At 60.5% G+C, this 445,505-nt stretch carries 450 protein-coding genes and 5 tRNA genes (2 of these 455 only partly in view); 221 read left to right on the top strand and 234 right to left on the bottom strand.

Features of this window, described 5'->3' with window-relative positions:
• The 5 genes in view from ASG47_RS10720 to ASG47_RS10700 are tightly spaced (at most 58 nt apart) and all read right to left on the bottom strand, a layout consistent with a single transcriptional unit that may run on beyond the window.
• A protein-coding gene (locus tag ASG47_RS10720; protein ID WP_061908732.1) for a Gfo/Idh/MocA family protein crosses the window boundary here: on the bottom strand, positions 1-910 show its 5' portion. Its footprint begins 110 nt before the window's first position; 910 of the gene's 1,020 nt are visible here — the first part of the coding sequence; it begins with the start codon at positions 908-910; its stop codon lies beyond the left edge, outside the window.
• 4 nt (positions 911-914) lie between these two features.
• Positions 915-1,784 (bottom strand): carbohydrate ABC transporter permease, encoded by an 870-nt coding sequence (locus tag ASG47_RS10715; protein WP_061908927.1) that lies wholly within the window; start codon positions 1,782-1,784, stop codon positions 915-917.
• A 7-nt stretch (positions 1,785-1,791) separates the two neighbouring features.
• Positions 1,792-2,730: a carbohydrate ABC transporter permease gene (locus ASG47_RS10710; RefSeq protein ID WP_410494083.1), complete on the bottom strand. Its 939-nt coding sequence runs from the start codon at positions 2,728-2,730 to the stop codon at positions 1,792-1,794.
• Between the two features lie 9 nt (positions 2,731-2,739).
• Positions 2,740-4,026, bottom strand: coding sequence for an ABC transporter substrate-binding protein (locus ASG47_RS10705; RefSeq protein WP_061908728.1), 1,287 nt, complete (start codon positions 4,024-4,026; stop codon positions 2,740-2,742).
• Between the two features lie 58 nt (positions 4,027-4,084).
• Positions 4,085-5,377, bottom strand: coding sequence for an ABC transporter substrate-binding protein (locus ASG47_RS10700; protein ID WP_061908726.1), 1,293 nt, complete (start codon positions 5,375-5,377; stop codon positions 4,085-4,087).
• 417 nt (positions 5,378-5,794) lie between these two features.
• Here ASG47_RS10700 and ASG47_RS10695 point away from each other — a divergent pair, with 417 nt between their 5' ends.
• Positions 5,795-6,715, top strand: coding sequence for a LysR family transcriptional regulator (locus ASG47_RS10695; protein WP_061908723.1), 921 nt, complete (start codon positions 5,795-5,797; stop codon positions 6,713-6,715).
• Here ASG47_RS10695 and ASG47_RS10690 read toward each other — a convergent pair.
• The 6 genes from ASG47_RS10690 to ubiE all read right to left on the bottom strand — a co-directional run bounded on the left by ASG47_RS10690 (position 6,712) and on the right by ubiE (position 11,735).
• Positions 6,712-7,470 carry a HesA/MoeB/ThiF family protein gene (locus ASG47_RS10690; RefSeq protein WP_061908721.1) on the bottom strand — a complete coding sequence of 253 codons (759 nt, stop codon included), beginning with the start codon at positions 7,468-7,470 and terminating at the stop codon, positions 6,712-6,714. The genes ASG47_RS10695 and ASG47_RS10690 overlap by 4 nt on opposite strands.
• Entirely contained in the window at positions 7,433-8,182 is a 750-nt protein-coding gene (locus ASG47_RS10685; RefSeq protein ID WP_061908719.1) for a DUF2259 domain-containing protein, read from the bottom strand. Before ASG47_RS10685 ends, ASG47_RS10690 begins: the two co-directional genes overlap by 38 nt.
• On the bottom strand, positions 8,136-8,594 hold the full coding sequence (dut, locus tag ASG47_RS10680) for a dUTP diphosphatase (RefSeq protein WP_061908717.1): 459 nt from the start codon (positions 8,592-8,594) through the stop codon (positions 8,136-8,138). Before dut ends, ASG47_RS10685 begins: the two co-directional genes overlap by 47 nt.
• Positions 8,591-9,202: a hypothetical protein gene (locus tag ASG47_RS10675; RefSeq protein ID WP_061908715.1), complete on the bottom strand. Its 612-nt coding sequence runs from the start codon at positions 9,200-9,202 to the stop codon at positions 8,591-8,593. The genes dut and ASG47_RS10675 overlap by 4 nt, the downstream gene beginning before the upstream one ends.
• Positions 9,203-9,335: 133 nt before the next feature.
• On the bottom strand, positions 9,336-10,883 hold the full coding sequence (ubiB, locus tag ASG47_RS10670) for a 2-polyprenylphenol 6-hydroxylase (protein ID WP_061908713.1): 1,548 nt from the start codon (positions 10,881-10,883) through the stop codon (positions 9,336-9,338).
• Between the two features lie 87 nt (positions 10,884-10,970).
• Complete coding sequence (gene ubiE / locus ASG47_RS10665) at positions 10,971-11,735, bottom strand: bifunctional demethylmenaquinone methyltransferase/2-methoxy-6-polyprenyl-1,4-benzoquinol methylase UbiE (protein WP_061908711.1); 765 nt, start codon at positions 11,733-11,735, stop codon at positions 10,971-10,973.
• Positions 11,736-11,851: 116 nt separating this feature from the next.
• On the opposite strand from ubiE, the gene mutM reads away from it, so the two are divergent.
• The 8 genes from mutM to ASG47_RS10625 all read left to right on the top strand — a co-directional run bounded on the left by mutM (position 11,852) and on the right by ASG47_RS10625 (position 22,082).
• Positions 11,852-12,739, top strand: a complete 888-nt coding sequence (mutM, locus tag ASG47_RS10660; protein WP_061908709.1) for a bifunctional DNA-formamidopyrimidine glycosylase/DNA-(apurinic or apyrimidinic site) lyase — start codon at positions 11,852-11,854, stop codon at positions 12,737-12,739.
• A gap of 206 nt (positions 12,740-12,945) precedes the next feature.
• Entirely contained in the window at positions 12,946-13,212 is a 267-nt protein-coding gene (gene rpsT / locus ASG47_RS10655) for a 30S ribosomal protein S20 (protein ID WP_061908707.1), read from the top strand.
• A gap of 881 nt (positions 13,213-14,093) precedes the next feature.
• The gene (dnaA, locus tag ASG47_RS10650; protein ID WP_061908705.1) at positions 14,094-15,557 is read left to right on the top strand and encodes a chromosomal replication initiator protein DnaA; all 1,464 of its coding nucleotides are present in this window, start codon (positions 14,094-14,096) and stop codon (positions 15,555-15,557) included.
• A gap of 184 nt (positions 15,558-15,741) precedes the next feature.
• A complete protein-coding gene (locus ASG47_RS10645) occupies positions 15,742-16,122 on the top strand; it encodes a hypothetical protein (protein ID WP_061908703.1) in 381 nt (126 codons plus the stop codon).
• A gap of 162 nt (positions 16,123-16,284) precedes the next feature.
• Positions 16,285-17,406, top strand: a complete 1,122-nt coding sequence (gene dnaN, locus ASG47_RS10640) for a DNA polymerase III subunit beta (RefSeq protein WP_061908925.1) — start codon at positions 16,285-16,287, stop codon at positions 17,404-17,406.
• 173 nt (positions 17,407-17,579) lie between these two features.
• Positions 17,580-18,692 carry a DNA replication/repair protein RecF gene (gene recF / locus ASG47_RS10635; RefSeq protein ID WP_061908701.1) on the top strand — a complete coding sequence of 371 codons (1,113 nt, stop codon included), beginning with the start codon at positions 17,580-17,582 and terminating at the stop codon, positions 18,690-18,692.
• Between the two features lie 124 nt (positions 18,693-18,816).
• Positions 18,817-21,270 carry a DNA topoisomerase (ATP-hydrolyzing) subunit B gene (gene gyrB / locus ASG47_RS10630; protein ID WP_061908699.1) on the top strand — a complete coding sequence of 818 codons (2,454 nt, stop codon included), beginning with the start codon at positions 18,817-18,819 and terminating at the stop codon, positions 21,268-21,270.
• Positions 21,271-21,320: 50 nt separating this feature from the next.
• Positions 21,321-22,082: a metallophosphoesterase family protein gene (locus ASG47_RS10625; protein WP_061908697.1), complete on the top strand. Its 762-nt coding sequence runs from the start codon at positions 21,321-21,323 to the stop codon at positions 22,080-22,082.
• Here ASG47_RS10625 and ASG47_RS10620 read toward each other — a convergent pair.
• Positions 22,079-22,261: a DUF3606 domain-containing protein gene (locus ASG47_RS10620; RefSeq protein ID WP_061908695.1), complete on the bottom strand. Its 183-nt coding sequence runs from the start codon at positions 22,259-22,261 to the stop codon at positions 22,079-22,081. The genes ASG47_RS10625 and ASG47_RS10620 overlap by 4 nt on opposite strands.
• A 167-nt stretch (positions 22,262-22,428) precedes the next feature.
• Here ASG47_RS10620 and ASG47_RS10615 point away from each other — a divergent pair, with 167 nt between their 5' ends.
• Entirely contained in the window at positions 22,429-23,451 is a 1,023-nt protein-coding gene (locus ASG47_RS10615) for an LLM class flavin-dependent oxidoreductase (protein ID WP_061908693.1), read from the top strand.
• 3 nt (positions 23,452-23,454) lie between these two features.
• On the opposite strand, the gene ASG47_RS10610 is transcribed toward ASG47_RS10615, so the two are convergent.
• Together ASG47_RS10610 and ASG47_RS10605 are read right to left on the bottom strand one after the other, a co-directional pair.
• A complete protein-coding gene (locus ASG47_RS10610) occupies positions 23,455-23,979 on the bottom strand; it encodes a hypothetical protein (protein ID WP_061908691.1) in 525 nt (174 codons plus the stop codon).
• A gap of 62 nt (positions 23,980-24,041) precedes the next feature.
• Positions 24,042-24,863, bottom strand: coding sequence for an alpha/beta fold hydrolase (locus ASG47_RS10605; protein WP_061908689.1), 822 nt, complete (start codon positions 24,861-24,863; stop codon positions 24,042-24,044).
• A 304-nt stretch (positions 24,864-25,167) separates the two neighbouring features.
• On the opposite strand from ASG47_RS10605, the gene ASG47_RS10600 reads away from it, so the two are divergent.
• The 4 genes from ASG47_RS10600 (at position 25,168) to ASG47_RS10585 (ending at position 29,340) form a co-directional block, all read left to right on the top strand.
• Entirely contained in the window at positions 25,168-27,849 is a 2,682-nt protein-coding gene (locus ASG47_RS10600) for a PBP1A family penicillin-binding protein (protein ID WP_061908687.1), read from the top strand.
• 56 nt (positions 27,850-27,905) lie between these two features.
• On the top strand, positions 27,906-28,385 hold the full coding sequence (locus ASG47_RS10595; RefSeq protein WP_061908685.1) for a glutathione peroxidase: 480 nt from the start codon (positions 27,906-27,908) through the stop codon (positions 28,383-28,385).
• Positions 28,386-28,444: 59 nt separating this feature from the next.
• Entirely contained in the window at positions 28,445-28,735 is a 291-nt protein-coding gene (locus ASG47_RS10590; protein ID WP_061908683.1) for a SelT/SelW/SelH family protein, read from the top strand.
• An 83-nt stretch (positions 28,736-28,818) separates the two neighbouring features.
• The gene (locus ASG47_RS10585; protein ID WP_061908681.1) at positions 28,819-29,340 is read left to right on the top strand and encodes a CreA family protein; all 522 of its coding nucleotides are present in this window, start codon (positions 28,819-28,821) and stop codon (positions 29,338-29,340) included.
• Between the two features lie 38 nt (positions 29,341-29,378).
• Here ASG47_RS10585 and ASG47_RS20655 read toward each other — a convergent pair whose 3' ends face one another.
• Complete coding sequence (locus tag ASG47_RS20655) at positions 29,379-29,654, bottom strand: hypothetical protein (protein WP_156464059.1); 276 nt, start codon at positions 29,652-29,654, stop codon at positions 29,379-29,381.
• A 268-nt stretch (positions 29,655-29,922) separates the two neighbouring features.
• Here ASG47_RS20655 and ASG47_RS10580 point away from each other — a divergent pair, with 268 nt between their 5' ends.
• The 8 genes from ASG47_RS10580 (at position 29,923) to ASG47_RS10545 (ending at position 36,629) form a co-directional block, all read left to right on the top strand.
• Positions 29,923-30,558 carry a peroxiredoxin gene (locus ASG47_RS10580; RefSeq protein ID WP_061908679.1) on the top strand — a complete coding sequence of 212 codons (636 nt, stop codon included), beginning with the start codon at positions 29,923-29,925 and terminating at the stop codon, positions 30,556-30,558.
• Positions 30,559-30,997: 439 nt separating this feature from the next.
• Entirely contained in the window at positions 30,998-31,351 is a 354-nt protein-coding gene (locus tag ASG47_RS10575; RefSeq protein ID WP_061908678.1) for a septal ring lytic transglycosylase RlpA family protein, read from the top strand.
• Positions 31,352-31,536: 185 nt separating this feature from the next.
• Positions 31,537-32,121 (top strand): hypothetical protein, encoded by a 585-nt coding sequence (locus ASG47_RS10570; protein WP_061908677.1) that lies wholly within the window; start codon positions 31,537-31,539, stop codon positions 32,119-32,121.
• Positions 32,122-32,197: 76 nt separating this feature from the next.
• On the top strand, positions 32,198-33,370 hold the full coding sequence (locus tag ASG47_RS10565; protein ID WP_061908676.1) for an MFS transporter: 1,173 nt from the start codon (positions 32,198-32,200) through the stop codon (positions 33,368-33,370).
• The gene (locus ASG47_RS10560) at positions 33,367-34,557 is read left to right on the top strand and encodes an MFS transporter (RefSeq protein ID WP_061908675.1); all 1,191 of its coding nucleotides are present in this window, start codon (positions 33,367-33,369) and stop codon (positions 34,555-34,557) included. Before ASG47_RS10565 ends, ASG47_RS10560 begins: the two co-directional genes overlap by 4 nt.
• Positions 34,550-35,029 (top strand): MmcB family DNA repair protein, encoded by a 480-nt coding sequence (locus tag ASG47_RS10555; RefSeq protein ID WP_061908674.1) that lies wholly within the window; start codon positions 34,550-34,552, stop codon positions 35,027-35,029. The genes ASG47_RS10560 and ASG47_RS10555 overlap by 8 nt, the downstream gene beginning before the upstream one ends.
• A gap of 10 nt (positions 35,030-35,039) precedes the next feature.
• Positions 35,040-36,176 carry an MFS transporter gene (locus tag ASG47_RS10550; RefSeq protein ID WP_162243245.1) on the top strand — a complete coding sequence of 379 codons (1,137 nt, stop codon included), beginning with the start codon at positions 35,040-35,042 and terminating at the stop codon, positions 36,174-36,176.
• 105 nt (positions 36,177-36,281) lie between these two features.
• Positions 36,282-36,629 (top strand): DUF1428 domain-containing protein, encoded by a 348-nt coding sequence (locus ASG47_RS10545; RefSeq protein WP_061908673.1) that lies wholly within the window; start codon positions 36,282-36,284, stop codon positions 36,627-36,629.
• Positions 36,630-36,635: 6 nt separating this feature from the next.
• Here the strand turns inward: ASG47_RS10545 and ASG47_RS10540 are convergent, their stop codons facing one another.
• Positions 36,636-37,187 carry an ActR/PrrA/RegA family redox response regulator transcription factor gene (locus ASG47_RS10540; RefSeq protein ID WP_062628964.1) on the bottom strand — a complete coding sequence of 184 codons (552 nt, stop codon included), beginning with the start codon at positions 37,185-37,187 and terminating at the stop codon, positions 36,636-36,638.
• 56 nt (positions 37,188-37,243) lie between these two features.
• Positions 37,244-38,548 (bottom strand): ActS/PrrB/RegB family redox-sensitive histidine kinase, encoded by a 1,305-nt coding sequence (locus ASG47_RS10535; RefSeq protein ID WP_061908672.1) that lies wholly within the window; start codon positions 38,546-38,548, stop codon positions 37,244-37,246.
• A 136-nt stretch (positions 38,549-38,684) separates the two neighbouring features.
• Between ASG47_RS10535 and ASG47_RS10530 the strand changes: the two genes are divergently transcribed.
• The 4 genes from ASG47_RS10530 to ASG47_RS10515 all read left to right on the top strand — a co-directional run bounded on the left by ASG47_RS10530 (position 38,685) and on the right by ASG47_RS10515 (position 41,231).
• Positions 38,685-39,143 carry a DUF2852 domain-containing protein gene (locus ASG47_RS10530; protein ID WP_061908671.1) on the top strand — a complete coding sequence of 153 codons (459 nt, stop codon included), beginning with the start codon at positions 38,685-38,687 and terminating at the stop codon, positions 39,141-39,143.
• 148 nt (positions 39,144-39,291) lie between these two features.
• Positions 39,292-40,041: a M48 family metallopeptidase gene (locus ASG47_RS10525; RefSeq protein ID WP_061908670.1), complete on the top strand. Its 750-nt coding sequence runs from the start codon at positions 39,292-39,294 to the stop codon at positions 40,039-40,041.
• Positions 40,042-40,092: 51 nt separating this feature from the next.
• Positions 40,093-40,437 carry a hypothetical protein gene (locus ASG47_RS10520; RefSeq protein ID WP_061908669.1) on the top strand — a complete coding sequence of 115 codons (345 nt, stop codon included), beginning with the start codon at positions 40,093-40,095 and terminating at the stop codon, positions 40,435-40,437.
• Between the two features lie 56 nt (positions 40,438-40,493).
• Positions 40,494-41,231, top strand: a complete 738-nt coding sequence (locus ASG47_RS10515) for a L,D-transpeptidase (protein ID WP_061908668.1) — start codon at positions 40,494-40,496, stop codon at positions 41,229-41,231.
• Between the two features lie 304 nt (positions 41,232-41,535).
• On the opposite strand, the gene ASG47_RS10510 is transcribed toward ASG47_RS10515, so the two are convergent.
• Positions 41,536-42,078 (bottom strand): hypothetical protein, encoded by a 543-nt coding sequence (locus ASG47_RS10510; protein WP_061908667.1) that lies wholly within the window; start codon positions 42,076-42,078, stop codon positions 41,536-41,538.
• Positions 42,079-42,392: 314 nt separating this feature from the next.
• Between ASG47_RS10510 and ASG47_RS10505 the strand changes: the two genes are divergently transcribed.
• Together ASG47_RS10505 and ASG47_RS10500 are read left to right on the top strand one after the other, a co-directional pair.
• Positions 42,393-43,181 (top strand): HipA family kinase, encoded by a 789-nt coding sequence (locus ASG47_RS10505; protein ID WP_061908666.1) that lies wholly within the window; start codon positions 42,393-42,395, stop codon positions 43,179-43,181.
• Position 43,182: 1 nt separating this feature from the next.
• Positions 43,183-44,100 carry a hypothetical protein gene (locus ASG47_RS10500; protein ID WP_061908665.1) on the top strand — a complete coding sequence of 306 codons (918 nt, stop codon included), beginning with the start codon at positions 43,183-43,185 and terminating at the stop codon, positions 44,098-44,100.
• Positions 44,101-44,382: 282 nt separating this feature from the next.
• Here the strand turns inward: ASG47_RS10500 and ASG47_RS10490 are convergent, their stop codons facing one another.
• The 3 genes from ASG47_RS10490 to lepA all read right to left on the bottom strand — a co-directional run bounded on the left by ASG47_RS10490 (position 44,383) and on the right by lepA (position 47,520).
• On the bottom strand, positions 44,383-45,096 hold the full coding sequence (locus ASG47_RS10490; RefSeq protein ID WP_156464057.1) for a hypothetical protein: 714 nt from the start codon (positions 45,094-45,096) through the stop codon (positions 44,383-44,385).
• Positions 45,097-45,104: 8 nt separating this feature from the next.
• Positions 45,105-45,434: a hypothetical protein gene (locus ASG47_RS10485; RefSeq protein WP_061908662.1), complete on the bottom strand. Its 330-nt coding sequence runs from the start codon at positions 45,432-45,434 to the stop codon at positions 45,105-45,107.
• 280 nt (positions 45,435-45,714) lie between these two features.
• The gene (lepA, locus tag ASG47_RS10480) at positions 45,715-47,520 is read right to left on the bottom strand and encodes a translation elongation factor 4 (protein WP_061908921.1); all 1,806 of its coding nucleotides are present in this window, start codon (positions 47,518-47,520) and stop codon (positions 45,715-45,717) included.
• Between the two features lie 114 nt (positions 47,521-47,634).
• Between lepA and ASG47_RS20650 the strand changes: the two genes are divergently transcribed.
• Positions 47,635-48,549: an extensin family protein gene (locus tag ASG47_RS20650; protein ID WP_061908661.1), complete on the top strand. Its 915-nt coding sequence runs from the start codon at positions 47,635-47,637 to the stop codon at positions 48,547-48,549.
• A 40-nt stretch (positions 48,550-48,589) separates the two neighbouring features.
• Here the strand turns inward: ASG47_RS20650 and ASG47_RS10470 are convergent, their stop codons facing one another.
• The 3 genes from ASG47_RS10470 to ASG47_RS20645 form a co-directional block, all read right to left on the bottom strand.
• Positions 48,590-49,075, bottom strand: a complete 486-nt coding sequence (locus ASG47_RS10470) for a YidB family protein (protein ID WP_061908660.1) — start codon at positions 49,073-49,075, stop codon at positions 48,590-48,592.
• Between the two features lie 94 nt (positions 49,076-49,169).
• Positions 49,170-49,670, bottom strand: a complete 501-nt coding sequence (locus ASG47_RS10465; RefSeq protein WP_061908659.1) for a hypothetical protein — start codon at positions 49,668-49,670, stop codon at positions 49,170-49,172.
• Positions 49,671-49,725: 55 nt separating this feature from the next.
• On the bottom strand, positions 49,726-49,872 hold the full coding sequence (locus ASG47_RS20645) for a hypothetical protein (RefSeq protein WP_156464056.1): 147 nt from the start codon (positions 49,870-49,872) through the stop codon (positions 49,726-49,728).
• Between the two features lie 111 nt (positions 49,873-49,983).
• Between ASG47_RS20645 and ASG47_RS10460 the strand changes: the two genes are divergently transcribed.
• Together ASG47_RS10460 and ASG47_RS10455 are read left to right on the top strand one after the other, a co-directional pair.
• The gene (locus ASG47_RS10460) at positions 49,984-50,913 is read left to right on the top strand and encodes a LysR substrate-binding domain-containing protein (protein WP_061908658.1); all 930 of its coding nucleotides are present in this window, start codon (positions 49,984-49,986) and stop codon (positions 50,911-50,913) included.
• A 17-nt stretch (positions 50,914-50,930) separates the two neighbouring features.
• Positions 50,931-52,184, top strand: coding sequence for an NAD(P)/FAD-dependent oxidoreductase (locus ASG47_RS10455; protein WP_061908657.1), 1,254 nt, complete (start codon positions 50,931-50,933; stop codon positions 52,182-52,184).
• Between the two features lie 183 nt (positions 52,185-52,367).
• On the opposite strand, the gene ASG47_RS10450 is transcribed toward ASG47_RS10455, so the two are convergent.
• Positions 52,368-52,595, bottom strand: a complete 228-nt coding sequence (locus tag ASG47_RS10450) for a hypothetical protein (protein ID WP_156464055.1) — start codon at positions 52,593-52,595, stop codon at positions 52,368-52,370.
• A 143-nt stretch (positions 52,596-52,738) separates the two neighbouring features.
• Here ASG47_RS10450 and mbfA point away from each other — a divergent pair, with 143 nt between their 5' ends.
• Positions 52,739-53,722: an iron exporter MbfA gene (mbfA, locus tag ASG47_RS10445; protein ID WP_413813458.1), complete on the top strand. Its 984-nt coding sequence runs from the start codon at positions 52,739-52,741 to the stop codon at positions 53,720-53,722.
• Here the strand turns inward: mbfA and ASG47_RS10440 are convergent.
• Positions 53,719-54,213, bottom strand: coding sequence for a DUF2306 domain-containing protein (locus ASG47_RS10440; protein ID WP_061908654.1), 495 nt, complete (start codon positions 54,211-54,213; stop codon positions 53,719-53,721). The genes mbfA and ASG47_RS10440 overlap by 4 nt on opposite strands.
• 137 nt (positions 54,214-54,350) lie before the next feature.
• Between ASG47_RS10440 and ASG47_RS10435 the strand changes: the two genes are divergently transcribed.
• Entirely contained in the window at positions 54,351-55,085 is a 735-nt protein-coding gene (locus ASG47_RS10435) for a LytTR family DNA-binding domain-containing protein (protein WP_162243244.1), read from the top strand.
• Here the strand turns inward: ASG47_RS10435 and ASG47_RS10430 are convergent.
• The 6 genes from ASG47_RS10430 to ASG47_RS10405 all read right to left on the bottom strand — a co-directional run bounded on the left by ASG47_RS10430 (position 55,082) and on the right by ASG47_RS10405 (position 60,245).
• Complete coding sequence (locus tag ASG47_RS10430) at positions 55,082-56,695, bottom strand: GMC family oxidoreductase (protein ID WP_061908652.1); 1,614 nt, start codon at positions 56,693-56,695, stop codon at positions 55,082-55,084. The genes ASG47_RS10435 and ASG47_RS10430 overlap by 4 nt on opposite strands.
• A 22-nt stretch (positions 56,696-56,717) precedes the next feature.
• Positions 56,718-57,647 (bottom strand): LysR family transcriptional regulator, encoded by a 930-nt coding sequence (locus tag ASG47_RS10425; protein WP_061908651.1) that lies wholly within the window; start codon positions 57,645-57,647, stop codon positions 56,718-56,720.
• Positions 57,648-57,732: 85 nt separating this feature from the next.
• Positions 57,733-57,966, bottom strand: coding sequence for a BrnA antitoxin family protein (locus ASG47_RS10420; RefSeq protein WP_244487074.1), 234 nt, complete (start codon positions 57,964-57,966; stop codon positions 57,733-57,735).
• A complete protein-coding gene (locus ASG47_RS10415) occupies positions 57,950-58,252 on the bottom strand; it encodes a BrnT family toxin (protein WP_061908649.1) in 303 nt (100 codons plus the stop codon). Before ASG47_RS10415 ends, ASG47_RS10420 begins: the two co-directional genes overlap by 17 nt.
• 31 nt (positions 58,253-58,283) lie before the next feature.
• Complete coding sequence (locus ASG47_RS10410; protein ID WP_082511687.1) at positions 58,284-59,294, bottom strand: rhodanese-related sulfurtransferase; 1,011 nt, start codon at positions 59,292-59,294, stop codon at positions 58,284-58,286.
• 60 nt (positions 59,295-59,354) lie between these two features.
• On the bottom strand, positions 59,355-60,245 hold the full coding sequence (locus ASG47_RS10405; protein WP_061908648.1) for an NAD(P)/FAD-dependent oxidoreductase: 891 nt from the start codon (positions 60,243-60,245) through the stop codon (positions 59,355-59,357).
• A 111-nt stretch (positions 60,246-60,356) separates the two neighbouring features.
• Between ASG47_RS10405 and ASG47_RS10400 the strand changes: the two genes are divergently transcribed.
• On the top strand, positions 60,357-60,965 hold the full coding sequence (locus ASG47_RS10400; protein WP_061908647.1) for a hypothetical protein: 609 nt from the start codon (positions 60,357-60,359) through the stop codon (positions 60,963-60,965).
• On the opposite strand, the gene ASG47_RS10395 is transcribed toward ASG47_RS10400, so the two are convergent.
• On the bottom strand, positions 60,962-61,366 hold the full coding sequence (locus tag ASG47_RS10395) for a VOC family protein (RefSeq protein WP_061908646.1): 405 nt from the start codon (positions 61,364-61,366) through the stop codon (positions 60,962-60,964). The genes ASG47_RS10400 and ASG47_RS10395 overlap by 4 nt on opposite strands.
• A gap of 68 nt (positions 61,367-61,434) precedes the next feature.
• On the opposite strand from ASG47_RS10395, the gene ASG47_RS10390 reads away from it, so the two are divergent.
• Positions 61,435-62,013 carry a TetR/AcrR family transcriptional regulator gene (locus ASG47_RS10390; RefSeq protein ID WP_061908645.1) on the top strand — a complete coding sequence of 193 codons (579 nt, stop codon included), beginning with the start codon at positions 61,435-61,437 and terminating at the stop codon, positions 62,011-62,013.
• Here ASG47_RS10390 and ASG47_RS10385 read toward each other — a convergent pair.
• Positions 62,002-63,036 (bottom strand): DUF2793 domain-containing protein, encoded by a 1,035-nt coding sequence (locus ASG47_RS10385; RefSeq protein WP_156464053.1) that lies wholly within the window; start codon positions 63,034-63,036, stop codon positions 62,002-62,004. The genes ASG47_RS10390 and ASG47_RS10385 overlap by 12 nt on opposite strands.
• 143 nt (positions 63,037-63,179) lie before the next feature.
• Here ASG47_RS10385 and ASG47_RS10380 point away from each other — a divergent pair, with 143 nt between their 5' ends.
• Positions 63,180-64,058 carry a glycosyltransferase family 8 protein gene (locus tag ASG47_RS10380; RefSeq protein WP_061908643.1) on the top strand — a complete coding sequence of 293 codons (879 nt, stop codon included), beginning with the start codon at positions 63,180-63,182 and terminating at the stop codon, positions 64,056-64,058.
• Here ASG47_RS10380 and ASG47_RS10375 read toward each other — a convergent pair.
• The 4 genes from ASG47_RS10375 to ASG47_RS10360 form a co-directional block, all read right to left on the bottom strand.
• Positions 64,048-64,860 (bottom strand): hypothetical protein, encoded by an 813-nt coding sequence (locus ASG47_RS10375; protein WP_061908642.1) that lies wholly within the window; start codon positions 64,858-64,860, stop codon positions 64,048-64,050. The genes ASG47_RS10380 and ASG47_RS10375 overlap by 11 nt on opposite strands.
• Before the next feature lie 85 nt (positions 64,861-64,945).
• Positions 64,946-65,839: a hypothetical protein gene (locus ASG47_RS10370; RefSeq protein ID WP_061908641.1), complete on the bottom strand. Its 894-nt coding sequence runs from the start codon at positions 65,837-65,839 to the stop codon at positions 64,946-64,948.
• A complete protein-coding gene (locus ASG47_RS10365; RefSeq protein ID WP_061908640.1) occupies positions 65,836-66,735 on the bottom strand; it encodes an ABC transporter ATP-binding protein in 900 nt (299 codons plus the stop codon). Before ASG47_RS10365 ends, ASG47_RS10370 begins: the two co-directional genes overlap by 4 nt.
• On the bottom strand, positions 66,732-67,097 hold the full coding sequence (locus ASG47_RS10360; protein WP_061908639.1) for a GntR family transcriptional regulator: 366 nt from the start codon (positions 67,095-67,097) through the stop codon (positions 66,732-66,734). The genes ASG47_RS10365 and ASG47_RS10360 overlap by 4 nt, the downstream gene beginning before the upstream one ends.
• Positions 67,098-67,214: 117 nt before the next feature.
• Between ASG47_RS10360 and ASG47_RS10355 the strand changes: the two genes are divergently transcribed.
• Positions 67,215-67,745, top strand: a complete 531-nt coding sequence (locus ASG47_RS10355; RefSeq protein WP_061908917.1) for a dihydrofolate reductase family protein — start codon at positions 67,215-67,217, stop codon at positions 67,743-67,745.
• Here the strand turns inward: ASG47_RS10355 and ASG47_RS10350 are convergent.
• Both ASG47_RS10350 and ASG47_RS10345 read right to left on the bottom strand, forming a co-directional pair.
• Complete coding sequence (locus ASG47_RS10350; RefSeq protein WP_061908638.1) at positions 67,742-69,364, bottom strand: TadG family pilus assembly protein; 1,623 nt, start codon at positions 69,362-69,364, stop codon at positions 67,742-67,744. The genes ASG47_RS10355 and ASG47_RS10350 overlap by 4 nt on opposite strands.
• The gene (locus ASG47_RS10345; RefSeq protein ID WP_244487073.1) at positions 69,361-69,789 is read right to left on the bottom strand and encodes a TadE/TadG family type IV pilus assembly protein; all 429 of its coding nucleotides are present in this window, start codon (positions 69,787-69,789) and stop codon (positions 69,361-69,363) included. The genes ASG47_RS10350 and ASG47_RS10345 overlap by 4 nt, the downstream gene beginning before the upstream one ends.
• Before the next feature lie 154 nt (positions 69,790-69,943).
• Between ASG47_RS10345 and ASG47_RS10340 the strand changes: the two genes are divergently transcribed.
• Positions 69,944-70,735 (top strand): siderophore ferric iron reductase, encoded by a 792-nt coding sequence (locus ASG47_RS10340; protein ID WP_061908637.1) that lies wholly within the window; start codon positions 69,944-69,946, stop codon positions 70,733-70,735.
• Here the strand turns inward: ASG47_RS10340 and ASG47_RS10335 are convergent.
• Positions 70,732-71,304 (bottom strand): SH3 domain-containing protein, encoded by a 573-nt coding sequence (locus tag ASG47_RS10335; RefSeq protein ID WP_061908636.1) that lies wholly within the window; start codon positions 71,302-71,304, stop codon positions 70,732-70,734. The two genes, ASG47_RS10340 and ASG47_RS10335, sit on opposite strands and share 4 nt — an antisense overlap.
• Before the next feature lie 105 nt (positions 71,305-71,409).
• Between ASG47_RS10335 and ASG47_RS10330 the strand changes: the two genes are divergently transcribed.
• From ASG47_RS10330 to truB, 4 genes are all read left to right on the top strand, one after another.
• Positions 71,410-72,426, top strand: coding sequence for a 2-hydroxyacid dehydrogenase (locus ASG47_RS10330; RefSeq protein WP_061908635.1), 1,017 nt, complete (start codon positions 71,410-71,412; stop codon positions 72,424-72,426).
• A 171-nt stretch (positions 72,427-72,597) separates the two neighbouring features.
• Complete coding sequence (locus tag ASG47_RS10325) at positions 72,598-73,260, top strand: hypothetical protein (RefSeq protein WP_062628730.1); 663 nt, start codon at positions 72,598-72,600, stop codon at positions 73,258-73,260.
• Between the two features lie 33 nt (positions 73,261-73,293).
• On the top strand, positions 73,294-73,701 hold the full coding sequence (gene rbfA / locus ASG47_RS10320; RefSeq protein ID WP_061908633.1) for a 30S ribosome-binding factor RbfA: 408 nt from the start codon (positions 73,294-73,296) through the stop codon (positions 73,699-73,701).
• Positions 73,702-73,703: 2 nt separating this feature from the next.
• Positions 73,704-74,612, top strand: coding sequence for a tRNA pseudouridine(55) synthase TruB (gene truB / locus ASG47_RS10315; RefSeq protein ID WP_061908632.1), 909 nt, complete (start codon positions 73,704-73,706; stop codon positions 74,610-74,612).
• 146 nt (positions 74,613-74,758) lie between these two features.
• On the opposite strand, the gene ASG47_RS10310 is transcribed toward truB, so the two are convergent.
• From ASG47_RS10310 to irrA, 5 genes are all read right to left on the bottom strand, one after another.
• On the bottom strand, positions 74,759-75,649 hold the full coding sequence (locus tag ASG47_RS10310; protein ID WP_061908631.1) for a ribokinase: 891 nt from the start codon (positions 75,647-75,649) through the stop codon (positions 74,759-74,761).
• Complete coding sequence (locus ASG47_RS10305; RefSeq protein ID WP_061908630.1) at positions 75,646-76,185, bottom strand: DUF1697 domain-containing protein; 540 nt, start codon at positions 76,183-76,185, stop codon at positions 75,646-75,648. The genes ASG47_RS10310 and ASG47_RS10305 overlap by 4 nt, the downstream gene beginning before the upstream one ends.
• Before the next feature lie 33 nt (positions 76,186-76,218).
• On the bottom strand, positions 76,219-76,806 hold the full coding sequence (locus tag ASG47_RS10300) for a YdeI/OmpD-associated family protein (protein ID WP_061908629.1): 588 nt from the start codon (positions 76,804-76,806) through the stop codon (positions 76,219-76,221).
• 3 nt (positions 76,807-76,809) lie between these two features.
• Entirely contained in the window at positions 76,810-77,661 is an 852-nt protein-coding gene (locus tag ASG47_RS10295; RefSeq protein WP_061908628.1) for an arylamine N-acetyltransferase family protein, read from the bottom strand.
• A gap of 216 nt (positions 77,662-77,877) precedes the next feature.
• Complete coding sequence (gene irrA / locus ASG47_RS10290; RefSeq protein WP_061908627.1) at positions 77,878-78,321, bottom strand: iron response transcriptional regulator IrrA; 444 nt, start codon at positions 78,319-78,321, stop codon at positions 77,878-77,880.
• A gap of 177 nt (positions 78,322-78,498) precedes the next feature.
• On the opposite strand from irrA, the gene fabA reads away from it, so the two are divergent.
• Together fabA and fabB are read left to right on the top strand one after the other, a co-directional pair.
• Positions 78,499-79,029 carry a 3-hydroxyacyl-[acyl-carrier-protein] dehydratase FabA gene (gene fabA / locus ASG47_RS10285; protein WP_061908626.1) on the top strand — a complete coding sequence of 177 codons (531 nt, stop codon included), beginning with the start codon at positions 78,499-78,501 and terminating at the stop codon, positions 79,027-79,029.
• Positions 79,030-79,115: 86 nt separating this feature from the next.
• Entirely contained in the window at positions 79,116-80,342 is a 1,227-nt protein-coding gene (gene fabB, locus ASG47_RS10280; RefSeq protein ID WP_061908625.1) for a beta-ketoacyl-ACP synthase I, read from the top strand.
• Between the two features lie 273 nt (positions 80,343-80,615).
• On the opposite strand, the gene ASG47_RS10275 is transcribed toward fabB, so the two are convergent.
• From ASG47_RS10275 to miaB, 3 genes are all read right to left on the bottom strand, one after another.
• Positions 80,616-81,515 (bottom strand): hypothetical protein, encoded by a 900-nt coding sequence (locus ASG47_RS10275; RefSeq protein WP_061908624.1) that lies wholly within the window; start codon positions 81,513-81,515, stop codon positions 80,616-80,618.
• A gap of 152 nt (positions 81,516-81,667) precedes the next feature.
• On the bottom strand, positions 81,668-81,862 hold the full coding sequence (locus tag ASG47_RS10270) for a hypothetical protein (protein ID WP_061908623.1): 195 nt from the start codon (positions 81,860-81,862) through the stop codon (positions 81,668-81,670).
• A 136-nt stretch (positions 81,863-81,998) separates the two neighbouring features.
• Positions 81,999-83,390 carry a tRNA (N6-isopentenyl adenosine(37)-C2)-methylthiotransferase MiaB gene (gene miaB, locus ASG47_RS10265; protein WP_061908622.1) on the bottom strand — a complete coding sequence of 464 codons (1,392 nt, stop codon included), beginning with the start codon at positions 83,388-83,390 and terminating at the stop codon, positions 81,999-82,001.
• A gap of 96 nt (positions 83,391-83,486) precedes the next feature.
• Here miaB and ASG47_RS10260 point away from each other — a divergent pair, with 96 nt between their 5' ends.
• The 6 genes from ASG47_RS10260 to ASG47_RS10235 all read left to right on the top strand — a co-directional run bounded on the left by ASG47_RS10260 (position 83,487) and on the right by ASG47_RS10235 (position 89,974).
• On the top strand, positions 83,487-83,675 hold the full coding sequence (locus ASG47_RS10260) for a hypothetical protein (protein WP_061908621.1): 189 nt from the start codon (positions 83,487-83,489) through the stop codon (positions 83,673-83,675).
• A gap of 47 nt (positions 83,676-83,722) precedes the next feature.
• Positions 83,723-85,453: a sensor histidine kinase gene (locus ASG47_RS10255; protein ID WP_061908620.1), complete on the top strand. Its 1,731-nt coding sequence runs from the start codon at positions 83,723-83,725 to the stop codon at positions 85,451-85,453.
• A 128-nt stretch (positions 85,454-85,581) separates the two neighbouring features.
• The gene (rpsO, locus tag ASG47_RS10250) at positions 85,582-85,851 is read left to right on the top strand and encodes a 30S ribosomal protein S15 (protein WP_061908913.1); all 270 of its coding nucleotides are present in this window, start codon (positions 85,582-85,584) and stop codon (positions 85,849-85,851) included.
• Positions 85,852-86,204: 353 nt separating this feature from the next.
• Positions 86,205-88,349: a polyribonucleotide nucleotidyltransferase gene (gene pnp / locus ASG47_RS10245; RefSeq protein ID WP_061908619.1), complete on the top strand. Its 2,145-nt coding sequence runs from the start codon at positions 86,205-86,207 to the stop codon at positions 88,347-88,349.
• A gap of 226 nt (positions 88,350-88,575) precedes the next feature.
• A complete protein-coding gene (locus ASG47_RS10240; RefSeq protein WP_061908618.1) occupies positions 88,576-89,226 on the top strand; it encodes a L,D-transpeptidase in 651 nt (216 codons plus the stop codon).
• Between the two features lie 196 nt (positions 89,227-89,422).
• A complete protein-coding gene (locus ASG47_RS10235; protein ID WP_061908617.1) occupies positions 89,423-89,974 on the top strand; it encodes an AAA family ATPase in 552 nt (183 codons plus the stop codon).
• Here the strand turns inward: ASG47_RS10235 and ASG47_RS10230 are convergent.
• From ASG47_RS10230 to rimP, 6 genes are all read right to left on the bottom strand, one after another.
• On the bottom strand, positions 89,955-90,539 hold the full coding sequence (locus tag ASG47_RS10230) for a YcxB family protein (protein ID WP_061908616.1): 585 nt from the start codon (positions 90,537-90,539) through the stop codon (positions 89,955-89,957). The two genes, ASG47_RS10235 and ASG47_RS10230, sit on opposite strands and share 20 nt — an antisense overlap.
• Before the next feature lie 13 nt (positions 90,540-90,552).
• The gene (locus ASG47_RS10225; protein WP_061908615.1) at positions 90,553-91,155 is read right to left on the bottom strand and encodes an HAD-IA family hydrolase; all 603 of its coding nucleotides are present in this window, start codon (positions 91,153-91,155) and stop codon (positions 90,553-90,555) included.
• 168 nt (positions 91,156-91,323) lie between these two features.
• A complete protein-coding gene (infB, locus tag ASG47_RS10220; protein ID WP_244487082.1) occupies positions 91,324-93,948 on the bottom strand; it encodes a translation initiation factor IF-2 in 2,625 nt (874 codons plus the stop codon).
• A 239-nt stretch (positions 93,949-94,187) separates the two neighbouring features.
• The gene (locus ASG47_RS10215; protein ID WP_162236019.1) at positions 94,188-94,877 is read right to left on the bottom strand and encodes an RNA-binding protein; all 690 of its coding nucleotides are present in this window, start codon (positions 94,875-94,877) and stop codon (positions 94,188-94,190) included.
• Positions 94,878-94,902: 25 nt separating this feature from the next.
• Positions 94,903-96,498, bottom strand: coding sequence for a transcription termination factor NusA (gene nusA / locus ASG47_RS10210; protein ID WP_061908612.1), 1,596 nt, complete (start codon positions 96,496-96,498; stop codon positions 94,903-94,905).
• The gene (gene rimP, locus ASG47_RS10205; RefSeq protein WP_082511665.1) at positions 96,499-97,125 is read right to left on the bottom strand and encodes a ribosome maturation factor RimP; all 627 of its coding nucleotides are present in this window, start codon (positions 97,123-97,125) and stop codon (positions 96,499-96,501) included. It abuts the gene before it with no gap.
• Between the two features lie 214 nt (positions 97,126-97,339).
• Here rimP and ASG47_RS10200 point away from each other — a divergent pair, with 214 nt between their 5' ends.
• Both ASG47_RS10200 and ASG47_RS10195 read left to right on the top strand, forming a co-directional pair.
• On the top strand, positions 97,340-98,581 hold the full coding sequence (locus tag ASG47_RS10200) for a sensor domain-containing diguanylate cyclase (RefSeq protein ID WP_061908610.1): 1,242 nt from the start codon (positions 97,340-97,342) through the stop codon (positions 98,579-98,581).
• A gap of 219 nt (positions 98,582-98,800) precedes the next feature.
• Entirely contained in the window at positions 98,801-99,085 is a 285-nt protein-coding gene (locus ASG47_RS10195; RefSeq protein ID WP_061908609.1) for a hypothetical protein, read from the top strand.
• Between the two features lie 61 nt (positions 99,086-99,146).
• Here the strand turns inward: ASG47_RS10195 and ASG47_RS10190 are convergent, their stop codons facing one another.
• The 3 genes from ASG47_RS10190 to metK form a co-directional block, all read right to left on the bottom strand.
• The gene (locus ASG47_RS10190) at positions 99,147-99,515 is read right to left on the bottom strand and encodes a winged helix-turn-helix transcriptional regulator (RefSeq protein ID WP_061908608.1); all 369 of its coding nucleotides are present in this window, start codon (positions 99,513-99,515) and stop codon (positions 99,147-99,149) included.
• Positions 99,516-99,645: 130 nt separating this feature from the next.
• Complete coding sequence (gene trmB / locus ASG47_RS10185; protein WP_061908607.1) at positions 99,646-100,350, bottom strand: tRNA (guanosine(46)-N7)-methyltransferase TrmB; 705 nt, start codon at positions 100,348-100,350, stop codon at positions 99,646-99,648.
• Positions 100,351-100,427: 77 nt separating this feature from the next.
• Entirely contained in the window at positions 100,428-101,684 is a 1,257-nt protein-coding gene (gene metK, locus ASG47_RS10180; RefSeq protein WP_061908910.1) for a methionine adenosyltransferase, read from the bottom strand.
• A 206-nt stretch (positions 101,685-101,890) separates the two neighbouring features.
• Here metK and ASG47_RS10175 point away from each other — a divergent pair, with 206 nt between their 5' ends.
• The 7 genes from ASG47_RS10175 to ASG47_RS10145 all read left to right on the top strand — a co-directional run bounded on the left by ASG47_RS10175 (position 101,891) and on the right by ASG47_RS10145 (position 107,360).
• On the top strand, positions 101,891-102,505 hold the full coding sequence (locus tag ASG47_RS10175; protein ID WP_061908606.1) for a ribonuclease D: 615 nt from the start codon (positions 101,891-101,893) through the stop codon (positions 102,503-102,505).
• 72 nt (positions 102,506-102,577) lie between these two features.
• Positions 102,578-103,147: a hypothetical protein gene (locus ASG47_RS10170; protein WP_156464052.1), complete on the top strand. Its 570-nt coding sequence runs from the start codon at positions 102,578-102,580 to the stop codon at positions 103,145-103,147.
• Positions 103,147-103,605 (top strand): lipopolysaccharide transport periplasmic protein LptA, encoded by a 459-nt coding sequence (gene lptA, locus ASG47_RS10165; RefSeq protein ID WP_061908604.1) that lies wholly within the window; start codon positions 103,147-103,149, stop codon positions 103,603-103,605. Before ASG47_RS10170 ends, lptA begins: the two co-directional genes overlap by 1 nt.
• On the top strand, positions 103,602-104,348 hold the full coding sequence (gene lptB, locus ASG47_RS10160; protein WP_061908603.1) for an LPS export ABC transporter ATP-binding protein: 747 nt from the start codon (positions 103,602-103,604) through the stop codon (positions 104,346-104,348). Before lptA ends, lptB begins: the two co-directional genes overlap by 4 nt.
• Positions 104,349-104,456: 108 nt before the next feature.
• A complete protein-coding gene (gene rpoN / locus ASG47_RS10155) occupies positions 104,457-105,965 on the top strand; it encodes an RNA polymerase factor sigma-54 (RefSeq protein WP_061908602.1) in 1,509 nt (502 codons plus the stop codon).
• A 306-nt stretch (positions 105,966-106,271) separates the two neighbouring features.
• Complete coding sequence (locus tag ASG47_RS10150) at positions 106,272-106,844, top strand: HPF/RaiA family ribosome-associated protein (protein ID WP_061908601.1); 573 nt, start codon at positions 106,272-106,274, stop codon at positions 106,842-106,844.
• A 48-nt stretch (positions 106,845-106,892) separates the two neighbouring features.
• A complete protein-coding gene (locus tag ASG47_RS10145; protein WP_061908600.1) occupies positions 106,893-107,360 on the top strand; it encodes a PTS sugar transporter subunit IIA in 468 nt (155 codons plus the stop codon).
• Positions 107,361-107,445: 85 nt separating this feature from the next.
• On the opposite strand, the gene ASG47_RS10140 is transcribed toward ASG47_RS10145, so the two are convergent.
• A complete protein-coding gene (locus tag ASG47_RS10140; RefSeq protein WP_061908599.1) occupies positions 107,446-107,730 on the bottom strand; it encodes a DUF1150 family protein in 285 nt (94 codons plus the stop codon).
• Positions 107,731-107,747: 17 nt separating this feature from the next.
• Positions 107,748-108,167: an Hsp20 family protein gene (locus ASG47_RS10135; RefSeq protein ID WP_061908598.1), complete on the bottom strand. Its 420-nt coding sequence runs from the start codon at positions 108,165-108,167 to the stop codon at positions 107,748-107,750.
• Between the two features lie 74 nt (positions 108,168-108,241).
• Here ASG47_RS10135 and ASG47_RS10130 point away from each other — a divergent pair, with 74 nt between their 5' ends.
• A complete protein-coding gene (locus ASG47_RS10130) occupies positions 108,242-109,156 on the top strand; it encodes a glycosyltransferase family A protein (RefSeq protein WP_061908597.1) in 915 nt (304 codons plus the stop codon).
• Positions 109,157-109,206: 50 nt separating this feature from the next.
• On the opposite strand, the gene ASG47_RS10125 is transcribed toward ASG47_RS10130, so the two are convergent.
• Positions 109,207-109,515: a hypothetical protein gene (locus ASG47_RS10125; protein ID WP_061908596.1), complete on the bottom strand. Its 309-nt coding sequence runs from the start codon at positions 109,513-109,515 to the stop codon at positions 109,207-109,209.
• 284 nt (positions 109,516-109,799) lie between these two features.
• On the opposite strand from ASG47_RS10125, the gene rpmI reads away from it, so the two are divergent.
• The 6 genes from rpmI to ASG47_RS10095 all read left to right on the top strand — a co-directional run bounded on the left by rpmI (position 109,800) and on the right by ASG47_RS10095 (position 116,028).
• Positions 109,800-110,000 carry a 50S ribosomal protein L35 gene (gene rpmI / locus ASG47_RS10120; protein ID WP_035084480.1) on the top strand — a complete coding sequence of 67 codons (201 nt, stop codon included), beginning with the start codon at positions 109,800-109,802 and terminating at the stop codon, positions 109,998-110,000.
• A 19-nt stretch (positions 110,001-110,019) separates the two neighbouring features.
• Positions 110,020-110,421, top strand: coding sequence for a 50S ribosomal protein L20 (gene rplT, locus ASG47_RS10115; RefSeq protein WP_061908595.1), 402 nt, complete (start codon positions 110,020-110,022; stop codon positions 110,419-110,421).
• Between the two features lie 112 nt (positions 110,422-110,533).
• Complete coding sequence (pheS, locus tag ASG47_RS10110; RefSeq protein WP_061908594.1) at positions 110,534-111,664, top strand: phenylalanine--tRNA ligase subunit alpha; 1,131 nt, start codon at positions 110,534-110,536, stop codon at positions 111,662-111,664.
• Between the two features lie 5 nt (positions 111,665-111,669).
• Complete coding sequence (locus ASG47_RS10105) at positions 111,670-112,122, top strand: ASCH domain-containing protein (RefSeq protein WP_061908593.1); 453 nt, start codon at positions 111,670-111,672, stop codon at positions 112,120-112,122.
• A 13-nt stretch (positions 112,123-112,135) separates the two neighbouring features.
• Positions 112,136-114,559: a phenylalanine--tRNA ligase subunit beta gene (gene pheT, locus ASG47_RS10100; RefSeq protein WP_061908592.1), complete on the top strand. Its 2,424-nt coding sequence runs from the start codon at positions 112,136-112,138 to the stop codon at positions 114,557-114,559.
• Between the two features lie 173 nt (positions 114,560-114,732).
• On the top strand, positions 114,733-116,028 hold the full coding sequence (locus ASG47_RS10095; RefSeq protein WP_061908907.1) for a bifunctional folylpolyglutamate synthase/dihydrofolate synthase: 1,296 nt from the start codon (positions 114,733-114,735) through the stop codon (positions 116,026-116,028).
• A gap of 122 nt (positions 116,029-116,150) precedes the next feature.
• Here the strand turns inward: ASG47_RS10095 and ASG47_RS10090 are convergent, their stop codons facing one another.
• The 16 genes from ASG47_RS10090 to ASG47_RS10015 all read right to left on the bottom strand — a co-directional run bounded on the left by ASG47_RS10090 (position 116,151) and on the right by ASG47_RS10015 (position 137,081).
• Entirely contained in the window at positions 116,151-117,821 is a 1,671-nt protein-coding gene (locus tag ASG47_RS10090; RefSeq protein WP_061908591.1) for a glycoside hydrolase family 3 protein, read from the bottom strand.
• A gap of 158 nt (positions 117,822-117,979) precedes the next feature.
• Positions 117,980-118,303, bottom strand: coding sequence for a thioredoxin (gene trxA / locus ASG47_RS10085; protein ID WP_061908590.1), 324 nt, complete (start codon positions 118,301-118,303; stop codon positions 117,980-117,982).
• A 79-nt stretch (positions 118,304-118,382) separates the two neighbouring features.
• Positions 118,383-121,814 (bottom strand): double-strand break repair helicase AddA, encoded by a 3,432-nt coding sequence (gene addA / locus ASG47_RS10080; protein WP_061908589.1) that lies wholly within the window; start codon positions 121,812-121,814, stop codon positions 118,383-118,385.
• Positions 121,811-124,831 carry a double-strand break repair protein AddB gene (gene addB / locus ASG47_RS10075; protein ID WP_061908588.1) on the bottom strand — a complete coding sequence of 1,007 codons (3,021 nt, stop codon included), beginning with the start codon at positions 124,829-124,831 and terminating at the stop codon, positions 121,811-121,813. Before addB ends, addA begins: the two co-directional genes overlap by 4 nt.
• Positions 124,828-125,493: a nucleotidyltransferase family protein gene (locus ASG47_RS10070; protein ID WP_162243242.1), complete on the bottom strand. Its 666-nt coding sequence runs from the start codon at positions 125,491-125,493 to the stop codon at positions 124,828-124,830. Before ASG47_RS10070 ends, addB begins: the two co-directional genes overlap by 4 nt.
• Positions 125,494-125,704: 211 nt before the next feature.
• Positions 125,705-128,203 carry a methyl-accepting chemotaxis protein gene (locus ASG47_RS21100; RefSeq protein ID WP_061908586.1) on the bottom strand — a complete coding sequence of 833 codons (2,499 nt, stop codon included), beginning with the start codon at positions 128,201-128,203 and terminating at the stop codon, positions 125,705-125,707.
• A 91-nt stretch (positions 128,204-128,294) separates the two neighbouring features.
• Positions 128,295-129,269 carry an acetyl-CoA carboxylase, carboxyltransferase subunit beta gene (accD, locus tag ASG47_RS10060; protein ID WP_061908585.1) on the bottom strand — a complete coding sequence of 325 codons (975 nt, stop codon included), beginning with the start codon at positions 129,267-129,269 and terminating at the stop codon, positions 128,295-128,297.
• Positions 129,270-129,410: 141 nt separating this feature from the next.
• The gene (gene trpA, locus ASG47_RS10055; protein WP_061908584.1) at positions 129,411-130,235 is read right to left on the bottom strand and encodes a tryptophan synthase subunit alpha; all 825 of its coding nucleotides are present in this window, start codon (positions 130,233-130,235) and stop codon (positions 129,411-129,413) included.
• Positions 130,235-131,449 carry a tryptophan synthase subunit beta gene (gene trpB, locus ASG47_RS10050; RefSeq protein WP_061908583.1) on the bottom strand — a complete coding sequence of 405 codons (1,215 nt, stop codon included), beginning with the start codon at positions 131,447-131,449 and terminating at the stop codon, positions 130,235-130,237. Before trpB ends, trpA begins: the two co-directional genes overlap by 1 nt.
• Positions 131,450-131,493: 44 nt before the next feature.
• Positions 131,494-132,141, bottom strand: coding sequence for a phosphoribosylanthranilate isomerase (locus tag ASG47_RS10045; RefSeq protein WP_061908582.1), 648 nt, complete (start codon positions 132,139-132,141; stop codon positions 131,494-131,496).
• Between the two features lie 59 nt (positions 132,142-132,200).
• A complete protein-coding gene (locus ASG47_RS10040; RefSeq protein ID WP_061908581.1) occupies positions 132,201-132,563 on the bottom strand; it encodes a lipopolysaccharide assembly protein LapA domain-containing protein in 363 nt (120 codons plus the stop codon).
• Between the two features lie 42 nt (positions 132,564-132,605).
• Complete coding sequence (locus ASG47_RS10035; protein ID WP_061908580.1) at positions 132,606-132,887, bottom strand: integration host factor subunit beta; 282 nt, start codon at positions 132,885-132,887, stop codon at positions 132,606-132,608.
• 35 nt (positions 132,888-132,922) lie between these two features.
• Complete coding sequence (gene sppA / locus ASG47_RS10030; RefSeq protein WP_156464051.1) at positions 132,923-133,870, bottom strand: signal peptide peptidase SppA; 948 nt, start codon at positions 133,868-133,870, stop codon at positions 132,923-132,925.
• Between the two features lie 81 nt (positions 133,871-133,951).
• Positions 133,952-134,455, bottom strand: a complete 504-nt coding sequence (locus ASG47_RS10025; RefSeq protein ID WP_061908578.1) for a GNAT family N-acetyltransferase — start codon at positions 134,453-134,455, stop codon at positions 133,952-133,954.
• Positions 134,456-134,529: 74 nt separating this feature from the next.
• A complete protein-coding gene (rpsA, locus tag ASG47_RS10020; RefSeq protein ID WP_082511662.1) occupies positions 134,530-136,284 on the bottom strand; it encodes a 30S ribosomal protein S1 in 1,755 nt (584 codons plus the stop codon).
• A 143-nt stretch (positions 136,285-136,427) separates the two neighbouring features.
• Positions 136,428-137,081: a (d)CMP kinase gene (locus ASG47_RS10015; RefSeq protein WP_061908577.1), complete on the bottom strand. Its 654-nt coding sequence runs from the start codon at positions 137,079-137,081 to the stop codon at positions 136,428-136,430.
• Positions 137,082-137,270: 189 nt separating this feature from the next.
• Between ASG47_RS10015 and ASG47_RS10010 the strand changes: the two genes are divergently transcribed.
• From ASG47_RS10010 to ASG47_RS09980, 7 genes are all read left to right on the top strand, one after another.
• Entirely contained in the window at positions 137,271-137,672 is a 402-nt protein-coding gene (locus tag ASG47_RS10010) for a TIGR02300 family protein (RefSeq protein ID WP_061908576.1), read from the top strand.
• 140 nt (positions 137,673-137,812) lie between these two features.
• Positions 137,813-137,888 (top strand) — tRNA-Ala (locus tag ASG47_RS10005).
• 138 nt (positions 137,889-138,026) lie between these two features.
• Entirely contained in the window at positions 138,027-139,793 is a 1,767-nt protein-coding gene (locus ASG47_RS10000; protein WP_082511661.1) for an alpha/beta hydrolase, read from the top strand.
• A 232-nt stretch (positions 139,794-140,025) separates the two neighbouring features.
• A complete protein-coding gene (locus ASG47_RS21255) occupies positions 140,026-140,355 on the top strand; it encodes an IS110 family transposase (RefSeq protein ID WP_061908575.1) in 330 nt (109 codons plus the stop codon).
• 188 nt (positions 140,356-140,543) lie between these two features.
• Positions 140,544-140,855, top strand: coding sequence for a transposase (locus tag ASG47_RS21310; protein ID WP_082511685.1), 312 nt, complete (start codon positions 140,544-140,546; stop codon positions 140,853-140,855).
• 125 nt (positions 140,856-140,980) lie between these two features.
• The gene (locus tag ASG47_RS09985) at positions 140,981-141,568 is read left to right on the top strand and encodes a nitroreductase family protein (protein ID WP_061908573.1); all 588 of its coding nucleotides are present in this window, start codon (positions 140,981-140,983) and stop codon (positions 141,566-141,568) included.
• 199 nt (positions 141,569-141,767) lie between these two features.
• Positions 141,768-142,859 (top strand): winged helix-turn-helix domain-containing protein, encoded by a 1,092-nt coding sequence (locus ASG47_RS09980; RefSeq protein WP_061908903.1) that lies wholly within the window; start codon positions 141,768-141,770, stop codon positions 142,857-142,859.
• Positions 142,860-142,880: 21 nt separating this feature from the next.
• On the opposite strand, the gene ASG47_RS09975 is transcribed toward ASG47_RS09980, so the two are convergent.
• The gene (locus ASG47_RS09975) at positions 142,881-143,561 is read right to left on the bottom strand and encodes a TetR/AcrR family transcriptional regulator (RefSeq protein WP_162236084.1); all 681 of its coding nucleotides are present in this window, start codon (positions 143,559-143,561) and stop codon (positions 142,881-142,883) included.
• A gap of 280 nt (positions 143,562-143,841) precedes the next feature.
• On the opposite strand from ASG47_RS09975, the gene ASG47_RS09970 reads away from it, so the two are divergent.
• The 3 genes from ASG47_RS09970 to ASG47_RS09960 all read left to right on the top strand — a co-directional run bounded on the left by ASG47_RS09970 (position 143,842) and on the right by ASG47_RS09960 (position 147,148).
• Positions 143,842-144,993, top strand: coding sequence for a Gfo/Idh/MocA family protein (locus tag ASG47_RS09970; protein WP_061908571.1), 1,152 nt, complete (start codon positions 143,842-143,844; stop codon positions 144,991-144,993).
• Between the two features lie 164 nt (positions 144,994-145,157).
• Positions 145,158-146,327, top strand: a complete 1,170-nt coding sequence (locus tag ASG47_RS09965) for a dihydrodipicolinate synthase family protein (protein ID WP_061908570.1) — start codon at positions 145,158-145,160, stop codon at positions 146,325-146,327.
• Positions 146,324-147,148, top strand: a complete 825-nt coding sequence (locus ASG47_RS09960; protein ID WP_061908569.1) for a sugar phosphate isomerase/epimerase family protein — start codon at positions 146,324-146,326, stop codon at positions 147,146-147,148. The genes ASG47_RS09965 and ASG47_RS09960 overlap by 4 nt, the downstream gene beginning before the upstream one ends.
• Positions 147,149-147,202: 54 nt before the next feature.
• On the opposite strand, the gene ASG47_RS09955 is transcribed toward ASG47_RS09960, so the two are convergent.
• From ASG47_RS09955 to ASG47_RS09945, 3 genes are all read right to left on the bottom strand, one after another.
• Entirely contained in the window at positions 147,203-147,592 is a 390-nt protein-coding gene (locus ASG47_RS09955) for a hypothetical protein (protein WP_061908568.1), read from the bottom strand.
• Positions 147,593-147,798: 206 nt separating this feature from the next.
• The gene (locus tag ASG47_RS09950; protein WP_061908567.1) at positions 147,799-148,998 is read right to left on the bottom strand and encodes a class I SAM-dependent RNA methyltransferase; all 1,200 of its coding nucleotides are present in this window, start codon (positions 148,996-148,998) and stop codon (positions 147,799-147,801) included.
• 41 nt (positions 148,999-149,039) lie between these two features.
• The gene (locus tag ASG47_RS09945; protein WP_061908566.1) at positions 149,040-150,035 is read right to left on the bottom strand and encodes a complex I NDUFA9 subunit family protein; all 996 of its coding nucleotides are present in this window, start codon (positions 150,033-150,035) and stop codon (positions 149,040-149,042) included.
• Between the two features lie 149 nt (positions 150,036-150,184).
• Between ASG47_RS09945 and ASG47_RS09940 the strand changes: the two genes are divergently transcribed.
• Both ASG47_RS09940 and ASG47_RS09935 read left to right on the top strand, forming a co-directional pair.
• Entirely contained in the window at positions 150,185-150,547 is a 363-nt protein-coding gene (locus ASG47_RS09940) for a GFA family protein (RefSeq protein WP_061908565.1), read from the top strand.
• A gap of 56 nt (positions 150,548-150,603) precedes the next feature.
• Positions 150,604-150,688: transfer RNA gene (locus ASG47_RS09935), tRNA-Leu, on the top strand.
• A gap of 221 nt (positions 150,689-150,909) precedes the next feature.
• Here the strand turns inward: ASG47_RS09935 and ASG47_RS09930 are convergent.
• Entirely contained in the window at positions 150,910-151,713 is an 804-nt protein-coding gene (locus tag ASG47_RS09930) for a phosphotransferase (RefSeq protein ID WP_061908564.1), read from the bottom strand.
• 165 nt (positions 151,714-151,878) lie between these two features.
• Here ASG47_RS09930 and ASG47_RS09925 point away from each other — a divergent pair, with 165 nt between their 5' ends.
• A complete protein-coding gene (locus ASG47_RS09925) occupies positions 151,879-152,064 on the top strand; it encodes a hypothetical protein (protein ID WP_061908563.1) in 186 nt (61 codons plus the stop codon).
• 231 nt (positions 152,065-152,295) lie between these two features.
• A complete protein-coding gene (locus ASG47_RS09920) occupies positions 152,296-152,502 on the top strand; it encodes a CsbD family protein (RefSeq protein WP_061908562.1) in 207 nt (68 codons plus the stop codon).
• 47 nt (positions 152,503-152,549) lie between these two features.
• Here the strand turns inward: ASG47_RS09920 and lnt are convergent, their stop codons facing one another.
• Positions 152,550-154,181, bottom strand: a complete 1,632-nt coding sequence (gene lnt / locus ASG47_RS09915) for an apolipoprotein N-acyltransferase (RefSeq protein ID WP_061908561.1) — start codon at positions 154,179-154,181, stop codon at positions 152,550-152,552.
• Between the two features lie 305 nt (positions 154,182-154,486).
• On the opposite strand from lnt, the gene tsaB reads away from it, so the two are divergent.
• The 5 genes from tsaB to ASG47_RS09890 all read left to right on the top strand — a co-directional run bounded on the left by tsaB (position 154,487) and on the right by ASG47_RS09890 (position 157,303).
• Positions 154,487-155,089 carry a tRNA (adenosine(37)-N6)-threonylcarbamoyltransferase complex dimerization subunit type 1 TsaB gene (tsaB, locus tag ASG47_RS09910; RefSeq protein ID WP_061908560.1) on the top strand — a complete coding sequence of 201 codons (603 nt, stop codon included), beginning with the start codon at positions 154,487-154,489 and terminating at the stop codon, positions 155,087-155,089.
• Between the two features lie 3 nt (positions 155,090-155,092).
• Positions 155,093-155,572, top strand: a complete 480-nt coding sequence (gene rimI, locus ASG47_RS09905) for a ribosomal protein S18-alanine N-acetyltransferase (protein WP_061908559.1) — start codon at positions 155,093-155,095, stop codon at positions 155,570-155,572.
• Between the two features lie 37 nt (positions 155,573-155,609).
• On the top strand, positions 155,610-156,062 hold the full coding sequence (locus ASG47_RS09900) for a Fur family transcriptional regulator (RefSeq protein ID WP_061908558.1): 453 nt from the start codon (positions 155,610-155,612) through the stop codon (positions 156,060-156,062).
• Between the two features lie 12 nt (positions 156,063-156,074).
• Positions 156,075-156,881: a lysophospholipid acyltransferase family protein gene (locus ASG47_RS09895; protein WP_061908557.1), complete on the top strand. Its 807-nt coding sequence runs from the start codon at positions 156,075-156,077 to the stop codon at positions 156,879-156,881.
• A gap of 173 nt (positions 156,882-157,054) precedes the next feature.
• Entirely contained in the window at positions 157,055-157,303 is a 249-nt protein-coding gene (locus tag ASG47_RS09890) for a hypothetical protein (RefSeq protein ID WP_061908556.1), read from the top strand.
• Between the two features lie 170 nt (positions 157,304-157,473).
• On the opposite strand, the gene ASG47_RS09885 is transcribed toward ASG47_RS09890, so the two are convergent.
• Positions 157,474-157,728 (bottom strand): hypothetical protein, encoded by a 255-nt coding sequence (locus tag ASG47_RS09885; protein ID WP_061908555.1) that lies wholly within the window; start codon positions 157,726-157,728, stop codon positions 157,474-157,476.
• A 128-nt stretch (positions 157,729-157,856) separates the two neighbouring features.
• Positions 157,857-159,164, bottom strand: coding sequence for a nicotinate phosphoribosyltransferase (gene pncB / locus ASG47_RS09880; RefSeq protein WP_061908554.1), 1,308 nt, complete (start codon positions 159,162-159,164; stop codon positions 157,857-157,859).
• A 110-nt stretch (positions 159,165-159,274) separates the two neighbouring features.
• Between pncB and ASG47_RS09875 the strand changes: the two genes are divergently transcribed.
• Genes ASG47_RS09875 through ASG47_RS09865 form a run of 3 tightly spaced genes read left to right on the top strand, consistent with a single transcriptional unit; the run spans position 159,275 to position 161,867 of the window.
• Positions 159,275-159,679 carry a hypothetical protein gene (locus ASG47_RS09875; RefSeq protein ID WP_156464050.1) on the top strand — a complete coding sequence of 135 codons (405 nt, stop codon included), beginning with the start codon at positions 159,275-159,277 and terminating at the stop codon, positions 159,677-159,679.
• 45 nt (positions 159,680-159,724) lie between these two features.
• Positions 159,725-160,249: a YcnI family protein gene (locus ASG47_RS09870; RefSeq protein ID WP_061908552.1), complete on the top strand. Its 525-nt coding sequence runs from the start codon at positions 159,725-159,727 to the stop codon at positions 160,247-160,249.
• The gene (locus ASG47_RS09865) at positions 160,170-161,867 is read left to right on the top strand and encodes a copper resistance CopC/CopD family protein (protein ID WP_082511660.1); all 1,698 of its coding nucleotides are present in this window, start codon (positions 160,170-160,172) and stop codon (positions 161,865-161,867) included. Before ASG47_RS09870 ends, ASG47_RS09865 begins: the two co-directional genes overlap by 80 nt.
• Positions 161,868-161,916: 49 nt before the next feature.
• Here ASG47_RS09865 and ASG47_RS09860 read toward each other — a convergent pair whose 3' ends face one another.
• The 3 genes from ASG47_RS09860 to infC form a co-directional block, all read right to left on the bottom strand.
• Positions 161,917-162,618 (bottom strand): PadR family transcriptional regulator, encoded by a 702-nt coding sequence (locus ASG47_RS09860; protein WP_062630501.1) that lies wholly within the window; start codon positions 162,616-162,618, stop codon positions 161,917-161,919.
• 306 nt (positions 162,619-162,924) lie between these two features.
• Positions 162,925-165,843, bottom strand: a complete 2,919-nt coding sequence (locus ASG47_RS09855) for an FAD-binding and (Fe-S)-binding domain-containing protein (RefSeq protein WP_082461177.1) — start codon at positions 165,841-165,843, stop codon at positions 162,925-162,927.
• A gap of 126 nt (positions 165,844-165,969) precedes the next feature.
• A complete protein-coding gene (gene infC, locus ASG47_RS09850; RefSeq protein WP_200913643.1) occupies positions 165,970-166,506 on the bottom strand; it encodes a translation initiation factor IF-3 in 537 nt (178 codons plus the stop codon).
• A gap of 163 nt (positions 166,507-166,669) precedes the next feature.
• Between infC and ASG47_RS09845 the strand changes: the two genes are divergently transcribed.
• The 4 genes from ASG47_RS09845 (at position 166,670) to ASG47_RS09830 (ending at position 170,255) form a co-directional block, all read left to right on the top strand.
• On the top strand, positions 166,670-167,437 hold the full coding sequence (locus ASG47_RS09845) for an alpha/beta hydrolase (RefSeq protein WP_061908548.1): 768 nt from the start codon (positions 166,670-166,672) through the stop codon (positions 167,435-167,437).
• Between the two features lie 140 nt (positions 167,438-167,577).
• Complete coding sequence (locus ASG47_RS09840; protein WP_244484027.1) at positions 167,578-168,636, top strand: PhoH family protein; 1,059 nt, start codon at positions 167,578-167,580, stop codon at positions 168,634-168,636.
• 35 nt (positions 168,637-168,671) lie between these two features.
• Positions 168,672-169,148 (top strand): rRNA maturation RNase YbeY, encoded by a 477-nt coding sequence (gene ybeY, locus ASG47_RS09835; RefSeq protein ID WP_061908546.1) that lies wholly within the window; start codon positions 168,672-168,674, stop codon positions 169,146-169,148.
• Positions 169,149-169,226: 78 nt separating this feature from the next.
• Complete coding sequence (locus ASG47_RS09830; RefSeq protein ID WP_061908545.1) at positions 169,227-170,255, top strand: hemolysin family protein; 1,029 nt, start codon at positions 169,227-169,229, stop codon at positions 170,253-170,255.
• Between the two features lie 208 nt (positions 170,256-170,463).
• Here ASG47_RS09830 and ASG47_RS09825 read toward each other — a convergent pair whose 3' ends face one another.
• The 12 genes from ASG47_RS09825 to ASG47_RS09770 form a co-directional block, all read right to left on the bottom strand.
• Positions 170,464-171,030, bottom strand: a complete 567-nt coding sequence (locus ASG47_RS09825) for a NifU family protein (protein WP_061908544.1) — start codon at positions 171,028-171,030, stop codon at positions 170,464-170,466.
• A 204-nt stretch (positions 171,031-171,234) separates the two neighbouring features.
• Entirely contained in the window at positions 171,235-171,705 is a 471-nt protein-coding gene (locus ASG47_RS09820; protein WP_061908543.1) for a universal stress protein, read from the bottom strand.
• 12 nt (positions 171,706-171,717) lie between these two features.
• Entirely contained in the window at positions 171,718-172,749 is a 1,032-nt protein-coding gene (trpS, locus tag ASG47_RS09815; protein ID WP_061908542.1) for a tryptophan--tRNA ligase, read from the bottom strand.
• Positions 172,750-172,816: 67 nt separating this feature from the next.
• Positions 172,817-174,379: a murein biosynthesis integral membrane protein MurJ gene (gene murJ, locus ASG47_RS09810; protein ID WP_061908541.1), complete on the bottom strand. Its 1,563-nt coding sequence runs from the start codon at positions 174,377-174,379 to the stop codon at positions 172,817-172,819.
• Between the two features lie 70 nt (positions 174,380-174,449).
• Entirely contained in the window at positions 174,450-177,245 is a 2,796-nt protein-coding gene (locus ASG47_RS09805; RefSeq protein WP_061908540.1) for a [protein-PII] uridylyltransferase, read from the bottom strand.
• On the bottom strand, positions 177,226-179,940 hold the full coding sequence (gene mutS, locus ASG47_RS09800) for a DNA mismatch repair protein MutS (protein WP_061908539.1): 2,715 nt from the start codon (positions 179,938-179,940) through the stop codon (positions 177,226-177,228). Before mutS ends, ASG47_RS09805 begins: the two co-directional genes overlap by 20 nt.
• Positions 179,941-180,028: 88 nt before the next feature.
• Positions 180,029-180,862 (bottom strand): DUF2189 domain-containing protein, encoded by an 834-nt coding sequence (locus ASG47_RS09795; protein ID WP_061908538.1) that lies wholly within the window; start codon positions 180,860-180,862, stop codon positions 180,029-180,031.
• Positions 180,863-181,003: 141 nt separating this feature from the next.
• Positions 181,004-182,275 (bottom strand): O-acetylhomoserine aminocarboxypropyltransferase/cysteine synthase family protein, encoded by a 1,272-nt coding sequence (locus tag ASG47_RS09790; protein WP_061908537.1) that lies wholly within the window; start codon positions 182,273-182,275, stop codon positions 181,004-181,006.
• A gap of 161 nt (positions 182,276-182,436) precedes the next feature.
• A complete protein-coding gene (locus ASG47_RS09785) occupies positions 182,437-184,071 on the bottom strand; it encodes a glycoside hydrolase family 43 protein (protein WP_061908536.1) in 1,635 nt (544 codons plus the stop codon).
• Between the two features lie 157 nt (positions 184,072-184,228).
• The gene (gene xylA, locus ASG47_RS09780; RefSeq protein ID WP_061908535.1) at positions 184,229-185,536 is read right to left on the bottom strand and encodes a xylose isomerase; all 1,308 of its coding nucleotides are present in this window, start codon (positions 185,534-185,536) and stop codon (positions 184,229-184,231) included.
• Positions 185,533-186,996: a xylulokinase gene (gene xylB, locus ASG47_RS09775; protein WP_061908534.1), complete on the bottom strand. Its 1,464-nt coding sequence runs from the start codon at positions 186,994-186,996 to the stop codon at positions 185,533-185,535. The genes xylA and xylB overlap by 4 nt, the downstream gene beginning before the upstream one ends.
• A 72-nt stretch (positions 186,997-187,068) precedes the next feature.
• Positions 187,069-188,112 (bottom strand): LacI family DNA-binding transcriptional regulator, encoded by a 1,044-nt coding sequence (locus tag ASG47_RS09770; protein WP_061908533.1) that lies wholly within the window; start codon positions 188,110-188,112, stop codon positions 187,069-187,071.
• 132 nt (positions 188,113-188,244) lie between these two features.
• Between ASG47_RS09770 and ASG47_RS09765 the strand changes: the two genes are divergently transcribed.
• Both ASG47_RS09765 and ASG47_RS09760 read left to right on the top strand, forming a co-directional pair.
• The gene (locus tag ASG47_RS09765) at positions 188,245-189,255 is read left to right on the top strand and encodes an aldose epimerase family protein (RefSeq protein ID WP_061908532.1); all 1,011 of its coding nucleotides are present in this window, start codon (positions 188,245-188,247) and stop codon (positions 189,253-189,255) included.
• A gap of 127 nt (positions 189,256-189,382) precedes the next feature.
• Positions 189,383-190,084, top strand: coding sequence for a helix-turn-helix transcriptional regulator (locus tag ASG47_RS09760; RefSeq protein WP_061908531.1), 702 nt, complete (start codon positions 189,383-189,385; stop codon positions 190,082-190,084).
• Positions 190,085-190,135: 51 nt separating this feature from the next.
• Here ASG47_RS09760 and ASG47_RS09755 read toward each other — a convergent pair whose 3' ends face one another.
• The 3 genes from ASG47_RS09755 to ASG47_RS09745 are packed head-to-tail and all read right to left on the bottom strand — an operon-like array spanning position 190,136 to position 192,787.
• On the bottom strand, positions 190,136-190,588 hold the full coding sequence (locus ASG47_RS09755; protein WP_061908530.1) for an NUDIX domain-containing protein: 453 nt from the start codon (positions 190,586-190,588) through the stop codon (positions 190,136-190,138).
• A 31-nt stretch (positions 190,589-190,619) separates the two neighbouring features.
• The gene (locus ASG47_RS09750) at positions 190,620-191,264 is read right to left on the bottom strand and encodes a DUF1294 domain-containing protein (protein ID WP_061908529.1); all 645 of its coding nucleotides are present in this window, start codon (positions 191,262-191,264) and stop codon (positions 190,620-190,622) included.
• On the bottom strand, positions 191,261-192,787 hold the full coding sequence (locus tag ASG47_RS09745; RefSeq protein WP_061908899.1) for a YifB family Mg chelatase-like AAA ATPase: 1,527 nt from the start codon (positions 192,785-192,787) through the stop codon (positions 191,261-191,263). The genes ASG47_RS09750 and ASG47_RS09745 overlap by 4 nt, the downstream gene beginning before the upstream one ends.
• Positions 192,788-192,964: 177 nt before the next feature.
• Here ASG47_RS09745 and ASG47_RS09740 point away from each other — a divergent pair, with 177 nt between their 5' ends.
• Complete coding sequence (locus ASG47_RS09740; protein ID WP_061908528.1) at positions 192,965-193,807, top strand: GH25 family lysozyme; 843 nt, start codon at positions 192,965-192,967, stop codon at positions 193,805-193,807.
• Here ASG47_RS09740 and ASG47_RS09735 read toward each other — a convergent pair.
• From ASG47_RS09735 to rsmI, 6 genes are all read right to left on the bottom strand, one after another.
• Entirely contained in the window at positions 193,800-194,438 is a 639-nt protein-coding gene (locus tag ASG47_RS09735) for a MarC family protein (RefSeq protein ID WP_061908527.1), read from the bottom strand. The two genes, ASG47_RS09740 and ASG47_RS09735, sit on opposite strands and share 8 nt — an antisense overlap.
• Before the next feature lie 61 nt (positions 194,439-194,499).
• Positions 194,500-194,880 carry a helix-turn-helix domain-containing protein gene (locus ASG47_RS09730; RefSeq protein WP_061908526.1) on the bottom strand — a complete coding sequence of 127 codons (381 nt, stop codon included), beginning with the start codon at positions 194,878-194,880 and terminating at the stop codon, positions 194,500-194,502.
• A gap of 9 nt (positions 194,881-194,889) precedes the next feature.
• Positions 194,890-195,135: a type II toxin-antitoxin system RelE family toxin gene (locus tag ASG47_RS09725; protein ID WP_061908525.1), complete on the bottom strand. Its 246-nt coding sequence runs from the start codon at positions 195,133-195,135 to the stop codon at positions 194,890-194,892.
• A 49-nt stretch (positions 195,136-195,184) separates the two neighbouring features.
• Entirely contained in the window at positions 195,185-196,129 is a 945-nt protein-coding gene (gene gshB, locus ASG47_RS09720; RefSeq protein ID WP_061908524.1) for a glutathione synthase, read from the bottom strand.
• Positions 196,130-196,169: 40 nt separating this feature from the next.
• Positions 196,170-196,556 carry a YraN family protein gene (locus tag ASG47_RS09715; RefSeq protein WP_061908523.1) on the bottom strand — a complete coding sequence of 129 codons (387 nt, stop codon included), beginning with the start codon at positions 196,554-196,556 and terminating at the stop codon, positions 196,170-196,172.
• Positions 196,525-197,409, bottom strand: a complete 885-nt coding sequence (gene rsmI, locus ASG47_RS09710) for a 16S rRNA (cytidine(1402)-2'-O)-methyltransferase (RefSeq protein WP_061908522.1) — start codon at positions 197,407-197,409, stop codon at positions 196,525-196,527. The genes ASG47_RS09715 and rsmI overlap by 32 nt, the downstream gene beginning before the upstream one ends.
• An 86-nt stretch (positions 197,410-197,495) precedes the next feature.
• On the opposite strand from rsmI, the gene ASG47_RS09705 reads away from it, so the two are divergent.
• A complete protein-coding gene (locus tag ASG47_RS09705; protein ID WP_061908521.1) occupies positions 197,496-198,737 on the top strand; it encodes a penicillin-binding protein activator in 1,242 nt (413 codons plus the stop codon).
• A 141-nt stretch (positions 198,738-198,878) separates the two neighbouring features.
• Here the strand turns inward: ASG47_RS09705 and hemW are convergent, their stop codons facing one another.
• From hemW to rph, 3 genes are all read right to left on the bottom strand, one after another.
• Positions 198,879-200,033: a radical SAM family heme chaperone HemW gene (gene hemW / locus ASG47_RS09700; protein WP_061908520.1), complete on the bottom strand. Its 1,155-nt coding sequence runs from the start codon at positions 200,031-200,033 to the stop codon at positions 198,879-198,881.
• 168 nt (positions 200,034-200,201) lie between these two features.
• A complete protein-coding gene (locus ASG47_RS09695) occupies positions 200,202-200,846 on the bottom strand; it encodes a non-canonical purine NTP pyrophosphatase (protein WP_061908519.1) in 645 nt (214 codons plus the stop codon).
• Between the two features lie 202 nt (positions 200,847-201,048).
• On the bottom strand, positions 201,049-201,765 hold the full coding sequence (gene rph / locus ASG47_RS09690) for a ribonuclease PH (RefSeq protein ID WP_061908518.1): 717 nt from the start codon (positions 201,763-201,765) through the stop codon (positions 201,049-201,051).
• 138 nt (positions 201,766-201,903) lie between these two features.
• Here rph and hrcA point away from each other — a divergent pair, with 138 nt between their 5' ends.
• Positions 201,904-202,980 (top strand): heat-inducible transcriptional repressor HrcA, encoded by a 1,077-nt coding sequence (hrcA, locus tag ASG47_RS09685; protein WP_061908517.1) that lies wholly within the window; start codon positions 201,904-201,906, stop codon positions 202,978-202,980.
• Between the two features lie 81 nt (positions 202,981-203,061).
• Positions 203,062-203,649 (top strand): nucleotide exchange factor GrpE, encoded by a 588-nt coding sequence (grpE, locus tag ASG47_RS09680; RefSeq protein WP_061908516.1) that lies wholly within the window; start codon positions 203,062-203,064, stop codon positions 203,647-203,649.
• A gap of 202 nt (positions 203,650-203,851) precedes the next feature.
• On the opposite strand, the gene ASG47_RS09675 is transcribed toward grpE, so the two are convergent.
• Together ASG47_RS09675 and ASG47_RS09670 are read right to left on the bottom strand one after the other, a co-directional pair.
• Positions 203,852-204,487 (bottom strand): nicotinamidase, encoded by a 636-nt coding sequence (locus ASG47_RS09675; protein WP_061908515.1) that lies wholly within the window; start codon positions 204,485-204,487, stop codon positions 203,852-203,854.
• Positions 204,484-206,244 carry an aminodeoxychorismate synthase component I gene (locus tag ASG47_RS09670; RefSeq protein ID WP_061908514.1) on the bottom strand — a complete coding sequence of 587 codons (1,761 nt, stop codon included), beginning with the start codon at positions 206,242-206,244 and terminating at the stop codon, positions 204,484-204,486. The genes ASG47_RS09675 and ASG47_RS09670 overlap by 4 nt, the downstream gene beginning before the upstream one ends.
• Before the next feature lie 157 nt (positions 206,245-206,401).
• Between ASG47_RS09670 and ASG47_RS09665 the strand changes: the two genes are divergently transcribed.
• The 3 genes from ASG47_RS09665 (at position 206,402) to dnaJ (ending at position 210,471) form a co-directional block, all read left to right on the top strand.
• Positions 206,402-206,731 carry a hypothetical protein gene (locus ASG47_RS09665; protein ID WP_061908513.1) on the top strand — a complete coding sequence of 110 codons (330 nt, stop codon included), beginning with the start codon at positions 206,402-206,404 and terminating at the stop codon, positions 206,729-206,731.
• A gap of 237 nt (positions 206,732-206,968) precedes the next feature.
• Entirely contained in the window at positions 206,969-208,873 is a 1,905-nt protein-coding gene (gene dnaK / locus ASG47_RS09660; protein ID WP_061908512.1) for a molecular chaperone DnaK, read from the top strand.
• Between the two features lie 458 nt (positions 208,874-209,331).
• Positions 209,332-210,471, top strand: a complete 1,140-nt coding sequence (gene dnaJ / locus ASG47_RS09655) for a molecular chaperone DnaJ (RefSeq protein ID WP_061908511.1) — start codon at positions 209,332-209,334, stop codon at positions 210,469-210,471.
• 49 nt (positions 210,472-210,520) lie between these two features.
• On the opposite strand, the gene ASG47_RS09650 is transcribed toward dnaJ, so the two are convergent.
• The gene (locus tag ASG47_RS09650; protein WP_061908510.1) at positions 210,521-210,931 is read right to left on the bottom strand and encodes a VOC family protein; all 411 of its coding nucleotides are present in this window, start codon (positions 210,929-210,931) and stop codon (positions 210,521-210,523) included.
• A 103-nt stretch (positions 210,932-211,034) separates the two neighbouring features.
• On the opposite strand from ASG47_RS09650, the gene ASG47_RS09645 reads away from it, so the two are divergent.
• Positions 211,035-211,577, top strand: coding sequence for an NADPH-dependent FMN reductase (locus tag ASG47_RS09645; RefSeq protein WP_162243241.1), 543 nt, complete (start codon positions 211,035-211,037; stop codon positions 211,575-211,577).
• The gene (locus ASG47_RS09640) at positions 211,574-212,179 is read left to right on the top strand and encodes a histidine phosphatase family protein (protein WP_061908508.1); all 606 of its coding nucleotides are present in this window, start codon (positions 211,574-211,576) and stop codon (positions 212,177-212,179) included. Before ASG47_RS09645 ends, ASG47_RS09640 begins: the two co-directional genes overlap by 4 nt.
• Here the strand turns inward: ASG47_RS09640 and ASG47_RS09635 are convergent.
• The gene (locus ASG47_RS09635; protein WP_061908507.1) at positions 212,176-212,601 is read right to left on the bottom strand and encodes a MarR family winged helix-turn-helix transcriptional regulator; all 426 of its coding nucleotides are present in this window, start codon (positions 212,599-212,601) and stop codon (positions 212,176-212,178) included. The genes ASG47_RS09640 and ASG47_RS09635 overlap by 4 nt on opposite strands.
• Positions 212,602-212,757: 156 nt before the next feature.
• Here ASG47_RS09635 and pyrF point away from each other — a divergent pair, with 156 nt between their 5' ends.
• Positions 212,758-213,459, top strand: coding sequence for an orotidine-5'-phosphate decarboxylase (gene pyrF / locus ASG47_RS09630; protein ID WP_061908506.1), 702 nt, complete (start codon positions 212,758-212,760; stop codon positions 213,457-213,459).
• Positions 213,456-214,223 (top strand): TIM barrel protein, encoded by a 768-nt coding sequence (locus ASG47_RS09625; protein ID WP_061908505.1) that lies wholly within the window; start codon positions 213,456-213,458, stop codon positions 214,221-214,223. The genes pyrF and ASG47_RS09625 overlap by 4 nt, the downstream gene beginning before the upstream one ends.
• A 222-nt stretch (positions 214,224-214,445) precedes the next feature.
• On the opposite strand, the gene ASG47_RS09620 is transcribed toward ASG47_RS09625, so the two are convergent.
• Positions 214,446-215,450 (bottom strand): adenosine kinase, encoded by a 1,005-nt coding sequence (locus ASG47_RS09620; RefSeq protein WP_061908504.1) that lies wholly within the window; start codon positions 215,448-215,450, stop codon positions 214,446-214,448.
• Between the two features lie 82 nt (positions 215,451-215,532).
• Positions 215,533-216,093, bottom strand: a complete 561-nt coding sequence (locus ASG47_RS09615) for a TetR/AcrR family transcriptional regulator (protein ID WP_061908503.1) — start codon at positions 216,091-216,093, stop codon at positions 215,533-215,535.
• Between the two features lie 57 nt (positions 216,094-216,150).
• Here ASG47_RS09615 and ASG47_RS09610 point away from each other — a divergent pair, with 57 nt between their 5' ends.
• The gene (locus ASG47_RS09610; RefSeq protein WP_061908502.1) at positions 216,151-216,603 is read left to right on the top strand and encodes a DUF2214 family protein; all 453 of its coding nucleotides are present in this window, start codon (positions 216,151-216,153) and stop codon (positions 216,601-216,603) included.
• Here the strand turns inward: ASG47_RS09610 and nth are convergent.
• Positions 216,600-217,271 carry an endonuclease III gene (nth, locus tag ASG47_RS09605; protein WP_061908501.1) on the bottom strand — a complete coding sequence of 224 codons (672 nt, stop codon included), beginning with the start codon at positions 217,269-217,271 and terminating at the stop codon, positions 216,600-216,602. The genes ASG47_RS09610 and nth overlap by 4 nt on opposite strands.
• Positions 217,272-217,316: 45 nt before the next feature.
• On the opposite strand from nth, the gene ASG47_RS09600 reads away from it, so the two are divergent.
• Together ASG47_RS09600 and ASG47_RS09595 are read left to right on the top strand one after the other, a co-directional pair.
• Positions 217,317-217,802, top strand: a complete 486-nt coding sequence (locus tag ASG47_RS09600) for a DUF2244 domain-containing protein (RefSeq protein ID WP_082511659.1) — start codon at positions 217,317-217,319, stop codon at positions 217,800-217,802.
• A 76-nt stretch (positions 217,803-217,878) separates the two neighbouring features.
• Entirely contained in the window at positions 217,879-218,748 is an 870-nt protein-coding gene (locus ASG47_RS09595; RefSeq protein ID WP_061908499.1) for a methylated-DNA--[protein]-cysteine S-methyltransferase, read from the top strand.
• Between the two features lie 165 nt (positions 218,749-218,913).
• On the opposite strand, the gene ASG47_RS09590 is transcribed toward ASG47_RS09595, so the two are convergent.
• Positions 218,914-219,528 carry a 2,3-bisphosphoglycerate-dependent phosphoglycerate mutase gene (locus tag ASG47_RS09590; protein ID WP_061908498.1) on the bottom strand — a complete coding sequence of 205 codons (615 nt, stop codon included), beginning with the start codon at positions 219,526-219,528 and terminating at the stop codon, positions 218,914-218,916.
• Between the two features lie 11 nt (positions 219,529-219,539).
• Positions 219,540-220,352: a 4-hydroxy-tetrahydrodipicolinate reductase gene (dapB, locus tag ASG47_RS09585; RefSeq protein WP_061908497.1), complete on the bottom strand. Its 813-nt coding sequence runs from the start codon at positions 220,350-220,352 to the stop codon at positions 219,540-219,542.
• 145 nt (positions 220,353-220,497) lie between these two features.
• Between dapB and ASG47_RS09580 the strand changes: the two genes are divergently transcribed.
• Complete coding sequence (locus ASG47_RS09580; protein ID WP_061908496.1) at positions 220,498-220,848, top strand: VOC family protein; 351 nt, start codon at positions 220,498-220,500, stop codon at positions 220,846-220,848.
• Here ASG47_RS09580 and coaA read toward each other — a convergent pair.
• The 8 genes from coaA to hisB all read right to left on the bottom strand — a co-directional run bounded on the left by coaA (position 220,845) and on the right by hisB (position 225,934).
• On the bottom strand, positions 220,845-221,783 hold the full coding sequence (gene coaA, locus ASG47_RS09575; RefSeq protein WP_061908495.1) for a type I pantothenate kinase: 939 nt from the start codon (positions 221,781-221,783) through the stop codon (positions 220,845-220,847). The two genes, ASG47_RS09580 and coaA, sit on opposite strands and share 4 nt — an antisense overlap.
• Complete coding sequence (locus ASG47_RS09570; RefSeq protein ID WP_061908897.1) at positions 221,783-222,100, bottom strand: phosphoribosyl-ATP diphosphatase; 318 nt, start codon at positions 222,098-222,100, stop codon at positions 221,783-221,785. Before ASG47_RS09570 ends, coaA begins: the two co-directional genes overlap by 1 nt.
• Positions 222,101-222,218: 118 nt before the next feature.
• Complete coding sequence (hisF, locus tag ASG47_RS09565; RefSeq protein ID WP_061908494.1) at positions 222,219-223,019, bottom strand: imidazole glycerol phosphate synthase subunit HisF; 801 nt, start codon at positions 223,017-223,019, stop codon at positions 222,219-222,221.
• Complete coding sequence (locus ASG47_RS09560) at positions 223,016-223,345, bottom strand: hypothetical protein (protein ID WP_061908493.1); 330 nt, start codon at positions 223,343-223,345, stop codon at positions 223,016-223,018. The genes hisF and ASG47_RS09560 overlap by 4 nt, the downstream gene beginning before the upstream one ends.
• Positions 223,342-224,070: a 1-(5-phosphoribosyl)-5-[(5-phosphoribosylamino)methylideneamino]imidazole-4-carboxamide isomerase gene (gene hisA, locus ASG47_RS09555; protein ID WP_061908492.1), complete on the bottom strand. Its 729-nt coding sequence runs from the start codon at positions 224,068-224,070 to the stop codon at positions 223,342-223,344. Before hisA ends, ASG47_RS09560 begins: the two co-directional genes overlap by 4 nt.
• Before the next feature lie 138 nt (positions 224,071-224,208).
• The gene (gene hisH, locus ASG47_RS09550; protein ID WP_061908491.1) at positions 224,209-224,853 is read right to left on the bottom strand and encodes an imidazole glycerol phosphate synthase subunit HisH; all 645 of its coding nucleotides are present in this window, start codon (positions 224,851-224,853) and stop codon (positions 224,209-224,211) included.
• A complete protein-coding gene (locus ASG47_RS09545) occupies positions 224,850-225,203 on the bottom strand; it encodes a DUF2628 domain-containing protein (RefSeq protein WP_061908490.1) in 354 nt (117 codons plus the stop codon). Before ASG47_RS09545 ends, hisH begins: the two co-directional genes overlap by 4 nt.
• A gap of 143 nt (positions 225,204-225,346) precedes the next feature.
• On the bottom strand, positions 225,347-225,934 hold the full coding sequence (gene hisB / locus ASG47_RS09540) for an imidazoleglycerol-phosphate dehydratase HisB (RefSeq protein ID WP_156464046.1): 588 nt from the start codon (positions 225,932-225,934) through the stop codon (positions 225,347-225,349).
• A gap of 130 nt (positions 225,935-226,064) precedes the next feature.
• Between hisB and ASG47_RS09535 the strand changes: the two genes are divergently transcribed.
• From ASG47_RS09535 to hslU, 4 genes are all read left to right on the top strand, one after another.
• The gene (locus tag ASG47_RS09535) at positions 226,065-226,562 is read left to right on the top strand and encodes a hypothetical protein (protein ID WP_156464045.1); all 498 of its coding nucleotides are present in this window, start codon (positions 226,065-226,067) and stop codon (positions 226,560-226,562) included.
• Positions 226,563-226,626: 64 nt separating this feature from the next.
• Positions 226,627-227,181, top strand: coding sequence for an ATP-dependent protease subunit HslV (gene hslV / locus ASG47_RS09530; protein ID WP_061908487.1), 555 nt, complete (start codon positions 226,627-226,629; stop codon positions 227,179-227,181).
• A gap of 1 nt (position 227,182) precedes the next feature.
• A complete protein-coding gene (locus tag ASG47_RS09525) occupies positions 227,183-227,698 on the top strand; it encodes a GNAT family N-acetyltransferase (protein ID WP_162243240.1) in 516 nt (171 codons plus the stop codon).
• A gap of 21 nt (positions 227,699-227,719) precedes the next feature.
• The gene (gene hslU, locus ASG47_RS09520; RefSeq protein WP_061908485.1) at positions 227,720-229,030 is read left to right on the top strand and encodes an ATP-dependent protease ATPase subunit HslU; all 1,311 of its coding nucleotides are present in this window, start codon (positions 227,720-227,722) and stop codon (positions 229,028-229,030) included.
• 158 nt (positions 229,031-229,188) lie between these two features.
• Here the strand turns inward: hslU and ASG47_RS09515 are convergent, their stop codons facing one another.
• Genes ASG47_RS09515 through ASG47_RS09505 form a run of 3 tightly spaced genes read right to left on the bottom strand, consistent with a single transcriptional unit; the run spans position 229,189 to position 230,888 of the window.
• Complete coding sequence (locus tag ASG47_RS09515) at positions 229,189-229,557, bottom strand: helix-turn-helix domain-containing protein (RefSeq protein WP_061908484.1); 369 nt, start codon at positions 229,555-229,557, stop codon at positions 229,189-229,191.
• Positions 229,554-230,138 (bottom strand): Smr/MutS family protein, encoded by a 585-nt coding sequence (locus ASG47_RS09510; protein ID WP_061908483.1) that lies wholly within the window; start codon positions 230,136-230,138, stop codon positions 229,554-229,556. The genes ASG47_RS09515 and ASG47_RS09510 overlap by 4 nt, the downstream gene beginning before the upstream one ends.
• A gap of 24 nt (positions 230,139-230,162) precedes the next feature.
• Positions 230,163-230,888: a Tim44/TimA family putative adaptor protein gene (locus ASG47_RS09505; protein ID WP_061908482.1), complete on the bottom strand. Its 726-nt coding sequence runs from the start codon at positions 230,886-230,888 to the stop codon at positions 230,163-230,165.
• Between the two features lie 155 nt (positions 230,889-231,043).
• Here ASG47_RS09505 and ASG47_RS09500 point away from each other — a divergent pair, with 155 nt between their 5' ends.
• Both ASG47_RS09500 and secB read left to right on the top strand, forming a co-directional pair.
• Positions 231,044-231,505, top strand: a complete 462-nt coding sequence (locus ASG47_RS09500) for an FxsA family protein (RefSeq protein ID WP_162236085.1) — start codon at positions 231,044-231,046, stop codon at positions 231,503-231,505.
• A gap of 88 nt (positions 231,506-231,593) precedes the next feature.
• Positions 231,594-232,115 carry a protein-export chaperone SecB gene (gene secB, locus ASG47_RS09495; protein WP_061908480.1) on the top strand — a complete coding sequence of 174 codons (522 nt, stop codon included), beginning with the start codon at positions 231,594-231,596 and terminating at the stop codon, positions 232,113-232,115.
• A 107-nt stretch (positions 232,116-232,222) separates the two neighbouring features.
• Here the strand turns inward: secB and dnaQ are convergent, their stop codons facing one another.
• The 4 genes from dnaQ to ASG47_RS09475 are packed head-to-tail and all read right to left on the bottom strand — an operon-like array spanning position 232,223 to position 234,962.
• Positions 232,223-232,930, bottom strand: a complete 708-nt coding sequence (gene dnaQ / locus ASG47_RS09490; RefSeq protein WP_061908895.1) for a DNA polymerase III subunit epsilon — start codon at positions 232,928-232,930, stop codon at positions 232,223-232,225.
• Complete coding sequence (gene coaE, locus ASG47_RS09485; RefSeq protein WP_061908479.1) at positions 232,930-233,526, bottom strand: dephospho-CoA kinase; 597 nt, start codon at positions 233,524-233,526, stop codon at positions 232,930-232,932. Before coaE ends, dnaQ begins: the two co-directional genes overlap by 1 nt.
• The gene (locus ASG47_RS09480) at positions 233,527-234,354 is read right to left on the bottom strand and encodes a shikimate dehydrogenase (protein ID WP_061908478.1); all 828 of its coding nucleotides are present in this window, start codon (positions 234,352-234,354) and stop codon (positions 233,527-233,529) included.
• Entirely contained in the window at positions 234,351-234,962 is a 612-nt protein-coding gene (locus ASG47_RS09475; RefSeq protein ID WP_200940896.1) for a Maf family protein, read from the bottom strand. The genes ASG47_RS09480 and ASG47_RS09475 overlap by 4 nt, the downstream gene beginning before the upstream one ends.
• Before the next feature lie 445 nt (positions 234,963-235,407).
• Here ASG47_RS09475 and hemE point away from each other — a divergent pair, with 445 nt between their 5' ends.
• The 8 genes from hemE to ASG47_RS09430 all read left to right on the top strand — a co-directional run bounded on the left by hemE (position 235,408) and on the right by ASG47_RS09430 (position 244,054).
• Positions 235,408-236,433, top strand: a complete 1,026-nt coding sequence (gene hemE, locus ASG47_RS09465) for a uroporphyrinogen decarboxylase (RefSeq protein WP_061908476.1) — start codon at positions 235,408-235,410, stop codon at positions 236,431-236,433.
• Positions 236,434-236,442: 9 nt separating this feature from the next.
• Positions 236,443-236,868 carry a protoporphyrinogen oxidase HemJ gene (gene hemJ, locus ASG47_RS09460; RefSeq protein WP_061908475.1) on the top strand — a complete coding sequence of 142 codons (426 nt, stop codon included), beginning with the start codon at positions 236,443-236,445 and terminating at the stop codon, positions 236,866-236,868.
• 247 nt (positions 236,869-237,115) lie between these two features.
• On the top strand, positions 237,116-238,381 hold the full coding sequence (rho, locus tag ASG47_RS09455; protein ID WP_061908474.1) for a transcription termination factor Rho: 1,266 nt from the start codon (positions 237,116-237,118) through the stop codon (positions 238,379-238,381).
• A 7-nt stretch (positions 238,382-238,388) separates the two neighbouring features.
• Positions 238,389-239,681, top strand: coding sequence for a tRNA uridine-5-carboxymethylaminomethyl(34) synthesis GTPase MnmE (gene mnmE / locus ASG47_RS09450; protein WP_061908473.1), 1,293 nt, complete (start codon positions 238,389-238,391; stop codon positions 239,679-239,681).
• Positions 239,682-239,837: 156 nt separating this feature from the next.
• The gene (gene mnmG, locus ASG47_RS09445) at positions 239,838-241,700 is read left to right on the top strand and encodes a tRNA uridine-5-carboxymethylaminomethyl(34) synthesis enzyme MnmG (protein WP_061908472.1); all 1,863 of its coding nucleotides are present in this window, start codon (positions 239,838-239,840) and stop codon (positions 241,698-241,700) included.
• The gene (rsmG, locus tag ASG47_RS09440; protein WP_061908471.1) at positions 241,700-242,347 is read left to right on the top strand and encodes a 16S rRNA (guanine(527)-N(7))-methyltransferase RsmG; all 648 of its coding nucleotides are present in this window, start codon (positions 241,700-241,702) and stop codon (positions 242,345-242,347) included. Before mnmG ends, rsmG begins: the two co-directional genes overlap by 1 nt.
• Positions 242,348-242,368: 21 nt before the next feature.
• On the top strand, positions 242,369-243,169 hold the full coding sequence (locus ASG47_RS09435; protein WP_061908470.1) for a ParA family protein: 801 nt from the start codon (positions 242,369-242,371) through the stop codon (positions 243,167-243,169).
• Between the two features lie 9 nt (positions 243,170-243,178).
• Positions 243,179-244,054 carry a ParB/RepB/Spo0J family partition protein gene (locus tag ASG47_RS09430; RefSeq protein ID WP_061908891.1) on the top strand — a complete coding sequence of 292 codons (876 nt, stop codon included), beginning with the start codon at positions 243,179-243,181 and terminating at the stop codon, positions 244,052-244,054.
• 59 nt (positions 244,055-244,113) lie between these two features.
• Here the strand turns inward: ASG47_RS09430 and holA are convergent, their stop codons facing one another.
• Genes holA through leuS form a run of 3 tightly spaced genes read right to left on the bottom strand, consistent with a single transcriptional unit; the run spans position 244,114 to position 248,226 of the window.
• On the bottom strand, positions 244,114-245,136 hold the full coding sequence (gene holA / locus ASG47_RS09425) for a DNA polymerase III subunit delta (protein ID WP_061908469.1): 1,023 nt from the start codon (positions 245,134-245,136) through the stop codon (positions 244,114-244,116).
• Positions 245,136-245,639 (bottom strand): LPS assembly lipoprotein LptE, encoded by a 504-nt coding sequence (gene lptE, locus ASG47_RS09420; RefSeq protein ID WP_061908468.1) that lies wholly within the window; start codon positions 245,637-245,639, stop codon positions 245,136-245,138. Before lptE ends, holA begins: the two co-directional genes overlap by 1 nt.
• Complete coding sequence (gene leuS / locus ASG47_RS09415; protein WP_061908467.1) at positions 245,626-248,226, bottom strand: leucine--tRNA ligase; 2,601 nt, start codon at positions 248,224-248,226, stop codon at positions 245,626-245,628. Before leuS ends, lptE begins: the two co-directional genes overlap by 14 nt.
• Before the next feature lie 129 nt (positions 248,227-248,355).
• Here leuS and ASG47_RS09410 point away from each other — a divergent pair, with 129 nt between their 5' ends.
• The 3 genes from ASG47_RS09410 to ASG47_RS09400 all read left to right on the top strand — a co-directional run bounded on the left by ASG47_RS09410 (position 248,356) and on the right by ASG47_RS09400 (position 250,481).
• Entirely contained in the window at positions 248,356-249,060 is a 705-nt protein-coding gene (locus ASG47_RS09410) for a YggS family pyridoxal phosphate-dependent enzyme (protein ID WP_061908466.1), read from the top strand.
• Positions 249,061-249,187: 127 nt separating this feature from the next.
• Positions 249,188-249,871, top strand: coding sequence for a response regulator transcription factor (locus tag ASG47_RS09405; protein WP_061908465.1), 684 nt, complete (start codon positions 249,188-249,190; stop codon positions 249,869-249,871).
• 151 nt (positions 249,872-250,022) lie between these two features.
• Positions 250,023-250,481 carry a Crp/Fnr family transcriptional regulator gene (locus ASG47_RS09400; protein WP_082511657.1) on the top strand — a complete coding sequence of 153 codons (459 nt, stop codon included), beginning with the start codon at positions 250,023-250,025 and terminating at the stop codon, positions 250,479-250,481.
• Here the strand turns inward: ASG47_RS09400 and ASG47_RS09395 are convergent.
• From ASG47_RS09395 to rimM, 4 genes are all read right to left on the bottom strand, one after another.
• Complete coding sequence (locus ASG47_RS09395; protein ID WP_061908463.1) at positions 250,474-251,289, bottom strand: exodeoxyribonuclease III; 816 nt, start codon at positions 251,287-251,289, stop codon at positions 250,474-250,476. The two genes, ASG47_RS09400 and ASG47_RS09395, sit on opposite strands and share 8 nt — an antisense overlap.
• Before the next feature lie 174 nt (positions 251,290-251,463).
• Positions 251,464-252,015, bottom strand: a complete 552-nt coding sequence (rplS, locus tag ASG47_RS09390; protein WP_061908462.1) for a 50S ribosomal protein L19 — start codon at positions 252,013-252,015, stop codon at positions 251,464-251,466.
• Positions 252,016-252,161: 146 nt separating this feature from the next.
• Positions 252,162-252,848: a tRNA (guanosine(37)-N1)-methyltransferase TrmD gene (gene trmD, locus ASG47_RS09385; protein WP_061908461.1), complete on the bottom strand. Its 687-nt coding sequence runs from the start codon at positions 252,846-252,848 to the stop codon at positions 252,162-252,164.
• Positions 252,845-253,381, bottom strand: coding sequence for a ribosome maturation factor RimM (gene rimM, locus ASG47_RS09380; protein WP_061908460.1), 537 nt, complete (start codon positions 253,379-253,381; stop codon positions 252,845-252,847). The genes trmD and rimM overlap by 4 nt, the downstream gene beginning before the upstream one ends.
• 127 nt (positions 253,382-253,508) lie before the next feature.
• Between rimM and ASG47_RS09375 the strand changes: the two genes are divergently transcribed.
• Positions 253,509-253,808 (top strand): hypothetical protein, encoded by a 300-nt coding sequence (locus ASG47_RS09375; protein WP_061908459.1) that lies wholly within the window; start codon positions 253,509-253,511, stop codon positions 253,806-253,808.
• Between the two features lie 47 nt (positions 253,809-253,855).
• Here ASG47_RS09375 and ASG47_RS09370 read toward each other — a convergent pair whose 3' ends face one another.
• Genes ASG47_RS09370 through tsaD form a run of 4 tightly spaced genes read right to left on the bottom strand, consistent with a single transcriptional unit; the run spans position 253,856 to position 256,625 of the window.
• On the bottom strand, positions 253,856-254,290 hold the full coding sequence (locus ASG47_RS09370) for an EVE domain-containing protein (RefSeq protein WP_061908458.1): 435 nt from the start codon (positions 254,288-254,290) through the stop codon (positions 253,856-253,858).
• A 5-nt stretch (positions 254,291-254,295) separates the two neighbouring features.
• Positions 254,296-254,589 carry a YciI family protein gene (locus ASG47_RS09365; RefSeq protein WP_061908457.1) on the bottom strand — a complete coding sequence of 98 codons (294 nt, stop codon included), beginning with the start codon at positions 254,587-254,589 and terminating at the stop codon, positions 254,296-254,298.
• Between the two features lies 1 nt (position 254,590).
• Positions 254,591-255,577 (bottom strand): NAD(P)H-dependent glycerol-3-phosphate dehydrogenase, encoded by a 987-nt coding sequence (locus tag ASG47_RS09360; RefSeq protein ID WP_061908456.1) that lies wholly within the window; start codon positions 255,575-255,577, stop codon positions 254,591-254,593.
• Positions 255,567-256,625, bottom strand: coding sequence for a tRNA (adenosine(37)-N6)-threonylcarbamoyltransferase complex transferase subunit TsaD (gene tsaD / locus ASG47_RS09355; RefSeq protein ID WP_061908889.1), 1,059 nt, complete (start codon positions 256,623-256,625; stop codon positions 255,567-255,569). Before tsaD ends, ASG47_RS09360 begins: the two co-directional genes overlap by 11 nt.
• Before the next feature lie 114 nt (positions 256,626-256,739).
• On the opposite strand from tsaD, the gene hemC reads away from it, so the two are divergent.
• The 5 genes from hemC (at position 256,740) to ASG47_RS09330 (ending at position 261,304) form a co-directional block, all read left to right on the top strand.
• A complete protein-coding gene (gene hemC / locus ASG47_RS09350; RefSeq protein ID WP_061908455.1) occupies positions 256,740-257,678 on the top strand; it encodes a hydroxymethylbilane synthase in 939 nt (312 codons plus the stop codon).
• The gene (locus tag ASG47_RS09345; protein ID WP_061908454.1) at positions 257,679-258,410 is read left to right on the top strand and encodes a uroporphyrinogen-III synthase; all 732 of its coding nucleotides are present in this window, start codon (positions 257,679-257,681) and stop codon (positions 258,408-258,410) included.
• Between the two features lie 24 nt (positions 258,411-258,434).
• A complete protein-coding gene (locus ASG47_RS09340) occupies positions 258,435-259,808 on the top strand; it encodes a COG4223 family protein (protein ID WP_061908453.1) in 1,374 nt (457 codons plus the stop codon).
• Entirely contained in the window at positions 259,805-261,190 is a 1,386-nt protein-coding gene (locus ASG47_RS09335; protein WP_061908452.1) for a heme biosynthesis protein HemY, read from the top strand. Before ASG47_RS09340 ends, ASG47_RS09335 begins: the two co-directional genes overlap by 4 nt.
• A 38-nt stretch (positions 261,191-261,228) precedes the next feature.
• Positions 261,229-261,304 (top strand) — tRNA-Thr (locus ASG47_RS09330).
• A gap of 14 nt (positions 261,305-261,318) precedes the next feature.
• Here ASG47_RS09330 and ASG47_RS09325 read toward each other — a convergent pair.
• Positions 261,319-262,095: an N-acyl amino acid synthase FeeM domain-containing protein gene (locus ASG47_RS09325; RefSeq protein ID WP_061908451.1), complete on the bottom strand. Its 777-nt coding sequence runs from the start codon at positions 262,093-262,095 to the stop codon at positions 261,319-261,321.
• A 98-nt stretch (positions 262,096-262,193) separates the two neighbouring features.
• Positions 262,194-264,503 carry a putative bifunctional diguanylate cyclase/phosphodiesterase gene (locus ASG47_RS09320; protein ID WP_061908450.1) on the bottom strand — a complete coding sequence of 770 codons (2,310 nt, stop codon included), beginning with the start codon at positions 264,501-264,503 and terminating at the stop codon, positions 262,194-262,196.
• A gap of 249 nt (positions 264,504-264,752) precedes the next feature.
• Here ASG47_RS09320 and ASG47_RS09315 point away from each other — a divergent pair, with 249 nt between their 5' ends.
• Positions 264,753-265,040: a 4a-hydroxytetrahydrobiopterin dehydratase gene (locus ASG47_RS09315; protein ID WP_061908449.1), complete on the top strand. Its 288-nt coding sequence runs from the start codon at positions 264,753-264,755 to the stop codon at positions 265,038-265,040.
• Positions 265,041-265,050: 10 nt separating this feature from the next.
• Here ASG47_RS09315 and ASG47_RS09310 read toward each other — a convergent pair whose 3' ends face one another.
• The 3 genes from ASG47_RS09310 to ASG47_RS21080 form a co-directional block, all read right to left on the bottom strand.
• A complete protein-coding gene (locus ASG47_RS09310) occupies positions 265,051-268,503 on the bottom strand; it encodes an error-prone DNA polymerase (protein ID WP_082511655.1) in 3,453 nt (1,150 codons plus the stop codon).
• Complete coding sequence (locus ASG47_RS21085) at positions 268,500-269,429, bottom strand: hypothetical protein (RefSeq protein WP_244484037.1); 930 nt, start codon at positions 269,427-269,429, stop codon at positions 268,500-268,502. Before ASG47_RS21085 ends, ASG47_RS09310 begins: the two co-directional genes overlap by 4 nt.
• Positions 269,430-270,027: 598 nt before the next feature.
• A complete protein-coding gene (locus ASG47_RS21080) occupies positions 270,028-270,870 on the bottom strand; it encodes an ImuA family protein (protein WP_244487071.1) in 843 nt (280 codons plus the stop codon).
• Positions 270,871-271,107: 237 nt separating this feature from the next.
• On the opposite strand from ASG47_RS21080, the gene ASG47_RS09295 reads away from it, so the two are divergent.
• Positions 271,108-271,572, top strand: a complete 465-nt coding sequence (locus tag ASG47_RS09295) for a TerB family tellurite resistance protein (protein WP_061908446.1) — start codon at positions 271,108-271,110, stop codon at positions 271,570-271,572.
• Here the strand turns inward: ASG47_RS09295 and ASG47_RS09290 are convergent.
• Complete coding sequence (locus ASG47_RS09290) at positions 271,566-272,114, bottom strand: hypothetical protein (protein ID WP_061908445.1); 549 nt, start codon at positions 272,112-272,114, stop codon at positions 271,566-271,568. The two genes, ASG47_RS09295 and ASG47_RS09290, sit on opposite strands and share 7 nt — an antisense overlap.
• 208 nt (positions 272,115-272,322) lie before the next feature.
• Between ASG47_RS09290 and ppa the strand changes: the two genes are divergently transcribed.
• Positions 272,323-272,856, top strand: coding sequence for an inorganic diphosphatase (ppa, locus tag ASG47_RS09285; protein ID WP_061908444.1), 534 nt, complete (start codon positions 272,323-272,325; stop codon positions 272,854-272,856).
• A gap of 229 nt (positions 272,857-273,085) precedes the next feature.
• Positions 273,086-273,523, top strand: coding sequence for a MarR family winged helix-turn-helix transcriptional regulator (locus ASG47_RS09280; RefSeq protein ID WP_061908443.1), 438 nt, complete (start codon positions 273,086-273,088; stop codon positions 273,521-273,523).
• Positions 273,524-273,616: 93 nt separating this feature from the next.
• On the opposite strand, the gene ASG47_RS09275 is transcribed toward ASG47_RS09280, so the two are convergent.
• Positions 273,617-274,249, bottom strand: coding sequence for an NAD(P)H-dependent oxidoreductase (locus tag ASG47_RS09275; RefSeq protein ID WP_061908442.1), 633 nt, complete (start codon positions 274,247-274,249; stop codon positions 273,617-273,619).
• A 487-nt stretch (positions 274,250-274,736) separates the two neighbouring features.
• Between ASG47_RS09275 and typA the strand changes: the two genes are divergently transcribed.
• From typA to ASG47_RS09250, 5 genes are all read left to right on the top strand, one after another.
• Positions 274,737-276,551, top strand: a complete 1,815-nt coding sequence (gene typA, locus ASG47_RS09270) for a translational GTPase TypA (protein ID WP_061908441.1) — start codon at positions 274,737-274,739, stop codon at positions 276,549-276,551.
• Between the two features lie 86 nt (positions 276,552-276,637).
• A complete protein-coding gene (locus tag ASG47_RS09265) occupies positions 276,638-277,246 on the top strand; it encodes a DedA family protein (RefSeq protein ID WP_061908440.1) in 609 nt (202 codons plus the stop codon).
• 285 nt (positions 277,247-277,531) lie between these two features.
• A complete protein-coding gene (locus tag ASG47_RS09260) occupies positions 277,532-277,834 on the top strand; it encodes a YggT family protein (RefSeq protein ID WP_061908439.1) in 303 nt (100 codons plus the stop codon).
• Between the two features lie 28 nt (positions 277,835-277,862).
• Complete coding sequence (locus ASG47_RS09255; RefSeq protein WP_156464043.1) at positions 277,863-278,135, top strand: DUF167 family protein; 273 nt, start codon at positions 277,863-277,865, stop codon at positions 278,133-278,135.
• A 191-nt stretch (positions 278,136-278,326) separates the two neighbouring features.
• The gene (locus tag ASG47_RS09250; RefSeq protein WP_061908437.1) at positions 278,327-280,468 is read left to right on the top strand and encodes a sodium-translocating pyrophosphatase; all 2,142 of its coding nucleotides are present in this window, start codon (positions 278,327-278,329) and stop codon (positions 280,466-280,468) included.
• A 232-nt stretch (positions 280,469-280,700) separates the two neighbouring features.
• Here ASG47_RS09250 and ASG47_RS09245 read toward each other — a convergent pair whose 3' ends face one another.
• The 3 genes from ASG47_RS09245 to ASG47_RS09235 all read right to left on the bottom strand — a co-directional run bounded on the left by ASG47_RS09245 (position 280,701) and on the right by ASG47_RS09235 (position 285,067).
• The gene (locus ASG47_RS09245) at positions 280,701-281,669 is read right to left on the bottom strand and encodes a hypothetical protein (RefSeq protein WP_061908436.1); all 969 of its coding nucleotides are present in this window, start codon (positions 281,667-281,669) and stop codon (positions 280,701-280,703) included.
• A 552-nt stretch (positions 281,670-282,221) separates the two neighbouring features.
• Entirely contained in the window at positions 282,222-284,339 is a 2,118-nt protein-coding gene (locus tag ASG47_RS09240) for an EAL domain-containing protein (protein WP_061908435.1), read from the bottom strand.
• 107 nt (positions 284,340-284,446) lie between these two features.
• The gene (locus ASG47_RS09235; RefSeq protein WP_061908434.1) at positions 284,447-285,067 is read right to left on the bottom strand and encodes a phosphotransferase-like protein; all 621 of its coding nucleotides are present in this window, start codon (positions 285,065-285,067) and stop codon (positions 284,447-284,449) included.
• Between the two features lie 117 nt (positions 285,068-285,184).
• Between ASG47_RS09235 and ASG47_RS09230 the strand changes: the two genes are divergently transcribed.
• Both ASG47_RS09230 and ASG47_RS09225 read left to right on the top strand, forming a co-directional pair.
• Positions 285,185-285,832, top strand: a complete 648-nt coding sequence (locus ASG47_RS09230) for a LysE family translocator (RefSeq protein ID WP_061908433.1) — start codon at positions 285,185-285,187, stop codon at positions 285,830-285,832.
• A complete protein-coding gene (locus tag ASG47_RS09225; protein ID WP_061908432.1) occupies positions 285,829-286,677 on the top strand; it encodes a 23S rRNA (adenine(2030)-N(6))-methyltransferase RlmJ in 849 nt (282 codons plus the stop codon). The genes ASG47_RS09230 and ASG47_RS09225 overlap by 4 nt, the downstream gene beginning before the upstream one ends.
• Before the next feature lie 26 nt (positions 286,678-286,703).
• Here ASG47_RS09225 and ASG47_RS09220 read toward each other — a convergent pair whose 3' ends face one another.
• The 5 genes from ASG47_RS09220 to ccmA are packed head-to-tail and all read right to left on the bottom strand — an operon-like array spanning position 286,704 to position 289,483.
• Positions 286,704-287,237, bottom strand: a complete 534-nt coding sequence (locus tag ASG47_RS09220) for a DsbE family thiol:disulfide interchange protein (protein WP_061908431.1) — start codon at positions 287,235-287,237, stop codon at positions 286,704-286,706.
• A 3-nt stretch (positions 287,238-287,240) separates the two neighbouring features.
• Positions 287,241-287,393, bottom strand: a complete 153-nt coding sequence (gene ccmD / locus ASG47_RS20245) for a heme exporter protein CcmD (protein ID WP_082511653.1) — start codon at positions 287,391-287,393, stop codon at positions 287,241-287,243.
• Complete coding sequence (locus tag ASG47_RS09215; protein ID WP_082511652.1) at positions 287,390-288,151, bottom strand: heme ABC transporter permease; 762 nt, start codon at positions 288,149-288,151, stop codon at positions 287,390-287,392. Before ASG47_RS09215 ends, ccmD begins: the two co-directional genes overlap by 4 nt.
• Positions 288,152-288,194: 43 nt before the next feature.
• A complete protein-coding gene (gene ccmB, locus ASG47_RS09210; protein ID WP_061908430.1) occupies positions 288,195-288,860 on the bottom strand; it encodes a heme exporter protein CcmB in 666 nt (221 codons plus the stop codon).
• Entirely contained in the window at positions 288,857-289,483 is a 627-nt protein-coding gene (ccmA, locus tag ASG47_RS09205; protein WP_061908429.1) for a heme ABC exporter ATP-binding protein CcmA, read from the bottom strand. The genes ccmB and ccmA overlap by 4 nt, the downstream gene beginning before the upstream one ends.
• 156 nt (positions 289,484-289,639) lie before the next feature.
• Here ccmA and acnA point away from each other — a divergent pair, with 156 nt between their 5' ends.
• The 4 genes from acnA (at position 289,640) to ASG47_RS09185 (ending at position 294,460) form a co-directional block, all read left to right on the top strand.
• Positions 289,640-292,324, top strand: a complete 2,685-nt coding sequence (gene acnA, locus ASG47_RS09200; RefSeq protein ID WP_061908428.1) for an aconitate hydratase AcnA — start codon at positions 289,640-289,642, stop codon at positions 292,322-292,324.
• A gap of 128 nt (positions 292,325-292,452) precedes the next feature.
• Positions 292,453-293,190: a DUF1223 domain-containing protein gene (locus tag ASG47_RS09195; RefSeq protein WP_061908427.1), complete on the top strand. Its 738-nt coding sequence runs from the start codon at positions 292,453-292,455 to the stop codon at positions 293,188-293,190.
• A gap of 347 nt (positions 293,191-293,537) precedes the next feature.
• Positions 293,538-293,948: a DUF2794 domain-containing protein gene (locus ASG47_RS09190; RefSeq protein WP_082461193.1), complete on the top strand. Its 411-nt coding sequence runs from the start codon at positions 293,538-293,540 to the stop codon at positions 293,946-293,948.
• On the top strand, positions 293,945-294,460 hold the full coding sequence (locus tag ASG47_RS09185; RefSeq protein ID WP_061908426.1) for a GNAT family N-acetyltransferase: 516 nt from the start codon (positions 293,945-293,947) through the stop codon (positions 294,458-294,460). The genes ASG47_RS09190 and ASG47_RS09185 overlap by 4 nt, the downstream gene beginning before the upstream one ends.
• 175 nt (positions 294,461-294,635) lie before the next feature.
• Here the strand turns inward: ASG47_RS09185 and ASG47_RS09180 are convergent, their stop codons facing one another.
• Both ASG47_RS09180 and ASG47_RS09175 read right to left on the bottom strand, forming a co-directional pair.
• The gene (locus tag ASG47_RS09180; protein WP_061908425.1) at positions 294,636-295,133 is read right to left on the bottom strand and encodes a GNAT family N-acetyltransferase; all 498 of its coding nucleotides are present in this window, start codon (positions 295,131-295,133) and stop codon (positions 294,636-294,638) included.
• A 97-nt stretch (positions 295,134-295,230) separates the two neighbouring features.
• Positions 295,231-296,001 carry a Bax inhibitor-1/YccA family protein gene (locus ASG47_RS09175; RefSeq protein WP_061908424.1) on the bottom strand — a complete coding sequence of 257 codons (771 nt, stop codon included), beginning with the start codon at positions 295,999-296,001 and terminating at the stop codon, positions 295,231-295,233.
• Between the two features lie 238 nt (positions 296,002-296,239).
• Between ASG47_RS09175 and thpR the strand changes: the two genes are divergently transcribed.
• From thpR to ASG47_RS09150, 5 genes are all read left to right on the top strand, one after another.
• Positions 296,240-296,779, top strand: a complete 540-nt coding sequence (thpR, locus tag ASG47_RS09170; RefSeq protein ID WP_061908423.1) for an RNA 2',3'-cyclic phosphodiesterase — start codon at positions 296,240-296,242, stop codon at positions 296,777-296,779.
• Between the two features lie 218 nt (positions 296,780-296,997).
• A complete protein-coding gene (locus ASG47_RS09165; protein WP_061908422.1) occupies positions 296,998-297,519 on the top strand; it encodes an invasion associated locus B family protein in 522 nt (173 codons plus the stop codon).
• A gap of 89 nt (positions 297,520-297,608) precedes the next feature.
• Positions 297,609-298,109: an invasion associated locus B family protein gene (locus tag ASG47_RS09160; RefSeq protein ID WP_061908421.1), complete on the top strand. Its 501-nt coding sequence runs from the start codon at positions 297,609-297,611 to the stop codon at positions 298,107-298,109.
• Between the two features lie 125 nt (positions 298,110-298,234).
• Positions 298,235-299,443 carry a 23S rRNA (adenine(2503)-C(2))-methyltransferase RlmN gene (gene rlmN / locus ASG47_RS09155; RefSeq protein ID WP_156464042.1) on the top strand — a complete coding sequence of 403 codons (1,209 nt, stop codon included), beginning with the start codon at positions 298,235-298,237 and terminating at the stop codon, positions 299,441-299,443.
• Positions 299,443-299,829 (top strand): HNH endonuclease, encoded by a 387-nt coding sequence (locus tag ASG47_RS09150; protein WP_244487070.1) that lies wholly within the window; start codon positions 299,443-299,445, stop codon positions 299,827-299,829. The genes rlmN and ASG47_RS09150 overlap by 1 nt, the downstream gene beginning before the upstream one ends.
• Here the strand turns inward: ASG47_RS09150 and ASG47_RS09145 are convergent.
• Positions 299,804-300,016 carry a DUF1674 domain-containing protein gene (locus tag ASG47_RS09145; protein WP_061908420.1) on the bottom strand — a complete coding sequence of 71 codons (213 nt, stop codon included), beginning with the start codon at positions 300,014-300,016 and terminating at the stop codon, positions 299,804-299,806. The genes ASG47_RS09150 and ASG47_RS09145 overlap by 26 nt on opposite strands.
• A gap of 93 nt (positions 300,017-300,109) precedes the next feature.
• Between ASG47_RS09145 and htpX the strand changes: the two genes are divergently transcribed.
• The 7 genes from htpX to ASG47_RS09110 all read left to right on the top strand — a co-directional run bounded on the left by htpX (position 300,110) and on the right by ASG47_RS09110 (position 309,363).
• On the top strand, positions 300,110-301,093 hold the full coding sequence (gene htpX, locus ASG47_RS09140; RefSeq protein WP_061908419.1) for a zinc metalloprotease HtpX: 984 nt from the start codon (positions 300,110-300,112) through the stop codon (positions 301,091-301,093).
• Positions 301,094-301,113: 20 nt separating this feature from the next.
• Positions 301,114-302,415 (top strand): RsmB/NOP family class I SAM-dependent RNA methyltransferase, encoded by a 1,302-nt coding sequence (locus ASG47_RS09135; protein ID WP_061908418.1) that lies wholly within the window; start codon positions 301,114-301,116, stop codon positions 302,413-302,415.
• Positions 302,416-302,587: 172 nt separating this feature from the next.
• Complete coding sequence (locus tag ASG47_RS09130) at positions 302,588-304,210, top strand: heparinase II/III family protein (protein WP_061908417.1); 1,623 nt, start codon at positions 302,588-302,590, stop codon at positions 304,208-304,210.
• A 67-nt stretch (positions 304,211-304,277) separates the two neighbouring features.
• The gene (purH, locus tag ASG47_RS09125) at positions 304,278-305,861 is read left to right on the top strand and encodes a bifunctional phosphoribosylaminoimidazolecarboxamide formyltransferase/IMP cyclohydrolase (protein WP_061908416.1); all 1,584 of its coding nucleotides are present in this window, start codon (positions 304,278-304,280) and stop codon (positions 305,859-305,861) included.
• Positions 305,862-306,076: 215 nt separating this feature from the next.
• A complete protein-coding gene (locus tag ASG47_RS09120; protein WP_061908415.1) occupies positions 306,077-307,432 on the top strand; it encodes a lipopolysaccharide biosynthesis protein in 1,356 nt (451 codons plus the stop codon).
• A gap of 102 nt (positions 307,433-307,534) precedes the next feature.
• A complete protein-coding gene (gene leuC, locus ASG47_RS09115; protein WP_061908414.1) occupies positions 307,535-308,941 on the top strand; it encodes a 3-isopropylmalate dehydratase large subunit in 1,407 nt (468 codons plus the stop codon).
• Entirely contained in the window at positions 308,932-309,363 is a 432-nt protein-coding gene (locus tag ASG47_RS09110) for a metallopeptidase family protein (RefSeq protein WP_061908413.1), read from the top strand. Before leuC ends, ASG47_RS09110 begins: the two co-directional genes overlap by 10 nt.
• A 100-nt stretch (positions 309,364-309,463) precedes the next feature.
• On the opposite strand, the gene ASG47_RS09105 is transcribed toward ASG47_RS09110, so the two are convergent.
• The 5 genes from ASG47_RS09105 to ASG47_RS09085 form a co-directional block, all read right to left on the bottom strand.
• Entirely contained in the window at positions 309,464-310,132 is a 669-nt protein-coding gene (locus ASG47_RS09105) for a septation protein A (RefSeq protein WP_061908877.1), read from the bottom strand.
• Positions 310,133-310,229: 97 nt separating this feature from the next.
• Entirely contained in the window at positions 310,230-311,426 is a 1,197-nt protein-coding gene (ftsY, locus tag ASG47_RS09100) for a signal recognition particle-docking protein FtsY (RefSeq protein WP_061908412.1), read from the bottom strand.
• A gap of 20 nt (positions 311,427-311,446) precedes the next feature.
• The gene (gene mtaB, locus ASG47_RS09095; RefSeq protein ID WP_061908411.1) at positions 311,447-312,709 is read right to left on the bottom strand and encodes a tRNA (N(6)-L-threonylcarbamoyladenosine(37)-C(2))-methylthiotransferase MtaB; all 1,263 of its coding nucleotides are present in this window, start codon (positions 312,707-312,709) and stop codon (positions 311,447-311,449) included.
• Complete coding sequence (gene dapF / locus ASG47_RS09090; RefSeq protein WP_061908410.1) at positions 312,709-313,557, bottom strand: diaminopimelate epimerase; 849 nt, start codon at positions 313,555-313,557, stop codon at positions 312,709-312,711. Before dapF ends, mtaB begins: the two co-directional genes overlap by 1 nt.
• A 94-nt stretch (positions 313,558-313,651) precedes the next feature.
• Positions 313,652-314,239, bottom strand: a complete 588-nt coding sequence (locus ASG47_RS09085; protein WP_162243239.1) for a uridine kinase — start codon at positions 314,237-314,239, stop codon at positions 313,652-313,654.
• Between the two features lie 288 nt (positions 314,240-314,527).
• Here ASG47_RS09085 and ffh point away from each other — a divergent pair, with 288 nt between their 5' ends.
• From ffh to ASG47_RS09065, 4 genes are all read left to right on the top strand, one after another.
• Entirely contained in the window at positions 314,528-316,111 is a 1,584-nt protein-coding gene (ffh, locus tag ASG47_RS09080) for a signal recognition particle protein (RefSeq protein ID WP_061908408.1), read from the top strand.
• 36 nt (positions 316,112-316,147) lie between these two features.
• Complete coding sequence (gene rpsP, locus ASG47_RS09075) at positions 316,148-316,510, top strand: 30S ribosomal protein S16 (RefSeq protein WP_061908407.1); 363 nt, start codon at positions 316,148-316,150, stop codon at positions 316,508-316,510.
• Positions 316,511-316,611: 101 nt separating this feature from the next.
• Entirely contained in the window at positions 316,612-316,914 is a 303-nt protein-coding gene (locus ASG47_RS09070; RefSeq protein WP_061908406.1) for a BrnT family toxin, read from the top strand.
• Entirely contained in the window at positions 316,898-317,167 is a 270-nt protein-coding gene (locus ASG47_RS09065) for a BrnA antitoxin family protein (protein WP_061908405.1), read from the top strand. Before ASG47_RS09070 ends, ASG47_RS09065 begins: the two co-directional genes overlap by 17 nt.
• 52 nt (positions 317,168-317,219) lie before the next feature.
• Here the strand turns inward: ASG47_RS09065 and leuB are convergent, their stop codons facing one another.
• The 4 genes from leuB to leuD all read right to left on the bottom strand — a co-directional run bounded on the left by leuB (position 317,220) and on the right by leuD (position 319,905).
• Positions 317,220-318,320 carry a 3-isopropylmalate dehydrogenase gene (leuB, locus tag ASG47_RS09060; protein ID WP_061908404.1) on the bottom strand — a complete coding sequence of 367 codons (1,101 nt, stop codon included), beginning with the start codon at positions 318,318-318,320 and terminating at the stop codon, positions 317,220-317,222.
• Positions 318,321-318,467: 147 nt separating this feature from the next.
• On the bottom strand, positions 318,468-318,863 hold the full coding sequence (locus ASG47_RS09055) for a RidA family protein (protein ID WP_061908403.1): 396 nt from the start codon (positions 318,861-318,863) through the stop codon (positions 318,468-318,470).
• A gap of 4 nt (positions 318,864-318,867) precedes the next feature.
• The gene (locus ASG47_RS09050; protein ID WP_061908402.1) at positions 318,868-319,296 is read right to left on the bottom strand and encodes a GNAT family N-acetyltransferase; all 429 of its coding nucleotides are present in this window, start codon (positions 319,294-319,296) and stop codon (positions 318,868-318,870) included.
• A 3-nt stretch (positions 319,297-319,299) separates the two neighbouring features.
• Complete coding sequence (gene leuD, locus ASG47_RS09045; RefSeq protein ID WP_061908401.1) at positions 319,300-319,905, bottom strand: 3-isopropylmalate dehydratase small subunit; 606 nt, start codon at positions 319,903-319,905, stop codon at positions 319,300-319,302.
• Between the two features lie 252 nt (positions 319,906-320,157).
• Here leuD and ASG47_RS09040 point away from each other — a divergent pair, with 252 nt between their 5' ends.
• Positions 320,158-321,129, top strand: coding sequence for a PAS domain-containing protein (locus ASG47_RS09040; RefSeq protein ID WP_162243238.1), 972 nt, complete (start codon positions 320,158-320,160; stop codon positions 321,127-321,129).
• On the opposite strand, the gene ASG47_RS09035 is transcribed toward ASG47_RS09040, so the two are convergent.
• Positions 321,126-321,896 (bottom strand): FadR/GntR family transcriptional regulator, encoded by a 771-nt coding sequence (locus ASG47_RS09035; RefSeq protein ID WP_061908399.1) that lies wholly within the window; start codon positions 321,894-321,896, stop codon positions 321,126-321,128. The genes ASG47_RS09040 and ASG47_RS09035 overlap by 4 nt on opposite strands.
• A 148-nt stretch (positions 321,897-322,044) precedes the next feature.
• On the opposite strand from ASG47_RS09035, the gene ASG47_RS09030 reads away from it, so the two are divergent.
• Positions 322,045-323,436 (top strand): M20/M25/M40 family metallo-hydrolase, encoded by a 1,392-nt coding sequence (locus tag ASG47_RS09030; protein WP_061908875.1) that lies wholly within the window; start codon positions 322,045-322,047, stop codon positions 323,434-323,436.
• 47 nt (positions 323,437-323,483) lie between these two features.
• Here the strand turns inward: ASG47_RS09030 and ASG47_RS09025 are convergent, their stop codons facing one another.
• Positions 323,484-323,846 (bottom strand): DUF1304 domain-containing protein, encoded by a 363-nt coding sequence (locus tag ASG47_RS09025; RefSeq protein ID WP_061908398.1) that lies wholly within the window; start codon positions 323,844-323,846, stop codon positions 323,484-323,486.
• 3 nt (positions 323,847-323,849) lie between these two features.
• Positions 323,850-324,560 carry a purine-nucleoside phosphorylase gene (deoD, locus tag ASG47_RS09020; protein WP_061908397.1) on the bottom strand — a complete coding sequence of 237 codons (711 nt, stop codon included), beginning with the start codon at positions 324,558-324,560 and terminating at the stop codon, positions 323,850-323,852.
• Between the two features lie 125 nt (positions 324,561-324,685).
• Here deoD and ASG47_RS09015 point away from each other — a divergent pair, with 125 nt between their 5' ends.
• From ASG47_RS09015 to ASG47_RS09005, 3 genes are read left to right on the top strand one after another with little or no spacing between them, the layout of a single operon-like run.
• Positions 324,686-325,165, top strand: a complete 480-nt coding sequence (locus ASG47_RS09015; protein ID WP_061908396.1) for an SRPBCC family protein — start codon at positions 324,686-324,688, stop codon at positions 325,163-325,165.
• 59 nt (positions 325,166-325,224) lie between these two features.
• A complete protein-coding gene (argC, locus tag ASG47_RS09010; RefSeq protein WP_061908873.1) occupies positions 325,225-326,178 on the top strand; it encodes an N-acetyl-gamma-glutamyl-phosphate reductase in 954 nt (317 codons plus the stop codon).
• A 17-nt stretch (positions 326,179-326,195) separates the two neighbouring features.
• Positions 326,196-326,483 carry a GNAT family N-acetyltransferase gene (locus ASG47_RS09005; protein WP_061908395.1) on the top strand — a complete coding sequence of 96 codons (288 nt, stop codon included), beginning with the start codon at positions 326,196-326,198 and terminating at the stop codon, positions 326,481-326,483.
• Here ASG47_RS09005 and ASG47_RS09000 read toward each other — a convergent pair.
• From ASG47_RS09000 to ASG47_RS08985, 4 genes are all read right to left on the bottom strand, one after another.
• Positions 326,480-326,728 (bottom strand): hypothetical protein, encoded by a 249-nt coding sequence (locus tag ASG47_RS09000; RefSeq protein WP_061908394.1) that lies wholly within the window; start codon positions 326,726-326,728, stop codon positions 326,480-326,482. The two genes, ASG47_RS09005 and ASG47_RS09000, sit on opposite strands and share 4 nt — an antisense overlap.
• A gap of 79 nt (positions 326,729-326,807) precedes the next feature.
• Positions 326,808-326,883 (bottom strand) — tRNA-Ala (locus ASG47_RS08995).
• Positions 326,884-326,935: 52 nt separating this feature from the next.
• On the bottom strand, positions 326,936-327,949 hold the full coding sequence (locus tag ASG47_RS08990; RefSeq protein WP_061908393.1) for an SDR family oxidoreductase: 1,014 nt from the start codon (positions 327,947-327,949) through the stop codon (positions 326,936-326,938).
• 43 nt (positions 327,950-327,992) lie between these two features.
• Positions 327,993-328,994, bottom strand: coding sequence for a Gfo/Idh/MocA family protein (locus ASG47_RS08985; protein ID WP_200940893.1), 1,002 nt, complete (start codon positions 328,992-328,994; stop codon positions 327,993-327,995).
• Positions 328,995-329,166: 172 nt separating this feature from the next.
• On the opposite strand from ASG47_RS08985, the gene ASG47_RS08980 reads away from it, so the two are divergent.
• The 3 genes from ASG47_RS08980 (at position 329,167) to ASG47_RS08970 (ending at position 331,687) form a co-directional block, all read left to right on the top strand.
• Positions 329,167-330,516: a hypothetical protein gene (locus tag ASG47_RS08980; protein WP_061908392.1), complete on the top strand. Its 1,350-nt coding sequence runs from the start codon at positions 329,167-329,169 to the stop codon at positions 330,514-330,516.
• On the top strand, positions 330,513-331,325 hold the full coding sequence (locus tag ASG47_RS08975) for an ATP-dependent Clp protease proteolytic subunit (protein ID WP_156464041.1): 813 nt from the start codon (positions 330,513-330,515) through the stop codon (positions 331,323-331,325). Before ASG47_RS08980 ends, ASG47_RS08975 begins: the two co-directional genes overlap by 4 nt.
• 83 nt (positions 331,326-331,408) lie before the next feature.
• Positions 331,409-331,687, top strand: coding sequence for a hypothetical protein (locus tag ASG47_RS08970; protein WP_061908391.1), 279 nt, complete (start codon positions 331,409-331,411; stop codon positions 331,685-331,687).
• On the opposite strand, the gene ASG47_RS08965 is transcribed toward ASG47_RS08970, so the two are convergent.
• The gene (locus tag ASG47_RS08965; protein WP_061908390.1) at positions 331,638-332,888 is read right to left on the bottom strand and encodes a GGDEF domain-containing protein; all 1,251 of its coding nucleotides are present in this window, start codon (positions 332,886-332,888) and stop codon (positions 331,638-331,640) included. The two genes, ASG47_RS08970 and ASG47_RS08965, sit on opposite strands and share 50 nt — an antisense overlap.
• Before the next feature lie 86 nt (positions 332,889-332,974).
• Positions 332,975-333,991, bottom strand: a complete 1,017-nt coding sequence (locus tag ASG47_RS08960) for an LLM class flavin-dependent oxidoreductase (protein WP_061908868.1) — start codon at positions 333,989-333,991, stop codon at positions 332,975-332,977.
• A 183-nt stretch (positions 333,992-334,174) separates the two neighbouring features.
• On the opposite strand from ASG47_RS08960, the gene ASG47_RS08955 reads away from it, so the two are divergent.
• On the top strand, positions 334,175-334,765 hold the full coding sequence (locus ASG47_RS08955; protein ID WP_061908389.1) for an acyloxyacyl hydrolase: 591 nt from the start codon (positions 334,175-334,177) through the stop codon (positions 334,763-334,765).
• On the opposite strand, the gene ASG47_RS08950 is transcribed toward ASG47_RS08955, so the two are convergent.
• Complete coding sequence (locus ASG47_RS08950; RefSeq protein ID WP_061908388.1) at positions 334,762-335,952, bottom strand: NAD(P)/FAD-dependent oxidoreductase; 1,191 nt, start codon at positions 335,950-335,952, stop codon at positions 334,762-334,764. The two genes, ASG47_RS08955 and ASG47_RS08950, sit on opposite strands and share 4 nt — an antisense overlap.
• Before the next feature lie 499 nt (positions 335,953-336,451).
• Here ASG47_RS08950 and ASG47_RS08945 point away from each other — a divergent pair, with 499 nt between their 5' ends.
• The 3 genes from ASG47_RS08945 to ASG47_RS08935 all read left to right on the top strand — a co-directional run bounded on the left by ASG47_RS08945 (position 336,452) and on the right by ASG47_RS08935 (position 339,415).
• Positions 336,452-337,495 (top strand): aspartate-semialdehyde dehydrogenase, encoded by a 1,044-nt coding sequence (locus tag ASG47_RS08945; RefSeq protein ID WP_061908387.1) that lies wholly within the window; start codon positions 336,452-336,454, stop codon positions 337,493-337,495.
• A 157-nt stretch (positions 337,496-337,652) separates the two neighbouring features.
• Positions 337,653-338,534: an EamA family transporter gene (locus ASG47_RS08940; RefSeq protein WP_061908386.1), complete on the top strand. Its 882-nt coding sequence runs from the start codon at positions 337,653-337,655 to the stop codon at positions 338,532-338,534.
• Positions 338,534-339,415 carry an EamA family transporter gene (locus ASG47_RS08935; RefSeq protein ID WP_061908385.1) on the top strand — a complete coding sequence of 294 codons (882 nt, stop codon included), beginning with the start codon at positions 338,534-338,536 and terminating at the stop codon, positions 339,413-339,415. Before ASG47_RS08940 ends, ASG47_RS08935 begins: the two co-directional genes overlap by 1 nt.
• Positions 339,416-339,473: 58 nt before the next feature.
• On the opposite strand, the gene ASG47_RS08930 is transcribed toward ASG47_RS08935, so the two are convergent.
• The 3 genes from ASG47_RS08930 to ASG47_RS08920 form a co-directional block, all read right to left on the bottom strand.
• Complete coding sequence (locus ASG47_RS08930; protein WP_061908384.1) at positions 339,474-339,848, bottom strand: hypothetical protein; 375 nt, start codon at positions 339,846-339,848, stop codon at positions 339,474-339,476.
• 148 nt (positions 339,849-339,996) lie between these two features.
• Positions 339,997-340,242: a hypothetical protein gene (locus tag ASG47_RS08925; protein ID WP_061908383.1), complete on the bottom strand. Its 246-nt coding sequence runs from the start codon at positions 340,240-340,242 to the stop codon at positions 339,997-339,999.
• Positions 340,243-340,605: 363 nt separating this feature from the next.
• Positions 340,606-341,250 carry a carbonic anhydrase gene (locus ASG47_RS08920; RefSeq protein ID WP_200940891.1) on the bottom strand — a complete coding sequence of 215 codons (645 nt, stop codon included), beginning with the start codon at positions 341,248-341,250 and terminating at the stop codon, positions 340,606-340,608.
• A gap of 66 nt (positions 341,251-341,316) precedes the next feature.
• On the opposite strand from ASG47_RS08920, the gene ASG47_RS08915 reads away from it, so the two are divergent.
• On the top strand, positions 341,317-341,523 hold the full coding sequence (locus tag ASG47_RS08915; protein ID WP_061908382.1) for a DUF1737 domain-containing protein: 207 nt from the start codon (positions 341,317-341,319) through the stop codon (positions 341,521-341,523).
• Here the strand turns inward: ASG47_RS08915 and ASG47_RS08910 are convergent.
• Together ASG47_RS08910 and ASG47_RS21200 are read right to left on the bottom strand one after the other, a co-directional pair.
• Positions 341,517-342,095 carry an NUDIX domain-containing protein gene (locus ASG47_RS08910; protein ID WP_061908381.1) on the bottom strand — a complete coding sequence of 193 codons (579 nt, stop codon included), beginning with the start codon at positions 342,093-342,095 and terminating at the stop codon, positions 341,517-341,519. The genes ASG47_RS08915 and ASG47_RS08910 overlap by 7 nt on opposite strands.
• 321 nt (positions 342,096-342,416) lie before the next feature.
• Positions 342,417-342,542: a hypothetical protein gene (locus ASG47_RS21200; protein WP_274532523.1), complete on the bottom strand. Its 126-nt coding sequence runs from the start codon at positions 342,540-342,542 to the stop codon at positions 342,417-342,419.
• 137 nt (positions 342,543-342,679) lie between these two features.
• Here ASG47_RS21200 and ASG47_RS20640 point away from each other — a divergent pair, with 137 nt between their 5' ends.
• Complete coding sequence (locus ASG47_RS20640) at positions 342,680-342,826, top strand: hypothetical protein (protein ID WP_156464040.1); 147 nt, start codon at positions 342,680-342,682, stop codon at positions 342,824-342,826.
• Between the two features lie 7 nt (positions 342,827-342,833).
• Here the strand turns inward: ASG47_RS20640 and ASG47_RS08905 are convergent, their stop codons facing one another.
• The gene (locus ASG47_RS08905; RefSeq protein ID WP_061908380.1) at positions 342,834-343,751 is read right to left on the bottom strand and encodes an ABC transporter substrate-binding protein; all 918 of its coding nucleotides are present in this window, start codon (positions 343,749-343,751) and stop codon (positions 342,834-342,836) included.
• A gap of 58 nt (positions 343,752-343,809) precedes the next feature.
• The gene (locus tag ASG47_RS08900) at positions 343,810-345,006 is read right to left on the bottom strand and encodes an MFS transporter (protein WP_061908379.1); all 1,197 of its coding nucleotides are present in this window, start codon (positions 345,004-345,006) and stop codon (positions 343,810-343,812) included.
• A gap of 258 nt (positions 345,007-345,264) precedes the next feature.
• On the opposite strand from ASG47_RS08900, the gene sdhC reads away from it, so the two are divergent.
• From sdhC to ASG47_RS08875, 5 genes are all read left to right on the top strand, one after another.
• The gene (sdhC, locus tag ASG47_RS08895) at positions 345,265-345,651 is read left to right on the top strand and encodes a succinate dehydrogenase, cytochrome b556 subunit (RefSeq protein ID WP_061908378.1); all 387 of its coding nucleotides are present in this window, start codon (positions 345,265-345,267) and stop codon (positions 345,649-345,651) included.
• 3 nt (positions 345,652-345,654) lie between these two features.
• Positions 345,655-346,044 (top strand): succinate dehydrogenase, hydrophobic membrane anchor protein, encoded by a 390-nt coding sequence (sdhD, locus tag ASG47_RS08890; RefSeq protein ID WP_061908377.1) that lies wholly within the window; start codon positions 345,655-345,657, stop codon positions 346,042-346,044.
• A 5-nt stretch (positions 346,045-346,049) separates the two neighbouring features.
• The gene (gene sdhA, locus ASG47_RS08885) at positions 346,050-347,861 is read left to right on the top strand and encodes a succinate dehydrogenase flavoprotein subunit (RefSeq protein ID WP_061908376.1); all 1,812 of its coding nucleotides are present in this window, start codon (positions 346,050-346,052) and stop codon (positions 347,859-347,861) included.
• Between the two features lie 165 nt (positions 347,862-348,026).
• On the top strand, positions 348,027-348,317 hold the full coding sequence (locus ASG47_RS08880; RefSeq protein ID WP_061908375.1) for a hypothetical protein: 291 nt from the start codon (positions 348,027-348,029) through the stop codon (positions 348,315-348,317).
• An 88-nt stretch (positions 348,318-348,405) separates the two neighbouring features.
• Positions 348,406-349,188 (top strand): succinate dehydrogenase iron-sulfur subunit, encoded by a 783-nt coding sequence (locus tag ASG47_RS08875; protein ID WP_061908374.1) that lies wholly within the window; start codon positions 348,406-348,408, stop codon positions 349,186-349,188.
• Positions 349,189-349,328: 140 nt separating this feature from the next.
• Here ASG47_RS08875 and ASG47_RS08870 read toward each other — a convergent pair whose 3' ends face one another.
• From ASG47_RS08870 to ASG47_RS08855, 4 genes are all read right to left on the bottom strand, one after another.
• Positions 349,329-349,721 carry an endonuclease domain-containing protein gene (locus ASG47_RS08870; protein WP_162243237.1) on the bottom strand — a complete coding sequence of 131 codons (393 nt, stop codon included), beginning with the start codon at positions 349,719-349,721 and terminating at the stop codon, positions 349,329-349,331.
• A 203-nt stretch (positions 349,722-349,924) separates the two neighbouring features.
• Positions 349,925-351,454 carry a hypothetical protein gene (locus ASG47_RS08865; RefSeq protein WP_061908373.1) on the bottom strand — a complete coding sequence of 510 codons (1,530 nt, stop codon included), beginning with the start codon at positions 351,452-351,454 and terminating at the stop codon, positions 349,925-349,927.
• A gap of 79 nt (positions 351,455-351,533) precedes the next feature.
• Positions 351,534-352,487: a DMT family transporter gene (locus ASG47_RS08860; RefSeq protein ID WP_061908372.1), complete on the bottom strand. Its 954-nt coding sequence runs from the start codon at positions 352,485-352,487 to the stop codon at positions 351,534-351,536.
• A 240-nt stretch (positions 352,488-352,727) separates the two neighbouring features.
• On the bottom strand, positions 352,728-353,657 hold the full coding sequence (locus ASG47_RS08855; protein WP_061908371.1) for a tyrosine recombinase XerC: 930 nt from the start codon (positions 353,655-353,657) through the stop codon (positions 352,728-352,730).
• A 129-nt stretch (positions 353,658-353,786) separates the two neighbouring features.
• Here ASG47_RS08855 and ASG47_RS08850 point away from each other — a divergent pair, with 129 nt between their 5' ends.
• From ASG47_RS08850 to ASG47_RS08825, 6 genes are all read left to right on the top strand, one after another.
• Positions 353,787-355,955, top strand: coding sequence for a primosomal protein N' (locus ASG47_RS08850; RefSeq protein ID WP_061908370.1), 2,169 nt, complete (start codon positions 353,787-353,789; stop codon positions 355,953-355,955).
• A gap of 209 nt (positions 355,956-356,164) precedes the next feature.
• Positions 356,165-356,752, top strand: a complete 588-nt coding sequence (locus ASG47_RS08845; RefSeq protein WP_061908369.1) for a F0F1 ATP synthase subunit delta — start codon at positions 356,165-356,167, stop codon at positions 356,750-356,752.
• A complete protein-coding gene (atpA, locus tag ASG47_RS08840) occupies positions 356,752-358,287 on the top strand; it encodes a F0F1 ATP synthase subunit alpha (RefSeq protein ID WP_061908368.1) in 1,536 nt (511 codons plus the stop codon). Before ASG47_RS08845 ends, atpA begins: the two co-directional genes overlap by 1 nt.
• Positions 358,288-358,309: 22 nt before the next feature.
• Positions 358,310-359,200 (top strand): F0F1 ATP synthase subunit gamma, encoded by an 891-nt coding sequence (locus tag ASG47_RS08835; protein WP_061908367.1) that lies wholly within the window; start codon positions 358,310-358,312, stop codon positions 359,198-359,200.
• Positions 359,201-359,221: 21 nt separating this feature from the next.
• Complete coding sequence (atpD, locus tag ASG47_RS08830) at positions 359,222-360,661, top strand: F0F1 ATP synthase subunit beta (protein ID WP_061908366.1); 1,440 nt, start codon at positions 359,222-359,224, stop codon at positions 360,659-360,661.
• 84 nt (positions 360,662-360,745) lie between these two features.
• Positions 360,746-361,168, top strand: a complete 423-nt coding sequence (locus tag ASG47_RS08825; protein ID WP_061908365.1) for a F0F1 ATP synthase subunit epsilon — start codon at positions 360,746-360,748, stop codon at positions 361,166-361,168.
• 50 nt (positions 361,169-361,218) lie between these two features.
• Here the strand turns inward: ASG47_RS08825 and ASG47_RS08820 are convergent, their stop codons facing one another.
• The 19 genes from ASG47_RS08820 to ASG47_RS08735 form a co-directional block, all read right to left on the bottom strand.
• Entirely contained in the window at positions 361,219-361,905 is a 687-nt protein-coding gene (locus ASG47_RS08820; RefSeq protein WP_061908364.1) for an aspartate/glutamate racemase family protein, read from the bottom strand.
• A gap of 3 nt (positions 361,906-361,908) precedes the next feature.
• On the bottom strand, positions 361,909-362,445 hold the full coding sequence (locus ASG47_RS08815) for an RNA pyrophosphohydrolase (RefSeq protein ID WP_200940887.1): 537 nt from the start codon (positions 362,443-362,445) through the stop codon (positions 361,909-361,911).
• Between the two features lie 48 nt (positions 362,446-362,493).
• The gene (locus ASG47_RS08810) at positions 362,494-363,603 is read right to left on the bottom strand and encodes a divergent polysaccharide deacetylase family protein (RefSeq protein WP_210168435.1); all 1,110 of its coding nucleotides are present in this window, start codon (positions 363,601-363,603) and stop codon (positions 362,494-362,496) included.
• Positions 363,604-363,716: 113 nt separating this feature from the next.
• Entirely contained in the window at positions 363,717-365,117 is a 1,401-nt protein-coding gene (locus ASG47_RS08805) for a S41 family peptidase (protein WP_061908361.1), read from the bottom strand.
• A gap of 6 nt (positions 365,118-365,123) precedes the next feature.
• Positions 365,124-366,569 carry a murein hydrolase activator EnvC family protein gene (locus ASG47_RS08800; protein ID WP_061908360.1) on the bottom strand — a complete coding sequence of 482 codons (1,446 nt, stop codon included), beginning with the start codon at positions 366,567-366,569 and terminating at the stop codon, positions 365,124-365,126.
• Between the two features lie 160 nt (positions 366,570-366,729).
• Positions 366,730-367,212: a 23S rRNA (pseudouridine(1915)-N(3))-methyltransferase RlmH gene (gene rlmH, locus ASG47_RS08795; protein WP_061908359.1), complete on the bottom strand. Its 483-nt coding sequence runs from the start codon at positions 367,210-367,212 to the stop codon at positions 366,730-366,732.
• Between the two features lie 27 nt (positions 367,213-367,239).
• On the bottom strand, positions 367,240-367,632 hold the full coding sequence (gene rsfS / locus ASG47_RS08790) for a ribosome silencing factor (RefSeq protein ID WP_082461190.1): 393 nt from the start codon (positions 367,630-367,632) through the stop codon (positions 367,240-367,242).
• 184 nt (positions 367,633-367,816) lie between these two features.
• Positions 367,817-368,431 carry a nicotinate-nucleotide adenylyltransferase gene (locus tag ASG47_RS08785; RefSeq protein ID WP_244487069.1) on the bottom strand — a complete coding sequence of 205 codons (615 nt, stop codon included), beginning with the start codon at positions 368,429-368,431 and terminating at the stop codon, positions 367,817-367,819.
• 4 nt (positions 368,432-368,435) lie between these two features.
• Complete coding sequence (locus ASG47_RS08780) at positions 368,436-369,719, bottom strand: glutamate-5-semialdehyde dehydrogenase (RefSeq protein ID WP_061908358.1); 1,284 nt, start codon at positions 369,717-369,719, stop codon at positions 368,436-368,438.
• Positions 369,716-370,852, bottom strand: a complete 1,137-nt coding sequence (gene proB, locus ASG47_RS08775) for a glutamate 5-kinase (RefSeq protein WP_061908357.1) — start codon at positions 370,850-370,852, stop codon at positions 369,716-369,718. Before proB ends, ASG47_RS08780 begins: the two co-directional genes overlap by 4 nt.
• A gap of 305 nt (positions 370,853-371,157) precedes the next feature.
• Entirely contained in the window at positions 371,158-372,201 is a 1,044-nt protein-coding gene (gene obgE / locus ASG47_RS08770; protein WP_061908356.1) for a GTPase ObgE, read from the bottom strand.
• On the bottom strand, positions 372,198-372,737 hold the full coding sequence (locus tag ASG47_RS08765) for a GNAT family N-acetyltransferase (protein ID WP_061908355.1): 540 nt from the start codon (positions 372,735-372,737) through the stop codon (positions 372,198-372,200). Before ASG47_RS08765 ends, obgE begins: the two co-directional genes overlap by 4 nt.
• Positions 372,734-373,258, bottom strand: coding sequence for a GNAT family N-acetyltransferase (locus tag ASG47_RS08760; RefSeq protein WP_061908354.1), 525 nt, complete (start codon positions 373,256-373,258; stop codon positions 372,734-372,736). The genes ASG47_RS08765 and ASG47_RS08760 overlap by 4 nt, the downstream gene beginning before the upstream one ends.
• Positions 373,249-373,776, bottom strand: coding sequence for a GNAT family N-acetyltransferase (locus ASG47_RS08755; RefSeq protein ID WP_061908353.1), 528 nt, complete (start codon positions 373,774-373,776; stop codon positions 373,249-373,251). Before ASG47_RS08755 ends, ASG47_RS08760 begins: the two co-directional genes overlap by 10 nt.
• A complete protein-coding gene (locus tag ASG47_RS08750) occupies positions 373,773-374,303 on the bottom strand; it encodes a GNAT family N-acetyltransferase (protein ID WP_061908352.1) in 531 nt (176 codons plus the stop codon). Before ASG47_RS08750 ends, ASG47_RS08755 begins: the two co-directional genes overlap by 4 nt.
• The gene (locus ASG47_RS20635; protein ID WP_156464038.1) at positions 374,300-374,443 is read right to left on the bottom strand and encodes a hypothetical protein; all 144 of its coding nucleotides are present in this window, start codon (positions 374,441-374,443) and stop codon (positions 374,300-374,302) included. The genes ASG47_RS08750 and ASG47_RS20635 overlap by 4 nt, the downstream gene beginning before the upstream one ends.
• Before the next feature lie 117 nt (positions 374,444-374,560).
• On the bottom strand, positions 374,561-374,827 hold the full coding sequence (rpmA, locus tag ASG47_RS08745; RefSeq protein ID WP_061908351.1) for a 50S ribosomal protein L27: 267 nt from the start codon (positions 374,825-374,827) through the stop codon (positions 374,561-374,563).
• Positions 374,828-374,841: 14 nt separating this feature from the next.
• On the bottom strand, positions 374,842-375,378 hold the full coding sequence (rplU, locus tag ASG47_RS08740; protein WP_061908350.1) for a 50S ribosomal protein L21: 537 nt from the start codon (positions 375,376-375,378) through the stop codon (positions 374,842-374,844).
• Positions 375,379-375,623: 245 nt separating this feature from the next.
• Positions 375,624-376,403: an MBL fold metallo-hydrolase gene (locus ASG47_RS08735; protein ID WP_061908349.1), complete on the bottom strand. Its 780-nt coding sequence runs from the start codon at positions 376,401-376,403 to the stop codon at positions 375,624-375,626.
• A gap of 210 nt (positions 376,404-376,613) precedes the next feature.
• Here ASG47_RS08735 and ASG47_RS08730 point away from each other — a divergent pair.
• From ASG47_RS08730 to ASG47_RS08720, 3 genes are all read left to right on the top strand, one after another.
• Positions 376,614-376,703, top strand: a tRNA-Ser gene (locus tag ASG47_RS08730).
• Between the two features lie 86 nt (positions 376,704-376,789).
• Positions 376,790-378,397 carry a DUF6538 domain-containing protein gene (locus tag ASG47_RS08725; RefSeq protein WP_061908348.1) on the top strand — a complete coding sequence of 536 codons (1,608 nt, stop codon included), beginning with the start codon at positions 376,790-376,792 and terminating at the stop codon, positions 378,395-378,397.
• Positions 378,394-379,110, top strand: coding sequence for a hypothetical protein (locus ASG47_RS08720; protein WP_061908347.1), 717 nt, complete (start codon positions 378,394-378,396; stop codon positions 379,108-379,110). Before ASG47_RS08725 ends, ASG47_RS08720 begins: the two co-directional genes overlap by 4 nt.
• 219 nt (positions 379,111-379,329) lie before the next feature.
• Here the strand turns inward: ASG47_RS08720 and ASG47_RS08715 are convergent, their stop codons facing one another.
• On the bottom strand, positions 379,330-379,593 hold the full coding sequence (locus tag ASG47_RS08715; protein ID WP_061908346.1) for a helix-turn-helix domain-containing protein: 264 nt from the start codon (positions 379,591-379,593) through the stop codon (positions 379,330-379,332).
• Positions 379,594-379,848: 255 nt separating this feature from the next.
• Between ASG47_RS08715 and ASG47_RS20850 the strand changes: the two genes are divergently transcribed.
• The 7 genes from ASG47_RS20850 (at position 379,849) to ASG47_RS08680 (ending at position 388,956) form a co-directional block, all read left to right on the top strand.
• A complete protein-coding gene (locus ASG47_RS20850; protein WP_061908345.1) occupies positions 379,849-380,463 on the top strand; it encodes a hypothetical protein in 615 nt (204 codons plus the stop codon).
• A gap of 53 nt (positions 380,464-380,516) precedes the next feature.
• Positions 380,517-382,418: an AAA family ATPase gene (locus ASG47_RS08705; protein ID WP_061908344.1), complete on the top strand. Its 1,902-nt coding sequence runs from the start codon at positions 380,517-380,519 to the stop codon at positions 382,416-382,418.
• A complete protein-coding gene (locus ASG47_RS08700) occupies positions 382,408-382,638 on the top strand; it encodes a hypothetical protein (RefSeq protein WP_061908343.1) in 231 nt (76 codons plus the stop codon). The genes ASG47_RS08705 and ASG47_RS08700 overlap by 11 nt, the downstream gene beginning before the upstream one ends.
• A 50-nt stretch (positions 382,639-382,688) precedes the next feature.
• Positions 382,689-382,994, top strand: coding sequence for a hypothetical protein (locus tag ASG47_RS08695; RefSeq protein WP_061908342.1), 306 nt, complete (start codon positions 382,689-382,691; stop codon positions 382,992-382,994).
• Entirely contained in the window at positions 382,991-383,905 is a 915-nt protein-coding gene (locus ASG47_RS08690; protein WP_061908341.1) for a hypothetical protein, read from the top strand. Before ASG47_RS08695 ends, ASG47_RS08690 begins: the two co-directional genes overlap by 4 nt.
• 330 nt (positions 383,906-384,235) lie before the next feature.
• Positions 384,236-385,489, top strand: a complete 1,254-nt coding sequence (locus ASG47_RS08685) for a metallophosphoesterase family protein (RefSeq protein ID WP_061908340.1) — start codon at positions 384,236-384,238, stop codon at positions 385,487-385,489.
• Positions 385,486-388,956 carry an ATP-binding protein gene (locus tag ASG47_RS08680; protein WP_061908339.1) on the top strand — a complete coding sequence of 1,157 codons (3,471 nt, stop codon included), beginning with the start codon at positions 385,486-385,488 and terminating at the stop codon, positions 388,954-388,956. Before ASG47_RS08685 ends, ASG47_RS08680 begins: the two co-directional genes overlap by 4 nt.
• A 143-nt stretch (positions 388,957-389,099) precedes the next feature.
• Here ASG47_RS08680 and ASG47_RS08675 read toward each other — a convergent pair whose 3' ends face one another.
• Complete coding sequence (locus ASG47_RS08675; protein WP_061908338.1) at positions 389,100-389,642, bottom strand: cysteine hydrolase family protein; 543 nt, start codon at positions 389,640-389,642, stop codon at positions 389,100-389,102.
• 89 nt (positions 389,643-389,731) lie between these two features.
• Between ASG47_RS08675 and ASG47_RS08670 the strand changes: the two genes are divergently transcribed.
• Positions 389,732-390,661, top strand: coding sequence for a GlxA family transcriptional regulator (locus ASG47_RS08670; RefSeq protein ID WP_061908337.1), 930 nt, complete (start codon positions 389,732-389,734; stop codon positions 390,659-390,661).
• A 286-nt stretch (positions 390,662-390,947) separates the two neighbouring features.
• Here ASG47_RS08670 and ASG47_RS21305 read toward each other — a convergent pair whose 3' ends face one another.
• Positions 390,948-391,496, bottom strand: a complete 549-nt coding sequence (locus tag ASG47_RS21305; RefSeq protein ID WP_413813457.1) for a putative immunity protein — start codon at positions 391,494-391,496, stop codon at positions 390,948-390,950.
• An 886-nt stretch (positions 391,497-392,382) separates the two neighbouring features.
• Here ASG47_RS21305 and ASG47_RS08660 point away from each other — a divergent pair.
• Positions 392,383-393,183, top strand: coding sequence for an SOS response-associated peptidase family protein (locus ASG47_RS08660; RefSeq protein WP_061908336.1), 801 nt, complete (start codon positions 392,383-392,385; stop codon positions 393,181-393,183).
• Between the two features lie 3 nt (positions 393,184-393,186).
• Here ASG47_RS08660 and dinB read toward each other — a convergent pair whose 3' ends face one another.
• On the bottom strand, positions 393,187-394,320 hold the full coding sequence (dinB, locus tag ASG47_RS08655) for a DNA polymerase IV (RefSeq protein WP_082511680.1): 1,134 nt from the start codon (positions 394,318-394,320) through the stop codon (positions 393,187-393,189).
• Positions 394,321-394,469: 149 nt separating this feature from the next.
• Between dinB and ASG47_RS08650 the strand changes: the two genes are divergently transcribed.
• From ASG47_RS08650 to ASG47_RS08640, 3 genes are read left to right on the top strand one after another with little or no spacing between them, the layout of a single operon-like run.
• Positions 394,470-395,186, top strand: coding sequence for an ImuA family protein (locus ASG47_RS08650; protein WP_061908334.1), 717 nt, complete (start codon positions 394,470-394,472; stop codon positions 395,184-395,186).
• Positions 395,177-396,604 (top strand): Y-family DNA polymerase, encoded by a 1,428-nt coding sequence (locus ASG47_RS08645; protein WP_244487068.1) that lies wholly within the window; start codon positions 395,177-395,179, stop codon positions 396,602-396,604. The genes ASG47_RS08650 and ASG47_RS08645 overlap by 10 nt, the downstream gene beginning before the upstream one ends.
• Complete coding sequence (locus tag ASG47_RS08640; RefSeq protein WP_061908333.1) at positions 396,601-399,861, top strand: error-prone DNA polymerase; 3,261 nt, start codon at positions 396,601-396,603, stop codon at positions 399,859-399,861. Before ASG47_RS08645 ends, ASG47_RS08640 begins: the two co-directional genes overlap by 4 nt.
• 118 nt (positions 399,862-399,979) lie before the next feature.
• On the opposite strand, the gene ASG47_RS08635 is transcribed toward ASG47_RS08640, so the two are convergent.
• Positions 399,980-400,267: a winged helix-turn-helix transcriptional regulator gene (locus tag ASG47_RS08635; protein ID WP_200940885.1), complete on the bottom strand. Its 288-nt coding sequence runs from the start codon at positions 400,265-400,267 to the stop codon at positions 399,980-399,982.
• 151 nt (positions 400,268-400,418) lie between these two features.
• On the opposite strand from ASG47_RS08635, the gene ASG47_RS08630 reads away from it, so the two are divergent.
• From ASG47_RS08630 to ASG47_RS08620, 3 genes are all read left to right on the top strand, one after another.
• Complete coding sequence (locus ASG47_RS08630) at positions 400,419-401,288, top strand: NmrA family NAD(P)-binding protein (RefSeq protein WP_061908331.1); 870 nt, start codon at positions 400,419-400,421, stop codon at positions 401,286-401,288.
• Positions 401,289-401,691: 403 nt separating this feature from the next.
• Positions 401,692-407,253 (top strand): DUF3320 domain-containing protein, encoded by a 5,562-nt coding sequence (locus ASG47_RS08625; RefSeq protein WP_061908330.1) that lies wholly within the window; start codon positions 401,692-401,694, stop codon positions 407,251-407,253.
• Between the two features lie 7 nt (positions 407,254-407,260).
• The gene (locus ASG47_RS08620) at positions 407,261-407,530 is read left to right on the top strand and encodes a hypothetical protein (protein ID WP_156464037.1); all 270 of its coding nucleotides are present in this window, start codon (positions 407,261-407,263) and stop codon (positions 407,528-407,530) included.
• Between the two features lie 159 nt (positions 407,531-407,689).
• Here ASG47_RS08620 and ASG47_RS08615 read toward each other — a convergent pair whose 3' ends face one another.
• Entirely contained in the window at positions 407,690-407,908 is a 219-nt protein-coding gene (locus tag ASG47_RS08615) for a helix-turn-helix domain-containing protein (protein ID WP_061908329.1), read from the bottom strand.
• A gap of 131 nt (positions 407,909-408,039) precedes the next feature.
• On the opposite strand from ASG47_RS08615, the gene ASG47_RS08610 reads away from it, so the two are divergent.
• Positions 408,040-408,813: a hypothetical protein gene (locus ASG47_RS08610; RefSeq protein WP_156464036.1), complete on the top strand. Its 774-nt coding sequence runs from the start codon at positions 408,040-408,042 to the stop codon at positions 408,811-408,813.
• Positions 408,814-408,862: 49 nt separating this feature from the next.
• On the opposite strand, the gene ASG47_RS08605 is transcribed toward ASG47_RS08610, so the two are convergent.
• The 3 genes from ASG47_RS08605 to ASG47_RS08595 form a co-directional block, all read right to left on the bottom strand.
• A complete protein-coding gene (locus ASG47_RS08605; protein WP_156464035.1) occupies positions 408,863-410,260 on the bottom strand; it encodes a hypothetical protein in 1,398 nt (465 codons plus the stop codon).
• A 213-nt stretch (positions 410,261-410,473) separates the two neighbouring features.
• On the bottom strand, positions 410,474-411,781 hold the full coding sequence (locus tag ASG47_RS08600) for a hypothetical protein (RefSeq protein ID WP_061908326.1): 1,308 nt from the start codon (positions 411,779-411,781) through the stop codon (positions 410,474-410,476).
• Positions 411,782-412,298: 517 nt separating this feature from the next.
• On the bottom strand, positions 412,299-413,135 hold the full coding sequence (locus ASG47_RS08595) for a hypothetical protein (protein WP_061908325.1): 837 nt from the start codon (positions 413,133-413,135) through the stop codon (positions 412,299-412,301).
• A gap of 172 nt (positions 413,136-413,307) precedes the next feature.
• On the opposite strand from ASG47_RS08595, the gene ASG47_RS08590 reads away from it, so the two are divergent.
• Positions 413,308-414,429 (top strand): site-specific integrase, encoded by a 1,122-nt coding sequence (locus ASG47_RS08590; RefSeq protein ID WP_156464034.1) that lies wholly within the window; start codon positions 413,308-413,310, stop codon positions 414,427-414,429.
• A complete protein-coding gene (locus ASG47_RS08585) occupies positions 414,426-415,754 on the top strand; it encodes a site-specific integrase (RefSeq protein ID WP_061908323.1) in 1,329 nt (442 codons plus the stop codon). The genes ASG47_RS08590 and ASG47_RS08585 overlap by 4 nt, the downstream gene beginning before the upstream one ends.
• 936 nt (positions 415,755-416,690) lie before the next feature.
• Here ASG47_RS08585 and ASG47_RS08575 read toward each other — a convergent pair.
• Positions 416,691-417,407, bottom strand: a complete 717-nt coding sequence (locus tag ASG47_RS08575; protein WP_061908321.1) for a hypothetical protein — start codon at positions 417,405-417,407, stop codon at positions 416,691-416,693.
• Between the two features lie 354 nt (positions 417,408-417,761).
• On the opposite strand from ASG47_RS08575, the gene ASG47_RS21075 reads away from it, so the two are divergent.
• The 3 genes from ASG47_RS21075 to ASG47_RS08560 all read left to right on the top strand — a co-directional run bounded on the left by ASG47_RS21075 (position 417,762) and on the right by ASG47_RS08560 (position 421,007).
• Positions 417,762-418,691, top strand: coding sequence for a hypothetical protein (locus ASG47_RS21075; RefSeq protein ID WP_061908320.1), 930 nt, complete (start codon positions 417,762-417,764; stop codon positions 418,689-418,691).
• Positions 418,678-420,117: a pentapeptide repeat-containing protein gene (locus tag ASG47_RS08565; RefSeq protein ID WP_061908319.1), complete on the top strand. Its 1,440-nt coding sequence runs from the start codon at positions 418,678-418,680 to the stop codon at positions 420,115-420,117. The genes ASG47_RS21075 and ASG47_RS08565 overlap by 14 nt, the downstream gene beginning before the upstream one ends.
• Before the next feature lie 356 nt (positions 420,118-420,473).
• Positions 420,474-421,007, top strand: a complete 534-nt coding sequence (locus ASG47_RS08560; RefSeq protein ID WP_162243236.1) for a peptide deformylase — start codon at positions 420,474-420,476, stop codon at positions 421,005-421,007.
• Between the two features lie 121 nt (positions 421,008-421,128).
• Here the strand turns inward: ASG47_RS08560 and ASG47_RS08555 are convergent, their stop codons facing one another.
• Complete coding sequence (locus ASG47_RS08555; RefSeq protein WP_082511645.1) at positions 421,129-423,168, bottom strand: methyl-accepting chemotaxis protein; 2,040 nt, start codon at positions 423,166-423,168, stop codon at positions 421,129-421,131.
• Between the two features lie 1,073 nt (positions 423,169-424,241).
• On the opposite strand from ASG47_RS08555, the gene ASG47_RS08550 reads away from it, so the two are divergent.
• The 6 genes from ASG47_RS08550 (at position 424,242) to ASG47_RS08525 (ending at position 431,376) form a co-directional block, all read left to right on the top strand.
• Positions 424,242-425,243: a LacI family DNA-binding transcriptional regulator gene (locus ASG47_RS08550; protein WP_413813456.1), complete on the top strand. Its 1,002-nt coding sequence runs from the start codon at positions 424,242-424,244 to the stop codon at positions 425,241-425,243.
• Positions 425,244-425,287: 44 nt separating this feature from the next.
• A complete protein-coding gene (locus ASG47_RS08545) occupies positions 425,288-426,526 on the top strand; it encodes an ABC transporter substrate-binding protein (RefSeq protein ID WP_061908315.1) in 1,239 nt (412 codons plus the stop codon).
• Positions 426,527-426,640: 114 nt separating this feature from the next.
• Positions 426,641-427,504, top strand: coding sequence for a carbohydrate ABC transporter permease (locus tag ASG47_RS08540; protein WP_061908314.1), 864 nt, complete (start codon positions 426,641-426,643; stop codon positions 427,502-427,504).
• A complete protein-coding gene (locus ASG47_RS08535) occupies positions 427,501-428,367 on the top strand; it encodes a carbohydrate ABC transporter permease (protein WP_061908313.1) in 867 nt (288 codons plus the stop codon). The genes ASG47_RS08540 and ASG47_RS08535 overlap by 4 nt, the downstream gene beginning before the upstream one ends.
• Before the next feature lie 13 nt (positions 428,368-428,380).
• Positions 428,381-430,306 (top strand): glycoside hydrolase family 127 protein, encoded by a 1,926-nt coding sequence (locus ASG47_RS08530; RefSeq protein WP_061908312.1) that lies wholly within the window; start codon positions 428,381-428,383, stop codon positions 430,304-430,306.
• Complete coding sequence (locus ASG47_RS08525) at positions 430,303-431,376, top strand: ABC transporter ATP-binding protein (RefSeq protein ID WP_061908311.1); 1,074 nt, start codon at positions 430,303-430,305, stop codon at positions 431,374-431,376. Before ASG47_RS08530 ends, ASG47_RS08525 begins: the two co-directional genes overlap by 4 nt.
• Before the next feature lie 89 nt (positions 431,377-431,465).
• Here the strand turns inward: ASG47_RS08525 and ASG47_RS08520 are convergent, their stop codons facing one another.
• From ASG47_RS08520 to ASG47_RS08505, 4 genes are all read right to left on the bottom strand, one after another.
• The gene (locus ASG47_RS08520; protein WP_061908310.1) at positions 431,466-432,404 is read right to left on the bottom strand and encodes a Gfo/Idh/MocA family protein; all 939 of its coding nucleotides are present in this window, start codon (positions 432,402-432,404) and stop codon (positions 431,466-431,468) included.
• Between the two features lie 70 nt (positions 432,405-432,474).
• Positions 432,475-433,176, bottom strand: coding sequence for an L-ribulose-5-phosphate 4-epimerase (locus ASG47_RS08515; RefSeq protein WP_061908309.1), 702 nt, complete (start codon positions 433,174-433,176; stop codon positions 432,475-432,477).
• Between the two features lie 9 nt (positions 433,177-433,185).
• Complete coding sequence (gene araA / locus ASG47_RS08510) at positions 433,186-434,700, bottom strand: L-arabinose isomerase (protein ID WP_061908308.1); 1,515 nt, start codon at positions 434,698-434,700, stop codon at positions 433,186-433,188.
• 11 nt (positions 434,701-434,711) lie between these two features.
• A complete protein-coding gene (locus ASG47_RS08505; RefSeq protein ID WP_061908307.1) occupies positions 434,712-436,400 on the bottom strand; it encodes a ribulokinase in 1,689 nt (562 codons plus the stop codon).
• A 195-nt stretch (positions 436,401-436,595) separates the two neighbouring features.
• On the opposite strand from ASG47_RS08505, the gene ASG47_RS08500 reads away from it, so the two are divergent.
• Positions 436,596-437,603, top strand: a complete 1,008-nt coding sequence (locus ASG47_RS08500; protein ID WP_061908306.1) for an ROK family protein — start codon at positions 436,596-436,598, stop codon at positions 437,601-437,603.
• Between the two features lie 51 nt (positions 437,604-437,654).
• Here the strand turns inward: ASG47_RS08500 and ASG47_RS08495 are convergent, their stop codons facing one another.
• A complete protein-coding gene (locus ASG47_RS08495) occupies positions 437,655-439,679 on the bottom strand; it encodes a methyl-accepting chemotaxis protein (protein ID WP_061908305.1) in 2,025 nt (674 codons plus the stop codon).
• Between the two features lie 773 nt (positions 439,680-440,452).
• Here ASG47_RS08495 and ASG47_RS21070 point away from each other — a divergent pair.
• Together ASG47_RS21070 and ASG47_RS21195 are read left to right on the top strand one after the other, a co-directional pair.
• A complete protein-coding gene (locus ASG47_RS21070; RefSeq protein WP_244487067.1) occupies positions 440,453-440,635 on the top strand; it encodes a hypothetical protein in 183 nt (60 codons plus the stop codon).
• Positions 440,636-440,649: 14 nt separating this feature from the next.
• Positions 440,650-440,802 (top strand): hypothetical protein, encoded by a 153-nt coding sequence (locus ASG47_RS21195; protein WP_274532522.1) that lies wholly within the window; start codon positions 440,650-440,652, stop codon positions 440,800-440,802.
• Between the two features lie 443 nt (positions 440,803-441,245).
• Here the strand turns inward: ASG47_RS21195 and ASG47_RS08480 are convergent, their stop codons facing one another.
• The 4 genes from ASG47_RS08480 to ASG47_RS20240 form a co-directional block, all read right to left on the bottom strand.
• The gene (locus ASG47_RS08480) at positions 441,246-441,683 is read right to left on the bottom strand and encodes a DUF305 domain-containing protein (protein WP_061908303.1); all 438 of its coding nucleotides are present in this window, start codon (positions 441,681-441,683) and stop codon (positions 441,246-441,248) included.
• 40 nt (positions 441,684-441,723) lie between these two features.
• Entirely contained in the window at positions 441,724-442,515 is a 792-nt protein-coding gene (locus ASG47_RS08475; RefSeq protein ID WP_156464032.1) for a MauE/DoxX family redox-associated membrane protein, read from the bottom strand.
• Between the two features lie 524 nt (positions 442,516-443,039).
• Positions 443,040-443,861, bottom strand: a complete 822-nt coding sequence (locus tag ASG47_RS08470; RefSeq protein WP_061908302.1) for a hypothetical protein — start codon at positions 443,859-443,861, stop codon at positions 443,040-443,042.
• Between the two features lie 577 nt (positions 443,862-444,438).
• Positions 444,439-445,505 carry the 3' portion of a hypothetical protein gene (locus tag ASG47_RS20240; RefSeq protein WP_082511643.1) on the bottom strand. Its footprint extends 748 nt past the window's final position, so 1,067 of the gene's 1,815 nt are visible here — the last part of the coding sequence; its start codon lies beyond the right edge, outside the window; the stop codon is at positions 444,439-444,441.

Below are 445,505 nucleotides of genomic sequence, written 5' to 3'. Positions count from 1 at the left end.
CATCATCGAGGAATTGACGGCCAAAGGGCAGATCGACGCCCGCGCAATCGATATGCTGCACGCCTTGTCTGTCGACGAGGAAGAGGTGATCCGTGCCGGGGCGCCCGGCAATGTCGATATATTTGCGGAGTTCGATATAGCCCTCCGTGCCCAAAATGGTCAGGCGGCCATCGCCCCAGGTCGGCAGACCTTCGGGGGTAAACCAATCGACGCGGATGTAGCCCGTAGTCTTGTCCGTACGGACATGGGCGTCGCCCACGTCTTGCAGGCCTGGACGGTTCGGGTGGTTGCGATTGGCAACGCTCGAGGAGACCACCTCGCCATCATTGGCACCCGAGAAGAACAGGAACTGTTCGAACTGGTGGCTGGCGATATCGCACAGGATGCCGCCATAGCGATTGCGGGTGAAGAACCAGTCGGGACGATTGTTGAGACGCAGCGAATGCGGCCCCATGCCGATAGTGTTGACCACCTGCCCAATGGCGCCCTGAGCAATCAGATTGCCCGCTTCGACGGCCGCCGGCACTTCGAAATGCTCGGAATAGAGCACGGAGAAAATCCGGCCCGTTTCCTTCTGCACTTTTTTGATCTCTTCGAGATCGGCCAGTGTCGTCATGCCGGGTTTGTCGGTCAGCACGTCCTTGCCGTGGCGCATGGCAGCAAGGCTGATCGCGGCACGGTCGCCCGGAATGGCGGCCGTCACGACGACCTGGATGGAAGTATCCTCAAGGATCGCCTTGGGATCCGAGACGCGTTTCGCCTCGGGATATTTTTCGCCAAAGGTTTTGGCCAGATCGTCTTCGACAGCGTGGAAGGCGACGAATTGTGCCCCTGCCCGCTTGAGACAGTCGACCTGTCCATAGATGTGCGCGTGATTGATGCCAATGGCGGCAAACTTCAGGTCAGTCATAGGTTTAACGCTTCATACCGGTCGTCGCGATGCCCTCGATGAGCAAGCGCTGGAAGATGAGGAAGAAGAGGAAGATCGGCACGAGGCTGAGAACGCTCATGGCGAACAGCCCGCCATAGTCCGAGGTGCCGGTCGAGTCGGTGAAGGTGCGCAGACCCAGCATCACCGTATAGTCGCTCATCTTGTTGAGATAGATGAGGGGCCCGAAGAAGTCGTCCCAGGTCCAGATGAAGGTGAAGATGGCGGCCGTCGCCAGAACAGGCGTCGAAAGCGGCAGCATGATCTTCCAATAGATGCGCCAGGGTCCGGCGCCGTCCATCATTGCGGCCTCATCGAGTTCTTTCGGGATGCCGCGGAAGAACTGGACCATGAGGAAGATGAAGAAGGCATCGGCCGCCAGGAATTTTGGCACCACGAGCGGCAGGAAAGTGTCGACCCAGCCGAGCTGGCGGAAGAGCACATATTGCGGGATCAGGGTCACCTGATAGGGCAGCATGAGCGTCATCAGCATCAGCGCGAACCAGATCTTGCGGCCGCGGAATTCGAGGCGAGAGAAGGCAAAGGCCGCCAGCGAACAGGCGAACACATTGCCGATCACCGAGAGGATCGAAATGATGAAGCTATTGGTGAAGAACACCGAAAAGCTGGTGCGGAGACCATTCCAGCCGCGGAAATAGGCGTCGATGCTCCAGGACGAGGGAATGAGGCTCGCCGAGGTGAAAATCTCGTTCTCCGGCCGGAACGAGGCCGCGAGCATCCAGAGCAGCGGATAGAGCATCAGGATCGATGCCCCGATCAGCAGCGCGTGGCTGACGACGGAGGTCAGTTGCTTGCGCCACTTCGGCGTCTCGACGCCGACCACGGTCAGTTTCATGGGGGCATCAGTCATCGTAGTGCACCCAGTATTTGGAGGTGAGGAACGAGAAGGCGGTAAAGAGGGCTACGAGCGCGAGCAGCACCCAGGCAAGCGCCGAAGCGTAGCCCATGCGGAAGAAGCCGAAGGCCTCCTGGTAGAGATAGAGCGTATAAAAGAGCGTCGAATTGATCGGGTTACCCGTGCCGCCCGAAATGATGAAGGCCGGGGTAAAGCTCTTGAAGGCTTCGATGGTCTGGATGATGGCGTTGAAGAAAACGACCGGCGTCAGGAGCGGCAGGGTGATTTTCCAGAACTGCCGCCATTTGCTGGCGCCATCCAGGCTTGCCGCCTCATACATATCCTGCGGAATCTGGCGAAGACCGGCAAGGAAGATGATCATGGGCGATCCGAACTGCCAGATCGAGAGCACGATCAGGGTCCAGAGCGAATAATTGGGGTTAGAAATCCAGCTTGGTCCGACAATGCCGAAGATGGAGAGGAACTTGTTGACGAGGCCGTCGCCGGCAAAGATCTGGCGCCAGAGAATGGCAATGGCCACCGACGCGCCGAGCAGGCTCGGTAAATAAAACAGCGAGCGATAGATCGTCAGGCCCTTCATGCCGCGATTGAGCAGCAGCGCCACGCCAAGCGCGAAGGCGAGCTTGAGCGGCACCGAGAACACGACGAAGAACAGCGTCACGCGCATCGATGCCGAGAATTTCGGATCGTTGGTGAACATGCGCATATAGTTGTCGAGGCCCGCCCAGCGCGGCGCCGTCAACAGGTCGAAATGGTTGAAGCTGAGATAGAACGAATAGATCATCGGCCCGAGCGTTAGGCCGAAAAACCCGATGAACCAGGGCAGGAGGAACAGGTAGCCGGGGGCATCCTGCTGCCAGATGCGCCGCCAGCCGGAGACTTTTTCAACCTCCGCTGACGGCGGTGCCGAAGCGACGTTTTGAATGCTCATGCTTTAGCTCGACCTCCCCAGGGTCTGGATGACCTGGTCGTAGAAAGCGGGACCGGCATCGGCGGGCGATTGCGCGCCGAAAGCGACTTCCTGGCTCTTGGTTTTGAGGGCAACTTCGATTTCGCCGGCCGAAGCAGGCGGCGTCGGTGGCACATCGCCGGCAATCTCGCCGAGATCGGCGATATATTTGACGACCATCTGGCTCCGCTCGTCGAGCGTCGGGGTCACCGCATCGCGCATGGCCGAGGAGGCCGGCACGCCGCGTTCGACGCCGAGAATGGTCGCGGCCTCGGGCGTGTTGACGAAGAAGTTGATGAACTTGATCGCAGCTTCGGGCGAAGCGCTCGTCGAAGAGAGCGCGAAATACTGCGAGGAATTGCGGTAATGGCCGCCCTTCGAATCCGGTGAAGTCGCGGGGAAAATCGCGATCCCGAGCGGATCGGGCACCAGCGTCTGATAGGCGACGAGCTGGTTGGACGTGGTGAAATTCATCGCCGACTTGCTGCGCACGAGCGGCGCGGTTTCAAGCTGCCCGGTATCGATCGCCTGCTCGTCGGGCGAGATGATCGCCTTGGCATTGCGCAATTCGGTCCAGAGCTCGAACCATTCGGTCACGTCTTCGGGAGCAAAGGCCGGCTGGCCATCGGCATAGAGCGCCTTGCCCTTCTGGCGGAGCCAGTTTTCAAACAGCAGTTCGATGCCGCTGCCATCGGGGGCCATCGCCATGGCGCCGCCAGTCGATTCCGACACTTTGGGGCCAAGGTTAAGGAGGTCGTCATAGGTCCAGCGCATCGGGTCGATCTCGACACCGGCGTCAGCCAGAACCTTGGTATTGAAAACGGTGGCGCCCGCAGCGACGCCAAGGCTGACGCCGATCAGCTTGCCATCGATCGTGCCATTGCGCAGTTGGTCTTCGTCAAAGGCCGAGAGGTCGAGGTCCTTGCCGACAAAAGCGTCGAGCGGGGCGAGCGAGCCGCGGCGCGCATATTCCCCGATATAGCGGTAGTCCATCTGGATGATGTCGGGCTGGTTGCCGCCGGCGGTCTGCGTCGCGACCTTGGGCCAATAGTCGGCCCAGCCCAAAAATTCGCCATCGATGGAAATGTCCGGATTTTCCGCCGTGAAGAGATCGACCACGCCATAGGTGCGGTCGGCACGGGCTTGTCCGCCCCAGAAGATCAGCCGCAGATTGGCGGCCTGTGCAAAGCTCGGGAGCGTTCCGAGAGCGCCAGCGGCAAGGGCTGCGGTGCTCGAGAGGAGGAACTGACGGCGGGAAAGCGGAAAAGTCATTTGGTCACCAATACAATAAGCCACGCGCCCCGGAATGGGGGCGCGTGGGGTCGTGATGTCAGGTCGCGCGTTCGAGAATGGCCGTTGCTTCGGAGACGAAGTACGGGCCAGCATCTTCCGGCGTACGGGCACCGAAGCCAACTTCCTGGCCGATGGTGCGCAGAAGCGAAGAATCGATTTCACCGGCAGCAGCCGGGGGCGGCGGCGGCAGTGGGCCAAGCAGATCGCCGAGATTGGACACGAAGTTGAGTGCAATCTGGTTCTGCTCGTCGAGGGTCGGAGCGACGATATCGCGGGTTGCCGGCAGGCAGGGAATGCCGCGCTCGACGCCGAGAATCTTTGCCGCTTCGGGGTTCGAAATGAAGAAGTTGAGGAATTCGGCTGCCGCTTCCTTGTTGGCGGAGGAGCCGCCGACCGAGAAGAACATCGACGGCTTGCGGTAGTGACCGCCGCCAACGCCAGCCGCGATCCGCGGATAACCGATCATGTCGAGCTTGTCGGGGACGAGGGTCTGGAACGCGACGAGCTGGTTCGAGTTCGACGGCATCATCGCCGCCTTGCCCGAAACGAGCATGGTGGTTTCGAGCGGGCCGGTGTCGAGCGCCTGGTTGTCAGGCGACACGATGATGCCGGCATCGCGCATGGTCTTCCACATGGTCAGCCATTCGACCATTTCGTCGGCGCCAAAACCGAGCTTGCCTTCGGCGGTATAGAGCTTGAGGCCCTTCTGGCGCAGCCAGTTATCGAGCATCGGCTCGGAATAGGAGGCGTCCATCATCATCTTCATGCCATTGCGGATATTGGCCTTGGCAAAGGCCTCACCCTTGGTCATGAGCTCGTCATAGGTCCAGGCATTGGTCGGGATCTCGACCCCGGCTTCCTGGAAGGCCACGGTGTTGACGAGCGTCGCGACCGAATTGGCACCGAGCGAAATGCCATAAAGCTTGCCGCCGACCTTGCCGCCTTCGAGCTGGTCAGCATCGAAATCGTCGAGCTTGAGGGCGCCGCCGACGAATTCATCGAGCGGGGCAATGGCGTTGCGCTTGGCGTATTCGACGATATAGCGGTAGTCCATCTGGACGATGTCCGGCGCATTGCCGCCCGCGGTCTGCGTCGCAAGCTTGGGCCAGTAGTCGTTCCAGGCGAGGAACTCGCCGTCGATCTTGTTGCCGGTATCGGCTTCGAACAGATCGGTCACGCCATAGGTGCGATCGGCACGGGCCTGGCCACCCCAGAAGATCAGTCGCAGGTTTGCCGCCTGGGCAAAGACCGGGCTGATGCCGGCGACGCCGGCTGCCATAAGGGCCGACGTTCCCATCAGGAACTGGCGGCGTCCAATACGAAATGTCATGTTTTTCCTCCCATGAACGATACAGCTTCGAAAACCCCGAAGCGAATAGGCTGAGCGACCTCCCCGTCGCTAAATCACCAACCAGTTACTAAAGTGAACAGATGCGCTACTTTGTCAACTGCGATCACGCAGTGGTTTAAAGTCGCTCTCGTTCTGCAAATAACCAGCCAGTTACCCTTTACCACACCGCGTCGCCGACCGGCAACAATCCTTGTATGGAAGATTTTGCGATATGGTGCGGCGTCTTTGAGTCCGAAAACGTGGCCCTTGGTCTGTTCTCCCCGTCTGCCGGTCATCGGGCTTTGCGCCGTCCGGACTTTATCGTTGCCCTGACAGTGGCCCAAAAAGCCCCGCTAGAAAACTACAAAATTACCGCTCATATTATAGAAAATATCTATAGCCCAAGGCGCAGAGCATATGGACAAGCTTTTGACCCAATTCCTCGCTGTCGCCGATGCCGGCTCGATGAGCGGGGCGGCCTCTACCCTGCTCGTCACCCAGCCGACCCTCACTTTCAACATGAAAAAGCTCGAGGAAAATATCGGCGCGCCGCTCTTCGAACGCTCCTCGCGCGGCGTGCGCCTCACCCGCTATGGCGAAACGCTTTATGAAAATGCCCGCCTCATGCAGCGGCTTTACGATAATACGCTGACCTCCATTGCCGGCCAGCAGCGCGGCAGCGACCGGGGCCTCGCGCTTGGCACCGGCTATTCCTGGTGGACCATGTTCCTCCGCGATCTCGTCGTCGCCTATCAGCGCGAATTTCCCATGGCACCGGTGCAGGTGAGCCTTGGCAACCAATTGCGCTTGATGGATCAATTGCTCTCGGGCGACGTCTCGATGTTTTTGGCCCACGAGATCGATGGCCTCAGCCCTGCCGTCGGCACCGACTTCGTGCCGCTCTCACGCGTCTACAATGCCTATTTCGTGCGCGCCGGCCATCCGCTCCTCGGCAAGCCCCGCTCTGGTGCGGAGGTCAGCGATTTCCCCTCGATCATTTCCTCGCTCGCCGAGAGCCGCCACAACCGGTTCTTCGATCCCTCGCGCCGCCGGGCTCGCGTCGAAACCGTGTTCGATCGCACCCACTTCGCCTTCCGCTCCAATTCGCTGGCCGCCTGCGTCGATTATGCCCTCGCGACCGACGCCGTCCTCGTCCACACCCATGTCATGCGCGAGGAATTCGCCGCCCGGGGCCTCCATGAGATCGAGCAGGCCGATCCCGTCCGCCAGATGATCGCGGGGCTGTACGTGCTGCGGGAACGCCGCGGCGAAGAGCGCGTAGAAGACATGATCGAGCGCATTTCCCGAGCGGCCAAGGCCAGCCTGCCGCCGCTCTAATAGTCGAGTTCTGAGAACTTTGCCTCGCGGCTATCATAAATGAGCAGCCGCCCGATCAGCGGCGTGCCGACCCCGGTCACGAGCTTGATCGCCTCCATGGCCATCAGCGTGCCGATCACCCCGGTCACCGGGCCCAAAATCCCATTGAGCTCGCAGGAGGGCAGGCTCGCATCATCCGCCTCCTCGGCAAAAACCGCGCTATGCGGCGGCCCGCCGAGATGGGGCGCAAACACCGTCACCTGCCCCGAAAACATCGACACCGCCCCCGAAACCAGCGGCTTTTTGAGCTTTTCGGCCGTGTCCGCCACGAGACGGCGCGTCACGAGATTATCCGAGCCATCGAGCACAATGTCATATGCCGCCATCAGCGCCTCTGCATTCTCCGACGTGATCCCATCCGTCAGCGGCTCGACCACCACATGCGGATTGATCCCTTCGGAAAACCCCTTGGCGCTCACGGCCTTGTTGGTGCCGATATCCCCAACCCCATGCACCACCTGCCGCTGCAGGTTCGAGACTGAAACCGTGTCAGGGTCGGCAATGCCCAGCCGACCCAGCCCCGCCGCTGCGAGATAGGCAATTGCCGGGCTCCCCAATCCTCCCGCGCCGATGACAAGCACGCTCCCGGCCTTGAGCGCCTGCTGCGCCCCGCCCCCAAAACCTTTCAGCACGAGATGGCGCGCATAGCGCTTGGTTTCGTCGGGAGACAAAGCAGGATCAGAAGGCAAAGGGCACCACGAGAAAGCGCCGGTCATTGCCTTCGAAACTGCCGGCATAGACCGCAACGATGACCGCTCCGGTTTCAGCCTCGCCATCGAGCGCCGGCAGGGCCACGCCATAAATCCTATAATCCATGGCGCAGCCGCGCGAAGCGGGCAGTTTTCCATCGTCGCGATGAAGAATTTTGGTCTCTCCGTCGGCCGTCATCGTCAGCTCGAAGCCGACCGGCGCCGTGCCGAAATAAGTCTCGCAGTCCTCGGTGGATTGGCTCTCAAAACTCGAAATCGTGAGGTCCCGCTCGTCGAGCACCGTGCCCTCATTATAGCCCGGCCGCCCGAAGGCCAGCGTCTTGCCATCTAGACCCGGCTGCCCATCGCCATTGAGCGCGACGAGATCGGCGGCCACCGCAATATCATTGCCTGTTATCAGCGGCAGTGCCGCATTCATTGCACCGGTGCGCACGGTCTGCAGGCTTTTGCTCTCGTCATCGGCCTCGCGCCGGATCGGCGAGCCGGACACCCACGCGTCCTCCGTCAGGTCGACGACGAAAATGCTCGAATAAGCGAGCCCGGACCCATCCCTGATCCCGAACTCTTCAAAGGCGAAATAGCGCGCATCGGGCGAAAAGCCGATGAGGTCGATCTGCGCCCGGTCCCCCGCCAAAGCCGGAGCGGCCAGAAAACCCAAAAGCCCGAAAAGACTAGCGGCCCGTCGAGCCGAAGCCACCGGTTCCACGCGCAGTTTCATCCAGAGTCTCCACCACCTGAAAAGCCGGCTGCACCACGGGCGCGATCACCATCTGCGCAATGCGCTCGCCGCGGGTAATGGTAAAAGTCTCGTCCCCGAGATTGATGAGGATGACTTTGACCTCGCCGCGATAGTCGGCGTCGATCGTACCGGGGGAATTGAGCACCGTCACCCCATGCTTTGCCGCAAGGCCCGAACGCGGCCGCACCTGCGCCTCGTAGCCCGGCGGCAAGGCCATGGCAAAGCCGCAGGGCACGATGGCGCGCTTGCCCGGCGCCAGTTCGAGCGGCGCATCGGCGGCAACGGCCGCGCAGAGATCAGCCCCCGCCGATTGCTCGGTCTGCACTTTTGGTACGGGCAGGCCCTGTCCATGCTCGAGCCAGAGAAGGTCGATTGCGAGAGAAACGGTCATGGAAGGCGCACCACAGCATAGAATTCTTGAGGCAATTCGGCTTTTCCCGTGACAAGGTCAAGCAGCGGATAGACCACCTCGGCGCTCTCCTTATCCTTGGAGAGCGTAAGATTGGTGTCGGTTACAGCGCCACCGCCGATGCGGATGGTCATGGTATGTCCGGCAAAATAGGCTTCGGCCATTTCCCGGGTTTCGCCGTCGACCGTCATCTCGACTTTAGCCCCGGCCATATCGCGGAGCCCCTTTGTGCTCATGCTGACCCGAACGAGACCATTGCCCGCCGGCTCGAACGTGAGGTCGCCGCTCGTGCCATTGAAATTGCGCAGCGTCGCAAACGACCCTTCCCTCACGACGGTACAGGTCGCCCCGCCATCTTCGGTCTCGGTGAGCTCGCCCACCGTGCAGAATTCATCGAGCGCCGAATAATCCACGTCCTCATCGGCACGCTTGAGCATGCCATAGGTATCGGCATTGATCACCTGCACCGCCTCGATCCGCGCCGTCGTCGCGCTCGTCACCGAAACCTCGATGGTCCCATCGAAACATGCGGCAAGCGGCAATGCGAGCAGAACAGTTGCCAGAAGTTTAGCAGCCAGTTTGAGCATCATATCGGGCCTCGCGCCCTCCTGGAAATCACGGCGTCATTCCCGCGAAAGCGGGAATCCCTTCGCCCACAAGCAGAGATTCCCGCTTTCGCGGGAATGACGCGGTGGAGGCTGGGAGACCTTTGAGCAAAAAATCTCAAAGCTCGCCCATCACCAATCGCCACCCAGCCAGCACCAGCACGATAAACGCCGCCACGAGCACGGCCATCAGCGCCCCATTGGCAAAGCGGTTCTGCGGTCTCGCCATCATGACGCGATGCTCGGCCAGCGCCAGTTCCGCTTCGGCGATCAGCACAGGCACCCGTCCCAGCGCCTCGGTCATCCGGTTGAAATGCCCCACAAAGTCTTCGATCCGCCCGACCGGGCCTTCCTCGCGCCGCAGCCAATCGCCGACAACGGGCTCGGCCACGGTCCAGATATCGAGGTCGGGGTCGAGATTGCGCGCCACCCCTTCCACCAGCACCATGCTCTTTTGCAGCAGCACCAGTTCTGGCCGCGTCTGCATGTTAAAAAGTTCGGTAATGGTGAAAAGCTGCCCCAAAACCTTGGCCATCGAAATGTCCGAGGCGGTGCGGCCATGCAGCGGCTCGCCGATCGAGCGGATGGCGAGCGCAAAATCCTCGACCGACTGGCCCTTGGGCACATAGCCGATATCGAAATGGCGCTGCGCGACGAGGCGATAATCGCGCGTGATAAAACCATAGAGAATATCGGCGAGGAAGCGGCGCTCGCGCATTGAGAGCCGGCCCATAATGCCGAAGTCGACCGCGATTACATCGCCCGATTTGCGATCGGCAAAGAGATTGCCCGGATGCATATCGGCATGGAAAAAGCCGTCGCGAATGGCGTGCCGCAAAAAGGACTGCAGCAGCTTTGACGCCAAAGCCTTGCGATCGATCCCGGCCGCGTCAATCGCGGCATGGTCGCGAATGGGGATGCCGTCGACCCAGGTCGTCGTCAGCACATTCTGCGCCACCTGATCCCATTGCACTTGCGGGATGATGAAGCCGGTGTCGTTCTTGATGTTTTCGGCCAGTTCGGAAATCGAGGCCGCCTCAAGGCGAAGGTCGAGTTCGAGCCGCATGGAATGGTCGAGCGTCCGCACCACATCGGTTGGCCGCAGGCGCCGCGCCGATGGCGCAAAGACTTCGGCGAGGCGAGCGCCGGCATAGAGCGCATTGGTATCGGCATGAAAGCGTTCAGCCACGCCCGGCCGCAGCATTTTGACCGCCACCGTCTTCGGCAATTGCCCCGGCTCGCGCAATTGCGCCCGATGCACCTGGGCAATCGAAGCCGCGGCGATCGGCGGGCTGATCTCGGTCAGGTTTTGGGCCTTGGGCCCGAGCGCGAGGTCGAGAATGCCCGGCACCAGTGTCGCATCGAATGGCGGCATGCGGTCCTGCAGGCCCGCAAGATCGGCGGCGGCCTGCGGCCCGACGATATCGGGGCGGGTCGCCAGCGTCTGGCCGAATTTCACATAAGATGGCCCAAGCTTATGCAGCGCAGCATTGAGCCGGTCGACATGGCCGGTCTTGCGCACGCTCGGCCGCTCGATCACCCGCGCCATTCCAATGCCGAGCTTCATCATCGGCGGCAGGGATTCCACCGGCAAAACCGAGAACGCCCCCTCCCGCGCCAGCACCCAGCCAGCCCGGAAGAAGCGGAAATAAGAGACAGGGCCCATTTTCTTACCTCTCCCTCTGGGGGAGAGGTCGACGGCAACGCCGGCGGGTGAGGGGGCCTTCAGCAACCATCTGCAAACTCACGGCCATCAAATCTTCCAGCCCGAAAACAGGGTCGCGATATTGCCCGAAAAGGCGGTGTGCTTGACCCTCGAAAACCCGGCCGTCGAAAGCATGGAATCGAATCGCGCCGGATCGGGGAATTTGCGGATGGATTCGACGAGATACTGATAGGGCTGCGAATCGCCCGTCACGGCCCGGCCGATCGGCGGAATGACGGCGTCGGAAAAACCGCGATAAACGGCATCGAACCCGGGCACATCGACCTGCGAAAATTCGAGCACCAGAATGCGCCCGCCGCGCTTCAAGACGCGAAACGCCTCGTTGAGCGCCTGCTGGATGCGCGGCACATTGCGGATGCCGAAAGCGATCGTATAGGCGTCAAAGCTCTTGTCGGGAAATGGCAGTTCTTCGGCATTGGCCTCGACGAAGCTCGCCTGGGCCGGAAAACGCCAGGATTTGGCGCGCTCGGCGCCGACCCGCAGCATGTCGCCATTGATGTCGGAAACCGTCACCTCGGCATAGCCGTGGCTTGAATTGACGATCCGCTCGGCGATGTCGCCGGTGCCGCCCGCCATGTCGAGGACCTGATAGCCGCGGCTGCCGGTGCGCGGTGGCGCGAGTTCGGCGACCATGGCGTCTTTCCAGAGCCGGTGAACCCCAAAGCTCATCAGGTCGTTCATCAGGTCGTAGCGATCGGCCACATCATGAAAGACCTTGTTGACCAGGCCCTGCTTGTCTTCGAGCGCCACTGTCTGCTCGCCGAAATGGGTGGTTTCGTGCGCTTCGGTCATGGCTCAAGCCTCTTTGCTGGTCTATGCAGACATCCAGATAGGATCGGCGCGCACCATATATAAGGCGTTATCAAAAGCCCATGGCGCAAGAGCGCGCAGGGCGAAGGAGTTTTGCTGTGCCTGAACTGCCCGAGGTTGAAACGGTGCGCCGTGGTCTTGAACCCTGGCTTGTGCATGCCCGCATCGAAGCAGTCGAGCAAAAGCGCCCCGATCTCCGCTTTCCGTTCCCGGAACACCTCGCCAAGAAAATCACCGGCGCCACTGTCACCAATGTCGGCCGCCGCGCCAAATACCTTCTTATTGCGCTCGACAATGGCCTGACCATTTTGAGCCATCTGGGCATGACCGGCTCCTGGCGCTTTGCCGAACACGGCATCGACAAGCCGCCGCGCTATTATGAGCCCGGCACCGAGCCCAAGCACGACCATCTCATCCTCTCGATCAGCCATCCCGAGCACGGCAAGAGCCACCTTATCTATGCCGACCCGCGCCGCTTCGGATTTCTAGACCTGTTCGAACATCCCGAGGACAGCCCCTATTTAAAAGGTCTTGGGCCCGAGCCGCTCGGCAATGATTTCAATGCCGAGGAAATGGCCCCCGCCTTCAAGGGCAAGAAGGCGCCGATCAAGGCAGCGCTCCTTGATCAACGCGTCGTCGCGGGGCTTGGCAATATCTATGTCGCCGAAGCCCTTCACCGGGCACATATCCTCCCCACTATCGAAGCGCGTACACTCCTCACCAAGGCGGAGAAGCCGAAAAAGGCGCTCGAGGATCTCTCCTACGCCGTGCGCGAGGTTTTGATCGAGGCCATCGAGGTCGGCGGCTCGACCCTCCGCGATTTTCGCAATGCCGAAGGTGGCTCGGGCTACTTTCAGCATCGCTTCGCAGTCTACGATCGGGAAGGCGATCCCTGCCCGACACCCCTTTGCACCGGCACTGTTGCCCGCATCGTCCAATCCGGGCGCTCGACCTTTTATTGCCCCGTGTGCCAGAAGCAGCCATAACCAATTCGCGTTCAGCGCGGCTCGATGGTAACGTGATGCTACCGGAACCGGGCCCGATGGACCAAAGCTGTTGACGCCCCGGTGCCTTTCCCCTATAGCACCACCGACTTGGCGGCAGCTTGCCGCCGCTTTCATTTCAACCCGGCTGGTTCAGGACGCCTCGAGCGGATTTTGACCTGCCGGCCGGACGTTTAAAGAGGACCGAAATGGCCAATACGCCGTCAGCCAAGAAGGCGACCCGCAAGATCGCTGCCCGCACCGCGGTCAACAAGTCGCGCCGCAGCCGCGTGCGCACCTTCATCCGCAAGGTTGAAGAAGCGATCACTGCCGGCGACCACGCCGTCGCCTTCGCTGCCCTCAAGGCTGCCGAGCCGGAAATCACCCGCGCTGCGACCAAGGGCATCGTTCATGCCAACCTCGCAGCCCGCAAGGTCAGCCGCCTCAATAGCCGCGTCAAGGCTCTCCAGGCCTAAGACACGCAAGGCTGCGGCGCCGCAAAAGGCAGACGCGGTCGGATAGGAAACAAGGCTCCGCAAGGGGCCTTTTTTCTTGGGCCAAATTTGGCAAGTTTTTCGTCGCCTCCCTGTCACATGATAGTTTCGTGACCGCACAAATAAAGCGGTGGATTTCCTCGATTCGACTTGAAAGCTCTTGAATCAGAAAGCGTTAGCCCCAAATCAGGGCCAAAGCTAAACTTCGATCAAGTCGACATAAAATCGGTGAGTTACGGCGACTAGAACATTTTTTTCACCGCCTCTTAACTCTGGGAAAAAGCGATTCTGTATGGAGTCACAGGCTCTTGTGGAAAGGCAATTTTGGCCCTCGCGGAAGGCTTAAATCTCTGCGTCTGAGTCAAGACCCTATTTCAACGATTCACCTGTTGCGGGGCTAAAACCAACCCCCTAAAGTAATCTGGTCAGCACGGAAAACGGGGCGTCCAAACGACCCCGGCACGGTGCAGGCAGTTCACTTCGGGGCAAGTATTGGGAGCTCTCTCGGACCCAAGGCGAGAGAGGGCATGGGCTGATTATGACCAATTTATTCAGTCGGTGTGCATCCGGTTTTCTCCGGGGTGGCACGACGAGATAGTTTTCGGCTCGCGCCGGATCCAATGACAATTCGATAGGCCAAAGGCAGCCATGCCGATGGTTCAATGCTCCCCTCTCCGGGGCGGCAGGGTGGTGCTCGTTCCCAAACGAGACAAACACAATAGTCACGACGGCATGCGGACCGATCGGACACAACGAAACAGGGCTGAGAAACCATGATGCGACAGGCAATTGCGGGAAGGGATGACTGGTCTTCGGCCACCACACCCTCCTCCTCTTCCGTTAACTCGAGCGGTGAACCTGTCATGGGCGATTCTGGATCTCAGCGTGATGTCTGGGAGCGCGTACGCGCCCGCCTCAAAGCCGGTGTAGGTGAGGATGTCTTTGCGTCCTGGTTCGCCCGTCTCGAGCTTGAAGAACTGGTCGACGACCTCGTTCATCTCTCGGCCCCAACCCGGTTTCTCTGCTCCTGGGTGCAATCCAATTATTCCGACCGGATCGTCGAAGCCTTCCGCCACGATGTGCCGGAAGCCGGCCGTCTTCAGGTCACACTTCGCGTCAATGGCCAAGCCCGCCCGCGCCTCAGCCCGACGCCGGTCGTTGCGGCAGAACCCGTTGAAGACGCTCCTGTCTTAAAATCTGCCGCGCCCGTTGCCGCTTTCGTCGAGCCGGCCAATGCCGCTCCGGTTGCGCGCCTCGTTCGCGAAGCAAGCAAGGGCGATGCCCTTGCCGGTAGCGCCATCGATTCTCGCATGACCTTCGACACATTCGTGTCGGGCGAAGCCAATGAAATGGCTTTCGGTGTCGCCAAGCAAATCGCCAATGCGGCGATCAACAACACCGTCACCTTCAACCCGGTCTATATCCACTCGACCGTTGGCCTCGGCAAATCGCACCTGCTCAACGCCATCGCCCACGCCGTCAGCCAGGCGGATAGTTCCAAGAACATCGTCTACCTGACCGCCGACCACTTTATGTACCACTTCATCACCGCCGTGCAGCGCCAGTCGGCGCTCGGCTTTAAGGAGTGGCTGCGCAAGGTCGATCTGCTCCTGATCGACGACATGCAGTTCCTGCAGGGCAAGTCGGCTACCGAATTCGGCCACACGCTCGGCGCGCTTCTTACTGGCGCCAAGCAGGTTGTCGTTGCTGGTGATGCACCGCCACGTGATCTTGAAATGCTGGATGAGCGTGTCCGCTCGCGCCTCTCCGGCGGTCTTGTCGTGCCGATCTCAACCTTCGACATGGATCTCCGCCGCGCCATCGTGCAGCGCCGTGCCGATCAGTCGACCGCCCGTTTCGGCATGCACTTCCCGCCTGCCGTGCTCGATTATGTCGCCCGCGCTGTCACCAGCCACGGTCGTGATCTCGACGGCGCCGTCAATCGCCTCGTCGCCGCCAACCAGTTGACCGGCGAACTGATTACGGTGCCGCTGGCCGAAAAGACCCTGGCCGACCTGATCCGTGCCCGCGACGCCAAGCGCGTCCGTATCGAGGACATCCTCAAAATCGTCTCGCGCCACTATAAGGTGCCGCGCAACGAACTGCTTTCGGCCCGCCGCTCGCGCGATGTCGTCCGTCCGCGCCAGATCGCCATGTATCTGGCCAAAGCCCTGACCTCGCGCTCGTTGCCCGAAATCGGCCGCCGCTTCGGTGGTCGCGATCACACCACGGTGCTTCACTCGGTCCGTAAGGTCGAGCAGATGATCAAGGACGATCTCGAACTCGGCCAGGAAATCGAACTCCTGAAGCGCATGCTGGAGGAGTAAGATTCGGGGGCGGGCTTGCCCGCCGCAAAATCGCTCCAGTGGAGCGATTTTAGGATTGAACGCCCGGAGAGCTATGCTCGCAGGGCCAAACGGCCGCGCGACCTTTTGGCCACGCGGCAGGTATGTTTCTCTTCAATCGGCTGTCCGCCACGTTTCAGCCTGAGATGGTTTGCAGGAGCGCGTGATGAATCAGTTTCTCGCTCTTGCCCTCGCCAGTGTTATGCTGGTCACACCAACTCTGGCCCAAGGCCTCTCGCCCGAGGCGATGGCCAAGCAAAACCAGGCCATTGCCGTACGCGTCCAGCAGCAGCTCATGGCGTGCTGGAATGTGCCGCCGGGTGAAACTGCGCAGCGTCTCGCGCTCGATATCGTCTTCTTCGGCGATGGACGGCTGAATGGCGCGGTGGCCTTTTCTGCCGATGATGCGAAGCTGGCGAGCAAGCACCCGATGCTTGCCAGCAGCATCCTTGCGGCGGTCGAGAAATGCGTGCCATTCGAGGGACTCGTGGCGCTCGGCGCGGAAACGGACGAGGAATTTTCAGTGACGATCTATTTCCAGAGCTAACCCCGCGCAAACAAGCGGTTTCCTGCGGAAAACCGGACAGGGAATTGGACCCAGACAGGCGAAACGCCGCAGCGCACTTGCCAATATCTTATGAAACTGTAAACGTCCCTCCCCGGCCCCGGCCGGGATTGTCGTTGCATATCGCCAGGATAGATGCCGATTATGAAAGTCACGCTCGAACGCAACCATCTGCTCAAGTCGCTGAGCCATGTGCATCGGGTGGTTGAACGCCGCAACACCTATCCGATCCTGGCCAATGTGCTGTTCAAGGCCAGCGACGACCATGTTGAATTGCGCGCCACCGACCTCGATATCGAGGTGACGGAATCGGTGCCTGCTATGGTCTCGACGCCCGGCACGACGACGGTTCCCGCCCATACGCTTTATGAAATCGTGCGCAAGCTTGCCGATGGCGCCGAAGTGCGGCTCGAAACCGATGGCGGCGAGAACATGGTTCTTACCTCCGGGCGCTCGCGCTTCAATCTCGCGTGTCTCTCGCCGGACTCGTTCCCGGATTTGAAATCAGGTGCCTTCGCGCATGAATTCGACGTGTCGGCATCGCTGCTGCGCGAGTTGATCGAGCGCACCCAGTTCGCAATCTCAAACGAAGAAACCCGCTACTATCTCAACGGCATCTATTTCCACGCCGTCGAAAACTCGCAAGTTGGCTCGCTCTTCCGTGCTGTCGCCACCGACGGCCATCGCATGGCGCGCGCTGAAATCGCGGCGCCCGAAGGCGCGGGCGGGATGAGCGGCATTATCGTGCCGAAAAAGACCGTCGGCGAAGTGCAAAAACTGCTCGATGGCGTCGATGGTGATGTCCATGTCGAAGTGTCCGACACAAAGATCCGCTTCACCGTCGGTCCCGTGGTGCTGCTTTCAAAGCTCATCGAAGGCACGTTCCCCGATTATGATCGCGTGACCCCGAAGAACAATGAAAAGCAGATGCTGGTCGATCGTGGCGCCTTCGCCGTGGCGGTCGATCGCGTCTCGACCATTGCCTCGGATCGCGGCGGCAAGGCTGTCAAGCTTTCGGCGCATGACGGCTTGCTCGAACTTTCGGTCACCAATCCCGATCACGGCACGGCCAGCGAAGAACTAGCCGTCGATTTCGATATCGAGGCCTTCGAGATCGGGTTCAATGCCCGCTATCTTCTCGACATCATCGGCCAGATCCGCTCGGAAAGCGCCGTTTTCCTCTTTAACGACGCCAATTCGCCGACGCTCGTGAAGGAAGAGGGCGAGGCCAACGCGCTTTACGTGCTGATGCCGATGCGCGTTTAGTTTCAGATTTTTCTTGAAGTGAAGGCCCCCTCACCCGGCCCTGCGGGCCGACCTCTCCGCCGGAGGGCGAGGTGTCGCTCCGCGACGTTAGCATCCTCCCACCTCTCTCTCTGGGGGAGAGGTCGACGGCAAAGCAGGCGGGTTAGGGGGGCTTCCCTAAGCGGACCAAAAAAATGATCCGCCACATATCCCGCCTTCGCCTCACCGCCTTCCGGAACTACGCCTCAGCGGCGCTCGATCTCGACGAGCGCCATGTCGTGCTGACCGGCCCCAATGGCTCGGGCAAGACCAATCTGCTTGAAGCCGTCTCAGTCCTCTCCCCCGGCCGCGGTCTCCGCGGCGCCAATTTCGAAACACTGCAGCAGCAGGGTTCAGATATTGGCTGGGCCGTTGCCGCAACAATCGAGACCGATAACGGGCCCGCCGATATCGGCACAGGCGCCACGCCTGATGGAGGCCGACGGGTACGCGTCAATGGCGCCAATGCCCGCTCCATTGAAGCCATGAGCGACTATCTGCGCGTGCTTTGGCTGACCCCTTCGATGGACGGGCTGTTCTCCGGGCCCGCAGGCGAGCGACGCAGGTTCTTGGATCGCTTGGTGACGACGCTTATCCCGTCGCACTCTTTGGCTGTCAGTGACTACGAAAAGGCCATGCGCCAGCGCAACAAGCTGCTCGAAGACAGTAGCGATCTGCGTTGGCTGTCGGCGGTCGAAGCACAGATGGCGGAATTCGGCGCTTCGATCCATCTCAACCGCACCGATAGCCTAGCCCATCTCCAGTTGCTGATCGTCGAGAGCCTCCATGATGACAGTTTTCCCGCAGCCATGCTGTCGCTGACGCCGCTCTTTGAGGATGGGGTGGAGCCACCGACCTCGGCCGAACTCGAGGCGGTGCTGGCGCAGCGCTGGCATGCGGCGCGCGGCCTTGATCGGGCAGCGGGACGCACCACATCAGGACCACACCGGGTCGATCTCGATGTGCTGCATGCGCAAAAGCACATGCCGGCGGCCCTTGGATCGACCGGCGAGCAAAAGGCGCTCCTTGTCGGCCTTATCCTTGCCCATGCGCGCCTCGTGCGGCTTCGCACCGGCATCGTGCCATTCCTGCTGCTCGATGAGATCGCGGCGCATCTCGATCCGGACCGGCGACGGGCGCTTTTTGCCGCGCTTGATGGACTTGAAACCCAGTGCTTTTTGACCGGCACTGACCCAGTGCTCTTCGAGGCTTTGGAAGGTCGGGCGCAGCGTTTTGTCGTGCGGGAGGGGCGCGTTGGGTTCGACTAGCGCGAGGCGAGCCCAAAGCGCCTGCTTTTGCCCACGATAAGCCGCAAAAACCGGCAATTTTCTTGGGGTTGCGGCCCCGTTCCGCTAGAACAAAACGACCAGAAATACGAGTGATTCGGACCCAATGAGCGATAGCGAAAATCCGACCCCGAACGAGTACGGCGCCGACAGCATCAAGGTGTTGAAGGGTCTCGACGCGGTGCGCAAGCGCCCCGGCATGTATATCGGGGATACGGATGACGGCTCAGGCCTTCATCACATGGTCTACGAAGTCGTCGACAACGCCATCGACGAAGCCCTGGCTGGCCACGCCGACCTCGTGACGGTGACGCTCAATGCCGACGGGTCTTGCTCGGTCAACGACAATGGCCGCGGTATTCCCACCGACATCCACAAGGAAGAGGGCGTTTCGGCCGCCGAGGTCATCATGACCCAGCTTCACGCCGGCGGTAAGTTCGACCAGAATTCCTATAAGGTTTCCGGTGGTCTCCACGGCGTCGGCGTTTCTGTCGTCAACGCGCTCTCAGTGTTCCTGAAACTCAATATCCGCCGCAATGGCTCGATCCACGAGATGAGCTTTACCCATGGCGATGCCGATGCACCGCTCAAGGTCGTCGGCTCCTATGTCGAGAACAAGCAGGCAGGGACCTATGAAGGCCGGTCGGGCTCGGAAATCACCTTCCTGCCCTCGACCGATACCTTCACCATGGTCGAGTTCGATTTCAAGACGCTCGAGCATCGCCTGCGCGAACTCGCGTTCTTGAATTCAGGCGTTCGCATTCACCTGCGCGATCATCGTCACCCGGAACATGTCGAGGTCGAGCTCTTCTACGAAGGCGGGCTGGAAGCGTTTGTTCGGTATCTCGACAAGTCCAAGGTGCCAGTGATCGAAACCCCGATCACCATGATCTCGGAAAAGGATGGGATCACTGTCGAGGTGGCGCTGCAGTGGAATGACAGCTACCATGAAAACGTGCTGTGCTTCACCAACAACATCCCGCAGCGCGATGGCGGCACGCACTTGGCCGGGCTTCGCGGCGCGCTGACGCGCCAGGTGACGGGCTACGCCGCATCGTCCGGCATCGCGAAAAAGGAAAAGGTCGAGCTTTCGGGTGACGATACGCGCGAAGGCCTGACCTGCGTTCTCTCGGTCAAGGTTCCGGACCCCAAATTCTCGTCCCAGACCAAGGACAAGCTGGTTTCGTCGGAAGTGCGTCCCGTCGTCGAAAACATCGTCAACGAGAAGCTCGGCCAATGGTTTGAAGAGCACCCGAACGAAGCCAAGGTCATCGTCGGCAAGGTGGTCGAAGCCGCGGCCGCCCGCGAAGCCGCGCGCAAGGCGCGTGAGCTGACCCGCCGCAAGGGCGCGCTCGAAATCTCCTCGCTCCCCGGCAAGCTTGCCGATTGCCAGGAACGCGATCCGGCCAAGTCCGAAATCTTCATCGTCGAGGGAGACTCGGCAGGTGGTTCGGCGAAGCAAGGCCGCGACCGGTCCAATCAAGCCGTGTTGCCGCTGCGGGGTAAAATCCTCAATGTGGAACGCGCGCGCTTTGATCGCATGATTTCGTCCGACCAGGTCGGTACGCTGATCACTGCACTCGGCACCGGCATCGGCCGCGAAGAGTTCAACGCCGACAAGCTGCGCTACCACAAGATCATCATCATGACGGACGCCGATGTCGACGGCGCCCATATCCGCACGCTGCTGCTCACGTTCTTCTTCCGCCAGACGCGCGAGCTGCTTGAGCGCGGGCATATCTATATCGCCCAGCCGCCGCTCTATAAGGCGACCCGTGGCCGCTCCGAACAATATCTCAAGGACGAGCGGGCGCTTGAAAACTACCTGCTCGATGCCGGTCTCGACGAAGCCGTGTTTACGACCCGCGATGGCGTCGAACATGCAGGCCCCGACCTCATGTCGATCCTGCAGCAGGCGCGCGATATCGACTATGCGATCAAGAACCTCAACCTGCGCTACAACCGTAATCTCGTCGAACAATCGGCAATCGTCGGTGCGCTCGATCCCGATGGCATGGCAGATCCCGAAAAGAGCGCCGAGACATTGAAGCGCGTTGCCAATCGCCTCGATCGCATTTCCGATGAACTGGAACGCGGCTGGAGCGGCACGATCACGGACGACGAAGCTTTGGCCTTTTCGCGCACGGTGCGCGGCGTCAACGAGACGCACCAGATCGATCGTGCGCTGCTTCAGTCGGCCGACGCGCGAAAACTCCGCCAGCTTGCAGGGCGGCTTGATGAACTGTTCGGCGGCGTGCCGACGCTCAAGCGCAAGGGCGAGACGATCAATATCTTTGGGCCAAGCACACTCTTCAAGGCCGTGACCGATGCCGGCCGCAAGGGCGTCAGCCTCCAGCGCTATAAGGGCCTTGGCGAGATGAACGCCGAGCAACTTTGGGAAACGACCCTCGACCCCAATGCCCGCACCCTGCTACGCGTCGAGATCGACCAGACCGACGAAGCCGACCAGATTTTTACCGCTCTGATGGGCGACCTCGTCGAGCCACGCCGCGATTTCATCCAGGACAATGCGCTCAATGTGAGCAACCTGGACGTCTAATCCCAAGGCCGCCTCCGGGCGGCCTTTTCTTTGCTAAGGTGGGAATTGACATGGTCGGATCGCCCGAACGCATCGCCATCATGTCCGACGTCCACGGCAATCTCACCGCACTTGAAGCCGTTCTCGCCGATATCGAAGCGCGTGGGATCACCCGCATTTTCAATCTCGGCGATCTGGTCGGCAAAGGGCCGCGGTCCGCCGAAGTCGTCGATCGCTGCCGGCAAGTTTGTGAGGTGGTCGTTCAAGGCAATTGGGACGCTGACGTCGCAAGCGGCCGAAAAGCAACCTCTGCAACGCTGTGGCACCAGAGCCAGCTCGGACCGGAGCGAAATCACTATCTGGCCAATCTGCCAGGAAGCGTGGATTGCATGTTCGGTGCACACCCGGCGCGGTTTTACCACGCCAGTCAGGTAAGCCCTTTTAACCGGGTCTATGAGACTGCCTCGCGCGAGGTCCATCGCCAGATGTTTGCCAATACCGACTTTACCGGACACGGCACGCCGCCGGTACTGGTCGGCTATGGCGATATTCACACGCCCTACATGGTCAGCTTCGAAGGCCACACGCTCTTTAATGCAGGGAGCGTTGGCAATTCGCTGGATGTGCCTCTGGCTTGTTACTGCATCATCGACGTCGGCCAAGATACCGCCGCAGGTTGGTCGCTGAGCTTCGTGCGCGTGCCTTATGACATCGAGGCCGAATTACAGATCGCGCAGCAGAGCGGCATGCCGCATTATGATTATTACGCCAGCGAACTGCGCACCGCGGTCTATCGCGGCATCACGAAGAAGCAGAAGGCAAAGCGGACCTAGTGCTTGAGTTCTTTCTCGACCGCCTTGCGCGAATTGCCGGCAGATTTCACCGCTGACTTTACCGCGCCCTTGCTCTTGCCGGTCTTATCCGCTTCGTAGCGGACTTCGTGATCCTGGTTTCCGGCAACCTTGGCGCGATCCTGGCTGCGGCCACGCGATGTCTGGGTAGTGTTGGCCATGATAGTTCTCCTTGGCGTTCTCTTCTGTAACGCCTCTCGACTCCATGGGTTCAATGCACCGCAAATCCAGTGTTCGGTGATCCTTTCCAGTCCGTCTCGCGAAACCTGGCTTTAATCTCGGCACACGAGCGCATAGCTAAGAGCCAAGGTATTCACGCGAGGCTCACATGAAAAAGATTGGTTTCTTGTCCTTTGGTCATTGGAGCCCTTCGCCGCAGTCCGGTACGCGGTCGGCCGGTGACGCGTTGCTACAATCCATCGACTTGGCGGTTGCTGCCGAAGAGTTGGGAGCCGATGGCGCCTATTTCCGCGTGCACCATTTTGCCCGCCAACTCGCCTCGCCCTTCCCGCTGCTTGCGGCAGCCGGCGCAAAAACCAAGAAGATCGAGCTCGGCACGGCCGTGATCGACATGCGCTACGAAAATCCGCTCTATATGGCTGAAGACGCTGGTGCAGCCGACCTGATCGCCGGTGGCCGCCTGCAGCTTGGCATTTCGCGCGGTTCGCCAGAGCAGGTCATCGACGGCTGGCGCTATTTTGGTTTTGGGCCCGAAGAGGGCAAGACCGACCAGGACATGGCGCGGCAGCACGCCGAAGTCTTTATGGAAGTGCTAAAGGGCAAGGGCTTTGCACAGCCCAATCCGCAGCCCATGTTCCCCAATCCGCCGGGCATGTTGCGGCTCGAGCCACATTCGGAAGGTCTGCGCGAACGTATCTGGTGGGGCGCCGCCAGCGACGCCACCGCGATCTGGGCGGCGCAGATGGGCATGAACTTGCAGTCCTCGACGCTCAAATTCGACGAGAGCGGCAAGCCATTCCACATCCAGCAGGCCGAACAGATCCGCGCCTATCGTGCCGCCTGGAAAGAAGCGGGACACAGCCGTGAGCCCCGCGTCTCAGTCAGCCGGTCGATCTTCGCGCTCGTCAACGATCAGGACCGCATGTATTTCGGCGCCGGCCGTCCGGAGCAGGACCAGTTCGGCTATATCGAGCCGGAAAAGCGCGCCGTGTTCGGTCGTGGCTATACCGCCGAGCCCGACAAGTTGATCGAAGAACTCAAGCGTGACGAAGCCATCGCCGAAGCCGACACACTGCTGCTCACGGTGCCCAACCAGCTTGGCGTCGACTACAATGCTCATGTGATCGAGAGCATCTTAACGCATGTTGCCCCGAGCCTTGGCTGGCGGTAAGAATTAGCGCGGCAGGCTGAACGCGCTTGCCGCGCAGTTATTGGCGGCCCAATAGCGGTCGACCGGTGTGAATGTACCGGTCGCGGCCTCTTCAACCCTAGCGGCGAAAGCCATGGCCCGGCATTCGTCTGGACCGGCCACCACATGAACCATTTCGTGGATGATTGTCAGGCGTCGCAATGCATCGGCGCCGGGCGTCGAAAACTGCGGGCAGAGCGTCAGTACGAGTTTGCCGTCTTGCGGCGGCAATCGTACGAAGGCGGCAAAGTCTTTGCAGGAGCGCTCGGCGCCCTCGCCGGCTTCGGCTACGTCTAGCGAAATGCTCCCGCCCCAGTAGGCGGACCGGAACTGCCGCAGAGTAAGCGCATCGCGATAGGTCGCAATATCGACGCTGACCATTTCGGCGGGCAGATTGGGTAATGCGGCCTCGAAGAGGTCGATCGCCTCGCTAAAGGCGGTCTGGGATGTTTCGGCTCGCGCCGAAAGGGCGCTGAAAACAAACACGAAAAAGACAAGGCAGAAGCGCATAGCGCTTTCTGCCCTGCCATTTCCGCTCCGGCAAGAAAAGATTGCCATGCTTCCAAGCCGCTTTAGCGCGCGAGGAAGTCCTTGATGTCGGCCATCAACTGATCCTTATGCGTCGCGAAAAGACCATGTGGGGCGCCGTCATATTCAATCAGCGTCGCATTGGCGATGCCGGCCGCAGCCGCACGTGCCGAGGCATCGATAGGCACGGTCTTGTCGGCTGTGCCGTGCACGATCAGCGTCGGGACGCGGAACGAAGCAAGGTCAGGGCGGAAGTCCGTCGTCGCAAAGGCTTTAGCGCAATCGAGGGTGGGTTTGAGACCCGCCTGCATCGCAACGACCCAGGCGTGATGCGCTTCATCGTCCGAGGTGGGATGATCCATCAGCGAAATGCCGAAAAAGGTCTTGAAGAAATGGGCGAAGAACTTTGCCCGGTCTTCCTTCATGCCCTTGGTCATTTCGTCGAACGTATCCTGCGGCGTGCCATCGGGATTGTCGTCAGTCTTGAGCATATAAGGCACGACCGAAGCGATAAGTCCGGCCTGGCTGATACCCTTGCCGCCATGACGCGACATGTAGCGCGCGACTTCTCCGCCGCCCATGGAGAACCCGATCAAGGCCGCATCTTCGGCGCCAGTGGCTTGAACGACATCGGCAAGGTCGTCGGCCAGAGTGTCATACTCATAGCCCGAATAGGGTTGCTCCGAGCGGCCAAAGCCACGGCGGTCATAGGCAATGGCGCGATAGCCGGCTTCCGCGAGAACGAGCGCGCCATCGTCCCAGCTATCGGCCGAAAGCGGCCAACCGTGCAGCAGGATCACCGAGCGCCCCTCGCCCCAATCCTTGGCGTAAAGGGATGTACCGTCGCGCGTTTTAATCATTGGCATGAGAAAGTCCTTAATTAACAATGCTCTCCCAATTCGTCACGCAGTGATCCTGTTCCCGCCGAAAGCTGCTGCCACTGCAAAGTGATCGATGTGTCGAACCGGACACACTTGCTTCAGGACTGTGCTTTCTCACATAAACCGGCCACATTTACTGCAGAGAACGGGTGCTATCCGAAATATGGACGCGTCAGGCACATTGGCATGAAGCGCACCGCCGGACTTTAACCGCTCACTTACCTTTTGTTTCCCTCCTTGGGCGAACAGGGTAGAAGCGGCATCAGACCCCCTGGATTAGGTTTGCTCGATGGACTTCCGCATTTCGGCCGATGACCGTGTTGGTGCCCAGCCCAAAAGAACGGCCAAGCCCCAAGCGCAGACCAAGAAGGGTGCTCGGGTCGAACCGAGCCTCGGGCAGTCCGTCGGCAGCTTTGTCGACGATGAACGCTCAGGCGGCCCGATCGGTGGTGGTGGTGGCGGTAAGCCGCCGAGCAACAAGAAGCCGCCCCGGGGCGAAAAGCAGCCGCGTCGCGGCAAGGCCGAAACCGCCAAGCCCAAAAAGCGCCGCTCCCGCAGTGGCGGCTTTCTCATGGGGCTTTTGTGGTGGGGTTTCGTCGCCTGCCTTTGGGGCGGGCTCGCCGTCATTGCGGTCGTCGTTTATTACGGCGCCCAGCTACCGTCCTCGACAAGTTGGGCTATTCCTGACCGCCCACCCAATATCCGTATTCTCGCGGCTGATGGCAGCCTGATTTCGAACCGTGGCCAGACGGGCGGCGAAGCCGTGACCTTCCGCGAATTGCCGGCCTATGTGCCCGCAGCTTTCATCGCTTCGGAAGACCGTCGCTTCATGACCCATTTCGGCGTCGATCCGATCGGCCTTTTGTCCGTGGCCATTGAATCGATCGAAGCGCGCGGCGTGACCCGCGGCGCATCGACCCTGACCCAGCAGGTCGCCAAAAACCTCTTCCTGACGCCGGACCAGACCCTTGGCCGTAAGGTGCAGGAAGCCATCCTCGCGGTGTGGCTCGAGCAGAACTACACCAAGGAAGAAATTCTCGAACTCTATATGAACCGCGTCTATTTCGGCGCCGGCGCCACCGGCATCGAGGCCGCAGCGCAGACCTATTTCGGCGTTTCCGCGCGCAATCTGTCGCTCGGCCAAGCCGCAATGCTTGTCGGCATTTTGCCCGCACCATCGGCCTATAATCCAAAGGCCAATCCGCAGCGCGCCATCGAGCGCCAGCGCATCGTTCTCAACCTGATGGCGCAAGAAGGCTATATTACCCGCGAAGAGGCCGATGCTGCGCAGATCGACTCCAGCCAGGAAACGGTGCGTACCGTGGTCGCCGGTTCGGAATCCTATGTGGCCGACTGGGTCGAAAGCTTGATGACGTCCTATATCGGCGACATCAAGGATGACGTGGTGGTGCAAACCACCATCGACTGGAAGATGCAGAAGGACGCCGAGTTCATCGTCAAGGAGGCCGTCGCCAACGAGGGCAAGAAGCGCGGCTTCAGCCAAGGCGCGCTCGTCTCCATGGATGTCGACGGGACCGTGCGCGCCATGGTGGGCGGTGTCGATTATCAGGCGAGCCAGTACAATCGTGCGGTTACCGCCAAGCGCCAGCCCGGTTCGACCTTCAAACCATTCGTTTATATGGCCGCCATGGAGAAGGGCTATACGCCCGACACCTTGGCAGAGGACGCCCAGTTCGAATATAATGGCTGGAGCCCCCGCAATGCCTCGGGCAAATATGCCGGCACGGTGACATTGCGCCAGGGCCTTGCCTATTCGCTCAACACCATTGCCGGACGTCTTGCCATCGACGTGACGCCTGAAAAGGTGATCGAAGTCGCAACGCGCATGGGCATTTCCTCGCCCATGACCCCGGTGCCGTCGATTGCCCTTGGCACGCAGGAAGTGAACCTTCTCGAACTCACCTCGGCTTATGCACCCTTTGCCAATGGCGGCATGGGCGTCATCCCCAATGTGATCACCAAGATCACCGGCAAGGATGGCACCGTGCTCTATGAGGCATCGGATGCCGGTCCTGGCCGCGTGGTCGACCCCAATGTGCTCGGCGAAATGAACGACATGCTCGAAACGGCGGTCGAAGTGGGCACCGGTCGCGGCGCCAATCTCGGCGGTTGGGAATTCGGCGGCAAGACGGGCACCAGCCAGAACGCTCGCGACGCACTCTTTGTCGGCTACACCTCCGCCATGGTCACTGGCGTTTGGCTTGGCAATGACAACGACACCAAGACGACGCTTTCAGGCGGCAATGTGCCGGCGCAGATCTGGTCCGAATATATGACCAAAGCCCATGCCGGCCGCTCGCCGCAAGCTATTCCGGGCGGCTCATACCAGGGACAGATGGTTGCCCAGCAGGTGATCGACCCCGCAACTGGCCAGCCAGTGATCGATCCAGCAACGGGGCAGCCACAGGTCCAGTATGTCGATGGCGGCACGGGCCAGCCCGTGCAGACCATGACCGACCCAGCGACCGGGCAGGTTGTGGCAATCGATCCGGCGACTGGTCAGCCCAATCCGGCATTGACGCTCAATGGCGGCGCGGCAACGATGAACCCGCCGATCCAGACCGGCACGATGACTGACCCAGCCACCGGCCTTCCGGTCGAAGCGACGCAGCCGCAATATGATGCGCAGGGCAATCAGATCGATCCGGTTACCGGCCTGCCCTTGCAGACCACGCAACCCAATGGGTTCGGCGCGGCGCCGGTGGACAATTCTGCGCCTATCGATCCGCAGACTGGGCTCCCCATGGTGCTGGTCGTTGATCCGGCAACGGGGCAGCAGGTCTGGGTGCCCAGCGCGCCGGCGGCCAATAATCAGCCGCAGCAGATCCAAGGCCAGCAGGTGCAACCGGTCGACCAATTCGCGCCACCTGCGCCTGTTGGTGGCCAGGAGCCAGCCTATCAGAACGAGCGCTCGCAGCGCACCTTGATGGATCTACTGTTCGGAAACTAAAAGAAGGCCCCTTATCGGGGCCTTTTTCTCAGCGTCACCTTTTCCAGGACCAACCCATGACGACCCTTGCCGATTTCACCCTGCCTCTGCTCTCGGGGGCAGCACAGCCGCTGGCCGATTTCGACGGCAAGGTCGTTCTTATCGTCAATGTCGCGAGCCAGTGTGGACTAACCCCGCAATATGCGGGGCTCGAAGCACTCTATAAGCAGTTTGGTGGGCGCGGCCTGGTCGTCCTCGGTTTTCCCTGCAATCAGTTTGCGGGCCAGGAGCCGGGCACCAATGAAGAAATCGCCAGCTTCTGCGAGGTCAATTACGGTGTGACCTTTCCGATCTTTTCGCGCATCGACGTCAATGGGGACGAAGCGCATCCGCTCTACAAATGGCTCAAGGAATCCGCTCCCGGCATTCTGGGCAGCGAGGCGATCAAATGGAATTTCACCAAGTTCCTTATTGATCGCTCGGGCGCCGTGGTCGAGCGCTATGCGCCAACGACAGAACCTGCCGATATTGCCGGCGATATCGAAAAGCTGCTTTGATCCCAGTGCTGGCCGTCTAAGCCTGGGGGCGCAACTCAACAATGTCGGAGCGGGGACGCATGACAACTGATGCGCCGAAGCTGGCGATCTCGATCACCTATTGCACGCAGTGTAACTGGATGCTGCGCTCCGCCTGGATGGCGCAGGAACTGCTCTCGACATTTTCGCTTGAATTGGGCTCCGTCACCCTCGTCCCCGGTACGGGTGGCATTTTTGAGATCAGTTTTGGCGAAGAGCTTGTTTGGGAACGCAAGCGCGATGGCGGATTTCCCGATAGCCGGGTGCTCAAGCAGATGGTGCGCGACAGGATCGATCCCGAACGTAGTCTCGGCCATGTCGATCGCGTGTAGGCGAGCGCGCAGGGCGCACTGAACGATTGGTCTTGTCAGGCGTTCGGTTGCGCCCCATGTCTTTGGGGTCTTGGAGGACCCTTATGAAGATTTTCGCGCGCATCGCCATGGTTTCGTTTGCCGTTCTCGCACTTGCCGCCTGTGGCAATCGCGATGAAGTGGGCAGTGTCGGCGTCGATTGGACGGGCAATGATATTTCGGTCGAAGCTGTGGCCGATCCAGACGTAGAGGGCGTCGTGTGCCACTTGGCCTTCTTCAACCGCTCCTTCATCGACCGGATCAGCCAGGGCAATTGGTTCGAAGACCCATCCTATTCGGCGCTCGATTGCTCGGCGGTTGGCCCGATCACCATTGGGGATATTAAGACCAGCGGCAGCCAAGAGATCTTCCAGCAGGCGCGGTCTCTGATCTGGAAATCCTTGCGCGTTACCCGCATCTACGACCCAGCCAACAATTCGCTGATCTATCTTGCCCATGCGCGGCAGATCCAGCAGGGCTCGGGCAAGATGAGTCTTTCCGTCGTGCCGCTTAATGGGCTCGATGTGACCTGGAAAAACGGCGCGCCCACAAGTGGCGCTGTCTCAGGATCGGTGATGGTGCAGTAGAAAAGAAGAAGGCCCGCCGAAGCGGGCCCCTCACACCATTAGTTGCCAGAATCCTCGGATTTCACAAGGTCTGGGCAGCCGCCTGGGTTTTGGTCATCAATGGCACGAGTGCCATTAGACGAAGAACCTGAGTCGTCGGATGTGGTTTCTGAAGATAGAGATTCATTTGGAGGTGTTGCGCCAGCCCCTTGATTAATAAGACATTTTTCTGGGTCGGCGGCCACCGAGTTGGTCGCATCCTGAGCAAAGGCGGCGGATGTGACGCCCAAAGTCAGAACGCAAGCCGTTGCAATAGTAAGAATAGACGTCTTCATTAGGATTCTCCGAAATGAATTTGAAAATATTAGAACTGCCAGAGGCGAACGCACGAATTCCAATTGGGTTTCGAAGCCAAGGATGAGTAAGTGCCGTAACGTCCTTTTTTGAACTGTAGCGCCCTCGAAAACGGCAGGAGCATATTGTTCCCTATTGTGCGAAAATACCGCCAAAGAGTTTCGCGATCTACCCCTTCATCGATCAGCTAGCAGTACGATATTCTTCATCGAACGATACGGCTGCGCCAACCGGCGAAGGAAGAGAACGATGGCAATTCTGATTGGCGATACCGCCCCCGATTTCACCCTCGAATCCACCGAGGGCACCATTCACTTCCACGATTATATCCAAGGGTCCTGGGCTGTGCTTTTCAGCCACCCCAAGAATTTTACCCCGGTCTGCACCACTGAACTTGGCTACACCGCCAAGCTCAAGCCGGAATTTGAGAAGCGTGGCGTAAAGGTGCTGGGCCTTTCCGTCGACAAGCTCGAAGATCACGGCGGCTGGGCCAAGGATATCGAAGAGACCCAAGGCGCTTCGCTCAACTTCCCGCTCCTCGCCGATACCGAAGGCAAGGTCGCGCGTCTCTATGACATGATCCACCCGAACGCCGACAACACGCTGACTGTCCGCTCAGTCTTCGTGATTGGCCCCGACAAGAAAGTGAAGCTCAAGATCGAATATCCGGCTTCGACGGGCCGCAACTTCGACGAGGTCATCCGCGTCATCGACAGCCTGCAACTGACGGCCAAGCACCAGGTGGCAACGCCCGTGAACTGGAAGAATGGGGAGGACGTCATTATCGTCCCGGCCGTGACCAACGAGGTCGCCAAGACCAAGTATCCCGAGGGCTGGAAGGAACTGAAGCCCTATCTGCGCATTGTGCCACAGCCTCGCTCCTGAGCGCTGGCACCTGTCTTCTCCCTGACTGACCTGGGCGATGGAGCTTCCATCGCCCTTTTTCTTGGCCGCAATCGCGCGGGAAATCCTGCCACATTCGCGGCTCGGAATGCCACAAATGGAGATTTCCGCGTTATTCACAGGCCAAAAGTCAGCAAATCCGGGTTTTTTCTTATCTTCTGCGGAACCGTTGCACTCAGGCCACAATGAACAATGTGGTTTCCCAAATCTTACCGATCAGCGGCTCATACGCGACGATTTGGCGAGTCTTGAGATTCAGTTTCTAAGAATCCGCCAAGTCTGGGCTAATGGTTAACAGTTCGCTATCGCCAATCTGCGGCATCAGGGCAACAATTAACCCCGTGATCGCAAAGCGCCCACAATCAGGCCGCTCCGCCACATTATTCACCAGTCCATCGAAAACTTCAGTGAGCATGGACCATTGGTAAGAAAAGCCGTTCTCGTCGCCGCAGCGGCGGCTGCCCTCGCACTCTCAACTTCGGCAGCTTACGCACAATGTGGTGGCGCTTCCTGGTACGGCCCCGGCTTCAACGGCAAGCGGGCAGCATCGGGAGATGTATTTAACGAGAACGCCATGACGGCGGCACATCGTTCCCTTCCCTTCGGCACGAAAGTGCAAGTCACCGATCAAAACAGTGGCAAGTCGATCGAAGTCGTCATCAACGACCGCGGTCCATTCCATGGCAAGCGCATCATCGATCTTTCCAAGGCTGCAGCGACTGCTCTCGGTTTCCGCAATCGCGGCACCACCACCGTCTGTCTTGCCCAGGATTGACGCGCCGTTGCTTCCAAACCCCATTACACGGCCGCCCTCTGGGCGGCCTTTGTTTTGTTCGGCTTAGACCCATCAGCATCTGACTTACAAATACTAGATAAGGCCAAATACTTTGGCGTCTGTTATCCAGTCGTTATCTACTCAGCTTTAACGTTCGCTCCGTGAACACGCGGGGGGCAGTTCTGATGAAGGCTTATGCCTATATCGTCGGACCACAAGACAAGACTTGGTCCTCTCTTTTCGGCACTGCCACGGACCTGGGCTTTACCGGCGTCTCAAGCTATCGCGGCCTCAGTCAGGTCGAGCAGCAGGCTGACGAGACGCCCCTCTGTTATTTCCTGTTTTCCGGCGTACCCAATATCGCCGAACTGCGGCAAGTGGCGCGCGATATTCGCTTTTCGGCCAATCCTGCCGTACGGTTTTCGCCGATGGTCTACTGTGCCGAGGATTTGTCGGTCGAAGCCACCATTGGCTGCATCAATCTCGGCTTCGACGATGTCATCGCTCTTCCACAAACCGAAGCGGCATTGCGCGCTAGGCTCGAACGGCAGGTGGGCCGGCACGTCGTCTTCTATGAGGCTGCGGGCTATTTCGGCCCAGACCGCCGCAACCGCGTTTCGACGCTGCCGGTGACCGGCCAATCCGGCCGGATGGGCGGCCCATTCCGCCGGCTTGAAGTCATGCGCCATGTGCGGGAAGGCATCTCGATCAAACGCGATGAGCTCTTCCAACCATTCGGTAGCGGACAGCCAATGCAAACGTTGCAATAAAGCCTTTCGGCCCTATTTCACTCAAAGCCGAAATCGCCTAGCGTCGCGCTGTCTGATCTTTCGAGCATTTTCCATCATGCGATTCGGCATCGATTTGCCGCCCCAGATCAAGGTCTTCGGGGCGTTTTTTGTTTATTCCTTCTGCATGGGCAGCATCTTCCCGCGCCTGCCCGATATTCAGGAGGCGATGCAGGTCGGCGAGGGTGCTCTCGGCCTCGCGCTGATCGGATCTGCTTGCGGTACGCTGATCTCGCTGACCTTTGCCGGCCACTTCGTCGAACGCATCGGTTATCGCCGCGTCCTACTGTTCGCTATTCCGTTGCTGTCCGCCCTCTATGCCCTCGCAAGTTGGGCGCAGACGCCGCTGGCCTTTTTCTTGCTGCTCGTGCCGGTGGGTCTCACCATCGGGGCCATCGAGATCATCATCAATGTCGAGGCCGATCGCGTCGAGCACGCCATCGGCAGGCGCATCATGAGCCGCGCCCACGCCTTCTGGTCGCTGGGCTTTTTCGCCGCCGGCATTGTTGGATCCTTCATCGCCCAAGCTGGCCTTGAGGTGCATTTCCACCTGATGCTGATGATCCCCGTGGTTATCCTCGCAACACTTCTGCTGCTCGGCCGCTTCCAACCCGCGCCGCACCGCGCCGGCGGCAGCGACGAAGAGCCGCCCCGCTTTGCTCGCCCAACCCTGCCGATCATGGCGCTTGTCGGCGTCTGTCTTTCCGCCATGCTCATGGAAGGCGCCGGGATCGACTGGTCCGCAATCTATATGCGCAATCTCTTTGACGCCGAGCCCTTCTTTGCCGGCCTTGCCGTGGCGACCGTTGCCGGGTCACAGGGCGTTGCCCGCTTCTTTGCCGATAGTTTCGTCGAACGGTTAAGCCCAGTCGTCGTGGCCCGCGTGCTGTTGACCCTTCTCGGCATCGGCGTTTTGCTGGCTTTCTTTGCCAGCGCCGCCTGGGTCGCTTACCTCGGATTTGCGCTGATCGGCGTCGGGTCGAGCGCGCTTTTCCCGCTCGCCATGTCGGCGGCCGCGCAGCAGACCGATCGCCCGGCTTCGGTCAATGTCGCTGCGCTGGCGCAGTTTTCTTTCACGGCCTTCCTCTTAGGCCCGCCGCTTCTGGGCTATATCGCTGAGCACTTCGGCATTCAGTGGGTTTTCGGCGTCGGTATTCCCCTTGTGCTTCTTGGCTTCTTCACGGCCCCCACCTTGGGCCGGAAGACGCTCGCTCATGAGGTTACGCCATGATGATCCAGGCCCAGCATCGCATCTATGCGAGCTTCTTTCTCTTCGCGGTCACGACCGGCGCGCTGATGGCGCGCCTGCCCGATATCCAGACACATCTACAGATCTCTGAGGGCCAGCTCGGTCTCACCATGATCGGCATGTCCATCGGTTCGCTGATTTCGCTGACCGTCGGCCCGCCCTATATCGAACGCCTCGGCTTCCGGAAGACGGCGCTGCTGACCGTCCTTGGTCCCGCCGTGCTCTTTGCCACCATTCCATGGCTACCCGTGGCTCCAGCCATGTTCGCCGTCCTGTTCTTTGCCGGCCTTCTGGCCGGGGCGCTCGAAATCAATCTCAATGTCGAGATCGACCGGCTAGAAATGCAGACCGGCAAGCGCTTCATGAACCGCGCCCACGGCTTCTGGAGCGTCGGCTTCTTCGTCACGGCCCTCTTTGGCGCCATGATCCGTCAGTCCGGTATCAGCGCCGCCTGGCATCAGGGTATCGTTGCCTTGATCGTGCTTCTCGTCGGTGGCTATCTCCTCTTCAGCGCCACCGAAGCCCCTAAGCCTGTGCGCGCCGAAGGCGATGCCGGTCATCGCTTCGCCTTCCCCAATTGGGGTCTTTTGCCGCTTTGCCTCATCGGCTTTGCCGCCTTCCTCGTCGAAGGCGCCGGGATCGATTGGTCGGCGATCTATATGCGCAACGTCTTTGCGGTTGAGCCGTTTGTCGGCGGCATGGGCCTTGCCCTCTTTGCTTTCTTCATGGCCGCGATGCGCCTCTCTGCCGATCCGATCGTCGCCCGCTTTGGCCCGCGCAATGTCGCTATGGTCATGCTGACCGCAGCAAGCGGCGGCGCCCTCCTCGTCGGCACCGCGCCCTCGCCGGAACTGGCGCTGGTGGGCTTTGCGCTGATGGGTGCCGGCTGTTCGGCGGTTTATCCGCTGGCCGTTTCCGCCGCCGCGCAGCGCACCGATCGTCCGGCTGCCGTCAACGTCGCGGCCATCGGCCAGGTGAGCTTCGTCGTCTTCTTCCTCGCCCCGCCGCTCCTCGGCTTCGTCGCCGAATATCTCGGCATCCGCATGTCTTACCTCATCTGTCTGCCGTTGCTGCTTGCCGGTCTCTGGGCCTCGAGCTTTGCGCTTGGCACTCGCAAGGTCGACGCGCCGCATGGCATGCCGCCAGAACCACTCGGGCCCAATGGCTGAGGACGGGCAGCACAGCGACCTGCCGCCGATTGTCGATCTCCGGCAATCGGCAACCGCCCTGCGGGTCCAGCGCGGCGTCATGCGCATGCTGCGCGAACGGCACGACATGGCCTGCTATGCCGAAGTGCCGCTCAGCAATGGCCGCCGCGCCGATGTATTGGCCGTGGGACCCAAAGGCGAGATCTGGATCATCGAGATCAAATCGAGCCTGATCGACTTTCAGGTCGATCGGAAATGGCCGGAATACCGGGAGTTTTCCGACAAGTTCTTCTTCGCCAAGCCGCCCGAGCTCGATGGCGAAATCTTTCCCGAGAGCGAGGGGCTGATCGTTGCCGATGGGCACGATGGCGCGATCCTCCGCGATAGTCCCGATACCCCGCTCGCTCCGGCGCGCCGCAAGGCCCTGATGCTCAAACTCGCCCGGCTTGGCGCCGACCGCATCCACGTGCTGCTGGACCCCGGTCCCCGCTGATCGAATGGCCATGAACTCCACCCGCTGGCGCATCGTCGCGCTGTTCTTCACTCATGCCCTTGCTGCCGGCGCTATCCACACGCGTATCCCAGATCTGCAGGAGGCGATGAATATTTCCGAGGGCCAACTCGGGCTTGTCCTCATGGGCCAGCCGCTTGGTGGCCTCGCCATGTTCCTCTTTTCGAGCGCCATCATCGAGCGCTTTGGACCGCGCCGCACCATCCTTGCCGTCCTGCCGATCGTCATCATCACAGCGGCGCTCTCGACGGTGTTGCTGACCCCCTTCGCTCTTTTCACCCTGCTCGCCATCAACGGCACCGGCTTTTCGCTGAGCAATATTGCGATGAATGTCGAAGCCGATCGCGTCGAGGCCGGTATGGACCAGCGCGTGATGAACACCTGCCACGGCGCCTGGAGCGTCGGGTTCTTGTTCACCTCGCTTCTCGGCGCGGCTCTGCGTGGTCTCGGCGTTTCGCCCGAAATCCACCTCTGGAGCATGGTGCCACTACTCCTGGCGCTGCTGCTCTTTGTCGTCGTGCCCATGGTGCCGATGCCGCCCCGCGCCTATACGGGCGAGAAGGCCAAGAGATTGGCTCTGCCGACCTTGGCCACGCTGGGGCTGGTAGCTTTCGGCCTTGGCGCGGGTCTCACCGAAGGCGCCTCGCGCGCCTGGTCGATCATCTATCTTCGCGATAGTTTCGACGTGCCCGCCTTTGTCGAATCCCTCGCGCTGCCATCTCTCCTTGTCGCCATGGCTGCCGGGCGTCTGGTTGCCGACCGGTTCATCGATCGATTCGGCCCCGTGGGTGTCGCGCGGACGCTATCCTCCGTTGCGATCGCGGGCATGGCGCTGACGGTGCTGGCGCCCAATGCCTATATCGCGCTCTTCGGTTTCCTCGCCGTCGGCATCGGCATTTGCGTGCTCTATCCGCTCATGCTCTCGGCTGCAGCGCGCCTTGGGGATCGTCCGGCGTCGCAGAACGTCGCGGCGACGACGCTGATTTTCCAGCTCGTCAATCTCGGTGCCCCCGCTCTTATTGGGGCTGTCGCACAGGGCGTGGGCGTGCGCCTGGCCTTTGCCATGCTCATCCCGCTTCTCATCCTTACCTTCACCATGGCAGGACGGTTGCAGCTGAAACCGGTTTGAATATCCGCTGTGTCGAACCGTGGTAGTCTCGTTCGTCGCGATGGCGACAGGCGCTGGTTCAGCGTCTGGCGCTCAGTCGAATATGGATCCAAAAGAAGAGACCGAATGACCTATGTCGATGGATTTGTCGCAGCCGTACCCAAGGCCAATAAGGAAAAGTACATCGCTCACGCCAAGGCCGCTGCCGTGCTGTTCAAGCAGTGGGGCGCAACCCGCGTCACCGAAAACTGGGGCGACGACGTGCCTAAGGGTGAACTCAACGATTTTTACACCGCCGTCCACGCCAAGGACGATGAAGTGGTCGTATTCTCCTGGATCGAATATCCCGACAAGGCAACGCGAGACGCCGTTCAGCAGAAGATGATGAGCGACCCGGAAATGGGCGCCATGGAAATGCCGTTCGACGGCAAGCGCATGATCTTTGCCGGTTTTACCAACCTGCTCGACGTCTAGGCCGAATTAGCGCGGCGCGCGCTTGGCGAGAATTCGCTGCAGCGTGCGCCGATGCATATTGAGCCGTCGCGCTGTTTCAGAGACGTTGCGATCGCAAAGCTCATAAACGCGCTGAATATGTTCCCAGCGCACCCGGTCGGCCGACATCGGATTTTCCGGCGGCTCGGGCTTGTCTTCGCCGGTTGCCAGAAGCGCATTGATGACATCGTCGGCGTCGGCGGGTTTTGAAAGATAATCCATCGCCCCGAGTTTCACAGCCGTGACGGCCGTCGCGATATTGCCATAGCCGGTCAAGACCACGGCGCGCGCATCGGGCCGCTTCTGATGCAGCGCCGAAACCACGTCGAGCCCGTTGCCGTCCTCGAGCCGCAAGTCCACCACCGCAAAGGCAGGCGGCTGTTCGTTCACCGCGGCGATGCCATCGGCGACCGTGCTGGCAATGCGCACGGAAAAGCCGCGCCGGTCCATGGCGCGTTCGAGGCGGGAAAGAAAGGCCGTGTCGTCATCGACGAGCAACAGGCTTGGATCGGCGGCCAACATGTCTTCGAGCGTGTTCATGACCATTTCCATAAGGGTTTGCTAGACTAACGTCAAAACCCAAGGCTTGGATCGGATCAGGCGGTTTGACGCGGCCATGTTACATGGACGCGCGCATGGCCACTTGCCTTTTCGTTGGCAAAGCTCAGCCGCGCCCCGGTGCGCTCGAGGAGGGTCTTGGCGATAAAGATACCGAGGCCAAGTCCGCCGGGTTGATGAGAGTCCGAACCATGTGGATCGCGCGGTCGGCTGGTCAGGTACGGCTCACCGAGCCGGGCGATCAATTCGGGCGCAAAGCCGGGGCCATCGTCGGTGATGGTGACGCTGATGCTCGATTGGTCCCAGGCCGTATCGATGCGCACCGTCTCCTTGGCAAAATCGCTGGCATTCTCGATGAGATTGCCAAGGCCATAGAGCAGGCCCACCGAGCGCGGAAACACTGGCGGCTCGCCCACGGCGCGCTCGGAATAAAAGAGGATGGCCTTGCCGCGCCCCTCATGCGGCCGCGAGACTTCAGCCAGAATATCCATCAGCGGCGCTTCGGCGAAGGGGTCTGCCGGATCACTGCCAAGATTGCGCAGTTTTGAGAGAATGGCGCGGCATCGCGCCGCTTGCGAAATAATGAGCTCCACGTCTTCGGCCAGTGCGCTGCCCTCCTCGGCTTCGGCGCGCATTTCCTTTGCCGCCAGGGCGATGGTGGAGAGCGGCGTGCCCAATTCGTGCGCTGCGGCTGCAGCGAGCCCATCAAGTGCGGTCAACTGCTCGCGATGCGACAGCGCCAGTTCCGTCGCGGCCAGAGCATCGGCGATTAGACGCGATTCATGCGCCACGCGGATCGTATAGGCGGCAATGAAGGCAATGCCGCAGACAATCGAGACCCAGATGCCGATCACATAGATGCGGTTGAACTCCAGCACTTCGCCCGGCAACCACGGAAGCGGCATGTGCATAATGGCGATGAGCGAGGCGACCATGGCCGCAAGGACGGAGATAAACAGCGTCTCGCGCGGCGGTAGCGTCGTCGCCGACACCGAAACCGGCGCGAGCAGCAGCAGCGAAAACGGATTGAGAAGGCCGCCGGTCAGCGCCAAGAGGCCACCCAACTGGCAAAGGTCGAAAGCAAGCTGGATCGCGGCAAAAGTCGGCGAGAGTTCGCCCTTGGCGCCATAGCGAAAATAGAGCCCGACATTGAGCGCTGCCGAGAGTGCGATCAGCAAGAGGCACTGCCAAAGCGGCAGCGGAAAGCCGAGCCCCATTTGCACGAATAAGACGCCGATGGTCTGACCGGCGACTGCCAACCAGCGCAAAAGCACGAGAGTCTGCAGGCGCAATGGGCGCCAATGGGAGATGTCTTCGCTGGGCGAAACGGCAAATGGGCTCATGCTGAACCGGAACGACTATGCGCCGCATAGGAAGAGAAAAACGTCATTTCAAGCCTAGAAATCCCATAGGCACATTCTTGATCCTGACCCAGGGAGGGCTACGTTATGCGCATCGTGACTGGGAGACTGAAACGACATGAACACAGCAATCATCAAACCGCAATGGTCGCCACTGACCATCGCCCTTATGGTTATGGGCTTCATCATCTTCTGGCCCTTGGGCTTGGCGGTGTTGGGCTACATCCTCTGGGGTGAAAAGTTCGGCGGCTCCGCCGAAAAGGCACAAACTTACTGGAACAAGGGATGCGGCTTTATGCGCTCGAACAAGAAGCATTTTTCCGGCTTTGGCCGTGACTATTCGACCTCGGGCAATGCCGCCTTCGACGACTACCGCGCCGACCAGCTTCGTCGTCTCGACGAAGAACGCGCTCGCCTCGATGCCGAAGTCGATGCGTTCCAAGACTATATGGCGAACCTGCGCAAGGCCAAGGATCGTGAAGAGTTTGACCGCTTCATGAGCGAGCACCGCGGCAATCGCCAGGGCTATGGCGACAACACCCCGCCGGCCAATAGCTGGGACAACAATAACGGCTAAAGCCGATCCCATTTCCTTCCTAAAACCTCCAAGTGAACTGGCGCCCGCAAGGGCGCCATTTTTGTTCGGATGAAAGGGGACGGGGATAAGTTTGATCAACTTTGCCAACAAACCGCACTAAGCTGACCCGAATTGATTCTGCGGCCCCATGTTTTCATTCCTGCGCCAAGCTACTAAACCGCCCAAAAGCGTCACCGTCGATCTCGACGGACGCTCGGTCGAGGTTGCAGTCAAACTCAGCAAGCGCGCCGCGAGTTTTCGCTTGTCGCTGCCGGCGACTGGGCCACTTCTTACTATTCCCGAACGCGCGCGCTGGGCCGATGCCGAAGCCTTTCTTCTTAAGCACCGCAACTGGCTTGCTGCGCGGCTTCCTCGCGCCGCCAAGCGGCAGACACTTGAAGCCGGCGCCGAAGTGCCGGTGCGCGGTGTGCCGCATCTTGTCGTCGGCACCGGCCAATCGCGCGGTCGGGTCGAGCGGGTGGAGTTGCTCGATCTGCCGGAGCTGCGGGTGCCAGGTCTTGTCGAGCATCAGCCGCGGCGGCTGTTTGACTGGCTGAAGGGCGAGGCCCTGGCCGATTTGACCGAGCGCAGCGCCTTTCATGCCGCCCGCCTCGGCGTCACGGTCAAGGATATTAAACTGCGCAGCCAATCGAGCCGCTGGGGATCCTGTTCTTCGACCGGCTCGATCAATTACAACTGGCGCCTGATCCTCGCACCGCCCTTCGTGCTGGATTATGTCGCGGCCCACGAAGTCGCCCATCTCGTCGAGATGAACCATTCCGATGCTTTCTGGTCGACCGTGAAGCGCACCTTGCCGGATATGGAGCGGGGGCGAGCGTGGCTAAAAGCACACGGTCGCGAATTGATGGCTTGGCAACCGCCGGGATCGGCAAGCTAGAGCCACCTCTGCCCCCATCCTGCCGCAATTGGGCGGCAGCACCGGATTGATATGCAGCGTCTTGCCCTTCTCATCGCAATTCTTCTCGCCTTTTCCGCTACGGCGGGAATGACGACGGGTCATGCGCATCGCTATGTGGCGACCCCGATCGTGGTGCTCAACCATGTCGATGCGGCAAACCAGCCGATCCGGGTGACGGTGCAGGTGCAGCGCGGCGAGATCGATCTTGGCCAGGGCATCATCATGCCTTGCGGCTCGCATCTAGCCATCGCGCCAGCCGCCCCAGTGTTACCCGCCGTGGCGGAACAAGAGGAAACCGCGCTTTTCCTCGCCAAGGTACTGACCACTTGGGAAGGCAGCATTTTCCTCCGCCCGCCGATAAAGATCCTCGCCTGAAACACGACGCTCTTTCCGCTCTGTTTTAGCGCCTCCGCGTGAGGCCGAGGATTATTATGACTGAACTTTCTTTGAGCGCGATGCCGTCGCGCCGCACCGTGCTGGCCGGGTTCGCCAGCCTTGCCGCGCTGGCGCTTGCCGGCTGTTCGACAACCGGTTCGTCGCGTCCGACCGTGGCGACGGCCGAGCCGCCGATGCGGGTGGTGCCGCCCGAGGTGCTAGCGATGTATGGCCCGCTGCCCGATGAGAATTTTCCCATTCCTGCAGCGCCGATCCATCTGCTCGATCCGGTCTATTGGCGGCAGGAGGTGGAGAATACGACCGGGGAGGCCGAGGGGACGGTGGTGGTCGATACCGCCAATCGGTTCCTCTATTGGACCGAGCCCAATGGCCGGGCCATGCGCTATGGCGTCGGTATCGGCCGGGCGGGGTTCGAGTGGAACGGGCGCGCGCATATTGCCTATAAGCGCAAGTGGCCGACCTGGACGCCGCCGAGCGAAATGATCGAGCGCCAGCCGGAAATCGAAAAATATCGCCATGGCCAGCCGCCGGGGCTCGATAATGCGCTGGGGCCGCGTGCGCTCTATATTCATCAGGGCAATACCGACACGCTCTATCGCGTGCATGGCAATATGGATGTGCATTCGATCGGCAAGGCGGTGTCGTCTGGCTGCGTGCGGCTGCTCTACCAAGACATCATCGATCTTTACGAACGCGTTCGCCCCGGCGCGCCGATCGTCGTGCTCGCCGATCCGGCAGCGGGGCTCGCGCTACCGCCGACGGCAGCCGTTTGACGTGCCAAAGCGCCCGCGGGGCCAGTTTCGGCCACGCGGGTGTTTTTTGGAAGTCAGGCAGTCCCGCGGTGGCATTTGCCCCCTCAGGGTAGTCAATACGGGGCAAAAGCCACCGCGGGAAACCGGCGTTTTAGGACAGCATCCACAGCGCCTCTTTGATCGCTCGTCGCGAGGCGGCCGATGCCCGAACCCGCGATCCATGCGAAGGGACCGCGACCGGCTCACCCCGCTCAGTTCGCATGCAGTCTGCCCGCGCGAGGTGATGGCTAAACTATAGCTGCGCCTGCCAAAGCGGGGATAAGTTTTATGCGTCAGGGTTGGCCGGGGACGGCGGCGGTCCGATGCGTGCGGCTAGCCCCGCCTTAAACCCCATCTCGAAAATGTGGCGATTGCGCTGTTCGAGGCGCTTGGCCAGCAGCTCGCGCATATTCTTGCCGTCATGGGTCTGGAGTTCATAGGGTTTGACCTCCTGGCGCAAACGCCCGACGGGCACGCCCACACCCTCTCCCGTGATGCGCCACACCCGGCAAAAGCGCTTGCCATCCCAATGGGCATGGCGATTTTCAAAATCCTCCAACCGCGCCATGAACTGCCCGAGCTGCACGGCAAGCCCGGCAAAATGCAGCGCCGCAGCCGGCAGCGGCTTGATGGGTTTTGAGAGAAAGGGCCGCATATCGTGGATCAGCCCTTCGGCGACGATCCGCTCGCTTTCGCCCACAAGCGCGTCGGGTTTTTTGGCGGCAATGGCGCAGATGTCCTTGTGGAGGGCATGAAAACGCAGCCAGAGCGCCTCATGGCGCATGGCGAGGGCGTGGCTGATTGTCTGGTTGAACGATGCGACGGGCATCGGTGTCTCCTGTCTTTCGGCGATGTGCCGGACAAGAGAGGGTAAGGCGGGCTGGAGGGGCGGGGATTAGTTTTTGGACAACGTATTGCAGCATCCATCGTGCAACCGGGGGTGCGACCGAGATAATTTGCTGAGGTTATTATATCTGAATATGACGATGGACTAAGTCTCACAATGTAAAATAGGGTAGCGAAAACGTGCTTCTACGAGACAGCATAATTTACATTTGAACGTGCCGATTGGGGATAGTTGGAGTGGGCCATGATCAGGGGAAGCAACCGAGAAGTGCAGGGCTTATTGATTTCGCGCAAGTAATGTCTGGAGCCTCACCGTTCAAAGATTCAGGCATCGCGAACGTTACGGACACATATCAAGGCCAAATTCTTACGCATGATCACGAGCTTAAGACTGCGATTCTAAAGGACCTTCCCGCGAAGGAGTTAGCGAACGAGATACTAGCAGCTAGCCTTGCGTCAGCACTGGGGCTCCCGGTACCTCCCTCTTTCATCAGGTACACTGAGCCAGGCAACCCTTGTGCAAAAAAGACTGTAATGCAAGACGGCCGTGGCCTAATGTTTGCAAGTGTACACGTCGGTAGCCCGTCCGTTGCCTCAATCGTCAAAAGGCCAGAAAATAGTGAAACTTTAAAATTACTTAGGCCGATCGTTGATTTCCTATCAAAAGAGTCTTGGCTGGGCGATCTATACGGCTTTGACGCCTGGGTTGCGAATGTTGACCGGCATATTGGTAACGTGCTGTTTTCCGCAGGAACTGGGGCGTGGATAATTGACCACGGTCGCTGTTTCACGGGGCCCGCTTGGACCGAAAGCGACTTGGTAGCGGACAAGCTATATCGACACAGACTGAGCGAATGGGTGACGCAGTTTTTGTCTTCTGACGCGCGAGCCAAGCTTGCCAATGAGGCATCGGTTTTGCCGGATAGACTCCGCACACTTGACGTGAGACAGGCGGGCACAGACAACAGAATCGCGGATTTGATAGGCCCAATGGACTTCGAGGCGCTAGTTCTGTTTCTGAACGACAGGATTCCACATGTGGCGCGCGCCGCTGGCGATGCACTCAATGATTTTAGGATAGCGTGAAATGATCTCGCTAGATGTCCCTATTTTCCGTGATTTCGCTCACCTTCAAAAGGCAATTTGGGCGCCGGTACTGTTTCGACCGATAATGGGTTCGCCCGAGCAATTTGTGATTGGCATTGCAGTTGCCAGTGACTCCGGCGTTCATCTGGAGCGCGCCAACCAACTCCAACGGCTCGAATGCATATTTTCAAATGCATCACAAATGGCAATCGCCATTGCGGAGACGGCGCTCAATATAATTGAAGCTGATTTGTCCCAACGATCAAAGTCGGCTTTGTCCGAATTTCGCCCCGGCATATCCGGCGTTTTGTTGGGAGACATCAATGAGGCTCAAGGGATCTCGCTTGAACAAATAGCTGCTTCTTGGATGTCTGCGCTTTCCTCATTATATGACCGAAACCTGACCCAATCGGTCACTGAGGACTTACCAGCAGTCTTGGAAGAGGCGATAGCAGCAAGAGAGGGCGGAGATCGCCTTCCGTCACTTGTTTTCGAATACGTGCGACAGCATCGTCAGGGGCTGGATCGGTTCTTTAGCAATGAGATAAGAAGCGGTACGCAAAGGCGACGGAACGCCCATGCGGTGGTCATTGACTTTGCTGGATCCAAGCTAGTGGCTAATTTTGGGACCCTCGCCAGTAGTAATTTCAATGCTTCCGTCGGTCGCATCAAGACGCGTCTTTGGGAGCTTAAAGTTGATCGTGATAAAGAGCCGTCGGCAATAGCAATGCGTGATCATGAGATGATCGTCCAACATCAATCGATGAACGATCCGCAACTAAGCTTTAAGCAAGTAGATCGTCTCAAAGATGCGCTTTCTGCGCTAGAAGCTCAAGCGGATCAGGAGGAGATCCGCCTACGGGCTTTGACCTCTGTGGATGAAATCGGCAGACATATTTTACATAAGGAAGCCGCCTAGAAAGCCGCTTAGTCGGTGACTACTGCATCCCCTTCCTGGCCTCCCCCTGATAGGGGAGGGACCGGGCGGTGGGTGTGGAGGGGTGAGGCTGGGTGCAGGCGTTGATCTTCTTATCAGGGCCTATGCGCTCTGGACTGTCGCTTGCCTTGGCCTTCCCATCCGCGGCGTCATTCCCGCGAAAGCGGGAATCCAGGGTCTGGCAATAGAGATCCCGCTTTTGCGGGAAAGACGCCGGGATTTTGGTAAGAATTGAGCGGCACAAGTTCAACAGCCCCCAGGCCATTACAGCCCTAGTCGCGCCACGGCGGCGACGGCGCGGGGATGGCCTGCGGCGGCCCGTTCGCGCAGTACTCTGGCCCAGGGTTCGAAGCTGATGCCGGCTTTCTGGGCGAGGGCATAGGCTTTGTCGTAATCGACATCGACGCAGGGTTTGCCCATGAAGACACCATGGAAGTAGGTCGATATGGCCAATTGGGCGCCGGCCTTACCATTTTCGGCATTGGCGAGAATGTTGGCGCAAGAGAGGACGATCTCTTGATTGCCTATGCGGGTGCCGACTTCGAGTGGCGGCGCTACGGCGCCGGGAGAGACGCGCGCCAGTAGCTTTTCGAGCGTCGTGCGGCGCTTTTCTAGGCGGAACGGCACGTCGGTGCGGCTCGAAAGTCCTAAAATGTCGCCCGGCATGCGTCGCTCGACGCTGCCCCAATAGATCCGGAAGGGTACGCATTCAAAACCGCCGCCGCTTTGACCGGTGGCGGGGTTATAAGTATTGGCGCCATAAGCAAACCACATTTGGTCGCCTTCGCGCTTCCAGCGGCCGGGCAGGATCGAGCGATTGCCGGGATACCAGAGGTAGCTGTTGCCGTTGGCGGCAAGATATTCGACCTGCGTACCATGCGCGGGGTCATAGGACATGTGCGTATGGTCGCCGATCTCCTGACCGAAGGCGGCAGAGGAGAAGGCGAGGAAAATAAGCGCGACTAACAGTCGATGCATTTTCAATCCTATCGCGGCTGGCAGGTGTATTTGGTGGGGCGGAGTTCGCCAAAATAGTCGGGTCCGTCGCCTTTGACGTCGCAGGCGACGTTCTCCGCGGTGCCGCCATTGAGTGCAAATTGGCAGCCTAGGGTCTGCAGCGGGCGCTGGCCGGTGACTTTGTATTGGCAGCTGTCGATGCAGGCATAATTCTGGTCGGCAGAATTGGAGACGATCAGCTGAAGTTGCGACTTGTCTGCGTTGGGTACGCATTGAGCGGACGGAGCGGCCATGACATGGCCGATGCTGAGGACAGTCAAGACAAACGCGAGGCCGGCACTAGCATTGCGCAAAGGCATGTTTGTAATTCCCTCGAATACGCTTTGAGAGTATTTCAGCGCTGCTTATTGGCAATGGGGCTTTTTGGAATTTTTATTGAGGAAAAAGCCGATGGCCATGGATCCATCGCGGGATGGGCCCCGGCATGCGCCGGGGTGACGGCGGCCGGCTTGGCTGGAACTGAGAAAACCCCCACCTAGCCTCCCCCTGGGAGGGGGAGGGATCGGGCCGGGGGGTGGCGCCGGTATCGCATTGTGCGCCGAGGCGCTCCTCCCCTTTTGGGGGGAGGTTGGGTGGGGGCTATTCGTCGCCCATCTTCAGCGCCTTGATGAACGCTTCTTGCGGAATGTTGACGTTCCCATACTGACGCATCTTGGCCTTGCCCTTTTTCTGCTTGTCCAAGAGCTTTCGTTTACGCGTGGCGTCGCCACCGTAGCACTTCGCGGTAACATCCTTGCGCATGGCGCGGACGGTTTCGCGGGCGATGATCTTGCCGCCGATGGCGGCCTGGATCGGGATCACGAACAGATGGGGCGGAATAAGCTCCTTGAGCTTTTCGCACATCAGGCGGCCGCGGGATTCGGCGACTGACCTATGCACCAGCATCGAGAGGGCATCGACCGGCTCGGCATTGACGAGAATGGAGAGTTTTACGAGATCGCCCTCGCGATGGGTATCGAGGTGATAATCGAAGCTCGCATAGCCTTTCGAGATCGACTTGAGGCGATCGTAGAAATCGAAGACCACTTCATTGAGCGGCAGGTCGTATTCGACCATGGCGCGATTGCCGACATAGGACAAATTGTTCTGGATGCCGCGGCGGTCCTGGCAGAGTTTTAGGATCGCGCCGAGATATTCGTCGGGCGTGAGGATCGTCGCCTTGATCCAGGGCTCGCGGATTTCCTCGATCTTCATCACATCCGGCAAATCGGCCGGATTGTGCAGCATGATCTCTTCGCCATTGGTCATCTGGACCTCGTAGACCACCGAAGGGGCGGTGGCGATGAGATCGAGATCGAACTCGCGGGAGAGTCGCTCCTGGATGATTTCGAGGTGCAAGAGGCCCAAAAATCCGCAGCGGAAGCCGAAGCCCAATGCAGCGCTGGTTTCCATTTCGAAGGAGAAGCTGGCATCATTCAGACGCAGCTTGCCCATGGCGGCGCGCAGTTCGTCAAAGTCCGACGCATCGACGGGGAAGAGACCGCAGAACACGACCGGCTGGGCCGGACGGAAGTCGGGCAGCGCCTCGGCGGTGGGTTTGCGATCGTCGGTGATGGTATCGCCGACATTGGTATCGGCAACTTCCTTGATCGAGGCGGTGAACACGCCCAATTCGCCGGGGGTCAGCTCCTTGACCTCGACGAGCTTGGGGGTCTGCACGGCGACGCGATCGAGCTCATAGACGGCGCCCGAGGCCATCATGCGGATGCGTTGGCCCTTCTTCATCACCCCATCCATGATGCGGACGAGAACGACGACGCCGAGATAGGTATCGTACCAAGAGTCGACCAGCAGCGCCTTGAGCGGCGCATCGATATCGCCCTTGGGCGCGGGCAGGCGCGTGACGATGGCTTCGAGCACGGTGTCGATGCCGACACCGGTCTTGGCGGAAATTTCGAGCGCATCGGACGCGTCGATGCCGATGACATCCTCGATCTGCGTCTTGACGCGCGGGATATCGGCGGCGGGGAGATCGACCTTGTTGAGGACCGGGACGATCTCGTGATTGGCGTCGAGCGCATGGTAAACATTGGCGAGGGTCTGCGCCTCGACGCCCTGGGAGGCATCGACGACCAAGAGCGAGCCTTCGACGGCGGCCATGGAGCGGGAGACTTCATAGGCGAAGTCGACGTGGCCGGGCGTGTCGATGAGGTTGAGAACGTAGTTCTCGCCGTCCTGCGCCTTATAATTGAGGCGCACGGTCTGCGCCTTGATGGTGATGCCGCGCTCGCGCTCGATATCCATCGAGTCGAGGACCTGTTCCTTCATCTCGCGCAGATCGAGCCCGCCCGTCATCTGGATGAGGCGGTCGGCGAGCGTGGATTTGCCATGGTCGATATGGGCGACGATGGAAAAATTGCGGATATTCTTGATCGGCGTGGTCATGGCCGCGCTGATAGCAGAAGGCGGAGGGCGGAGAAAGATGGTTTCCGTTCGGTAAACGGCAGTTTCCCGCAAGGCGAACGGCAACGTTGGCCGGGGCGGCGCGTTTGTCTGCCCATGCGTCACACCCTTTCCATTCTCGCCCTTCTCGCCGCCCTGACCGGCCCCACGCTCGCGCAGGATTGGCTCGCGCCGCTGCAGAATTTCGCCAGGGAGCTTTCGCCGCAGCGGACTACGCCGAAACCGGCGCCGAAGGCGGAGGCGCCGGCGGCGGTACCGGTGGATGAGGACGAGGCGGAGACGCCAGCGGATGAAGCGCCGCCGCCGATCCCGCGGCCGCGGCCGGAGGGGTTGGGGGAAGAGGCAGAGCCGGTGCCTGTGCCGGATGTGGCGCCGGAAGCGGTTGAACCACCGGCGCCGGTAGAGACTAGGGATGAGGAACCTGCCGCGCCGACGAAGCCTGCGGATGATCGCGTCTATCAGACGGCCTGTCCGGCGCTGCTTTCGGGGCGCGTGGTTGGAAAAATGCTGCCGCCGATTGCGGAGGGAATGTGCGGAGAGCGCTCGCCGCTGTTGCTCGAGGCGATCAATGCCAATGGGCGGACTATTCCGCTTTCGAGCCCGGTGACGACCAATTGCGAAATGGCGGGGGCGCTGGCGGATTGGACGGCGCAGGTCGAAGCCTATGCCAAGGCCGCGATGGAGAGCCCGATCGCGGAATTGACCACCGGCACATCCTATATGTGTCGCGCCCGCGTTGGCGGCGATGAGGGCTTTACCTCGGAACACGGCTTTGCCAATGCGATCGATCTCGTCGGCTTTACGCTTGAAAACGGCGAAAGTGTTTCGGTGAAGGATAATTGGCTGCCAGCGACTGCGCCCGAGGGCAGGTTGCTGCGGCAATCACATGGCGCGGCCTGCGGGATATTTACGACGGTGCTGGGACCCGAGGCGAACGCCGATCATGAGGATCACCTGCATCTCGATCTCGGATGCCACGGGCAGACGTGCACGGCGCAGATTTGCGAGTGACGCCCGCCTCTAAGGAGACGGGCGTTCACGGTTGAATGCGTTAGCCGAGGAGGCTGCGGCGGGCTTCTTCGTCGGTCGTGGGGAAACGTCCGTCTGGGGTCAGACGATCGACGGCATCGGGAATGTTAGAGGACAGGCGTTTGAGCAGTTCTTCGTAGGAAAGACCGGTCGACTGGCTGAGTTCGGTCAGCGTGTCGCGGCCGATGGCGGCTTCAACTTCAGGCGGCGTCAGGCCTTTGGTCGGCACGCCGACAGTCGTCCAGGAGTCAGCCGTATCCTTTTGGCCATTGCCGCGAAAACTGTCGAGCAGATCGTTCAAACCGCCAGTCAGGACATTGCCGCTGCCTGGTTTGCCGCTGATGAGATCGCCGAGGCCACCGAGGACGCCACCGAGACCGCCCTGGCTGCCACCACCGCCAGTATTGTTGGACGCGCCCTTGAGGGCGTCCTGGATCTTATCGCGATGCTGAAATCCAGCGACCGCCAGTAAACCGAGCAATGCGACGAGAGAGGATGATTTGGCCATTGCAGTTGTCCTTGCTGGTGAATGTGAGACGTCGAACGATGGCGCGGAACCGATAGTTCCGAGTGCCATCGTCCGGCGCTCACCGTTTGCAAGATTACTGTGCAGGCGTGGCGGGGGTTGCCGGAGCCGCTGGGTCGGCGGGCGCGGCGCTTGGCGCCGGCGCTGCCGGGTCCATGGGCGAAGCCGGCTGGGCAGGGGTAGCGCCGGCGCCGGAATAGATGGCGATCACTTCGGCGGTCTGCTGGCGGTCCTTGCTGCCTTCAGCGCAATCGACGCCAGCTTTTTCGACATCGCCCTTGATGGCGGCATAGGCAGCGACCGAGGTGGCATCGTCCATCCGCATTTCGGATTCAAGCTGGCGGCGATGGGCATTCATGGCCGTGGTCGCGGGCTCGCCGGCTTCGACCGAGCAGAGCTCGATCGTGGCCTGCGTCGCATAAAGGCCGGTGAGCAGCGTGCCCTGTTGGGGCATGGAGTCGACGATGGCGCGCGGATCGACGGTGATCTTGGGCGAAGTGGCTGGCGCCGCCTCCTGCGCATAGGCAGCAGGAACGAGGACGGCGAGCAGGGACAGGGCGAGGGAAAGGCGGGGCAAAATGGCACTCCGAGCTCGTGAAGAATTTTCCCGCATTTTGAGCCCGATTATGGCTTCAGCACGGCGTGCACTCGGCCTTCGGGTGATGCGGGGGCAGGTCTGCCCAATCCCTGGGGGTCAGATCGGGTTCCAGGGTTGCAGCGGCAACGGGCGCATTGAGCCAGGCAAAGGCAAGGCGCAAAAGTTCGATCAGGCGGATCATGGCCTGTCTCCTCGCGATAGATTTTTGGGGCGGGTTGAAGTGTTCCCACACTGCGCCCCGCAGCGCTTCGCAGCAATGGACAAGGCTTTTGCGCGGGTATAGAAAATCTATATGAGCAATCCCTTTCCCATCCCGCTCAATGCCCTGCGCGCCATCGAGATCGTGGCGCGGGCCGGCGCACTCGCTCCGGCAGCAGAAGAATTGGGGGTGACGGTCGGGGCGGTTAGCCAGCATTTGCGGCGAGCCGAGGAGCGGCTGGGGATGGAGCTTTTCGCCCGCACGCCGCAGGGTTTGAAGCCGGTGCCGGAGTTGATTGAAATCCTGCCGCAGCTTTCAGCCGGCTTTGCCTCGTTGCGCGATGGCCTCGCGACGCTGACAGGCGCGCATGAGGGCGTGCTCAACGTTACCGTGGGATCGGTCTTTGCCTCGCGCTGGCTGATCTGTCGGGTCAACAAATTCTCTCTACGCCACCCGGGGCTCGAAGTGCGGCTGACCGTTACCGGCGCCATGCTCGACCTGACGCGGCCAGACCTTGATTGCGGCATTCGCTTTGGCGACGGCACCTGGCCGGGCGTCACGACGACGTTGATCGGCGGGCGCGCCTATCAACCGGTCTGCGCGCCTGAGCTTTTGCGCGCCCATCCCGATCTTTCGGACCTGACAAAAATCCCCGTGATCGCCGATCGCACCAGCATGCTCGATTGGCCTTTGTGGCTCAAACATGCCGGCTGCGATCCCAATATGAAGCTTTCGGGGCCCGTCTATTCCGACGCGTCGCTTGCCTTTGATGCCGCTATTTCGGGCCAGGGGCTTTTGCTGGCGGCGGACATGATGAGCGCCGATCCGGTATGCGACGGGCGGCTGGTGCGGCCCTTTGTGGCACCGGTCGATGGTGTGCATGGCTACTATCTCGCCACGGCAAAAGGCCGACGGGAATCGAAAAAACTGAAACTGTTTCGCGATTGGCTGGACGAGGAAGTGCCGGCCAGTGTCGGCGGCTATCTGGCCCAGCAGCAAGGCCATGTTCGAGTGGCCCACTGAGGGCAAAGGAGACCGCAATGCAAGACGTGTTGATCCTCGGAGCCGGTATTGTCGGCATCGCGACCGGCATTCATCTCCTGAAGCGCGGTCGCAGCGTGACCCTTGTCGACAAGAACCAGCCGGGGCGCGAGACGTCTTATGGCAATGCCGGGATCATTCAGCGCGAGGGCGTGCGCCCGCATCCGTTTCCCCGCGATTTGACAACGCTGATGCAGGTGGGGCTGCACCTCTCGACCGCCGCGCGTTACGAACCGCTGGCCCTGCCGCGCATCGCGCCGCCGCTCCTCAAATATTGGTGGGCCTCTTCGCCCGAGCATTATCGGCATGTGGTGGAGAGTTATGCGCCGCTCATCGGCCGTTCGATCGAAACGCATGAGGCGCTGATCAAGGAAGTTGGGCCGGAGGCGGAGAAGCTGATTTCCAAGGACGGCTGGTATCTGGTGTTCCGCACGGCAGAAAAGCTGCAGCGCGAGGCGGCCAAGGCCGAGGGCGACCGGGAAAAGTTCAATATCCACCATGAAGTGGTGGATTGGGCAGGATTGAAGGCGCTGGAGCCGGACCTGATCGGCGGACTGGTGGGCGGCATTCACTGGACCGATCCCTGGACGGTGCGCGACCCAGGCGCGCTGGTCGCCAGCTATTTTGCGCTATTTCAGAAGCTGGGGGGTACGTTTGTTTCGGGAGAGGCCGATGGGCTGACCCAATCGGGCGACACATGGCAGACCCGGATCGGCGGGACGCTGTATTCGGCAAAACAAGCCGTGGTGGCGCTGGGGCCCTGGGCGCCGGAAGTGCTCGATCGCCTGGGCTATCGCCTGCCGCTCTTTGTCAAGCGCGGTTACCATATGCATTATAAGCCGCAGCCCGGCGCGAAGCTCGACCATCTGCTGCTCGATGCAGAGGTGGGCTATGTTCTGGCGCCGATGGCGCAGGGCATTCGGCTGACGACTGGGGCAGAATTTGCGCTGCGCGATGCCTTGCCGACGCCGGTGCAGATCGGCAAGGCGGAAGCGGCGGCCAAAGAAGTCTTTCCGCTCGGCGATCGGGTCGATCCGCAGCCCTGGAAGGGCGCGCGGCCCTGTACGCCGGACATGATGCCGATCATTTCAAAAGCGCCGAAGCATGAGGGGTTGTTTGTCGGGGTCGGCCATGCGCATCACGGCTTTACGCTCGGGCCGGCGACGGGAGAGCTGTTGGCGCAGATGATGACGGGCGAAGCGACGGCGATAGATGTGAACCCGTTCCGGATGGGGCGGTTTTTGCACGGGTAGGGGCAAGGCCCCTCACCCGGCGCTTTGCGCCGACCTCGTTCTTAAGCGGTAGACGTGCTGGAGGAGCGCATGCATGCGGGCTCCCGCACCCCCTCCCGGCCTCCCCCGTCAAGGGGGAGGTGGAGGTCAGTGGTTGTTTCGTCTCTGTGCACGAAGTGAAATTCGGCTGAGGGGCAAGCGGCCTCACAGCACCAAAAGCGCGATCGCCATGGCGGCGAGCGCGCCAAAGATCAGAAATGTCCAAAAACCCGGGAAGCCGGAGCGCTTTCCCGGTAGCCGGGCCATGCCGCGCGATCCCTTGAACGCTTGCCGCGGGTCACCCCACTTCACCTTGCGAAAGGCATAGACGTTGGAGCGCGTGCGTTGCGTTTCGAGATTGGCGTGTTCGCGAATGTCCTGATCGTCGGTCATGGCAATCACATGGGCATGGACGAGCGGGGCCGCAACGGCCTGCGGCGGCGCGTCGCAAAGAGGGTTAATCCCGCGCGTTTGCCGCTTGCCCAAACTTTAGAACCGTTCTAATCATTGTTTGGAACAATTCTAATGTTGAGACGATCATGTTCACCCTTTGGCCGGACAATCGACGTGCGTTTATGAGCCTCTCCGAGCGCGAAATCCTGTCGCTGGCCATTGCGGCCGAGGAAGAAGATGGGCGCATCTATTCCGAACTGGCGGTACGGCTCGGCGACACCTATCCGGGCTCGGCATCCCTTTTGGAAGCCATGTCGGCCGAAGAGGATGACCATCGTCGGCGGTTGCTCGATATCTATGTCGATCGGTTCGGCAAGCGGCTCGTGCCGATCCGGCGCGAGCATGTCCGCGGATTCCTCAACCGCAAGCCGGTCTGGCTGCTCAAGACCCTGACGCTCGAACAGGCGCGCCAGCAGGTTTGGGAGATGGAGGAGAGCGCCTATCATTTCTATCTCGAAGCAGCCAAGCAGACCAATGACGTCGGCATCCGCAAGCTTCTGGGCGATCTGGCGCGGGCCGAACGCGGCCATGCGGCGACAGCGACCAAGCTCGATGAGAAACTGCTTGGCGAGGACGGTCGCGATACCGAGAAGGACGAGGCGCATCGCCAGTTTCTGCTGACCTATGTGCAGCCCGGCCTCGCGGGGCTGATGGATGGATCGGTGTCGACGCTGGCGCCGGTTTTTGCGGCAGCCTTTGCGACGGGCGACACGCACCAGACCTTTCTCGTTGGCCTCGCTGCCGCGATCGGCGCTGGCATTTCCATGGGCTTTACCGAGGCCGCATCGGACGATGGCAAGCTGACCGGGCGCGGTTCGCCCATCAAGCGCGGCTTTGCGGCCGGGATCATGACAGCGGTCGGCGGGCTCGGGCACGCCCTGCCCTATCTGATCCACGATTTCTGGACGGCGACCGGTATTGCCGCGGCGGTCGTGGTGCTCGAACTCTGGGCCATCGCCTATATCCAGAAGCGCTATATGCAGACCCCGTTCTGGCGCGCGGTCTTGCAGGTCGTCATCGGCGGCGCGCTGGTGTTCGGGGCCGGGGTGTTCATCGGCATGGCCTAGGCCGCTACCGGACGGCGCCAGCGCAGCCAGAGAAAAGCCGCGACAGCCAGAATCGAGCCAATCGCGAGCAGCGAGGGGGTCCAGCCGGCATCTGGCCCGAAGAGGACCGCGTTCATGCGCCGGCCAGGCAGCAGGGTGAAGGCGCCGGCGAGAAGCAATGCGCCGACATAGAGCCCCTGCATATTGCCGCGATGCCGCGCGACATCGTGGTGCACGATGATGGCGCGGAGGCCGTTGAAGAGCGCGACATAGGTGAAAATCGTAAAGAGATGGATCGGGCTGAATGGCCCGATCAGCCGGATTTCGTGGATGAAGAGTGCGCTGGTGGCGGCGATGAACATCAGGACCACCCAGACCCTTCCGAGCAGCTTGTGGAGCGCCGTGCCCTTCTTGCGCCAGAGCACGAAGCCGCCGACGGGCACGGCAAGGCTCGCGGTGAAGGCATGGATCTGGATGGCGAAATCGGCGGAGAGCAGCGGGGCAAGGGTCATGGCAAATGTCCGTCTGGGGTATGAAGCCAAGCCTTGTGCCGCTAGATTGACTCGCGCAAACGCCAATCCTTGAGCCGCATGTCCGCTTCGTGAACGACACCGCATTGCAATCCACGCTTCGCCAAATGCAGGCCCTCATGCGCGACGGTCGGAGCTGGATGCTGCTCGCGCTCATGGGTCTTATTGCCGGGCTGGTCGGTCCGTTCGGGACCTATGAAGCCGTGCCGCTTGTGCCAAGGGTGCTCTATTGGATCGCCGTGATCATCGGCACGGGGGCCATGGGCACTTTGGTGGCGGGGCTGGCCGAGCGCAGGCTCAAGACGTGGTTTCCCCTCTCCGTCGCTGCGCTGATCGGCGGCGCACTGGCCGGGCCGCCGATCACGGCAGTGGTGGCGCTGGTCAATCTTTTGGCATTCGGGCCGGACACGCCGATCGGGCTTCTGACATTGCTGGTTTATTGCACTGCCATTGCTGCGGCGGTGACATTGCTCAGTGCCTTACTCGGCATGCGGCCGAAGGCGGCGGGGGCGGAGGTTGCGGCGGCGATTGTGCCGGATGAACCTGCTCTGCTCGAGCGTTTGCCGCGACCGCAGCGCGGAAGGTTGCTGCATATTGCCGTGTCGGACCACTATGTCGATGTGAGTAAGGAGAAGGGCACGACGCTGGTGCTGATGCGGTTGTCCGACGCCATCCGCGAGACTGCGCCCGAGCCGGGGCTGCAGGTGCATCGCTCGCATTGGGTCGCGCTTGCCGCCGTGCACAGGGGATTTCGGCAGGGCGGCAAGCCAGTGCTTGAGCTCGAGAACGGCACGGTCGTGCCGGTGAGCCGGACGTTTGTGGATGCGGTGAAGGCGGCGGGGTTGCTGGGTTAGCGCCCCGCAACCAGGCTCGCCGCCTTGGATCCGATGGCCATGGCGGGGGCATTGGTATTGCCCGAGACGATCTGCGGCATGATCGAGCAGTCGATCACCCGCAGGCCGTCGATCCCGCGCACGCGCAGCTCGCTATCGACCACCGCCGTCGGATCATCCGCCCGTCCCATGCGCAGCGTGCCGACGGGGTGATAGTTGGTTTTGACCGTTTGCCCGCAATATTTTTCGAGCGCTTCTGGATCGTCTATCACCGCCGGGCCGGGCAGCAGTTCGGTGTCGATCTTTTCCGCGAGGGGTGACGATTTCAGCAGTTTTCGCGCTTCGTGCAGCGCCGCGATGGTGAGGCGAAGATCGTCGGGATGTCCGAAGAAGTTGCAGTCGACCACTGGCTGATCAGCTGGATTGGCCGAGCGCAGGGTGACGCTGCCGCGGGCCTTGGGGCGGAGAAGGCAGGAGGTGAAGGTGACGCCATAGGTGGGCTTGGAGGCCGAAACGTCGCGATCGAGATAGACGATTGGGGCGCAATAAAGCTGGATGGTCGGGCGTGGGCCGCCATCGGGATCAAAGAACATGCAGGCTTCGATGCCAGTGGTCGTGACGGGACCTGTATTGGTTAGCAGATATTGGAGGCCGTTGCGGATCATGTTCCAGCCGCGGTCCTGGCCGAAGTAGCCCGACTTGCCTTTGGTGGTGGCGATAACGGGGACTTCGTGGTGGTCCTGAAGGTTCTGGCCGACGCCGGGGATATCGGCCACGACGGCAATGCCATGCTGGCGGAGATGATCGGCCGGGCCGATGCCCGATAGCATCATCAGCTTGGCGCTGTTATAGGTGCCGGCGCCGACAAGCACTTCGCGCTCGGCGCGGACGGTGTGGCTTTCTCCGTTCCTGGTATAGCTGACGCCGGTCGCGCGACCGTTCTCGACAAGGATCTTGTCGACCCGCGCTTCGGAAATGATCGTCAGCCGCTCGTCGTCCTTGAGTGGATCGAGGAAGGCTTTGACGGCGTCCGAGCGCTCCTTATAGCGCCCCCATTGCGCATAGGTGTGCTGCATGATGCCGACGCCGAACTGGGTCGCGCCATTGAAATCGGGGTTCGGCTTATGGCCCAGCGCCTCGGCGGCGGCGATGAAATCATGCGTCGTCTGCGTCGTGTAACCGGGATCTGAGACCCGCAGCGGGCCACCCGCGCCGTGGAAGCGATCATGTAGCCGGGCATTGTCTTCGAGGCCGGTAAAGTGGGGCAATATGCCGTCATAGGACCACGATGGGTCATTGCCGAGGCTCTGGGCCCAGCCGTCATAGTCTTCCTTCTGGCCGCGCATATAAACCATGGCATTGACCGACGAGCCGCCGCCTAAAACCTTGGCCACCGGCACGATCGGGGCGCGGCCGCCAAGCTGAGGCTGCGGCACGGTCTTGTGCATTTCAAGGAAGGTGTCTTGCCCCAAATATTTCATATAGCCGGCGGGCATGGCCATGATGCGATTGGTCCGCGCCCTCCCGCGCTCGAGCATGAGCACGCGAAAACCGAATTCCTTGACCAGCCGCCAGGCGGCGACCGACGCGGCAGAGCCGCCGCCGGCAATGACGAAGTCGTATGTGGGCATAATATCTCCTCTTGCGTGGAGACTAAGCCGCAGGCAGCAAGTCTTCTAGTCGGCTATCGAGGATTGTGCCCACCCGCGCGCATTCGCCCGCAATTTCGCGGATGAAGTCGACCAGCATCGGGCGATCGAGCGCGGCAAGCGAGCGGACGACCATGGCCGTGTCGCGATGGAGCGGCTCGGCATCGACGGGCTGGATTTCGACCAGCCGCCCGGCCGCGAGATCGTCGGCAATGGCGGACTGGACGAAAAAGCCGGTGCCTTCGCCCTTGATCGCGAGACGCCGCGCCGGGCCCGTCGGCAATTCGACGCTGGTCTGCGCCATGCGGGTAAAGGCCGAGGCGCCTTCGGGCTCGACCTGCCACCAGCGGAGCGAAATGACGCGCGGCACGTGATCGAGAATGTTGGCCAGCGTTGGCCGCGCCGGGAGTTTGACGGCAATTTCGGGAGTGACCACCAGGGGTACGCGCTCGCGCATGGTCAAAAGTGGTACGAGATCGACGGCAAGCGGTTCGAGATTGGGCCAGCAGAGGATGCCAAGTTCGGACTGGCGCTCGTGTAGCATTTCGGCGATCTGCGCCTGACGCCCCTCGTTCACAACCACGTCGACCGATGGGTACTTTTCCTGAAAACGCAGGAGGCTCTCGGTAATCAGCGGGGACACCAGGCTCCGGAGCGAGGCGATGGTGATACGCCCGCGCTCGACCCGCCGCAGCGCTTCGCGCGCCTCCTGCGCCGTGCCGATCATGCGGCGCGCAAAGGGCAGGAAAGTCATGCCCTGATCGGTGAGCGTAACGGTGCGGCCGCGGACGAAGAGCGTAACACCCAAAAGCTGCTCCAGCGCCCGCATGCGCATCGAGGCTGTCGCCTGGGTAATATTGAGATAGGCCGCCGCCTTAGTAAAACTCTGCTCGCGAACGATGCGGTCAAAAGTGCGAAGCTGATCGAGGTCCATTGGATTGGCTTATGCGAATAGGTCGATAAGCCGGAATATCCGCCGTCGCATTGAAAGAGTCTATGCGTTGAATGGCGCAGGTGTTTCAGCCCGCTTTCTTCATTGCCCGCACATAGGCTTCCAGAACCGCGTTCATACGCGTCTGGTAGCCCTTGCCGTCGGCCTTGAATGCTTCGAGGACCGAGGTTTTGACGCGCAGAGTGACGGGTGTCGTCCCGGATGGTTCAACCAGTTTGGCATTCTTCCAGAATTCATCGTCGAGTTCCGGGATGTCGCTGAAGTCAATATCCTCGTCGGCAATGTTAGCCAGCTCTTCCATCGTCAAGGGCCGAGAGTAAGGCGGTTTCATATGTCATTCTTTCCTTGGCGGATGCGGGCCGCGCGGAAATCAAGCGCGTCGTGCCACCGCGGTGCGTATGGATGACGACAACGATCAGGACATCATGCATCTTACCCGTGCTGATCTTGCGCTCTTCGCCGTAATCGAAACGGGTATCGATGACGGTAAAAGTCCATCCGGAAAAGATGGTGACGGCATCGGCAAAATCGATGCCGTGCTTGATCAGGTTGGTCCGATACTTCGCCTCGTCCCACTCGAAGTCCATGACCGTATGTTAGTACATTTGTATGTACAATTCAATCTTGGCTATTTCGCGCCCGCGACTCCTCGGCGCGCGCGATTTTCTCCGCTTTCGCCCGTGCCGCGATTTCCTTTACGGCGTCGCCAAGGTGGGCTGTGCCGCGTTGTTTGGCGAGGTCCATCTGGTGCTGCCGTTCCGCGGCGGATTGGTGCTTGGCGGTGTCGCCGGCGCAATAGGGGCAGGAGAGGCCTTCGGCGAAATCCTTGTCGGCGCGGTCGGCCGCCGTCAGCGGATGGCGGCAGGCGCGGCATAAGGTGGCGTCGCCGAGTTCGAGGCCGTGGCCGACTGAGACGCGATCGTCGAACACGAAGCACTCGCCGGCAAAGCGGCTTTCTTCCTTGGGCGTCACTTCGAGATATTTGAGGATTCCACCCTTGAGGTGAAACACTTCCTCAAAGCCTTGGCTCAAAAGGTACGAAGAAGCCTTTTCGCAGCGGATGCCGCCGGTGCAGAACATGGCGACTTTCTTGTCGCGCGCGGGGTCGAGGTTCTTGGCGACATAATCCTTGAACTCGACAAAGCTCGCCGTCTTGGGATCGAGCGCGCGCTGAAAGGTGCCAAGGCCGACTTCGTAGTCGTTGCGGGTATCGACCAGCACGACATCGTTGCGATCGATGAGGTCGTTCCAATCTTCCGGCTCGACATAAGTGCCGACCTGTTTGGACGGATCGGCCTCGGGCGCGCGGAGGGTGACGATCTCGGGCTTGAGGCGCACCTTCATGCGCAGAAATGGCGCTTCGTCGGCGAAAGAATACTTTACTTCTGCGCCCTGGAGCCTCGTGTCGAACGGACCGGAGACAAACAAGAAATCGGCCAGAGCATCGATGGCGGCCGGCGTGCCGGCGACTGTGCCGTTGATGCCCTCGGGCGCCAGAATTAGCGTACCCTTGATATCTCGGCCGCAACAGAAGGCGGCGAGCGGCGCCTTGAGGGCTTCGGCATCGGGAAGGGAGGCGAACTTATAGATCGCCATGACTTTGAAGGGATGAGCGTGAGGCGCGGTCATGCCGGCCTCATAGCACTGCCGGGCGCAATCGTCACGGCCCGGCAGCATCTGGCAAGGCTGCTAATCGAGCAGCGAATGGTGGCAGTTGACGCCGGCGAGATTGCCCGCGGCCATGGCGAGGGGCACTGATTGGCGGGGGCTCGCCACGTCGCCTGCGGCGTAAATGCCCGGCACACTCGTTTGATACATCTCATCGACATGAATGACCTGACCAAGCGGCATCTCGTCCAAGATGAGCCCAAGCTGGGCATGAAGGTCAGTCGACGGTTTCTGACGCGGGCCGGCGAACAAAGCGTCGAGACCGACCTTCGCGCCGCTTGCGACTTGCACGGCCGACAGGACGCCACCGGTTTCGATGAGGCCGGTTACCTTGGGTTCGACCAGTTTGATATTTTTATGCGCGAGCTTGGCTCGAAATTCCGGATCGATTTCGTGGCCATCGGCGAAGACCGTCAGGTCTGCGGTCCAATCTTGCAGCATGGCGGTGACATGGGCCGAGAGCGGGCTGAAATAGAGCACGCCCAAGCGTCGATCCGCCACTTCGAAGCCATGGCAATAGGGGCAATGGAGCACCGTCTTGCCCCAGGCGCGAGCAAAGCCGGGAATATCGGGCATGATATCGGTAATGCCGTGGCTCAGGATGATGCGGCGCGTTTCAATACGGTCACCACTGTTTAGCGTGACGACAAACCGGTCTTTTTCGCCTTCGATCAGGCTTGCGCCGTCGTTCCGGAATGTGACGCTGCGATAGGGGAGAAACTGGGCGCGGGCCGCGGCAAGAATATCCTGTGGCGCCTTGCCATCATGGCCCAGGATCCCATGGGCGTGGTCGGCAAAGCGGTTGCGGGGCGTGGCGGTGTCGAGGACGGTGACCTTCCGACGCGCTCTCCCGAGTTGCAGGGCTGCCGAGAGCCCGGCAAAGCTGCCGCCGATGATGACTACGTCTTGCATGACACTGCCTTTCCGTCCAATTAGGGAGGCCAGATAAATGTTATACCATTACGTTTGTCAAGCGTGGGTTGCCTCGGGGCGTCTTTTCCCTAGACTGCGGACAACCCTGCCATGGAGGACAAGATGCGCTTCGCCCTGACCTGTTTCGTCACCGCACTGGCCGGCCTCACCCCTGCTTTGGCTTTTGATAAGAGCGTCAGTGACGTTCTCCAACGCATGAAGATTGGCAAGGCTCTGCCGATCGGAGAAGTGGCGACGCTCATGAAGGAGTCGGAGCGGTGGTGCTATAATCAGGAGGGTGAGGGCTGCGCCTGGTCCGATATTTATCTCGATGTGACCGATACCGGCGCGACCTTCGAAATCGGCAATGCCTGGGACGATGAGGTCAATGTGTATTTCACCGATCAAGGCACATTTGAGGACAATCGCTTTATCTGCGAATCCACCATCGATTGGCTGCCGACCCTACGCGCTGCGCGTCGCGATGATGGGATGCCGATCGGCGGCCGCGAGCTTTGGGCCATTCGCAGCCAGATGAGCGGCAATACCGGGCCGACGGATTGTTTCGACTATGTCCTGAAAAGCTCGGACGAGGCGGCCGAAACCATCACGCTCTTGCAGCGCAAGTGGACGGATGGCGCCACCGATGAAGCTCAGGACGCCACTGTCACCATTCATTTCGATCCGGCCAGTGCTGCTGCACTGACCTGGTATTTTTAAGCGCCCTGCGCGGCGAGCCATTCTGAATCGGGCGTGATCGGGGTAATCACGTCGAGCAGGATGCCATTGGGGTCAGCGGCTATGAAGTGGCGCTGACCGAATACTTCGTCGCGCAATGGCTGCACGATTGGCACGCTGGCGGTTTCAAACTGTGCCGCAAGTTTGGCGGCGTCATCCACCTCGAAGCTGAGGATTAGTCCCGAAGTCGGCCTACGGCCCGCTTCTGGGATGCTGTCATGATGGTAGTCGATGATCGCCAGTTCGTGCGCCGAATTTGGCGCGCGCAACTGGACATACCAGTCGCTTTCGAAAACCATCGTGAACCCAAACGTGTCGCGGTAAAAATTGGCGGTGCTGCTGACGTCGCTGACCTGAAGCAGCGGATAAAGCGCTGAGAACATCGGTTTCGCCTTGCATTGATGACATATTTTCATACACTGAGTATGTAACTAACAAACATGAAGTATGTATGCAAGAGCGAAGAACGCAGGAGGCGCGGCGGCAGGCAACGCGGAAGGCGCTTTTGGACGCCGCGCGACGTCATTTCGCTGAGCGTGGTTATGCCGGAACCAATACGCCCGACGTGGTTGCCGAGGCCGGGGTGACGCGAGGCGCGCTTTATCATCACTTCGCCGATAAGAAGACACTGTTTGTCGCAGTGGTCGAAGCGGAACATGCAAGCCTCGCGGAAGCGATAAATGCGGCCGCCGATGGCGATGAGCCGGGTCCGGTCAAAGCCCTGATCGAAGGGGGCGACGCCTATCTCAAGGCGATGGAAGATGAGGGACGTCGCCGCATTCTGCTCATCGATGCTCCGGCCGTTCTGGAGCGAGATGTGCTTGAGGCCATCAATGCGCGCTATGGCCTCAAGACTTTGGTTGATGGCGTCGACGCCGCTATCAAAGCTGGCGCTATTCGCGATTTGCCGGCCGAGCCTCTGGCGCAACTCCTCGATGCGCTGTTTGATCGGGCAGCCTTGGCGCCGCCCGAGCAACTTCCAAACTATCGCAAGGCCATCAAAGCGATGATTAGGGGGCTAAAGACCTGATTCCAGTTTTCTGACGCGTGCCTCCACTGCCTGCATGGCTGCGATGAGCGGGGAGATGAAGCTCGAATAGCGGAGGGCCTGTTGGCTGTCTGCGTCTTCGGGATCGACAAGGACATGACCACCAAAATGCTGAACCCCAAGCGCTTGCGCCGTCGCCAGCACCTGCTGCGCGAGCAACCCGTAGTGGATCACCTCGTCCTTTCCGTCGCGCCAGCGATAGCGCACCGGTTCCAGGGCAAGGATGAAATCAAGCCCGAGATCGCTGGGCAAAATATCGGTCTTGAGCCGGGCGTCAGAAGTCTGGATCGTGCCGGTTGCCGACCAGATGGCGCTCCAGCGTGCGCCGCTGACGCCAAGGGTCTGTGCATTGTCGGTGGCCGGTTTTACCGCACCCGCAAATGTCGTGCTGCCATCGGTGGCCAGGGTCAGCGCGTTGGTCCAACTGCTGCCATCGGCGCTGACCTTGATGCGCCAGGCATTGTCGCCCATAAGGCCCATTTCGGCGCGGCCCGACCAGTTGCTTTGGAAAAGCACGCTCGCGGTCTGGCCTGTCGAGGCTTTGTTGATCTTGAGCTGATGCCCGGCGCCTTCATGGGTGAAAAGACTGGCCGGGGCGGCAACGCTCAAGCGATTGGTGGGATCGGCGCTGCTATTGATGCCGAGCTGCAGAAGGCCGGAACCTGTCGAGGCCAGAGCAATCCAGGCCGTGCCCGAAAACACGAGGAGGCTGTTGCTGGCCTTGTCGAAGACCTGCCAGCCGGTCGACGGATCATAAAAGGTCCAGGCACCGGCCTGGAAGGCTGCGATCTCGCTCGTGTGACCAGCCCAAGCGCCTGTCGCGCCGGTCGGCACGATAAAGGCTTCGCCTTCCATTGGGGTCGCGGGCGGGCTGGCGATCGTCGCTGACTCGACGCTTGCCTGCACGAGCAGGTCGAGCCGCAGCAGCGCTTCGTTGTGGGTGATGTGTTTCATGGCTTGGCCGCCGATGATTTGTGGCAGGCCGAGGCGCGGGGTGTCGTCCATGATGGTGCTCCGAAATTGGCTGGAGCCATCATGGAGCGGACGCAGAGCGCGGGGATAAGCGGCATAGATCAGGGCACCAAACACTCTTCCCTTTGCCCGCCGAGGCTTTATGAGAAAGGGAAAATACGAGAGCCTGAGCCCGCATGAGCGCACCCATCCATATCGTCCTTGCCTTTGACGACAATTTTTGGGCCCCGGCCTATACGGTCATGCGCTCGATCTGCATTTCGACGCATCGGCGGAAGGATCTGGTCTTTCACCTGCTTCATCTGCCGCTCAGCGACGAGCACCGGCACGATCTCGAAGGCATTACCCGCGAGTATGGCGCGACGCTCAGCTGGCATCCGCTCGACAAATCCGAGCTGTTCGATTTCTTCGTCGCCGAGCTACCGGCCAGCAAGCGCTGGCCAAAGGTCGTCTATGCACGGCTATTGCTTGCGGACTTGCTGCCTGCGGACCTTGATCGCGTCATTTATCTCGACTGCGATATGATGGTCCGCGCGCCGATCGAGCAGCTTTACGAGATGGGCCTAGGTGGCCAGCCGCTCGGCGCAGTGCAGGATTCGCTGCACCCCTTCATCGCGAGGCGGCGCGATATGCGCCAGAACGCCGGCATTTTCGATACCGCCGATCCCTACTTCAATTCCGGCATGCTGCTGATCGACCTAGCGCAATGGCGTGAAATCAATCTCAAGGCCGAAGTTGCCGTGCTCGCTGCCAAGGGCTGGATGAGCCGCCTTTATTACGACCAGGACGTGCTCAATCTGGTCTTTCGCAATCGCTGGCAGAAGCTGCCCTGGCGCTGGAACACCATCGACGCCCACATGGCCCATGAGGGGCTCGATCCGGCGATCCTCCATTACACGCGCACCGCAAAGCCCTGGGGGCTGCTCTCGGGCATTCTCCATAGCTCGGCCTATGCGCGCTGGTATCGTCACGTCATGACTAACGCGCTGTTTTACAGTTTTCTGCGCCACCGATGGAAACGCTGGTGGCTCAAGAAACTGGGGCTCAGGAAATAGGCTTTGCCGGGTCAATCCCCTCGGCGGCGCAGAGGGCAGCGAGCGCGCTGCCTGCTTCGGGCAAGGGCAGGTCAGCGCGGCCACGGGCGGTGAGTTGGCTGCGCCAGAGGTGGATGGCGAGCGTGTCAGGCTTGATGGCCGTTTCGACTGAAGAGCCGGTCTGCATCAGGGCGGGTATGCCTTCATATGGCACGGGATAAAAGTTCGACGAGGGCAGGACGCGGGCGGTCAGACCGTTTTTGGCGACGAAGTGGGTGAGGGCCATCGGGCCGGTCGCGCCATATTGCATATGTTCGGGTGTTACCCGGTCGCCAACCAGTCGGCGCAGAGCGACTTCGACGCGTCGCAGGGGGGGTAGATGCGGCTCGAAAAGTGGGCGCTTTTCGGTTTCGAAGACAGTAAGCAGATCGGCCAAAAGCGGCGCGTCGGGGGCCATGTAGAGCACCGCGCCATTGACCGAGCCGGGCCGTTCCCAGGCCATTAGATAATCCGGCGGCCCCTCGATCGGCTTGACGCAATAGATATCGAGATCGGCATAGACGCCAAGACCCGCACGCAGCGCGGCATAGCGAAAATGGTCGGAGAAAACGCCTGGCGTGCCGCGGCCCTTGTAGAAGACCAGCTTTTCCTCGGGCAGCACGTCGCACGCGTCGCGCCATTCAGCGGCGGCCGGCAGGCCGGGGATAGGCGCGTAGGAATAGACGAGAACGCGATGGCCGTTGCGGGCAAAGGAGGCGATAGAAAGCGCTTCGAGCCAGCTCATCGGGCCGTGCCAGAAACTGACAATGGTGGGCAGGGTCATGGAAGCGGTCCTAAATGGACAAAAAGAAAGACCTGAGGCGCAGTGCGCTTCAGGTCTCGCTCCCTAGCATTTGCGGCGGCAGGCCTCAATTGGCCGAGGCGCGGCGGCGGTACTCGCTGGCGATATAGAGTGCGACGAGCGCGAAAACTGCTCCGATCAGAACCTGCAGCCAATCTGTCTTGCCCAAAAGGTCGACAGCGAAGGCGTTGAGATCGAAACGCTCGCCGGTTGCCAACCAGACGTCTGGATAGCCGTTTTCACTCAGGGGGAAGGTTGAGCGATAGTTGAGGTAGTTCCAAGTCCGCGTAGTGAAAGGGTGGAGGCCACCAAGTGTCACCCATTCGAGCGTTGCGACAAGGCTTGGAAGGAGGAGCGAGACCGGGATGGCCCAGCGCCCCAAAGCCGTCGCCAGCGCGCCGACCAGCCCGATATAGGGCAGATACCAAAGAAGCCCGACGATGAGCGCGAGGAGAATTGCGCCGGCCACCTGCAGATAGATCGAGGCGACGCTGCCGAGCATGGCAAAGCTTGCCGTGCCGTTGATCGACATGGTGGTAAAGGCCACGGCGAAAAACAGAAGCCCGCTCAGGAGCGCGATGGCATAAACCGTGCCCGGCAGGATGGTCAGCGCCGCGGCAAGCTTTGAAAGCAGCATGCGGAAATCGCTGACCGGCATGGACTTCCAGAACAGCATGGAATTGTTGCGCTTGTCGGCGGCAAAACCATCGGCGCAATAAAAGAATAGCACCGCCAGAAGATAGAGCATCCAGGCGACGCCAAAGGCGAGGAAGCCGAATTCATAAAAGCGCAGCGGCGCGACGGTGAAGATGGCGCCCGAAAAACGGACATCGATCCGCCCGACTGTGAAGGCCAGAATAGTCGCGCCAAAGAGGACGGCAACGAGGATCAGCGGGCCAATGAGGAAGGCGCCGCGATGTTCGATGAACTCGCGACGGATGAGCGCAGCAAAAGCCATCATCGCGCAGTCTCCGGATTGGCGGTCGGGCGCTGCATGAGCGCGACGAAGAGATCGGACAATGTGGGCGTCGACACTTTGCCGAGCGGCTCCAGTTGCTCGCGCGCGACCCCATCGAAAATAAAGACGGTCTGGCCGAAGCGGGTTTCCTCATAGACCGGGGCAAGGGCCCGCGCAGCGGCCTGCGTTTCCGGCTCATTGGCGACGAGTTGGGCAAATTTCTCGTTCACCGTTTCCATCTGCATATGCAGGATCAGGTCGCCATCGCGGATGAACATGATGTCGGAGAGCATGAACTCGATCTCGTCCACCTGATGGGTGGTTATGATCAGGGTCCGCTCCTCAGTCATGTAGTCTTCGAGAAGGCGCCGGTAGAAGCGCTTGCGATAGGTGATGTCGAGCCCGAGCGTCGGCTCGTCGAGAACGAGCAGCTTGGCATCGATCGCCATGACGACGGCGAGATGGAGCTGCGCCATCATGCCCTTGGAGAGCGTCTTGATCTTCATTTCCGGCTTGATATCGGTGCCGATCAGAAAATCGCGCGCCTTGTCGGTCGAAAAATTGGGGTGGATGTTAGAGAGCAGTGCGAACAGCTCGCGCACCCGGAGAAAACGCGGCAGGCTCGCGACGTCGGAAATGAAAGCGACGTTTTCCATCAATTTGGCGCGGCGGGCGAAGGGGTCTTCGCCGAGCACGCGAATGGTGCCTTCATAGCTCGTCAGGCCCAGCATGGCGTTGAGCGTCGTCGTCTTGCCCGCGCCATTGTGGCCCACAAGGCCATAGATGCGGCCGGCGGGAATGTCGAAATCGAGCCCGTGCAGGATTTCCTTGCCGCCGAATTTCTTCTTGAGGCCGCGAGCGGAAACGACCGGCTCGGCGAGAACTGGTGTGTCGGTCATGGCTGGGACTCCTTGGCGGTATCGGCAAAAAGCGTCTTGGGATCGAGATCGAGCGCCTTGATCTGGGCAACGATGCGTGGCCAATCCTCGGCCAGGAATTTCTGGCGTTCATGAGCGAGCAGCGTTTCGCGTGCGCCTTGCGTCGCAAACATTCCAAGACCCCTTCTTTTCTCGACCACGCCGATATCGACCAAAGCTTCGAAGGCCTTGGTGACCGTCAGCGGATTGACCGAAAGCTCTGCGGAAATCTGGCGCACCGAAGGCAGGGGATCGCCCGCCTTCACGGCGCCGCGCAGGATCATCTCGATCAGCCGCTGCCGGATCTGCACGAAGATCGGCTGGCTTGTGTGAAAATCATCCATGTGTCGTGCCTATGTAGTGTGCTATATTTGTAGCACACTAATTCACTACGTCAACCCTGATTGCTGCACGCTGGAAAACGCTCCATAGTCGGCATGGCAAACCGCGGGGAGGCGATTGTGGCCAAGTTCATTTATGCGCTGAATGTGTCGCTCGATGGCTATGTCGACCATGACAAGTTCATGCCCGACCCCAAGCTTTTCCAGCACTTCATCAAGGATGTCTCGCAAATGACGGCCACCATTTATGGCCGCCGTATGTATGAGATCATGCGCTATTGGGACGATGAACAGCCGGACTGGGAGCAAGCCGAGCGCAACTATGCCGCGGTGTGGCGGCGTGGGGCCAAATATGTGGTTTCGACCACGCTCGACGCAATTGGACCCAATGCAACGCTGATCCGTTCCGATTTTGAGTTGAGGATCCGGGCGCTGAAGGAAGAGCTGTCCGGTGATGTCGAGGTCTCGGGGCCAAAACTTGCGGCCTCGTTGAGCGCGTGGGGGCTGATCGACGAGTATCGGCTTTATGTGCATCCGGTGGTTCTGGGCGAAGGCGCGCCATACTTTGCGGGTGTCCGGCCTTCTCTCAAACTCGTGGCGCATGAGCGTATCGGCGATATTGCCATTCGTCTGACCTACGTGCCGGCCTAACCGACGAGGACTGGTGTCGCGCAGCGGACGCCATAGACCCGCACATCCGCTTCGCCGATCCCAAGGCCGAGCGTCGTCAGCACGCTGTTGAGGATCGCATCGAGCGGCGGCCCAAGCGGAGCGACGACGGTTTTGAGCGCCGTGTTGATAACGCTGGGCAAGCTCAGGCCCAGTCCCAAGATCGAAATATCGAAGTTGAGGCCGGAGACGAGGCTTTGTGCGAGGGACGTCACAGGGGTCGTCACCTTGGCCATCTTGAGCCGCGCCACGCCGATATCGGCGGAACTGAAGGCTAGCAGCACTGGCAAAGTCTGCGCGATGCTGAGATGGCCAGAGGCCGAGACCTGCAACAGCGTTGCATCGAGAATCCGGACCGTCGCCAGCGGCAGCGGCGTGCCGAAATCGCGCATCTCGGCATTGCTCGGCTTGCCCACCGCCAAGGTCGCGACACCAGGCAAGACCGCGATCTCGGCCGTGCCATGGGGTTCGGCGCGATTGGGGCAGGTAGCGCTGACTACCCTGGCCTCGGACGAGGCGAGATCGAGCCAGAGAGGCAGGCGGATCAGCGCGTTCTGGAGGGTCAGATTGCCTGCGATTTGTGCGTCGATGCGCAGCCGGACTTGCGCCGTGCGCACCACAGTGCCTGCCGGACCAATGCCGAACCAGCCGCCTCCCCCTGCCGGTTCGCCCACGGCAAGATCGAGCGAGAGCGCCGCGACGCCCGGAATGCTGCCCCCGAGGCCCAGCCAGACCTGCCTTTGCCCATCGGCGAGAGCCGCCGCAGCCGACAGGATCTCGAGCGCGGAGATCTGCGCCCCCAAGCCCTTGCCGCCGCCATTGACGCTCATCCGTCCATAGCGCCCGAGAGTAAGCAGTTTTTTGAGCGGCACAGGACTGCCAGCGCTGGCGCGCGAGAGGGTTTCGAGCGCAAGCCGCGCCGGTCCGGAAACACCTTTGGCCAATGTGCCGACCAGCGTTCCCGCGCGGACCTCATGCGTGAGCAGCGCATCATAGGTTCCCGCGGTTATCCCGAGCGATCCAGCCAACCCATCCAAAAAACCGATGGTTTCGACCCGCGCATCGGCGAGCGCAGTGTAATCGGCAAGGCTGAAATTGACCGTCGTGCCGAGCAGCGTGCCCAGCACCGCATTGGCCAAGCCACCATTGAAGCTTGCCAGTCGCGAGCCGATGGAAAAGGAGACTTCTGGCACCACCATCGCCGTGCCGGTCGCCGCGATTTCGGGTGGGTTCATCAGGTTGGCGCCGAAATAAAGCGTCCCTGTCTGTCGATACGACACCCGCACGGCATTCACCGGCCCCCTGCCCCGGACGAACCGCATTTCAGGAGATTTAGTTGGGTCGGCGCCATAGTGCCCGACTTCCACCACGGGATCGGCTACAAAGCCCGCATCGCGGAGGACGGTCCGCGCGAGACTTTCCGCATTGTCGGGATCAGCAGTTGCGGTAATTGCCGCCAGATCAACCGCGGCCTGCACCATGCGGCTTTCGCGAAAAAGCGCGGCGGAATCAACGGAGATCGCGCCCACAACCCCGGCCAGCGACAGGGCGGCGGCAAAGAGAATGCTCATATTGCCGCGCTGATCGCGCCAGAAAGTCACAGCCCGCCCTGCCGGATCGTTGCGCCCTGAACCAGAAACCGGCTGGGGAGCGGGAGGGGCGGATAGAGGTTCCAGATCGGGAGTTCGACGGCGTCGTAGCTGATGGTGACGCGATATTGGGTCCCGTCGCGCGGGTCGGTGCCGATGGCATAGGAGAGGTGCGCAGCGTCGATCAGCATATAGGCGCCGCCATTTTTCTCGAGATAATCGCGCACGAGTTTGTCGCGCTCGGCGGTATCGAGGCCGGCAATCGAGATGCGGGCGGCATCGGCCGCCAATTGCTGCAGGGAATGGGAGGCGCCGAAATAGAGCCCATAGGCCAGCATGCCGGCGAGCATCAGCAGATAGAGCGGCGCCAGAAGTGCGAATTCGACCGCGGCGCCGCCGCTTGTATCGCGCCGCAGGTTTTGGGCGAGGCGCGCCATGATCCTCTCCATGCTGTCCATGGTCGGTCCATGCTGCGCCGTGCACCTGTTCGCACAGTAAAGGTCAGGCTCAGGTCTCGCCCTGATCCTGATAGGGCAATTGCGTGCCGTGGCGTGGGTGGACTATAGAAAAGCTGATAGTCAGGAGCAGCTTTTGGCCGCGCGCAATTTTCTCTTTGCCCTCGATAGCGACGATGTCGCGCTGACGCGCCTTCTCGAAACGGCGGCGCGCGTCACCGGCTTCATGAAGGGTACGCCCGGCGGCCCGCTGCCGGGTTGGCATGTGCCGGGCGGCGACAACGAAAACCTGCTGCGCGCGCTTTATGCGGAGTTGGAAGCGACCTACCCAAAGGCCGGCCAGCCCTTTTATGCCGTGCGCCTCTGGACGAACTTGATCTGGCAACCGGCTTTCCTCGCCGTCATCGCCGTTCATGTCCACGGCGCCCTGCCCCGGCTTGCGGCCATGAGCCAGGAGCGCCGGGGTATCGACATCAACGGATTTCGCCTCCTGCCCGGGCCGCAGTGCAAGGACACGACGAACGCCATGATCGACGCGGCGGGCAAGGATCTGCGCGCCATGGCCGATGGGATCCTGGCCGAAATCAACCAAGTGACCAAGCTCAAGCGCGTGCCGGCTCTGCGGCTGCTCGCCGATCGTATGCTCGGATTGATGGTGCGGCTGCGGGACTATGTGCCCGGAATTTCGATTTCCGAGCAGCGCCGGCTTTGCGATCTCTGGCTAGCCGCCCTTGGCATTACGGGCCAGGGCGATCTCGAAACGCTTGATCTCGCCGATGGCCGCCAGGCGCTGATCATCGCGCGAAAAGGCTGTTGCCTCGATTATCTCGCGATGCCCGGCACCTATTGTGCCACCTGCCCGAAGCAGGACGATGACGTGCGCCTCGCCCGCCAGCGCAGCGACGCGCTGGCGGAATTGGGAGCCTAATCAAAGACCTCGTCGGGATAGACGCCCCAGATTTCTTCTTGGCGCACATAGCCTGAGAAATTGGCGCGCTCGCCCGGCTGGCCGGCAGTCACGGTGCACCACTCGCCATCGCATTCGGAAATATTGACGCGCACGCCTGGTGAAAGCCGGGCGCGGAGGCCCGCATCGGTCGAGCGCGACGCATACATGTCCACTTCGCCATTGGCGACGAGCGGGGTCGCGTAACCGGCGCGCGAACCGACGAGCAGGCTCTGGTGCACCCAGCCTTCGGTGCCGTCCATGTCACGGATTTTACGCCAGGTATCGAATTCCTGGATGATTTCGACGGGCACGCCGGAAACGGTATAATTCCAGGCGATGTCGTATTTGGTGCCGGGGCCGACGCGCACATTGATGGGGTTGGATCGTGTCGTGACGAAGCGCGGGAGTTTGAGCCCCGAAACCGATTCGGCCTGGCCATAGGCCACAGGCGCGTGGACGAAAACGCTCGCCAGGATCAGCGGCAAAACGGCGAAAAAGCGAAGAAAATGGGTACGGGCACGGCCCGATCTGGCGTGCGAAATGAACATGACTTTGCAGACGGATTGGAATTGCCCTATCAGTACGCCATGATCCTTAATGGTCCATAAAGGATAGGCTACGGCCTTGATGGGGACCGGCTCGCAAGGGTGCGCATGACATCGAGCAAACCGAAGATCCTCCTCACGCGTCGCCTGCCGCAGGTTATCGAAGCGCGCATGGCAACGCTCTTCGAAACCGATGTGAACGAGACCGATCAGACCCTGACTTCTGACGATATCTTGATCGGGCTCGAGGGCAAGGATGTCCTCGTGTCCACCATCACCGATCGTGTCGATGCTGATCTGATTTCTCGCCTGCCCCAAAGCGTGCGGCTGATTGCCCAGTTCGGCAATGGGGTCGACAATATCGACCTTGAAGCGGCCTGGGCTTCCGGGCTGACCGTTACCAATACGCCGAGCGTTCTGACTGAAGACACGGCCGATATGGCCATGGCGCTGATGCTGGCTTTGCCGCGGCGCCTCGTCGAAGGCGCCAATCTCCTCCTTCATGATCGCCGCTGGGCCGGCTGGTCGCCCACCTCGATGTTGGGTAATCGGCTCCGCGGCAAATCGCTCGGGATCGTCGGCATGGGCCGCATCGGCACCGCTGTCGCACAACGCGCCCGCGCTTTTGGGCTCAGTATCCACTATTTCTCGCGCAATCGGCGACCGTCCGGCGTCGAGGAGCCGTTGGGCGCGACCTATTGGCCCGAACTCGACGCCATGCTCGAGGCCGTCGATATCGTCTCGCTCCATACGCCGCTGACGCGCGATACGGCCAATATCATGTCGGCTGAACGCCTGCGGCGGCTCAAGCCGGGCGCTTATCTGCTCAATGTCAGCCGCCCCGAACTTGTCGATGAAACGGCACTCGTCGCCGGTATCGAAGCGGGGCACCTGGCTGGCGCAGCGCTCGACGTTTTTGACAATCGCAATGGCATCAATCCGCGCCTTCTTGCGCTTGCCGAAGCCAATCGCGTCGTGCTGACTGGCCATATGGCTTCCGCCACGCTCGAAGCGCGGGTCGAAATGGGCGAAACCGTCATCGTCAATATTCGCACTTTTATGGACGGCCACCAGCCGCCGCATCGCCTTTTGCCGGATCGGCCAGTGGCGAGGGCAAGAGGCTGACCGCTCCGGTCGACTTAAGTGTTGCAGCTTCGCCCCAGCGACAGCACCATCCGCAACACCACCCCTCGTTCAACTTGCGTCGCGAAAACAACCTTTCTAATCGTCACTGCACCTGACGGCCTTGGGGGCTTGGCCGCCATGGCTCCCTGTCTTTGGGCGAAGGAGTGCCCCGTGACGCAGATCAGAATTTTGAGCCTTGCCCTTTTTGCGCTCGCTGGAGCGATGACGCCCGCCATCGCCCAAGTGCGGACGCCGGCGCCTCTGGTCGAGGATGGCGGCAGGCTCGTGCTGGACGCCATGGGACACAAACTCGATCTGCCCCTGCCCGATTGGCTCGAAACGCCCGACAATGCCATTGGCCGAGTGGAAACAACTTTCGTTGCTGACGATGGACAGGCGCTGCTTGAAATCTATCCCAAGGGCGAAAGCGAAGCGCTCTGGACGACGCTTTACGGCGCGCGCCTCAGCCGCGACGAAAACGAACGCACCCTCGCCGATTATCGCGCAGCGCTGATGGTGCTGCACGCCAATAGCTGCAAGCCGGAACTGACGGGCTTCTTCCAGCTCGGGCCGGACAAGGACGACAATGATCTCGCTCCGCTTGGCTTCGTCTGCGGCGGTTATCTCGATCGCTATCGCACCTTTGCCGGCCTTGGCGAGGTGATGGTCGCGAGCTTCAATCGCACCGAAACGGGCGTTGCCATCATCTATCAGGAATGGCGCGGCAAGGCGTTCAACCCGGGCGATCCCAAGACCTGGCCTGTGGCAACCGATGTCGTTCAATCCCGCGCCAATGAGCTCAAGGCGCAGGTGGCGCTCAGCAAGGCGGATTGACGGAAAGCGCTCAAGGGCCTAAGCCGCTTGCCCATGAAAAAAGATAGTAAGCCCCTCGGCCCGAGCCAGCGCATGCTGCGTGTGGGCGAACTGGTCCGTCATGCGCTGGCGGATATTTTTGCGCGCGGTGAAATCGAGGACGAGGCGCTGGTCGGCTCGGTCGTGACCGTGCCCGAAGTGCGCATGACGCCCGATCTCAAGATCGCCAATGCCTATGTCATGCCACTCGGCGGCGTCCACGCCGAAGAGATCGTCGCGGCGCTCAATCGGCACCAGAAATTCATCCGTGGCCGCATCGCGCCGCGCATCAATATGAAATATGCCCCCGATGTTCGCTTCTATGTCGACGAGACATTCGAAGAAGCCGGCCGCATCGATGCACTTCTCCGCTCCGATCGCGTCCGCCGCGATCTCGATGATGAAGAAGACGGGCAAGACTGACCGTGACCGAACAGAAGAAATCGAAAAAGCGCCCCATCTCCGGCTGGGTGGTGCTCAACAAGCCATATGATTTTACCTCCACGCAGGCCGTGGGCAAGGTGCGCTGGCTGTTTTCGGCGATGAAGGCGGGCCATGCCGGCACGCTCGATCCGCTCGCGACCGGCATCCTGCCGATCGCGCTCGGCGAGGCGACCAAGGCCGTGCCGCAGGTGCAGGACGGCACAAAAGTGTATCGGTTTTCGATCCTCTGGGGCAGCGCCACCACGACCGACGACCGCGAAGGAGAGGTGGTCGCGACATCGGATGTCCGCCCAGAACGCGCCGCGCTCGAAGCGCTGCTGCCCAATTTTATCGGCACGATCATGCAGCGCCCCCCGATCTATTCGGCGCTCAAGATCGATGGCGAGCGCGCCTATGACCTCGCCCGCGCTGGCGAAACCGTCGAACTAGCGCCGCGCCCCATCGAGATCGATGCGCTCGAACTGATTTCGCATGGCCCGGAAGAATCCCTGCTCGAAGTCACCTGCGGCAAGGGCACCTATGTCCGCGCCATTGCCCGCGATCTCGCCGAAGCGCTCGGCACGCGTGGCCATGTCGGCAGCCTCCACCGCGCCGCCGTTGGCCCTTTTTCCGACGAAGACGCAGTCACTATCGAAGAGTTAGAGGCCCTTGAAGCTGGCGACGCCCGAGATGCTCTGCTTGCGCCCGTTTCTGCCGGGCTGGCCGACCTGCCTGAAATCCGGCTCGATGCCGGCCAAGCCGGTGCCGTCGGCAATGGCAATGCCATTTTGCTCACCGGTGCCGCGGCGCCGGCTCAGCTCGACGAATGCTGGGTTAGTTTCAAGGGCAAGGTTTTGGCCACGGGGTCGGTTGAATTCGGCCAGTTCAAGCCGCGGCGGGTTTTTAATTAGGGATTGGTGCGTGGGGCTTCACCCCCTCCCAGCCTCCCCCATCAAGGGGGAGGTGTCGCATCGAGTTGGGGGCACGATCAGTTCTTGGCTACCGTCCCTTCACCTCCCCCTTGGGGGAGGCAGGGAGGGGGTGACCCCGTCTCGCCTCAAACCAGCGCGTCGACTTCTTTCGCCAGTGGGATTGCTGGCTGCGCGCCCGGATTGAGGCACGCGAGGCTGCCCGCCACCGCAGCCCGCCGCATCGCCTGTTCAAGACCCAACCCGGCATCGAGGCTTGCGGCGAGATAGCCGCAGAACGTGTCGCCGGCCCCAACTGTGTCGACTGGGGTCACCTTATGGGCTGGCACGGCAAATTTGCCCTCTGGCGAGGCCGCCCGCGCGCCATCCGGGCCGAGCGTGACGACGACGGTGCGACCGGTCTTTTTCACCCAATCGTCCATCGCCGCCTCAAGCTCTTCGATCGGCCGGCCCGAGAGCAGCGCAAACTCGGTTTCGTTGGCGACGACGATATCGGCTAAAGCTGCGAGGTCAGGCGTATCGCTGAGGAAAGGGGCGGTGTTGATCACAGACCGCGCGCCCTTTTCTCGCGCGATTTCGAGCGCCTTGCGTGTGCCGTCTTGCGGGATCTCCTGCTGCACGAGGAGTGTGTCCTTCGCCGTCAAACCGGCGAGTGTCGCCTCCGCCTGGGTCGCGCTCACGGTCGCATTGGCGCCGGGCAGGACGGCGATGACATTTTCGCCTTGGGCATCGACAAAGATCATGGCGATCCCGGTCACGGCTTCCGCCTTCTGGACTTGGCCGAGATCGACGCCGCCCTTGTCGAGCAGATCGAGCGCGAGATCGGCAAAGGCATCATTGCCGACCGCCGACACGTGCCGCACTTCGGCGCCTGCCCGGCGCGCCGCCAGCGCCTGGTTGGCGCCCTTTCCGCCTGGAGCCATGGAAAAGGTGCCGCCGGCAACGGTTTCGCCCGGCTTTGGAAGCCGCGAGACGGTGCCGACCTGATCGAGATTGGTTGAGCCGAAAACGACGATCACTTGAGGACCTTTTCCATAGTGTTCCAATTGCGCGCGGTGTCGAGCACCGTCTTGCCGAGCTTGGCCCGGAGCGGCTTCAACACCTCATCCATGCTTTCCGTATAACGGCCATTGGGCTGGCGATAGGCGGCTATGTAAATTTCCGTGGGATCGATGCGCATGACGTCGACTTCCCCCGGCCGGCCCTCAAGCTCCAACCCATCGGGCAAGGGACGATCGAACAGCAGCACATGCCGCGCCACATCGGCCTCGGGGTCGAGGGTTTTAAAGGGATGCTGCTCCAGCATCGCGGCGATCTTTTCTTCGCTCCGCAAGACGACGCCCACGGGAAAGCCAAACTGTTTCTCGATCACCGATTCGAGGAGGACCTTGGTCTTTTCCGGCGTATCGCGGCGCGCAAAGCGTACATTGCCGCTTGCGAGGATGGTTTTCACCGCCTCAAAACCCGCCGCTTCCATGCAGGTCTTGAGATCGGCCATCTTCATCTGCCGTTTGCCGACATTGATGCCGCGCAGAAAAGCGATATCGTTTGGCATTGGGTATCCTCCGGGCGCGAACTTAGCTCCGGCTCAGCCCTGCGGATAGATGGTTTCGCCCTTGGCCAGCATCTCTACGAATGCGGCGATTTTCTTTTTCCGCCCCGCCTCGGTTTTGAGGCTGTTGACCCGAAAGATCAGGGCAAAGCGGTTCTGCGCCGAGAGTTTTTCATAGAGCGCCTGCGCCGCAGGCTCCGCCGCGATGGCAGCCAGGAGATCAGCCGGCGCATCCATCGTAGTTTTGTAGGCGGCCTCCCAACGGCCATCGGCTTTGGCCGCCTCGACATGGCGAAGACCATGGTCTGTCATCAGGCCATTTTCACTCAACCGCGCGACATTATCGCGATTGATCTGGCTCCAGACCGATTTCGGGCGGCGCGGACAATAGCGCTGCACGAAGCTGATCTCGTCCCAGCTTTTCTTGATCGCATCGATCCAGCCCCAGCAGAGCACGGCATCGATGGCCTCGACCGGCGTAATGGTCTGGCGGCCGCTGCTCTTTTTGAAAATCCGGATCCAGGCTTCGTCGGCGGTGTCGTGATTGGCGGCGAGCCAATCATAAAACGACTGGAAATCGGCGAATTCGTGCACGGCCTCTTCGCGAACCACGACCGGCGCCATGGCTCAGCCCTCGGTCTCGGGCGTTTGTGCGGGCTCTGCCGGCAGGAAAGCCAGAAGCTTGGCATCGAGCTTTTCGCTTTCGGGTACAGTGATCCCGAAATCCTCGGCCAAGGCTGCCCGAATTTCTGCAAGCGTCGTCAGGGCGCGCTTTTCCGCCTCGCCTTCGCTGGGCTGGATGGTCAGGCGCTCGTTATGCAGTTTGAGCCTTCGGCCGCTTGGCGCCAGCGCCACGCGCAGTTCCTGGGTGAACGGGGAACTGGGATTGCTCGAGAGGTCGCGATTGAGGTCCCAGAGGTCCACCTCATCGACCTTTTCGGTCGTGAACACATAGACCCCGCGCCACTCGTCGCCAATCTTGACCTCAAGCGTCCATTCGGGCGCACCGCCGGTCAGCCTGAACGTTTCGTGCGGACTTGATTGTTCGGTATCGGCGCGCAGCCGCAGTGGCGTCGTTAGCGTCAGGCCACCAAAGCCGACATCGGCGAGATAGTTTTGGCCCTTGATATCGACCAGCAGCGCCATGTGGCTTGGCGGCGCCGAGATGGCATCGGGATTGGTCCAGATCACCCGCGCCAAGAGCGGTCGCACCTCGTAGTCGAGATCGGCCAGCATGCGCATGAAGAGGAAATTTTGCTCGAAGCAGAAGCCACCGCGCCGCTTTTCGCCCAGCATCTTCCGCTCTAGGCTCTGCTGATCGAGCAAAACCTGCTCGCCCATCAGCGGGCTCAGGTTTTCGAATGGAATGGCGGCCGGATGGAGGGCGTGCAGCAGTTCAAGGGTCTGAACGGTCGGGGCGATAGAACCGGCAAAACCGATTCGCTCGAAATAGGCGTTGAGATTGACCTTTTCGGGCATCGACTACCTTCGTCGCTATTGGCTGGGGCTAGTATATGGGCAATGGGGGTGGATTTGTCACGGGGGCGGTGCGTACAGCCGGCATCGGCCATGAAAAGCCATTACCCATTACCGCGTCATCCCCGCGAAAGCGGGAATCCAATCTCGGACGCCAAAGGAGGATTCCCGCTTTCGCGGGGATGACGCCATGAAAGTCAAACCCTCGGGCGAAACCGCTCAGCTCGGCGCCTTGCGCACGCGGATCACTACGTCGACATGGGAGACTTCCATGCCCTTAGGCGGCTGGGGTAGCGCCTTGAACTCGACGGAGGAGGCCGGAATATCGATCATCCGCTGCTCGTCTTCGACGAAAAAGTGGTGATGGTCCGATGTGTCGGTATCGAAATAGGAGCGCGCAGCATCGATCGCTACTTCGCGCAGCAAGCCCGCTTCGTGGAACTGGTGCAGCGTATTGTAGATGGTCGCGAGCGATACGTTCACATTGGACATATTCGCTTCGGAATGGAGCTGCTCGGCGCTGACATGGCGATGCGGGCCACCGAACAGGAGTTCGGCCAGGGCAACGCGCTGCCGGGTGGGCCTGAGGCCGGCCATGCGCAACACCGCCGTCAGGCAAGGCGTGCGGGACGGGGACCGGTCGGCAAGGTCACTCTCGGACATTGGGCAGTGTTACTCGTCGTTATGTAGAGACATAAAGCTTTGACTTCTTATAGGGGCGTGGTGGGGCCGAAACAAGTCGTTGGCCCATAAGACACTTGGGGTCATTCCTTGGGCTGTCTTGACCCCCCCTCTGCGCCCCTATACGAGACAAGGCTTGAGTTCTGTGGGGAAGGGCATATGGCGGACCGGCAACACGCATTTGGTTATGAAGAGCTGCTGGCGCATGGCCGGGGTGAATTGCCCGGTCAAATGGACGCCCGGCTGCCCGCGCCTCCGATGCTGATGTTCAACCGCATCACCCATATCGACGAGACCGGCGGTGCCTTTAACAAGGGTTCTGTGACCGCCGAGCTCGACGTCAATCCCGATCTCTGGTTCTTCAAGTGCCATTTCATCGGTGACCCCGTCATGCCCGGCTGCCTAGGCCTTGATGCCGTCTGGCAGATGACTGGCTTTTTCCTTGGCTGGATCGGCCAGCCCGGCCGCGGCCGCGCCCTTGGCGGGGAAATCAAGTTCACCGGCCAGGTGACGAACGACGTCAAGCTCGTGGAATATGGCATAGACATCAAGCGCGTCATGCGTTCGCGTCTCACCCTTGGCATTGCCGATGGCTGGGTGAAAGCTGACGGCAAATTGATCTACGAAGCCAAGGACTTGCGCGTTGGTCTCTTTACCGACACCCAGCTCCAAGAGCAGAAGACCGCGTAACCGGCCTTAATGCAGACGCGAGCAGACCTATATATATACGAGGCGCCAGCCCCGGCGACCCGCATGAAGACTGAAACGAGGACGAGATGAGACGAGTAGTGGTAACCGGCATGGGTATCATCTCTTCGATCGGCAACTCGCTCGACGAAGTGACCCACAGCCTGCGCACAGCCAAGCCGGGCATTGTCTTTGCCGAAGACTATGCCGAGCTGGGCTTTCGCTCGCAGGTTAAGGGCGACCCGCGCCTTGATCCCTTTGAAATTCTCGATCGCCGCGTCACCCGCTTCATGGGCAAGGGCGCGGCCTGGAATTACCTCGCCATGCAGCAGGCCATCGCCGATGCAGGGCTCGAGGCATCCGACATTTCCAATCCGATGACCGGTATCGTCATGGGTTCGGGCGGCGCGTCCACGCGGACCATCGTCGAAGCGGCCGATGTCACGCGCGAGAAAAAATCCCCAAAACGCATCGGGCCACTTGCCGTGCCCAAGGCCATGGGCTCGACGGCCTCGGCAACGCTTGCGACTGCTTTTGCCATCAAGGGCGTCAATTATACGATCACCGCGGCCTGCGCGACGTCCAAACATTGCATCGGCAATGCCATGGAACAGATCATGCTCGGCAAGCAGGACATCGTCTTTGCCGGCGGCCATGAAGATCTTGATTGGACCTTGTCCGATCTCTTCGACGCCATGGGCGCGATGAGTTCCAATTATAACGACACGCCCGAAAAAGCCTCGCGCTGCTATGATGCGGACCGCGATGGTTTCGTGATTTCGGGCGGCGCTGGCGTGCTGGTGCTCGAAGAGCTCGAACATGCCAAGGCACGCGGCGCAAAGATCTGGGCCGAATTGGTTGGCTATGGCGCGACGTCCGATGGCCTCGACATGGTTGCCCCCTCGGGCGAAGGCGCGGAGCGCTGCATGCGCATGGCGCTGAAAAACATCAAGGCGCGGATCGACTATATCAATCCGCACGCGACCTCGACCCCGGTCGGCGATCTCAAGGAAATCGAAGCCCTCCGCGCCGTCTTCGGCAACGAGGACAAGTGCCCGCCGATCTCGGCCACCAAGTCGCTGACTGGCCACAGCCAGGGCGCCACGGGTGTTCATGAATCGATCTATTCGATCCTGATGATGAAAAACCGCTTCATCGCCGAGAGCGCGAATATCGAGGTCCTGGACCCGGCCTTTGCCGATATGCCCATCCTTCGCCAGCGCCGCGACGACGTGGACCTCGGCTATGTGCTGTCCAATTCCTTTGGTTTCGGCGGCACCAATGCTGCGTTGGTGTTCAAGCATCCCGACGCCTGATATTTTTGACGATATCGAAACGAAAAAATCCCCGCGAAAGCGGGGATTTTTGTTTGGCGATCTTCGCTATGTGCTCACACCCACCGGCTGTCACCCCGGCGCAGGCAGTGATGGACATAATCGCCGCCACCCTTCACGGGCCAAAAACAAAAACGGGGCCTTCCGGCCCCGCTTCGTTACGTCACGATAAAGATGATGATGATCAGCCAGATCGGCACGCCGAGAAGCCAAAGTGCGAGACCTTTGAACATGGTGTTGTCCTTTCTTGTCTGATCAGAAGCGACGGAAGATGTCGGTGAAAACGGTGTTTTCGTCGCGGTGGTTGCCGCCCTTCTGAGCCGCCCAATAGGCGCCGATGGCGGCGACAAGGGTGGTGGCTGCGAGGAGGAAAGCAGCGATGATGGCGGTGTTGCGAGCAATACGAGCCGCTTCCGCTGCACGCTGCTTGGCAGCATCGATTTCGACGATCACGCGATCGACCCGAGCCCGAGCTTCCTCGGCGGTGAGACCGGTATTGGCCGCAACGACGTTGGACAGGTAGGTCAGATCCTCTTCAGGCACGGTACCGTCGCCAAGCGCAGCCTGGGCAAAGATACGGCCTGCTTCAGCACTGCTAGCCTCGGTATTGCCATTGGCAGCCGGCTGTTCGGTGCGGAACAGCATATCGGTGAAGTAGGCATTGGGATCGAGTGCATCCGCCGTGCCCTCAGCAACGTTCGATGCGGCATTGGTTGCGGTCGAAATCACCGAACCAGCAGTCGAGGCCGCAGCGCCGATACCACCGATGGCGATCATCACGCCGAGAACCGTTGCGCCAGCCCAAACGATGAGGCCATGGGCACCATCGCGCACATCACTTTCATCCTCGGTCGCGTCGAAATGACGGCGGCGAAGACGGCCGGCGAGATAACCGCCAGCCATGAGGCTCGATACCTGCACCCAGAGGAACCAGCTTGCCGCAGCGATGCCGATCAGGATGCCGGGGGCACCTTCACGCGAGTTGAAATCGAGGAAATTGAGGCCAATGGCGGAGCCGAAGCTGATCAGCACCACGGAAATGGCAGATGCGAACACAATGCCGGCAATGATCGCCGACCAGTCCACATAGCTCGCGCTTTCGCGCGTCGATGACGTATCCACAACGGCAACTGGTGCCGGATCAACCATGCTCATACCGGCCCCCTTATGCGAGGCCGATGAAGGACAGGATTGCCATAACGATGACCACGAGGCCAACGAGATAGATGATGGAATTCATGAGAGAGCCCTCCGTATAGTGTTACTGATCACACAACAGAGAGCAGCCTGAATCGTTCCGGGCGGATTTAGCCAGTGTATTGCCGGATATAGGCAATCACCGGCGCGAGCTGCTGTGGGTTGGTGTAGAGGAACCAAGCGCCCGCCGCGAGCGCCAGGACGATAGCGATCCCAACCACTTTCTTGACCACCGAAAAGACCAGCCAGATGACGACGATGGCGCCAATGCCGAAGCCCATCAGCGTCATGGGATCATTGGGCATGCATCTCTCCTCTGGCTTTTGGGCCTTGTGCCGGTCATCGATGGCAATTTCAAGAATGGCAGGCGCACCGGTCGAACCGGTACGTCCGATCTTCTGACGGCAGATTTACGGCTGGGACGTCAGGTTGCTCGTCTGATCAGGCGGCAACAGCCTGCTTCAAACGGCCAACGAGCGAATTGGTGCTGGTGCCGATGATTTCGACGTCGTGGATGGCGCCGATGAGGTCGGTGGAGCCATCGAGGTGAACCGCCTGAAGATAAGGAGAGCGGCCGCCGATCTGGCCGGGCTGGCGGCCGACGCGCTCAATCAGGACGGGCAGAGTTTTGCCGACGCAGGAGGCGTGGAAGTCGGCGGTCTGCTGATTGACCAGCTCTTGCAGGCGCGCAAGCCGTTCGACCTTGACCGCTTCTTCGACCTGTTCGGTCAGGTTCGCGCCAGGCGTGCCTGGGCGGGTGGAGTATTTGAAGGAATAGGCCGAGGCATAGCCGGTGTCGCGGATGATTTTGAGCGTGTCTTCAAAGTCGGCGTCGGTTTCGCCGGGGAAGCCGACGATGAAATCGCCAGATAGGGCCATGTCGGGACGGGCCGTCTTAATGCGGTCGATCAGCGCCAGATATTCGGCCGATGTGTGCTTGCGGTTCATGGCCTTGAGGATCCGGTCCGATCCCGACTGCACTGGCAGGTGAAGATAGGGCATGAGGAAGGGCAGATCGCGATGGGCCGCGATCAGCGCGTCGTCCATGTCGCGCGGATGGCTGGTGGTGTAGCGCAGGCGCTGCAGACCCGGAATTTCGGCAAGGAGATAGGCAAGTTCGCCGAGACCCACCGCGCGACCCGAACCGTCCTCGCCATGATAGGCATTCACGTTCTGGCCGAGGAGCGTGATTTCCTTGACCCCGGCATCGGCGAGGCGGCGGGCTTCTTCGAGCACCTGGGCGACGGGGCGGCTGACTTCAGCGCCACGCGTATAAGGCACGACGCAGAACGAACAGAACTTGTCGCAGCCTTCCTGAACGGTGAGGAAAGCGGTCAAGCCGCGACCGATAGTGACGTCTTTCTTGGCCGCGGGGAGATGGGCAAACTTATCCTCTTCGGGAAAGTCTGTGTCCACGACGGAACGGCGCAGCGCCGGATGCAGATGGCGGTTGGCTTCGGCCTTGGCCAGCATATCCGGCAGGCGATGATAGGCCTGGGGCCCAAAAACCATATCGACCATGGGCGCGCGGCGCGCGATTTCTTCGCCTTCGGCCTGCGCGACGCAACCGGCCACGCCGATCATCATATCGCCACCGGTGGCCCGCCTTTCGGTCTGTAGCTCGCGCAAGCGCCCAAGCTCGGAAAAGACCTTCTCGCTGGCCTTTTCCCGAATATGGCAGGTGTTGAGCAAAACCAGATCTGCATCGCCAATATCTTGCGTCGGCATATAGCCGTGCGGGGCAAGCGCATCGGCCATCCGGTCGCTGTCATAGACATTCATCTGACAGCCATAGGTTTTTATGAAGAGTTTCTTAGGCGCAATCTGGTTCATGAGCGGTTGTTTAGCAGATGACAGGTTCTGTTGGAACCGGCTGCAACTGAGGAGGGGGCGGATGTGTTGTTCAGGTCTCAGCCAAAGGAAAATGCCATGACCACCGCTCCAAAAGACGAGGCAGCCGCCATGAAAGACGGCAAGAAACCTGGCCCCAAGGAATCACCTGTGCAAGTGCGCAATGCAGGCGAAGAAGCGCAGGCTGACAAACCCAAGAAATGGGATAAGGTGGACGAAGCTGTCGACGAGAGCTTTCCTGCCAGTGACGCCACCGCGAAGTATTGACCTGCCCGCGTGGGCCTAACCTGCCATTTGACGAGGAAAAATCCGCCATGGCAGCACAAGCCCATCATGGGGCCAGTGAACAAGCCAAAGTGAGCAAACTCAAGCCGCGACGGCCACAACCCGTCGCGCTCTATCTGTTCGCACTCGTCCTCGTCATTCTCATTCCAGCGCTTATCGTCGCGCTCGTCCTGCTCAACAGCACCAATGATGCGCAGGAAGAAGTGGTCGAGGCGCTGACCAATGCCACCGTTCAGGCCATGGGACAGTCCGTCGATCGCGAGGTCGCCGGCATGATCACGACCTTGCGCGTTCTCTCATCCGACCAGTCGCTCGAAGGCGGGCAATTGGGCGAATTTCACCGGCGTGCCGTTATCGCACTCGCTGGTACCGGATCCTACCTGATCGGCGTCGACAACACGGGCAATCAACTGCTCAATACGCGGGTCGCCTTTGGCGATCCGCTGTCGCGTTCCTCGGACTTTGAAACTGCGCAGCGGAGCTTGGAGCGCGGACGACCGACGGTTTCGGGCCTTTTCTTCGGTAAGGTCGCGCAGACATGGGTCTATAATGTGTGGCTGCCGCTGCCCGACGGCGCGCCTGTCAGGCTCTTGGCGCTGACGCAAAATGCTCGGGATCTCATCCCCGTCCTTCAATCGCGCGAACTGCCGCAGGGCTGGAACGCCGCGCTGGTCGATGGACAGAACACGATCATTTCTTCGACGACTGGCGACGAATTCGCCATTGGCGACACGCTGCCGATGCGGCGCGACCCGAAGACACAACTCCCAGGCTGGACCGAAGAAACGATCCGGAACGATAAGGTCGTGACGGCCGAATGGCGTTCGGCGATCACCGGATGGCGCATCGTTGCCTGGGCCTCGGCAGGCGACGTGAAACGGCCGCTTGGCGAATCCCTCATGCAGCTTGCTGCCTGGGGGCTGATCATTGCGATCGTCGCCTCGCTCATCGCCTTTTTCATCGCACAGCAATTGAGCCTTTCCGTCCGCGGATTGAGACTCGACGCGCAGCGTCTGGGGCGCGGCGAAGCGGTGTTTGAGCGGCATTATCCGGTGGGCGAGATCGACGAGGTTTCAAAAGCCCTGGTGCTCGCCTCGCGACAGCGGCAGACGGCAGAGCGCGACGTGCGCTTCCTGATGCGCGAACTGGCGCACCGCTCGAAAAACCAGATGGCGGTTATTTCCGCCATGGCCAAGCAGACCTCGCGCGGCGCGACGGATGTGCCGAGCTATGTACAGGCGCTCGAACGCCGGATCATGGGCTTGGCGCGATCGACCGACCTGTTGCTTGCGCATGGCCGGGCGGGCGTGTCGTTGCGCGAATTGATCGACCTACAGCTTGCGCCTTTCCGGCCGCACGACGAGGCGCGCGTAACCATCGACGGACCCGACACGCGCATCAATCCGCAGGGCGCGCAGATCCTTGGGATGGCGCTCCATGAACTGGCGGTCAATGCCACGCAATATGGTGCCTTTGCCGATGAGCGTGGCAAGCTCACACTCGCCTGGTCCGAAAACGGCGATGAGTTGGAGATGCGCTGGCGCGAGACGCTTTCAGGGCCTCTCAAGGCGAGCGAACGCGCCGGGTTTGGCACGACTGTCCTCCGCGCTATGGTGGGCGGCGCGCTTGGCGCCAAGGTCGAGCGGCATGAACATCCCGATGGGGTCGAATGGACGATCGACATTCCCGTATCAGCCCTTGATCCGGCCTTTGCCGCGGTGCGCCCCGACGAGCAGATCGAGGACCGGCAGGGCGAATAAGTCTGGCAATGCCAGCCTTCTTGCACTATATCGACCGCCAGCAGGCCTATTGCCCGCCCAATTACCGGCCCTTCCTGGACGACATCCTGGCTTGGGCTCTTCATCCTCAAATATACAAGGATATGCAGATGTCGATTACCGCTGAGCGCAAGAGCGACCTCATCCAGGAATATGCAACCAAGGCAAACGATACCGGTTCGCCGGAAGTCCAGGTCGCTATCCTGTCCGAACGCATTGCCAACCTGACCGAGCACTTCAAGGACCACTCCAAGGACAACCACTCCCGTCGTGGTCTCCTCAAGCTGGTTTCGACGCGTCGTAGCCTTCTCGACTACCTCAAGAAGGTCGACGAGAACCGTTACAAGACGCTGATCGAAAAGCTCGGCCTGCGCCGCTAAGCACATTCCGGCACGGAGGTCCGCCTCCGTGCCGGTTGCCCTTTCAGGGAGCGTTTTTACGAGAAAGTGGATGCCGCTTTTCGAAAACGTGACGATCTGAAAAAGGGCTACTTCCGGGAGCAGTAAGCTCCCCTTAGGCCGGCGGTGCCGGAGCATGGCAGGATTATTGGCGCCTTCCGCTGTGGAGACGCTTGTTGTCTTGTCCATGTTCTCAATCTGCCAGATTGAAACAGTGCCTGATTTTGAGCCGGTGCGCACATGGGGTGCGGCGCCGGTGCGGGCACACCGGAAGCGTTCGTGGGCCCTCGCCTAGCCCGCGTTCCCGCGCTCCGGACAGAATGGAAAGACAAGATATGTCGATCAAGTTTGATCACCACAAGGTTGAGCTCAACTGGGGCGGTCAGCCGCTGACGCTCGAAACCGGCAAGATCGCCCGCCAGGCCGATGGCGCCGTGCTCGCGACGCTGGGTGAGACCGTGCTGCTCGCGACCGTGGTTTCGGCCAAGTCGGCCAAGCCCGGCCAGGACTTCTTCCCGCTGACCGTGAACTACCAGGAAAAGTATTTTGCCGCCGGCAAGATCCCGGGTGGCTATTTCAAGCGTGAAGGCCGTCCGACCGAGAACGAGACGCTGACAAGCCGCCTCATCGACCGTCCGATCCGCCCGCTCTTCCCCGATGGCTACAAGAACGAGACCCAGGTGGTCGTCACCGTTCTGCAGCACGACATGGAAAACAATCCAGACGTGCTCGCCATGGTCGCAGCCTCGGCTGCCCTCACCATCTCCGGCGTGCCTTTCATGGGCCCGATCGGCGCTGCGCGCGTCGCCTATATCGATGGCGCCTATGTGCTGAACCCTTCCATTGATCGCCGTTCGGATTCCAAGCTCGATCTCGTCATGGCCGGCACGCAGGATGCCGTGCTGATGGTTGAATCGGAAGCTCAGGAGCTTTCTGAAGAGGTCATGCTCGGCGCCGTGATGTTCGGCCATGCCGAAAGCGCCAAGGTGATCCAGGCGATCATCAAGCTCGCCGAACTTGCCGCCAAGGAACCGCGCGACTTCCAGGCTCCGGACTTCTCGGCGCTCGAAGCCGAAGTTCTGGCCATTGCCGAAGCCGATCTGCGCGCTGCCTACCAGATCACCGAAAAGGCCCAGCGCTATGCTGCGGTCGATGCCGCCAATGCCAAGGTCAAGGAAGCTTTTGCTGCCAAGATCGAAGCAGGCGAACTCGCCAAGGAAGAACTGGGCGAAGTCGTCCACAATCTCCAGGCCAAGATCGTGCGCTGGAACATTCTTGATACCGGCGCCCGCATCGACGGCCGCGACCTCAAGACCGTTCGCCCGATCCTTGCCGAAGTCGGCGTTCTGCCCCGCACCCATGGCTCGGCCATCTTTACGCGTGGCGAAACCCAGGCACTGGTGGTTGCAACTCTTGGTACGGCCGAAGACGAGCAGTTCATCGACTCGCTCGAAGGCACCAAGAAGGAAAACTTCCTGCTGCACTACAACTTCCCTCCCTACTCGGTTGGTGAAGCTGGTCGCATGGGTTCGCCCGGCCGTCGCGAAATCGGCCATGGCAAGCTCGCCTGGCGCGCGATCAACCCGATCCGTCCGTCGATGGAAGAATTCCCCTACACCGTCCGCGTGGTATCGGAAATCACCGAGTCGAACGGCTCTTCCTCGATGGCAACCGTCTGCGGCACTTCGCTCGCACTGATGGATGCCGGCGTGCCGATGAAGCGTCCCGTGGCCGGTATTGCCATGGGTCTGATCCTCGAAGGCGAGAAGTTTGCGGTTCTTTCCGACATCCTCGGCGACGAAGATCACCTCGGCGACATGGACTTCAAGGTGGCTGGTACCGATCAGGGCGTGACCTCGCTCCAGATGGATATCAAGATCGCTGGCATCACCGAAGAGATCATGAAGATCGCCCTGGCCCAGGCCAAGGACGGTCGTATCCACATCCTCGGCGAAATGGCCAGTGCGCTTTCTGAAAGCCGTGGCGAAGTGGGCGAATTCGCTCCCCGCATCGAAACGCTGAAGATCCCGACCGACAAGATCCGTGAAGTGATCGGCACCGGTGGCAAGGTCATTCGCGAAATCGTCGAAAAGACCGGCGCCAAGATCAACATCGAAGACGATGGCACCGTGAAGGTTTCGTCCTCGGACGGCACCCAGATCGAAGCTGCGATCAAGTGGATCAAGTCGATCACCGACGAAGCTGAAGTCGGCGCGATCTACCAGGGCACCGTGGTCAAGACCGCCGATTTCGGCGCCTTCGTGAACTTCTTTGGCGCCAAGGACGGTCTCGTCCATATTTCCCAGCTTGCCGAAGCTCGCGTTGCCAAGACCACCGACGTGGTCAAGGAAGGCGACAAGGTCTGGGTCAAGCTCCTCGGCTTTGACGAGCGCGGCAAGGTCCGCCTCTCCATGAAGGTTGTCGATCAGGCAACCGGCAAGGAACTGGTCAAGGAAGCCAAAGAAGCCGACGCCGAATAAGGTCTACTAAGCCTTTTCACGTTAGGGTTCGGACCAAAGTCCGGACCCTTTTTCCTGGCCAGAAATTCACAGCCGCGTGAGACCTGTGCTTTTTTAGCAACAGGTCAGACTGTGATCACATTGTGGCGAGGAACTGCCGCATTCGTGCCACGTTAAGCGGCAGAAGCGTTACTGCAAGGGACGAGGCATTGTCTCGATGTCCCATTGCCCTCCAGAGGTTTGAGTTTTGATTTCCCGCCGCTTGTTTCTCCTCGGCCTGTCCGCCACCACCCTGGCTGCCTGCTCCACTACCCGCCAGCCTGTGATGCAGGAACCGGTCATCGACCCCTATTACGTGCGCATGTATGGCCCAATGCCGTCGGAACCCTATCCGGTTGCGGCGATGGACCTGCGCCGTGTTGACCCCAAGTGGTGGCGCCAGGAAGTGGAATATTTCACGACCGAACGTCCGGGCACGATCGTCGTCGATACGCCGGCGCACTACCTCTATCTCGTGATGGAGAACAATCGTGCGCTGCGTTACGGCGTTGGCGTCGGCAAGGACGAAGCTCTGGTGTTCCGTGGCAATGCCACGATCGGGCGCAAGGCTGAATGGCCGCGCTGGACCCCTACCAAGTCGATGATCGCGCGCGAACCAGACCGTTACGGCCCCTATGCCGGCGGTATGGCACCGGGCGAAACCAACCCACTCGGGCCGCGCGCGCTTTATCTCTACAAGAACGGCGCCGATACCCTGTTCCGCATTCACGGCACCACCGAGCCCTACACCATCGGCACCAATGTGTCGTCCGGCTGTATTCGGTTGATGAACCAGGATGTGATCGACCTCTACTCTCGCGTTCCGGTTGGAACACGCGTAACGGTGATCAACGCCTAATCCTGTTACGCAACCAGGACGCAATGTCCGCGTAATAGACCTGTCGGAGTATTCTCTGACAGTTTTTAGAAAATTGCCGGTTGCGGACCATACCGTAGTCACCCGCTTCCGGCATTTCAGAGCCCGTTCCGCAAGGAGCGGGCTCTTTCTGTTTTGGGGGATCGCCAGGGGCATCCGCCACTGTTAGCGTCCCAATATGTTCGTCCTTATCAATGGCTCATTCGGCATCGGGAAGACGACGCTTGCGAAGCGCCTCGCTGCGGACATGTCCGGCGCGGTCATTTCCGATCCTGAGGATGTGGGCTACGTGCTGCAACGCACGCCCGCGTTCCTGCTCGGCATGAAACGAAAACCGGCCAATTATCAGGACATGGCGCTTTGGCGCCGGTTGATCATCATGCAAGCGGTGCTGAAGCATCGAAGCGCACGGATTGTGATCCTGCCAATGGCCTTCACAGACAAAGCATATTTCACCGCGCTAGAGACAAAACTGGCGCAGACAGCGCCGGTGCTCAAGCTCTGTCTCATTGCGCCGCTGGCGACAGTACGCGAGCGGCTCGAGGCGCGGGCAGCATCGGAAAAGCGTCCGCTGGGAGAGTTTGAAATCAGGCGCTCGGCTCAATGCGTTGCGGCGCACGCCGATCCAATATTTGGACGCCCCGTCGATGCGATGCAATCGCCTAATGAACTGGCCGCTACGTTGCGCGCCATGATTGATGCGGAAGCCTTTAGGCCAGCATCGCCATGAGCTTCTTGTCCGCGCGGCTTTTCGCAGCGGCTTCGGGCGTGATGTGGTCGAGGACTTCGGTCAGAAATGCTTTGCGCGTAGCAGGATCTGGAAAGGCATCGAGAGGCAAGACCAGGGCGATAATGCCCGAGAGAAAGCTCAGGCTCTCAGGGGTGGCGAAAACGCCTTCAATGCCGCCCCAGCGCAGGAAGAAGTCGATGTCGTCATCCTTCCAGCGAATGCCCGCATCGTCCGCCGTGAACTGCATCGGGCTGCGCGGGTGGGCCGCGTTCACATATTTGGCCGAGTAGCGATAGAGCCAGGGGATCATCACCTTGGAATAAAAGATGCCCACAAGGATGAAGAGCACGAAGATCAGCACATAGTCCGGCACCTGCGGCAGGACAGTATTATGAAGCAAGATGCCGCCCGCGGCCGAAAGAGCACCGCCGATCACCATCGTCCCGTAGAGAATGGCATTGGCGCGGACACGATAGGCTTTGGGATAGCGATGACGCGCAACAACGGCGCTGGCTTTGAACAGATCCTCGAAGTCGACTTGATAGGTGAGGCTGAAGGGCTGCATCGAGGCTCCGGGACTAGAGGGTGGCAAGGGCAGCAGGGATGGTCATGCCGGGCAACCAATGGATGGCAGACCAGCCATGAGCGCGGGCAGCAAGGACATTGGCTTCGGTGTCGTCGATAAGAACGATGCTGTCGCCCTTGCTGGCGAGAGCACGGCCAACGTGGGCATAGAATTCGGGGCTCGGCTTTTTGTGGCCGATCGCGGCGGAATAGAAGATGCCGTCGACCTCGGCGCCAAGCGCGAGGGTTTCCATGAGGTATCTGGCGCGAAGATGCTCTTGATTGGTCGCGAGATAGACCAGATGGGCGGCGGCGCGCAGCTCGCGCATGGCGTCGCGAACTTGGGTGTCGAGGCGCGAGTCGTTTTTGAACCAGTAGTCGATCAGTGTCTGGGCTGAAACGTGAGGCGCGATGGTTTTCAGAGCCTCGGTCAGTTCGGGGACCAGCTTCTTCTGTCCGGTGACGATGGCAGACCAGCTGGGCCGAAAGAAGCCTGACTGCAGGGCTTCAAGGGAAATGCCGAGGTCGACTTCAAGGTCCGTGAAGAGATGCGCACCGTCTTGCGGGCGGCCGGTGACGAGGACGCCATCGACGTCCATCAGAATAGTTTTTTGCATTTTGTTCCCCGCTTCTGCGATCTGCTCGGCCGCCCCCTCATCCGGCCCGTTGGGCCACCTTCTCCCCGAGGGGAAGAAGAATGGATAAAGCCGACAAGCAAGAGAACAGAGAAAACAAAAAAGGCGCAGCCGTGGCTGCGCCTGATTTTTCTTGAGGAGCGAGAACGCCTAGAGCGTGCGCTGGACGGTCTCGACGCGGAAGCATTCGATAACGTCGTTGGCGCGGATGTCTTCGTAGTTCTCGAAAGCCATACCGCATTCCTGGCCGGTTTGGACTTCCTTGACTTCGTCCTTGAAGCGCTTGAGCGTCTTGAGCTTGCCTTCGTGGATAACGACGTTGTCGCGGAGGAGACGGACGCCGGCGCCGCGTTCCACGATGCCTTCGGTGACCTGGCAACCGGCAACCTTGCCGACCTTGGTGATCTGGAAGACTTCGAGAATTTTTGCGTAGCCGATGAAGGTTTCGCGACGTTCCGGCTTGAGAAGACCTGACATGGCGTTCTTCACGTCATCCACGAGATCGTAGATCACGTTGTAGTAGCGCAGTTCGATACCGTCGCGGGTCGCGAGCTCATTGGCCTGCTTGTTGGCGCGGACGTTGAAGCCCATGACGATGGCGTTGGACGCTGCCGCAAGGGTGACGTCCGACTCGGTGATGCCGCCGACGCCGCTCATCAGGATCTGTGCCGACACTTCGTCGGTCGAGAGCTTGTTGAGCGAAGCAACGATGGCTTCGACCGAACCCTGCACGTCAGCCTTGATGATCAGCGGGAACTTGGAGATCCCGGCGATCTTGAGCTGGTTCATCATCTGCTCAAGGCTCGTTGCACCGCCGCCGGCCGTCTTTTCACGGATGGCGCGCTGACGATATTCGGTGACCTCACGGGCACGGGCTTCGGTCTCGACCACCGAGAAGCGGTCGCCTGCCGATGGCACGCCGGTAAAGCCGAGGACTTCCACCGGAATGGACGGACCTGCGGATTTGACCTGTTCTCCCTTGTCGTTGATGAGGGCGCGAACGCGGGCAAACTCGGTACCAGCGACGAGAATGTCGCCAATGGAGAGCGTACCGCGCTGCACGAGAACCGTTGCCACGGCACCGCGACCACGATCGAGCTTGGCTTCGATGACAAGACCTTCGGCGCGACCATCACGGGCAACGCGAAGTTCGAGAACTTCGGCCTGCAGCAGGATGGTTTCGAGGAGCTTGTCGAGACCAGCCTGGGTCTTTGCCGAAACTTCTACGTCGAGCACGTCGCCGCCCATCGATTCGACGAACACTTCATGCTGCAACAGTTCAGTGCGAACGCGCTGCGGATTGGCTTCCGGCTTATCCATCTTGTTGATGGCGACGATGATCGGAACACCAGCCGCCTTGGCGTGCTTGATGGATTCGATCGTCTGCGGCATGACGCCGTCGTCTGCAGCCACCACGAGAACGGCGATGTCGGTTGCCTGGGCACCGCGAGCACGCATGGCGGTGAACGCCTCGTGGCCCGGGGTATCGAGGAACGTGATCTTGCTGCCGTTCTTTTCGACCTGATAGGCGCCGATGTGCTGGGTGATGCCACCGGCTTCGCCCGAAACCACATTGGCTTCGCGGATGGCGTCAAGGAGCGAGGTCTTGCCGTGGTCGACGTGACCCATGATGGTCACGACCGGCGCACGATCGGTCAGATCCTCGGCCTTATCGTCGGACTGGATGTCGAAGAGACCTTCTTCAACGTCGGCATCCGAAACGCGCTTGACCGTGTGGCCCAGTTCCGAGGCGATCAGTTCGGCCGTATCGGCGTCGATCACATCGTTGATAGTCGCCATCTGGCCCTGCTGCATCAGCATCTTGATGACGGTGACGGAGCGTTCGGCCATGCGGTTGGCCAGTTCGGCGACCGTGATGACTTCGGGGATGATGACTTCGCGGCTGAGTTTTGGCGCATCCTGCTGGTTGCGGCCCATCTTCTTGTCGCGACGACGCTTCATGGCCGCAAGCGAAGGACCACGATCGCGATCGTTTTCCGTCGTGGCGCTCGAAACGGTCAGGCGACCACGTGCCGAAGCGTCATTGTCATTGCGGCGCGACGGACGCTCGGGCTGAGCGCGCGAGGCGCGGCGAGCGTTTTCGAGTTCGGCTTCGGTCGTCGGACGCTGCTGTGGCGCGCCGGTACGAACGCGACGGCCATCGGCCTCGCTCGGTGCGGCGGGCGGCACATTGCCGATCGGGGCCATGCCGGCGCCGGCAGGACGACGATCGCCGGCCGGACGAGTTCCTGTGCCAGCGGGACGCGTGCCAGTCGAGCCGGCAGGACGCGTACCAGTCGAACCGGCAGGGCGTGCATTGGGGTTAGGACGCGCGTTCGGATTGGGACGTTCACCATCCGGGCGGCCGGTCGGGCGCTCGTTGGACGGACGCTCGCTCCGCTGCGGACGGCTAGCCTGGCCTGGACGACCCGACACCGTGCGCACCTGGGACGGACCCGGATTGCGCTGGCTGGCCGGCACGAAGGGTTCGCGCGGCTGTTCAGGTTCGCTTGGTGCCGGAGCCTCTTCGACAGGCGCAGCCACGACGTCGTCTTCGACGCGACGGGCTTCATCGGCCTGGCGACGCTCTTCTTCCTGACGAGCGGCTTCTTCGCGCACCTGACGGCGACGATTGTCGTCTTCGATGCGGCGCGCTTCTTCGGCAGCAAAGCGTTCCTTGTCCTCTTCGGCGCGAGCGCCGGCGAGAGCAAGGGCCCTTTGACGGGCTTCGGCTTCAGCAGCCGAGAGGCCAAGCGGAGCACGCTGGGTCTGCATGGGGCGGCCCTGCGGACGACCCGAGCCACCCGGCCGGCCACCGCCGGTCTGAGCGCCACCGGCCGGCACACCGGCGGGTTTTGGAACAACGCGGGTGCGCTTTTCCACGACCACCGTCGAGCGCGAAGGACCGCGCGACGTGCCCGCGCGATTCCCGAGACCCGACCCGCTCTTGAGGGTCAGTGTCTTCTTCGCGCCAGCATCGTCGGAACGCTTGTCGTCGTTATCAGCCATACTTCCTATCGTCTTTCGTCCTGTTCCACGGACAAAAGCACACCGGACGCCGCAGAGCGGTCGGTGTCGTTATCCGTCGGATTGGCAATGTAGCGGGCCAGTCTATTGGCCTTTTCCAGTGCCGATTGGGCTGCTGCCCCTGTCATGAGGGCAGCATGTATCACATTTTCTAGTCCAAGTGCCAAACCCAATTGCGTGCTTGAGAGCAATTCGAAATGGGGCACTTGTTTACCGGCTGCGCTGCCCTCGCGTCGGGCATGATTGAGGGCGCGCAGGGCCCCCAGCATCTTGTTCTTGCCATCGGCGGCACCATCGGTGGCCGAGAGGAGAGCGATAAGCTGACCGCCCTCGATGGCACTTTTCACCTTCATGCCGCCAGAGGTGAACTGGCCGGCTTTTCGCGCCATGGCGAGAGCCGAAGAAAATCTTTGTTCAAGGCGCAGGCGCGTCAGGTCTGCCAAATCGACAGGGACAGTGACCTGCTCCTTGAGGCTGCGTGCAAAAGCCTTCTTGCGCACAGCTTCTTCGACCGAAGCATGGCTCAGCGTTATCCAAACGCCGCGGCCTTCGGCTTTGGCGTCAGTATCGGGCACTATAGTGCCATCTGGGCCGAGCACGAAACGAATAAGGTCCTCAACCGGCTTTTCGAGCCGGGTGAGAGCACATGTTCTTATCGTTTCAACGGGCCGGGGCAAGACACTTCTCCGAAGAAAGCGGTCCTTAGACCGCTTCCTCCGTCGTGTCGTCGCCTTGTTCTTCGGCGACTTCATCGGCGGTAATCCAGCCGGCGCGGAGGCGAGCCTGGAGGATCATGTCTTCAGCTTCTTCGCGGCTCACCGGGAAATCCTTGAAAGTCCCTTCGAAGCGCTTGGTTTCGCCATCCTTGCGTTCGCTCCAGCCGACGAGATCGTCAGCGGCGCAGCCGGCAAAGTCTTCCACGGTCTTGATGTCTTCCTTGCCGAGCGCAACGAGCATAGCCGCGTTGAGGCCCGGAATTTCATAAAGGTCCTCGTCGACGCCAAGCGCAATACGCTCATCATCGAACTTGCGTTCGATTTCGGCGAGATATTCAGAAGCGCGGTTCTGGATTTCGCCGGCCGTTTCTTCGTCGAAACCTTCGATCGAGGCGATTTCATTGGGTTCGATATAGGCCAGCTCTTCGACCGAAGAGAAGCCTTCCGAAGCCAATAGTTGGGCAACCATCTCGTCAACGTCAAGGGCCTGCATGAACAGGGTCGAGCGTTCGGTGAATTCTTTGTGGCGGCGTTCGCTTTCTTCCTGCTCGGTCAGGATGTCGATATCCCAGCCAATGAGCTGGCTCGCGAGGCGTACGTTCTGGCCACGGCGACCGATGGCGAGCGAGAGCTGTTCATCGGGAACGACGACTTCGATGCGCTCGGCCTGTTCGTCGAGAACGACCTTGGCGACATCGGCTGGCTGGAGCGCGGAAACCACGAGATCGGCAATGGTGTCAGTCCAGGGAATGATGTCGATCTTTTCGCCCTGAAGTTCGGCGACGACGGCCTGAACGCGGCTACCGCGCATACCGACGCAGGCGCCGACGGGGTCGATCGAGGAATCGTTCGAGGTCACAGCGATCTTGGCGCGTGAACCCGGATCGCGAGCGATCGAGCGGATGGTGATCACGCCATCATAGATTTCAGGCACTTCCTGCATGAACAGCTTGGCCATGAACTGCGGATGAGTGCGCGAGAGGAAAATCTGTGGACCACGCTGTTCGCGGCGCACGTCATAGACATAGGCGCGGACGCGATCGCCATAACGGAACATTTCGCGCGGGATCAGCTCGTCGCGGCGAATGATGGCTTCGCCACGGCCGAGATCGACGATCACATTGCCATATTCGACGCGCTTGACGGTGCCGTTGACGATCTCGCCGACGCGGCTCGAATATTCTTCGAACATGCGATCGCGCTCGGCATCGCGCACCTTCTGCACGATGACCTGCTTGGCCGACTGGGCAGCAATGCGGCCGAATTCCATCGGAGGCAGCGGCTCGGTGAGGAAGTCACCAATCTTGGCTTCGGGCGACTTGGTCTTGGCGAACTTGAGATTGACCTGGCGGCTTGGCTCTTCGACTTCCTCGACGATTTCGAGGAGGCGCCACATGCGGGTTTCACCCGAGCGCGGATTGATCTCGACCTTGATTTCGGTTTCGGCGCCATAACGGCCCTTAGCGGCCTTTTCCATGGCATCCTGCATCGCTTCGATCACGACCATACGGTCGATCGACTTTTCGCGGGCGACGGCATCCGCGATCTGCAGCAGCTCAAGGCGATTTGCGCTAACGGCCATTTATTTGTTCTCCTCGGAGAAAGTATCGTCGTTGTCGGCATCGGCATATTCGACCGTTTCGGTCTCGTCGTCGTCGATCGGATGCAGTTCCTGATCGGCGCGTGCCATATCCATCAATTTGTCGGTCATCACGAGCTTGGCTTCCGACAGGGTCGAGAACGCAAGCTTGTGGTCGGGATTGGTGCCGCCAGGCGCATCGGGCAGGCGGATGGTCACGCCATCATCGTCGACGGCGATGATATCGCCCCGAAAACGCTTGCGGCCATTGATCATGTCGAGCAATTCGACCTTGGCCTCGTGGCCCAGGAAACGCTCGAAATCGCGCTTGCGCACTAACGGTCGATCAATGCCGGCGGAGGACACTTCAAGGTGATATTCGCGCTCGATCGGATCTTCGACGTCGAGAACCGGCGAAAGATCCTTCGACAGCGCTTCGCAATCATTGATGTTGAAGCGGCCGTTTTCGTCTTCGGCCATGATCTGCAGGGTGCAGCCGTTTTCAGGCGTGATCTTCACCCGAACCAGCGCATAGCCCAATCCATTGGCCACCGGCTCGACGATGCGCGAGATACGCGCTTCGAGCCCGGTTTCCTTGATGTAGCGTTTTTCGGTGAGGTCGAAAGCCAATTGGGGTCCCAGATAAGCAAAAAGAGCGGGGCCGGTCCGGCGCCCACCCTCTCAATGAGAGCAACGATGTTGACGTCCATATAGACCGCAATGCTGCTTGTGGCAAGGGTCGGCCTTTGTCGCGACGGGTACCAAGGTGCGCAACATTGGCCTAATATGCTGACATCAAACAAAAGTGCGGCTCACTTTGCTGCCCCGAGCCTTGGAGCTTTGCATGTCCAACGCCAGTTCCTTCTCAAATCCGCCTGGGAGCGAAGAGGATCGGCTGAAGGCCCTTGCCCGCTACGATATTCTCGATACTCCGCCAGAACCGGCCTTCGACCGGGTGGCGCGGCTGGTCCAGATGATTTTCGGGGTGACGACCTCCGCCGTCTCGCTGATCGATGCGCACAGGCAATGGATCAAAGCGGGGCGTGGGCTCGATTTCACAGAGGTCGCTTTGAGCAACAGCTTTTGCAATCAGGCGATTCGCGAAAAACAGGCACTGGTGGTTCGGGACCTGACAGAGGACGACCGGTTTCGCGACAATCCCTATGTGACCGGGGATCCCAATGTGCGCTTTTACGCTGGCACACCGATCCGCACGCCGGACGGGCACAATATCGGAACGGTCTGCGCCATGGATTCTGGCCCGCGGAACTTTTCCGAGAAGGATGTTGCGATTCTTGAGGAATTGGCCGAAATCGTCATGGACGAGATCGAGTTGCGCCGTCTTGCCAGCACCGACGGGTTGACAGGGCTCAGTACCCGCCGCGCGTTCAAGGAGGAAGCGGAGCGCTTCGTCGAACTTGCGCGACGGCATCGCAGCACCCTCAGCGCCATCAGCTTCGACATCGATCATTTCAAGACGATCAATGATACCTACGGGCATGCGGCCGGCGACATGGTGCTCAAGGCCATAAGCGAAGTTGCGGCAGCGACACCGCGGCAGAGCGATATCGTGGGGCGGCTCGGTGGCGAAGAATTTGCCCTCGTCCTCCCAGGAGCCGATATCAACTCAGCTCTGGCTGTGGCGGAAAAGCTCAGGCTTGCTGTCAGCGCCTTACAATTCCCCGGCAGCCAGCCACCATTCCAAGTCACCGCAAGTTTCGGCGTTGCCGCGCTCGATCCGGGCCGAGACGATCTCGAAAGCCTTCTAATCAAGGCTGACGAAGCGCTTTATGACGCAAAGCGAAACGGGCGCGACCGCGTTGTGGCCTGGACCGGGACGCTTGCCACGACCAAACCTGTGGAGCGCCAGCGGGTCTTGAAGGCAGGACGGCTCGTTCTTCGAAGGCAGAATTTTTCGTGCGATTGCAGCGTGCGCGCCCTCTGGGACGATGGCGCGGAAGTGCATATAGCCAGCGGGCTCGATGTGCCTGATGTGGTGACGCTTGAAATTCCCGATGCGGCGATGAGCTGGGAAGGACGCATCGTCCTGCGCCGTCCCAACGCGCTCGAACTGCAGTTTTTGTGAGCCTGTTACTATCAGGTGGGCAAGCCATCGCGCGGCACGCACCGGCAGGTAAGCCAGTATCCATCCGGTGACCGGGTATCCTTATAAACACCTGATTTCACTTGAAAAACCGTCATACCCAATTTGGGAAATACAAGAGCGAAAAATCGTCATTTCGTTTCTTGGAGACAGATTTTGGGGGCCTATTTCTGGAGTGTTCAAACGAAAGGAACACTCCAAATGATCAAGAACACCATGCTCGCCCTGACCGCCATTGCCCTCGTTGCCGGCGCTGCCGCACCAAGCTTTGCCGCCACCAGCCTTGGCGACAGCAATAATGACAAGAGCTACCTGACCGACGAAGTCGCCAACGACTACACCCTTGCCCGCCTCAACGAAAAGGGCATCAAGGCAACGTCCGTCGAAGACTGGAATGGTCTCGTGCGTGCTTTCGTGACCAAGGAAGACGGCACTCAGGCCATGCAGTTCTTTGATGCCGATACGCTGGCCCCAGTCTCCATCTAAAGACTGAAGCGTCTGACGCTCCTGGCGCTGCCGATCATCGGCAGCGCCCGAAGCTTGAAGATCAATCGATAGTGGCGCCGCTGATCCGGTCGAAATTATCCCGGGCGGCTTCCATAGCCTCGCGGTTGCGCAGCACAAATGTCTGGAAAGAATCGACGAGGTCTAGGAGATCAAGCCCGAGTTCGGTCAGCGCATAATCGACGCGCGGCGGAATGGTGGCAAAAGCGGTGCGCGAAATAAAACCATCGCGCTCAAGTTCGCGCAAAGTGGACGACAAGGTCTTCTGAGAAATGCCGGCGAGGGAACGGCGAATTTCATTGAAGCGCAATGTGCCAGCACGCAATTCCGAGACGACGACCAAAGTCCATTTCCCCGCCCGCAATTCCAAGAGAGCCCTGTCTTGGGACGAAAGGGAAAGCGGTACGGACATGTTTGGGCTCCGAGGCCAGTCAATCAAAGGCCGGAGTGGTCTTCACGGCGGCGTGTTGCCGATATGGGAAGTTTTTGCCAAAACGGAAGAGGGCAGCATTCCGAACTCGGCGTTCGCCGAAACGAAACGATCAGCGCCTGAAGAAGGTGAAATAAAAGCTGATAAGGCGCCCCTCTCGACGGGCCTTTTGCTCGTAGCGCGTCGGCTGCCAGCCGGGATAAGGCGTATGCCAACTGCCGGGCGCGTAAGGAGCAAAGGTGAAGAGCGGCTCGCGCACGATGTGGGCCAGGGTCCAATCGGCATAGTCTTCGATATCGCTGGCAAAGTGGAACGTGCCGCCCGGACGGATGACGCGGGCGAGTTCCTTGAGCGTCACTGGCGAGACGAAGCGACGCTTATGGTGGCGCGTTTTGGGCCAGGGATCGGGATAAAGGAGATAGACCGCGTCGACGCTGGCATCGGGCAGCGTCACGAGAAGTTTTAGCGCATCATCGGTGAAGAGGCGGACGTTTTCGATGCCGTTCGCAAGGATGGCCTGGACCATCTTGCCGATGCCGCCCGTAAAAACCTCGCAGCCGATAAAGCCGGTTTCTGGTTCTTCGGTCGCCTTGCGCGCCAGATGCTCGCCACCGCCATAGCCGATCTCGATGACGATGCGCTTGGCTTCCGGGAACAGGGTCTTAGGATCAAACTGTTCGCCCAGCGTGATTTCAAGCTCGGGCAGGGCTTGATCTACCTGAGCCTTCTGCCCGCCATGCAGCTTCTTTCCGGAGCGGCGGCCAAAAAAGGCGCGCTGTTCGCCATCGCGAGTTTTGGGAAGCTGGTGGTCGGTCATGGCAGAACAATTTCAAAAAAGCGAAGGCCTCTCCCCGCATCGCGGAAAAGAGGCCTTGCGTCAATCCAAAGCGAGGATCAGGCCACCGCGGCCTTGAGAGCCTTCACGAGATCGGTCTTTTCCCAGGAGAAGCTGCCATCGCGGCCCGGCTTGCGGCCGAAATGACCATATGCGGAGGTTTTGGCGTAGATGGGCTTGTTGAGGTCAAGATGCGTGCGGATGCCGCGCGGCGTCAGGTCCATCACCTCGGCCAGGGCCTTTTCGAGCCTGGCTTCGTCGACCTTGCCGGTGCCGTGGAGGTCGACATAGATCGAGAGCGGCTTGGCAACGCCGATGGCGTAGCTGAGCTGAATCGTGGCGCGCTCGGCAAGGCCGGCGGCGACGACGTTTTTCGCGAGATAACGGGCAGCGTAAGCCGCCGAGCGATCCACCTTGGTCGGGTCCTTCCCGGAGAAAGCGCCACCGCCATGGGGGGCTGCGCCACCATAGGTATCGACGATGATCTTGCGGCCGGTGAGGCCAGCATCGCCATCGGGGCCACCGACGACAAACTTGCCGGTCGGATTGACGTGCCAGACGGTCTCGTCGCTGATCCAGCCGTCAGGCAGGGCGGCACGGATGATCGGTTCGACGATCTTGCGGACATCGGCTGAGGTCAGCGTTTCGTCGAGGTGCTGTGTCGAGAGCACGATCTGGGTAACGCCGACCGGATGGCCATTTTCGTAGCGAATGGTGACCTGGCTCTTGGCATCAGGCCCGAGCTTGCCGGCGGGGCCAACATTCGCCTTGCGGGCAATGGTCAGGTCTTCGAGGATTTTGTGCGCGTAGTAGATCGGGGCGGGCAGGAGTTCTGGGGTTTCCCGGCTCGCATAGCCGAACATGATGCCCTGATCGCCAGCACCGACATCCTTGTTGCCCGATTCGTCGACGCCCTGGGCGATGTCGGCCGACTGGCCATGGAGCAGGACTTCGATCTTTGCCGTCTTCCAGTGGAAGCCAGACTGTTCGTAGCCGATGGCGCGAATGGCCTTGCGGGCAGCCGACTTGAACTTTGACGGATTGACCAGCGGCGCACCCGACGCATCGGTCAGGACATTGCCTGCCTTGTCCTTCTTGAGAAGGGTCTCGGGCACGCGGACTTCGCCGGCGATGACGAGACGGTTGGTCGTTGCGAGGGTTTCGCAGGCGATGCGAACCTTTGCCGGGTCCATGCCGACTTTCTTGGCTTCGCGGAAGACGAGGTCGACGATCTCGTCGGAAATGCGGTCGCAGACCTTGTCGGGATGGCCTTCGGAAACCGACTCGGAGGTGAACTGATAGGACGATCGTGCCACGCGGCGGCTCCAGAATGCAGAAAATGGGCCAAAATGGCCAAAACTAGCGGTTTTGTGACATTCGTCCTGTTTGCGGTCAAGCGTCATATAAAGAAATCTTGATATGACCCTTCGGCAAGGTTGAGCAATTCTTGCTTATCGCCGGTGCCTTTCCATCGCCGTCTTGCTGTGCCAAGGAATGACCAAGACGAAGAGTGGGAACAACCATGGCTATTCGAGTGCATCGCGGCGATCTGCCCAACCTGAATAATTACGGCCGCGAAGTCGCTATCGACACCGAAACCATGGGCCTCAATCCGCATCGCGACCGGCTCTGTCTCGTGCAGCTGTCGCCGGGCGATGGCAGCGCTGACATCATTCAACTGCCCAAGGATCCGGCCGAGGCGCCGAACCTCGTCAAACTGCTCACCGATCCCGGCGTCACCAAGATCTTTCACTATGCACGCTTCGATGTCGCTGTGTTGCAGCAACGTTTTGGCGTCGTGACCGGACCGATCTATTGCACCAAGATCGCTTCGCGCCTCGTGCGGACCTATACCGACCGGCACGGGCTCAAGGAATTGGCACGCGAGTTGCTCAATGTCGATCTTTCCAAGCAGCAGCAGAGCTCAGACTGGGGCAATGAAAAGCTCAGCGATGCGCAGCTCGATTATGCTGCCTCGGACGTATTGTATCTCCACGATCTGAAGCGCCATCTCGATCGCATGTTGAAGCGTGAAAACCGGATGGAACTGGCGCAATCCTGCTTTGATTTCGTCAAAACGCGTTGTGCGCTCGACCTGCTGGGCTGGCAGGAAACCGACATTTTTGCGCATAGCTGAGGTCCGAGCGTGGCGACGGCGGACGGCTCAGAGCGGTCTCGACATTACCGGCGCTTGATGCGCCGGAATCGCATGGTCGGACTTATGCGGTTCGCGGTGCCCGCTGCCGGTCTCGTCATTCTCGCGATATTGCTGATTCAGATCGCGATATCGAGCTTTGGCGCGCGATATGGCATTGGCACCATCACCATCGATCAGGACCGCGTCCGGGTCGAGGCGCCAGAATATGCCGGGACCATGTCGGATGGCTCGACCTATCGCGTCTGGGCCGAACAAGCCGAAGCGAAAATCGAAAACACCGATCTCATCGAATTGGCCAATGCCCGCGTCGAGGTCAACCGCAATGACGGTCTGCGCCGCGAAGCGTCAGCAAGCCGGGGCGTGCTCGACACGATCCACCAGCAGGTGGTGATCGAAGGGGCGACCGATATCGGCGATTCGAGCGGAACTTCGGGCCGGCTGGTCGATTCGGTGTTTGATTGGCTAAGCCAGACTTTGACCACGCAGGGCGCAGTATCGATCGACTATGCCGATGGCACGACGATCCGGGCCAAGGGCATGGTGCACGAAGCCGAACTTGGCCGCTGGACATTTAACAACGCGATCGTCACCTTGCCCTCAACGCCCGGGGAAAATCATTAATGCGTCTCAAAAGCTTTGGTCTTGCTGCCGTTGTGGCGCTGATGCTGGCGCCGGCTGCATTGGCGCAGACTCCGGTCGAAATTTCGGCCGACACGTTTACGGTCGAAGAATCGGCGCAGCAGGCGGTGTTCACCGGCAATGTGGTGGTCAAGCACCCCACTGCCAATGTCTGGGCCGATAAGGTCGTCGCTTCTTATGGCGAAGGCGGCACAAGCGACATCAAGACATTCGAAGCCACGGGCAATGTGCGCATCGAAACCGATGACCAGAACGCGACGGGCGAACGGGCCGTCTTTACCCCCAGCGATCAGTTGATGCGGCTGACGGGCAATGTGAAGGTCACCAATTCCGGCGGCACGGTCAATGCCGAGGAACTGGTGGTCAATCTCGAAACCAATGTCTCGACCTTTACCGCCAAGCAGGGTGGCCGGGTGACCGGGGTTTTCACCTCGCAATGAGCCAGACGCGTCTCGATCAATCCGGCTGGCTGGTTGCCCAGGGCCTTGCCAAGAGCTTTGGCAAGCGAGCGGTGGTGCGCGACGTCTCGCTCGCGGTGCGGCGGGGCGAAGCTGTCGGGCTTTTAGGGCCCAATGGGGCGGGCAAGACCACGGTTTTCACGATGATCATGGGGCTCGTGCGGCCCGATGCAGGGAAAATCCAGCTCGATGGCAATGACATCACCCATTTGCCGCTGTTTCAACGCGGGCAATTGGGGATCGGATATCTGCCGCAGGAGCCGTCGATCTTTCGCGGTATGACGGTCGAGGGCAATATCCTTGCGATCCTTGAAAACACGGTGCGCGGACGGGCCGAGCGCAAGCAGCGGCTCAGGCAGTTGCTCGACGAGTTTTCGATTTCCCATCTTGCCAAATCCAATGCGCTTTCGCTCTCGGGTGGCGAGCGGCGGCGCGTGGAAATTGCGCGCGCGCTGGCGGCCGAGCCGATCTTCATGCTGCTTGATGAACCCTTTGCCGGCGTCGATCCCATTGCCGTGGCAGAAGTGAAGGGTCTTGTGCGGCAGTTGACCCAACGCGGCATCGGCGTGCTGATCACCGATCACGCGGTGCGCGAGACGCTTGGGCTGGTGGATCGGGCCTATGTGATCCATGGCGGTTCGGTGATGATCCAGGGTAAGCCCGAAACAATTTCGGCGGACCCCGACGCACGCCGCGTCTATCTCGGCGAAAATTTTCAGTTCTAGTACACACTTCAACTGGCACGGAACTTGCCCTCAAAAACGAATTGCGTCATGGTGCGCCTCGGGAAGCCGCCCGAGAGGGCATGATTAGTGGGCCAAGAGGTTGAATAGATGGCACTTTCGCCGCGGCTGGAGTTTCGCCAGGCCCAAAGCCTGACGCTGACGCCGCAGCTGATGCAGTCTATCAAGCTGCTGCAGTTGAGCCACCTCGAACTCAATGATTTCGTCGACCTGGAACTCCTGCGTAATCCATTGCTCGAGCGCGAGGATGGATCGGAGGGCAGCGACGCCGAGCCCGTCGAGGTTCCGGATCGGCAGACTGAGCTCAGCGCCTATGAAGATACCGTCGCGCAAGGCGAGCGGACCAAGGATGCGGCCGAAATCGCCGAGGGCTATGACACGGCGGTCGAGAACGTTTTTCCCGATGCCGCCCCGCACGATATCGGGGTGACCAATGGTCCTGATCGCGGCGGCAGTTTTGAGGGCGGCGAGGCGCCTGATCTCGATCAGTTTGTCGCGTCCAAACCCAAGCTCAGTGATCACCTCGAAGCCCAGGCGCAAATGCTGCTGCGGACGCCGGCAGACCGGTTGATCGGACAGCACCTGATCGACGGGCTTAATGAAGCGGGCTATTTGACGGTGGAGCTAGACGCCGTCGCCGAGCTTTTGGGCGCTGAACTCGGGGATGTGGAAGCGGTCTTGGGCGCGCTCCAGACCTGCGATCCCATCGGGATCTTCGCCCGATCCGTTTCCGAATGCATGGCGCTGCAATTGCGCGAGCGCGATCGGCTCGACCCGATGATGCAGCGGCTGCTCGAAAATCTCGGGCTTGTGGCCGAGCATAATCTTGCAGGGCTGATGAAGATCGTCGGCTGCGATCGCGAAGATCTGGCGGATATGCTGGGCGAATTGCGCCTGCTCGATCCCAGGCCCGGTCTTGCCTTTGACAGCGCGCCGATTGAATCCGTCGTGCCCGATGTTTTCGTGCGGTCGGGGCCGGATGGCGGCTGGCAGATCGAACTCAACACCGAGACCCTGCCCCGCGTGCTGGTCAACCGCGTCTATTATGCCGAGGTGACCAAGAAAACGCGCGACACGGCGGAAAAGAGCTTTCTGTCCGATTGCCTCGCAACGGCCAATTGGCTGACCAAGAGCCTCGATCAACGGGCGCAGACGATTACCAAGGTGGCGGCAGAAATCGTCAAGCAACAGGACGGGTTCCTGACCCATGGTGTGGCGCATCTCAAGCCCATGACGCTCAAAATGGTCGCCGAAGAAATCGAGATGCATGAGTCGACCGTGAGCCGCGTCACCGCGAACAAATATATGGCGACCCCGCGCGGGCTCTACGAAATGAAGTATTTCTTCACCACGGCCCTCGCCTCATCGACCGGCGGTGGGGACCATTCGGCGGAAGCCGTGCGCCATCGGATCAAGCAATTGATCGATGCCGAGCCGGCCAATGACATCCTTTCGGACGACACGATTGCAGAACTGCTCCGCAAGGAGCAGGGCATCGACGTGGCGCGCCGGACGGTCGCCAAGTATCGAGAAGGCATGAACATTCCCTCCTCGGTCATTCGGCGACGGCAGAAGAAAGCCTTGCAGAAAATCGCTTGAGCCAAGCGCTGCGGCAGATCGCCCCGCAAGCGCGAAATGGCTGGAACCCAAGGCTGGGGTTTTAGCGTTCGATCCCATGTCCCATCGGGATCGTGCGAGCGGAAGGCTAAAGACATTGCGCCTTTCTGTCATCCGCTCAATCGCCTCTTTGGGACGGGATGCGGATTGCCCATCCGGTCGGGCGGGTCTAGCATCATCGAACTGTCACACCAAATACCGTGTGATGGTTGGCAGGATCCCGAATGTCGGGGAATCGGCTTTTGGGACCTTCTGCGTCGAACACACGACCGAAAGGAAGAAAAAGCCATGGCCTTGCGCGTTTCGGGAAAGAATATGGATGTCGGCGATGCTCTTCGGGGCAAAGCGGAGGAACATTTTGAAGCTGTCGTCGGCAAGTATTTCGATGGCGGTTATGATGGACATCTGACCCTCACCCCCGATGGGATCGGCTATCGCGCCGATTGCGTGGTGCATCTGGACAGCGGCGCAAGCCTGCAGGCAAGCGCCCAGGGTGGCGACGCCACTTCGGCCTATGAAGTGATGGCGCTCAATATCGAAAAGCGGTTGCGCCGGTATAATCGCAAGCTCAAGTCGCATCGTCGTGGACCGGGAACGGGAGACGATGAAACAGCGCAATATACGGTTTTCGGGTCGTCGGATGCGTTCGATGAGCTCGACGAAGACTACGCGCCGCCCGTTGTTGCCGAGACCACCAAGAACCTTCGCCAGATGAGTGTCGAAGAAGCCGTGATGGAGCTCGACCTTTCGGGTCAGCAGGTTGTGATGTTCCGCCACGCTGGACATGGCGGCCTGAATGTGGTCTACCGCCGCGCGGACGGCAATATAGGCTGGATCGATCCTGCTTTGGGGGCAAATTGATGCGCCCTCCTGCCGTAGCAAAGCTTAAGTAGAGCCCAAGGCAGATTAATGGAATTGGCCGACATTCTGGCGGAGGACGCCGTACTTGACTGTACGGGGCTGACCTCGAAGCGTCAGCTGTTTGAGGTCTTGTCCGATAAGGCTTCTGAAATCACCGGCATGGATCGAAACGAGATTCTTGCGTCCATCACCGGGCGCGAGGAACTTGGATCCACGGGCCTGGGGAACGGCATTGCCATTCCCCATGGCAAGCTCAATGGCCTCAAGGACGTGACCGCCGTTTTTGCGCGGCTGGACGAGCCCATCGACTTCGATGCGGTCGATGATCAGCCTGTCGATGTGGTGATCATGCTGCTCGCGCCGGTCGGCGCGGGTGCGGATCATCTGAAGGCTCTCTCGCGCGTGGCACGCTTGCTGCGCACTGAAAGCGTCATCGACCAATTGCGGACCGAAACGGATCGAAAGCGGCTCTACACCATGCTGACGACTTCGCTCGAGGATAGCGCCGCCGCCTGAATGGCGGATTCCTGAAATTAAGAAGCCCCGCTGGCCATATGCCAGCGGGGCTTCTGTTTTAGGCTACGCTCCAAGCGACGCTGGCTTAATGCAGCGTTGCGAGCCCCAAGTTCTGGTCGCCAAGCCACTCGGTAACGGCATCGGCAGTATCGGCCACCATGAGCGGCGTGCCGTCGGCAGACATGACGAGCTGGTAAAGCTCATCGGAATTGAACTCGGCCTCGCTGATCATGTGGGACAGCAGTTCCCCGTAAACCGGCTTGATATAGGCCACGGCGCTGCCGCCAAGCGCGGCGAACTGCGCCTCGGTCAAGTGCCGGAGCGGGTGTGCCTCGGGGTTCAGGGCATCGATATTGCGTCTATCCATCATTTTATTGGCCCTTTCTATCAGAGCGATCGAATGTCTATTCGGCGGGCGAGCTTGGTTACGCGTGGACGCTCAAGAGCAATAACGAGCATTCCATGGTTTAAAGTTGCATCTTTGACGATCATGCCATCGGCGAGCAAAAAAGTGCGCTGAAATTGGCGGGCGGCGATGCCGCGATGCAGGAACTCGCGCCCCGGCTCATCCTTCTGCTTGCCGCGGATGGAGAGCTGGTTGTCTTCGGTCATCACTTCGAGCTCGTTTTCGGCAAAACCGGCCACGGCGATGGAGATGATGAACCGCTCGGCCCCATCGGGCTCTGCAGTGCGCTCGATATTATAGGGGGGGTAGCCATCCGCCGACCGGGCAAGCCGATCGATCCTCTCTTCGAAACTATCGAAGCCGAGGAGAAAAGGTGCGGAAAACACCGAAATACGCGACATCAACGCCGTCCTTGTTTAGCCAAGCAACGATGCCGGCCGACCCAAAACACTGGCATCGGCTGACTGAGGCAGATATGGGTGTTTCCCGCCTCGGTTCAAGCCCAGAGGCCTTTGCCGCACGACGTTTCGAGGCCTCTGTGACCCCATCCCGTACTGTCGCCGTCATCACCCCAGCCTTCCGCGCCCAAGACACGCTTTCGACTACGGTGCAGAGTGTGCTGGACCAGAGTTTTGGCGATTGGCAGCACTGGATCATTGCCGATGACGGGTTCGATTATGCGGCTTTCCTGGACGAACAGGGTTTGCGCGATGATCGCCAGGTTTTCCTGACCAGTGGCGGGGTTGGGACAGGCGCATCGCGAACGCGGAATGTGGCGCTCCAAAAACTTGAAACGCCTTTTGTCGCCATTCTCGATGCCGATGACCGGCTAAAGCCGGACAAGCTAGAACGGGCCGTAGAGGCGCTGCAAAATGCGGCGATCGTGACCACGGCGCTCGATGTCATGACCATGGATTTTGAGCATCTTCGCTATGTCGGGGATGGGCCGGATCGCGACCTGACGCCGGGCGAGCACAAGTGGGTGAGCGTCTCGATGGATTCCATGGTCGTCTGGGATCGCACGAAGACCGATGCGCGCTATGATCCGACGCTGAGCAACATGACCGATCTCGAACTGCTGCTGCAGCTTTATCGCCACGCGCCGCGGTCGCTGCATTTGGGTACGCCCCTCCACGACTACGTGAAGCGCGATGGCTCGATGAGCAATGGCAAGGATGTAGCGGTAGGGATGATCGCTTCTAAAACTGAAATCCTGCGACGCGTAGAGAGCGGGTTCTACGGCCTGTCATCCGTCGATATCGCAGGAATCGCGCGGTTTCTGCGCGTGTCGCTGGCAGCGGAGGCAGCGTATGGAGCGGCCTTGGCAGAGCACCCCGGGCTACTGTTCGAAAATCATCTCGAACCCATGCTGGCCGCCGCCCGAGCCTGAAACAAAAAAGGCGGCCACATGGGCCGCCCTGTTGCCATCACACGCTGGTCTTAGAGCGCGTAGAGGGTAACGCTGGTGCTGCTGGTCGCATCAAGGCCAACGATCTGGTCGATCTGGAAACCCTGGTCGGTCACAGTCCGTGCGAGAGCTGGGTTGTTCTTGATCTTCTGCTGCAAGGACGCTGTGTCGACGTCGATCGCAAGCGAACGGGCTTCAGACGGGTTGACGGTCAAAACAGTGGCAAAGCGCGCTTCGTCGAGTGCCTGGATGGAAGAATCGACCTCGAATGGGCTGGCCATAGCGGCGCCGGCAGAGGTGGCGAGAAGGGCAGCGACAGCAAAAGCTTTGATGGTACGCATAGATATACTCCTTAAAATATCGCTCCGACGCTTGGAGCGTGCTGAATAGACGCGAAACCCCCGCATAAAGTTTCATGAATGTTCGGTAAGGTTGAACACCAAAATGTGGGTGATCCAAACCCGGAGGTTTTCGTAAGCGCGCCACCGACGAGTCGGCCTTGCCAATCCTCACCATTCCCCCTATAGAGCGCCATCTCCGGATCGCCCGGCCAAAAGGCATGCCGTGGCGATCTTTGAATGCGATGGGCCCAAATCCATCCTATTTTCCTATAAGGACCCGCAAAATGCCCAAGATGAAGACCAAGTCCGGCGCCAAGAAGCGTTTCAGCTTCACCGCCTCGGGTAAGGTGAAGGCCGGCGTTGCCGGCAAGCGCCACCGCCTGATCAGCCACAACGCCAAGTACATCCGCACCAACCGCGGCACCAAGATCCTGTCCAAGGGCGACGAGGGTCTGGTGAAGTGGTACATGCCGTACAACCGCTAAGCTGGAAGGACACTGAAGAATGGCACGCGTAAAAAGAGGCGTAACCGCCCACGCCCGTCACAAGAAGGTCTTGAAGGCCGCCGAGGGCTATTATGGCCGTCGTAAGTCTACGATCCGTATCGCCAAGCAGGCCGTCGAAAAGGCCGGCCAGTACGCGTATCGCGATCGTCGCGTCAAGAAGCGCAATTTCCGCGCTCTCTGGATCCAGCGTATCAACGCTGCTGTCCGTGAACACGGCCTGACCTACAACCGATTTATCGACGGCCTCAGCAAGTCTGAGGTTGCTGTCGACCGCAAGGTGCTGTCCGATCTCGCGATCACCCAGCCCGAAGCGTTCGGTGCCCTGGTCGCCAAGGCCAAGGCAGCGCTGGCTTATCTCGAGGGCGTCGACAAGACGACCCACGCCCGCGTCACCGCCTAACCTCCAGTCTCGCTGAGGTCGAAATTGCGCCTTGCGCCACCCTGAAAAGGGCTGGCGCGGGGCGTTTTTGTTTGCTCTAACCGCCTTCAAATTTCATTGCCGAGAGCCCCCAATGTCCTTGGAAACTGATATCAACACGCTGCGCACCGAACTTTCCGCTGCGATCGCCACCGCGGACACCGAAACCGCTCTCGATGCCGTCCGCGTTGCTGCCCTGGGCAAAAAGGGCTCGGTCTCGGCCTTGCTCGGTACGCTTGGCGCTATGGCGGCAGACGAGCGCAAGAGCGCCGGGCCAGCCATCAACGGGCTCAAGAATGAGATCGCGGGTCTGATCGACGCGCGCAGCACCGAACTCAAGGGCGCGGCGCTCGAAGCGCGGCTCAAGGCCGAGACCGTAGATGTGACGCTGCCGCTGCAGCCGGCGCCGACCGCAAAGGGCCGTATCCACCCGATTTCGCAGACCATCGACGAAATCACCGCCATCTTCTCGGATATGGGTTTTTCCATTGCCGAAGGACCCGATATCGAGACGGACTACTACAATTTCACGGCGCTGAATTTCCCTGAAGGTCATCCTGCGCGCGAAATGCACGACACCTTCTTCATGAAGACCGGCCCGGACGGCGTGAAGAAGGTTTTGCGCACCCACACCTCGCCCGTGCAGGTGCGCGTGATGCAAAAGAGCAATGAGAAGCCGGCAGCGTCATATCTGACCCCGTCGCAGGATCCGCCGATCCGCGTCGTCATGCCCGGCCGCACCTATCGCAACGACTCGGACCAGACGCATACGCCGATGTTCCACCAGGTCGAAGGCCTCGTCATCGACAAAGATTCGCACATCGGTCAGCTGCGCTGGGTGCTCGAGGAGTTTTTGAAGGCATTCTTCGAGGTGCCGAGTGTCACTTTGCGCTTCCGTCCCAGCTTCTTCCCCTTCACCGAACCGTCGATGGAAGTCGACGTGCAATGCGATCGCTCGGGCTCGGAAGTGAAGATCGGCGAAGGCGAGGATTGGCTCGAAATTCTGGGCTGCGGCATGGTGCATCCCAATGTGCTGCGCAATGCCGGGCTCGATCCCGATGTCTATCAGGGCTTTGCCTGGGGCATGGGCATCGACCGCCTCGCCATGCTGAAATATGGCATGCCGGATCTGCGCGCCTTCTTCGACGCAGATCAGCGCTGGATCGAACATTACGGCTTTAGGCCGCTCGACCTGCCGACGCTGTTTGGTGGGCTGAGCAGCTGAGCGCAATGACGATGCCCAATGACAGCAACCAACCCATTCGCTTCAGCTTCGGAGACAATCCGGCGCTGGCGGATCGGCTGCTTGCGCTGGTGCTGGCGGGCAAGAAGGATGCGACTTGTGGGGCACTGGCCCACTTTGGCGGCGGCGGGGAGCCGCTGCCGCAGGTGGGGCGTCGAGACATTGTGCTCAATGGCGCGGGGGAAGAGGCCTGCGTGATCGAGACAGTCAGCGTCGAGATCATGCCATTCGAGGCCATTCCTCCTACCTTCACTGATCGCGAGGGCGAAGGGCCCTATGCCGAATGGCGCGCGGGGCATGAGGCCTATTTCGCGCGCAATGGCGGATTTTCTCCAGACATGGAGATCGTCTGCGAAATTTTCAGGCTGGTAGAGGTGCTGCCGGCCGGACGTCAACTTTTGGCCGAAACGCTGCTAGCCAGCGCCGACGGCACCTTCTGAAGGTCCCAAGAACATGAAATTCACGCTCGACTGGCTCAAGGAACATCTCGAGACCAATGCGTCCGCCGATGAGATCGCCGTGGCGCTGACGACGATCGGCCTCGAGGTCGAAGGCGTTGAATCGCAAGGCAAGGCGCTCGAAAAGTTTGTTATCGCGCAGGTGGTGCAGGCTGAGCCGCATCCCAATTCCGACCACCTCAATATTTGCAAGGTCAATGCGGGCACGGGCGAGTTGATCGACGTTGTCTGCGGCGCGCCAAATGTGAAGACCGGCATGAAATCGGTGTTTGCATTCCCCGGCACCTATATTCCGGGCAAGGATTTTGAACTCAAGGGTGGTGTGGTCATTCGTGGTGCGCCGTCCAACGGCATGCTCTGCTCGGCGGCCGAATTGCAGCTCAGCAACGATCATGACGGCATTATTACATTGCCTGACGATGCACCGATCGGCGCAAAGTATGTCGACTACGCCGGCATTAATGGCGTGGTTTTCGACATCTCCATCACCCCAAACCGGGGCGATGCGACCGGTGTCTATGGCGTGGCGCGCGATCTGGCTGCCTTTGGCCTCGGCACGCTGAAGATGACTGATTTTTCGCCCGTGCCGTCAAAGGGCAAAAGCCCGATTGCGCCGCTGCCGCAGCAGTTTTCGGGCGATGAGCCGAAGGCGATCCGCAAGTTTGCCGGCCGCTTCATTGCCAACGTGAAGAACGGCCCGTCGCCGGACTGGCTGCAGGCGCGCCTGCGGGCTGTGGGCCTGCGGCCGATCAACACCATTGTCGATATTACCAATCTCGTTTCGCTCGGCTGGGGCCGTCCGCTCCATGCCTATGATGCCGATAAGGTCGAGGGCACCATGGTGCTGCGCAATGCGCGCGGCGAAGTGTTCGATGCGCTCGACAACAAGGTCTATACGCTCGACGAGACCATGACGGTCATCGCCGACGACAAGGGGCCGCTCTGCCTCGGCGGTATCATGGGTGGTATTCGCTCGGGCGTGACCGAGGAAACCACCAACATCTTCATGGAATGTGCAAGCTGGGACCCGGAGCTGATCGCCCGGACCGGCCGCAAGACCGGTATCGTGTCCGATGCCCGCTATCGACTCGAGCGCAATGTCGATCCGGCGCTGACCGAGCCGGGCATGGAACTGGCGACGCGGCTGGTGCTTGAACTCTGCGGCGGCGAACCGATGGAGCCGGCGATCTCGGGCGAGGACGTTTTTGCCAATACGGTTGTCGAATTTCCGCTAGGCGAAGTGCGCCGTCTGACGGGTCTTGATGTGGCTCCGGAGCGGATTGAAGCAATTTTGGCCTCGCTTGGCTTTGCGGCCGAAGGGTCTGGCGACACGCGCACGGTGAAAGTGCCGAGCTGGCGTCCGGATGTCACCCAAAAGGCGGATCTCGTTGAAGAGGTCATGCGCATGGTGGGCGTCGACAATGTGCCGGTTGAGCCGCTGGCGCGCCTCAACCACGTTGCGCCGCGCATTCTGACGACCATCCAGAACCGTCGCCGCATCGCGCGCCGGGTTTTAGCCTCTCGTGGTCTCGATGAGGCTGTGACCTGGAGCTTCATTTCGCATGACGACGCGACGCGCTTTGGTGGCGGCACGGAAGACCGGCAGCTCGCAAATGCCATTGCCTCCGACATGACCGACATGCGGCCCTCACTGTTGCCGGGGCTGCTGGCTGGCGCACGGCGCAATGCCAATCGCGGCTTTTCCGATGTGGCGCTGTTCGAAGTCGGACAGGTTTTCCTTTCGGATAAGCCGGAAGGCCAGCATACCTATGCGTCTGGTCTGCGCACCGGCACGGCCAAGCTCGATGGCGCCGGGCGCCATTGGTCGGGCAAGGCCGAGGTGGTTGGTGTCTGGGATGCCAAGGCCGATCTCGCGGCGGTTCTCGATGCGCTCGGGATCGACGTCGATAAGGTGCAGGTGCTTCCCGAAGCTGCATCGTGGAGCCACCCGGGTCGCGGCGGGCGCTTTGCGCTGGGGCCAAAGGTGACGCTGGGCTGGTTCGGTGAACTGCATCCGGCGCTGGCGGCTGATCTCGATATTTCAGGACCCATTGCGGCGTTTGAAATCGACCTCGATGCCATACCGGAAGCGCGCAAGAAGGCAACCAAGACCAAGCCGGCGCTGGAGCTGAGCCAGTTCCAGCCGGTGTCGCGTGACTTTGCTTTCGTGATGGATCGCGGGGTTACGGCCGCGTCGATCCTGCGCGCGGCCAAGGGTGCGGACAAGGCGCTTATCACCGATGTCGGCATTTTCGATGTGTTCGAAGGCGCCCATGTCGGTGAGGGCAAAAAGTCGGTCGCCATCGAAGTCACCCTGCAGCCGCGGGACAAGACGCTGACGGACGAGGATATCGAGAAGGTTTCGGCGGCCGTTGTTGCGGCCGTTACCAAGACGACCGGCGGCGAACTTCGGAAGTAGTTTTTCCTGAAGTCACCCCCTCCCATCCTCCCCCATCAAGGGGGAGGTGTCGGGCCGGTGGGTGTCTCAATACTCTGCCAAGCTCCGACCTTCACCTCCCCCCTTGTGGGGGAGGTAGGGAGGGGGGTAGGGCAAGCGCGTTGCGATTCTTCGCCGCCACCTCGGAGACAAAAGTGTCCCGCACCGACGCCATTTTGAAACGCCTGTCTGGCCTTCATCCCAAGCTGATCGATCTCAGCTTGGATCGCATGCTGCCGCTCCTCGAAAAGCTCGGCAATCCGCAGGATCGGTTGCCGCCTACCATCCATGTGGCGGGGACCAATGCCAAGGGCTCGACGATCGCCTATCTCCGCGCCTTTCTCGAGGCGGCGGGGAAAAAGGTGCATGTCTATAATTCGCCGCACCTCGTGCGCTTCAACGAGCGCATCCGGCTGGCAAGCAAGCTCGTCGAGACGCGGCTCCTTAATGCTGCACTCGAAGAGGTGGAGCGGATCAATGGCGGGGCGGGGATCACCTTTTTCGAGGTGACAACGGTGACGGCGTTCAAGCTGTTTGCCGAGACGCCGGCCGATTTTCTGCTGCTCGAAACCGGAATGGGCGGGACGTATGACACGACGAATGTCGTCAAGCAGCCGCTTGGGACCATCATCACGCCGGTCGATTTCGACCACCAGGGATTTTTGGGAAATACGATCGCCGAGATCGCGTCGAACAAGGCCGGGATTTTGAAGCGTGGCTCGAAGTCCGTCATAGGCATTCAACGCGACGAGGGTCGCAAGGTGCTGGAGCGCGCGGCGCATCGGTTGGGGATCACGCCGCTTTGGCAGGGCGAGGATTTTCACGGAACGCAGCAGGACGGGCGGTTGGTTTATACCGACGAGGCTGGCATGCTCGACCTGCCACCACCGGCGCTGCTCGGACCGCACCAGTTCGACAATGCGGCCCTGGCCATTGCCGCAGCGCGGCATTTTGAATTGCCGGTGACCGACAGGGATTTTGCCGAGGGCCTGCGGAAAGTGACCTGGCCGGCGCGGATGCAGCCGGTCCGCTCGGGCAAGCTGCGCGATCTGCTGCCGGCAGGCCACGAGCTTTGGCTCGACGGGGGGCATAATCCGCATGGGGCCAAGGCGCTGGCGCGGACCATCGCCGAATTCGACCGCAGCCGGCCGGCGCCGCTGGTGCTGATCATGGGCATGATGAACACGCGTGATCCCGGCGAATTTCTTGAAGCGTTCAAGGATTTTCAGCCGCGGGTGATGGCGCTGACCATTCCGGGAGAGCCGAATGCGCACCCAGCCGGACATATCGTCAACCGCGCGGAAAGCTTGCGGCTTCTGGCGCGGCCGAAGCGGTCGATCGTCTCGGCGCTTAAAGCAGCGGCGGAGGTGCCGAATGCGCGGGTGCTGATTTGTGGATCGCTGTATCTGGCGGGTGATGTGCTGGCAAAGAACGGTACGCCACCGGATTGAGGCTGGCGCGGACGCCATCGGCTCCTCTGCGGAGGATGGATACCCCTCACCCTGGCAAATCTGCTGAACGCACATTTGCCTGTCCCTCTCCCACAAGGGGCGAGGGGGGATTGAGTGGTCCACTAATACTTCGCCTGCTCACTACCGCAGAAGGGATCGACCGGGCTTGTTCCCGTAAACGCTTTGCGCCCCAGAAGTGCGTTGAGGACCGCCTCCTGGATGGCGTCGCTCGAGCCGTAGGCGTTGATATAGGTGGAGACGCGCGGGGCGTCGTAGAGATAGTAGGGAAAGCCGAGAGAAACCATGAGTGTCGGCACTTCGTGCCAGTGGCGATGCATGGCGCCGAAGACCGAGCCGGTGAGGCGTTTCCAATCGAGGAAGATTCGGCTGCGGGTGAGGAGCGTTTCCTCGGCGAGGAGATAGAGCACCAGATCATAATCGCTGGGGCGCACGGCGAGATCGGGCGTGTGGAGGGTGACCTCAAATCCCTCGCGGGTCAGCATATCCGGCAGGGATAGTGGGATCGGCTGAGGGGCGAAGGGCTGGACGGCGCCAGTCGAATAGATCAGCACGCGCTTGTGCTTGGCCGGCGAGAGCGGCAGGAGGTTGGCCGTGTCTTTCACCAGCGTCGGCATGCGGGCAGTGACTTCTGCAGCCTTGGCCAGCTTTTCCGGCGTGGCGACGATTGCGCGAGCGGTGTCGAGATTGGGCTCGGGACGGTCCCTGTGAAGGCCAAGCGCGGCCTTGAGGGCGAGGACGCGGGTGACGGCCTCGTCGACGCGCTCCTGGGTCAGGCGGCCATCGGCAACCGCCTTCACGAGGCGCATCAGGTCGCCATTGGGGTCGTCCGAAAACAAAATAACATCGCAACCAGCGATGATGACTTCGGGCAGGGTTTCGTCGCGCGGACCCCAATCGCCGAGACCCGCCATGGGCGTGGCGTCGGAGACGATGAGGCCATTAAAGCCCAGGCGCTCGCGGAGGAGCGTTTCGTTGAGCACGCGGCTGAGCGACGCTGGGCGGAAGGCCTCAGATGTTGCGTCAGGATCGAGCTCGCGCACGAAAGCCGGGAAGGCGATGTGGGCCGACATGACGCTGAGGACGCCAGCATTGATGGCAGCGCGGTAGAGGCGGCCGAATTTTTCTTCCCATTCGGCAAGGGTCAGCGGATTGACCGTCGTGACCAGATGCTGGTCTCGATCGTCATACCCTTCGCCGGGCCAGTGTTTCACAGTCGCCGCGACACCATTGCTCTGGAAAGCGGCAATCTGCGCCAGGGCATGGCGTTCGATCCTGTCGATATCGCTGCCATAGGAGCGCGTGCCGACGATGGCGCTGCGCCAGGCGGCATTGATGTCGATGACGGGAGTAAAACTCCAGTTGAGGCCGACGGCGCGCGCTTCCTCGGCCATGATGGTCGAGATCGCCGTGGTGGCCTCGACGTCGTCGACAGCGGCAAGGCCGAGCGGGTTGGGCACCGAGGTGCCGAAGGGCAGGCTCATGCGGCTGCCTTCGAGATCGGCCGATATCAGCATGGGCGCAGGACCGATGGCGTCGAGTTGGCGGGCGAAGCCGATTTCGGCGGCGAGATCTTCGGAATAGATGCGGGTCACGCCACCGGGGCGGAAGCTCCTTACCGTTTCCAACGCTTCGTCGGCCGGGCCGCGGGCCAGCAGCACAAAAAGCTGGGCCAGCTTGTCGCGCGGCGCCAGGCCATCGCGTGTCGAATGGACCCAGGCGATCGCCTCTTCGTCAAGATGGAACGGGGCGGCGGACAGGTCGATGGCGGACAAGGGCAGTCTCCGGAAACAGCGAATTCTATAGAGCTAGCAGAGCGCTTACGGCGCTGCCACTCGTGAGTGACCGGATAAGGCGACCAGATTGTGGTCGCCAAAGAAAAGCGCCGCCGGACGTTTGTCCAGCGGCGCTTGGTATTCTTTAGGAGGCCGTCTTAGGCGGCGTGGCCTTCGAGCCACTTGGTGAGGCCCGCCTTTGGCGTGCCAGCACCGATCTTCATGTCGGCGGCTTCGCCATTCTTGAAGAGAATCATGGTGGGGATGGAGCGGACGCCATACTTCACGGTCGTCGAGGGGTTCTCGTCGACGTTGAGCTTGACGATCTTCACCTTGCCGGAAAGTTCGGTGGAGAGTTCATCGAGCACGGGGGCGATCGCCCGGCAGGGCCCGCACCACTCCGCCCAGAAATCGACCAGAACCGGTTCCTGAGAATTTAGAACTTCCTCGCCAAAGGTGGCGTCGGAAACCTGCTTCGTCATTTAGTGTGCCTTTTGGGTTGAAAGCGGTGGCTTGTTTGCTCCCAAAGCTGGGGAGAGTCCAGCCTCTGCACAAGATCGATCACCGCAGGGTGAAATCCGCAGTGGCGCCGTCCAAGACAGACTTGGGCAAAATCATCAATGATTCCAACTCTGTCCACAGGATCGCTGCCCTAACAGGACGGCCGGGGAACAGCTGGCTTGCAACCAGCGCATATAACCCGAGCTGCGTGATGTACCGCGCCGGCACGCCGGCGGCCTCCTTCTGCGCCGACGCATCGGACTTGTAGTCGATCACCGTTACCCCGGTGTCGTCAACCACAAGCCTATCGATACGCCCAGCAAGGCGGATTGGTTCCCCGCCCCGCTTGCCTTGCACAAGAAAAGCCACCTCGGCCCGGCTGTCGGGTCCGAAGAGCGGAGCGAAGTCGGGGTGGTTGAGGATCGACAGCGCCTTTTTTCCCAGGCGATCCCACTCGTCTGGCAAGTCGGGCAGCAGGGTTTCGAGGGCGCGCGGAATGACATTGGGCCAGAGGGCGGGATCAACCTTGCCTAAGTGCTGGAGCAGGGCGTGGAGCGCGATGCCGGATTTTCGCGCGGTCTCGGCGTCGCGCACGCGTTCGGCAAGGGTCGCCAGAACGGGTTCGCCGCCGAAGGCTTCATGGGCACGGGATGGCGACAGGATTTGCGGTGGCGCGAAATCTGGCAGGGGTGGCGGATTGACCCAGGTGGATTTGGGCGCACTGGTGGGTTGGGTCGCAGTGGCGATCAGCGGCGTCGGGCGATCCGCCGGGAAGATGAGCGCAGAGAGGCCGTTTTCGTCCTCGACGCGCTCGGACGCTGCGCCGAGCGCTGATTCTATGGCCTCATACCATGTGCCGTCGAGCTTGCCGCGCTGGGTCAGGGCGCCGGTGACATAGAGTTCGTCTTCAGCGCGGGTCATGGCCACATAGAGTTTTCGCCAATATTCCTGGGCAAGATTGGCGTCGATCTCTTCCTTGAGCGCGAGGGTCGCGGGGACATGCTGGCGTTGGCTAGCGGCGTGGATGAGGAGTGGGCCGGGTGCGCCATTGAGCACATAGACCGGGCTGCCAATCTGCTTGCTGTCGGGCTTGCTTGCAGCATCGGCCATGATGACGATGGGGGCTTCGAGCCCCTTGGCACCGTGTACTGTCATGACGCGGACGCCGCCACCGCCTTCGGCGAGCTCGCGCTTGATCGAAACGTTGCGGCTGCGCATGTCGGCGGCAAAGCCTTGCAGCGAAGGCTGCTCGCGTTGTTCGTGCGCCAAGGCCAGTTCCAAAAATTCGGAAAGCACCTCATCGACCTCGGTGCCGAGGCGCGCATGGAAACGTTTGAGGCCGCCATCGGCATAAACGACGCCGGTCAAAAATTCGAAGGGGCGCTCGAAATCGAGATCGGCGCGCCAGCGCGTCAGGCGCTCGGCAGCAGCCCTATCGGCGGGGCTGCTTGAAGCCAGGAGCGCGGACCAGAGGCTCTGGTATTGGGAGCGGGTGCTGGCGAGAATGAAAAGATCGTCTTCGGAAAAATCGAAGAGCGGGGAGCGGAGAAGCGCGGCCAGTTGCAGATCGTCGGCGGGGTTGAGGAGGACATCGATCAGCGCGAGGAGATCGAGAATGGCGATATGGCTCGTGACCGCAAGTCGATCGGCGCCAGGGGTCGGCACATCGAGAAGGCGCAGGGCGCGGATGATTTCCTGGAAGAGCGCACTGCGGGATTGGACGAGGATCAGCACATCATCGGCGCGCACGGCCCGGCCGCGCTGGGCAAGGGGGCGCCCCGTATCGATCCAGCCCTTGATCTCACGGGCGATGCGGAGGGCCACTTGGCGCGCTGCGCTTTGTTCTGCTTCCACCGGCTCCAGCGGCCACTGGCCGTCGCCGAGTTCGGATTTTTGCGCCTGGATGGGCGGCCAGAGCGTAACCGCGCCGCCGGCCTGGCTGCGCGCCGCGGTGTGGAGCACGGGGTCGGCGGCGAGGAGCGCGAGCTGGATGTCTGGGCGGGCGCAGACGCGGTCCACAGCGTCGAGAATGCCTTTGAGCGTACGGAAACTCGTATGCAGCGGCAGGCGGGCAAAGGCCATTTCGGCGGCTTCGGCACGGCGGGCGAAATCGTGGCCGGTGGAGCCGAAGAGCGCCGGCTGGGCGCCCTGGAAGGAATAGATCGACTGCTTCTGGTCGCCCACCGCAAAGACCGAGCGCGGGCGGCGAGCGGCGCCTTCGCCGACGAAGAATTCTGCCGCCAGCGCCCGGACGACGCGCCATTGCTGATCATTGGTATCCTGGCTTTCATCGACCAGAATATGCTCGATGCCTGCATCGAGCTTGTATTGGACCCAGGGCCCGATTTCCGAATTGTCCAAGAGATCGCCGAGGCGGGCGACGAGATCGTCGAAATCGAGCAGCGCGTGGCGGCGCTTGTCGTCTTCGTAGCGATTGGCAATGGCAACGAGAATATCGAGAACCGCGGCGCTGCGCTCGACCAGTTCGGCGGCTTTGATGCGCGTGTCGAGGGCGACGAGCCGAACCTGTTCGCGTGTCAGGGTGTCGAAAATGGCGGGGTGATCGGCCTGCTCTTTCTTGACCATCAGGCGGCTGCGCGGAGTGCCTGTACCCGTGAAGAAGGCGGCGCGGAGGAGATTGGGATCGGGCCGATCGGGATCGAGGCGCGCGAGAAGATCGGCGCAGGTCTTGTTGCCTGCGGCATCGCCGCCAAGCGTCGAGACGATATGGCGGAGCGTGGTCGGGTCGAGGAATGTGTCAGCGGTGACGCTAACGATCAGGTCGGCCGCGCTTTCCTTGCCTACACCGACAAGCATTCGCAGCCGTTGCTTAGCGGCCTCAGGATCGGCAAGAAGGGCTTTGAGACGTGCGCCTTGCCCCAAGGCAGCGCCAATGGCTTCCCCGATATGATGATCACTCAGGCGTTCGAAGAGCGTTTCGACCGCGGCTCGGTTTTCGCCACCGCGCAGGCCCTCGGCGAGGACGCTTTCGCGAGCCGCCATGATCAACTGGCTTTGCTGGTCTTCTTCAATGACGGCGAAGTCGAAGGGCACGCCAGCTTCGATGGGGAAGCGATGGAGCACGGCTTCGCAGAAGGCGTGGATGGTAAGGATGCGAAGCCCGCCGGGGGTTTCGAGCGCGCGGGCAAACAGGGTGCGTGCGCCATTGAGCCCGTCCGTATCGGGGACGGCGCCGGTGAGGCCAAACAGGGTCTCGCGCAGTTCCGCATCGTCAATGACGGCCCAGCGCGCCAATTCATTGGACACGCGCTTCCGCATCTCGGCGGCGGCGGCTTTGGTATAGGTGAGACAAAGGATGGATTCGGGCTTTACTCCGGCCAGCAGCAGCCGCAAGACGCGGCGAGTGAGGACGAAGGTTTTTCCGGAGCCGGCATTGGCCTCAACCCAGATGGAGTGGCTCGGGTCGGTGGCGCGGCTTTGGGCATTTTTGGTGTCGAAGGGGACGGTGAGGTCGCCGCGTTCTGCGCTCATGCGTCGTCCTCCCCGCCATCGACGCTCGTCCATTCGGCGACACGGGCGAGATGATCGTAAGGCCCGGCAAAGCGCTGGCCGGCGAGCGGCAGGAGGCGGGCGGGCATAGGCGTGTCGCGAAACAGAAAGTGCTCGATATGGCTCTGGAGACGGCGGTTGATCTCGTCGGCGGCCTTCATGATCGGCATGCCATCGCCGGGCTTGAACTCGGTGGGCACGAAGGCTTCAGGGCCGAGGCCGATCTTCACATAGGTCAGAGCGCTGGCAGGCGCGGCGGCAAGGCCAGTCATGGCCCCTGCCCCACTCATCACCGCTTCCATCAGTAACTGCGGCGCCTCAAAGGCCTTCATCATAGCCGGAGTGGGCGGCGAACCGGTCTTGAAATCGAGAATTTCGACCGTGCCGTCGAGCATTTCATCGACGCGGTCGGCTTGGCCCGTGATCCGGAAAGGCTCGGCCAGAGAGAGCGGCATGTCGCCCTTGATTTCGGCATGGCGCTGTTTGACGCGGGCATCGCGGCTGCGCTCAAAATCGAGGAACTGCATGGCAGCGGTAGCAAAGCGCTTGAGCCAGATGTCGCGGCGCTCGCCGATAGCTTCAAGGCCGGAAAAGGCATCGGCGGCGATGGTCATCAGGGTGTCGAAGGCCTCTGGCGAGTTGGGGTCGTGCCCCTCTTCGACGAATCGGGCGAGGGCATCGTGGATGATGGTACCGCGCTCGCGGGCGTCGGGAACATTGCCGAGCGGATCGAGCTGGCGCAGGCGCAGCACGTGCTTAGCGTAGAGGTCATAGGGCGAACGCATCAGCGTTTCGACCTCGGTGACCGAGAGGCGACGCGGGCGGAGATGCGCGGGCGGATTGGGCGCGGGGCGTGTCGCGGGTTTGCTTGTCTCGACTGCATCGATCGCGCGGGCCGCAGCGAGCCAGCTTTGGCCGCACTGACGTAGGAGCTTTGCGGCGTCTTCGCCGGCAAAGGCATCGAGCCGCTGGACGAGGCGCGAGGGCAGTGCAGGGCTTGTGCCGATGCGATCCGCATAAGCGATGATGACATCAGCATTGCCCATGGCTTCGGCAAAGTCGTGGGCGGCGAGGCCCTGCAGGCGCTCGGGTGGTTCGAGCCCGGCGGCGAGGCGCATGCCGCGGCTGAGCCAGGGGCCGGGATCGGCGGGCTCGGGCCAGACATCTTCGTTGAGCGCGCCGAGAATGGTCAGGTCCGGCCGCATCAAGCGGGCTTCGATCTGGCCCCAGATGGCGATATCGCCGCGCCGGTCGAGCCGATTGCGAACCTGAAAGCCGTTCATGAGCGCGGCGAGGACTCTATCGAGGCCTTGGGGCGCGAAGGCATGGCCCTGCCCGCCGTGCTTTTGCAGTTCCTCGGCCCAAGCGCGGAGTTCATCGCAGCCGCGGACGGGCGCGCCATCGGCGACGGCATCGACGGCAGAGTTGATCGCGGCGGCGAGATCGGCGGCGCGGATGTGGGTCTGATCGAGCAGTTTGGTAAGCGGGGTCAGGGCGCGGGAAATGTCGTCGAGCAGCGCGGTAATTGCTTCGGCCTTTTCCGCGTTCAGTTTGCGAGCAGCACTTTTGGGTGGCTCGACCAGGTGATCAGCGAGAGTTTTGCGCAGGCCATCGAGGCCGGGTGCAGGCCGCTGGCCGCGGAGGAGCGCCAGTTCGATATCGTCGGCGAGTTGGGCCACCTCCTTGCGGCTGCGGCCAAAAAGACTGGCACGATTGCGGAGGAGCGCCACGAGATCGACGGCGGCGCAGCGATTGACGGCGAGGGTCAGGATCTGGCGGGCAAGGCGACCGACGGTCGACTGGAACAGCGGGGCACCGGCGGCATCGTCCACATAGACATCGAAACGGGCAAGTTCGGCGGCGATGCGGCGCGCGAGATTACGGTCGGGCGTGATGATACCGACGGTTTTTTTGCGGGCGAGTGCATCGCGGGCGGCAAGCGCGATGGCGCGGGCCTCCTCGTCTTCTTGTCGGGCGGCGATGATGGTGACGCCGGTCAGGGCCTGTTCAAGATCGCTAGCGGTGAGGCGGTCGCGCGACCAATGGGCGGTTTCGGAGGTCAGCGCGAGCGCGTGGTGGATGAGGCGGGTCCGTGGATGGTCTTGAGCCGCGAGCTCGACCACCTCACCCGGACCGGCGCCGAGCGTGCGCAAGAGTTTTGCGAGATGATATTGCGGATGGCCATGCGGGCTTTCCTCGCTGCGGAGGAGCGCGGCGTGGGTTTCGGCCGACATGGACGTATCGAGACCGGGCAAGACGACAGCGCCGCGCGGCAGGCGTTCAATCGCCCGAAGGAGGCGGGCCGTGGCGGGAATGGAGCCGGTGGAGCCAGCGGCAATGACGGGCCGATCGCCATAAATGAACGGCGCGCCTTCGGCCTGGCGATCGAGCCGAGTGCCGCGCAGGGTCGAGGGATCGGCGCGGCCGAGCTCGTCCAGCATGGAGGGCCAGGCGCTGAGCGCGATGTCGAGAAACTGCAGCGTCTGCTGCCAATAGGCGCCGAGCTCGGGGCCAAGGGTTTCGCCGAGCGTCCGCAATTCGGTGACGCCGGTTTCGGCGATCGCAAGGTCGTCGAACACTGCAGCGAGCGAATCGGCCATGGAAAAGATCTCGGCGGCCGTCGGGGGCGAGGAGAAGGCTTGACCACCGGCGGGGCTAAGGGCCCAGGCGGCTACGAGCCGGGAAAGGATAAGCCGGCGCTGCACGAGGCTGGCGGGCGGCAGAGTCGGCGGCGCGTCGAAGGGCGGCAGAAACGGCTCTTCGTCGCTCTCATCGCCGCCAAACGTGCGGATATCGGGCAAGAGTCCGGTGAAGCGCGGATGGGCAGCCAAGCATTCGGCGAGCGACTGGCGCGCGCGCTGGGTGGGCAGGATCACGGTGACGTCGCTGAGCCAAAAGGGGCCCGTCTGCGACCAAAAGCCAAGGAGGCGCCCGTCCATGATCGCCTCGGCAAGCGTGGGCAAGAAGGGCGCGTGTGGGGCGATGGAAAAAAGGCTCATGCCGAACCGAGGCGGCGTTCGGTTTCGGCGAGCGAGGTGGGGTCGCCGACATGGTACCAGTCGGCATCGAGCACGACGCCCTTCAGACGCTCGTCATCCATGGCCTTTTCCATGAGATCGTAGAAGGAAAAGGCGCCATCGGGCGTGTCATCAAACGCACCCCGGCCGACAAGGGCGACGCCGCCATAGATGATCGGCGCACCGTAATCGCGGGTGACCAAGCCCGCGGGATCGAGACAAAAATCGTGGCTGCGGCTGATGCCTGTGGCGCGGCGCGGCTGGATGCAGAGGATGACGATGTCGTGAGGGCTTAAATAGCGCGCCAGCATTTTTGCGAGCGGGCGATCGGCGCCGTCGGCCCAGAAGGCATCGGTGTTCATGACGAAGAAGGGATCGGAGACCAGCATGGGCAGTGCGCGCTTGACGCCACCGCCGGTTCCAAGAAGCTCATCCTCGCGGCTGATTTTGATGAGGCCACCGAAATGGGCAAGGATTTGATCGGCGCGATAATGCGCATTGGCGACGAAGCGTTTGACGCCCTCAGCCTGAGCATTGCGCATGATGCGCTCGATCAGCGGCACGCCGGCAACTGGAACGAGAGGCTTTGGGATCGTGTCGGTGAGCGGACGCAGGCGCGTGCCGAGGCCCGCGGCGAGGAGCATGCAATCGGGGAATCGGTCTTGTTTCTCCATGCCGGGATAGAACCGGCGGAGGGGGTGGTTGTCTAGGGGTGGGTGAGAAGGTCACCCTCTCCCAACCTCCCCCTTCAAGAGGGAGGTGTCAGGCCAGTGGTCTTGATAAGAAATTGCCCCGAACGCAATGTTGCACCTCCCCCTTCGTGGGGGAGGTTGGGAGGAGGTGCCTGCCGTCGGGTTAAAACTCCGACCAGTCTTCCATCTTTGGCGCGGCATTGCCGGCGGGGCGGCGGAGATAGGTGCTGGCGACGGATTTGAGCTTATCCTGCATGCCCTTGATGCCGCGGGCGGGCGCGGGTTCGGCGGCGCGGGCGGGTGTGGCCGAGACGGTGAACTGCTCGACGATGCGGTCGAGCTGGCTCGCCTGGCCTTCGGTCTGCTCGATGGCGGCGTTGGTTTCTTCGACGAGCGCCGCGTTGTGCTGGGTCATTTCGTCCATCTGGCGGACGGCGATGGTCACTTCTTCGATGGCCGACGCCTGGGTACGGCTGCCGCGGGCGATGGCTTCGAGATCGGCGGTGTTTTCGCGGATGGCGTCGAGCATGCCCGACAGTTTGCCCGCGGCGTCGGAGACGAGCTGGGTGCCGCCCTTCACTTCGCTGGCGGACTGTTCGATCAAGACCTTCACGTCGGCCGAGGCGCTGGCAGCGGACTGGGCGAGGCGACGCACTTCAACGGCAACGACCGCAAATCCCTTGCCGGCTTCACCAGCGCGCGCTGCTTCGACGGACGCGTTGAGGGCCAGAAGGTTGGTCTGGAAGGCGATGTCATCGATCATGCCGATGATGTTCGAAATCTTGGCTGAGGACTGCGTGATCCGGCCCATGGCCTGGTTGGCGCGGGACATAACCTCGCCGCCTTCTTCGGCCGATCGGGAAACGGCATGAGCCTTCTTGCTGGCGGCTTCTGCCATGGCGGCATTGTCGAGCACAGTGGAGGCCAGTCGCTCCATGGTGGCCGAGGTTTCTTCGATCGTCGCGGCCTGGCGGGTCGTGCGCTCGGAGAGATCGTTCGCACCCGAAAGGATTTCGCCAGTGGCGCGCTTGAGCGTGCCGGAGGTGGAGCGCAGCTGGCCGACGATGTCGCCGAGACGTTCGGCCACGGCATTGGTGTCGGTCTTGAGGCGAGCAAAGGCGCCCTGGTAGTCGCCATTGACCCGGTGGGTCAGGTCAGTATCAGCGAGGGCCGAGAGCACCGAGCCGGTTTCCGAGAGACCGCGATCGACGGTTTCGACGAGGCGATTGACGGAATGGGCCAATGCATTGAGCTCGGCATCGGGGAAACGGGCTTCGACGCGATGGGTGAAATCGCCTGCGATTGCGGCGTCGACGACGTCGCCGAAGGCGCGCTGCAGCGTGACCATCATCTCGGCGCGTTCAGCCTGATTGCGGATCGCCTGCGCGGCTTCAGCTTCGGTGAGCTGGGTAACCTTGCGGCCATTTTCGCGGAACACCTCAACCGCGCGGGCCATGGCGCCGAGTTCGTCATTGCGCTGGCCGAAGGGCACTTCTGTATCAAATTTGCCGCCAGCGACAGTTTCCATCGTGCCGGTGAGGCGGGTGATGGGACGAGTAATCGAGCGCGAGAACAGAAGGCTGAGGACGGCGACGACGGCGAGGAGGCCGGCGCCGATGGCGAGCATCATGTTGCGCATCTGGGCGACCGGAGCCAGAACCTCGTCGCGGGCCATGACGGCAATGGCCGCCCAGGTGCCGCCCTTGGTGACGATCGGCGCAGCGGCGACGAGCATCGGCGTTGCGCGGTATTCGCTGGATTCGCCGATGGGATGCTGGCCCGAGATAGCGGCATCGAGCACAGGGCCGGTGAAGCTTGCGGTCAGAGCGTCATTGTCGGGCGTGAAGATGGAATCGGAGCGCAGTTTGCCATCAGCGCCAACGACGATGACTTCGCCGGTTTCGCCAAGGCCGGTGCGGTCACCGACGACACCGTCGATCAATTGCGACGGCAGCTGAAAAGCGACGACGCCGATCTTGCGGCCCTGAGCATTGAAGACGGGCTTGGCAAAGAAACTCGCGGGCTCGCCGGCAGACGGCGCATAGGCCTCGTAATCGGACACCGCGATATCAGTGTCGTTTTCGATGGCAAGCGCCTGCTGATAGACGCGGCCGAGGCCGGTCGCGGCGAGCGGACCGCCTTCGGCAAGGGTCGTGCCGAACTCCTGATTCTTGTCGAAGGAGTAGACGACGGAGCCCTTCAGATCCATCAGGTAAAAGTCGGCATAGCCGCGCGCGGTTACCTTGTTGCGGAAGGCCGGGTGGAAGCGGGTGTGTGTGACATCATAGGCGCCGGTTGTGCCAAGGGTATCCAGCGCCGAGAGATTGTCCTTATTGGGATTATCATCGACATAGAGTTTTCGAACTTCGGCGGTCGGATCGACCTTGAACTGTAGCCAGGCGCCGGCGAAATCGCGGAGGGCCTGCTGGGTATCTGCGGAGCGCGAGGTTGCGCTCAGGTCTTCTTCGACACCGGCAATATAAGACGATACGGCGCGAGCGCGTTCGGAAGCGAGGGTTTCGAGCGTATTTTCCGCCGAAGTGCGGAGCGCCTGCGAACCGATCAGGTAACTCGCAAGACCGACACCGATGCTGACAAGCAGAGCCGAGCCCAAAAGGGCCAATGGCAATTTACGGGCGATCGGCAGAGTAAATCGGCGCATAAAGCTTCCCCCATAGGCAGTTCGGCCTCGTAGAAGGCCGAACGATTGTGCGGGAAAGTTAGGCTAAGGCCGTTAAGTGCGGGTAAAGACCCTATTCCGCATGCGCGGCAGCTTGCACCAGATCATCATCGCCTTCAGCGGCAACGGCAGCATCGCGAACGCTTGCCTGAGCAGCTACTGCTTTGCTGGCCGAACCCGAGAGTTCTTCATTGGCCGGAGCGCGCGTCAGGATTCCGGCAAGCGAGCCGATGGTCGAGCGCAGGTTGTGGCGGTGGACGACCATGTCGACCATGCCGTGTTGATAGAGATATTCCGAGCGCTGGAAGCCTTTGGGCAGCTTTTCGCGAATGGTCTGCTCGATAACGCGCTGGCCGGCAAAGCCGATGAGCGCACCGGGTTCGGCCAGATGCACGTCGCCCAGCATGGCATAGGATGCGGTGACGCCCCCGGTCGTCGGATTGGTCAGAACCACGAAAAATGGCAGCCCAGCCTCGCGGAGGCGCAGCACGGCCACGGTGGTGCGCGGCATCTGCATCAGCGACAAGACGCCTTCCTGCATGCGCGCGCCGCCGGAAGCGACAAAGAGAATGAACGGCGTCTTGCGCTCGACAGCGGTTTCAAGGCCGGTGACGATTGCTTGGCCGGCGGCCATGCCGAGAGAGCCAGCGAGGAAATCGAAATCCTGCACAGCAACGGTCACGGGGCGCTGATAGAGCTTGCCGGTCGCAACCAGGACTGAATCGTCATAGCCGGTCTTGGCGCGATTTTCCTTGAGCTGATCGACATAGCGCTTCTGGGCGCGGAATTTTAGCGGATCGGCCACAGCCGACTGCGATGGGACAATGTCATAGGCGCCATCATCGAGGAACGTCGCCAGCCGGTCGGTCGGCTTGATCTTCATGTGGTAGCCCGAATTGGGCACCACCCACTGATTGGCCTCGAGATCGCGGTAAAACACCATCTCGCCCGATTCCGGATCCTTCACCCAAAGGTTTTCTGGCGTGTCCCGCTTGGTGTTGAGGAACGAGCGGATTTTTGGGCGGACGAAATTGTCGATCCAGTTCATGGCGCGGCCTTTCGCGATGATCTCAAGCGCGTTTGGTGGCGCTCATTTGGCGTCACCTAAACGTCAATTGTGGCAATTCTTATCAGGTGAGGCGGGGTACGGCAAAGGCAAGAGCCGCGCTATGCACAGCGGCTCGGCGCCTTATGCCCGCGCCCGCTTGAGGCCGGCGGCAAGATCGGCGACGAGGTCGCGAACGGCGCCAACGGTCCTGTCAGAAGCCTTGCCATCGACGAGCGACTTGGCCACCGCATCGACGATAACGGTACCAACCGCAATGCCGTCAGCGTGGCGGCCCATTTCAGCGGCGTCGTCGGCGGTCTTGATACCGAAGCCGACGATGACAGGAAGCTCGGTATGCGCCTTGATGCGCTGGACCGATTCACCGACAGCGGCGCGCGACTTGATCACCGCGCCGGTCGTGCCGTTCATCGAGACGTAGTAGACAAAACCAGAGGTGTTTTCGAGCACGACGGGCAGGCGTGCATCGTCGGTCGTGGGCGTGGTCAGGCGGATGAAATTGATGCCGGCCTTAAGCGCGGGAATGCAGAGTTCGGCATCTTCTTCGGCTGGCAAATCCACGATGATCAGACCATCGACGCCGGCCTCCTTGGCGGTCGCGAGGAATTTCTCGACGCCGAAGACATAGATGGGGTTGTAGTAACCCATCAGCACGATCGGGGTTGTCTCATCCTTGCGGCGGAATTCCTCAACCATGCCAAGCACGCCGCGCAGCGTCTGGCCCGCGGCGAGGGCACGTTGGCCGCCCATCTGGATGGCGACGCCATCGGCCATGGGATCGGAAAAGGGCAGGCCCAGTTCGATGATGTCGGCGCCCGCCTGCGGCAGGGCGTTCATGATGGCCTGGCCGGTCGCCAGATCAGGATCGCCACCCATAACATAAGCTGCGAGCACGGGACGATTGGCTGCTTTGGCAGAAGCGAAAACGCGGTCGATGCGGGTCGTCATTATTTCAGCAGTCCCAGATATTTGCCGACGCTTTCGACGTCCTTGTCGCCGCGGCCTGAAAGGCAGAGGACGACGGATTGGTCTTTCGCCATCGTGGGCGCGAGTTTCATGACCTGAGCCAGGCCATGGGCGCTCTCGAGCGCCGGAATGATCCCTTCCATCTTCGTGCAGAGCTGGAAAGCTTCGAGCGCTTCGGTATCCGTGATCGGCGCATACGTGACGCGCTTGGTGTCATGCAGATAAGAGTGCTCTGGACCGACGCCGGGATAATCAAGGCCCGCGGAGATGGAGTGGCCTTCAAGGATCTGGCCGTCATCGTCCTGCAGCAGATAGGTGCGGTTGCCGTGGAGGACGCCGGGGCGGCCGCCGGTCATCGAAGCTGCATGGCCGTTTTCGATGTCGACGCCATGGCCGCCGGCTTCCGCGCCATAGATAGCCACCTCAGGATCATCGAGGAAGGCGTGGAAGGTGCCGATGGCATTGGAGCCGCCGCCGACGCAGGCGACGACGGCATCGGGCAATTTGCCTTCACGTTCGCGGAACTGCTCTTTCAGTTCGGTGCCGATGACCGATTGGAAATCGCGGACCATTTCCGGATAGGGATGCGGGCCAGCAGCGGTGCCGATGAGATAATAGGTCGAATCGACATTGGTGACCCAATCGCGGAGCGCTTCGTTCATCGCGTCCTTGAGGGTCCCTGCCCCCGCCGTCACCGGGCGCACTTCGGCGCCGAGCATTTTCATGCGCAGCACATTGGGCATCTGCCGCTCGACGTCCGTCGCGCCCATGAAGATGGTACAGGGCAGATCGAATTTGGCGCAGACTGTTGCCGTCGCCACGCCATGCTGGCCGGCGCCGGTTTCGGCAATGATGCGGGTCTTGCCCATGCGCTTGGCGAGCAGGATCTGGCCGAGGCAATTGTTGATCTTGTGCGAGCCGGTGTGGTTGAGCTCTTCGCGCTTGAACCAAACCTTGGCGCCGCCCAGATGCTCGGTCAGCCGTTCGGCAAAATAGAGCGGGCTGGGGCGGCCGGTATAGTGGGTCGCAAGGTTCTTGAGTTCGGCGACATATTCCGGATCGACCTTGGCTGCCCGGTATTCCTTTTCGAGGTCGAGAATGAGCGGCATGAGCGTTTCAGCAACGAAACGCCCGCCATAAAGACCGAAGCGGCCATGCTCATCCGGGCCGTTGCGCAGGGAATTGATGCCGTCCATTTGGATCCTCTCGGCGCCGCCGAGCGTAACCCGGCCGACGACTTCTAACTGGCTGACCGTGCGTTGCGGATGAACGCTTCGACCAGCCTTTTGTCTTTTTCGCCAGGTGCCCGCTCCACCCCGGAAGACACATCGACCCCAAAGGGTGCGACGTTCCTGATGGCATCGGCGACGTTGTCCGGCTTCAGGCCACCGGAAAGCATGAAGGGGATGGATGGGTCAAGCGCCTTCAGGAGCGACCAATCGAAGCTTTCGCCCAAACCGCCCGGGCGATCGGCGCCCTTGGGCGGCTTGGCATCGAGCAAGATGCGGTCCGCGACCTCGGCAAAAGCGGCGACCTGAGCCACATCATCGGCAGAGCCGATCGGCAGGGCCTTCATGATCTCGACGCCGGCTTCGGCGCGAATGGCTTCGACGCGATGCGGTGTTTCCGGCCCATGAAGCTGGATCCAGTCCGGCCCGAGCGCTGCCACTTCGGCGACACAGCTATTGTCCGGATTGACCAAGACGACACAGCTTTCGACACGGCCGCGCGAGGCGGAGATCAATTCGCCCAATTGCTCGATGCCGACATGGCGCGGAGAGCGGGCAAAATGCATGAAGCCGATCATGTCGGCGCCTGCGGCAATGGCCACATCCAGCATATCGAGCGTTTTAATGCCGCAGATTTTGACGATCAGGGGGTCGGCCATCGTGTGGGCGAAACTCTAGGGGGTCGGAAGTTTTTAAATGGACGAGCAGCGCCGACCGGTCACCGCAGATCCAGGATTTCATCCACTTCGGAAAGCGCTGCTGGGGTCGCCTGGGCTTGGCGGCGCCGCTGGTTTTCCAGTTCCTGATTGAGTGCCTGCGCTTCGCGGCGCCACTGGCGCTCGCGCTTGCGGTGCTCGCCTTGAGCAAACCAGGTCGCGGTGCCACCAAGCAGCACGCCGACCAAGAGCACGATATAGAGAATCACAAAGAGCGGAATGCCATAGCCAGCCGTACTGGCATCAGCCGGAGCACCGAACGGATTGAGATTGATCGCAACGAGCTGGCGATTGGCAAGCGCAAAGGCCACCAGCACAAGGCAGAGCGGCACCAGAACCAGCCAACCGACAATCTTGCTGATCATGCAGTAATCCGAACTACCTTTTCGTCCGCAACGGGAGCGCGATTATTCGCGATTGAGCCGTTCGCGGATTTCCTTGCCAGCCTTGAATTGCGGCACATACTTTTCTTCGACTTCAACCTGTTCACCCGTGCGCGGGTTGCGTCCGACGCGCGCGGGGCGGTTTTTTACCGAAAAGGCGCCAAAGCCGCGCAGCTCTACCCGGTCGCCGCGCGCCATGGCGTCGCCGACCTGATCCAGGATGGCATTGACGATATTTTCGATATCGCGCTGGAACAGATGAGGATTTTCTGCAGCGAGCTTCTCGACAAGTTCAGACTTGATCATGGAAGGCTCCGGTCTCCAATGCGAATGCCCACGGCTCAGGGCTTTGGCCCAAACTGCCAAAGCGAGACCAAACCGTCAAGCACGACAGGACCATCAGGCGAAAGACCGAGTGCCGCACGTGCCGAACCGCCCAAAAGACGTCCGGCCCAGCCAAATCCGTCCTCGGGCTGCGGCCAGACATCGACCACGGCAAGCTTTTCGGGGACTTCGCGCTCCTTGACGAGCCAATCAATGGCTTCCAGTTCGCCACCGATCGCATCGATCAAACCTGCGTCAAGGGCGACGCGGCCGGTGACAATGCGGCCATCGGCCAGCGCAAGGGCCGCCGGACGCGGCATATCGCGTCGCTCGGCAACGATATCGACAAACCAGGTAAAGCTGTCCTGCACCAGTTCGTTGAGCGAGACACGGGCCGCGCCTTCCAGCGGCTCGTCATTGTCGGGTTCGGCCTTGAGGGGGCCCGATGCGACCTTATCGAGGTCGATGCCAATGGTATCGAGCAGTTTGCCGGCATTGACGTGTTGATAGAGGACGCCGATCGAGCCAACGATGGATAGGCGGCGCGCAAAAATCCGGTCGGTGCCAATGGCGGTCATATAGGCGGCAGAGGCGCCGAATTCGTTGATGGCCGAGACGGTCGGCTTTTTGTCGCTCAGGCGGCGAAGTGCCTCATAAAGTTCTTCACCACCGGCCGTAGTGCCGCCGGTCGAATTGATGGCGACGACAACGGCTTTTACGGTGTCGTCCTCAAGCAAGTGCTCGAAGAGGGCCTGACGCTCGGCATTGGTGGTGATGAGACCATCGATGGTGACGCGAGCGATGACATCCCCAGCCCCCTGCCCCGGCATGGCGAAACGTGCCGTCATGGCGAGCACTGCGATAACGGCTGCCACCAGCGCCAAAACGCGCCAAAGCCCGCGCGACCGGCGATAGGTATCGGCGGCGAGCGCTTCATGGGCGCTGGAAGGAGGAAGATCGGTCACGGCATTGTCCCAAGCGAAGTCGGCGTGACCATACACGGCTTGGACGAAACAGCCAGAGAAACGGCTGATTTTTGATGCCGCTTAAAGCGTCTTCGTCATATACCGCGCCGCATCCTCATAGGCGCCAAGTTTCTTGGCCAGTTCCGGACGGTCTTCGGTGACGAAACCCTGTTTTTCCCAGAAGGGGACGGAGCCATTGACCGCAACGAGGCCAATGCTGGCAAAGCCCATGGCCTCGGCATGCTTGGTCAGAGCAGCTACGATCTGCCCGGCTGCGCCAATGCCGCGCGAAAGGGGCAGCAGCGCGAGGTCGTGGATGTAAAAACTATCGGCATCTTCGGGCAAGCTGCCCAGAAGCGTATTGAGCGCAGGCAGTTCGCCGCGACGATAGGGGTGGCTGAGAACATAGCCCGCCGGTTTTTCGGCGACGTCTAGAATATAGCAGCCGTGGCGATAGAGGGTGTGCTTTTCGGCCAAGACCTCTTCGGCCTCGAAGAAGCCGGGATGGACCTTATTGGCGATCGCAAAGACCGCTTCGAGATCATAGCCGCTCATGGCGCGCCAGGCGACGTCGCGAAATCGCATGGTTTTGGTCCCTTCTAACAAAACGGCCCGCGCTAAAAAGCGCGGGCCGAAGGATTGGTCAATAAGCCCAAGGCTTACTTGTCGTCGCGGCCCTTGAGAGCAGCGCCGAGGATGTCGCCGAGCGAAGCACCCGAATCCGAGGAACCGAAGTTCGCAACGGCTTCACGTTCTTCGGCGATTTCGAGCGCCTTGATCGAGAGCTGGATGCGGCCGGTCTTACGGTCGTACTGGGTGACGCGTGCGTCGACCTTTTCGCCCTTGGAGAAACGTTCCGGACGCTGGTCGTTACGATCGCGGCTGAGGTCGGCGCGGCGGATGAAGGCCGTGACTTCGCTGTCGGCGATGCGGACTTCGATGCCGCCTTCGTTGACTTCGATGACTTCAGTGGTCACGACGGCGTTCTTGCGAAGGCCACCCTGTTCGCCGCTGGCGCTGGCGGTGTTGTCTGCAAGGTCGTCAGCAGCGAGCTGCTTGATACCGAGCGAGATACGTTCCTTTTCGACATCGACGTCGAGGACCTTGGCCGAAACCATGTCGCCACGGTTGTAGTCGTCAAGAGCGACTTCACCGGACTTCTGCCAATCGAGATCGGAGAGGTGAACCATGCCGTCCACATCGCCTTCGAGGCCAATGAACAGGCCGAATTCGGTCTTGTTCTTGACTTCGCCTTCGATGGTCGAGCCGATCGGGTTCTTCTCGGCGAAAGCTTCCCACGGGTTCTGCAGGGTCTGCTTGAGACCAAGCGAGATACGACGCTTGTCGGGATCGACTTCGAGCACGACCACGTCGACTTCCTGGCTGGTCGAGACGATCTTGCCGGGGTGGACGTTCTTCTTGGTCCAGCTCATTTCCGAAACGTGGATCAGGCCTTCGATGCCCGGTTCCAGTTCGACGAATGCGCCGTAGTCGGTGATGTTGGTCACGCGGCCAGAGAACTTCGCGCCGATTGGGTACTTGGCTTCGATGCCTTCCCATGGATCAGCCTGGAGCTGCTTCATGCCCAGCGAGATACGGTGGCTCTCGTGGTTGATGCGAACGATCTGGACCTTGATGGTCTCGCCGATCGTGAGCACTTCGGACGGGTGGTTGACGCGACGCCATGCGATATCGGTGACGTGCAACAGGCCGTCGATGCCGCCGAGATCAACGAACGCACCGTAATCGGTGATGTTCTTGACCACGCCGTCGACAACCTGGCCCTCTTCGAGCTGCTGGACGATTTCCGAACGCTGTTCGGCGCGCGATTCTTCGAGAATGGCACGACGCGAAACGACGATATTGCCGCGACGCTTGTCCATCTTGAGGATCTGGAACGGCTGCGGCACGTTCATGAGCGGAGCGATATCGCGGATCGGACGGATGTCGACCTGCGAACGCGGCAGGAAGGCCACGGCACCTTCGAGGTCGACGGTGAAACCACCCTTGACCTGATTGAAGATCGTGCCTTCAACGCGCTCATTGGCGTTGTACTTTTCTTCGAGCTTGACCCAGCTCTCTTCGCGGCGCGCTTTTTCGCGCGAGAGAACGGCTTCGCCCATGGCGTTTTCGACGCGGTCGACATAGACCTCGACTTCCGAGCCGATGACAATCTGGCCGTCACGGAACGCCTGACCGAATTCCTTGAGCGGAACGCGGCCTTCAGTCTTCAGACCGACGTCGATGATCGCCAAGTCTTTTTCGATGGCGACGACTTTGCCACGAACAACGGTGCCTTCGGCGGCGTCGTTGTCGACAAAGGAGTCGAGCAGCATCGATTCAAAATCGTCTTTAGTCACAGTTTGCTGTGCCAAACTTTTTCTCCGTTGCGCCGGTCGTTGAGGGTTGCTGATCCTGTTTCGAAACGGGTCCGCTTCAGCGAAAATGCCAAAGCCGGCGCACGGAGCACCGCTTCTGGAAAACAGGATGATCTTTTAGTCGGGATCCGGGCCAGCGGTTGAAATGATTGTCTTAGCCAGAAGACCCAAGGAGGAAATTAGGAGAACGAATGTTCCCCTGCCTTGAGCGCCATGGACTTGTCGACAATCGCGATGGCAGCGCGGAGTGCGGCCTCTATACTCAGTTGCGTCGTATCGAGCAAGTGCGCGTCATCAGCTTTATAGAAGCCGCCGTTGGGATTAAGCATGTCGCGCGCGTCGCGTTCTTCGATCTGGTGAAAGAGCGCATAGCGATCAACTGTCTGGCCGCGGGCTTCGAACTGGCGCGCCCGGCGCTCCATCCGCGCCTTGCTGTCGGCCTGGATGAAGAGTTTTACATCGGCGTCCGGGCAGATTTTCGTGCCGATGTCGCGACCATCGAGAACGGCGCCACCAGCTTGCAGCGCAAAGGAGCGCTGGAAGTCGAAAAGGGCGCGGCGGACCTCGGCGATGACGGCGACTTTAGACGCAAGACTACCAGCCTCGCTACTCGTCAGGGTCTCGATATCGGTGAGTTGGGTAGCATCGAGAGCGCGGGCGGCGGCTATGGCTTCGGAATCGAATTGATCAGTGTTCTCATAAGCTTGGGACGCCACGCCGACGGCGCGGTAGAGAAGCCCGGTATCGAGATGGGGGAGCCCATAGTGGCGGGCGAGACCTAGAGCCAAAGTCCCCTTGCCCGATGCCGCTGGGCCATCCACCGCTATGATCATTGCCGCAACCCCGCCACGCTAGAATTCCGAAACGGGCTTAACACGGCGGCGGCGGGCGGGGCCAGCCTTGGGCGCACGCGCATTTTCGATTTGACAGAGACCGCCATTGCGCCTTACCGCACTGGCCGAATATCTGGTTGGGCCGCGGCGGCCGACCGAAAGCAATTTCCCTTCGTGTGAGGCATGTGAATGGCCAACTCCGAACGCGGTACAAAGCGTACCGACCCTGATACCGGCAAGAAGTTCTACGATCTCAACATGGATCCGATCGTCTCGCCCTATTCCGGCAAGTCTTATCCCCGCTCCTACTTCGACACCCTTGCGACCGGAAAAGCTACGGCTTCGCGCAAGATAGACGACGAAGATGAGGCCGAGGAAGAAGAAGAAGTCGAAGATACCAACGCCCCCGAAATCGTCAGCCTCGAAGATGCTGACGCCGAAGAGAGCGGCGAGGAAGAAATTCCAGATGTCGACGACGTCGAGGTCGATGAAGAGCTGGGCGACGACGAAGAAGACGTGTTCCTCGAAGAGGAAGACGACGATGCCGACGACGGCCTTGGCTTTGAAGTTGGCGACGACGAAGACCGCTGATTTCATTCATGTTTTCCCGCTGGGGGAGGTTTTCCCCGGCGGATGAAAAAAGTGTCATTTAGGCACTTGCTTCTCTCGGAATCATCCTCTAGGTTCCGCCTCGCTTCAACCGGGCACTGTCCCTGAAGCACCCATTGAATGGGGCCTTAGCTCAGCTGGGAGAGCGCTTGCATGGCATGCAAGAGGTCAGCGGTTCGATCCCGCTAGGCTCCACCAATTCCCCCTCAAATCGGTATCATTCCGTTAGCATCGAGACGCTCTCAGGCCGTTTCGCGTTATGCTTTGGGTGTTCGGCGGTTGTCATGGCCGGTCGCTCCCCTATAGTGGGCGCGAATTCATCCCAGGCACGCCTTCTTGCCGACCCGATCCGACTTAGATCTCTCGAGCGAAACGAATCCGTCGCAGCCAGCGTCGAGGGGCGATGCCGGGCGACGCGTCAGGCGATTCGTTTATCGCCGGCTCGATGCGCTTTCGGCAGGTGGCTGGCTTTTTGGCCTGTTGTTTGCAGCGCTGTCGCTGACACCATCGCTTATTCCGCGCAATGTGCTGGTGCAGGGGATCCTCTCCGGTTGTGCCTTTGCCGCCGGCTATGGCATCGGGGTCTTTCTCGAATGGCTGTGGAATTTTCTGGAGCTGCGCTGGCCGAACCGGCGCGTGGCGCGCTGGGTGGGGCGGGCCTGCGCGATCCTCTGTCTTGTCCTTACCATCAGCTTTCTCTGGTTCTGGACCGGCTGGCAGAATTCGATCCGATCGGGGATGGGCGAAGCACCGATCGAGGCGACCCAACCGCTGCTCGTGGCGCTGGTGGCTGTGCTGCCGGCGGCGCTGCTCGTCGGGTTCGGCACGCTGATCGTTGCCGGGGTGCGGGTGCTGGCGCGCTGGATGGGGCGGCTGATCCCACGGCGGGTGGCGCTGGTGGGTGCCATGGTGCTGGTGGGTCTTCTCACTGCAATGATCGGCGATGGCGTCGTGGCGCGTGGGCTGCTTTATTCGGCTGACCGCTTCTATGGCAATTTCGACCGGTTGGTGGGGATCACCGAACCGGCGCCGACGGACACTCTCAAATCAGGGAGTGCGCAATCCCTCGTGCCTTGGGACACGATCGGGATCGATGCGCGGGTCTATGTCGAGACGGGACCGACGCCCGAGGAAATTACCGCGCTGACGGGCAAGGCGGCGGAAACGCCGCTCCGTGTCTATGTCGGGCTGCGCTCGGCCGAAACGCCGGAAGACCGGGCAGCTCTGGCTGTGCGGGAAATGGACCGGGTCGGGGCGTTCGACCGCAAGGTGCTGGTGCTGATCATGCCGGTCGGGACGGGCTGGGTGGAGCCGGCAGCGATCGATACGCTCGAAATTTTGCATGGCGGCGACGTGGCGAGCGTAGCGGTGCAGTATTCTTATCTGACGAGCTGGCTGTCGCTGGTGTCGGAACCCGATGTGGGGGTCGAAACGGCGCGAGCACTGTTCAACGCGGTTTATGAGCGCTGGACGGCGATGCCGAGGGACAGTCGACCCAGCCTTTATCTCCATGGCCTCAGCTTAGGGGCCTATAGTTCTGCCGCGTCGACCTCGATTTACGATGTCTTGGCCGATCCATTCGATGGCGCGCTCTGGGTGGGACCGCCCTTTGCGAGCGCAACCTGGCGCAGCACGGTGGCCAATCGCGATCCCGGCTCGCCCATCTGGTTGCCGCGGATTGGACAGGGCACGACGGTGCGCTTTGCCAATAGCGCGATCGATCTTGAGGGCAGTGCGTCCTGGGGGCCGATCCGCATTGTCTATCTGCAATATCCCTCCGATCCGATCGTATTCTTCGATTGGTCCTTGCCCTATCGCGAGCCGCTGTGGCTGAGCGGGGAACGGGCGCCATCGGTTTCGGCGCTGCTCAACTGGTATCCGGTCGTCACCTTCCTGCAACTGGCGCTCGACATGGCGCTGGCGCAGACGGCCTCCATTGGTTTTGGGCATGTCTATGCGCCGCAGGATTATTTTGAGGGCTGGGTGGCGGTGACCGGCGCTGGGGATTTGAGGCCGGTGGACGTAAAGGTTTTACGGGACAAGCTCAGCCGGCATGGCGGGCGGGAGCTGCTTGGGGGCGGGTGGTTCAAGGCGGGAGTTTGATTGGGCGTGGTGGTTCCAAACCGCTGTGACCTGCACCCACCGTGTTTCCCTCGGGCTTGACCCGAGGGTCAGTTGTTCACGCACAAAATCTGTAGCTCCCGCAGTGGCCCTTGTCTGTTGAAAGTGTGCGAGATTGGTTCCGGGAGGGCGATCGATTGGCCCTTGGTCATCAGACCGTACCCGAGCGTGATCCCCTCCCGGTTGCGGACCTCGCAGTACAAGGACAGGCACGATGATCATAGCATCGGACTTTATCGGAATCGACGTGGGCAAATACACGCTGGAGATATTTGCCGGTCGGGAGTTTTCCATCGCCAATACCGAGGCGGCTCTTGCGGACTGGTTGGCCGGGCTGAGCCGGCCCGAGCTGGTGCTGTTCGAAGCGACGGGCCGCTACGACGGCAAGCTGCGCCGCGCTCTGGAGCAGGCCGGAATAGCATTCTGTCGGGTTAATCCGGCACAGGCGCGGGCCTTTGCCCGGGCCACCGGGCAGTTGGCCAAAAGGATCGTTTGCAGAAAAGGGACGTTGTGCCACCGACACTTTTTCGGAGCACACCCATAAAGCTCGCGAGAATCAAGGCTCGACATATCCAGCGCGAGTTCGCCGTTTGATAAGGTCGATGCGCAGATGTTGGCCCGGATGGCGCAGGCTTTACGGCCACATCCCCAGGCCGCCGCCGACGAGAGGCGCCGACTTTTAGGCGAGTTGGCGCGACGCCGGGATCAATTGGTTGACATGCGCCGGGGCGAATTGACCCGCCAACAGGAGATGGCGGAACCCGAAATCCTGACCGACATCTGCGCCCATATCGAGCTGCTCACCAGCCGCATCGCTGTCTTCGACAGCCGGATCGCCGCGCTGATCGCGGCGGCATCGGCCTGGTCACCGCCACCACGCTGCTGGCCTTCCTGCCGGAGGCCGGCCATCGCTCGCCCAAGACCATCGCTGCGCTGGCAGGTCTGGCCCCATTCAACAATGACAGCGGCCTGTTCCGCGGCAAGCGCAGCATCCGTGGCGGACGTCCTCGTGTGCGGTCCCCCTTCGTAGGGATGAGCCGGTAGCTGCGGACAAGCAAAAATTTGCCATTTGTTCTGTTTTAATGAACACTGAAATCGCATTCGTCCGGTTGTAGCGCTTTTCGCTTGGGTCCATTTTAGGGGCAACAGACGAATTGGAGCGATCCGAAATGAACGCCATCATGCCCCGCAGCACCGACCACCTGATCGACCCCGATATGCTGGCGCGCTGGTCGCCGCGCAGCTTTACCGATGAAGCGATCGGCGACGTCGAACTGATGACCCTGTTCGAGGCCGCGCGCTGGGCGCCGTCGGCCTTTAATGGCCAGCCATGGAAATTCGTTTATGTGCGCCGTGGCAGTGCCGACTGGCAGAAGTTTGTCGATCTGCTGCTGCCGTTCAATCAGGAATGGGCCCAGCATGCGGCCGCGCTGGTGTTCGTCGCCTCGCGCGTAAGCCACACCAATGCCAATGGCGAAGTGACCACCACACGCTCCCACGCTTTCGACGCGGGCGCATCCTGGTCGATGTTGGCGCTGCAGGCCATCAAGCTTGGCTGGCACGCCCATGCCATGGGTGGGTTCGACCATGACCGCGCCATTGCCGAACTCGGCGTGCCGGAGGGTTGGCGGATTGAAGTAGCGATTGCCATTGGACGGCAGGGCGATGGCTCGAGCCTCAATGAAACGCTGCGGGCCCGCGAAGTGCCGAGCCAGCGCAAGCCGCTCACCGAAATCATCAGCGAAGGCCTTTTTTAGGCTTCTGGTGTTGGGGCCTATCGCGATGTTCTGGGATAGGCCCGTCGTCCTTCTGACCTCGCTGGGTTTCGGCAAATCCGTCAGAACCGGGTTTGCTCCGCAGTTTTGTTCCACTATTGTTCCCTCGAGTGGATGAGGGAATCAGCTTGTGGCAAAGCGCGTAAACACCATCTCTTCGGCGCAAGCGCGCGCGATCTGGATGAAAGCGCAAAGGCTCGATGCCTCGGCGCCGTTTGGATCGGGGCCAGAGGCGGTTCAGGCCGCGATCGGGCATCTGGGTTATGTGCAGATCGACACGATCAATGTGATCGAGCGCTGCCACCATCACATCCTTTTTTCGCGCATTCCCGATTATCGCCGCAGCGATCTCGCGCAGGTGCAAAGCGGCGATAAAAGCGTGATCGAATATTGGACGCATGCGCTGAGCTATGTGCCGGCGAGTGACTTGCGCTTTTTCCTGCCCGCCATGCGGGCCTATCGGGACAATCCCAGCGCCTGGTTCGGTTCGGTCACCGCCAAGGAAATCAGCGCCATGAAGCGGCGCCTGCTGGACGAGGGACCGCTCTCGATCCGCGATATCGATGATGACGAGCTCGTCGAAAAGACCCATCTCTGGGCCAGCCGCAAACCATCAAAGCGGGTGTTGCAATTGATGTTCTACCAGGGCCATGTGGCGATCTCGGCCCGCAGAGGCATGCTCAAGACCTATGACCTGATGGAGCGGCACTTTGGTTGGGAGCGCGCGCCGAAGCCGGCGACGGAAAAACAGGTAACGGCTTACCTTTTGGACCGGGCGCTACGAAGCCAGGGCATTGTCAGCCTCGATTCCATCTGCCACCTCAACGCCAAAGCCAAACCGGCAATTCGCGACCTGATCGAGGCGCGGGTCAAGCGGCGGCAATTGGTGCCCGTCATCATAGAGTGCGCTGAAAAGGTGCCGCATTGGGCGGAGCCCAGAACACTCGACATGGAAATCGCGCCGAGCGACACTGTCCATATCCTCTCGCCCTTCGATCCGCTGATCATCCAGCGCAAGCGGCTCAATCTGTTCTTTGGCTACGATCACCTCTTCGAAGCCTATGTGCCTGCAGCCAAACGCCGCTATGGCTACTTTGCACTGCCAGTGCTGGTGGGCGATCGGGTGGTGGCGGCCGTGGACCTCAAAACCGACCGGGCCGCGGGAAAACTGCTGGTGCAGAAGTGGAACTGGATCGACGAGATCGGCGCCGAGGAGAAGGTTCGGATCGACGAGGAACTCGGCCGCTTCGAGCGGTTTCAGCTTGGTGTTTGACGCTCTAGGGCAATCCGCCGATCAGCCATTGGCCTTCATGCGCAAATAATCGAGCACCATTTGCACGGCATGGGCCTCGCGCTCCTGCACCATGGCGACGCTCGACAGGTCCCGCTCGAAAATCACCGACAGCGTCGCCGTGTTCGAGACATAGAAAAAGCCCAGGGCGGCCACGGAAATATAGAGCTGGACCGGATCAACATCGCGGCGAAAGAGGCCGTCTTCATTGCCCCGCTCGATGATCTGCGCAATTTGCCCCACCAGCGGGGAATGCAGCGCCTTGATATCGGGGAGGGTTTTCAAGAACCGCGCATTCTCGATGTTTTCCGTGCCGAGCAGTCGCGGAAACCAGGGATTGGCGAGAAAATGCCGGAAGGTGAAGCGCACCAGCCGGTCCATGGCCTGGATGGGGTCATATTGATCAAGGCTGAGCGCCCGTTCGCCCCGCCGGATCTCCTGATAGGCATCGAGGAGGACGGCCCGATAGAGATCTTCCTTATTGCCGAAGTAATGATAGAGCAGCCGCTTATTGGCGCTGGCCCGATCGGCAATGGCATCGACGCGGGCGCCCTCGAAACCGCGATCGGCGAATTCGACGCGCGCCGCGGCAAGGATCGATGCCTTGGTCTTGGCCGAATTGCGCGTGCGCTTGGGCGCAACTTCGGGCGGCGTGTCGAGGTCGGCTATTTTGGTTTCTGACACGCGTCTGCCCCACTGCATCCGAGAAGGATGGATCGGCAGGCCGATAGCAGCCGCGCCCGCCTTGGTAAAGCGGCCGCAGAGCATGCTGCCGGTGCGCGCCTCCTCAAGTTCGCACCATGGGCGAAGTGTCCTTGGTGGGGCCAAGGCTGTCAACCCTAAGTAACTTTCCGGTCCGCTCGTTTCACCTGAGACGTGCAGATGCCCGCTTGACGCAATGGCCAAACGCTCTGTATCTAAGTAACCAGTCAGTTACACCGCAGAGCGGGTCGGGAGGATTGGAATGGCGGAACAACGCATCGGCATCATCATGCATGGCGTCACCGGGCGCATGGGCTATAACCAGCATCTGGTGCGCTCCATCCTCGCCATTCGCGATCAGGGCGGCATTGCGCTGTCCAATGGCGATCGTCTCGTCGTCGACCCGATCATCGTCGGCCGCGATGCCGACAAGATCGAGCGCCTCGCCAAGAAGCACAATATTGCGCGCTGGGGCAGCGACCTCGATGCCGCGCTCGCCAATCCAGATGACACGATTTTCTTCGATGCTGGCACGACGCTGATGCGCGCCGGGCTGCTGGAAAAGGCGCTGGCCGCCGGCAAGCATGTCTATTGCGAAAAGCCGACGTCGGATGATCTCGACGTTGCGGTGAACCTTGCCAAGACCGCGCGCGCTTCGGGGCTGAAGCATGGCGTGGTGCAGGACAAGCTGTTCCTGCCTGGCCTGATGAAGATCAAGATGCTCAAGGATTCCGGCTTCTTCGGCGATATTTTGTCGGTGCGCGGCGAGTTCGGCTATTGGGTGTTTGAAGGCGACTGGCAGAAGGCGCAGCGCCCATCGTGGAACTATCGCAAGGCTGATGGCGGCGGCATTATCCTCGATATGCTTTGCCACTGGCGCTATGTGCTCGATAATCTCTTCGGCGAAGTGAAGGCGGTCTCGTGCCTCGGCGCGACGCACATCCCCGAACGCGTCGACGAAAACGGCAAGCGCTACAAGGCCGATACGGACGATGCGGCTTACGCAACGTTCGAACTTGAGGGCGGCGTTGTCGCGCAGATCAATTCGAGCTGGACGACGCGTGTTCGCCGCGACGATCTCGTGACGTTCAACGTCGATGGCACCAAGGGCTCGGCGGTTGCCGGTCTCCACAAGTGCTGGACCCAGCATCGCGTCAATACGCCAAAGCCGGTCTGGAACCCCGACCAGCCGCAGACCATGAACTTCTTCAACGATTGGGAAGAAGTGCCGGACAATTGGCCCGCCGATAACGGCTTTAAGGTGCAGTGGGAAATGTTCCTGCGCCATGTGGCTGAGGATGCGCCTTGGGAATATGGGCTCGAAGCTGGCGCCAAGGGCGTGCAGCTGGCTGAGCTTGGTCTCAAGAGCTGGGCTGAGCGGCGCTGGCTCGATGTGCCGAAGCTGGAATTTTGAGCCGCAAGTAGAGAGCCCCCTCACCCGTCTCGGCCTTCGGCCGATCCACCCTCTCCCCAAGTGGGAGAGGAATAGGGGGCACCGCATTTGAACAGGCGCCGGCCCATTCTTCTCCCTCTCGGGGAGAAGGTGGCGCGTAGCGCCGGATGAGGGGGACACCCGCCATGCCGACCATCAACCTGCCCAATCCCGACCGCTCGATCAGCCCCTATACGCTGACCGGCAATCCCATCCCCTTCGTCAAATTCAAGTCGACGGATTTTTCGCGCATTGCCTATTCGGCGGCCCATGTGGTCGCTGATCCGCTCGCGGTCAACGATCCCTGGCTGACCCCGGCGATCGATTGGGACACGACGCTCAAATTCCGCCATCGCATGTGGGATCTTGGCCTCGGCGTCGCCGAAGCCATGGATACGGCGCAGCGCGGTATGGGGCTGACCTGGACCGAGGCCAAGGAGCTGATCCGCCGGGCGCAGGCCGAGGCGCGGACGCGGGATGATTCTCTCATCGCCTATGGCGCCGGCACCGATCACCTGGCGCCCGGCCCCGATGTCACCATCGACGACATTCTGCGCGCTTATGACGAGCAGGTCGGCTTTGTCGAAGGCGAGGGCGGGCGCGTTATTCTGATGGCGAGCCGGGCGCTGGCGGCGGCGGCAAAGTCGCCGGACGATTATGCGCGGGTCTATGGCCATGTGCTGAGCCAGGTGAAGCAGCCGGTAATCATGCATTGGCTCGGGGAAATGTTCGATCCGGCGCTACAGGGCTATTGGGGCGATATCGACCACGACAAGGCGATGGATGTTTGCCTCGACGTCATTGCCGCCAATGCCGATAAGGTCGACGGCATCAAGATTTCGCTGCTCTCGGCGGAAAAAGAAATCGCCATGCGCCGCCGCCTGCCGGCAAATGTGAAGATGTATACCGGCGACGATTTCCATTATGCCGAGCTGATTGCGGGCGATAATCAAGGCTTTTCGCACGCGTTGCTGGGGATTTTCGACGCCATCGCGCCTGCCGCCTCGGCGGGTCTGGCGGCGCTTGGCAAGGGTAACACGCAAGAGTTCTTCGATATTCTGGAGCCGACCGTGCCGCTGAGCCGCCATATCTTTGCGGCGCCGACGCGGTTTTATAAGACGGGCGTGGTTTTCCTCGCCTATCTCAATGGGCTGCAGGACCATTTCCAGATGATCGGCGGCCAGCAATCGACCCGCTCGCTGCAGCATCTGGCTGAACTGTTCCGGCTTGCCGACAAGGCGCGTGTTCTTGGCGATCCGGACCTCGCGACGGCCCGGATGAAAGCCGTGTTGGCGGTGAATGGAGTGCCGGCATGACCGAACGCAAAATTTCGCTCAACCTCGCGACGACCCGCCAGCAATGGGGTTTTGCCGAGGCGGTCGATGGGTGCCTGAAGGCGGGCATTACCGCAATATCGCCCTGGCGCGACCAGATCGCGGCGATTGGGCTCGATGAGGCGGCGCGGATCGTCAAGGCGAACAATCTGCAGGTGACGGGCGTTTGCCGGGGCGGCATGTTCCCGGCTGAAACAGCGGAAGGTCGGCAAAAGCAGATCGACGATAATCTCCGGGCGATCGATGAAGCCGCGGCGCTCAATGCGGATTGCCTCGTGCTCGTCGTTGGCGGCCTGCCGGGGTCGTCCAAGGACCTACCCGCGGCTCGCCAGATGGTCAGCGACGGTATTGCGGCCATGCTGCCGCATGCCAAGGCCTCGAGCGTCAAAATCGCAATCGAGCCACTGCATCCGATGTATGCGGCCGACCGGGCTTGTGTGAACACCATCGATCAGGCGCTCGATATCTGCGAGATGCTGGGTGAAACGGTTGGTGTCGCCGTGGACGTCTACCATGTGTGGTGGGACCCGAACCTGGCGCAGGCCATTGCGCGTGCTGGCCGCATGAAGCGGATCTTTGCGCATCACATCTGCGATTGGCTGGTGCCGACCAAGGACATGCTGCTTGATCGGGGCATGATGGGCGATGGGGTGATCGACCTGCCCGCGATCCGCAAGATGATCGAAGACGCCGGATTTTTTGGGCCTCAGGAAGTCGAGATCTTTTCCCAGGACAATTGGTGGAAGCGTCCCGGCGACGAGGTGCTTGCGGTCATTAAGGACCGCGTCGCGACGGTCTGCTGAAATAAAAAAAGCCCCGGTCTCCCGGGGCTTTCTTTTGTTAGACCAGCAAGGCTCTTACGAGACCTTATTGTAGGTCAGGGTCTGGCAGAGGATGCCGCCCTGGCAGCCGGTGATGGTCAGCGTGTTCGCGTCCTTCACTTCGACGATAGCCTTGGCATTGCCGCCATTGAGGGCAATCTGGCCTTCCCACTTGCCTGGGGCGGTCTGATCAGCCGAAACAACCTGCTGGTTGATGAAGGCGAGATTTTCTTCAGTGCGCGAATTGCCCTGAACGTCGTTCAGAACGCCGCACAGCTGGGTGCCGGCATCGCCGCAGGTCGAGAAGGTGAAGGTGGTGCCCCACTTGTCCTTCCAGACGCCATCTGGCGAAGCAGCGTCTTGAGCGAAGGCCGGAGCGGCCAGAGCAGCGAGGGCAATAGAGGTGGCTACAAATGCCTTGAACATGGTTATTCTCCGCAGCAAATAACAAGCATAGCAACGCCATGCCCGGTGAATTGATAGAAAGGTTTATGCCCCTCAAACGTGGCGAGGATCGGGACGGTTGCAGTTTCCCGATAAATGTGAACGGCTTGCACTTGCTTGCTGAAGCGCCTGAGCGCGCTAATTGCCGGTGATGACTTAAAAAAATCCGCAGCTTTGCAGTTTTAAAATTAACGCTGCCGAATGAACGTCGCCGCGATCTCGATATGGCTCGACCATGAAAACTGATCGAAAGCGGTCAAACGAGACATGGAAAAGCCCGATTTGAGCAAGGTTGCGGCGTCCCGCGCAAAGCTTTTGGGATCGCAGGCCACCATGACGACATGTCTCAGTTTGGAGGCCGCTATTTCCTTGATCTGGGCCTCGGCACCGGCGCGGGGCGGATCGAGCACCACGGCGTCATAATCCAATTCGAAGCGCGTCAGCGGATCGCGGAACAGATCGCGGGACTTGACCGTGATGGCCTTGAGCCCCTTGGCGTGGCGAAACCCTTTATCGAGCGCCATCACGGCGGGCTTGTCGCTATCGCTGGCAAAGACGGCTGACTTCTCCGCAAGCCGCAGCGCAAAGGGGCCAATACCGCAAAAGAGATCGGCGACCGTCTTGGCCTTACCGACGGCCTCGACGACGTAACTGGCAATTGCGTCTTCGGCCGCGGCGGTCGCTTGCAAAAAGCTGCCGATCGGCAATTCGACGCTGGCCTTGCCCATGGTGACGCGCGGCATTTGCGAGAGAAACAGCATTTCGCGATTGAAGGCGAGGCGCGCGAGCCGGAACCGATTGCCGAGCCCAATCAATCGATCGCCCTTAAGCCCCTTGACCTCGGAGCGCACGGACACATCGAGCCCGGTATCGGTTGCGGCAAAGCTGACATCGCAGGGGCCGATCAGAGCGCCGATGGCGCGCGCGATATCGGGGGCTGGCGCCAGGGCGGGCACGAGGATCGGGCAATGGTCGAGATCGAGCAAATCATGGCTGCGGAGCCGCATATAGCCTGCCGCATCTTTGCGCGCATGGAGCGTGGCCCGGCGGCGCCCGGCGCCCGCGGCGTCGACAAAGGCCTCAACCGAGGTTTCGATTCCTGCCTGGCGCAGCGGGGTTTCGACAAGACCGATCTTGAAGGCGCGATAGGCCGCGGGGCCCATATGCTGAAGCTGGCAGCCGCCACAGGTGCCGAAATGGGGACAGAACGGCGCTATGCGATCGGGCGATGGCTCAAGAACGGAAAGGAGCGTGCCACGCTCCTTGTCCTGGTCCACCAGCACTTTTTCGCCGGGCAAGGCAAAGGGCACGAAGACCTTTTGGCCATCGCGCAGAAAGATGCCTTCGCCTTTATGGCCAAGGCCGATGATGTCGACGGTGTCACTCATGGCCGCAAAACCTCAAGCCATGATCTCGATGCGACGCTCGTTCAAGCAGCGAGCGGGCCGGACGCATCCGAATTGTCGCGATCGAACTGGCCGTGCTTGCGGAAGCGCCACATATATTCAGGCAGCACTTCGTCCATGCTCGTCGGATCGATGCCGAAGGCGGCAAAGGTCCGCTTCTCCTTGATCGCTTCGTCGGTCACGACATTGTCGACGCCCAAGAGTTCGACCTGATCTTCGGTGACGACAGGCGGGATGGGCAAGAAGCTGAAGGGCAGGGCGATCAGCTTGGCGATGCCGGCGGGCAGCGTGATCAGCGGACGCTTGCGGCCAGCTTCGCGCAGGATGCGGGTCATCAGCGCGCGGTTGGTTTCGATATCGGGACCACCGAGCTCATAGACGCGGCCGGTCTTGACCTTGCCATCGGCCGCCGCGACGATCGCTTCGACGACATCGCCGACATGGACGGGCTGGAAGCGCGTATCGGGCGAGATCAGCGGCATGAAAGGCAACATGCGCGCGAGATTACCCATCTTGTTGAAGAAGCCATCGCCATGCCCGAACATCAGGGACGGGCGAAGGATCACCGCCTGCGGGAAGGCTTCGAACACGGCTTTTTCGCCGGCAAGCTTGGTTGCCGCATAATCGCTGACTTCGGCAGCGGCTTCGACGCCAATGGCCGAAACATGGACGAGTGCCTTGGCGCCTGCCGCTTTGGCCGCGCGCGCGACAAAGGCCGCGCCTTCGGCATTGACGCTGGCAAAGCTCTGCGCGCCCGCTTCATAGCCGAGGCCAACGAGGTTGATGACGATATCGGCGCCCTGAACAGCCCGCTGCACCGAGGCTTCGTTGCGCAGATTCGCCTGAACCGGCAGGATCTGACCGACACTACCGAACATGCGGGTTTCCCCAGCAAGATCAGGCCGGCGCACGGCAACGCGGACACGATAGCCTTCGCGGGCAAGGGCCTGCACCAGATGCTTGCCCACAAATCCCGAACCGCCGAAAACAGTGACGAGCTTGGGAGAGAAGCGATCCATTTGCGAGGAACTCCGACGAGGCTTGGGGCGATAAAACTTTAGACTGCTTCTAACGCAGCAGCGCCGCCCGTGTCGAGCATATCGTGATGCGCCAGACGCTTGACTCTTTCACGCGTTTGTTCTTCTTTCGTTCTTAAAGGAGAACCATCATGGCTGAAAAGCACGACTATCAGGGCCAATGCCATTGCGGCGCGGTGCGCTACACCGCCAGCACCGATTTCGCGGGCATGGGCGATTGCAACTGCTCGCGCTGCCGCCGGCTCGGCTGGGTGATGCAATCGGTCCCTGAAAGCGATTTCAAGCTGATTGCCGGGGAAGATCAGCTCACCACCTATCATTTCAATACCGAAATGATCGACCACCTCTTTTGCAAGACCTGTGGCATCGAGAGCTTTGCCCGTGGCAGCGACGGCAAAGGCAACATCATGTATATGATCAACGTCAATTGTCTCGATAACCCGCCCAAGGTCGATCGTAGCGCCATCAAGCATTGGGATGGGGCAAACTTCTAAAATCCGTCATAAGCCCGTTGACTTTAAAAGGGCTGGGCCCTAGTTACACGCCCGTCGCCCAGATGGCGGAATTGGTAGACGCGCACGGTTCAGGTCCGTGTGCCGCAAGGCGTGAAGGTTCGAGTCCTTTTCTGGGCACCATTCCTCGATGCGAAAAGCCCCGTGACTTCGGTCCGGGGCTTTCGTGTTCTGGGGTTTTGGTTTGGGTAGGTCGTTCTAAGGCCAATTGCTACTCGGCTTTGTGCTCGCTGCTCAGTGGTGGTGATTTGGTTCACGAGCCCTCCAAAAAAACACCGCACTTCCCTCGGGCTTGACCTGAGGGAAGATGGTGGTTGAGTGCGATTTTAGAGGTGGAACACACCCTAACGTTCGATCACCTGTTCCAACGCCGCCCTGTGTCGCACCAGCCAACCGGCGCTGCGTGTGCGCCAGGTGATTGCCGCGATGGCATCGGCGGCAGGCATGTCAGGGGATACGGCGCATTCGATCGCCTCATTGGCGGCGTTGAGCACGACGAAATCGATCATCAGCCCGACAAAGCCCTGCCTTTGGGCATTTGCGAGCTCATAGCCATCGAGCAGCATTGAAACCTGGCGGGCGCGCGCCTCAGGCGATCCGAGGCCCTGGCGTTCGGCGATGTCATCGTCGAACAGCAGCGCATTGAGCCATGCCGCCTGGGCGAGTTCGACGAGGGGATCGACCGGGCCCGCAACTTCCCAATCGATCAGGCCGACGGGCCGTCGATCCTCTGCCATGATGTTCCAGGCGCCGGTATCGCAGTGTCCGACGACGCTTGGCTGGCCGATGTTCCGGCCGAACCAGGGATGCCAGACGGAGTTTTCGGGGACGGTGAATGAGGCCGCCGCGTCGTGCAGACGTCGCAATGTATTGCCGATAAGCGGCAGCGCGGCGTCGTCCCATGGTCCGGGGTGGATCGAGGCGCCCTCGATAAAACTCAGCATTTCCCGGCCAGCGGCATCAAAGCCTGTTCCAATGACGCGCGGCGCCTCGGCAAACCCACACTCTTCAAGATGTCGCAGCAGGGCTAGCACTGTCTTGGACCATGGGGCGCCCTGGCGGAACACCACGTCGCCGCGCCGGGTTACCAAGGAGCGGCCACCGCCGGCCAATACGATCTCTTCGTCGGTTTTACTTGTCTTTGTCATATTTGGCAGAGTTGTCGCCGGAGTGGCTTTGGTCAACCGCAAACCCACGCGCGACGCGGCATAGCGCCGAACTGTCTCGCATTTGCTTCAAATTTTATAAAAGCCCCGCACAGTAAAGGAACGCCCTGAGCGCAGTCTCGTCTTATCAAGACTTGGGGGCTCAGAATGAGCGACGACTGCAATCACAACCACACCAGCTATTCCGAAGAATCTTACTTCTACAAGGAGACTCAGCGTCTCATTACCGAACTGCGCCGCATCGCAGCGGTGATGGTGCAGGCCGCCGAGCCGGCCCAGCGCCCGGCGCTCGTGCCAGTATTGGCCGAAGCGGCTACTCGCCGCGCTGCCTGAGGAAACCGAAAACGGCCGACATTGACGGATCGCAAGAGTTTTTAAGACCCCGGGCACGGCTCGGGGTTTTCTTTTTGGGCGCCGCGAGAATTTTTCTCTTTCCATGCATCCCGCTGCGGCGGCCGGGTAATCTGCGTTGATCGTCGGCTTCAGATCGCGCGGGCAAAATTGCGAAGGAACCGCAAAGGCTTGCCATGAGTTTTCCAACCATCACAAACGAGGAGTTCGAAAATGGACTGGAACCGCGTTGAAGGTAACTGGAAGCAGATGTCCGGTAAGGTCAAGGAACAGTGGGGCAAGCTCACTGACGACGATCTGACCCAGATCAATGGCAAGCGCGAACAGCTCGAGGGCAAGATCCAAGAGCATTACGGCAAAGCCAAGGATGAAGCGACGAAGGACGTCGACGATTGGTATGGCCGCCAGCGTTTCGATTGATCCGCTGCAGCCCTTAAAAAAGCCCCGGCATCGCGCCGGGGCTTTTTTCATTCCGGCAGACGCCGCCGCCCGCGCCGCGAGGCGATGACGCCAATCAAAATGCCCGCGAGGATCGCGATCAGGAACGGCCAGTGCCGGATCTGCGAAAAGATCGTTGGTGCCAGCCGTTGATGCGGCCGGACATCGAGGGCCGCCATCTGGCCCGGCGCCAATTGCGCGGTGATCCGCCCGAGCGGGTCGGTGGCGAAGGTGAGGCCGGTATTGGCGGCGCGCATGAGGCTCATGCCTTCTTCCACCGCGCGCAACCGGGCGTGATGGGCATGCTGGGCGGGGCCAATCGAGCCGTCGAACCAGGCGTCGTTGGTGATGTTGAGGATATATTGCGCCTTCTCGACATCGCCAAGATCGCCCGAAAACAGCACTTCGTAGCAGATCACGGCCAGCATGGCCGGCGCGCCGGGCAGTTCCATCAGGCGACGCCGGACATCGCCATGCGACCAGCCATCGGCGCCGGGGACGAATTGCTTGATGCCGAAGCGCGAGAAGAAGTCCTGAAACGGCAGATATTCGCCGAAGGGTACGAGGTGGGATTTGTCGTAACTGGCGATGATCTCGCCATCGGAATTGATCGCGACCATGGAATTATAGGGCGGGCCTTGCGGGACCTCGCCATCGATCCCGAAGATCTGCCGCGGTACGCCCGCCAGCAGGGTCGTGCTGTCGGGCAGCATGCGGGCAATGCGCGCGAGGGCATCGGGATAGGTATCGAGGAAAAATGGCACGGAGGATTCGGGCCAGACGAGATGGGTGATATCGGCAAGGCCCTGATCCGTCGGGTCCATCCGCATATCCGAAAGCATCAGCAACTTGTCGATTAGGGCAACCGGATCGACGCGGCCGAAATCGGCGTGCTCATAGACCATGGGCTGGACAAGGCGGAAGGCCACATCCTGCCGCTCGGTTGAAACGGTTTCGGACAACCGGTTCCAGCCATAGGCAAGCTGTCCGGTGATGACCAGGAGCGCGAGGAAGAACGGTGCAAGGCGACGGCTCATGGGCCGATCGTCGGCCGGCCAGATCAGCGCCGGGGTCATGGCTAGGAGCGGCGCGAGGACGGTCAGCCCATAGACCCCGATGACCGAGGCGAGCTGCATCATCTCGTCGGTGCCGGTGAGGGAATAGCCGAGGAGATCGAAGGGGAAACCAGTGAGCACATGGCCGCGCGCGAATTCGGCCAGCGCGAGGAAGGACGAGAGGGTGACGATCCGCGCCGCGCCATGCGTCCAAAAGAGATGCGCCAGCGCGCTCGCAATGCCCCAGAAAAAGGCAATGAGCGCGGCGAGGGCGGCAATCGCGAAGGGCATGAGCACCAGCATGACGCCGCCATCGACGAAGAATGCGGCGCCCAGCCAATGGAAGGCGACGAGAAAATAGCCCCAGCCAAAGGCAAAGCCGATGGTGAAGGCGGGTCCGAAGATGCGCCGCCAGAAGGGGCGGAGGCGTTCCGCCCCATCGAGCGCCCAGACCCAGATCGGCATGGCGACGAAGAGCGCGGGGAGGATGAAAAAGGGCGGCACGGAGAGCCCCGCCACGGCACCCGCCGCCACCAGCAGGCAAAAGCGCCGCCAGCCATGGCTGAGCATGGTGGTCTCGGCCAACCAGGTTACGGGCTGGATCATTTCAGGGTCACGAACGAATCACCACACATGGCCGCAACGTCGCCCTCGCGGGGTAGAGCGTCAAGGCGGTGGACTCGGCAGGGCCCCGGGGCTAGGAGTGCGAATAGAGCGTCGCCGTTGATGGTTTTTGGGGTTATGGGCCTGCTCGTCACTTCCTCCTAGCCTCCCATCTGAGCGCACGTGCCGACCGAGCGTGGGGCAGCTTGGTGCGATTGGGCCGATGCTTTAGGCTCAGCGGGCAGGGCTCTCGGTCCCTGCCGGGCTAATCGACGCCGTGACTTTCACGAGAAGGTGAAAAATTGCCAATGCCCATCACCCTCGCCATCGACACCGCTGCGCCACGTTTGCAACTGGCGGTGATGCGCGCTGACGGACAGGTCGATGTGAGCGTCGACGAAATCGCGACGGGCCACGCCGAAATCCTCTTTGATCGCCTTGCCACCTTGCTCGAGCGCAACGCGCTTACCCATGCCGACATCGCCCGAATTGCGGTAACCACGGGCCCAGGCTCCTTTACCGGTCTCCGCATCGGGCTCTCGGCTGCCCGGGGGCTTGGCCTTGCGCGGAAACTGCCGGTTCTTGGCATTCCAAGCCTCCTGGCTCTTTCCCTTGGCGTCATTTCGGGGCCGGTCACCGTGCTCCTCGATGCGCGGCGCGGCGATGCCTATTTTCAGGCTTTCTCGGCGCCCGGCATGGCCGAAACCGAGCCCATGCTTTTGCCGATCGAGGAGGCGCGCGCCCGCGTCGCGCCGGGGGCTAATCTCATCGAATCCCCCTTTGTCGATCTTTCTGCCATGATCCGCTTTGCGGCCGCTGCCGATCCCGCAAATTATCCACCGCACGCCGCCTATATTCGCGACGCGGACGCCAAGCCGCAAAATGCCGCGCGCATTCCGAGGCGGGTCTAGACGATGGAAAAACTCTGGATGGCCCCCCACGGGCTCCATATCGAACCGGCCGAAACGGGTGATGCGCAGCGCCTCGCAAAGCTGCACGAACAGGGCTTTTTTCGGGGCTGGCCAGTCGCGGATTTCACGGCCTTCATCGCCGATCGGCAGACGCCGGCTTACATAGCCTGCGATGCAAAGCGTCGGATTTCCGGCTTTGCGCTCATCCGCCTTGTGGCAGACGAAAGCGAACTGCTGACGATTGCCGTCGATCCCAAGTGGCGCAACAAGGGAATCGGCCGCGCGCTGCTCAAGGCAGTTTTCGCTGATCTCATGCTCTCTCCGGCGCGAAAGATGTTTCTCGAAGTCGATGCGGAAAACCTCTCGGCGGTGAAGCTCTATGAGCGCCTGGGCTTTGCCACCATCTCGTCGCGAAAAGGCTACTATCCGCGCCCCGATGGCAGCGCCGCCACCGCGCTTGTCATGTCGCGCGATCTTGGGTAACGGAAATTCTTTAGAACGCTAGGCGAAAGGGCATGGCATGACGAAAACGCCAAGCGAACCAACCCTGGAAGAAGCCTGCGTATCGCGCGGCATGCGCATGACCGATCAGCGCCGGGTCATCGCGCGAGTGATCGAGGAAAGTTCGGATCATCCCGATGTCGAAGAGCTCTATCGCCGCGCCTCGAGCATCGATCCGCGCATCTCGCTCTCGACCGTCTATCGCACCGTCAATCTCTTCGAAGAAGCTGGCCTCGTCACCAAGCATGATTTCAAGGATGGCCGCGCCCGGTTTGAACTGATCCCCGATGAACATCATGATCATCTGATCGATATTCGCTCTGGCCTCGTCATCGAGTTCCGCAACGAGGAAATCGAGGCTATTCAAGAGGTCATCGCCAAGCGTCTTGGCTATAAGCTCATCGACCACCGCCTCGAACTGTACGCCGTCCCGCTCTCGGACAAGGCAGATGGCAAAACCAAGCCGGATTGAGGGCCGGGTTTCATGATCCTGCGCAGCCTGTTTTTCATCTTCATCTTCGTACCGTTCATGATTCTCGCCATTGCGCTGCAATGGATCATCGTCACGCTGCGCCTGCCGTTCTGGACCGTGATCCCTCGGCTTTTTCACAGAATGGGCTGTATCTTCCTCGGCCTTCGGGTGACGACCATCGGGGAGCCTGCCACTGGCCGCCCGACGCTTCTCCTCTCCAATCATATTTCCTGGACCGATATCGTCGCCATCGGCTCGGTTGCGGAAGTGACCTTTGTCGCCAAGCAGGAGGTCGGCCAATGGCCCCTGGTTGGCCTGCTCGCTGATCTCCAGAAGACCATTTACGTCGATCGGACCCGCCGGGCCGGAACGGGGCGCACGGCCGAAGCCATGGGCCAGCATATGGCGGGCGGGAATGCCGTGGTGCTCTTTGCCGAGGGTCAATCCGATATCGGCACCCATGTCCTGCCGTTCCGCTCGGCGCTTGTCGGGGCGGCGCAGCACGCCATGGAAGCAGCGGGCGCAACGGACGTGAACATTCAGCCGCTGACCGTTGCCTATACCAAGCTCCAGGGTCTGCCCGTCAGCCGCAACGAGCGCTCGTTGATCGCCTGGATCAAATCCAAATCGGTCAAGCAGAACATCCGCGAAATTCTCTCTGGCCCGGTCAAGGACGTCACCGTGGCCTTTGGCACGCCGCAAATCCTCAGCGCCGGCGGCAACCGCAAGACCATCACCCGCGCCGCCGAAAACGAAGTGCGCGCCACGCTGGTTTCGCTCAACCGCGGCACCGCTCAACTCAAATCAACGCAAGTTTAACTATTAAGCCTAACGTTCACTTCAGCTTCTGCCTTAAGATTTCATTAGCTATCTTGCTGCTCGACAGTATGTCTTCCGGCCATTGGTCTGGGGCTCGGACCAGAGACATGCGCGAACACAACTAGGGCGAGAGCTGATCCCCAAGATCGCAGCCGCTTTAGCAGGAGGCTGCCATGACTTGGGAATTTTATGCGATTTGGGTTGTCGCCGGTTTCGCGCTGATCCTGTTCTTCCTCAACGAACATCGCCGCCGCTCGATCTTCATGGCCGACCGCGCGCGCCACTTTGCGACCGCACCCGCCTTTCGCCACCGCAGCGCAGGCCCTGCCGCCGCGCAGCCGAGCTACACGCCCACAGGCCTTTCGGCCTCCGACCGCATGTTTCTCGAAGCCATCGCGAAGAACGCCAACACCAAAGACTGATTTTTTGGGCTTTTGGTTTTTTGGCGCTGGTTGGCTTGGCGGGTGCTGGTGACAGCGGTCAAAACCGCCGAGCCTCGCATTTTCTGAGATTTCAGGATGGATCCCCGCCTGCGCGGGGATGACATTCGGTGGGCGAGGCTCAGGGCTATGCCCTTGGCGCCGGTTAAGACCTAAGCCGCGTCGCCCAGGCGCGCTTTGAGACGCGCGACGATCTTGGCGGCTTTGAGCATTAGCGCCAGATCGACGTCGCCATCATCCATGCCGTCTTCGCGCTGCACCCAGGCGGGAATCAGCAATTCGTGACGCTGCTCTCGGCCGTCGATCATCTCGGTCAAGACGGCGCGCACCTTGCCCGTCACGCGGTTTTCGAGCCGCGGATGGTCCTGGCGTTCGGCCAAAGCAATGTCGATTAATTCAAGACTCATATTCGGCTCCGCGGGAGAGCCCCCGCCACCGAAATTGGCCCTAGATGGTTCATGCGGCGTTAATGCGTCCAACGGCCCACCTGTTGTCCACAGGGCGGCTGATAACCTTGGTTATAGCCGCGACAGGATCAGACGCGCACCGCATGCTCGACGCGTCCGGCATCGCCGAAGACGCGAATATAGCGCTCGATTTCGCTCTTCTCGCCGGTCGCCTTGGCCGGATTGTCCGAGAGTTTCACTGCCGGGCGACCATTGGCCGTCGAGACTTTCGCAACGATCGAAATCGGGTCGAGCTGAGAGTTATGAACGGGGGCGCAGCCCTCGAAATCATTGGTGAGATTGGTGCCCCAACCAAAGCTCATGCGCACGCGGCCATCGAAATGAAGATAGGCCTCTTCGATCATGTCGACATCGAGCCCATCGGAGAAAATCAGCAGCTTCTCCTTGGGGTCGCGGCCGCGGCTTTCCCAGAATTTGATGATGCGCTCGCCGCCCTCGATGGCCGGCGCCGAATCGGGACGGAATCCGGTCCAATCAGCGACCCAATCGGGCGCATCGCGGAGGAATGCGTCGGTGCCAAAAGCATCGGGGAGGACGATGAGAAGATTGCCGCCATAATAGCTCTTCCAATCCTGCAGCACCCGATAAGGCGCCTCGCGCAGTTCGTCGTCCGAGCGCGCCAAGGCCGCCAGCACCATGGGCAGCTCATGAGCATTGGTGCCGAGGGCTTCGAGATCGGTATCCATGGCGAGCTTCACATTGGACGTGCCGGTGAAATTATCGCCGATGCCTTCCTTGAGCGCTTCGACGCACCAGCGCTGCCAGAGGAAGGAATGACGCCGCCGCGTGCCGAAATCGGAGATTTTAAGGTCCGGCAGCTTTTGCAGCCGCTCGACCTTTTCCCACATCTTGGCCTTGGCGCGTGCATAGAGCACGTCGAGCGCGAAGGGGCCGTAGCTCTTCAGCGCTGCGCGGCTGCGCAATTCGTTGATGATCGCAAGGGCGGGGATTTCCCACATCGAGGTTTCGAGCCAGAGCCCGGGAAATTCGAGCACGAACTGCCCGTCGCGCTTTTCCAGGCGATAATCGGGCAGCTGGAAATTTTCGAGCCAGCGCAGGAAGCCGGGCTGAAAAATCTGCTTAGAGCCATAAAAGGTATTACCGGCGAGCCAGATCATTTCCTTCTTGGTCACGCGCAGCGTACGGCAATGATCGAGTTGGGCGCGCAACTCATCGATATCGATCTCTTCGGAGAGTTTGACCGATTTCGTGCGGTTGATCAGCGAGAACGTCGCCTCGACCTTGGGATAGAGCCCCCAGATCATCTGCAGCATTAAAAGCTTGTAGAAGTCGGTATCGAGCAGACTGCGCACGATGGGGTCGAGCTTCCAGGTGTGGTTGTAAACCCGGCGGGCAATATCGGTGTAAGTGGCCATCTCGTCCCCAATCAGCGCACGTCTTCTATCGTGCCCTTATGCGGATGGAAACGGCTTTCCCCACTGCGACAGTCCTTCGCTTGCTGGTGGGTGGCTGTTAGGCTAAGCCGATGACGCAAAGGGGAGACGCCATGCCGTTCCGCGGGCGGAACATGACGAGAGAATTGGGCGCCGCCTTTGCGGTGCTGGCGCTTTATGTGCTCGTTCTCCTCGCCCCGCTCCATCAGGCCGCAGGCCTGCAGCGCGATCTGGCTGCACTCGGCCATCCGGCCTGGGATCAGTTCTCGGTTTGCACCAGTCTTTCCCGCGCCGATCCGGGAGAGCGTCCTGCGCCGGTCAAATGCGCCGGGGCGGGGATTGGGCAGAACACGCTGCCGCCGCCCGCATCACCCGCCATTTCCCTCGGGACCGAGCGCCTAGCCGGCGCGGTGGTCTATCGCGATTTCGAAGAGCTGTTCGAGCAGCGCGTCGAGCGCGCGACGGCGCAAGCCAGAGCCCCGCCGCATCAGGTCTGATCGTTTTGAACGTGATTTCTCATCAGACTTTTTCGGAGATCCCAAGTGATCCGCTTTTTCTCGGGCGCGCTCTGTGCCGCCAGCCTTCTCCTTGCCGCAACGCCGGCTTTTGCCCATTCGACCCTCGAGGTTCAGGAAGCCAAGATCGGCTCGACCTATAAGGCGGTGCTCCGCGTGCCCCATGGCTGCGGCACCGAGGCCACGACCACCGTTCGCATCCAGATTCCGGAAGGGTTTTACAACGTCAAACCCATGCCCAAGGCCGGCTGGGATCTTGAAACCGTCACGGGCCCCTATGAGGGGAGCTATGATAATCACGGCACGGCTGTGAATGACGGCGTCAAGGAAATCGTCTGGTCGAACGGCAATCTGCCGAACGAATGGTATGACGAGTTCGTCTTCCGCGGCACATTTGCCGATACGCTGGAGCCGGGCCGGTTCTATTTCCCGGCGATCCAGGAATGCGCGACGGGCGAAGAGGCCTGGATCGATGTTTCGGGCGACGAGAACGCCGAAATGCCGGCGCCGAGCCTCGAGCTCCTGCCGGCAGACGCTGCGACCGGTCACTAAGCCCCAAGGAGGCGCTTCGGCGCCTCCACCCCGGCGGGAGCCCGGCAATGATAGTTATGAAGTTTTTCGCGCGGCTCGTTCTGGGCCTGGCGCTGGTGTTCGCGCTTGCTGCGCCGGCCTTGCCCATGCGCAGCTTATCGGCAGTGATCCATCGGACAAGGCGGTTTTGAACGCGGCGCCGGAGGCAATGACGCTGCGGTTCAATGAGCCGGTCACCCCGCTCGCGATCACGCTGATCGATCCGCAGGGGGGCAAGACGGATCTGACCGCGGTCACGAGGGGCGGGGAACGGGTTGAGGTTCCGCTTGCCGATCCGCTGGGGGAGGGCACGCATGTGCTGTCTTGGCGCGTCACCTCGATCGATGGGCATCCGATTGGTGGCGCGCTGGTTTTTTCGGTTGGTGCGGTGACCGAAGCGGCATCGGTATCTCAGGGCGATCCGGTGTCGGCCTTTGCGCTTTGGGCAAGCAAGACCGGGCTGTTCGTCGCGCTGTTCATCGGCCTTGGCGGGGCGCTGTTTCGCGCGATTGCCGAGGTGCCGCGGAGACTTGAACGGGTCCTTTTAGGCGTCACACTCGCTGGGCTTTTGCTGGCGCCGCTGTCGCTGGGGCTGCACGGGCTCGACGCGCTGGCTTTGCCGGTTGCCGATTTCTTCAAGCCGGCGGCATGGCGTGCCGCGCTGGCGACGAGTTATGGCGCGACTGCGCTTGTCCTTATCGGGGCATTTGTCTTGGGTTCGATCGCGGTGGGGTTTCCGCGAAGCCCCGTTACATCGGGGCTCGGCGTTCTGGCCGCTCTGCTCGGCGCTTTGGCGCTTAGTCTGAGTGGACATGCTGGTGCCGCAGAGCCGCAGTGGTTGACGCGGCCGGCTGTGTTTTTTCACGTCGGCGGCATTCTCTTTTGGGTTGGTGCGCTTCTGCCGCTCGCGGTGTTGCTGACGGCCAAGGACGATCGCGCTCTTGCGCGCTTCTCGCGCGTCATCCCGTTTGCTGTCGGGGCATTGCTGGTGTCCGGCGTGACGCTTGCCGTGATCCAGATGGGGCCGCCAAGTCCGGCCTGGTTCTCATCCTATGCCGCCATATTAGCGGCCAAGCTTGGGCTTTTGGTGGTTCTGTTTGCACTGGCGCTTTGGAACCGGTTCCGGCTGACGCGCCCCGCACTGGCGGGCATGAGCGGTGCCCGAAAGCATCTGCGCCGGTCGATTATCGTTGAAACGCTACTGGTGGTGCTGATCCTGGGACTCGCGGCCGGGTGGCGGTTTACGCCGCCGCCGCGGGCGCTGGCCGAGGTGCAAAAGACCGAGCCTGTTTTCGTCCATGCGATGAATGCCGAGGTCATGGCCAATGTCACGATTTCGGGTGCGCCGGGGGCGGCGAGGCTCGATATCGCAGTGACAGACGCAAACTATGGCGCCATAGAAGCCCAGTCGGTTGTCGCCATTCTTTCGTCCGAGACGCTCGGGATCGCGCCGATCCGCGCCGAGGCGGAGCTGACGCCTGAGGGGTGGGTGGTAAGGGATATCGCCATTCCCATCCCAGGCACGTGGACGCTTACGCTTGAAATTCGCCTGAGCCGCTTTGCGCTGGCGAAGATCGCCGCGGATTTCGACGTAGAATAGAGAGTGTCCACTCCCGCTTTTGCGCTGGGAGTGGCCGTTTTAGTCGCGATCAGAGATCCACGTCGTCTTCACTCAGGCCTTCAACTTCGGCAGCGGCGCGACGCAAAATTTCGGCGGCGCGGCGCTGGTGGTCTTCGGAGGCTTGGCGGGCTTTCTTGATGGCGCCCTTCAAGGCTTTACGGGCCTCGTCGAGTTCGGGCACGGCATCATGGAGAGGCCGATCTTCGTGGTGATGATGGCGCGGATGCGGCGGCTCGTGGCCTTCGCCCGGGCGTCCACCAAAGGGCCAATCGGCACGAACGAACTCGCGGAAACGGTTGAACTGCTCGCCGGTGCGCGCGAGGAAATCGAGCGTCGAGGCGACAGCGTCGCGGTTTTCCCCGAGATGGGTCCGACCTTCATCAGTGATCGTATAAAGCTTCTTGTTGCCCTCGGCGGACGAGGTGACGTAGCCGGCTTCTTCAAGATAGGTCAGGGCCGGATAGACGATGCCGGGGCTCGGCGAATAGACACCGTTTGAGCGCTCTTCGATGGCCTTGATCAGATCATAGCCATGACGCGGCTGCTGTTCGATGAGATAGAGCGCGACGAGGCGGACATCGCCCGAGGCGAGCATACGGCCGACGCGGATATTGCCGCCCCACTGGCCGAGATCTTCGTCACCGAGATTCTGTTGCACCTTGCCCCAGCCGCGACGCGCCATCTGCTCGAAACGCCGCCAGTTGGGTTCTCCATTACGCCAGTTCGACATGATGTGTCTCCGATATGTTTTCAAAGCCCGTGAGGAGGAGATTGGGGCGGGGGCGGGGGCTTTCAAGATATATCTTGTGAAAGTTTTGTAAGGTGGAGTCGCTAGCGCGATGATTGCCAGAGTCACCCCCTCCCGGCCTCCTCTCCTAAATTCGCTCCACTGGAGCGAATTTCCCTGCGGGACGGGTCGGAGCCCATCAAGGGGGAGGTATCTGCCGGTGGGTGCTTGGAGATCTTGTCACAGACGCAGGGCCGCACCTCCCCCTTGATGGGTGAGGTTGGGAGGGGGTGATTAGCGAACGCGCTGCTAGGGCCGGCTGGCCCATTCCAGAAGGCTAGCGAGGCTCACGAAGGGAACGCCGGCGTGTTCGGTGAGGCCGGAGGCGCAGGTGGAGACGGTAGAGATGCCGAGGCTGCAATTGGCCGGGATGTCATTGTGGACGCGACGGGTGGCGTGGGCGTTGAGTTCGGGGACGAAAAGGCCCTTGTCGCCGGCATAGCCGCAGCAATTGATGGAGGAGAGCACGGCGATCTCGTCGGCGCAGGCGCGGGCGAGGGCTTCGGTCGCCGGTTGCTCGGCGAGGCGCTGGGCGGAGCAGTTGTGGTGGACGGCAACGCTGTCGAGTTTTTGGGTGATCGTCAGGTGCGGCAGAATTTCGGCGAGGAGGAATTGCGGGGAATCTGAAACGGCCGCGTCGCCTGGAAACTCGCGCAGATGTTTCGCGCAGGTCGAGGCGTCGGTCACGATCTTGAGGCGGCCCGCGTCTGAAAGCGACGACAGTTCGGATTTGAGGGCCTTGCCGACTTCGGCGGCTTGCTCAGGAAAACCCTTGGATTGAAAGGGTTGGCCGCAGCATTGGCCAATCAGGTGCTCGGGCACGATGACGTCGAAGCCGGCGCGCTCGAGGAGGGCGACCATGGCAGCAGGCGTGTCGAGGAGGCCGTGTTCGGTTTTGGGGGCGCCGAACATGCGGCTGGGGCAGGCTGGGAAATAGACGACCGAAGGTCGGCCGGTCTGGGTGATCGGAACGGGAAAGCCGGTCTTCTTTGGATTCTGGCGGGTTTCCGTCGGTTTTGGCGCGCCGGGGCCGTGGTGGAGGGCTCGGGAGACGCGGGGGACCCGCTTATTGGTCGCGCGGCGGGCGGTTTCGGTGACCGCTTCGATTGCAGGCGCCGGAATGATGGTGCGGGCGGCATCGGCGATTGCGACGCCACCGCGCATAAACCGTTCAACCGAGCCGCGATGATCGGCAGCAAAGCGGGCGACGGAATGGGCCGTGGCGCTACGTCGGCGCGCGCGTTCGCCGAGAATCATGGTGCCGGTTTCGATGCCGACGGGGCAGCGGAGGGAACACAGATTGCACGCGGCGCAGGTGTCCATGCCGGCATATTGGAAATCGGCATCGAGTTTTTGAAGGCGCGCCGGGTCTTCGCCAGAGGCGCGAAGGCGGGCGCGTTCACGGGTGACGGCGATGCGCTGGCGCGGGGTCAGCGTCATATGGTGGCTAGGGCAGGCGGGTTCGCAAAAGCCGCATTCGATGCAGAGATCGACGACCTCATCCGCGAGCGGCATGAGTTTCAGGTTTTTGACGTGGATCTTTGGGTCGTCGTTGAGAAGCACGCCGGGATTGAGGAGGCGCTCGGGATCGAACAGGGCCTTGATGCGATGCATGATCGCGTAGGCCTTGGGGCCCCACTCGGCTTCGACGAAGGGCGCGATGGCGCGGCCGGTGCCGTGCTCGGCCTTGAGCGAGCCGCCATAGCGGCCGGAGACGAGGGTGCTGAGGGCCTGATTGAACAGGTCGAACTTTTCGGCGGCGCCGGGCTTGGAAAAATCGTCGCCCATCTGGAAGTGGAGATTGCCGGCGAGTGCGTGGCCAAAAATGACGGCGTCGGTATAGCCGTGATTGTCTAACATGGTGCGCAGATCGACGACGAATTCGGCGAGGCGCTCGATGGGCGCAGCAACATCCTCGGTGAGCATGATCGAGCCCTTGGGGCGGGCGGCACCGGCCGAGGTGAAAAAGCCCTTTCGGATATCCCAGAGGGCGTGACTGCGATGTTCGTCGGTCGATAGATCGATATGGGTCGCGCCGTGACGGGCGAGCAGCTCTTGCGTCTTTGCGACCTCGATGGCGAGCGTTGCGGCATCGGGGGCGGTGACGTCGATGAGGACGGCGGGGGAATCGGATTTCAGCCAGGGCAGGAGCGGCTGCATGGGAGGCAGGTGCTCGACCGTCGTCAGGGCACGGCGCTCGATATATTCGGCGGCGGTGACGCCGGTCGTGACCTGGACGCCGCCATTGGCCATTTCGATGATGGCGCGGCCGGCCGATTGCGGATCGGGAAAGGGGACGAGACCCGTGGCTTTGAAGGGATGCTCGGGGACGGTGTTGTAGGTGACCTCCGCGACGAATCCGAGTGTGCCTTCGGACCCGACCATGAGGTGGATGAGAATATCGAGCGGGTCGTGATAATCGACCAAGGCGTTGAGCGAATAGCCGACGGTGTTCTTGATCCGGTATTTGTGGCGGATCAGGGCGACGAGCTCATTATCGGCCATGATCTCGTGGTGAAGATCATGGAGCGCGCGCAGCATGCCGGCATGCGACACTCGAAACGCGTCGCGGCTCGTGGCATCGCCAGAATCGAGCATGGTGCCGTCGGTGAGGACGATCCGGAGGCGGGCCATGGTGTGGTAGGTGTTTTGCGCAACACCGCAACACATGCCCGACGAGTTGTTGTTGACGACGCCGCCGATTTTGCAGGTGGCCTGCGAGGCCGGATCGGGGCCGATCTTCTTGTCGTAAGGCTTTAGCGCCTTATTGGCTTCGGCGACGATGATCGCGGGGCCGAGGGTGATCTTTTCGGCGCCGGGATGAATGTCGAGTTTGCGCCAGCCATCGCCGAGAACAGCGAGCACGCCATCGGTGACGGCCTGACCCGAAAGCGAGGTGCCGGCGGCACGGAAGGTGACGGGTAGACCCTCGGCGCGCGCGGCCTGGAACACGGCGCGGACATCGTCCTCGGAATTGACGAAGACCACGACGGCCGGGATCAGGCGATAGGAGCTGGCATCGCCGCTCCAGGCATAGGTCATCAAGGGATCGGTATGGATGGCGCCCTTGACCACGCCCTTGAGACGGGCGGCGACGCGGATACCAGCGTCCAAGCGATCGGGGGTCTGGGCCTTGGGCTGGGTGGAATAGAGGGCGGCTTGCTGCATGGGCGTGACGCTAACATGTCAGTTTGCGCCGGGCGAGCGGGATCATGAGCGTCCGTTTCACGATTGCGCGGCACAACGAAAAAGGCGGGCACGAGACCCGCCTTCGTCAAATCGATTTTTGGCGCCTTACTTGGGCGCCAGGACCATAACCATCTGGCGGCCTTCGGAGCGCGGCTGGCTTTCGACCTTGGCCAGCGTTTCCATCTGCTCGCGAACCTTGAGCAGCAGCTGCATGCCGATATCCTGGTGGGCCATTTCGCGGCCGCGGAAACGCATCGTGACCTTGACCCGATCGCCTTCGCCGAGGAACCGTTGCACAGCCTTCATCTTGGTCTCGTAGTCATGGGTATCGATGTTCGGCCGGAGCTGAACTTCCTTGACTTCAATAACCTTCTGCTTCTTGCGCGCTTCGGCCGCTTTTTTCTGAGCGGCATATTTGAAGCGGCCGAGATCGAGCATCTTGGCAACCGGCGGATTGGAGTTCGCTGCGATGATGACCAGGTCGAGCCCAGCCTCCTGCGCTTCGGTGAGCGCATCGCGCGTTCGAACTACGCCGCGGTTTTCGCCTTCGGCATCGATAAGCTGGATGTCGGGGCTGGTGATGTCCTCATTGGCAAGCGGCCCATCTTTCTGGGGCGCCGTGGGTCTCATTGGACGACGAATGGCAAGCGTTCCTTGTGCTGTTTCTGCCGGGGGGTGAATTCGGCCATAAAATCGTGTTAGCGGGGTGAGAAGTCAACTGCTGGATGTACTGATTTCCGGCTGTTGCGCCGAGAAAACGCCAGATGTTTGCCATCAAATCCAGCAAAAGCCCGAAGAGTTCCGTGTGACTTCCCTACAAACACAGTGCCTTAGCGTGGGTGAGGCCGATAATCTGCGGAAAATCGCCTATCTCCAACGGCCGGGAAAGGCGCCCGGACTTTTCTGGCTCAATGGTTTCCGCTCGGTGATGACGGGACTAAAAGCCAGCGCGATCGATGCTTTAGGCCAAGAACATGGCCTTGGCGTGACGCGATTCGATTATTCGGGCCACGGCGAGTCGGGTGGCGACTTCCATGCGGCAACGATCGGGGACTGGCTCGAAGAGACGCTGGCCGTCTTTGCGCTGACCGAGGGGCCGCAGGTGGTGCTCGGCTCGTCCATGGGCGGGTGGCTGGCCCTACTCTTGGCGCGAGCGCTGCAAGCGCGCGGCGAGAACCGGATCAAGGGCATGGTGCTGATTGCCCCGGCGGTGGACGCGACGCGCGAACTGATCCCGAAACGCTTTTTGGCCGAGGATTTTTCACGGCTCGACCGGGACGGCTTCGTAGAGCGGGAAAGCGCTTATGGCGATGGTCCCTATCGCTACACCAAAAAACTGATCGCGGATGGCGACCAGCATCTGCTCTTTGGCAAGGTGATCGAGACGGGATGTCCGGTGCATATTCTACAAGGCGGGCAGGATCGGGATGTGCCGCCGGCGCATGCGCAGCGCCTCCTTACCCATATCCTTCATGATCCGGTGACACTGACGATGATTCCGGATGGCGATCACCGATTGAGCCGGCCTGAGGATCTGGCGAGGCTCAGGGCCGCCGTAGTCGGGATGTTATGACGCCATAGGGCCGCTTGAACCTTGGTCAAATCGTCACAAAATATCGAGAGACAAGGGACCCAAATCGTCCTAGCCTCGTTTTGTGTTGGAGCGCGCATATTGCGCCTCCCTTCGGGAGCCGAGAAAGTTTGAGCAGGCACTTGCCACCTTCAGCAGATAACGCCCTCGCATCGCAACTCGAACTCGCCTTTGAAGACAATCGCCTTGCAGCTCAGCTCTATGGCGATTTCGACCAGAACCTCGCCCTTATCGAACAGCGCCTTGCCGTGTCGGCTACGCCACGCGGCAACCATGTGTTGTTGAAAGGCGCGGCGTCCAAGGTCGATCAGGCGCGCCGGGTGCTTGAATCGCTTTATGCCAGCCTCGAGGAAGGCCGCACCGCCGATATCGGCGATGTCGATGCGGTGATCCGCATGGTCGAGACCGAGGATAGCCAACTGACCCTGCCGACGCTCGAGCGCAAGGGCAAAGTCCGTATGGCCCAGATCGCCACGCGCAAGGCGACGATCGCGGCCCGCACCCCGGCGCAGGACGCCTATATGCGGGCCATGGAACGCTCCGAACTCGTGTTCGGTGTCGGTCCGGCTGGTACCGGCAAGACCTACCTGGCGGTCGCCCACGCCGCTTCGCTTCTCGAACGCGGCGATATCAATCGCATCATTCTTTCACGCCCGGCCGTCGAAGCCGGCGAACGCCTCGGCTTTTTGCCGGGCGACATGAAGGAAAAGGTCGATCCCTATCTGCGGCCGCTCTATGACGCGCTTTACGACATGATGAAGCCCGAAAATGTCGAGCGCTGCATCACGTCGGGGATCATCGAGGTGGCGCCGCTCGCCTTCATGCGCGGCCGGACGCTCGCCAATGCCGTCGTCATTCTCGACGAAGCCCAGAACACCACATCGATGCAGATGAAGATGTTCCTGACCCGTCTTGGCGAAAATTCCAAGATGATCGTCACCGGCGATCCGACCCAGGTCGATCTGCCGCGTGGGGAAAAATCGGGGCTGGTCGAGGCGGTCAATCTGCTCGATGGCGTCGAGAGCGTTCATATCAGCCGGTTCAACGATAAGGACGTGGTGCGCCACGCGCTTGTGGGCCGCATCGTGCGGGCCTATGAAGCCGATACCGCGCGGCGGTTGGCCGAAAAAGACGGCGACACGACCGGACTTGCACGGACCCTGGGCACCCTCTCGCGCTAAGCGAGGGTGCCTTTTCCAACGATGATTGAGCCCAATTGCCGCCTGTTCCTCCGCTAGAAATCGCCGTCATCCGTAATGTGGATGATTGGCCCGAGCACTTCGATGCCCTTGCCGAGCGCGCCATTCTTGCTGCGCTCGACGAGGCCAAGCCCAAGATCAAGGGTGCGGCCGAGATTTCGGTGCTGCTGACCGATGATGAGGAACAACGCGAACTCAACGCGCAATATCGGGGCAAAGACTCCTCGACCAATGTCCTCAGTTTCCCGCAGATTGAGCCCTTCGGGCCGGTTTTCGGTATCCTTGGTGACATTACGCTGGCGCGGGAAACCCTGATCCGCGAGGCCGAAGAACAGGGGACCTCGCTCGAGGATCATTTCACCCATCTCGTTGTGCATGGCTTTTTGCACATTTTAGGCTATGATCATCTCGAAGAGGACGAGGCCCTGAAAATGGAGGGGCTCGAAACCCAGATATTGGCACGACTTGGCATTGCCGATCCTTACGCCGATTAAGCCTGTGAACACCTGGTTTACCGGCTGCATTATTGTCCAAGATGAGGATATTGCGCCGCCCTCGAGCGGTCCGACACAATGAACGATAGCGAACGCAAGGGTCAGCGGGTGCCCGATAATCCCGAGCCGTCCTCTAGTCCCGCCCCCGCTCAGGCGAGCCGGGGGCCGAGCCTGTTCAATCGGCTTAAATCCATTCTGGCGCTGCGCACAGTCTCGCTTCGCGACGACTTGCAGGTTGCGCTAGAAGAGCGCGGCAGTGCGGAAACTGCCAATTTCACCGAGAGCGAACGCACGATTCTGCAAAACGTGCTGAAACTCTCTGCCGTCTCGATCGACGACATCATGGTCGAGCGCTCCGATATCCAGGCCGTCGAGGCCGATATCAATCTCGGCACATTGCTCGCAAAGTTCCGCCAGGTGGGCCATTCACGGCTGCCGGTCTATGAGGACGAGCTCGACAAGATCATCGGCTTCATCCACATCAAGGATGCCATGGCCAAGATCACTGAGCCGGTGACCGATCCTGAAAAGGATGTGCCGGTGCGGCTTCTCTCGTCGACGCTGAAGCAGAAGATCAACAGGCTGGGCATTACCCGCACGGCTATGTTCGTACCAACCTTCATGCCGGCCGGCGACCTCCTCCAATCGATGCGCGCAAGCCGCGTCCACATGGCCATCGTCGTCGACGAATATGGCGGCACCGATGGTCTCGTGACCATCGAAGACTTGCTCGAAGCCATTGTCGGCAAGATCGAGGACGAGCACGACGAAGCCGTCAGCGCCATGGTGCGCAAGGTGGGCGAAGACACCTATATCGCCAATGCCCGCGCCGAGCTTGACGAAGTTCGCGCTGTCGTCGGCGATGATTTCGACCCCGGCGATCATGCCGATGACGTCGAGACCATTGGTGGGTTAGTGTTCGACCTTGCAGGCCACGTGCCGCGCCGGGGCGAGAAGGTGACGGGGCTCGATGGTTTCGAGTTCGAAATCCTCGCCGCCGACGGCCGCAAGATCAAACGGCTGCGCATTCGCCGCAAGCGCGACGCGCCCGAGGTGCTGGCGATTACCGACCAGCGGCCGGAAGAGCAGAAGGAAGCTGCGGAGTAGGGGTTTTTATCCCGCGCTGCCAGTGTCACCCCGGCGAAGGCCGGGGTCCATCCCTGAGATCTCAGGATGGATCCCCGCCTGCGCGGGGATGACGGCCGGTGGGTAGGCGAGGCTCAAGAACCTCTAAGTCAAAAAGTCAAAATAGACAAAGGCCCCGATGAGCGATCATCGGGGCCTTTGGCTTGCTGCTTAACTGTAGGTCTTTGAATCAGACTTGCTGCACCGACTCGACGCCTGGGACGAAGTGGCGGAGGAGGTTTTCGATGCCGCTCTTGAGAGTGGCGGTCGAAGAGGGGCAGCCGGAACAGGCGCCCTGCATGTGAAGGAAGACGGTGCCTTCCTTGAAGCCGCGGAAGATGATGTCGCCGCCATCCATGGCAACGGCCGGACGCACGCGCGTCGCCAGCAGTTCCTTGATGACTTCGACCATTTCCTTGTCTTCTTCTTCGTAAAATTCTTCGCCCGCGAATTCATCGACATGGACAGCGTTCTCATCGAGGAGAACCGGCTTGCCAGCGAGGAAATGGTCCATGATCACGCCCAGAATAGCCGGCTTGATGTGGGCCCAATTGGTGTCGTCCTTGGTGACCGAGATGAAATCGGAACCCAAAAAGACGCCGGTCACGCCGGAAATGCCAAAGAGGCTTGCTGCCAGCGGCGAGGCTTCTGCGGCATCGAGCGTGCGAAAATCGCGCGGTTCGCCGACGAGGACGTCGCGGCCGGGCAGGAATTTCAGCGTTGCCGGATTGGGCGTGGCTTCGGTCTGGATAAACATGGGATCGCCTTGGACTTAGAACACTTCTAAAATAGACAATTACAGTCAGGATGCAAGGGCGGTGGTGGAGATTCTGCGCTGGATTGGCCGCGGTTCAGCTGCAGCTTTGGATTGCCTCAGCTGCGGCGCATCGCCATTCGAGCGCAGCTCTCATGGCCTGCTTCGCTAAAATCGCGCCACTGGCGCGATTTTGCCTGCGGCACTCTAGCAGATAGCGATGATTTCTTCGTCGCTCATGCGGCCGGGGACGATGGTGAGCGGAATAGGCAGCGCATTGGCGCGATTGGCGAAGTGATTGACGAGAGGCCCCGGGCCGTCGGGGGATTTTGAGGCCGCCAGCACAAGAATGGCGATGCCGTGATCCTGGTCGATCAGCTCTTCGATCTGCTCGGGGCCATTGCCTTCGCGGATGACCGTTTCAGCCCGGACGTCGCCGATTTCCTTGATGCGGGCAAGGCGCATATCGAGATTGCGCTCTGCATCTTCGACGGCTTCAGCGCGCAGGACTTCTTCGACACCCATGCCGATGAATTCGGGCTTGGGCACGATGGTGACAAGGACCACGGTGCCGCCCGTCCGCTTGGTGCGGAAGGCGGCAAAGGTCAGGGCGCGGTCGCATTCTTCGGTCTCGTCGATGACGACGAGGAATTTGCGCTTGTATTCAGTATCGTACAAAGGCGCCTCCGTTTAGCGGACGAAACCGACGAGTTTGCGAACATCGGCCATGATCGGCTGGGCAATGGCGCGGGCGCGTTCGGCGCCGTCGCCGAGAATGCGATCCATTTCGCCGCGATCGGACACCAGCCGCTTCATTTCATCGGCGATCGGCGCGAGCACCGAGACCGCCAGATCGGCCAGCGCTGGCTTGAACACGCCCCAGCCCTTGCCACCATATTCGGCCAGAACCTGATCGACCGACTGATTGGCGAGCGCGGCATATACGCCGACGAGGTTTTCGGCCTCGTTGCGACCGGCAAGACCAGCGGCTTCTGTCGGCAGGGCTTCGGCATCCGAAGTGGCGCGCTTGATCTTTTTGGCGATCAGGTCCGCATCGTCCATCATATAGATCGTCGCAAGGTCCGAAGCCTCGGACTTGCTCATTTTCTTGGCGCCATCCTTCAGCGATTTGACGCGCATGGCGGGGCCGGTGGCGAGGGTTTCCGTGATCGGGAAAAACTCGTCCTCAAAGCCTGCGGCCGCGATCTGCTTGGCGAAATCGTGGTTGAATTTTTTCGCGATATCGCGCGTCAGCTCGAGGTGCTGGCGCTGATCTTCGCCCACCGGAACGGCCGTCGCCTTATAGAGCAGGATATCTGCCGCCATGAGCGAGGGATAGGCGAAGAGGCCAAGCGAAACATTCTCGGAATTTTCGCCGGCCTTGTCCTTGAACTGGGTCATGCGCGCCATCCAGCCCATGCGGGCGACGCAATTAAAGATCCAGCTCAGTTCGGCATGTTCGACGACCTGGGACTGATTGAAGATGATCGACTTCTTCGGATCGAGCCCGGCGGCGATATAGGCGGCGGCAATCTCATAGGTCCAGCGCTTGAGATCGTCCGGGTCCTGCCAGACGGTGATCGCGTGCATATCGACCACGCAATAGATGGTCTCATGCGTATCCTGAAGCGGCACGAAACGGCGAATGGCGCCGAGATAGTTGCCGAGGTGCAGATCGCCGGATGGCTTGATGCCCGAGAAAACGCGGGGAGTGAAGGACATGAGAAGAACGCCGTAACGAGGATTCCAGACGGCCCGTTCTATACGGAGAAAGCAAAAATGGAAACTGTCAGCGACGGCGGCGCAGGCGGCTCATCAGGGTGCCAAGGCGCTGGGTGCCGGTGATGTGGACCATGGTGAAATAAAAGACCACGCCATAAGCGATGAGCGCGGAGAGCACGAGGGCCTGGCGCCAGAGCGGAGCGCCGGAGGCGAGATGCGCCGCGCCTTGATCGGCCAAAACCATGAGGATCAGACCCATCATGGCGCTGATCAGGATGATCATGGCGTGATTCCAGATCTGGCTGCGAGAGAGGGTGAAATGGCCGCGGATGGCGAGGGTCGTGCCCAACATGACGACATTGAGCCAGGATGAGGCGGCGGTCGCAATGGCGATGCCGACATGGAACATGGTGGGGAACAGAAGGAGCGACAGGCCGATATTGGCGGCGACGCTGATGCCGGCAAAGATCGTGGGGGTGATCGTATCCTGCCGAGCGAAGAAGCCGGGCTGGAGGACGCGGATCAGCACATAGGCGGGGAGACCGCAGGAAAAGGCGATCAGCGCTTCGGCAGTTTGTCTGGTTGCCATGGCATCGAAGAGGCCGCGCTCGAAGAGCAGGCGAACGATTGGCTCGGAAATGCTGATCAGCGCCGCTGCCGCCGGCATGGTGAGGAGCATCGAGATGAAGAGGGATTGTTCCTGGCTCGCGAGGGCCTCGGCATTGCGGCCGCCCTTCAAATGGCGGCTCAATTCGGGGAGTAGCACCGTGCCGATGGCGATGCCGATAATGCCCAAGGGAAGCTGATAGAGCCGATCGGCATAAGCGAGGATCGAGATGGTGTTGTCGGCGCCCGAGGCGATGATGGTGCCGACAAAGATATTGATCTGGGTGATGCCGCCGGTGAGGATGGCGGGGATGGCCAGGAACCAGAAGCGGCGGACTTCGGCATCGAAGCGTGGCAGACGGAAGGCGGGGCGGAAATCGGCACGCTCGATGGCGGCCCAGACGAGCCAGAGTTGGGCGAGCCCGCCGAGCATGGTGGCGATAGCGACCCAGAAGGTGGCGTTCTGCGGGTCCTGCACCCAAAACGTCGCGAGCGGAATGAGCGCGGCGATATTGACGATGTTGAGAAGGACGGGGGCAAAGGCGGCCGCGAAGAACCGGCCGAGCGAATTGAGGATCGCGCCATAGGCGGCCATCAGCGACATGCAGGCGAGATAGGGGAACATGATGCGGGTAAGCATCACGGTCAGGTCGAATTTTTGCTGATCGTCGACGAAGCCCGGCACAAAGGCGAGCATGATCTGCGGCATGAAGATTTCGGCAAGGATCGTGACGACGACGAGCATGGCGAGGAGCCAGCTCATGATCCGCGAGGCAAGCTGCTTGGCGCCGTCTTCGCCTTGCTCCTCGAGCGCGCCCGAGAACATCGGCACAAAGGCGGTGTTGAAGGCGCCTTCGGCAAAAAGCCGGCGGAAGAGATTAGGGAAGCGGAAAGCTGCGTTGAAGGCGTCGGCTGCGGGGCCGACGCCGAGGACGGCCGCCATCAGCGCATCGCGCGCGAGGCCGAAGACGCGGCTCAGAAGAGTCCAGGCGCCAACCGAAAAGAAATTGCGGAAGAGGCTCATCTAGCCGAGGCGATCCACGGTTGAGCGCCTGCCGCGACCTCTTCCTTCGACAGGCTCAGGATGAGGTCTTTTAGGCATTCGCTGTTTTTTTGTCCTCGGGACGCTCGAACACGTCCATCAGCGCGCCGTGGATTTTGCGCTGCCGCTGTTTCACGTGAATCTTCTGCCCCGTCAGATCGGTGACATAAAACACGTCCACGGCCTTTTCGCCATAGGTGCCGATATGGGCAGAGCCGATGGTGAGGTTGAGATCGGATATTTCGCGGGTCAGCGCATAAAGGAGACCGATGCGATCGAGGCCGGACACCTCGATGACGGTGAACTTTTCCGAGATGGCGTTGGAGACGGAAACCTGGGCCGGGAGCGCGAAGGGTTTGAGGCGGCGGTTGTGGCGCGACTCTTTGCCGAGATCGATGAGGACGGTGCGCTTGCCCTGCAGCAATTGCTTGACCGTATCGATGATGCGGGTGGCGCGCACTTTTTCGTCTTCGTCCGAGGTGAAAGAGCGGCGGAGCCTAAAGGTGTCGATGGCGCGGCCATCGCGGGTCGAGAAAATCTGCGCGCCGATAATGGATGCGTCCTGCATGGTGCAGGCGCCGGCGATGAGCGAGAGGAGGCGCGGGTGGTCGGGGGTATAGAAGCTGACTTCGGTGATGCCCTCGAAGGCCTTGACGCGGATCGAGCCAGCAAAGGGCTGATTGGCCTCGTCGGCCTGGCGGATCATGCGCGCGTGCTCGATCTGCAGCTCGGGCTCGGCGCGTAGCCAATAGTGGTCGTAATGGCGCGCGGTATAGGTTTCGATCTCGGCCGGTGGCCATTTGACAAGTGCTTCACCGAGAACGCGGCGCGCGTCTTCGACGCGATCGGAATGGCTGACCTGACTGTGGCCGCCTGAAAGAAGCGGTTCGGTGGCGTAGTAGAGCGAACGGAGGAGGGAGCCTTTCCAACCAGTCCAGGTGCCCGGGCCGACGGCGCGGATGTCGCAGGCGGTCAGGATCATGAGGAGCGCGAGGCGCTGGGGCGACTGGACGACGTCGGCAAAAGCTTTCGCCGTTTCCGGATCCTGAATATCGCGGGCCTGGGCGATCTCGCTCATCAGGAGGTGATATTCGATCAGCCAGGCGACGGTGTCGGTTTCGGCGGGGTTGAGGCCAAAGCGCGGGCAGAGCTTTTTGGCGATACGGGCGCCGGCGATGGAATGGTCTTCGGGCCGGCCCTTGGCGATATCGTGGAGGAACAGCGCAACATAGAGGAGGCGCGTGTCGTTGAGCTGGGGCAAGAGCTCATGGGTCAGCGGCAATTCCTGGCGGAGGCCGCCATTGGCGATATCGGCCATGACGCCGACAGAGCGGATCAGATGCTCGTCCACCGTATAGTGGTGGTACATATTGAACTGCATCAGCGCGACGATCTTGCCGAAATCGGGCACGAATTTTCCGAGGACGCCGCTCTCGTTCATCTGGCGCAGGATGCGCTCGACATAGAGCGGGCTCGTCAGGATAGTCAGAAAATGCGCGTTGGCCTTGGGGTCGTGTCGCAGCTTGTTGTCGATGAGCCTGAGGCTATCGCGGATGTGCTTGATGGCGTCGGGATGGAAGAGCAGCTCTTCGCGGCCAGCCACCATGAACATGCGAATGAGATTGCCCGGGTCCTTTTCGAAGACATCGGCCGCCGTAATATTGAGGCGACCGGTGTCGACGACGAAGTCTGTCTCGCCCTTGATCTTGGACTTGCCCGAGCGGAAGGGCGCGAGCACGCGGCCAACGAGATCCATATCCTTGGCGTGATGGAATTCGAGGCTGGCGCAGATGATGCGGGTGAGATCGCCGACATCCTTGGCGACAAGAAAATAGCGCTTCATGAAGCGCTCGACGCTGAGCATACCGATGCGGCCGGCATAACCCATGCGGCGGGCGAGATCGGGCTGAACGTCGAAGGTCAGCTTTTCCTCGGCACGGCCGGTGACATAGTGGAGGTGACATCGCACCGCCCATAAGAAGTCTTCGGCGCGGGAGAAGAGGCGATATTCGGCGGCGGTGAGAACACCCTTTTCAACGAGCTCGTGGCTGGTCTTGACCTGGTAAAAGTACTTGCCGATCCAGAAGAGCGTATTGAGATCGCGGAGGCCACCCTTGCCGTCCTTGATATTGGGCTCGACGACATAGCGGGTATTGCCCATGAGCCGGTGGCGTTCATCGCGCTCGGCCATCTTGGCGGCGATGAATTCCGGGCCCGTCTTGGGCATGATCTCGGTTTCGAAGCGTTTGACGAGATTGTTGAAGAGCGTGCGATCGCCCGTCAGGAAGCGGGCTTCGAGGGTCGCGGTGCGCACTGTCATATCGGCGCGGGCCATGCGGATGCATTCGTCGACCGAGCGGACGGCATGGCCGACCTTCTGACCAAGGTCCCAGAGCATGTAGAGAATGTATTCGGTGACCTGCTCGCCCCAGGGCGTTTGTTTATAGGGGAGGATAAAGAGGAGATCGATATCGGAGCCCGGCGCCAGAGTGCCGCGGCCATAGCCGCCAACTGCGGACAGGGCGATGGCTTCGGCGCCCGAGGGATTGTCGACCGGATAGACCCGGGTCGAGGCAAAGAGATAGACCGCGGTGATGATCTCGTCCTGCGCGGAGCAGAGATTTTGCGCGCAGCGCGTGCCCTTATTGGTAGCGAGCAGTTCGGCCTCGGCCTGGCTGCGCGCCTCGGCAAGGGTCTGGCGGATATGGGCCAGGACAGCCATGCGGGCGGCCGGGGTCTTGGCCGGTTGATCGCCCACGATGCCATCGAGCTCGGCGAGAATGGTCTCGGCCGTCTTCAGCACGAAGTGGGATTTTCGCGGTTTGGCTTCAGCGTCGACGAGCGTCATCGCGTAATTTCTTTAATTCGTAGAGCGCTTCGATGGCTTGCTTGGGCGTCATATCGTCGGGGCGGACGGCATCGAGGGCTTCGTGAATGGGGTCATTGATCTTTGGTGCCGGGGCTGGCTGATGGGCAAAGAGCGGCAAATCGTCTAGCACGCTGGCCTTGTCCTTGGAAGACGCCGTGCCGACCGAGCGTTGCTCGAGAATATCGAGGACTTGTCTTGCGCGCGCGATGACAGGGTCAGGCAGGCCGGCAAGCCGGGCCACCTGAATACCATAGGAGCGGTCGGCCGCGCCGGGGCCGACTTCGTGGAGAAAGACCACATCGCCTTCCCATTCGCGCACCTTCATCGTGACATTGGCGACGCGGGTGAGGGTTTTCGCAAGGCTGGTCAATTCATGGAAATGGGTCGCAAAGAGCGCGCGGCAGCCGGTGGTTTCATGCAGCGCCTCGACCGAGGACCAGGCGATGGAGAGACCATCGAAGGTGGCCGTACCGCGGCCGATTTCGTCCAGAACAACCAGGCTGCGTCTCGTCGCACGATTGAGGATGGCAGCGGTTTCGACCATTTCGACCATGAAGGTCGAGCGGCCATGGGCGATATCGTCAGAGGCGCCGACGCGGGAAAAGAGGCGATCGACGACGCCGATATGCGCGCTTTCGGCAGGGACGAAGGCGCCGATCTGGGCGAGAATGGCGATCAAGGCGTTCTGGCGGAGGAAGGTCGACTTACCGCCCATATTGGGGCCTGTAACGAGCCAGAGTTTGCCACCACCGACCTCTTCGCTGCCCGAGAGATCGGCGTCATTGGCCACAAAATCCTGGCCTTCTGCCCGCACCATTTGTTCCACGACCGGATGGCGCCCGCCGACGATGGCGAAAGCAAGGCTCTCGTCGACCTGCGGGCGGCAATAAAAGCGCGTGGCGGACACTTCCGCGAGAGCGGCGGAGACGTCGAGTTCGGCCAAGGCGTCGGCAAGGGTTTGGAGAGCGCCTGTCTGCTCCAGAACGGCCTCGCGAAGGCGGGTGAAGATCGCGAGTTCGATATCGAGGGCGGCGCCTTGTGCCTTGGCGATTCGGCCTTCGAGTTCGGCCAATTCGGTCGTCGTGAACCGCATGGCATTGGCGAGGGTCTGGCGATGGATGAAGACCTCGCGGTGCGGCGGCTCCAGCAGCTTTTGACCGTGACCGGCGGGCACCTCGACGAAAAAGCCTAAAACGCCATTGTGCTTGATCTTGAGCGAGCGCACGTCGGTTTCGTCCATCAGCCGGGCTTGCAGAGCGGCGACGACGGCGCGGGTTTCGGAGCCGAGCGCACGTTCCTCGTCGAGCTTGCTGTCATAGGCGGGACGGACGAAGCCGCCATCGCGGGAGAAAAGCGGCAGATCGTCGTCGAGCGCGACGGCCAATTCGGAGGAAAGGGCGCGGGGTGCGTTGGCGAGCGTTGCGGTCAGCTTGCTGAGGGCGGGTGGCAGCTCGGCTTGATTGGCGAGGGTTGCCGAGAGATCGAGCGCGGCGGCAACGGCCTTGCCCACCGCGGCAAGATCGCGGGGGCCACCGCGTTCAAGCGCGAGGCGGGAGAGGGCGCGGGCGAGATCGGGCGCGGCCTTGAGATCGGTGCGGAGCCGGGCGCGGAGAAGCGGATCGTTGACCAGACGCTCTACAGCATCGAGACGGTCATTGATGGCGGCAGCATTGCGCAAGGGGGCGGCGAGACGCGCAGCGAGGAGGCGGGCGCCGGGCGCGGTGACGGTCATATCGATGCTGTTGCGCAGCGAGCCCTTGGCCTGGCCGCGCTGGGTGACGAGAATTTCAAGGCTCGAGCGCGTCGCGGCATCGATGGCCATGACGGCGTCGGTTGCCTGCAGGACCGGAGCGCGAAGAGGAACCGGCCGACCTTTTTGGCTCTCGCCGATATAGGCAACGAGGCTCGCCAGCGCGCCGCGGCTGGCGCGGGAGAGCGAGGAGGGATCGAAAATTGCGGCGGGGAAGGCGCTGCGGAGAATGCCGGAAGCAGCTTCGCTATTGGCCGCTTCGGGGGGAAGGGTCGTCGCGACAGCAGACCAGGCGGGCGCGAAGAGATGGCGCTCGGTCAGGGTCTGGCGGATGGCTTCGGTGAGGAGCAGTTCGGCCGGGGCGATGCGCGCGAGTTCGTCGGCAAGGCGATCGGCCGGGAGATCGGCGACGAAGGTCTCGCCGGTTGAAATATCGGCCCAGGCGAGGGCAAAGTCGGTATCGCCATGGCGGACCATGAAGAGCGCGGCGAGATAATTGGCAGAGCGGGCATCGAGATGGTCGTCGTCGGTCAGGGTGCCGGGGGTGACGAGGCGCACGACGTCGCGTTTGACGACGGATTTGCTGCCGCGCTTCTTGGCTTCGGCGGGGTCTTCGACCTGCTCGCAAATGGCGACGCGGTGACCCAGGCGAATGAGCTTGTTGAGATAATCATTGGCGGCATGGATCGGCACGCCGCACATGCCGATATCCTCGCCCAGATGCTTGCCGCGCTTGGTCAGCACGATGCCCAAGGCGGCGCTGGCGATCTCGGCGTCCTCGAAGAAGAGCTCGTAGAAATCGCCCATCCGGTAGAACAGGAGATAGCCCGGATTGACCGCCTTGATCTCGAAATACTGCGCCATCATCGGCGTCAGCGTCGCCGTGGCGGCGCTGTTTGGGGCCTCGAAGGGAGTGTGGTCCATGAGCTCGGGTCGTTCGGGCAAGGAAGCGGCGAGACTAAGACCTTGTGGTTAAGAAGCCAACTCCTCCCTTTGCGCTTTGCCCGGCTGTTTAAATCCTTTGGCCATACGGCATAGTCCGGATCATCGAGGCATCGTCGACCGTCGCCCGATACAGATGCCAGGTCGCGTGGCCAAGAATCGGCAAGATGACGGCAAGACCCACAAAGAGGGTGAGCGCGCCGACAAAAACCGAGATTCCGACAATAAGCCCCCAGGCCAGCATGGGGATAAGATTGTGCATGACGGCGCGGAAGGAGGTTTCCACCGCAACATAGGCGCCGACATCGCGGTCGAGCAGCAGCGGGAAGGCGATTACAGAGCTGCAGAGCACCACGAGCGCGAAGGCGGCGCCGACTGCCGTGCCGATGATGGCGAGCGTCATGCCGCCGGGTTCGGCAAAGACTTGATTGAACATGGCGCCAAAGGTTTGGGGCGGTGAGGCGCCGAAGAGGTTTTCGTAAAGCGCCTGGGCGCTGGTGAGCCAGAGGGTGAAAAGGACGAAGAGCATGGCGCCGATGGCGATGATGCTGCCCATGGCGGGCGAATGGATGACGCCGATGGCGTCGCGCCAGGACGGTTCTTCGCCCAATTCGCGGCGACGGGAGATTTCATAGAGCGGCAGCGCGGCGATCGGGCCGATCAGCGCAAAGCCGCCGATGAGGGGATAGAGCAAGGGCCAGGTGTGAAAGCCGTTCATCCAGACGGTCAGCACAATGCCGATCACCGGATAGATCAGCGCCAGGAGAAAATAATGGCTGGGCTTGGCCCAGAAATCCGCGGCGCCGCGGCGCAGCGCTTCGGTGAGATCGGCAAGGGTAATGGTTTTGATGACGGGCAGATCCAGCTTGTCGCCGGCGCCGGCCATGACGTGCATTTGGGCCATATCGGGACCTCCTTCCGCAAGGGGAGGCCGCATATCCGGCGTATTGCGCAAACCGGCGCGAGACGCAGAACCTGCGACCGCTAACCTTGTGCAGCCTACGCCCCAGGCGGGAGCTTGTCGCCCCCGCGCGGGAAATCGTGATCAGGCCTTGGCGAGAGCCTGTTCGATATCGGCGATGATGTCGTCGATATGTTCGATGCCGACCGAAATGCGGACGAGGTCCTCGGAGACGCCAGCCTTTTTCAGCTCTTCGGGGGAAAGCTGGCGGTGCGTGGTCGAAGCCGGATGGCAGGCGAGGGATTTGGCGTCGCCGATATTGACGAGGCGCAGGATCATCTGCAGCGCATCGATGAAGCAGCCGCCGGCTTCCTTGCCGCCCTGAATGCCGAAGGACAAAATCCCGGAGCCAGAGCCTTTCGAGATTTTCTTGGCAACGGCGTTATAGGGACTATCGGGCAGGCCGGCATAATTGACCCATTCGACCTTGGGGTGGCTCTTGAGGTATTGCGCGACTTTCAGGGCATTTTCCGAGTGGCGCTCGATGCGGAGGCCGAGGGTTTCGAGACCCTGCAGGATCTGGAAGGCGTTGAAGGGCGAAATGGCAGCGCCGGTATTGCGCAGCGGCACGACGCGGGCGCGGCCGATATAGGCTGCGGGGCCGAGCGCCTCGGTATAGACGACGCCGTGATATGACGGATCGGGCTCGTTCAGCACCGGGAAGCGGGCGGCGTTTGCCTTCCAGTCGAATTTGCCGCTATCGACGATGATACCGCCGATCGACGTCCCGTGGCCGCCGATATACTTCGTCAGCGAATGAACGACGATATCGGCGCCGAAATCGAAGGGACGCGTCAGATATGGCGTCGCGACGGTGTTGTCGACGATAACAGGCACGCCATGGCGATGGGCGATTTCTGCGATCTTTTCGATATCGACGACATTGCCGGCGGGATTGCCGATGGATTCAAGGAAGACGGCCTTGGTCTTGCTGTCGATGGCTTTTTCAAAGCCTTCATAGTCGTCGTGACTGACGAGACGGGTTTCGATGCCCTGGCGGGGGAAGGTGTGGACGAAAAGATTATAGGTGCCGCCATAGAGCTGGGAGATGGAGACGATATTGTCGCCGACGCCGGCAATGGTCTGGATGGCATAGGTGATCGCCGCCATGCCTGAGGCGAGAGCGAGGCCGGCGATGCCGCCTTCAAGCTCGGCGACGCGCGCTTCGAGCACGGCAGTCGTCGGGTTCATGATGCGGGTATAGATATTCCCGGCCACCTTGAGATCGAAGAGATCGGCGCCGTGCTGGGTATCGTCGAACGTGTAGGACGTCGTCTGATAGATCGGGACGGCAGCCGCCTTGGTGGTGGCTTCCGATTCATAGCCGTGATGGAGGGCGATCGATTCCAGTTTCATGTCTTTGGGCTCCTTGGTCCACGCGGGGGCCAGATTTGGATGGAGCGCGCGAAAAGACAAGCGGCGGCAGAGGCAAGCCGTTCTAGGGAAACGGGAATTTTTGGAAATGTTTGGGTGGGGCGGGGACCACGGCCCCCGACCCAGGATTACGGCTGGAAAACTTACTGCGCCTTGCCGACCAAGCCATCGACCTCATAGCGATCGGAGGGATCGTGTTGGGGCCGGTAGACAAAATAGTCGAAATCGGCGGGGCTCGCCGTGCCGTTGAGATCGTGGGCGGCGACGCCGACGAAGGCGCCGGTAAAGCTGCCATGGGCCTGGTGCCCACCGCATTCGTCCGAGAGGATCGAGGCGTCGAAGACGGGGCCAATGGGCTGTAGGTTCTGGCCTTCGAGGGCGTAGAAGAACTGCAGTTTTTTGCCTCGAATAGTGAGGGCGAGCCTGACCTTGCCCTCATTGGGAATGTGCACAGGATCGGCGGGGAAGCGCAGTTTGCCATCAGGCCAGCTCATCTCCGAAGACATGAGCAGGAGTTCGCGCTGGCCATCGGCGTGAGCGGTGACGGCGAGATAGAAGAAATTGTAGCGCGAATAGTAGGCGGTAAGGCCCGCCATGGTGCGTTCGTCGGTGGCGTGGAAATCGACCACGGTTTCGGCATCATAAGAAAAATGCGTCTGGCGGCGCGCGACGAGGGCCTGTTCGAACCAGGAGCCGATAGATTCACGGCCGAACAAACGCAGCTTGCCGTTTTCCGTCGAGAAAATCCGCTCGGTCTCGGGCGTGCGGAGCCACTGGAAATCCTTGTGAAGGCCGTTTTCGAACGTGTAGCGCTGCTCGGCCCAATATTTTTCTTCGTCGCGCGTGCCGGGGACGTCGACATGGAGGGACGGCACCGGGCCGTTCTTGACGTAGAGCCAGTCGTCGTCGCCCCAATAGGCTTCCTGGATCGAGGTTTCACGGCCGAGAACGCAGCGGCGTTCCTGGGTGGTCGGGCGGCCGCCGAGATGGACAAGATAGGTTTTGCCGTCCGGGGTCTCGACCAGATCGCCATGACCGGCGCGCTGGATGGCAGCGAGCGGGGCATCCTTCGAGGTCAGGATGTGCTTGTCGGGATGGGTTTCGTATTCGCCCGTCAGGGTGCGCGAACGGGCAAAGGTGCAGGCATGGTCATAGGCCGTGCCGCCTTCGGCGGTGAGCAGATAATACCAACCGTTGCGCTTATAGATATGCGGGCCTTCTACCAGTTTGAGGTCCGTGCCCTTGTAGATATTAGTGATCGGGCCGACGAGCTTTTCGGCGACCGGATCGAATTCCTGGATGACGATGCCCGAGAACAAAAGCGGGCGAACGCGGTGGTCCCAGGTCATGTTGACGAAGTATTTTTTGCCGTCGTCATCATGGAAGAGCGAGGGGTCGAAGCCCGAGGAATTGGTGTAGATCGGGTCGGACCACGGGCCTTCGATCTTGTCAGCCCACACGATGTAATTGTGGGCGTCCTTGAACGAGCCGTCCTTCCTTTTGACGTCGGTATAGACGAGCCAGAATTTTTCGCCGTCATGCGTGAGACACGGCGCCCAGACGCCGCAGCTATCGGGATCACCGCGCATGTCGAGCTGGGTTTTACGGGTCAGCGGGCGGGTGACGAGCTCCCAATTGGCGAGATCCTTGGAGTGATGGATCTGCACGCCCGGGAACCATTCGAAGGTCGAGGTCGCGATGTAGTAATCGTCGCCAACGCGGAGAATGGAGGGGTCCGGGTTGAAGCCGGGGAGGATCGGATTGGTGATTTGCGGCATGGTGGCTCCTCGCCCGCCACCGCTACCCTTCTACTCTTGTGGGAGAAGGTGGCGCGCAGCGCCGGATGAGGGGTCTGCGATATTGGAAAGAAACCCCTCACCCGCCCTTTGGGCACCCTCTCCCACAAGGGGAGAGGGGAGGGGCTCAGCGCTTGTCTCAAACGAACCGGTTGACCAGGTTTTCGAGATATTCCTGGCGACCGGACTTCGGCTGCGGATTGATGCCTTCGGCCTGAACCTTGGCCGCGATATCCGCGAGGCTCAGCTTGCCACCGAGGATTTCCTGGCCGATGCCGGACTTCCAATCGGCATAACGGTCGTCGAGCAACTTGTCGAACTCACCGTCTTCGATGAGCGCAACGGCGCCCTTGAGGCCGCGGGCCAGGGTATCGAGGCCGAGGATGTGGCCGTGCAGCAGATCGGCCGGATCGAGCGATTGGCGGCGGACCTTGGCGTCAAAATTGAAGCCGCCCTTGCCGAGACCGCCCTGCTTGAGGATGTAGTAGAAGGCTAGCGCCATTTCGCCGGGAACGTTGGGGAAATGGTCGGTGTCCCAGCCGGACTGCAGGTCGTTGCGGTTAGCATCGACCGAGCCGAGCATGCCGAGCGAGGAAGCGACGGCGAGCTCGTGCTCAAAGGAGTGACCCGCGAGGAAGGCGTGGCCGACCTCGATATTGCACTTCACCTTCTTTTCGAGGCCGTACTTCTGCAAGAAGCCGTACACGGTCGCGACGTCGTAGTCGTACTGGTGCTTGGACGGTTCCTGCGGCTTGGGTTCGATCAGGATCTGACCCTTAAAGCCAATCTTGTCGGCGTGCTCGATCACCAGCGTCAGGAAGCGGGCCATCTGGTCCTGTTCCTGGCCGATCTTGGTGTTGAGAAGCGTTTCGTAGCCTTCGCGGCCGCCCCAGAGCACGTAGTTTTCGCCGCCCAATTCGTGGGTCAGCTCGAGCACGGTTTTCACCTGGCCGGCGGCATAGGCGAAGACAGCCGGATCGGGATTGGTCGCGGCACCCGCCATATAGCGGCGGTTGGAGAAGAGGTTGGCCGTACCCCAAAGGAGCTTCTTGCCTGTTTCCTGCATCTTCTGGGCAATGATGTCGCCGATGACGCGGAGATTTTTGTTCGATTCGTCGAGAGTCGCGCCTTCAGGCGATACGTCCACATCGTGGAAGGCGAAGAAGGGCACGTCGATCAGATTGAAGAACTCGAAGGCGACTTCAGCCTTGAGCTTGGCGCCTTCAAGGCCCTTGTCAAACCACGGGCGATCGAAAGTGCGGCCGCCGAATGGGTCGCCGCCTTCCTGCGCAAAGGTGTGCCAGTAGGCGATGGCTGGGCGGATATGGTCTTCCATCCGCTTGCCGGCGATCACTTCGTCCTTGTTGTAGTGGCGATAGGCCAGAGCGTTTTTGCTCTGCGGGCCTTCAAACTTGACCTGGCTCAGGCCCTTGAAAAAATCACTCACGAACGTGCCTCCTCGATGGCGGGGTAGAGTGCGCGATAGCGCGCATATTGATCGGAATAGGCGGCCGACAGGTTTTTGTCGGGCGCAATGGTGGTCTTGATCGGCGGCATGGTCATGACGTCGGCGGGGTTGGCGCCGGTTGCGGCACAAAGGCCGAGGCGGGCAGCGCCGAGCGCGCCGCCAAAATCGCCATCCTCGGGGAGGGCGATTTCCATGTCGAGATTGGTGGCAAGCATTTTGAGCCACAGCGCCGACTTGGAACCACCGCCGACGGCCAGCAGGCGGTCGATTTTCGTGCCGGCATCAGCCAGCACACGCTGGCAATCGCGCATGGCGAAGGTGACGCCTTCCATGACGGCCTGGGCCATCTGGGCGGTGTCGGTCGACTGGGAAAGGCCGGTGAAAGAGCCGCGGGCACCGGCATTGTTGTGCGGCGTGCGCTCACCTGAGAGATAGGGCAGGAAGATCGCTTCGCCCGGGCCAGTGAACTGGGTTTCGGCTTCTCCGGCGAGTTCAGCCTGCTTCTTTCCGGTGATGCGGCTCAGCCAATTCAGCGAATCGGTGGCCGAAAGGATGACGCCCATCTGGTGCCAGGTGTCTGGGATGGCGTGGCAGAAGGCATGAACGGCGCCTTCGGTATTGGGGCTGAACTTTTCGTTGGAGACGAAAAGCACGCCGGAAGTGCCGAGCGAGACAAAGCCTTCGCCGGGACGAATGGCGCCGATACCGCAGGCGGCGGCAGCGTTGTCGCCTGCGCCACCAGCGACGATGACGGCCCCGGACATGCCCCAGCGGGCGGCAAGGTCGGATTTGAGCTGCGCGGAGGGGGCTGAGCCTTCAACGAGACGCGGCATGTGGGAGCGGGTGAGGCCGGTCACGGCCAATAGATCGTCAGACCAGTCGCGCTTCTGGACGTCGAGCCAGAGCGTCCCGGCGGCATCGGACATGTCCTCGACATATTCGCCGGTCAGCAAAAGGCGAACATAGGCTTTTGGCAGCAGGACTTTTTCGAGTTTGTCGAATATGGCCGGCTCATGCTTGCGGACCCAGGCGATTTTTGGCGCCGTGAAGCCGGGCATGGCGATATTGCCGGCGAGCTGGCGAAGGCTTGGGAGCGCTGCTTCCATCTCGAGGCATTCGGCGGCCGAGCGGCCATCGTTCCAGAGAATGGCGGGACGCAAAATTTCGTCGTTTTTGCCGAGAAGTGTCGCGCCATGCATGTGGCCCGAAAGGCCGATGCCGGTGACGGCGGCGAGTTCGCTTGGGTGCGAGAGTTTGAGCTTGTCGATGGCGGCGAGTGTCGCGGTCCACCAATCGGTCGGGTTTTGCTCGGACCAGGCGGGATGGGGGCGCACGGGCTCGACGGCGGAAGCCGAGGCTTCGCCGAGCGATTTGCCATTGCCGTCAATCAGCAAGGCCTTCACACCGGACGTGCCTATATCAATACCAAGAAAAGTCATGAGGCACGTACCTCAATTCTGAGTTCGCAAATCAACGGATCGTCCTCCCGCCCGCTTTTGGATGGCGGTGTCCTAACGCAGATTGTCGCGCAGGAAAATGCCAATTTCAATGGGGTCTGTGGCGATATGACGGCCAGCCCCCAAAGCCAGCGCACGCGCGGCGGTGATGGCTTCGCGAATTTCCCCGTCGGGGTTTTGGTCGAGGACTACGTCGATGGCGCCGGACATCAGGCCCGCACGTGTGGGAGCGCTGAGTTCATGCGCGATGACACGGGGGGATATTTTATTACCGACAGCCTCCAGGGCGGCAACCAAGCCCATATTGCCGGCACCTAGATTGTAGATGCCAGAGAGATCAGGATAGTCGGAGAGAAGCTTAGCCACCAAAGCTTGGGTTTCAACGCGTTCATCATGGCCTTCCAGCGGGCCGACGAGGTGGAGGGCGGGAAAATCGCGGGCCAAAACCTCGCGAAAGCCGTCAAGCCGATCAAGATGGTCGCGGAGGTGGAGCGAACCGGCAATGACGGCGACCTTACCGCCTTGGGGCAGGAAGCGGCCGAGAAGGGAGGCAGCAGTGCGGCCCGCGGCGACGTTGTCGACGCCGATAAAGTGTTTTCTGGCGGAGCCGGGGAGATCGGAGACCAGCGTCATGACCGCGATGCCGCGGCGGGTGGCGGAATCGACGGCGGCGAGAATTTCGGGCTCTTCGCTGGTGACGATGACGGCGCAGTCGCAATCCCTAGGGTCGAGCGCATCGAGGCCTGCAGCGAGCGAGCCTGCATCGAGGGCGCGGATGCGGCGAGTGCTGAGGTGCATGCGATCGGAAAGGGCCGGCATGCTGCGGCGCGCGACGGCCTCGGCGAGGCTATCCATGAATTCGTTGGAGCCATCTGGGATGAAGAAAACGACCTTCAAATCCCGGGCGCGCGCCATGAGCGAGGCATTGAGATCGCGGGAAAAGCCGAGGCGGACGATGGCCTCTTCGACCTTTTCGGCTGTGGCGGCGCGCACGCCGGAGCGGCCATTGAGGACGCGATCGACCGTTGCAAGCGACACGCCCGCGGCCTTGGCGACGTCATGAACCGTTGCTCTGCGCCGCGTCGCCTCCTCGTTCACATTGTCCCCGCATTCTTGATTTTGCTTTAGGGACCACAGTTCGCGGGGCGGCCGAAAAGGTCAAGTGCGGCGTTGCCGCAAGGAACCGAAAAGGCTAAACCTCCGCGCCAAAAGACTTTGAGGGGATATGCCATGGGCATCGACGTTTCGACATTCGGCGAACATCAGGGCCAGCGCGTCGACCAGTTCAAGCTGGTCAGCGATACCGGTGTGACTGTCGAGATTATCGGCTATGGCGTGGCCGTGCGCGATTGGCGCGTCCCTGTCGCCGGTGGTGAGCGCGGCGTCGTCCTGGGGTTTGAAACGCTCGAGCATTATGTCGAGCACAGCCCGCATTTTGGTGCCTTGGCCGGTCGCGTCGCCAACCGCATCAAGGGCGCGAGCTTTGAGATCGACGGGGTCACCTACAAGCTGCCGCCCAATGCCGGTGAATTGCAGCTTCACGGCGGGGCCGAGGGCCTTGGCCGGCAGGTGTGGACCGGCCAAGTCGACAATGCCAACAATGCCGTGCGCTTCACCCATTTTTCGCCTGATGGCGCCATGGGTTATCCCGGCAATGTCAATTTCTCGGCGACCTATAGCCTCCGCGGTAATACCCTTCATCTGGAGCTCGCGGCGACGACCGATCGCGCCACCCCGATCAGCCTCGTGCAGCACCAATATTTCAATCTTGGCACGGCCGACACGGTGCTCGACCATACCATCCAGATCAATTCGAGTGCTTATACCGAGCTGGGCGACGATCTCGCGCCGACCGGCGCGATCCTGCCATCCAAGGGCACGATCTATGATCTGCGCCAGCCGCGCACCATGCGCGATGCCAATGGCGCGCCGGTCGATTATGACATGGGCCTTGTGCTCGATACGGGTCGCAAGCATGCCGACCCCATCGCGACTGTGGTATCGCCGGACAAGGATCTTACCCTCAAAATCTGGTCGGATCGCCCGGGCGTGCAGGTCTATAATGGCGTTTGGACCGGTATTCCGGTGCCCGGGCTTGGCGGCAAAACCTATCAGAAGCATGCCGGCTTCTGCCTTGAAGATCAGTGCTTTGCCGATGCCGTGCATAATCCGCATTTCCCCAATGTCTTCCACTCACCCGAGCGGCCCTATAGCCATTGGTGCGATATCGAGATCGCTTGATTTCTGGGCTGTTTGCAGCGTTGACCGGACCTGAGGAGGCCGCCATGGGGCGGCCTTTTCTTTTGCCGCTAGTGGATTTCTGCGCCAGAATCTGCCATCCCGTTCTATCTCTGTTCACGAGGGCGTCATGGACAAGACCGAGCGACTTTTTGCCATCATGGATGCGCTGCGGCGGCATCGGCGGCCGGTGACCGCAGCGGCTTTGGCCGAGGAACAGGGCGTTTCCGTTCGCACGCTTTATCGCGATATCCAGACGCTGATCGGGCTCGGAGCGCCAATCGATGGCGAGGCGGGAATTGGCTACATGCTCAAACCCGGCTTTTTTCTGCCGCCGCTGATGTTTTCGGCCGAAGAGCTCGAGGCGCTGGTGCTGGGCGCGCGTTGGGTCGGGACGCAGCCCGATGATGGCTTGAGCGCCGCGGCGCAAAATGCGCTCGCCAAGATCGCCACCGCATCGCCGGAAGATCTGCGCGATCGGATCAGCGACACTGCGCTTTGGCCGATGGCGCAATGGGGCGGGCGCAAGCCTATTCCCGTGCTCGGAGAGATTCGCCTCGCCATGCGACAGGAGCGGGCGGTGACCATCGACTATCAGGACGAGCAGGGGCGGGCGACGTCGCGCACGCTTTGGCCGGTGGGTCTCGCCTTTTACGAGGGCAAACAGACCATCGCCGCCTGGTGTCTATTGCGGCAGAATTTCCGCAATTTTCGCACGGACCGCATCGTCAATCTGGTCGTGACCGATGAGCGCTATGGCAAGCGCCGCTCCGTGCTCGAACGCGAATGGCGCGACAGCTGGGTAAATGATCGCCGCAATGACGACACGTAACGCTTTGGATTCACGTGAAACACGGCAGCCGTAAAGGCAAGTCGCTGCGAGCTAGAAAATAGACTGGCGCAGCGGAAGTTTTATCGGCGTGGGAAAGCCTGTTGTACGGTCGGTCCAGAAACGATCGCGGAGCATTTCCGGAAAGACATGGCCCTTGGGGAGGTCATGCTGCCCGAACCAACCGGCTTCGCTAATGCTCTCGCCCAAGGCGGGATTGGCGGTGATATCGATCTCACCGGAAATGAAGCGCGCGAGAAACCAGAATTTCACCACCCGGCCCCAGCCATCGACCAACTCGTCGATATAAGCAAGATTTTGCGCCATGACGCGGAGGCCGGTTTCTTCGAAAGCCTCGCGTTCTGCGGCTTGCCAGAGTTCTTCGCTGCCTTCGACGCCGCCCCCGGGGCCAGCCCAGAAATCATGCTTGCCAGCGCGATAGTGACGAACGAGGAGAATTTTGTCGTCGCGCATGGCCAGAACGCCGGCCGAAATGCGATGGCGCATAAAAATCTCCTCAAACTCTGCTTCACGTGAATCACTGACCCATCAATACAGCATGAAGCGTCGCGGGTAGTGCTTCGAGTTTGATTTCGCCAAGGGCAAGTCCAGCGAGCAGCGCAAGATGGACGAAACCGATCATGAGTGTCGCAAACATAAAGCGCGTTTTGCGCGTCTTGTGCCGGAAAATTGCCTGGCCCAGGAGGCCGCCAATGATGCCAAAGGCAAGATCGAGACCATGCAAAGTGGCTTCGCTGACCCGCCAGGCTTGCGCTTCCGCCGCGCGCTTATCCAGCCAATAAACGAAAAATGTCAGCACGCCGCCGGCGGCGTAGGGCAGGAGCAGGAAGCCGGCAAGTGGGTCATGCCAGATGAGATAGGCCAAGAGGCCCAGCAGACTCAGCGCAAGGATAAGCTGCCAATCGAGCTCGCGCCTGATTTGGCTCCGGCGCGCTTGCGGCGTAACCGGATTGGCACCTGCAATGGTGACGGAGCGTGCCTCAAGCTGTTGTTTCTCGCCCTTCTTCGCAGCGAAATAGACCACGTCGCCGACGCGCGGGCGTGTTGCGATCCGCATGATGGATGAAATATGGACGAAGTAGCGCTGGCCATCATCGCCCGCGATGAAGCCAAAGCCACGCGCATCATTCCAGTGAACCAGTTCACCGCGAAGATTGCTCACGCAGCACCGAAATTGAGACGATAGCTTAAGGCTTCCGCGATGTGCGGACGCGCGACTTTTTCGGAATTGGCCAGGTCGGCCAAAGTGCGGGCAACCTTGAGAACGCGATGATAGGCGCGCGCGGAAAGATTGTAGCGCTCAGCCGCCATGAGCAGCAGCGTTTGACTATCGCGGTCGGGCTCGACGAGTTTTTCGATCAGCGTTGAACTGGCGGCCGCATTGGTCAACACCTCTGGCGCGCCGACCGCTTTGTAGCGCTCGCGCTGACGCACGCGAGCCATGGCTACGCGCTGGGCAACGACAGACGACGGCTCAGCGGTGGGAGCAGAGCCGATCATATCCGTCGCGGAGACGGCTGGAACGTCGATGCGGATGTCGATGCGATCAAGAAATGGCCCGGAAATGCGCGACTGATAATCGGCGGCGCAGGCGTCGCCGCGCTTGCAGGTGTGGCCGGGTGTGCCGGCCATGCCGCATTTGCAGGGGTTCATGGCGGCGATGAGCTGGAAGCGGCTCGGGTAAGTGACGCGGGCATTGGCACGGGCAATGACCATTTCACCGCTTTCGAGCGGTTGGCGGAGACTATCGAGGACACTGGGCGCGAATTCGGGCAGCTCATCGAGAAACAGGACGCCGTTGTGGGCAAGGCTCGCTTCACCCGGCCGCACTTTTAGGCCACCGCCAACCAGCGCGGCCATCGAAGCCGAATGATGCGGGGCGCGGAACGGACGCCGATCGGACAGGGCGCCACCCGCCAGTTCGCCAGCGATCGACTGGATCATCGAGATATCGAGCAATTCGCGCGGCTCAAGCGGCGGCAGGATCGATGGCAATCGCGCCGCCAGCATAGATTTGCCGGCGCCGGGCGGACCAACAAGAAGAAGATTATGACCGCCAGCGGCCGCAACTTCGAGCGCCCGGCGCGCCACGGCCTGACCCCGGACATCGGCCAGGTCGGGCATTGTGCCAGCATCGATCAGGCGCTGCACCGGACGCGGCCGGGCCTGCAATTGCCGGCCGACGAGATGATTGGCAAGGGAGAGAAGACTATCAGCCGCGACAATATCGATGTCGTCATTGGCCCAGGCTGCCTCGGGGCCAGATGCCGTTGGGCAGATGATGCCCAATCCGCGGGCCGTGGCGGCAATGGCGGCAGGAAGAACGCCGCCCACATGGGCCAGACGGCCATCAAGCCCCAGTTCACCAAGCACCAGATAGCGATCGAGCGCATCCTGCGGGATAGCGCCGATGGCAGCCATCAGGCCCAGAGCGATGGGGAGATCATAGTGGCTGCCTTCCTTGGGCAGATCGGCCGGGGCGAGATTGACCGTGATGCGTTTGGGCGGCAGGCCGAGGCCAGAGGCGACAAGCGCGGCGCGAACGCGCTCGCTCGATTCCTTGACTGCCTTATCGGGCAGGCCAACCATCAGAAACTTGGAAAGACCGGGCGCGATTTGCACCTGAACATCGACCGGCACCGCCTCGATGCCGTTAAAGGCGACTGTGGCAACACGCGTAACCATGAACAAGGCCCCCACCTCAAGCAACGCTAACAGAAGAACCGCGTCAGTCAAGAACGGAGAGCGAACAGAAGATGGCTCGTTAACCATGTTCACTGCCACATTGGTTACCCTAAACGTCCATTAACCCCGACATGTTGAATCAAAGGCTCTGATTGTCTTTCTAAGTCGAGTGTGTTGATGGCCCGCGCCTTTCGTTTGCCCGCCTCTGTTTCCGCTCTGTTGCGCCACGCTGTGATGGGCCTGACAGTAGCAGCATTGGCAGCTTGCGCGACCGGCGGCGGGCTTTATGGCGCCATTCCGGGAGATAATCGGCCCCATGCCGGTGTCGATCGCGCCCGCGGCATGCCGGTGCAGGGCATCGACGTCGCGCGCTATCAGGAAAATATCGATTTCGACCGGGCACGCGCGGGCGGCACCCACTTCGTCTTCATGAAGGCGACGGAAGGGAAGGACTATGTCGATCCCAATTTCCGCACCAATTGGGAGCGGGCGCGCAATGCCGGCATGCCGCGCGGCGCATATCACTTCATGACCTGGTGTTCGCTGGCTTCGGAGCAGGCCAATTGGTTCGTGCAGAACGTGCCGGCCGATCCAAGCGCCCTGCCACCCGTGCTCGACCTCGAATGGAACAATCATTCAAGCTGCACGGTAAAGCCGAGCAAGGCCGATGCGCTCGAAAAAATCCGGCTCATGCTCGATGTGATGGAGCGCCATACCGGCAAGCTGCCGATCATCTATACCGACATGAACTTCCACCGCGATATCCTCGCCGGCGAATATTTTCCGAACACGTTTTGGCTGCGCTCGACCGCTGCCGAGCCGCATGAGCGCTACGAAAACCGAACCTGGACTTTTTGGCAATATACCCAGACGGGAGTCGTGCCTGGGGTCAAGGGCGAGGTCGACCGGAACGTCTTTTACGGCTCGACCAATGACTGGTTGATGTTCCTGTCCACAGGTTGCGATCCGCGCGCCATCTCGGCACTGGCGCCGACCGGCCGTTGCCAATTCGTCAAGTAACGGCGCCGAGGAGGCCCGAAGCCTTGATGCCGTCGAAGACGAACTGCACAGCGAGAGCCGCAAGCAGGATGCCGACGACGCGGGAGACCACGGAAAGACCGGTGAGTCCCAGGAGGCGCTGGATTGGAATAGCGACGAGCAGGGTGAGCCAGGCCAGCGCCAGGATGACGATGATTGCGGCGATGACGAGCCAGAATTCGGCCTGAGATTCGGCGCCAGTCGTCAGCAGAATGACGGCGCTGATAGCGCCGGGGCCGGCCAGAAGCGGCATGGCGAGCGGGAACACCGAAATATCGTGGGCCTGACGGGCTTCAACCTCTTCCTCGTCGGTCGTGCCTGTGCCGCCCGAATGGCGCGCGAAAACCATGTCGATGGCGATGAGGAGTAGGAGGACGCCGCCCGCGGTGCGAAGCGCCGGAATGGTGATGCCGAAGACATCAAGGATCAGATTGCCGAGGAAGGCGAAGAACAACAGGATCAACAGCGCGATGACGACGCCACGGGTCGCAAAGGTGCGGCGTTGCGCGGGCGTATTGTCCTTCGTCAGCGCGGCGAAGATGAAGGCAATATCGGCAACGCCGACAGTCGCGAACAGCGTCGCAAAGGCGACGAGAAAAGCCGAAGTATCCATGGATCGCCCCGCAAACCCCAAACCTTAGCACTAGGGGATTTGGCGGGGGAGGCCAAGAGGGCTAGGCGGCGAGCCAACTCATGGGCAGGTCAAGTGCCTCGGCAATACGTGCGGCCTCATCTCGAGAAAACAGGCGATCGCCGGCTTCGATTTGAGTGAGGACCATGCCGTCAATTCCAGTAGCAACCGCAAGATCAGTGACGTCTAAGCCACGCCATTTTCGGAATGCGCAGAGACGGCTCTCTCCGGCAAGAATTTCGGCGCTGACTGAAGCGGGAAGGATATCTTCCGACCGGAGAGCGGCGCGCGCGGCAGCAAAAGCTGCTGCGTCGGCCCCATCTTCAAAAGCATCGTCACGATCAGCCAGAAGTGCTTCATACTCTGCCCGAGACATGACCACCATTTCCTCGCCAGTGGGCGTAGTAATAATCTGGACACCCATCAGAGCCTCCTATCGATAGGTGGTCGTTTCTCGCTTGCCGATCTGGACCGCCAAAATTGTCAGGCGGTCTTCGTCGAAAAGCACACGGTACCGGCCAATTCGAAGGCGAAAGCCCGATTGACCCTGCAGAGCCTTAATATCACCTCTGCCTGTCATGGCGTAAAGATCAAGCCCGTGGGAAATCTGCTCGCGCGCGAACAAAGGCAGCGCATCCAGTTCTTTTGCCGCCTGCGCAGTCAGAATGATGGTTTTCATCGTGACCTCCTGATCGCAGACGACACTAAAGAGGAATGGTTGTTGGCCCTTACACCATGCGCCGCTTTTCGATCGCGTCCCAGATCATCACAGCGATGTCCGGCCCACCAAAACGTTTGATTTCGCGGATGCCGGTGGGGGAGGTGACGTTGATTTCGGTGAGGTAGTCGCCGATGACGTCGATGCCGACAAAGATCATGTCGCGCTCTTTGAGCGCAGGGGCGATGGCGGCGCAGATTTCTTTTTCGCGCTCGGTCAGGGGCGACAGTTCGGGGCGGCCGCCGACATGCATGTTGGAACGAGCTTCGCCATCGGCAGGAATGCGGTTGAGACCGGCGACGGGCTCGCCGTCGATGATGATGATGCGCTTGTCGCCCTTGCGGACGTCGGGCAGGTACTTCTGGATCATGAAGGGTTCGGGATAGTTGATCTCGAACAGTTCGATGAGGGACGCCAAGTTATGGTCGCCTTCCTGGAGGAAGAAGACGCCGGCGCCGCCATTGCCGTAGAGCGGCTTGACGATGATGTTGCCATGCTCCTTGCGGAAGGCGTGGATTTCGGCGCGATCGCGCGTCACCAGCGTTGGCGGCATCAGTTCGGGGAAATCCGTCACCAGGATTTTTTCCGGCGCATTGCGCACCGCGGCGGGCGGATTGACCACCAGCGTCTTGGGGTGCAGCCGCTCAAGGATGTGGCTGATGGTGATATAGTTCATGTTGAAGGGCGGATCCTGGCGCATCAGGATCACGTCCTGAGTTGCGAGATCCAAGCGCTTGGCTTCGCCGAGGGTAAAATGCTGGCCCTTTTCGGCGTCGGTCACCGTGATCGGCTGGACGAGAGCGGTGACGACGTTGTCGCGAAGCGACAGGGTGTCAGCCGTATAATGCAGCAATTCATGGCCGCGGGCCTGGGCCTCAAGCATCATGGCGAAGGTGGAATCGCCGCGTGGATTGATGGTGGAGACGTGGTCCATCTGGACGGCGACTTTGAGCATTTTTATCTCTTTGATTTGCGGGACCACACAAGAACCGTGGTCAACCGTCAGCATCGAACGCGTTGATGAGATGGCGCGGCCAGCGGCCGTTCGCAAGGAAAATTACATCGAAGCGGTAGGTCTTTTCAGCCTCGCGGGGGTGGCGCGAAAGCCAATGCTCAGCGGCGCGGACGATGCGCGATGTGTTCACCGCCTCTAACGCGTCAGCTTCCAGAGTATGGTTCGCGCGGGTTTTCACCTCGACGAATGCGATGGTGCCACGGCGCTCGACGACCAGATCGATTTCTCCGACCGGAGTTTTGTAGCGGCGGTGACGGATGCGGTAGAGTTTTAGTTGCAGGAAAAGCGCGGCTAGAGCTTCGCCGCGCTGGCCATCGCGTTCGGCGATTTGCCTTTTATTGCTGGGCCTTAAGCGCGAGGGCGGCATCGTAAACCTCCTTGCGTTTGAGCCCATAGCGGGCAGCGATTTCATCAACGGCCGAGCGCATGGGCTGGTCGGCCATGGCGGCCAAGAGGTCTGCTTGCCAGTCCTCTGCAGCAGGCGCGCTGGGTTCGGCAGCGCCTGCGACGACGATGACGGCTTCGCCTTTGGTTTCTTCGCCAGCGAACTTTTCGGCCAGCTCGGCAAGCGTCCCGCGAAAGGTGCGCTCGAAACGTTTTGTTAGTTCGAGGCTGACGGAAGCTTGGCGGTCGCCGAAGACTTCGGCCATGGCGGCGAGGGCATCGTCGAGGCGGCGGGGGCTTTCGTAGAAAACCAGTGTTTCACGTGAATCCACATAGCTTTTCAAGGCGTTAGCGCGGGCGCCCGCTTTGGGCGGCAGGAAGCCGTGGAAGGCGAAGGCGTCGGTGGGGAGGCCGGCGACGACGAGTGAGGACAAAAGGGCGGAGGCACCAGGGATGGGAAAGACGGGGAGATTGGCTTCGGCCAAGGCGCGGATGAGGGGAAAGCCGGGGTCGGACAGGAGGGGGGTGCCGGCATCGGAAATCAGCGCGATGGCCTGACCGCCGGCGATGCGTGAGACGATTTCCTCGGCGCGAGCACGCTCGTTATGTTCATGTAATGCCTGGCGTTTTCCGCGAATGCCGTAGTGATCGAGGAGTTTTGCCGAGGTGCGGGTGTCTTCGCAAAGGACCAGATCAGCGGCCGCGAGGGTTTCCAAAGCGCGGATGGTGATGTCGCGGAGATTGCCGATGGGGGTCGAGACGACATAGAGGCCGGGGGCGAGCGGCGGGGCGGCGAAGGCATTGCCGGCAATGAAATATTCGGCTGGTCGATCCATTATGCTCGCGGCTCCCCGGGGTTGAGACTTGCTTAACGAAATGGGGCGAGTTTGTTAACACTTGGGGAGCGTTTCGAGCATCATTCATGCGTTGGCGTTACGATTGGGGCAATTGGGGTCGCGGCGCGCTGGCTTTTGCGCTCGGCGCGCTTTTGACATCCTGTTCGCCGGGGACGTTTCAGATCGGGTCGCGAACGATCGGCTGGGGCAATCCGCCCTCCAATGTCGCAACGGCGCCGAGCATACCGGGGCCCAACCAGCAGATGCCGCAGTCGGGCGGCGAGAGTTTTGGGCGCGGTCCGGTCAGGGTTGCGCTGCTCTTGCCGCTCTCGGGTGACCCGTCGCTGGCCGAACTTGGTAAGTCGCTGGCCAATGCGTCCAAACTGGCCATGGCGTTCATTGAAGCCAATCCCAACATTGCCGAGAATACGAAGATCACCTTGCGCGATACGGGCGACAGCGCGGCGGGGGCGGCGGCGGCGGCCAATGCGGCGGTGCAGGGTGGAGCGAAACTGATCCTTGGGCCACTCAAGGGCGATCAGGTGGCGGCAGCGGGCGGTGTCGCGCGGTCGGCGGGTGTTCCGCTAATCGGCTTTGCCAACAATCCGGCGCTGGCGGGGCAAGGGGTTTATCTTCTCTCCGTGCTGCCTGACGCCGAGATGAAGCGCGGCCTTACCTATGTCATGGCGCAGGGCAGGCGCGGCATCGCGGGCGCGTTCCCTGCGACGCCTTACGGCGAAGCACTCGCCACCGCGTTTCGGCAGCAGGCGGTTGCGGCGGGATTCAATGCGCCCGCGGTTTATACCTTTTCCGCAGCGAGCGAGGCCGCGCAGATCGTGGCGCAGGCCAAGCAGCAGATCGATCGTGGCATGATCGACACGCTGTTTTTGCCTGAACGGACGAGCGCACCGGCCTTTGCGACAGCGCTCGCGAGCGCCGGTGTGACGGGGGATGCGGTGCAGATCGTTGGCTCGGCGGATTGGGCAGGCGACCCGACTATTCTTGCGACGCCGGGATTGGTGGGAGCGATTTATCCGGCGGTCGACGAAGCGGGATTTACGGCGATATCAGGCGAGTATCAGAACCGGTTTGGGACACGGCCGCATCCAATGGCGACCATTGTTTATACGGCGACGATCCTTGCCAATGTGAACACGCTCTCTATGGCGACGCCGCCCTATAATCCGGGGCTTCTTACAAGCGCATCCGGGTTCAATGGGCGGGATGGGCAATTCCGGTTCTTGGCCAATGGGCGGGCGGAATATGCGCTGGTGGTGAAGAAGATTGGGGGCGGTGGGGCGACGACCGTGGATGGGGCGAAGTTTTAGGATGCCTGGGAAAGGCCCCTCACCCGGCCTTTGGCCGACCTCTCCCCCAAAGGGAGAGGTGTCGCTCCGTGACTTAGGCAACTCCCACCTCTCCCTACGGGGGAGAGGTCGACGGCAAAGCCGGCGGGTGAGGGGGCCTTTTTACGCGGCCAAATCCGCGACTACGGCATCGAGCACCGGAAAACCTTTTTCGGTCACGCGGATATTGCCGTTGGGGAGGGTTTCCACAAACCCATAGCCCTTGAGCGCTTCGATCTGTTTTTCGGCGATGGTGCGGCCGGAGATCGACATGAAGCGGGTGGGCGAGATGCCTTCCTTGAGACGGAGGCCCATGACGAGGTATTCGTCGCCCTGCTCTTCCCAGGTGAGGACATCGTCGGTGGTCATGCCGTGGCCGAACTCGTTGACGAGTTTGAGCCAGTCGAAGGGCATTTTTTCGGCGGCGGTGGCGTGGCGCTGGTGGTTGAGCAGCAGGCGGCCATGGGCGCCAGGGCCGATGCCGGCATATTCGCCATAACGCCAATAGAGCATGTTGTGGCGCGATTCCTGGCCGGGTACGGCGTGATTGGAAATTTCGTAGGCCGGCATGCCAGCGGCAGCCGTCAATTCCTGAGTCAGCTCATAAAAGTCGGCGCCGAGATCTTCGCTGGGCATCTGCAGCTTGCCGGCATTGAAGAGATCGAAGTAGCGCGTGCCCTGCTCGATGGTGAGCTGGTAAAGGCTCAAGTGGCCCTTGGCGAGCCAGATGGCTTCTTTCAGCTCGTCTTCCCAATCTTCAAGCGTCTGCTTGGGGCGGGCATAGATCAGGTCAAAGCTGGAACGCTCGAATACCGATTGCGCGATGCGTACGGCAGCGACGGCTTCTTCGACGGTGTGCCGGCGGCCCAATTCGGCCAGCGGCCCAGGGCGCAGCGACTGGACGCCGAGCGAAACGCGATTGATGCCGGCCGTTCTAAACCCGCGAAAGCGGTCGACCTCGACCGAAGTCGGGTTGGCTTCGAGGGTGATCTCGGCATTGCTATCGACCTGCCAATGGGCGGCGATGGTATCGAGAATGCTGCCCACGGCCTTTGGCGACATCAGCGATGGGGTGCCACCGCCGAAGAAAATCGACTGGACGAGACGGCCGGGGGAAAGGCTCGCCATATGGGCGATCTCTTTCTTGTAGCCTTCGACATAGGCGTCTTCATCGAACGGCCCGCGATGGACGTGCGAATTGAAATCGCAATAGGGGCATTTTGAGGCGCAGAAGGGCCAGTGGACATAGACGCCGAACAGGTCGTTGGGATTGCTCATGCTGATCGACTCGCGTGCTGTGGGCTCGCCAAAAACTCTGCGCTTCCCTCGGGCCTGACCCGAGGGTCTATCGAGGCAAGGGTTGCACCCAGGGGGATGCGGTGAATGGCCCTCGGGTCAAGCCCGAGGGAAGCCCGGAGCGTAGGGAAAGATTGGGCGGGAGAGCGGTTAGCTCTGCTCAATCTGGTTCTCCACGAATTGAGCGAAGGCGCGGGCGCGGTGGCTGAGGCCTTTTTCGCCGGGAGCCCAGGAGTGTTTGGCTTCGGCGGCCATTTCGCCAAAGGTGATATCAAAACCTTCGGGCTGGAACATGGGGTCGTAGCCATGGCCGATCGTGCCGCGAGGCGGCCAGACCAAGGTGCCATCGCAGCGGCCGACAAAGATCATGTCGCGGCCATCGGGATGGGCGAGACAGAGCGTGGCATTGAAGGACGCGGTGCGCTGCCCGGGCGTCGTCGCGCCCTTTTGCTGCAATTCGGTTTCGACGCGCTGCATGGCGAAATTGAAATCGCGCGGCACGCCGGCCCAATCGGCGGTGTAGACGCCGGGCTGGCCATCAAGCGCATCGACGCAGAGGCCGCTATCGTCGGAAAGGGCGAGCATATTGGCGCCCTTGGCCGAATCATGAGCCTTGGTGCGGGCGTTTTCGGCAAAGGTGGTGCCGGTTTCTTCGGGCTCAGGCAGACCGAGTTCACCGGCGGAAATCAGTTCGAGACCGAAGGGCGCAAAAAGCTCCTGGAATTCTTTCAGCTTGCCGGCATTGTGCGTGGCAAGCACGAGACGATCGCCGCGGCGGAGTTTTGGAATGGTCATTTGGACTCCAGGGCGCGTTGAATGTCGTTCCAGATGGCGCAGTTTCCGGCCTCGAAAGCCCCCTCACCGACCCGGCTTTGCCGGGCCACCTCTCCCCGAGAGGGAGAGGAATAAGAGGCGGATGCCGATCTGTTCTTCTCCCCCTCGGGGAGAAGGTGGCCCGAAGGGCCGGATGAGGGGGACTTTCTAAAGAGCGAAAAAATCATGCGGAAAGCGCCGCCTTCTGCAGTTCGGAGAGTTCAGAAATGCCCTTGTCGGCAAGGGTCGTGAGCGCGTCGAGTTCGGCGCGGTCGAAGGGGGCACCTTCGGCGGTGCCCTGGATTTCGACGAATTTGCCCGAGCCAGTCATGACGAAATTGGCGTCGGTTTCGGCTTCGACGTCTTCGAGATAATCGAGATCGAGAAGCGGGGTGCCGCGATAGATGCCGCAGGACACGGCGGCGACGGAATCTTTCAGAACCACGCCTTTGGTGAGCTTGCGCTCTTCGAGCCATTTAATGGCATCGGCCAAGGCGATATAGGCGCCGGTGATCGAGGCGGTGCGGGTGCCGCCATCGGCTTCGAGCACATCGCAATCAAGCGTGATCTGGGATTCGCCCAAGGCGGTTAGATCGACGACGGCGCGGAGCGAGCGGCCGATGAGGCGCTGAATTTCCTGCGTGCGGCCGGTTTGCTTACCGGCGGTGGCTTCGCGACGCGTGCGTGTGCCGGTGGCGCGGGGCAGCATGCCGTATTCGGCGGTGACCCAGCCCTGGCCCTTGCCGCGCAGCCAGCCGGGGAGGCTCGTTTCGACGGAAGCCGTGACCAGAACCTTAGTATTGCCGAAGGCAACGAGGCACGAACCTTCAGCCTTGAGGGATACGTTACGCTCGATAGTGACAGCCCGCATCTGATCGGGGGCGCGTCCGGATGGCCGCATGGATAGGCATCTCTTCTGCTGTTTACCGCCTCTTAACCCTCCTTAAGGCCCGGAACAAGCACCGGACGCTTGGCGGTTGGCTCCTATGCGCTTAAATGAAGGGCAAGGTTAAAGCGACGATTTGAACTAAAAGAGCCCATGGTCCGCCCGTCCGACGATTTTCTCAATGTTTTGAACGATCGGAGCCAGGACATTTTCCGCCGGTTGGTGGAGCGTTATCTCGATACCGGCTTGCCGGTCGGGTCGCGCGATCTCTCGCGCTTGCTGCAAACGGAGCTCTCTCCCGCCTCGGTGCGCAATGTGATGGCGGATCTCGAAGACCTTGGCCTGATCGCAGCGCCGCATACTTCGGCAGGGCGGCAGCCGACGCAGCAGGGCTTGCGATTCTTCGTTGATTCCATGCTTGAAGTCGGCGCCGTCAACGAGAGCGAAAAACGCAGCATCGCCCAGCATATCGAGGGACCAGCAGGGCGGCGGCAGGTCGATGATCTGCTCACCGAAGCCAGTTCACTGCTGTCGGGGCTGAGCCAGGGCGCGGGCCTCGTGATCGCTACCAAGGCCGATATGGTGCTGCGGCATGTGGAATTCGTGCGGCTCGATAATTCACGGGCCATGGCTGTGCTGGTCGGCGACGATGGGCAGGTGGAAAACCGCATCCTTGACCTGCCGCCGGGATTTACGGCTTCGGCGCTGCAGCAGGCGAGCAATTATTTAGCCAACTATGTTGTCGGACGGACGCTGGCGGAGGCGCGCAAGGCGCTCGACGAGCGGCGGAGCGAGCAGCGCGCCGAGCTCGATGAGCTGACACAAAAGCTCGTCGACGATGGGATTGCGACGCTGGTGCAGGATTCTCCCGCCTCGGCGCCGCGGGTGATCGTGCGCGGGCGTGCCAACTTGCTCAATGATGCCATGGCGAGCGATGAACTCGAACGCATGCGGCGGCTGTTCGATGAGCTCGAAAGTAAGGATGGCTTGCTGGAGCTTTTGGGCGACGCGGAAAAGGCGCAGGGGGTCCGCATTTTCATCGGGTCGGAAAACAAGCTGTTTTCGCTCTCGGGGTCTTCGGTGATTCTTTCGCCCTATAAGGATGCCAATGATAAGGTTGTTGGTGTTTTGGGGGTGATTGGGCCGACGCGGCTCAACTATGCGCGGATCGTGCCGGTGGTGGATTATACGGCGAATGTGCTCACCAGGCTGATGGCGCGGAAGCGGTAGAGAAGCGTTGCGCTATTGAAAAAGCCGTCGCATTGGCCGATATGCGGGGCAGAAAATTATAAACAGGTCCACGGAGATATTATGAGCGACGAGAACGCCGCCCAGGGCGACACGCCGGAGACCGAAATTCCGGCAACCGAAACCCCAGAGGTCGATCCCGTCGAGGCTCTGCTGGCGGAAAATGCCGAATTGAAGGATCGCGTGCTGCGCTCTGCGGCCGAGATGGAAAATCTGCGCAAGCGCACCGAGCGCGATGTGGCTGACACCCGCTCCTACGCGATTGCCGGCTTTGCCCGCGACATGCTGAGCGCGACCGACGCGCTGAGCCGCGCGCTGCTGGTGATCCCGCAGGAAACGCGCGAGACGGCGGAAGGCACGCTGAAGAGCCTCATTGAAGGGTTGGAGCTGGCCGAGCGCGAGATGCAGCGGCTGCTCGGAAAGCATGGCGTCAAGGCAATCGAGGCGGCGGGCCAGAAGTTCGATCCGAACAAGCATCAGGCCATGTTCGAAGTGCCGAATCCGAGCGTGCCTGAGGGTACGGTTGTGCAGGTGGTGCAGGAGGGTTTTGCCATCGGCGAGCGCGTGCTGCGTCCGGCCATGGTGGGCGTAGCCAAGGGCGGCGGGGCTACTGGGGCCGCAGCGCCTGAGGGTGTCGATAAGAACGTTTAGTTTTTGGGTTTTTGGGCTCGGTGGTGACACCGGGCCCTTTTTGCTTTGTGGGGAGATCCCCCTCATCCGGCGCGTTGCGCCACCTTCTCCCCGAGAGGGAGAAGAATGGGCCGGCGCCTGCTAAGGCGAGGTGCCTCTTATTCCTCTCCCCCTCGGGGAGAGGTGGCTCGGCAAAGCCGAGTCGGTGAGGGGGATGCTGAGGCTAGCCCAAAATTTCTCTGCTCATGATGCGGTCGACGCCGGCCTCTTTCAAATCCTCCCAAGCCTTTTCCAGCGAACCATTGGAATCGATGGCCCGCGTTGCATCCTCTATGACGGTCACATCAAAACCACCCGCTGCCCCATCGAGGGCGGTCCAGGCGACGCAGAAATCGGTGGCGAGGCCGACGACGAAGAGGCGGCCGGTGTCGCGTTCGTTGAGATAGCCGGCGAGGCCCGTGGGGGTTTCGCGGTCGGCTTCCTGGAAGCCGGAATAGGAATCGATGGCGCGATTGTAGCCCTTGCGGATGATCAGCTGCGCGTGGGGGATATCGAGATCGGCGGAGAGTTCGGCGCCGTGGGTCGCCCAGACGCAATGGTCGGGCCAGAGGACTTGCGTACCATAGTCGAGATCGACGGTGTCGAAGGGCGCCTTGCCGTTGTGCTGGCTGGCAAAGGAAATGTGATCGGCCGAGTGCCAATCCTGAGTGAGGACGACATTGGTGAACTTTTTGGCCAGCGCATTGATCAGAGGCACGATTTCATCGCCGCCGGCGACGGCGAGATTGCCGCCCGGCAGGAAATCATATTGCACGTCGACGACGACGAGGACGTCTTCGGGGGTGATGGTGATCGTCATGACGGCTCCGGTTCATAAAGTTCGGCGGGGATCAGGCCGCGCACGGAATTGCCGAGGAAGATTGCATCGGCAGACTGCAAATCGGCAAGGGTGAGAATGGCTTCTTCGGCGCGGCCGGTCTCGATCAGTTCGGCGCGGAGGGTGCCGGGGAGGAGGCCGGATGACAGGGCGGGAGTGAGGAGCTTTTCGCCGCGCTGGATGAAAAGGTTGGTGATCGAGCCTTCGGTCAGCTCGCAGCGCTCGTTGAGGAAGAGGACTTCGTCGACGCCGTGTTCGTCATGCGCTTTGATGCGGGGCTGGTCGTAAAAGGCGCGGTTGGTGGTTTTGTGAGCGAGCCAAACAGAGCGCGAATCGAGGGGTTCTGCCGCAATGAGAAAGCGGAATTTTTCGGGGTTTGGCGGCAGGGGAACCGCCGTTATCTCGATGCCGGTTTCAGAAAGGGTGAGGCGGACGCGCATGGGGGCGGTCCAGGCTTGGCTTTCGGCCAGAAGACGCGTGGTGGCTGCGGCGCCATCGGCGGGGAGGCCAAAGTAGGCAGCGGAAGAGAGGAAACGGGCGATGTGGCGGCCCAGGAGGACAAAGCCTTCGGCTGGCGACCATTTGATAGTTTCGATCAGGGTGACCGGTGGGGCGGGATCGCTGAGGAAGCGCAATTTTAAGAGGGCCTCGTTGTATTCGGACTGCGCTTCGCTATCCGCGACGATGCCGCCGCCGATGCCGATGGTGCCATTGCCCTTGGCGTCGATGATGGCCGTGCGGATGGCGACGTTGAAGGCGAAGGTGCCGTTCGGGGCCATGTAGCCGATAGAGCCAGTGTAGAGGTCGCGGGGGCTGCTCTCGACTTCGTGGATGATTTCCATGGCGCGCAGTTTTGGGGCGCCGGTGATCGAGCCACAGGGGAAGAGGTTTTTTATGACATCCAGCATGGTGACGCCTCGGCGCCGCTTGGCGGTGATGCCCGAGGTCATGGTGTGGAGGGTGGAATAGGTTTCGACCGTAAAGAGGTCCGTCACCTCGACAGAGCCGATTTCGGATATGCGGCCGAGATCGTTGCGGAGGAGGTCGACGATCATCAGGTTTTCGGCGCGGTTCTTTTCGTCGCAGGCGAGGGCGGTACGGTCCGCTGCGTCCTGAGAGGCCAGGGGCGCACGAGGCATGGTGCCCTTCATCGGTCGGGCGGAAAGTACGTCGCCAGTGCCCGATACAAAAAGCTCAGGCGAGCGGGAAAGGACGTGATGATCACCCGCATGGATATAGGCGCCATAGGCGGTTTTTTGGGATTGGGCGAGGCGCCCGTAAAGGCCAAGGGGTGAGCCGCTTAGCGTAAAATCGGCCTTGAAGGTGAGATTGACCTGATAGGTATCGCCGGCCGCGATGTAGCTTTTTACGCGGTCGAAGGCGGATGCATAGTCGGCTAAGGATGTTTGCGGCGTGAGATCCTCAGCAGTTCCGTTCTCTGTGTCCGGGAGACCAGCAAAATCCCGTGGGCTGTCGTAGAGGCCAAACCAGAGAAGCGGCGTTTCGGTGCGCTCCGGCAGATGTTTTGCGAGGCGCTCTTCGAACAAAAATCCGAGCTCGTAGGCAAAGTAGCCCGCGGCCCATAGGCCTTTGCCGCGGGCCTCTTCCAGGCGCGCAAGGGCATCATGCGCCGTGGCCGCGTCATAGGCGACGAGCACCTCTTTGGGATCGGCAAAGAGAAAACTTTGGCCTTGGGGATCGAGATTGTTGTGCAACAGCACGGTGCCGGGCGTGAACATGGGCCGGGTTTTATATGGCGGCGGGGCAGCGCGGAAGAAGATTCACCCTAGCGCCAATCGCCACCAATCCCGCAGCAATCCCTCTTGGCGATTAAATTCGAAAGTGGCAGATAATGAGCGTCCGGGCGCGACGTGCGCCTGGTGTGAGGGCTTTTTCATGAAAACCGCAATTCTGGGCGCTGCCGTCGCCCTGACGCTCGCTGGCGCCTTGCCGGCTGCCGCGCAAAACGTCGAATTCACGCTGATCAATAACTCGTCGCAGTCGATCCATTTCTTCTACGCCTCGCCGGCAAACGAAGACCAGTGGGGCGACGACCTGCTCGGTGATACTGGCACGCTTGAATCCGGCATGCAGGCAACGACCTATATCTATGACGGGTCGGACCAGTGCGTTTACGACTTTCGCTTCGAAAGCGCCGAAGGCGGCGAGCTGGAAGCCCGCGGTGTCGATATCTGCAGCCTTGGCAGCTACACCATCACCGACTGATTTTTTCGGTCCCGCTTCAGCGCTGCCCCCAATGATTCGGGGCGGCGCCTTTTATCCACGGCAAGCCCATTTCTGCGCCTTGCCATGCTTGAAGCCCCAAGCGCACCCCCCTATATACGCCCCGAGGCCCTGAAAATGGGCCAAATCAACCTACGAGGGACCCCGCCCTGTTGGGGCAGAAGCTGCTTCGCGAGAAGGGCTTCACCGAAGGGTTCGCTGTAAAGAGAGGCTAGAGTTATGGCAAAAGTCATTGGTATCGACCTCGGTACAACCAATAGCTGCGTCGCCGTCATGGACGGCAGCAATCCCAAAGTGATCGAAAATGCCGAAGGCGCCCGGACGACCCCGTCCATGGTTGCTTTCTCCAAGGATGGCGAGCGCCTCGTTGGCCAGCCGGCCAAGCGCCAGGCTGTGACCAATCCCGAAGGCACGCTTTTCGCCGTCAAGCGCCTGATCGGCCGCCGTTACGACGATAAGGTCGTCGCCAAGGACAAGGGCCTCGTTCCCTTCAAGATCGTGCCCGCCGACAATGGCGACGCATGGGTCGAAGCTTCGGGCGACAAATTCTCGCCGAGCCAGGTCTCGGCCATGATCTTGCAGAAGATGAAGGAAACCGCCGAAGCCTATCTCGGCGAGACCGTCACGCAGGCCGTCATCACCGTTCCTGCCTATTTCAACGATTCCCAGCGCCAGGCCACCAAGGATGCAGGCAAGATTGCCGGCCTTGAAGTGCTGCGCATCATCAACGAGCCGACGGCAGCTGCGCTTGCCTATGGCCTCGACAAGAAGAACTCGGGCACCATCGCGGTCTATGACCTCGGCGGCGGTACCTTCGACGTTTCCATCCTCGAAATCGGCGATGGCGTCTTCGAAGTGAAGTCGACCAATGGCGACACCTTCCTCGGTGGCGAAGACTTTGACATGCGTCTCGTCGATTATCTCGCCGACGAGTTCAAGAAAGAGCAGGGCATCGACCTGCGCAACGACAAGCTCGCTCTGCAGCGCCTCAAGGAAGCTGCCGAAAAGGCCAAGATCGAACTGTCGTCTTCGACCCAGACCGAAATCAACCTGCCCTTCATCACGGCAGATGCTTCGGGTCCAAAGCACCTCACGCTGAAGCTGTCGCGCTCCAAGCTTGAATCGCTGGTCGACGACCTGATCCAGCGCACCATTGAGCCGTGCAAACAGGCAATGAAGGATGCCGGCATTTCCGCGAGCCAGATCGACGAAGTCGTTCTCGTGGGCGGTATGAGCCGCATGCCCAAGGTGCAAGAAGCTGTGAAGCAGCTTTTCGGCAAGGAACCGCACAAGGGTGTTAACCCGGACGAAGTCGTGGCGCTTGGTGCTGCGATTCAGGGCGGCGTGTTGCAGGGCGACGTCAAGGACGTGCTGCTGCTCGACGTGACCCCGCTTAGCCTCGGCATCGAAACACTCGGTGGCGTCTTTACGCGCCTCATCGATCGCAACACCACGATCCCGACCAAGAAGAGCCAGACCTTCTCGACCGCTGAAGACAATCAGTCGGCCGTGACCATCCGGGTCTTCCAGGGCGAACGCGAAATGGCCGCAGACAACAAGCTCCTTGGCAATTTCGACCTCGCCGGCATTCCGCCCGCACCGCGTGGCGTGCCGCAGATCGAAGTGACTTTCGACATTGACGCCAACGGCCTCGTCAACGTTTCGGCGAAGGACAAGGGCACCGGCAAGGAACAGCAGATCCGCATCCAGGCGTCTGGTGGTCTTTCGGACGCCGACATCGAAAAGATGGTCAAGGACGCCGAAGCCAATGCTGATGCCGACAAGCGCAAGCGCGAAGCGGTGGAAGCCAAGAACCAGGCCGAATCGCTTGTTCACTCGACCGAAAAGTCGCTCAAGGACTATGGCGACAAGGTTTCGGCTGAGGATAAGTCGGCTATCGAAACCGCGATCACCGACCTTCGTGGCGTGCTCGATGGCGACAATGCCGAGCTGATCAAGGAAAAGACCTCTGCCCTCGCCGAAGCCTCGATGAAGCTTGGCGAAGCCATGTACAAGGCATCGCAGGCTGAAGCTGAAGCCAAGGCGAACGGCACGCGCGACGAAGAAGACGACGATGTTGTCGACGCCGACTTCGAAGAGGTCAAGGACGACGACAAGAAGTAAACGCTAGGCGTTTTTGATTTGGGGCTCGGTGGAAACACCGGGCCTTTTTGTTTTGAAGCTAACTACCGACAGCATTATCCGGGTTTCCTTCTCCCCTTGAGGGAGAAGGTGGCGCGCAGCGCCGGATGAGGGGTATTCTTACCATGTCCTCTGCTGGCTCCCCTGCGGAGGAGAGATACCCCTCACCCTGACTTTCTCGCTGGACGCGAAAAGTCTCTCCCTCTCCCTCAAGGGGCGAGGGAGGGTCAGTGACTGGCAACGTTCCACGTGAATCACTGCCATTCGCTTGCCGCCGTTGCCCCGTCACCTCACTCTTGCTAAAGCACTTTTGACACGGCTCCAGACCTTGCCGACCCCAGACCCCTTGCGGGTTGTGGGGTCGATTGCCATCTAGGGACCAACAGAAGAATCCAAGCGGGGCGCGGCAAGAGCGCGACCGGCTGTTTCGGAGAAGATTTTTGGCAAAACGCGATTTTTACGAAGTGCTCGGCTGCCAGAAGGGCAGTGACGAAGCCACCCTGAAAAGCGCCTATCGCAAACTCGCTATGCAGTTTCACCCGGATCGTAATCCGGGAAATGCCGAAGCCGAGAACAAGTTCAAGGAAATCAACGAAGCCTATGACACGCTCAAAGACGCGCAAAAACGCGCGGCCTATGACCGGTTTGGCCACGCGGCCTTCGAACAGGGCGGCGGACGCGGTGGCCATGGCTTTGGGCCGGAATTTTCCTCGTCCATGTCGGATATCTTTGAAGACATCTTTGGGGATTTCATGGGCGGCGGCGGTGGCCGTCGTGGCGGGGGCGGCGGCGCGTCAAAGCTGCGCGGCTCGGATCTGCGTTACAATCTTGAAATCGCGTTAGAGGAAAGCTTTGAGGGCCGCACGGTCGAAATCGACGTGCCGACGCTCGTTGGTTGCGACACCTGCGACGGTTCGGGCGCCAAGCCCGGTACGGGTACCCATACGTGCCGTCAGTGTAACGGCCACGGTAAGGTGCGCGCGGCGCAGGGGTTCTTTACGATCGAACGCACCTGCCCGGTTTGCCAGGGCCGCGGCCAGATGATGGACCAGCCTTGCACCGATTGCGGTGGCCAGGGCCGCCGTCAGGAGCATCGCAAACTTTCCGTCGATATTCCAAAGGGGATCGAAGACGGCACGCGCATTCGTCTTGCCAATGAGGGCGAGGCCGGGGTGCGCGGCGGACCGCCGGGCGATCTTTATATTTTCATCTCGATCAAGCCGCATGACCTGTTCCAGCGCGATGGCGCGGACCTTTATGCACGCGTGCCGATTTCGATGACCACCGCGGCCCTGGGTGGCGAATTCGAGGTGCCGACGCTCGATAATGCGCGCGCCAAGGTGAAGGTGCCGACCGGCACGCAGCCGGGGCAGCGGGTACGCCTCAAGGGCAAGGGCATGCCGGTGTTGCGAAGCAAGGATGTCGGCGATCTCTATGTTCAGCTCGATATCGAGACGCCGCAGAACCTTTCAAAGAAGCAGCGCGAACTGCTCGAGGAATTCGCAGCGCTCGAGACCGGGGAGACCAGCCCGGAATCGGGTGGGTTCTTCGATAAGCTGAAGAAAATGTTTGAGGCCTAAAATGAAAATCCCCGCGAGAGCGGGGATTTTTGTTTGAAGGGTTAGAACCTTACGCCGCCGGCGGTTCGCCGCTCATGTCCATCCAGACATATTCCCACACGTGGCCATCGATATCGGCAATGGCGCGGGAATACATGAAGCCCATGTCCTGGGCGGGGCGGAATTCGCTGCCGCCGGCCTTGAGGCCGGCTTCGGCGATGGCGTCCACCGCTTCGCGGCTTTCGCGCGAGAGGGCATAAAGCGCGCCGGTCTCAGTCTTGGCATCGGGGATGGGATTGGACGAGAATTGCTTGAACTTCTCGTGGGTCAGCACCATCACGTAGATCGAATCCGAGATGACGATGCAGGCGGCGGCGTCGTCGGTGAACTGCGGGTTGTGATCAAAGCCCAAGGCTTTGTAATAGGCCATCGAGGCCTTGAGATCGGCGACGGGGACGTTGACGAAGATCATGGACGGCATGCGGGGTCTCCTCTTGACGTAGGTTAGCGCGGCAGGAATTCTGCCATTGCCCTGATGACGATTGAAGCTTTCCGGCTTCGACATGGTCCCCAAAGGAATTTTGATGAAGACCGCGCTGACCCTTTCCGGATCGATCCGCCAAGGCTCTTACAATCGAGTGCTGCAAAAGCATATGGGCCGGGCCCTGACGCAGGCCGGCGTGGCGGTGACCGAGATCGACCTTTCCGATTTTCCCATGCCGATCTTTAACGAAGATCTCGAAGCGGAAAATGTGCCGGAGGCGGCGGTGCGGCTTGCCGAGATGTGGCGCAGCCATGACATCGTCTTCATCGCAAGCCCCGAATATAATGGTGGGGCTTCGCCGCTGATCGTCAACACAATCACCTGGCTCAGCCGGCAAAAGCCGAGCCCATTTCGGAATGCCGTCTTCGGCATCGGCGGGGTAAGCTCGGGCAAATATGGGACGATCTGGGGGCTGAGCCATCTCCGCGAATCGCTGACCAAGGTCGGGACGCTCGTCGTGCCGACGCTGCTCGGGATCGGGCCGGCAGAGGGTGCGTTCGACGAGAATGGCGACCCGACGGAAAAGCCGATTATCCGCAAGGTCGAGCAGATGGTGACAGAGCTCACGAGCTTTTCGCGATGAAGGCGCTTTATCTCACCCATCCGCAGGTCAAACTCGACGCTGCCGTGCCGGTGCCCCTTTGGGGGCTTTCGGCGGAGGGTCGAGACAGAGCTGAAGCCTTTGCTGCCCGCCGGATCGTCCCGGCGGGCACTTTTGTTTTTTCGAGCCGGGAAACCAAGGCGTTGGAGCTGGCCGAGATCGTTGCGGCACAGGCGGGAACGCCGGTGCTGGCCGATCACTTGATGGGCGAGAACGACAGGAGCTCGACCGGCTTTCTGCCGCCGGCTCTGTTCGAGGAAATGGCGGACCGGTTCTTTGGCGAACCGGAAACGAGTGCGGATGGTTGGGAGCGGGCGGTCGATGCGCAGCAACGGATCGTCAGCACGGTGCTGATGGCTCTCAAAAGCGTGCCGCCGGACACGCCGGTGATTTTTTGCGGGCACGGGGCCGTGGGCACTTTGCTGAAATGCCATTTGGGCAAGCGGGCGATTGCGCGCAGCGAAGACCAGAGCCGGCACGCCAATCGCGGCGGCGGCAATGCATTTCTGTTCGATGCCGAGAGCCAGGAATTGCTCAGCGAATGGTTGGAGATGGAGGCGCTGCCGGACGCGTGGTGGTGCTAAACTTTTAGCGCGAAGAGATCGAGGGCGTCGTTGAGTGCTTCGGTGAGGCGATCGAGCCGGGCAGGGTCGGTTTCAAGCTGGCGCAGGCGATTGGGACCGGCGAGCGGGACGGCACCGACGAGATCGAGCCCCTTTTGCGTGATGGCAACGAGACGGGCGCGGCGATCCCGTGGGTCGGTGCGGACGATGCAGAGATCGAGACGGCGCAGTTCATCGATCGATTGGCCGAGTGTCGCCGCGTGCATGTTGAGCCCCTTGCGGAGGGCGGCGAGCGCCATGTGGGGCCGCTCGGCGAGCGTATGAAGCACTGCCAATTGCAGGCCGGTGATCCCGTGGCGCTGTTTCAGTTCGAGATGAAACGCGGCGATGGCGGAATCGAGCCGCATCCAGGCGACGAGGGTGGAGAGGGCCTGTTGCTGCATGCTTTTTGTAACCGAAGAAGGGGAATCGCGGCTTTTATGATGCCATAGGAGTCGCGCCACAAGCTCTTATGGTGGCATAGGATCGGCAATTCGGCCTTGCGGCATCTGGCTCGATATGCGACCCGAACCCAAATCAGCGACAGAAGGGATTTTGCCATGGCCGGCCATTTGATCGTGGGGCTCGACGTTTCGTCACGCGCCCGCGCCGAAGACATCATCACCGCGCTGGGCGATACGGTCGACTATTACAAGATCGGCTATCAGTGCTTTTATGGCGCCGATGGCTTTGCGCTGGGCAAGGATCTGATCGCGGCGGGTAAGAAGGTGTTTTTCGACCTCAAGCTCCTCGACATCGACAATACGATCGAAAAGGGCGTCGGGGCGATCGCGGAAACCGGCGCGGCGATGCTGACGGTACATGCTTATCCCAAGACCATGCGGTCGGCGCAGAAGGCCGCCGCGGGATCGGGGTTGATGGTGCTGGGGGTGACAGTGCTCACCTCGATGGACGATGCCGACGTCAAGGAAGCTGGATACGAGCGGGATGCGGCAGGGCTCGTGGCGCTGCGGGCGCAACAGGCCAAGGAAGCGGGAATCGGCGGCATTGTCGCGTCGTCGCATGAGGCGGAAATGGTGCGGACGATTCTGGGGCCCAAAATGGCGATCGTGACGCCGGGTATCCGGCCGGCCGGCGCAGCGCTTGGAGACCAGAAGCGGGTGATGACGCCGGCGGAGGCACTGGCCGTGGGCGCAACGCATCTGGTCGTGGCGCGGCCGATCGTCGAGGCGCCAGATCCGGCGGCGGCGGCGAAGGCGATTTTGGCCGAGATGGCCGGTGGCGGAACGAGGTTCGCATGACGAAATATTCAGCCTGCATCGAAATGTTGTTCGTGCCGGAAAGCGCGGACCCAGTGGAGCGCGTGCGCCTTGCCAAGGCGGCCGGGTTCGAGGCAGTCGAATTCTGGCTCTGGTCCAACAAAGATCTCGACGGGATCGAGAGGGTGCTGGGTGAGACCGGCATTACCCTCGCCGGGATCGTCGCCGAACCTTTTGCCGAGCTAACGCGGGCAGGGGACCATGACCAGTTTCTGGTGGGGCTCGAAAAGAGCCGCGACGTAGCGCTGCGGCTTGGGGCCAAGGTTTTGATCTGCCAGTCGGGGCCACTGCTCGATGGGATCGATCGCGCACGGCAGCATGACGACCTGACGCTGGCCATGGCGCGCTCGGCCGATGTTTTGCAGGGGTCAGGCGTGCGGCTGGGGCTGGAGCCACTCAATGATCTTGTGGATCATCCGGGCTATTATCTGACCAGCACGGTTGAAGCGCTCGATATCATGGACAAGGTCGATCGGCCCGAGATCGGGATCACCTATGATCTCTATCATTCCATGGTGATGGGCGAGGTGCCGGAAGAGGTGGTTGGTAATCGGGCCAGGCACATTGTGCATGTGCATGTGGCTGATCATCCGGGACGCAATCAACCGGGGAGTGGCGGGCTAGATTTGAAGCGGCCGCTGGGGTGGTTGGCAGCGCAGGGATATGATGGGTTTGTGGGGCTGGAGTTTCGGCCGACGGCTGGGACGGGTGAAGCGCTGGCGCAGATGCGCAGTTCGCTCAGCTAGCACCAGATCTCCCTTCTCCCCCTGTGGGAGAAGGTGCCCCGAAGGGGTCACCGAATTCGCTTTTGCGAATTTCGGTTGGGATGAGGGGTATGCGATCTATCTGCGGCGTTCGAACGTGTGGATAGAACCCCTCACCCTTTAATTCTGCTGAACGCAGAATTGCTGTCCCTCTCCCACAAGGGGCGAGGGGAGGCCGGTGGGTGGGGCGAGCTTCGGTGGCTACTAGCCGACCAGACCGTGCTTCCGGCTAAGATCCTGCAGGTCGAGCTGCGGTCTCGCGCCGATATGCGAGATGACTTCGGACGCAGCAAGACATCCTGTCTTGAGTGCGGATTCAAGATTCTGGCCCCGTGCCATTGCCAGCAAAAAGCCCGACGCAAAAAGGTCGCCGGCGCCGGTGGCGTCGACTACTTTATCGACTGCAAAGGCGGGGACCGAGACGACTTCGCCATTGTATACCGCCATAGCACCCTCGGCGCCCATGGTGATGGCGGCCAATTCGGCATCTTGCGCGATGGCGCGGACGGCCGTGCCGAGATCATCGGTTTCGTAGAGCGACTTCAGTTCGTGCACATTGGCAAAAACATAGTCGATGGTTTTGGAGCGGATCAGATCCAGGAATTCGGCGCGGTAGCGATCGACGCAGAACGGGTCCGAGAGCGTGAAGGCGGCGGCGCGTTCATGCTTGTGGGCATAGTGGGCGGCGAGCACGAAGGCCTTTTTGGCTTCCACCGGATCCCACAAAAACCCTTCCATATAGGTGATGGCGGCGGCGCCGATGTCGTCGGGGCGGATATCGGCTTCGGTGAGCTGATGGCAGGCGCCGAGATAGGTGTTCATGGTGCGCTCGCCATCTTCGGAGACGAAGATCATGCAGCGGGCGGTGAGGGCGCCATTCTTGAGGCGCGAGGTGTTGTAGTGCACTTCGATGGCGTCGAGATCGGTTTCGAAGACATCGCCAAGCGGATCATCGGCGACCTTGCCGATAAAGGCAGCGCGGCCGCCGAGCGAGGCGACACCAGCGGCGGTATTGGCGGCGGAACCACCTGAAATCTGCTGCCGACTCAGCGGCATTTTGGAATAGAGGTCCTCGGCCCGATCGGTATCGATCAGGTGCATGATCCCCTCTTTCATGCCCTCGCGTTCGATGAAGCCGGGCTCGACCGGTGCGATGATATCGACGATCGCATTGCCGATGGTGAGCACGTCGAAGCGGGTCTGGGTCATGGGGGCCGGACACTTTTGGGAAAAACCGCTCGGGGTTTAACCCATGAGGTCGCCATGGGCAATGTTTGGCGTCGCCAGTGCTTTAGAGACTGCCAATAATCTCGGCGATCAGCGCCTCTCGATCTTCGCCGGCACGCAACGCGATCTGGCTATCGAGGAGCAGAATGGCAAGGCCATGGACCTTGGCCCAGGCGGCGAGCGCCTTGATGCGACCGGTGCCGACATCGCCGCCGACAATATGGCGCAGGGTTTCAAAAGCAGCATCGGCTGCCATTTTGAGGCCTGGGCGACCATCTTTTTTGAGCTGTGGCGAGAACATCAGGCGGAAGAGATTGGGGTTTTCGAGGGCGAAGGCGACATAGGTCTGGCCCATGACCGCCATTGGATCCTTGGGATTGCTGGCGGCGACGGCTTCCATGGACGCGGCAAAACGCTGGAAGCCCGTCACGGCGAGCGCTTCGAGGAGAGCGGCGCGCGAATCGAAATGGCGATACGGGGCGGCCGGGGACACGCCGACCGCCCGCGCCAGATCGCGAAGACCTAGGCCAGCCTCGCCCTCTTTTTGCAAAATGATCAGCGCGGCTTCAAGGAGAGCCTGGCGGAGATGGCCATGATGATAAGGCGCGTTCAGAGATGTTGACATTGTTCACTTTAGAAGAATAAATGTGATCACCGTTAACACCTGAACGAGGACAGAGCAATGGACTGGAACCTGATACTGGCCTGCGCACACCATTTGGCCGTGTTTACGCTGGTCGCTGTTTTCGCAGCGGAGTTCGCGCTGCTGCGACCGGGGCTGGGCGGCGAGCGGCTTGGCCAGCTCGCCAAGCTCGATGCCGCCTACGGCGCCATCGCCATGGTGGTGATCGCCGTCGGTGTTGTCCGCGTCTGGTTCGGCGGGATCGACCCCATGTATTATCTGACCAATCACGCCTTCTGGGGCAAGATGGCTGCGTTTCTCGTCATGGGACTGCTGACAATTCAGCCGACCATCGCCGTCCGCCGTTGGGTCAAGGCGGGCGGCGGCGCTGCAGACTACGTCGTGCCGGCCAATGAGATCAGCACCAGCCGCCGTTTCGTGCATCTGCAGGCGGGCGTCTTGCTGTTAATCCCGCTCTTTGCAGCAGCGATGGCGCGGGGCTATGGCAGCTAGCCGCGCGGCAGCGGCGTCTTCGGCTCGAACAGGCACCATTCGCGGATCGGGCAGCGCCAGCATTCGGGTTTTCGCGCCTTGCAGATATAGCGGCCATGGAGGATCAGCCAATGGTGCGCGTGGAGCATAAACCGCTCCGGCACCTGCTTGGTTAGGGCGAGTTCGACCTCCATCGGAGTTTTTCCCGGGGCAAGACCGGTGCGATTGCCGACGCGGAACAGGTGGGTATCCACCGCAATGGTCGGCTGCTTGAAATAGATGTTCAGCACCACATTAGCCGTCTTGCGGCCGACGCCGGGCAGGGCTTCGAGGGCCTCGCGATTGTCGGGCACTTCGCCGCCATGGAGATCGATCAGCATCTGCGAAAGGGCAAAGACGTTCTTGGCCTTGCCGCGATAGAGGCCGATGGTGCGGATCAATTCGGTGATCTGCTCGACGCCCAGAGCCACCATGGCAGAAGGTGAAGGGGCGAGTTCGAAGAGGCGCTTGGTGGCCTTGTTGACGCCGGCGTCGGTGGCCTGGGCGGACAGGACCACCGCGACGAGAAGGGTGAAGGCGTTGATATAATCCAGCTCGCCCTTTGGCTCGGGCTCGATCTCGTGGAACCGCTCGAAGATGGCTTCGGCGGCAACACGATTAAGTTTTTTCACTTTTCTTGGACTTGGCATTCTCTCGCCCCCGAATCTCTGCCAATATTTCAGGGCGAGTCCATCATGCCAATGCAAACCAGCACCACGACCAGTCCTCTCTTTTCGGCCACCTTGCGGCCGGACAGATCTTTGCGCGCTGCCGGCGGCTGGATCGGGTTGGCGGTCGCCGGGCTTTTGGGCCTGCCGTTTCTGGTGGCGGTGCCGGAATTTATCCTGCCGGGGATCGCTGGCTTTGCGATTGCAGGCGGCGGATTGACGGCGCTGTCCTGGCGTCTATCGCGGCGGGCAAAGCTGATCGAGCAGATCACGGTCTGGAGCGACCAGGTCGAGATTCTGACGACGGGTCCGCGGCAGGAGAAAAAGCTGCGGCGGCTCGATCCGAAAAAAGTCCGGCTGGTGCTTAAGCGCGACGACAATGAGCGGACGCTCGCCATGCATCTGCGCCAGGGCAATGATCTCATCGAGCTCGGCGGGTTTTTGGCTATTGGGGACAAATCGAGTTTTGCCCGCGCTTTTGGCCGGGCGCTGCGAAAAGCGCGGCAGAGCTAAACTCGGTAAAAATCGGGTCGAACCGGTGATCGTCGCAGGGTAGAGTTTTCCGGAATTGGAATGAAGGTTCCGGCAAATGAACCAGCTCACCGCGCTTGCGCCGCAAGACGATTATGACACCATCCGCGCCGCCATCCGCTATCTCAGCGAAAATGGTCCCGACGCCACCGACCTGCCGCGCTTTGCGCGGGCCTTGGGCCTAACCGAGCGGCAGTTGACTGACCTCTTCCGGCGCTGGTGTGGTCTCTCGCCCAAAAGCTTTGCGCAGGCTGTGGCGCTTGATCATGCAAAATCGCTGCTGCGCGATCAGGCGAGTGTGCTCGACACGACCTATGAGGTCGGCCTGTCGTCGACCTCGCGGCTCCACGATCTCTTTGTCACCTATGAAGCGATGCCGCCGGGTGTGTTTCGGGCCGGGGGCGAGGGGATCGACATGATCTGGGGTGTGGCGCCGTCACCCTTCGGGCTCGCAGTGATCACGGCAACGGATTACGGGATTTCGGGGCTGGGCTTTGCCGATGCGGAGACCAGCATTGAAGACGCCTTCGCCGATCTGGCCAATCGCTGGCCGCGGGCGCGGTTTACGCGGAACGATGCGCGGATCGTCCAGATGGCCGCAGGAATTTTCGAGCCCGGTCGATGGTCACCGGATCAGCCGGTGCGCGTCGTGCTGATCGGTACGGATTTTGAGGTCAAGGTCTGGGAAACGCTGCTCAAAATCCCCGTGGGGCAGGCAGTGACCTATTCCAATGTTGCCAACCATATCGGGCGACCGACGGCTTCGCGGGCGGTGGGCGCAGCGGTGGGGAAGAATCCGATCAGTTTCGTCGTGCCCTGCCACCGCGTGGTGGGCACGTCGGGCGCGCTGACGGGATATCACTGGGGCGTGCCGCGGAAGCGGGCGATCTTGGGCTGGGAAGCGGGGGTTATTTCGGCGGCACATTGAGCGGCCGAGGTTTCACGTGAATCCGCAAGGCCCCCTCAGCCGGCCCTGCGGGCCGACCTCTCCCCCCAAGGGAGAGGTGTCGCTCCGCGACTTCAGCAAACTCCTACCTCTCCCTCTGGGGGAGAGGTCGACAGCGCAGCTGGCGGGTGAGGGGGCCTTCTGGAATTAAAGCTTCAGTCGCTCGACCAGCTTCCCATCCGGACCGATCTTATAGACCGTTGGCTCACCGGTGCCGATTTCACGCGCCAGGATTTCGTCCGGCGTCAAGCCTTCGATGGCCATCACCAAAGCGCGCAAAGAGTTGCCGTGGGCGGCAATCAGCACTGTCTTGCCGGCTTTGAGCTGAGGCAGGATCTCGGCGTCGTAATAGGGCAGGGTGCGGGCTGCGGTGTCTTTCAGCGACTCGCCGCCCGGAGGGGGAACGTCGAAGGACCGGCGCCAGATCAGCACTTGCTCTTCGCCCCATTTGACTCGGGCATCGTCCTTGTTGAGGCCTGAGAGATCGCCGTAGTCGCGTTCGTTGAGCGCGATGTTGCGGGTGATGGTGACGTTGAGAATACCCATCTCCTCAAGGATGAGATCGAGCGTGTGCTGGGCGCGGCGGAGGGCCGAGGTGTAGAAAAGGTCGGGCGCGAAGTTTGCCGCCTTGAGCGCCTTGCCCGTGGCGCGGGCTTCGCCCTCACCCTGCTCGGTGAGGTTGGGATTGCGCCAACCGGTAAAAAGATTCTTGAGGTTCCATTCGCTCTGGCCGTGACGGACCAGGATCAGTGTGCCGGACATTCTTTTGTTCCCTAGTCGTTGAGGCCGAGGACGTCGGCCATGGTGTAAAGGCCCGCAGGCTGGTGGGTGGCCCAGAGGGCGGCGCGGACGGCGCCGTTGGCGTAGATGGTGCGGTCTTGGGCGCGGTGGTTAAGCTCGATGCGCTCGGAGGGACCGGCGAGGATGACCATGTGGTCGCCGATGACATTGCCACCGCGCAGGGTCGCAAAGCCAATGGTGCCGAATTCGCGCGGGCCGGTATGACCATCGCGCACGCGCACGGAATGATCTTTCAGTGAAATATTGCGCCCCTTGGCGGCAGCTTCCCCGAGCATCAACGCGGTGCCCGAGGGCGCGTCGACCTTGAGGTTGTGGTGCATTTCCAGAACTTCGACGTCGTAGTCGGGCAGGGCCTGCGCGGCCTTTTCGACGAGCACGGCGAGTGCAACCATGCCGGGCGAAAAATTTCCGGATTTGACGATCCGCGCGCCCGCTGCAGCGGCGGCAGCGATTTCGGCATCGTCGGCTTCGGAGCAGCCGGTGGTACCGATGAGGTGAACCAGGCCCTTGGTGGCGGCAAGCTGGGCAAGCGCCACGGTTGCGGCGGGGGCCGTAAAGTCGATGATGACGTCGGCCTGGTCGAGCAGCGCCGTGATATCGTCGGTCACTTGGACACCGAGCGCGTCGATGCCGGCGAGGGTGCCCGCATCCTTGCCGATGGAACTTGCGCCAGGGCGATCAACAGCGCCGACCAGTTTGAGCCCGGCACTTGCAGCCACTGCCCTGATATTGGCGCCGCCCATACGGCCGCCGGCACCGGCAACCACGGTTCTGAGCTCTGTCATGCCCGGTCTCCCGAATTCGTCGAGAACGCCTATATCAGTGCCAGGCCCAACCGCCAACTCTCTGGCGCAATTGAGCAAGTCGAGCCCAATCGACACAATTGCCACAAAACCCTAACTTAGTGGCCGAAGCAGAAACGGACCCGCAATGACCATTTCAAATGCGCTGGCCAGCATCGCTGTCGAAAGCCTCTCGGAATCGCTCGTCTGGTACGAGTATCTTTTCGGCCGCAAGGCCGATGCCCGGCCCATGGCCGATGTCGCCGAATGGAAGCTTCCGGGCGGTGGCTGGGTGCATGTGGCGACCGATGCCGACCGGGCGGGGGCGAGCACTGTTACGCTTATCGTCGATGATCTGGCCGACGAGATCGGGCGATTGGAAATGTTCGGGATCAAGCCAGTTGCCAAAGCCATCGGCCATTTCTTCAGCACCGCCAAACTGCGCGACCCCGATGGCAATCTTATTGTCCTCAGCCAGCCGCAACCGGGAACGTATTAAACCCGCCGCAAGCTCACATTCTCGATCAGATGGTCTTTGCCCTTTTTGAGGATCAAGTCGGCGCGTCCTCTTGTGGGCAGCACGTTGTCGACGAGGTTGGGTAGGTTGATCGTGCGCCAGACCTGGCGGCCAAAAGTTCCGGCCTCTTCTTCGCTCATTTCGGCGAAGCGGCGGAAGAAGGAGGTGGGGTCCTTGAAGGCCGTTTCGCGGAGGCGAAAGAAACGCTGCATGAACCAGTCTTCGAGGTCGTCATTGTCGGCGTCGATATAGACCGAGAAATCGATGAAATCGGAGGCAAAGAGGATGGGGCGACCGGTGCGCGGCAATTCGCCGGGCTGCAGGATATTGAGGCCCTCGACGATCAAAATGTCGGGGCGATCGACGACAATCTCCTCGCCCGCCACGACGTCGTAGACGAGGTGGGAATAGACCGGCACCTTCACCTTGGCCTTGCCCGATTTGATATCGCCCAAAAACTTGACAAAGCGTGCGCGGTCGTAGCTTTCGGGAAAACCCTTGCGCTCCATCAGGCCTTTTTCGGTGAGCGTCGCATTGGAATACAAAAATCCGTCGGTGGTGACGAGATCGACGCGTGGGGTGGATGGCCAGCGCGACAGCAGCGCTTTCAGAATACGCGCGGTGGTCGATTTGCCGACCGCAACCGAGCCGGCGACGCCGATGATGAAGGGCACCTTGTGGCCATGTGGGGTTTGAAGGAACCGCGATTGGACATTGTGGAGGCCCTGGATGGCTTCGACGTAATAGGACAGAAGCCGCGATATTGGCAGATAGACCTCTTCGGCCTCGGTCAGCGAGATCGGGTCGGTCAGGCCGCGCAGGCGATCGATGTCGCCCTGGTCCAGCGTCATCGGCGCACCGTCGCGCAGCTTGCTCCACTCGCCCTTGGTGAAATGGTGATAGGGATCGAGAGCCATCAGCTTTGGTCCGTTCTGGAGGCTTTTTCGGCAAGGCCGGATTGAGCGGTGCGGGCATCGAGCTCGGCCATGACCAGGCTCAGCGGCACACCGGACGCGCGCAGGACGACGAGCATATGGAAAAGCAGATCGGCCGATTCCTTGACGAGCTCGGCCTTGTCGCCGGTGACGGCGGCGATGACCATTTCGGTGGCTTCCTCGCCGACCTTTTGCGCTGTTTTGTTGATGCCGCGCGAAATGAGCTTGGCCGTATAGCTTTCCTCGGGCGAGGCAGCAGCGCGCAGAGCAATGCGGGCTTCGAGGTCTTCAAGGGTCATATTTGTCTCCCCAACCACCGCCGTCATCCCGGCCTTGAGCCGGGATCCATCTTGAGATTTCAGGATGGGCCCCGGCCTTCGCCGGGGTGACAATCTAGGCTGGTTTCAGTTTTGAGTCTCAAGCCGAAGCGGGATCCATTCTCATGGCAATCCCGTGTTCGACCATATAGCGCTTGGCCTCAGGAATCGTAAAAGTGCCGAAGTGGAAGATGGACGCGGCGAGGACGGCGCTGGCATGGCCTTCGATGACGCCATCGACGAGGTCCTGCAATTTGCCGACGCCGCCTGAGGCGATGACCGGGACTTCGACTTCGTCTGCGATCATCCGGGTCAGCTTGAGATCAAAACCGGACTTGGTGCCGTCACGGTCCATGGAGGTGACGAGCAATTCGCCTGCGCCACGCTCGACCATTTTAGCGGCGAACTCCACCGCGTCGATGCCGGTCGGCTTGCGGCCGCCATGGGTGTAGATTTCCCATTCCGAGCGATTATCGCCGCCGACGCGCGCATCGAGCCGCTGCTTGGCATCGACCGAAACGACGATGCATTGATTGCCGAATTTATCGGCCGCCCGAGAGATGAAATCGGGATCGCTCACAGCCGCAGAATTGATCGCGACCTTATCGGCCCCGGCGAGGAGAAGCTTGCGGATGTCCTCGATCGAGCGAACGCCGCCGCCGACCGTGACCGGCATGAAGCAATGTTCGGCGGTGCGAGCGACGACGTCGAAAATCGTGTCGCGGCCTTCATGGCTCGCGGTGATGTCGAGAAAAGTGAGTTCATCGGCGCCAGCCGCGTCATAAGCCATGGCGGCCTGGACAGGATCGCCGGCATCGATGAGATCGACGAAATTGACGCCCTTGACGACACGGCCGCCAGCCACGTCGAGACAGGGAATGATGCGGGTCTTGAGGCTCATGGCTGAATGCCCTTTTGGTGCCGCCCCCAGGCGATGCGGTGGGTGGTGACGATGACGATCCAGACGATCACGGCGCCGAAGCCGAGCGGCAGGGTGAGAAGGCCGAACCAGCCCATGACGAACATCGTATAAAGCATGTCGCCCATATCGGTGCCGCCGACCATGCAGACATTGACCCCGCCCTCATTGAGATTGCAGCCATTGGCGCTAGCAACACTGCTGGAAATGATGACCGAGATTACCGGGCCGAGCGCAATCAACAGGATGACGATCAGCACCAGGATATAGCGCAGCCACGGAAAGCGGGGCGGCTGGATCTCGCTCATGCGGCCCTCAATTTGGCGAGTGCTTCACGTGAATCAATCCGTCCATCATAGAGCGCACGGCCGGAAATGGCGCCTTCGAGGACTTGGTATTCCGGGCGGGTCATGCGCTCGATATCGTCCATGGACGCAAGGCCGCCTGAGGCGATGACGGGGATGGATGTCGAGCGGGCGAGGTCGAGGGTCGAGTCCCAGTTGATCCCGGCTAGAATGCCATCGCGGTCGATGTCGGTATAGATGATGGCGGCCACGCCAGCGCCTTCGAAGCGTTTGGCAAGTTCCACGATGGAGAGTTCGGAGGTTTCCGCCCAACCTTCCACCGCCACCATGCCGCCCTTGGCATCGGTGCCGACGGCGACCTGGCCGGGCCATTTTTTGGCGGCTTCTTTCACCAGCTCCGGATCGCGCACGGCGACGGTGCCGAGAATGACGCGGGCGAGACCCTTGTCGAGCCAGGCTTCGATATGATCGAGCGTGCGAATGCCACCGCCGAGCTGGACAGGGAAGTTGACAGCTTTGAGGATGCTCTCCACCGCCGCGCCATTGACGCTCTCGCCGGCAAAGGCGCCGTTGAGATCGACGACGTGCAGATATTCAAAGCCCTGGTCTTCGAAACTCTTGGCCTGGGCGGCGGGATCGTCGTTGAAGACGGTCGCCTGATTCATGTCGCCGAGTTTCAGGCGCACGCACTGGCCGTCTTTGAGGTCGATGGCGGGGAAGAGGATCATGGTCTTTTGCCCTTTGGCAGAACCCCCACCCGGCCTCCCCCTGAAGGGGGGAGGGGCAGGGACTTTGGCTTTGGCACGATCGTGCCTCAAACTCGAACGCGTCTCTCCCCCTTCAGGGGGAGGTTAGGTGGGGGTGCCTCACGGCGCCCAGCTCAAAAAATTCTCGATCAGCTTCAGTCCCAGCGCCTGGCTTTTCTCCGGGTGAAACTGCGTCCCAAAAATATTGTCGCGGCCGATGCAAGCCGTCACCGCGCCACCATAATCGGTCGTGGCGATGAGGTGCGTCGGGTCACTCGTATGGAAATGGTAGGAGTGGACGAAATAGGCGTGGAGCCCATCGGGGATGCCGGCGAGAAGGGCGTGGGGATTGAGCACCGAAATGGTGTTCCAGCCCATATGCGGGATCTTCAAAGCCGGATCGGACGGGGTGATCTTTTCGACGGCGCCGGGGATCCAGCCGAGGCCCTGGGTGATGGTTTTCTCGCGGCCTTCGGTGGCAAGCAGTTGCATGCCGACGCAGACGCCGAGGAAGGGCGTGGTGCCACGGATCACGCGTTCGTCCAAAACTTCGGTCATGCCGGGGACGGCATCGAGGCCGGCCTTGCAATCGGCGAAGGCGCCGACGCCGGGGAGCATGATGCGGTCAGCGCGACGCACGAGATCGGGGTCGGCGGTGACGATGATGTCGGTGCCATCGCCGCGTTCAGCAGCGACGCGCTCGAAGGCATTGGCGGCGGAGCGCAGATTGCCCGCGCCATAATCGATGATCGCGACAGTGCTCATGAGCGATGCTCCAGAACGGCCAGACGTGCGAGATCGGCATCGCTGGCGAAGCGGTGACCCGCTTCTTTAAATTTGCGGCGCTCAAGCGCGCGACGTCGGGCGCCTGGCGCCGCAACACCGAAGGCGATGGCAAAGAGCAGGTAGAGCCAGAACGCGGTCTCGCTGCCGAGGAAGCGACCGGCGAGCACGACGAGGCCGGCACTGATGACGAAAAGCCCAAGCTGATCCCAGAGCCGATGGACGAGCGCATGAACGGGCGGCAGGAGCGCCGCGAACCACGAAAAACGCTCGGCGACGGCCGCGGGAAGGGCCGTTGCGTCGGGGGATCGGTAGAGGGCGAAAAGGGTCACGGAAGGCTCCGAATACTCGATGTCATCCCGGCCTTGGGCCCGGATCCATCCTGAGATCTCGAGATGGGCCCCGGCTCGAGGCCGGGGTGACATCCGTATTTGGGGCTGACTTAGTGCAAAAACGCGCCAAGCGGAAGGGCGCTTTAAAGCGTGCCCTTGGTGCTCGGCACGCGGTCGGCCTGACGGGGGTCGATCTCGAGCGCATCGCGCAAGGCGCGCGCCACCGCCTTGAACATCGACTCGGCCAGATGATGGTTGTTGTCGAAGTAGAAATTTTCGATGTGGAGCGTGATGCCCGCATTGATGGCGAAAGCCTGGAAGAACTCGCGGAACAGCTCGGTGTCGATGTCGCCGATCTTGTCGCGGTTGAATTCAGCCTTGAAGACGAGGAAGGGGCGGCCGGAAACATCAAGCGCGGCGCGGGTCAGCGTGCCGTCCATGGGCAGGTCGCATGAGGCGTAGCGGCGGATGCCCTTCTTGTCGCCGATGGCTTGGCTGATGGCTTGGCCCAGCGCAATGCCGACATCTTCCACCGTGTGGTGGAAATCGATGTGCAGGTCGCCCTGGCAGGACACATCCATGTCGATGAGCGAGTGGCGCGAGAGCTGGTCGAGCATGTGATCGAAGAAGCCCACGCCGGTCGCCATTTTATGCGTGCCGGTGCCGTCGAGATTGATCGAGACTGATATCTCGGTCTCGTTGGTCTTGCGGGCGATGCTGGCGGTGCGCATGGGCGTCTCTCCGATGGTCGCGGCTCATTAGCAGATAGGCGCAAAGGCATAAAGATGGCGTTGCCGTGCCATGGCAGTTCCATATTTCAATGCAGGCTGGCGCGAGGTTTTCAGCTTGAAGGATTTGTCGATGCGCTTGGTCCCCGTTTTCGCCCTCGGACTTTTGGTTCTTGCGCCGCTCCCGGCCGAGGCACAATCGACGCGCGACGCCTGCACGCTGCTCGACAAGAACCTGCTGACGGAGACCCTGGGCCAGGAGCCGGAACTGCGCGAAGAAAATGGCGCAGGCACCGGCGTGTCGCTTTGCAGCTGGCGCGGTGGCGAAGGGGAGGGCGTTCGCGTCCATTCGATTACGGCGGTGAGCCAGAACATCGTCGGGGGCACGCCGCTCGAGTATTTCAAGCAGCACCAAGGCTACAAATTCGAAGAGCTGACCGCAGCCAATGTGGCCACCATCGAGGGGCCTTGGCAGGCGGGGTATCTGGTCGATGTGACGACAGAGCCCAATCCCGATCAGCTCTACGTGCTTACCTTCATCAACAAGGATGACACGGTGACCATCGAGACCTATGGCCTCCCCAAAGAGACGACCGTTGCTCTCGCGGAGTCTGTCGCGCGCGGCATGTAGCCGCGCATTGCAATCACGCAGCGCGCTCCTAAATAGTACTCAACAGTTCGGAGTACCTCCCCAAATGAGCGACAACACTTCTCCCGGGTGGCACGGGACAACCATCGTTTCCGTGCGCAAGGGCAACAAGGTCGTGGTGGCTGGCGATGGCCAGGTGTCCATGGGCCAGACCGTGATGAAACATGGCGCGAAAAAAGTGCGGCGCCTTGCCGGCGGCAAGGTGATCGGCGGCTTTGCCGGTTCGACCGCTGATGCCTTTACCCTCTTCGAGCGGCTTGAAGCCAAGCTCGAGCAATATCCAGATCAGTTGATGCGCGCGGCCGTCGAGCTCGCCAAGGACTGGCGGACCGATCGCTATCTGCGCAAGCTTGAAGCCATGATGATCGTGGCCGACAAGACTGACACGCTGGTGCTGACGGGCAATGGCGATGTGCTGACGCCCGACCATGGCGTCATCGCTATCGGCTCGGGCGGCAATTATGCTCATTCGGCGGCGCTCGCTTTGCATCAGGCGACCGAGCTTGATGCCGAAGACATCGCCCGCCGCGCCATGAAGATCGCCGAGGAAATCTGCGTCTATACCAATGGCAATGTCACGCTCGAAACGATCGAGACCTGACGTGCGTTTTTCTATCCGGCGGCTCGGAGCAGGGGACGTGGCGGCCTATCGGGCGATAAGGCTCGAAGGTCTTGCCAACCACCCTGAGGCGTTTTTGTCTTCGGCCGAAGCCTTCGCTGAAAAGAGCCATGCCGAGATCGGGCGGATGCTCGAAGGGTTGACCGTTTTCGGTGCTTTCACGCCGGATGGTCTGCTCGCCGGGATCAATGCTTTCCTCCAAAACGAAGGCACCAAGGATCGGCACCGTGGCTGGATGCTGCAGGTCTATGTGCGGCCCGAGTTTCGCGGCACGGGCGCATCCAAGGCGCTTTGCGAGCATCTGATCGAGCATGCACGTGGCAAGGTCATCCAGGTGCATTTAGGCGTCTGGTCGGAAAACGAGCCGGCAATCCGGCTTTATAAAAAGCTGGGCTTTGAGGTCTATGGCACCGAGCCCCGCTATCTCTACGTGAACGGTCGATATCTCGACGAACACCTGATGGTGCGCTTCCTGGACCGCGATGCGGCCCAACAGTAAGGTACTGTGGAAAGTAACAAAATGACAGAGACCAATTTTTCGCCGCGCGAGATCGTTTCCGAGCTCGACCGCAATATTGTCGGCCAGCATGACGCCAAGCGCGCGGTGGCCGTGGCGCTGAGGAATCGCTGGCGCCGGCAGCAGTTGCCGCCCGAATTGCGCCGCGAGGTCACGCCAAAAAATATCCTGATGATCGGGCCGACCGGCGTCGGCAAGACCGAGATTTCGCGCCGTCTGGCGCGGCTTGCGCAAGCGCCGTTCGTTAAGGTGGAGGCCACCAAGTTCACCGAAGTCGGCTATGTGGGCCGCGATGTCGAGCAGATCATTCGCGATCTCGTCGAAGCGGGGATTACGGTTCTCCGCGACAAGCGGCGGCGGGATGTGCAGGCGCAAGCCCACCATAATGCCGAAGAGCGCGTGCTCGACGCCTTGGTCGGCACGTCGGCTACCCCTTCAACGCGCGATTCGTTCCGCTTGAAGCTCCGCAACAACGAGCTCGACGACAAGGAAATCGAGATCGAAATGCAGCCGGCCCCCAATACGGGCGGGTTTGAAATGCCGGGCATGCCCAATGGCGGCATCGGCATGATCAATCTCAGCGACATGTTCAAATCGGCTATGGGCGGCCGCGGGGTCAAGCGTAAGGTCAAGGTCAAGGACGCCTATGAGCCGCTAATCGCCGAGGAAGCCGACAAGCTGCTCGATCAGGAACAGCTCAAGACCGAAGCCATCGAGCTCGTTGAGAACCACGGCATCGTCTTCATCGACGAGATCGACAAGGTGGCGCAGCGCGAAGGCGGCGTGCAGGGCGGGCCATCGCGTGAAGGCGTGCAGCGCGATCTGCTACCCTTGATTGAAGGCACGACGGTCGCGACGAAATATGGGCCGGTCAAGACCGACCATGTCCTCTTCATTGCTTCGGGCGCTTTCCATGTCTCGAAGCCCAGCGATCTCTTGCCTGAGCTTCAGGGTCGTCTGCCGATCCGGGTGGAGCTGAAAGCCCTGACGCGCGAGGATTTCATTCGTATCCTCAACGATACCGAGGCGAGCCTCGTGCGCCAATATGTGGCGTTGCTCGGCACCGAAGGCGTGACGCTCACGTTCACCACCGACGCGATCGAGGCGATTGCGGATGCGGCGGTCAAGGTCAATTCCTCGGTCGAGAATATTGGCGCCCGTCGTCTGCAGACGGTCATGGAACGGCTGGTCGAAGAGATTTCCTTCGATGCGCCGGATAAGGCCGGACAGGCCATTGAGATCGATGCAGCCTTTGTGCGCGAGAAGGTGGGTGTGTTGGCTGGGGACACGGACTTGAGCAAGTTCGTGCTTTAGCGACCAGAGCTACCACACGCTCGATGTCGCACCCTCCCCTGGACGGGGAGGGTTGGGGAGGGGTGTTCTCACACCCGGGATCATGGCTCCCGCACCCCCTCCCAACCTCCCCCGTGAAGGGGGAGGTGCTGCGTCAGTGGCGAGGAGGCATCGGAGGCCTACCGCTTCTTGCCTGTCCGCTTCACCAGTTCATCGCGCAAGAACTTGAGGTCTTCCGGCTCCAGGCGATCGATATTGTCCCGCAGTCGATTGGCCAGTTCGGTCGCTTCTGGGGAAAGCCCGCCTGTGTCGATCGTCACCTTGGGGTCGGAAATTTCCGAGAGGCGCTGGAGTTCTTCGGCCTCGTCCCAAATCACGTTGAAATAGGCGATCATGCGGTGGAGCAGAAAGCTCGTGGGTGTGCCGCGCTTGCCATGTTCCAGCGCCGAGAGATAAGCGCTCGAGACATTAAGCGCCGCAGCCATCTCTTTGAGCGATATGCCACGCGCTTCGCGCAGGGCCCGCAGTTTGGCTCCAAGCGGGGTCATGGCCGGCGCAGGCGCACATACCATGCGCCCTCCCCACCATGGCCGCGGGCGGCAAGGCTCCAGCCGGAAATCATGTGCGAGAGACCCGGTTCGGAAAGCCAGATCGGCAGCATAGTGCGCAGAATGCCGCGTTCGGTCATGGCAGCAATATAGTCGTTTTCGGTCTTGGCGCCCTTGCCGGTGATGACGAGCAGGGTCCGGTCACCCCGAGCAGCGCGGGCGCCGATAAAGCGGCGCAGAGTTTCACGCGCGACGACCTGGGTCATGCCGTGAAGGTCTATCGTGCCATCGATTTCGATACGGCCGCGGCGGACCTTTTTATGGATGGCTGGATCGACATTCTTGTCGACCACTTTGGCGGCGGGCAAAGGCGCTTGATAGGCCGGCAGGAAAGGCTTTTTGGGGGTGCCCATGCGGGGGGGCGCCTTGATCGCCGGCGTCGGTTCGGGCTCGGGAATGGGCAAGGCAGGCTTGGACCCAAATTTCAAAAGCCCGTTGCGACGCAGGGGCTCAACCGTCTCGGACACGGAGGTCCAGAGATGGAAATCGTGCGGCAGGCGCTTGGAGTCGCGCTTGGACATTTTTGACGCCTGCCGGAAGCTTGATCAGTCGAGCTGGCTCGTGGTGACGACTTTCCAGTTCGGATCGCGCGATTTGGGATTGCGCGCAAAGGTCCACTCGTCGGCGATGGTCTGCACCTGGTCGGCATTGCCTTCGACGAGATTGCCGTCCTTGTCGCGAATTGCCGAAACCACTTCGGCGTGGAAATCGACCGTCACGAGGACATTCTTCTTGTCGTATTCCGCCTGGACGATGGCAACCTTGGGGAGGCCCACAAAGGTGAACTCGTTCTTGTGGCCAGCCGCTTCGCGATCGGAAATCGCGCGGGCAAAGCTTTCATAGACGTCTTTTTCCAAAAGGTTCTTGAGCGTCGTGCGGTCGCCTTCGGCAAAACCGGTGACGATCATCTCGTAAGCCTGCTTGGCGCCTTCGAGGAAGGATTTTGGCGTGAATCCGGTATCCGCCTCGGCGACAGCGCGAAGGCCAGCGGCCAATTCGGCATTGCCGGCCGCGGCCTGCTCGATCTCGGCTTCGAGTTTGCGCGTGCGGCGCTCGTCGTCAAGGTTGGGGCCATCAGCCGGGCGCGGGCGCTGCGGCACGACGCCATCATCGGCGGCAGCGGCTTTCTTTTCGGCCGGCGTCGAGCGGCTGCGGTCGATCGGCGGGCGCTCATTGCCCGTCCGCGTTCCCAGGACAGAGCGGAGGCGGAACAGCACGAAGACCGCGACCACAATGGCGATGAGGGTGGGCAGATCGAGAAACTCGTCCATATGTCGGTGCACCTGATAGCTGGGCGTGCCTAAAGACGCCGTTGGGCGCTCGCCGAGCGCGCGTGTTGATCCTATATATAGGAAAAGCTTTCGCTCAAAACCAGTTCACTCACGGCGGCGCGATTTGCCGCGCCCCTAAACAAAGGATGACCCGGGTGCTCCGCTTCATTCCCATTCTGTTTCTACTTCTGCCCCTGATCGAAATCGCGCTCTTCATTCTGGTTGGCCGCACCATTGGCGTCATGCCGACGCTGGGCCTCGTCGTCCTCGCCGTTGTTCTCGGCATCGCGGTGCTCCGCCAGCAGGGCCTCAGCGTCCTCAACCGGATGCGCAGCAACATGCAGACCGGCACACTGCCGGGACAAGCGCTGTTCGACGGCATGGTGCTCGCTGTCGCCGCGGTTTTGCTGATCATTCCCGGATTTCTGGGCGATGCGATTGCCCTCGTGCTGATGGTGCCGCCGGTTCGTCATTGGCTCTATAAGACACTGACGCGCAACATGACCGTCGTGCAGACGACAACAACATCCTATCGCCATGCGAACGATGCCGAACCGCCCCATCTCAAAGGGAGCCAGACGATCGACCTCGACGACGATGACTGGCAGCGCAAATAGAAGCTGAGTCAGCCTCTTTGCTTGTCCGATATCGGCAAAGATGCTAGCCAGCCGGGCAAGAAAACGTCCAAACACAAAGGGACCAATTATGGCCGACGAAAACCAGGGCGCGGCAGCGCCGCAGCCCGGCAACGCGCCCAGCATGAATCTTGTGGGCCAGTATGTCCGCGATCTTTCTTTTGAAAATCCAGGCGCGCCCGGCACCATCATGGCCGGTGGCGGCAACCCGGCTTTCAACGTTTCGATCTCGGTCGGCGTCAAGAAGCAGTCAGACGATCTCTATGCGGTCGAGCTCAACCTCAAGGCCAAGGCCAACCGCGAAGAGACGCTCCTCTTCAACGTCGAGCTGGTCTATGGCGGCGTTTTCCGCCTGCGCAATATTCCGGAAGCGCAGATCTCGACGCTGCTGATGGTTGAATGCCCCCGTCTGATCTTCCCGTTTGCCCGCCAGGTGCTCGCCAACGTTACCCAGCAGGGCGGCTTCCCGCCGCTGATGATGGAGCCGGTCGACTTCATGGCCATCTATCGCCAGAACCTTGCCCAGCTCGCAGCCAAGCAGCAGGCCGAAGGTGGCGCCGCCGCCGCTCCAGCCAGCGACTTGCCCAACTGATCTTTTGGATTTTTGATTTTTTGAATTTGAAGGACCCCGGCGCGAGCTGGGGTTTTTTAGTTTTGTAGCTGGCGTCTCACCCAAGCTAGGCGAGAAAGGTCCAAAAACTATTCCGCCGCTTCGACTTCGGCGTATTGGGCCCAGATCGCCGTTTCGCCCATCTTGGCGATGAAAGCGTCGTGAGCCTCTGCTTCGGCAAAGGAAATACGCGAGGGGAGAGGCATGGGGCGCGGACGGGCAGCGACGCGGGTAAGAAGGCTCTCGCTGCCATCGCTTTCAGCTTCAGCGATGAGCGCGAGGCTGACCTGCTTGCCGCCGATCAGCTCGAGATAGACTTCGGCAAGAATTTCACTGTCGAGCAGCGCGCCGTGCAGCGTGCGGCGCGAATTGTCGATGCCATAGTGCTTGCAGAGGGAGTCGAGGCTGACGCGGGCGCCCGGGTGCTTTTTGCGCGCGAGCATAACGGTGTCGATGACTTCGTTGTCGAGCTTGCTGAGCCCGGCCCAGCCGAGTTCGGCATTCAGAAAGCCCATATCGAAGGGTGCGTTGTGAATGATGAGGCGCGCGCTATCGACGAAAGTACGAAACTCATCCGCGACGGTTTTGAACAATGGTTTGTCGGAGAGGAACTCGCGGCTCAAACCATGCACGCGAAACGCCTCTTCGGGCATGTCGCGTTCAGGATTGATATAGACGTGAAACGTCTTTCCCGAAGGAATGTGGTTGATCAGTTCGACGCAGCCGATTTCGACCAGACGATCGCCTTCGGCATGGGACAGACCCGTCGTTTCGGTATCGAGAACGATTTCCCGGATCATTGTTTTGGGTCCCTTGTCTTCAATGCTTCAACCAATGCGGCGACTTCCGCGTCGATTATTTTGCGCGAGCGCGCCGTATCGAAGAGATAGGTGGCGCGCTTCTTCTTTTCATCCTGCGGGAGCTGGCGGGCAAGGATAGCATCGCGCTTTTCCACGGTCATACCCGGTCGGGCCATGATGCGCTCGTTCTGAATGTCTGGGTCGACAACCGTCACGGCAATGGCGTCGAAGCCATAATCGTGGCCGCTTTCAAAAAGCAGGGGCACTTCAACCGCTGCTATCGGCTCTCCAGCGCGCTCCGCCTTATCGAGGAAAGCAGCGATCTTTTCGCGCACCAACGGATGCACCAAGGCTTCGAGTTTTTTGAAACCCGTGGGATCAACGGCAAGGCGGCGGGCAAGTTCTTGGCGATCAATCCGACCGTCCTTGGCGACCCCTGGGAAAAGCGCATCGACCGGTCCGACGGCTTCACCTTCATAGAGTTCGGCCACTGCTTGATCGGCTGAGAAGACCGGCACACCGGCCTTGGCAAAAGTTTCGAGCAAGGTCGATTTGCCGGTGGCGATGGAGCCGGTAATTCCGAGGCGCCACATCTAATGATCCAGGGTCGCTTCAATGCGGGCGCGCAGTTCCGGCGTCACCGTCGGGCGGACCCCGAACCAATCGGCAAAGCCAGGAACGGCCTGATGCAAAAGCATGCCGAGCCCATCGACGGTTTTCAGCCCGGCAGCCTGTGCATCGGCGAGGAGCGGCGTGACCAGTGGTGAGTAGACGATGTCTGTCACAGTTGTGTCGGAGCCAAGCACGTTAAGATCGAAATTCTCGAACCGGGTACCATGCATGCCGACCGATGTCGTATTCACCACAAGTCCCGCCAAGGGCGCAGCGCAATTAATTTCATCCAGTTCGCAGAGGGTAATCTTACCACCCAGCATGCTGGCGAGTGCGTCGGCCGAACGGCGGGTACGATTAGCAAGAATAATCGGAATATTTCTATTCTGTAGGGCAACCAAGATAGCGCGTGCCGCCCCACCTGCTCCAATGACCAACGCCGCCTTGAGATCTTTATCCCAGCCCGGCGCCTTGTCATCGAGATTGCCCAAAAATCCGAGATAGTCGGTATTATATCCGTGCACTTTGCCTTCGCGCACGACGAGCGTGTTCACCGCACCGATGGTTTTGGCGAGATCATCGACGCTGTCGCAGAGCGCGAACACCGCTTCCTTATGGGGGATAGTGACATTGCCGCCGGCGAATTCACCGCCCCGAAGCCGATCGAAAAAGGCGGGCAGGGCGTCTGGCGCGATGTCGATGGCTTCATAGCTGCCATCGATGCCGTGTTGCGCGAGCCAGGTGCCATGGATAAGCGGCGAGCGCGAATGGGCGATGGGGTGCCCGATGACGAAGGCTTTGCGGGTCACAACTGGTCCGGTGATTTGGAGAAAAGCTCAGGCGCGAAATCCCGCAATGCGCCGAGAAGCGGCAAGAGCGGCAGGCCAAGGATCGTAAAATAGTCGCCGACCACTTTTTCAAACAGTTGGATAGACGGGCCCTCGAGCCGATAGCCACCGACCGAAGACAAAGCCGCTTCGCCTTCCGCGCCCAAAATCCTGTCGCGCTCGTCAGCGTCGAAGTCGCGCATGGTCAATTCAGCGGTTTCGATATCGGACCAGATCAGATTGCCGCCACGAACCAGCGCAACCGCTGCATGTAGGCGATGTGTCTTGCAGGCAAGATGATCGAGCTGGCGCGCAGCGTCAACCATGTCGACGGGCTTGTGGAGGAGCTCGGTGCCAAGCGCCAAAGTTTGATCGGCGCCGATCACAAAGGCTTCAGGATGGAGCGCCGAGACGGCTTCTGCTTTTGATCGCGCAAGGAGCGAAGCAAGGTCGCGGGCATCGGCGCCATCGCCCAAAGCCGACGCTTCGAGCGCACGTTCGTCGATGGCGGCAGGCGAAATGGAAAACTGCAGACCTGCCTTTTCCATCAAGGCCTTACGCGTGGGACTGGAGGAAGCAAGGATCAACATGGGAGAAGTTTTCCACACTGTCATCCCCAGCTCAAGCCGCATTTGTGGGAATGACTCGTAACTTTGCGCAGACCGCAGACTTGTTCGACCTGTTCGTTAAAAAGTTAACAATTCCTTTCCGAGGTCGGCGGAGAGGGGCTGGGGGAATCATTGGGGACAACTGGATTTGGGCGGAGAGGATTATCGACTCCCTCATCCACAGGCGAATCCGAATCATTGACTCGGGAGTCGCCTGATTAAGGCCTTCTTAAACTTCGTTAACGGGGGCGGCGAGCGGAGAGCGTAACAGGTATTAACAGACCCTTAACGACGTGCTGCGCGCAAGTGCCGCCACATGCGGCGATTGTGGAGCACCATGAATTGCAGATAAACACCGCCATAAAGAAGAAGATACGAAGACAAAGAGTCTCTTTTGGGTTTTGAAAGGGACGAAAGGGCAAGCGCGGTGACCAAGAAGAAATTGCTGGCGACGGTTCTCGGAGAACGCCAGGACATACCCCCGATCTGGATCATGCGACAGGCGGGACGCTATCTGCCCGAGTATCGCGAGACCCGCACCAGGGCCGGCAGCTTTTTGGACCTTTGCTACAATCCCGAACTGGCCACCGAGGTGACGCTGCAGCCACTGCGCCGCTTCGACCTTGATGCTGCGATCCTCTTCTCCGACATTCTCGTCATTCCAGATGCGCTGGGGCAAAAGGTTCGCTTCGAACAGGGCGAAGGCCCCATGCTTGAGCCGCTCACCACAAGCGGTGTCGATCGGCTGGAGCGCGGTGGGGCTTTAGAACACTTGGCGCCTGTGTTGGAGACGGTGAAGCGCCTCCGGGCGGCCCTTGCTACTGAAAAGACCCTGATCGGCTTCTGTGGCTCTCCCTGGACCGTGGCGACCTATATGCTCAATGGCCGGGGCTCGCCCGATCAATGGGTGGCGCGGCGTTTTGCGCTCGAGAATCCGGATAGCTTTGCCAAGCTCATGGATGTGCTGGTTGAAACAAGTGTCCATTATCTCGTTGCTCAGCTCGAAGCTGGCGCCGATGTGGTGCAGCTTTTTGAAAGCTGGGCGCTCAACCTCGACGATGCGGCTTTTACGACCCAAGTGATCGAGCCCAATCGACGGATTGTCGAGGGCGTGCGTGCCCGCGTGCCCAATGCACCGATCATCGGTTTTCCCCGTGGCGCCGCTGGCAATCTCCGGCGCTATGCCGAGGCCACTGGCGTCAACGCGCTTGGGCTCGACTATGCGACGCCGCTCAACTTTGCCCGCGAGCATCTGCCAGCGGATCTGCCGGTTCAGGGCAATCTCGACCCGCTACGCCTCGTCATTGGCGGTGACGCAATGGAGCGCCGCGTGATCGAGATAAAAAACGCCTATGCCGATCGTCCGCATATCTTCAATCTGGGGCATGGTATCGTGCCGGAAACGCCGATCGAACACGTGGCCAAGCTCGTCGAACTCGTGAAGCAGGGTTGAGAAAACGCGATGTATGAATGGGTAAAGGCGCTGCATGTGATTTCGGTCATCGCCTGGATGGCCGGCATGCTCTATCTGCCGCGGCTGTTCGTCTATCATTCGGTGACAGAGAAGGGCACGCCGCAATCCGAGACGTTCAAGATCATGGAGCGCCGGCTGCTCAAGGGGATCATCAACCCCGCCATGATCGCCACCTGGGTCTTTGGCCTGACCATGATCCATCTCGGCGGCGTCGATTGGGGTTCGCTCTGGCCCTGGTTCAAAGCCGCTTTCGTGATCGGCCTCAGCGGTGTCCATGGCATTCTCGCCGGCCACGTCAAACGCTTTGCGCGCGACGAAAACGTCAAGCCGCAGAAGTATTTTAGGATCATCAACGAAGTGCCGACCGTGCTGATGATCGGCATCGTCATCATGGTCATCGTCAAACCGTTCTGATGCCTTTTGGGCCGTATCGTTGCCATTGGGCTCATCCCAATGATTGGCGGCGCGGCGTTTCACGTGAATCCACCAGGCCGCAAAATTCTCGCTGCGGCTTGGCTTCCACCTTGAAACCCGCTTTGGATCGCGCTACATGGATCGCAACGCATCCCTCCTAAGGCGCGGCCGATTCCGGTAACGCGCGGTGCTCTCCCCCAAAATAAAAACTCTCCTCTACGATTTACCCCAAGGGTCCATCGCATCCATGCAGAATATCAAGCTCAGCGAGCTCAAGGCCAAATCCCCGGCCGAATTGCTGGCGTTCGCCGAAGAACTCGAAGTCGAGAATGCTTCGACTATGCGCAAGCAAGAGTTGATGTTCGCCATTCTCAAGGAATTGGCATCCCAGGACATCGACATTGTCGGCGAAGGTGTGGTCGAGGTCTTGCCTGACGGCTTTGGCTTCCTGCGCTCTCCCGATGCCAATTATCTTCCCGGCCCTGATGACATCTATGTCAGCCCGAGCCAAATTCGACGTTTTGGTCTGCGGACCGGCGACACGGTCGAGGGCGAAATTCGCTCTCCCAAGGAAGGCGAGCGCTACTTTGCGCTGCTTAAAGTCAGCACCATCAATTTCGAAGATCCAGAGGCAATTCGCCACAAGGTCAACTTCGACAATCTCACCCCGCTCTATCCCGAAGAACGCCTCCGCATGGAGATGCCCGATCCGACGCTGAAGGATCGTTCTGCGCGCTTGCTGGATTTGGTAGCTCCGCTCGGCAAGGGCCAGCGCGCTCTGATTGTTGCGCCGCCGCGTACTGGTAAGACCGTATTGTTGCAAAATATTGCACAATCGATCGCGACGAACCACCCCGAATGTTATCTCATCGTTCTGCTGATCGACGAGCGTCCAGAGGAAGTGACCGATATGCAGCGCTCGGTGCGCGGTGAAGTCATTTCGTCGACCTTTGACGAACCAGCATCGCGCCACGTGCAAGTGGCGGAAATGGTGATCGAAAAGGCCAAGCGTCTCGTTGAACACAAGCGCGACGTGGTCATTCTGCTCGATTCGATCACCCGTCTTGGCCGCGCTTACAACACAGTGGTGCCAAGCTCCGGCAAGGTGCTCACCGGTGGTGTCGACGCCAATGCTCTGCAGCGTCCAAAGCGTTTCTTCGGCGCAGCACGCAATATCGAAGACGGCGGCTCTCTCACAATCATTTCTACGGCGCTGATCGATACCGGCTCGCGCATGGACGAAGTGATCTTCGAAGAATTCAAGGGCACTGGTAACTCGGAAATCATCCTCGACCGCAAGGTCGCAGATAAGCGTATCTTCCCAGCGCTCGACATCACCAAGTCGGGCACGCGTAAGGAAGAACTGCTGGTCGAGACGGACATCCTCAAGAAGATGTATGTGTTGCGCCGTATTCTCAATCCGATGGGCACGATCGACGCCATGGAATTCCTCATGGACAAGGTCCGCCAGACCAAGACCAATTCGGATTTCTTCGATTCGATGAATACCTGATCTCAAAATGCTGGCCGGCGATACGATCATGGCGCTGTCTTCGGGCGCCCTGCCATCCGGCGTTGCCGTCATCCGCCTCTCGGGCCCAAAAGCTCGGGAGGCGCTGCTTTTTATGACCGGCGATCTACCCAAGCCAAGAACGCTGGCCTTGCGCAAGATTGGCGCTGATCGGCAGCTTGATCATGGTCTCGTTGCCTGGTTTCCGGGGCCAAATAGTTTTACCGGCGAGGACTGTGTGGAGTTTCAGGTCCACGGATCTCCTGCCGGTGTAAAGGCCATATTGCGCACCCTTGGTGACTTCGGTCTTCGCCTCGCCGAGCCGGGAGAATTCACGCGACGGGCATTTGAAAACGGTAAACTCGACCTCATAGCTATCGAAGGCCTCGGCGATCTGCTTGGCGCGGAGACAGAGAAGCAGAGGCAACAAGCTCTCGCTCGGTATGACGGTCGACTAACTGCGACGGTCGAGGCCTGGCGTGAGACGCTGCTCAATCTTCGCGCTGAAATTGAAGCACGCCTCGACTTCTCCGATGAAGGTGATGTTGCTGATGATCTGCCAGAGAGCTTTCACGATGAACTGTCAGGGTTGAAAAACTCGATTGAAGTTACCTTGGCCAGCGTTAGCAGCGGCCGCATTGTGCGCGAGGGAATTCGTGTGGCGCTTGCTGGGGCGCCAAATGCTGGGAAATCCAGCCTCATCAACGCTCTTTCAAAATCCGATGTCGCCATCGTCTCCGATGAAGCGGGCACAACCCGCGATGTGCGCGAAGTTCCGCTCGATATCGGAGGGCAGCTGTTTATCCTGCTCGACCTGGCCGGTTTGCGGGACACGGAAAGCAAGGCAGAAGCTGAGGGTATTCGTCGCGCCGAGATGGCAATTGCCGCTGCCGACATCCTGTTATGGCTTGTAGCGCCAGATGTCGACGACACCCTAAAGCCCGAAACATCGGCCCAAGTCGTTACAATCGGTACGAAAGCAGATCTTGCTGAAAAAACCGGATTTGATCTGACCGTTTCGACCGAGACGAACCTAGGGCTAGACGCGCTCATCACGCGTCTGAGGGATATTGGCGAAGGGCTGGCAGGCAGCGAACCAGCGCTTGTTAGCCATGAACGCGACCGCCTTGGCCTACAGAACGCTATTGATGCCCTTTTTCAAGCCAAAGCTGGGCTGGCTGATTGGGAACTCGCAGCCGAGTCGTTGCGACACGCATCACAGGCCTTGGAGCGGCTTATTGGTCGTGTTGATGCAGAGCAGGTACTCGACCGCTTGTTTTCCAGCTTTTGTATTGGAAAATGATTCACGTGAAACACTTGCGGCGGCCTGCCACCATCTCGTGATTCACGTGAAACAACAGTTTTGGTTCTCAAGAAGACCAAAACTCGCTAAGACGGCTTCAATCACCATACATTGCCTCGGAAGCCATTCGGCGCTTAGAGGTATTAAGGACAGGCCATGACGGACTATGCTGTCATAATCGTTGGCGGAGGTCATGCCGGGTGCGAAGCCGCGGCAGCATCGGCGCGGCTTGGTGTTCCCACGGCCCTTATCACTCATCGCTTTGCAACCATCGGCGAAATGAGTTGCAACCCAGCTATTGGCGGGCTTGGTAAAGGCCACCTGGTCCGGGAGATCGATGCGCTTGATGGCCTAATGGGCCGCGTGGCTGACGAAGCCGGCATCCAATTTCGCGTGCTGAACCGTCGAAAAGGCCCCGCTGTGCGCGGGCCACGAGCACAGGCAGATCGCAAGCTCTATCGCAACGCCATGCAGGCTGCGATAACGGCCCAGCCAAACCTTGACGTTATCGAGGGTGAGGTCGATGATCTAGCAGTCACAGATGGTGTCATCTCTGGCGCAGTGCTGCTCGATGGTCGCCGGTTTTCCGCAAAGGCAGTCGTGCTGACGACCGGCACTTTCCTGCGTGGTCTTATTCATCGTGGTGAAGAAACGGTTCCCGCTGGCCGAGTTGGGGAAAAGCCCGTGCTCGGGCTTTCGACGCGACTCGAAGATCTTGGCCTGCAGCTTGGCCGCTTAAAGACGGGTACACCGGCGCGCCTTGATAAAACATCGATTGATTACAGTGTCTTGGAAGAACAGCCTGGCGATAATCCACCAGAGGCATTCTCGGCGCTGACCACTGCGATTACTACACCGCAGGTGTCGTGCCACATCACGAGGACGACGAGCGAAACGCATCGGATCATCTCGGACAATCTGCATCGTTCAGCGATGTACTCCGGCCGGATCCAATCGCGCGGCCCGCGTTATTGCCCATCGATCGAAGACAAAATTGTGCGCTTTGCCGATCGCGATAGCCATCAGATTTTCCTCGAGCCCGAGGGCCTCGAAGAGAATACGGTCTATCCGAACGGGCTCAGCACCTCGCTACCCGCGGATGTCCAAGACGCTTTCCTTCGCTCGATGCCTGGCCTTGAAAACGTTAGGATTGTTCGGCCCGGCTATGCGATCGAATATGACTACGTTGATCCGCGCGACTTGCGGCCTACCCTTGAGGTCAAGCGCCAGCCTGGGCTTTATCTTGCGGGTCAGATCAACGGCACGACGGGATATGAAGAAGCCGGCGCGCAGGGCCTTCTCGCTGGCGCCAACGCGGCTTTGGCTGCATCCGGTCAGGAAGTCTTTGTCCTCTCGCGTACCGATAGCTATCTCGGCGTGATGATCGATGATCTGGTAACACGTGGTGTTACCGAACCCTACCGGATGTTCACCTCGCGCGCAGAGTTCAGGCTACATCTGCGCGCTGATAACGCCGATCAGCGGTTGACTCCCCAGGGCATGGAAAAGGGCTTGGTCACAGAGGTTCGCGAAGACCTCTTTGAGACAAAGCTAGCTGCGCTGACGGCAGGCCGAAAGAAATTGCACGAGTCAGTTGCCTCGCCGAGCCAGGCGCGCAAGGCTGGCATTCCCATCAACGAAGACGGCAAGAGGCGTTCGGCGTTCGAGATTTTGTCTTATCCCGATCTGGGCTGGGACGATATCGTGAGACTCTGGCCGGAACTTTCAGATGTTCCGGAGGCCGTGCGAGAGCAGCTTGGAATTGATGCACAATATGCTGTCTATCTCGACCGGCAGCAGGCGGATATTGAAAGCATGCGGCGCGACGAGACGCGTCACATTCCGGATGACATGGACTATAATGCGATTCCGGGGCTGTCGATGGAGCTGCGTCAGAAACTGAGCCAATTCCGTCCGCAAACGATCGCTCAGGCCCAGACTATGGACGGGATGACGCCCGCCGCAGTGACACTCCTTTTGGCTGTTCTGCGTCGCGGTGATTTCCGGAAAGCTAGCTGATGGCTGACTATGCTACCATAGCCCCATATGCTGGCCATTTCTCAAGACCACTCGACGCAGTTGGCAAGGACTTGGAAATCTATGCAGCGCTGCTCAAGAAGTGGCAGCCGATTCAGAATCTTGTTTCACGTGAAACGTTGAGCTCGATTTGGGAGCGCCATTTTGCCGACAGCCTGCAGGTTACGACGCTGCTTAAGGACGAAGATAGGAGCTTCTTGGACCTTGGGAGTGGTGGCGGCTTCCCCGCTCTTCCTCTCGCGATTGCCTCAAAGGGGACGGAGCGCTCTTTCGTCCTGATTGAACCGACTGCTCGAAAGGTTAGCTTCTTGCGCACTGTTGTGCGTGAGTTGGGACTGGCCGTGACAGTTATTGGGCAGCGCAGCGATCAGATTGATTCACGTGAAACACCCGCTCCTGATGTCATCACGTCGCGCGCCCTCGCTGCAATGCCGCAATTGTGCGAGTGGATCGAACCATTTTTCGCTGCAAAAACAAGGGCCTTGCTCCACAAGGGCCGGGAACATGTTGAAGAACTCCAGGATTCGGGTGCGCATTGGCACCATAACGTGGTAGTAAACAAGAGTGACACTGATCCCGGCGGCGTGATCCTGACGATCACGAATCTTCGAAGAAAATCAGCGTCTTAGCGGCAAAAGTGGAGGCCTTTCTTGGCACCCCGAATCCTGACTCTGGCCAATCAAAAAGGTGGCGTCGGTAAAACGACGACTGCTATCAATCTTGCGACCGCTCTTGCGGCTATTGGCGAACGTGTGCTGATTGTCGATCTCGACCCGCAAGGCAATGCCTCGACGGGTCTTGGTATTTCGCGAACGGATCGTGAAATCTCCGCTTATGACGTCTTGGTAGGCGAAGCCACGGTGACGCAGGCGGCGATCATGACGAGCGTGCCCAATGTCGCCATTGTTCCGTCGACGATGGACCTTTTGGGCGTCGAGTTGACCATTGCAGGGCAGGGCGACCGCGCCTTTAAGCTCCGCGATGCTTTCAAACAGCTCGGCGATCTCCGGATCAACGATCAGGCGGTGAGCTATATTCTGATCGACTGCCCGCCGTCGCTCAATCTTCTTACGATCAATTCCTTGGTCGCCGCAGATGCTGTGCTTGTGCCGCTGCAGTGCGAGTTTTTTGCCCTCGAAGGATTGAGCCAGCTTTTGCAGACCATCGAGCAGATCCGGTCCACGCTCAATCCACGTTTGTCTATCCAGGGCGTCGTCATGACGATGTTCGACAAACGCAATAATCTATCCGAACAGGTTCTCGCCGACGTGCGCAGCGAAATGGGCGAGTTGGTCTACGATACCGTGATTCCGCGCAATGTGCGCCTGAGCGAGGCGCCATCTTATGGGAAGCCGGCGTTGCTTTACGATCTTAAATGCGCGGGTAGTCAAGCCTATTTGCGCTTAGCCACCGAAGTAATTCGCCGCGAACGCCGGCTGGTTGCTGCCTAGGAGCCCATGATGACTGACAAACCCACTCGTCTTGGCCGCGGGCTCGCAGCACTTATCGGCGATATGCATTCCATGGAACCCGCGCGGGTCACCGAAAGCGGGTCGAGCGGCAAGCGCTTGCCGGTTGATTTCATTATTGCCAATCGGGCAAATCCGCGACGCACCTTCGACCCAGGCCAACTCGAAGAGCTGACCAATTCGATCCGTGAAAAAGGCGTGATGTCGCCTTTGCTTGTTCGCCCTACTGATGATCCCAATATTTTCGAACTGATCGCGGGCGAGCGTCGCTGGCGTGCAGCTCAAAAGGCCGGGCTGCACGACGTCCCGGTAATCGTGCGCGAGGTGGATGACAAGGAAGCGCTCGAACTCGCCATCATCGAAAACGTCCAGCGCGCTGATCTCAATCCGCTCGAAGAAGCCATGGGCTATGGCCAGTTAATCGAGCAGTTCGACTATACGCAGCAGGATCTGGCGCAGGTGATCGGCAAGAGCCGCTCGCATGTGGCCAACACTCTGCGCCTCCTTAAGCTGCCTGAGGATGTTCGAGGCATGGTGTCTAGCGGCACGCTCACCGCCGGCCATGCGCGCACCCTTATCACGGTCGAGGATCCATCGGGCCTGGCGCGCCAGATCGTCGATCGGGGTCTTTCCGTGCGCGAAGCTGAAGCCCTGAGCCAGCAGCGCGAGGCACCTGTTCGCAAGGCGCCGATCGCCGAGCCGACGCGCGATGCCGATACTGTGGCGCTTGAACGCCGGCTTGCCGATGTCTTGGGTCTTTCCGTTTCGCTCAATCACTCCGAGCGCGGTGGGCGGGTCGAGATCCGTTACAAGACCTTGGAACAGCTCGATGCCCTTTGCCACAAGTTGACCGGGCAACATAATTAGTTCGCTAATCGGATTTTGAGCTAGCTGGCCTCTGCGAAGCAGAGGCGTTTTTTTGTTGTTCAGTGCTGCGCTGCCATCATGCAGAGGGCTAGGGTCGTCCGGTGTAAGATGGCAGTGGCCAAGGCAGGCTTCCTACGACTGTCGCTCGTCGCCTGCAGCAGCCGTTCGGATGCAATGGCCAGAGCTGGGTCTGTCCAGATCCGCAATTGCTGTTCGAGCTGACCGATCCGCGAAAAGTGGGGCTTGGGTTTCACGGCTTCGAGCACGGCGCGCGGCGGCTTACCCGCATCGACATCCACGCGCCAGCGGCGCAAGTTGGCAAAGTGGTTGGTCAGCATGGCGAGAAGCTGCTGCGGATTGACTGCGCTTGTCAGCGCCCGGTTGAGCGCCAATTCCAGCTTTTCGGCGTGGCCGCCGCCTGTTGCGTCCAAAATGGCATCGATCGCCAAGGCGCCATTGTCGGCGCACAGCGTCAGCACATCTTCGCGGGTCAGCGTTTTGGTTGTCGCAGCGAAAAAGGTCAGCTTTTCTAGCTCGCGGCGCGTAATTTCGCGATCATTGCCAAGAATTTCGCGCAGAGTGGGAATGACATCGGAATCGATCCGGATACCAGCCTGGTTGAAATTCTCACGCATGAGATTGGTGAGCGTTTCATCGGTATCGGGATAGCAGGGCAGGGCGCGACCCATCTTGGCAGCCTCGACCAGCGCCCGAAGCGCGTCGCGCGGGGCAAGATTGCCACCTTCGAGGACGATCGCCGTGCCGCCGGGATCGTCGCGCAGCTCGGTGAGGGGCATGACAAGGCTTTTACCGGCGCTGCGAACACGAAGGATGCGTTTGCCGCCAAAAAGCGAGGCGCTGCGCGCCTCGGTAATCAACCGGCCGGGTTCGGCGTCCAGTTCTGGCCCATCAAAGGTAATGACATCGGCCGAAGCGATGTCGTCACCAGCAAGATAGCGGATCAGACGCTGGGCTGTTTCCCGCACAAGGCCGCCATCGGGGCCATAGGCGAGAAAAATGCCCTCCGTCAGGTCTGGCCGCGCAAGAAAACGCTGAACCTCATGTGCCTTAAGCGCAGTCATCAGCCCGCAAGCGCTGCCAAAATGGCAAGGCGTAGCGATTCGGCGGCGGCGCGGGCGGCGCGTTCCTGCGCCTCCTGATCGGCCTGCGTATCGGCAAGCACCTGGCCACTATGGGTCAGCTGCGCCTTGGCCGTGCGGGTAATGCTGATTGGCTTGTCGCTGCCCCCATCCCTGGCAGTAATCGTTGCCGTGGCGGTCACCGTGGCTTCGTAGGGGGTATTGGGATTGGTCGTCGCGCTGAGATAGGGCGCCGACACCGAACCCGAAACCGAGAGCGTCACGAGGGGCACGGTCGGCGTCGTGGTTTCGCCGAGGCGAAGCGATAGTTCCTGATAGACCACCTGTTCGAGCCGCGTTGCTGGCTTGGCGTAGGCGAGCTGGAGCTGGGGGTTCTCGGCCAGCCGGCCCGAATAGACCGGCTGGAACGAACAGGCGCCCAGGCCCGCGGAAACAAGGGCCAGGGGCATGATGAGGGCGAGGCGCTTCAGCCTAGACAACGACATTGACGATCCTGTCCGGCACCACGACGATTTTCTTCGGTGCCTTGCCTTCGAGAATGCGGACAATTTCGTCCATCGACAAGACCAGACGTTCGACTTCAGCTGCGGGCGTGCCCTTGGCGACGGTGATTTCGGCGCGCCGCTTGCCATTGACCTGGATCGGCATGGTGACCGTGTCGTCGACCAGCATAGCCTCGTCGACCTCTGGCCAGTTGGCGTCGGCAACGAGACCATACTTGCCGAGCGCTTCCCAGCAAGTTTCGGCCAGATGCGGCATCATCGGCGAGAGCAGCACGGTCAGCTTTTCTGCGCCTTCCATGATGGCTGCGCGGGTTTCTGGACCGATCTGACCTTGCAAGGTCTTGGTCAAAGCATTGGTCAGTTCATAGATCTGGGCGACAGCGCGGTTGAAGCGCAGGCCTTCGATATCCTTGCCAATGCCATCGACGCTGCGATGGATCACACGGCGGAGCGCCAACGCATCCTTGGCGTCAGTGGCTGTGGATTCAGCTGCACGTTGATCGAGTTCGATGGCCTCGTTGACCAAGCGCCAGACGCGCTGCTGGAAGCGGCTGGCGCCTTCGACGCCGGCCTCTGTCCATTGCACGTCGCGCTCTGGCGGGGAGTCCGAAAGCATGAACCAGCGGGCGGTATCAGCGCCATAGGTCGCGACGATTTCGTCCGGATCGACCACGTTCTTCTTGGATTTGCTCATCTTTTCGACGGAGCCGATGGTGACCGGTGCGCCGGTCTTCAAATCCTTGGCGGTGCGTGTATCGCCCGTGGCTTCGATCAGAATTTCGGTCGGGTTCACCCATTCGCCGGTCTGCGACTTATAGGTCTCGTGGGTCACCATGCCTTGGGTGAAGAGGCCCTTGAATGGTTCGCTCAGGTCGACATGGCCCGTCGCTTTCATTGCGCGGGTGAAGAAGCGCGAATAGAGCAGGTGCAAAATCGCATGCTCGACGCCGCCGATATATTGATCGACCGGCAGCCAGCGATTGGCGACGGCGGGAACAGTCGGCGTATCGGCGTGTGGGGCCGTAAAGCGGGCAAAATACCAGGACGAATCGACAAAGGTGTCCATGGTGTCGGTTTCGCGCCGCGCCGTGCCGCCGCACTGGTGGCAGTGGACATGCTTCCAGGTCGGATGATGGTCGAGGGCGTTGCCCGGCTTGTCGAACGTGACGTCTTCGGGGAGTTTAACCGGCAAGTCTTTCTTGGGCACAGGAATCGTGCCGCAGACTCCGCAATGAATCACCGGGATAGGACAGCCCCAATAGCGCTGGCGCGAAATGCCCCAGTCGCGAAGGCGATATTGCGTCTGGGCCGTACCCCAGCCGTTTTCTTCGAACAAGGCCAAGGTTTTAGCCATGGCCTCTTCGTTGGTCAGGACAGCGCCGTCTTCGCCAAACCAGCGGACGTATTTTACCTTATCGGTCTTTTGCGGCACGAAAGCTTCGGTGCCGACAGGGGTATCGCTATCGAGCGGCATGAAGACGTCGAGCACGGGCAGATCATATTTGCGCGCAAAATCGAGGTCGCGCTGATCATGTGCCGGGCAGCCGATGATGGCGCCGGTGCCGTAGTCCATCAAGACGAAATTGGCGATGTAGAGCGGCAGCTCCCAGCTCGGATCAGCCGGGTGCAAGACCTTGAGGCCGGTGTCAAAGCCGAGCTTTTCAGCGGTATCGATGGCTTCCTGGGCCGTGCCGATGCGATGGCAGGCTTCAATGAAGTCAACGATTGCCGGATTGCTTTCCGCCAAGTGCTTCGAAAGCGGATGATCCGCCGCAATGGCGGCAAAGGTCGGGCCGCGCATCGTATCGGCGCGGGTCGTGAAAACCGGCAGGGTTTCAAAACCCTGCGGCGCATCCTTCACCGTGAAATTGAAGCTCAGGCCCTGTGACTTGCCGATCCAGTTGCGCTGCATGGTACGCACTTTTTCCGGCCAATCGTTCAGCGTATCGAGCGCCTCGAGCAGGTCTTCGGCAAAGTCGGAAATCTTGAAGAACCACTGGGTGAGCTCGCGCTGTTCCACAGGGGCGCCTGAGCGCCAGCCCTTGCCGTCGATCACCTGTTCGTTGGCGAGCACGGTCATGTCCACCGGGTCCCAATTGACCTTGGAGGATTTTCGCGTGACGAGCCCAGCCTCGAGCATGTCGATGAACATCGACTGCTGGTGCTGATAATAGTCGGGCGAGCAGGTGGCGATTTCACGCGTCCAGTCGATGGAGAGACCCATCGACTTGAGCTGCGCCTTCATCGCCTCGATATTCTGGTAGGTCCAGGAACCCGGATGGGTTTTGCGCTCGATGGCGGCATTTTCAGCCGGCAGGCCGAAAGCGTCCCAGCCCATGGGGTGTAAGACGTTCTTGCCGCGGGCGCGATGATAGCGCGCGACGACGTCGCCCATGGAATAGTTGCGCACATGGCCCATATGAATGCGCCCCGATGGATAGGGGAACATTTCGAGGACATAATAGCACTCGCGCGGATCGTCATTGGCGGTGACGAAGCTTTTGGCGTCGTCCCAGATCTTTTGCCATTTCGGTTCGCTTTCGCGCGGATTGTAGCGTTCGCCGCTCACTGTGCTCGTCCTTGAAGATGCTTTGCCCTGGCGGCTCAAAGAGCTCGCCAGCTTGCGCTTTTCGGGGTTTTTGGCTACCGGACCATCACCAGAAATCCCCTCCAAGGTCAACAGAAACGGGGCCTTACCATGGCCGACAGCGCCATCAGCGCAAAAACCGCGCTCAACACCATCATCACACGGATCGAAAAGGCACGGGACCGATTTGGCGCGCCGCCGGAAAAGGTCGAGCTGGTCGCAGTTTCGAAGACTTTTGATGCCGATGAAGTGCGGCCGTTTATGCAAGAGGGACAACGGGTTTTTGGCGAGAATCGCGTCCAAGAAGCCAAGGAAAAGTGGCCCTTGTTGCGCTCGGAATTCTCCGGGGTAACTCTCCACCTTATTGGCCCCCTACAAACCAATAAGGCGCGTGAAGCGGTCGAGCTATTCGATGTCATCGAAACCGTCGATCGCGACAAGCTTGCCGGGGTCTTGGCGCAGGAAATGCAGCGCGCCGGCAAGCGCCTACCGTGCTTCGTTCAGGTCAATATTGGTGGCGAAGACCAAAAGGCCGGGATCTCGATCAATGAGACGGTCGATTTCGTGAAACGCTGTCGCGAGGTGCATGGGCTCGATATTGTCGGCCTCATGTGCATCCCGCCTGACGGTCAGCCTGCGGGTCCCTATTTCGCGCATCTCGCCATGTTGGCGCGGCAGTGCGAGGTGACCAATCTCTCCATGGGTATGAGCGGGGATTTCGAGACCGCCATCGCCATGGGCGCGACCCATGTCCGTGTTGGATCAGCGCTTTTTGGCCATAGGCCTAAGGCCGCAACCGCCGATCACTTGGCGTAAACGGCTGCAACTTTTCCCCGCCATTTTTCGTTACTGGGAACTAAATAACGCTCATGTGATTGGCGAGCCCAGAACGGGTCGCATTGATGTGTTGGCGTCGGCCACAGCGAAAAGACCGGAGAATCCAATGAACAAGCGACGCATCCTTGTAGTGGACGACGACGCGGATCTGCGCGAAACGCTGGTCGATCAGCTCAAGGGGGAACCTGAATTCGACATCGTCGAAGCCGGGTCGGCGAACGATGCGCTAAAGGTGCTGCGCGAGAGCAATGTCGAGCTGACCATTCTCGATGTCGGCCTGCCGGATATGGACGGCCGCGATGCGGTCAAGCTGATGCGTCAGGAAGGCATCAAGAGCCCCGTCCTGATGCTCACCGGTCATGACACAGAAGCCGATGAGATCAAGGGCCTTGATTCCGGCGCCAATGATTACCTGACAAAACCCTTCCGCTTCCCGGTGCTGCTGGCTCGTATCAATGCGGCGCTGCGCCAGCACGACCAGAGCGAAGATGCGGTCTTTACGATCGGCCAATATAGCTTCCAGCCTGCGGCCAAGGTCTTGGAAACCAATGACGGGATCAAGGTTCGCCTGACCGACAAGGAAACCTCGATCCTCAAATATCTCTACCGCCAGGGCCCAAAAACCATCACCCGCGACATCCTTCTCAAGGAAGTATGGGGGTATAATAACCGCGTCACGACGCATACGCTCGAGACGCATATCTATCGCCTGCGCCAGAAGATCGAGCGCGACCCCTCCAATGCGCGCCTGCTGGTCACCGAAGATGGCGGTTATCGCCTGGTCCCTTGAGGCTAAACCGCGCCCGCCGAAGGCAGAATTTCACTTTCGGCAGGCGTGGCTTGGACAAGGGTGTTCATTCTCGGAGCGAACTACCCTATAGACAATGCGTTGACCCGCCGGATGTCGTTCGGCGGGTAGGGCGCATTTGGGTCGATGGCTGATGAGAATGGACGATGCGGCCGCCATACTCGCGCGGGCCGACTTCTTCAATATGTGCGACGATGAGCAACGGCGCATGCTGGGCTTCGCCAGCGATCGCCGGATGATGGATGCCGACAGTGTCATCTATACGGCGGGCGACGTGCCCGAGGGCGCTTTCGTTCTGATCGAAGGCACCGTCAAGGCGCGCAATGTCGGCGTCGAAGCGGGAAAGCCCTATGCGCTGTCCGAGCCGGGCAGCATCATCTCGCCCATGGCGCTCATTCTCGAAAAGCCCCGTCCCGTGACCATCACAGCCGTCACCGATTGCGAGCTGCTTTTCGTGCCGCGTTCGGCCTTTTTGAAGCTCGTGCGGCAGTATCCTGAGCTGGCTCAGAAAGCCGTGCAGCGCATCGAGCGTGAATTGACCGGCTATCTCACGGCGCTTGATCCGCTCAAGCGTAAGTTGAAGGCTAAATAGGACGCGCGAAGCGAGCGATCACCGGCACGTGGTCCGATGGCTTGTCGGTCCAGCCGCGGGCAGGACGGATGATTTCCGCACCAATCGACTGTTCCGCGACATCGGCGGTGGTCCAGATATGGTCGAGGCGACGGCCCTTGTCGGCCGCATTCCAATCGGCGCTGCGATAGCTCCACCAGCTATAGAGTTTCTGGTCATAGGGAATGTGCTTGCGCACCACGTCCACCCAGCCATGCCCCCCCGTGAGGAGGCCATTGAGCGCTTCGGTCTCTATCGGCGTGTGGCTGACAATCTTGAGGAGCTGCTTGTGGCTCCAGACGTCGTTCTCATGCGGCGCAATGTTGAAATCGCCGGCGATCAACTGCCCGCGCTGGAACATCGGCTCGCCGAACCAAGTCTTCAGTTCGGCGAGGAACCCAAGCTTGTGCTTAAATTTCGGATTGATCTCGGGATCGGGCTCGTCGCCGCCAGCAGGAATATAAAAATTGTGCAGCGTGAACGGGCCATGGCCGATATCGACCAGCGCCGAGACATGGCGCGATTCCGGAATTTCGAAGAAAACCCGGCTCGAAATATCGGTCAGCGGAAATTTCGAGACAATGGCCACGCCGTGATAGCCCTTTTGCCCATGCACAGCCATGTGCGGGTAGCCATTCTCGATGAAGGCGTTGCGCGGAAACTGGTCATTCGTGCACTTGATCTCCTGCAACATCAGCACATCCGGCTGATACTGGCGGAGAAAATCGAGCACCATCTCGATGCGTAGCCGCACGGAGTTGATGTTCCAGGTGACGATAGAAAGGGTCATGGGCGTTCCGGACTTTTTTGCGACTTGGAGCCGAGGCTCTTTTAGGGCGGAGCCGGGGCAGGGGTAAAGCCGGAAATGGCCGGGCAGGGTCGTCTCCTGACGAGATATGTCAGCACCCAAAACAAAAAAGCCCGACCTTGCGGCCGGGCTTCAAAGCTTGACGCTAAAAAGCGCTTATTCGCTCTTGGCTTCGCCTTCAGCGGCGGCAGCCTGTTCAGCGGCCTTGGCGGCTGCTGCGGCTTCTGCATCCTTGGCAGCCTGTTCGGCGGCAAAGGCTTCAGCGGCTGCGACCTTTTCGGCTTCGCGGGCTTCGCGAGCGGCCTGAGCTGCAGTGCGTTCGCCAGCTTCGATCTTGCGGGTACGGGCGTTGGTCGATTCGAAAATACGAGCCGACTTACCGCGACGATCGCGCAGGTAGTAAAGCTTGGCGCGACGAACCTTACCGCGCTTGATCACTTCGACCGAAGCAATGTTGGGCGAGTAAAGCGGGAAGACGCGTTCCACACCTTCGCCGTACGAAATCTTGCGCACGGTGAAGCTTTCGGTGATGCCGCCGCCGGAGCGGGCGATCACGACGCCTTCATAGGCTTGGAGACGTTCCTTGTCGCCTTCGCGAATCTTGACCCACACCTTGACGGTATCGCCATGGGTGAATTCCGGGAGTTCGCGCTTGGACGCCTGCAGGGCTACCTGCTCGGCGTTGAGCTGTTCGATAATGCTGCTCATTTTTGATCCGTTCGATCTTTTCTAGGGGTGACTGGGTCACCCGGTCTTTGTTGTGACGGAGGTTAGTCTTTTTGGTCTTGGCGCACGCCGGGTCCGATACCCATGCGCGCGAATGGGCGGCTCATAGGGGAAAATGGCGAGAGAGTCTAGCCTTTATCCAATAGATCCGGGCGTCTCGACCGGGTCAGAGCGAGGGATTGCTCATGCCGCCACTTGGCAATTTTGCCATGGTCGCCTGAGGTGAGAACTGCCGGGATATCCATCCCTTCGAACGTCTGGGGCCGGGTATAATGCGGATATTCGAGCAAGCCGTTTTCAAAGCTTTCCTCGTCCCGGCTGTCGAGCGCGCCGAGAACACCGGGGATGAGACGCACGATGGCTTCGAGCAGAACCATGGCCGCGACTTCGCCACCGGCAAGAACATAGTCGCCTATGGAAATTTCCTGCAGGTTTCGCGAGTCGATGATCCGCTGATCGATGCCTTCGAAACGGCCGCAAACGATGACGGCACCGGGGCCGGTGGCCAATTCATGCGCCAGCGCCTGGGTCAGCGGTTTGCCGCGCGGCGACATGAGGATGCGTGGCCGCGGATCGCTTTCCGGGGCAATCGTGTCGATCGCCTTGGCCAAAATATCCGGCTTGAGCACCATGCCGGCGCCGCCGCCCGATGGCGTGTCGTCGACGGTGCGATGCCGGTCGGTCGCAAAGTCGCGCAGATTGGTCGCGCGCAGCGTCCAGAGCCCGTCGCCCATCCCACGACCCAGCACCGAGGCGCCGAGCGGGCCCGGAAAGAGATCGGGAAAGAGCGTGATGATATCGGCTGAAAACATCAGTCCGGTTGTTCCTCGCCCGGCTCAGCGTCGAGCGGTGGCGAAATGATGAGAAAGCCGGCCGCAATGTTGATCGTGGGCACGACCGCCTTAGTGAAGGGATAGAGAAACGTATCGCCCGATCGCGGATCGGTCACTTCGATCAGGTCGCCCGCACCATAATTGAGGAGCGCCGAAACCGCGCCGATGCTGACGCCACTCTCGAGGCGCGCATCGAGATCGATGAGGTCGGCATGGTAGAAATCATCCTCGTCATCCGGCTCGGGCAGGCGATCGCGGTCGATGAACAGCGACACGCCATTGAGCTTTTCGGCTTCAGTGCGATCCCTAACGCCTTTCAGCCGGGCGATCAGCACGGTCTTGCTGAGGCGCGCTGTTTCGATGGTAACTGTAAGGCCTGGCCGGTCGGTGTCGAGGGGGCCATAGCTCGCAATGGCTTCGGGATCGCCAGTGAAGGTCGCGATGCGCACTTCGCCCTTGATGCCATGGGCCGCGCCGATCTTGCCCATCAGAATGGTTTTTTCGCTGCCGGCCATGGCTGTCTCCACCTGTCTTTGCTGCTCCTTAGCAGGCTTGTTGTGCCGCGCAAGCTGTAGTGCGCATTCTGCGGAACCTTGCTCGCGATAACGGCTTTTTCCAGCAACGCACCGCTAGGAGAAGACAATGTCGCAAAAACTGACCGATCGCCAAGCCATTCGCGAATGGGCCGAAGCGCGTGGCGGCAATCCCGTCCTAATGGAAACGCCTGATGGCACCAGCAGCCGGACCATCCTGCAGCTCACCTTTGGTCAAGATGCACTCAATGCCGAAGGCAATGAGGGCCCCGATCGTGTGGACGGCTTTGAGCTTGTGAGCTGGGATGATTGGTTTGCAGCCCTTGAAGAGAATAAATTGGCCATCGAAGTCTCTGATGACCCTGCCGGCGGCAATGAAGCTGAATTCACTTTTGTGCCACGCGACTGACGCTACTTTTCGGCCAACGTTTCACGTGAATCGTTGGCCGCAAGTTCTCACAAGCCACCCATCTTACACAGCAGCATCCACTCCTCAGCGCTGACCTTCGACACGGACAGCCGCGACAGCTTTACGAGTTCCAGTTCTGATAGCGCTTCAGTCGCCTTGATCTCGGCGAGGGTCACCGGCTTCGGAAAGGGTTTGACCGACTGAACATCGACGCATTCCCAGACGACTTCGCCCTTGGCGTTGAGCTCTCCCGTCGAATCAGGATGGGCCGGCGCCACGATCGTCATGATGCCGACGATCTCCTTGCCGATATTGGAATGGTAGAAAAAGGCCTCGTCGCCGACAGCCATGGCCTTCATATTGTTGCGTGCCGCATAATTGCGCACACCATGCCACTCTTCGACTTCCCCCTTCGCCGTCTTGGCGACGAGATCGTCGAAGGAGAAAACGTGCGGCTCGGACTTCATCAGCCAATAGGCCATGAGGTTTAGAACTCCACGCCGGTGGTGTTGATGGCAATGCGCCAGCGCTTGACTTCGTAGCTCTCGAAAACCCCGGCGGGCACGAAGGGATCGGCCGCAGCCAGCGCCTCGGCTTCGGCAAGCGTTTCGGCTTCAAAGACGACGATCGAGCCTTCCGGCTGCTCTTCGGCATTGAGCAATGCGCCTGCAAAAACCAGCTTCTTTCCCAGCGAATCGAGATGTTCGAGGTGAACCGGGCGCGTATCGAGGCGCTTCTGCAGCGCGCCGGGGGCGTCCTTGGCGATCATGGCGTAGAGCATTTCAGTGTTCCCTCTTGAGCGGGCGGGACATCAGGCCCGCAACGATAGTGGCAATGTCGGCGCGGCCGGCGACAAAGGCGTCGACAGCGTCGATCAGTGGCGCATCGACATCGAGACTTTTGGCGAGCGCTGCAGCAACCGGCGCGGTGGCGACGCCCTCAGCGAGCTTGGCGCCGCTCGCAAGAATTTCGCCCGTCAGCCGCCCAGCGCCCAGCGCCATGCCGAATTGATAGTTTCGCGACTGAACCGAGGTGCAGGTGAGCGTGAGATCACCGAGCCCCGCAAGACCAGTCAACGTATGCGCGGAGCCACCTAGTGCATGGACCATGCGGGCCAGTTCGGCGTAGGCACGGGCGATCAGCGCCGAGCGGGCCGAGGCGCCAAGATGTGCGCCCTCCACGGCGCCACACGCCAGGGCGTAGACGTTTTTAAGGGCCCCAGCGATTTCGACCCCGATACGATCATCGGCGGCATAGGGACGAAACGTCGGGCCGGCGAGCGCGGCAGCAAGATCTGAGGTGAGGTTAGCGTCGTCGCCCGCGAGGGTGACCGCGGTAGGCCGTCCGGCCGCGACGTCGCCGGCAAAGCTTGGGCCGGAGAGCACGAAGCCAATCGCCTCAGGCGCCATATCGGCGAGAATCTCGCTCTGCCGCGCGAGGGTGCCAGTCTCAAGGCCCTTCGCCGAGAGAATGACCGGCTTACCAGCCAGCAAATCTGCATTCAGCGATGTAAGCAGTGTTCGCGTCGCTTGTGCGGGCACGGCAAGAATAAAGATGTCGGCCTCGACCGGCGTAGTATTGGCGGTGACCGTGTCGAGCAGCTCCTGGCCGGGCAGGGCGGCTTCATTGCGATGTAAGCGATTGATCGCCTCGACCTGTTCGGCGCTGCGCAGAACAAGTGTCACCGGTCGTCCGGCCATGGCCGCGGCCTGCGCCAACGCGGTGCCCCAGGCGCCACCACCGATGACTGCGACGCTTTCAAGCCGCATCGGACTTCACCCGCATATCATCGTCCTGAAGCGGCCAACGCGGCCGCGCAGCAATGGTCAGCTTGTCGGTGTCGCCCAGCGCAAACCGTTCGGCGCCGGCCCAGGCGATCATCGCGCCATTATCGGTGCAAAGCGCGATCGGTGGCACGATGAGTTCCGCGCCGACGCGGTTGCATAGTAAGTCCAGCACCGAAGCGATTTCGCGGTTAGCCGCGACACCACCGGCTACGACGAGGCGCATAGGTTGACCCGGAAAGAGGCTGGAAAACTTTTCAAGCGCCTGCCGAGACCGCGTCTCGATGATGAACGCCACTGTGCTTTGAAAACTTGCGGCGATGTCAGCAACGTCAACATCGCTGAGCGGCGCCAAGGCTTCTGCCTGCAGGCGCACGGCGGTCTTCAAACCAGAGAATGAAAAATCGAGCCGCTCTTCTCGTAGCAGCGGTTTTGGGAACTTGAACCTGTGACGATCGCCAGTTTTGGCGATGCGCTCGACTGCAGGGCCGCCGGGATGGCCGAGCGACAAAAGCTTAGCCACCTTATCAAATGCTTCCCCCAGCGCATCGTCGATCGTGCCACCCCAGCGCTCATAGTCGCCGACGCCGCGCACCAGCACGAACTGGCTATGTCCGCCCGAAACCAGCAGCATCAAATAGGGAAATTCAACGCCATTGGTCAGCCGCGCCGTCAGCGCATGGCCTTCGAGGTGATTGACACCGATCAACGGTTTGCCCAGCGACGCTGCCAGCGCCTTGGCCGTCGTGAGGCCCACAAGGACGCCGCCAATCAGTCCCGGACCAGCGGTGGCCGCAACAGCATCAACATCCGCGAGGTTGATCTCCGCCTCGTCGGCAGCCTGGGCAATAATGTGGTCGAGCCATTCGACATGGGCCCGCGCGGCAAGCTCGGGCACGACGCCGCCGAAGGCGGCATGCTCGTCGAGCTGGCTGCGGACGACGTTGGAACGAATGGTGCCGTGACCGGATTGATCCCGCAAGACGATGGCAGCCGCGGTTTCATCGCAGCTTGTCTCAATTCCAAGAATTATGGCTTGCGCTTGCCCGGTCACGACGAACTGGTCTACTCCGAAGAAAGAAGCGGCGCGATGCCTTCGCGGTCCGCGCACCAACTGTCCATTGGCCTATACTAGGACGGAGCCAGAATGCAATCGCCAGCCCCCTTCGCCCGGATCGGAACACGCGGCAGTCCATTGGCTCTGGCCCAGGCAAAACTCGTGCGCCGCCTGCTGTCCGAGGCCCATGGCGTCGGCGAAGATGAGATTGCAATAGAAGTCTTTTCGACCGGCGGTGACCGTAGCCAGGCGGCCAATGTCGAGCTCGCAACCATTGGCGGCAAGGGCGTCTTCACCAAGGAAATCGACGAGGCGCTGCTCGCTGGCCGCATCGATATCGGCGTTCATTCGAGCAAGGATGTTGCGACGGGCATGCCAGAGGGCATGGCTTTAGCCGCTTTTCTCGAGCGCGAAGACGTGCGCGACGCTTTTCTCTCGGTCAAAGTGCAGTCGATCGACCATCTGCCCGAGCGGGCCCGCTTCGGCACATCCTCCATTCGCCGCGCCGCGCAGGCGCTGCGTCTGCGGCCCGACCTCGAAATCGTGCCGTTCCGCGGCAATGTGCATACGCGGCTCAACAAACTGCTTGAGGGCGTCGCCGACGCGACCCTCCTCGCCATGGCCGGCCTCAATCGGCTCGAGGAAGCCCATCGGGCGACGGCCATTCTCGATCCCCAAAACTTCATGCCTGCCCCGGCACAGGGCGCAATCGGGCTCGCCGTGAGAAGCGATGATGACCGGTTCCGCTCGGTCGTCACGGCGCTCGATCACGCGCCTACGCACGCCGCTATTCTGGCCGAGCGCACTATGCTCGCGGTTCTCGACGGCTCCTGCCGCACGCCTGTCGGCGCGTTTACGTCCGGCTCTGGCGCCGGGTTAACGCTCAAGGGCGAAATTCTGAGCCTCGATGGCCAGACGAGTTTTCAGGCCGAAGCCAGCGGCGCGACGCCAGAGGCGCTGGGCCAAAAGGTCGGCAAATTCCTCCTCGAACAGGCCGGTCCCGATTGGGTCCGCCAGTGGATGGCATAGATGAAAATGCTCGTCACCCGTCCTGAGCCCGATGCCCAGGCCACGCAGGATCGTCTCGCGGCTCTCGGCATTACGTCGGAAGTGGCGCCGCTTCTGACCCGGCACGTGCTCGACTTTAATCTGCCGGCGCTCTCCGGCTTTGCCGCGCTCGCCATAACCAGCACAAATGCCCTCCGGGCCCTTGAAGAAAAGGGATTGCTGGAAGCCCTCAACCATCTGCCGGTCTATGCCGTGGGCGATCGGACTGCCCACGAAGCGCGCAGCCTTGGATTTACGGATGTCGTCAGCGCCGGCGGCACCTTTGAGCGTCTTTCGACCATGCTGGCGCTGGCCCGGCTCGACGGCCCGGTGCTGTATCCGGCCGGCAAGCATCTGAGCGGCGACCTCGCACACGCCCTCGCGCCCCATGGCATCATGGTCGTCACCGCAACAGTCTATGACATGGTCGCTGAGGCAGATTTTCCTGAGGACGTGCTGGCGCGAATCAAAGCCGGAGAATTTGCCGCCGCACTCATCTATTCGCGGCGCACGGCGGAGATTTTCGCGTCGGTTCTCAACGAGCGGCTTGATGCGGCACAAAAGCGCGACCTTGCGCTGTTTTGTCTCTCAGAAAATGTCGCTCAGCCATTGATCGAAAGCCATTTCACTCGCGTTCACCTGGCGGATAGGCCCGACGAAGAAGCAATGATGTCGCTGGCATTGGCTTTTGCCCGCGAGCAAACTGGGTCATGATCGGGAAAGGCAAAAGGAAAGCACATGGCTGATCCCAAGGACAAGGCAAGCGCTCCCCCCGAAACCAAGCCCGCCGGCAACAAGTCGGCTGCGGTGAAGCCGCCGGTGCTTGAAGGCAAGGCGCGCCCGGCTGGCGCGACGCCTGCGACCCCCGTGGTGAAGCCTGGGCCGGAGAAGGTCGATGCGGCAAAGCCCGAAGCCTTGAAGCCAGAACCTGCAACGGTCGAGCCGGGCAAGCCCGAATCAGCCAAGCCGTTTGGCCCGGAAAAAAAGCCCGATCCGCTCACCTCTGGAGCAGCAACAGGCGCGACCAAATCCGACCTGCCGAAATCCGATCCAAAGCCCACCCCGCCGCCAGTCGCGCCTAAGCCGCAAAACACCAGCAGCGGTGGTTCTGTATGGCTCGCCGGCCTCGTCGGTGGCGTGATCGGTCTTGGCGCCGCCTATGGTCTCGCGGTTGCTGGCTATTGGCCGGCGCCCGCTACGCCGCAGCCCGAGCAAGATCCGCGGATCGCCCAGGTGTCGTCGGCCCTGCCTGAATTGCAGACCGTTACGTCCACTCTTCAGGACGAGTTGGCCCGGCTCAATGAGCGTGTGTCGAGTGTCGAATCAGGCGCTGGTGCTCCAGCGGTCGAATCAACCGGCCCCGGAACCGACCAGTTGGCAACCGATCTCGCAGCGCTGAGCGCGCGGGTCGAAAGTCTGTCCTCGACACCGCAGGCTCAGCCGCAGGAAGCGGCTGAAAATGCCGCTGCCATCGCCAGCCTCCAAGCCGATCTCGCGACCCTTCGCCAAAACGCCGCGCAGACGCGCAGTGAGCTCGATACGGTTTCGGGAAAAATCAGCACTCTTGAAAGCGATGTTAGCGCTGGCACCGCGGCCGAAGCGGGGCAGGCCCGCCTGCCGCTGATCGTCTCGGGCTTTGATTCGGCCTTTGCAACGGGCAGTGCCTTTGATGCCGAAGTTGCAGCGCTCCGTCAGGCATTGCCCAATTTCGATATACCGCAGACCATCCTTGCCAATGCCATGACCGGGCTCAAGCGGCCCGATCTCGTCAAACGCGATTTCGATGCCGTCCTGCCCGATATCCTCGCCGGCCGGCCGACGCCCGCCAATGCCGGATGGCAGGAATCAGCCGGTGATTGGTTCCGCGGCATTATCGCCCTGCGCCCAACCGAGGCTGTGGATGGCGAAGGGCCAGAAGCGACCGTCGCCCGGCTCGAAGGCGCCATCAATCGTGGCGATTTCGTTGCGGCCAAGACCGAATTCGACGCCTTGCCCGAAACCATGCGCGCTGCCGCCAATAGTGTCGGCGATGATATTGCCAATCAGGCCGCGGCGCAGGGCTTCATCGCAGATCTCCGCCAGGCTGCTCTGACCGGAGGAAACGGGGCATGATTCGTCTCGCGCTCTGGATCATCGGCAGTCTCGTCGTCGCCGCCATTGCCGCATGGCTCATGGCGTTGCCGGGCACGCTGACGCTCGAACTCGCCGGCTATCGCATGCAGCCCCGGCTCGGCACGGCGGTCGTCCTGCTGCTTCTTGCCGCAGCGCTTGTCATTCTGGTCTGGGCTCTGGTGCGGCGCATTATCGGCGCTCCCCGCGCCATGGCGCGGCGGCGCGCTGTCCGTCGCCGCGAACAGGGCGTCGAAGCCCTTTCGGATGCCGTCATTGCGCTCCAATCGGGCGACCCAGCCCGCGCCCGGCTCCTTGCGCGCGAAGCGCAAGCGCGCCTGCCGGACAATAGCGCCGCAAAGCTCCTCGAAGCGCGCGCCGATCTGGCCGTCGGGGATATGCCGGCAGCGCGTGAACATTATCGGGCACTGATCGCCAGCGACAAGACGGCCCTTGCCGCCTTGACCGGACTTTACGATCAGGCCCGTGCGCAGCAGCGGCCCGAAGCCGCCCTGACCTTTGCGCGCAAGGCAATGAGTCTTTCGCCCGAAAGCGGTTGGGCTGCGGAAGCGGTGTTTGACGATCTGGTGCAGCGCGGCCAATGGGCGGAAGCCGTTGCCATGGTCAATGGCGAGGCGACCTCGGGCCGTGAAGGCCGGGCGAAGAAGCGCCGCCGCCAGTCCGTGATCGAAACCGCGCGCGCTCGCCAGAGCGAAGCCAGCCAGCCCCTCATGGCGCTCGAACACGCGCTCACAGCCCTCAAACTCCTCCCCGATTTCGTACCGGCTGCCCTGATCGCCGCACGCATCCAGATCAGCCAGGGCGAGAGCCGCAAGGCAATGAGCCTTTTGCGCCGCATCTGGCGTGCAACAGGCCATCCCGATGTCGCCGCTCTCTATACGCACGCCCAGCCCGGTGCCTCGGCCGTCGATCGTTTAAAGCGGGTCCGCGAGATCATCGATATGCCACCTGAGCATCGCGCTGCTGCCATGGCCATGGCCCGTGCGGCCGTGGATGCCTATGACTGGCCGCTCGCACGCGATGTCTTGATGCCCTATGTCGGTCCTGATCTGACCCAGGGTGTCGCCAGCCTTATGGCCGAGATCGAAGCGGGCGAAAGCGGAGACCAGGGCAAGGCGCGAGAATGGCTCGCCCGGGGCCTCCGCGCCGCGCGGGATCCCGCCTGGACTGCCGATGGTCTTGTCAGCGACGAATGGGAGCCGATTTCGCCGGTTACCGGCAAGCTCGACGCATTCGAATGGAAGGTGCCCGTCACGAGCAATGCCCGTCCGGCGAGCCTGCCACCCGCGCTTCCAGTCGAGCCGGCAGAATTGTCGCCCAAGACGCCTGCCTTGCCTCTTGCATCAGCCGAAAACCAACAGTAAAAGACCCACCATCCGCCGCGGCCTCGAGCCCGGTTGGCGCCGCTTTAGCTCAGTTGGTAGAGCACATCATTCGTAATGATGGGGTCAGGTGTTCGAGTCACCTAAGCGGCACCACTTCCTAAAAATCCTCAGATTTCGGCGAGTTCAGCGCGGGCGCTTTCATAGGCGTGCCGCGCCGAGGCCTTGATGCGCAGCTGCGCGCCCTGCTTCACCGTCTGCGAAAAGAGCTGGCTGCGCTCCTCTGCCGTCGAGAGGAAGAACGGAAAGCGCTCGGCGACGCGGGTGCGGATCGATTCGACCGTGGCGCCGAGAAGCGTCACCGGGAAATGAAGGCCGGGATAGGCGCGCACTTCACTCATGGGGACCGAACCAAAGACGCGCTTATAAAAAGCGCCGTGCTCTGGCCGCACGATGGCCAGCGTCTGGTCGGCATGAAAATGCACCGAAGCCATGGCGGCGACGCGGAGCGTCAGGAAGGGCAGGGCTGGATAGGCGAGCGAAGCCTCATAGTCCGCCGTAAACCGGCTCGGATCGATAAAGCTCATGCCCTCGTCGATCAGCGGCTCCAGGATGTCTGGAAAGACCTTCATGCTCGGCGACCGGCGGTGGTCTGCCGTCAGGTGATGCAGCCTGATCGAACTGACCAGTTCGCCCTTGATATAGACGCCAAAGCTCATGGCATTGGCGGTTTCGTCGAGATCGTCGATGCAGATCTCTTCGGCATTGTGGTCCATAAACCCCTCGCGCCGATAGGCGCGGTAGCGCAGCTTATAGATCGGGTCGTCAATGACGCCGGCATCGACCCGGGCATAGCTCACGTCATCGAGAATATCGATCAAGGCGCCGGAAAAACGCGAGGGTATACCCGCGCGGGCTGCAGCCGCGCTGTCTTTGTCGATCGCCATGCTGCCCGCCCCTGAATACGAATAAATACGAGGTTAACAATGTGTTAACGCGTATCCAAAGGCGACAATGCCGGTATAGTTAATATACGAGCTTTGCCTTAGGTATTTGTGGAAACAAGCCGCAGCGGTACCACGGTTTGACGGGAATGCTGTCGTTCCAGCAGCCGTGAAATGGCGTCGTAGCTCAGCGGTGCGCCATAAAGGAAGCCCTGAATCAGGTCGACCTCGGTGTGTTTGGTGACCAGTTCGAGCTGACGCTCGGTCTCGACGCCCTCGATCGTCGCGACGAGGTCGAGGTCCTTGCCCAGTTTGACCACATTGGCGAGGAGCTTGAGCGCCTTGTCGTCGCTTTCGATATCATCGAGGAACGAGCGGTCGATCTTGAGTTTGGTGAAGGGCAGGGCGCTGAGATAGCTCAGGGACGAGTAGCCCGTGCCGAAATCGTCGAGCGCGATGCCGACACCGCGCTTTGATAGCTCGAGCAGGGCGCTTGCCGCCGCGTCCCGCTGCTGGATGACGGTGGTTTCGGTGACTTCGATTTCGAGTCGCTCTGGCGAGAGCCCGGCCTTATCAAGTGCATCAGTCACGAGTTCGCTGACATTGCAGGAGCGAAAATCGCGCGCCGAAATATTGACGGCGACGCGCATGTCATCGGGCCAGGTGCGGCAATCCTGGGTGGCTTTTGCCAAAACGAAACGGGTGAGATCGGTGATCATCCCAGTGTCTTCGGCGATCGGAATGAACACGGCCGGCGAAATGGCGCCGAGTGTCGCATGCTTCCAGCGCGCCAACGCTTCGCAGCCTACAACGCGGTTCTCGCGGGGGTCGACGATCGGCTGGTACGCCAATTGGATTTCGCCATCGGCAATGGCGGCCTTGAGATCGATCTTGAGCTGCTGGCGAAGCTGATATTCGGTGTCCATGCGCGCATGGAATTGGACGATCCGGTTTTTGCCGCCCGATTTCGCCGCGTTCAGCGCCAGGTCGGCCTTGATCATCAACTGATCGAAGTCATCGCCACGGTCGGTCGACGACACCGAACCGAGGCTGACATTGATGGTCAGTTCGCGGCTCGGCAGGCGGTAGGGCACTTGCAATGCCGCGACGACGCGACGCGCATCGGCTTCGATGACATCCTCATTGCCGTGCGAAATGAAGAAGACGATGAACTCGTCGCCCCCGAGCCGCCCGACGATAGCATCGCGCGGCAAGACGGCCGGCAGGCGCAAGCCGACTTCCTCGAGCAATTGATCGCCCGCCAGATGGCCGAGCGTATCGTTGATATGCTTGAAATCATCGATATCGAGGATCAGCAGCGCCGCAATCCCGGGCTCGATCTCGTCGAGCCGTGCTTCGAGTGCACCCTCCACCAGTTCGGCGAAATGCGCACGATTGGGCAGGCCGGTCAGCGCATCGAACCGGGCCATATGGCTGATCCGTTCTTCAGCCGCGATACGGTCCGAAATATCTTCGAACAGCAGGACGACCTTGGCGTCGCGCGAGGAAATCGAGGCTTCGAAATATTGTCCGGCGCGATTGCCAATCAAAACCTTGCCGCTGGCGCCCGTCTCGATCAGCACCAGCATTCGCCGCGCTGCAGCGGAGGTCAGCGCACCGGTTTCAAGCGCGTGATCAAAAAGTTCGTAAAGCGGGCAGCCGAGCCAATCTGCCGGCTCATCGATGCCAAACGCTTCGAGCGCGCTGTCATTGGCCACCTCGATCAGGCGGTTCTGGTCCAGCATCAAAAGGCCATGGGCCAGCGTATCCAGCGCGGTATCGAGCTGCACCGCCAAGGCCGAGGCCGTCGTGCGGCCATGCACCGCCCGGAGCAAGACATCGCGCGAATTGCCCGCAATCTTGCGCAAGGATACGAAGAACGGCAGCAGCAAGAGCGTCAGCAGCGCATAGAAAATATCGCCCGTCAGCAAAAGCCCGAGCGACATCGGCACGGCGATGAGGAGGACCTGAATGGTCATCAGCCGGTCGATGGCGAAATTGCGCTGGGCGACGCCAACCAGCACCGAAACCGAAACGCTCGCGGCCGTCAGTTCGGCAAAGGCATCATCGACGACCCAGAAACTGAGGAGACACCAGACGCCATAGACCGTGGCGATAGCGGCAGCCCCGATCGTGGCGCGGCCTTCCCAATAGATGGCGGTCTCGACATCTTGGTCGCCAAGCTCTGCATCGGCAAAAGCCCGCATGTCGAGATGGCGAACCGCTCCGACGATGATGAAAAGCACCGCGATGCTGGCAAGATAGGCCGAACGCGATTCGAGCGCGGCGACCCCGGCGGCGAGCGCCGAGCCATAGGCGCCGAGCAGCATGGATAGCCTGTCGGCATAGAGCGAGCGGATCAACGACACATAGTCGATCGGCGGCAGCAATTTGTGGGCGGCTTGGAACATTGCGATCCGCCTAGGGCTCAACTGTTGAGGGCCCGTACCTTCGACTCCGGTCAAAAGGCATGGGCGGACGCCACAGGGCAGTGGCTTTTGGCCATTTCATCCTTGAAACGACCGACCTCTCGTGACGTGTGAGACAACGCGGATCTGGTTAAGATCGCCTTGAATGTGAGGCACGGCTTGAACTCTTGTCCGACTTTCCCGTTGCGAAGGTGAACCATGTCTTAAAAATCGGCAGAGAACGAGGACGAAATGAGCCAGCGTTTGTCAGCAGCAGAGGTCGAGACGGCGAAATCCAAGCTCGAGGGCTGGACGGTCGATGCCGAAGGCAAGACGCTTAGCCGCAGTTTCACCTTCAAGACATTTACCGAGGCTTTTGGGTTTATGGCCCAAGTCGCTCTCTTTGCTGAAAAGGCGGAGCACCATCCCGATTGGTCCAACAGCTACAACAAGGTCGAGATCACTCTCTCGACCCACGACGTCGGCGGCCTCACGCAAAAGGACGTCGATCTGGCTGAAAAGATCGGCGCCATCGCCTGATCGGCCTCTCTCAATGGAAATTGCGGCCCTTCGGCATGGCGGCATAGGCGCGGCGACGCGCCAGTTCGATCTCGCGAATGGCGTTGCGATCCCGGCTATGGCTGCCCGGCGGGCCTGATTTTCCTTCGTCGGCCCGCGCCACGACCTTATCGCCAAAGTCCTTGCCGTGAGAGAGGTCGAGCAATTGCGGGGTCATGTCCTCCAAATCGTCAGCGATGATATGGACAACGATCCCCTCGCGCTGCACTTGGCCTTTTACGGCCAGCATCCGGCTCGAGAGCAGAATTTTGCGCATCCGGTCATTTTCGAACATTTTGGGCCAGACGACGATATTGGCGACCCCGGTCTCGTCCTCGAGCGTCACGAAGATCACCCCGCTTGCCGTCCCTGGTCGCTGCCGCACCAGGACAAGCCCCGCCACCTCGATCCGATGTCCCGGCGTCACCCCCATCAAATTCTGCGCCCGCGTCACCCCGCGTTCCTGCAACATCGGCCGCATGAATTCTACTGGGTGCCCCTTGAGGGATAGCGACAGCGTCGCATAGTCATGCACCACCTCCTCACCCGGCGCCATCAATGGCAGGCCCGCTGGCTCTTCCCTTTCGCTTTTGGCCTGACCAGAAGCAGCAAACAGCGGCAGCGTGTCCGCCCCGTGAGTTCCCACCAATCCCTTCACCGCCCACAACGCTTCGCGGCGATTGAGGCCCAAAGATGCAAAAGCATCGGCCCTTGCGAGTTTTTCGAGGCTGGCAATGGGCACGCCGGTCCTCAGCCACAGGTCTCGTATTGAGCTATAGCCCCCGCCCCGCCGCGCCAAAATGCGGTTGATGTCATTTTCGGCAAGGCCTTCGACAAAAGTCAGACCCAAGCGGATGGACTTATTGGACAGGATATCTCCGCGCATTTCGGCATGGCGCATCCAGACGCCATCGCCTGTGTCGCGGGTGCCTGGCTCAAGAATGGATTCGAGATGGGAAAAATTGATGTCGACGTCGAGGATCTCGACCCCATGCTCGCGCGCGTCGCGCACGATCTGGCTGGGCGAGTAAAAACCCATGGGCTGGGAATTGAGCAGTGCGCAGGCAAAGACATCGGGATAGTGGCACTTAAGCCAGCAGGAGGCATAGACAAGTAGGGCAAAGCTCGCCGCATGGCTTTCGGGAAAGCCATACTCGGCAAAGCCCTGGATTTGGGCGAAGCAGTTCTTGGCAAATTCTGGCGGATAGCCGTTTGCCTCCATACCTGCCAAGAATTCGTCGCCGAATTGGGCGATCTTGCCGGTGCGCCGCCAGGCAGCCATGGCGCGGCGCAATTGGTCGGCCTTGCCGGGCGAAAAGCCAGCCCCGACGATCGCGATCTGCATCGCCTGTTCCTGAAACAATGGAACTCCCAGTGTGCGTTCCAGCACCCCTTTGAGCTTGTCGTTATAATAGACCGGCTCTTCGAGCTTTTGCCGCCGCCGCAAATAGGGATGCACCATGTCACCCTGAATGGGTCCGGGGCGAACGATGGCGACCTCGATGACTAGGTCGTAGAATTTTTCGGGCTTGAGCCGGGGTAGCATCGACATCTGCGCCCGGCTTTCGATCTGAAAGACCCCCAGCGTGTCGGCCCGCTGGATCATGGCATAGACACGCGCCTTGTCCATCGGGCCCTGGCCCGTGTCCTCGGAGAGAAGATCAACCAGTTGCAGGTCCTTCTTATAGTGGACATGCATGAGCTCGAAAGCACGCCTGAGGCAGGAGAGCATGCCGAGCGCCAGGATATCGACCTTGAGAATGGCCAAAGCGTCGATATCGTCCTTGTTCCATTCGATGATGACGCGGCTGTCCATCGCGGTCTTGCCAATGGGCACGAGGCTTTCAAGGCTATCGCGGGTGATGACGAAGCCGCCGACATGCTGGCTCAGATGACGTGGAAAGCCGCGCAGGACTTTGACCACCTCGAACATCTGGGCCAGCACGGGATCGTCCGGGTTAAGCCCGATATTGCCAACGCTCTTGAGGTCGACGCCTGACCCCCAGCCCCAATGCAGCTGGTTGAAGGCGCTGATCGTATCTTCAGAGACACCGAAAACCTTGGCGGTCTCGCGTATGGCGCTTTTGGATCGGTATGTGATGACATTGGCCGTCAGGCCGGTGCGCCGTCCGCCATATTTCTGGTAGACATATTGCATCACCTCTTCGCGCCGCTCGTGCTCGAAATCGACGTCGATATCGGGTGGCTCGTCGCGCTCGGTCGAAATGAAACGGCCAAAGACGAGATTGCCGGTTTCCGGATTGACCTCGGTGATATGAAGACAAAAGCAGACGCTGGAATTGGCCGCCGAGCCGCGGCCCTGACACAGTATTTTCCGCTCCTCGCGGGCGAAGCGGACGATGTCGTGCACGGTCAGGAAATAGGCCGCATAGTTCTTGTAGCCAATCAGGCAAAGCTCGGACCAGATCGAACGCTTGATGCTGTCGGGCAGGCCTTTGGGGAATCGCTTGGCGGCGCCTTCCCAGGTTAGGCGTTCCAGCGTCTGTTGCGCCGTCTCCCCATTGCCCACTGTCTCTTCGGGATAATTGTATTTGAGCTGATCGAGCGAAAAGCCGATGCGGGAGATAAAGCGCTGTGTCTCCCCAAGGGCTTCGGGATGTTCAAGGAAGAGCCGCGCCATTTCCTCAGGCGGCTTAAGATGTCGTTCGGCATTGCGTGTCAGCAAAAATCCGGCATCCTCAAGGGTCACGTGCTCGCGAATGCAGGTGACGACATCGAGCACCATATGGCGGTCCGGCTCGTGATAGGCCACGTCATTGCTGGCGATCATGCGTGCGCCATGTCTTTTGGCGAGAAAATCGATCCGGTTGAGCCGTGCCCGGTCCTTGCCATCGAGCCTTGTGGCACCAGCGACCCAGACTCGATTGGGTGTTTCGGCGACGAGGCGCTCCAAGGTGCGTTCGGTCAGTCCCCAATTTTCTTCATCGGGCACGAGGATGAAAAGCTGCCCTTGGGCATAGTTTTCGAGCGGGCCTTGTTCTTGGGTGGAGGCAGGATCGCTGAACCCGAAGAGATCGCCAAACCTCAGGTCGGGATTGCCTTTTTCACCGCGCTTGTTGGCTACCGTCAGGAGCTTGCAGAGCCGTCCATAGGCCACCCGGTCGGTTGGATAGGCGACGATATCGGGCGTGCCGTCTGAAAAGCAGAGCCGGACCCCAACAAGATAACGGAAAGCAGGGTTGATATCGCCCCTGTCGCGGGCTGTTACATAGCCGCGCACCACCCCGGCAAAGCTGTTGCGGTCGCATAGTCCGAGCGCGTTGAGTCCCAGATGCATGGCGCCAGCCACCAGCTCTTCGGGATGTGAGCCGGCGCGCAGGAAGGAAAAATTACTGGTGGTAATAAGCTCTGCAAAAGCGGGCGGAGAATTTCGGGTCGGTGTCTGGCCCGGCTTTCTCCGCTTGAGGGTGATGACCTCGCTCATGCGAAAAATCCATGCAGATACCAGCTGGGATGGACCGGACCGCCATAAAGCCCCAGGCGAAACACCCAGAAACGGTGACCGTCCCGATCTTCGACCACGTAATAGTCGCGCATGCCGGTCACCGGATCGAAAAGCGGAAGATCCGGCTGATAGGGCAGGGGTTTTGGGATTTCCCCCGGCTCTGGCTTTTCAGGCTTGGGGTCAGGCGCGAGCTTGAGCTTTTCTCGGCGCCGCCACCATTCGGCGCTCAGCCGCTCGGGTCCCGCTGCCTTGACCAAGCGATATTGCTGGCGACGCCAGATCATGGAGGCGGGGAGGCCATCGGGCACTTCGGCATTGATGGCGACAAGTTCAGGCATGGGCAAAAGGCGCAGAGGCCGTTCAAGATCGGGCTCTTCGTTGGCCATCTTCTGATATCGGCCCAGAACCGGCACGAGGCGAGCGGCCCGCTCCGGCACATGGCTTTTGATCAGTTCGGTTTTCAGTACGGCGATCGCGCCCAGCCGGCTCGCGAGCCGATCGGTCAATTGATCGAGCATATCGGCGCCGGACCCAATCGAGAAAGCGCCAAGCTGGGTGGCATCGAGCCTATCGAGTGAACTGGCAGCGAGACGCACCACGTCGATGCCAAAACCGGGATCATAATTCTCCTCGCTCAGCCTCTCGGCCCGATGCTTGAACATATTGGCGATGTGGAGGGGATCGCGCGTTACCCGCCCGGCATTGAGCGAGAGCGTCATGACCTTATGGTCGACGCGATAAAGGAAAAGATGAAAAGCCTGAGCGCCTACACCGTCCTCTTCGAGATGGCGTGCGAGGTCCTGGGCCAGATCCCGGGCGGTCAGTAAAACATCGTCGAGTTGGGAAATCGGCTCGGGAAATTTGCGCTCGACAAAATGCTCGCTCACCGGTAGGCGCGGCACCATGCGCTCTTCGATAAGGCCATAGGCCTGGTCGAGGCGAATGATAAGGGAGGCTCCAAACCGCGCAAGCATCGGCTTTCGAGGCCGATGGCGTAATTCGCCTATGGTTTTGAGCCCCATCTGGTTCAGAAGCGAAAGCTGGTTTTCCTGGAGCCGCAATGCGGCAATCGGCAGGAGATCAAGGCTCTGGTCGAGATCATGGGGTTCGATCACCCGATTGGGCGCGAAGTGGCTCAAGCCCCAGGCGCCGCCAATGGTCGAGGCAACAGCGCCATTGACGGCGTAGCCGAGGGCGCGAAGCCGGGCCACCAGCTGATGCAGCATTTTGCGCTCGCCACCGAACAGATGATCGACCCCGGTGATATCGAGAACGAGATCGCCATAGGGCTTGCTGTCTTTCATCACGCCAACCAGTGGGCTGGCATTGGAGTGCCAATCGGCAAAATCGGCAAAGGCTTCCGTAAAAAACTCGGCCTCATAGGGCAGAACCGTCAGGTGCGGCAGCAAGGCCCTTGCATCGGCAAGGCTCTGGCCAAGGCGAAGACCTTCGTGGATTCCTTGAGGATCGAGCGCGGCAAGCCTCAAGCCGCCGCGGATCTTTTCATAAAGCGCCAGCGGTGGCTTGAGAGCGGGATCGCGACGCTTGAGATAGTCCGTTGGCCAAAAAGGCAGGGTGAGGACGAGAAACCTGCGGTCGCGCAGCAGGCCGGGATAGACCGTCTTTCCAATCGGGGAGAGAGTTGAAGCCATTTTCCGTCCACTCGAGGACCCAATCCATATTGCGCCGGATGGCGATGCCCTTTTCCAGTTCGAGCCGCCATCGAGCAGCCCCGGGGGCTCTTTCATCGAACGGCCTTCGGCCGGATCGGTGTGGACTTAAGCGCCATCGCACATGCGCGGCGCTGGCCTGCCGCTCGGTGCCGTAGCGCAAGAGAAAGAGAGACGTGCCGCTTTCGGCCGTTCGCAGGCTGAGCCGGCGGCTCGCCGTAAAGTCGAGGGGTTCAGGATGCGCCCCGATATCGGCAACGATGCCGGCAACGGCGCGACAGGCGAGCGCCTCCTCGGCGACCCACAAAAGGTCGCGCATGTCATTGGCTCGTACGAGGATCAGCTGGTCGGGATCAAACCCGAAAGATTTTAATCCCGGTCCATAGGGCAGGCCAAAGGTCTGACCGTCCTTTTCCAGCTGCAGGTACAGCACGGCCATGCGCTTGGCGGTCAGCAGTGTTTTCGCCTGTCCCAGCGCAAAGCCGAGACTGGCGCCGCCATTGCGCAAGGCATCGGTAAAAATCTCCTGCATCAGCCCACCCGAGAGACGTGGAAAGCTGCCATCGCTAGTATCGAGCGACCGGTCCGGCGTTTCCGCCAGCGCCGGTTTTCTCTCGATATCGGCAATGGTGTCCCGCAGCGCGGCGAGGCGCTGTTGGTGATCGGGGGCTGGCATGATGTGACCGCTTATGTGAACAAAACAGGAACATGGTGACTCAAGCCAGAACAAGAGTCGAGTCCCTTTTCGGTTCCGTGTGGAGGAATCAGTGTGGCCAAGCTGCATCAGGCCGGGTCAAGAGCACCTCGGGCCCAAATCTCATCATTGAGGGAACCAAGGTTCTGCCTCAGTCTTTCCCCGCTGGCTCCCGCCACATCGTCCTGATTCTTTTTCCCCGGCAAGAGGCGTGCTGCCATGTTCGAGGCCCTGACCCGTCTGTTTGGCAAGACCGAGCAATCGTCGGACCCCAATGATCCAAAGCTCTCCGTTGCTGCACTCCTCGTGCATCTGGCGGCGGTCGATGGCTCGATGAAGGATGAGGAGCGCCAGGTTATTCGTGGCGCCTTGATGGATCACTATGATCTCGACGAGCCAAGCGTCGATCGCCTCATCAAACAGGCCGCCTTGCGCGATGCCGAGGCGGTGGATTTTTATCACTTCACCTCGGGCATTACCCGCTTGTCGATGGAAGACCGGATCGAGATCATCCGCATAATGTGGACCGTGGTCTTTGCCGACAAAGAGAATCACGAGCTCGAAGACAATATGGTCTGGCGCATTGCCGAACTGATCGGCGTTTCGAGCCGCGACCGCACCGTGTTGCGCAACCAGGTCCGCGGACAGAAAAAGGCCGAGACCGAGGATGAATCCGCTCAATAGGCGGTAAACTTGCCGATCACTTCGGGCTCGTCGGTGGCGCAGTTGAAGTCGCCGGCCTTGTCGGCTGCGGCCCGCGCCAGTTCATTGGCATTGGGATTGGCCAGCGCATCGACATAGGCGATGTGACAGGAATTGCCTTCGGCGATCTGGGTCACGGCCAGGACCTGACCCTTGTCTTCTCCGGTCACCGTATCGGCCGTGCTGTAGCGTACGATGGTGGCGATGGGGAAAAAGTAACCCTTGGCATTGGAAAGGCGCCATTCGAGCTTGTTGCCGAGATTGTTGAAGGGCGGCAGGGTTTGCGCGCCGTTCGAACTTTCATCGGGGTTGAACCCATAGCCGATGGAAAAGCGCAGATCCCCTTCCTGCACTTTTACCGGAAACCCCTTATAGCCCGGACAGGCCCAGCTCGCGCCAAAGTCGTCGGCTTCGAGCACGAGGCATTGGTCGATATCGAGATCGGTATAGGCGCTGGTCATGCCCGATTGGGCAAAAGCGGGGCTGGCGCAGAGCGTCAGGGCGAGCAGAAGGGGATACCGCATTGGATCAAGCGTCCTCGTTGGCCTTGGCCGCTACATTGACCCAACCATTGTGCGCAAAACAAGATGAACCCGGCCTGAGCGCTTTTCCCGTTTACCCCAAGCGGGGGAAGCCTTCGCCTTGGCAGTTTTCCGGCTTGCCTTTGCCCGCCTTTGTCGGGCAGAACCCCACTCGTTCAGCTTTCCCCCGACGAACCGGACATTCAGCCAAATGAACATCGACGCCATTCCGACCGGCAAGAACGTGCCCGACGACCTCAATGTCATCATCGAAGTCCCCTTGGGCGGCGAGCCGATCAAGTATGAAATCGACAAGGATAGCGGCGCATTGTTTGTCGATCGCTTCCTCTATACGCCGATGCGTTACCCCGGCAATTACGGCTTCGTGCCCCATACGCTCTGTGGCGATGGCGATCCGCTCGACGTCATCGTGATGAATTCGCGCCCCCTCGTGCCCGGCGCCGTGGTGCGCTCGCGCCCGGTCGGCGTCTTGTTCATGGAAGACGATGGCGGCCAGGACGAAAAGATCATCGCCGTGCCGGTCAGCAAGCTCACGCGCATGTATGACAACATCAAGGATATCGAGGATTTCCCCGAAATCCAGCTTGAGCGCGTGAAGCATTTCTTCACCCACTACAAGGATCTCGAGCCCGGCAAGTGGGCCAAGATCGACCGGATCGGTAACCTCGCCGATGCACGCAAGGTGATCCTCGACTCCATCGAGATGGCCAAGAACTCCAAGTAATTTTTTGCAATTTGGGCGGGGCTTTGGTCCCGCCCCTTTTGTTTGGTCACCACCATCACTACACACTCGCATGTCACCCCGGCCTTGAGCCGGGGCCCATCCCGAGATCTCAAGATGGATCCCGGCTCAAGGCCGGGATGACAGCCACTGTCGCACTATCCACCCCGCAAGCCGCTTGCCCAAATCAGCCGCTCGCGCCTAAATGGCAAAAATCCTGAGTAGGCTCAGTATGTCGCAACGCAGTGTCGTCGATCAACTCAGCTGGGCCGCCCGTCTTTTGACGCGCGAGCGCGAAATCATGCTCGCGCCGATCGGGCTCAATCCCGCCTATGTGCCGGTCCTCCTGGCGCTCTCATCGGGCGGCGCGCATACGCCAAAGGCGCTGTCCCAGGCCGCCGAAGTCGAACAGCCCACCATGACCGCCACCATCCAGCGCATGGAGCGCGATGGTCTCGTCACCCGCAAAGCCAATCCCGACGATGGCCGCAGCGCCCTCATCGTCCTGACCCAAAATGGCTATGACCACATCGCCGACATGGACCGGGCCCTCGGCGCCCTCAACGAGCTCCTGCTCGAACAGTTCACCACCGCCGAGCGCGGCCAATTTCTGGAACTGCTGGGCCGCGTGGTCGCCGTGCTGGAAGTCCAGACGGGCCGGGCGGGGTAGGGGCGCGAAGCTGCATTTTGTTCAGCGCAAAATGCTGTCGCAAAATTCCAAAATGATCACCCTCATGCAGCGCACGAGGGTGATGCGTGGGGATCAGGCGAGTTCAGTTACGAAATTTTCGGTCGGGCGGCGGATCTTTTTAAGCCCGAGAAGCCAGTCACCTTCTTCGGCGCGATAGCCGAGCGGCAGGATGCAGACCGAGCGCAGGCCCTGTGCGGAAAGGCCGAGGATTTCGTCGAATTGGGCGGGGTCAAAGCCTTCCATCGGCGTCGCATCCACGCCTTCGAAAGCGGCCTGCGCGATCGACATGCCAAAGCCGATATAGGCCTGGCGCGCTGCGTGCTCGAAATTGGTCTGGGCATCGCGCGGCACATATGTCGCCTTGAGGCGCTCATAATAGGCGCTGAGGGTGTCGCTGCTCGCGCCGCGCTCGGCGACGGTCAGCGCCAGCATCTGGTCGATGCGCTCGGCGGTGTAATTATCCCAGGCGGCGAACACCAGAACGGCGGAGCCGTCGGTCAACTGCGCCTGGTCATAGGCGGCAGCGCGCAGTTTGGCGCGCACTTCGGGATTGGTCACGACGATGACCTGGAACGGCTGCAGGCCGCTCGAGGTAGGGGCAAGGCGCGCCGCTTCGACGATGCGGTCGACCTTGTCGGCAGCGACGGTCTTGGACGCATCCATCTTCTTGGTGGCATAGCGCCAGTTCAGTTTTTCAAGCAACATTTATCAAATTCCTAGAACGCGCGGCGCCGAACAGGCCTCGGAGGCAAGGCATCTGCAGGCAACCGCACGCCGCTACTTAGGGATCGCCATCCCAACGGCAAGAAGGCACCAAAAGCATACCGCTAGAGGCCAAACCGGTTCAGGGAGCATGGTTCAAAAGCGCTCTTCCACGTGCCCGCCAATGATGGCTCTGGCGGCAAACATCCGGCAGAAAGGCTGATTCCTCGGGCTTTTTACGAAGAATGGCGGTGGAATTTTCGCGTCATCAGCTCAGGGGCGCGACGCCGCTGATGAGCCTCAACCCGCCCATTCCCCGCGCGCGCATTCCGGCCCTGCACCGGGAGCGCTTGTGAAAGGCGCGCTTTTTCTATATGGACCGCAGCGAAATGCGCCAGTTTGCCCTCTATGCAACTGGCGCTTCCTGTTTCCCGCATGATTTGGCCGTTCGCCTCGCTGCCGCTGGACCATGCCCAACGCCCCGGTGCCCATGTCCCTGCGCAATATTGCCATCATCGCTCACGTTGACCACGGTAAGACGACCCTGATCGACGTTCTTCTCAAGCAGTCCGGTTCTTTCCGCGAAAACGAGCGCGTTGAAGAACGCGCCATGGACAGCAACGATATCGAGCGTGAGCGCGGTATCACCATTCTTGCCAAGGTGACCTCGCTCCTTTGGAAAGATACCCGCATCAATATCGTCGATACGCCCGGCCACGCCGACTTCGGCGGTGAAGTCGAGCGCATCCTCTCCATGGTGGATGGCGTGGTCATCCTCGTCGACGCCGCTGAAGGCCCGATGCCGCAGACCAAGTTCGTGCTCGGCAAGGCGCTGGCCCAGGGCCTCCGTCCGATCGTTGCGATCAACAAGATCGACAAGTCCGACGAGCGCCACCTCGAAGTGCTCGAAGAAATCTTCGATCTCTTCATCGCCCTCGACGCTTCGCCGGAACAGCTCGATTTTCCGGTTCTCTACGGTTCGGCCAAGCAGGGCTGGATGGCTATGGAGCCGGAAGGTCCGAAGGAAAATCTTGGGCCCCTCCTCGACAAGGTTGTCGAACACGTGCCGGAGCCCAGCGTCGAAGAAGGCGCGTTCCGCATGCTGGTCACCACCATTGAGCGCAACCCGTTCCTCGGCCGCATCCTGACCGGCCGCATCACCTCGGGCACCGTCAAGGCCAACGACCCCATCCACACGCTCAACCGTGAAGGCAAGGAAGTCGAAAAGGGCCGCGTTTCCAAGGTTCTCGCCTTCCGTGGCCTCGAACGCACTCCGGTCGATATTGGCGAAGCCGGCGACATCGTCGCTATTGCCGGTCTCGTCACCTCGACCGTGGCCGATACGCTTTGCGCCACCTCGGTGACGAAGCCCATCGCTGCTAAGCCGATCGATCCCCCGACCCTCTCGGTCACCTTCCGCATCAATGACGGCCCGCTGGCCGGCCGCGAAGGCGACAAGGTGCAGTCCCGCGTTATCCGTGAACGCCTGATGCGCGAAGCCGAAGGCAATGTCGCCATCAAGGTGACCCCGGGCGACGACAACGACAGCTATGACGTTGCCGGCCGCGGCGAACTTCAGCTCGCCGTTCTCATCGAAAACATGCGCCGCGAAGGCTTTGAGCTGACCATCGGTCGCCCAAAAGTCCTGATGCAGGATATCGATGGCGTCCGTCACGAGCCGATCGAAGAAGTCATCATCGACGTCGATGACGAATTCACCGGTGCCGTCGTCCAGAAGCTCACCGAGCGCAAGGGCGAACTGACCGATATGCGTCCATCCGGCGTTGGCCGTACCCGCATTCAGCTCCTCGTCCCGACCCGTTCGCTGATCGGCTACCAGCCCGAACTTCTATCGGACACCCGCGGCACGGCCATCTTCAACCGCCTGTTCCACTCCTTCGTCCCGTTCAAGGGCGAACTGCCCGGCCGTCGCACCGGCGTTCTGATCTCGAACGGCACCGGCCAGTCCGTCGCCTTCGCGCTCTGGAACCTCGAAGATCGCGGCCCGATCATGATCGACGCTGGCGTCGACATCTATGAAGGCATGATCGTCGGCGAGCATTCTCGTGAGAACGACCTCGAGGTCAACGCGCTCAAGGGCAAGCAGCTCACCAATATCCGCACGACCTCCAAGGACGAAGCGGTGCGCCTGACGACCCCGAAGAAGCTGACCCTCGAACAGTCGCTCGGCTATATCGCCGAAGACGAATATGTCGAAGTGACGCCCAAATCGATCCGCCTGCGCAAGATCTGGCTCGATCCGAACGATCGCAAGCGCATGAGCCGCGCCTCGAAGTCGGCCTGATTGTTCAAGGGCCCCGCGGAAACGCCGGGGCCCTTTTTTTGCCCCTCACATCCTCTAACTGGCCTGAAACCCAAGGAGATTGCCGCATGACCGATTGGATTATCCAGACCATTTCCGAACTCGGATATTTGGGGATATTCCTCGTCATGCTGGCTGAATCGATCTTTCCGCCGATTCCGTCGGAGCTGATCATTCCCTTTGCCGGCTTTGCCGCCGCCAATGGCGATCTCAACCTTTTCGGCGTGCTGTTCACCGCGACCCTCGGCGCCGTCGTCGGCATGCTCCCCTGGTATTATGCCGGGCGCATTTTCGGGCTCGAGCGGGTCCGGACCCTCGCCGATCGCTTTGGCCGCGTCATGGCCTTCAATGCCGATGAGATCGATGTCGCCGTGAAATGGTTCACCCGCTTTGGGCCCATCATTGTGCTCTTTGGCCGCCTGATCCCCTTGATCCGCACGCTGATTTCCATTCCTGCCGGCCTTTCGCGCATGAGCCTGCCGGTCTTTCTCCTCGCCTCGACCACCGGCGCCTTGATCTGGAACACCTTCCTCACCCTTTCGGGCTACATCCTCCACGAACATTACGACGCCATCGAAGTCGTGCTCGATCCCCTGAGCTATATCGTCCTCGGTCTCGTCGTCGTGCTCTACCTCGTCAAGGTCGCGACCTGGAAGCCAAGCCGCGCGCGCGTCTGAATTCGCATTTTGCAAAGCCGCTTCGCAATTTGCGAGGCGCGCCTCCTCGCAAAAAGCCAATATTCATAAGACCTTAATATCTGACCCCGGTTTTGCTGACCCCGCCATCTGGCACGCTTCGTGCAATAGAGTGGGCGTCCGGATCCTCGTACTGCTTACCGGATAGTCAGTCATTTGGGCCCTGCATCGCTTGCCCGGTGCGGGGCTCTGACTTTTGAGGGGGCGCCCTTGTGAGTCGGGGACTAACCCACTAGATAAATCGGACCTTTTCTCGCGGAGACGCCAATGCGCGCCGTTCTCGATATCATCCTGATCCTCCTCCAGCTCTATTGGTGGGTCCTGCTCATCATGATCATCATGAGCTGGCTGATTTCGTTCAACGTCATCAATACCCGCAACCAGTTCGTCGAAGCGGTCTGGCGCGTGCTCAATCAGATGACGGACCCGGTGCTCCGGCCAATCCGCCGCATGCTGCCCAATTTCTCGGGCCTCGACCTCTCCCCGCTGGTCGCCTTCCTCCTGATCTTCTTCATCCAGTCGATCATCGGCTATTATATCTATCCCGCCGTGGTTCGTGCCGGCATCTAGCCCCTTTCGCCCGACGCCGGAGGGATTCTTGGTATCTCTCCGCGTCACGCCCAATGCCGGGCGCGATTGCCTGGACGGCATAGAACAGCGCGATGATGGCACCGCCGTCCTCCGCCTCCGCGTGTCGGCCGTGCCCGACAAAGGCAAGGCCAACGCCGCCGTCCTGGCGCTCCTCGCCAAATCCCTCAGCATTTCCAAATCCAGCCTCACCCTGGTCAGCGGCGAACTTTCGCGCTTCAAGACCGTGCATGTGGTCGGGGACATCGACATTCTGGTCTCGCGCCTCAGCACTCTCGGATAGGGCCCAGAAGCGCCCGCGACAAACCGTCACACTTTCCAATTGCTTAACTCCCCAATCGCGCTAAGCTGACCCTTGGGAGGAGGTCCGCCGGAGGGCGGTTGCGGACCGGACACGGGGCAAAGCAAAATCCCCAAAAGAGCTGGCCAAGGCCGCGGCGGGTCTCGAATCTTATCATTCGAGGAACGTGTTTCATGGATCTGGCACTTTGGCTGATCGTCGCCTGCGGCGGTCTGTCTATCGTTTATGGCGTCGTCACCACTCAAAGCCTTCTCAAGGCTGATGCGGGCTCGGCGCGTATGCAGGAAATCTCCGCCGCCGTGCGCGAAGGCGCTTCGGCCTATCTCAAACGCCAATATACCACCATCGCCATTGTCGGCGTGGTCATCCTGATTGCCGCCTGGCTCCTGCTTGGCGTCCATGCCGCCATCGGCTTTTTGATCGGTGCCGTGCTTTCGGGCGCCGCCGGCTTTATCGGCATGAATGTCTCGGTCCGCGCCAATGTGCGCGTCGCCCAGGCCGCTATTTCCTCGCTCGGCAAGGGGCTCGATCTCGCCTTCAAGTCCGGCGCGGTCACGGGCCTGCTCGTTGCCGGCCTCGGTCTTCTGGGCGTCACGCTCTACTTCATCATCCTCACAGCCATGGGCAATGCGCCCACGAGCCGCGTGGTCATCGATTCCCTCGTCGCTCTCTCCTTCGGGGCTTCGCTGATTTCCATCTTCGCCCGTCTTGGCGGTGGCATCTTCACCAAGGGTGCAGACGTCGGCGGCGATATGGTGGGCAAGGTCGAAGCCGGTATTCCCGAGGACGATCCGCGCAACCCGGCCACCATCGCCGACAATGTGGGTGACAATGTCGGCGATTGCGCCGGCATGGCCGCCGATCTCTTCGAAACCTATGTGGTGACCATCGTCGCCACCATGGTTCTCGCCGCGATCATCCTGCCCGAGGCCCTCAAGCTTACCGGCATGGTGCTGCCCCTCGCTATCAGTGGCGCCTGCGTCATTACCTCGATCATCGGCACCTATTTCGTCAAATTGGGCGCCGACCACAACATCATGGGCGCGCTCTATAAGGGCGTGATCGCGACCGGCGTCCTCTCGCTCGTCGTGCTGCTACCGGTGCTCTGGCTCCTCTTCGGCGACATGAACCTGCCAATCGAAACGGCGGCAAAAACCTTTACGCCCTGGAGCCTCTTCTGGTGCGGGGTCACCGGCCTAGTCATCACCGGGCTGATCATCGTCATCACCGAATACTACACCGGCACCAATCGGCGCCCGGTCAATTCCATCGCCGAAGCCTCGGTCACCGGCCATGGCACCAATGTCATCCAGGGACTTGCCGTGTCCCTGGAATCGACAGCCCTGCCGGCCCTCGTGATCATTGCCGGCATTATCGTCACCTTCTCGCTCGCCGGCCTCTTCGGTATCGCGGTGGCCGTTGCCACCATGCTGGCCCTGGCCGGTATCATCGTCGCGCTCGACGCTTTCGGGCCGGTCACAGACAATGCCGGCGGCATCGCCGAAATGGCCGGTCTCGACAAGGAAGTGCGCCACAATACCGACGCGCTCGATGCGGTGGGCAATACGACCAAGGCCGTCACCAAGGGCTATGCCATCGGTTCGGCCGGCCTCGGAGCCCTCGTGCTCTTTGCCGCCTATACGCAGGACCTGATCTATTTCTCGTCCTTGTCCGATGCCCCGGCCATCTTTGCCGGCATGGGCTCGCTCACCTTCTCGCTGGCCGACCCCTATGTCGTCGTCGGCCTTCTCTTCGGTGGTCTCCTGCCATTCCTCTTCGGGGGCATGTCGATGACCGCGGTGGGCCGCGCGGCCCAGTCGGTCGTCGTCGAAGTGCGCCGCCAGTTCAAGGAAAAGCCGGGCATCATGGCCGGCACCGACAAGCCCGATTATGGCCGGGCCGTCGATATGCTCACCAAGGCCGCGATACGGGAAATGATCGTCCCCTCGCTCCTGCCGGTGCTCTCGCCGATCCTCGTCTTCGTCATCATCAACTGGATCGCCGGCCCCGCCGCTGGCTTCTCAGCCCTCGGCGCCATGCTGATGGGTGTCATCGTCACCGGCCTCTTCGTCGCCATCTCCATGACCGCCGGCGGCGGCGCCTGGGACAATGCCAAGAAGAGTTTTGAAGACGGTTTCACCGACTCCCACGGCGTGAAGCACTACAAGGGCTCAGACGCCCACAAGGCTTCAGTCACCGGCGACACCGTCGGCGACCCCTACAAGGACACGGCCGGCCCGGCCGTCAATCCGATGATCAAGATCACCAATATCGTGGCACTGCTGTTGTTGGCTGTGCTCGCGCATATGGGCTGACGAGACGTAGTCTCGACTGAATTGAAGAAGGCCCGGGAGCAATCCCGGGCCTTTTTCTCTATCGGCTTATGCACCGCAACTCATCCGCTCCCGAGATGTCATCCCGGCGAAAGCCGGGACCCATCTTGAGATTGAGGGATGGGACCTGGGTCGAGCCGGGGGTGACGATGGAGAGTGGAAAGGGTCGGTGAAGCCCCTGAAGACGGAAGGTGGGATCTCAGACCTATTCAAGTCAGTCACGATCAAGAGCATTTCCGTGATACGCGCATAGTCCAGAGTGATCTGGCGAGACGTTTTCGGAGTTGAGTGCGGTGTAGCACACCGCGCACTCGCCCAATTTTTCATTACACCAAACGCACGCGGATAGATCGTAGCCGTTCACATAAGTTGTCAGACCGCACTCCGGGCAGACACCAAGCGGTGGAGAGGCACCCTCTTTTGCAGCAACGTATGCTTCCACTTCGAAGTAGGCGCCCAAACTATACTCGACTAAATCCTCGGCCTGAATCTGTTTACCGCAGCGTTGGCACTCAGAGTCCATGGCTTGGTGGTCAGAGTTTTCCGGCTTTATTTGCAATACGAGGGACGAGCCGCAATCTGAGCATCGTCTGTCAATTTGCGGCAGAAGATCGTCCTGCCAAACGATTTTAGAGAACGATTTCAGGCATTTCTCGTAGGCAATCTGGTGCATTTCCTGGACATCAAGCATTACTACCCAGCTTTCGCCTAATATTTCTACCGGCGACAAACCAAGATACTCAATCACCTGCGACACAAAGGGAAACGAGCGCGCGATAGCTTCCCTAACGGCCATTTCAGTGTGTGGATTTGACCCGTGCTCGATGTCGTTACGGATCCGCCCTAGATCGCTGACCAACTTGATATCCGCTGCAATGCCGAAGTCCGCCAATCGCTCGCCAATTTTGGAGAACTCAACTGTTGAGCGGCCTACCGGAACAGGTTTGATTCCTCCTCGGCCGTTAGGAATGACCTTCACGTTAGAAGAAATTATTGTTGCCACATCTGCTTTGGGCGCGGCTTTCATTAGTGCAGCTTTGGCAAGTAGGAGAACACCCGAGAAGTAATTCCTCGCCGCGGAAGTCGCGCGCCTCGGATCGTTGGCGCGATAATCTTCAATACCCAAAATAATCGACTCAACGGCATTCGAAAGAATGGCATCAATCGGCGTTGATTTTTTCATCTTCTACAATCCGGGTGGCCTTATTGGCTTTCTAACTGCTGCGTATCGGGCGCTCAAGAAACTTATCCCCGCCCCCTCCTCCCCGTTCTAAAATCCAAAAATTCCCCGCATGGGACGGAGTCGAGACGGACGGCTGCGGGGATGCTGATCGCGCGGGACCGTAACCGCGTGGGTTCTGGGATTGGCCGCCACGCGACGAGCGATCAAAGTGGCGCTGTGAATCCTGTCCAAAAAGTCAGCGCCCCGAGGCGGTTTCGTCTCATTTTTTTCAATCACTCAGGGGCGCAGGCGCCTCGGGGCCCGTTCCAAATGCATAAACCTGCCGCGGCGACGCGGGCAGGGCAGGGGCGTTGACTATTAGGCTGTTGGGCGCTGAGTTAGTCACGCGCTCCGTTTACACCCTCCCCTTGATGGGGAGGGGTGACGGCACGCGCGAAGTCCGTGGCTCACTCACCCCCTCCCGGCCTCCCCCATCTAGGGGGAGGTGTCGAGCTGGTGGTTGGGGCAAATCTGGGAGTTTTCGCAGTCCAATGTTCCAAGAAGCCCCAAAAACTAAGAGGCTTTGGCGATCTCCACCGCAGTGTGCAGCAAATCCAGCAGGTCTTCGCCGGAAACCGGAGGCGAGAACAGATAGCCCTGCACTTCGGAGACGCCGTGGGCGCGGACGAGACTGAGTTGCTCTTCGGTTTCGACGCCCTCGGCGGTGGTCGACATCCCGAGCGACTGGCCAAGGCCAATGACGGCGCGGATGATGGCCTGGCTATCGGCGCGGCTCGCGAGATCGCGCATGAAGGAGCGGTCGATCTTGATCTTGTCGAAGGGAAAACTGCGAAGATAGGAGAGCGATGAATAGCCGGTGCCAAAGTCGTCCATGCAGATGCGCACGCCCATGGCGCGCAATTCGTGGAGCGCCTTGAGCGTCGATTCGCTATCGCCGAGGAGCAGGCTTTCAGTGATCTCGAGTTCGAGCCGGGCGGGATCGAGCTTGGCCCCCGTCAGCGCGCGGCGCACCTGGGCCACGAGATCACGCTGGCGGAATTGTACCGGCGAGAGATTGACGGCGACGCGCACATGGCCCGGCCAGGTCGCGGCGGCGGCGCAGGCTTCGTTGAGCACCCATTGACCGATGGCGGCGATCAGCCCTGTTTCCTCGGCCACGGGGATGAATTCAGTCGGCGAAACCGTGCGCCCCTCAAAATCCCAGCGCAGCAGCGCCTCGACGCAGGTGATCTGGTTTTCGCGCAGGCCCAGGAGCGGCTGATAGACGAGACGGAATTCGTCCCGCCCGAGCGCCATGCGCAGCCCGGCTTCGATCAGGCGGCGCTGCTGCAGTTCGGCATCCATGCCGGCTTCGAAGAAATGATAGGTCGAGCGGCCTTCGCTCTTGGCCTTATAGAGCGCGAGGTCGGCATTTTTAACGAGCGTATCGGTATCGAGCCCGTCGCCCGGGCCAACGGCAATGCCGACACTGGCGCCGATTTCGATCTGCTGGCCCTTGATGTTCATCGGTGCGCCCATGGCCTTGATGATCCGATCGGCCACCCGGGCCGCCGCATCGGCGCTGTCGATCGGCTGCAGCAGCAGCGCAAATTCGTCGCCGCCGAGCCGGGCGAGCAGATCGCTTTCGCGCGTCGTGCCCCAGAGCCGCACGGCCGCCTGCTTGATCACTTCGTCGCCCACGGCATGGCCGAGCGTGTCGTTTACGGCTTTGAAATGGTCGAGATCGATATAGAGCACGGCCGCCATTTCGCCGCGCTGCAGGCCCGCTTCGGTGCGCGCCATCTGCTCGAGAAATTCGATGCGATTGGGCAGGTCGGTCAGGGCATCGTGCCGCGCCAGATGGTGGATGCGCGCTTCGTTCTGCCGCTGCTCGGTAATGTCCTCATGGGTCGAAACCCAGCCACCATCCTTCATCGGATGGTGCTGCATCAGGATGATGCGGTTGTTCAGTTCGTGGATGTTCTTGCCATATTCGTTCTTGGCAATCACTTCGCGGCGCCAGGTGATGTACTCCTCGCGGCTGCCGCTGCCGCCCGCGCTCATGCCTTCGTCGAACAGATGCCCGAGAATGACTTCAAGCTGCGTGCCGGGGCGAAGATAGCTGATCGGCAGATTGTAGATGCGGGCATAGGGCTCGTTGCAGATCACGAGGCGCCCCTTGGCATCCATCATGCACAGTCCGATGGGAATGTTATTCACGGCCGCATCGAGCCGGATATTCTGCCGCTCGAGTTCGAGCTTGCGCTTCTGCACCGTTTCGGACTGGAGGAGTTCGTCGGTAATGTCTTCGTGGGTCACCACCCAGCCGAGGTTCTCGGTATAGACATGGGCGGTTTCAACGATCCGCCCGCCATGCACTTCTTCATGGTTCTTGCTGCGCGCGCCGCTGCGATTGGCCAGAAGCTCGCTCGAATAGCTCTCATAAAAGGCGTCGGGGCTCTGGCCGGGATGATTGCCCAGCTTGTGGGAGAGGTGAACCACCTCTTCAAGCGTCATGCCCTTTTGGATGGCATTTGCCGAAAAGCCGTAGAATTCGCGATAGTGCTTGTTCCACATGACGAGGCGGAACTGCGGAGACCAGACGCAAAAGCCATAGGGGATGTTTTCGAGCGCAGCATCGAGCAGCAAGGCGTCGGCAACGGCCGCTGCATTGATGTCCACACCCACCATCGAGTCCCCCACTCACGGCCCAAACATGACGTTTTGGTGAAGCTAATCATCGCCGCTTAACGCGGACTTAAATCGATGACACGAAGACTTTTTGGGCCCTCATATGTTCAGACTGTGCTAAGCCGCGTCAAGGCCGGAACTGCTGGCGGGTCTTTAAGGACTGCGGCAATGCGCGCCGCGCCGTCCTCGGGCGTCAATGCGCCCATGTCGAGCCGCAGGTCATAGTCCCGGCCTTCATGCACGGCCCTCTGCCAGCGAAGCACGGGTGGCGGTGGGGTTTCTCCACCTAGATAGGTCCCGCCGATCGAATTGGGCGCAGCATTGCGCCGGCGCATGATTTCTTCGATTGGACAGTCGATGCCGATGAAAAGCGGGTGCAGGGCCCCAAGTCTTCGGGCCGCCCGAGGCAAAATGCCGAGTGGGGTCGAATAATCCTCGTGCATGCCGAGGTCGGCTATGATGTCGAACCCGGCGTCTGCCGAGGTGCCAATGGTGTCGAAGAGCAGTTCATAAAGCCGCACGACAGTAGGCTCGAGATCGGGCCGTTCGCCCCCTGGCCTGAGGCCAATGCCGGGCAGGAGATGGGGCGGCAGGCTCGCCATCTGGCTATCGACGCCAAGATTGAGCCAGCTGCCGGGCACATCTTTCTGGATCGCCCGGACCAGCGAGGATTTCCCCGAACGCGGCGCGCCGTTGAGAATGACGATTTTTGGGATGCGATCGCTCATGGCATGGTTTTAGGCGATATTGCCTTGGTGTGCAGCCCGATTTCCCACGCGTTTCGGCCAAGGCTGTTCAGCCTCTCGCGTTAGTGCGATAGGGAAAGCAGAAAAACCGAGCGCGCCATGCCCAGCTTCGTCCCCGATCTCTCCGTGATTTTGACCTTCGCCCTCGCGGGCTTCGTCCTTGCGGTGACGCCGGGGCCAGATATGGCGCTCTTTGTGTCACGGACGATGAATTTTGGCCGCGCCCACGGCTTTGCCGCCGTCCTTGGCACCAGCACGGGCATTGCGGTCCACACCGCCCTCGTCGCCTTCGGCATTTCGGTGCTGATCGTCGCTGCGCCTGCCGCCTTCTGGGCGCTGAAAATCGTCGGCGCGCTCTATCTGGTCTGGCTCGCCATCCAGGCCATTCGCTCCGGCGGTGGCCTCCTCGTCCCCAAGGCTGGCGGCAAGACCCCGAGCCTGATCCAGAGCTATTTTACCGGCCTTGCCATCAATCTCACCAATCCCAAGGTGGCGCTGTTTTTCGTAACCTTCCTGCCGCAGTTCATCTCGGCAGATGATCCAGCGGCGGCGAGCAAGCTCCTCTTCCTCGGCGTTGAATTCATCGTTGTCTCGCTGCCGGTCGTCATTGCCACGGTGCTCTTTGCCGAATGGCTGACCCGGACGCTGCGCGACAATATCTGGGTGTCGCGCGCGCTCAATTGGAGCTTTGCCACCGTCTTCCTCGCCTTCGCCGCCACCATACTCCTCGCCGAGGGCCGCAAGTGAATTACCGCCACGTCTTTCACGCCGGCAATTTTGCCGATGTGGTCAAGCACACCATCCTTACCCGCATCCTGACCTATCTGATGCGCAAGGATGCGCCGTTTCGCGTCATCGATACCCATGCCGGGGTCGGGCTCTATGACCTCAAAGGTCCAGCCGCGGCCAAGACCGGCGAATGGGTCGATGGCATTGGCCGACTGATGGGCCGCAAACTGCCCGATGACGCCACTGCGCTCCTCGCGCCCTATCTCGACGCAATCCGCGCCCAGAACACCGATGGCAATCTGCGGTTCTATCCCGGCTCGCCGCTGATCACGCGCACGCTGCTCCGTCCCCAGGACCGGCTGATGGCGCTCGAACTGCATCCACAGGATGTCGATATCCTGCGTGAAAATTTTGCGGGCGATTTCCAGGTCCGCGTCACCCATGTCGATGGCTGGCAGGCGCTCGGCACCCATCTGCCGCCCAAGGAAAAGCGCGGCCTCGTTCTCATCGATCCGCCCTTCGAAGAGCGCGGCGAGTTCGCCCGCATGGTCGAAAGCCTGATCAAGGCCCACAAGCGCTGGCCCGGCGGGCTTTATGCGCTCTGGTACCCGATCAAGGACCCAGAGGACGTCGCCGATTTCGTCGATATGCTCGCAGAATCAGGCATCTCTAAAATCCTCCGGCTCGAGCTGAAAATCCGCGCCGCCTCGCTGCCGCCGCGTCTTCATGGAACGGGCATGATTATCGTCAACCCGCCCTTCGTGCTCGAAGAGGAAATGCGGGTACTTATGCCGCTCCTCGCCGAAGTGCTGAGCGACGAGCAGCGTGGAAGCTGGAAAGTGGATTGGATCGCTGGCGAATAAAGGACGCTATGGCGCCATAAGAGCGCCTAGAGCCGCGCCTTGTCCAGCGCAGGCATTACTTCGCGCTCGATCGATTCTGCGCTCAGCGGTCCGACGTGCTTGAAAACGATGGTGCCGTTCCTGTCGACGATGAATGTCTCCGGCACGCCATAGACACCCCAATCGATCGATACGCGCCGGTCGCGATCCGCTCCTATGGCGTCATAGGGATTACCAAGTTCAGCGAGAAACGCTCGCGCATTCTCCGGCGCATCGGAATGATTGATGCCAAAGAGCCTGACGCCGGTCTCCGCCTTCAGCGCTTCGAGCAGCGGATGTTCGTCGCGGCAGGGGATGCACCACGAGGCGAAAACGTTGACGAGCGTCGGCTCGCCCTTGAGCGAAGCGGTGTCGAAACCTGGCACAGTCATCCCGTCGACCGCCGCAAGACTGAACTGCGGCGCCGGCTTATCGATCAGCACCGAGCGCACAAGGTTCGGGTCGCGATCCATCGACATGGCGAACACGCCGATCAGCCCGACGAGCAAAAGGAGAGGAACAGCGAAGAGAAATTTTCTCATGTCTCAAGCGTCCGCCCTGGTGTCGCCGAGCTCGGCAAGCCGGCGCTTGGTGGCGCGGGCGGAAAACACCGTCCAGCCGATGAGCGCAGAGACGCCCAAGAACACCCCGATATAGGCCGAGACAATGAATTCGGCATGTTCGCCAAGACCGATCATCGTGTCTCTCCCCGTGCGGCGCGGCGTTCGAGCGTCGCGATGCGGCGGCGGCGCACTTCGGTATGCATGGCGGTCAGTTGCAGGGTGATGAAGAGGAAGGTGAAGGCAAAGAACATGACGAAAAGTGGGGTCAGGATCGAGCCGGGCATGGTCGGGCCATCGGGCCGGAAGACGCTCGCCGGCTGATGCAGCGTCGACCACCAGTCGACCGAGAATTTGATGATCGGAATGTTGACCGCGCCGACAAGGGTAAAGACCGCGACGACACGCGCGGCGCGGAGCTGGTCGTCAAAGGCGCGCCAGAGCGCAACGATGCCGAGATAGATGAAAAGGAGGACGAGCGTCGACGTCATCCGCCCGTCCCATTCCCAGAACGTGCCCCAGGTCGGGCGGCCCCAGAGCGAGCCGGTAAAAAGCGCCATGGCGGTAAAGGCGGCGCCGAGTGGGGCAGCGGTCTTCATCGACACATCGGCCATGGGGTGGCGCCAGACGAGCGAACCGATCGCCGAGACGGCCATGGTGGCATAGACGAATTGGCTGAGCCAGGCGGTCGGCACATGCACATACATGATGCGCACAGTGTCCCCCATCTGATAGTCGGCCGGCGAATTGAAGAAGGCGAACCAGAGCCCGGCGGCAAAGAGCAGGGCGGTCAGCGCCGTCAGCGGCAGAATGAGGGGCTTGGTGAGGATGACGAACTGGCCGGGATGGGCCAATCGGTTCCACCAGCTCATCTTGGGGGTCGTATCGATGCTCATGCCTACCGGGGCTCTCTGGTCATGTAGCCGTTTGCCAAGACGCTTAGTCTTCGCCCCAATCTATCGCAAGGGCCGCGGCGAAGGGAGTGAGCGCGACAACCATGAGACTGAGTGCCGCAAGGAGGAGCGTGGCCACCCCGGTCTGCCCCGGCCCGCCGCTCGCCGAAATGGCTCCGACGCCAAAGATCAGCACGGGCATGGAGAGCGGCGCGATGAGGATTGGCGCGATCAGCCCCCCATGCCGCGTCGCCACGGTCAGCGCGGCCCCGAGCGCCCCAAAACCGGCCAAAGCCGGCGTTCCGATCAGCAGCGAAACCAGCGTGCGCCAAAAGGTCGGCAGGTCCATCGAGAGCAGCAGCGCCAGAATGGGCGAAGCAAGGATCAGCGGCAGCGCTGCGGTCAGCCAATGGGCAATCACTTTTGCGGCAACGACGGCCGATAGCGGCGTATCCGCAAGCCGATAAAGCCCCAACGTGCCGTCCGCCCGATCCGGCCCAAAAAGCTTTTCGAGCCCCATCAACATAGCGAGGAACGCCGCGATCCAGACGATCCCCGGCGCAATCCCTGCCAGTAGCACCTTGTCCGGCCCGACGGCAAAGGGCACGATGGCGCCCACGATGACGAAAAACAGCACCAGCGTCAGCATCTCGCCGCCACCACGAAGGCTCAGGCTCAACTCGCGCCGCAGGACTGAAACAAAGCCACTCATACCCTGCCTCCAAGATCGAGGACGGCGAGGTTTTCAACGGCAATGGCATCATGGCTGGCGATGACGGCCAGGCCGCCGCTCGCGAGGTGCTCGGTAATCAGCCCAGCCAAAAGCTTCTGCCCATCGGCATCGAGCGCCGAAGTCGGCTCATCAAGCAGCCAGACCGGCCGCGCCGAAACCAGCAACCGCGCCAGTGCCAGACGCCTTTGCTGCCCCGCTGAAAGATAGCCCGCATCGGATTTCGCCTGCCGTCCCAGCCCCACGCGCTCCAGCGCCTCAACCGGCGTCAGCGCCGCACTGCCGTTGATAGCCTGCCAAAATTGCAAGCTCTCGATGACGGTGAGCCTTGGCCGAATAGCATTCTTGTGCCCGCAATGGTGAAAGGCCGGCCCAAAATCCTCGTCATAGCCTTCGAGCGTCACCGTCCCGCTCAGCGCTGGAAGTAGCCCCGCGAGCGTAAAAAGCAGCGTCGATTTTCCCGCGCCATTGGGCCCGCGCAGCAAAAGCCCCGTTCCTGCCGGCACGGACAGGGAAAGATCCTGCGCCAAAATAGTCTCGCCGCGACCCACGCTCAGCGCGAAAGTCTTAAGGCAGAGTGAGGGCTGGACTTGCCGTTGCGTCATGGCCCCATCTGGTATTGAAGCGAAGGTAAGACTGGCAAGCAGTTTTCTGATTGATTATAAGCCGACGAGATTAGAGTCATTCCAGCAAAGAGCGGCTAGAACCGGCGGCCCCCATTGCAGCCGGACAGCACGTTTCAGCAGCAAAGGGCGGAGCACGTGGCCTCACTAGACAGCTTCAAGTCGAAGTCGACCCTAACGGTCGGTGGCAAGACCTACACCTATTATTCCATTGCCGAAGCCGAAAAGAACGGTTTGCAGGGCGTTTCCAAGCTCCCCGGCTCGATGAAGGTGGTGCTCGAAAACCTCCTCCGCTTTGAAGACAACCGGACGGTGAAGAAGGAAGACATCCTCGCTATCGCCGAATGGCTCGTCAGCCGCACGTCCGAATACGAAATCCAGTATCGCCCGGCCCGCGTCCTCATGCAGGACTTTACCGGCGTTCCCGCCGTCGTCGATCTCGCCGCCATGCGCGACGCGACCGCCAAGCTCGGCGCCAATCCGCAGAAGATCAATCCGCTTGTGCCCGTCGATCTCGTCATCGACCACTCGGTCATGGTCGACAATTTCGGCACCCCGCTCGCCTTCGAGCAGAATGTCGAGCTCGAATATGAGCGCAATGGCGAACGCTACGAGTTCCTGCGTTGGGGCCAGTCGGCCTTCGACAATTTCCGTGTCGTTCCTCCCGGCACCGGCATCTGCCACCAGGTGAACCTCGAATATCTGGCCCAGACCGTCTGGACCAAGGACGAAGACGGCGAAACCGTCGCCTATCCCGATACGCTCGTCGGCACCGACTCGCACACGACCATGGTCAACGGCATGGCCGTTCTCGGCTGGGGCGTCGGCGGCATCGAAGCTGAGGCCGCCATGCTTGGCCAGCCGATCACCATGCTGATCCCCGAAGTCGTCGGCTTCAAGCTGACCGGCAAGATCAATGAAGGCATCACCGCGACCGACCTCGTGCTGACGGTCACCGAAATGCTGCGCAAGAAGGGCGTCGTCGGCAAGTTCGTCGAATTCTATGGCCCGGGCCTTGATTACCTCAGCCTCGAAGACCAGGCGACCATCGCCAATATGGCCCCCGAATATGGCGCGACCTGCGGCTATTTCCCGGTCGATGCCGATACGCTCAAATTCCTCTCGACGACCGGCCGCGATGCCGATCGCGTCGCGCTCGTCGAAGCCTATTCCAAGGCTCAGGGCATGTTCCGCACGACGGAAACCGAGGACCCGACCTTCACCTCGACCCTCGAACTCGACCTCTCGACGGTCGTTCCCTCCCTTTCCGGCCCGAAGCGTCCACAGGATCGCGTCGCCCTCAAGGACGTGACCCCCTCCTTCGCCAAGGCGCTGCCAGACCTGGCTGCCGGCCGTGGCGATATCGCTCCGGGTGCTCAGTTCCCGGTCAAGGGTGCCGATTACGAAGTCGGCGACGGCTCGGTCGTCATCGCCGCCATCACCTCGTGCACCAACACGTCCAACCCATCGGTTCTGGTCGCTGCCGGTCTCGTTGCCCGCAAGGCCCGCGCCCTCGGCCTCAATTCCAAGCCATGGGTCAAGACCTCGCTCGCCCCCGGCTCGCAGGTCGTCACCGACTACCTGACCGCCGCCGGCCTCCAGGCTGATCTCGATGCCATCGGCTTCAACCTTGTCGGCTATGGCTGCACCACCTGCATCGGTAATTCCGGTCCCCTCCCGCAGCCGATTTCCGACACGATCAACGAGAACAAGCTCGTTGCCGCCTCGGTCCTCTCGGGCAACCGCAATTTTGAAGGCCGCGTGAACCCCGACGTGCGCGCCAACTACCTCGCGTCCCCGCCGCTGGTCGTTGCCTATGCGCTCCTCGGCACGCTCAATGTCGACATCACCACCGAACCGCTCGGCACCGGCTCGAACGGTCAGCCGGTCTATCTGAGGGATATCTGGCCCTCCAACCACGAGATCGCCGAGATCGTCCGCCAGCACGTCAATGCCGACATGTTCCGCAAGCGCTACTCGGACGTCTTCAAGGGCGACGAGCACTGGCAGGGCATCGCTGTCGAAGGCAGCGAGACCTATGGCTGGAACAGCTCCTCGACCTATGTGCAGAACCCGCCATATTTCGAAGAACTCACCATGGAGCCCAAGCCCGTCACCGACGTGGTCTCGGCCCGCGTGCTCGCGCTCTTCCTTGACTCGATCACCACCGACCACATCTCTCCGGCCGGTTCGTTCAAGTCGGGCACTCCAGCGGGCAAGTATCTGATCGAACGCCAGGTTGCGCCCAAGGACTTCAACTCCTATGGCGCCCGTCGCGGCAATCATGAAGTCATGATGCGCGGCACCTTTGCCAATATCCGCATCAAGAACATGATGCTCGATGGCGTCGAAGGCGGTTACACCAAGGGTCCGGATGGCTCGCAGATGGCCATCTACGACGCCGCCATGGCCTATCAGGCGAAGAACACCCCGCTCGTGATCTTTGCCGGCAAGGAATACGGCACCGGCTCCTCGCGTGACTGGGCCGCCAAGGGCACCAACCTTCTCGGCGTCAAGGCTGTCATTGCGCAGAGCTTCGAGCGTATCCACCGCTCGAACCTCGTCGGCATGGGCGTCATCCCGCTGCAGTTCAAGGATGGCGAAAGCTGGCAGACCCTCGGCCTTGATGGCACCGAAACCGTCGATATCGCCGGCGTCGAAACCATCGAGCCGCGCGCCACGGTCACCGTCAAGATCACCCGTGCCGATGGCTCGGTGCTCAATGTCGAAACCCGTTGCCGCATCGATACCGCCAACGAACTCGACTATTTCAAGAATGGCGGCATCCTGCATTACGTGCTGCGCAGCCTCGTCGCCGCGTAAATCACGGGTACGACACGGTTTCAAATGGCGGCCCGCAAGGCCGCCATTTACTTTTGGGCCAAGAATCTCTGCCGTCTCACCCGGTTTTGACTAGGCAGGCTTGATCGCCTCAGCCTACAACCTTGCCCATGATCGCTCGTCCCCTCTCCGGCCTTCTCCTGGCCCTCGTCGCCCATGTCGTTTTTTCCAGCTCCGCCATGGCGGAAACGCTGCATATTACGCCCAAGGCGGTGGTCGAGCTTTTTACCAGCCAAGGCTGTTCCTCCTGTCCGCCAGCCGATGCCATGCTGACGGCATTGGCCGATCGGGACGATGTCGTGGCGCTCGCCTACCACGTCGACTATTGGGACTATGTCGGCTGGAAGGACACGTTTGCGCAGGAGGCCTTTTCCGATCGCCAGCGCGCCTATGCCAAGAGCTGGGGGTCTTCTCGCATCTATACCCCGCAAATGGTGGTCAATGGCGCCAAGGCGGTGGTCGGCTCGCGCCGGCATGAAGTCCAGCAGGCGGTCGAGCGCGCGTCGCTGCCGCTTGCGGTCGACATGACGCTGAGCGGGGACATGCTCAAGGTCGCCGTGCCGGCCAAGCCCGATCTCTCCGATGCCGTGGTCTGGCTCGTCACCTTCAAGAACCGCGCTGACGTCAAGATCGAGACCGGCGACAATGCCGGCAAGTCCATGGTCTATACCCAGGTGGTCACCGGCCGTCAGGTTCTGGGCATGTGGGAAAGCGAAAGCGGCGCGGAGCTGAAAATCCCGCTTGGCGAAGTTTTGGGTGACGCCAATACCGGCATTGCCATCGTCGTGCAGCAGGAGCGCGGCGGCATGCCCGGCTCCATCCTCGCTGCCGCCGCCTACGAGCCCTGATCCCAGAAGACACCGGCACAAAAAGAAACGCCTGCTCCGGGGGCATGGAGCAGGCGTGACTGACAGGTCAGTTAAGGAGGCTGGCAACCGAACGTCTTAGTTTGGGGGCTCGGTCGGTCCGATTGCCAGCCGCTGGAGGCAATGGTTGAAACATGCCGGGCCAATGGGGCGCCACAAAGGACGAATCATGGCTGAAATTGGGTTTTTGAAGCCCCTTGCCATGGCCTGAGATTGTGACAACATGACTACAGCCTGTCTCCTGAAAGTGGGTACCGGTTTCAGGGGGCAGACAGGCGCTAAAGAGAAAGCGAATGCGCACTGAGCGACTTCTTGAGGTCGCGGCGCGCATGAGCGATGACATAACCCCCGGAGGTCCCGTGCAGGGTCGTCAGCCAAATGAAGCCGGCTTGTCGCTGGTGCATGTCGGTGAGCCCGCCAACCAGCCCGCTCGTCCCGTTCAACCCATCGTTGCCTTTGACCGCCGCGAACTGATGCAGATCCTGGCCGTCTATGGCCGCAAGGTCGGGGCAGGGGAGTGGCGCGACTACGCCATGGACTTTTTGAAAGATCGCGCGCTTTTCTCCATCTACGCCCGCGTCTCCGAACGCCCGCTCTATGTGGTCGAGAAAAATCCAAAACTCCGCGCCAAGCAGGGCCAATACCTGATCACCAACCAGCAAGGCCGGATCCTCAAGCGCGGCCATGACCTGAGCCAGGTCTTGCGCGTGCTCGATCCCGATCTCGCCGTGGTTGGATGAGCATAAACATCCGCCGCGCCATACTGGCTGACGTGCCGGCGATGAGCCGCGTCCTTATCGACTCGATCACCGAACTCTGCGTTACCGATCACCGGGACGACGAAAAAGCGCTCGCCGCCTGGACGGCCAACAAGTCCGAAGCGGGTGTCGCGAAAACCGTGGCCAATCCGAACCTACGCGTCTTCGTCGCTGAACTTGACGGCGAGATTGCCGCCGTCGGCGCCGTGGATACCAGCGGCAAGATCGGTCTCAACTACGTCGCCCCCAGTGCGCGCTTCCGCGGCGTCAGCAAGGCACTGCTGCATCGGTTGGAGCAGGAACTTCTGGCCCTCGGTTTTGAGGAAGGCCATCTCGAAGCTACAGAAACCGCACGGCGCTTCTATCGCAGCGCCGGCTGGCTCGAAAACGGCCCGCAAGCCACCGGCCGCACCGTCAACGGCTATCCAATGCGGAAACTTCTAACCCAATCAGGCTCGCGCCCTTGGGCAGCCCCTGAGACAAGGACTCTCTAATCCCGGTTCTACCGTCATTGCCCGGCTTGTCCGGGCAATCCATCTCGCCTCCCCATGGACCATCCGGACGAGCCGGGTGGTGAGGCCGACGCAAGTTCATCCGTCGGGTAGACCAGCCCCCAATCCAGAGAAATCAGCCGCTGTCATCCCGTCTTCAGACGGGGTGACAATCGCGTCAAAGCGCCTTCTGCAGATGCACGATATCGTGCCAGCGGTCGAATTTGAGGCCGACGGATTTATAATAGCCCACGCGCTCGAAGCCGAACTTTTCGTGGATGGCGATCGAATTGGCCGTGTCCGCCGTGATCACCGCTAACATCTGCTTGAAACCATGCTCCTTCGATTGCGCCAGCAGTTCGGTCAGCATGGCCTTGCCGAGGCCCTTGCCGGTTTCCGCAGGGTCGAGATAGAGCGAATCTTCGCAGGTAAACCGATAGGCGGCGCGAGGGCGATAAAAGCTCGCATAGGCATAGCCGAGCACTTTTTCCGCGCCCTCGGCGATGATTACCGGATGCCCGAGCTTCAAAAGCCCCGCATATTTTTCGGCGATCGCCTCCTCGCCCGGCGCTTCGGTATCGAAGGTGATGGCGGTGTGGTCGACATAGTGCCGGTAAATACGGGTAATGGCGGGAACGTCGGACCAGGCGAAGGGGCGGAGAGAGAAATCGGACATGAGCGTGCACAAAGAAAAGGACCGCAGCCTTTGTAAGCTGCGGTCCGAATTTTCGTCCAACCATTTTCCTTGATTGTTCGATCAAGGAACCTGCTGATTACTCGCGATTGCCGAAGAGGCGGAGGAGCATCATGAAGAGGTTGATGAAGTCGAGGTAAAGCGAGAGAGCACCCATGATGGCGTTCTTGGCCATCGCCTCGGCGCCGTAGGCGGACGAGTAGCTTTCCTTGATCTTCTGCGTGTCATAGGCGGTCAGGCCCGTGAAGATCAGCACGCCAACAACCGAGATGATGAATTCCATCATCGAGGACTGCATGAAGATATTGACGATCGAGGCGATGATGATACCGATCAGGCCCATCATCAGGAAGTTGCCCATGCCGGTGAGGTCACGCTTTGTGGTGTAGCCATAAAGGCTCATCGCGCCGAAGGTAGCGGCAGTGATGAAGAACACCTTGGCGATCGACGCATCGGTATAAACGAGGAAGATCGACGACAGCGAGAGCCCCATAACGGCCGCGAAGGCCCAGAAGACGCCCTGTGCCGCGGTCACGCTCAGCTTGTTGATACCAAAGCTCAGCACCATCACGAAGGCCAGAGGCGCAAGCATCACGACCCACTGCAGCGGGCTGGCATAGAGCAGCGCACCCCACTGGGTGACGAGCTGCCCGTTGGCGAGCTCACCAACAGCGGCGTTGGGATCGGTGGTGATGGCGGCAGCAGCCGCAAAGTAGGCAGCAACGCCGGTGACGACGAGGCCGAGGCCCATGTAATTGTAAACGCGCAGCATGTAGCTGCGTAGGCCCTCGTCGATGGCCGCGGCCGAGCCGGCCCGCGCACCGAGGGTCTGACGGTCATATTCAGCCATTCTCATTCCCTTTCACTTGGAAAATCGCGGTCTCCAAACCGCCGGGGGCAATTGGCACTTGCCACTTGATTGCAAATATGGCGTCGGCCCTTTTGATTTACAAGGCAAAATGCCCGCCTGCGACATCGGGACTGGTTCGATGACCTGATTGTGCTAGGCTCAAGTTGCTTGCCGGACCCTGCATGTAGTGTTTCGGCGAGCCTATCATTGATGTAGTTGCCCGCCAGGGAGACTTGCCATGCCCCGGCTTTTTACCGGCCTCGAGATCCCGCCCGATATCGGCTTTGCGCTCTCGCTCAAGCGTGGTGGCCTCACCGGCGCCCGCTGGATCGATCCCGATAATTATCACATCACGCTGCGCTTTATCGGCGATGTCGATAATCAGACCGCCAATGATGCGGCCGACAATCTCGATTACCTGAGCGAAAGCCTGCGCTTTCCCATTCGCCTCACGCATTTGGGCACGTTTGGCGGCGATAAGCCCCGCGCGCTCTATGCTGGCGTCGAGCCGAGCGAAGCCTTGAGCCGTCTCCAATCGGCCCAGGAGCGCATGCTCCAGCGCGCCGGGCTACCGGCCGAAGGGCGCAAATTCGTGCCTCATGTGACGCTCGCCCGCTTGCGCGGCACGAGTGCCGAAGAGGTCGCGCGCTATATCGCAGAGGCGGGACGGTTCGAGCCGCTGACATTTGCGGTGCCGCGCTTCGTTCTCTTTTCGAGCCGGGATTCGGTGGGCGGCGGGCCCTATGTGGTTGAGCAAACCTATCCCCTCGCAGCATAAATCGCCTCTCCTCACGCAAGCGTTAGCCCTCTTTTAACCCTCTCGGTTCAAAGCGGGGGCGCATGCCCCATCCATGCCAAATTGCCGCCGCGATTACCGAGCATTTGAGGCAAAAGCCGCACACAAGCGCCCCGCTTGACGGCTTGGTAACCATGTTTGCGGCATGCTGGGCGGACGCATCCCCCGCAAACTGGCAGCGAAAAGAGGAAGAATTGGCAATGAAGACAAAGACCGGTGGCCTCGTATTTGGGCTCGCGGTAGGTGCATTCGTGACATTTGCAGCCGCCGCCCAGGCGCAGCAGGCCACGGAGCTGGGTACGTTCAATTCATGGACCGCCTGGCAGGCAACCGATGCAAGCGGCCAGATCTGCTATGTTTCGGCGACCCCGAGCAAATCGGAACCTGCGGGCGCCAATCGCGACCCGATCCACTTCATGATCATTCACCGCAAGGGCCTCGGCACGAAGAACGAAGTGCAGACCTTGATCGGCTACCCATTCAATCCGACCAGCGCCAATGCCAGCGTCGCGGTCGATTCCAAATCCTATCCGATGGTCACCGAAGGTTCGGCCGCCTGGCTCGCCTCGACCGGCGACGAGGCCGGCTTCGTCGCGGCCTTCAAGGCCGGCAGCACCATGACGGTGCGCGGCACGAGCCAGCGTGGAACCAATACGGTCGATACCTATTCGCTTTCCGGCGCGACCGCGGCCGTCAATGCCATCGACGCAGCCTGCAAATAATTGGGGCTTTGCCCCAGTCCATCGTTAGACCATAAAGGGGCGCCGGGCTTTTCTGTCCGCTGCCCCAAAATACTGCGAGCTTGTCGAGCATGACCCTCAAGACACGATCCGCCCTTGCAATCGCCCTGGCGCTGGCCGCAGCAGCGCCCGCCATGGCCCAGTCGGCCCGGGTGCTCGGCGATTTCCGGGATTGGTCGAGCTATGCGGCCGATGATGGGTCGGGCACGCTCTGCTTTGCCATGAGCAAGCCCAAGAGCACCGAGCCTGCCGCCGGTGGCGAGGCCTATCTCTACATCACCAATCGTCCCGGCGAAGATGTCGTCAGCGAATTCAACGTCGTTGCCGGCTACACATTCCAGACCGGGTCCGTTGCGACAGTCACGGTCGGCGGCCAGAGCTTTCCGCTCTTTACCCAGGGTGATGCGGCTTGGCTCGACGATGCCGGCCAGTCTGCCGCGCTCGCTGCCGCCATTCGCGCCGGTTCGAGCATGACCGTCGAAGGCACCAATGCCGCCGGCGCCCGCGTCGTGCAGAATTATTCGCTCTCTGGCGCCACTGCCGCGCAGCAGGCTATCGGCGCTGAGTGCTGATCTAGCCTTTGTGGCAAACCTGCATGGCTTGCACATCCGCCTCCCGCGGGCGTGACTTTGTGTTTTGCGTTCCCATATGCTATTGGCCGCGGACTTTCCCGCACTCCCGACCGTTTTGAGCCGCCATGAGCATTGCGCTGAACCTTGACCATTCGACTGCCATCCGCCCCCAGGCGGCGGCGCGGCCGTCGCTGATCGGCCTCTCCAAGGGGCAGCTCGCCGAAACCCTCGTTGCCAATGACGTGGTTGGCGAGCGCGAAGGCCGCATGCGCGCCAGCCAGCTCTGGAACTGGCTCTATGTCAACGGCGTCACCGATTTCGACCGCATGACCAATGTGGCCAAGCCCGTTCGCCAGAAGCTTGCCGACACCTTTATTCTCGACCGCCCTGAGATCGTTTCCGAACAGGTCTCGGTCGACGGCACGCGAAAGTGGCTGTTCCGCTTCCGCGATCCGCAGAACCCGAACTTCCCGGCCGTCGAAGTCGAAACCGTCTATATCCCTGAATCCGATCGCGGGACGCTCTGCGTTTCCTCGCAGGTCGGTTGCACGCTCACCTGCTCCTTCTGCCACACGGGCACCCAAAAGCTCGTCCGCAATCTTACCGCAGGCGAAGTCCTCGGCCAGATCCTTATGGCCCGTGAGCGCCTCGGCGATTTCCCCGGCGGTTCGCGCCCCGATGATGGCGGCCTCGTACCGGGCGGAGAAAGCCGCGCCATCACCAATATCGTTATGATGGGCATGGGCGAGCCGCTCTATAATTTCGACAACGTCAAGCAGGCTCTGCTGATTGCTTCGGCCGGCGACGGCATGTCGATCTCAAAGCGCCGCATTACGCTCTCGACCTCGGGGGTCGTGCCCTATATCGAGCGCACCGGCAGCGAAATCGACGTCATGCTGGCGATCTCGCTCCACGCCGTGCGCGACGATCTCCGCGACGTCCTGGTGCCGATCAACAAGAAGTGGCCGCTAAAGGATCTTCTCGAGGCCTGCCGCAATTATCCCGGCCTCTCGAACGCCCGCCGCATCACCTTTGAATATGTCATGCTCGACGGCATCAATGACAGCGACGCCGAAGCCAAGGAACTGGTGCGGCTCCTTGCCGGCATTCCTGCCAAGATCAACCTGATCCCCTTCAATCCCTGGCCGGGCTCGAATTACGGCACTTCGCCGTCGAGCCGCATCGAGCGCTTTGCCGATATCGTCAATCGCGCTGGCTATGCCTCGCCCGTCCGCACCCCGCGCGGCCGCGATATCTTCGCTGCTTGCGGCCAGTTGAAGAGCGAGAGCGAACGGCTTTCCAAGAAAGACCGGGACGCCCTCGCCGGCGTCTGATGAAACCCTCGGCCCGGCGGGTCGAGGCGGCCATTGCCGCAGTCGAAGCGCTTGCTGCGGCGCGGCGGCCTTCTATTTGCCCGCTCTGCGATCGGCCCATTCCGCCTGAAGCCAAGTCGAGCCGGCATCACCTGACGCCGCGCCTCAAGGGTGGCACGCATATGGGTACGGTGCGTCTTCACCAGATTTGCCACAGCGCCATCCACGCCCGGTTTTCCGAAACCGAACTTGCCAAGCGCCTCGCCGATATCGAGAGCCTCAAATCGGACCCCGAGATTTCGGCCTTCATCGCCTGGGTCCGTACCAAGCCACCCACCTTTCACGCCCCGACCCGCATGACGCGGGACCGGCGCGACAAGGCTAAAAGTCGCTCGTCAAACCCTTGATCTCCCAGTCGCCATAGCGGCCGGGCTCCAACCCGCCGCGGCCGCCCTTTTCCTTGGGTGCCATCGCCGTTGCCGCGTCGATCTCGGCGCGGCGAGCCTTGGCTTCTTCGAGCGCGCGTTGCGCCTCCGGCGTCAGCACCTTCGGGGCCTCGGGGATCGGGTTCTCAGGGTCGGTTTCTTCGGTCATTTTGGAGTCCACATTACAAAGTGGTCATGCGCTTGCAGGGAACGCTTTGGCACACAACATAATTGCCTGAATACACCAACCCAAGGGGTTTCGATGTTCAACGCCTTCCGCACTTTTGTTCTCGTCGCGGCCATGACCGCCTTGTTCATGGTGGTGGGCTATTTCATCGGCGGCACGTCCGGCATGATGATCGCCTTTGCCTTTGCGGCGGCGACCAACATCTTTGCCTATTGGAATTCGGACAAGCTTGTCCTCCGCATGCAGAACGCCGTGCCGGTGGCGCAAAGCCAGGCGCCAGAACTCTATGACATGGTGGAAACGCTCTCGAAGCGCGCTGGCATCCCGACGCCCGCCGTTTATGTCATCCAGTCCGACCAGCCTAATGCCTTTGCGACGGGCCGTGACCCGCAGAATGCGGCGGTTGCCGTCTCCTCCGGCCTTTTGCGCCAGCTCGAGCCGCGCGAAGTTGCGGGGGTCGTTGCTCACGAGCTTGCCCATATCCGCTCGCGCGACACGCTGACCATGACGATCACGGCGACCCTTGCCGGTGCCATTTCAGCGCTAGCCCAGTTCGGCCTCTTCTTTGGTGGCGGCAATAATCGCAATAATCCGCTCGGCGGCATCGGTTCGCTGCTGATGGTGTTTCTCGCTCCGCTCGCCGCAATGATGGTACAAATGGCCGTCAGCCGGACGCGCGAATATGAGGCGGACAAGGATGGCGCCGAGATCTCGGGGGACCCGTTGGCCCTCGCTTCCGCGCTCAACAAGATCGCGGTCCTTGCCGGGCGTCAGGTCAATGTCGCAGCCGAGCGCAATCCGGCCATGGCCCATATGTATATCATCAACCCGCTTTCGGGCGCCCGGATGGACAATCTCTTTTCCACCCACCCTGACACTGGCAATCGCATCGCGGCGCTGCAAAAGCTTGCAGGCGAGATGCGCGTGGACGATAAGGGCCGTGGACCCGCCCCGCGTCCGCAGACGGTTTCGGCCGGTCGCGATACCGGCGGTGGATGGCGGGTGCCAAGTGCCGGTCGCGGCGAAGACGATAGCGGCGTGCGCGGTCCCTGGGGATGAGACGCACCGGAAGGTGATCATTGAATAAGAAGTCCGATCCGGCCGGTCTAGGCCTCCGTCTCATTGCCGCCCAGAGGCTCCGCGCCGTTCTGGGCGGCGAACATTTTGCGCCCCTCAATGCCGGCGAACTCGCCGATGGCCGGGATCGCGCCCTCGCCAATCGGCTGATCACGACGGCTCTCCGTCGCCATGGCCAGATCGATCTGATGATCGACGAATTGCTCGACAAGGGCATGCCGGCGAAATCTGGCACGTTCGAAGCCGTGCTGCGCCTCTCGCTCGCCCAGTTGGTTTTCCTGCCCGATCTCGGCGCCCATAGCGCGCTGTTCCTCGCCGTCGAAGCGATCAAGCGCGATAGCAAAGCGCGCCATCTCGCCGGCCTGATGAACGCTATGCTGCGCCGCGCCCAATCCAATTCCGCGCGCTATGGTCTTCTCGAAGACGAGCTGCTGGTGCCGCAAAACTTCCAGGACAAGTGGACAGCGGCCCATGGCACTGAGGCCGTAGCAGCTTTCCCCGAAGCGCTCCTCGAAGGCGCTCCGCTCGATCTGACGCTCAAATCCAACGATGCCGACCTCATCTCCGCCCTCGGCGCCGAGCGCGTTCTTGCCGATACCGTCCGCATCGAAAGCCGCGATCGCCCCGTCGATGCGCTGCCCGGGTATGACGACGGCCAGTGGTGGGTGCAGGATGCCGCCTCAGCGCTCCCGGCGCGCCTCCTTGCGGCCAAACCCGGCGGCCGCGTTCTCGACCTCTGCGCTGCCCCGGGTGGCAAGACGGCGCAATTGCTCAAAGCCGGCTATGACGTCACCGCGCTCGATAGTGATGGTGGGCGGCTCGAACGCCTCAAAGCCAATATGACCCGCCTCGGCTATGCGCCTGCCGTCGTCGAAGCCGACGCCACTCAATATGCGCCCGAAGCTCTCTTCGATGGCATCCTGCTCGATGCACCCTGTTCGGCTACCGGTACCTTCCGCCGCCACCCCGAAGTGCTTTGGCATCGCAGCGCTTCGGACATTGCCGGTCGTGTAAAACTGCAGCAGGCGATCTTTGCCAAGGCCCGCAAATGGCTCGAATCCGGCGGAAGCCTGATTTACTGCGTCTGCTCGCTTGAGCCCGAAGAAGGCGAAGAGATCGCTGCCTGGGCGCAAAAGACCTTCGCCGAGCTCGAATTAAAGCCGATTGCAGCGACCGAGCTGCCTGGCCTTGAAGCCGCAATCACGCCCGAAGGCTATGTCCGCACCTTGCCCTCGATGGCCCCCGCAGGCGTCTCAGGCGGCATGGACGGCTTCTTCATTGCCCGGTTTCAGCGCAAGAACTGAGGTACCTCAGCGAGTTTTCCAAGCCGAATTTCTTCCCCTGCTGGGCAAATCAGCGTTATGGCTCTAGATCATTGAGCCTGCGGCGCGGCGCCGCATCCCTGGAGTAGAGTGCGTTGGGTCCTGAGGGCAAAAGACCGGTTGGTTGCCCTGCGCAATTGAGCGGGGACAGACAATGAGCGGCGGCAGCTTTTCTCGCCCCCGCCGCTTTGGCATGCGTCTTGCCGATTCCCTCGTGACCATGCCCGTCACCCGCTGGACCTGGCAGGCCCTCGCCGAGCAACGCTACAAAGGCCAACTGCCCGATTTCCGTCCCGCCGACAGCGATGCCGTGCGCGAGATGATGTCGGGTCGCTATCTGCTCGCCTCAAAACTCATCGAAACGGGCGGCACCTCGCCCTTTTCCGTCGATGTCGATTTCCCCGATTGGTGGAACAACCTCCAGAGCTTTTCCTGGCTCCGGCATTTTCGCGAGGTCCGCGACCCCGGCGAAAAACTCTTTGCCCGCACGCTGGTCCTCGATTGGATAGGACGCGAAGGAAAATTCGATAGCGAAAGCTGGTCCCTGCCGTTGACGGGGCAGCGGGTGCTCAATTGGCTCCGCCATCTGCCGCTGCTGCTCGAAGGGGCGACGGCCGATCAGGCCAAGACCATCCAGCGCAATCTCGGCATTCAGGTCCAGAGTCTGAAAGTCCGCGGCCGCCTCGCGACCGACCCGGTGGAACGCCTCTTTGCCGCCATGGGCACGCTCGGCGCCGAACTCTGCGAGCCCGAAGACACCGCCAATGTCGAGATGCGCCTGAAACTGCTCGATGCGGTGCTCGAAGAGCAACTCGATGGCGAGGGCCTCCACAAGAGCCGCAATCCGCGCATCCAACTGAGCCTTCTCACCGAACTCGCAAGCCTCCGCCAGGCCGCCAACCGCCATGGCAGCCCCACCCTCGCCGCGCTCTCCAACCGCATCGATCGCATGCACGAGGCGCTCGACGCCGTCACTCTTTCAAGCGGCGAGCCCGTCTATTTCAATGGCTGTGGCCAGGTCCCCCACGATGTCCTCGTCGCCGTGCAATCGACCGGCCCGACACCCACCCGTCGCTCGCGCATCCTTGGCGGCTACGGCATCCTCCGCAGCGGCCGCGCCGTCGCCATCGCCGATTCAGGGCTTCGCCCACCGCCCGGTTTCGATGCCGAAGCCCATGCCGGGGCGCTCGCTTTCGAATTTTCCTATGGCAGCGAACTGATCCTCGGCTCCTGCGGCCCCGCGCCCACCGATATGGCCGAAACCCGCGATCTCTTCCGACAGGCCATTGCCCATTCCTCGCCGACCATCAATGACGAGGATTCCTGGGCGCCCACCAAACGCAAACGCGGCGCCGCGCCTGTCCCCGATCTTGAACTCGTGCCCTCCGAGCATATGCTGATCCTCCCCAGCATTGGCTATGCCGACCGGTTCGGGGCCGAGATCGAGCGCCGCCTGACGCTTTTGGGAGAGGGGACCACCCTTGTCGGCCAGGATCGCGTCATCGCGACCGGCACACCGCAAGGCCAGCTCTCCATCCGCTTCCATCTTGCCCCCGGCATATCCGTTCATGCTCCCGTTGGCGAAGGCATGCGCCGGCTGACCCTCCCCAATGGCGAAGTCTGGAGCTTCCTCTGGGAGGGCGCGAGCCTCCGCCAGGATGATAGCGTCCGCCAATCCTCTTATCTCGGCTTCCATCGCACCATTCAGCTCGTACTCGAAGCCGATCTTGCGCCCGGCGTCGAAGTTGGTTGGATCCTCACCCGCGAACACGGTTGAGCTTGGACTCTTGGGCCCGTTCGTGCTAGCGGAGCCGCGAAATCTCCATCACAACGGGCAAGAACTCATGGGCAAGACGGTCACGGTCGGGCGGGCACTGCTTTCGGTATTCGACAAATCGGGCATGGCGGATTTCGCCCACGGGCTCTCCGAAGCCGGGGTGGAACTGGTCTCGACCGGCGGCACCCATAAGCTCATCAGCGAAACCGGCCTCCCAGTCCGAGAAATCTCCGACCTCACCGGCTTTCCCGAAATGATGGATGGCCGCGTCAAGACGCTCCATCCCAAGGTGCATGGCGGCCTCCTCTCGGTGCGTGACAATCCCGAGCACAAGGCCTCGATGGACGAACACGAGATCGGGCCCATCGACCTCGTCGCCGTGAATTTGTACCCCTTCGAAAAGACCGTCGCCTCCGGCGCCTCTTACGACGAGATCATCGAAAACATCGATATCGGCGGCCCCGCCATGGTCCGGTCGGCGGCCAAGAACCATGCCTATGTCACGGTCGTGGTCGACCCCAACGACTATCCGGCCATCTTGGACGCCATCCGCAATGGCGGCATTCCCTATGAACTGCGCCAGAAGCTGGCGGCCAAAGCCTATGCCCGCACCGCCGCCTATGACAGCGCCATCTCCGCCTGGTTTGCTCGGGAAATCGACTTTGCAAACGTGAACTATCGCAGCTTTGCCGGTACTCTTCGCGAAGTCATGCGCTATGGCGAAAACCCGCACCAATGGGCCGCTTTCTACGCCACTGGCGAAAACCGCCCCGGCGTCGCGACCGCCAGCCAGGTCCAGGGCAAGACCCTTTCCTACAACAATATCAACGACACCGACGCCGCCTTCGAGCTGGTCTCGGAGTTCGACCCCGCCAATACCGCTGCTGTCGCGATCATCAAACACGCCAATCCCTGCGGCGTCGCCACCGGCGCTAACCTCGTCGAGGCCTACAAAAAAGCCCTTCGCACCGATCCCGTCTCGGCCTTTGGCGGCATTGTCGCGACAAACCGCGAAATCGACGCCGAAACCGCGACCGAGATCGTCAAGGTTTTCACCGAAGTGATCGTCGCCCCCTCCGCGACGCCGGAAGCCCAGGCGATCATCGCCGCCAAGAAGAACCTCCGCCTCCTCCTCACCGGCGGTCTCGCCGATGCCAAGGCCGAGGGTCTGGTGGTCAAGTCCGTCGCCGGTGGCCTCCTCGTCCAGAGCCGCGACAATCAGAATGTCGATGATTGCGAACTAAAAGTCGTCACCAAGCGCGCCCCGACCGAAGCGGAACTCGCTGACCTCAAGCTCGCCGCTAAGGTGGCAAAACACGTCAAATCCAATGCCATCGTCTATGTGAAAGACGGCGCGACGGCCGGCATCGGCGCCGGCCAGATGTCCCGCGTCGATTCCGCCCGCGTCGCCCATCGCAAGTCGATCGACGCTGCAGAAGCCGCAGGCATTGAAGGCGCGCTGACCCAAGGCTCCGTCGTCGCCTCCGACGCCTTCTTCCCCTTCGCCGACGGCCTTGAAGCTCTGGTCGCCGCCGGCGCCACCGCCGTTATCCAGCCCGGCGGCTCCATGCGCGACGACGAAGTCATCGCCGCAGCCGATGCGGCGGGAATCGCGATGGTGATGACCGGGATGCGGCATTTCAGGCACTGAAGCCACCCCCTCCCAACCTCCCCCATAAAGGGGGAGGTGCCGCTCCACTCCCTTTGCATGATCTCGCCCCATCCACCGGCCCGTACCTCCCCCTTGATGGGGGAGGCTAGGAGGGGGTGAAGGGAGCCCCGATACAAGGAGAATAGTAACCCCTTCTTGACGGCCCTCTGGCACACTTCTGCCCGCCGGTGATCGACCCGGCCTGAGGACCTTTCATGCGGTTGGCCGTTCCATCCGATCTTTCTGCCTTGCTCTCGTCCGGGCTTTTGCGCTCGGTGGGCTCGCTCGGCATCAAGGTCGCGACGGCCGGCCTCACCTACGTCACCTATGTCGTCCTCTCGCGCACCCAGACCGAGAGCGAATATGGCCATTTCGCCTTCGGCCTCGCGCTCGCCACCGTTCTTGCCATTCTCGCCGGCATGGGCCAATCGACGGCGGTCCTCCGCCTCTGGCCGCAATTGCGGGCCCAGGGCGAAAATGCGGAGGCCGACGCGGTTGTCGCTGCGGGTTCCGCCATTACCATCGGCGCCAGCCTCGTCCTCGCCGCGCTTCTTTGCGTTCTCGCCTTTGCCTCCATTCCCTTTCTGCCGCCGCGCGAAACCATCAATCATTTCATCGGCGCGGCTTTCCTCATCCTCCCCATGGCGCTGGCCGAATACAATTCTTCGGTGCTCCGCGCCCAGGGTTCGCTCTGGACCGCGCTCCTTCCGCGCGACATCTTCTGGCGCCTCGCACTCCCCGCCGCGGTGATCGCGCTTTTTGCCGTCGGCGTCGTCCTCAGCGGCCCCGATGCGCTGACCCTGTCCGCCGCGCTGCTCATCGGTGCGCTCATCATGCAGACCGGCATCGCCCAGCGCCGACACTATGCCATCCTGCCGCGCGTTGCGCCGATGCGGCCCCATTGGCAGCGCTGGGGCAAGCTCAGCACCTGGCTGCTCCTTGGCGCGGTGATCGAAACCTTCACCCTCAATGCCGACGTCATCCTTGTCGGCCTCATGCTCGACCTCGAAAGCTCGGGCCTTTATTTCAATGCCTTCCGCACAGCGGGCTTGATGACGCTCTTCACCTTCGCCATTGAACTCGTCATCGCCCCCATGGTCGCCGAGCACTATCATTCGGGCGCCATGCGCAAAGCCCAGGCCATCACCGCCCTCTGCGCCTGGGCTGGCTTCCTATTTTCGCTCGTTATCTTTGGGCTGTTCTTGGTCTTCGGCGAGCCTATCCTGTCGCTCTTCGGGCCGTCTTATTCCGAAGGCGTGCTGGTCCTGCTGCTCCTCGCCTTTGGCCTTCTCTTCGATGCCGTCACCGGCCCCTCAAAAATCGTCATGATGATGACCGGTCACGAGCAGGCCTATGTCGCCGTCTTCGGCACCATCATGGGCCTTGGCTTCCTCGTTCAGATCATCGTGATCCCCATCTGGGGGATTGTCGGCGTTGCGGCGGTCAATATGGGCGCGCGCATCATCGCCCAGATCGCCATCGCCCTCTGGTGCCGCTATCGCATTGGCCTGGATACAAGTCTTCTCGGCGCCCTAGCCGTCGGCCGGCTTCGCGACGCGCCGGCGAACTGAGCCCGGCGCGAGCGTACCCAAGAGTACGGTTGTTCTTGACCCAAAAGCCCTCTCGGCTTAGAACCAATCCAAACTTCAATCCTGCCCCTCGGAACACGACGAATGACCAAGGCCCGCACGCTCTACGACAAGATCTGGGACGACCATCTGGTTCAGAACAATCCGGACGGCACGAGCCTTCTCTATATCGATCGCCACCTCGTCCACGAAGTGACGAGTCCGCAGGCGTTCGAAGGTCTCCGCCTCAACGGCCGCAAGGTGCGTCACCCCGAGCGCACCCTCGCCGTCGTCGACCACAACGTGCCGACGACTGATCGCACGCTGCCGAACCCCGATCCGGAAAGCGCCATCCAGATCGAGACGCTGGCTGAAAATACCCGCGATTTCGGCATCGAATATTATGACCCCTTCGACAAGCGCCAGGGCGTCGTCCATATCGTTGGCCCCGAACAAGGCTTTACCCTCCCGGGCATGACCATCGTCTGCGGTGACTCGCACACGTCCACCCACGGCGCGTTTGGCGCTCTGGCCCACGGCATCGGCACGTCCGAGGTTGAGCACGTTCTCGCGACCCAGACGCTGATCCAGCAAAAAGCCAAGAACATGCTGGTGCGTGTCGATGGCCAACTGCCGCCGGGCGTTACGGCCAAGGACATCATTCTCGCCATCATCGGCGAAATCGGCACCGCCGGCGGCAATGGCCACGTGATCGAATTCGCCGGCGAAGCCATCCGGTCGCTCTCGATGGAAGGCCGCATGACGGTCTGCAACATGACCATCGAAGGCGGCGCCCGTGCCGGCCTCATCGCGCCCGACGAAACGACCTTTGCTTACGTCAAGGATCGTCCCCGCGCGCCCAAGGGCGAGGCCTTCACCATGGCCGTCGACTATTGGAAGACGCTCTATACCGATGAAGGCGCCCATTACGATAAGGTCGTCATCCTCGACGCCGCAAAACTGCCGCCGATCGTCTCTTGGGGTTCATCGCCCGAAGACGTCATCTCGGTGCAGGGCGTGGTCCCCAATCCCGATGAGATCCAGGACGAGACCAAGCGCGCCTCAAAATGGCGTGCCCTCGATTATATGGGCCTCAAGCCCGGCACCCCGATCACCGATATCAAGATCGACCGCGTCTTTGTCGGCTCGTGCACCAATGGCCGCATCGAAGACCTGCGCGCGGCCGCAGCCGTCATCGGCGATGGCAAGGTTGCAAGCCACGTCTCGGCGATGATCGTGCCCGGTTCAGGCCTCGTCAAGGAACAGGCCGAAGCCGAGGGCCTCGACGTCATCTTCAAGAATGCCGGCTTTGAATGGCGCGAGCCAGGCTGCTCCATGTGCCTTGCCATGAACCCGGATAAGCTCAAGCCCGAAGAACGTTGCGCCTCGACCTCGAACCGCAACTTTGAAGGCCGTCAGGGATTTAAGGGCCGCACCCACCTCGTCTCCCCCGCCATGGCTGCTGCCGCTGCCATTGCCGGCCACTTCGTCGATATCCGCGAGTGGAAGTAAAACACACCGATTGGTCGGGGCTTTATGCCCCGACCCTCGATGACTTCGAGGCTTTGGCAAGCAAGGCCCTGGCTGAACTGCCCGAGCCGTTCAAATCGCTCGCGGCCGACGTCACCTGTTCAGTGGCCGAATTTGCTGAAGACGACATTCTCGAACATTTCAAGATGGAAAGCCCCTTCGAGCTGATGGGCCTTTTCACCGGCATCGGTCTCACCGAAGACGGCGCCGTGCCCCAGACCGGGCAATTGCCCAATACGGTCTTCCTCTATCGCCGCGCCATTCTCGATTATTGGGCCGAAAACGACGACAACACGCTCGGCGAAGTCGTCACCCATGTGCTTATCCACGAACTCGGCCACCACTTCGGCTTTTCCGACGAAGACATGGAAGAGATCGAAGCCCGCGCCGACGCAGAAGACTAGGCCCTATCCTCTCGCGCCATTCCCGCGAAAGCGGGAATCCATAAACAGAAATCCCCGCTTTCGCGGGGATGACATCGTGTCTGGGACTGGATTGGAGACGTCAGCTCTCGACCACGACTTGCGGCGGAGAAGGGGGTTCGTTCTCCGGCGCATATTTGCTGAGCAGCGGGAGCTGCGTCATCGAGAAAATCATCGTCAGCGGCATGATGCCCCAGACCTTGAAGTTGACCCAGAACGCCGTATCGAAATTGCGCCAGACGATCTCGTTGATCACGGCCAGCAGCACGAAAAACAGGCCCCAATTCAGCGTCAGCTTCCACCAGCCTTCGGGGCGCAGCCGGTAAACGTCACCAAAAACATATTTGAGCAGCGATTGCCGGAACAGGAGACCGCCCAGCAGCACCGAGGCGAACAGCATATTGGTGATGGTCGGCTTGAGCTTGAAGAACGTCTCGTCCTGCAGCCACAGCGTCAACCCGCCAAAGATCAGCACGACGACGCCCGTCACCAGCGGCATGACCGGGATTTTGCCGAGCACGAGCTTCGAGATGACTAGCGAGACGGCCATGGCGATCATGAAGACCGCGGTCGCGAGAAAGAAGCCTTCGGGGAAAATCGGGGTCAGCGCCGGAAAGGCTGCAAGGATGCGATCGCCGAAGAAATTGACGAGAAAGAAGATAACCAGCGGGCCGAGCTCGAGCGAGAGCTTGGTCATCTGTGGCTTGAGGTCGTCCCAGCTCACGTCTGGTTCGGCGGCTTTGTCGGTCATTGTTCGTTCCATGGCGTCTTGCGCCAATGTGATGGCATGGGCCAAGCGTTGCAAGCGCAATAGGCTCCAAGCATGGTCAGATTTTGTCCGAGTTTTTTTAGTCCTGGCCGGCAATCGCCTTGGCAAAATCCCGCGCGGCAAACGGCTCGAGATCTTCGACGCCTTCGCCGACACCGATGAAATGCACCGGCAGGCCAAACTTCTTGGCAATCGCGACGAGAATGCCGCCGCGCGCTGTGCCATCTAGCTTGGTCATGACAAGGCCCGTCACGCCAGCACGCTTGCCAAAAATCTCGACCTGCTTGAGTGCATTCTGGCCCGTCGTCGCATCAAGGGTAAGCAGCGTCGCATGCGGCGCCGATGGCTCGACCTTCTTGATGACGCGGATAACCTTTTCGAGCTCATCCATCAATTCGTCGCGGTTCTGAAGGCGCCCGGCCGTATCGATGATCAGCACATCGCGCCCCTCGGCCTTGGCCTGTGTGACCGCATCGAAGGCCAGCCCCGACGCATCGGCGCCGGCGGGCCGCGAAACAACCGGTGCACCCGTCCGCTGACCCCAGACCTGCAATTGTTCGATCGCCGCAGCGCGGAACGTGTCGCCCGCCGCCAGCATCACGGATTTTCCTTCGCCCGCAAACTTTTGCGCCAGCTTGCCGATGGTCGTCGTCTTGCCCGAGCCATTGACCCCGATCATCAGGATGATGAACGGCGTTTTGGTCGTGTCCACCGTCAGCGGTCGCGCCACGGGCCCCAAAACCTTTTCGACTTCCGCGGCGAGCACGGAGCGCACATCGCTGTCGGACACCTCGCGATCAAACCTGTCGCGGCGCAGGGTTTCGGTAATGGCCATGGCCGTCTCAAGCCCGAGATCGGCCTGGATCAGCACATCCTCCAGTTCATCGAGCGTCGCCCCATCCAGCTTGCGCTTGGTAAAGACCGAGGTGATCGATGTCGTCAGATTATCCGAAGAGCGCTTTAGCCCCGTCGTCAGCCGCGAAAACCAGCTTTGCCGCGGCATCTCGGCGGTGGTGGGCGCCGGAATGATCGGCACGCTGTTCTGGATTTCTAAAGCGCGCTCCTCAATTTCCTCGACATAGTCGGGGGTCGTTTCGGGAGGCCCAGGCGGCGGCAGGTCGGGCGTTTCCACGGGTTCCGGCGCAGGCGGCACCGTTTCCGGGACGGGCGGAATGGGCTGGATCGGGGCATCCGGGCGCGTCTCGGGCGGAGCCGGCGAAGGCACGGGCTCGGTGCCGAACAAGCGCTTGAAGAAACCGGATACCTTATCGCTCATGCTTTTGTTCTTTCCTCGCCTCAGGCGGCCGCGCGCAGCTTTTCGCCCACCAGGCAATCGGCGCCGCGCCCGGTGATGACAACCGCATCCAGATCACCGGCTTCCATACCGGCAACGCGAACGGGGATATATTGTTCGGTGCGCCCGACGCCGGAGCGCTCCATCAGCACATTTTCGGTGTGGCCAAGGCGGCTCGCATAAAGCGCCGCCACCTGCTTTTCGCCTTCGGCCCGCAAAAGGCCGGCGCGCTGCCGCGCCACTCCCTTGCCCACCTGCGGCATGCGCGCCGCCGGCGTGCCTGGCCGCGGCGAATAGGAGAAAGCGTGAATATAGCTCAGCCCCGCTTCGCCGATAAAGCGCAGCGAGTTTTCGAACATCGCCTCGGTTTCTGTTGGAAACCCGGCAATGATATCGGCACCGAACACCATGTCGGGCCGCAGCCCCCGCAGCTTCTCGACCACATCGAGCGCGTCGCTGCGCGAATGCCGCCGCTTCATCCGCTTCAGGATCAGATCGTCGCCCGATTGCAGCGAGAGATGAAGATGCGGCATCAACCGCTTGTCCGTCACCGCCTCGTAAAGCGCGGCATCCGCCTCGATAGAATCGATCGAGGAAATCCTAAGCCGTGGCAGGTCCGGCACATGCCGCAGGATCGATTGCACCAGCGTGCCGAGGGTCGGTGCGCCCGGCAAGTCCGGCCCATAGGAGGTGATGTCGACCCCGGTGAGCACCACTTCGCGATAGCCATTGCCGACGAGCTGCTTGATCTGATCGACCACGAGCCCCATCGGCACCGAGCGCGAAGGCCCGCGGCCAAAGGGAATGATGCAGAACGTGCAGCGATGATCGCAGCCATTCTGCACCTGGACGAAGGCCCGCGTCCGCCGATCCATCCCGGCAATCAGATGCCCCGCGGTTTCCCGCACGCTCATGATATCGTTGACCTGAACCTTGTCGTTCAGCGCGAGGCCGAACACCATCGGCTTATAACTCTCGGCCCTGAGCTTATCGTCATTGCCGATGACGAGGTCGACCTCGTCCATGTCGCCAAAGGTGCGCGCCTCAGTCTGCGCCGCGCAACCGGTGACGATGATCCGCGCTGCCGGGTTGTCGCGCCGCGCCTTGCGCACCGCCTGCTTGGCCTGTTTGACGGCCTCTTCGGTCACCGCGCAGGTATTGATGATGATGGCATTGTCGAGCCCGGCCTTTTCGGCCTCGGCCTTCATCACCTCGCCCTCATAGGCGTTGAGGCGGCAGCCGAATGTCAGCGTTTCGACTGCCATCAGGCCGCCTCGGCGCGCGTCCAGGCGCCCGTAGCCGGGTCGAAGGCACCGCGCCACTCCAGTTCGGCGGGGCCGGTCAGGGTCACATGGTCATCCGCCTGCCATACGACGACGAGATCGCCGCCCGGCAACGTTACGGTCGCCTTACGGTCTGTCCGCCGCGTCCGCGCGCCATTGACCACAGCCGCACAGGCCGCCGTGCCACAGGCCTCGGTCAACCCAGCCCCGCGTTCCCAGACGCGCAGCATGATCTTGTCCGGCTCGATGACCTGGGCAATGCCGATATTGGCGCGCTCGGGAAAGATCGGGTGGTTTTCGAGCATGGGCCCAAACCGGTCGAGCGCATAGGACCAGACATCGTCCTTGACCCAAAACGTCGCATGCGGATTGCCGATCGCCATCACCGATGGCGAATGCAGCACCGGCGCATCGATCGGCCCGATCTGCAATTCGATTTTTCGCGTGTCAGCAAATTCCTCGGCCAGCGGAATGTCGAACCAGGCGAACTTCGGCGTGCCCATATCGACGGTGATCAGCCCGTTTTCGGCCTCTTCGCCAAACAAAATCCCAGCAACCGTCTCGAAGGTAAACCGCTGCCGGCCCTGCTCGGCGCTCAGAAACTGCACCACGCAGCGCATGCCATTGCCGCAGGCTTGGGCGCGCGACCCGTCGGAATTGATGATCTCGATATAATTGACCGTGCCCGGCATGCGGGAATCATGGATGGCCATGATCTGGTCAAACTTGGTCTCGGCCCGCGCATTGATCGCAATGGCCGCCTCAGGAGTGACGCGATCCGTCCGGCCGCGCATGTCGGCGACGATGATCTGGTTGCCCAGCCCGTTCATCTTGAGAAAGGGTGCGTTGCTCACGAGCGGTGCCTGTCTTTTGGTCTCGGGCACTATATGGCGGAAGTGATATGGAATTGCCAGTGCCGCCCGGCTAAGCCCCGCGTCCGGGAACGACTATATCGGCACGCTCAAGGGGACGCGTTTCCATATAGCGCTCGACACTGGGCATGAAGAGGTCGCGCCATTGCCGCTCCCAGGCGCCAACGCCTCGGTCGAGCGAGGCTTGTAGCGTCGTTGCTGCGTCGCTTTCGATCCAGACTTTTAGATCGTAAAGCGGCGCCAAGCGTTCGGCCAGCGCCGAGACGCCTTCCACGACGACCAGCTTCTCGCCGAGCCGAATCTCTTTCCAGGGCCCTAGCGCCCCAGCCTCCCAATCATAAAGCTGATAGCGGCAGGCACCGGATTGGGCCAAGGTCTCGACCGCCTCGAAAAACGCTGCGTGCCGCATATAGGGAAAGGGAAATCGAGGTTTGATCGGCTCCGGCCATGCATTCTGCGGTAGCACGAAATCATCGAGATAGATTACGTCGGCATCAAAGCTCTTGATCAGCCGATCCGCGAGCGTCGATTTGCCCGAAACCGGCAATCCATCGATGCCGATCAACCTGATATCCTGCCGCGCCCTTAGCCTGTCGATCAGGGCATCGGTCGCGATAAAACCCTTCGTTTCTTGACTCACGCGCATTTCTCCCCTAAACGCGACCCGTTCATCAGGCTTTTGCTCCTGACCAGCCGACCGGGGCCCCTAAAGGGTACCACGATCCCGGAGGCCAACATCCGCCAGCGCGTTGCGCCCGCGGGTGGGTTTTGCGTTTGCTTGCATGAATACCATATGGCTCACTGGACGAGCAAAGCGAGGACCCCGCCAACGTTTTGGCGCCCCCGCGGAGGGCCAGCGAAGCCACCAGCGCGGTTTTAGCGCGTCGGTGGCTGAGCGGTGCGGCCCGTGAGCGAGAAGGACTAGAAGATGTTTGAGAGCTTAAGCGACCGGCTTGGCAAGATTTTTGACGGACTTCGCGGACGCGGCGCGCTCAACGCTGCCGATGTCGATGCCGCCATGCGCGAAATCCGCCGGGCGCTGATCGAAGCCGACGTCAGCCTCGAAGTCGTCCGTGCCTTTGTCGAACAGGTCCGCGAGCGCGCCGTCGGCGCCGAAGTCACCCGCTCGGTGACGCCAGGCCAGCAGGTCGTCAAAATCGTCAATGACGAGCTGGTTGCGGTCCTCGGCTCCGATGCCGTCACCATCGATCTCAATGCCCCGTCGCCCGTCACCCTCCTCATGGTCGGTTTGCAGGGTTCGGGTAAGACGACGACCACGGCCAAAATTGCAAAACGTCTCAAGGACAAACAGAAGAAGCGCGTTCTTCTGGCCTCCCTCGATACGCGCCGCCCGGCCGCCATGGAGCAGCTCCGCGTGCTCGGCGAACAGGTCGGCGTCGATACGCTGCCGATCGTGGCCACTGAAACGCCGGTCGAGATTGCCCGCCGCGCGGAGCGCGAAGGCCGTCTTGGCGGCTATGACGTTCTCATTCTGGATACCGCCGGCCGCACCCATATCGACGAAGAGCTGATGGTCGAAACGGTCTCCATCAAGGAGATCGCGAAACCCCACGAAATTCTGCTCGTCGTCGACGCCTTGACGGGCCAAGATGCGATCAACGTCGCCCGCTCTTTCGATACCCGTCTGGACGTGACCGGTATCGTCATGACCCGCGTCGATGGCGATGGTCGCGGTGGTGCGGCGCTCTCGATGCGCGCAGCCACCGGCAAGCCGATCAAGCTGATCGGTGTCGGCGAAAAGATGGATGCGCTGGAGGATTTCCATCCCGCGCGTATCGCCGACCGAATTCTGGGCATGGGCGACATCGTTTCGCTCGTCGAAAAGGCCGCCGAGCACGTCACGGCCGAAGACGCCCAGAAGATGGCGGCCAAGCTCAAGAAGGGCTCGTTCGACCTCGACGACCTGCGCGCCCAGCTTTTGCAGATGAAGAAGATGGGCGGCATGGGCGGCCTCATGGGCATGCTCCCCGGTGCGGGCCAGCTCAAGAAAGCCATGGCCGGCGCCAATGTCGACGAAAAGGTTTTCGATCGTCAGATCGCCATCATCAATTCCATGACCAAGAAAGAGCGGGCCAATCCGGACCTGCTCAATGCCTCGCGTCGCAAGCGTATCGCTGCCGGCGCCGGTGTCGAAGTTTCCGAAATCAACAAGCTTTCCAAGCAGCACCGCCAGATGGCCGATATGATGAAGAAGGTGTCCAAGGGCGGCATGGGCGCTCTTGGTGGCATGTTCGGCGGCAAGATGGGCGGCATGCTCGGTGGCATGCCCGATCTCTCCAAGATGGACCCAAAGCAGCTCGAACAGATGGCGCGTCAGGCCGGCATCAATCCCGATCAGCTCAAGGGCTTGCCCTCGGCCGATCTGCCGATGGCCGACAAGCTGCCCACAGACGTCAACAAGCTTTTCAAATCCGCCGGTGGCCCGGGCCTTCCCGGTCTCGGCGGCGCTCCGCGTTTCCCTGGCCTTCCGGGCCTGGGCAAGAAGAAATAACCCAAACTATCAACCGACAGCCTTAGGAATAAAGCAATGTCTCTCAAGATCCGTCTGGCCCGTGGTGGCACCAAGAAGCGTCCTTTCTACCAGATCGTTGTTGCCGACGCCCGTTCGCCCCGTGATGGCCGCTTCATCGAAAAGCTGGGCACCTTCAACCCGCTGCTCGACAAATCAGCTGAAAACCGCGTCGTCCTCGACACCGAACGCGCCAAGCACTGGCTCTCGCACGGCGCACAGCCGACCGACCGTGTCCTGCGTTTCCTCGACGCTGCTGGCCTCGTGAAGCGCGAAGCCCGTAACAACCCGAACAAGGGTGTTCCCGGCGAAAAGGCCAAGGAACGCGCTGAAGAAAAGGCCGCCAAGGCCGCAGCATCCGCCGAAGGCGCTGCTGAATAATTTTTGGGTCTTTGGACCTGCGAATGGAAAAGCCCCGGTGGAGACACCGGGGCTTTTTTGTGCGGTATTGAAAGCGATGTATATTATGGTAATATACATTCATGATCGACTGGAGCCGAGTTCAAGGGTTCGATTGGGACGCGGGAAACGCGCGCAAGAGTGTGGATAAACATGGCGTGTCTCAGGCCGAGGCAGAACAGATGTTCTTCAATCAGCCACTTCTCACGCTCGCCGACGCCAAGCATAGCGATGTGGAACCTCGTTTTCACGCACTAGGGCATTCCAACGACAGAAGGCTGCTGCATGTAACCTTCACCTTGCGCCACGACGAGACGCGTATTCGGGTCATCTCTGCGCGCGATATGAATCGCAAGGAAAGGATCGTTTATGAGCAAGTCTCTTAAGCCGATACCGACATTTAAGACGGAAGCGGAAGAACGTGCGTTCTGGGAGAGCCACGACACCACCGACTATATCGATTGGGGCAAGGCGAAACAGGTCGTCATGCCCAATCTCAAGCCGTCGTCAGCATCCATCTCCCTACGCCTGCCGGTGGGCCTGCTCGATCAGATCAAAATTGCCGCGAATAAGCGCGATGTGCCTTATCAATCGCTGATCAAAATCTGGCTCGCTGAAAAGGTCGACAGCACCAAATAGAAAAGCCCCGGCGCGAACACCGGGGCTGTTGGCGTGACACCGAGTTTAAATCTTACGCCTTCAACTTAGCCAAGATTGCTGCGCCCATTTCTTCCGTGCCAACCGTCTTGCGATTGTCCTGGGCGATGTCGGCGCAGCGGAGGCCATCGGCGAGGACTGCGGCGATGGCGCCTTCGACCTTGTCGGCCAGTTCAATCATGCCGAACGAATAGCGCAGCGCCATGGCGTGCGAGGCGATCATGGCGATCGGGTTGGCAATGCCCTTGCCGGCAATGTCGGGGGCCGAGCCGTGGACGGGCTCATACATGGCCTTGCGCTTGCCGGTGACAGCATCTGGGGCACCGAGCGCTGCCGATGGCAGCATGCCGAGCGATCCGGTCAGCATCGCGGCCACGTCCGAGAGAATATCGCCAAAGAGGTTGTCGGTGACGATGACGTCGAATTGCTTTGGATTGCGCACCAACTGCATGGCGCAGTTGTCAGCCAGAATATGGTTGAAGGCGACGTCGGCATAATCCTTGGCAACAGTGCGGACGACTTCGTCCCACAGCACGCCTGATTTCATCACGTTCTTCTTGTCGGCCGAGTGGATCTTTTTGCCGCGCGTGCGGGCGAGATCGAAGGCGACGCGGGCTATCCGGTCGATTTCATAGGTTTCGTAAACCTGGGTATCGACGCCGCGCTTCTGGCCATTGCCAAGGTCGGTGATTTCCTTGGGCTCGCCGAAATAGACGCCGCCGGTCAGCTCGCGCACGATCAAGATATCGAGGCCTTCGACCAGCTCGCGCTTGAGCGCAGAGGCGTCGGCGAGTGCGGGGTAGCAGATGGCGGGACGGAGGTTCGCAAAAAGCCCCAGATCCTTGCGGAGGCGCAGGAGCGCGGCTTCCGGGCGCTTGTCATAGGGCACATTGTCCCACTTGGGGCCACCCACGGCGCCGAAGATAACGGCATCTGCCTTAAGCGCCTTGGCCATGTCGTCTTCGGAAATAGCCTCGCCATGCGCATCATAGGCGCAACCACCGGCAAGGCCGGTATCGGTGGCAAAGTCGGTGAGACCTTCGGCATTGGACCAGGCGATGATCTTTTCGACCTCGACCATGATCTCGGTGCCGATGCCGTCGCCCGGCAGAAGAAACAGGGAATGGGTGGCCATTTTTGGAAAACTCCTCGCCGTACTGGTGGGTACACCTTGGCTCGGCACATAGCTTTATTTTGGGTTTTTGCGCAAGGGTGCCCAAAACAAAACAGCGCCCCTTGGGGAGCGCTGTCAGTGTTAACGGAATGCTACCGAAACCGCGACCTAAGCGTGGCTCTTGGCAGCCCCGATCCGGGCCGTCACTTCGATCTCGATCTTCATGCCTTCCTCGATCATCGCAACTATGAGCATGGACGCGGCCGGGCGGATGTTTCCGAACACCGGACCCACCGCCGCGACGACCTCGTCCACATAAGACCGATCGCCGAGATAGTAGACGACCCGCACCGTATCCTCGATCGAAGAGCCGGCTTCCTTGAGCGCCTTGTCGATGGTCGCCAGCGCATTTTTCGCTTGTTCGCCAACGCTTTCCGGCATTTTCATCGTGGCATAGTCATAGCCCGTCGTGCCCGAGACATAGACGGTGTCCTCGTAGCGCACAGCACGCGAATAGCCGAAAGTCGCTTCAAAGGGAGAGCCGGTGGAAACGCGCTGGACCATGGGATCAACTCAAGGTTTTGTGGAGGAAATGCCGGGTAAAGCCCGGCGGATAATCAGTCAGGGCGCCGAACTCGGCGTAGCCAAGCTTCTTGTAAAAGCCCGGCGCCTGGAAGGAGAAAGTATCGAGCCAGATGCCGATGCAGCCGAGGTCTTTTGCGATCTGTTCTGCCTCCGCCATCAGCTTCTCGCCAAAACCCTTGCCGCGCAAATGCTCGGGAATGAAGAGCAACTCGACAAACATCCGGCTATAGCTGACCCGCGCCGTCAGCCCGCCGACGGAAGCGCCGGTTTCCGGGTCTTTGAGCGCGAGAGCGATGGTGCGTGGAGCACCAAAGCGGTTCTCCGTCTGCGCAGCATTATAGGCGATGAGGCCATCGAGAATGGCCGCCCGCGTATCGGGATGCGGCTCGGCCTCGAAGACAATTTCCGCCACGGTTTAGAGCCAGGGACGCTCGTTCGCCATCTTGCCCTCGAAGGACGAAATGGCGGGGTCGGATTTCAGCGTGCCAGCGATATCGTCGAGGCCTTCGAGCAGGATCTGCTTGCGCGATGGGTCGATATCGAAATGCAGCGTGCCGCCGTCCGGCCCCTTGATGGTCTGGGCTTCGAGGTCGATGCTGAGCGTCGCATTGGCACCGCGCTCCGCATCGTCGAGGAGGAGCTTCAGCTGCTCGGGCGAAACGACCAATGGCAAAATGCCGTTCTTGAAGCAGTTGTTGTAGAAAATGTCGGCGAAGCTCGTCGAAATAACGCAGCGAATGCCGAAATCGGCGAGGGCCCAAGGGGCGTGCTCGCGGCTGGAGCCGCAGCCAAAGTTGTCGCCGGCAATGACGATCTTGGCCTGGCGATAGGCTGGCTTGTTGAGGACGAAATCGGGGTTTTCCGAGCCGTCTTCATTGTAGCGCATCTCTGAAAACAGGGCGACGCCGAGGCCGGTGCGCTTGATCGTCTTGAGGTACTGCTTGGGAATGATCATATCGGTGTCGATATTGATGATCGGCAGGGGTGCTGCAACACCCGTCAATGTGGTGAACTTTTCCATCACGAAACCTCGCTTTATCTTGGGTCTTTGAGCCAAAGCGGGATCGGGGTCAAGTCGTCAGGTGGCTAAAGCGTTCGGCGCTTGACCAGCCATAGACCCTTTGTCTACTGGTACGCCTCAAGAATTTACGCGCGCGTCATCTTGCTTACCGGGGGGTTAGCAATGCAAGGACAAGTGCCTAAGATGGTGTCGCTCGGCCAAAGCGGCGCCTCTCATCCAACGTCTGGCCAGCTTTTGCGAGCCCTCGAAGCCATGGCAGGCACAGGCTTCTGCACGCTTTCCTTTGCCGATGGCAGAGTGCAGGCGTCGGAAGGTCTGCATGTGCTTGCTGGCACGACCGATCATATCGGCCAGCAAATCTCGCTCGAATTCATCGAGGCGCGGACCCATCCCGATGATCGGGCTGCGCTCGTCGAGAGTTTTCACATGCTCATGCGCGATCTCCTGCCCATGCGCCGCGATTTGCGGCTCATTCGCGAGGATGGCACGGTCCGGCAGCTCGAATTGCGGTTTGAGCGCCTGATGGATGACGCCAAGCGTCCCATAGGCTGGATCATCTGCGCACTCGATCGCACGCAGGAGGAGAGCCTCCGCAAAGCCATGAGCATGATGCGCCGCCGCCTTCATGCAGTCTTTGAGCGTCTTGATGTCGATATCGCCTGGTTCAGCTCGCTCGATGGCAAATTTCTCGAACTGATCCGCATGTCCGAAGACTTGGGCCTGCCGAAAACGCCGATCTTCACGCTCGAAAGCTGGTTTAATTCGATCCATCCGGACGACCGGCAGATCGTGCTCGACAGCATCGAGCGGCGGGACATTTACACAGGCGAGGTCCGGGTCGAAATCGCGCCGGGCGAATATGTGCCTATGCGCAATGTCCGCTATCCGGTTGCGGACGAAAATGGCCAGCCGGTCGAATGGCTCGGGCTCACTTCGATCAGGCGTCCTGGACATGGCGGGGTCATCGCGGAAGATGTGGCGAGCGAAGAGCTGCTTAATGGGCCGCTGCTGCGTGGCGCGCGCAATCTTCTCGGCTGGACCATTCCGGTTCTCGCGGAACAATCTGGCGTTTCAGCCTCGACCATCATGCGCATCGAGGAAGCGACGGCGCCGGTGATCGAGGTGGCGCGTCGGCGCACGGCCGAACGGCTGACCCTCGCCCTCACCGAGGGTGGGTTGATCTTTCACCGCACACTGACGGGAAAGCTCGCGATTTCGCTCTAGCTGTTAGCCGCTTCCATGCGCCCAGCAGCGCGAGCAAAGCCCTCGGCGATGGCCACGCGCATGGCCTCCCGGGCGGCGATTGCATCGCGCGCCAAAATTGCATCGGCAATGGCGCGATGCACCGCGACGGTCTGGGTCAGGGCCTCTGGCTCATTGACCGGCGAGGATATCGTGAAGGCCGCGGTCAGCGCCATTTCGACAAGCGCACTGATCGAAGCCATGAAGGGATTGCCCGACGCATCGGCCACGGTCTTGTGGAAATCGAGATCGTGGCGGGCAAAGTCCTCCGGCGTTTTGGCCTTCGCCATCAGCTCGATTGTCGCGAGGAGGCCCACAGCCTGATCATCGCTCCGCCGCTCGGCCGCGAGCGCCGCGGCTTCGATTTCGATACCGATGCGCACTTCAGCAAGGCTTTGCAGGAAGCTGACTTCCGGCCCGAGTTCGAAATGCCAGGCCAGGACGTCGGAGTCGAATAGATTCCAGCGATTGCGAGGCAGGACACGCGTGCCGATCCGCGCCCGCGCTTCGATCAGACCCTTGGCCGCCAACGTTTTCAGCGCTTCGCGCAGCACCGTGCGCGACACGCGAAACCGCTCCAGCAGTTCCGTATCGGGCGGCAGGATCGAGCCTTCGGGATATTGGCCGGAAACGATGGCAAAGCCTAGATCCCAGAGCACGTCCGAATGGAGGTTTCGCGCACGGTTGCGGCCCGAGAGAATGGCGATTAGGTCGCCTGAATGGCGCGCACGGCCGCCGGATCGATCCATGCTGGCTCTCCTTGGGCAATGGTCGGGCGACCTAATCACAGTCGAATAAGTATGACAATATAAGCGCCCCTCTGTGCACTGGACAGGCCGGGGCCCGCTCGCCATGGTGCGGCGCAATACGATTCCGAATTTGCCGCAGGACCTTGTCATGACCGAAAAAACTCAACTCGATGCCGTGCTCGCCCATGTCGATCAGGGGCTTGAGCAAAGTCTGGCGCGGCTTTTTGATCTTTTGCGCATCAAGTCGATCTCGACCGATCCCCCTTATGCCGCCGAATGCCAGAAGGCCGCCGACTGGATCGCCGGCGAGCTCAATGGCCTTGGTTTTGATGCCAGCGCCCGCCCGACCCCCGGCCATCCCGTCGTCGTCGCCCATGGCCCGGAACAGGCCGGCCCGCATGTGCTGTTTTATGCCCACTACGACGTGCAGCCGGTCGATCCGCTCAACCTCTGGCATTCCGATCCCTTCGATCCGCAGATCAAGGAAGACGCTGCCGGCCGCAAGATGATCGTTGCCCGCGGCGCGTCCGACGACAAGGGTCAGATGCTGACCTTCATCGAAGCCTGCCGCGCTTACAAGGCTGTCACGGGCAGCCTGCCGGTTCGCGTCTCGCTGATGCTCGAAGGCGAGGAAGAATCCGGCGGCAAGAACCTGCCGCCCTTCATGCGCGAAAATGCCGAGGAGTTGAAAGCCGATATCGCGCTCGTTTGCGATACCGATATGTGGGACCGGCAAACCCCGTCGATCACCACCATGCTGCGCGGCCTTGTCGCCGATGAGATCGTCATCACTGCGGCTGACAAGGACCTCCATTCCGGCATGTTCGGCAATGCGGCCCGTAATCCCAATCAGGTCCTGGCCGAAATCATCGCCAGCCTCCGCGCCCCGGATGGCTCGGTGACGCTCGACGGCTTTTATGACGATGTCGCCGAAATTTCGCCCGAGCTGAAAGCCCAGTGGCAGGGCCTTGGTTTCGATGAAAAGGCCTTTCTTGGCGAAGCGGGCCTATCGCTGCCGGCCGGCGAACAGAGCCGCTCGGTCCTCGAAATGCTCTGGGCCCGCCCAACCTGCGAAATCAATGGCATGATCGGCGGCTATACCGGCGACGGTTTTAAAACCGTCATTCCGTCCAAGGCTTCGGCGAAAATCTCGTTCCGCTTGGTCTCCGGCATGGACCCCAAGAAGATCCGTGCCGCTTTCCGGGCCCATGTCGAAAAGATGATCCCAGCCGATTGCTCGGTCGAGTTCATTCCGCATGGCGGCTCGCCGGCCATCACCGTCCCGGCCGATGGCGAATTCCTCCGCAAGGCGCTCAATGGTCTCTCAGCCGAATGGGGCAAGCAGGCCGTCATCACTGGCTCGGGCGGCTCGATCCCGGTTGCGGGCGATTTCAAGTCGATCCTCGGGCTCGATACGCTCCTCATCGGCTTTGCCCATGTGGACGATCAGATCCACAGCCCCAACGAGAAATACGATCTCGACAGCTTCCACCGCGGCATCCGCTCCTGGGTCCACGTGCTGGCCGCGCTTGCCGCGTAAAGTCATCACGTCATCCCCGCCCCGGCGGGGATGACATCGCTTTGGTTTCAAGCAAATACAACGGCGAGGATCGCCAGCACTGCGGGCACGGTCTGGACGAACACGATCTTCCGGCTCGATGTAGCGCCGCCCACAATGCCGGCAACGGCAACGCAGGTCAGGAAGAAGATCTTGATCTGCCAGGCCAGCGCCGGATCGGGATGCACGAGACCCCAGATGAGGCCGGCGGCGAGAAAGCCATTATAAAGGCCTTGATTGATGGCCAGCACCTTTGTGCTGCGCGCAAAATCGGGCGCCAGATTAAACGCCTTCTGGCCGCGCGGCGTGTCCCACCAGAGCATTTCCAAGAGCATGATATAGACATGCAGCAGCGCCACGGCTGCAACGAGAACAAAAGCCACAACCGTCATTTTTCAGGCCTCCACAGCAACATCGAGAGCAAGTTCAACCATGTCGCGCAGCGAGGTCTGGCGCGCTTCGGCGTCGATTTCCTCATGCGTGATCAGGCAATCGGTCATGGTGCAGATGGTCAGGGCGCGGACATCGAACCTGGCGGCGAGCGTATAGAGCACGGCCGCCTCCATCTCGACGCCGATCACGCCATGCTCGGGCAGCTTGTCGTAACCGGCCATGCCATCGGCATGATAGAAAATGTCCGACGAGAGCATATTGCCCGCATGATAGCGCAGGCCCCGGGCATCGGCCCTGTCTGCGGCGTCGCGCAACAGCCCGAAATCGGCCATGGGCGCAAAATTGAAGGCGCCGAACCGGCCCTTGACGATGGAGCTATCGGTCGAGGCCGCCTGCGCCAGAATGATGTCGCGCACCTTCACCTTGGCATTGAGTCCGCCGCAGGTGCCGACGCGGATCAGCGATTTGACCCCATAAACGTTGATCAACTCGTGCACATAGATGGCGAGCGATGGCTGGCCCATGCCGCTCGCCTGCACCGAAACCGGCTTGCCCTTCCAGGTGCCGGTATAGCCAAGGCAATTGCGGACGGAATTGACGAGGTTGGGCGCCTCGAAAAACGTCTCGGCGATCCATTTGGCGCGCAGGGGATCACCGGGCAGCAGCACGGCCTCGGCATAGTCGCCAGGTTTTGCATGATTATGCGGGGTCAAGGTTTTCTCCTCGTCTCGTGCCGGTACCGAGCAATGACACCAGCGCCAAGAGTTGACAATCCCAGTGCGGAACGCGCTCGCCAGTCCCGGCATTGCTCCTCTTCAAGGGACAGAAGGAGGCTGGGATGTCCGACAAGATAGAAGCCAAGGTGACGCACCGTTTTCGCGCGAGCCCGGAGCGGGTCTATGACGCGTTCGTCGATCCTGATCTGGCGCGCCGCTGGCAGGCGGCGTGGCTCCGGCGCAGCGGGGAAAGCGGCAATCTGACCGAAGTGCAGCTCGAGCCACGCGTCGGTGGCCGCCTGATGCTGGCCGATGGGCAGACCGGAACGCGCGCCCGCCATTTCGGGGAATTCCTCGCGCTTGAGCGGCCGAGCAAGATCGCCTTTTCCTGGATGGTGCATGAAAGCGAGGCCGAGGATCCGGCCATCGTCGAAATGATCATCGAGCCCGAAGCCAATGGCCCCGGCAGCGTCGTCACCCTCTACAACACGCTCGATGCGCAATTCGAAGATTGGCTGGCCCAGACCGAACGCGGCTGGATGGCCATGCTTGGTGGTATCGAGGATGTCATCGAGAGGCGCGATATTCCCTCGATGCGCTAGGCGCTTGACGCGCGTGGTCCTGCGGCCCATCTAAAGCGCGAAACTTTTGGAGCATGATCATGGTCGCCAAGATCTTTATTGATGGGGAAGCCGGAACCACGGGGCTGCAGATCCGCGATCGCCTTGCCGGCCGCCGCGATCTCGAAGTGCTCTCCATCGCGCCCGAAAAGCGCAAGGATCAGGACGAGCGCAAGCGCCTCCTCAATGCAGCCGATGTCGCCATCCTGTGCCTCCCCGATGAGGCGGCCAAGGAAAGCGTGCGGCTCATCGAAAACGGCACGACCCGCGTCATCGATGCCTCGACCGCTTTCCGCGTCAATCCCGATTGGGCTTATGGCTTTGCCGAAATGGACAAGGGCCAGGGCGAGAAAATCGCCAATGCCCGCTATGTCTCCAATCCTGGCTGTTGGCCGCAGGGCCTGATCGCTGGTCTCCGTCCGCTGATCGCGGCTGGCCTTATCCCCGCCGATCATCCGATCATCTATCACGGCATTTCCGGCTATACCGGAGGCGGCCGCCAGATGGTCGAGGATTATGTGGCCGAGGGTGCATCGGCGAGCCAATATATGCCCTATGGCCTCACCTTCGTGCATAAGCATGTGCCGGAAATGACGCTCTATACCGGCCTTCAGCGTGAACCGCTGTTTGAGCCCGTCGTCGGCAATTTCGCGCAAGGGATGACGACGTCCCTGCCGCTTCATTTGGGCATGCTCGCCAAGGTCCCGACCGGTGCCGAAATCCACGCCGCCATTGCCGATCACTTCGCTGCCGTCCCCGACAGTTTCGTCAAGGTCGCACCCTATGATCCCGCCCTCGGCAAGACCGCTGCGCTCGATCCGCAGGTGCACAACGGCACCAATACGCTGACTCTCCATGTCTTTGCCAATGACGCGCGGGCCCAGGCCGCGGTGGTCGCGGTCTACGACAATCTCGGCAAGGGCGCCTCGGGCGCCGCGGTCCAAAATCTCAACCTTATGTTGGGCGTTGCGGCAGCCGAAAGCCTTGCCGCCTGAGAAAGGGTTTTGCGAGCATGACCGACTATCAAATCCGGCGTGAAGACGACGCAACGCATGGGCGCTATGTCATCGACCTCGCGCCCGGCGCCGAGGCCGAAATGACCTATCGCAAGGCCGATGGCCGTATCATCGTCGACCATACCGGCGTGCCGCGCGAATACGAAGGTCGCGGCATCGCTCTACAACTGGTCAAAGCCTCGATCGCCGATGCGCGCAGCGAAGGGTTCAAGATCACCCCAATCTGCCCCTATGTGGTTGTGCAGTTCGATCGCCACCCCGATTGGGCGGATCTGCGCGCCTAGTCTTCGTAGGCGAGGCCGAGCAGATTATTCTCGCGCCAGATCAGCCGGCAGAGTTCGAGCCGATGCCCGAAGAGCACATAAAAACGCTCGGGCGTCGGCCATGGCTCCAAAAGCTCCACCTTTGCCCCAAATGGCGATGCGTTGCGCAACAGGGCGGGCACGCGCAAAAGCCCATCGCCCAGCACGATCGTGGCATCGAGCCGAACCTTATCCCGTGGCCGAAGCCTGCGCTCTTTCTGTTCCATCCCCCTACAATAGCCCAGACCCCGCCCGCGATCCTGCCGCGTTTAATTCAAAGGCGATGGAAGTGGATTCAGGGAGGTTTGGTGGAGCTGAGCGGGATCGAACCGCTGGCCTCGTCATTGCGAACGACGCGCTCTCCCAACTGAGCTACAGCCCCACATCGTTTTCAATATTGCCATGTTCGGACCGTGGATCAAGAGGGTTCGCCGTTAGACAAGGCGGTGTTCGATCAGGCTCTTGCCAGTGGCTATGGCAGAATCTGCGGCTGTGATCAGCGGACGTCCAAGCCGTTCGCTGCCGCGGTGGCCGTCGAGGCGTTTGAGAGCGCCGAGCTCGTGGATGTTGCCCGCGATGTCCCGATCGAACAGCGCGGCGATCCTCACCATGAAATTGGGCAATTCAGCCGTCGGAATGCGGCGGTCCGGAAAGGCCGGCTTCATCGCCTTTGCCAAGTCGGCCATGCGATAGGTGCCTTCCGAGGCGATGCAGCGATGGCCGGCTGCAGCGGGATTGGTCATGGCATCGACATGGAGCGCGGCGACATCGCGCACGTCGACGATCGACATGCCCAGTTTCGGTACGGCCGGCAATTTGCCGTCGAGGAGGCGCGAAACCAGCGCCGCGGATGTGCCCGGATCTTCGTCGAGCAGTGGCCCGAGAATGGCGGCCGGATTGATCACCGCCAGATCATCGTGCCGCCCAGCCTTGTCCATCAGCTCCCACGCGGCTTTTTCCGCCAGGGTTTTGGATTTGGCATAGGCGCCTGTTTTGGGGCTCTCGACAGTGGTCCAGTCCGCCTCGGTCAAGACGCGCGCATAGTCCTCATGGCCATATTGGATCGCGGCGATGGACGAGGTCAGCACCACGCGCTCAACCTCAGCGCGCAAAGCCGCCTCGATCGCCCGGCGCGTGCCGTCCACGGCCGGGCGGATCAGCTCGTTCGGGTCCTTGGGAATTTCGAGCACGAAGGGCGAGGCCGTGTGCTGGAGAAAGCGCACGCCCGCCATCGCCGCATCCCAGCCCTTATCGTCGAGGAGATCGAGCGCGACGAAATCGAGCCGGCTGACATCGGCCCCCGCCTTGGCGAGCGTTGCCCGTACCTTATCGGCCTTATCGAGCTTGCGGACGCTGCCGCGCACGGCATAGCCGGCCTTGAGCAGAGCCAATGCCACATGACCGCCGAGAAAGCCGGAAATGCCGGTGAGAAGAACAAGATCGGTCATGGCGCGGTTTTCCCAAATAGGTCCTTACGAACGCGACGACAGTTCAGACCGTTTCCCAGCGCTCCGATTTTTCGCTCCGGAAGATGGCATCGAGCACCTTCATCGAGGCAATCGCATCCTCGATGCCATAGGGCAGGGGCGTTTCGCCGAGCACTGCCGCGGCAAAGGCCCGTGCCTGCTCGGTATATTGATCGCAAGCGGGGAGGATTTCGCGTCGCGCCAGCGAGCCATCGAGCGGCGAGCCGGTATCGACGGTGATGGCCGTGCGCTCGTCGGCAGGCGCATTGTAGGGGATGAGAATTTCAAGCTTGCCCTTGGTCCCCTGCACGAGAACCCGCTGATGCGGCACGAGCTGGGTGGAGCAGTTAAAGGTCAGCCGCTTGCCCTGGCCGAAATCGAGAATGGCGCTCGCCAACCGATCCGTACCGAAACCGGGGTCGCGCTCGACAAGCGAAACCACGCGCTGCGGTTCGGCTTCGAACAAGAACCGGCCTGATGTCACCGGATAGCACCCGATGTCCAAAATGCCGCCGCCGCCGATATCGGCCTGATTGCGCACATTGCCCGCATCGTTGTTAAAATAGGAAAAGACTGCGTTGATGGCGCGGACTTCGCCGAGTTCGCCCGAGCGGATGATTTCGCGCGCCCGCTGCCATTGGGGATGAAAGCGGATCATGAAGGCTTCCATGACGAGGCGCCCCTCGGGCACCTGCCGCAGCTCTTCGGCCTCCTTGGCGGTTATGGCGATCGGCTTTTCGCAGAGCACATGCTTGCCGGCGCGCGCCGCGGCAAGACTCATTGGGATATGGAGGTGATTGGGGAGCGGATTATAGATCGCGTCGATCTCGGGATCGGCAAACAGTTCCTCATAGGAACCATAGGCTTTGGCAATTCCGAGCGTATCGGCGGCTCCCCGAGCTTTGCTGAGATCGCGTGAGGCAATGGCGACCACTTCGCAATTGTCCGCCTTCTGGATGGCCGGCGTCACCTTGGCCATGCCGATATTGGCGGTCGACAAAATCCCCCAGCGCACTTTCTTGGTCACGTCGCATCTCCTCGCTTCTGTCTAAGGCCTAGCCTTGCGGCGGGTCCGAGGGCAAGGGCCACCTTCCAAACGCCGGGTTGCCAGCACACGCTTTTGTGCCTCCATCTTGCCGGGTTGCTCATGTTAACGTCGCGCTAACAGGGCCCGTGGGGCCCGAGCAGCGGGGACATTCATGCAGCTCAAGCCCAATGCCTTCCGGCTCAGCGAGACGGTGCGCGGCGTCGAAACCATGACGCGCTTTTCCCTCGCCGTGCTGGCGCTGGCGTCCGGTGTTTATACTTATCTCGGCGTGCGCGGCCTGCTCGATGGTTCCGCCACCTTCGTCTTCTTTGCCGCCATCATCTATTCGGCCGCCGTCTCGGTCGCCATCTACGCCTTCTGGACCTTCATGATGCGGTTCATTCCGCTCGTGACCTCGGGAGTGCAGCGCGTCGGGCTCTTTCTCACCATGGGCGTGGGCTGCCTGATGATCATGGCCATGAGTTCGTGGCTCAATGCCGCTGCGCTCGCCGGCTCAGCCGCCACCGAACAGCATATGGCTGTCACCCTGCAGGGCTATGCCGAAGACCTCGATCTCGCCCATGCCAATGCGCTCGCAGCGCAAAGCCTTCTTCCCGACGTGCAGCGCGCGGCCGAGCGGTTTTCGGGCCTCGCGGCCGATGAACGCGAATCCGGTGCTTTGACAGGTACCACCGGTTCGGGCAGCGTCGTGCAATTGCTCACCCAGATGGGCACGCAGATGAACCAGCTTGCGGCCACCATCACCGGCAGCCGCGACGAAGTGGCAACGCTCTTTGAGCAGGGCTCGGCTCGGCTCGCCACCATGCGCGAATTGGTTTCAACGCCCGGCGCCATCGAGCCGCGCACCGATAGTTTTCAAAGCGAGGCCGTGCAGCTCTCGGCCATCATCGCGTCCCTCCAACAAACCGGCGTTGCGGCATCCGTCCGTCGCGCATCCGATGATCTCTCGGCGGGCTTCATCGCGCCGGTCGCCGATGGACAATCGGCCGATCTGATGAACCGCCAGGGCCAGGTGATGGAGACGGTGCGCGCTTCCGTCGCCGCACAATCCGCCGCGCTCAGCGCCGCGGCCGACGAAATCCTTGCAACGCCCCCCGTCGAACAGCGGCGCTATACGCCCCTCTCCAGCGCCGAAGCCGTGCTCCGCTATTGGCAGGATTTTATCCCGTCCTGGGCCGGCGCCATTTCCATCGATCTGCTTCCCGTCGTGCTCGTGCTCGTCCTCATGATCGTCAACGACGCCATGCGCCGGGAGTCTTCGTCGCTCGAAGAAGCCGAAAACATCACGGCTGCCGAAATGCTGCGGGCCATGGCGCTTTATCGCCGTATGGAGGCGGCTGGGATCGATGTGACGACGGGTCAACCAACACGCGAGCCCGAGGTTGAACCGGCTCCCGCCGAACCGATCCCTGCCGTGGCCGAGGCGCCCGTGGAAGATGCCACCGTCACCCCCATCGAAACCGCGCAGCGCAAGCGCACCGATGGGCCGCGCCCGGCATGAAAACCGACGCCAATGCCCGCGCACAATCAGCAAGCCCGGGCATCATCGCCCGGCTCGCTGCCATCGACGATGGCGCAATCATCCGCGTCGCCTTCTTTGCGCTGCTGGTCGGAACGGCAAGCGTGCTCTATGTCGATTTTCGCGAGTTGGCACTGAGTGAACCGCCGGCTGTGCTGCCCACCCTCGAGCCCATTCTGCCGCCGGCTCAGCCCACTGAAGGTGACCCGGCCGGCCGGCCGATGCCGTCCATCACTACAGCGCCCGATCTCCTTGAAGCGCCACTTGCTATCACCCTTTCGGCCGGTGGCGAGCTCAAGCTGACCGGCAGCATCGATCCCGGCTCCGCGCAAAGATTTGCCGACGAGATTGCGGCGCGCGGCGAATACGTTGAGACTGTCGTTCTCGATTCGCCCGGAGGTTCGGTGATGGACGCGCTGGAGATCGGCGCCCTCATCCAGGAGAAGGCCCTCGCGACCAAGGTTGTCGCGGGTAATCTTTGTGCCTCGTCCTGCCCCATTATTTTCGCCTCGGGCGCCGAGCGCATCGCCAGTCCCGATGCCGCCATCGGCGTTCACCAGATCTATGCGGCGAGCCTTGGCGAGGGCTCGGCCGATGCTATTGCGGTCGCGGGTGTTGCCATGGCCGATGCGCAGGCGACGACGGCGCAGATCACGCGGCACCTCATCAAGAGCGGGGTCGACCCCGCCATGTGGCTGCACGCGCTCGATACGCCGCCAGACCGGCTCTATTATTTTTCAGCGGAGGAAATGGAGGAGCTAAAGCTCGTCACACAAGTCGAGCAGAATTGAAGCAATTCACGGAACCGATGGAGGATCGGGTCCGTTACGCAGCTAAGGGCCAATGTGCCCAAACCTCGTGGAGGAGGCCAAACATGTCGAACACACACACTTTGACGCGCCACAGCGACATTCAAAGCTGGGTTAGCGATCGCAAGGGCATTCCAGCAATCGCCCGTATCAGAAACCGTTTCGGCGAAGAGAAATCCAAGCTTTTGCTTCGCTTTGTGCGCAGCCAGGGCCTCGGCGTCGATGACGGCATGAGCCCTTGTTCCTGGACAGCCTGGTTCGCCGAACTGGACCGCCAGCAACTCGCGCTCAAGATTACCCCGACCGGCGAGTATGAACTGGTTCCGCGTGCGGCGCTGAACTGAGTTTTTCTGCGCTCGCGGCGCTCTGAGGCGCATTGGAATCCAAGCTTGGGGCAGGGGCAATAGACACCCTGTCCCGACCCTTTGCCTTGGCATCATAAAGCGCCATATCGGCCCGCCGCAGCAAGTTCGAGAGGCTTTCGCCCTCATCAAGCACCGCAATGCCGAATGAGCAGGTAATCCGCTTGTCGGTGCCGCGAAACTCCTTGGGCAGATCCCGTAGCCGCAATCGCGCCGCCTCGGCTGCGCCCCGCGCGACCGGTAGCCCGGCCCCCGGCAGGAGCACGGCAAACTCTTCGCCCCCCATCCGCGCCACGACGGCGCGTTGATCAAAGCTCTCTTTCAAAAGCTCGCCAAACATTGCGATCACCTGATCGCCACGGTCGTGACCATAGGTGTCGTTGATCTGCTTGAAATGGTCGATATCGGCCGTGATCGCGACGGCAGGCATTCCCGCCCGCTGCGCCATCAGCCGCGCCCGCTCGGCCTGTTCGTCAAAGCCGCGCCGGTTGAGAAGGCCTGAAAGCGGGTCAGTTTCGGAGAGCGTCGTCATGTCCGCAATGACGTCGCGCGTCATGATCAAGAGAATGAGCAGACCATTGGCGATGATCAAGACGCCGCCACTCGCCTGCGAAATGGCGGCATAATTGCTCGAGAGATAGCCCTGAACCGACCCTCCCGAGCCGATAGCCAGCGCCAAGAACGGCTTGCTCAAAAACGTCAGCGCGCTCAGCGCAAAGAGCGAAACCAGCGTCAGGTCCAGCATGCGCCGCGATCTGTTGGCCAAAATGATCTGAATGCCGATCACATGCATCAGCGCATAGGGCGCCTGATAGATCAGCCCCCGCGCCAGCGAATCCCGCGGCATGCCGAGCGTGAAGAGATTGACCCCCAGCGCCAGCGCAAACAAGAGGCCGAGCGAGAGCCACGGCACCCTGACCTCGTAGTGCCGCGCGAGACCAATATTGGAAAACAGCATGGCCGTCAGAAATGCGGCAAAACTGCCGTAGGCGGCGGCCTGCGCATTGGTCTGGTAGGGCATGGAATATTCGAGCAGCCCGATGACGAAAGTCATCGAATAGGCCAGAGCCTGCCAGCGCGCGCCCACGGCCGAGCGGCGATAAACGGCAATGAAGCCGAACGCCGAGACGAAGATGGCCCCGACGCAAAGATTGATTGCCAGAACGATGCTCGCCGCGCTCAAGGACTGCTTCCGGAAATTTGAACCGGCTCAGCCTGACAGAGCTTCCGTAAGACATCGTAAAGCTGGGTATGCAGCCTAAGGGGCGCTTAGCCCCGCGGCGTCACGCCAAGCGCCTGGCCCAGAAGTTCGAACGAGCGACGGCGCAACTCGTAGGAGTGGATCGTCGTCGTGATCATCACTTCGTCGGCCCCTGCTTCTTCGGCCTTGGCCGTGATTTCTTCGGCCATGCGCTCAGCGCTGCCGACCATCCAGAGACTGCCCTGATGGGAAATCACCTGCTGCTGTTGCGGGGTCAGCGATTTCATCCGCTGTGTTGCGGCTTCCGGCGGCATCAGGTTGCGCTGCTCGCCGGTGACGAAGAGCGCCCAATTGACCGCCTGCGAGGTCGCAAGAAACGCCGCTTCTTCCTCTGTCGGCGCTGCAATCACCGAAAGGCACAAAATCGTCTTGGGCTCGGCAAAGTCTTCAGACGGCACGAAGGCCTCGCGATAGGCGGCAAAGGCCGGCGCCGCGGGCGTGTGCGAAAAATGCGCGGCAAAGGCATAGCCAAAGCCAATCTGGCCAGCCGCTTGCGCGCTGGCACCGGACGAACCCAGCAGCCACTTTGGCGGCAGGCGAATACCGCCTGGCGAAACCGGTACGCGCGAATAGGGATGATCGGGCGGGAAATTGTCCTCGTCGAACGCCATGAGTTCAGCGAGGTACTGCGAAAATTCCTCGCCGCCGCTTGAGCGCAGCGCCCGCATGGCATAGCCGTCGCCACCCGGTGCGCGGCCGAGCCCGAGATCGATGCGGCCGGGGTGCAGCGCTTCCAGGGTCCGATAGGCTTCGGCAATGCGCAGCGGCGCGTGATTGAGCAGCATCACGCCGCCCGAGCCGACGCGCAGCCCCTTGGTCGCCGCAGCCGCGCTGCCGATCAGGATTTCCGGCACGGAGGAGGCAATCGAGGGCATGCCATGGTGTTCGGCATACCAAAGCCGATGATAGCCATAATCGTCTGCCGCCTGCGCCAGCTTCACCGTCTCGGCCATGGCGTCGGTGGTCGAACTGCCTTGGGCGATGGGGGCGAGATCCTGGAGCGAAAGGGCAAAAGAAGCAGACATGACATTATCCGGTTTGAAACCAATCATCGTTAGATCACGATGATGGCGCCCTAATTCAACCCTCGATCGCGGCTTTCCGGTCACTTTTGCCGCTGCACGCGCCGCAATCGCACTTGGGGGCTGGAGCAGAATTGACTTTTGAGGCTAGTGAGGTGCTTCTTGGGGAACAGTGAGATCGGTGTGATGCTGCGTAAGATCTTTTTCGGTGCGATCGGTATGCTGGCTCTTTCTGCCAGCCCGGCCCTGTCCCAGAACCTTTATGATCCCCATCCGCTCGCCGGCGTGGTCGATGAATTGCGTTTCGGTATCCATGCGCATGACGTGCACCATGCCGCCCTGCCGTTTCTCGTGAACGAATGGCGCCTCAATCAGGTCGAAGACATCAGCTTCGATGTGCTCTTCACCTCGCCCGATATCGATGCCTTCCGCTGGATCGGCTCGCCGCGTCCCGAAGTCGGCACCACCATCAATCTCGATGGTCAGGATAGCCTCCTCCATGCCGGCCTCACCTGGCAGTTGCCGGTGTTCGACACGCCCTTTTATCTCGAAGGCACCTTTGGTGGCGCCGTGCACAATGGCGCGCTGGAAAATGCTGCACCGGGCCGCAAGAATTTTGGCTGCTTCCTCAATTTCTATGAGCGTTTTGGCGTCGGCGCCCGCCTCGGTGAGAATGCCACGGCGACCGTCACCTATGAGCACACGTCGAATAACGGCTATTGCTCGCAGAACGACGGGCTCTCCAATTTCGGCGTGCGCCTCGGCTACAAGTTCTAGGCCGCTTGTCCTGCGGCAAAGCCCGAAGCCCAGGCCCACTGGAAATTATAGCCCCCAAGCCAGCCGGTAACGTCGACTGCTTCGCCCACGAAGTATAGGCCTGGCACGGTCCGCGCCATCATGGTCTTGGCATCGAGCCCTGTCGTATCGACGCCACCGAGCGTGACTTCAGCCGTGCGATAGCCTTCCGACCCAACCGGCTTCAACGTCCAGCGCGAAACCTGATCGGCCACCGGCTGCAGCTTCTTGTCCGAAAAATCGCCGATCATGCCCGGCTGGTTGATCATCTCGCCCATGAGTTGTGCCAGACGCTTTGGCAGATGACCGGCCAGCACGGTCTGGACGTGGTTGCGCGGCTGTTCCTTGCGCGCCGCCTGCAGCATGGCCAGCGCATCCTGCTCAGGCAGAAGATCGACGGAGATGCTGTCGCCCTCGCGCCAATAGGACGAGATCTGCAGGATCGCCGGACCCGACAGCCCGCGATGGGTAAAGAGCAGCGCTTCGCGGAATTTTGTCTTGGCCGTTCCGACTATCGCATCGGTCGAGATACCCGCCAGTTCACGCAGCTCTTCGAGCTTGCCTTCCTCAAAGGTCAGCGGCACGAGCGCCGGGCGCGTATCGGTCACGTTGAGGCCGAATTGCTTTGCGAGCGTATAGGCAAAGCCGGTCGCCCCCATCTTGGGGATCGACTTGCCGCCCGTCGCCACGATCACGCTTTCAGAGGTGACATAGCCATCGCCGACAAGAACCTTGAAACCCGCATCGGTTTTTTCGACCGAGCCCACGGTGCGTCCGGTCCAGATCGCCGCGCCAGCCTGGCGCAGTTCGTCGATCAGCATGGCAATGATTTGCGTGGCCGGTCCATCGCAGAACAGTTGACCTAGCGTCTTCTCGTGGAAAGCGATGCCGCGCTTTTTGACCTTTTCGATGAACATGTCGGGCGTGTAGCGCGAGAGCGCCGATAGGGCGAAGCGTGGGTTCTGGCTCAAAAACCGCTCGCGCCCCAGGACATGGGTCGCGTTGACATTGGTAAAATTGCAGCGCCCACCGCCCGAAATGCGGATTTTTTCACCGGGATCACGGGCATGATCGACCACCAGCACTCGCCGTCCACGCCGCCCGGCCTCGATCCCCGCCATAAGCCCCGCCGCGCCTGCACCGAGAATGATGATGTCGAAATCGGTCATGTTTTTGATCCTTGGCGCGCGTTCCTCCCTCCCGTACCCCCCTCCCGGCCTCCCCCACAAGGGGGGAGGTGCCGATCTGCTGTTTTAGGGGGATGCTGCCACGCCTGCCATGACACGCCACCTTTGGTGGGCTCCGAGCCGTCCCGAAGGGCAAATCGCTCCAGGGGAGCGATTTGAGGGGAGGAGGATGGGAGCGGGTGGAGCCACGCCCGCAGACCCTTCCCAACCAATCTTCATTGACTCTTTCCTATTTGAGAGTATGAGAAGTCCTGCTTTTCCTATCAGAGCACTGATTTTCATGCGCAGCTTCGGCCACATCGCCGTTTTGACGACCACAAGGCTCATAGCCGGTGGCCTGACTGCCATGATGAAAACCACCAAAACCGCCTGACGCTTTTCCCCGGGTTCCCTCCCGCCGGGGAGAGGCTCACAGCACTGACCGCGGTGATCGAGATCATCGCGCGGGGGCGGAAAAGGTTAAGGGACCGGAGTTCCAAAAATGGGTTATCGCGTCGCTGTCGTCGGGGCCACGGGCAATGTGGGCCGCGAAGTTCTCAATATCCTGGCCGAGCGCAAGTTCCCGGCTGACGAGGTCTTTGCCCTCGCGTCCTCCCGCTCGATTGGCCGGGAAATTTCCTATGGCGACAAGGTGCTCAAGGCGCGCGACCTGCAGCACTTTGATTTCTCGACCGTCGATTTTGCCATCATGTCGGCTGGCGGCTCCATCTCCAAGGATTGGGCGCCCAAGATCGCGGCGGCCGGTGCCGTCGTCATCGATAATTCCTCTTACTGGCGCTACCACTCCGACGTGCCGCTGATCGTGCCGGAAGTGAACGGCCATGTGCTCGATCGCTGGCTCAAGGACGAAAAGCGCAACGGCATCATCGCCAATCCCAATTGCTCGACGGCTCAACTCGTCGTGGCGCTGAAGCCACTCCACGATGCAGCGACCATCAAGCGCGTCGTCGTCTCGACCTACCAGTCGGTTTCCGGCGCCGGCAAGGAAGGTGTCGACGAGCTCTGGAACCAGACCAAGGGCATTTTCGTCAACGACTCGCCGACCCCGCAAAAGTTCTCCAAGCAAATCGCCTTCAACGTCATCCCCCATATCGATGTGTTCATGGAAGACGGCTACACCAAGGAAGAATGGAAGGTTCTGGCCGAGACCAAGAAGATCCTCGATCCCAAGATCAAGGTCACCTGCACCGCCGTACGCGTGCCGGTCTTTGTCGGTCACTCTGAATCTGTCAATCTCGAATTCGACAAGCCCATCTCGGCTGACGAAGCGCGCGATCTCTTGCGCGAAGCGCCCGGCATTGCCGTTCTCGACAAGCGCGAACCCGGCGGCTACGCCACGCCGGTCGAAACCGTAGGCGATTACGAGACCTATGTCAGCCGCATCCGCGAGGACGTCACGGTCGAAAATGGTCTCGCCATGTGGGTCGTCTCCGACAACCTCCGCAAGGGCGCGGCGCTCAATGCCATCCAGATCGCCGAAACCCTCATCGAAAAGGGTTTCAAGGCCCGCGCCATCGCAGCCTGATCTTTCCCCTGCGCCGTCCGGTTCCGGCATGGCGCAGGGCAGACATTTTCCGAAGTGACTTTTAGTGGCGCGCGTCAGGGTGTAAGCCCCAACCGCGCCACAAATCCACGTTTTGCGGAAAGGCGCCGATCTGCGCCGTCCCGCCCCTGGATTTCCCATGCTTTCGCTCCGCGACCTCTGTCTCGCTTTGCTCGTCGTTCTGGCCTGGGGGCTGAACTTCGTCATGATCAAGTGGGGTGTCGAAGTGGTGCCGCCGCTCCTCCTCACTGCCATGCGCTATCTTTGCGCCGCGCTGCCCATGGTCTTCTTCGTCAAGCGGCCGCAGGTCCGCTTGGGAACACTCCTCACCTATGGCCTCGCCATCGGCTTTGCCCAGTTCGGTCTCTTGTTCTCGGCCATCAAGCTCGGGCTCCCAGCCGGATTGGCCTCGCTCATCATCCAGACCCAGGCCTTTTTCACCTTCGGCCTTGCCATGCTGTTCCTGGGCGAAAAGCTCGGCCGCTGGCAGGTGATCGGCGCCACGGTCGCCCTCATCGGCATCGGCGTCATTGCCGTCGAACGGTTCGAAGTCACGAGCCTTGTTCCCCTGCTTATGGTCATCGCCGCAGCCTTCTTCTGGGGCGTCGGCAATATCGCGTCCAAGCGGGCGGGGCAGATCGACATGCTCTCCTTCGTCGTCTGGGGCAGCCTTATTCCCATCCTGCCGCTTCTCGCCCTTTCTGTCCTGATCGAAGGCCCTAGCGCGATCGGCGCCGCGCTGCAAAACTTCAGCCTCAGCACCGCCGGCATCGTCCTCTTCAATGGCTATGCCGCTACCCTCGTCGGCTTCGGGCTCTGGAGTTATCTCCTAAAACGCTATCCGGCCGCGTTGATTGCCCCTTTCTCGCTGCTTGTTCCCGTCTTCGGCATCGGCTTTGCCGTGCTGCTCGCCGGCGAGGTCATCACGGAGCTTGAAATCATCGGCAGTGCGCTGGTCTTTGCCGGCCTCGTCATCAACGTCTTCGGTCCGCGCCTCATGCGCCGCCGGGTGAGCGTCTGATGCCCATCCGCCACATCCTTCTCGCGCTTCTGGTCGTGGCCATTTGGGGCTTTAATTTCGTCGTCATCAAATTGAGCGTCGAAGCGTTGCCGCCGATCCTTGCCGCCGCGCTGCGGTTCTGCGCCGCAGCTTTCCCGGCGCTGCTTTTCGTGCGGCCGCCAAAGGCGCCGTGGTGGCTCGTCGTCGGCTTCGGTCTCAGCTTCGGCTTTGCTCTTTATGCCTTCCTCAATCTCTCGATTGCCTGGGGCATGCCGGCGGGGCTCTCCTCGCTCGTCCTCCAGACCCAGGCCTTTTTCACCATGGCCATGGCCTTCGTGCTGCTCGGCGAGCGCCCAAGCCGCTTTCAGATCATCGGGGCGGGCGTTGCGTTTTTGGGGATCGCTGTCATCGGCGCCGAACGCATCGAAGGCGCGGGCCTTGTTCCCCTCGTTATGGTGTTGCTCGCTGCCATGGCTTGGGGCCTCGCCAACGTGCTGACCAAGAAGGCCGGCCGGGTCAATGCTATCGCTTTCACCGTCTGGGGCTCGCTCGCTGCGCCCTTGCCGCTCTTTGCCCTCTCCTATGTCGTCGAGGGTGGCCCCGCCATCTGGGCAGCACTGAGCGGCTTTTCCTGGTCCGACGCGGTGCTCATCGCCTTTCTCGCTTATCCCGCAACGCTTCTCGGCGGCGGCATCTGGAGCTGGCTGCTGGGTCGTCACCCGGCTTCGACCGTCGCGCCGTTCACGCTCCTCGTGCCGATCACCGGGCTTCTGTCGGGCTATCTCATCCTTGGCGAAACCATTACCGGGATCGAGATCGCCGGCGGTGTCCTGGTGATCATCGGGCTGATCGTCACCTTGCGAAAATCAAAGCCCCTCGAACCCGCTATACGGCTCGACTAAAGCAAAACGGCCGCTCCAGGGAGCGACCGCCAAACTTCCTATCGAAAGCGCTATGCGCTCATTCTGGCACCAGGGTGCCTTCACCGGGCAGGGCCGGCACGGCATCCATTGGCGCTGGCGCGGGGGCTGCATCCATGGGCGCCGGTGCGGGTACGGCCTCTGGCGCAGGAACAGCAGCATCAGGCGCCGGTGCTGCAGGCACGGCCGCGGGCTGCAATGCGCCAAGCTGCTCGGGTGTCACGCTGCCCGCGCCTTCAATATCGGCCCGCGCAAAATCGTCCTGCGTCAGGTCTGGCCAGACAACCACCAGTTCTTCGTAGCTCAAGCGACCATCGCCGTCGGTATCCACATCGGCAAAGGTCAGCGCGCTCTGAGCCAGAACGGGCGTGGCAAGAAGACCGGCGGCCAGGAGGCCAAGTGCAAGTTTACGCATGGGGGAAATCCTTGGTTGTGTCAGTAGCCGCGGCCACTGGGGTCCGCCGCCCCGAGGGAGGGCGAGGCGACGGGCGGAAGAAAATGACGCTGAGCGCTTTCAACGGGCCTGGGGGTCAGTGTCCCGATCGAAATCGCCCAACCGGAGCTTAGTTGGCCGGAGCCGCCGCGCCGGTCAGCACGCCATATTCTTCCGGGCTCAGTTCGCCATTACCGTCGGTATCGGCAGCGGCAAAATCTTCATCGGTCAGATCAGGCCAGCCGACCTGTGCCTCGCTCAGCGTCAGCCCCCCGCTCATATCGGCGTCGAGGGTCGCGAAATCGGTCGTGCCCTGCGCAAAGGCTGCGCCGGTCATGCCGAGAACGAGGAGGGACGAAAGGACGATCTTTTTCATGGGGTTGCTCCATGTCTTGGGAAAGGCGACGAGTGGCCTCATCGACGGGTCGCTCTCCGGCGGCCCCGTTCCCAAAAGATGGCCGGGCAATGTGTCCCATGGCCGACCACACAAAGGCGTGAGCGCAGAAATGTCTGGGCCATTTTCGGGCGGATAAAAATCAAGCCCATAAAGGCCGCTAGCGGTTTTGCAATCTCGTCGACTAAGCAAATCCCAAGTCGTTTGAGGCAGGTGGCAAGCGACAACTGATCACGATTGGGATGGCGCAAGTGCGTCTTGATGGCGGGAGCGCGGCAACTTGATTGCGCCAAAAACAAAGGGCGCCCCGTGGCGCCCCAGAATTTTTCAACACTGTCAGTTAGATCAAAGGGCGGGGCGAATGAAGTCGCCGTCGTGATCCATGATCCAGAGTTCGGCCGTCGAAATGTCGAACCAGGCGCCGTGGACCGCCAGTTTCCCCTCGGCTTCAAGCTCGGCCACGTAGGGAAACGTCCGCAGATTGCGGATCGAGTTGCGGATCGAAATCCGCTCCATTGCCGTCTGGCGTTCGGCCGAGGTGAGCAGGCTGTTCTGTCCGAGCTGGTTGGGCAGTTCGCCCAGCATGCTCATCCACTTGCCGATGAAGTCGCCATCGTCGAGCGATTTGAAATCGGGATCGAGCGCCGCCTTGATGCCGCCGCAGCGGCCATGGCCCATGACGACGATATCGGCAATGTTGAGCGCCTTGACCGCAAATTCGATGGCCGCCGATGTACCATGCTGGCCGCCATCGGGCTGATAGGTCGGCACGAGATTTGCGACATTGCGCAGGACGAACATTTCGCCCGGGCCGGAATCGAAGATCATCTCGGGCGCCGCGCGGCTATCGCAGCAGGCAATGATCATGGTGGTGGGGCTTTGCCCCACCGAGGCGAGATCGCGAAGGCGTTCCTTCTCGCGCAGATAACGTCCGGCCAGAAAATTGGCGTGGCCGCTGAGCAGTTCTTTTGGAAAGCTGTGCATGAGCATTGGATTAGCGCTAAGAGCCGTTAGAATCAATCTCGGCGCATAGGCGCCAATGCAAGGGGGGCATGCATGCGCATCTATCGCTTTTTATCCGGCGAAGACGATTCAGCTTTTTGCCACAAGGTCACCAAGGCCCTGATCGAAGGCTGGGAACTGCATGGCAGCCCCACCTATGGGTTTGACGCCGTCAGCAAGAAAATGCGGTGCGGCCAGGCGGTGACCAAGGTCGTCGCCGACCAGCCCTATGATCCCGATAAGAAACTGGTCGACTACTGAGACGCCAATTTCAGCGCCAGATGCTGGAGCAGCACGATGGTCTTGGCATCGGTTATCTCGCCGGTGCCGATCATTTTGAACGCCGCTGCAAAAGCAAGTTCGACGACTTCGATCTCCTCGCCTTCATCGACGAGCCCGCCGCCGGCAGAGCGATAGGTCTCGGCCCCATAGTGTCCGAGAAACAGGCTCACCTTTTCCGTCACCGAGCCCGGCGACATATAGGCGTCGCAGACATGGACCACGTCGCTCGGCGCATGACCGGTCTCCTCGAGCGCCTCGCGCTCGGCGCAGGTTTTCGGGTCATCGCCATCCAATAGGCCGGCGCAGACTTCGAGCAAAAAGGCCGGGTCGCCATTGGCCATGACGGGATAGCGAAACTGGCGCACCAGCAGCACCGATCGGCTCTCTGGATTATAGAGCAGAATGGCTGCGGCATTCCCATGGTCATAGACTTCGCGGCTCAGGCGCTGCACCGTGCCGTCGTCGCGCTGGTAGTCGAGCGTCACGCGCGAGAGCGTTCCCCAGTCTTCCGAGAGAATTTGGGTGTCGCGCAGCAGAATTTTTTCAGTCATGGCCATTTTCATTATCAGATCGGTAAGCAATTCTATTTGCTCAGATCTTTTTATCAAACGCCAGAATATGGCTTCTCTGGCGGCGTATCCCCAGCGTCTGTCACTAAAAAGTCTTAGAGCATCGGAAACGAATCGCGTGTATTCTCATTTTTCCCAAAAGCAGAAAAACCTGCGAGGGGGAGGATAAAGCGGTGGATTTCGGAAGGTTAACCGTCATCACTGGGCTGGCCGTCGAGGCCTGGATGTTGGTTCTCGTCCTTGGGGCAGGTTTGCAGTTTCTAGCCATGGCCATTCTCGCCTGACCCGGGCGCGTCACCAAAGCTAGTGCAGATACCCCAAGAGATATAATAGACCAGTGGTCGGCAGCATGACGCTCCAGACCAGCAAAAGCGCTGACATCAACACCACGAAAATTGCAGTCTTGAGCTTGGTAAGCATGGTCTTCATTGGCCGTTTTTATAAGCTTACGCAAAGGCCGCGCTGCCCGCATTACACTTTGCTGGGTGTGGTTACCGCGCGACCGGTTTAGCTCACACTTGCGTGCAATCCCTATACCGGTTCCGCGGACCGCCTATCATGGGCTCATGTCGAATCGTGCCAAGGGATGGCTCCTGACCATCCTCATCGCCTTGGGTCTTTGGGGCCTTGCCGTCAGCCTCGTCTTTCAGGGCGATATCGTCGTGGGCAGTGCCCGCCAATTGGGCGGGCACCTCTTGCAGATGATCGGATAGTCGCGGCTCAGCGCGACGAGGCAAGCCCGTAGATTTTTTCGATATCGTCGAGCGCGAGATGCGCGGCCATCACCCCACCGGCCGTCGCCCAGACTGTGTCGGATACGGCATAGACATGGCCCGCCTTGGCGACTTCGAGATTCTGCCAGAGCGGCGAGGCCATCCAGGTTTCGGCTTCCTTGGTCGCGCCACCGTCGCCGGTTTCGTAGCTGAAGTGCAGCAGGCGATCGCCATCGAGTTCGGGAATACGCTCGAGCGTGATCTTTTCGGCCAAGCCGGCCTTGTCCTGCGCCGCGGGGCGGCCAAAGCCGATGTCGCGCAGGATAGAGCCTGAAAAACTGTCATTGTTATAGGCGTAGTTCTGGCCCGCGATGAAGCGCACCAGCCCGACCTTTTCATTGACCTGATCACCAAGCGCCGCCTTGATACGCGCCACGCGATCTTCGTAATATTTGAGAACTTCCGCGCCCTTTTCCGTCTGGTTCACGGCGTCCGCGTAAAAGGCAAGGTTCTGCCGCCACTGGCCGGTGATGTTCTCGACAAACACGGTTGGGGCAATGGCCGAAAGCTGCTCGTAGATATCTTCGTGGCGCTTCTTGTTGCCCAGAATCAGATCAGGCTCGAGCGAGAGAATGACCTCGAGGTTCGGCGCCAGTTCCTCGCCAACGACCGTGACACCCTTGAGCATTTCAGAGACGTGGTCGAACCAGGGATCGGCATTGGCCGACCGCACGGCACCCACCGGCACGATGCCAAGCGCCAAGAGATCCTCGGTCGCCTCATTGGTCAGCGCCACGATGCGCAGCGGCTTTTCGGGCACATCGGTAACGCCCATGGCGTGCGTGATGTCGCGCGCCAAGGCCGACATTGCGAGCGCGAGAAGAAGAGGCACGCTCAGCAGCGTGACAAGGCGGCGAGAAACCATGGTCCATCCAATCCTGATATCAGGTGTCAAGTTTCTCAATCCCATTGGCTTCGTGGTGTCAAGCGCCGGCGCGCTTCGTAACGGCCTGGGCAATCGGAATAATCGCCAGTGCGCAAATGGCCGGCACCACGGCAAGGATCAGCCAAGGCAAGGGCGCCGCACTGCCCGGTTTTAGCGCACCATCGAGCAGCGGCCCGATCAGCACATTGCCCAAAAGTACTGTCAGGCCGCCCGCCGATGCCAGCGCGCCATAATAAACGCCCGTCGGCCGCGTCCCCGCCATCCGCGCCACGATATCCATGGCAATGGGTTTGACGATCATCTGCCCAAAAATCAGCAAGATCACCATCAGCGTAGCGGGCGCCAGTTTCAACAGCCCTCCCATGGGCGCGTGACTTGCAAAGGCAGCAACCGTTCCGAAGGCCAGAGCCATCAAGAGAAAACCTGCGGAGAGACTAAAACCCCAGGGCAGGCGCTGGGCTATTCGCGTCACTGGCAATTGCAGAGTCACGATCATCAGCGACGCAAGCATGAAGAGCGGCGCCATTTCGGTTTCGCTGCCGCCCGATCGGGTGATTTCGACGGGGAGCGCAAAGTAGAGTTGATTGTAGCTCAACAGAAACCCGCTATGGGCGAAGGTAAAGAGCACAAAGAGCCGATCGCGGAACACGTGCCACCAGGGGCCATCCTCCGCCCGCCGCGGCGCCTGCACCTCACGCGGCAAGCGGATGTGCAGGATGAGATAGGCCACGGCAAAGACGCCAGCGCCGCCAAGGGCCATGGCCTTAAAGCCAATCCCGAGCAGGAGCGCTCCTGCAAATGGTCCTGCGACTGCGCCCAGTTCCCCCCAGACGGCGAGCTTGGCAAAAAACCGCGCCCGCCCCTCTTTGTCGTCACCGACCTTCGCCGCGAGCGACGAGATCGCCGGCGAAAACAGCGCTCCCGCAAAGCCCGTCAAACAGGCGCCGATCAGCACAGTCGTGAAATCAAAACTGAACGCTAAAATGCCGAACCCGACAATCCGCGTGGCACAACCGAGAAGGATCAGCTTTCTCGGCCCCAGTTTGTCGGCAAACGCCCCGCCGACCAAAAACAATCCCTGCTGGGCAAAGGTGCGCATCCCCAGCACCAGCCCGATCGCCGCGCTTTGCAGCGCCAGGTCCTCGCGCATGAACACGGCGAGGAACGGCACGACCATGTAAAAGCCGAGCATGAATATGAATTGATTGACGAGAAGCAGCAGCGGCACGGTCACGACTCAATGGTTCTCGCCTCCTTGGCGCATCCAGCTGTTGGTGACAATCACCCCGTCCACCCCACGCACAAATCTTAAAAGCCCAAAAATACGCGCGTCCCGCGAACATGACGTTCGCTCTGCGAACAAAGTGCGGTATTCGCCAAAAGGCGGAGATGGAAGGCCGGAAAGAGCTTTGATTTGGTAAGGAATGGCGGCTAGTAATCTCGAACTATTCCAAACTGGACCACATTGAGTCCCCCAGGCCCCGGATATCCCATGTCGGTCAGAGCCCGCCCCACATCGCCGCATCTGCAGATTTATCGCTGGACCATCACCATGGCCATGTCGATCCTTCACCGCGCTACCGGCATTGCCAACTATGCCGGCATGACGCTGGTCGCGATCTGGCTTGTCGCAGCGGCGCTCGATCAGGATGCGCTGGATCTCGTCAACGTGGTCTTTGCCTCTTGGTTCGGGCAGATCGTGCTCTTTGGCTTTACCTGGAGCCTCGTCCACCACATGTGCGGTGGCCTCCGCCATTGGGTCTGGGACTTTGCCGCGATGATGGAGCCGGGCCAGCGCGAGACCATGGCCTGGGCCACGCTCGTCGCTTCGGTGATCATCACCCTTCTTATCTGGACCGTCTTTGTGTGGGCAGCCTGACACATGCGTGAAACCATCACCCGCGACATGGTCGCCAATCCCAAGACCCACTATGGCGATGCCAAGGCCGCAACGCGTCACTTCATGACGCAGCGCATCACCGGCCTGATCAACATCGTTTTTTTGGGCTTTCTGCTGTTCATCATCGTGCGTCTTGGCGGCCAGGATCGTGCGGATATGGTCGGCGTCATCGGTAATCCGCTGATCGGCCTGCCCTTTGCCGCCCTGATCGCGATCGTTGCCGTCCATATGCGCAATGGCATGCGCGACACGCTTGAAGACTATGTCCATGGCCGCATGTTCAGCCTCGCCATGCTGCTCAATACGCTCTTTTGTCTTCTCGTTGCGGTGGCCGCCATCGGCGCCATTGCCAAACTCGTCTTCTGGGGTTGATCACAATGGCCAATTACGAACTGATCGACCACGAATTCGACGTGGTGGTGGTTGGCGCTGGCGGCGCCGGTCTCCGCGCAACTCTCGGCATGGCTGAGCAGGGTTTTAATACCGCCTGCATCACCAAGGTTTTCCCGACCCGCTCGCACACCGTCGCCGCCCAGGGCGGCATTGCCGCTTCGCTCCAGAACATGGGGCCCGATTCCTGGCAGTGGCACATGTACGATACCGTAAAAGGTTCGGACTGGCTCGGCGACAACGACGCCATGGAATATCTGGCGCGCGAAGCGCCCGCCGCCATTTATGAGCTCGAGCACTATGGCGTGCCCTTCAGCCGCACGCAGGATGGCCGCATCTATCAGCGCCCCTTCGGCGGCCACATGACCGAATTCGGCGATGGCCCCCCGGTGCAGCGCACCTGCGCCGCCGCCGACCGCACTGGCCACGCCATTTTGCACACGCTCTATGGCCAGTCGGTCAAGAACGACGCGCAGTTCTTCATCGAGTACTTTGCGCTCGATCTGATCATGGGCGAAAACGGTGAGTGCCAGGGCGTCATCGCCTGGAAGCTTGACGACGGCACGCTCCACCGCTTCCGCGCCAAGATGGTTGTCTTGGCAACCGGCGGCTATGGCCGCTCCTATTTCTCCGCGACTTCAGCCCATACCTGCACCGGCGACGGCAATGGCATGGTCGCCCGCGCCGGCCTGCCGCTCCAGGATATGGAATTCGTGCAGTTCCACCCGACCGGCATTTATGGTGCCGGCGTTCTCATCACCGAGGGCGCCCGCGGTGAAGGCGGCTATCTCACCAATTCCGAAGGCGAGCGCTTCATGGAGCGCTATGCCCCCAACGCCAAGGACCTCGCCTCGCGCGACGTCGTTTCGCGCTGCATGACGCTCGAAATCCGCGAAGGCCGCGGCGTCGGCCCCAACAAGGACCACATCTACCTGCACCTCGATCATCTCGATCCCAAAGTGCTGCACGAGCGCCTGCCGGGCATTACCGAATCGGCCAAGATTTTTGCCGGTGTCGACCTCACCCGCGAGCCGATCCCGGTGCTGCCGACCGTCCATTACAATATGGGCGGCATCCCCGCGAACTATCACGGCGAAGTCCTCAACCCTACGGCTGACGATCCAGGCCGCATCGTGCCGGGCCTGATGGCTGTGGGCGAAGCCGCCTGCGCCTCGGTGCATGGCGCCAATCGCCTGGGCTCGAATTCCCTCACCGATCTCGTGGTTTTTGGCCGCGCCGCCGCCATCCGCGCTGGCAAGGTGATGGATAAGTCGGCGCCGATCCCCGGCATCAATGCTGCGGAAGACGCCAAAATCCTCGCCCGCTTCGATCGCCTCCGCAACGCCAATGGCAGCCAGCCGACGGCCAAGTTGCGCGATGAGATGCAGCGCACCATGCAACTCGATGCGGCCGTCTTCCGCACCGACGCCTCGCTCAAGAATGGCGTCAAAGCCATGAGCGAGATCTATTCGCGCCTCCCCGATGTGAAGGTCACCGATCGCTCGCTGATCTGGAATTCCGATCTCGTCGAAACGCTCGAACTTGAAAACCTCATGGCCTGCGCCATGGCGACGGTCGTCTCGGCTGAAGCCCGCCACGAATCGCGCGGCGCTCACGCCCACGAGGATTTTCCCAATCGCGACGACGTCGAATGGCGCAAGCATACGCTGGCCACAGTCGATATCGCCACGGGCGCTGTAGCGTTGTCCTATCGCCCGGTGATCACCGAGCCCCTGACCCCCTACGATCAGGGTGGAATCGATCTCAAGAAGATCGCCCCCAAGGCGCGCGTTTACTAAGGACCCAAACCATGTGCCGCAATTGCGCAGGTTTTGACGAGAAAGAGCAGGGCATCTGGGCCGCCGCCTTCGCCCATCGCGATAGCAAGGCCGCGGCGCAAAAGCCTGTAGTTTCCAAAGCTGCGCCGGCGCCACGGACCAACCCCGCTTCCCGGGATCAGACCCATGCATAAACTGCTCCTTGCCCTCCCTTTGCTTCTCGCCAGCGCCGCGCCAAGCTTTGCTGCTGCGCCAACGGCCGCGCAAAAGGAAGAATTTTATAAGGTCTGCATGGGCATTGCCCAGGACGCGACGCTTTGTGGCTGCAAGGCCGATGCAGCGATGACCCTGATCGACGAGCGCTTCATGGCCGTCGTCATTTCTTCGATGAAGGGCGGCTCGCCCAAAGCCGCCGATTACGACGCCTACAACACCTATGTCGCCAAATCGAACCAGGTTTGTAAGCCGAACTACTGATGATTGGGGCTTTAGCTCAAAGCTCTCACGACACTGAACTGAACGCCTTTCGGACGACCCACGCGTCCGCCTCTGAAGGAACAAAAGAATGGCCGAACTGACTTTGCGCAAGGCCGATCAGCCGCAAAAGGGTAAAACCTGGCCCAAGCCCGAAGGCGCCACGCGCCTCCGCGAGTTCCACATCTATCGCTACGATCCCGACAAGAACGAGAACCCGCGCATCGATACCTATTTCGTTGATCTCAACGATTGTGGCCCGATGATCCTCGATGCGCTGCTCTACGTGAAAAACAAGGTCGACCCGACCCTGACGCTGCGCCGCTCCTGCCGCGAAGGCATTTGCGGTTCGTGCTCGATGAACATCAACGGGCTCAATACCCTCGCCTGTACCAAGGGCATGGACGACTCCTCGGGCCCGGTAAAGATCTACCCGCTGCCGCATATGCCGGTCGTCAAGGACCTCGTCCCCGATCTGACGACCTTCTACGCTCAGCACCGCGCCATCGAACCGTGGTTGAAAACCACCTCGCCCACCCCGCAAAAGGAATGGACGCAGTCGGTCGAAGACCGCTCCAAGCTCGACGGTCTCTACGAGTGCATTCTCTGCGCCTGCTGCTCGACCTCGTGCCCGAGCTATTGGTGGAATGGCGAAAAATACCTCGGCCCCGCCGCGCTTCTCCAGGCCTATCGCTGGCTGATCGACTCGCGCGACGAAACCACCACCGAGCGCCTCGACAACCTCGAAGACCCCTTCAAGCTCTATCGCTGCCACACCATCATGAACTGCACCAAAGTCTGCCCCAAGGGCCTCAACCCCGCCAAGGCCATCGCGCAGATCAAGAAGATGATGGTCGAACGCAAGGCTGCGTAGTTTTGGGTTTTTGGATTTTTAGGCTCGCGGTGCTGCTGCGGGCCTTTTTGTTTGGGAGCAGCACCCCCTCCCAACCTTCCCCATAAAGGGGGAGGTGCCGATCGAGTGTGTGGCACCACCTATTCACAACCACCATCCCTTCACCTCCCCCTAGATGGGGGAGGCCGGGAGGGGGTGACTCCGGCTGCCTGTAACGCCCCCAAAACCTCCAGATGAACGCCCTCGTCCTCCTCCATCACCTCCAAATTGGTGAACCGAAGCACTCGATATCCCTCACCCTCCAAAAACGCCGTCCTTGCCGCATCCCGCGCAATGCCTTCAGGCATAAAGTGGCTGTCACCATCGATCTCGACGATCAGCTTTCCTGCGTGGCAAACGAAGTCCACGACATAGCGCCCAATCGGCGCCTGTTTGCGAAAGTGCCAGCCCTGCTGCCGAATAGGGTGGATCAGCCGCCAGAAGCGGATTTCTGCCGGTGTCGGCTGTTGCCGCAGTTTTCGCGGCAGCGAGTTCCTTGCCACTGATTGCTCCAAGATCACCCCCTCCCAGCCTCCCCCATCAAGGGGGAGGTGCCGATCGAGTGTGTTGCACTATCTCACCATATCCACCGTCCCTGCACCTCCCCCTAGATGGGGGAGGCTGGGAGGGGGTGGAGCCTCACGCACCGGAGCATGCGTCCCAAACAAAAACGGCGGAGCCAAAGCCCCGCCGCCTCACGTTCAAATCCAAAAATTCCTCAGCTTTCGCCGTCGATCAGAACCACCGTTCCGGCCTCGAACGCCGTCTTGCAGTCGTCGGCGTCGGACATGCGGTCGCTGTCAAGAAGTGTCGTGGCGGCGCCGGGGCCCTGGAAGCGCGGATCGTCGCATTCGCCGTCATTGGCGTAGGAGGAGGAGTTGTCGCCAAAGTCGATGTCCGAGCTGTCATAAGGCGCGCCGGCTGCATATTCGGGCGCATAGACCTGGCGGATCGAAACGCGACCTTCGTCGAGCAGCGCCTTGCAGTCGGTGGCGTCGCCCATCAGGTCTTCGGTGAGCAGCTTCTTGTTGGTGCCCGGACCTTCAAAGCGCAGGTCGTCGCATTCGCCATCATTGGCCCATTTGGAAAAATCCGACCCGAAATCAAAGGCGGCGGCGGCCTGTTCGCCCTGGAAGGTCGCAGTGCCCGCCTCGACGGCCGCCTTGCAGTCGGTTGCGTCCTTCTTGATGTCTTCGGCAAGCGTGGTGCTCGCAACGCCCGTGCCGATGAAGCGCGGATCGTCGCATTCGCCGTCCTTGGCCCACTCCGAGGAATCATCGCCAAAGTCGATCTCGCCGACCGGCGTCGTTGCGGCAGCGCCACTCGTGTCCTTGAGCGTCACGGTGCCGGCCTCGTAGGCAGAGCGGCAATCGGTGGCATCCTTCATCAGGTCGGCATCGACCAGTTCTTTCGCCGAACCGGTGCCGGTGAAGCGTGGATCGTCGCACTCGCCATCCTTGGCCCATTCTGAGGAATCGTCGCCAAAGTTGATCGCATTGATCGGGGTCGCGATAGCGATATCGGCCGGGTTGGTGCCGGTGTCCTTAAGGGTCACAGTGCCGGCGACAAAAGCCGCCTTGCAGTCGGTGGCGTCTTTCTTGATGTCTGCGTCAACGAGCTCCTGAGCCGAACCCGTGCCAGTAAAGCGCGGATCGTCGCATTCGCCGTCTTTGGCCCATTCCGAGGAATCATCGCCAAAATCGATATCGGCAACATTCACAGCAGGTGGGATTTCGCCCCCTTCGACCAGAGTGACCGTGCCGGCTTCAAAAGCTGCCTTACAGTCCGTCGCGTCCTTGCGGAGATCGGCATCGACCAGCTCCTGAGCCGAGCCGGTGCCGGTAAAGCGGGGATCGTCGCATTCACCGTCCTTGGCCCATTCAGAGGAATCATCGCCAAAGTCGATGTCGCTGGCCTTCGGCGCCACGGGTGGATTGATATCCACAACGGTCGGTGGCGCCGTCGCCGTATCGTCCTTGAGGGTGATCTTGCCCGCATCGAAGGCGGCCTTGCAGTCGGTCGCATCCTTGAGGATGTCTTCATCGACCAGTTGGTCGGCCATGCCTTCGCCGGTAAAGCGCGGATCGTCGCACTCTCCGTCTTTCGCCCAATCGGAGGAATCATTGCCAAAGTCGATATCGGCCGCTGCTGGTTTCGCGGTTGGCTGTGCCAGGCTCGGCACAGTCAGTCCCGTGGTCAGCATCAGGCCAAGCAAGGTTCCTGCCGTGACGTGAAGAAAAGTGCGCATCGGTTGTCCCTTCCAATTTTGCATCACGGTTGTGAGAACAGATTATAGCCTCTTTACGGCGGCCAGAAGTACAAATGCGCTAATTGCCTGATGCGCGGCTCTTTCTGTCTGTCCGCGCGAAGAGCCATGAGCCCAAAAGCACGAGCGCCGTCCCGATCGCATGCACCCAGGTAAAGGGCTCGCCAAGCACAAAGACAGCGAGAACAATAGTAACGATTGGACCGAAGGATGCGGTGGACGATGTCGCCCGCGCCCCGATCCGCGCAATGCCGCCATTGAGAAGAAACGAGGGGAGGACGGTGCCGAAAATCCCCAGCGTCAGGCCGAGCGCCCAAAGGGTTGGGGTGATGCTGAAATAGTTGCCAATTCCGTCGACCACGGCGCTTTGAGTGATGGCGAGCACGGCCGCCGTCGACATGCCGATGCAGGTAAAGAGCCCCGTGCCCAGCACAAGCATCTGCCGCTTGGCGAGGTGTTGATAGAAGGCAAAGGTCAGCGCCGAACCCAAGACCAGCATGGTGCCGATGAAAAGCCCATCGGGCTGCACTGCAAGGTTCCAGGCAAAGATCACCAGGAGGCCGCCATAGCTGACGAGCATGGCCGGCACGAGCGTCCAGTTCATCCGATCGCCAAAGAACCAGACGCCGAAAAGCAGCACAAAGAACGGATAGGTGAAGAGCACCAGCCGCTCATATTGCGCGGAGACGAAAGCAAGCCCGGCAAAATCGAGATAGCTCGAGAGATAATAGCCGAGCGCCCCGACACCCATGGCGCCCGCCGTCCGTCCTGGCGTCAGCAAACTCTTGAGCTGCGGATTGCGGCGGAGCAGCACCATGAGAATAACAAGATAGACGGGGAGGGCCGTCAGCATCCGCAGCGCCAAGGTGGTCTCGACCGATGCGCCCTGGGCAAAGGCGAGCTTGATGAAGACGCCCTTGGTCGAAAATAGCGCTGCGCCGGCAAAGGCGAGGCCATAGCCGAACAGATCTATCCCCGGTTGGGGCGTGTCGCTGGAAGATGGGATGCTCGTCATCCGAAGGGGCTTTCTTAAGTGCCGCCCCTCGTATCCACCGGATCACCGCTCGGGGCGGGCCGGTTGAAACCAAATGCTGAACGTCAGCCTTCGGTCCTGGCCCAGATGGAGCCAAGAATAAGAAGGTTCGCGAAAAAGATCGGCTGATGTGACGTCATGTCCGTCTCATAATCCTGCCATTGGCGGCTGTCAAAGATAACGTGATGTTACCCAAACCACAGCCGAAAGAGGCCTGCTGCACTAGCCGCGCGGGTGGGCCTTGGCATAGCTTTCCATCAAGCGCTCGGTGTCGACGGCGGTATAAATCTGCGTCGTCGAGAGGCTGGCATGGCCCAAAAGCTCCTGGATCGCCCGCAAATCCCCGCCTTTTCCAAGGAGGTGCGTCGCAAAGGAATGCCGCAGCGCATGTGGGGTCGCCGAAGGCGGCAGGCCGAGCGCCGAGCGCAGTTGCTGCATGCGCAACTGGATGATTCTGGGTGACAAAACCCCACCTTTCTTGCCACGGAACAGCGGGTCATCATCCCAGAGTTTATAAGGACTTAGCGTCAAATAGGTCTCGATTGACTGCCGCACCGGAGCGATCAAAGGCACCATGCGGATCTTGCCGCCCTTGCCCGTCACGCGCAGCACTTCGGCCTCGAGATCGCCCTTGGTCAGCGCCAGCGCCTCGGCGATACGTAGTCCCGCACCGTAGCAGAGCGAAATCACCGCCATGTCGCGCGCCGCGATCCAGGGCTCCTCTTCCATTTCGTCAACGCGGGTAATGGTTTGCTTGGCTTCAACCACTGTCAGCGCCTTGGGCAAGGACTTTGGAATTTTTGGGGTCCGGATGGCGTTGAACGCCTCCGTCGCCAGAATATTTTCCCGTTCGAGAAAGCCAAAAAAGTTCTTGAGCGACGACAGCACCCGCGCGAGAGACCGCGAGCCCAGGCTCTCCTCCCGGCGCTGCGCCATGAAGGAACGGATATCGGCAGCTCTTAATTCCTTGAGCGATTGCAAGGTGATAGCGCCGCCCATATGCCCAGACAAAAAACTCATGAACTGCCCGACATCGCGGCCATAGGCTTCTAGGGTCTTGGGGGCGAGCCGTTTGACGGAGCCGAGTTCGCGCATCCAGGCGGCGATCTGGGCTTGGATGAAGGCATCGGTGGCAAAGGCGCTATCGGTCATGACTTGAACTTATCCTCCGCGCGCAAACAGAGTGTAAAGTGTCGCCTCACGCGTCTCGTGATCCCGGTGCTCTAGCCGAATCGCTCGCCCTTCCTATCTAAGGGAAAAGAGAACGGAACGCGCACAAACATGTATGGGCCCGGTGACATCGTTGCAGTGATGGTGGGGGTGGCCGTAGAGGGCCCCTATTCCTATCGCGTGCCCGCCAATATGAGCGTAACGCGCGGTACGGTTGTCGGCGTGCCTCTCGGTCCCCGCCTGACGCTCGGCGTCGTTTGGGGCAAGCCGAATGACAAAATCGGCCATAACAGACTGAGAAATATAGATTTTTCATTCGACGTGCCGCCGCTGTCGGAAGAGCTTTTGCGGCTCGTCGAATGGGTCGCGCGCTATACGTTGGCCGCGCCCGGGCAGGTTTTGCGCGGCGTATTGCGCTCACCCGAAGCGCTCGATGCGCCCAAACCTGTCGTCGCCTATCGCCGCACTGGCATGGAGCCTGAAAAGTTGACGCCCGCGCGCCTTCGCGTGCTCGATACGCTCACCGACGACATGCCTTGGCCCAAGGCGGCATTGGTCGGCGCCAGTGGTGTGTCGACCTCCGTTCTCGATGGCCTCGAACGCGCCGGAGCGTTGGAAAAGCTGGAAATTCCGGCGCCGCCCGTGGTTTTTCCGCCCGATCCAGATGCCGCGCCTTCCGCTCTCAACCCCGAGCAACAGGCCGCGCTTGACCGGATCCTCGGCCTCGACCCCAAGCGCTTTGGCGTCGCCCTTCTCGATGGCGTCACCGGCGGCGGCAAGACCGAAGTCTTCTTTGAAGCGGTGGCCGATACGCTCCGCGCCGGTCGCCAAGCCTTGATTTTGCTGCCGGAAATCGCTCTTACAAACACATTCATCGATCGCTTCACCCGCCGCTTCGGCACTAAACCTGCCGAATGGCACTCGGACATGACCCCGGTGCAGCGCGCCAAAGTCTGGCGTGGCGTGCTCGATGGCACCGTCCGCGCCGTCGTCGGCGCCCGTTCCGCGCTCTTCCTGCCCTTCCGCGAGCTCGGCCTTCTCGTCCTCGATGAAGAGCATGACGGCGCCTATAAGCAATCCGAAGGCTTTACTTATCACGCCCGCGACATGGCGATCGTCCGCGCCCAGTTTTCCGAGGCGCGGGTGGTGCTCTCATCAGCGACGCCGTCCGTCGAATCGCGCAACAATGCCAATACTGGCCGCTATGCCCATGTGCGGCTCGAGAGCCGCTTTGCCGAAGCAGCAATGCCGGACATCACAGCGCTCGATATGAGGACAGATGGCCCGGAAAAGGGAAGTTGGATAGCGCCTTCCTTAGCGCGCGAAGTATTTGCGGCGCTTGATCGTGGCGAGCAGGCGCTACTGTTCCTCAACCGTCGCGGCTATGCCCCGCTCACCCTTTGCAATGCCTGCGGCCATCAATATAAATGCCCCGATTGCTCGGCCTGGATGGTCGAGCACCGCTTCCGCGGCGTCCTCATGTGCCACCATTGCGGCCACGAAACCCGCACGCCAAAGCATTGCGGCGAATGCGGAGAAGTGGACAGCCTCGTTCCCGTTGGTCCCGGCATCGAGCGCGTCGCCGAAGAAGCCGCCATTCGCTTCCCCGACGCGCGCCGCGTGCTTCTTTCGACCGATATGGGCAGCCACGCCCAGCTTCGCGAGCGTTTCGCCGAAGTCGAGCGCGGCGAATATGATCTCATCATCGGCACCCAGCTCGTCTCGAAAGGGCACCATTTTGAGAAGCTCTCTGTCGTCGGCGTCCTCGATGCAGATCTCGGCCTAGCGCATGGCGACCCGCGCGCCGCCGAGCGAACCTTTCAGATCCTGACCCAGGTTGCCGGCCGTGCCGGCCGTGCCAGCCGCCACGGCAAGGCTTTCTTGCAGACTTATCATCCCGATCACCCGGTGATGAAAGCCATGGTCTCGGGCGACCGCGAAGCCTTTTACGCCCAGGAGATTCTGGCCCGTGAAGCCGGCGGCATGCCGCCCTTCGGCCGTCTCGCCGCGCTCATTGTCTCTGCCAGCGTACACGATCATGCGATGAATTTCTCACGAACGCTGCTGTCCGCTGCGCCAATGGCCGATGGTGTAAAACTCTTCGGACCGGCCGATGCGCCCGTCTCGATGATCCGTGGCCGCTATCGGGTAAGGCTTCTGGCCCAGTCTGGTAGGGATTTTGATCTTTCCGGCTATGTCCGCTTCTGGCTTTCGAGTGCCGAAAAACCCAAAGGCGACCTCAAGATTCAGATCGATATCGACCCGATGAGCTTCATGTAAACGAGCCGCAAATGGCTCGACTTCTATCGCTTGGGATAAGTGCGACATTTTCACCGCCGGTGAATCACGTAACCCAGCCTTGCACGGGCCGCTTGGCTTGTGTTAGAGCGAGCCCGACTTGTAGGGGAGTGGCTAGGATCAGTCCGGCCAAAACCCCGTTCCCGGACACGTCCGAAGCGTAATAGGTCATCCCGGCTCGATACCCGAGGATGGCAACACAAGAGGGTGAAGCGACATTGGCAGCGCAGAATTCACTGCTTTCCCAGATTGCGCGGCCATATGCGTCGGCGCTGTTCGATCTCGCCCAGAGCGAGAATCAACTGGCATCGGTCGAAACCGGCCTTTCTGATATTTCCCGCCTGATTGGCGAAAGCGACGATTTTTCGCGCTACCTGCGGTCTCCGGTGATCTCGGGCGACGTCAAGGCGTCTGCCCTTGATGCGATCCTGGGCAAGGCCCAGGTCAATCCGCTCGTGGCTAATTTTCTGCGCCTTGTTGCCAAGAACGGCCGTCTGTTCGCGCTCGATGCCATCATCGTTGGCTTTCGCGAACTGGCCGCTGCAGCGCGCGGTGAAACGACTGCCGAAGTGACCTCGGCAACGCCCCTGACGGCCGAACAGGCCAATGCCCTGAGCGAAACGCTCAAGGCAAAGCTGGGCAAGACCGTCACGCTCAACCAATTCGTCGATCCCTCGCTGATCGGTGGCCTTCAGGTGAAGGTCGGCAGCCAGATGATCGATTCATCAATCAAGACAAAGCTCGCTGCGATGAAAATCGCCATGAAAGAGGTCGGATAATGGACATCAAAGCCGCGGAAATTTCTGCGATCCTCAAGGACCAGATCAAGAATTTCGGCCAGGAAGCCCAGGTTTCGGAAGTCGGTCAGGTGCTGTCCGTCGGTGACGGCATCGCCCGCGTCTACGGCCTCGATAAGGTTCAGGCTGGTGAACTCGTCGAGTTCCCAGGTGGCATCAAGGGCATGGCCCTCAACCTTGAAAACGACAATGTCGGCGTCGTGATCTTCGGCAACGACCGTTCCATCAAGGAAGGCGATGTCGTCAAGCGCACCGGCTCGATCGTGGACACCCCGGTCGGTCCTGGCCTTCTCGGCCGCGTGGTCGATGGTCTCGGCAACCCGATCGACGGCAAGGGCCCGATCGAGCACACCGAACGCCGCCGCGTCGACGTCAAGGCTCCCGGCATTCTGCCGCGCAAGTCGGTTCACGAACCGATGTCGACCGGCCTCAAGGCTATCGACGCACTGATCCCGATCGGCCGTGGCCAGCGCGAGCTCGTCATCGGTGACCGCCAGACCGGCAAGACCGCGATCATTCTCGATACCTTCCTCAACCAGAAGCCGGCACACGATGCCAATGCTTCGGACACCGACAAGCTGTTCTGCATCTATGTCGCCGTTGGCCAGAAGCGTTCGACCGTTGCTCAGTTCGTGCGTCAGCTCGAAGAATCGGGTGCTCTGCCCTATTCGATCGTGATCGCCGCTACCGCTTCCGATCCGGCTCCGCTCCAGTACATCGCGCCCTTCACCGGCTGCGCGATCGGCGAGTGGTTCCGCGACAATGGCAAGCATGCCGTTATCGCCTATGACGATTTGACCAAGCAGGCCGTTGCCTACCGCCAGATGTCGCTGCTGCTGCGCCGTCCGCCGGGCCGCGAAGCCTATCCGGGCGACGTTTTCTATCTCCACAGCCGTCTGCTCGAACGCGCTGCAAAGATGAACGAAGATCACGGTCTTGGTTCGCTGACCGCCCTGCCGGTTATCGAAACCCAGGCAAACGACGTGTCGGCCTATATCCCGACCAACGTGATCTCGATCACCGACGGCCAGATCTTCCTTGAAACCAACCTGTTCTTCCAGGGCATCCGTCCTGCCGTGAACGTTGGTCTCTCCGTGTCGCGCGTTGGCGGCTCGGCTCAGATCAAGGCGATGAAGCAGGTTGCCGGCTCGCTCAAGGGCGAACTGTCGCAGTATCGTGAAATGGCTGCCTTCGCGCAGTTCGGTTCCGATCTCGACGCCTCGACCCAGCGCCTGCTGAACCGTGGTGCGCGTCTGACCGAACTGCTCAAGCAACCACAGTTCTCGCCGCTCAAGACGGAAGAACAGGTTGCGGTGATCTTTGCCGGTGGCCAGGGCTATCTCGATACCGTTCCGGTCAACAAGGTCCAGGATTTCGAAAAGCACGTGCTCTCGAACCTGCGCTCCAAGCATGCTGATCTCTTGAAGACCATTGCTGCTGAAAAGCAGCTGAGCGACGACACCCGTGCCAAGCTGAAGTCGGCTCTTGACGATATCAAGAAGACCTACGCGGCCTGAGCTCTGAAGGAGACGACAGGCAATGCCGTCGCTAAAGGATCTTAAGAACCGGATCGACTCGGTCAAGTCGACGCAGAAGATCACCAAGGCCATGCAGATGGTCGCGGCGGCTAAGCTCCGTCGCGCCCAGGATGCTGCCGAAGCTGCACGCCCCTATGCCGAGCGCATGGGTGCGGTGCTGGCGAGCCTTGCTGCAGTCTATGATGGTCAGACAGATGCGCCTGTTCTCCTCGCCGGTAACGGCCGGGATCAGGTTCACCTTCTGGTCGTTGCAACGGGCGAACGCGGTCTGGCGGGTGGGTTCAACTCCTCCATTGCCCGTCTTGCGCGCGATCATGCCAACAAGCTTCAGGCGCAGGGCAAGACCGTCAAGTTCCTGACGGTTGGCCGCAAGGGTCACGATATCCTCAAGCGCCAGTTTGCCGACAAGATCGTCGAGACCGTCAGCTATCGCGAAGTCAAGAATATCGGCTTTGCGCAGGCGAACGAGATCAGCCAAAAAGTGCAGGCCATGTTCGCCGCTGGCGAATTTGACGTGGCAACGCTTTTCTTTGCCAAGTTCAACTCGGTGATCAGCCAGGTGCCGACTGCCGTGCAGATCATCCCGGCAAAAATCGAGCGTGTCGAAGGCGAAGGCGCCTTGGTCAACAACTCGGCCGTGATCTACGAATACGAGCCCAACGAAGAAGCCATCGTTGAAGACCTGCTGCCGCGCAATGTGAGCGTGCAGGTGTTCCGCGCCATGCTTGAAAACAGTGCCTCGTTCTACGGTGCGCAGATGTCCGCAATGGACAATGCGACGCGGAACGCGGGCGAAATGATCGGCAAGCTGCAGCTGAGCTACAACCGCCAGCGTCAGGCCCAGATCACCAAAGAACTCATCGAAATCATTTCGGGCGCGGAAGCGCTCTAACCCATCAGCGAGGACGAACAAATGGCAGAACAGAAGGCCGGTCGCGTTTCGCAGGTCATTGGCGCCGTCGTTGACGTGGTGTTCGACGATCACCTGCCCGCCATCCTGAACGCGCTTGAAACCAACAACAATGGCCAACGCCTGGTTCTGGAAGTTGCCCAGCACCTCGGCGAAAACGCCGTGCGCACGATCGCCATGGACACGACCGAAGGTCTGGTTCGCGGCGCCGAAGTGATCGATCTCGGCAGCGCGATTTCCGTGCCTGTCGGCGAAGAGACGCTCGGCCGCATCATGAACGTCATCGGCGAGCCGATCGACGAAGCTGGCCCGATCACAAGCACGGAAAAGCGCGAAATCCACCAGGACGCTCCGGCATTCGCCGAGCAGAACCCGGAATCGCAGGTTCTCGTCACCGGCATTAAGGTCGTTGACCTCATCGCTCCCTATGCACGCGGCGGCAAGATCGGCCTCATGGGCGGCGCCGGCGTGGGCAAGACCGTTCTGATCCAGGAACTGATTAACAACGTCGCCAAGGCGCACGGTGGTTACTCTGTGTTCGCAGGCGTCGGTGAACGCACCCGCGAAGGCAACGATCTCTACTACGAAATGATCGAATCGGGCGTGAACAAGGATCCGCATGAGAACGGTGGCTCGGCCGCCGGCTCCAAGTGCGCCCTCGTCTTCGGCCAGATGAATGAGCCCCCGGGCGCGCGTGCTCGCGTTGCTCTGACCGGTCTCACGATCGCTGAAAACTTCCGCGACCAGGGCCAGGACGTGCTGTTCTTCGTGGACAACATCTTCCGCTTCACGCAGGCCGGTGCTGAAATGTCGGCACTTCTCGGGCGCATTCCTTCCGCCGTGGGTTACCAGCCAACGCTGGCAACCGACATGGGCGCGATGCAGGAACGCATCACGACGACGAACAAGGGTTCGATCACCTCTGTGCAGGCCGTGTACGTTCCCGCCGACGACTTGACCGACCCTGCGCCGGCAACCTCGTTCGCCCACTTCGACGCCGTGACCGTTCTCAACCGCGCTATCTCGGAAAAGGGCATCTACCCGGCCGTTGATCCGCTGGCATCGAACTCGCGTATTCTCGACGCGAACGTTGTCGGCCAGGACCACTACCAGGTTGCCCGTGACGTGCAGGCGATCCTTCAGAAGTACAAGGCTCTGCAGGACATCATCGCCATCCTCGGCATGGACGAGCTCTCCGAAGAAGACAAGCTGACCGTGGCCCGCGCCCGCAAGATCGAGCGCTTCATGTCCCAGCCCTTCGACGTGGCCGAAGTCTTCACCGGTTCGCCCGGCGTCTTCGTCCAGCTCGCCGACACCATCAAGGGCTTCCAGGGGCTCGTTAAGGGTGACTACGATCACTTGCCCGAAGCTGCCTTCTACATGGTCGGCACCATCGAAGATGCCGTCAAGAAGGCGCAGAAGTTGGCCGCCCAGGCCGCCTAATCTTTGCCACTTGGGTCCGTCGTCCGCGACGGACCCAGCGCTAAGCCCGGTCTTTCGGGTTTTCTCCGCTAAGGGACCAAAAATATGGCTGAAGGCCTCAAGATCGAGATCGTTTCGCCCGAGCGTCTCCTCGTTTCGCAGACCGTCAATTCGGTTACCGTTCCGGGTACGGAAGGCTATTTCACGGTCATGGCTGACCATGCGCCCTTCATGACGACACTGCGGGCCGGTTTCATCACCGTCAACAGCGATGGCAAAAGCGAGATCTTTTTCGTGCGCGGCGGCTTTGCCGACGTGTCGCCGGCAGGTCTGACCATTCTGGCTGAAGAATCGGTGCCATTCTCGGAATTTGACCGCGCAGACCTCCAGACCCAGATCGCGGCAGCGCAGGGCGAACTCACCCGGGCCGAAACGCCTGATGACAAGTCCTACGCTCAGCAGTTTGTCAGCGGCCTATTGAACCTTGCGCTTGAAGCCGAGCAGCTCAACGACACGCATATCCACTAAGCATTGTCTGATCCGGAATGACGAAGGCCGCCTTACGGGCGGCCTTTTTATTATTGCAGCGCTGCAGCCACCAAAGCCTTAGCGTGAAGGTCCGTCGTGTCAAAGACGGGCAGGGGACTGACCGCATCATCGATCAACATGCCGATTTCGGTGCAGCCTAGAATAACGGCTTCTGCCCCACGCGCCGCAAGCCTCGAAATCGCATCAATATAGATTCGGCGTGACTCTTCGCGCACAATGCCGCGGCAAAGTTCATCGTAGATGATGCCGTTGAGATTGGTCCGATCCACTTCGGGAATGAGCGATTCAAGACCGCGGGCGCTCAGGCGATCGCGGTAAAAGCTCATCTCCATGGTGAAGCGCGTACCAAGGAGACCAACCTTTGTGTAGCCGTCCGCAAGGAGGGCATCGGCCGTGGGATCAGCAATATGAACGAACGTGGCGTTGATCCCATCGAGCATACGATCAGCCACCACGTGCATGGTGTTGGTCGCCAGGCCCAGGATTTCTGAGCCTGCACCAACGAGGCGCTTGGCCGACAGCTTGAGCGCATCGCCTGCGTCGTCCCATTTGCCCGCAGACTGCATCTCGGCAATCGGCGCAAAATCGACGGAGTCTATCAGGACCGGCGCCGAATGAAGGCCGCCCCGGAGGCGCGCCGTTTCCTGGTTCAGCACGCGATAATAGTGGGCGGTCGATTCCCAGCTCATGCCGCCGATAAGGCCGATGGTTTTCATGGTTCAGACGTGGGTAAAGCGTTGCGGAATATCTGAAAAGGCTTCAACGACCTTCTCATAGGCGTCCCGTTTGAACGGCACGATGAGTGATGGTGTCTTGCTTAGCCGCTCCCAGCGCCAGGCGTTGAACTCAGGCTTGAACTTGCCGCCACCGGGCGCATCGACGTCGATTTCGCCGTCGTCGCCGGTAAAAGCAAAGGCGAACCAGCGCTGGCGCTGACCGCGATATTTTCCTTTAAAGCCAATACCAAGCAGATCATCGGGCAGATCATAGTAGATCCACTCAGGCGCTTCAGCGATCAAACTGACGGACGTGATGTTCGTTTCTTCCTGCAGTTCGCGCAAAGCGGCGCGCAACGGATCCTCGCCCTGATCGATGCCGCCCTGGGGCATCTGCCAGGCAAAGCCTTTGGCGGCCGATTGATCGGGATCGCCTTCGGATTTGCGGTGCCCCACAAAGACATTGCCCATCGCGTTGAACACGGCGACGCCGACGCAGTCGCGATAGGGCATGGCTTCACGGTCAGGCAATTGGGACATGGTTTCGCAGTCTGTTTTGGGCACCGTGCCGGACAGGCGAGCGGCGCTTTATTGCATCAGCGCGCTGGCAGGCACCAGCGCAATACCCTTGCCGTCAAGGCTCGCAGACCATTCGGAGATGGCCTGAATGGAAATGGGCAAGGCACTCACAATACCGATCGCACTTCCATTTTCCAACGCTTCCGTCTCAAGGCTGGCGAGCGCTGACAAAATAGATGTTCGGGCAGGGTTGGCATCGATCAAGAGGTTGGCCCGGGCAAAGGGCACTTTATTGGCATGGGCCAATTGCTCCGACACGGACCGGTTGGAGGAGCCGTCGTCGATATAGCCGATGCCGCGCGCGCCAAGCTCTTCCATGATGGGGCCGAAATCACCGGCCGAAGCGGTGAATCGCGCGCCCATATTGTTGATGACGCCGAAATAGCCACCAAAGCGGGCCATGAGCCAGAAAAGTTTGTCGAGATTTTCGCGCGGCGCCTCGCCGGTCAGGAGCGTATGCGGGCCGGGATCGTTTTGCGGAAAATCGAAGGGCTCGAGAGGGACTTCGAGCATGACCTCATGGCCACCATTGCGCGCGGCGGCCACGGTATTGGCCAAGCCCTTGCCGTATGGCGCAAAGGCCAACGTCACGAAATCGGGCAATTGGCCAATGGCGTCGAGCGAGCCCTGCTCGTTGATGCCAAGCCCCGTCACAATCAGTGCGACGCGGGGACCATTGCCGACGCTGGCGGCATCGAAGGGGTGCCGATAAGCGGCATAGGGGGTCTCGCCAGTGCCGGACATGCGCGGGATCGGGCCATTGGCCGTTTCCTCGGAAAGATCAGGCACAATTCCGGATGCGTCAGGCGTTGCGCCGGTAGAGGCCGGCGATCCGGCAGCCAGAGGCGCTGCACCATCGGACCCGTTGGCCGCGTATTGCTGGGGATCGGCCGTGATAGTGACAGGGCCAGTAGCCGCCGTCTCAGCGACAGGATTTGCCGCCTTGTTATCGACAATGGCGACTTCCTGGCTCGGACGCCCGCCCATAGGGTCGTCAACAAGGATCAGGCGCGCTGCAACACCGATGCCCATCAGCGCGATCAGCCCAAAGAGCGCGCGACCGATTGGCAGGCGCGGACGGGCCTTGGCCTCCTGCGCGCGTTGCTTGCGGCCTTTCAAGGGGGTGCTCAGATCATTGGCCATCGGCAGCCGGCCCTATAGGTCAGTGTCACAACGAAAAAGCGCGACGGCGAATCACGCCGTCGCGCTTTCAGTTTAGCATGGAGCGACCACTACTCCGCCTTCGGCGGATAGGCAGCGTTGGTCTCTCCGCCATTGATCAGCTTGATCGCGTATTGAAGCTGAGCATCGTCGGCCGCTTCAGGCGGCACGTAGACGGACGAGCCGACCGTGCTTTCTTCCTGGCCTTCGATCTTGATGTGACCGGCAAGCCCGGCTTCACCAACGATCTCATCGCGGCCCTGGAGTTCCTCGGGCACGACCTGATGGATCTCGATATCGGGTGTGATCCCGAGCGCCTGGATCGAGCGGTTGTCCGGCGTGTAGTAGCGCGCCGTGGTGAGACGCATGGCGCCGTCGGGGCCGAGCGAGATGATCGACTGGACCGAGCCCTTGCCGAACGAACGGGTGCCAACAAGCGTCGCGCGCTTATGGTCCTGGAGCGCGCCGGCGACGATTTCCGAAGCCGAAGCCGAGCCACCATTGATCAGGACGACCAGAGGCACATCGGCGAGTTGCGCATCGAGCGGATCAGGCTGGGCGTCATAACGGGCGCTTTCGGCTTCCGTCCGGCCGCGCGTCAGAACAACGGCACCCTGCTTGAGGAAGGCGTCGGCGACATAGACGGCCTGATCAACGAGACCGCCGGGATTGTTGCGCAGATCGAGAATGATGCCCTTTGGCGCCTTGCCGTCGCGTTCGGCATAGATGTCCTTGATGGCGTTTTCGATGCCGATATAGGCCTGGGCCGAAAAGCGCGAGAGACGCAGCACGGCAACATCGCCATCCATGCTCCAGCGCACGGCGCGCATGGCGATCGTAGCACGGGTCAGGGTGAACTTTAGCGGATCGGTCACGCCTTCGCGCACCACGGTCACGGTGATATCCGTGCCGATCGGCCCGCGCATCTTGGCAACTGCCTCATCGAGCGACAGGCCCTGGATCGAGGTGCCGTCGAGCTCGACAATGAAGTCATTGGCGAGAATACCAGCCTTTGCGGCAGGTGTGTCATCGATCGGAGAGATGACCTTGATGGCCCCTTCTTCCATCGTCACTTCGATGCCGAGGCCGCCGAATTCGCCCGATGTGTCTTCGCGCATCTCATCGTAATCAGCCGGCGGCAAATAGCCGGAGTGCGGATCGAGCGAGGTGAGCATGCCCTGGATGGCGGCGCGGATCAGTTCCTGCTCATCCGGGGGATCGACATATTCGGCGCGGATACGGTCGAAAATCTCGCCGAAGAGATTGAGGTCGGAATAGACTTCCAGCGGGTCGCGCGGTTCCTTCTTGAGATCCTCAGGCGCCGGCGCAGGCTGTTCGCCACTGGGATTGGGTTGCTCCACCGGCGTTTCCGGCGCGGCGGGCGCAGGGGTCTGATCCTGTGCAAGCAGCCTGGCGGTCGGCACAAGCAATGCCGCGCCAAGCAGGGCAGCGCGAAGGGTGGTCAAGCGCATGGAATATTATCCCGTCTGTTCACTCTGGGCCCACCAAGTTTCCGGGTCGATGGGTTGGTTGTTCTGTCGCAGCTCAATATAGAGGGTCGGCTGGGCGTTGCCAGCATTGGTGGTCACGGTCCGTCCAATTGTGCGTGATCCCATCTGGCCCAAAGGTTCGCCCATCAGCACAAACTGGCCGATATCGACCGAGATGCTGTCGAGCCCGGCCAGCAATGCCGTATAGCCCTGACCGGTATTGAGAATGATGATCTGGCCATAATTGAGGTAAGGGCCCTTATAGAGCACCCAGCCATCGGCTGGGGAGACCACCTGTGCTTCGGCTCGGGTGACGACCGACTGCCCCTGCGCAATACCCCCGAAGCCGTCGCCGGCGCCGAATTGCACTACCGTGACGCCATTGGCCGGCTGGGTCAGGTAGCCGCGCGCCATCGGGAAAGGCACGGCAGGTTCGGTGCGCGCCGCATTGGCAAAGGCAACCTGAATGGCTTCAGGCGAAAGCTGCGGCATATCTGGCGACGTGGTGGTCGTCGGCGTCGTCGCCTGATTGGCGCGGGCCGAAAGTGCGTCGATCAATTCGCGGAGGGTGCTGGCCCGCTCGGCGAGTTCGAGTGCTGCGGCTTCTTCGGTATCGAGCTGGGCGCCGACCTGTTGGATGCCTTGTTTGCGCGCAGCGATGAGTGTCGCAATGCGCAATTGCTCTTCTTCAAGCACCGCATAATTGGCCTTGAGCGTTTGCTCTTCGGCCAGCGCCTGCTCCTTGATAGTCATCAACTGTTTGAGGTCGGCTGAGACGGTCTCAGCTCTTTTGCGCAATTGCGGTACGATGGCGGCGATCAGCATGGCGCCGCGGGCAGACCCCAGGGCGTCGCTCGGATCAACCACGAGAGCAGGCGGCGGATTGAGCGAGATGCGCTCGAGCGCGGCAAGCACATTGGCGATCTCGGCATCAGCGCCATCGAGGCGGCCGCGCACTTCAAGTTCTTCGACGATGAGATTGGAGAGCCGATCTTCGACATCGGTCACTTCGATTTCGGCGAGTTTGACGCGCTGGCCCGCCGCAATCAGGGCGGCATTCTGCTTAGTGCGATCGCCTTCCATTTCGGCGATTTCGGCCTTGAGCTCGTCGATGCGCTCACGGCTGAGCTGCAGGGTCGCTTCCACTTCGGCAAGATCGGCGGCGCTGGAGGTGGCTGTGTCGGGTTCTGCAGCTGCGGCAGGATCGCCTGCCGGCGGCGTGGCGGCGGGCGCTTCGGAAATGGGAACCGGCGTCGTTTCCGGTACGGCGTCCGTGGTCGCAGGCGCCGGCGTTGTGGTTGTCGGAGGCGTTGTTGGCTGGGTCGTCGACGGCGCGGGAACAGCCGTTTGTGCCAGAAGCGGAATGGCGAGACCCGCGGTCAGCAGCATGCTGCCGACCACTGCCTTGACCAAAATCTCCGGCCTCACCGGCATGTTTTCTCCGTCGCTGAGGCCGCTGGCCCCGAATCACTGACGCGCAGATTAGCAAGCGGGAAGAAAACCATAGGTTAACTTCGCTTAACCATGTTCGGTCCGGCTGTCTTGGGCCGAGCTAGCCTGAGGTTGAGCTTAAACTAAGGCAGTCACAGCGATTTCAGTCGCCGCGATGATAGGGGTGGCCAGAGAGGATCGTGGTCGCGCGATAAAGCTGCTCAGCCAACATGATGCGCACCAATTGATGCGGCCAGACCATGGGCGAAAAGCTCAGTGACATTTCCGCTGATCGGACGAAGTCGGGATCGATGCCATCGGCGCCACCGATTACGAAGGACACGGCGGGGCGACCTTCATCGCGCCAACGCGCGAGGAGATTGGCAAACGCTTCCGAGCCTATGGATTTGCCGCGTTCGTCCAGCGTGACGAGAATGCCATCGGGCAGCGCGGCGCGGAGGCCCTTGGCCTCTTCACTTTTGCGGGACGCAGCAGACCCGGCGCGAGACTCGTTAAGCTCTGAAACATCAAATCCCGTCAGTGCCAACGGTTTGCCACTCGCCACTGCTCTTTCCAGATACCGGGAGACGAGTTCGCGTTCGGGGCCGGACTTCATCCGGCCCACAGCGGCTATGGCGATACGCATGAATTGCTCTCGAAGACGCCGAGTGGCCTAGTGCGCGTCAGCGGCGAAGTCGGCCTGCCACATCTTTTCGATGTTGTAGAATTCGCGCACTTCGGGGCGGAAGATGTGGACGATGACGTCGCCCGTATCGACCAGGACCCAATCGCAATGCGGCAGACCCTCGACCCGTGGCTTGCCGAAACCATTTTCGCGCAGGGCGCGGATGATCTGGTCGGCGACGGCGCCAACGTGGCGCTGCGAGCGGCCGGAAGTCACGATCATGTGATCGGCGAGCGAGGACTTGCCGGTGATATCCACCGCCACGGTCTCTTCTGCCTTGGCATCATCGAGAATATTGAGAATGAGTTCGACGGGGGACTTTTCCGAAGACATTGTCGGAACAGCAGGGGTCGAAACGGTATCGGTGGGCAGCGCGGCCATCAGAAACGGCCTTCCGCCCATGCGCGAGCATGGGTCATGCGTTGGTTCAGCATCCTTGGTTGTTGACCGGAATATTGCGGCGTCTTGGCAAACGGCAAGCCGTTAGTTCCTGTTCCGAAGACACGATCATTGCGTTGAATATGCCCTTTCGCAGGGTTTTTCGCAAGGTCACGGTTGATTCTTGTTATTTATGCTTGCCGGCCGCGCGGATAGCGCTCGAAGACAGTGGTGATTGCCGCCCGTGGAAGTAGACCCAGGCGGGAGCCGGGAGACTTGCAAGAATAGGTGCGTCTTCCTGATCGACCTGGGAGCGGGAAAGGGCCAGGGCAACGCGCGAGGCAAGGGCGCGGCGCGAGGAGCCGGGCCGGGCATAGACGGCGATGGGGAGCGTTGCCGCGATGTCCTGCCAGCGTTCCCATTGGTGAAAGCCGGCGAGACTATCGGCGCCCATGATCCAGACGAAGTGCCGGTCGGGCAGGGATTGGGCGAGAAACCGGACGGTTTGCCAGGTGTAGCGGAAGTTTTTCTGGGCCTCGAAGCCGGTGACGTGGATCCGTGGATTGGCAATGGCGGCGCGGGCGGCATCAACGCGCTGACTGAGTGGCGCTAGATCGTCGTGATTTTTCAGCGGGTTACCGGGCGTGACGAGCACCCATAGCGCGTCGAGTTCGAGGCGGCGGAGGGTTTCTTCCATGACCAGCACATGGCCGGCATGGATGGGATTGAAGCTGCCGCCGAAGAGGCCGATGCGCATGCCGGCCGCGGAGGGCGGGACGCGCGTAAAGGACTGATTACTCAATGGTTTATGGTCTGACTTGGCCGGTGCCGCGGACGCGATATTTGAAGGATGTGAGCTGTTCGACGCCGACGGGGCCGCGGGCGTGCATCTTGCCGGTGGCGATGCCGATTTCGCCGCCGAAACCGAATTCCCCGCCATCGGCGAACTGGGTCGAGGCGTTGTGCATGAGGATGGCACTATCGATCTCGTTGAAGAATTTCTCAACGGTGACAGGGTCTTCAGCGATGATCGCTTCGGTGTGATGGCTGGAATAATGTTCGATATGGGCGATGGCGTCTTCGATGCTGTCGACGACCTTCACTGAAATGATGGCGTCTTCGTATTCGGTGCGCCAATCTTCCTCGGTGGCCAAAACCGTTACCATTCCGGTAGCGTTGAGCGTCGCATCACCGCGAATTTGGCACCCTTTGGTTGCAAGGGCGTCAAGGACGGGCTTGAGGTGGGTCGAGACCACGTCCTTGTGGACGAGGAGGGTCTCGGCGGCGCCGCAAATGCCGGTGCGGCGCATCTTGGAATTGAGCGTAATCGAGACGGCCTTTTCGAGATCGGCTGATCGATCGATATAGACGTGGACGAGCCCTTCGAGATGGGCAAAGACCGGGACACGCGCTTCGGACTGGACGCGGGCAACGAGCGACTTGCCGCCGCGCGGCACGATGACGTCGATATTGCCCGAGAGGCCCGTCAGCATTTCGCCGACGGCGGCGCGATCGGTGGTGGGGACGAGCTGGATGCCGTCTTCGGGAAGGCCGGCTTGCTTGAGGCCGAGGCGAAGGCAGTCGACGAGGGCGCGGGAAGAATTGGCGCTGTCACTGCCGCCACGGAGGATGACGGCATTGCCCGACTTGAGGCACAGCGCGCCGGCATCGGCCGTGACATTGGGGCGGCTTTCATAGATGACGCCGATAACGCCGAGCGGAGTGCGGACGCGCTCGATGTGAAGGCCATTGGGCCGGTCCCATTCGGCGATGATCGAGCCGACGGGATCGGGCAGTTCGGCAATGGTCCGAAGCGCGTCGACAATGCCATTGAGGCGCGCTTCGGTGAGAAGCAGGCGATCCTGGAAAGCCTGGGTCATGCCCTTGGCGCGGGCGTTTTCCATGTCGAGCGCATTGGCGGCGAGGATTTCGGCCTGGTGGTCATTGACTGCCTGAGCGGCACCGATAAGGGCGGCATGCTTGCGCTCGGCACTGGCCGTCGCAAGCTTTGAGGCCGCGGCGCGCGCCTTGCGCCCGAGATCGAGCATCAGGGCGGGGAGGTCGCTCGACAGGATTTCGGCTGAGATCATTGGGTCATCTCCTCGACGGCGGCCGTGAGTACCATGTCGTCGCGATGGATCATTGTTGCGCGATTGCCGCTGCCGAGCAGTTCGACCATCGCATCGCTTCGCTTGCCCATGACGAGCCGCGCATCCTCGCTATCGAGCCCAGCAAGGCCGCGGGCGATTTCGCGGCCATCGGGATCGAGAATGGCAAGGGCATCGCCACGATCAAATGTGCCGTTAATCTTGGTGACACCGATCGGCAGCAGCGAGCGGCCATTTTTGAGGGCACCCGCAGCGCCCGCATCGACCTGCAAACTACCGGCGACGGTGAGCGTGCCCATGATCCAGCGCTTTCGCGCCTGAGCGCGCGAGCGGGCGGGGTGGAAGAGCGTATGACGGCCGCCTTCCGTCAGGATCTTGAGCGGATGGGTTTCGGTGCCCTTGGCGATGATCATGGCCGTGCCGGCGAGGGTCGCGATCTTGCCGGCTTCGACCTTCGTGGTCATGCCGCCGCGCGAGAGATGGCTGGCGGCGCCCCCGGCCATGGCTTCTATGGCGGGCGTGATGGCTTCGACCACGGGAATATGCTGGGCGTTCGGGTCCTTGGCCGGCGGGGCGGTGTAGAGACCGTCGATGTCGGAGAGGAGCACGAGGCAATCGGCTTCGATCATGGTCGCGACACGGGCCGAGAGGCGATCATTGTCGCCATAGCGGATTTCGGCTGTGGCGACGCTGTCGTTCTCGTTGAAAATCGGGATGGCGCCGAGGCCGAGAAGGGTCGTTACCGTGGTGCGCGCATTGAGATAATAGCGGCGCTCTTCGGTGATGTTTGGGGTGATGAGGATCTGGCCGGTGACGATGGAATGGCGCTCGAGGGCCTCGGCCCAGGCCTGGGACAGCGCGATTTGCCCGGCGCTGGCAGCGGCCTGGGATTGTTCGAGCGTGAGGGAGAGGGCGGAGAGGCCAAGGAGCCCGCGGCCAAGGGCGATGGCGCCCGAGGAGACGACGACGATATCGCGGCCCTCGGATTTGAGAGCGGCGATGTCTTCGGCGAGATCATCGAGCCAGGCTTTGCGCAGCTTGCCGGATTTATCGACGAGCAGCGCAGAGCCGATTTTGATGGTGATGCGGCGATAGGGGGCGAGGGCGTTAGTCATGTCAGGGTCCGCTCATCCCAACCGAATTCGCAAATGTGAATTCGGTGAACTGCGCGCCACCTTCTGCCCGAGAGGGAGAAGAATGGTGCGGCGCATACCGTCTATTCCTCTCCCACTTGGGGAGAGGGTGGATCGCCCGCAGGGCGAGACGGGTGAGGGGGCGTGTCGCAGACACTGAGCAAGAGGAAGACCCCTCACCGACCCGGCCAAGGGCCGGGCCACCTCTCCCCAAGTGGGAGAGGAATAAGAGAGGAGGGGCTGGCCGCTCGTGCTGATATCCAGTCCAAATGCTGCGGCTTTGCCCATCAGGGGGTCCACTTTTCTTCCGTCTTGGGCGCGAGGGCCTCGACTTCTTCGGCGCGGCTTTCGTCGATGACGGATAGGACGGCGAAGAGGACTTTTTCGACGCCTTCGCCGGTGGCGCCGGAGATGGTGTGGACTTCGGCCTTGCTGGCTTTTTTGAGCGCCTTGACCTTGTCCTTGAGCTCTTCGGGCGTCAGGGCGTCGATCTTGTTGAGGACGACGATTTCGGGCTTGTCGGCAAGCACATCGGCATAGGCGGCGAGTTCGTAGCGCACGGCCTTATAGACGTGGGCGACGTCTTCATTGGTGCCATCGATCAGATGGATGAGTACACCGCAGCGCTCGATATGGCCAAGGAAGCGGTCACCGATGCCGATGCCTTCGCTGGCGCCCTCGATGAGGCCGGGAATGTCAGCGAGAACGAATTCACGCTCACCGACGCGAACCACGCCGAGATTGGGGTGAAGGGTCGTAAAGGGGTAATCGGCAATTTTGGGCTTGGCGGCCGAGACCGATGCAAGGAAGGTCGACTTGCCGGCATTGGGCTGGCCGACGAGACCCGCATCGGCGATCAGTTTGAGGCGCAGCCAGATGCCCTTTTCGGTGCCCAACTGGCCGGGATTGGCGTGGCGGGGCGCCTGATTGGACGAGGTCTTGAAGTAAGCGTTGCCGAAGCCGCCATTGCCGCCTTTAAGCAGCACGACGCGCTGGCCGATTTCGGTGAAATCGGCGATCAGGGTTTCCTGGTCTTCCTCGAAAATCTGGGTGCCCTTGGGCACGCGCAAGACGATGTCTTCGCCATTGGCGCCAGCGCGGTTCTTGCCCATGCCATGGGTACCGGTCGGGGCACGGAAGTGCTGGGCGTAGCGGAAGTCGATCAGCGTATTGAGGCCTTCCGAGCAGACGGCGACGACATCGCCGCCGCGGCCGCCATTGCCGCCATCGGGGCCGCCGAATTCGATGAACTTCTCGCGGTGAAAGCTGACGGAGCCGCCGCCGCCATCACCGGACTTGATATAGATCTTGGCCTGATCGAGAAATTTCATGTGCGTCGTGCCTTCCAGACGCCAAGCGTCAATTGTGTGTCGATATGCTCCACCTCGGCCTCGCGCGCAAGGCAGAGGAGGGCGCTTCGTCCTGTTTCGGTAAAGCCGAGCTTGTGCTGGATGGCCAGCGAAGCCTGGTTGAAATGAAAAACGCCGGAATAAACGATCGGTGCGCGGCTCGTGGCGAAGAACCAATCGAGCGCCGAGATCATCGCTTCGGTCATGATGCCGCGCCCCCAAAAGGGCTTGCCGAGCCAATAGCCGATCACCGGGCCAAGTGCGCCGGAATGAAAGCCGATATGGCCGGCATAGCCCTGGCCCTTCACGTCGATGCTGAAATTGGCATCGGCGACATCGACGTCAACATGGCGCGTGCGGAGCCAGGCCTGGGCATCGGAGAGATAATAGGGATGCGGCACGCGCGCGAGATTGCCCGCGACGTCGAAATCATTGAGGTAATGGGCGATCGGCTCTGCATCCTGAGCGCGCGGCGCGCGGAGGATCAGCCGGTCGGTCTCGATGATGGGCAACATCATCCGCGCCACTCCAGCACAAGGAGCGGTTTGCCGCGATGACGCTCGACGACGCTTTCGGTATGTTCGATGACGGCAAAGCCCGATTTTTCGAGGACGCGTTGCGAGGCGGGGTTGGAGACCAAAACCCGGGCGCGAATGGCCTCGATGCCCGTTTGCCGCGCGGCGGCAAGAAGACCGCCGACCGCTTCGGGCGCAAAGCCCTGGCCCCAATGAGATTCGGCGACCCAATAGCCCAGCTCGGGCGGATTGCCATCGCTAAACTTGAGGCCGACAATGCCGATCAGCCGATCATCATCTGCGCGAGCAATGGCATAGGGCCGTTGCTCGGGGTTTTTGGCAAACCGTTCGATAAAGCCGATGCCGTGCTCGGGCAGATAGGGGAAAGGCAGGCTGGCGGTGGGCTCGACCACTTTCCAGTTATTGACGCCTTCGACAAGGGCATCGAGATCGGTCAGGACCGGCTGGCGCAGGCGCAAGCGTTTCGTGGCGATTACGCCGGGCAGGGCATCTCTCAGGCGCATAAATCGATCCTTTTCGCCGTCCAGGTTTGCCGGCTCAATGCGGTCGTTACATGTTCGACATTGTGCTGCAGCGCCTGGGAAAACCGCATCTCCTTGCCGGTGACGACAAAGCCGAGCTTGGTCTTGAGACGAAGGGACGCGGTATTGTTGCGATGGGCGCTCGAGGCGATCGCCTCGTTCTTCGTTTCGGCAAAATGCCAATCGATGAGCGCGGTCGCGGCCTCGCACCCATAGCCGCGATGCCAATGGGGGCGCGAAATCCAGAAGCCCAATTCATCAACGAGCGTGACGCAGCCGATCAGGCCCTTGGTTTTGTGTTCGATGATGAAGAACGACTTTTCGGGCGTGGGTGCTGGCGCTGTCCGGAGAAAATCCTGCGCCATGGTGAGCGTATAGGGCCATGGCACCGGGGTCAGCCAGCGGGCAACGGCAAATTCGCTGACGCCCAGGGCATAGCATGGCGCATCTTCGGGCCGCGGCGCGCGGAGGATCAAGCGATCAGTGAGGAGTTCGCTCATTCCCGATCGAGCTCCAGCCGCATGAACATTATGGACTGGCCCATGAGCGTGCCCTGCTGGTCGGTGCCTTCGCCGATCTCGATAAAGCCAAGCTTCTTGAGGACGTTTCGCGAGGGCGCATTGCTCATGAGGGCGCGGGATTTGAGGCTCGTGGCTCCGGCCTCCTTGGCCGCCGCGATCACCGCGCGGGCGGCTTCGGTGGCATAGCCATGGTTCCAATAGGCTTCGCCCAGCCAATAGCCGAGCTCCGGCGCGGTGTCCGGGCCCATGCTGAGGCCAACGACGCCGATAAACTGGCCGCCAAGGGTAATGGCGAAGCACTTTTCCTGCGGGTCGGGCACGACCTCGTTGATGAAGAAAAGCGCGTCGTCTTCGCTATAGGGGAAGGGCAGGCGCGACATGACGCGATGGACCCGCTCATTATTGGCGAGTGCGGCAATGCGCGGGACATGGGTGAGGTCGGGCGTGACGAGAACCAGACGCTCGGTCGATAGCCGTTCAGGCAGGCGGTGCTTTAGCGCGGTCATCTGGATATGTCCCTGAGGCACGATAGACCGACGAGGCTGACCGACCATTTGGTCGAGATCACGGCATTTTGGGTGGTGGCCATTGCTGCAGCGGCGGCTGGGCGGGCGGGGGCGGCGAGACGGCGGGCAGCAATAGTCATGAGATTTCTCCAGAAACGAAAAGGGGAACCGGTTGGCCGGTTCCCCTTCGCTGTTCTGGTGTGTCGCCAAACGCTGCCGGGGAACTGGTCACCGGCGGGTTGGTCAGGCCTGCCGGATTATTCGGCGGCCTCTGCCGGGAGGACAGACACGTGTACTTTATTGTTCGCGCGGGTGCGGAACGCCACGGTGCCATCGACCAGAGCAAAGATCGTGTGATCCTTGCCGAGGCCGACACCGGTGCCGACAGCCCACTTGGTGCCGCGTTGACGGATGATGATGTTGCCGGCGATGACAGCTTCGCCACCGAACTTCTTCACGCCGAGACGACGGCCAGCGGTATCACGACCGTTGCGGGATGAACCGCCTGCTTTCTTATGTGCCATGGTCTAGCTTCCTCTTATTCCTGATCGGCCTTGGGAGCGGCCTTCTTGGCCGGGGCCTTCTTCGGCTTGTCAGCCGTTTCGCCTTCAGCGGCAGCGGCCTTCTTGGGCGCAGCCTTCTTCGGAGCGGCCTTGGCTTCGGTTGCGTCCGTGGCATCAGCCTTGGGAGCCGACTTCTTGGCCGGGGCCTTTTCGGTCACGGAGTCAGTCGTGTCGGCCTTGGCAGCAGCCTGGATCGTTGGCTTGGCGCCGCCGGTCAGGATTTCCGTGATGCGCACGGTGGTCAGCAGCTGGCGGTGACCGTTGCGGCGACGCGAATTGTGGCGGCGACGCTTCTTGAAGATGATGACGGTCTTCTGCTTACGGGTCTCGACCAGCTCGGCAGCAACGAGTGCGCCTTCCACCAGCGGAGCACCAATCACGTCGCCAACCATGAGGACTTCGTCAAAGGTGACGATGTCGCCGGCTTCGGCGTCGAGCTTTTCGATCTTGATGACGTCATTGGCAGCAACCTTGTACTGCTTGCCGCCCGTCTTGATGACTGCAAAAGTCATATGCACAACCGAGCGTTTTTGACGCCCGGTCCCTTTTCTGTCGCGCCCTGCGGCACCGCGGCTTTCATGCCAGCTTTTTCGCGGTTTTTACGGGTGTAGGCCAAGATTTTGGCCGGCAGCCTCGAGCAGCGTTTTCAAACAAAACCAGCGCACAGGTGGGACCGGTGCGCGTGGGATCGAGGGCTTATCGTGAAAAAGGCCGGAAGAGTCAAGCGCCGTATGGGATTGAACGGCGCTTGGAGGGTTCAGCCTTGCCCGTTGGGATACCAGTTGCGGAGGCGCACTTCGGTGTGGTCGCCGACGCCGGTTTCGAGCGGGGAGAGATCGCTCTCGCCATAGTGGTAGGGGTAAACGATGCCCGGCTTGAAGGTGTTGATCGCCTCGACGGCCTGGTCGGGGGTCATGGTGTAGGGCAGGTTCATCGGGAGGAAGGCGACGTCGATGGCCTTGAGGGCCAGCATTTCCTCGGTCGGCTCGGTGTCGCCGGCGATGTAGACCTGCTTGTCGCCGAGGGTCAGAACGTAGCCGTTGCCGACGCCGACGGGGTGGTAGTTCATGCGGTCGGCAGTGGTGTTGTGCGCGGCGATGGCCTTGAGTTTGATGCCATCGAGTTCGCCATCTTCGCCATTAGCGATGGATTTGGCATTGGCTTTGAGGGCTTCGGGCAGCTTGTCGAACACATCCTGATTGGTGAGGAGCGGCACCGAGCCGGCGATGGCTTCGAGCGTCGGCACGTCAAAATGGTCGCCATGACCATGGGTGATGAGAACGGCGGTTGGCTTGGGCAGGGCTTCATAAAGGGCCGCGCCGCCGACGGGATCGACATAGATGACCTTGCCACCCCATTCGAGGACGAGACTGGCATGTTCGACCGGGTGAATGATCAGGTCGCCTTCGCTGGTGGCGATGGTTTCAGGCATGGTTTGATCCTGGGCTGAGGCAAAGGTGGGGGCCAGGAGATTGGCGGCAAGTCCGGCCATTGGCAAGCTGGCGAGACCGGCAACCACAGAGCGGCGCGTGAACATCGGGTTCTCTCTCAAATGTGACACTATTTGACGGAACCTCAACGTGATAGCGCGCGATAAGATCGGGCAGCACGAGATTGTTATCAGGCAAGGATCCGCGCGTTTCTGTGCGTGCACTCAACAAGGGGTGTTGCAGCCCGGCGCGGCCTATGCCATAAGCCGCCCCGTATCGACCGGCCGGGAGTTTAAACACTCCCTTTTCGATCTCGCGGAGAGATGGCAGAGCGGTTGAATGCACCGCACTCGAAATGCGGCATGGGGGCAACTCCATCGGGGGTTCGAATCCCTCTCTCTCCGCCACTTCCGCCTGAAAGCCGCGGAAACGCTAGAAAGCCTGGAAATCAAGGACCTTCTGAGCCGCCTTTGGTACAAAGGAGTGGTACAAAGTGGTCTTGGCCGCAGCGCGTCCTTCGGTGCATCCGCGCACTGGAATCTATCAGTTTCGAAAGGTCGTCCCTGAGCGCCTTCGCGCCTTGATCGGCAAGCGCGAGGTCAAGATCTCGCTCGGCACGAAGGACCCTGCGACCGCGCGCCGGCTGCATGCCGAAGTCGCCGCCCGGGTGGACGCGGACTGGGCCGAGCGCGAGCTGGCAGCCGCCATGGGACAGACGCCGCCCAAGACCCTTTCTGTGCAGGAAATCGAAGCACTGGCCGGCCGGCTCTATCATTCCCACATGTCCAGATATGGCGACGATCCGGTCGATCGCGACTACTGGCTCGGAAAGTTGGGCCAGGCCCAAGCGGTCCTGATGCCTGCCAGCGAACCATCCCGGAGACCGTTTGGTGCGAGCTTCGCCTTCACGCCGCCGAGCATGGCCGCGCGCCTTGTTGGCGGACGGGTGAGCGAGATGCTGGATTTGCTCGAGCTGCGGATCGACCAGCAGTCGCTTTCGCGGCTGCACATGGCCGCCACGAGAGCACTGGCACAAGCCTATCGCGAGCTGGCCAAGCGGGCGAGCGGGGACTTGAGTCCGGATCCCGATGCTGGGCGCTTTCCGGCTTTGGCCAACATGGAAAAAGGCCGGGCCGCGCTCACGCCGGTCCCATGGCGCGAGGTGCATCAAGCCTATTTGGCGGACGTGAAGCCGGCGGCATCGAGCATCAAGCGTCAGACCGGGGTCCTGGTGGCCTTCTTCAGCTTCCTTGGCCATGACGACATGAGACTTGTCAGCGAAGCCGACGCCGAACGCTGGATCGAGCACCGGCTGACCCTGGTGTCCCCACGGACTGTCCGTGACGCCGACATGGCTCATCCAAAGACGCTGTTCATCTGGGCCAAGCGAAAAAAGCGCGTCGGCCACCAGCCGTTCGAGAACGCCAAGGTCACGGTGCCTGACGAGGCTATCCTTCGAGATCGCGAATTTGATCAGGACGAGGCTGAGCGCATCCTTGCCGCGACCCGACTGCCGCGCACGAAGAACCTTACCGACGAAGGGCTGGCAGCGCGGCGGTGGATTCCCTGGATCCTCTGCTACACCGGGGCGCGTGTGAACGAGGTGTCCCAGGCTCGGGCGGAGGATGTGCAGGAACGCAAGTCGCGAAACGGCGAGAAGGTCTGGTGCATCAGGCTGACACCGGAGGCAGGGACGATCAAGAACGGCAAGGCAAGATGGGTGGCTCTGCATCCTGATCTTCTTGATCAAGGGTTCATTGACTACGTTAAGGCGCGCGAGGGTCGGCATCTCTTCTATGACCCCAGTCGCCGTCGCGACGGCTCGGACGCCAATCCTCAGTACAAGAAGGTGGGCGAGAGCCTCGCGCACTGGGTACGGAACACCGTTGGCATCACCGACACCGGCGTCGATCCCAATCATGGCTGGCGCCATCTCTTCCGCTCCAGCCTCCTTGCTGCTGGCATTCAGGAACAGATCATCGACCGCATCGACGGCCATGCGAGCAAGACCGTGGGCCAGAGCTACGGCACGGCCTGGCCGGAAGTCATGCTCGCCGCGATCTCGAAGATCCCGGCATATCGCGTAGAGGAATTGAAATGAGAGGAAAGCCTCACGAGGGCGTAGATAGTTGGGACATCCGGGCGTTCGATTTCACCTTCGAGATCGGCCGTTGGCGGCGCTTCTTTCCGGAGGCACGTTCCGAGCTCTACGTGTTGGATCGACAATTGGACAGGCTGTTCCAAGGTGCAGCACGCATCGATGTCAAACAGGCAATCGAGCGGTACCTTGCTATTGAGGAATATCACTATGATCCTCAAGGCGCGGCAAAACTGCTGTCTTGGGCCGAGGGCCAGGGCATCGTAGAGCGCAGCTGCGAAGGCGAAACCTTTTCCTGGCGCCGTATCCGGCAAGGGGTGACCTTTATTCCCCGTGTCACCCTATCAGCGGATGTTCGCACAGCCGAACCCCTTTTGAAGGGTCTTTCAATCGACGCTCTGGCATCTAGGGAGTCCAGCTATCGCGCGCGCAAGCTGAAACAGGCCTCGGATTTGCAGATCCGTTTCATGGAGATCTATATCGAGCACCAGGGAAAGAACTGTCGCTTGGCCGCCAGCGCATTCGAACCCGAAGGCAGACAGATCGAATTCGGCTGGCAGTTGCTCGAAGAGCTTGAAGGCTTCGTGCGTCACCTTCCCCTTTATCGACTGATTCAGATCAACCACGTCATCGATGCGTTCTCGCCCGTGTCACTTCCGGAAGAGCACGAGGACATCCCATTTTCACCATCAGAACTCGACGACCTTATTCTTTGACGGGTGAGAGGGCGCCGGGGCGGGCCGTTCGATCCAACAACGCATCGATCCCGCAATGATCCGAAACAAAGAAGCGCGGAAAGAGGCTTCCTAATTATTTTCAGTCTGATATTAAGTCATTGAGGGTCTATCCACCCTCCACTCCCGACGACCTAGCCCAGCAGTTGTCCACTGCTGGGCTTTTTCGTCAGCTGCCATCAGCGCCGATTGTGCGGGGCGCTACTGAAGAGCCGGCGTGAACAGCACGCCGACGGTGCTACCCGAAGTGACGAACGTAATTCCAGCGGCCTCAAAAACTGCGACCAGTTCCTTCAGTGTCCTGTCCCCGGCATTGCCCTTGCCAGTTTCAATTCTGTTGAGCGTGTTCTTTCCCACGCCCATGTGCTCCGCGGCTTCGACCAGCGTCCAGCCCAGCAATGCCCGGGCTGCACGTATCTGATCCGAAGTGACCTGCGTGTGGTCTGCCCGCGCGAAAGAATCCATGGCCGGTATTGTCCTGCGTGGCCCCCAAGGGCGCAAGTCCGGGTCATCCAACTTCGAGGGTTTGTGCTAGGGGAAACTGATGAGTAGCAAACCGCTCGTTAACCATACATAGCATCTATGGTGACGATATCCCCATATGGGGCTTTTATCACCATAGAAATCCGCTATGTTAGGTTCATCCAGACGATGGGATTTTTCCCAAGGCCTGGTTGCCGAGGCTCAACGCGCCCGAACAAGACGAAAGGTTAAACCACGATGCTCGCAACCCATGCATGGGCGGCGGATGCTTTTTTGCGTCCGGATGCGCTCCAGGATCAGCGCTCCAGCTGGCGTTACAGTGCCCTTCTCACGGCGGTGAATAACTTGCTCTATGCGACCCCGGATGTGGTCGCCCTGGGCGACGATCCTCTTGTTCAGCAGATGATGAGCGCCGTTGGTTTCGATGAGCGCAGCTACGTCGCGAAGCGATTTGCGTCCGCGGGCAGCAAGATCACCGGCATCGCCTTGATCGACACCGTCTGGAAGGACGCTGAACTGCGCCATTTGGCGCTTGAAGTAAAGCGGCAGGCATCTGCCGAGCGGACGCGGTGTCTTTTGCTCCCGCAATCGTCTTTGACAAGGGGCGTGCGTGGCATGGTTGCGAATGCGATCAGCTTGGGTCGTAAGGCTACCTATTCGGGCAAAGAGATCGACGTGGTTCTGCAGCACCTGCGCTCAGCGCGCATCAGCACGTTGCACGAATGCGCTTTTGCCCTTGGGGGCCATCGCGATCCTTTTGGGGCAGTGCTGGCGATGGGCGCCTCGGGGCTCATCGATATCGACCGCAGCAAGCCGATCACCACTTCGACGTGGGTCACCTCCAACATCTGACAACCAGATCGATGAACGTCATGACCGAACAAGCCCTACGAACGAGGATCAGAATGACCATCAAGGCGAACGACCGCCACGACGAGGAAACGTCTGACGAGCCCAACGAGGCATGTCCCGAAACGGCAATCACACTCTTGCCACGTCTGGCTCTGGAGCAAGCGGCGGGACTGGACGCCATTGCGAAGATCAAGCATGGGGGCGTCCAGTGCATCGTGGTAAAAGTTCCCGACGGCTCCTGGGTCGATCCAGTCGCGCGGCATCTACGAAGCTTCACTACCTTCTCTGGAAAGATTACCGCGCGCGAGAAAGTAAAGCGCAGGGAAGACGACCGGACATCGGAAATCTCGGTTCAGCTTGCCTGCGGGGCCAAGGTATTCGGGGTGTCCCAAGACCCGAAAGAGATGCTGCCATCGATCATGCTCGCATCCCATGACCTATGGGTAGAAATCGCCCAGCCCAGTGCGGAAATCCTGGAAATGGTCATTGAGACAATCACTGGCGAGGGCGTCGACCTTTCCGACCTCAGCTTCGATGACGTCAGCTTTGACGAGTTCGCGACCTCTTTGCGCCTCGGATCAACTGGCCAAGATTGTGCTGACCGGTTGAAGGCGATTGTCGACCGCAAGCAGACCGAGAAGCGCCGTCCGATCCCCGCTGTGCCTGTGCAGGACTTGATCGGCTATGGGCCTGCGAAGGAATGGGCAACGAATCTCATCCAGGATCTGTCGGCGTGGCGCCGCGGGGAAACGGATTTCGATGCACTTGAATCGCGGATCGTGCTCGGAGGTCCTCCCGGTACAGGCAAGACAAGCTTCGCTCGTTCAGTTGCCCAATCAGCTGGAATCCCGCTTTTTGATACCAGCGCAGCTGCCTGGTTCTTGAATAGCTCCGGGAATCTGGATGGCGTCATCAAGCAGATGGATTCCGTCTTCGCTGCAGCGCGGGCCGAAGCCCCCGCCTGCATCCTGATCGATGAAATCGACAGTGTTCCCGATCGTTCAACCCTTTCCAATCGAGGGCGGGATTGGTGGCTGCCGGTCATCGCCCACCTGCTCACCTTGCTGGACGGCGCCACCGAGGCAAATCGCAACCTAATCATCATCGGCGCCACGAATTACCCTGAGCGCCTGGACGAAGCTCTGATCCGACCCGGGCGATTGTCTCGGGTGGTCCAGATCGGGTTTCCTTCCACGGAAGAGGTGGAACTCATCCTCCGCCAGCACCTAAAAGATGACCTGCAGAACACGGATCTCGGTCTCTTCGCGACCATGATGGCCAACGCCACTGGGGCAATGGTTGCGGATGCGGTCAAGCGGGCAAGAGCCTTGGCACGACGTAGTGGATCCAGGATGACATCGGACGACCTGATGTCGATCGTGGCCCCTCCGGAAGATCGCCCTTTGCAAATGCTCCGGCGCATCGCGACGCACGAAGCGGGTCACGCGGTCATCACCCATGTCATCGGGTCCGGCGTCCTTCGTTCCGTTTCGCTCATCCAGTCGGGTGCGGCAGGAGGACAGGTCACCTTCGAGCAGCATGACATCGTCGCCACACGAGATCAGATCGAAAAACGCGTGGTTACGCTCCTTGCCGGTCGTTCGGCCGAGAAGATCTTGTTGGGCAGCATTGGCACCGGCAGCGGAGGCCACCCCGACAGCGATCTTGGGCGAGCGACCACTTTGATCGCCTCGTTGCAGGCCTCTCAGGGGTTGGGAGACACCCTCGCATTTCGTGGCGAGCCAGAAGAAATGGGAATGCTGCTTCGGATGAACGGGTCGCTCTTCGCATCCGTCGAAGCAGATCTGAAGGAACTGCACGAACGCACTGATGCCGTTGTGGTTCAAAATGCCGAGCTGATTACGGCTGTCGCGGACGCCTTGCTCGAGAAGCGCTTTCTCAAGCGGGAGGAATTTCTCGACGTCATCAAGCAGGAGATGCGCCATGGTGGATGATCTCGTTATCCGGGTGATCACAGCGCTCGTTCGGGTCCATGAAGACCTTGGTCCAGAGGCCTTTGAGACCGCCGCCACGCGCTCACTGCTCGTGATTGCTCAGCTCAGGGTTGAGGATGCGATTGCCTCTTGCTCGACCAGACACGATGCTGAGGTGATCCAGTTGTTCCCACGCGCGACGGTTCGTGATCGCGCAAGCGCTATGGACGAGCCGGCCTAGCGCGTCACCCGCCCCAAAGATCAAAAAACACTTTCTAATGGAGCTTCAGGATGGACCTGACCTTCAATAGCGATTTCGTGCGACGACATTCGGAACTCGTGCATACCCTTTCGGGCGATCTCCGGCGACTTGAAAGCCGGGCTGCTCCGTCCTTCGAGGATCGCATCGGCGCTCCTCTCATCACGGACTGGGAGATCACCTACCGCCTCGAGCTTGCTCTTACGGGACAGGTGGAAGGCCGTCCCGGCCTTTGTGGTGGACCAGTGACGACCTCGACTCTCTTCTTCCTGGATGAGCAACTGGGATGCGCCCGCACCCTCAATCGTTTCTATCTTTTGGGGAAGCGGCGAGCATGAACAAGATCGGTACAACCCTTTCGACGCACCTTTTTGATGGCGATCGAGATGGTCCCCGAGTGATCGAGTGCCGGACATCGGTGCTGCGGGTCCACGCGGCACCATGGACGCGATTAGACGACCTCATGGTTGCCGGACTGCCGGCTACTCCGGGCTTCTATCTCCTCACCACGAGATCCAAGACGGACAATAGGCTATGCGTTCGCCCTGGTGAGGCCGGGGATGTGCGTCGCCGCCTCCTCGAGCACAAGGCCGATGCCTCTAAGCATCACTTCGAGGAGGTTTTCTGCGTAACGGCGGTCGATCTGAGACTGACCAAGGACGACGTGAAATATGCGGAGTCCCGACTGCACGAAATGGTGGCCGCATCGACACACGCAGTGCTTGAGGTCAATCAAATCCCACCGCTCTATTCTCGTCAGCTCGGAGAAAAAGCCGCTTTGGAGGGGCTGATCGAACAGTCGCGGGACCTTCTATATGTTGCTGGCTGTCGAGCATTGGACGCTTATCGAACCCAAAGCCCGCAGGTTACCGACGAGCGCGAAGATCCAGATGTGGAGATCGTGGATTTCACCGGAGCCCAGGACGATCATTACCTCAGCTACGATGGGATAAGCGCTTGGGGATACCTTTTGGCGGATGGCAGTTTCGTCGTCAGAGCAGGCTCGGACATGCGGATGCGCGAGAACCAGGCACTGCTGCCCCCAATCGCAATGCGCCGTCGCAAGCTTACGCAATTAGGTGTGCTCGCTGACATGCCTGGCCTTCAGGACCGCTGGCGTCTTCTTGCCAACGTTCGCTTCCCGTCACCTCTGCTGGCCGCCAAGGTCATAACCGGCGCGCACATTTCCAACAAAGGCGTATGGCAGCGCCTTGCCCCATCCACTCGCATCCTGGAGCTCAGCCTTTGAGTCAGCACGATCTTGTGGCCCATGAGCCATCAACGAGTCTCGATGCGCTGATCGGCATCGATGCCATCGCAAAGTATATGGGGATGTCCCACAAGCAGGCTGCTGCGCACATCTGGCGTGGTCACCTGCCGACATTCCGTGTCGGCAAGATCGTCTGCATGCGACGATCCACACTGGCGGAGTGGATCAGAAGACAAGAGACACAGGCTCCTAGTCCTTAGTAGCCAGCTTCTCGACCCCTTGAAAGTTTGACGTGTTAGTTCTTGCCGCACGCTAGCCGCTAGCCGACAGACTGATACACTCTTCGAAACCGCTGACTTGGAGGACTTCTTGGCTTTTCGCTTCGTCCACACCGCCGATATCCATCTCGACTCCCCTCTGCGGTCTCTTGCTCTTCGCAACCCTGAGCTCGCTGAAGTGGTAGGCGATGCCAGCCGAAAGGCGCTCATCGCGATCGTTGACCTTTGCCTCTCTGAACGCGTCGACGCCCTGATCATCGCAGGCGACCTTTACGACGGCGACCAGACATCCATGAAGACGGCCCGGTTCCTCGCCACGCAGATGTCGCGCCTGCATGAAGCGGGGATCAAAGTCTTGAAGGTTCGTGGCAACCACGACGCCTTGTCGCGCATAAGCAAGCAATTGGTTTTCCCCGACAGCGTCACAATTTTCGGTGGACGTGCGTCCGCAGTGATCCTTCGTGCGCCAGGGAACGACGTCGCGTTTCACGGCTTGAGCTTCTCTCAGACGAGAGCCCCCGAAAGTCTGCTGTCCAAATATGCTGGGCCCAGCGATGGCATGGTGAACGTCGGCATCATGCACACCAGCCTCGCCGGCGCACCCGGTCATGACGTTTATGCTCCTTGCAATGTTGCGGACCTTCACGGACATGGTTTCGACTACTGGGCATTGGGCCATATCCATTCACGCACAATTCACGCAGGAAGCCGAAAGGTCGTGATGCCCGGCATGCCCCAAGGCCGGGACATCAATGAGAGCGGCCAGAAGTCGGTATCGCTGGTAACGGTCCGAGACGATCGCAGCATCGAAATCGAAGAACGTGCCACCAGCATCGCACAATTCGAACGCCTGGACGTCAATATCAGCGGCGCAATCGAATGGCATGACGTAGTCCATGCCATTCGATCTGCGCTGGAAGAGTTGCGAAGCTCGATCTTCTCGCCGCACCTAGTCGTTCGCCTGAAGCTGGTCGGGAACACATCGCTCGCTTGGCAGATAATAAGAGATCAGGATCTTCTGCTCGCCGAAGCCGAACAGATCGGTGAACGAACTGGCTCTGTTTGGCTAGAGAAACTCGACATCGATGTCCGGACGCTTGAGGAGTTCGTCGATGGTGCGGATCCGGTGCAAGAGCTCGCGCAGACCATGCGATCGAACGCTCGGTCGGAGGCTTTTCGCGAGCAAGCACGCGCATTGATCCACCGACTCGTCGATGAATTGCCGCCGGAAGTGAGGGACTTCGCTGGAAAGGATGAGAGCGAGGCGAACGACTTCCTTGAGCGAGCGCTTTCTGAAGGAACCGATCTCGTCACGGCGCGTCTGCGGGAAAGAGACCTACAATGAGGCTACGCCGACTTGATCTAACTCGATATGGGAAGTTCACCGATAGGACCATTGATTTCGGACCGGCGCCGACTTCGGGCGCGGACCTGCACATCATTTTCGGCTTGAACGAGGCCGGTAAATCAACAGCGTTGTCCGGATATCTCGACTTGCTGTTCGGTATCGAAGAGCGAAGTCGCTACAATTTCCTTCATGAATACGCCAGCATGCGGGTAGGCGGCGTGTTGGAAGCCGACGGTCTGGAACGCTCCTTTCTGCGGACCAAGCAGCGTAGCAATTCTTTGTTTGATGCCGACAATCAGCCAGTTGCCGAAGTCGCACTCTCCGCTCACCTCGCAGGCCTGTCGCGTGACAGCTACGGCCATATGTTTTCGCTGGACGACGAGACCCTGGAAGACGGTGGAAAGGCCATCCTTGAGTCCAAAGGCGACCTAGGCAAGCTGCTGTTCACCGCCAGCGCTGGCCTGTCAGGCGCTAGCGAAACGCTCCAATCGCTCGAGGTGGAGGCCGATAGTATCTATCGCAAACATGCCCAGGGAACTGCACTAGCGGTATTGAAGAAGCGGTTGGCGGAACTCAAAGCCGAACGCGATGCCATCGACACGCAGGGGTCCAAGTACGAGTCCCTCGAGGCAGAGCGTATTGAGGCGACGGAGAAATACGACCAGGCGCTGGCGGAACACGCTGTGATGGTCGCGCGTCGAGAAGCAATTCTAAAGCTGCTGCGCGCGTTGCCAATGTTGGCGGACCATCGTCGCAAGGCAGAGATCCTGTCGACCATGCCTACTCTGCCGACTCCGCCGAAGACTTGGACGGGTTCTGTCGCGGAAATGCTGGTTCAGGAAGCCGACATCGCCGCGCGTCTGGCAGCCAATACTGCCGAACTGGAAAGGCTTCGTGATCGCCTATCGGATCTTGTGGGCGACGACCTGATCATCACGGTATCCGAGCGCATCAATGCCTTGGGCGATCGAAAAGCTCGACACGTCGCCGCCGGGCTAGACTTGCCAGCCCGTCGGTCAGAGCTGAAAATTCTCGATGAAGCCGTCGCGGTCAATTTGGCCGCACTGGGCCGGACAGGTCATCAAGATCCTCGAGGCCTCCTCATTCCGGCCGCAACGATGGGGGTGGTACGCGGTCTATTCGAGCAGCGAACCAGTCTGAGCGCGGCGATAAGTTCTGCACGCGACGAGTTGGCTTTGGCCGCAGTGGCGCTCGAAGCGGCGAAGGAGCGCGTTGCTGAGGAACGGGCAGTGCCAGCCGCAAGCAGGGCTCGTTTGGAAGCATTGCGGTCAAAGATCGCGCAGAGTGGGCTTGCTCAGGAAAGGCGTCAGACGATCAAGCGTTTGGAAGATTGCACGCTTGAGTGGCAAACTTCATCGATGCGGTTGCGGCCGTGGACCGGTGACGGCGAGTCTTTGGCTAGTAGCGCGGTACCGAACAAGCAACAGATAAGCAGCTGGCGCAATTCATCGGCAGACCTTCGGTCTAGGAGGACCGTTCTCGCGGATCAAATCTCAAGCCATGACGCGACGATTCGCGAATTGCTGGGACGTCGAGAAGCGTTCGATGCCAATGGGAAAATCCCAGATGACGCGGAAGCGTTGCGGGTGCGCGTCGCGCGTGACACGGCATGGAAAGCGCACCGGCAAGATCTGCTCCCGCAATCAGCAGATGTCTTTGCAGAAACTCTGCGCGAAGACGATGCGGTTTCAGCCGCTCGTTCGCAAAACGCGCGAGCTTTGGAAGAGCGACGTGCAACTCTGGCTTCGCTCGCAGTCGCTGAAAGCTCCAAGGCATCTGTCAAAAGGGAACTGGATGCCATCGACGAGGAACAGGGCGCGATTGTTCGCGCTATGCGCCAATCGACCTCGTTGGGGAGGTTGTCACTGGATCTGGTGGATCCTGAACATCTGTTGTCCGCGATTGAAGAAATCGTAGTAGCGCGTGAAGAGTCCCTTGATGCCTTCACGCGAGCGGGGGCCGCGAAAAGCTCCCTCACTCGCGTTGAGGGCGAAATTGTGCAGTTTCGTTCCGACATCATCGAGGCGTTGGCCCGCGTCGGACTTACGGCCGACACCTCCGGCAGCCTCGAAGAAGTAGTCGCACTCGCCGAAACTTTCTTGACCAGACAGGCGAAGTTGGATGCCGAACATACAGAGGCGTTGCGCACTCTTGCTGAGCGGGAGGAAGAACTCGCTGCCAGGAAGCGGGCTGTCGATACGGCCATGCGCCGCGAGGAAGAATGGGTCGAAGCGATTACCAACGCCTTGGCGGCAACGTGGCTTCAGCGAGGTCTTCCAGCAGCAGCGATCGGCGGAGTGCTCGACCAGCTCGACCTCTTAGCTCAGGCTCTTGTAGACCGTGATGCCATGGGTCTACGGATCGAGAAGATGGAAGCCGATCAACAGCTATTCAGGAATGAGGTCGTGGCCATTGCCGAAGCATGCGCTCATCCCCTCGATCTCGATGCCCCCGAACAAATGGCAGCAGCACTGGTCCGGCGATTGGAACTGGCAGAAAGAGCACGTGCGAATAGGGATGGCGTGAGCGGGGACATCGAGGCTGCGATGATAGCACGTGATGTTCTGCTAGCTGAAGAGAAAGCCTTCATATCGGCCAGAACCGAGGTTCTTCGTGCATTCGCAGCCGATAATCTGATGCAGGTAGCGGAGCAGGAAGAGCTCCTCAAGGACAGGGATCGAGTACGGAAAGATATATCCGACCTAGAGATCAGACTGACCGCTGAACTTGCCGTTAGATCTTTGGACGAAGCTGCCGACACGCTCGATGGCTTGGACGAGGATGCTGTTCTTTTGGAGAAGGTGCAGCTTGAGCAACGACTTGAGAATAGCACGGATGCCCTCAAGGAGCACCTCGTCCGGCAAACGCGTGCCATCGATAAACTTGACGCCATCGGCAGCGACAGCGCCGTCGCCCGACTGGATGCTCAACGGCGGACAGTTGTCCTTGAAATGGAAGAGGCAGCAGCACGATATGTCCGCCTGCGTCTGGGAATTCTTTCGGCGAGCCATGCTCTTCGAACTTATCGGGATCAGCATCGATCGGCGATGATGGACAAGGCGTCTCAGGCCTTCTCACTCATGACGAGAGGTCATTACTCGGGCCTCGCGACGCAACCGTCGAAGAATGGCGAGGTCTTGATCGCCATTCAGAAGGATGGTCCGTCCAAGGTTGCGGACGCTCTGAGCAAGGGCGCCAGGTTTCAACTGTACCTCGCTCTGAGGCTCGCTGGATACTACGAGTTTGCCCAGGCGCGCGCACCGGTCCCATTTATCGCAGATGACATCATGGAGACGTTCGATCATGTCCGCTCCGAGGAGGTCTTTCGGCTCTTCGGTGAGATGGCAACGGTTGGGCAGGTCATCTATCTCACGCATCACCGGCATCTTTGTGAAATCGCTCAAGCTGTGGTGCCAGAGGTTCGCGTACATGAACTTGCGTGAGCGCATTGGCGCTCTCAGAGCAAGCCGGATTTGCTCAAAGAAATTAGATCAGAGGCGCTGTTGCATTACCGTGTGTACGACTCAGCGCGCTTCCACCTAGATCAGAAAATGGCCCGCGAACTTCAGTGCGGGCCATCGGGTTATTATCCGAGGTAGGCTTCTGTTTTGACGATCTTTGCATAAGCAAAGCCTAGTGCCGACATGAATGCTGCGTGCACATGGTCAGCAGGAACTTTCAAGCCGTCGAACTCGGCATCGCGAGTAGCGGCAGCGTCTTCGACAATAGTCACGTTGAACCCGAAATCAGCGGCGGCCCGGGCTGTGGCATCGATGCACATGTGGCTCATCGCACCGATGATGATCACGTCCTCAATGCCAATTTCAACCAGCAACCCCTTGAGGCCGGTGTCGCGGAATGCATTTGGGAAATGCTTCACGACAACCTCCTCGCCATCTTCTGGCGCCACTGCTGATATGATTTCAGCGCCAGGCGTTCCGGCGACGAAGAATGGAGAGCCTGGGGGGTTCTCATGCCGAACATTGATGACCGGTATGCCCTGGCTCCGAGCGTGGGCGATAACATTTTTCGCATTCTGAACTGCGGCATCAATGCCGACCAGCGGCCATGATCCGGATGCCAGGTAGTCGTTCTGAAAGTCTATGACGATGACTGCTTGCTTGCTCATGAATAAGATCCTTTCGTGCACGCAATATGGACGTTCACCGAACGACCCGCTATTGGCGACACCGACAAATAGCGGGTCGGAACCGACACATGGACGACAAGATCGAAATTGCACTGGTCGTGTATCCAGGCGCTCAGGAGGCGGCTCTGCTCGGCTTGGCAGACCTTTTCGCAATTGCCAATCGATCGGATCGACCTCAGATCCGGGCAACTCGATGGCAAGCAGATTCAAACAGCATTTCACCGACCGGAGAGACTGGCGATCCGCGTGTCCTGATAATTCCACCAGGGTTGGGAGGGCCGGTTGATTATAGTGTAGCTCGCCCGATGATGCCTGCCTTGCGGGATCTTCACGGTAGGGGAACCACCCTCGCATCCGTCTGCGTTGGTGCATTCATCCTAGGAGAAACGGGGCTTCTGAACGGCCGATCTGCGACGACGCATTGGGCAACCGCAGACGCCTTCAGGTCTCGCTTTCCCCTGGTGAATCTCGACGTGGACCGACTGGTGATCGACGATGGAGACATAATCACCGCAGGGGGCATGATGGCTTGGACAGACTTGGGTCTGAAGCTGGTCGATAGATACCTGGGCACGACAGCGATGCAAGCCACTGCAGCCACGTTGCTGATAGATCCTCCCGGAAGAGAGCAACGCTATTACAGCTCATTCGTCCCGCGCCTAAATCATGGTGATGCGGCCGTTCTGGTAGTGCAACACTGGCTTCATTCGCAATACGCGGAAAGCATTAGTCTCTCGGACATGACGGCGAAGTCCGGGTTAGAGGAAAGGACGTTCTTGCGGCGCTTCCGGAGGACTACGAGCATGACAGCCACCGAGTATCTTCAACGGTTTCGCATCAACAAAGCTCGCGAAAAACTTCAGTTCAGCAGAGATCCAATCGACGCTGTTGCATGGAGTGTCGGGTACAGAGATCCAAGCGCTTTCCGCAAAGTTTTCCTTCAGATCGTAGGCCTGTCCCCCTCTCAATTTCGCAAGCGTTTCCAAGCTCACGGCTGAGCGACCAGGTTGACAAGAAGCAAGCTTAGAGCCCCGGCATCAAGCGGCAACTCCGATATTGTCCGGACGGCCTTAGCACGCAGCAAGCGCGACATTATTGAGCAGCTCTTATTGCATGACGCGCAGGCTTCGTTATCGATTCCGCCGATGTCTCGCAGGAAGCTGGCAAGGGAGCATATCCTTGATTCCAGACCATATGCGGTAGCTCCGCTAACCGCGCACTCACGGCACCTAGCTCGATGTCCTAATCGCGCACGTCGCCATCTGCAGCTTCAAGCAATCGAGATTAAGATTTCTTGGCCACTGCTATGGCCGCTTGTAGTTTCCGGATGATCTCGCCGATCTGCCCTCGAGCCAGTAGTCTAGGACCAAGTGGGCCGGAGACATGTTCACCGACCGGCGGAAGCGAGCTGAGCGCGTTCCGGACCTCTGATGTCATCTGATCCATCTGCCAGCTAATTTCTTCATCAGCTGCAAGAGGTTTGTCTGGATTGGCAATGCTCATAGCCTTTGCAGCAAAGGCGGCTGCTCCCAATGCGTGTGCGCCCATATGGCAAACAGCCGACGATTGGCCTGCAGATCTGGCTGCCGCGACCGCTGCGGGAGAACGCGCGTCCCGAGATGTGCTGCCGCCTCCGAACCGGCGTCGAATCTGGGACGCGGTGTCTAATTCCCCTCGAGCAAACGCCCTGGTTCGAGCGATTGCATCTCGAGGTCTGCTGTCCTCTGGACATTCCACTTCGAACAAGGACAGCACGCGCTCAGCGCATGCGGCCGCCCAATCCGCCACCAAGCGGCGGTCGTTGTAACTCAGGGTCTGTGGAGACAAGGTCACTCTGATCTTTTCGCTCGGTCTTGGTGTCGAAATGCGAGATCGCTGTTCGTCACTTTATCAACGGGAGCAACCAAACTGAAAATCAAACGAAGCGACGACTGCAACAATTCTCCGAAAAACGCCGCCGTTGAAGCGTTCACTCTGGAATTTCTGACGGGTGAGGATCTCTCGTCAAAGACAGAGGACGTTTCGTCTCTTCCAAAGGCGACCGATGGCGTCTCAGAAATCGAAATACTTCACGCCATCAGCCATGGAAAGATTGGAGCATCCAATGGCTGGATAACTACCAAAGGGACCAGGAGGCAGTTCGCGATTGTCATCGAATTCACAAACTCAAAATGTGCGATCGCTCGCAAACTGAGCCTCTATGGTGAACTACCGACTGACCTTGCAGATCGTCATGGCAAATTCAAAAATTGAGTTGATGTGGAAGGTATTCGCTATCTCGGCGATCAGTGTAAGAGTGGCACCAAGGCTACGGCTATATGCGGGGCTTAACGAGCTCTAACTGGCCGATTGTCACTGCCGTTATGTCAGCGACGGACTTAGAATGTCACGTCAGTTGGTCGAGCATGGAGCGGGGCGGACTTTGAGGGTACCGGACTATCCAGGGAAACCGCCTGATCCAATAGACAAAATTGAGACGCTCGTTGACCATCGTGACGCGGGATGCGTTTTGACGAGCTTTTGCTCAGATGACTACGAGCATTCCCATAAGATCGATTACGACGAAGTCATTGGCCGGCTTGGGAACGTGGCAGTGGATTATGAATTCAAGCTGGCAATGAGATGTCCGATCTGCGGGGCGGCGGGAGGCGGACTTAGCATTCAGCTGCCGAAAGCATTCTAGGGTGAACCCGCCAGTCGAGCTCGAAGGATACCCGCGATGTGCAATCTCTATAGCCATACCTCTAATCGCGATGCCATAGCTGCTCTGGTGCGAGAGTTGGGCCTCTTCTCGGACAACCTAGGCAACTTCGCGCCGCAGACCGGCATCTTTCCAGACTATCTTGCTCCCGTCGTGCGAAACACTCCGGCAGGCAGGGAGCTCACCAAGTTGCGCTGGGGTCTGCCGTCCTCCGGCAAGGCGCTCTACGACAGTGCAGCCAAGCGCGCGGACAAATTGCGCGCCAAAGGCAAAGAGGTCGATTTCGACGCGCTGCTTGCTGCCGAGCCTGATAACGGCACCACGAACGTCCGGAACATCCGATCCGACACTGGCCGGTGGAATGCCCATTGGAACAGATGGATGGGCGTCGACAACCGCTGCGTTGTGCCCTTCACCTCATTCTCCGAATTCGACAATACCGTCGACGATGCGGGGCGGAAAAAGGGCGACACATGGTTTGCTTTTGACCAATCGAGACCATTGGCTTTGTTTGCTGGGATTTGGGTCCAGGGATGGAGCGGCGTGAGGAAGATGAAAACGGGGCGAGAAGAAAACCTCGATCTTTTCGGCTTCCTTACCTGCACGCCGAACAACATTGTCGGCAGCATACACATGAAGGCGATGCCGGTAATCTTGACCACCCCGGATGAGATCGACATTTGGCTCACGGCCTCTAAGGAAGAAGCCATCCTCCTGCAAAGGCCATTGCCAAACGATGTCCTTGAGATCGTCTCCGTCGGCAAAAAGGAAGATCCACCCTCCAGCACGATCGGGGAGCCGGAAAAGCTGTTGCTCTGATGGTCACAATGCGAGCGCCAGCTGCTCCACGCCATCCGATCTGCTCGCCGGCTCAAAACCAGAAATCGAGATACCCAGCAAGCGTATGCCCTTCGAGGTAGGAAACACCGGCGCCAGCAACGAATGTGCGGTACGCTCAACTGCCACCTTGGTTGCGAACGGCGCCTGTTCCGTTCGGCTGCGGGTGATGATTTCGAAATCGGCGAACTTCACTTTAAGGGTCAGGGTGCGCCCATAAAGGCTCTTCTGCTCTGCGTGTCGCCAGACCTTATCGATGATCGGCGAGAGCTTCTCCAATGCCCCTGGTAGATCATGGACGTCATCGAAAAAGGTGTTTTCGCCTCCCACGCTCTTCCGAACGCGGTCTGGCTTGACCCGGCGATGATCGATACCGCGCGCAATCCAATAATAGTACTCTCCACCTGAGCGGAAATGGCGCTGCAGGAATTCAAGGCTTTGCGCTTCAAGATCCGCACCGGTTTTTATGCCGAGTGCCTGCATTTTCGTCGCTGTCGCTGGTCCCACGCCGTGGAATTTCGCGACAGGCAAGGTCCGCACGAAAGCTTGCCCTTTGGCCGGTGGGATAACGAACTGGCCATTGGGCTTGTTGTGGCCCGAGGCCATCTTGGCGAGGAACTTGTTGTAGGATATGCCCGCCGAGGCCGTCAGCCCCGTTCTATCGAGGATTTTTGCGCGGATCTCTTCGGCGATTTCACTTGCTATGGCCATGCCTTTTAAATTCTCGGTCACATCGAGATAGGCTTCGTCGAGCGAGAGTGGCTCGATGAGAGGCGTGTACTCTGCAAAAATCTCATGGATCTGAGCCGAGACCGATTTGTAGACGTCAAAGCGCGGTTTTACGAAAATCAGGTCAGGGCATTTCCGTGCTGCGGTCACCGACGGCATGGCCGATCGAACACCGAAAACCCTGGCCTCATAACTGGCGGCAGCAACGACACCACGCTGGCGCGCACCACCAACGGCGACGGGCTTGCCCCGAAGGCTCGGATCATCCCGCTGTTCGACCGATGCGAAAAAGGCATCCATGTCGACATGGACGATTTTCCGGATGCGCTCTTCGTTCGGCGGGTTTTCCCCAAGCCGCTCTGAGCCGCAAGCCACTGAATCCTCTGACATGATCATCCACCAAGAGTGCAACGCAGAGCAGTTCGACCCAACGGTAAGGCAAACCGCATTGACTCCTACCCGAGTCTTATAGAACAAAGAGGGAACATATTCCCTGTCTGCACGCTTGAAAAGGCGGGTGGAGAAATACGAATTGAAAAATGAACCAGGCCATCGACAGTGCGATGATCGCCGAGCTTCGCGAGAAGATCGGACGTCTTGAAGGCAGGCCTGCCTCGCAACGGGTAGTCCTTCCATTTGGGGTCGATGTCATTGATCGGCACTTGCCGGGTGGTGGTTTGTCCCTGGGTGCCCTGCATGAAGTCGCAGCAGGCGGGAATGGCGCCATCGATGGTGCAGCGGCGGCCCTTTTCGCAGCAGGCATCGTCGCGCGAACCAAAGGCAAGGTTCTCTGGTGCGTCACGCGACAGGACCTATTTGCACCAGCCATAGCCCAAGTCGGGTTGAGCGCGAACCGGGTCATCTATGTCGAGGCCGGCGACGAGCAATCGGTCCTCGAGGCATTCGAAGAGGGTATGCGGTATGGCGGATTAGGTGGGATCGTTGCCGAGGTTGCCAAGCTGACGATGACCGCGTCTCGCAGGCTTCAACTGGCAGCTGAGACTTCCGGAGCCATTGGCATCGCCATCAGACGTTGGCGACGTCAAACGGAGGCAGCCGATTTTGGACAGCCGACGGCGGCCGTCACCCGATGGCGTATCAGCAGCCTGCCATCGCGTCCATTGCCGGTGCCGGGCGTGGGGAGAGCCCGCTGGCAAGTGGAACTCATCAGGTGCCGTGGCGCTGAAGCGGCCGATTTCGTCGACGCGTTCGGGGAAGCGCAGCGCCGCCGGCTGAAGAGCCCGTGGTGCTCGTGACGCGTCGCGGCAGCCGTCGCGAAATTGCGGCCCTCGATCATGTTGCCATTTCGGTCGGGCTCCGCAAGGGCATGCCGGTGAGCAAGGCACAGGCCATGATCAAGTCACTGCATGTTTCAGACCTCGACGCGGCTGGCGATCGGGAGGCAATCGAGCGCCTGGCTCTTTGGGCGCTGCAGCGCTTTTCGCCGTTGGTAGCGGCTGACCAGCCTGACGGCATCGTCATGGATATTGCGGGTGCCGATCATCTCCATGGCGGGGAAGAAATGGTGCTCAAGAAAATCCTGTCGCAGTTCAAGGCCGCCGAGCTCTCGAGAAAGGCAGCCTTGGCAGACACCTGGGGCCAGGCCCACGCGCTGGCGCGCTACCACAAGCATCCAGCTGTTCTAATTGAGCCGGGACAGGGGGCTTCGATCATTCGCGACCTGCCACTGCCTGCCCTGCGATTGCCGGAAGCCACTGTAGCGGCCTTGAGAACTCTGGGTTTTGAGACCATAAGGGACCTCGCCTCCGCACCGCGAGCCACCCTAACGCTCCGGTTCGGCCCGGAAATCGGTCGGCGCATCGACCAAGCCATGGGTCTGGTGGGAGAACCGATCGAGCCAGTCGAGCTACCAGAAATCATCGAGGTCGCTCGACCGTTCGGCGAACCGATTGGCGCCGCCGATACTATCGCAAAGTATATCCGCCAACTGGTCGAGCGTCTTGTCAGCGATCTTGAAAAGAAGGGACTGGGTGCCAGGCGCCTCGATCTTTTGGCGCATCGCGTTGACAATACGACAGTGACGGTTCGCGTCGGCACCGCTTTGCCGATCAGGGACACTAAGCGGCTGACCCGGCTTCTTACGGACAAGATCGAAAAAATCGATCCCGGCTTCGGCATTGAGCAATTGCGGCTACGCGCCGTCCAGGCCGAGTCGCTCGATCCAGCTCAGATGATCAACTCACTCGTTGATGATGCCGATCAGGACGTCGCCGCATTAATCGATGTCCTGAGCAACAGAATGGGGCAGGGCGCGCTTTACCGTTTCGCGCCAGTCGCGAGCGATATTCCAGAGCGCTCCTTCCAGAAGATTCCTCCTCTTTCTGAGGAGACGATTGGCGACTGGCCCAGCAAGTGGCCGCGCCCTACACGGCTCCTTCCGTATCCCGAGCCGATCGAGACCATGGCGCTGCTGCCGGACCACCCGCCGGTCTGGTTCACCTGGCGCGGTGTCCGCCGTCGGATCAAGGCAGCAGATGGTCCCGAACGCATTTTCGGCGAGTGGTGGAAGACCGATTTTGAGATCGCTGCAGTGCGCGACTATTTTCGCGTCGAGGACGAGACTGGCGAGCGCTACTGGATCTACCGTTCTGGCGACGGTGTGGACCCTGAGACCGGCAGTCTCAAATGGTATCTGCATGGCGTCTTTGGATGAGATACGCCGAACTCCATGTCACCAGTCACTTCAGCTTTCTGAGGGGCGCCAGTTCGGCCGACGAACTGTTTGCGACCGCTGCCGTGCTTGGCATTGAGGCACTCGCTGTTGTCGACCGCAATAGCCTTGCCGGCATCGTCAGAGCGCATGAGGCTGCAAAGACCACTGGCGTCAGGTTGATCGTTGGGTGCCGACTTGATCTCGTCGACGGGATGTCGGTTCTTGTCTATCCCAAAAATCGACCAGCCTATGGCCGGCTCTGCCGGCTGCTCTCCCTCGGCAAGGCGCGCGCGGGCAAAGGCAAGTGTGAACTCCATTGGTCCGATGTCGCCACTTATGCCGAAGGACTGGTGGCCATCCTCGTACCCGACGAGGCCGACGAAACCGCGGCGATGCAATTGCGACGTCTCAAGGAGCACTTTGGGCACGATGGCTACCTTGCCCTGACCCTGCGGCGGAGGCCCAACGACCAGCTTCGGCTGCATGAGCTGCAAACCATGGCTGACGCCTCGGGCGTTTCCACGGTCGTGACCAACGACGTTCTGTTCCACGAGCCCTCGCGTCGCATCCTTCAGGACGTGGTCACCTGCATCCGCACCGGCGCAACCATCGACGATGTGGGCTTTGACCGCGAGCGTCATGCGGACCGATACTTGAAGCCGCCGGCTGAAATGGTTCGTCTGTTTCCTCGGAATAGGGATGCTGTGGCGCGAACTATCGCGGTGATGGAGAAATGTCGCTTCAATCTTGAAGAGCTCGCCTATCAGTATCCAGAGGAAGCAGCGATCCCAGGGCTCACACCACAGCAGGCGTTGGCAAAGCTGACCTGGGAAGGAGCCCAAAAGCGGTATCCAGAAGGTGTTCCTGAACGGGTTGTTGGCATCATCAAGCATGAGCTCGATCTGATCGAGAAGCTCAACTACGCGCCATATTTCCTCACCGTGAACTCGATCGTCGCCTTCGCCCGCAGTCGGGACATTCTATGCCAAGGGCGAGGATCCGCCGCAAATTCCGCGGTCTGTTTCGTGCTGGGGATCACCAGCATCGATCCTGACCGCAACGACCTGCTGTTCGAGCGTTTCGTCTCGATGGAGCGACGCGAACCGCCCGATATCGACGTCGACTTCGAACACGAGCGGCGGGAGATCGTCATGCAGTGGGTGTACGAGACCTATGGGCGGGATCACGCGGCGCTCACCTCGACGGTAATCCGCTATCGCTCGAAAGGCGCTCTTCGCGATGTCGGCAAAGCGCTCGGCTTGCCCGAGGACATGATCAAGCTGCTATCGAGTCAGGTCTGGGGCTGGTCCAGGGATGGCGTGAGCCAAAAACAGGCTGAAGAACTCAATTTCAATCTAGGCGACCGCCGTCTGGTGTTGGCGCTGGAGCTCGCCAAACAGCTCATGGGCGCGCCGCGGCATCTCAGCCAGCATCCTGGCGGATTCGTTCTTACCAACGATCGGCTCGATGAACTTGTACCCATCGAACCCGCTCGAATGGTCAATCGCCAGGTCATCGAATGGGACAAGGACGATATAGATGCTCTGAAGTTCATGAAGGTCGATATCCTTGCTCTAGGTATGATGACCTGCATGAAGCGGAGCTTCGATCTTCTCGTCGAGCACAAGGGCATCGCTCTCGATATGGCGACGATCCCGCCTGAAGATCCCAAAACTTACGCAATGATCCGCCGGGCGGACACTTTGGGTGTCTTCCAGATCGAGAGCCGGGCGCAGATGTCGATGCTGCCACGGATCAAGCCGCGGACCTTTTACGATCTCGTCATCGAGGTCGCCATCGTTCGTCCCGGGCCAATCCAGGGCGATATGGTCCATCCTTACCTTCGACGCCGCGAAGGCAATGAAGAGATCGTCTATCCAAAACCAGAGCTGGAAAAGGTGTTGGGCAAAACACTCGGCGTGCCTTTGTTTCAAGAGCAGGCGATGCGGGTTGCAATCGAATGCGCGGGGTTCACGCCGGGCGAAGCCGACCAGCTCCGGCGTGCCATGGCGACGTTCAAGTTCACCGGTGGCGTCTCGCACTTCCGGGATAAACTGGTCGGCGGCATGGTCGCCAACGGCTATGACCAGGACTATGCCGAACGCACCTTCAAACAGCTCGAGGGCTTTGGCTCATACGGGTTTCCTGAGAGCCATGCGGCGAGCTTTGCTTTGATCGCCTACGCCTCCTCTTGGATGAAATGCCACCATCCAGAGATCTTTTGTGCTGCACTGCTCAACAGCCAGCCGATGGGATTCTACGCCCCTGCCCAGATTGTTCGCGATGCGATCGAGCATGGTGTCGAAGTCAGACCGATCTGCGTCAACGCATCTCGGTGGGACTGTACCCTGGAGCCGCTGGGCGATGACCGTTTTGCGATCCGCTTGGGCTTTCGGATGATCAAAGGACTGCCCAATGTAGATGCGGCCGCCCTTATCGGGTCACGCCCCAATCGTGGGTATCAGTCCATCGACGAACTCTGGCACCGGGCCGGGGTGCCAGCCCGCACCTTAGTGCTTCTGGCCAAGGCTGACGCTTTCCACCCTTCCATGGCAGTGACCCGTCGACAGGCACTTTGGAGCATTCGGGCGCTTCGCGACGAGCCGCTGCCTTTGTTCGCTGCAGCGGCCGAGGCCGAAAAGCGGTTTATCACCGAATTGTCCGAGCCAGAGTTTACGGTCAAACCTATGACGGCTGGGGGTGAGGTCGTTCAGGACTATTCAAGCGTCAGCCTCAGCCTTCGATCACACCCAGTGGCGTTCTTGCGTAATGAGCTCGCAAGCCGACGCATTCTTTCCTGCGCCGAGGCAATGGCGACACGGAACAACCATTGGATTTCAACGGCAGGGCTGGTGCTCGTCAGGCAAATGCCTGGCAGCGCTAAAGGTGTTATGTTTATCACCATCGAAGACGAGACAGGCACCGCCAATCTCATCGTCTGGCCCAAGGTTTTCGAGCAGCACCGTCGGATCGTCCTCGGCTCATCGATGATGTCGATATACGGCAAGCTGCAGCGCGAAGGTGAGGTAGTACACCTGATCGCCCGGTCGATGACGGACATGACGCCCGAACTCGCAACCGTTGGCGGCAGGGATGGACAGTTTTCCGTTCGCCCAGGCCGCGGCGACGAACTCGCACACGGCGGGTCCTCCGGTGATTCGCGAACTCGGGAAAGAGATGGGTTTCGCCAACGCGACATCTACATCCCGGATTTGCACATCGACACGCTCAAGATCAAAGGACGGAACTTTCACTGATTGATCGGGCGCCAGTTGTCCATGGTTCGACGATCCTGCCGTCGGGACGGTCGGTATCCCGATCCTTTGCAATCTGCGAATGCACCAGATCGACAGGGCCTTGGCGACTATCGAGATCTCATCCCGCGAGCTTCTCGTCTGCAACTGAAATGCCCCAAGCATTCATGGCTTTCAGCACCTCATTGAGGGTCATGCCCAGCTCAGTCAGCTCGTAGACCACTCTTGGCGGCGTCTCGGCATATGCCGTTCTTCTTACGATGCCGTGCTTCTCAAATCGTTTGAGCCGATGCGTCAATGTATGTGCGCTGATGCTTCCCAGACGCGATTTGAGCTCGGTGAAACGTTGGGGACCAACCAGCAGTTCGCGAACGATCAGCGTTGCCCAAGGACCGTCCAACAACAGCAAAAAGCGCTCAACGCCGCACTCCGGTAGGCATCGTTCCTCCACCCGAAATCTCCTCTAAAAAATTTGCCGCAGTGTCCATTAGTGCATTTGACGTAACCGATGCAGAGAATGCACTGATGCGGCCGTCTAACAGTTTAGCGAGAAGAATTCCATGTCCTTCATCATCCACGGAGCTACCGGCGCACAAGGCGCCCCCTTGTTCGAGCGCCTCAAAGCGGCAGGAAAATCTGTCAAGGCGGCGTCGCGCAATTCGCTAAATGGCGAATACGCGGTGACTGCGGACATCGCCTCGGCGACTTCTCTTTCAAAAGCATATGATGGGGCGGACGCCATCTTCGTGCATCTGCCACAGGCTCCAGAAGAAGTGCGTCTGAGTTATGCGAACAACATCGTCTCGGCGATCGGCGTGGCTCGCCCTTCGCGTGTCGTCATTTCGACGAGTGGTTCAGTCGTGGATTCACCGAACAGTCAACTGCAGGCTCCTCCAACGTCAGCCATCATGACGCTGATCAACGGCGTGAAGGACAGCGGCATTTCAAACGCAGTGGTCGCGCCACGACTGTATCTGGAGAACCTTCTGCTCCCCATGGTCTCAGCGCCCGTCACCGAGGAAGGCGCACTGCGCTATCCGGTGCGGAGCGACTATGCCGTTTCCTGGAGCTCTCATTCTGATGTGGCGAAGGTTTCAGAGCGGTTGCTGCAGGATGCCACTGTGACAGGTGTGGTTGGCGTTGGTCACCTGCCTGGATTGGTCGGATCAGATTTGGCAGCCGGCTTCGCACGCCATTTCGGCCGGGATGTGAAATTCGAATCCCTTACTCCACAAGCGTTTGGTGATCTCATCGAGCCATTTTTTGGGCCCGCTTACGCTGGCGTGGTGGGCTTTTACAACTTGCACTGGCAGGCTCCGGCAAACACGATTGATCCCTCCACGAGTGCCCAGGCCTTGATGGGCTTGGAGCCTGATAGTGTCGAGACCTGGCTGGCAAACTCGCTTGGCTCATCAGCCCCTAATCGCTGACATCAGCACGCCACCTGATCCGGTAGATTTCGCGATCCACATTAATTGAGCCGATCATTCTGTTGGATCGAGCGGCACCCAGCCCACGGGCAGGGTGCCGCCATTCATTAGGCAATGACACGATCCTGGATAGCCTAACTGCTTCGATCTGCGCGTACCACGCAGTATCCCTTGTGGCACAGCCGATCACGCCTAAGCCCTTGAGCAGGTGGGTTCGCGTTGACCGTAATTCGAATGGTCGAGCGCTCCGATCTACTGGTCCGTTTCTTTGCTCCTACCGCCACATTTAATCCGAGCGAACATTTTCGACATTGCGGTGTGCACATATGTTCGCCGTGGAGATTAGGGTTCGGACTGGACAGATGTGCATGGAACGACCTCTATAGCCACAGAGGGAGAGACCATGATCGACGACGCTGCAGCCGCTAAGGAAACTTCCGAGTCTTCCGTTTTTCAAAGCAACCTCTCCATCACCGATAAGATTGAGAGGGCCAGGACGGAGCTGCTCGATCTTTCGGCACGGAACAGGCTTCTAAACGTCCCACGTTTCTCGAAGAGCGCGAAGACGATCGACATCGTTGGAGAGAGCACCAGCGAAGTCTTTCGGATCCTCGTCGGCGACTCCAAACCGATGACTTTCCTCGCAGGCGCCAAGGGCCGGGACAATCCCGAGGAGGAGGACGAGGCCGAAGCCATCGAGATCGCGTTCCCGGACGATGATGAGCGCGACGGCGATGGCAGGCTGCTTCGCCACCGCGACACCAAGTTGCAGACCAGGATGACGCCGAACGGCCTGCAGAAGCGCTTGCTCGATCTTTACTTCGACGCTCGCACGCTCGAGGAGGAACAGGGCGTCAACATTCTCTATCTGGCGATGGGTCTCTTGAAGTGGGTCGACCCCACCAACGCCGAGAACATTCGCTATGCTCCTCTGATCCTCGTCCCCGTATCGCTCGAACGGAGCACTGCTGCCGAAAGGTTCAGGCTGCGCGCCAGGCCTGAGGACTTTGCGTCCAACCTTTCGTTGGAAGCTTTCCTTGACCGCGTTCACGCTATCAAGCTACCCACCTTCGACGTCACCGATGAATTCGATCCCGTCGCCTATATCGAGAGCGTTCGTGCAGCGATCGCAACGAAGGTCGACTGGTCGGTCGAGACCGACGACATGGTCCTTGGCTTTTTCTCGTTCGCCAAGTTTCTGATGTACCGGGACCTTGATCCCAAGCTTTGGCCCGCCGGGAACAGCTTCATCGACAGGCCGCTGGTGCGGGGTCTTTTGGCAGATGGCTTCGACAGCGGCGAGCCCATGTTGTCCGAGGACGCGCGGGTGGACGACCATATTGCGCCTCAGCAAATGCTCCACATCGTCGATGCCGACAGCTCGCAGACCATGGCGATCCATGAAGCTCGCAAGGGCCGGGATCTGGTCATCCAAGGGCCGCCGGGCACCGGCAAGTCCCAGACTATCGCCAATATCATTGCCGCAGCCATCGCCGATGGCCGAACGGTGTTGTTCGTCGCAGAGAAAATGGCCGCATTGGAAGTGGTCAAACGTAGGCTCGACCAGGCCGGCGTAGGCGACGCGTGCCTGGAGCTCCATTCCAACAAAGCCAACAAGCGATCGCTGTTGATGGAGCTGCAGCGCACTTGGGATCTCGGCGCGCCGAGAAGAACGACGGCCGAAAGCCTCGACGCAAGACTCACGACTGCGCGCGATCGTTTGAACTCGCATCCCGTTCGCCTGCACCGCCGCTTCCAGCCCTATGGTTTGTCTCCGTTCCAAGTCATGGGGCAACTGACACGGCTGAGGCAGCTTGGCCAAGCACCAGTCGACATCGAACTTAGCACTGCTGCGGCATGGGATGCCGATCATGCAGGGGAGCTCCGCCGTCTGCTTGGAGAACTGGCGGAACGCGTGACCGAGATCGGATTGCCCATTCGGCACCCGTGGTACGGGGTTGGGGTCGAGGGCATCAGCCCGATGGATCTCGAGCGATTGATGAAGCGTATTGGCTCCGCACTCGAGCAACTGCCTCAACTTCGTTCGCGCATCGCAGAGCTCGATCGCAATCTTGAAACTGTCCCTTCGGCCGATGCCGAGCGCGTCGCAGACATGGTGCAACTGGCAAAGCGGGTCAGCACGGCTCCTGAGCTCGATGATGCTGCGCTGGCCAGTCCGGCCTGGACATCCCGCCTTGATGAGGTTGGAGCACTCGTTGCTCAAGGCAGGACGCTATCCGAGCTGCGCAACGAGCTCGACCGACAGTTCAAGGCACCGGCATGGAATTGGCCTGTCGATCGGCTGATCGGGTGGTACGGGATCGTGCCGCCCGAACACACCGATGCCGACCTTGCAGTCTTCGGCGAGTTGTCGACCCTGATCCCCGAACTTCTGCGTGCCGCCACCGACTTGCAGCAGCAGCTCGGGACTACGGATCCACTGAGCACGTTCGGCGGCATCGACAAGCTCGTGACCACCGCGGATCGAGTGGCCGTTGCGCCTGATGTCAGTCCGGAGGCCTTCGCGGCAGCGATTTGGGAGCGCGGACTGGATCAGGCCGGCGATCTGGCAGAAGCGGTCGACACATTGTCTCGCACACGCCAGGAACTATCCGGCAAGGTTGCCGATGCCGCTTGGGAAACAGACACTTCTGCTGCGCGAACAGCCATCGCCATGCACGGCAAAAGCTTCCTCAAGTTCGCCAACGGCGACTGGAGGAAGGCCGACAAGCTGATCAAGACACTTCTGACCGACCCCAACATACCGCCCGATGAGAGCATCCGATTGCTTGATCTGCTGGCGAAAGGCAAGGAAGCCCGTCGAGTGGTCAGGGAGGGGGACGCTCTCGGTCGAGCCGCCTTTGGTTCGGATTGGCGTGGAGAACGTACGGACCCTCAACCCCTCGAGGACCTGGTCAGTTGGATGCGAAGCCTCAAGGGTGTCGCCGCCGAGGCAAGGCTCATTGCCGGGAGACTGCCCAACAAGGGTCAGCTATCGGAAAGATCTGCCCAGGTTAGGACCTTCCTTGATCGGGCAAGAATTCTCTACAACCGCCTGTGGTCCGGCCTAGGCACCACAGCCCGGGAAATGCTCGGCAACCCACCGGGCGTCGAATCCATCGATCTACGCGCGACCGTGTCGACGCTTGAGAATATGGCCGTGGTCAACCGACTCTACGCCTCTGAAGCGCTCGACCAAAATGCGACAGCCGGGCAACGCATCGAACGGCTCAAGTTGCTCCAGACCGGGATCTCCGCGCGCGCTACTCTGGTCGCCGCAGGTGAGCTGGGCACCATGGCATTCGGATCCGCATGGGCCGATCTGCAATCTGACTGGGCCCGCCTCGATGCGGCGGTGCTGTGGGTTTCGAAGAACGAAGACATTCGCGCTCTCGCTGCTCGGGTGCCCGATCGGCAGAACGTCGGCAACGTCGCATCCACTGTACAGGCGGCTGTTATGCAGCTCCTCGCCGATATCGACGCCATCCTGCTCTCGCTAGAGGCGGATCCTGCGATCCTATTCGACACTGAGAGCGTTTCATCCACGCCGCTCGAAGCGATCGAACAACGCCTGAGCGCGTGGCGAGGCTCGGAGGAAAAGCTTTCGCAGTGGCTCAACTACAAGGTTCGAGCCAATAGGGCTGAGGAATTGGGCGCCGAAGCGCTGGTCGGACGACTGGAAGACGGTCGAACGTTGCCGAACGACCTCGTCCAGTATTTCGACATGGCCTACTACGAAGCGCTTTTCCGTTCGCAGACATCTCATGATCCCGAGCTGGGCCGTTTCGATGGCGAGCAGCATGGCAGGCTGGCCCAAGAGTTCGCGGCCCTCGATCTCGAACGCATGAAAGCATCACGCTTTGAAGCGGTTAACGCGCATCATGCTGGGATACCGTCGAGCGCCGGTGGCTTGGGACCGGTGGGCGTCTTGAAGGCCGAGATCGCCCGTCGACGCAATCACATGCCGATCCGCCAACTGATGTCGCGCGCTGCACCCGCGATCCAGGCATTGAAGCCTGTATTCATGATGAGCCCGCTCTCGATTGCCCAGTTCCTGCCGCCGGGGCAGTTCGTCTTTGATCTAGTGGTGATGGACGAGGCCAGCCAGATCCAGCCTATCGATGCGATCGGCGCTGTCGCCCGCGCCAAGCAGGTGGTCGTCGTTGGCGACGAGCGCCAGCTCCCACCGACTCGCTTCTTCTCGAAGATGACATCGGGCGAGGCCGAGGACGAGGGCGACGATGGGGCTCAGGTCTCCGATATCGAAAGCATCCTTGGCCTCTTCTCAGCTCGGGGCCTGCCGCAAAGAATGTTGCGTTGGCACTATCGAAGCCGGCATCAATCCCTCATCGCAGTCTCCAATCGGGAATTCTACGAGAACAAGCTGTTCATCGTCCCGAGCCCTTATACGGCCGAAGCAGGCATGGGGTTGCGGTTCCACTACATCGAGAACGGCGTTTTCGACGAGAGCGTCAATAAGGTGGAAGCGATGGCGGTGGCCGAAGCGATTATTCGCCACGCCAAGGTCTCGCCGGAACAATCCTTGGGCGTCGCCACCTTCTCGCTCAAGCAGCGGCGCGAGATCCAGGACCAGGTCGAACTGCTGCGTCGGGCCAACCCAGATACCGAGCAATTCTTTCAGTCGCATCCAAGCGAGCCGTTCTTCATCAAAAATCTGGAGAACGTGCAGGGCGACGAGCGCGATGTCATCCTGATCTCGGTTGGCTACGCCAAGAACAAGCAGGGCTATATGGCCATGCGGTTCGGCCCCCTCAGCGCCGACGGTGGCGAACGTCGACTGAACGTCCTCATCAGCCGCGCGAAACGGCGTTGCGAAGTCTATGCCTCCATCACCGATGACGATATCGACCTCGAGCGCGGGAAGGGCAAGGGCGTTATCGCCTTCAAGCTGTTCCTGCACTATGCGCGCACTGGGAAGCTCGGCCTATCGGAGAGATCCGGCCGCGACATGGACAGCGTCTTCGAGGAGCAGGTGGCTTCGGCACTGCAGGCCCGAGGCTATCAAGTTCATCCGCAGGTTGGCATTGCCGGGTTCTTCATCGATCTGGCCATCGCAGACCCCGAACGGCCCGGCCGGTACATCCTCGGCATCGAATGCGATGGAGCATCGTATCACGATGCCAGATCCGCACGTGACCGCGACCGATTGCGTCAAGCTGTCCTCGAGGACCATGGTTGGATCATCCATCGGGTCTGGAGCTCGGACTGGTTCCAGCGACCCAGGGCCGAATTGGAAAAGGTCATCGCAGCGATCGAGCGTGCAAAGGTGGAGCTGGACAGCCGCGAGGAACGGCTGGAAGCGCAGCGTCGCGCGGTACCGGTCGATATCGTCACCATCGAACGCCACGACGTGGACATCATCGATTTGGCTCACACCGAGGAGCCTTCTATACCAGCCTATGTTGAGGCGAGCATAAGTGGCCTGAATACCGAGCTGCATGAGACGCCGCTGGCGGTACTGGCCGAATTGGTCCGCCAGGTCGCAGAGGCCGAGGGTCCCGTTCATCGCGATGAAGTGGTGACACGCCTGCGTACCGCCTGGGGTCTCATGCGTGCGGGTGGACGGATAGACGCTCACGTCGAACGGGCGATCGAGATGGCCTCAGCAAGAGGCACCATCGTGCGCGAAGGCGACTTCGTCACGACACAGACACGCGAGGTGTTGGTGCGGGATCGCTCGAACGTGCAATCGGCCGGCCTTCGCCGCTGGGATTATCTGCCTCCATCGGAGATCGACCGGGGCATTCTGACCCTTGTAGAGGAGAACTTCGGTGCAACCGAGGACGAGGTCGTTCAGGCGCTATCCAGGCAGTTGGGCTACAAGGCGACGAGCGCTCAGCTGAGGGACGCCATCGGCAAGCGCATTGAGACGCTCAAGTCTTCCGGGCGCTTGAAGCTCGAGGATCACATACTCGCCGTTCCCTCAGTCGAACATGTCGAATGAGTTTCCGATGAAGAGCAATAAGCCCATCAGCCGAAGGTTTTGGTCGCTCGCGGCCCTTTGGCTGACCGTTTGGTTCACGGCGATTGGCCCAAGCTCGGCCCAGGACGGCGGCGAGTGCAATATCAAGGGCAATGTCAGCACGAGAGGCGAGCGCATCTACCACCTGCCTGGCCAGAAATATTACGATGAGACCCGTATCAGTCCATCACATGGCGAGCGATGGTTCTGTTCTGAAGAAGAGGCGAAGGCCGCCGGGTGGAGACGGTCGCGCGTGTGATGTCGGGGAGCCGGCTTGAACCTTTGATAAGTCTCCTGGCCTGCCGATCAATCTCGAACTCTGCGGCTTTGTCTGAGCACTGGCCGTCAGGGCCAAGGGACTGTTTTTAGACGAACCCGCGGCAATGCCACGGCGGCGAAGGCTGCCGCGCCTTGCGCGTCATTTTTCCTGATCGGTCATCACAAGCTCGACGTGATCGACGCCTAGCGCCTGAGCCAACTCGTACAAAGTGATGACGGTCGGGTTGCGTTTTCCCTGCTCGAGGCCGCTTAGGTACTGCTGGCTATAGCCCGAGCGACGTTCGATCTCCTCCTGCGTCAGACCCTTTTCCCGACGAAGACGAGCGAAGTTCCGACCGACGAGAGAGCGCATGTCCATGCGCCCAAACTGCCGCGATTACATACTATAAGTTTATCAACTATAGTATGTAACTGCAGTGGAGGGCTGTGCGCCGCAGGTGTTACGCAGGCCTAGCGATGGAGGACGGCACCTCCACGAAGAGGGAAAAAATGAAAGCGATCGGCATTATCACCGCCATGGCACTGGCCATGGTTGCGCCCGGACTACGAGCAGACGACATCGTACCAGACAGGCTTATGGAGGCGTCGCAATCCGCCATCCCGGGTCGGCAGATCGACGTTATCGGCCTTGTGCCAGGCATGACGCCTGAAGAGGCGATACCTGTTCTCACCGAGATCCTGGGTGAAAAACCCTATGCGAGCCAGTCCCAGACCATGCTTCGCGATGGAGGCGTGTCCGTCACGAGTGTCCCCTTCGTCTCCGGCCTGAGTGGCGAGGCAAATGACGAAGCGTTCGAGTTGTTCTTCTCCGGTCTTTCGAGCGGCAATCAACTGCTGATGATCCGTCGGCAAGGCGAATACGGCAGCGCTGGCGCACCGAAGGTTGCCGATTTCGTACAGTCCCTCCGGGGCAAGTACGGCGAGCCTTCATTCGTCGAGCAAGGTTTTAATGCCACTGTACTGGTCTGGACGTTCAAGGACGGCCAGCAAGTGGTTTGCCATAAGCAGGAGGCACCCCAGTGCCTTTCCACAGATGCGGCGTTCACCATGATCGAGCAGAGCGCGCTCGACTTCGACGTCTTGATCTACGCGGCCGTGGCTCCTAGGCCGAGCGACCCAGAGCGCGTGGGCATGTTCCGGATCTCCTCGGCCGATCTGCGGATCAAGCTTGCTGCCGAAACCGCCGATCAAGCCGGCCTGCAAAATGCACTCGAAGCAGCGGTTGACGCGGCCGATGCTGCCGCTCCGAAGCCAGCGTTCTAATCGAGCAAAACGACATTACCCGTGCTGTCGCCATATCGGCCATCGTCGTTCATGGCGGCAGCATCGGCTGTTGGCGCATCAGATTTCCGATATCTATCCGCAGGTCGATGTCGTGCTCACGTCCTATCTCCTCGGCATAGGCCTCGATATCGGTGCCAGCCTGGCGCAGGTCGAGGATGGAGAAACGTGAGGAGACGAGCTGACCCTCGTCTTCGTCGATAGAAGCCCTGGCTGACAGGAACAGGTCGTGGCCGAGGAAGCTGAAGTGTAGATAGGTGAGGCACTCGACTGGCGCTTCATGCGGATCGAAGGAACCGGGCGCCCATTCGAGCTTGGCAGAAGAAACTGGCTTGTTCATCTCGACCGCCAAGGCGGCAAAATGTCCATCCCAGATTTCGTCGAACTTGAACGGCTTTGATCGGTCTATTCCCGCCATCTGGGCCATTGCCCGCCATCCTCGAAGGAACTCCAAAATCTTCGGCAGCTCGGCGTCATATGGTCCGGTGAACGGAAACGATCCAGTCATCGGGAAATCGAAAACGCCCATCCGGCCGAATTCAAGCACGATACGGGCAGGTTCTCGCAGCGCGGTCAGCAGCGTGATCAAGCCGATCCATTCGTCGAGAGATCGCTCATTGCGGAAGATGTCGGTCGTCTCGAAGTTGATCTCGGCTTCGTTGGTCATGCGCAAGTGGAAGTCGGCGTGCTTTATCAGCATGGTGGGGTTGCCGAGCCCGGCTTCGATCCATGGAAACGACACTTCCGTATCGAAGACGGCCGGCGTGATCATGCCTTTGCCCCGCACGGTCAGGCGACAGGTGTCGATCCTTCGCGGGGATAGGTAGATGTCTGCATTGTCGAATATGTCGTTGGTTGGATGCGGCAATGCGATGCCGAAGCGCACATCATAGGTCCGGTATCTCTCTGGCCTCAAGGGTTCGATTCCCATCAGCACTCGGGAGAGATGGTCCTCGTTCTCGAAGCGAACGAAGGCTTCAGCAGCAAAGCCGCCTTCTTCGTAGCCCAGGTTTGCCTGCTCCATCAGCTTGTGCTGGGCATAGGCAGATGGGTCTTGCCCCCACGCGGTATCGAATGCGGATTTCAATCCTTGCGGCGACAGCTCGAAGACCTTGCCGTCCCGAGCTGGGTCGAAGCTGATCGACTGCTTGTTCAAGTCGCGCTTCTTCAAAGCGTGCGCCGTGCGCAGCCGTTTGAGAACGCGGGCGAGATTGTCGCCTATGATGTGGATGAGATGGCCGCGAACGGGGGTGCCATCGTCCTTCATGCGGAAGAACACGATGAAGGAAGGGTTCGGGTCCTTTGCCAGGCGTTCGGCTGCCGATAGCGACAGCACGGCCGAACCCCGCGCGGCGCTGCATTTGACTTGCACCCGGGCGGTGGACTTCGACCTCCGGTCGAGTGGCACCGCTGGATCTTCGTCGTTCATGCGTTCGACGACATAGTCCCAGCCGAAGGCATCCTTGCTGCTCTTGTTCGCCGTCAGTCCAGCCTTGTTGCAGAGCGAAGCGAACACGCCTTCGCCTTCCTCGCCCAATTGTTCGGAAGTGAGATTCAATAGACTGTTCCCTCAATCTTCTGGCGCGACATTGGGAAGGCTGGGCGATTCCGACCATCTTGGCAACGCGCAGCGGAAGATGCCTCAACGGCACCCCGTCAACAGATTGCGGATGTAGCCTTCGAGCGCCCAGTCGAGGTCGATAACGTCGATCGGTGCGAAACGGGCCTCGTCGAACTTCTTGCCCGGGAACCGGATGAGGTGACCCTCCTTGTCGAGCATCGGCGGCAACAGGCCCAAAGCTTTCATGGAGTGGCCGATGCTGAACGCTGGTCCGTTCACTCGCGACTTGGCAACAGCTAGGCCAAGCTCGAGCATGTAGCCGTGTGCATCGTTCAATGCTGCGGCTTGGTGATCAGCGGCTTGTTGGGTCATGGCAGCGATGGCATCGGCCATGATCACTTCCGCCTTCGGCAATCCCGACTTGGCAAGCGCGTCGTCGAGCCACGCCTCGAGCTTGAAGCCGCTTTGCCATGGTTCAAGATTGAAGCAGACCACGGCAAACGCGAAAGCGCGGTCGCGACGACACTTGAAGTTCGGGAACAGCACTTCCCAATCCGCCATGCCAGTGGGGAGCAGCAAACCAGGGAAGTGCTGGTCGTTCAGGTTGAGGCAAAGATGGGCAAGGCAGGAGGCATGATCGTAGGCGATCATCGGGTCGGTCAGGCGTGACATTCTTGCGAACATGTGCACCGGAGCGGTGTAGAGCGTCAGGCTTGGCGCATAGAGCCTCGACGAGAGGTCTTGGCCGGCATGGTGGAAGGCCACCATTCGCTCGGCTTCGGGGACCTTGCCCAGGATGTAATGGACACTCGCATGGCTCTCGGACGCCACAGCGGTCGTCTCCAGCAGGGCGCCCACGGTCATCGGCTGCCTGATCAGCAGATCGCCAGTGTCGTGATCAGAGAAATTCACGAATAGGATGGGTCGGGTCTCGTCCATCCGACCCATCGGATCGATTTCGCGGCCCGCGCTGAAATGGATGCGCCACGGCCGTTTCGTGTCATGGGACTGCACCGCCTCGCGGACTGTATGATAGTATTGCGGGAAAGACAGTCGACGGTTCTCGTCGTGCAGTTCGACGAAGCGTGGGAAGTCAGGTTCCGTCGCTCTGGGCATCAAGTCGTACAGACCGTAGACGCGTTCGAGATGTTCCCGTCCCCACAAGGTGCCGATGGTGTCGGCCCAGTGGGTCAGTTCATGGCTCATGGTCGCCATGATCTCTCGAGCACGATCGTGGTCGTTCGCCGCCATGGCCTTGGGCAGGTCATCGCCGGTATAGGCATCGAGGGTGATCATCTGCGACGCTGGCGAGAAATGCGCCAGCATGCCGGTGTTCGGGAAGCGCGATTTGCGCCCTTCCTTCATCCATTCCTCGATGTCCACCGGCATTCCCTACCCCCTTCGCCCCGTCACCGAGCATGCGGGCTAGATAAGCAATGTCCGGGCCCGAACCAAGCTCAAGTCGTGCGACTCCATGTCCGCACTGCCGAACGTCGATTCCTGACGTCCTGCGCTCGGAAAATCTTTGCTCCGAAAATAATGGTCAGTAGGGGTGGGCCGGGGTTTCCTGGGGTTTCCCGGGGTATGGCGCGTAACAATAGGGCCTGTTCGGCACTGGCAATTTCTTCTTTCATATCAGGTGGTTAGATGCAGAATAAGGCGTCGACGTGATAACATATTTTACCAAATCGTAATGTAAAAACCCCCCGGAAATGCTGGCGACTCCGGCGGAATCTGGGTTTTGTTACGCAAATAGGAGCATCGAGGCGCTGATCAAAAGTGCCCTTCGAGCCGGTCCAGGCAAGGCCGGGCGCAGCAGATCGAAGGGCCTGCGACGCTGTTCAGACCGTTACTTGGCAATACCGACGCGGGGAATTGGAGGCTGAAGCCAGTCCCAGCCGCACTGCTAGGCCGATGCCCAGTCCTGCGAGAAACGCTCCGCTGTCATGGCAATGATCCAACCTAATCCCTCGGCGAAAACGAACGCCGGCAAGGGCGAGACTCTTTGAAAGTCCGCTGCGGGTGGGAGCATGGCGCGAAACTCCGACAATGCCACGGCGTCGGGCAGCAGGATGATAACCAGCGGGTGAACAGCCGCAGCAAGCGAAGCCTTGGCAAGAACCGTTCTGGCGTTGCGCCGGTGCCCGTCTCCCACGGAGCCGCGGTCCAACTCGAGCACGGCCAAGGTCGTGCCTTCCTCCGAAGCCAGCACCTGCGTTACTCCCATCGCGAGAGACAGCGGTGCGGAATTGGCCTTGACCGAAAAAGACTCCAAATTAAGTGACGCGTGCTTGGCTTGCTTCAGCGCAGATGCAACCGATGGTCCTGCCGAGCCTCGGGCACCATCCATCGAACCGTCCAACATCGTGACGTTTGTCGGTCGGATGGCTCGTCTAGCGGATTTCTCAGCCGCAATGATAGCGGCGGCTGGCAACCCCTGACCGGCGATGGCGTGCTCCATCGCGCCGGGTCTATCGTACTTGGCCCAACGAGAGTAGATGGCGACCACTGTCGCTGAATAGGTCCGAAGGGCATCAGCTGCCTCGGGTTGAAAGGTCTCAACCTCGCTCACAAAGCGATAGCAGTCGATGTAGTTGCGCAAGGTTTGGCGCGAAACGCCGAGGTCTTTCGCGACCACGGCACGATCCGACATGGTCCGGCCGTGCTCTACACTAGCTGCAAGGCGCTCCAGGCCCTTGCGAGCAACATCAATCCAGTTCTTCTCGGCTTCGGTCCTGGCCATGATCGTTGGTAGCCAACCCGTCGGCGAGCATCAAGGCGAGCTAGCAAATAATCGGCAACCCACTGTCTTCCTACTCGGTCTCAGCGGCCGTTAACCCTCCGACAACCTTGCCGACGCTCGATCCTTGCCCCGATGAGATACAAGTTATATCTCACTGAACATGGAGAGCATCATGTTTGGTGGACCTACGAAACTCGACTTCTACGACAAGCGCGGCCGACATAGGACGCCCCCCATCTTTAAGACTGAGCATTCAGCGCAAGTCTTTCTTCTCGAGAACTTCGGAAAGCGATCCATTGCCCTTGCACGGCAGGTGAAGTTGGCTGCCTTCTGCGAATGGTACTGCCAGGACCAGTTGACGCGGGGCTATGGCACACGCACGTCAAGGCAGGACAAGTCTCGCTATCAGCGCAGACTGTGGGGGCCACTCAATAACGCAGCCATCGCCGACATCTCAGTAGAGCAGCTTGAAGCGCTGCCTTTGCAATGGCAGGCTTTGGCCCCAACCACTGTCAGAGACACCGCCTATTCGATCATTCGCCTCTTCGAGGCCGCTTGGGATCTGGGCATCGTGCAAGGCAACAATGCTGAGGTGGCACTGGCGGAATTGACCCGAGCCCACGGTCGCGGCGTCACGCGCATCGCGACCCATGAGGATGTCGACAAAATCATCGGCATTGCCGACGATCGTCTGAAGCTTGCATTGCACCTTGCTATGGATGGGTGCTTAAGCGAAGCCGAACTGGCGGCGCTCTGCATTTCAGATTTCACCGACTTCTCAGAAATGAAGGTGCGGTTCCGAGTGGAAAGCGGTGAGGAAGTAATGCAGCCGCGGCCGACGAAATTTCGCACTGTCAGTCTTTCAGCCAAGACAACTGAACTGCTTAGATCATGGTGGAACCGAACTGACCGGCCGGAGGGCTCGCCCTATATCTTTGCTGCGCCCGATGGCACTCGCATCAATTATCCCGTTGTTCCTCACCTTCGCCGTGCACAATATCGGCTCCGAATGAAGCTTGTAGACCGCGTCAGCGCCCCGAAAAGAAGGGCGAATGTGAAGCACAGGCGCAAACCCTACCAGCTGTTCGAACCGAAATGGACCTTGGGCGCCATCACGGACATGAGGGTAGTCGAATGGTATGCTGCGAAAATTGGAAAGAAGGAAATCCTTCGGCGTTGCGGATTGAAGAAGCTAGAGCGCCTCGACCGCTTCAACGCCTATTTCAACGAGATCGACCAGCGTTCTGATGCTTTTGACGCGGTTGACGATATGCTTGAGGGAGCGCGCGAATGAACTCGTGTCCCACTAGCACACGCCAGATCGCTGTCCAGGCCGTCAAATACGACAAGTCTCGCTCGAAACTCAAATGGGTTGTCAGATATCGTGACGGCTGGGGCGATCCGAAGCGCAAGTCTTTCCGCTTCAGACCGGAAGCAGTCGCATTTCGCAAAGCCCTTCTGGCCGCGGCCAAAAGTATCCCCGATGGCCTTCCGACAACTCTGGCTCAAGCCGGACAGAAATTCTCCGCCTCGATCAGAGCAAAGAACCGCCACACCGCTATCGAAAGCGTTCTGCGGCTGCACATCTATCCGGTATTTGGCGATACTTGGCTGCATGAGATCGACGCCGAGTTCCATCGTCGCGTCGAGGCATTTATCGAGTCGCGCAGTTTTGGGTCTCATCGCAAGCATGTTGCACGCACCGCGTTCGAAGGAACTTTGAGCTTTGCGGAGAAGCGAGGCTGGCTTCCACATGGCCGGAGTACATATGCGAAGGCTCGGCCGGCGCAGACTCCTTGCCTCATCGCATGGTCACGCCTCGGCAAGCACCGCGTCATGCCTACGATCGAGGAAGTCAATCTGATGCTCGATGGAGTGGAAGACTGGTTGCGTGTTCCAGTGTTTCTCGCCCTCAGGGCTGGACTGCGTATCGGCGAGATCCTTGCCCTGCGCTGGTGCGACGTCGATTTCAAGAGGGGACTCATCGAGGTCAGGTCGTCGGAGCCAATTCCCTATCCAGACACCAGAACCGATGCTGTTGACGACGTCAGGCATCCTCCAAAGACGCGATCAGGGCATCGCTTCGTAAGAATGACCAAGAAGCTCAAAGAGGTGTTACGTTGGTGGCGTCGGGAAGTCGTGGCAGACCGAGAGAGCAAAGTCGTCTTTCGCCCTAGTTCTAAGCGACCTGGTCCACTGAACCGATCGAAGCTCAGTGGCGAGCTTCTTGAGCTCCAGGTCCGTCTTGGCATCGCAACGCGTAATGTGAAGCAAGATCCGGTAACAGGTTTCAGTACACGAACCTATCCTGGCCATTATTCCTTCCATCAGTTGCGGCACGCCTATGTGGCTCTAAATATTTGGGCAGGAGTGCCTGAAGAAGAGATTTCAAGTGCCGTCGGACATAAGAATGTGAAGGTGACGGTGGACATGTACGGCTATCTGATCCAACTGCGTCGGGAAGGGGGCAAATCGTGGCCAAACGGTCGCGTGGATAGCGCTGAAGAAAACACAACAGTGAGCGGACAAAGCCTCGTCGAACGACATGGTCGGACGTATCGCGTTCACCAGCCTATCCAGAAACCACCCGCTATTACAGAAATGGCGCTTGCTGCATAGCTCAGAGGATTAACCCTTCAAGGCGAGCCAGCTCCATTTCGTCCAACGTCCTGCGAGCGTGCACCACCCTATGCAGTACGTGGTAGCATTTCCACAGAGGAAGGGCTTCCAAAGAATCAGGCAGAAGGGCGGTCCATTCTCGCCAGCGAGTTGCTGCTGGCAGGCCGAATCCTCTTAGCTCCGGCGAGACCGGTTCGCTCTCTGGCATCTTGATTGCCTGAAGGACGACCATGCGGACCACGAAAGTCTTTCGTTTCCGCTGTTCACGGTCTCGATAGCTAGCTTCCCGCGCCCTCAACGGTGCGGCAGTCGTTTCCGGAACGCGCCTTAAATCCCTCGAAGCGCTAGGGCCCGACGGGACGAAAATGGGCAGATTGAAAAGAGAGCGAAAGACAAGTTCATGGCTCTCTTGAGCGAAATCGGCAAGACCTGACCGAACGGACCAGGCCATTAAACCCGAACCTTCCTCGACAAGTACTCCAGGTTGGTCGTGCAGGGGGTTCGCTGAGAGTACGAACGAACGTTGCCCCGCCTGTATAGAGTTCAGTTGGCTTTCCGACCCAAAAAGGGATTGAAATCTTCGCTCCAGTAGATGCGGCGCTAGCGGCATCTCCCGGGTGTCTTCCATTGCTCTGTGGAAAGACCGCGTAAAAATCTCGTCATCTGTGGCTGAAGGCAATGCAGCACACTCATGTTACATAACGCGGCTCCAAGGGATAACTTCCGTCGCGTATCCAGTGTAGATATTAGCGGCTGAAACCTCACCGACCGATTAGCAACTGCTCACCCTTCATGGTGTTTGGCCAGCGCGTTGCTCGACTCTAATCATGGTGGAGCCTGGACACGGCGCTGATCAGGATCCGCAGCCATTCTATTGGATGGGCAGGATCAACGGCTTCGAAGCACAAGCGTAGTGCTGGCGTAAATTTCCGGTTGTCACATCGCCATCGACAGAAAGGTCTTGAGCGGGGGCGCTGCCCCTCGCAGCACGCCATGCAAGCAGGCCGGTCTGTCGCTGGCGTCCCGGAATTCTCCGCAGCCGGTTGCGAGTTGGTACTTGCCGCTCGGCGTTTGCAGCACAAGAAGATCACCGTTGCTAACATAGCGCTTATAGTGCTCATCGCGGCCGGTGGCTGTGCACCACCGCGTGCCCTTGCCCCACCACATGGCCGCTTCGTGACTCAAGAGCCGGACCAGCTTCCATTTCCCTTGATCAAAAAGAATATCGCACTGCGTCAAGGCGGCGTCGCGTTCAATGCTGCGCATCCGTCTTGAGCTGAGGTTGGTCTTGGTCGAGGCCGCCAGCAAGTCGGCAGCCGTCTCGCAACGATTGATGTCACGATGCTCGGCAGGCATCCACGGTCGGGCTTGTTCGAAAGCAGCAAGCGCGTGACTGATCTCCTGCAGGTCGTCGATCGAGCAAGGCTCGCGCAATCCGTGCAAAGCCCAGGCCCGACGACGCCATCGCGACAGCCAGCTCAGATAGCATCTCGACGGACTGGGATCGCATTCCCCAATTAGAGAGAACATGCGCTTCTCGCGCTCAATGCCAAGATGCGGATCCATCCCTTCCACTATCGCCTGCCGCCAGGCCGCTTGGAGATGATCCACCATGATAAAATCATTGCGCTTTAGCGAGGGTGATTTGCTCATCGCTACTTCATGCACCGAGTCGGGTCGACGTGCTGGACAATGTTGCCTGTGGATCTGCTGAGCTGTGGACTTATCTATTGGTCGCCGTCCACCGCACGCTTGAAGGCAATAGCAGCAGCGACCAGGGCGATGAGGAATTCCAACCAAACCATGTCTATCTCCAATTTTCAGAACTGATCGATCATGGGTCAACCCTGCACTGGCCGCTGCACCTCCTTGATTGCCTCCTGGCAACCGCGTTCCGTCCTGTTTCATCTTCGCTCATTAGGCGAAGCGGAGGATGAAATAGGATGACAAGAGGTTGTGTCTGGCGAATGCAAGCAAGACTATTGTGGGTGGGCAAAGGAGAGTTGGATGCCAGCCGCGGGAACTATCATTCATGCCCTTGGGGCCAAGCTGGAAGTGATTTGGACCTGCCTTTACCGGGCAGACAAAATTGCGCACCCTTCGCTTCGTGGCCTGGCGCAAGCAACCGGCATCAATCTTCAGACCCTCAAATCGGCGAAGCAGAAGAGTTCCCTGACCGAGGCCAATGCTCTCAAGGTGGCAGAACTCGCAGGCTTCGACGTCACCGATACGCGCTGGCATGACAGCAACATATCGATCTCGCAGAGGTCACTGCCCGAAAAATCGTATCCTGGCCGCGATACGATCGCAGCGTTCCGATCGCTGATGCATCGAACGCTCGATCTTGGCGGCACCAACGCGCAACTCAGCACTATCAATCTGCAGCACTTCGACAAACGCCTCGCCAAATTCCAGCTCGATGCCTCCGGGCAGCAATTCCAGGAAGGCGAAGGCGCAGAGCTGCTGCTGACCGTGAACCTCGAAACGAGCGAAGAGGGTGGCGTTCAATTCGGCTTCAAACGGGTGCGCGTCGAGCTGACGTTGCCGTCCACTGAAAGGCTGTCGGTCCAAAACCGTTTGGGGCGTGACGCACCATATGCGCTAGGCACAGCGGTGCTGACAGCAGTGGCTGGCGACCTAAATCCAGAGTGGCACCTGACGGCATCCGACGGCGTGCTGGTCGGAGAGTACGCCACCAGTGAGGATAGCCTCGGCATACTAGGGCGGCTCGACATCGGCGATACCATCGTCGCCAAGCTGTTCGCCAAGGTGAAATACGAGGATCTTGAGATCGTCAGCGGCGATGGCGATCTTTCGGCCAATCAGGAAGCCGTCATTCTTGCCCTTTTCGAGCAGTCCATCCCGTCGGCCAAGGACCGGCCAGGCTGGCTCACTCTCGCCGTGCAGACGCTGGAGGTGCGGCGTGGCGACCACTGACGAGCGCAGCCTTGCCGACAGGATTAGAGCGGTGAGGAATGCGAAGGCGGCTTCCTTCGTCGAGTTGGTCACGATTGCAGGTCTTGATCGCCGCACCGCCTTTCGCTTTGCCGACCTCTCGGGCGTCGACCTGCGCAACCAGGACCTTCAGGGATTCGATTTCACCGGCGCCGACCTTCGTCATGCGATGCTGGATGGCGCAAAGTTGCAAGGCGCGGTGCTTCTCGGAGCGCAACTCGGCAGCTACGTCGACGATGCACCCTCTGCCAGTGCAGCCCATGACCTGCTGAAGCTATCCGACAAAGCCATCGCGGAATTGCTCAGCGACCTGTTCATTGAAGAGGCCTGGGACCTCTATGGTCAATTGGACGAGATCGGTCGTGGGACCCCAGTGCTTTTCGAGGCACTGATGAAAGTCGCGACCGAGCAAGAATCTGCTCTTCGCACCCTCCGACGCTTTTTTCGCATCGACTGGTCTGGGCGGTGGACCTATCGCATCATAAAGCGTTTGGTTTCCAATGGCATCGAGAAGGAAGACCTAGACGAAGCGCTGGCGTTGACTGGATACCAGCCAAATGGACCTGGGCAAGTCGGTTGGCTGATTAAGGTCGCCCGAACGTTTGATACCGCCAATTACATCTATCGTCGGTTCGAACGCTTCGGCACGCCAGAGCACTTGGTTCTATTGGGGAGCCGCATGCGGGTGAGCGCCGACTTCGAATACCTCCATGAACTAGCGGCGCGATACAGCACCGGAAAGGATCGCGATCTCCTAGCCCTGCGTGCAATGCCTTCCGGCGATTCCATACGAGAAATTTTGCACACGCTCGACCCGGTCGTTGCCAACCATTCCATGGTCCAAGTCATCTTTGCCGAAAAGGTCAAAACGGCGGAGGACGCCCTCCTCCTCATCGCAAAGAATTCGCGGGTAGAAAGTCCTATGGAGCGGATACTGATGGCTTCGATCACTGCTCTCTCGCCACTTGAGGCACTGGTCCTCGTCAGAGCGCTGGCGGGCGAGCACACGCCGCTCCGCGTTGGTGGCGACATATGGACGGAACTGGTGCTGCGCCTGTACCTGAAGCGCACCGACGTAGACTGGCGTGTTTCGATGTTCAACGACTATGTGCAGTGGGGGATGGAGCCTGCCGAGTTCATTGATCGGGTAGGCTGGAAGTTCATGACTTTCCGCGACAAGGTGGAGTTGGCCAGCCTATTCATTTCGGTCAAGGACTTCGACTTGAGGCGTGAACTGAGCCACTTTGAGCGAACGGGGCAGGATGAAATAGCCTTGGACTGCGCTGAACATGCGGTCCGCGCGGTGGGGAACCAAGGCACGTATGAGATCCTCAATACATACCGGGCTCTTCTGCGTAAAAGACTTCCTCGGCGAGCCCGTGGTGAAGCGCCATCCTTGCTTCTCTAAGGTCCCTAGAAGTTCATAACTGCGATCCGGCACCGTTATCGTTCCGTTAGATTTCACCGGGCCCAATCGTTCAAAGGGGCCGCGCTCCTCAATAAGTCGGCCTAGTATCCTTGGCGATCCGGCAAGCCCGGGCCAGGCGCTCTGAGTTTCGAATTCGCTTGGCGTTGTACGAAACAAGGGGTCTTCGGCCATGACAGGCATTCGACGGGATGTGCACACGCTAGGGGCACCATGGGATCCAGCGCTTGAGTGGTATGCTCGCGCCATCATCGCCATGCAGGCCAAAGCTCCATCCGATCGCACGAGCTGGGCATATCTGGCGGCGGTGCACGGCGAGGATTTGCCAGGATGGCAAGGTGCTGGCGTCATCCCGGCCGGCGCTTTGGAGTATGTTTCCTGAACGAACGACCAAGGGCCGTATCGGCGTGTCGAAGCGCGTCTTCGTAATGTCCGACCCGCAGTCGTTCAAGGATGCAGCAAACCCGCTCGCCTATGAGGATCGTGAAAGGCGACCGTTCGCCACGTTCGCAGTGATCAATCCCACGATGGTGCCTGGCGATGACGGGATGGCCGATCATCTGGAGGCATGCCTGAGCATCGAAGGTTATGCTGGGATCGTACGTCGACACAAAAGGATCGAAGTGGAGTTTTCCGACGAATTCGGAAATCGAAATCGGTTGGAGTTGAGCGGTTATCCTGCGCGCATTTTCCAGCACGAGTACGATCATCTCGATGGCAAATTCTTCAGCGACGACGACCGTCTGGTAGACGATAAATTCATCGTGGCGCCGAAAGACAACGACTACAAGTTCAGGACTCTGGCCGAACTTGAAGAGCGCATTGCCGATGGGACCATCCAAAGGTCAGAAAACTATCCTAGCCGTGTTTGAGCGCGAGTGCGGCAACGACCGTCGCAGGCTTTTCTTCCCGCGATTGACGCTCATCTGTTCGTGCTAGCCGTAGGTTGAATGCGCAAATGCCTGGGCCGACGCCCAGGCATTCCTGAAGTTGCTAGCCTTTGCGCCAGCTCCTCATGTCGAGTACTGCACTCCCCCTGTTGCCAATGCTTCTCACAGCCGTCGTGACCTTATCCACGAACTGCCAAGCCCCCGGTTCGTGCTGCTGCTGGTCATGAGATACTGTCGAGGCTGCGGTGCGATCGGGAAGAACGAACACGTTGATTATCTTATCGAGATCGTTCGCCTGAGCCTCGGTCTGCTCGATCGCAGCATTGGTTTCCTCAACCAGCGCCGCGTTGTGCTGCGTCATTTCATCCATCTGAACAATCGCCGTCATGACTTCCTGGATGGAGGAGGCTTGTTCGCGGCTTGCGATCGAGATCGAGTTCATCAATTCGCTGTTGTGCTGTACGGCGTTTAGGATGCTGTTGAGCTTCGAGGATGCCTCGTCCACGAGCCGTGCGCCCCCATCGACCTCTTTGACGCTCTGCTCGATCAGCACCTTAATTTCGGCTGAGGCGTTGGCTGCATTCTGGGCTAGACGGCGCACTTCCACGGCAACGACGGCGAAGCCCTTCCCAGCATCACCTGCCCGTGCAGCTTCCACGGATGCATTCAGGGCGAGGAGGTTGGTCTGGAAGGCGATGTCATCGATCATTTCGATGATGTTGGAGATCCGGGCCGAAGAAGCCGTGATTTTGTCCATGGCCTGCGTTGCGTCGCGCATCACTCGGCCACCTTCAGTAGCCATTTGCGCAGCAGCGGTTGTTTCCACCGAAGCCTGCTGAGCTTGCTCGGCATTGATCTTTACGGTGGAAGAGATCTGCTCGATCGCCGCAGAGGTTTCTTCGATCGCCGCCGCCTGCTTGGTCGTCCGTTCGGACAGGTCATTGGCTCCAGCCAATATCTCGCCAGTCGCCGTTTTCAATGAAGCCGACGTCCCCCGCAACTGCATCATGATGTCGGTCAAACGCCGAGCGACGCTGTTGGTGTCGGATTTGAGCTGTTCGAAAGCGCCCTTGTAATTGCCGTTGACGCGTTCGGTGAGTTCAGCGTTTGCCATCGCGGACAAAACCCTGCTGGTCTCTCCAAGTCCATTCTGGACGGTTTCGACCAAGACGTTCACTCCGCCTGCGAGTTCGGCAAGTTTTGGATCTTCGAACCTGGATACGACCCGCTTTGTGAAATCGCCATCTATGCCAGCTTCCACGACGACAGCGATCTCAGACTGGAGCTCAGCCATCATCCTGGCATCGGCAGCGCTGCGGTGCTGCGCAGCGACCTTCTCGTCTTCTAACTCACGCCCCTTGATCATGTTCAGCTTGAACACCTCAACCGCATCGGCGATCTTCCCTAGCTCTGTCTTGGCATTGCGCATCGGCACGTCCACCGAGAGGTCTCCTGCAGCGAGGGCGTGCATAGGCCTGATGATATCGTCAATCCCGCGAGCGATTGTCCGAATAATCAAGGTAGCAAAGCTGCACGTAACCGCTATTGCGATCAACACGCCACTGATGAGGATCAAATTGATAAGGCTGGATAACTGGTCGGCAGCGACTGTTGCTTTCTCGGATTCGATTCGGTTGTGGTCAGCAAGCTTCTCTGCCACTTCCGCGTTTGCCAGAGCGAGCGGCTTTAGGCGCTGATTGTTCGTCTGGTAGGCCAACGTTTGCTGACCATTGTCCGACATAGCCATGATGTCCGGCACTTGTGTGATGTATGAGTTCCAAGTTTCTTTAAGCTCAGCGATCAAAGCGATCTCTTCGGCGGTGCGTGCGATCGCTTCATACTTGGCGATGTCGGTGGTCACGATGCCTGATCGCTCGTCGAATATGCTCCGCTGAGCATCGCGATCAGCATCCGTCTCGGCGGCTAGGTGAGACAGGACGCTTACTCGCGTGTTGAATATATCCCCTCGCAGGGTTTCGGCCAGTGCAACTCTAGGAAGGATGCCATTGGCCAGATTGTTGACGCTACCTGTGAGTTGCGATGCGCCCCAGAAGCTGACGGCTCCTAGCGTCGCGATCAACACGGTCATAACAGCAAAGGCACCGATTAGTTTGGCGCGAATAGACGAAAGTGAGACTAGCATGAGGACCTACTGGCGCTGGGCCGCAAAACATCGGCCAGATAAATTTCATAGTGAAATTAATAGGTCGGATTGGTTAATGGTGAGTTTCGAGAGCATAACTTCTTGATTGCAGCGATCGCCTGCCTACCGTCAGGCACAGCAGCTTTGAGTGCCCGAGCTTGTGGCCGAGTCTCATTTGGCGAGGCCGGTAGATTATAAGCCCATCATCTCTTACTGCTTGGGCATGAAGTCGGCGACATCGACGGGCGAGATTGTAATTTCAGAGGCGGGCATCTGCGGCGATGTGGTAAACGCCGGTGTGGCTTCCACGCCCCAACACTCGCAGCATGGCGATCGTGCGGCAGTGACCCTCCAAACCACTCTTCAATCGTAGGCACAAAGGGAACCCGAACAGGCCTTTGAGCTCGAGACGACGCAGAAGTTCGAGACGACAACTATGCGACGAAGCTGAATGGTGGACAAGGCGTGGGCCAGGTTGCGTGCCGCGGTCGAGTGAAGTGCGATGGGTCTACGGTGCCCGGAACCCAAAGCGCAGTCGATGCTTCTTTAACCTTGTAACGTCGAGGCCACGCTCGACATTTACGTCACGTCTTCATCCACGTTGGCGGGGTTGTTTGCAAGCCGGTTCTCCGACTTGCCGCAGGTGACAGAACTACCCGATGGCTCTGGTTGCAGAGCGTGAGCCACGACCGTATGCCCAATTCCGCCTCTGGCTCCATACGCGATATCTTCAACCGAGCCTCACCGTTTCGGCTTCGTGATCCTTAAACGGAAATTCGCCAAAACGGCCCGGCAGGCTTGGCTGCCGGGCAAGTAGGGAGGAACGCCCGACCTCTAGCAGATTTCTATCAGACTGCAAAAAAATCTTGACCGGCTTCAGACTTTCTTGCCTGAACCGCGAGAAGGCTGCCTCACCTCCTCAAATTTTAATTCATTCTAGGCAAGCACTTAATGACAACTTTTCCGTAGCTGGCCTCTCCCGACTTTTTTTCATGTTGACAAAAACAAGCGCCTGAGAAAAGGTTTGCGCAAGAGAAAACGTTTTCCCAAAAATGGGAACGAGGGAGGATCTGGTGTCTTTGCGACGGGTGCGCATCTATGAGGTTGCTCAGGCCGCCGGCGTCAGTGTTGCTACTGCCTCGAAAGCGCTACGCGACACGGGTCGGATGCAGGATCAGACCCGTGCTCGCGTGAAGGACGTCGCGGCGCAGCTCGGTTTTCGCCCAAATGCTTTTGCCCGCGGCCTAATCAGCAAGCGCAGTTTTGCCATCGGCCTGCTCACCAACGATACTTATGGGCGTTTCTCCTTGCCACTCATGTCCGGCGTTTCGGATGCGTTGGTGGATCACGGCGTATCTGTCTTCCTGTGCACGATCGAGGATGACGAGGGACTCTCCCAACGGCACGTCGATGCGCTGCTCGACAAGCACGTCGACGGAATAATTGCCTCGGGCAAGCGTGTGGATCGTCGGCTGCCTGTGGACCTCTCGAAGCTGCCAGTGCCAGTGGTCTATGCCTTCACGCAGGGGCCAGACGATAGCGTCACGTTCGTCTCAGACGATCGTCAAGGTTCGCTCGACGCGGTGAATTGGCTGCGGTCGATAGGGCGTCAGCGCATCGTCCATATCACTGGCCCAGCCAGTTTCCAGTCCGTGACTTGGCGGGCTGATGCCTACCGCGAGGCGATTGGGAACGACGGGATCGTGTTGCACGGCACATGGACGGAAGCTTGGGGGCATCAAGCAGTAGATCGCCTGTTCTGCCCAAATCAGATTTTTCCGGACGCGATCTTCTGCGGAAACGATCAGATCGCGCGCGGCGCGATAGATGCACTTCGGGAGCGTGGCATCGCGGTTCCCGAGCAGGTCTCGGTGGTCGGCTTTGACAACTGGGAGATCGTGGCCGCGGCTACACGCCCACCTCTAACAACCGTGGATATGAATTTGCGAGCACTCGGCCGAGAGGCAGGACTGACCGTCCTGGAGATGGCCGAGGGCAGGGAAGTTGCGCCGGGAATCCGGCGGCTGCCTTGCGAGCTGGTGGTGAGGAATTCGTGCGGGGGCGCACGAGACTGAATTGCGTCGTCAGGACGCAGTAGCGAGCAAAATGGAGGAGTCTTATGCTCAAGAAACTTATCGGAACCGTCAGCCTGGCCACGATCCTTATGGCCCAAGGCGCGATGGCCCAAGAAACGATCAATATGTGGGTGCGCACCGGTATCGGCACCGCGTTCACCACTCTTGCTGACAGCTACAATGCCAGCCACGAGAACCAGATCCAGCTCACTGAAGTACCCTTCTCGGAACTGGTGCAGAAGTATGCAACGGCAATCGCTGGTGGCCAAGCGCCGGACGCTCTGTCGCTCGACCTGATCTACACTCCGTCATTCGCAGCCGCTGGCCAGCTCGAAGATTTGACCGACTGGGTCCAGGCTCTGCCGTACTACAACGGACTGGCCCCGTCGCACGTCGCGCTCGGCACTTATGAAGGGCGCAATTACGGCCTTCCTCTGCTCGTCGAGACGTCCATCTTCGCCTGGAACAAGGACCTCTATGCCGAAGCCGGTCTCGATCCGGAAAAGGCACCCACCAGCTGGGACGAAATCAAGGCCAACGCTGAAAAGATCCGTGCTCTCGGCGGCGACAAGTATGGCTTTTACTTCTCTGGCGGTTCGTGCGGCGGCTGCATGATCTTCACCTTCGCTCCCACGATCTGGGGATCGGGCGCAGACATCCTGTCGGAAGACGGCAAGACTGCAACGCTCGATACCCCGCAGGCTCGCGCTGCCGTCGAGAACTACCGCTTCATGGTCGAGAACGACCTGATCCCCGCCGGTGCCGAAACCGACAATGGCGTGAACTTCATGTCGTTCAGCAATGGCAACATCGGGCAGCAGTCCATCGGTGCCTTCGGAATGGGTTCGATCATCAACGACAATCCGGACCTCAACTTCGGCGTGACGTTGATCCCTGGCAGTGAAGGCGGCGTTTCTTCTTTTGCTGGTGGCGACAACATCGTCGTGACCAAGGGCACTCCGCGTCTCGATGCCGTGAAGGAATTCATCGAATACGCATACTCCGCCGAGGGCCAGGAAGTTCTCGCCAAGAGCGGTGCGCTTCCGAGCCGTCTCGACATCGCAGAGCAGACTCTTGCCTCCATGGATCCCCGCTTCCAGGTCGCAGTCGATGCGATCGAAGTCGCCAAGACTCCCTACACTCTCCTGTTCAACGACCTGATCAACAGCGCGAACAGCCCGTGGGCGATCTTCACCAACGCTGCAATCTTCGGCGGTGACGTTGACGGTGCCTTCGCAGCTGCCCAGTCGGAAATGCAGTCGATCATCGACAACGCGCCCTGATGAGGTGCACCCCGGGAGGCCGATGGCCTCCCGGTTCTTCTTCGGAGCAAAGCAATGACTATCACCACCGCTTCCCCATTGGCGAGCATCGCTAGGCCCCGAAGACGTGCCAGCATGCGCCAGTGGACGGGCATTCTCTACGTCGCGCCGGCCATGGCCTTGGTCATCGTCTTCTTCGTCGTTCCCCTGATCTTCACGGTGTGGATGAGCCTCCACAACTGGCCACTAATTGGGCAGCCATCGTGGATAGGCCTCGGCAACTACACCCGTATGTTCTCTGACGCTCGTTTCTTCTCGGCTTTGGGCTTCACAGCCTACTACACGGTGATCGCCACGATCGCGATCTTCGCCTTGGCCTTTCCACTGGCCTTGTTCGTCGAACGGCAGAGGACTGGCGTAGGCTTCTATCGAACCGTGTTCTTCATGCCCGTCGTTGTTGGACTCGCGACCGCATCCCTTCTTTGGGTCTGGCTCGCGAATGTCGATGCGGGCGTGTTCAGCTCGATCCTTCGCTGGTTCGGCATCACTGGACGCGCAGCGAACATCCTCGCCACTTTCGACAGCGCCTTCGCCCTCATCATCGTAATGGTGGTTTGGAAGATCGTCGGTTTCACCATGATCATCCTGCTCACCGGGCTGCAGGCCATTCCTGCCGATCTGACGGAAGCAGCGCGTATCGATGGCGCCAACGCCTGGCAGCGGTTCACCAAACTAACGCTGCCACTCATGCGCCGCACCTTGGCGCTTGCATTCATCCTGTCGATCACAGGCTCGGTGCTCGCTTTCGATCAGTTCTACATCATGACGAGCGGGGGGCCGCAGAACCGAATGATCTCGGTTGTCTATTACATCTTCAACCAGAGCTTCGTCTCGTTCCAGCTCGGTTATGGCTCGGCGCTCTCAATCGCGCTTCTCGGAATTCTCGTGACGCTGAGCGTTGTGCAACTGCGCCTGCTCCGCGTGGGAGACGAACGATGAATACGGCAATCAAGGCACGCCGCGCTCGCAAGAAGCTTTTCGGCAACACCGTCTTCCACGGCTTTGGATTGATCGCATCTTTCTTCTTCCTGGCGCCCTTCATATGGGCCGGGCTGGCGTCATTGCGCAGCAATGCCGAGGCGCAATCTCCGCCGTTGCCCCCGTGGCCGAAGAACGGGATCAGCGTCGATGCATATCTGACGCTCGATACTTTCGGGGCGGGCGTCTGGCAGCACACGATGAACTCGTTGCTCGTGTCGGCTGGAACCGTCGTTCTGACGGTCATCGTATCGATCCTGGCGGGCTACGGTTTCTCTCGGTACCGCTTTCCGTTTAAGAACCTCATGTTCGTGCTGATCATAGCGACGCTGATGATCCCTTTTCAGTCGATCCTGACGCCGCTCTTCATCATTCTCGCCAAGCTCGGGCTTAACAATTCATTGCTCGGCCTGACCCTGGTCTACGTGACACTGCAGCTGCCATTCTCGGTATTCATGATGCGCAATGCGTTCGACGCCGTGCCGCGTGAGATCGAGGAAGCTGCGCGTATCGATGGAGCACGAGACCTCAAGTTGCTCGTCCGCGTGTTGTTTCCACTGGTCCTGCCGGGGGTTGTGACCGTAGCAATCTTTGCATTCCTCAATGCCTGGAACGAGTTCCTTGCCGCACTGATCCTGCTTTCAGACAACGAGAAGTACACGCTTCCGGTCCTGATGACCGCTGTGCGTGCCGGTCGTCTCGGGGCCATCAATTGGGGAGCCCTGCAGGCCGGCGTGATGGTCATGACCATCCCTTGCCTCGTCGTCTTCCTTCTCCTGCAACGCTACTACATGCGCGGCCTCATGGCCGGCGCCGTCAAATAACTTGGAGCCTACCATGCCTATCGGCACTTCCCGCCAGTTCCGTCCCTTGCCTGTGCCGAACGTAAAAGTCGGCGGATACTGGGGCGAATGGCAAGACGCTGTCTGCGACAGCACCGCGGAGATCCTACTCGACCGTTGCGTCAAGGCGCGCATGCTCGAGCAGATCGATGTCAACGTACCAAGCCCGGGCATCGTCATTCCGATCATTCACTGGTTGGGGACGGCGCAGATGTTCTGGGACAGCGACCTCGCCAAGTCGATCGAGACCATCGCCTATGCGACCTACCGCAAGCCTAACCCAGAGCTCGAAGCGCGTGCCGATGAGATCATCGACATGTACGAGCGGCTGCAGGAGCCCGATGGCTACCTCAACAGCTTCTTCCAGCGCATCAAGCCAGAGTGGAAGTGGACCAATCTCCGCGATTTCCATGAGCTCTACTGCTCCGGCCATATGATCGAAGCCGCTGTCGCCTACTTTCAGGCTACTGGAAAGCGCAAGTTCCTCGACATCATGTGTCGGAACGCCGACCTGCTCGTTGCGCGTTTCGGTCGTGGTCCGGGTCAGGTTCGCGGCTATTGCGGACACGAGGAGATCGAGCTTGCACTGGTCCGCCTTGCGCGTGTTACGGGCGAACGCAAGTACCTCGACCTGGCCAAATACTTCATCGACGAACGCGGCACGCAGCCGCATTTCTTCGATGAGGAATCGCTTCGGAATGGCCGCGATCCCTCCGACTACGTCTTCAAGAACTACGAATACAACCAGTCGCATCTGCCGGTTCGCGAGCAACGCAAGGTCGTCGGTCATGCCGTGAGAGCGATGTATCTCTATTCGGCCATGGCCGACGTAGCGACCGAGTACCATGACGATTCGCTCACTCAGGCCCTGGAGGCCCTGTGGGCCGACCTAACCGGCAAACAGATGTACATCACCGGTGGCATTGGCCCTTCAATGAACAACGAGGGCTTCACCGACTACTACGACCTGCCCAACGATTCTGCCTATGCCGAGACTTGTGCTTCCGTCGCGCTAGTCTTTTGGGCCAACCGCATGCTCGGCCGCAAGCCTGATGGTCGGTACGCCGACATCATGGAGCAGGCACTCTACAATGGTGCGATCACGGGTCTTTCCTGCGATGGTAAGACCTTCTTCTACGACAACCCATTGGAAAGCACCGGCAAGCACCATCGGTGGGTTTGGCACAGCTGTCCGTGCTGCCCACCAAACATTGCCCGCCTGGTTACCTCGATCGGTTCGTACATCTACGGGGTCGCCGATGAGGAAGTAGCCGTGCATCTCTATGCCGAGAGCACTGCTGACATTCTGCTCGCTGGCAATCGCAAGGTGTCGTTTTCACAAAAGACCAACTACCCCTGGAGTGGCGCTGTTTCGATCGAAGTCACGCCCGAGAACGCGACAACCTTCGCGCTGTCGCTGCGCATTCCATCGTGGGGCAAGGCGACGTCGGTCAAACTGAATGGCGATGCTGTGCAAGCAGATCAATTGACGGAGGACGGCTATCTGCGGATCGAACGCGAATGGAAGGCAGGCGACACGGTTGCGCTGGACATCCCGCTCGTGCCTCGGATCATGAAGGCCAACACTCAGGTCCGTCAGGACGCCGGCCGCGTGTCACTCATGCGGGGCCCCCTCGTTTACTGTCTCGAAGGCACCGACAATTCGGACAACCTCAACGCTGTCGTACTTCATCAGGGCGCGAGCCATGCAGCAACTGCGGTCATTCCAGATCTGCGAGGCGCCATCGCCATCGATTTGCCTGCGCTTCGAGAGGTAGCGACCAGTGACGAGCTCTACTACGAAAGCGACCTGGTTGCTGTGGAGCAGACCTCTGCTCGCTTCGTTCCCTATCACCTGTGGGACAACCGGTATCCGGGCGAAATGCTGGTTTGGGTTCGTGACAATGGAGCAAGCAAATGAGCGACGCCAAGTGTGGCATGCGGCTGCAAAATGTCCGCAAGGATTTCGGCAAGGTGCCCATCATTCACGGCGTGGACCTGGAGATCAGCGAGGGCGATTTCGTCGTTTTCGTCGGACCATCCGGATGCGGCAAGTCCACCTTGCTGCGGATGATCGCGGGCCTCGAGGAAGTGACAGACGGCTCCATCGAGATCGGTGGTCGCGAAGTAACGGACCTCGATCCATCGCTGCGCGGCATCGCAATGGTTTTTCAGTCCTATGCGCTCTATCCGCACATGAGCGTGCGGGACAATCTGGGCTTCGGTCTTTCCATGGCCAATGTTCCCAAGGATGAGATCGCGCGCCATGTTGCCGAGGCTGCCCGCATCCTCAAGCTCGATGCCCTACTTGACCGTCGACCTGGTCAGCTGTCCGGCGGCCAGAGGCAGCGCGTTGCCATCGGCAGGGCGATCGTCCGCAAGCCGGAAGTGTTCCTCTTCGACGAGCCTTTGAGCAATCTGGATGCCGAGCTTCGCGTGTCGATGCGTATCGAGATTGCCCGCCTCCACAAGGAACTCGGCAATACCATGATCTACGTCACGCATGATCAGACCGAGGCCATGACGCTCGCCGACAAGATCGTCGTCCTGCGCGAAGGTCGCATCGAACAGGTGGGTTCGCCACGCGAGGTCTATGAGAACCCCGACAACACTTTCGTGGCTGGCTTCATCGGTTCGCCACGCATGAACCTTCTCAACGGTACAATCGCCGGCAAAACTATCGACATCGCCGGCAGCACGATATTGGCGCATGCCCATTCGCTGGAAGGCCACAGTGCCGTTATTGTCGGGCTTCGGCCAGAACACCTGGAAGTTGTAACCGCGGAGCCCTGCACCCTCGCTGCGACGGTAGACTTTTCGGAGTATCTCGGCGGTATCGGATATCTGTATTGCCAGTTGGCGGACGGACAGACGGTGACCGTCGAACAGCGTGAAGGCGAAGACTACAAAGCGGGCGATCGCATCAGCCTGTCCTGGAGGCCCGAAAAACTGCGTCTGTTCTCAGCCGACGGCGCGCGCATTCGACCCTGATCGCAGTCCAATTCGACTTCAATGAGATGCGCCCGGGCTCGAAGAGCCCGGGCGCAGTGGCTTCGGCCAATGCCGTAGTAAGTCGTGTATCACCAGTGGAATTCTGGCGCTGTTTCGATCGCGCCCTTGAAGAAGACGTCGCTCATGAGACGAAAAGGAGCAGCGTCTACGTCGCTCTCTCCGGTTTCCAGCAAGTGTGCGAAACGTTCATAGATCGAGCGGTATTCGGCCGGCGCCTGATCCTCGACAACCACCCCGTCTTGACGGAGACGCCTGCCACCGCCTTCAATGACCACCTCATGACCGTCCTTGGTGTGGAAATGGAGCTCCCAGACCTCTTCGTCCTCAGCCAGCCAGTCAAAGGTCGCTGTCATCGTTCCACTTTCTGAGCGGCCAGAAGTGAACTCGATATCGACTAGTCCCGGCGCCTGCCGATTGGATGGGTAAACCAGACGAGATCTCGAGACGAAAACGGGATAGGGCATCACCCTCGTCAAAATTGACAGCGCGTTGACGCCTGGGTCGCAAACGCCGAACCCACCTGGCTGCCAGATCCAATCTTGTCCGTAGTGCCACTGACGGACATTCTCGCGCCATAGGATGCGTAGCGATACCACCCCGTGCTCCAGCAGGAATTTCTTCGCCCGCAGAACTGCTTTGTTGTGCTGGCTGTGCCATGCCTGGAAAAGGACCTGAGATCGCTCATTGGCAAGCTCCTGCAATGCTTCGAGTTCGGAAAGCGTGGTGACTGGAGGCTTCTCCATAAGGACGTGCTTACCGGCTTCAAGCGCTTCCCTGACGAGTTCGGCGCGAGCGCTTGGCGGAGTGCAAACGGAGATTGCCTGCACCGTCGGCATTTGGGCCAAAAGTTCGATCATAGTGCCGAACACCGGCACGTCGGGAACTCTGACTTCCCTGGATGAAACCACGGCCACGAGCGAGAAGCGATCCGAGGCAAGGATACTCGGGATATGTTCGTCTTGCGCGATCTTCCCAGCGCCGACCACGGCAATTGGAATTCTTGTCATGGCTGGTGCTTTCCGTTGCTGTCGACACCAAACCCCTCGGTGCCGTTTGCCTATTGTGGAGTGGCGTGCACTACTTCCGCTGGCCGTAGTAGGCGCTGGGACCGTGCTTCCGGAAGAAATGCTTGTCCAAGAGACTCTGCGGAATGGGCCTCGTCTGGGGATTGATGGACAGCGACTGGCAGGCCATCATGGCGCTGAATTCGAGCACGATCGCGTTCTCGACGGCCGAGGCAGTGTCCTTGCCCCAGGTGAATGGCGCGTGCCCTCCTACGAGGACGCCGGGAACATGGAGCGGGTCGATCCACATCTCGTCAAACGTCTCGACGATGACCTTACCCGTGTTCAGCTCGTATTCTGATCCAATCTCTTCCTCGGTCAGATCCCGAGTAAACGGGATTGGACCGTGGAAATTGTCGGCATGGGTGGTGCCATAGCAGGGAATGGCATGACGGGCCTGGGCGAAGCTCGTGCCGTAAGGCGAGTGAGTATGGACCACGCCGCCGATACTGGGCATCGCGTTGTAAAGTACGCGATGGGTTGGCGTGTCCGAGGAAGGCCGTCGGTTGCCGTAAATCACCTCCCCGGTCTCCAGGGAGAGCACCGGAATGTCGTCGGCGGTCATGGTGCGATAATCCATGCCGCTCGGCTTGATTGCCATGACGCCGGCCTGACGGTCGACGCCACTCGCGTTGCCCCAGGTTAATACGACGAGCTTGGCTTCGACCAGCTGAAGATTGGCTTGATAGACTGCTTCGCGCAGATCTTCGTACATGGCTGCCCCCTAGATCGAGGCGAGGCCAGGTGCGATGTGATAGTACACCTCGCCGGCACGAAGGTTCGCCTTGAATGGCTCAACACGAGTCTCGTCGTCGATGACGACCAACTCGACGCCCACCATCTCCGCAAAATCGATGATCTGCTGCGTGCCGAGTGCGTAGCTCAGCACCGTATGGTGGGCACCACCGGCAAGGAGCCAAGCGGTTGCCGAAGTCACGAAATCGGGTTTCGCGCGCCACACGGCGCGGGCCACTGGGAGCTTGGGAAGCGCATGCGGCACATCGATGACGTCGACCTCGTTGAGAATGAGACGGAACCGATTACCGAGATCGACGAGAGAAACGTTGATGGCCGGGCCAGCGGAGGCATTGAAGACCAACCGAACTGGGTCGGACTTCCCGCCGATGCCCAATGGGTGGCATTCAAGACGTGGCCGTTCTGCAGAGATGCTGGGGTCGACTTCCAACATATGCGACCCGAGAACCAGCGGATCATTGGCATCCAGATGGTACGTATAATCTTCCATGAAAGCCGTGCCACCCGGTAGACCGGCGGCCATGGTCTTCATGGCGCGAAGCATGGCAGCGGTCTTCCAATCGCCCTCGCCGGCAAAGCCGTAGCCGTCGGCCATCAGGCGCTGCACTGCGAGTCCCGGCAGTTGACGCATGCCATGCAGGTCTTCGAAGGTTGTGGTGAAACCCTTGAAGTTGCCAGACGTCAGGAAGGCCCTCAACCCAAGCTCGATACGTGCACCGTCGCGCAACGATTGGTGTCGGTCACCCCAACGGCCTAAGCCTTCGGCGATGTCATAGAGGTCGCCGTATTCCTCGACCAACCCATCGACCTCCTGATCGCCGATCTCGGCAATAGCTGCGACGAGGTCGCCGATGCCGTGGGTGTTCACGGAGAAGCCAAATTTGGACTCTGCTGCCACCTTATCGCCGTCGGTAACCGCAACGAAGCGCATGTTGTCACCAAAACGAACGAAACGAGCGCCTTGCAGGTCGTGGCGGCCAAGAGCCGAACGAGCCCAGCCTGCGATCTCGTTCTGCACTCGCTCCTGCGCCCAATGGCCCACCACAATGCGGCGATTCAAGCGCATGCGCGTGTGGATGTGCCCGGCCTCCCGGTCGCCATGTGCGGCCTGGTTGAGGTTCATGAAGTCCATGTCGATCTCTGACCAGGGAAGAACGTCATTGAACTGCGTGTGGAGGTGCAGGAACGGCTTCTGCAGCAACTGCAAGCCACGGATCCACATCTTCGCCGGAGAGAATGTGTGCATCCACAGGATGACGCCAATGACGTTCTTGGAGGCGGAGGCCTCGCGGCACGCATCCGCGATCTCATCGGGACCGGTCAGGACCGGGCGGAAGACGATCCGCACTGGAACGACGCCGCTATCGTTGAGAGCCGAGACTACCTGGGCCGAGTTGGCATCGACCTGACGCAGCGTCTCGGCACCATAAAGGTGCTGACTGCCCGTCAGGAACCAGATTTCCGGAGTGTTGTCGTTGGACATTCTTCGTTCCTTCAAGCAGCAGTGGAGAGGCGAGAGCGCATGACGTCATCCCGCAAGGTGAGCAGTTCCTTCATGACGGCAGAGAGGTCTTTTGCTCCGGCGATGCCGAAGCCGTCATGCAGCTGGCGGTACAGACCAAAGAGCCTTTCGTAGACCTGGACATGCGTTGACGGCTGGAAAGTAGCCCCACCCTTGTCCGCCATCGCCGCGACTGCCGTCTTAAAGTCGGGATGGACACCGGCCACGACCGCCGCGGCGATCGCTGAGCCCAGTGCACATGTTTGCAGGCCGGCAGACACGGTCACGGGGCGGTTGAGAACGTCCGCATAGATCTGCATGGCGAGCGGATTTCGAGCCGAGATACCGCCGCAATTGATCACCGAGCGAACGGGCACGCCAAATGCTTCGAGCCGTTCAACAATCACGCGCGCACCGAATGCCGAGGCTTCGAGCAAGGAGCGGTAGAGGTCGGCCTGCGTGGTGTGGAGGGACATGCCGACTGTCAGGCCGGTGAGACGCTGATCCACTAGCACCGTACGATTGCCATTGTGCCAATCGAGAGTGAGTAGGCCGCTCTCGCCGGGCAGCAGTTGAGATGCTTCGTCGGTGAGAGCCGTGTGACCACGCGCACCGGCCTCGCCAGGCCCGATCTGATTGACGAACCAGTTATAGATGTCGCCGACTGCGCTCTGTCCAGCTTCGAGACCGAGATAGCCTGGCAGCACCGAACTCGGAACGATGCCGCAGAGCCCTGGAACATCCAGTTCCTCGTCCTGCGCTCCGGCCACCATGATATCGCAAGTGCTGGTGCCGATGACTTTTACGAGCGTGTGCTCGCGAATGCCGGCACCAATCGCTCCCAGGTGCGCATCGAACGCTCCGATCGCAACAGCAATTCCCGGGGTAAGGCCGAGCAGTTCGGCCCATTCCTTCGAGAGTTGGCCTGCTGGATGCGAAACATCGTAGACTTCAGTTGAGAAGCTGTCGGCAATGCGCTCCAGTTCGGGATGGAGCGAGGCGAGCCAACGCTCGTCGGGGTAGCCTCCCCACAACTTGTGGTACATCGCCTTGTGCCCCGCGGCACATATCCCGCGACGGAGTCGGGTTGGTGACGTCGTTCCACAGAGGACAGCAGGTATCCAGTCCGCGATTTCGACCCAAGAGTAGGTTCTGGCAGCAACTTCGGGGTTGCTGCGAGCGAGCTTCATGAGCTTTGCCCAAAACCATTCCGAGGAGTACCTGCCGCCACACTTGTTCAAGTATTCGGGGTGCGTCTCGGCCGCCGATCGGGTGATCTCCTCGGCTTCTTGGAAAGATGTGTGGTCCTTCCACAACCAGACCATGGCGTCGAGGTTGCTCTCGAATTCCGGCAACAGAGCCAGGGCGGTTCCGTGGCCGTCGATGGGAAGAGGACTGCTGCCCGTCGTGTCGATGCCGATGCCCACGACGTCTGCCGAACTGAAATTAGCGAAACGTCCAGCGTCGTCGAGAGCCGCTCTTACGGTATGCTGGATGCCTTTGAGGTAGTCGGCTGGATGCTGGCGAGCGACATTGTCGTCGCCGGCGTCGTAGAAGACGCCCTGGTCGCCAGATGGATAGTTGAACACCGAGGTGCCCAGTTCATTTCCGTCGGATGTGTCGACGACCACAGCCCGAACGGAATTCGTGCCAAAGTCGAGACCAATGGTGAATGAAGCCATCGTCCCCTCCCTATTAATTTCAGTCTGAAAAATACTATTTTTGCTGTTATGTGCAACTGAAATCCTTCGGTTGCGACGAAAGGCCTATGTGTGGCTACCACTTCCAGTGTCAGGGACCAGAACAAAGCGTCGGTACTGCGATCCCTGTTTCGCAGGGGAACAGCGACCCGTGCCCAGCTGGGTGACGATTGCGGGATGAGCCCAGCTACGGTCGGCAGGGTCATCGACGATCTGCTCAAGGAATCCTTGGTCGAGCTCGAGGAACCGCCAAATCCGGGCGCGATCGGTCGACCGCTCAAGAACGTTCGGTTGGACAGCACCACGCCACGTTTCGTCCTGATCGAGGTCGGGCCGAGGTTCACGAGGGTCGCTGCGGCTCCTGCAGACTTCAGGAGCGTGACCGAATGGCACTCTGAGCATCCGACTCCGACCAGCGCCAAGGAATGGAAGGAATGGTTTTCTGAGGCCTATTTCGCCCTCAAGCTTCGGTCGAAACCGGATGCGATCATTCTCAGCGTGCCTGGTATCATCGACGAGCGCGATGGCCGAGCTTTGCTATCACCCAACCTTCATTGGGTAGTCGGCTTCGACTTCGAAGCAAACATCAATGCTGTCGTGAAGACACAGGTGCGCTTGGTTCAGGAAGTTCGCGCTTTGGCGCGCGGCTTTATCGCCAACTCTACAACGCCATCTTCCTTCCTGCTCGTGGACTTTGGCACGGGTCTAGGCGCGACTGCCGTGATCAACGGACAACTCTACAGGGGCGCTTTGCCTCTTGGCGGTGAGATCGGCCACACCCCAGTGGAAGGGCATTCCCAGCCCTGCAACTGCGGTGGTCGAGGCTGCCTTGAAACGATCATGGGAAGACCGCACCTGCTCAATATCGCCAAGATCAAGGACCTCAAGGACTTTGGCGCCTCTATTGAACAGGACGGCGTTCCGCCTTGGTTCGCAGAGCGTTTAGAGGCGACGGGGCATGTGATCGGCGGCGCCCTCAACACCTTAGGTCTCAACAACGTGGTGTTGACGGGATACTTTGACGATCTGCCGCTGGAGGCCGTCGAGAAGCTCAGCGAGGCGATCAGGCAGAGCACGCTCTGGGCGCGCTTCGGACGAATTCACGTGCAGCGCGCACCGCGACAACGCCTGTCCGGCCTGGCTTCCACCTGTCTCGATCGCATGATGGAAGGCCTGGTGGCCTGAGCCCACGCTTTGCTGGGCGATCATAATGCACAGCAGAGCGTCCTCCCTGACTCAAAACTCGTTCCAATCATCGGATATTGCGAGATTGCCCTGCGACCGTGGCGGCTTGGGTGGCCGCGCCTTAGGCTCCTCTCGCTTTGGCGAAATGCTTGTCGCTTTACTTGAGGTGTCTGCGCCAGGCATCAGGCGGAAGATTTCCACTACTCGGTCGAGCTCCGTCGCCTGCGCCTCGGTCTGCTCGATGGCTGCGTTCGTTTCCTCGACCAAGGCGGCATTGTGCTGGGTCATCTCGTCCATTGTCCGGACGCCCGCCGTGACTTCTTCGATGGCATATGCTTGCTCGCGGCTGTCGTTGGCAATGCCGTCGAGCAGTACGCCGTTGCCGCGTGCCGCGTCGAGCACTGCACGAAGCTTGCCTGCGGCCTGGCTCACGAGACCCGAGCCTGAATTGACCTCGGCCGTGGATTGTTCGATCAACGATTTCACTTCGCTCGATGCCTGCGCCGCCGATTGGGCCAGTCGACGAACTTCCACCGCCACGACCGCAAAACCTTTGCCTGCATCTCCAGCACGAGCCGCCTCGACCGAAGCGTTCAACGCCAAGAGATTTGTCTGGAAGGCAATGTCGTCGATCATACCGATGATGTTTGAGATTTTGGCTGAGGATTGAGTGATGCGATCCATCGCGAGCATCGTCGCATCCATGACCTCGCCGCTCTGCTCGGCTGCACGGGTCACTTGATTGGCGTTGTCGCTAGCCTGATGCGCGCGTTGGGCATTTTTCACCACTGTTGCTGCCAGTTGCTCCATGGCCGCCGATGTCTGCTCGATTGTCGCAGCCTGACGAGTGGTGCGCTCAGATAGGTCGTTCGCCCCAGACAGGATTTCGCCAGTAGCAGTTTTGAGCGACCCCGAAGTCCGGCGCAGCCGACCGATGACGTCAGCAAGCTTATCGGCCACGGCGTTGACGTCGTTTTGCAGCTGAGCGAATGCGCCTTCGTGCTCTCCGGTCATTCGCTGTGTGAGATCGGCCTCCGCAAGTGCCGACAGAACGACGCTAATATCTGCTACTCCGCTACGGAATGTAGATACGAGGTTGTTGACACTTGCGGCGAGCGAATTGAGCTCATCGTCAGGAAATTCCACGTCCACATGGCGGCTGAAGTCGCCTGCGATCGCTGCATCGACGACGCGCCCGAAAGCCTGTTGGAGCTGGTCCATCATGTTTCTGCGGTTCTCAGCGTCCGCGATGATCCTGGCGGCCTCCGCTTCGGTCATCTGGCTCACGCGCAGACCGTTCGCACGAAACACTTCCACCGCCCTTGCCATCCCACCAACCTCGTTCCGTTGGTCCGTGAAAGGCACTTCTACGTCGAAATTGCCACGCGCAATGACGTCCATCGTCGACTCAAGTTTGGGAACGGGTCGGGTGATCGATCGAGAAGCGAAAATACCGATCACTGCCATGATCGCCGTCACGGCGCCGCCCACCATTCCGATCAGGCCAACTACCGAGTTCGCCGCTGCTTCGACTTCCGCCTTGGGGGTGCCGACGAAGATTGCGCCCATCACTTCCCCTTCGAAGGTGTGGATGGGTTCGAGCGCACCGTAATAGCTCTGGCCAGCCAACGCTATCTCGCCGATGAATGTCTCGCCTGCCAGGATCGATGAGTAGATGGGTGCTTCTGGTGGAATGGCCAAGGCCGCGAGGCCGCCGTCGGTCGGATCCACCATGCTCGTGGTCAGAGGCGCGAGGGCATTAGTGCGCGCATCGATAGCATAGACGGTTGCTGCTTCGCCAATTACCCGAGTTACCGAGTCTATGACGCTGGTGTCGTAGAAAGGCGGAATGGAACGGGTCTGGAATGATCCCATGGTGCCGTCCTCGGACCATTCGAGCTTGGAGCCTGAGATACGCTTCTCGAGGATCGTCGCGGCGACCTTCAAATCGGTCAGCAGCTGTTGGCCGTTCTTTGCCAGAGCCTCTGATCGGAGGTTCAGGTAGATCGTCCCCGAGACGATAGCGATTGAAGCAACGATCGACACGAGGACAAGGCCGGAAATGGCCGTGGTCATCCTGATGCTTTTCAGTCCGGCTGACAGCGTCCGCACAGCAGTTCCCCAGGCAACGAGTTTATTTACCTGTGAAATTAAATCAGTTTGCGCTTAACAATTCGTTTTCGAGCTTTTCAGCAGCAGTGGTGCACTCAGCGGACTTCAGGAAAGCGGTCAATCCACCTGCAGCCCATAGGGACTTCCGTTGGCTCTGAAGCTCTGAACGGCGGAAAGCCGTACCTTTGGCCAACCTAGTATCCAGCCTCACAGACCCAAGACGAGATCGTCCGAGAGATTTTTGCGCATCAAATCCACGATATGCTGTGCGGCGCCGGCTTCTCAGTCGGGCGCCGTTGATTTGACTGTCCCGAAGCCTCCCTTTCGAAGCTCTACAAACATGTCAACCGAGAATGATCGGTACTTCGACAAGTGGAGGGTCATGAAGTCCAATATCGGCATATAGGAAGGTGACAGTCGGAAGCTGACTTCGTGCTCGATGGTTGTTTCCGTACAGTCCTCGTAGGTGACCCTTGCGTGCCTATCCCATCGGTCGAGTCGCAGTGGCACCTGCGCATGTCCCACGGCCAGAACAAAGTCATTCACCCGGGGTTCGCTCGACGTCGTCCCTGGTGAAATCGTCGCCATCATGGGCCGCAACGGCATAGCCGCGCAGCGACTCAACAGGCGGCTTGTGGCCATCAAGAACGAAGGGCAATAGGCATCGGCGCTGGTGCTTAGAACCCGCGACCTGCTGGTGCAATGCGATCCGCGGTCACCTGACCGAGTATGGCTGGGTGGCAGCCAAGGGGCCGTCGCACATAGCTGTGCTCGGTGACCTGCTCGATGGCGAGATGGGCGCGTCGCTTCCGGATGCGGCCAAGCCCATGTTCCGCATGATGCTCGATCTGCTTGAGGTGCTAAACGTCAAGATCGCCGAACTGGACAAGAAGATCGCCCGAAGCGCCGTGAGGATCTGATCGCCAGGAGACTGATGACAATACCAGGCGTGGGTCCGATCACCGCCACAGCGAGCGCCGCCCTCGCGCCACCAGCCGAGACGTTCACCAAAGGCCGCCGCGTCAGCTCTCGAGCGGAAGCAAGCAGAAACTCGGATCGATCACGAAGATGGGCGAACGAACGCTGAGGCGCCTGCTCATCATCGGATGCAGTGCAGTCGTCCTCGTGGTTGGAGCAGATGATGGCCCGCAAGCCGCGCATGCTGGTCACCGTCGCACTGGCCAACAAGACCGCGCGTATCATCTGGGCATTGCTCATCAAGCAAGAGGAATACAAAGCTCCGGTCGCAGCTTCGGCGTAGGCCAAGGCGAAAACCAGGGCTTCCCACTGTACCTTGAGCACCCTGTGTATGATATGGATCCGGTCCGCGAACTCCCATACGGGCCCGCAGCCTCTGGTGCTGCATCAGAGGCCGGACAGATCGCAGCATCCGACTACGGACCGACCCTCAAAAACCGCTTGCGTCTTACAGGGCGTCCACAAATGGGAAGCGGACTGGCTGCTTCCAAAACTTCCGAGTTAGCAGCAGACACCCTTTTTTGTAGAGATAGCGAGAAGCTGCCGACCCCGTTACTCGTTTGCGCCTTCGCCCTCAAGCCAGGTCATCATCTCAGCAATCTCAGCCTCTTGTGCATCTATGATCTTTTGGGCCATTGCTTTCGCCCAATCATTGTCGCCGTGCTCAAGCTCGGCCCTGGCCATGTTGATGGCGGCTTGGTGGTGAGGGATCATGCCGCAGACAAAGGCCACATCAATATCTTCGACCATCATGGCGTCCATCATCTGCTTATTGGTCTCTTCAATCCCTTCCATCAGGTCCATATGAGCCTGGTCCATCTCGTGGTTTATGCCCATCGACATATCGCCTGACATGTCCTCTCCGGCACTGCAGATTTCCGGAAGATTGGCACCCATCCCAGACATGTCGTGCCCCGAATGGGCATCTTGCCCGACTGCCGACACCGATGAAGTGCCAAGAATGGCGAGGGCGAGAATTGTGTTCTTCATAATAGTCTCCTGTGTACGCGGCGGTTGGAAAGCGGCACGCTCACATGACGTGCCCGGAGGTAACGAAGCCAAGCGCGGAAAGACCCATCCACACGGCCATGGCGATCATCATCAGGTTCTCGGTCAGCGAGACAAAGCCCAGCGGAACGTTGCTCGAACCGCCAACGCAGGCGCATTTGAGCTCGCGCTTGTCGAGATACACGGCCTTGAAGACCGACACAGCGCCAATCGTGCCGATGAAGAGGGCCAGAGGCACCGACAGCCAGGTTAGGGCGCCGGCAACCATCAGGATGCCCGCAAGTCCCTCGGCATAGGGATAGATGTAGCTATAGGGCACCCAGCGCTTGGCCAGAAGATCGTAATTGAGGAACATCGTGGCGAAGGTTTCCACGTTCTGCAGCTTGAGCAGCGCCAACACGACCATGGAAAAGCTGACGAACCATTCTGCGGCACGCAAAGTGAAGGGGTTGCCGGAGACAGCGTAGCTGGCGGCCATGGCGGTCAATGCCGTCATGGCGAACAGCACGGCAACCGGCCGGTAGGTCGTCGCCTTGGGGTCGACCACGCTCTTGCCGAGGAAGCGGCGGGTATCGTCATGGCCGCCGATGCGCTCGCCGTCAATGAACACCTGCGGCGTGGTCTTGACGCCATGTTCGGCCTTGAAGGCGTCGGTCTGCTCGCGCGTCGTCAGGTGATGGTCCTCGACCTCATAGCCAGAGCGCTTGAGCACGTCCTTGACCTTGAGACCATAGGGACAGGTGTGGCTCGGCATCACCATCCGGTAGATGACGGCCTTCTTGGAAGATGCCGTGTTAATAGCGAGCGTCGACATGGCCCGGTCCTTTCCACTTCGATTGCAGTTGGACCACAAATATCAGGCTTCCCATAATGGGAAGGTCAATAAGTGAAATCATTAGTTCAACTGATTGCAGAACCCTTCCGCATGTCTGGTTTCAGGCAGATCAGGGGCCAGGTAGGACGTCCGAAATGGGGTCGGAAACTGCCGGTCAGCATCGCGCCCCATTGCGGTCATTCCGCCCGCGCTGCTAGCTTGCTAAAAGCAGCCGGTCGCCAAAGGCCAGCGTTTTGATTGGTTAAGCCCGCGGCCAGTTTTCCGGTTCGTGGCGGGGTGCCGCCGACTGCTTGCATTTGATGCAAGGAAGGCGGCCCTTCGCTTGGACACATCTATTAGGGTGTGGGTCCGTGCAGTCAGCTTGGCATGACGTGGAGCGGCTCCTTCTGATGTTCTGGAAGAAGTCGTCGAGCGTCACGATAGACAGGGTGATGTCGGAGCGGAGGTCGCCAAGCTGTGCAATGGTGGCCGCGCGATAGTCTGACTGTCGATCATACTTCTCGTCATGCTTCGTTTGGGCTGGATGGCCTACCGGTGTCTGGCATGAGGGATACCAGAGTGCCGGGCCTGACAATGGCACCGCGGCGAAGGGCGTCGACTTGTAGCCGCTCGGGTGTTGAAGTTGCCAACGCCAAAATGTTGAGCCCGGTATGGAAACTCGCGTAGGCTGCCACCAAGCTCTTACGGTCGGTATTGTACCGGTAGTCGAACTGACCTTGCGAAGTCTTCGTACCCTGCGACAGCCGATCGAGACCCGGCATTATCTGCATGAACTGGTCCACGAATTTTCGCTGGAAACCAACGTTCAGAGACCAGGTCACTAGCACCGCGCCTTCCATGGGAAGTGCTCGCCCAACGTACTCGCGGTAAAGCGACATGCCGAACTTGGCGCCAAAAACACTGAGATAGGACCGGATCAATGGGCCATTGGCGGTGATGACATCATGCGCAATTCGCACGCCGCCACTTGTGGGCAGGTAAACCCGCTCCATCGAGTTAGGGTCATAAAGCTCTTCAAGAAAACCCGGCGCTATGGCTTTGAGCAGACCCTGCTGAGCCGTAGCGGCCTGCAACCTCCAGTCGCCCTCCCACGCCTGACGGTCAAGTTTGGCCATGTAGGACGCAACGGAATCTGCGGCACTCGTGTTGCGATTGCAGGCGTCGCAGCACGCAAACTCCAGTCCGCTTGGGCGCTGCTTATCCTTGAACATGATGCGCGGCGGCATGTGTTCGAGCGTTACAGGCGGCAAGGCGCAGTAAATGCACCTCGGCTCGTCCTTGAGGATTTCCTCTCGCTTTCTGCTTTTGCTTTTGGCTTCACTCAACGGCAGGTCCTCTCCAGAAGGCTCACTTGTGGAATCAAGGCACCCTACCTATCCTGCAAGATGATTAACTATAGCGCCGCACTTATGGCGCGTCGGACAAAGGCTCTCGCTGCGCCTCTCCGATCCATTTTCAGCCCGCTAATTTGGGCACCTAACAACTTAACCTCACTCTCTTGAGGTGGATAAGGCTGGGAAAGGATCCCGGCCGAAGCGCGAGACACGTCAAGGAATTTGTTTCGACCCTAATAGGGCGAGCAGGTTCCTTGGCGTTTGCCCAAGGTTCTCTCGCCCAAGAGAGAACTAAAATGGCCTTTGACCCCAACAAATTCCTTGTCGCGCTGATGGTGCTTTCCCTGCTCGTCGCCACCATCTTCGGCATGGTGTGGTAGGAAAGCGCCCCATCCCGGTCGTTAAGAGGAGAGTTTCGATTTCCCAATAGCGGCCATTCGGTCCTGATCGCGAAAACTGCCGTTTGCCCCAAGCCACAGACAATTATGGCGCGAAGTCCAGCCCAAACATTTCCCCATCCAGACAAAGCTAATCTTGGGGGAACTCGGAACTGGCGAAGCAAGCTACCCTATGGCTGGCAGACTATTGACCCTGTAGCGCCCACCTCAGTACACGCAGAGAAAAACGATTGAAGCAACCAGTAGAGTTGCACAAAAGATGGTGACGGCTTGTGACCGTTCTGAATGGCCGCAAAGGTGTCCGCAACTGCCTGCTTGCTAACAGATGAGGTCACTATCACAGCTCGCCGCATCACGTCAGGAGCAGTGCGCGTTCGGCTTAGCGCAGCTGCCAAGTCTGGAGCATTTGAACGGATGGTTCTCGATATTTGCGTATCCTGATTTGGAGCGACGTAAAGCGCGCCCCACGTCTGCAACTTCGTCTCCAATCTCTCCTCCGGAAAGGTCATGTTGCCAAGGTTTTTGGTCGCTTGGCTTACAGACACATGAAAAGGGCCGGCGCCAAGCGACAGCGCCCCATGTTTGGCGTGATAGAAGCAAACCTGCGTCAAGCCGGCTTCCTCTTTGACGCCAATGAAGTCGGCCCACTCATCGCCGAGATCGTCGCATAGCAGGATCGCATCGTGTGCACCGATGTGATCCACGATCGCACCAAAAGTGCAGGTGCCGTCAAAGGCGGTTTGCGTAGCATTAAACTCGCCCTTTTCGCTGGTAACATTCGACAGAGAAGGGTCGGTTCGGAAGTACTGGAGGAACGCTTCGCCACCGTCCAGCAGGGTCTCGTCGCGGAAAACTTGGCCATCGATATATGCCAGACGTACATCGTCAAAGAGCACGATCAAGGCATTGGCCTCATCGAGATATTCTCGAAGCGTCTTTCGATTTTCATCTTCGCCCAGTGGAAATTCCAAGCTTTCGATCATTACTTCGGCCGCAGGCGCCAGTGACAGCGTTCGAAGAGCGATGCGGTTTTTGTTCAGCGCGATAGAGGCCGCCTCCTCGCCACTTTCGGGATCACTCACTGTTCGGACGCGATTGCCCGCTGAGATGGTCAAAGGCCGCTCAAGCTGATTGACCAGTGCGGTCAATTCCTCCGCCGAAAGCTCCACAATGTCCTCGGCCTGCCGAACTAGACGAATGCCAGGGCCATTGCCGTCCAAGCCTTCAATTAGAACGG

It is taken from the genome of Devosia sp. Leaf420 (assembly GCF_001425445.1).
Lineage (GTDB): Bacteria > Pseudomonadota > Alphaproteobacteria > Rhizobiales > Devosiaceae > Devosia.
Note: the sequence above shows the minus strand (reverse complement) of the source record. Positions and strands in the feature narration are given on the sequence as shown.

What these genes read in the sequence shown, in the direction of transcription:
- ASG47_RS09000 (WP_061908394.1), bottom strand. Translation starts at nt 326,728, where the DNA reads ATGGAACAGAAAGAGCGCAGGCTTCGGCCACGGGATAAGGTTCGGCTC.
- ASG47_RS08535 (WP_061908313.1), top strand. Translation starts at nt 427,501, where the DNA reads ATGAATACGGCAATCAAGGCACGCCGCGCTCGCAAGAAGCTTTTCGGC.
- miaB (WP_061908622.1), bottom strand. Translation starts at nt 83,390, where the DNA reads ATGAACCAGATTGCGCCTAAGAAACTCTTCATAAAAACCTATGGCTGT.
- ASG47_RS08820 (WP_061908364.1), bottom strand. Translation starts at nt 361,905, where the DNA reads ATGAAAACCATCGGCCTTATCGGCGGCATGAGCTGGGAATCGACCGCC.
- ASG47_RS09275 (WP_061908442.1), bottom strand. Translation starts at nt 274,249, where the DNA reads ATGTTGCTTGAAAAACTGAACTGGCGCTATGCCACCAAGAAGATGGAT.
- ASG47_RS10150 (WP_061908601.1), top strand. Translation starts at nt 106,272, where the DNA reads ATGGCCTTGCGCGTTTCGGGAAAGAATATGGATGTCGGCGATGCTCTT.
- ASG47_RS10550 (WP_162243245.1), top strand. Translation starts at nt 35,040, where the DNA reads ATGAACTCCACCCGCTGGCGCATCGTCGCGCTGTTCTTCACTCATGCC.
- coaA (WP_061908495.1), bottom strand. Translation starts at nt 221,783, where the DNA reads ATGGCTCTCGATCCCTATCACCATTTCACCAAGGGCGAGTGGAGCAAG.
- ASG47_RS09730 (WP_061908526.1), bottom strand. Translation starts at nt 194,880, where the DNA reads ATGGGTGTCCAGATTATTACTACGCCCACTGGCGAGGAAATGGTGGTC.
- ASG47_RS10585 (WP_061908681.1), top strand. Translation starts at nt 28,819, where the DNA reads ATGAAGATTTTCGCGCGCATCGCCATGGTTTCGTTTGCCGTTCTCGCA.
- ASG47_RS10365 (WP_061908640.1), bottom strand. Translation starts at nt 66,735, where the DNA reads ATGACCGACACACCAGTTCTCGCCGAGCCGGTCGTTTCCGCTCGCGGC.
- ASG47_RS09595 (WP_061908499.1), top strand. Translation starts at nt 217,879, where the DNA reads ATGAACCAGCTCACCGCGCTTGCGCCGCAAGACGATTATGACACCATC.
- fabB (WP_061908625.1), top strand. Translation starts at nt 79,116, where the DNA reads ATGAGACGAGTAGTGGTAACCGGCATGGGTATCATCTCTTCGATCGGC.
- ASG47_RS09430 (WP_061908891.1), top strand. Translation starts at nt 243,179, where the DNA reads ATGACTGACAAACCCACTCGTCTTGGCCGCGGGCTCGCAGCACTTATC.
- ASG47_RS08505 (WP_061908307.1), bottom strand. Translation starts at nt 436,400, where the DNA reads ATGGCTTCATTCACCATTGGTCTCGACTTTGGCACGAATTCCGTTCGG.
- ASG47_RS09705 (WP_061908521.1), top strand. Translation starts at nt 197,496, where the DNA reads ATGCGTTGGCGTTACGATTGGGGCAATTGGGGTCGCGGCGCGCTGGCT.
- thpR (WP_061908423.1), top strand. Translation starts at nt 296,240, where the DNA reads ATGCCCCGGCTTTTTACCGGCCTCGAGATCCCGCCCGATATCGGCTTT.
- trpS (WP_061908542.1), bottom strand. Translation starts at nt 172,749, where the DNA reads ATGTCCTTCACTCCCCGCGTTTTCTCGGGCATCAAGCCATCCGGCGAT.
- ASG47_RS10455 (WP_061908657.1), top strand. Translation starts at nt 50,931, where the DNA reads ATGCAAGACGTGTTGATCCTCGGAGCCGGTATTGTCGGCATCGCGACC.
- ASG47_RS09590 (WP_061908498.1), bottom strand. Translation starts at nt 219,528, where the DNA reads ATGTCCGGCACACTGATCCTGGTCCGTCACGGCCAGAGCGAATGGAAC.
- ASG47_RS10590 (WP_061908683.1), top strand. Translation starts at nt 28,445, where the DNA reads ATGACAACTGATGCGCCGAAGCTGGCGATCTCGATCACCTATTGCACG.
- addA (WP_061908589.1), bottom strand. Translation starts at nt 121,814, where the DNA reads ATGAGCGCAGAACGCGGCGACCTCACCGTCCCCTTCGACACCAAAAAT.
- ASG47_RS10225 (WP_061908615.1), bottom strand. Translation starts at nt 91,155, where the DNA reads ATGCAAAAAACTATTCTGATGGACGTCGATGGCGTCCTCGTCACCGGC.
- ASG47_RS10425 (WP_061908651.1), bottom strand. Translation starts at nt 57,647, where the DNA reads ATGGACCTCGATCAGCTTCGCACTTTTGACCGCATCGTTCGCGAGCAG.
- ASG47_RS09925 (WP_061908563.1), top strand. Translation starts at nt 151,879, where the DNA reads ATGAGCGACGACTGCAATCACAACCACACCAGCTATTCCGAAGAATCT.
- ASG47_RS08765 (WP_061908355.1), bottom strand. Translation starts at nt 372,737, where the DNA reads ATGATGTTGCCCATCATCGAGACCGACCGGCTGATCCTCCGCGCGCCG.
- ASG47_RS10420 (WP_244487074.1), bottom strand. Translation starts at nt 57,966, where the DNA reads ATGGAAGAGCTGGCTAACATTGCCGACGAGGATATTGACTTCAGCGAC.
- ASG47_RS09365 (WP_061908457.1), bottom strand. Translation starts at nt 254,589, where the DNA reads ATGCTCTACGCCATGATCGCCAAGGACGCCCCCGGCGCGCTGCAGAAG.
- ASG47_RS09755 (WP_061908530.1), bottom strand. Translation starts at nt 190,588, where the DNA reads ATGCGCCATCGCATTTCGGCCGGCGTTCTGGCCATGCGCGACGACAAA.
- ASG47_RS08590 (WP_156464034.1), top strand. Translation starts at nt 413,308, where the DNA reads ATGTTTGGTGGACCTACGAAACTCGACTTCTACGACAAGCGCGGCCGA.
- ubiE (WP_061908711.1), bottom strand. Translation starts at nt 11,735, where the DNA reads ATGACCGAAGCGCACGAAACCACCCATTTCGGCGAGCAGACAGTGGCG.
- rsfS (WP_082461190.1), bottom strand. Translation starts at nt 367,632, where the DNA reads ATGGCCGCGCTGCCCACCGATACCGTTTCGACCCCTGCTGTTCCGACA.
- ASG47_RS08670 (WP_061908337.1), top strand. Translation starts at nt 389,732, where the DNA reads ATGGACGACAAGATCGAAATTGCACTGGTCGTGTATCCAGGCGCTCAG.
- ASG47_RS08675 (WP_061908338.1), bottom strand. Translation starts at nt 389,642, where the DNA reads ATGAGCAAGCAAGCAGTCATCGTCATAGACTTTCAGAACGACTACCTG.
- ASG47_RS08600 (WP_061908326.1), bottom strand. Translation starts at nt 411,781, where the DNA reads ATGCCGGTGGACATCGAGGAATGGATGAAGGAAGGGCGCAAATCGCGC.
- ASG47_RS10170 (WP_156464052.1), top strand. Translation starts at nt 102,578, where the DNA reads ATGGTCGGACTTATGCGGTTCGCGGTGCCCGCTGCCGGTCTCGTCATT.
- ASG47_RS08865 (WP_061908373.1), bottom strand. Translation starts at nt 351,454, where the DNA reads ATGCGCACTTTTCTTCACGTCACGGCAGGAACCTTGCTTGGCCTGATG.
- ASG47_RS08705 (WP_061908344.1), top strand. Translation starts at nt 380,517, where the DNA reads ATGACCATCAAGGCGAACGACCGCCACGACGAGGAAACGTCTGACGAG.
- ASG47_RS09625 (WP_061908505.1), top strand. Translation starts at nt 213,456, where the DNA reads ATGACGAAATATTCAGCCTGCATCGAAATGTTGTTCGTGCCGGAAAGC.
- trxA (WP_061908590.1), bottom strand. Translation starts at nt 118,303, where the DNA reads ATGACGAAGCAGGTTTCCGACGCCACCTTTGGCGAGGAAGTTCTAAAT.
- ASG47_RS08920 (WP_200940891.1), bottom strand. Translation starts at nt 341,250, where the DNA reads ATGCTCATGCACAGCTTTCCAAAAGAACTGCTCAGCGGCCACGCCAAT.
- ASG47_RS09030 (WP_061908875.1), top strand. Translation starts at nt 322,045, where the DNA reads ATGACCGAAAAAACTCAACTCGATGCCGTGCTCGCCCATGTCGATCAG.
- ASG47_RS09745 (WP_061908899.1), bottom strand. Translation starts at nt 192,787, where the DNA reads ATGGTTACGCGTGTTGCCACAGTCGCCTTTAACGGCATCGAGGCGGTG.
- ASG47_RS09290 (WP_061908445.1), bottom strand. Translation starts at nt 272,114, where the DNA reads ATGCGGTATCCCCTTCTGCTCGCCCTGACGCTCTGCGCCAGCCCCGCT.
- recF (WP_061908701.1), top strand. Translation starts at nt 17,580, where the DNA reads ATGATCCGCCACATATCCCGCCTTCGCCTCACCGCCTTCCGGAACTAC.
- ASG47_RS10190 (WP_061908608.1), bottom strand. Translation starts at nt 99,515, where the DNA reads ATGTCCGTACCGCTTTCCCTTTCGTCCCAAGACAGGGCTCTCTTGGAA.
- ASG47_RS10500 (WP_061908665.1), top strand. Translation starts at nt 43,183, where the DNA reads ATGATCTCGCTAGATGTCCCTATTTTCCGTGATTTCGCTCACCTTCAA.
- ASG47_RS20650 (WP_061908661.1), top strand. Translation starts at nt 47,635, where the DNA reads ATGCGTCACACCCTTTCCATTCTCGCCCTTCTCGCCGCCCTGACCGGC.
- ASG47_RS08530 (WP_061908312.1), top strand. Translation starts at nt 428,381, where the DNA reads ATGCCTATCGGCACTTCCCGCCAGTTCCGTCCCTTGCCTGTGCCGAAC.
- ASG47_RS08960 (WP_061908868.1), bottom strand. Translation starts at nt 333,991, where the DNA reads ATGTCTGCTTCTTTTGCCCTTTCGCTCCAGGATCTCGCCCCCATCGCC.
- ASG47_RS09040 (WP_162243238.1), top strand. Translation starts at nt 320,158, where the DNA reads ATGGCAGGCACAGGCTTCTGCACGCTTTCCTTTGCCGATGGCAGAGTG.
- ASG47_RS08780 (WP_061908358.1), bottom strand. Translation starts at nt 369,719, where the DNA reads ATGATCTCAGCCGAAATCCTGTCGAGCGACCTCCCCGCCCTGATGCTC.
- ASG47_RS10450 (WP_156464055.1), bottom strand. Translation starts at nt 52,595, where the DNA reads ATGACCGACGATCAGGACATTCGCGAACACGCCAATCTCGAAACGCAA.
- ASG47_RS09105 (WP_061908877.1), bottom strand. Translation starts at nt 310,132, where the DNA reads ATGACCGACAAAGCCGCCGAACCAGACGTGAGCTGGGACGACCTCAAG.
- rpoN (WP_061908602.1), top strand. Translation starts at nt 104,457, where the DNA reads ATGGCACTTTCGCCGCGGCTGGAGTTTCGCCAGGCCCAAAGCCTGACG.
- infB (WP_244487082.1), bottom strand. Translation starts at nt 93,948, where the DNA reads ATGCAGACCCAGCGTGCTCCGCTTGGCCTCTCGGCTGCTGAAGCCGAA.
- ASG47_RS09215 (WP_082511652.1), bottom strand. Translation starts at nt 288,151, where the DNA reads ATGAGCATCGATACGACCCCCAAGATGAGCTGGTGGAACCGATTGGCC.
- ASG47_RS10380 (WP_061908643.1), top strand. Translation starts at nt 63,180, where the DNA reads ATGAGCGCACCCATCCATATCGTCCTTGCCTTTGACGACAATTTTTGG.
- ASG47_RS21100 (WP_061908586.1), bottom strand. Translation starts at nt 128,203, where the DNA reads ATGCGCCGATTTACTCTGCCGATCGCCCGTAAATTGCCATTGGCCCTT.
- ASG47_RS10535 (WP_061908672.1), bottom strand. Translation starts at nt 38,548, where the DNA reads ATGAGCCCATTTGCCGTTTCGCCCAGCGAAGACATCTCCCATTGGCGC.
- sdhD (WP_061908377.1), top strand. Translation starts at nt 345,655, where the DNA reads ATGCGTGAAACCATCACCCGCGACATGGTCGCCAATCCCAAGACCCAC.
- sdhA (WP_061908376.1), top strand. Translation starts at nt 346,050, where the DNA reads ATGGCCAATTACGAACTGATCGACCACGAATTCGACGTGGTGGTGGTT.
- lepA (WP_061908921.1), bottom strand. Translation starts at nt 47,520, where the DNA reads ATGACCACGCCGATCAAGAATATCCGCAATTTTTCCATCGTCGCCCAT.
- ASG47_RS10330 (WP_061908635.1), top strand. Translation starts at nt 71,410, where the DNA reads ATGACATCGAGCAAACCGAAGATCCTCCTCACGCGTCGCCTGCCGCAG.
- rlmH (WP_061908359.1), bottom strand. Translation starts at nt 367,212, where the DNA reads ATGCGTATCGCCATAGCCGCTGTGGGCCGGATGAAGTCCGGCCCCGAA.
- rplT (WP_061908595.1), top strand. Translation starts at nt 110,020, where the DNA reads ATGGCACGCGTAAAAAGAGGCGTAACCGCCCACGCCCGTCACAAGAAG.
- coaE (WP_061908479.1), bottom strand. Translation starts at nt 233,526, where the DNA reads ATGTGGCGCCTCGGAATTACCGGCTCCATCGCCACCGGCAAATCGACC.
- ASG47_RS10045 (WP_061908582.1), bottom strand. Translation starts at nt 132,141, where the DNA reads ATGGCCGACCCCCTGATCGTCAAAATCTGCGGCATTAAAACGCTCGAT.
- ASG47_RS09965 (WP_061908570.1), top strand. Translation starts at nt 145,158, where the DNA reads ATGCCGACCATCAACCTGCCCAATCCCGACCGCTCGATCAGCCCCTAT.
- ASG47_RS09790 (WP_061908537.1), bottom strand. Translation starts at nt 182,275, where the DNA reads ATGAAACTGGAATCGATCGCCCTCCATCACGGCTATGAATCGGAAGCC.
- ASG47_RS10300 (WP_061908629.1), bottom strand. Translation starts at nt 76,806, where the DNA reads ATGGCGCCGGTCGTGGTTCGCGAAGAGGCCGTGCACGAATTCGCCGAT.
- ASG47_RS08875 (WP_061908374.1), top strand. Translation starts at nt 348,406, where the DNA reads ATGGCCGAACTGACTTTGCGCAAGGCCGATCAGCCGCAAAAGGGTAAA.
- rsmG (WP_061908471.1), top strand. Translation starts at nt 241,700, where the DNA reads ATGGCTGACTATGCTACCATAGCCCCATATGCTGGCCATTTCTCAAGA.
- ASG47_RS21200 (WP_274532523.1), bottom strand. Translation starts at nt 342,542, where the DNA reads ATGAAGACCATGCTTACCAAGCTCAAGACTGCAATTTTCGTGGTGTTG.
- ASG47_RS10520 (WP_061908669.1), top strand. Translation starts at nt 40,093, where the DNA reads ATGCAGCGTCTTGCCCTTCTCATCGCAATTCTTCTCGCCTTTTCCGCT.
- ASG47_RS08640 (WP_061908333.1), top strand. Translation starts at nt 396,601, where the DNA reads ATGAGATACGCCGAACTCCATGTCACCAGTCACTTCAGCTTTCTGAGG.
- ASG47_RS08585 (WP_061908323.1), top strand. Translation starts at nt 414,426, where the DNA reads ATGAACTCGTGTCCCACTAGCACACGCCAGATCGCTGTCCAGGCCGTC.
- lptE (WP_061908468.1), bottom strand. Translation starts at nt 245,639, where the DNA reads ATGTCGTTGTCTAGGCTGAAGCGCCTCGCCCTCATCATGCCCCTGGCC.
- trpA (WP_061908584.1), bottom strand. Translation starts at nt 130,235, where the DNA reads ATGACGACCCGCATCGACCGCGTTTTCGCTTCTGCCAAAGCAGCCAAT.
- rpmI (WP_035084480.1), top strand. Translation starts at nt 109,800, where the DNA reads ATGCCCAAGATGAAGACCAAGTCCGGCGCCAAGAAGCGTTTCAGCTTC.
- pnp (WP_061908619.1), top strand. Translation starts at nt 86,205, where the DNA reads ATGTCGATCAAGTTTGATCACCACAAGGTTGAGCTCAACTGGGGCGGT.
- ASG47_RS09875 (WP_156464050.1), top strand. Translation starts at nt 159,275, where the DNA reads ATGACGCAAAGGGGAGACGCCATGCCGTTCCGCGGGCGGAACATGACG.
- ASG47_RS09345 (WP_061908454.1), top strand. Translation starts at nt 257,679, where the DNA reads ATGAAAATGCTCGTCACCCGTCCTGAGCCCGATGCCCAGGCCACGCAG.
- ASG47_RS09475 (WP_200940896.1), bottom strand. Translation starts at nt 234,962, where the DNA reads ATGTTGATCCTTGCTTCCTCCAGTCCCACGCGTAAGGCCTTGATGGAA.
- ASG47_RS10400 (WP_061908647.1), top strand. Translation starts at nt 60,357, where the DNA reads ATGGAGGACAAGATGCGCTTCGCCCTGACCTGTTTCGTCACCGCACTG.
- ASG47_RS10195 (WP_061908609.1), top strand. Translation starts at nt 98,801, where the DNA reads ATGATCAAGAACACCATGCTCGCCCTGACCGCCATTGCCCTCGTTGCC.
- rpsT (WP_061908707.1), top strand. Translation starts at nt 12,946, where the DNA reads ATGGCCAATACGCCGTCAGCCAAGAAGGCGACCCGCAAGATCGCTGCC.
- ASG47_RS20645 (WP_156464056.1), bottom strand. Translation starts at nt 49,872, where the DNA reads ATGATCCGCCTGATCGAACTTTTGCGCCTTGCCTTTGCCTGGCTCAAT.
- trmB (WP_061908607.1), bottom strand. Translation starts at nt 100,350, where the DNA reads ATGACCGACCACCAGCTTCCCAAAACTCGCGATGGCGAACAGCGCGCC.
- rplS (WP_061908462.1), bottom strand. Translation starts at nt 252,015, where the DNA reads ATGAGCAGCATTATCGAACAGCTCAACGCCGAGCAGGTAGCCCTGCAG.
- ASG47_RS09315 (WP_061908449.1), top strand. Translation starts at nt 264,753, where the DNA reads ATGAGCCAGCGTTTGTCAGCAGCAGAGGTCGAGACGGCGAAATCCAAG.
- ASG47_RS10395 (WP_061908646.1), bottom strand. Translation starts at nt 61,366, where the DNA reads ATGTTCTCAGCGCTTTATCCGCTGCTTCAGGTCAGCGACGTCAGCAGC.
- ASG47_RS10545 (WP_061908673.1), top strand. Translation starts at nt 36,282, where the DNA reads ATGACCTATGTCGATGGATTTGTCGCAGCCGTACCCAAGGCCAATAAG.
- rpmA (WP_061908351.1), bottom strand. Translation starts at nt 374,827, where the DNA reads ATGGCACATAAGAAAGCAGGCGGTTCATCCCGCAACGGTCGTGATACC.
- ASG47_RS10305 (WP_061908630.1), bottom strand. Translation starts at nt 76,185, where the DNA reads ATGCCAAACGATATCGCTTTTCTGCGCGGCATCAATGTCGGCAAACGG.
- ASG47_RS08595 (WP_061908325.1), bottom strand. Translation starts at nt 413,135, where the DNA reads ATGGCCAGGACCGAAGCCGAGAAGAACTGGATTGATGTTGCTCGCAAG.
- ASG47_RS08615 (WP_061908329.1), bottom strand. Translation starts at nt 407,908, where the DNA reads ATGGACATGCGCTCTCTCGTCGGTCGGAACTTCGCTCGTCTTCGTCGG.
- ASG47_RS10015 (WP_061908577.1), bottom strand. Translation starts at nt 137,081, where the DNA reads ATGATCATAGCGGTGGATGGCCCAGCGGCATCGGGCAAGGGGACTTTG.
- ASG47_RS08945 (WP_061908387.1), top strand. Translation starts at nt 336,452, where the DNA reads ATGGGTTATCGCGTCGCTGTCGTCGGGGCCACGGGCAATGTGGGCCGC.
- ASG47_RS09410 (WP_061908466.1), top strand. Translation starts at nt 248,356, where the DNA reads ATGGCCGACAGCGCCATCAGCGCAAAAACCGCGCTCAACACCATCATC.
- ASG47_RS10255 (WP_061908620.1), top strand. Translation starts at nt 83,723, where the DNA reads ATGGCAGCACAAGCCCATCATGGGGCCAGTGAACAAGCCAAAGTGAGC.
- ASG47_RS10415 (WP_061908649.1), bottom strand. Translation starts at nt 58,252, where the DNA reads ATGGACTTCGAGTGGGACGAGGCGAAGTATCGGACCAACCTGATCAAG.
- ASG47_RS10555 (WP_061908674.1), top strand. Translation starts at nt 34,550, where the DNA reads ATGGCTGAGGACGGGCAGCACAGCGACCTGCCGCCGATTGTCGATCTC.
- ASG47_RS10295 (WP_061908628.1), bottom strand. Translation starts at nt 77,661, where the DNA reads ATGCCCGAAAAGGTCAATCTCAACGCCTATTTCGAGCGAATCGGTTTT.
- ASG47_RS08910 (WP_061908381.1), bottom strand. Translation starts at nt 342,095, where the DNA reads ATGACTGAAAAAATTCTGCTGCGCGACACCCAAATTCTCTCGGAAGAC.
- ASG47_RS08700 (WP_061908343.1), top strand. Translation starts at nt 382,408, where the DNA reads ATGGTGGATGATCTCGTTATCCGGGTGATCACAGCGCTCGTTCGGGTC.
- ASG47_RS09160 (WP_061908421.1), top strand. Translation starts at nt 297,609, where the DNA reads ATGACCCTCAAGACACGATCCGCCCTTGCAATCGCCCTGGCGCTGGCC.
- ASG47_RS08540 (WP_061908314.1), top strand. Translation starts at nt 426,641, where the DNA reads ATGCGCCAGTGGACGGGCATTCTCTACGTCGCGCCGGCCATGGCCTTG.
- ASG47_RS09265 (WP_061908440.1), top strand. Translation starts at nt 276,638, where the DNA reads ATGACCGATTGGATTATCCAGACCATTTCCGAACTCGGATATTTGGGG.
- ASG47_RS09855 (WP_082461177.1), bottom strand. Translation starts at nt 165,843, where the DNA reads ATGCAGCAAGCCGCCCTCTATTCCACCCAGCCCAAGGCCCAGACCCCC.
- mnmG (WP_061908472.1), top strand. Translation starts at nt 239,838, where the DNA reads ATGACGGACTATGCTGTCATAATCGTTGGCGGAGGTCATGCCGGGTGC.
- ASG47_RS08630 (WP_061908331.1), top strand. Translation starts at nt 400,419, where the DNA reads ATGTCCTTCATCATCCACGGAGCTACCGGCGCACAAGGCGCCCCCTTG.
- ASG47_RS10715 (WP_061908927.1), bottom strand. Translation starts at nt 1,784, where the DNA reads ATGAAACTGACCGTGGTCGGCGTCGAGACGCCGAAGTGGCGCAAGCAA.
- gshB (WP_061908524.1), bottom strand. Translation starts at nt 196,129, where the DNA reads ATGCTCAAAGTCGCCGTCCAGATGGACCACGTCTCCACCATCAATCCA.
- hisB (WP_156464046.1), bottom strand. Translation starts at nt 225,934, where the DNA reads ATGCGCACCGCCAGCATCGCCCGCAAGACCAACGAGACCGAGATATCA.
- mtaB (WP_061908411.1), bottom strand. Translation starts at nt 312,709, where the DNA reads ATGGCAGTCGAAACGCTGACATTCGGCTGCCGCCTCAACGCCTATGAG.
- ASG47_RS08680 (WP_061908339.1), top strand. Translation starts at nt 385,486, where the DNA reads ATGAGGCTACGCCGACTTGATCTAACTCGATATGGGAAGTTCACCGAT.
- ASG47_RS08805 (WP_061908361.1), bottom strand. Translation starts at nt 365,117, where the DNA reads ATGCGCTTGACCACCCTTCGCGCTGCCCTGCTTGGCGCGGCATTGCTT.
- ASG47_RS09950 (WP_061908567.1), bottom strand. Translation starts at nt 148,998, where the DNA reads ATGAGTGACACCGTCGACATCATCGGCCTTGGCCATAAAGGCGAAGGC.
- ASG47_RS08660 (WP_061908336.1), top strand. Translation starts at nt 392,383, where the DNA reads ATGTGCAATCTCTATAGCCATACCTCTAATCGCGATGCCATAGCTGCT.
- ASG47_RS08940 (WP_061908386.1), top strand. Translation starts at nt 337,653, where the DNA reads ATGCTTTCGCTCCGCGACCTCTGTCTCGCTTTGCTCGTCGTTCTGGCC.
- sdhC (WP_061908378.1), top strand. Translation starts at nt 345,265, where the DNA reads ATGTCGGTCAGAGCCCGCCCCACATCGCCGCATCTGCAGATTTATCGC.
- ASG47_RS09865 (WP_082511660.1), top strand. Translation starts at nt 160,170, where the DNA reads ATGTTTCGGGCGACGAGAACGCCGAAATGCCGGCGCCGAGCCTCGAGC.
- ASG47_RS09505 (WP_061908482.1), bottom strand. Translation starts at nt 230,888, where the DNA reads ATGGACGAGTTTCTCGATCTGCCCACCCTCATCGCCATTGTGGTCGCG.
- ASG47_RS21085 (WP_244484037.1), bottom strand. Translation starts at nt 269,429, where the DNA reads ATGGTGCCGCGCCTACCGGTGAGCGAGCATTTTGTCGAGCGCAAATTT.
- ASG47_RS10605 (WP_061908689.1), bottom strand. Translation starts at nt 24,863, where the DNA reads ATGCCAATGATTAAAACGCGCGACGGTACATCCCTTTACGCCAAGGAT.
- ASG47_RS10275 (WP_061908624.1), bottom strand. Translation starts at nt 81,515, where the DNA reads ATGAGCATGGTTGATCCGGCACCAGTTGCCGTTGTGGATACGTCATCG.
- ASG47_RS10610 (WP_061908691.1), bottom strand. Translation starts at nt 23,979, where the DNA reads ATGCGCTTCTGCCTTGTCTTTTTCGTGTTTGTTTTCAGCGCCCTTTCG.
- ASG47_RS09185 (WP_061908426.1), top strand. Translation starts at nt 293,945, where the DNA reads ATGAGCATAAACATCCGCCGCGCCATACTGGCTGACGTGCCGGCGATG.
- ubiB (WP_061908713.1), bottom strand. Translation starts at nt 10,883, where the DNA reads ATGGGCCCTGTCTCTTATTTCCGCTTCTTCCGGGCTGGCTGGGTGCTG.
- dapB (WP_061908497.1), bottom strand. Translation starts at nt 220,352, where the DNA reads ATGACAGAGCTCAGAACCGTGGTTGCCGGTGCCGGCGGCCGTATGGGC.
- ASG47_RS08525 (WP_061908311.1), top strand. Translation starts at nt 430,303, where the DNA reads ATGAGCGACGCCAAGTGTGGCATGCGGCTGCAAAATGTCCGCAAGGAT.
- pheT (WP_061908592.1), top strand. Translation starts at nt 112,136, where the DNA reads ATGAAATTCACGCTCGACTGGCTCAAGGAACATCTCGAGACCAATGCG.
- hemC (WP_061908455.1), top strand. Translation starts at nt 256,740, where the DNA reads ATGCAATCGCCAGCCCCCTTCGCCCGGATCGGAACACGCGGCAGTCCA.
- ASG47_RS10525 (WP_061908670.1), top strand. Translation starts at nt 39,292, where the DNA reads ATGTTTTCATTCCTGCGCCAAGCTACTAAACCGCCCAAAAGCGTCACC.
- ASG47_RS10410 (WP_082511687.1), bottom strand. Translation starts at nt 59,294, where the DNA reads ATGACCGCGCCTCACGCTCATCCCTTCAAAGTCATGGCGATCTATAAG.
- ASG47_RS08800 (WP_061908360.1), bottom strand. Translation starts at nt 366,569, where the DNA reads ATGCCGGTGAGGCCGGAGATTTTGGTCAAGGCAGTGGTCGGCAGCATG.
- lptA (WP_061908604.1), top strand. Translation starts at nt 103,147, where the DNA reads ATGCGTCTCAAAAGCTTTGGTCTTGCTGCCGTTGTGGCGCTGATGCTG.
- mutS (WP_061908539.1), bottom strand. Translation starts at nt 179,940, where the DNA reads ATGGACCACACTCCCTTCGAGGCCCCAAACAGCGCCGCCACGGCGACG.
- ASG47_RS09245 (WP_061908436.1), bottom strand. Translation starts at nt 281,669, where the DNA reads ATGAAAAAATCAACGCCGATTGATGCCATTCTTTCGAATGCCGTTGAG.
- ASG47_RS09665 (WP_061908513.1), top strand. Translation starts at nt 206,402, where the DNA reads ATGAAAACCGCAATTCTGGGCGCTGCCGTCGCCCTGACGCTCGCTGGC.
- xylB (WP_061908534.1), bottom strand. Translation starts at nt 186,996, where the DNA reads ATGACTTTTCTTGGTATTGATATAGGCACGTCCGGTGTGAAGGCCTTG.
- pncB (WP_061908554.1), bottom strand. Translation starts at nt 159,164, where the DNA reads ATGGCCACTTACACCGATATTGCCCGCCGGGTTTACAACCACACCTGG.
- leuC (WP_061908414.1), top strand. Translation starts at nt 307,535, where the DNA reads ATGACCAAGGCCCGCACGCTCTACGACAAGATCTGGGACGACCATCTG.
- ASG47_RS10345 (WP_244487073.1), bottom strand. Translation starts at nt 69,789, where the DNA reads ATGGCGCGCCTCGCCCAAAACCTGCGGCGCGATACAAGCGGCGGCGCC.
- ASG47_RS09005 (WP_061908395.1), top strand. Translation starts at nt 326,196, where the DNA reads ATGACCGACTATCAAATCCGGCGTGAAGACGACGCAACGCATGGGCGC.
- ASG47_RS09955 (WP_061908568.1), bottom strand. Translation starts at nt 147,592, where the DNA reads ATGTTCAAGGCATTTGTAGCCACCTCTATTGCCCTCGCTGCTCTGGCC.
- ASG47_RS08755 (WP_061908353.1), bottom strand. Translation starts at nt 373,776, where the DNA reads ATGAGCGAACTCCTCACTGATCGCTTGATCCTCCGCGCGCCGCGGCCC.
- ASG47_RS08575 (WP_061908321.1), bottom strand. Translation starts at nt 417,407, where the DNA reads ATGAGCAAATCACCCTCGCTAAAGCGCAATGATTTTATCATGGTGGAT.
- ASG47_RS10040 (WP_061908581.1), bottom strand. Translation starts at nt 132,563, where the DNA reads ATGATCAGCAAGATTGTCGGTTGGCTGGTTCTGGTGCCGCTCTGCCTT.
- ASG47_RS10625 (WP_061908697.1), top strand. Translation starts at nt 21,321, where the DNA reads ATGGTCGGATCGCCCGAACGCATCGCCATCATGTCCGACGTCCACGGC.
- ASG47_RS09515 (WP_061908484.1), bottom strand. Translation starts at nt 229,557, where the DNA reads ATGACCCCGCTTGGAGCCAAACTGCGGGCCCTGCGCGAAGCGCGTGGC.
- ASG47_RS10490 (WP_156464057.1), bottom strand. Translation starts at nt 45,096, where the DNA reads ATGCATCGACTGTTAGTCGCGCTTATTTTCCTCGCCTTCTCCTCTGCC.
- ppa (WP_061908444.1), top strand. Translation starts at nt 272,323, where the DNA reads ATGAACATCGACGCCATTCCGACCGGCAAGAACGTGCCCGACGACCTC.
- ASG47_RS10430 (WP_061908652.1), bottom strand. Translation starts at nt 56,695, where the DNA reads ATGCCCACATACGACTTCGTCATTGCCGGCGGCGGCTCTGCCGCGTCG.
- ASG47_RS09405 (WP_061908465.1), top strand. Translation starts at nt 249,188, where the DNA reads ATGAACAAGCGACGCATCCTTGTAGTGGACGACGACGCGGATCTGCGC.
- ASG47_RS08975 (WP_156464041.1), top strand. Translation starts at nt 330,513, where the DNA reads ATGAAAACCGACGCCAATGCCCGCGCACAATCAGCAAGCCCGGGCATC.
- ASG47_RS09930 (WP_061908564.1), bottom strand. Translation starts at nt 151,713, where the DNA reads ATGACAAAGACAAGTAAAACCGACGAAGAGATCGTATTGGCCGGCGGT.
- dnaA (WP_061908705.1), top strand. Translation starts at nt 14,094, where the DNA reads ATGGGCGATTCTGGATCTCAGCGTGATGTCTGGGAGCGCGTACGCGCC.
- ASG47_RS09230 (WP_061908433.1), top strand. Translation starts at nt 285,185, where the DNA reads ATGCCCAGCTTCGTCCCCGATCTCTCCGTGATTTTGACCTTCGCCCTC.
- ASG47_RS10565 (WP_061908676.1), top strand. Translation starts at nt 32,198, where the DNA reads ATGCGATTCGGCATCGATTTGCCGCCCCAGATCAAGGTCTTCGGGGCG.
- gyrB (WP_061908699.1), top strand. Translation starts at nt 18,817, where the DNA reads ATGAGCGATAGCGAAAATCCGACCCCGAACGAGTACGGCGCCGACAGC.
- ASG47_RS09250 (WP_061908437.1), top strand. Translation starts at nt 278,327, where the DNA reads ATGGATCTGGCACTTTGGCTGATCGTCGCCTGCGGCGGTCTGTCTATC.
- ASG47_RS09895 (WP_061908557.1), top strand. Translation starts at nt 156,075, where the DNA reads ATGATCCTGCGCAGCCTGTTTTTCATCTTCATCTTCGTACCGTTCATG.
- ASG47_RS10270 (WP_061908623.1), bottom strand. Translation starts at nt 81,862, where the DNA reads ATGCCCAATGATCCCATGACGCTGATGGGCTTCGGCATTGGCGCCATC.
- ccmA (WP_061908429.1), bottom strand. Translation starts at nt 289,483, where the DNA reads ATGACGCAACGGCAAGTCCAGCCCTCACTCTGCCTTAAGACTTTCGCG.
- hrcA (WP_061908517.1), top strand. Translation starts at nt 201,904, where the DNA reads ATGGTCCGCCCGTCCGACGATTTTCTCAATGTTTTGAACGATCGGAGC.
- purH (WP_061908416.1), top strand. Translation starts at nt 304,278, where the DNA reads ATGGGCAAGACGGTCACGGTCGGGCGGGCACTGCTTTCGGTATTCGAC.
- ASG47_RS09395 (WP_061908463.1), bottom strand. Translation starts at nt 251,289, where the DNA reads ATGACCCTTTCTATCGTCACCTGGAACATCAACTCCGTGCGGCTACGC.
- ASG47_RS09070 (WP_061908406.1), top strand. Translation starts at nt 316,612, where the DNA reads ATGATCGACTGGAGCCGAGTTCAAGGGTTCGATTGGGACGCGGGAAAC.
- ASG47_RS09325 (WP_061908451.1), bottom strand. Translation starts at nt 262,095, where the DNA reads ATGGCGATCGACAAAGACAGCGCGGCTGCAGCCCGCGCGGGTATACCC.
- ASG47_RS10645 (WP_061908703.1), top strand. Translation starts at nt 15,742, where the DNA reads ATGAATCAGTTTCTCGCTCTTGCCCTCGCCAGTGTTATGCTGGTCACA.
- rimI (WP_061908559.1), top strand. Translation starts at nt 155,093, where the DNA reads ATGGAAAAACTCTGGATGGCCCCCCACGGGCTCCATATCGAACCGGCC.
- dnaN (WP_061908925.1), top strand. Translation starts at nt 16,285, where the DNA reads ATGAAAGTCACGCTCGAACGCAACCATCTGCTCAAGTCGCTGAGCCAT.
- nusA (WP_061908612.1), bottom strand. Translation starts at nt 96,498, where the DNA reads ATGGCCGTTAGCGCAAATCGCCTTGAGCTGCTGCAGATCGCGGATGCC.
- ASG47_RS10570 (WP_061908677.1), top strand. Translation starts at nt 31,537, where the DNA reads ATGAAGGCTTATGCCTATATCGTCGGACCACAAGACAAGACTTGGTCC.
- argC (WP_061908873.1), top strand. Translation starts at nt 325,225, where the DNA reads ATGGTCGCCAAGATCTTTATTGATGGGGAAGCCGGAACCACGGGGCTG.
- ASG47_RS08925 (WP_061908383.1), bottom strand. Translation starts at nt 340,242, where the DNA reads ATGAAAAAGATCGTCCTTTCGTCCCTCCTCGTTCTCGGCATGACCGGC.
- rplU (WP_061908350.1), bottom strand. Translation starts at nt 375,378, where the DNA reads ATGACTTTTGCAGTCATCAAGACGGGCGGCAAGCAGTACAAGGTTGCT.
- ASG47_RS08620 (WP_156464037.1), top strand. Translation starts at nt 407,261, where the DNA reads ATGAAGAGCAATAAGCCCATCAGCCGAAGGTTTTGGTCGCTCGCGGCC.
- lnt (WP_061908561.1), bottom strand. Translation starts at nt 154,181, where the DNA reads ATGATCCAGCCCGTAACCTGGTTGGCCGAGACCACCATGCTCAGCCAT.
- ASG47_RS10125 (WP_061908596.1), bottom strand. Translation starts at nt 109,515, where the DNA reads ATGCGTACCATCAAAGCTTTTGCTGTCGCTGCCCTTCTCGCCACCTCT.
- ASG47_RS08480 (WP_061908303.1), bottom strand. Translation starts at nt 441,683, where the DNA reads ATGAAGAACACAATTCTCGCCCTCGCCATTCTTGGCACTTCATCGGTG.
- ASG47_RS09760 (WP_061908531.1), top strand. Translation starts at nt 189,383, where the DNA reads ATGGACAAGACCGAGCGACTTTTTGCCATCATGGATGCGCTGCGGCGG.
- ASG47_RS09025 (WP_061908398.1), bottom strand. Translation starts at nt 323,846, where the DNA reads ATGACGGTTGTGGCTTTTGTTCTCGTTGCAGCCGTGGCGCTGCTGCAT.
- ASG47_RS21080 (WP_244487071.1), bottom strand. Translation starts at nt 270,870, where the DNA reads ATGCCAGCCCCCGATCACCAACAGCGCCTCGCCGCGCTGCGGGACACC.
- ASG47_RS09145 (WP_061908420.1), bottom strand. Translation starts at nt 300,016, where the DNA reads ATGACCGAAGAAACCGACCCTGAGAACCCGATCCCCGAGGCCCCGAAG.
- ASG47_RS09320 (WP_061908450.1), bottom strand. Translation starts at nt 264,503, where the DNA reads ATGTTCCAAGCCGCCCACAAATTGCTGCCGCCGATCGACTATGTGTCG.
- leuB (WP_061908404.1), bottom strand. Translation starts at nt 318,320, where the DNA reads ATGGCCACCCATTCCCTGTTTCTTCTGCCGGGCGACGGCATCGGCACC.
- ASG47_RS10200 (WP_061908610.1), top strand. Translation starts at nt 97,340, where the DNA reads ATGTCCAACGCCAGTTCCTTCTCAAATCCGCCTGGGAGCGAAGAGGAT.
- ASG47_RS10505 (WP_061908666.1), top strand. Translation starts at nt 42,393, where the DNA reads ATGTCTGGAGCCTCACCGTTCAAAGATTCAGGCATCGCGAACGTTACG.
- dinB (WP_082511680.1), bottom strand. Translation starts at nt 394,320, where the DNA reads ATGTCAGAGGATTCAGTGGCTTGCGGCTCAGAGCGGCTTGGGGAAAAC.
- nth (WP_061908501.1), bottom strand. Translation starts at nt 217,271, where the DNA reads ATGCCAAGTCCAAGAAAAGTGAAAAAACTTAATCGTGTTGCCGCCGAA.
- ASG47_RS09970 (WP_061908571.1), top strand. Translation starts at nt 143,842, where the DNA reads ATGGCGGAACAACGCATCGGCATCATCATGCATGGCGTCACCGGGCGC.
- rpsO (WP_061908913.1), top strand. Translation starts at nt 85,582, where the DNA reads ATGTCGATTACCGCTGAGCGCAAGAGCGACCTCATCCAGGAATATGCA.
- ASG47_RS10135 (WP_061908598.1), bottom strand. Translation starts at nt 108,167, where the DNA reads ATGTCGCGTATTTCGGTGTTTTCCGCACCTTTTCTCCTCGGCTTCGAT.
- dnaK (WP_061908512.1), top strand. Translation starts at nt 206,969, where the DNA reads ATGGCAAAAGTCATTGGTATCGACCTCGGTACAACCAATAGCTGCGTC.
- ASG47_RS09940 (WP_061908565.1), top strand. Translation starts at nt 150,185, where the DNA reads ATGGCTGAAAAGCACGACTATCAGGGCCAATGCCATTGCGGCGCGGTG.
- ASG47_RS10390 (WP_061908645.1), top strand. Translation starts at nt 61,435, where the DNA reads ATGCAAGAGCGAAGAACGCAGGAGGCGCGGCGGCAGGCAACGCGGAAG.
- ASG47_RS10235 (WP_061908617.1), top strand. Translation starts at nt 89,423, where the DNA reads ATGTTCGTCCTTATCAATGGCTCATTCGGCATCGGGAAGACGACGCTT.
- ASG47_RS10700 (WP_061908726.1), bottom strand. Translation starts at nt 5,377, where the DNA reads ATGACATTTCGTATTGGACGCCGCCAGTTCCTGATGGGAACGTCGGCC.
- ASG47_RS20635 (WP_156464038.1), bottom strand. Translation starts at nt 374,443, where the DNA reads ATGACTATTGCTGCCCGCCGTCTCGCCGCCCCCGCCCGCCCAGCCGCC.
- ASG47_RS09610 (WP_061908502.1), top strand. Translation starts at nt 216,151, where the DNA reads ATGGACTGGAACCTGATACTGGCCTGCGCACACCATTTGGCCGTGTTT.
- ASG47_RS09360 (WP_061908456.1), bottom strand. Translation starts at nt 255,577, where the DNA reads ATGCGGCTTGAAAGCGTCGCAGTCATCGGTGGTGGCGCCTGGGGCACC.
- ASG47_RS09400 (WP_082511657.1), top strand. Translation starts at nt 250,023, where the DNA reads ATGAGAATGGACGATGCGGCCGCCATACTCGCGCGGGCCGACTTCTTC.
- ASG47_RS09980 (WP_061908903.1), top strand. Translation starts at nt 141,768, where the DNA reads ATGAAAGCGCAAAGGCTCGATGCCTCGGCGCCGTTTGGATCGGGGCCA.
- ASG47_RS09120 (WP_061908415.1), top strand. Translation starts at nt 306,077, where the DNA reads ATGCGGTTGGCCGTTCCATCCGATCTTTCTGCCTTGCTCTCGTCCGGG.
- ASG47_RS09015 (WP_061908396.1), top strand. Translation starts at nt 324,686, where the DNA reads ATGTCCGACAAGATAGAAGCCAAGGTGACGCACCGTTTTCGCGCGAGC.
- ASG47_RS08845 (WP_061908369.1), top strand. Translation starts at nt 356,165, where the DNA reads ATGGCAACACAAGAGGGTGAAGCGACATTGGCAGCGCAGAATTCACTG.
- ASG47_RS10385 (WP_156464053.1), bottom strand. Translation starts at nt 63,036, where the DNA reads ATGGACGACACCCCGCGCCTCGGCCTGCCACAAATCATCGGCGGCCAA.
- ASG47_RS09510 (WP_061908483.1), bottom strand. Translation starts at nt 230,138, where the DNA reads ATGTCCAAGCGCGACTCCAAGCGCCTGCCGCACGATTTCCATCTCTGG.
- ASG47_RS10360 (WP_061908639.1), bottom strand. Translation starts at nt 67,097, where the DNA reads ATGGATGATTTTCACACAAGCCAGCCGATCTTCGTGCAGATCCGGCAG.
- fabA (WP_061908626.1), top strand. Translation starts at nt 78,499, where the DNA reads ATGGCGGACCGGCAACACGCATTTGGTTATGAAGAGCTGCTGGCGCAT.
- ASG47_RS08650 (WP_061908334.1), top strand. Translation starts at nt 394,470, where the DNA reads ATGAACCAGGCCATCGACAGTGCGATGATCGCCGAGCTTCGCGAGAAG.
- ASG47_RS09065 (WP_061908405.1), top strand. Translation starts at nt 316,898, where the DNA reads ATGAGCAAGTCTCTTAAGCCGATACCGACATTTAAGACGGAAGCGGAA.
- ASG47_RS09165 (WP_061908422.1), top strand. Translation starts at nt 296,998, where the DNA reads ATGAAGACAAAGACCGGTGGCCTCGTATTTGGGCTCGCGGTAGGTGCA.
- ASG47_RS10335 (WP_061908636.1), bottom strand. Translation starts at nt 71,304, where the DNA reads ATGTTCATTTCGCACGCCAGATCGGGCCGTGCCCGTACCCATTTTCTT.
- ASG47_RS09640 (WP_061908508.1), top strand. Translation starts at nt 211,574, where the DNA reads ATGAAGGCGCTTTATCTCACCCATCCGCAGGTCAAACTCGACGCTGCC.
- pyrF (WP_061908506.1), top strand. Translation starts at nt 212,758, where the DNA reads ATGGCCGGCCATTTGATCGTGGGGCTCGACGTTTCGTCACGCGCCCGC.
- rpsP (WP_061908407.1), top strand. Translation starts at nt 316,148, where the DNA reads ATGTCTCTCAAGATCCGTCTGGCCCGTGGTGGCACCAAGAAGCGTCCT.
- ASG47_RS08715 (WP_061908346.1), bottom strand. Translation starts at nt 379,593, where the DNA reads ATGGATTCTTTCGCGCGGGCAGACCACACGCAGGTCACTTCGGATCAG.
- pheS (WP_061908594.1), top strand. Translation starts at nt 110,534, where the DNA reads ATGTCCTTGGAAACTGATATCAACACGCTGCGCACCGAACTTTCCGCT.
- ASG47_RS09260 (WP_061908439.1), top strand. Translation starts at nt 277,532, where the DNA reads ATGCGCGCCGTTCTCGATATCATCCTGATCCTCCTCCAGCTCTATTGG.
- ccmD (WP_082511653.1), bottom strand. Translation starts at nt 287,393, where the DNA reads ATGATCGGTCTTGGCGAACATGCCGAATTCATTGTCTCGGCCTATATC.
- ASG47_RS08825 (WP_061908365.1), top strand. Translation starts at nt 360,746, where the DNA reads ATGGCTGAAGGCCTCAAGATCGAGATCGTTTCGCCCGAGCGTCTCCTC.
- ASG47_RS09785 (WP_061908536.1), bottom strand. Translation starts at nt 184,071, where the DNA reads ATGCCGCAAATCACCAATCCGATCCTCCCCGGCTTCAACCCGGACCCC.
- ASG47_RS09795 (WP_061908538.1), bottom strand. Translation starts at nt 180,862, where the DNA reads ATGGCCCAAATGCACGTCATGGCCGGCGCCGGCGACAAGCTGGATCTG.
- ASG47_RS09035 (WP_061908399.1), bottom strand. Translation starts at nt 321,896, where the DNA reads ATGGATCGATCCGGCGGCCGTGCGCGCCATTCAGGCGACCTAATCGCC.
- ASG47_RS08980 (WP_061908392.1), top strand. Translation starts at nt 329,167, where the DNA reads ATGCAGCTCAAGCCCAATGCCTTCCGGCTCAGCGAGACGGTGCGCGGC.
- trpB (WP_061908583.1), bottom strand. Translation starts at nt 131,449, where the DNA reads ATGGACGGCATCAATTCCCTGCGCAACGGCCCGGATGAGCATGGCCGC.
- proB (WP_061908357.1), bottom strand. Translation starts at nt 370,852, where the DNA reads ATGACTAACGCCCTCGCCCCCTATCGCCGCATCACCATCAAAATCGGC.
- murJ (WP_061908541.1), bottom strand. Translation starts at nt 174,379, where the DNA reads ATGAGCCTCTTCCGCAATTTCTTTTCGGTTGGCGCCTGGACTCTTCTG.
- ASG47_RS09560 (WP_061908493.1), bottom strand. Translation starts at nt 223,345, where the DNA reads ATGAGCGAGATCCAGCCGCCCCGCTTTCCGTGGCTGCGCTATATCCTG.
- ASG47_RS08695 (WP_061908342.1), top strand. Translation starts at nt 382,689, where the DNA reads ATGGACCTGACCTTCAATAGCGATTTCGTGCGACGACATTCGGAACTC.
- rbfA (WP_061908633.1), top strand. Translation starts at nt 73,294, where the DNA reads ATGAAAAAAGATAGTAAGCCCCTCGGCCCGAGCCAGCGCATGCTGCGT.
- ASG47_RS08815 (WP_200940887.1), bottom strand. Translation starts at nt 362,445, where the DNA reads ATGTCCCAATTGCCTGACCGTGAAGCCATGCCCTATCGCGACTGCGTC.
- ASG47_RS10405 (WP_061908648.1), bottom strand. Translation starts at nt 60,245, where the DNA reads ATGCAAGACGTAGTCATCATCGGCGGCAGCTTTGCCGGGCTCTCGGCA.
- ASG47_RS21255 (WP_061908575.1), top strand. Translation starts at nt 140,026, where the DNA reads ATGATCATAGCATCGGACTTTATCGGAATCGACGTGGGCAAATACACG.
- ASG47_RS10130 (WP_061908597.1), top strand. Translation starts at nt 108,242, where the DNA reads ATGGGTGTTTCCCGCCTCGGTTCAAGCCCAGAGGCCTTTGCCGCACGA.
- ASG47_RS09150 (WP_244487070.1), top strand. Translation starts at nt 299,443, where the DNA reads ATGAAACCCTCGGCCCGGCGGGTCGAGGCGGCCATTGCCGCAGTCGAA.
- ASG47_RS09375 (WP_061908459.1), top strand. Translation starts at nt 253,509, where the DNA reads ATGTCGCAAAAACTGACCGATCGCCAAGCCATTCGCGAATGGGCCGAA.
- tsaB (WP_061908560.1), top strand. Translation starts at nt 154,487, where the DNA reads ATGCCCATCACCCTCGCCATCGACACCGCTGCGCCACGTTTGCAACTG.
- ASG47_RS09695 (WP_061908519.1), bottom strand. Translation starts at nt 200,846, where the DNA reads ATGACCATTCCAAAACTCCGCCGCGGCGATCGTCTCGTGCTTGCCACG.
- ASG47_RS10370 (WP_061908641.1), bottom strand. Translation starts at nt 65,839, where the DNA reads ATGATGGCTTTTGCTGCGCTCATCCGTCGCGAGTTCATCGAACATCGC.
- hisA (WP_061908492.1), bottom strand. Translation starts at nt 224,070, where the DNA reads ATGATCCTCTTCCCCGCCATCGACCTCAAAGACGGCCAGTGCGTGCGC.
- ASG47_RS09055 (WP_061908403.1), bottom strand. Translation starts at nt 318,863, where the DNA reads ATGGTCCAGCGCGTTTCCACCGGCTCTCCCTTTGAAGCGACTTTCGGC.
- ASG47_RS10595 (WP_061908685.1), top strand. Translation starts at nt 27,906, where the DNA reads ATGACGACCCTTGCCGATTTCACCCTGCCTCTGCTCTCGGGGGCAGCA.
- ASG47_RS10140 (WP_061908599.1), bottom strand. Translation starts at nt 107,730, where the DNA reads ATGATGGATAGACGCAATATCGATGCCCTGAACCCCGAGGCACACCCG.
- ASG47_RS09740 (WP_061908528.1), top strand. Translation starts at nt 192,965, where the DNA reads ATGGCCCGCGCCTTTCGTTTGCCCGCCTCTGTTTCCGCTCTGTTGCGC.
- ASG47_RS20850 (WP_061908345.1), top strand. Translation starts at nt 379,849, where the DNA reads ATGCTCGCAACCCATGCATGGGCGGCGGATGCTTTTTTGCGTCCGGAT.
- ASG47_RS10530 (WP_061908671.1), top strand. Translation starts at nt 38,685, where the DNA reads ATGAACACAGCAATCATCAAACCGCAATGGTCGCCACTGACCATCGCC.
- ftsY (WP_061908412.1), bottom strand. Translation starts at nt 311,426, where the DNA reads ATGAGCGATAAGGTATCCGGTTTCTTCAAGCGCTTGTTCGGCACCGAG.
- hslV (WP_061908487.1), top strand. Translation starts at nt 226,627, where the DNA reads ATGAGCGACAACACTTCTCCCGGGTGGCACGGGACAACCATCGTTTCC.
- ASG47_RS08500 (WP_061908306.1), top strand. Translation starts at nt 436,596, where the DNA reads ATGAGCCCAGCTACGGTCGGCAGGGTCATCGACGATCTGCTCAAGGAA.
- ASG47_RS09580 (WP_061908496.1), top strand. Translation starts at nt 220,498, where the DNA reads ATGACCATTTCAAATGCGCTGGCCAGCATCGCTGTCGAAAGCCTCTCG.
- ASG47_RS10010 (WP_061908576.1), top strand. Translation starts at nt 137,271, where the DNA reads ATGGCCAACTCCGAACGCGGTACAAAGCGTACCGACCCTGATACCGGC.
- ASG47_RS09570 (WP_061908897.1), bottom strand. Translation starts at nt 222,100, where the DNA reads ATGACCCTTGAAGACCTCGAAGCCCGCATTGCTCTGCGCGCTGCTGCC.
- dut (WP_061908717.1), bottom strand. Translation starts at nt 8,594, where the DNA reads ATGACCGTTTCTCTCGCAATCGACCTTCTCTGGCTCGAGCATGGACAG.
- ASG47_RS08605 (WP_156464035.1), bottom strand. Translation starts at nt 410,260, where the DNA reads ATGAACGACGAAGATCCAGCGGTGCCACTCGACCGGAGGTCGAAGTCC.
- ASG47_RS10685 (WP_061908719.1), bottom strand. Translation starts at nt 8,182, where the DNA reads ATGAAACTGCGCGTGGAACCGGTGGCTTCGGCTCGACGGGCCGCTAGT.
- ASG47_RS09195 (WP_061908427.1), top strand. Translation starts at nt 292,453, where the DNA reads ATGATCGCTCGTCCCCTCTCCGGCCTTCTCCTGGCCCTCGTCGCCCAT.
- ASG47_RS09675 (WP_061908515.1), bottom strand. Translation starts at nt 204,487, where the DNA reads ATGACGATCACCATCACCCCCGAAGACGTCCTCGTCGTCGTCGACGTG.
- ASG47_RS10145 (WP_061908600.1), top strand. Translation starts at nt 106,893, where the DNA reads ATGGAATTGGCCGACATTCTGGCGGAGGACGCCGTACTTGACTGTACG.
- rho (WP_061908474.1), top strand. Translation starts at nt 237,116, where the DNA reads ATGCAGAATATCAAGCTCAGCGAGCTCAAGGCCAAATCCCCGGCCGAA.
- ASG47_RS09180 (WP_061908425.1), bottom strand. Translation starts at nt 295,133, where the DNA reads ATGTCCGATTTCTCTCTCCGCCCCTTCGCCTGGTCCGACGTTCCCGCC.
- typA (WP_061908441.1), top strand. Translation starts at nt 274,737, where the DNA reads ATGTCCCTGCGCAATATTGCCATCATCGCTCACGTTGACCACGGTAAG.
- accD (WP_061908585.1), bottom strand. Translation starts at nt 129,269, where the DNA reads ATGAACTGGATCGACAATTTCGTCCGCCCAAAAATCCGCTCGTTCCTC.
- mnmE (WP_061908473.1), top strand. Translation starts at nt 238,389, where the DNA reads ATGCTGGCCGGCGATACGATCATGGCGCTGTCTTCGGGCGCCCTGCCA.
- ASG47_RS09830 (WP_061908545.1), top strand. Translation starts at nt 169,227, where the DNA reads ATGAACGATAGCGAACGCAAGGGTCAGCGGGTGCCCGATAATCCCGAG.
- ASG47_RS09280 (WP_061908443.1), top strand. Translation starts at nt 273,086, where the DNA reads ATGTCGCAACGCAGTGTCGTCGATCAACTCAGCTGGGCCGCCCGTCTT.
- ASG47_RS10515 (WP_061908668.1), top strand. Translation starts at nt 40,494, where the DNA reads ATGACTGAACTTTCTTTGAGCGCGATGCCGTCGCGCCGCACCGTGCTG.
- araA (WP_061908308.1), bottom strand. Translation starts at nt 434,700, where the DNA reads ATGTCCAACGACAACACTCCGGAAATCTGGTTCCTGACGGGCAGTCAG.
- hisH (WP_061908491.1), bottom strand. Translation starts at nt 224,853, where the DNA reads ATGAGCACTGTCGCGATCATCGATTATGGCGCGGGCAATCTGCGCTCC.
- ASG47_RS09735 (WP_061908527.1), bottom strand. Translation starts at nt 194,438, where the DNA reads ATGGATACTTCGGCTTTTCTCGTCGCCTTTGCGACGCTGTTCGCGACT.
- ASG47_RS09985 (WP_061908573.1), top strand. Translation starts at nt 140,981, where the DNA reads ATGAACGCCATCATGCCCCGCAGCACCGACCACCTGATCGACCCCGAT.
- ASG47_RS08850 (WP_061908370.1), top strand. Translation starts at nt 353,787, where the DNA reads ATGTATGGGCCCGGTGACATCGTTGCAGTGATGGTGGGGGTGGCCGTA.
- holA (WP_061908469.1), bottom strand. Translation starts at nt 245,136, where the DNA reads ATGACTGCGCTTAAGGCACATGAGGTTCAGCGTTTTCTTGCGCGGCCA.
- ASG47_RS08720 (WP_061908347.1), top strand. Translation starts at nt 378,394, where the DNA reads ATGAGAGGAAAGCCTCACGAGGGCGTAGATAGTTGGGACATCCGGGCG.
- ASG47_RS08860 (WP_061908372.1), bottom strand. Translation starts at nt 352,487, where the DNA reads ATGACGAGCATCCCATCTTCCAGCGACACGCCCCAACCGGGGATAGAT.
- grpE (WP_061908516.1), top strand. Translation starts at nt 203,062, where the DNA reads ATGAGCGACGAGAACGCCGCCCAGGGCGACACGCCGGAGACCGAAATT.
- ASG47_RS08625 (WP_061908330.1), top strand. Translation starts at nt 401,692, where the DNA reads ATGATCGACGACGCTGCAGCCGCTAAGGAAACTTCCGAGTCTTCCGTT.
- ASG47_RS10035 (WP_061908580.1), bottom strand. Translation starts at nt 132,887, where the DNA reads ATGATCAAGTCTGAACTTGTCGAGAAGCTCGCTGCAGAAAATCCTCAT.
- atpA (WP_061908368.1), top strand. Translation starts at nt 356,752, where the DNA reads ATGGACATCAAAGCCGCGGAAATTTCTGCGATCCTCAAGGACCAGATC.
- ASG47_RS08495 (WP_061908305.1), bottom strand. Translation starts at nt 439,679, where the DNA reads ATGACCACGGCCATTTCCGGCCTTGTCCTCGTGTCGATCGTTGCTTCA.
- ASG47_RS08955 (WP_061908389.1), top strand. Translation starts at nt 334,175, where the DNA reads ATGCTGCGTAAGATCTTTTTCGGTGCGATCGGTATGCTGGCTCTTTCT.
- ASG47_RS08760 (WP_061908354.1), bottom strand. Translation starts at nt 373,258, where the DNA reads ATGCGCCTGAGAGATGCCCTGCCCGGCGTAATCGCCACGAAACGCTTG.
- ASG47_RS08855 (WP_061908371.1), bottom strand. Translation starts at nt 353,657, where the DNA reads ATGACCGATAGCGCCTTTGCCACCGATGCCTTCATCCAAGCCCAGATC.
- ASG47_RS08905 (WP_061908380.1), bottom strand. Translation starts at nt 343,751, where the DNA reads ATGGTTTCTCGCCGCCTTGTCACGCTGCTGAGCGTGCCTCTTCTTCTC.
- ASG47_RS09370 (WP_061908458.1), bottom strand. Translation starts at nt 254,290, where the DNA reads ATGGCCTATTGGCTGATGAAGTCCGAGCCGCACGTTTTCTCCTTCGAC.
- ASG47_RS09715 (WP_061908523.1), bottom strand. Translation starts at nt 196,556, where the DNA reads ATGCCGCCCTCGCGCTTAAGGCCCAGCAATAAAAGGCAAATCGCCGAA.
- obgE (WP_061908356.1), bottom strand. Translation starts at nt 372,201, where the DNA reads ATGAAATTTCTCGATCAGGCCAAGATCTATATCAAGTCCGGTGATGGC.
- ASG47_RS10510 (WP_061908667.1), bottom strand. Translation starts at nt 42,078, where the DNA reads ATGCCCGTCGCATCGTTCAACCAGACAATCAGCCACGCCCTCGCCATG.
- ASG47_RS09535 (WP_156464045.1), top strand. Translation starts at nt 226,065, where the DNA reads ATGCGCTTGGTCCCCGTTTTCGCCCTCGGACTTTTGGTTCTTGCGCCG.
- ASG47_RS10260 (WP_061908621.1), top strand. Translation starts at nt 83,487, where the DNA reads ATGACCACCGCTCCAAAAGACGAGGCAGCCGCCATGAAAGACGGCAAG.
- ASG47_RS10070 (WP_162243242.1), bottom strand. Translation starts at nt 125,493, where the DNA reads ATGCTCCTCGCCGCGGGCCTCGGCACGCGCCTGCGTCCGCTCACCGAC.
- atpD (WP_061908366.1), top strand. Translation starts at nt 359,222, where the DNA reads ATGGCAGAACAGAAGGCCGGTCGCGTTTCGCAGGTCATTGGCGCCGTC.
- hemW (WP_061908520.1), bottom strand. Translation starts at nt 200,033, where the DNA reads ATGAGCAATCCCAACGACCTGTTCGGCGTCTATGTCCACTGGCCCTTC.
- ccmB (WP_061908430.1), bottom strand. Translation starts at nt 288,860, where the DNA reads ATGAGTGGCTTTGTTTCAGTCCTGCGGCGCGAGTTGAGCCTGAGCCTT.
- ASG47_RS08935 (WP_061908385.1), top strand. Translation starts at nt 338,534, where the DNA reads ATGCCCATCCGCCACATCCTTCTCGCGCTTCTGGTCGTGGCCATTTGG.
- ASG47_RS10460 (WP_061908658.1), top strand. Translation starts at nt 49,984, where the DNA reads ATGAGCAATCCCTTTCCCATCCCGCTCAATGCCCTGCGCGCCATCGAG.
- ASG47_RS09310 (WP_082511655.1), bottom strand. Translation starts at nt 268,503, where the DNA reads ATGAGCGAGGTCATCACCCTCAAGCGGAGAAAGCCGGGCCAGACACCG.
- ASG47_RS09650 (WP_061908510.1), bottom strand. Translation starts at nt 210,931, where the DNA reads ATGCCGTCCATGATCTTCGTCAACGTCCCCGTCGCCGATCTCAAGGCC.
- ASG47_RS09620 (WP_061908504.1), bottom strand. Translation starts at nt 215,450, where the DNA reads ATGACCCAGACCCGCTTCGACGTGCTCACCATCGGCAATGCGATCGTC.
- ASG47_RS10470 (WP_061908660.1), bottom strand. Translation starts at nt 49,075, where the DNA reads ATGGCCAAATCATCCTCTCTCGTCGCATTGCTCGGTTTACTGGCGGTC.
- ASG47_RS09670 (WP_061908514.1), bottom strand. Translation starts at nt 206,244, where the DNA reads ATGTTCACGCCCGGCACCGTGCTGTTGCACAACAATCTCGATCCCCAA.
- ASG47_RS08690 (WP_061908341.1), top strand. Translation starts at nt 382,991, where the DNA reads ATGAACAAGATCGGTACAACCCTTTCGACGCACCTTTTTGATGGCGAT.
- ASG47_RS10600 (WP_061908687.1), top strand. Translation starts at nt 25,168, where the DNA reads ATGGACTTCCGCATTTCGGCCGATGACCGTGTTGGTGCCCAGCCCAAA.
- addB (WP_061908588.1), bottom strand. Translation starts at nt 124,831, where the DNA reads ATGAGCCTTTTTTCCATCGCCCCACACGCGCCCTTCTTGCCCACGCTT.
- ASG47_RS08970 (WP_061908391.1), top strand. Translation starts at nt 331,409, where the DNA reads ATGTCGAACACACACACTTTGACGCGCCACAGCGACATTCAAAGCTGG.
- ASG47_RS10540 (WP_062628964.1), bottom strand. Translation starts at nt 37,187, where the DNA reads ATGAACACGCTCGAAGACATGTTGGCCGCCGATCCAAGCCTGTTGCTC.
- ffh (WP_061908408.1), top strand. Translation starts at nt 314,528, where the DNA reads ATGTTTGAGAGCTTAAGCGACCGGCTTGGCAAGATTTTTGACGGACTT.
- ASG47_RS10705 (WP_061908728.1), bottom strand. Translation starts at nt 4,026, where the DNA reads ATGACTTTTCCGCTTTCCCGCCGTCAGTTCCTCCTCTCGAGCACCGCA.
- ASG47_RS09295 (WP_061908446.1), top strand. Translation starts at nt 271,108, where the DNA reads ATGTTCGAGGCCCTGACCCGTCTGTTTGGCAAGACCGAGCAATCGTCG.
- ASG47_RS08735 (WP_061908349.1), bottom strand. Translation starts at nt 376,403, where the DNA reads ATGTTCACGCGCCGCTCTGTGGTTGCCGGTCTCGCCAGCTTGCCAATG.
- rph (WP_061908518.1), bottom strand. Translation starts at nt 201,765, where the DNA reads ATGCGGCCATCCGGACGCGCCCCCGATCAGATGCGGGCTGTCACTATC.
- ASG47_RS09960 (WP_061908569.1), top strand. Translation starts at nt 146,324, where the DNA reads ATGACCGAACGCAAAATTTCGCTCAACCTCGCGACGACCCGCCAGCAA.
- ASG47_RS09235 (WP_061908434.1), bottom strand. Translation starts at nt 285,067, where the DNA reads ATGAGCGATCGCATCCCAAAAATCGTCATTCTCAACGGCGCGCCGCGT.
- ASG47_RS09765 (WP_061908532.1), top strand. Translation starts at nt 188,245, where the DNA reads ATGGGCATCGACGTTTCGACATTCGGCGAACATCAGGGCCAGCGCGTC.
- rimM (WP_061908460.1), bottom strand. Translation starts at nt 253,381, where the DNA reads ATGGCCGGCAGCGAAAAAACCATTCTGATGGGCAAGATCGGCGCGGCC.
- ASG47_RS21195 (WP_274532522.1), top strand. Translation starts at nt 440,650, where the DNA reads ATGACAATACCAGGCGTGGGTCCGATCACCGCCACAGCGAGCGCCGCC.
- ASG47_RS10695 (WP_061908723.1), top strand. Translation starts at nt 5,795, where the DNA reads ATGGACAAGCTTTTGACCCAATTCCTCGCTGTCGCCGATGCCGGCTCG.
- ASG47_RS10560 (WP_061908675.1), top strand. Translation starts at nt 33,367, where the DNA reads ATGATGATCCAGGCCCAGCATCGCATCTATGCGAGCTTCTTTCTCTTC.
- ASG47_RS09600 (WP_082511659.1), top strand. Translation starts at nt 217,317, where the DNA reads ATGCCAATGCAAACCAGCACCACGACCAGTCCTCTCTTTTCGGCCACC.
- ASG47_RS09890 (WP_061908556.1), top strand. Translation starts at nt 157,055, where the DNA reads ATGACTTGGGAATTTTATGCGATTTGGGTTGTCGCCGGTTTCGCGCTG.
- dapF (WP_061908410.1), bottom strand. Translation starts at nt 313,557, where the DNA reads ATGAACGGGCTGGGCAACCAGATCATCGTCGCCGACATGCGCGGCCGG.
- ASG47_RS09635 (WP_061908507.1), bottom strand. Translation starts at nt 212,601, where the DNA reads ATGCAGCAACAGGCCCTCTCCACCCTCGTCGCCTGGATGCGGCTCGAT.
- hemJ (WP_061908475.1), top strand. Translation starts at nt 236,443, where the DNA reads ATGTATGAATGGGTAAAGGCGCTGCATGTGATTTCGGTCATCGCCTGG.
- ASG47_RS09645 (WP_162243241.1), top strand. Translation starts at nt 211,035, where the DNA reads ATGAAGACCGCGCTGACCCTTTCCGGATCGATCCGCCAAGGCTCTTAC.
- ASG47_RS09945 (WP_061908566.1), bottom strand. Translation starts at nt 150,035, where the DNA reads ATGGATCGCTTCTCTCCCAAGCTCGTCACTGTTTTCGGCGGTTCGGGA.
- ASG47_RS21075 (WP_061908320.1), top strand. Translation starts at nt 417,762, where the DNA reads ATGCCAGCCGCGGGAACTATCATTCATGCCCTTGGGGCCAAGCTGGAA.
- ASG47_RS08750 (WP_061908352.1), bottom strand. Translation starts at nt 374,303, where the DNA reads ATGACCGCGCTAAAGCACCGCCTGCCTGAACGGCTATCGACCGAGCGT.
- ASG47_RS09920 (WP_061908562.1), top strand. Translation starts at nt 152,296, where the DNA reads ATGGACTGGAACCGCGTTGAAGGTAACTGGAAGCAGATGTCCGGTAAG.
- ASG47_RS10175 (WP_061908606.1), top strand. Translation starts at nt 101,891, where the DNA reads ATGGCTATTCGAGTGCATCGCGGCGATCTGCCCAACCTGAATAATTAC.
- ASG47_RS08950 (WP_061908388.1), bottom strand. Translation starts at nt 335,952, where the DNA reads ATGACCGATTTCGACATCATCATTCTCGGTGCAGGCGCGGCGGGGCTT.
- ASG47_RS09885 (WP_061908555.1), bottom strand. Translation starts at nt 157,728, where the DNA reads ATGAGTCTTGAATTAATCGACATTGCTTTGGCCGAACGCCAGGACCAT.
- ASG47_RS09190 (WP_082461193.1), top strand. Translation starts at nt 293,538, where the DNA reads ATGAGCGATGACATAACCCCCGGAGGTCCCGTGCAGGGTCGTCAGCCA.
- ASG47_RS09900 (WP_061908558.1), top strand. Translation starts at nt 155,610, where the DNA reads ATGACGAAAACGCCAAGCGAACCAACCCTGGAAGAAGCCTGCGTATCG.
- ASG47_RS20640 (WP_156464040.1), top strand. Translation starts at nt 342,680, where the DNA reads ATGTCGAATCGTGCCAAGGGATGGCTCCTGACCATCCTCATCGCCTTG.
- ASG47_RS08915 (WP_061908382.1), top strand. Translation starts at nt 341,317, where the DNA reads ATGCGCATCTATCGCTTTTTATCCGGCGAAGACGATTCAGCTTTTTGC.
- ASG47_RS08610 (WP_156464036.1), top strand. Translation starts at nt 408,040, where the DNA reads ATGAAAGCGATCGGCATTATCACCGCCATGGCACTGGCCATGGTTGCG.
- htpX (WP_061908419.1), top strand. Translation starts at nt 300,110, where the DNA reads ATGTTCAACGCCTTCCGCACTTTTGTTCTCGTCGCGGCCATGACCGCC.
- ASG47_RS09805 (WP_061908540.1), bottom strand. Translation starts at nt 177,245, where the DNA reads ATGACGCTCGTCGACGCTGAAGCCAAACCGCGAAAATCCCACTTCGTG.
- leuD (WP_061908401.1), bottom strand. Translation starts at nt 319,905, where the DNA reads ATGGAAAAGTTCACCACATTGACGGGTGTTGCAGCACCCCTGCCGATC.
- ASG47_RS09130 (WP_061908417.1), top strand. Translation starts at nt 302,588, where the DNA reads ATGAGCGGCGGCAGCTTTTCTCGCCCCCGCCGCTTTGGCATGCGTCTT.
- ASG47_RS09825 (WP_061908544.1), bottom strand. Translation starts at nt 171,030, where the DNA reads ATGTTTATCCAGACCGAAGCCACGCCCAATCCGGCAACGCTGAAATTC.
- ASG47_RS08515 (WP_061908309.1), bottom strand. Translation starts at nt 433,176, where the DNA reads ATGTACGAAGATCTGCGCGAAGCAGTCTATCAAGCCAATCTTCAGCTG.
- ASG47_RS10620 (WP_061908695.1), bottom strand. Translation starts at nt 22,261, where the DNA reads ATGGCCAACACTACCCAGACATCGCGTGGCCGCAGCCAGGATCGCGCC.
- ASG47_RS09340 (WP_061908453.1), top strand. Translation starts at nt 258,435, where the DNA reads ATGGCTGATCCCAAGGACAAGGCAAGCGCTCCCCCCGAAACCAAGCCC.
- hisF (WP_061908494.1), bottom strand. Translation starts at nt 223,019, where the DNA reads ATGAGCCTCAAGACCCGCATCATTCCCTGTCTCGACGTGGCTGGCGGC.
- hslU (WP_061908485.1), top strand. Translation starts at nt 227,720, where the DNA reads ATGACAGAGACCAATTTTTCGCCGCGCGAGATCGTTTCCGAGCTCGAC.
- ASG47_RS10580 (WP_061908679.1), top strand. Translation starts at nt 29,923, where the DNA reads ATGGCAATTCTGATTGGCGATACCGCCCCCGATTTCACCCTCGAATCC.
- ASG47_RS10485 (WP_061908662.1), bottom strand. Translation starts at nt 45,434, where the DNA reads ATGCCTTTGCGCAATGCTAGTGCCGGCCTCGCGTTTGTCTTGACTGTC.
- ASG47_RS10690 (WP_061908721.1), bottom strand. Translation starts at nt 7,470, where the DNA reads ATGACCGGCGCTTTCTCGTGGTGCCCTTTGCCTTCTGATCCTGCTTTG.
- ASG47_RS08520 (WP_061908310.1), bottom strand. Translation starts at nt 432,404, where the DNA reads ATGACAAGAATTCCAATTGCCGTGGTCGGCGCTGGGAAGATCGCGCAA.
- ASG47_RS09175 (WP_061908424.1), bottom strand. Translation starts at nt 296,001, where the DNA reads ATGGCTGAATATGACCGTCAGACCCTCGGTGCGCGGGCCGGCTCGGCC.
- ASG47_RS10615 (WP_061908693.1), top strand. Translation starts at nt 22,429, where the DNA reads ATGAAAAAGATTGGTTTCTTGTCCTTTGGTCATTGGAGCCCTTCGCCG.
- ASG47_RS08930 (WP_061908384.1), bottom strand. Translation starts at nt 339,848, where the DNA reads ATGCGTAAACTTGCACTTGGCCTCCTGGCCGCCGGTCTTCTTGCCACG.
- lptB (WP_061908603.1), top strand. Translation starts at nt 103,602, where the DNA reads ATGAGCCAGACGCGTCTCGATCAATCCGGCTGGCTGGTTGCCCAGGGC.
- ASG47_RS09335 (WP_061908452.1), top strand. Translation starts at nt 259,805, where the DNA reads ATGATTCGTCTCGCGCTCTGGATCATCGGCAGTCTCGTCGTCGCCGCC.
- ASG47_RS10375 (WP_061908642.1), bottom strand. Translation starts at nt 64,860, where the DNA reads ATGACCCTGCCCACCATTGTCAGTTTCTGGCACGGCCCGATGAGCTGG.
- ASG47_RS20655 (WP_156464059.1), bottom strand. Translation starts at nt 29,654, where the DNA reads ATGAAGACGTCTATTCTTACTATTGCAACGGCTTGCGTTCTGACTTTG.
- rsmI (WP_061908522.1), bottom strand. Translation starts at nt 197,409, where the DNA reads ATGGATCGACCAGCCGAATATTTCATTGCCGGCAATGCCTTCGCCGCC.
- ASG47_RS08545 (WP_061908315.1), top strand. Translation starts at nt 425,288, where the DNA reads ATGCTCAAGAAACTTATCGGAACCGTCAGCCTGGCCACGATCCTTATG.
- secB (WP_061908480.1), top strand. Translation starts at nt 231,594, where the DNA reads ATGGCCGACGAAAACCAGGGCGCGGCAGCGCCGCAGCCCGGCAACGCG.
- ASG47_RS08835 (WP_061908367.1), top strand. Translation starts at nt 358,310, where the DNA reads ATGCCGTCGCTAAAGGATCTTAAGAACCGGATCGACTCGGTCAAGTCG.
- ASG47_RS10435 (WP_162243244.1), top strand. Translation starts at nt 54,351, where the DNA reads ATGCGCGACGGTCGGAGCTGGATGCTGCTCGCGCTCATGGGTCTTATT.
- ASG47_RS08880 (WP_061908375.1), top strand. Translation starts at nt 348,027, where the DNA reads ATGCATAAACTGCTCCTTGCCCTCCCTTTGCTTCTCGCCAGCGCCGCG.
- ASG47_RS09240 (WP_061908435.1), bottom strand. Translation starts at nt 284,339, where the DNA reads ATGGTGGGTGTGGACATCAATGCAGCGGCCGTTGCCGACGCCTTGCTG.
- ASG47_RS08555 (WP_082511645.1), bottom strand. Translation starts at nt 423,168, where the DNA reads ATGCTAGTCTCACTTTCGTCTATTCGCGCCAAACTAATCGGTGCCTTT.
- irrA (WP_061908627.1), bottom strand. Translation starts at nt 78,321, where the DNA reads ATGTCCGAGAGTGACCTTGCCGACCGGTCCCCGTCCCGCACGCCTTGC.
- ASG47_RS10230 (WP_061908616.1), bottom strand. Translation starts at nt 90,539, where the DNA reads ATGCAGCCCTTCAGCCTCACCTATCAAGTCGACTTCGAGGATCTGTTC.
- ASG47_RS10105 (WP_061908593.1), top strand. Translation starts at nt 111,670, where the DNA reads ATGACGATGCCCAATGACAGCAACCAACCCATTCGCTTCAGCTTCGGA.
- ASG47_RS09615 (WP_061908503.1), bottom strand. Translation starts at nt 216,093, where the DNA reads ATGTCAACATCTCTGAACGCGCCTTATCATCATGGCCATCTCCGCCAG.
- ASG47_RS08475 (WP_156464032.1), bottom strand. Translation starts at nt 442,515, where the DNA reads ATGTCGACGCTCGCTATTAACACGGCATCTTCCAAGAAGGCCGTCATC.
- ASG47_RS10440 (WP_061908654.1), bottom strand. Translation starts at nt 54,213, where the DNA reads ATGACCCTTGCCCCGCTGCTCTCCGCCGATTTCGCCATCCAGATCCAT.
- ASG47_RS09220 (WP_061908431.1), bottom strand. Translation starts at nt 287,237, where the DNA reads ATGAGAAAATTTCTCTTCGCTGTTCCTCTCCTTTTGCTCGTCGGGCTG.
- rlmN (WP_156464042.1), top strand. Translation starts at nt 298,235, where the DNA reads ATGAGCATTGCGCTGAACCTTGACCATTCGACTGCCATCCGCCCCCAG.
- ASG47_RS09860 (WP_062630501.1), bottom strand. Translation starts at nt 162,618, where the DNA reads ATGTCGAACTGGCGTAATGGAGAACCCAACTGGCGGCGTTTCGAGCAG.
- ASG47_RS10675 (WP_061908715.1), bottom strand. Translation starts at nt 9,202, where the DNA reads ATGATGCTCAAACTGGCTGCTAAACTTCTGGCAACTGTTCTGCTCGCA.
- ASG47_RS10025 (WP_061908578.1), bottom strand. Translation starts at nt 134,455, where the DNA reads ATGCGATTTCGCGACGTCGCCTGGCGCGCCATGAGCGGCTATGATCTC.
- ASG47_RS08990 (WP_061908393.1), bottom strand. Translation starts at nt 327,949, where the DNA reads ATGACCGATCTTGTTCTTCTCACCGGCATTTCCGGCTTTCTCGGCGGT.
- ASG47_RS09725 (WP_061908525.1), bottom strand. Translation starts at nt 195,135, where the DNA reads ATGAAAACCATCATTCTGACTGCGCAGGCGGCAAAAGAACTGGATGCG.